The 452,164-nt window shown below is 54.8% G+C and carries 440 protein-coding genes, 8 tRNA genes, 4 rRNA genes, 1 other RNA gene, 16 pseudogenes and 1 riboswitch (2 of these 470 only partly in view); of the genes and pseudogenes, 195 read left to right on the top strand and 274 right to left on the bottom strand.

What is annotated here, in order from left to right; translation table 11 throughout:
- The 3 genes in view from DVA43_RS22515 to DVA43_RS22505 are tightly spaced (at most 36 nt apart) and all read right to left on the bottom strand, a layout consistent with a single transcriptional unit that may run on beyond the window.
- On the bottom strand, positions 1 to 757 hold the 5' portion of the coding sequence (locus DVA43_RS22515) for a sugar phosphate isomerase/epimerase (RefSeq protein ID WP_168194676.1). 59 nt of this gene lie to the left of the window's left edge; 757 of the gene's 816 nt are visible here — the first part of the coding sequence; its start codon is at positions 755 to 757; its stop codon lies beyond the left edge, outside the window.
- A 36-nt stretch (positions 758 to 793) separates the two neighbouring features.
- Positions 794 to 2,077 (bottom strand): ABC transporter substrate-binding protein, encoded by a 1,284-nt coding sequence (locus DVA43_RS22510; RefSeq protein ID WP_103176912.1) that lies wholly within the window; start codon positions 2,075 to 2,077, stop codon positions 794 to 796.
- 13 nt (positions 2,078 to 2,090) lie between these two features.
- Positions 2,091 to 3,269, bottom strand: a complete 1,179-nt coding sequence (locus tag DVA43_RS22505) for an oligogalacturonate lyase family protein (protein WP_114316828.1) — start codon at positions 3,267 to 3,269, stop codon at positions 2,091 to 2,093.
- 162 nt (positions 3,270 to 3,431) lie between these two features.
- On the opposite strand from DVA43_RS22505, the gene DVA43_RS22500 reads away from it, so the two are divergent.
- Positions 3,432 to 5,006: a hypothetical protein gene (locus tag DVA43_RS22500; RefSeq protein WP_114316827.1), complete on the top strand. Its 1,575-nt coding sequence runs from the start codon at positions 3,432 to 3,434 to the stop codon at positions 5,004 to 5,006.
- A 220-nt stretch (positions 5,007 to 5,226) separates the two neighbouring features.
- On the opposite strand, the gene speA is transcribed toward DVA43_RS22500, so the two are convergent.
- Positions 5,227 to 7,203 carry a biosynthetic arginine decarboxylase gene (speA, locus tag DVA43_RS22495; RefSeq protein WP_114316826.1) on the bottom strand — a complete coding sequence of 659 codons (1,977 nt, stop codon included), beginning with the start codon at positions 7,201 to 7,203 and terminating at the stop codon, positions 5,227 to 5,229.
- Between the two features lie 8 nt (positions 7,204 to 7,211).
- A complete protein-coding gene (gene yqgB, locus DVA43_RS22490; protein WP_139156299.1) occupies positions 7,212 to 7,343 on the bottom strand; it encodes an acid stress response protein YqgB in 132 nt (43 codons plus the stop codon).
- A gap of 659 nt (positions 7,344 to 8,002) precedes the next feature.
- Between yqgB and metK the strand changes: the two genes are divergently transcribed.
- The 8 genes from metK (at position 8,003) to ruvX (ending at position 15,049) form a co-directional block, all read left to right on the top strand.
- Positions 8,003 to 9,157, top strand: coding sequence for a methionine adenosyltransferase (gene metK, locus DVA43_RS22475; protein WP_103822810.1), 1,155 nt, complete (start codon positions 8,003 to 8,005; stop codon positions 9,155 to 9,157).
- A gap of 208 nt (positions 9,158 to 9,365) precedes the next feature.
- Positions 9,366 to 10,763: a sugar porter family MFS transporter gene (locus DVA43_RS22470; protein ID WP_103176918.1), complete on the top strand. Its 1,398-nt coding sequence runs from the start codon at positions 9,366 to 9,368 to the stop codon at positions 10,761 to 10,763.
- A 71-nt stretch (positions 10,764 to 10,834) separates the two neighbouring features.
- Positions 10,835 to 11,332: a SprT family zinc-dependent metalloprotease gene (locus DVA43_RS22465; protein ID WP_114316825.1), complete on the top strand. Its 498-nt coding sequence runs from the start codon at positions 10,835 to 10,837 to the stop codon at positions 11,330 to 11,332.
- Positions 11,333 to 11,426: 94 nt separating this feature from the next.
- A complete protein-coding gene (gene endA / locus DVA43_RS22460) occupies positions 11,427 to 12,134 on the top strand; it encodes a deoxyribonuclease I (protein WP_103176920.1) in 708 nt (235 codons plus the stop codon).
- A gap of 84 nt (positions 12,135 to 12,218) precedes the next feature.
- Complete coding sequence (gene rsmE / locus DVA43_RS22455) at positions 12,219 to 12,950, top strand: 16S rRNA (uracil(1498)-N(3))-methyltransferase (RefSeq protein WP_114316824.1); 732 nt, start codon at positions 12,219 to 12,221, stop codon at positions 12,948 to 12,950.
- Between the two features lie 19 nt (positions 12,951 to 12,969).
- On the top strand, positions 12,970 to 13,917 hold the full coding sequence (gene gshB / locus DVA43_RS22450; protein WP_114316823.1) for a glutathione synthase: 948 nt from the start codon (positions 12,970 to 12,972) through the stop codon (positions 13,915 to 13,917).
- Positions 13,918 to 14,072: 155 nt separating this feature from the next.
- Positions 14,073 to 14,633: a YqgE/AlgH family protein gene (locus DVA43_RS22445; RefSeq protein ID WP_114316822.1), complete on the top strand. Its 561-nt coding sequence runs from the start codon at positions 14,073 to 14,075 to the stop codon at positions 14,631 to 14,633.
- The gene (gene ruvX / locus DVA43_RS22440) at positions 14,633 to 15,049 is read left to right on the top strand and encodes a Holliday junction resolvase RuvX (RefSeq protein WP_103822816.1); all 417 of its coding nucleotides are present in this window, start codon (positions 14,633 to 14,635) and stop codon (positions 15,047 to 15,049) included. The genes DVA43_RS22445 and ruvX overlap by 1 nt, the downstream gene beginning before the upstream one ends.
- A 32-nt stretch (positions 15,050 to 15,081) precedes the next feature.
- On the opposite strand, the gene DVA43_RS22435 is transcribed toward ruvX, so the two are convergent.
- Both DVA43_RS22435 and DVA43_RS22430 read right to left on the bottom strand, forming a co-directional pair.
- A complete protein-coding gene (locus tag DVA43_RS22435; RefSeq protein ID WP_114316821.1) occupies positions 15,082 to 15,777 on the bottom strand; it encodes an IclR family transcriptional regulator in 696 nt (231 codons plus the stop codon).
- 92 nt (positions 15,778 to 15,869) lie between these two features.
- Complete coding sequence (locus tag DVA43_RS22430) at positions 15,870 to 16,853, bottom strand: type IV pilus twitching motility protein PilT (RefSeq protein ID WP_114316820.1); 984 nt, start codon at positions 16,851 to 16,853, stop codon at positions 15,870 to 15,872.
- Positions 16,854 to 16,870: 17 nt separating this feature from the next.
- On the opposite strand from DVA43_RS22430, the gene DVA43_RS22425 reads away from it, so the two are divergent.
- From DVA43_RS22425 to DVA43_RS22385, 9 genes are all read left to right on the top strand, one after another.
- Positions 16,871 to 17,572, top strand: a complete 702-nt coding sequence (locus DVA43_RS22425) for a YggS family pyridoxal phosphate-dependent enzyme (protein WP_114316819.1) — start codon at positions 16,871 to 16,873, stop codon at positions 17,570 to 17,572.
- A gap of 21 nt (positions 17,573 to 17,593) precedes the next feature.
- A complete protein-coding gene (locus DVA43_RS22420; protein WP_103822820.1) occupies positions 17,594 to 18,160 on the top strand; it encodes a YggT family protein in 567 nt (188 codons plus the stop codon).
- On the top strand, positions 18,157 to 18,453 hold the full coding sequence (gene yggU / locus DVA43_RS22415; protein WP_103822821.1) for a DUF167 family protein YggU: 297 nt from the start codon (positions 18,157 to 18,159) through the stop codon (positions 18,451 to 18,453). The genes DVA43_RS22420 and yggU overlap by 4 nt, the downstream gene beginning before the upstream one ends.
- Positions 18,454 to 18,456: 3 nt before the next feature.
- On the top strand, positions 18,457 to 19,050 hold the full coding sequence (locus DVA43_RS22410) for an XTP/dITP diphosphatase (RefSeq protein ID WP_103176930.1): 594 nt from the start codon (positions 18,457 to 18,459) through the stop codon (positions 19,048 to 19,050).
- Positions 19,043 to 20,179 (top strand): radical SAM family heme chaperone HemW, encoded by a 1,137-nt coding sequence (hemW, locus tag DVA43_RS22405; RefSeq protein WP_114316818.1) that lies wholly within the window; start codon positions 19,043 to 19,045, stop codon positions 20,177 to 20,179. Before DVA43_RS22410 ends, hemW begins: the two co-directional genes overlap by 8 nt.
- A 213-nt stretch (positions 20,180 to 20,392) precedes the next feature.
- A protein-coding gene (locus DVA43_RS22400; protein ID WP_225321516.1) for an IS1 family transposase occupies positions 20,393 to 21,090 on the top strand; the annotation gives its coding sequence in 2 pieces (ribosomal slippage) (positions 20,393 to 20,642 and positions 20,642 to 21,090; 699 coding nt in all).
- A gap of 149 nt (positions 21,091 to 21,239) precedes the next feature.
- Entirely contained in the window at positions 21,240 to 22,229 is a 990-nt protein-coding gene (locus tag DVA43_RS22395; RefSeq protein WP_114316817.1) for a TRAP transporter substrate-binding protein, read from the top strand.
- 46 nt (positions 22,230 to 22,275) lie between these two features.
- On the top strand, positions 22,276 to 22,779 hold the full coding sequence (locus DVA43_RS22390) for a TRAP transporter small permease (protein ID WP_146052343.1): 504 nt from the start codon (positions 22,276 to 22,278) through the stop codon (positions 22,777 to 22,779).
- Positions 22,779 to 24,080, top strand: a complete 1,302-nt coding sequence (locus DVA43_RS22385) for a TRAP transporter large permease (protein ID WP_114316816.1) — start codon at positions 22,779 to 22,781, stop codon at positions 24,078 to 24,080. Before DVA43_RS22390 ends, DVA43_RS22385 begins: the two co-directional genes overlap by 1 nt.
- Positions 24,081 to 24,123: 43 nt before the next feature.
- On the opposite strand, the gene DVA43_RS22380 is transcribed toward DVA43_RS22385, so the two are convergent.
- Genes DVA43_RS22380 through trmB form a run of 3 tightly spaced genes read right to left on the bottom strand, consistent with a single transcriptional unit; the run spans position 24,124 to position 25,941 of the window.
- Positions 24,124 to 24,843 carry a DUF2884 domain-containing protein gene (locus tag DVA43_RS22380; protein ID WP_103822824.1) on the bottom strand — a complete coding sequence of 240 codons (720 nt, stop codon included), beginning with the start codon at positions 24,841 to 24,843 and terminating at the stop codon, positions 24,124 to 24,126.
- A gap of 52 nt (positions 24,844 to 24,895) precedes the next feature.
- Positions 24,896 to 25,222 (bottom strand): YggL family protein, encoded by a 327-nt coding sequence (locus DVA43_RS22375; protein WP_103822825.1) that lies wholly within the window; start codon positions 25,220 to 25,222, stop codon positions 24,896 to 24,898.
- Positions 25,222 to 25,941 carry a tRNA (guanosine(46)-N7)-methyltransferase TrmB gene (gene trmB, locus DVA43_RS22370; protein WP_114316815.1) on the bottom strand — a complete coding sequence of 240 codons (720 nt, stop codon included), beginning with the start codon at positions 25,939 to 25,941 and terminating at the stop codon, positions 25,222 to 25,224. Before trmB ends, DVA43_RS22375 begins: the two co-directional genes overlap by 1 nt.
- A 144-nt stretch (positions 25,942 to 26,085) precedes the next feature.
- On the opposite strand from trmB, the gene mutY reads away from it, so the two are divergent.
- The 4 genes from mutY (at position 26,086) to DVA43_RS22350 (ending at position 30,112) form a co-directional block, all read left to right on the top strand.
- On the top strand, positions 26,086 to 27,138 hold the full coding sequence (gene mutY, locus DVA43_RS22365; RefSeq protein WP_114316814.1) for an A/G-specific adenine glycosylase: 1,053 nt from the start codon (positions 26,086 to 26,088) through the stop codon (positions 27,136 to 27,138).
- A gap of 25 nt (positions 27,139 to 27,163) precedes the next feature.
- Complete coding sequence (locus DVA43_RS22360; protein WP_103176936.1) at positions 27,164 to 27,436, top strand: oxidative damage protection protein; 273 nt, start codon at positions 27,164 to 27,166, stop codon at positions 27,434 to 27,436.
- 102 nt (positions 27,437 to 27,538) lie between these two features.
- Positions 27,539 to 28,618 (top strand): membrane-bound lytic murein transglycosylase MltC, encoded by a 1,080-nt coding sequence (gene mltC / locus DVA43_RS22355; RefSeq protein ID WP_103822828.1) that lies wholly within the window; start codon positions 27,539 to 27,541, stop codon positions 28,616 to 28,618.
- A gap of 237 nt (positions 28,619 to 28,855) precedes the next feature.
- The gene (locus DVA43_RS22350; protein ID WP_114316813.1) at positions 28,856 to 30,112 is read left to right on the top strand and encodes a nucleoside permease; all 1,257 of its coding nucleotides are present in this window, start codon (positions 28,856 to 28,858) and stop codon (positions 30,110 to 30,112) included.
- Between the two features lie 36 nt (positions 30,113 to 30,148).
- Here DVA43_RS22350 and DVA43_RS22345 read toward each other — a convergent pair whose 3' ends face one another.
- On the bottom strand, positions 30,149 to 32,284 hold the full coding sequence (locus tag DVA43_RS22345; protein ID WP_114316812.1) for an ornithine decarboxylase: 2,136 nt from the start codon (positions 32,282 to 32,284) through the stop codon (positions 30,149 to 30,151).
- Between the two features lie 398 nt (positions 32,285 to 32,682).
- Between DVA43_RS22345 and DVA43_RS22340 the strand changes: the two genes are divergently transcribed.
- Together DVA43_RS22340 and DVA43_RS22335 are read left to right on the top strand one after the other, a co-directional pair.
- Positions 32,683 to 33,393 carry a DUF554 domain-containing protein gene (locus tag DVA43_RS22340; RefSeq protein WP_114316811.1) on the top strand — a complete coding sequence of 237 codons (711 nt, stop codon included), beginning with the start codon at positions 32,683 to 32,685 and terminating at the stop codon, positions 33,391 to 33,393.
- Between the two features lie 95 nt (positions 33,394 to 33,488).
- A tRNA-Phe gene (locus DVA43_RS22335) sits at positions 33,489 to 33,564 on the top strand.
- 626 nt (positions 33,565 to 34,190) lie between these two features.
- Here the strand turns inward: DVA43_RS22335 and DVA43_RS22320 are convergent.
- The 17 genes and pseudogenes from DVA43_RS22320 to DVA43_RS22240 form a co-directional block, all read right to left on the bottom strand.
- Complete coding sequence (locus DVA43_RS22320; protein ID WP_114316810.1) at positions 34,191 to 35,192, bottom strand: hypothetical protein; 1,002 nt, start codon at positions 35,190 to 35,192, stop codon at positions 34,191 to 34,193.
- Between the two features lie 10 nt (positions 35,193 to 35,202).
- Positions 35,203 to 36,129 (bottom strand): ACP S-malonyltransferase, encoded by a 927-nt coding sequence (locus DVA43_RS22315; RefSeq protein ID WP_371414044.1) that lies wholly within the window; start codon positions 36,127 to 36,129, stop codon positions 35,203 to 35,205.
- Positions 36,130 to 36,145: 16 nt separating this feature from the next.
- Positions 36,146 to 37,534 carry a hypothetical protein gene (locus DVA43_RS22310; RefSeq protein WP_114316808.1) on the bottom strand — a complete coding sequence of 463 codons (1,389 nt, stop codon included), beginning with the start codon at positions 37,532 to 37,534 and terminating at the stop codon, positions 36,146 to 36,148.
- Positions 37,531 to 38,319: an outer membrane lipoprotein-sorting protein gene (locus tag DVA43_RS22305; RefSeq protein ID WP_103822835.1), complete on the bottom strand. Its 789-nt coding sequence runs from the start codon at positions 38,317 to 38,319 to the stop codon at positions 37,531 to 37,533. Before DVA43_RS22305 ends, DVA43_RS22310 begins: the two co-directional genes overlap by 4 nt.
- Positions 38,320 to 38,328: 9 nt before the next feature.
- Complete coding sequence (locus tag DVA43_RS22300; protein ID WP_114316807.1) at positions 38,329 to 39,639, bottom strand: ABC transporter permease; 1,311 nt, start codon at positions 39,637 to 39,639, stop codon at positions 38,329 to 38,331.
- Positions 39,640 to 40,284, bottom strand: coding sequence for a hypothetical protein (locus DVA43_RS22295; protein WP_114316806.1), 645 nt, complete (start codon positions 40,282 to 40,284; stop codon positions 39,640 to 39,642).
- Complete coding sequence (locus tag DVA43_RS22290) at positions 40,268 to 40,975, bottom strand: ABC transporter ATP-binding protein (protein ID WP_103822838.1); 708 nt, start codon at positions 40,973 to 40,975, stop codon at positions 40,268 to 40,270. The genes DVA43_RS22295 and DVA43_RS22290 overlap by 17 nt, the downstream gene beginning before the upstream one ends.
- A 10-nt stretch (positions 40,976 to 40,985) precedes the next feature.
- Positions 40,986 to 41,936 carry an ATP-binding protein gene (locus DVA43_RS22285; RefSeq protein WP_114316805.1) on the bottom strand — a complete coding sequence of 317 codons (951 nt, stop codon included), beginning with the start codon at positions 41,934 to 41,936 and terminating at the stop codon, positions 40,986 to 40,988.
- A 14-nt stretch (positions 41,937 to 41,950) separates the two neighbouring features.
- A complete protein-coding gene (locus tag DVA43_RS22280) occupies positions 41,951 to 43,162 on the bottom strand; it encodes a beta-ketoacyl synthase N-terminal-like domain-containing protein (RefSeq protein WP_114316804.1) in 1,212 nt (403 codons plus the stop codon).
- Positions 43,163 to 43,166: 4 nt separating this feature from the next.
- Positions 43,167 to 45,725 (bottom strand): beta-ketoacyl-[acyl-carrier-protein] synthase family protein, encoded by a 2,559-nt coding sequence (locus tag DVA43_RS22275; RefSeq protein ID WP_114316803.1) that lies wholly within the window; start codon positions 45,723 to 45,725, stop codon positions 43,167 to 43,169.
- 95 nt (positions 45,726 to 45,820) lie between these two features.
- Entirely contained in the window at positions 45,821 to 46,984 is a 1,164-nt protein-coding gene (locus DVA43_RS22270) for an aminomethyltransferase family protein (protein WP_114316802.1), read from the bottom strand.
- 28 nt (positions 46,985 to 47,012) lie between these two features.
- Complete coding sequence (locus DVA43_RS22265; protein WP_147271048.1) at positions 47,013 to 47,294, bottom strand: acyl carrier protein; 282 nt, start codon at positions 47,292 to 47,294, stop codon at positions 47,013 to 47,015.
- 20 nt (positions 47,295 to 47,314) lie between these two features.
- A complete protein-coding gene (locus DVA43_RS22260) occupies positions 47,315 to 47,863 on the bottom strand; it encodes a 3-hydroxyacyl-ACP dehydratase FabZ family protein (RefSeq protein ID WP_114316801.1) in 549 nt (182 codons plus the stop codon).
- Between the two features lie 3 nt (positions 47,864 to 47,866).
- Positions 47,867 to 48,370: pseudogene (locus tag DVA43_RS22255) on the bottom strand (SDR family oxidoreductase); the annotation flags it as partial.
- A gap of 20 nt (positions 48,371 to 48,390) precedes the next feature.
- A protein-coding gene (locus DVA43_RS22250) for an IS3-like element ISSen4 family transposase (protein ID WP_087451024.1) occupies positions 48,391 to 49,511 on the bottom strand; the annotation gives its coding sequence in 2 pieces (ribosomal slippage) (positions 48,391 to 49,253 and positions 49,253 to 49,511; 1,122 coding nt in all).
- A gap of 75 nt (positions 49,512 to 49,586) precedes the next feature.
- Positions 49,587 to 50,024: pseudogene (locus tag DVA43_RS22245) on the bottom strand (filamentous hemagglutinin N-terminal domain-containing protein); the annotation flags it as partial.
- A gap of 581 nt (positions 50,025 to 50,605) precedes the next feature.
- A complete protein-coding gene (locus tag DVA43_RS22240; RefSeq protein ID WP_114316800.1) occupies positions 50,606 to 51,445 on the bottom strand; it encodes an alpha/beta hydrolase in 840 nt (279 codons plus the stop codon).
- A 187-nt stretch (positions 51,446 to 51,632) separates the two neighbouring features.
- Here DVA43_RS22240 and DVA43_RS22235 point away from each other — a divergent pair, with 187 nt between their 5' ends.
- From DVA43_RS22235 to fucR, 5 genes are all read left to right on the top strand, one after another.
- Positions 51,633 to 54,620, top strand: a complete 2,988-nt coding sequence (locus tag DVA43_RS22235; protein WP_114316799.1) for an autotransporter outer membrane beta-barrel domain-containing protein — start codon at positions 51,633 to 51,635, stop codon at positions 54,618 to 54,620.
- A 207-nt stretch (positions 54,621 to 54,827) separates the two neighbouring features.
- On the top strand, positions 54,828 to 55,697 hold the full coding sequence (gene yghU / locus DVA43_RS22230; RefSeq protein WP_114316798.1) for a glutathione-dependent disulfide-bond oxidoreductase: 870 nt from the start codon (positions 54,828 to 54,830) through the stop codon (positions 55,695 to 55,697).
- Positions 55,698 to 55,840: 143 nt separating this feature from the next.
- Complete coding sequence (locus DVA43_RS22225) at positions 55,841 to 56,173, top strand: glycine zipper family protein (protein WP_114316797.1); 333 nt, start codon at positions 55,841 to 55,843, stop codon at positions 56,171 to 56,173.
- 177 nt (positions 56,174 to 56,350) lie between these two features.
- Complete coding sequence (locus DVA43_RS22220) at positions 56,351 to 57,334, top strand: sensor domain-containing diguanylate cyclase (protein WP_114316796.1); 984 nt, start codon at positions 56,351 to 56,353, stop codon at positions 57,332 to 57,334.
- Positions 57,331 to 58,047 carry an L-fucose operon activator gene (gene fucR, locus DVA43_RS22215; RefSeq protein WP_114316795.1) on the top strand — a complete coding sequence of 239 codons (717 nt, stop codon included), beginning with the start codon at positions 57,331 to 57,333 and terminating at the stop codon, positions 58,045 to 58,047. The genes DVA43_RS22220 and fucR overlap by 4 nt, the downstream gene beginning before the upstream one ends.
- On the opposite strand, the pseudogene DVA43_RS22210 reads toward fucR, so the two are convergent.
- Positions 58,044 to 59,591: pseudogene (locus tag DVA43_RS22210) on the bottom strand (methyl-accepting chemotaxis protein). The gene fucR and the pseudogene DVA43_RS22210 overlap by 4 nt on opposite strands.
- Positions 59,592 to 60,105: 514 nt before the next feature.
- On the opposite strand from DVA43_RS22210, the gene DVA43_RS22205 reads away from it, so the two are divergent.
- Positions 60,106 to 62,688, top strand: coding sequence for an autotransporter outer membrane beta-barrel domain-containing protein (locus DVA43_RS22205; protein WP_246842250.1), 2,583 nt, complete (start codon positions 60,106 to 60,108; stop codon positions 62,686 to 62,688).
- A 42-nt stretch (positions 62,689 to 62,730) separates the two neighbouring features.
- Here DVA43_RS22205 and yghX read toward each other — a convergent pair whose 3' ends face one another.
- Positions 62,731 to 63,618 (bottom strand): YghX family hydrolase, encoded by an 888-nt coding sequence (gene yghX, locus DVA43_RS22200; RefSeq protein ID WP_114316793.1) that lies wholly within the window; start codon positions 63,616 to 63,618, stop codon positions 62,731 to 62,733.
- A gap of 83 nt (positions 63,619 to 63,701) precedes the next feature.
- Between yghX and DVA43_RS22195 the strand changes: the two genes are divergently transcribed.
- Positions 63,702 to 64,742: an aldo/keto reductase gene (locus DVA43_RS22195; RefSeq protein ID WP_114316792.1), complete on the top strand. Its 1,041-nt coding sequence runs from the start codon at positions 63,702 to 63,704 to the stop codon at positions 64,740 to 64,742.
- Between the two features lie 91 nt (positions 64,743 to 64,833).
- On the opposite strand, the gene DVA43_RS22190 is transcribed toward DVA43_RS22195, so the two are convergent.
- On the bottom strand, positions 64,834 to 65,322 hold the full coding sequence (locus tag DVA43_RS22190) for a TIGR00645 family protein (protein WP_103176954.1): 489 nt from the start codon (positions 65,320 to 65,322) through the stop codon (positions 64,834 to 64,836).
- An 81-nt stretch (positions 65,323 to 65,403) separates the two neighbouring features.
- Positions 65,404 to 65,907, bottom strand: coding sequence for an ESA_00282 family adhesion-associated protein (locus tag DVA43_RS22185; protein ID WP_114316791.1), 504 nt, complete (start codon positions 65,905 to 65,907; stop codon positions 65,404 to 65,406).
- A 105-nt stretch (positions 65,908 to 66,012) separates the two neighbouring features.
- Between DVA43_RS22185 and DVA43_RS22180 the strand changes: the two genes are divergently transcribed.
- The 3 genes from DVA43_RS22180 to DVA43_RS22170 all read left to right on the top strand — a co-directional run bounded on the left by DVA43_RS22180 (position 66,013) and on the right by DVA43_RS22170 (position 67,892).
- On the top strand, positions 66,013 to 66,417 hold the full coding sequence (locus DVA43_RS22180; protein WP_103822856.1) for a hypothetical protein: 405 nt from the start codon (positions 66,013 to 66,015) through the stop codon (positions 66,415 to 66,417).
- Positions 66,410 to 66,862 (top strand): cytoplasmic protein, encoded by a 453-nt coding sequence (locus tag DVA43_RS22175; RefSeq protein WP_103176957.1) that lies wholly within the window; start codon positions 66,410 to 66,412, stop codon positions 66,860 to 66,862. Before DVA43_RS22180 ends, DVA43_RS22175 begins: the two co-directional genes overlap by 8 nt.
- 133 nt (positions 66,863 to 66,995) lie before the next feature.
- Complete coding sequence (locus DVA43_RS22170) at positions 66,996 to 67,892, top strand: SDR family oxidoreductase (protein ID WP_103822857.1); 897 nt, start codon at positions 66,996 to 66,998, stop codon at positions 67,890 to 67,892.
- Between the two features lie 104 nt (positions 67,893 to 67,996).
- Here the strand turns inward: DVA43_RS22170 and exbD are convergent, their stop codons facing one another.
- Both exbD and exbB read right to left on the bottom strand, forming a co-directional pair.
- Positions 67,997 to 68,422, bottom strand: coding sequence for a TonB system transport protein ExbD (gene exbD, locus DVA43_RS22165; protein ID WP_114316790.1), 426 nt, complete (start codon positions 68,420 to 68,422; stop codon positions 67,997 to 67,999).
- A gap of 6 nt (positions 68,423 to 68,428) precedes the next feature.
- The gene (exbB, locus tag DVA43_RS22160; protein WP_103176960.1) at positions 68,429 to 69,160 is read right to left on the bottom strand and encodes a tol-pal system-associated acyl-CoA thioesterase; all 732 of its coding nucleotides are present in this window, start codon (positions 69,158 to 69,160) and stop codon (positions 68,429 to 68,431) included.
- A 251-nt stretch (positions 69,161 to 69,411) separates the two neighbouring features.
- On the opposite strand from exbB, the gene metC reads away from it, so the two are divergent.
- Both metC and yghB read left to right on the top strand, forming a co-directional pair.
- Positions 69,412 to 70,599 (top strand): cystathionine beta-lyase, encoded by a 1,188-nt coding sequence (metC, locus tag DVA43_RS22150; protein WP_114316789.1) that lies wholly within the window; start codon positions 69,412 to 69,414, stop codon positions 70,597 to 70,599.
- A 141-nt stretch (positions 70,600 to 70,740) separates the two neighbouring features.
- On the top strand, positions 70,741 to 71,400 hold the full coding sequence (yghB, locus tag DVA43_RS22145; RefSeq protein WP_103176962.1) for a DedA family general envelope maintenance protein YghB: 660 nt from the start codon (positions 70,741 to 70,743) through the stop codon (positions 71,398 to 71,400).
- Positions 71,401 to 71,488: 88 nt separating this feature from the next.
- Here yghB and DVA43_RS22140 read toward each other — a convergent pair whose 3' ends face one another.
- Positions 71,489 to 72,388 carry an AraC family transcriptional regulator gene (locus tag DVA43_RS22140; protein ID WP_103822859.1) on the bottom strand — a complete coding sequence of 300 codons (900 nt, stop codon included), beginning with the start codon at positions 72,386 to 72,388 and terminating at the stop codon, positions 71,489 to 71,491.
- Positions 72,389 to 72,583: 195 nt separating this feature from the next.
- On the opposite strand from DVA43_RS22140, the gene yqhD reads away from it, so the two are divergent.
- Both yqhD and dkgA read left to right on the top strand, forming a co-directional pair.
- On the top strand, positions 72,584 to 73,747 hold the full coding sequence (gene yqhD, locus DVA43_RS22135) for an alcohol dehydrogenase (RefSeq protein ID WP_114316788.1): 1,164 nt from the start codon (positions 72,584 to 72,586) through the stop codon (positions 73,745 to 73,747).
- Positions 73,748 to 73,852: 105 nt separating this feature from the next.
- The gene (gene dkgA / locus DVA43_RS22130) at positions 73,853 to 74,680 is read left to right on the top strand and encodes a 2,5-didehydrogluconate reductase DkgA (protein ID WP_103822861.1); all 828 of its coding nucleotides are present in this window, start codon (positions 73,853 to 73,855) and stop codon (positions 74,678 to 74,680) included.
- An 86-nt stretch (positions 74,681 to 74,766) separates the two neighbouring features.
- Here dkgA and DVA43_RS22125 read toward each other — a convergent pair whose 3' ends face one another.
- From DVA43_RS22125 to DVA43_RS22105, 5 genes are all read right to left on the bottom strand, one after another.
- Positions 74,767 to 76,941 carry a YgiQ family radical SAM protein gene (locus DVA43_RS22125; protein WP_114316787.1) on the bottom strand — a complete coding sequence of 725 codons (2,175 nt, stop codon included), beginning with the start codon at positions 76,939 to 76,941 and terminating at the stop codon, positions 74,767 to 74,769.
- Between the two features lie 163 nt (positions 76,942 to 77,104).
- Positions 77,105 to 78,517: a cell division protein FtsP gene (gene ftsP / locus DVA43_RS22120; RefSeq protein ID WP_103822863.1), complete on the bottom strand. Its 1,413-nt coding sequence runs from the start codon at positions 78,515 to 78,517 to the stop codon at positions 77,105 to 77,107.
- 58 nt (positions 78,518 to 78,575) lie between these two features.
- On the bottom strand, positions 78,576 to 79,313 hold the full coding sequence (gene plsC, locus DVA43_RS22115) for a 1-acylglycerol-3-phosphate O-acyltransferase (protein ID WP_103180982.1): 738 nt from the start codon (positions 79,311 to 79,313) through the stop codon (positions 78,576 to 78,578).
- Positions 79,314 to 79,435: 122 nt separating this feature from the next.
- Complete coding sequence (gene parC / locus DVA43_RS22110; protein ID WP_114316786.1) at positions 79,436 to 81,694, bottom strand: DNA topoisomerase IV subunit A; 2,259 nt, start codon at positions 81,692 to 81,694, stop codon at positions 79,436 to 79,438.
- A gap of 120 nt (positions 81,695 to 81,814) precedes the next feature.
- A complete protein-coding gene (locus DVA43_RS22105) occupies positions 81,815 to 82,216 on the bottom strand; it encodes a YgiW/YdeI family stress tolerance OB fold protein (protein WP_103176969.1) in 402 nt (133 codons plus the stop codon).
- 139 nt (positions 82,217 to 82,355) lie between these two features.
- Between DVA43_RS22105 and qseB the strand changes: the two are divergent.
- From qseB to DVA43_RS22075, 6 genes and pseudogenes are all read left to right on the top strand, one after another.
- Positions 82,356 to 83,015: pseudogene (qseB, locus tag DVA43_RS22100) on the top strand (quorum sensing response regulator transcription factor QseB).
- Positions 83,012 to 84,361, top strand: coding sequence for a quorum sensing histidine kinase QseC (gene qseC, locus DVA43_RS22095; protein ID WP_114316785.1), 1,350 nt, complete (start codon positions 83,012 to 83,014; stop codon positions 84,359 to 84,361). Before qseB ends, qseC begins: the two are co-directional and overlap by 4 nt.
- Positions 84,362 to 84,467: 106 nt before the next feature.
- Positions 84,468 to 85,049 (top strand): NAD(P)H-dependent oxidoreductase, encoded by a 582-nt coding sequence (locus DVA43_RS22090; RefSeq protein WP_114316784.1) that lies wholly within the window; start codon positions 84,468 to 84,470, stop codon positions 85,047 to 85,049.
- Between the two features lie 29 nt (positions 85,050 to 85,078).
- On the top strand, positions 85,079 to 85,393 hold the full coding sequence (locus DVA43_RS22085) for a putative quinol monooxygenase (RefSeq protein WP_114316783.1): 315 nt from the start codon (positions 85,079 to 85,081) through the stop codon (positions 85,391 to 85,393).
- A gap of 193 nt (positions 85,394 to 85,586) precedes the next feature.
- A complete protein-coding gene (gene lysM, locus DVA43_RS22080) occupies positions 85,587 to 86,027 on the top strand; it encodes a peptidoglycan-binding protein LysM (protein WP_114316782.1) in 441 nt (146 codons plus the stop codon).
- A gap of 20 nt (positions 86,028 to 86,047) precedes the next feature.
- Positions 86,048 to 86,578 carry a hypothetical protein gene (locus DVA43_RS22075; protein WP_246842249.1) on the top strand — a complete coding sequence of 177 codons (531 nt, stop codon included), beginning with the start codon at positions 86,048 to 86,050 and terminating at the stop codon, positions 86,576 to 86,578.
- Between the two features lie 21 nt (positions 86,579 to 86,599).
- Here the strand turns inward: DVA43_RS22075 and DVA43_RS22070 are convergent, their stop codons facing one another.
- The 3 genes from DVA43_RS22070 to DVA43_RS22060 are packed head-to-tail and all read right to left on the bottom strand — an operon-like array spanning position 86,600 to position 90,900.
- Positions 86,600 to 87,787, bottom strand: a complete 1,188-nt coding sequence (locus tag DVA43_RS22070) for a glycoside hydrolase family 88 protein (protein WP_114316781.1) — start codon at positions 87,785 to 87,787, stop codon at positions 86,600 to 86,602.
- Between the two features lie 28 nt (positions 87,788 to 87,815).
- Positions 87,816 to 89,060 (bottom strand): oligosaccharide MFS transporter, encoded by a 1,245-nt coding sequence (locus tag DVA43_RS22065; protein ID WP_210406687.1) that lies wholly within the window; start codon positions 89,058 to 89,060, stop codon positions 87,816 to 87,818.
- A gap of 31 nt (positions 89,061 to 89,091) precedes the next feature.
- A complete protein-coding gene (locus DVA43_RS22060; protein ID WP_114316779.1) occupies positions 89,092 to 90,900 on the bottom strand; it encodes a DUF2264 domain-containing protein in 1,809 nt (602 codons plus the stop codon).
- A 166-nt stretch (positions 90,901 to 91,066) separates the two neighbouring features.
- Between DVA43_RS22060 and DVA43_RS22055 the strand changes: the two genes are divergently transcribed.
- Positions 91,067 to 91,903 carry an AraC family transcriptional regulator gene (locus DVA43_RS22055; protein WP_103822871.1) on the top strand — a complete coding sequence of 279 codons (837 nt, stop codon included), beginning with the start codon at positions 91,067 to 91,069 and terminating at the stop codon, positions 91,901 to 91,903.
- Positions 91,904 to 91,986: 83 nt separating this feature from the next.
- Here the strand turns inward: DVA43_RS22055 and parE are convergent, their stop codons facing one another.
- The 5 genes from parE to nudF are packed head-to-tail and all read right to left on the bottom strand — an operon-like array spanning position 91,987 to position 96,396.
- A complete protein-coding gene (parE, locus tag DVA43_RS22050; RefSeq protein WP_103176985.1) occupies positions 91,987 to 93,879 on the bottom strand; it encodes a DNA topoisomerase IV subunit B in 1,893 nt (630 codons plus the stop codon).
- Positions 93,880 to 93,907: 28 nt separating this feature from the next.
- Complete coding sequence (yqiA, locus tag DVA43_RS22045) at positions 93,908 to 94,489, bottom strand: esterase YqiA (RefSeq protein WP_103822872.1); 582 nt, start codon at positions 94,487 to 94,489, stop codon at positions 93,908 to 93,910.
- Positions 94,489 to 95,316: a 3',5'-cyclic-AMP phosphodiesterase gene (gene cpdA, locus DVA43_RS22040; RefSeq protein ID WP_103176987.1), complete on the bottom strand. Its 828-nt coding sequence runs from the start codon at positions 95,314 to 95,316 to the stop codon at positions 94,489 to 94,491. The genes yqiA and cpdA overlap by 1 nt, the downstream gene beginning before the upstream one ends.
- 28 nt (positions 95,317 to 95,344) lie before the next feature.
- Entirely contained in the window at positions 95,345 to 95,767 is a 423-nt protein-coding gene (locus DVA43_RS22035) for a DUF1249 family protein (RefSeq protein WP_003862516.1), read from the bottom strand.
- On the bottom strand, positions 95,764 to 96,396 hold the full coding sequence (gene nudF, locus DVA43_RS22030) for an ADP-ribose diphosphatase (RefSeq protein WP_114316778.1): 633 nt from the start codon (positions 96,394 to 96,396) through the stop codon (positions 95,764 to 95,766). The genes DVA43_RS22035 and nudF overlap by 4 nt, the downstream gene beginning before the upstream one ends.
- Before the next feature lie 204 nt (positions 96,397 to 96,600).
- Between nudF and tolC the strand changes: the two genes are divergently transcribed.
- The 3 genes from tolC to DVA43_RS22015 all read left to right on the top strand — a co-directional run bounded on the left by tolC (position 96,601) and on the right by DVA43_RS22015 (position 100,040).
- Positions 96,601 to 98,031, top strand: a complete 1,431-nt coding sequence (gene tolC, locus DVA43_RS22025; protein ID WP_103822875.1) for an outer membrane channel protein TolC — start codon at positions 96,601 to 96,603, stop codon at positions 98,029 to 98,031.
- A 174-nt stretch (positions 98,032 to 98,205) separates the two neighbouring features.
- Complete coding sequence (locus DVA43_RS22020; protein ID WP_103822876.1) at positions 98,206 to 98,877, top strand: DUF1190 family protein; 672 nt, start codon at positions 98,206 to 98,208, stop codon at positions 98,875 to 98,877.
- A 2-nt stretch (positions 98,878 to 98,879) separates the two neighbouring features.
- Entirely contained in the window at positions 98,880 to 100,040 is a 1,161-nt protein-coding gene (locus tag DVA43_RS22015) for a glutathionylspermidine synthase family protein (RefSeq protein WP_114316777.1), read from the top strand.
- A gap of 81 nt (positions 100,041 to 100,121) precedes the next feature.
- Here DVA43_RS22015 and ygiD read toward each other — a convergent pair whose 3' ends face one another.
- Complete coding sequence (ygiD, locus tag DVA43_RS22010) at positions 100,122 to 100,910, bottom strand: 4,5-DOPA dioxygenase extradiol (protein ID WP_114316776.1); 789 nt, start codon at positions 100,908 to 100,910, stop codon at positions 100,122 to 100,124.
- A gap of 196 nt (positions 100,911 to 101,106) precedes the next feature.
- On the opposite strand from ygiD, the gene zupT reads away from it, so the two are divergent.
- Positions 101,107 to 101,880 carry a zinc transporter ZupT gene (zupT, locus tag DVA43_RS22005; RefSeq protein WP_114316775.1) on the top strand — a complete coding sequence of 258 codons (774 nt, stop codon included), beginning with the start codon at positions 101,107 to 101,109 and terminating at the stop codon, positions 101,878 to 101,880.
- A 41-nt stretch (positions 101,881 to 101,921) separates the two neighbouring features.
- Here zupT and ribB read toward each other — a convergent pair whose 3' ends face one another.
- On the bottom strand, positions 101,922 to 102,575 hold the full coding sequence (gene ribB / locus DVA43_RS22000) for a 3,4-dihydroxy-2-butanone-4-phosphate synthase (protein WP_103822880.1): 654 nt from the start codon (positions 102,573 to 102,575) through the stop codon (positions 101,922 to 101,924).
- A gap of 104 nt (positions 102,576 to 102,679) precedes the next feature.
- Positions 102,680 to 102,830, bottom strand: a riboswitch (FMN riboswitch).
- Between the two features lie 120 nt (positions 102,831 to 102,950).
- Here ribB and DVA43_RS21995 point away from each other — a divergent pair.
- Positions 102,951 to 103,247, top strand: coding sequence for an accessory factor UbiK family protein (locus tag DVA43_RS21995; RefSeq protein WP_103822881.1), 297 nt, complete (start codon positions 102,951 to 102,953; stop codon positions 103,245 to 103,247).
- Between the two features lie 35 nt (positions 103,248 to 103,282).
- On the opposite strand, the gene hldE is transcribed toward DVA43_RS21995, so the two are convergent.
- Genes hldE through DVA43_RS21980 form a run of 3 tightly spaced genes read right to left on the bottom strand, consistent with a single transcriptional unit; the run spans position 103,283 to position 108,935 of the window.
- Complete coding sequence (gene hldE, locus DVA43_RS21990; protein WP_103822882.1) at positions 103,283 to 104,716, bottom strand: bifunctional D-glycero-beta-D-manno-heptose-7-phosphate kinase/D-glycero-beta-D-manno-heptose 1-phosphate adenylyltransferase HldE; 1,434 nt, start codon at positions 104,714 to 104,716, stop codon at positions 103,283 to 103,285.
- A gap of 40 nt (positions 104,717 to 104,756) precedes the next feature.
- Complete coding sequence (gene glnE, locus DVA43_RS21985; protein ID WP_114316774.1) at positions 104,757 to 107,615, bottom strand: bifunctional [glutamate--ammonia ligase]-adenylyl-L-tyrosine phosphorylase/[glutamate--ammonia-ligase] adenylyltransferase; 2,859 nt, start codon at positions 107,613 to 107,615, stop codon at positions 104,757 to 104,759.
- A gap of 18 nt (positions 107,616 to 107,633) precedes the next feature.
- On the bottom strand, positions 107,634 to 108,935 hold the full coding sequence (locus tag DVA43_RS21980; protein ID WP_114316773.1) for an inorganic triphosphatase: 1,302 nt from the start codon (positions 108,933 to 108,935) through the stop codon (positions 107,634 to 107,636).
- 238 nt (positions 108,936 to 109,173) lie between these two features.
- Here DVA43_RS21980 and DVA43_RS21975 point away from each other — a divergent pair, with 238 nt between their 5' ends.
- Positions 109,174 to 109,794 carry a TIGR04211 family SH3 domain-containing protein gene (locus DVA43_RS21975; protein WP_103822885.1) on the top strand — a complete coding sequence of 207 codons (621 nt, stop codon included), beginning with the start codon at positions 109,174 to 109,176 and terminating at the stop codon, positions 109,792 to 109,794.
- Between the two features lie 58 nt (positions 109,795 to 109,852).
- Positions 109,853 to 111,094, top strand: a complete 1,242-nt coding sequence (locus DVA43_RS21970; RefSeq protein WP_114316771.1) for a multifunctional CCA addition/repair protein — start codon at positions 109,853 to 109,855, stop codon at positions 111,092 to 111,094.
- Positions 111,095 to 111,104: 10 nt separating this feature from the next.
- On the opposite strand, the gene bacA is transcribed toward DVA43_RS21970, so the two are convergent.
- Together bacA and folB are read right to left on the bottom strand one after the other, a co-directional pair.
- Positions 111,105 to 111,923 carry an undecaprenyl-diphosphate phosphatase gene (gene bacA, locus DVA43_RS21965; RefSeq protein WP_114316770.1) on the bottom strand — a complete coding sequence of 273 codons (819 nt, stop codon included), beginning with the start codon at positions 111,921 to 111,923 and terminating at the stop codon, positions 111,105 to 111,107.
- Positions 111,924 to 112,026: 103 nt separating this feature from the next.
- Complete coding sequence (gene folB / locus DVA43_RS21960) at positions 112,027 to 112,395, bottom strand: bifunctional dihydroneopterin aldolase/7,8-dihydroneopterin epimerase (protein ID WP_114316768.1); 369 nt, start codon at positions 112,393 to 112,395, stop codon at positions 112,027 to 112,029.
- Between the two features lie 107 nt (positions 112,396 to 112,502).
- Here folB and plsY point away from each other — a divergent pair, with 107 nt between their 5' ends.
- The 9 genes from plsY (at position 112,503) to ureG (ending at position 119,366) form a co-directional block, all read left to right on the top strand.
- Positions 112,503 to 113,117 carry a glycerol-3-phosphate 1-O-acyltransferase PlsY gene (gene plsY, locus DVA43_RS21955; protein WP_114316766.1) on the top strand — a complete coding sequence of 205 codons (615 nt, stop codon included), beginning with the start codon at positions 112,503 to 112,505 and terminating at the stop codon, positions 113,115 to 113,117.
- Between the two features lie 764 nt (positions 113,118 to 113,881).
- Complete coding sequence (locus tag DVA43_RS21945) at positions 113,882 to 114,709, top strand: urease accessory protein UreD (RefSeq protein WP_114316762.1); 828 nt, start codon at positions 113,882 to 113,884, stop codon at positions 114,707 to 114,709.
- 10 nt (positions 114,710 to 114,719) lie between these two features.
- Positions 114,720 to 115,022 carry an urease subunit gamma gene (locus DVA43_RS21940; RefSeq protein WP_114316761.1) on the top strand — a complete coding sequence of 101 codons (303 nt, stop codon included), beginning with the start codon at positions 114,720 to 114,722 and terminating at the stop codon, positions 115,020 to 115,022.
- Positions 115,023 to 115,031: 9 nt separating this feature from the next.
- Positions 115,032 to 115,346, top strand: a complete 315-nt coding sequence (locus tag DVA43_RS21935) for an urease subunit beta (protein WP_114316760.1) — start codon at positions 115,032 to 115,034, stop codon at positions 115,344 to 115,346.
- The gene (gene ureC / locus DVA43_RS21930) at positions 115,339 to 117,042 is read left to right on the top strand and encodes an urease subunit alpha (RefSeq protein ID WP_114316759.1); all 1,704 of its coding nucleotides are present in this window, start codon (positions 115,339 to 115,341) and stop codon (positions 117,040 to 117,042) included. The genes DVA43_RS21935 and ureC overlap by 8 nt, the downstream gene beginning before the upstream one ends.
- 9 nt (positions 117,043 to 117,051) lie before the next feature.
- Entirely contained in the window at positions 117,052 to 117,516 is a 465-nt protein-coding gene (gene ureE, locus DVA43_RS21925) for an urease accessory protein UreE (protein ID WP_103822894.1), read from the top strand.
- Between the two features lie 9 nt (positions 117,517 to 117,525).
- Entirely contained in the window at positions 117,526 to 118,065 is a 540-nt protein-coding gene (locus tag DVA43_RS21920) for a HupE/UreJ family protein (protein WP_114316758.1), read from the top strand.
- Positions 118,065 to 118,739, top strand: a complete 675-nt coding sequence (locus tag DVA43_RS21915) for an urease accessory protein UreF (protein ID WP_114316757.1) — start codon at positions 118,065 to 118,067, stop codon at positions 118,737 to 118,739. The genes DVA43_RS21920 and DVA43_RS21915 overlap by 1 nt, the downstream gene beginning before the upstream one ends.
- A gap of 9 nt (positions 118,740 to 118,748) precedes the next feature.
- Complete coding sequence (gene ureG, locus DVA43_RS21910) at positions 118,749 to 119,366, top strand: urease accessory protein UreG (RefSeq protein WP_103822897.1); 618 nt, start codon at positions 118,749 to 118,751, stop codon at positions 119,364 to 119,366.
- A 30-nt stretch (positions 119,367 to 119,396) separates the two neighbouring features.
- Here ureG and DVA43_RS21905 read toward each other — a convergent pair whose 3' ends face one another.
- Entirely contained in the window at positions 119,397 to 121,472 is a 2,076-nt protein-coding gene (locus DVA43_RS21905; RefSeq protein WP_114316756.1) for a S8 family serine peptidase, read from the bottom strand.
- Between the two features lie 368 nt (positions 121,473 to 121,840).
- On the opposite strand from DVA43_RS21905, the gene DVA43_RS21900 reads away from it, so the two are divergent.
- A complete protein-coding gene (locus DVA43_RS21900; RefSeq protein ID WP_246842248.1) occupies positions 121,841 to 122,518 on the top strand; it encodes a response regulator transcription factor in 678 nt (225 codons plus the stop codon).
- A gap of 19 nt (positions 122,519 to 122,537) precedes the next feature.
- Here DVA43_RS21900 and tsaD read toward each other — a convergent pair whose 3' ends face one another.
- Entirely contained in the window at positions 122,538 to 123,551 is a 1,014-nt protein-coding gene (gene tsaD / locus DVA43_RS21895; protein ID WP_114316754.1) for a tRNA (adenosine(37)-N6)-threonylcarbamoyltransferase complex transferase subunit TsaD, read from the bottom strand.
- 237 nt (positions 123,552 to 123,788) lie between these two features.
- Here tsaD and rpsU point away from each other — a divergent pair, with 237 nt between their 5' ends.
- The 3 genes from rpsU (at position 123,789) to rpoD (ending at position 127,872) form a co-directional block, all read left to right on the top strand.
- Positions 123,789 to 124,004, top strand: a complete 216-nt coding sequence (rpsU, locus tag DVA43_RS21890; RefSeq protein WP_001144069.1) for a 30S ribosomal protein S21 — start codon at positions 123,789 to 123,791, stop codon at positions 124,002 to 124,004.
- 116 nt (positions 124,005 to 124,120) lie between these two features.
- Positions 124,121 to 125,866 (top strand): DNA primase, encoded by a 1,746-nt coding sequence (gene dnaG / locus DVA43_RS21885; RefSeq protein WP_103177014.1) that lies wholly within the window; start codon positions 124,121 to 124,123, stop codon positions 125,864 to 125,866.
- A gap of 164 nt (positions 125,867 to 126,030) precedes the next feature.
- A complete protein-coding gene (gene rpoD / locus DVA43_RS21880; RefSeq protein WP_139157075.1) occupies positions 126,031 to 127,872 on the top strand; it encodes an RNA polymerase sigma factor RpoD in 1,842 nt (613 codons plus the stop codon).
- A 61-nt stretch (positions 127,873 to 127,933) separates the two neighbouring features.
- On the opposite strand, the gene mug is transcribed toward rpoD, so the two are convergent.
- Positions 127,934 to 128,440 (bottom strand): G/U mismatch-specific DNA glycosylase, encoded by a 507-nt coding sequence (mug, locus tag DVA43_RS21875; RefSeq protein WP_114316751.1) that lies wholly within the window; start codon positions 128,438 to 128,440, stop codon positions 127,934 to 127,936.
- Between the two features lie 125 nt (positions 128,441 to 128,565).
- Here mug and DVA43_RS21870 point away from each other — a divergent pair.
- The 5 genes from DVA43_RS21870 to DVA43_RS24595 all read left to right on the top strand — a co-directional run bounded on the left by DVA43_RS21870 (position 128,566) and on the right by DVA43_RS24595 (position 131,536).
- Positions 128,566 to 128,641, top strand: a tRNA-Ile gene (locus DVA43_RS21870).
- Positions 128,642 to 128,758: 117 nt separating this feature from the next.
- Positions 128,759 to 129,547 (top strand): hypothetical protein, encoded by a 789-nt coding sequence (locus DVA43_RS21865; RefSeq protein ID WP_114316749.1) that lies wholly within the window; start codon positions 128,759 to 128,761, stop codon positions 129,545 to 129,547.
- Positions 129,548 to 129,682: 135 nt separating this feature from the next.
- A complete protein-coding gene (locus DVA43_RS21860; RefSeq protein ID WP_077226360.1) occupies positions 129,683 to 129,886 on the top strand; it encodes an AlpA family transcriptional regulator in 204 nt (67 codons plus the stop codon).
- 117 nt (positions 129,887 to 130,003) lie between these two features.
- Complete coding sequence (locus DVA43_RS21855; RefSeq protein ID WP_114316748.1) at positions 130,004 to 131,119, top strand: inovirus-type Gp2 protein; 1,116 nt, start codon at positions 130,004 to 130,006, stop codon at positions 131,117 to 131,119.
- A gap of 27 nt (positions 131,120 to 131,146) precedes the next feature.
- A complete protein-coding gene (locus tag DVA43_RS24595) occupies positions 131,147 to 131,536 on the top strand; it encodes a hypothetical protein (RefSeq protein WP_147271046.1) in 390 nt (129 codons plus the stop codon).
- A gap of 26 nt (positions 131,537 to 131,562) precedes the next feature.
- Here DVA43_RS24595 and DVA43_RS21850 read toward each other — a convergent pair.
- From DVA43_RS21850 to DVA43_RS21810, 8 genes and pseudogenes are all read right to left on the bottom strand, one after another.
- Positions 131,563 to 132,683 (bottom strand): IS3-like element ISSen4 family transposase gene (locus DVA43_RS21850; RefSeq protein ID WP_087451024.1). Its coding sequence is split into 2 segments (ribosomal slippage): positions 131,563 to 132,425 and positions 132,425 to 132,683, totalling 1,122 coding nucleotides; the frame shifts between segments, so codons are not numbered across the junction.
- Positions 132,684 to 132,911: 228 nt separating this feature from the next.
- Positions 132,912 to 133,651: pseudogene (locus DVA43_RS21840) on the bottom strand (IS3 family transposase); the annotation flags it as partial.
- A 567-nt stretch (positions 133,652 to 134,218) separates the two neighbouring features.
- Positions 134,219 to 135,223 carry a LacI family DNA-binding transcriptional regulator gene (locus DVA43_RS21835; RefSeq protein WP_000851062.1) on the bottom strand — a complete coding sequence of 335 codons (1,005 nt, stop codon included), beginning with the start codon at positions 135,221 to 135,223 and terminating at the stop codon, positions 134,219 to 134,221.
- Positions 135,224 to 135,252: 29 nt separating this feature from the next.
- Positions 135,253 to 136,653: a sucrose-6-phosphate hydrolase gene (locus tag DVA43_RS21830; RefSeq protein ID WP_062779778.1), complete on the bottom strand. Its 1,401-nt coding sequence runs from the start codon at positions 136,651 to 136,653 to the stop codon at positions 135,253 to 135,255.
- Positions 136,653 to 138,023, bottom strand: a complete 1,371-nt coding sequence (locus DVA43_RS21825; protein ID WP_114316744.1) for a sucrose-specific PTS transporter subunit IIBC — start codon at positions 138,021 to 138,023, stop codon at positions 136,653 to 136,655. The genes DVA43_RS21830 and DVA43_RS21825 overlap by 1 nt, the downstream gene beginning before the upstream one ends.
- A 135-nt stretch (positions 138,024 to 138,158) precedes the next feature.
- Positions 138,159 to 139,676 carry a carbohydrate porin gene (locus tag DVA43_RS21820; protein ID WP_114316742.1) on the bottom strand — a complete coding sequence of 506 codons (1,518 nt, stop codon included), beginning with the start codon at positions 139,674 to 139,676 and terminating at the stop codon, positions 138,159 to 138,161.
- A gap of 165 nt (positions 139,677 to 139,841) precedes the next feature.
- The gene (locus tag DVA43_RS21815) at positions 139,842 to 140,765 is read right to left on the bottom strand and encodes an aminoimidazole riboside kinase (protein ID WP_114316740.1); all 924 of its coding nucleotides are present in this window, start codon (positions 140,763 to 140,765) and stop codon (positions 139,842 to 139,844) included.
- 299 nt (positions 140,766 to 141,064) lie between these two features.
- A protein-coding gene (locus DVA43_RS21810; protein ID WP_114316739.1) for an IS3 family transposase occupies positions 141,065 to 142,212 on the bottom strand; the annotation gives its coding sequence in 2 pieces (ribosomal slippage) (positions 141,065 to 141,975 and positions 141,975 to 142,212; 1,149 coding nt in all).
- A 184-nt stretch (positions 142,213 to 142,396) separates the two neighbouring features.
- Here DVA43_RS21810 and DVA43_RS21805 point away from each other — a divergent pair.
- Together DVA43_RS21805 and DVA43_RS21800 are read left to right on the top strand one after the other, a co-directional pair.
- The gene (locus DVA43_RS21805; protein WP_114316737.1) at positions 142,397 to 143,272 is read left to right on the top strand and encodes an MBL fold metallo-hydrolase; all 876 of its coding nucleotides are present in this window, start codon (positions 142,397 to 142,399) and stop codon (positions 143,270 to 143,272) included.
- A gap of 102 nt (positions 143,273 to 143,374) precedes the next feature.
- Positions 143,375 to 143,902: pseudogene (locus DVA43_RS21800) on the top strand (EAL domain-containing protein); the annotation flags it as partial.
- Here DVA43_RS21800 and DVA43_RS25425 read toward each other — a convergent pair.
- Genes DVA43_RS25425 through DVA43_RS25410 form a run of 4 tightly spaced genes read right to left on the bottom strand, consistent with a single transcriptional unit; the run spans position 143,817 to position 144,790 of the window.
- On the bottom strand, positions 143,817 to 144,140 hold the full coding sequence (locus DVA43_RS25425; RefSeq protein WP_371414003.1) for a diguanylate cyclase: 324 nt from the start codon (positions 144,138 to 144,140) through the stop codon (positions 143,817 to 143,819). The pseudogene DVA43_RS21800 and the gene DVA43_RS25425 sit on opposite strands and share 86 nt — an antisense overlap.
- A gap of 4 nt (positions 144,141 to 144,144) precedes the next feature.
- Positions 144,145 to 144,318 carry a hypothetical protein gene (locus DVA43_RS25420; protein ID WP_371414002.1) on the bottom strand — a complete coding sequence of 58 codons (174 nt, stop codon included), beginning with the start codon at positions 144,316 to 144,318 and terminating at the stop codon, positions 144,145 to 144,147.
- 9 nt (positions 144,319 to 144,327) lie between these two features.
- Positions 144,328 to 144,537 (bottom strand): hypothetical protein, encoded by a 210-nt coding sequence (locus DVA43_RS25415; RefSeq protein ID WP_371414000.1) that lies wholly within the window; start codon positions 144,535 to 144,537, stop codon positions 144,328 to 144,330.
- A 19-nt stretch (positions 144,538 to 144,556) separates the two neighbouring features.
- Positions 144,557 to 144,790: a hypothetical protein gene (locus DVA43_RS25410; protein WP_371413999.1), complete on the bottom strand. Its 234-nt coding sequence runs from the start codon at positions 144,788 to 144,790 to the stop codon at positions 144,557 to 144,559.
- Positions 144,791 to 144,931: 141 nt separating this feature from the next.
- Between DVA43_RS25410 and DVA43_RS25205 the strand changes: the two are divergent.
- Positions 144,932 to 145,003, top strand: a pseudogene (locus tag DVA43_RS25205) (IS1 family transposase); the annotation flags it as partial.
- A 283-nt stretch (positions 145,004 to 145,286) separates the two neighbouring features.
- On the opposite strand, the gene DVA43_RS21790 reads toward DVA43_RS25205, so the two are convergent.
- Positions 145,287 to 146,420, bottom strand: coding sequence for a glutathione-independent formaldehyde dehydrogenase (locus DVA43_RS21790; RefSeq protein WP_114316735.1), 1,134 nt, complete (start codon positions 146,418 to 146,420; stop codon positions 145,287 to 145,289).
- 410 nt (positions 146,421 to 146,830) lie between these two features.
- Here DVA43_RS21790 and DVA43_RS25405 point away from each other — a divergent pair.
- A pseudogene (locus DVA43_RS25405) lies at positions 146,831 to 147,013 on the top strand (transposase); the annotation flags it as partial.
- A pseudogene (locus tag DVA43_RS21785) lies at positions 147,005 to 147,788 on the top strand (IS1 family transposase). The pseudogenes DVA43_RS25405 and DVA43_RS21785, both read left to right, overlap by 9 nt.
- Positions 147,789 to 147,940: 152 nt before the next feature.
- Here DVA43_RS21785 and DVA43_RS21780 read toward each other — a convergent pair.
- From DVA43_RS21780 to DVA43_RS21730, 11 genes are all read right to left on the bottom strand, one after another.
- Positions 147,941 to 149,248, bottom strand: coding sequence for a site-specific integrase (locus tag DVA43_RS21780; protein ID WP_114316733.1), 1,308 nt, complete (start codon positions 149,246 to 149,248; stop codon positions 147,941 to 147,943).
- 374 nt (positions 149,249 to 149,622) lie between these two features.
- Positions 149,623 to 149,841 carry a DNA-binding transcriptional regulator gene (locus DVA43_RS21775; RefSeq protein WP_114317183.1) on the bottom strand — a complete coding sequence of 73 codons (219 nt, stop codon included), beginning with the start codon at positions 149,839 to 149,841 and terminating at the stop codon, positions 149,623 to 149,625.
- A 69-nt stretch (positions 149,842 to 149,910) separates the two neighbouring features.
- Positions 149,911 to 151,011 (bottom strand): phage late control D family protein, encoded by a 1,101-nt coding sequence (locus DVA43_RS21770; RefSeq protein ID WP_114316731.1) that lies wholly within the window; start codon positions 151,009 to 151,011, stop codon positions 149,911 to 149,913.
- Positions 151,008 to 151,493, bottom strand: a complete 486-nt coding sequence (locus DVA43_RS21765) for a phage tail protein (RefSeq protein ID WP_045356110.1) — start codon at positions 151,491 to 151,493, stop codon at positions 151,008 to 151,010. Before DVA43_RS21765 ends, DVA43_RS21770 begins: the two co-directional genes overlap by 4 nt.
- Positions 151,493 to 154,936, bottom strand: a complete 3,444-nt coding sequence (locus tag DVA43_RS21760; protein ID WP_114316730.1) for a phage tail tape measure protein — start codon at positions 154,934 to 154,936, stop codon at positions 151,493 to 151,495. Before DVA43_RS21760 ends, DVA43_RS21765 begins: the two co-directional genes overlap by 1 nt.
- Positions 154,929 to 155,048 (bottom strand): GpE family phage tail protein, encoded by a 120-nt coding sequence (locus tag DVA43_RS21755; protein WP_007848878.1) that lies wholly within the window; start codon positions 155,046 to 155,048, stop codon positions 154,929 to 154,931. The genes DVA43_RS21760 and DVA43_RS21755 overlap by 8 nt, the downstream gene beginning before the upstream one ends.
- Before the next feature lie 14 nt (positions 155,049 to 155,062).
- Positions 155,063 to 155,365: a phage tail assembly protein gene (locus DVA43_RS21750; protein ID WP_114316728.1), complete on the bottom strand. Its 303-nt coding sequence runs from the start codon at positions 155,363 to 155,365 to the stop codon at positions 155,063 to 155,065.
- 54 nt (positions 155,366 to 155,419) lie between these two features.
- The gene (locus DVA43_RS21745) at positions 155,420 to 155,935 is read right to left on the bottom strand and encodes a phage major tail tube protein (protein WP_007848874.1); all 516 of its coding nucleotides are present in this window, start codon (positions 155,933 to 155,935) and stop codon (positions 155,420 to 155,422) included.
- A gap of 9 nt (positions 155,936 to 155,944) precedes the next feature.
- On the bottom strand, positions 155,945 to 157,117 hold the full coding sequence (locus DVA43_RS21740; RefSeq protein WP_114316726.1) for a phage tail sheath protein: 1,173 nt from the start codon (positions 157,115 to 157,117) through the stop codon (positions 155,945 to 155,947).
- An 80-nt stretch (positions 157,118 to 157,197) separates the two neighbouring features.
- Positions 157,198 to 157,950, bottom strand: coding sequence for a DNA methyltransferase (locus tag DVA43_RS21735; RefSeq protein ID WP_114316724.1), 753 nt, complete (start codon positions 157,948 to 157,950; stop codon positions 157,198 to 157,200).
- Between the two features lie 58 nt (positions 157,951 to 158,008).
- Positions 158,009 to 158,596: a recombinase family protein gene (locus DVA43_RS21730; RefSeq protein ID WP_114316722.1), complete on the bottom strand. Its 588-nt coding sequence runs from the start codon at positions 158,594 to 158,596 to the stop codon at positions 158,009 to 158,011.
- Between the two features lie 209 nt (positions 158,597 to 158,805).
- Here DVA43_RS21730 and DVA43_RS24590 point away from each other — a divergent pair, with 209 nt between their 5' ends.
- Both DVA43_RS24590 and DVA43_RS25400 read left to right on the top strand, forming a co-directional pair.
- Positions 158,806 to 159,096, top strand: a complete 291-nt coding sequence (locus tag DVA43_RS24590) for a hypothetical protein (protein WP_147271045.1) — start codon at positions 158,806 to 158,808, stop codon at positions 159,094 to 159,096.
- A gap of 62 nt (positions 159,097 to 159,158) precedes the next feature.
- Positions 159,159 to 159,368, top strand: a complete 210-nt coding sequence (locus DVA43_RS25400) for a hypothetical protein (protein ID WP_371413998.1) — start codon at positions 159,159 to 159,161, stop codon at positions 159,366 to 159,368.
- Between the two features lie 879 nt (positions 159,369 to 160,247).
- Here the strand turns inward: DVA43_RS25400 and DVA43_RS21715 are convergent.
- From DVA43_RS21715 to DVA43_RS21695, 5 genes are read right to left on the bottom strand one after another with little or no spacing between them, the layout of a single operon-like run.
- Positions 160,248 to 161,423 carry a phage tail protein gene (locus tag DVA43_RS21715; protein WP_371413997.1) on the bottom strand — a complete coding sequence of 392 codons (1,176 nt, stop codon included), beginning with the start codon at positions 161,421 to 161,423 and terminating at the stop codon, positions 160,248 to 160,250.
- Entirely contained in the window at positions 161,420 to 162,025 is a 606-nt protein-coding gene (locus DVA43_RS21710) for a phage tail protein I (RefSeq protein ID WP_114316720.1), read from the bottom strand. Before DVA43_RS21710 ends, DVA43_RS21715 begins: the two co-directional genes overlap by 4 nt.
- Positions 162,018 to 162,926, bottom strand: a complete 909-nt coding sequence (locus DVA43_RS21705; RefSeq protein ID WP_114316718.1) for a baseplate assembly protein — start codon at positions 162,924 to 162,926, stop codon at positions 162,018 to 162,020. The genes DVA43_RS21710 and DVA43_RS21705 overlap by 8 nt, the downstream gene beginning before the upstream one ends.
- Positions 162,913 to 163,272 (bottom strand): GPW/gp25 family protein, encoded by a 360-nt coding sequence (locus DVA43_RS21700; RefSeq protein ID WP_032665788.1) that lies wholly within the window; start codon positions 163,270 to 163,272, stop codon positions 162,913 to 162,915. The genes DVA43_RS21705 and DVA43_RS21700 overlap by 14 nt, the downstream gene beginning before the upstream one ends.
- Complete coding sequence (locus DVA43_RS21695) at positions 163,269 to 163,847, bottom strand: phage baseplate assembly protein V (protein ID WP_014884896.1); 579 nt, start codon at positions 163,845 to 163,847, stop codon at positions 163,269 to 163,271. The genes DVA43_RS21700 and DVA43_RS21695 overlap by 4 nt, the downstream gene beginning before the upstream one ends.
- 85 nt (positions 163,848 to 163,932) lie before the next feature.
- Between DVA43_RS21695 and DVA43_RS21690 the strand changes: the two genes are divergently transcribed.
- Positions 163,933 to 165,231 (top strand): hypothetical protein, encoded by a 1,299-nt coding sequence (locus DVA43_RS21690; RefSeq protein ID WP_114316716.1) that lies wholly within the window; start codon positions 163,933 to 163,935, stop codon positions 165,229 to 165,231.
- 32 nt (positions 165,232 to 165,263) lie between these two features.
- Here the strand turns inward: DVA43_RS21690 and DVA43_RS21685 are convergent, their stop codons facing one another.
- The 11 genes from DVA43_RS21685 to DVA43_RS21635 form a co-directional block, all read right to left on the bottom strand.
- Positions 165,264 to 165,710, bottom strand: a complete 447-nt coding sequence (locus tag DVA43_RS21685; protein ID WP_114316714.1) for a phage virion morphogenesis protein — start codon at positions 165,708 to 165,710, stop codon at positions 165,264 to 165,266.
- Positions 165,703 to 166,134, bottom strand: coding sequence for a phage tail protein (locus DVA43_RS21680; RefSeq protein WP_014884898.1), 432 nt, complete (start codon positions 166,132 to 166,134; stop codon positions 165,703 to 165,705). Before DVA43_RS21680 ends, DVA43_RS21685 begins: the two co-directional genes overlap by 8 nt.
- The gene (lysC, locus tag DVA43_RS25200; protein ID WP_227743268.1) at positions 166,097 to 166,345 is read right to left on the bottom strand and encodes an Rz1-like lysis system protein LysC; all 249 of its coding nucleotides are present in this window, start codon (positions 166,343 to 166,345) and stop codon (positions 166,097 to 166,099) included. Before lysC ends, DVA43_RS21680 begins: the two co-directional genes overlap by 38 nt.
- Positions 166,230 to 166,658 carry an Rz-like lysis system protein LysB gene (lysB, locus tag DVA43_RS21670; RefSeq protein ID WP_114316712.1) on the bottom strand — a complete coding sequence of 143 codons (429 nt, stop codon included), beginning with the start codon at positions 166,656 to 166,658 and terminating at the stop codon, positions 166,230 to 166,232. Before lysB ends, lysC begins: the two co-directional genes overlap by 116 nt.
- Complete coding sequence (locus DVA43_RS21665; RefSeq protein WP_114316710.1) at positions 166,655 to 167,170, bottom strand: lysozyme; 516 nt, start codon at positions 167,168 to 167,170, stop codon at positions 166,655 to 166,657. The genes lysB and DVA43_RS21665 overlap by 4 nt, the downstream gene beginning before the upstream one ends.
- Positions 167,151 to 167,366, bottom strand: a complete 216-nt coding sequence (locus DVA43_RS21660) for a hypothetical protein (RefSeq protein ID WP_114316708.1) — start codon at positions 167,364 to 167,366, stop codon at positions 167,151 to 167,153. Before DVA43_RS21660 ends, DVA43_RS21665 begins: the two co-directional genes overlap by 20 nt.
- A 3-nt stretch (positions 167,367 to 167,369) precedes the next feature.
- Complete coding sequence (locus DVA43_RS21655) at positions 167,370 to 167,573, bottom strand: tail protein X (protein WP_000868184.1); 204 nt, start codon at positions 167,571 to 167,573, stop codon at positions 167,370 to 167,372.
- Positions 167,573 to 168,040 (bottom strand): head completion/stabilization protein, encoded by a 468-nt coding sequence (locus DVA43_RS21650; protein ID WP_014884903.1) that lies wholly within the window; start codon positions 168,038 to 168,040, stop codon positions 167,573 to 167,575. The genes DVA43_RS21655 and DVA43_RS21650 overlap by 1 nt, the downstream gene beginning before the upstream one ends.
- A gap of 98 nt (positions 168,041 to 168,138) precedes the next feature.
- On the bottom strand, positions 168,139 to 168,792 hold the full coding sequence (gene gpM / locus DVA43_RS21645) for a phage terminase small subunit (protein WP_063928831.1): 654 nt from the start codon (positions 168,790 to 168,792) through the stop codon (positions 168,139 to 168,141).
- Positions 168,793 to 168,795: 3 nt separating this feature from the next.
- Positions 168,796 to 169,944 (bottom strand): phage major capsid protein, P2 family, encoded by a 1,149-nt coding sequence (locus tag DVA43_RS21640; RefSeq protein ID WP_114316707.1) that lies wholly within the window; start codon positions 169,942 to 169,944, stop codon positions 168,796 to 168,798.
- A 15-nt stretch (positions 169,945 to 169,959) separates the two neighbouring features.
- Positions 169,960 to 170,787, bottom strand: coding sequence for a GPO family capsid scaffolding protein (locus DVA43_RS21635; protein ID WP_114316706.1), 828 nt, complete (start codon positions 170,785 to 170,787; stop codon positions 169,960 to 169,962).
- Between the two features lie 149 nt (positions 170,788 to 170,936).
- Between DVA43_RS21635 and DVA43_RS21630 the strand changes: the two genes are divergently transcribed.
- Together DVA43_RS21630 and DVA43_RS21625 are read left to right on the top strand one after the other, a co-directional pair.
- Positions 170,937 to 172,700 carry a terminase ATPase subunit family protein gene (locus DVA43_RS21630; protein ID WP_017382378.1) on the top strand — a complete coding sequence of 588 codons (1,764 nt, stop codon included), beginning with the start codon at positions 170,937 to 170,939 and terminating at the stop codon, positions 172,698 to 172,700.
- A 62-nt stretch (positions 172,701 to 172,762) separates the two neighbouring features.
- Positions 172,763 to 173,749, top strand: a complete 987-nt coding sequence (locus tag DVA43_RS21625; protein ID WP_246842319.1) for a phage portal protein — start codon at positions 172,763 to 172,765, stop codon at positions 173,747 to 173,749.
- Positions 173,750 to 173,835: 86 nt separating this feature from the next.
- Here the strand turns inward: DVA43_RS21625 and DVA43_RS21620 are convergent, their stop codons facing one another.
- Positions 173,836 to 174,177 carry a hypothetical protein gene (locus tag DVA43_RS21620; RefSeq protein ID WP_114316702.1) on the bottom strand — a complete coding sequence of 114 codons (342 nt, stop codon included), beginning with the start codon at positions 174,175 to 174,177 and terminating at the stop codon, positions 173,836 to 173,838.
- 179 nt (positions 174,178 to 174,356) lie between these two features.
- Between DVA43_RS21620 and DVA43_RS21615 the strand changes: the two genes are divergently transcribed.
- Both DVA43_RS21615 and DVA43_RS21610 read left to right on the top strand, forming a co-directional pair.
- Positions 174,357 to 174,713, top strand: a complete 357-nt coding sequence (locus DVA43_RS21615; protein WP_147271044.1) for a hypothetical protein — start codon at positions 174,357 to 174,359, stop codon at positions 174,711 to 174,713.
- A 172-nt stretch (positions 174,714 to 174,885) separates the two neighbouring features.
- Complete coding sequence (locus DVA43_RS21610; RefSeq protein ID WP_168194675.1) at positions 174,886 to 175,608, top strand: DUF2971 domain-containing protein; 723 nt, start codon at positions 174,886 to 174,888, stop codon at positions 175,606 to 175,608.
- A gap of 130 nt (positions 175,609 to 175,738) precedes the next feature.
- Here DVA43_RS21610 and DVA43_RS21605 read toward each other — a convergent pair whose 3' ends face one another.
- The 12 genes from DVA43_RS21605 to DVA43_RS21550 all read right to left on the bottom strand — a co-directional run bounded on the left by DVA43_RS21605 (position 175,739) and on the right by DVA43_RS21550 (position 182,314).
- The gene (locus DVA43_RS21605) at positions 175,739 to 175,972 is read right to left on the bottom strand and encodes a DinI family protein (protein ID WP_114316697.1); all 234 of its coding nucleotides are present in this window, start codon (positions 175,970 to 175,972) and stop codon (positions 175,739 to 175,741) included.
- A gap of 12 nt (positions 175,973 to 175,984) precedes the next feature.
- On the bottom strand, positions 175,985 to 176,173 hold the full coding sequence (locus DVA43_RS21600; protein WP_114316695.1) for a hypothetical protein: 189 nt from the start codon (positions 176,171 to 176,173) through the stop codon (positions 175,985 to 175,987).
- A 160-nt stretch (positions 176,174 to 176,333) separates the two neighbouring features.
- Positions 176,334 to 177,029, bottom strand: coding sequence for a DNA adenine methylase (locus DVA43_RS21595; protein WP_114316694.1), 696 nt, complete (start codon positions 177,027 to 177,029; stop codon positions 176,334 to 176,336).
- A 151-nt stretch (positions 177,030 to 177,180) separates the two neighbouring features.
- Positions 177,181 to 179,484, bottom strand: coding sequence for a replication endonuclease (locus tag DVA43_RS21590; protein WP_114316692.1), 2,304 nt, complete (start codon positions 179,482 to 179,484; stop codon positions 177,181 to 177,183).
- Positions 179,477 to 180,274 (bottom strand): DNA adenine methylase, encoded by a 798-nt coding sequence (locus tag DVA43_RS21585; RefSeq protein WP_114316690.1) that lies wholly within the window; start codon positions 180,272 to 180,274, stop codon positions 179,477 to 179,479. Before DVA43_RS21585 ends, DVA43_RS21590 begins: the two co-directional genes overlap by 8 nt.
- Positions 180,271 to 180,585: a DUF3850 domain-containing protein gene (locus DVA43_RS21580; protein WP_017441500.1), complete on the bottom strand. Its 315-nt coding sequence runs from the start codon at positions 180,583 to 180,585 to the stop codon at positions 180,271 to 180,273. The genes DVA43_RS21585 and DVA43_RS21580 overlap by 4 nt, the downstream gene beginning before the upstream one ends.
- Positions 180,582 to 180,809 (bottom strand): TraR/DksA family transcriptional regulator, encoded by a 228-nt coding sequence (locus DVA43_RS21575; protein ID WP_047367103.1) that lies wholly within the window; start codon positions 180,807 to 180,809, stop codon positions 180,582 to 180,584. The genes DVA43_RS21580 and DVA43_RS21575 overlap by 4 nt, the downstream gene beginning before the upstream one ends.
- Positions 180,809 to 181,042, bottom strand: a complete 234-nt coding sequence (locus DVA43_RS21570; protein ID WP_017382389.1) for a DUF2732 family protein — start codon at positions 181,040 to 181,042, stop codon at positions 180,809 to 180,811. The genes DVA43_RS21575 and DVA43_RS21570 overlap by 1 nt, the downstream gene beginning before the upstream one ends.
- A 69-nt stretch (positions 181,043 to 181,111) precedes the next feature.
- Entirely contained in the window at positions 181,112 to 181,312 is a 201-nt protein-coding gene (locus tag DVA43_RS21565) for a hypothetical protein (protein WP_032665768.1), read from the bottom strand.
- Positions 181,302 to 181,526, bottom strand: coding sequence for a phage filamentation protein Fil family protein (locus tag DVA43_RS21560; RefSeq protein WP_032665767.1), 225 nt, complete (start codon positions 181,524 to 181,526; stop codon positions 181,302 to 181,304). Before DVA43_RS21560 ends, DVA43_RS21565 begins: the two co-directional genes overlap by 11 nt.
- Before the next feature lie 7 nt (positions 181,527 to 181,533).
- A complete protein-coding gene (locus DVA43_RS21555; protein ID WP_032665766.1) occupies positions 181,534 to 182,043 on the bottom strand; it encodes a phage regulatory CII family protein in 510 nt (169 codons plus the stop codon).
- Positions 182,044 to 182,077: 34 nt separating this feature from the next.
- Positions 182,078 to 182,314: a hypothetical protein gene (locus DVA43_RS21550; protein ID WP_047367102.1), complete on the bottom strand. Its 237-nt coding sequence runs from the start codon at positions 182,312 to 182,314 to the stop codon at positions 182,078 to 182,080.
- A gap of 84 nt (positions 182,315 to 182,398) precedes the next feature.
- Between DVA43_RS21550 and DVA43_RS21545 the strand changes: the two genes are divergently transcribed.
- The 6 genes from DVA43_RS21545 (at position 182,399) to DVA43_RS21520 (ending at position 187,077) form a co-directional block, all read left to right on the top strand.
- The gene (locus tag DVA43_RS21545) at positions 182,399 to 183,046 is read left to right on the top strand and encodes a phage repressor protein CI (protein ID WP_114316688.1); all 648 of its coding nucleotides are present in this window, start codon (positions 182,399 to 182,401) and stop codon (positions 183,044 to 183,046) included.
- Between the two features lies 1 nt (position 183,047).
- Positions 183,048 to 184,133, top strand: a complete 1,086-nt coding sequence (locus DVA43_RS21540; protein WP_047367100.1) for a tyrosine-type recombinase/integrase — start codon at positions 183,048 to 183,050, stop codon at positions 184,131 to 184,133.
- Positions 184,134 to 184,393: 260 nt separating this feature from the next.
- Entirely contained in the window at positions 184,394 to 184,906 is a 513-nt protein-coding gene (locus DVA43_RS21535; RefSeq protein WP_114316686.1) for a hypothetical protein, read from the top strand.
- Between the two features lie 49 nt (positions 184,907 to 184,955).
- A protein-coding gene (locus tag DVA43_RS21530) for an IS3-like element ISSen4 family transposase (protein ID WP_087451024.1) occupies positions 184,956 to 186,076 on the top strand; the annotation gives its coding sequence in 2 pieces (ribosomal slippage) (positions 184,956 to 185,214 and positions 185,214 to 186,076; 1,122 coding nt in all).
- Between the two features lie 181 nt (positions 186,077 to 186,257).
- Complete coding sequence (locus tag DVA43_RS21525; RefSeq protein ID WP_063159978.1) at positions 186,258 to 186,599, top strand: STAS-like domain-containing protein; 342 nt, start codon at positions 186,258 to 186,260, stop codon at positions 186,597 to 186,599.
- Positions 186,600 to 186,609: 10 nt separating this feature from the next.
- Positions 186,610 to 187,077, top strand: a complete 468-nt coding sequence (locus DVA43_RS21520) for a hypothetical protein (protein WP_114316684.1) — start codon at positions 186,610 to 186,612, stop codon at positions 187,075 to 187,077.
- 222 nt (positions 187,078 to 187,299) lie between these two features.
- Here the strand turns inward: DVA43_RS21520 and DVA43_RS21515 are convergent, their stop codons facing one another.
- Genes DVA43_RS21515 through DVA43_RS21505 form a run of 3 tightly spaced genes read right to left on the bottom strand, consistent with a single transcriptional unit; the run spans position 187,300 to position 194,287 of the window.
- Positions 187,300 to 190,548, bottom strand: a complete 3,249-nt coding sequence (locus DVA43_RS21515) for a type I restriction endonuclease subunit R (protein WP_063159980.1) — start codon at positions 190,546 to 190,548, stop codon at positions 187,300 to 187,302.
- Complete coding sequence (locus tag DVA43_RS21510; RefSeq protein ID WP_063159981.1) at positions 190,545 to 191,927, bottom strand: restriction endonuclease subunit S; 1,383 nt, start codon at positions 191,925 to 191,927, stop codon at positions 190,545 to 190,547. The genes DVA43_RS21515 and DVA43_RS21510 overlap by 4 nt, the downstream gene beginning before the upstream one ends.
- The gene (locus DVA43_RS21505) at positions 191,927 to 194,287 is read right to left on the bottom strand and encodes a class I SAM-dependent DNA methyltransferase (RefSeq protein ID WP_063159982.1); all 2,361 of its coding nucleotides are present in this window, start codon (positions 194,285 to 194,287) and stop codon (positions 191,927 to 191,929) included. Before DVA43_RS21505 ends, DVA43_RS21510 begins: the two co-directional genes overlap by 1 nt.
- Positions 194,288 to 194,470: 183 nt before the next feature.
- Here DVA43_RS21505 and DVA43_RS21500 point away from each other — a divergent pair, with 183 nt between their 5' ends.
- The 5 genes from DVA43_RS21500 (at position 194,471) to DVA43_RS21480 (ending at position 200,288) form a co-directional block, all read left to right on the top strand.
- On the top strand, positions 194,471 to 194,920 hold the full coding sequence (locus DVA43_RS21500) for a HigA family addiction module antitoxin (protein WP_080454610.1): 450 nt from the start codon (positions 194,471 to 194,473) through the stop codon (positions 194,918 to 194,920).
- A 528-nt stretch (positions 194,921 to 195,448) separates the two neighbouring features.
- A complete protein-coding gene (locus tag DVA43_RS21495) occupies positions 195,449 to 196,396 on the top strand; it encodes an ATP-binding protein (protein WP_063159996.1) in 948 nt (315 codons plus the stop codon).
- Between the two features lie 18 nt (positions 196,397 to 196,414).
- Entirely contained in the window at positions 196,415 to 197,686 is a 1,272-nt protein-coding gene (locus tag DVA43_RS21490; RefSeq protein WP_074132783.1) for a hypothetical protein, read from the top strand.
- A complete protein-coding gene (locus DVA43_RS21485; RefSeq protein ID WP_063159985.1) occupies positions 197,683 to 199,635 on the top strand; it encodes a hypothetical protein in 1,953 nt (650 codons plus the stop codon). Before DVA43_RS21490 ends, DVA43_RS21485 begins: the two co-directional genes overlap by 4 nt.
- 11 nt (positions 199,636 to 199,646) lie before the next feature.
- Entirely contained in the window at positions 199,647 to 200,288 is a 642-nt protein-coding gene (locus tag DVA43_RS21480) for an OmpA family protein (RefSeq protein WP_063159986.1), read from the top strand.
- Between the two features lie 166 nt (positions 200,289 to 200,454).
- On the opposite strand, the gene DVA43_RS21475 is transcribed toward DVA43_RS21480, so the two are convergent.
- Positions 200,455 to 201,771: a site-specific integrase gene (locus DVA43_RS21475; protein WP_063159987.1), complete on the bottom strand. Its 1,317-nt coding sequence runs from the start codon at positions 201,769 to 201,771 to the stop codon at positions 200,455 to 200,457.
- 178 nt (positions 201,772 to 201,949) lie between these two features.
- Between DVA43_RS21475 and DVA43_RS24760 the strand changes: the two genes are divergently transcribed.
- Positions 201,950 to 202,015, top strand: a tRNA-Met gene (locus DVA43_RS24760).
- Between the two features lie 52 nt (positions 202,016 to 202,067).
- Here DVA43_RS24760 and DVA43_RS21470 read toward each other — a convergent pair.
- From DVA43_RS21470 to DVA43_RS21360, 22 genes are all read right to left on the bottom strand, one after another.
- Positions 202,068 to 202,391, bottom strand: a complete 324-nt coding sequence (locus tag DVA43_RS21470; protein ID WP_114316682.1) for a hypothetical protein — start codon at positions 202,389 to 202,391, stop codon at positions 202,068 to 202,070.
- A 564-nt stretch (positions 202,392 to 202,955) separates the two neighbouring features.
- Positions 202,956 to 204,653 (bottom strand): hypothetical protein, encoded by a 1,698-nt coding sequence (locus tag DVA43_RS21460; protein ID WP_114316680.1) that lies wholly within the window; start codon positions 204,651 to 204,653, stop codon positions 202,956 to 202,958.
- A gap of 3 nt (positions 204,654 to 204,656) precedes the next feature.
- Positions 204,657 to 205,202, bottom strand: a complete 546-nt coding sequence (locus tag DVA43_RS21455) for a hypothetical protein (RefSeq protein ID WP_114316678.1) — start codon at positions 205,200 to 205,202, stop codon at positions 204,657 to 204,659.
- On the bottom strand, positions 205,177 to 205,890 hold the full coding sequence (locus tag DVA43_RS21450) for a hypothetical protein (RefSeq protein WP_114316676.1): 714 nt from the start codon (positions 205,888 to 205,890) through the stop codon (positions 205,177 to 205,179). The genes DVA43_RS21455 and DVA43_RS21450 overlap by 26 nt, the downstream gene beginning before the upstream one ends.
- Before the next feature lie 4 nt (positions 205,891 to 205,894).
- Positions 205,895 to 209,524: a phage tail protein gene (locus DVA43_RS25395; protein WP_114316675.1), complete on the bottom strand. Its 3,630-nt coding sequence runs from the start codon at positions 209,522 to 209,524 to the stop codon at positions 205,895 to 205,897.
- Between the two features lie 8 nt (positions 209,525 to 209,532).
- The gene (locus DVA43_RS21440) at positions 209,533 to 210,171 is read right to left on the bottom strand and encodes a phage tail protein (protein WP_114316673.1); all 639 of its coding nucleotides are present in this window, start codon (positions 210,169 to 210,171) and stop codon (positions 209,533 to 209,535) included.
- The gene (locus tag DVA43_RS21435; protein ID WP_114316671.1) at positions 210,164 to 211,348 is read right to left on the bottom strand and encodes a baseplate J/gp47 family protein; all 1,185 of its coding nucleotides are present in this window, start codon (positions 211,346 to 211,348) and stop codon (positions 210,164 to 210,166) included. The genes DVA43_RS21440 and DVA43_RS21435 overlap by 8 nt, the downstream gene beginning before the upstream one ends.
- Positions 211,345 to 211,674 (bottom strand): DUF2590 family protein, encoded by a 330-nt coding sequence (locus tag DVA43_RS21430; RefSeq protein ID WP_114316669.1) that lies wholly within the window; start codon positions 211,672 to 211,674, stop codon positions 211,345 to 211,347. Before DVA43_RS21430 ends, DVA43_RS21435 begins: the two co-directional genes overlap by 4 nt.
- Complete coding sequence (locus DVA43_RS21425) at positions 211,671 to 213,638, bottom strand: phage tail tape measure protein (RefSeq protein ID WP_114316667.1); 1,968 nt, start codon at positions 213,636 to 213,638, stop codon at positions 211,671 to 211,673. The genes DVA43_RS21430 and DVA43_RS21425 overlap by 4 nt, the downstream gene beginning before the upstream one ends.
- Positions 213,638 to 213,730 carry a hypothetical protein gene (locus DVA43_RS25390; RefSeq protein ID WP_371414043.1) on the bottom strand — a complete coding sequence of 31 codons (93 nt, stop codon included), beginning with the start codon at positions 213,728 to 213,730 and terminating at the stop codon, positions 213,638 to 213,640. The genes DVA43_RS21425 and DVA43_RS25390 overlap by 1 nt, the downstream gene beginning before the upstream one ends.
- 95 nt (positions 213,731 to 213,825) lie before the next feature.
- The gene (locus tag DVA43_RS21420) at positions 213,826 to 214,086 is read right to left on the bottom strand and encodes a putative phage tail assembly chaperone (protein WP_114316666.1); all 261 of its coding nucleotides are present in this window, start codon (positions 214,084 to 214,086) and stop codon (positions 213,826 to 213,828) included.
- Positions 214,087 to 214,202: 116 nt separating this feature from the next.
- Positions 214,203 to 214,568 carry a hypothetical protein gene (locus DVA43_RS21410; protein ID WP_114316662.1) on the bottom strand — a complete coding sequence of 122 codons (366 nt, stop codon included), beginning with the start codon at positions 214,566 to 214,568 and terminating at the stop codon, positions 214,203 to 214,205.
- On the bottom strand, positions 214,568 to 214,909 hold the full coding sequence (locus tag DVA43_RS21405) for a M15 family metallopeptidase (RefSeq protein ID WP_103177063.1): 342 nt from the start codon (positions 214,907 to 214,909) through the stop codon (positions 214,568 to 214,570). The genes DVA43_RS21410 and DVA43_RS21405 overlap by 1 nt, the downstream gene beginning before the upstream one ends.
- Positions 214,906 to 215,199, bottom strand: coding sequence for a phage holin family protein (locus DVA43_RS21400; RefSeq protein WP_147271043.1), 294 nt, complete (start codon positions 215,197 to 215,199; stop codon positions 214,906 to 214,908). Before DVA43_RS21400 ends, DVA43_RS21405 begins: the two co-directional genes overlap by 4 nt.
- A gap of 8 nt (positions 215,200 to 215,207) precedes the next feature.
- The gene (locus tag DVA43_RS21395) at positions 215,208 to 215,663 is read right to left on the bottom strand and encodes a phage protein (RefSeq protein ID WP_047743718.1); all 456 of its coding nucleotides are present in this window, start codon (positions 215,661 to 215,663) and stop codon (positions 215,208 to 215,210) included.
- A complete protein-coding gene (locus DVA43_RS21390) occupies positions 215,660 to 216,787 on the bottom strand; it encodes a DUF2586 domain-containing protein (protein ID WP_114316660.1) in 1,128 nt (375 codons plus the stop codon). The genes DVA43_RS21395 and DVA43_RS21390 overlap by 4 nt, the downstream gene beginning before the upstream one ends.
- Positions 216,784 to 217,491, bottom strand: a complete 708-nt coding sequence (locus tag DVA43_RS21385) for a hypothetical protein (protein ID WP_114316658.1) — start codon at positions 217,489 to 217,491, stop codon at positions 216,784 to 216,786. The genes DVA43_RS21390 and DVA43_RS21385 overlap by 4 nt, the downstream gene beginning before the upstream one ends.
- Positions 217,491 to 217,994, bottom strand: a complete 504-nt coding sequence (locus DVA43_RS21380) for a phage tail protein (protein ID WP_114316657.1) — start codon at positions 217,992 to 217,994, stop codon at positions 217,491 to 217,493. Before DVA43_RS21380 ends, DVA43_RS21385 begins: the two co-directional genes overlap by 1 nt.
- Positions 217,991 to 218,443 (bottom strand): head completion/stabilization protein, encoded by a 453-nt coding sequence (locus DVA43_RS21375; protein ID WP_114316655.1) that lies wholly within the window; start codon positions 218,441 to 218,443, stop codon positions 217,991 to 217,993. Before DVA43_RS21375 ends, DVA43_RS21380 begins: the two co-directional genes overlap by 4 nt.
- Positions 218,444 to 218,536: 93 nt before the next feature.
- A complete protein-coding gene (gene gpM, locus DVA43_RS21370; RefSeq protein ID WP_114316654.1) occupies positions 218,537 to 219,241 on the bottom strand; it encodes a phage terminase small subunit in 705 nt (234 codons plus the stop codon).
- A 3-nt stretch (positions 219,242 to 219,244) separates the two neighbouring features.
- Positions 219,245 to 220,267 carry a phage major capsid protein, P2 family gene (locus DVA43_RS21365; protein ID WP_114316652.1) on the bottom strand — a complete coding sequence of 341 codons (1,023 nt, stop codon included), beginning with the start codon at positions 220,265 to 220,267 and terminating at the stop codon, positions 219,245 to 219,247.
- 53 nt (positions 220,268 to 220,320) lie between these two features.
- A complete protein-coding gene (locus DVA43_RS21360; RefSeq protein ID WP_114317182.1) occupies positions 220,321 to 221,130 on the bottom strand; it encodes a GPO family capsid scaffolding protein in 810 nt (269 codons plus the stop codon).
- Between the two features lie 157 nt (positions 221,131 to 221,287).
- On the opposite strand from DVA43_RS21360, the gene DVA43_RS21355 reads away from it, so the two are divergent.
- Genes DVA43_RS21355 through DVA43_RS21345 form a run of 3 tightly spaced genes read left to right on the top strand, consistent with a single transcriptional unit; the run spans position 221,288 to position 224,408 of the window.
- Entirely contained in the window at positions 221,288 to 223,063 is a 1,776-nt protein-coding gene (locus DVA43_RS21355; RefSeq protein WP_114316650.1) for a terminase large subunit domain-containing protein, read from the top strand.
- On the top strand, positions 223,060 to 224,091 hold the full coding sequence (locus DVA43_RS21350; RefSeq protein ID WP_114316648.1) for a phage portal protein: 1,032 nt from the start codon (positions 223,060 to 223,062) through the stop codon (positions 224,089 to 224,091). Before DVA43_RS21355 ends, DVA43_RS21350 begins: the two co-directional genes overlap by 4 nt.
- Positions 224,088 to 224,408, top strand: a complete 321-nt coding sequence (locus DVA43_RS21345; protein ID WP_047743703.1) for an ogr/Delta-like zinc finger family protein — start codon at positions 224,088 to 224,090, stop codon at positions 224,406 to 224,408. Before DVA43_RS21350 ends, DVA43_RS21345 begins: the two co-directional genes overlap by 4 nt.
- On the opposite strand, the gene DVA43_RS21340 is transcribed toward DVA43_RS21345, so the two are convergent.
- The 10 genes from DVA43_RS21340 to DVA43_RS21295 all read right to left on the bottom strand — a co-directional run bounded on the left by DVA43_RS21340 (position 224,385) and on the right by DVA43_RS21295 (position 229,932).
- Complete coding sequence (locus tag DVA43_RS21340) at positions 224,385 to 224,573, bottom strand: hypothetical protein (RefSeq protein WP_047743701.1); 189 nt, start codon at positions 224,571 to 224,573, stop codon at positions 224,385 to 224,387. The two genes, DVA43_RS21345 and DVA43_RS21340, sit on opposite strands and share 24 nt — an antisense overlap.
- Before the next feature lie 118 nt (positions 224,574 to 224,691).
- On the bottom strand, positions 224,692 to 226,707 hold the full coding sequence (locus DVA43_RS21335) for a replication endonuclease (RefSeq protein WP_114316646.1): 2,016 nt from the start codon (positions 226,705 to 226,707) through the stop codon (positions 224,692 to 224,694).
- Positions 226,704 to 227,561, bottom strand: coding sequence for a DNA adenine methylase (locus tag DVA43_RS21330; protein ID WP_114316645.1), 858 nt, complete (start codon positions 227,559 to 227,561; stop codon positions 226,704 to 226,706). The genes DVA43_RS21335 and DVA43_RS21330 overlap by 4 nt, the downstream gene beginning before the upstream one ends.
- Positions 227,551 to 227,859, bottom strand: a complete 309-nt coding sequence (locus DVA43_RS21325) for a DUF3850 domain-containing protein (RefSeq protein ID WP_114316643.1) — start codon at positions 227,857 to 227,859, stop codon at positions 227,551 to 227,553. Before DVA43_RS21325 ends, DVA43_RS21330 begins: the two co-directional genes overlap by 11 nt.
- A complete protein-coding gene (locus tag DVA43_RS21320) occupies positions 227,850 to 228,083 on the bottom strand; it encodes a DUF2732 family protein (protein WP_103177077.1) in 234 nt (77 codons plus the stop codon). Before DVA43_RS21320 ends, DVA43_RS21325 begins: the two co-directional genes overlap by 10 nt.
- Positions 228,084 to 228,150: 67 nt before the next feature.
- Positions 228,151 to 228,552, bottom strand: coding sequence for a hypothetical protein (locus DVA43_RS21315; protein WP_114316641.1), 402 nt, complete (start codon positions 228,550 to 228,552; stop codon positions 228,151 to 228,153).
- Positions 228,552 to 228,980, bottom strand: coding sequence for a hypothetical protein (locus DVA43_RS21310; RefSeq protein WP_114316640.1), 429 nt, complete (start codon positions 228,978 to 228,980; stop codon positions 228,552 to 228,554). The genes DVA43_RS21315 and DVA43_RS21310 overlap by 1 nt, the downstream gene beginning before the upstream one ends.
- Positions 228,970 to 229,167 (bottom strand): phage filamentation protein Fil family protein, encoded by a 198-nt coding sequence (locus DVA43_RS21305; RefSeq protein WP_114316639.1) that lies wholly within the window; start codon positions 229,165 to 229,167, stop codon positions 228,970 to 228,972. The genes DVA43_RS21310 and DVA43_RS21305 overlap by 11 nt, the downstream gene beginning before the upstream one ends.
- Positions 229,168 to 229,176: 9 nt before the next feature.
- The gene (locus DVA43_RS21300; protein WP_114316638.1) at positions 229,177 to 229,680 is read right to left on the bottom strand and encodes a phage regulatory CII family protein; all 504 of its coding nucleotides are present in this window, start codon (positions 229,678 to 229,680) and stop codon (positions 229,177 to 229,179) included.
- Positions 229,681 to 229,710: 30 nt separating this feature from the next.
- On the bottom strand, positions 229,711 to 229,932 hold the full coding sequence (locus DVA43_RS21295; RefSeq protein WP_114316637.1) for an AlpA family transcriptional regulator: 222 nt from the start codon (positions 229,930 to 229,932) through the stop codon (positions 229,711 to 229,713).
- 139 nt (positions 229,933 to 230,071) lie between these two features.
- Between DVA43_RS21295 and DVA43_RS21290 the strand changes: the two genes are divergently transcribed.
- The 3 genes from DVA43_RS21290 to DVA43_RS21280 are packed head-to-tail and all read left to right on the top strand — an operon-like array spanning position 230,072 to position 232,189.
- Positions 230,072 to 230,659: a phage repressor protein CI gene (locus DVA43_RS21290; RefSeq protein ID WP_114316636.1), complete on the top strand. Its 588-nt coding sequence runs from the start codon at positions 230,072 to 230,074 to the stop codon at positions 230,657 to 230,659.
- A 7-nt stretch (positions 230,660 to 230,666) separates the two neighbouring features.
- Positions 230,667 to 231,155, top strand: a complete 489-nt coding sequence (locus tag DVA43_RS21285; protein WP_114316635.1) for a BRCT domain-containing protein — start codon at positions 230,667 to 230,669, stop codon at positions 231,153 to 231,155.
- The gene (locus DVA43_RS21280; protein ID WP_114316634.1) at positions 231,152 to 232,189 is read left to right on the top strand and encodes a tyrosine-type recombinase/integrase; all 1,038 of its coding nucleotides are present in this window, start codon (positions 231,152 to 231,154) and stop codon (positions 232,187 to 232,189) included. Before DVA43_RS21285 ends, DVA43_RS21280 begins: the two co-directional genes overlap by 4 nt.
- Positions 232,190 to 232,470: 281 nt before the next feature.
- Here DVA43_RS21280 and DVA43_RS21275 read toward each other — a convergent pair whose 3' ends face one another.
- From DVA43_RS21275 to DVA43_RS21240, 8 genes and pseudogenes are all read right to left on the bottom strand, one after another.
- Positions 232,471 to 233,460 (bottom strand): glycosyl hydrolase family 8, encoded by a 990-nt coding sequence (locus DVA43_RS21275; protein ID WP_114316633.1) that lies wholly within the window; start codon positions 233,458 to 233,460, stop codon positions 232,471 to 232,473.
- 9 nt (positions 233,461 to 233,469) lie between these two features.
- Positions 233,470 to 233,937, bottom strand: a complete 468-nt coding sequence (gene bcsD, locus DVA43_RS21270; protein WP_114316632.1) for a cellulose biosynthesis protein BcsD — start codon at positions 233,935 to 233,937, stop codon at positions 233,470 to 233,472.
- Positions 233,937 to 237,809: a cellulose biosynthesis protein BcsC gene (locus tag DVA43_RS21265; protein WP_114316631.1), complete on the bottom strand. Its 3,873-nt coding sequence runs from the start codon at positions 237,807 to 237,809 to the stop codon at positions 233,937 to 233,939. Before DVA43_RS21265 ends, bcsD begins: the two co-directional genes overlap by 1 nt.
- A gap of 13 nt (positions 237,810 to 237,822) precedes the next feature.
- Complete coding sequence (gene bcsB / locus DVA43_RS21260; protein ID WP_114316630.1) at positions 237,823 to 240,285, bottom strand: cellulose biosynthesis cyclic di-GMP-binding regulatory protein BcsB; 2,463 nt, start codon at positions 240,283 to 240,285, stop codon at positions 237,823 to 237,825.
- Complete coding sequence (gene bcsA, locus DVA43_RS21255) at positions 240,282 to 242,402, bottom strand: UDP-forming cellulose synthase catalytic subunit (protein ID WP_114316629.1); 2,121 nt, start codon at positions 242,400 to 242,402, stop codon at positions 240,282 to 240,284. The genes bcsB and bcsA overlap by 4 nt, the downstream gene beginning before the upstream one ends.
- A gap of 21 nt (positions 242,403 to 242,423) precedes the next feature.
- Positions 242,424 to 243,230 (bottom strand): cellulose biosynthesis protein BcsQ, encoded by an 807-nt coding sequence (gene bcsQ, locus DVA43_RS21250; protein WP_114316628.1) that lies wholly within the window; start codon positions 243,228 to 243,230, stop codon positions 242,424 to 242,426.
- Positions 243,221 to 243,793: a cellulose biosynthesis protein BcsO gene (bcsO, locus tag DVA43_RS21245; RefSeq protein ID WP_114316627.1), complete on the bottom strand. Its 573-nt coding sequence runs from the start codon at positions 243,791 to 243,793 to the stop codon at positions 243,221 to 243,223. Before bcsO ends, bcsQ begins: the two co-directional genes overlap by 10 nt.
- Before the next feature lie 460 nt (positions 243,794 to 244,253).
- Positions 244,254 to 244,733 (bottom strand): annotated as a pseudogene (locus DVA43_RS21240) (DUF799 domain-containing protein); the annotation flags it as partial.
- On the opposite strand from DVA43_RS21240, the gene DVA43_RS24755 reads away from it, so the two are divergent.
- Entirely contained in the window at positions 244,729 to 244,872 is a 144-nt protein-coding gene (locus DVA43_RS24755) for a SymE family type I addiction module toxin (RefSeq protein WP_168194673.1), read from the top strand. The pseudogene DVA43_RS21240 and the gene DVA43_RS24755 overlap by 5 nt on opposite strands.
- A gap of 227 nt (positions 244,873 to 245,099) precedes the next feature.
- Here DVA43_RS24755 and DVA43_RS21235 read toward each other — a convergent pair whose 3' ends face one another.
- The 4 genes and pseudogenes from DVA43_RS21235 to DVA43_RS25380 form a co-directional block, all read right to left on the bottom strand.
- Positions 245,100 to 245,336: a hypothetical protein gene (locus DVA43_RS21235; RefSeq protein WP_114316625.1), complete on the bottom strand. Its 237-nt coding sequence runs from the start codon at positions 245,334 to 245,336 to the stop codon at positions 245,100 to 245,102.
- Between the two features lie 693 nt (positions 245,337 to 246,029).
- Complete coding sequence (locus DVA43_RS21220; RefSeq protein ID WP_114316623.1) at positions 246,030 to 246,470, bottom strand: hypothetical protein; 441 nt, start codon at positions 246,468 to 246,470, stop codon at positions 246,030 to 246,032.
- A 374-nt stretch (positions 246,471 to 246,844) separates the two neighbouring features.
- Positions 246,845 to 247,328 (bottom strand): annotated as a pseudogene (locus DVA43_RS25385) (VENN motif pre-toxin domain-containing protein); the annotation flags it as partial.
- 83 nt (positions 247,329 to 247,411) lie between these two features.
- Positions 247,412 to 248,189 (bottom strand): annotated as a pseudogene (locus DVA43_RS25380) (hemagglutinin repeat-containing protein); the annotation flags it as partial.
- A gap of 65 nt (positions 248,190 to 248,254) precedes the next feature.
- On the opposite strand from DVA43_RS25380, the gene DVA43_RS21210 reads away from it, so the two are divergent.
- Positions 248,255 to 248,449, top strand: a complete 195-nt coding sequence (locus DVA43_RS21210; protein WP_114316622.1) for a SymE family type I addiction module toxin — start codon at positions 248,255 to 248,257, stop codon at positions 248,447 to 248,449.
- Here the strand turns inward: DVA43_RS21210 and DVA43_RS21205 are convergent.
- Complete coding sequence (locus DVA43_RS21205; RefSeq protein ID WP_114316621.1) at positions 248,429 to 248,629, bottom strand: hypothetical protein; 201 nt, start codon at positions 248,627 to 248,629, stop codon at positions 248,429 to 248,431. The two genes, DVA43_RS21210 and DVA43_RS21205, sit on opposite strands and share 21 nt — an antisense overlap.
- Before the next feature lie 127 nt (positions 248,630 to 248,756).
- On the opposite strand from DVA43_RS21205, the pseudogene DVA43_RS25185 reads away from it, so the two are divergent.
- Positions 248,757 to 248,932: pseudogene (locus tag DVA43_RS25185) on the top strand (SymE family type I addiction module toxin).
- 54 nt (positions 248,933 to 248,986) lie between these two features.
- Here the strand turns inward: DVA43_RS25185 and DVA43_RS21195 are convergent.
- From DVA43_RS21195 to DVA43_RS25375, 3 genes and pseudogenes are all read right to left on the bottom strand, one after another.
- On the bottom strand, positions 248,987 to 249,238 hold the full coding sequence (locus DVA43_RS21195) for a MafI family immunity protein (protein WP_114317180.1): 252 nt from the start codon (positions 249,236 to 249,238) through the stop codon (positions 248,987 to 248,989).
- A 10-nt stretch (positions 249,239 to 249,248) separates the two neighbouring features.
- The gene (locus tag DVA43_RS25280) at positions 249,249 to 249,908 is read right to left on the bottom strand and encodes an EndoU domain-containing protein (RefSeq protein WP_371414042.1); all 660 of its coding nucleotides are present in this window, start codon (positions 249,906 to 249,908) and stop codon (positions 249,249 to 249,251) included.
- Between the two features lie 51 nt (positions 249,909 to 249,959).
- Positions 249,960 to 250,298 (bottom strand): annotated as a pseudogene (locus tag DVA43_RS25375) (VENN motif pre-toxin domain-containing protein); the annotation flags it as partial.
- A gap of 109 nt (positions 250,299 to 250,407) precedes the next feature.
- On the opposite strand from DVA43_RS25375, the gene DVA43_RS21185 reads away from it, so the two are divergent.
- Entirely contained in the window at positions 250,408 to 251,577 is a 1,170-nt protein-coding gene (locus DVA43_RS21185) for a DNA repair protein (protein WP_114316619.1), read from the top strand.
- Here the strand turns inward: DVA43_RS21185 and DVA43_RS21180 are convergent, their stop codons facing one another.
- Complete coding sequence (locus tag DVA43_RS21180) at positions 251,578 to 252,342, bottom strand: siderophore-interacting protein (protein WP_114316618.1); 765 nt, start codon at positions 252,340 to 252,342, stop codon at positions 251,578 to 251,580.
- A gap of 236 nt (positions 252,343 to 252,578) precedes the next feature.
- Between DVA43_RS21180 and DVA43_RS21175 the strand changes: the two genes are divergently transcribed.
- Positions 252,579 to 253,124 carry a PadR family transcriptional regulator gene (locus tag DVA43_RS21175; protein WP_114316617.1) on the top strand — a complete coding sequence of 182 codons (546 nt, stop codon included), beginning with the start codon at positions 252,579 to 252,581 and terminating at the stop codon, positions 253,122 to 253,124.
- On the opposite strand, the gene DVA43_RS21170 is transcribed toward DVA43_RS21175, so the two are convergent.
- Positions 253,121 to 254,668 carry a methyl-accepting chemotaxis protein gene (locus DVA43_RS21170; RefSeq protein WP_114316616.1) on the bottom strand — a complete coding sequence of 516 codons (1,548 nt, stop codon included), beginning with the start codon at positions 254,666 to 254,668 and terminating at the stop codon, positions 253,121 to 253,123. The genes DVA43_RS21175 and DVA43_RS21170 overlap by 4 nt on opposite strands.
- A 335-nt stretch (positions 254,669 to 255,003) precedes the next feature.
- Positions 255,004 to 256,524 carry a PAS domain-containing methyl-accepting chemotaxis protein gene (locus DVA43_RS21165; RefSeq protein ID WP_114316615.1) on the bottom strand — a complete coding sequence of 507 codons (1,521 nt, stop codon included), beginning with the start codon at positions 256,522 to 256,524 and terminating at the stop codon, positions 255,004 to 255,006.
- Positions 256,525 to 256,944: 420 nt separating this feature from the next.
- Between DVA43_RS21165 and ygjG the strand changes: the two genes are divergently transcribed.
- Entirely contained in the window at positions 256,945 to 258,324 is a 1,380-nt protein-coding gene (gene ygjG / locus DVA43_RS21160) for a putrescine aminotransferase (protein ID WP_168194672.1), read from the top strand.
- A 489-nt stretch (positions 258,325 to 258,813) separates the two neighbouring features.
- Here the strand turns inward: ygjG and lsrG are convergent, their stop codons facing one another.
- The 6 genes from lsrG to lsrA are packed head-to-tail and all read right to left on the bottom strand — an operon-like array spanning position 258,814 to position 264,499.
- Positions 258,814 to 259,107 carry a (4S)-4-hydroxy-5-phosphonooxypentane-2,3-dione isomerase gene (lsrG, locus tag DVA43_RS21155; protein WP_114316613.1) on the bottom strand — a complete coding sequence of 98 codons (294 nt, stop codon included), beginning with the start codon at positions 259,105 to 259,107 and terminating at the stop codon, positions 258,814 to 258,816.
- Positions 259,104 to 259,991, bottom strand: coding sequence for a 3-hydroxy-5-phosphonooxypentane-2,4-dione thiolase (lsrF, locus tag DVA43_RS21150; RefSeq protein WP_114316612.1), 888 nt, complete (start codon positions 259,989 to 259,991; stop codon positions 259,104 to 259,106). Before lsrF ends, lsrG begins: the two co-directional genes overlap by 4 nt.
- Positions 259,992 to 260,002: 11 nt before the next feature.
- Positions 260,003 to 261,004: an autoinducer 2 ABC transporter substrate-binding protein LsrB gene (gene lsrB, locus DVA43_RS21145; protein WP_103824876.1), complete on the bottom strand. Its 1,002-nt coding sequence runs from the start codon at positions 261,002 to 261,004 to the stop codon at positions 260,003 to 260,005.
- A 1-nt stretch (position 261,005) separates the two neighbouring features.
- Positions 261,006 to 261,983 carry an autoinducer 2 ABC transporter permease LsrD gene (lsrD, locus tag DVA43_RS21140; protein WP_114316611.1) on the bottom strand — a complete coding sequence of 326 codons (978 nt, stop codon included), beginning with the start codon at positions 261,981 to 261,983 and terminating at the stop codon, positions 261,006 to 261,008.
- Positions 261,984 to 263,015, bottom strand: a complete 1,032-nt coding sequence (lsrC, locus tag DVA43_RS21135; RefSeq protein WP_114316610.1) for an autoinducer 2 ABC transporter permease LsrC — start codon at positions 263,013 to 263,015, stop codon at positions 261,984 to 261,986.
- On the bottom strand, positions 263,012 to 264,499 hold the full coding sequence (gene lsrA, locus DVA43_RS21130) for an autoinducer 2 ABC transporter ATP-binding protein LsrA (RefSeq protein WP_114316609.1): 1,488 nt from the start codon (positions 264,497 to 264,499) through the stop codon (positions 263,012 to 263,014). Before lsrA ends, lsrC begins: the two co-directional genes overlap by 4 nt.
- A gap of 214 nt (positions 264,500 to 264,713) precedes the next feature.
- On the opposite strand from lsrA, the gene lsrR reads away from it, so the two are divergent.
- From lsrR to DVA43_RS21115, 3 genes are all read left to right on the top strand, one after another.
- The gene (gene lsrR, locus DVA43_RS21125; RefSeq protein WP_114316608.1) at positions 264,714 to 265,685 is read left to right on the top strand and encodes a transcriptional regulator LsrR; all 972 of its coding nucleotides are present in this window, start codon (positions 264,714 to 264,716) and stop codon (positions 265,683 to 265,685) included.
- Positions 265,686 to 265,717: 32 nt separating this feature from the next.
- Positions 265,718 to 267,298 (top strand): autoinducer-2 kinase, encoded by a 1,581-nt coding sequence (gene lsrK, locus DVA43_RS21120; protein WP_114316607.1) that lies wholly within the window; start codon positions 265,718 to 265,720, stop codon positions 267,296 to 267,298.
- Positions 267,299 to 267,482: 184 nt separating this feature from the next.
- Positions 267,483 to 269,504: an NADPH-dependent 2,4-dienoyl-CoA reductase gene (locus DVA43_RS21115; RefSeq protein WP_114316606.1), complete on the top strand. Its 2,022-nt coding sequence runs from the start codon at positions 267,483 to 267,485 to the stop codon at positions 269,502 to 269,504.
- Between the two features lie 81 nt (positions 269,505 to 269,585).
- On the opposite strand, the gene rlmG is transcribed toward DVA43_RS21115, so the two are convergent.
- Positions 269,586 to 270,722, bottom strand: coding sequence for a 23S rRNA (guanine(1835)-N(2))-methyltransferase RlmG (gene rlmG, locus DVA43_RS21110; RefSeq protein ID WP_103824883.1), 1,137 nt, complete (start codon positions 270,720 to 270,722; stop codon positions 269,586 to 269,588).
- An 85-nt stretch (positions 270,723 to 270,807) separates the two neighbouring features.
- On the opposite strand from rlmG, the gene DVA43_RS21105 reads away from it, so the two are divergent.
- The 4 genes from DVA43_RS21105 to sstT all read left to right on the top strand — a co-directional run bounded on the left by DVA43_RS21105 (position 270,808) and on the right by sstT (position 275,160).
- Positions 270,808 to 271,311 (top strand): YgjP-like metallopeptidase domain-containing protein, encoded by a 504-nt coding sequence (locus tag DVA43_RS21105; RefSeq protein WP_103824884.1) that lies wholly within the window; start codon positions 270,808 to 270,810, stop codon positions 271,309 to 271,311.
- Between the two features lie 70 nt (positions 271,312 to 271,381).
- Positions 271,382 to 272,380, top strand: coding sequence for a Gfo/Idh/MocA family protein (locus tag DVA43_RS21100; protein WP_103177119.1), 999 nt, complete (start codon positions 271,382 to 271,384; stop codon positions 272,378 to 272,380).
- Between the two features lie 272 nt (positions 272,381 to 272,652).
- Positions 272,653 to 273,621 (top strand): TerC family protein, encoded by a 969-nt coding sequence (locus DVA43_RS21095; RefSeq protein ID WP_103824885.1) that lies wholly within the window; start codon positions 272,653 to 272,655, stop codon positions 273,619 to 273,621.
- A gap of 297 nt (positions 273,622 to 273,918) precedes the next feature.
- A complete protein-coding gene (gene sstT, locus DVA43_RS21090) occupies positions 273,919 to 275,160 on the top strand; it encodes a serine/threonine transporter SstT (protein WP_114316605.1) in 1,242 nt (413 codons plus the stop codon).
- 86 nt (positions 275,161 to 275,246) lie between these two features.
- Here sstT and DVA43_RS21085 read toward each other — a convergent pair whose 3' ends face one another.
- Both DVA43_RS21085 and uxaC read right to left on the bottom strand, forming a co-directional pair.
- Positions 275,247 to 276,734, bottom strand: coding sequence for a UxaA family hydrolase (locus tag DVA43_RS21085; RefSeq protein ID WP_103824887.1), 1,488 nt, complete (start codon positions 276,732 to 276,734; stop codon positions 275,247 to 275,249).
- Positions 276,735 to 276,751: 17 nt separating this feature from the next.
- Positions 276,752 to 278,164, bottom strand: coding sequence for a glucuronate isomerase (uxaC, locus tag DVA43_RS21080; protein WP_103824888.1), 1,413 nt, complete (start codon positions 278,162 to 278,164; stop codon positions 276,752 to 276,754).
- A 471-nt stretch (positions 278,165 to 278,635) separates the two neighbouring features.
- On the opposite strand from uxaC, the gene DVA43_RS21075 reads away from it, so the two are divergent.
- The 11 genes from DVA43_RS21075 to DVA43_RS21025 all read left to right on the top strand — a co-directional run bounded on the left by DVA43_RS21075 (position 278,636) and on the right by DVA43_RS21025 (position 285,998).
- Positions 278,636 to 279,934, top strand: a complete 1,299-nt coding sequence (locus DVA43_RS21075) for an MFS transporter (protein ID WP_103824889.1) — start codon at positions 278,636 to 278,638, stop codon at positions 279,932 to 279,934.
- Between the two features lie 177 nt (positions 279,935 to 280,111).
- Positions 280,112 to 280,888: a transcriptional regulator ExuR gene (gene exuR, locus DVA43_RS21070; protein WP_103824890.1), complete on the top strand. Its 777-nt coding sequence runs from the start codon at positions 280,112 to 280,114 to the stop codon at positions 280,886 to 280,888.
- Positions 280,889 to 281,234: 346 nt separating this feature from the next.
- Positions 281,235 to 281,897, top strand: coding sequence for a DedA family general envelope maintenance protein YqjA (gene yqjA / locus DVA43_RS21065; protein WP_059307126.1), 663 nt, complete (start codon positions 281,235 to 281,237; stop codon positions 281,895 to 281,897).
- A gap of 25 nt (positions 281,898 to 281,922) precedes the next feature.
- Positions 281,923 to 282,285, top strand: a complete 363-nt coding sequence (gene mzrA / locus DVA43_RS21060) for an EnvZ/OmpR regulon moderator MzrA (protein ID WP_371413859.1) — start codon at positions 281,923 to 281,925, stop codon at positions 282,283 to 282,285.
- A gap of 154 nt (positions 282,286 to 282,439) precedes the next feature.
- Positions 282,440 to 282,808, top strand: coding sequence for a DUF1090 domain-containing protein (locus tag DVA43_RS21055; RefSeq protein WP_114316604.1), 369 nt, complete (start codon positions 282,440 to 282,442; stop codon positions 282,806 to 282,808).
- Between the two features lie 29 nt (positions 282,809 to 282,837).
- Positions 282,838 to 283,143, top strand: coding sequence for a YqjD family protein (locus tag DVA43_RS21050; protein WP_103177129.1), 306 nt, complete (start codon positions 282,838 to 282,840; stop codon positions 283,141 to 283,143).
- A gap of 2 nt (positions 283,144 to 283,145) precedes the next feature.
- Positions 283,146 to 283,544, top strand: coding sequence for a phage holin family protein (locus DVA43_RS21045; protein ID WP_103177130.1), 399 nt, complete (start codon positions 283,146 to 283,148; stop codon positions 283,542 to 283,544).
- Positions 283,541 to 283,855 carry a YqjK-like family protein gene (locus DVA43_RS21040; RefSeq protein ID WP_103177131.1) on the top strand — a complete coding sequence of 105 codons (315 nt, stop codon included), beginning with the start codon at positions 283,541 to 283,543 and terminating at the stop codon, positions 283,853 to 283,855. The genes DVA43_RS21045 and DVA43_RS21040 overlap by 4 nt, the downstream gene beginning before the upstream one ends.
- 225 nt (positions 283,856 to 284,080) lie before the next feature.
- On the top strand, positions 284,081 to 284,473 hold the full coding sequence (locus DVA43_RS21035) for a DoxX family protein (RefSeq protein WP_168194671.1): 393 nt from the start codon (positions 284,081 to 284,083) through the stop codon (positions 284,471 to 284,473).
- Between the two features lie 65 nt (positions 284,474 to 284,538).
- Positions 284,539 to 285,525: a glutathione S-transferase family protein gene (locus tag DVA43_RS21030; protein ID WP_103824894.1), complete on the top strand. Its 987-nt coding sequence runs from the start codon at positions 284,539 to 284,541 to the stop codon at positions 285,523 to 285,525.
- Positions 285,526 to 285,632: 107 nt separating this feature from the next.
- Positions 285,633 to 285,998, top strand: coding sequence for a DUF805 domain-containing protein (locus tag DVA43_RS21025; protein WP_114316603.1), 366 nt, complete (start codon positions 285,633 to 285,635; stop codon positions 285,996 to 285,998).
- A 39-nt stretch (positions 285,999 to 286,037) separates the two neighbouring features.
- On the opposite strand, the gene yhaJ is transcribed toward DVA43_RS21025, so the two are convergent.
- Positions 286,038 to 286,934, bottom strand: coding sequence for a DNA-binding transcriptional regulator YhaJ (yhaJ, locus tag DVA43_RS21020; protein WP_103177135.1), 897 nt, complete (start codon positions 286,932 to 286,934; stop codon positions 286,038 to 286,040).
- Between the two features lie 105 nt (positions 286,935 to 287,039).
- Between yhaJ and DVA43_RS21015 the strand changes: the two genes are divergently transcribed.
- The gene (locus DVA43_RS21015) at positions 287,040 to 287,741 is read left to right on the top strand and encodes a pirin family protein (protein WP_114316602.1); all 702 of its coding nucleotides are present in this window, start codon (positions 287,040 to 287,042) and stop codon (positions 287,739 to 287,741) included.
- Between the two features lie 38 nt (positions 287,742 to 287,779).
- Here DVA43_RS21015 and DVA43_RS21010 read toward each other — a convergent pair whose 3' ends face one another.
- The 7 genes from DVA43_RS21010 to DVA43_RS20980 form a co-directional block, all read right to left on the bottom strand.
- Complete coding sequence (locus DVA43_RS21010) at positions 287,780 to 289,084, bottom strand: serine dehydratase subunit alpha family protein (protein ID WP_114316601.1); 1,305 nt, start codon at positions 289,082 to 289,084, stop codon at positions 287,780 to 287,782.
- Between the two features lie 21 nt (positions 289,085 to 289,105).
- Complete coding sequence (locus DVA43_RS21005) at positions 289,106 to 290,437, bottom strand: amino acid permease (RefSeq protein ID WP_114316600.1); 1,332 nt, start codon at positions 290,435 to 290,437, stop codon at positions 289,106 to 289,108.
- A gap of 431 nt (positions 290,438 to 290,868) precedes the next feature.
- An RNA gene (gene rnpB, locus DVA43_RS21000) (RNase P RNA component class A) lies at positions 290,869 to 291,246 on the bottom strand.
- A 32-nt stretch (positions 291,247 to 291,278) separates the two neighbouring features.
- Positions 291,279 to 292,424 (bottom strand): glycerate 2-kinase, encoded by a 1,146-nt coding sequence (gene garK, locus DVA43_RS20995; protein WP_114316599.1) that lies wholly within the window; start codon positions 292,422 to 292,424, stop codon positions 291,279 to 291,281.
- Positions 292,425 to 292,484: 60 nt separating this feature from the next.
- Entirely contained in the window at positions 292,485 to 293,375 is an 891-nt protein-coding gene (gene garR, locus DVA43_RS20990) for a 2-hydroxy-3-oxopropionate reductase (protein ID WP_114316598.1), read from the bottom strand.
- A 31-nt stretch (positions 293,376 to 293,406) separates the two neighbouring features.
- Positions 293,407 to 294,177, bottom strand: a complete 771-nt coding sequence (garL, locus tag DVA43_RS20985; RefSeq protein ID WP_039031683.1) for a 2-dehydro-3-deoxyglucarate aldolase — start codon at positions 294,175 to 294,177, stop codon at positions 293,407 to 293,409.
- A gap of 15 nt (positions 294,178 to 294,192) precedes the next feature.
- A complete protein-coding gene (locus DVA43_RS20980) occupies positions 294,193 to 295,527 on the bottom strand; it encodes an MFS transporter (protein WP_114316597.1) in 1,335 nt (444 codons plus the stop codon).
- Between the two features lie 414 nt (positions 295,528 to 295,941).
- On the opposite strand from DVA43_RS20980, the gene garD reads away from it, so the two are divergent.
- Positions 295,942 to 297,513: a galactarate dehydratase gene (garD, locus tag DVA43_RS20975; protein WP_103824902.1), complete on the top strand. Its 1,572-nt coding sequence runs from the start codon at positions 295,942 to 295,944 to the stop codon at positions 297,511 to 297,513.
- A gap of 126 nt (positions 297,514 to 297,639) precedes the next feature.
- Here the strand turns inward: garD and DVA43_RS20970 are convergent, their stop codons facing one another.
- Positions 297,640 to 298,620 carry a Fic family protein gene (locus tag DVA43_RS20970; protein ID WP_114316596.1) on the bottom strand — a complete coding sequence of 327 codons (981 nt, stop codon included), beginning with the start codon at positions 298,618 to 298,620 and terminating at the stop codon, positions 297,640 to 297,642.
- Positions 298,621 to 298,624: 4 nt separating this feature from the next.
- Positions 298,625 to 299,488 (bottom strand): 16S rRNA (cytidine(1402)-2'-O)-methyltransferase, encoded by an 864-nt coding sequence (gene rsmI, locus DVA43_RS20965; RefSeq protein WP_103177146.1) that lies wholly within the window; start codon positions 299,486 to 299,488, stop codon positions 298,625 to 298,627.
- 62 nt (positions 299,489 to 299,550) lie between these two features.
- Here rsmI and DVA43_RS20960 point away from each other — a divergent pair, with 62 nt between their 5' ends.
- Genes DVA43_RS20960 through dolP form a run of 4 tightly spaced genes read left to right on the top strand, consistent with a single transcriptional unit; the run spans position 299,551 to position 303,233 of the window.
- Positions 299,551 to 301,683 (top strand): penicillin-binding protein activator, encoded by a 2,133-nt coding sequence (locus DVA43_RS20960; RefSeq protein WP_114316595.1) that lies wholly within the window; start codon positions 299,551 to 299,553, stop codon positions 301,681 to 301,683.
- Positions 301,641 to 302,036, top strand: coding sequence for a YraN family protein (locus DVA43_RS20955; RefSeq protein ID WP_103177148.1), 396 nt, complete (start codon positions 301,641 to 301,643; stop codon positions 302,034 to 302,036). Before DVA43_RS20960 ends, DVA43_RS20955 begins: the two co-directional genes overlap by 43 nt.
- A gap of 21 nt (positions 302,037 to 302,057) precedes the next feature.
- On the top strand, positions 302,058 to 302,648 hold the full coding sequence (gene diaA / locus DVA43_RS20950) for a DnaA initiator-associating protein DiaA (RefSeq protein WP_032614385.1): 591 nt from the start codon (positions 302,058 to 302,060) through the stop codon (positions 302,646 to 302,648).
- Positions 302,649 to 302,657: 9 nt separating this feature from the next.
- Positions 302,658 to 303,233 (top strand): division/outer membrane stress-associated lipid-binding lipoprotein, encoded by a 576-nt coding sequence (gene dolP, locus DVA43_RS20945; RefSeq protein ID WP_103177149.1) that lies wholly within the window; start codon positions 302,658 to 302,660, stop codon positions 303,231 to 303,233.
- A gap of 33 nt (positions 303,234 to 303,266) precedes the next feature.
- On the opposite strand, the gene DVA43_RS20940 is transcribed toward dolP, so the two are convergent.
- Entirely contained in the window at positions 303,267 to 303,911 is a 645-nt protein-coding gene (locus DVA43_RS20940; RefSeq protein WP_114316594.1) for an NAD(P)H-binding protein, read from the bottom strand.
- Between the two features lie 126 nt (positions 303,912 to 304,037).
- Between DVA43_RS20940 and DVA43_RS20935 the strand changes: the two genes are divergently transcribed.
- A complete protein-coding gene (locus DVA43_RS20935; RefSeq protein ID WP_103824906.1) occupies positions 304,038 to 304,556 on the top strand; it encodes a type 1 glutamine amidotransferase domain-containing protein in 519 nt (172 codons plus the stop codon).
- Here the strand turns inward: DVA43_RS20935 and DVA43_RS20930 are convergent.
- The gene (locus DVA43_RS20930) at positions 304,542 to 304,970 is read right to left on the bottom strand and encodes a YhbP family protein (RefSeq protein ID WP_114316593.1); all 429 of its coding nucleotides are present in this window, start codon (positions 304,968 to 304,970) and stop codon (positions 304,542 to 304,544) included. The genes DVA43_RS20935 and DVA43_RS20930 overlap by 15 nt on opposite strands.
- Positions 304,971 to 304,984: 14 nt before the next feature.
- Here DVA43_RS20930 and DVA43_RS20925 point away from each other — a divergent pair.
- Positions 304,985 to 305,325: pseudogene (locus DVA43_RS20925) on the top strand (GIY-YIG nuclease family protein).
- Here the strand turns inward: DVA43_RS20925 and DVA43_RS20920 are convergent.
- Positions 305,312 to 305,815 (bottom strand): GNAT family N-acetyltransferase, encoded by a 504-nt coding sequence (locus DVA43_RS20920; RefSeq protein ID WP_103824909.1) that lies wholly within the window; start codon positions 305,813 to 305,815, stop codon positions 305,312 to 305,314. The pseudogene DVA43_RS20925 and the gene DVA43_RS20920 sit on opposite strands and share 14 nt — an antisense overlap.
- Positions 305,809 to 306,333 carry an SCP2 domain-containing protein gene (locus DVA43_RS20915; RefSeq protein ID WP_103824910.1) on the bottom strand — a complete coding sequence of 175 codons (525 nt, stop codon included), beginning with the start codon at positions 306,331 to 306,333 and terminating at the stop codon, positions 305,809 to 305,811. Before DVA43_RS20915 ends, DVA43_RS20920 begins: the two co-directional genes overlap by 7 nt.
- Positions 306,334 to 306,553: 220 nt before the next feature.
- Here DVA43_RS20915 and DVA43_RS20910 point away from each other — a divergent pair, with 220 nt between their 5' ends.
- The 3 genes from DVA43_RS20910 (at position 306,554) to DVA43_RS20900 (ending at position 309,522) form a co-directional block, all read left to right on the top strand.
- Positions 306,554 to 307,549: a peptidase U32 family protein gene (locus tag DVA43_RS20910; RefSeq protein ID WP_103824911.1), complete on the top strand. Its 996-nt coding sequence runs from the start codon at positions 306,554 to 306,556 to the stop codon at positions 307,547 to 307,549.
- 8 nt (positions 307,550 to 307,557) lie between these two features.
- Positions 307,558 to 308,436, top strand: coding sequence for a U32 family peptidase (locus DVA43_RS20905; protein ID WP_103824912.1), 879 nt, complete (start codon positions 307,558 to 307,560; stop codon positions 308,434 to 308,436).
- A gap of 78 nt (positions 308,437 to 308,514) precedes the next feature.
- Positions 308,515 to 309,522 (top strand): luciferase-like monooxygenase, encoded by a 1,008-nt coding sequence (locus tag DVA43_RS20900; protein ID WP_114316591.1) that lies wholly within the window; start codon positions 308,515 to 308,517, stop codon positions 309,520 to 309,522.
- 82 nt (positions 309,523 to 309,604) lie between these two features.
- On the opposite strand, the gene mtr is transcribed toward DVA43_RS20900, so the two are convergent.
- The 12 genes from mtr to DVA43_RS20840 form a co-directional block, all read right to left on the bottom strand.
- Entirely contained in the window at positions 309,605 to 310,849 is a 1,245-nt protein-coding gene (gene mtr / locus DVA43_RS20895) for a tryptophan permease (protein ID WP_114316590.1), read from the bottom strand.
- Positions 310,850 to 310,992: 143 nt separating this feature from the next.
- Positions 310,993 to 312,891 (bottom strand): DEAD/DEAH family ATP-dependent RNA helicase, encoded by a 1,899-nt coding sequence (locus DVA43_RS20890; RefSeq protein WP_103177160.1) that lies wholly within the window; start codon positions 312,889 to 312,891, stop codon positions 310,993 to 310,995.
- Positions 312,884 to 312,964 (bottom strand): protein YrbN, encoded by an 81-nt coding sequence (gene yrbN / locus DVA43_RS25370; protein WP_103177161.1) that lies wholly within the window; start codon positions 312,962 to 312,964, stop codon positions 312,884 to 312,886. The genes DVA43_RS20890 and yrbN overlap by 8 nt, the downstream gene beginning before the upstream one ends.
- 106 nt (positions 312,965 to 313,070) lie before the next feature.
- Positions 313,071 to 313,955 carry a lipoprotein NlpI gene (gene nlpI, locus DVA43_RS20880; protein ID WP_114316589.1) on the bottom strand — a complete coding sequence of 295 codons (885 nt, stop codon included), beginning with the start codon at positions 313,953 to 313,955 and terminating at the stop codon, positions 313,071 to 313,073.
- Positions 313,956 to 314,064: 109 nt separating this feature from the next.
- Positions 314,065 to 316,200, bottom strand: a complete 2,136-nt coding sequence (gene pnp, locus DVA43_RS20875) for a polyribonucleotide nucleotidyltransferase (RefSeq protein WP_114316588.1) — start codon at positions 316,198 to 316,200, stop codon at positions 314,065 to 314,067.
- A gap of 240 nt (positions 316,201 to 316,440) precedes the next feature.
- Positions 316,441 to 316,710 (bottom strand): 30S ribosomal protein S15, encoded by a 270-nt coding sequence (gene rpsO, locus DVA43_RS20870; protein WP_032614416.1) that lies wholly within the window; start codon positions 316,708 to 316,710, stop codon positions 316,441 to 316,443.
- Positions 316,711 to 316,862: 152 nt separating this feature from the next.
- A complete protein-coding gene (truB, locus tag DVA43_RS20865; RefSeq protein WP_114316587.1) occupies positions 316,863 to 317,807 on the bottom strand; it encodes a tRNA pseudouridine(55) synthase TruB in 945 nt (314 codons plus the stop codon).
- Positions 317,807 to 318,208, bottom strand: a complete 402-nt coding sequence (gene rbfA / locus DVA43_RS20860; RefSeq protein WP_103177165.1) for a 30S ribosome-binding factor RbfA — start codon at positions 318,206 to 318,208, stop codon at positions 317,807 to 317,809. Before rbfA ends, truB begins: the two co-directional genes overlap by 1 nt.
- Positions 318,209 to 318,309: 101 nt before the next feature.
- Positions 318,310 to 320,997 carry a translation initiation factor IF-2 gene (gene infB / locus DVA43_RS20855; RefSeq protein WP_103824918.1) on the bottom strand — a complete coding sequence of 896 codons (2,688 nt, stop codon included), beginning with the start codon at positions 320,995 to 320,997 and terminating at the stop codon, positions 318,310 to 318,312.
- Positions 320,998 to 321,021: 24 nt separating this feature from the next.
- Positions 321,022 to 322,509, bottom strand: coding sequence for a transcription termination factor NusA (nusA, locus tag DVA43_RS20850; RefSeq protein WP_103824919.1), 1,488 nt, complete (start codon positions 322,507 to 322,509; stop codon positions 321,022 to 321,024).
- A 28-nt stretch (positions 322,510 to 322,537) separates the two neighbouring features.
- The gene (gene rimP, locus DVA43_RS20845) at positions 322,538 to 322,990 is read right to left on the bottom strand and encodes a ribosome maturation factor RimP (protein ID WP_139156304.1); all 453 of its coding nucleotides are present in this window, start codon (positions 322,988 to 322,990) and stop codon (positions 322,538 to 322,540) included.
- Positions 322,991 to 323,197: 207 nt separating this feature from the next.
- Positions 323,198 to 323,274 (bottom strand) — tRNA-Met (locus DVA43_RS20840).
- A gap of 286 nt (positions 323,275 to 323,560) precedes the next feature.
- On the opposite strand from DVA43_RS20840, the gene argG reads away from it, so the two are divergent.
- The gene (argG, locus tag DVA43_RS20835; protein WP_114316586.1) at positions 323,561 to 324,907 is read left to right on the top strand and encodes an argininosuccinate synthase; all 1,347 of its coding nucleotides are present in this window, start codon (positions 323,561 to 323,563) and stop codon (positions 324,905 to 324,907) included.
- A 164-nt stretch (positions 324,908 to 325,071) separates the two neighbouring features.
- Here the strand turns inward: argG and DVA43_RS20830 are convergent.
- The 6 genes from DVA43_RS20830 to rlmE form a co-directional block, all read right to left on the bottom strand.
- Positions 325,072 to 325,158 (bottom strand) — tRNA-Leu (locus DVA43_RS20830).
- Between the two features lie 13 nt (positions 325,159 to 325,171).
- The gene (secG, locus tag DVA43_RS20825; RefSeq protein WP_039031650.1) at positions 325,172 to 325,504 is read right to left on the bottom strand and encodes a preprotein translocase subunit SecG; all 333 of its coding nucleotides are present in this window, start codon (positions 325,502 to 325,504) and stop codon (positions 325,172 to 325,174) included.
- A gap of 221 nt (positions 325,505 to 325,725) precedes the next feature.
- Positions 325,726 to 327,063, bottom strand: a complete 1,338-nt coding sequence (glmM, locus tag DVA43_RS20820) for a phosphoglucosamine mutase (protein ID WP_114316585.1) — start codon at positions 327,061 to 327,063, stop codon at positions 325,726 to 325,728.
- Positions 327,056 to 327,904, bottom strand: a complete 849-nt coding sequence (gene folP, locus DVA43_RS20815; protein WP_103177172.1) for a dihydropteroate synthase — start codon at positions 327,902 to 327,904, stop codon at positions 327,056 to 327,058. Before folP ends, glmM begins: the two co-directional genes overlap by 8 nt.
- 93 nt (positions 327,905 to 327,997) lie before the next feature.
- On the bottom strand, positions 327,998 to 329,932 hold the full coding sequence (gene ftsH / locus DVA43_RS20810; RefSeq protein ID WP_039031647.1) for an ATP-dependent zinc metalloprotease FtsH: 1,935 nt from the start codon (positions 329,930 to 329,932) through the stop codon (positions 327,998 to 328,000).
- A 102-nt stretch (positions 329,933 to 330,034) separates the two neighbouring features.
- Entirely contained in the window at positions 330,035 to 330,661 is a 627-nt protein-coding gene (gene rlmE, locus DVA43_RS20805; protein ID WP_103177173.1) for a 23S rRNA (uridine(2552)-2'-O)-methyltransferase RlmE, read from the bottom strand.
- A 122-nt stretch (positions 330,662 to 330,783) separates the two neighbouring features.
- Between rlmE and yhbY the strand changes: the two genes are divergently transcribed.
- On the top strand, positions 330,784 to 331,077 hold the full coding sequence (gene yhbY, locus DVA43_RS20800; RefSeq protein ID WP_032614629.1) for a ribosome assembly RNA-binding protein YhbY: 294 nt from the start codon (positions 330,784 to 330,786) through the stop codon (positions 331,075 to 331,077).
- Between the two features lie 152 nt (positions 331,078 to 331,229).
- On the opposite strand, the gene greA is transcribed toward yhbY, so the two are convergent.
- Positions 331,230 to 331,706, bottom strand: a complete 477-nt coding sequence (gene greA, locus DVA43_RS20795; RefSeq protein ID WP_103177174.1) for a transcription elongation factor GreA — start codon at positions 331,704 to 331,706, stop codon at positions 331,230 to 331,232.
- A 246-nt stretch (positions 331,707 to 331,952) separates the two neighbouring features.
- On the opposite strand from greA, the gene dacB reads away from it, so the two are divergent.
- The 3 genes from dacB to pmrB are packed head-to-tail and all read left to right on the top strand — an operon-like array spanning position 331,953 to position 335,091.
- On the top strand, positions 331,953 to 333,386 hold the full coding sequence (gene dacB, locus DVA43_RS20790) for a serine-type D-Ala-D-Ala carboxypeptidase (protein WP_103824925.1): 1,434 nt from the start codon (positions 331,953 to 331,955) through the stop codon (positions 333,384 to 333,386).
- Between the two features lie 2 nt (positions 333,387 to 333,388).
- Complete coding sequence (pmrA, locus tag DVA43_RS20785; RefSeq protein WP_103177176.1) at positions 333,389 to 334,051, top strand: two-component system response regulator PmrA; 663 nt, start codon at positions 333,389 to 333,391, stop codon at positions 334,049 to 334,051.
- On the top strand, positions 334,048 to 335,091 hold the full coding sequence (pmrB, locus tag DVA43_RS20780) for a two-component system sensor histidine kinase PmrB (RefSeq protein WP_114316584.1): 1,044 nt from the start codon (positions 334,048 to 334,050) through the stop codon (positions 335,089 to 335,091). The genes pmrA and pmrB overlap by 4 nt, the downstream gene beginning before the upstream one ends.
- Positions 335,092 to 335,123: 32 nt before the next feature.
- On the opposite strand, the gene cgtA is transcribed toward pmrB, so the two are convergent.
- From cgtA to rplU, 4 genes are all read right to left on the bottom strand, one after another.
- The gene (gene cgtA / locus DVA43_RS20775) at positions 335,124 to 336,296 is read right to left on the bottom strand and encodes an Obg family GTPase CgtA (RefSeq protein ID WP_103177178.1); all 1,173 of its coding nucleotides are present in this window, start codon (positions 336,294 to 336,296) and stop codon (positions 335,124 to 335,126) included.
- Positions 336,293 to 337,267, bottom strand: coding sequence for a DMT family transporter (locus tag DVA43_RS20770; RefSeq protein WP_103824928.1), 975 nt, complete (start codon positions 337,265 to 337,267; stop codon positions 336,293 to 336,295). Before DVA43_RS20770 ends, cgtA begins: the two co-directional genes overlap by 4 nt.
- A 96-nt stretch (positions 337,268 to 337,363) precedes the next feature.
- A complete protein-coding gene (gene rpmA, locus DVA43_RS20765; protein WP_007673187.1) occupies positions 337,364 to 337,621 on the bottom strand; it encodes a 50S ribosomal protein L27 in 258 nt (85 codons plus the stop codon).
- A 19-nt stretch (positions 337,622 to 337,640) separates the two neighbouring features.
- A complete protein-coding gene (gene rplU, locus DVA43_RS20760) occupies positions 337,641 to 337,952 on the bottom strand; it encodes a 50S ribosomal protein L21 (RefSeq protein WP_042325074.1) in 312 nt (103 codons plus the stop codon).
- A 256-nt stretch (positions 337,953 to 338,208) separates the two neighbouring features.
- On the opposite strand from rplU, the gene ispB reads away from it, so the two are divergent.
- Both ispB and sfsB read left to right on the top strand, forming a co-directional pair.
- A complete protein-coding gene (ispB, locus tag DVA43_RS20755) occupies positions 338,209 to 339,180 on the top strand; it encodes an octaprenyl diphosphate synthase (RefSeq protein WP_103824929.1) in 972 nt (323 codons plus the stop codon).
- 229 nt (positions 339,181 to 339,409) lie between these two features.
- On the top strand, positions 339,410 to 339,697 hold the full coding sequence (sfsB, locus tag DVA43_RS20750; RefSeq protein ID WP_103824930.1) for a DNA-binding transcriptional regulator SfsB: 288 nt from the start codon (positions 339,410 to 339,412) through the stop codon (positions 339,695 to 339,697).
- A 60-nt stretch (positions 339,698 to 339,757) separates the two neighbouring features.
- Here the strand turns inward: sfsB and murA are convergent, their stop codons facing one another.
- The 7 genes from murA to mlaF form a co-directional block, all read right to left on the bottom strand.
- Positions 339,758 to 341,017, bottom strand: coding sequence for a UDP-N-acetylglucosamine 1-carboxyvinyltransferase (gene murA, locus DVA43_RS20745; protein WP_114316583.1), 1,260 nt, complete (start codon positions 341,015 to 341,017; stop codon positions 339,758 to 339,760).
- A gap of 52 nt (positions 341,018 to 341,069) precedes the next feature.
- Positions 341,070 to 341,324, bottom strand: coding sequence for a BolA family iron metabolism protein IbaG (gene ibaG, locus DVA43_RS20740; protein WP_103177182.1), 255 nt, complete (start codon positions 341,322 to 341,324; stop codon positions 341,070 to 341,072).
- Between the two features lie 126 nt (positions 341,325 to 341,450).
- Entirely contained in the window at positions 341,451 to 341,744 is a 294-nt protein-coding gene (mlaB, locus tag DVA43_RS20735; RefSeq protein ID WP_103177183.1) for a lipid asymmetry maintenance protein MlaB, read from the bottom strand.
- Positions 341,744 to 342,379, bottom strand: coding sequence for a phospholipid-binding protein MlaC (gene mlaC / locus DVA43_RS20730; RefSeq protein ID WP_103177184.1), 636 nt, complete (start codon positions 342,377 to 342,379; stop codon positions 341,744 to 341,746). The genes mlaB and mlaC overlap by 1 nt, the downstream gene beginning before the upstream one ends.
- Before the next feature lie 3 nt (positions 342,380 to 342,382).
- A complete protein-coding gene (gene mlaD, locus DVA43_RS20725) occupies positions 342,383 to 342,943 on the bottom strand; it encodes an outer membrane lipid asymmetry maintenance protein MlaD (protein ID WP_103824983.1) in 561 nt (186 codons plus the stop codon).
- 4 nt (positions 342,944 to 342,947) lie between these two features.
- Positions 342,948 to 343,730, bottom strand: coding sequence for a lipid asymmetry maintenance ABC transporter permease subunit MlaE (gene mlaE / locus DVA43_RS20720; RefSeq protein ID WP_103824932.1), 783 nt, complete (start codon positions 343,728 to 343,730; stop codon positions 342,948 to 342,950).
- 7 nt (positions 343,731 to 343,737) lie between these two features.
- On the bottom strand, positions 343,738 to 344,550 hold the full coding sequence (gene mlaF / locus DVA43_RS20715; RefSeq protein WP_103824933.1) for a phospholipid ABC transporter ATP-binding protein MlaF: 813 nt from the start codon (positions 344,548 to 344,550) through the stop codon (positions 343,738 to 343,740).
- A 228-nt stretch (positions 344,551 to 344,778) separates the two neighbouring features.
- Between mlaF and DVA43_RS20710 the strand changes: the two genes are divergently transcribed.
- From DVA43_RS20710 to npr, 11 genes are all read left to right on the top strand, one after another.
- A complete protein-coding gene (locus tag DVA43_RS20710; protein ID WP_114316582.1) occupies positions 344,779 to 345,756 on the top strand; it encodes a calcium/sodium antiporter in 978 nt (325 codons plus the stop codon).
- A 13-nt stretch (positions 345,757 to 345,769) separates the two neighbouring features.
- Positions 345,770 to 346,756 carry an arabinose-5-phosphate isomerase KdsD gene (kdsD, locus tag DVA43_RS20705; protein ID WP_103177188.1) on the top strand — a complete coding sequence of 329 codons (987 nt, stop codon included), beginning with the start codon at positions 345,770 to 345,772 and terminating at the stop codon, positions 346,754 to 346,756.
- Between the two features lie 14 nt (positions 346,757 to 346,770).
- Positions 346,771 to 347,337: a 3-deoxy-manno-octulosonate-8-phosphatase KdsC gene (gene kdsC / locus DVA43_RS20700; protein ID WP_114317179.1), complete on the top strand. Its 567-nt coding sequence runs from the start codon at positions 346,771 to 346,773 to the stop codon at positions 347,335 to 347,337.
- The gene (gene lptC / locus DVA43_RS20695) at positions 347,334 to 347,909 is read left to right on the top strand and encodes an LPS export ABC transporter periplasmic protein LptC (RefSeq protein ID WP_103824936.1); all 576 of its coding nucleotides are present in this window, start codon (positions 347,334 to 347,336) and stop codon (positions 347,907 to 347,909) included. Before kdsC ends, lptC begins: the two co-directional genes overlap by 4 nt.
- Positions 347,878 to 348,432, top strand: a complete 555-nt coding sequence (gene lptA / locus DVA43_RS20690) for a lipopolysaccharide ABC transporter substrate-binding protein LptA (RefSeq protein WP_103177190.1) — start codon at positions 347,878 to 347,880, stop codon at positions 348,430 to 348,432. The genes lptC and lptA overlap by 32 nt, the downstream gene beginning before the upstream one ends.
- A 6-nt stretch (positions 348,433 to 348,438) precedes the next feature.
- A complete protein-coding gene (gene lptB / locus DVA43_RS20685; RefSeq protein ID WP_103177191.1) occupies positions 348,439 to 349,164 on the top strand; it encodes an LPS export ABC transporter ATP-binding protein in 726 nt (241 codons plus the stop codon).
- 47 nt (positions 349,165 to 349,211) lie between these two features.
- Positions 349,212 to 350,645 (top strand): RNA polymerase factor sigma-54, encoded by a 1,434-nt coding sequence (gene rpoN, locus DVA43_RS20680; protein ID WP_103177192.1) that lies wholly within the window; start codon positions 349,212 to 349,214, stop codon positions 350,643 to 350,645.
- Between the two features lie 22 nt (positions 350,646 to 350,667).
- The gene (gene hpf, locus DVA43_RS20675) at positions 350,668 to 350,955 is read left to right on the top strand and encodes a ribosome hibernation promoting factor (protein ID WP_103177193.1); all 288 of its coding nucleotides are present in this window, start codon (positions 350,668 to 350,670) and stop codon (positions 350,953 to 350,955) included.
- A gap of 82 nt (positions 350,956 to 351,037) precedes the next feature.
- Positions 351,038 to 351,529 (top strand): PTS IIA-like nitrogen regulatory protein PtsN, encoded by a 492-nt coding sequence (ptsN, locus tag DVA43_RS20670; RefSeq protein ID WP_103177194.1) that lies wholly within the window; start codon positions 351,038 to 351,040, stop codon positions 351,527 to 351,529.
- A 45-nt stretch (positions 351,530 to 351,574) separates the two neighbouring features.
- The gene (gene rapZ / locus DVA43_RS20665) at positions 351,575 to 352,429 is read left to right on the top strand and encodes an RNase adapter RapZ (RefSeq protein WP_032614487.1); all 855 of its coding nucleotides are present in this window, start codon (positions 351,575 to 351,577) and stop codon (positions 352,427 to 352,429) included.
- A complete protein-coding gene (gene npr / locus DVA43_RS20660) occupies positions 352,426 to 352,698 on the top strand; it encodes a PTS phosphocarrier protein NPr (RefSeq protein WP_032614489.1) in 273 nt (90 codons plus the stop codon). The genes rapZ and npr overlap by 4 nt, the downstream gene beginning before the upstream one ends.
- Here npr and mtgA read toward each other — a convergent pair.
- From mtgA to lptF, 5 genes are all read right to left on the bottom strand, one after another.
- Positions 352,695 to 353,420, bottom strand: coding sequence for a monofunctional biosynthetic peptidoglycan transglycosylase (gene mtgA, locus DVA43_RS20655; protein ID WP_114316581.1), 726 nt, complete (start codon positions 353,418 to 353,420; stop codon positions 352,695 to 352,697). The two genes, npr and mtgA, sit on opposite strands and share 4 nt — an antisense overlap.
- On the bottom strand, positions 353,417 to 354,070 hold the full coding sequence (elbB, locus tag DVA43_RS20650) for an isoprenoid biosynthesis glyoxalase ElbB (protein WP_103177196.1): 654 nt from the start codon (positions 354,068 to 354,070) through the stop codon (positions 353,417 to 353,419). Before elbB ends, mtgA begins: the two co-directional genes overlap by 4 nt.
- 231 nt (positions 354,071 to 354,301) lie before the next feature.
- A complete protein-coding gene (gene arcB, locus DVA43_RS20645) occupies positions 354,302 to 356,635 on the bottom strand; it encodes an aerobic respiration two-component sensor histidine kinase ArcB (RefSeq protein ID WP_103824939.1) in 2,334 nt (777 codons plus the stop codon).
- 134 nt (positions 356,636 to 356,769) lie between these two features.
- Complete coding sequence (gene lptG / locus DVA43_RS20640) at positions 356,770 to 357,852, bottom strand: LPS export ABC transporter permease LptG (protein ID WP_114316580.1); 1,083 nt, start codon at positions 357,850 to 357,852, stop codon at positions 356,770 to 356,772.
- Positions 357,852 to 358,952: an LPS export ABC transporter permease LptF gene (gene lptF / locus DVA43_RS20635; RefSeq protein ID WP_114316579.1), complete on the bottom strand. Its 1,101-nt coding sequence runs from the start codon at positions 358,950 to 358,952 to the stop codon at positions 357,852 to 357,854. The genes lptG and lptF overlap by 1 nt, the downstream gene beginning before the upstream one ends.
- Before the next feature lie 266 nt (positions 358,953 to 359,218).
- Between lptF and pepA the strand changes: the two genes are divergently transcribed.
- The 3 genes from pepA to DVA43_RS20615 all read left to right on the top strand — a co-directional run bounded on the left by pepA (position 359,219) and on the right by DVA43_RS20615 (position 364,149).
- Positions 359,219 to 360,730 carry a leucyl aminopeptidase gene (gene pepA / locus DVA43_RS20625; protein ID WP_103824940.1) on the top strand — a complete coding sequence of 504 codons (1,512 nt, stop codon included), beginning with the start codon at positions 359,219 to 359,221 and terminating at the stop codon, positions 360,728 to 360,730.
- A gap of 120 nt (positions 360,731 to 360,850) precedes the next feature.
- Positions 360,851 to 361,294 (top strand): DNA polymerase III subunit chi, encoded by a 444-nt coding sequence (holC, locus tag DVA43_RS20620; protein ID WP_103177201.1) that lies wholly within the window; start codon positions 360,851 to 360,853, stop codon positions 361,292 to 361,294.
- Positions 361,294 to 364,149, top strand: a complete 2,856-nt coding sequence (locus tag DVA43_RS20615; RefSeq protein ID WP_103824941.1) for a valine--tRNA ligase — start codon at positions 361,294 to 361,296, stop codon at positions 364,147 to 364,149. The genes holC and DVA43_RS20615 overlap by 1 nt, the downstream gene beginning before the upstream one ends.
- 64 nt (positions 364,150 to 364,213) lie before the next feature.
- Here DVA43_RS20615 and DVA43_RS20610 read toward each other — a convergent pair whose 3' ends face one another.
- Positions 364,214 to 365,389 carry a YjgN family protein gene (locus DVA43_RS20610; protein ID WP_114316578.1) on the bottom strand — a complete coding sequence of 392 codons (1,176 nt, stop codon included), beginning with the start codon at positions 365,387 to 365,389 and terminating at the stop codon, positions 364,214 to 364,216.
- A gap of 176 nt (positions 365,390 to 365,565) precedes the next feature.
- On the opposite strand from DVA43_RS20610, the gene DVA43_RS20605 reads away from it, so the two are divergent.
- Together DVA43_RS20605 and DVA43_RS20600 are read left to right on the top strand one after the other, a co-directional pair.
- Positions 365,566 to 366,069, top strand: a complete 504-nt coding sequence (locus tag DVA43_RS20605) for a GNAT family N-acetyltransferase (RefSeq protein ID WP_103824943.1) — start codon at positions 365,566 to 365,568, stop codon at positions 366,067 to 366,069.
- Positions 366,070 to 366,151: 82 nt separating this feature from the next.
- Entirely contained in the window at positions 366,152 to 367,171 is a 1,020-nt protein-coding gene (locus tag DVA43_RS20600) for an NAD(P)-dependent alcohol dehydrogenase (RefSeq protein WP_103824944.1), read from the top strand.
- Positions 367,172 to 367,257: 86 nt separating this feature from the next.
- Here the strand turns inward: DVA43_RS20600 and DVA43_RS20595 are convergent, their stop codons facing one another.
- Positions 367,258 to 368,898, bottom strand: a complete 1,641-nt coding sequence (locus DVA43_RS20595; protein WP_114316577.1) for a dihydroxyacetone kinase subunit DhaK — start codon at positions 368,896 to 368,898, stop codon at positions 367,258 to 367,260.
- A 137-nt stretch (positions 368,899 to 369,035) separates the two neighbouring features.
- Between DVA43_RS20595 and DVA43_RS20590 the strand changes: the two genes are divergently transcribed.
- The gene (locus DVA43_RS20590) at positions 369,036 to 370,538 is read left to right on the top strand and encodes a helicase HerA-like C-terminal domain-containing protein (RefSeq protein WP_114316576.1); all 1,503 of its coding nucleotides are present in this window, start codon (positions 369,036 to 369,038) and stop codon (positions 370,536 to 370,538) included.
- On the opposite strand, the gene DVA43_RS20585 is transcribed toward DVA43_RS20590, so the two are convergent.
- Positions 370,515 to 371,459, bottom strand: coding sequence for a TIGR01212 family radical SAM protein (locus DVA43_RS20585; RefSeq protein ID WP_114316575.1), 945 nt, complete (start codon positions 371,457 to 371,459; stop codon positions 370,515 to 370,517). The two genes, DVA43_RS20590 and DVA43_RS20585, sit on opposite strands and share 24 nt — an antisense overlap.
- Before the next feature lie 681 nt (positions 371,460 to 372,140).
- Here DVA43_RS20585 and gltB point away from each other — a divergent pair.
- Both gltB and gltD read left to right on the top strand, forming a co-directional pair.
- Positions 372,141 to 376,601, top strand: coding sequence for a glutamate synthase large subunit (gene gltB, locus DVA43_RS20580; protein WP_147271042.1), 4,461 nt, complete (start codon positions 372,141 to 372,143; stop codon positions 376,599 to 376,601).
- 9 nt (positions 376,602 to 376,610) lie between these two features.
- Positions 376,611 to 378,029 carry a glutamate synthase subunit GltD gene (gene gltD, locus DVA43_RS20575; protein ID WP_103824948.1) on the top strand — a complete coding sequence of 473 codons (1,419 nt, stop codon included), beginning with the start codon at positions 376,611 to 376,613 and terminating at the stop codon, positions 378,027 to 378,029.
- Between the two features lie 79 nt (positions 378,030 to 378,108).
- Here the strand turns inward: gltD and sspB are convergent, their stop codons facing one another.
- The 5 genes from sspB to zapE all read right to left on the bottom strand — a co-directional run bounded on the left by sspB (position 378,109) and on the right by zapE (position 381,797).
- Positions 378,109 to 378,600, bottom strand: a complete 492-nt coding sequence (gene sspB / locus DVA43_RS20570; RefSeq protein ID WP_114316573.1) for a ClpXP protease specificity-enhancing factor — start codon at positions 378,598 to 378,600, stop codon at positions 378,109 to 378,111.
- 5 nt (positions 378,601 to 378,605) lie between these two features.
- Positions 378,606 to 379,244, bottom strand: a complete 639-nt coding sequence (gene sspA / locus DVA43_RS20565; protein WP_103177214.1) for a stringent starvation protein SspA — start codon at positions 379,242 to 379,244, stop codon at positions 378,606 to 378,608.
- Between the two features lie 312 nt (positions 379,245 to 379,556).
- Entirely contained in the window at positions 379,557 to 379,949 is a 393-nt protein-coding gene (gene rpsI, locus DVA43_RS20555) for a 30S ribosomal protein S9 (RefSeq protein ID WP_003860436.1), read from the bottom strand.
- Between the two features lie 15 nt (positions 379,950 to 379,964).
- On the bottom strand, positions 379,965 to 380,393 hold the full coding sequence (gene rplM / locus DVA43_RS20550) for a 50S ribosomal protein L13 (RefSeq protein WP_024551131.1): 429 nt from the start codon (positions 380,391 to 380,393) through the stop codon (positions 379,965 to 379,967).
- 279 nt (positions 380,394 to 380,672) lie between these two features.
- Complete coding sequence (zapE, locus tag DVA43_RS20545; protein ID WP_114316572.1) at positions 380,673 to 381,797, bottom strand: cell division protein ZapE; 1,125 nt, start codon at positions 381,795 to 381,797, stop codon at positions 380,673 to 380,675.
- A 190-nt stretch (positions 381,798 to 381,987) separates the two neighbouring features.
- On the opposite strand from zapE, the gene zapG reads away from it, so the two are divergent.
- From zapG to degS, 3 genes are all read left to right on the top strand, one after another.
- Positions 381,988 to 382,386 (top strand): Z-ring associated protein ZapG, encoded by a 399-nt coding sequence (zapG, locus tag DVA43_RS20540; protein ID WP_103177216.1) that lies wholly within the window; start codon positions 381,988 to 381,990, stop codon positions 382,384 to 382,386.
- A 170-nt stretch (positions 382,387 to 382,556) separates the two neighbouring features.
- Positions 382,557 to 383,924, top strand: coding sequence for a serine endoprotease DegQ (gene degQ, locus DVA43_RS20535; protein WP_114316571.1), 1,368 nt, complete (start codon positions 382,557 to 382,559; stop codon positions 383,922 to 383,924).
- 88 nt (positions 383,925 to 384,012) lie between these two features.
- Positions 384,013 to 385,080, top strand: a complete 1,068-nt coding sequence (gene degS, locus DVA43_RS20530) for an outer membrane-stress sensor serine endopeptidase DegS (RefSeq protein WP_103180994.1) — start codon at positions 384,013 to 384,015, stop codon at positions 385,078 to 385,080.
- A 68-nt stretch (positions 385,081 to 385,148) separates the two neighbouring features.
- On the opposite strand, the gene mdh is transcribed toward degS, so the two are convergent.
- A complete protein-coding gene (mdh, locus tag DVA43_RS20525; RefSeq protein ID WP_103177218.1) occupies positions 385,149 to 386,087 on the bottom strand; it encodes a malate dehydrogenase in 939 nt (312 codons plus the stop codon).
- A 404-nt stretch (positions 386,088 to 386,491) separates the two neighbouring features.
- Here mdh and argR point away from each other — a divergent pair, with 404 nt between their 5' ends.
- The 3 genes from argR (at position 386,492) to yhcN (DVA43_RS20510) (ending at position 387,979) form a co-directional block, all read left to right on the top strand.
- Entirely contained in the window at positions 386,492 to 386,962 is a 471-nt protein-coding gene (gene argR, locus DVA43_RS20520; protein ID WP_103824952.1) for a transcriptional regulator ArgR, read from the top strand.
- A 377-nt stretch (positions 386,963 to 387,339) separates the two neighbouring features.
- Positions 387,340 to 387,603 (top strand): peroxide/acid stress response protein YhcN, encoded by a 264-nt coding sequence (yhcN, locus tag DVA43_RS20515; RefSeq protein WP_103824953.1) that lies wholly within the window; start codon positions 387,340 to 387,342, stop codon positions 387,601 to 387,603.
- A gap of 112 nt (positions 387,604 to 387,715) precedes the next feature.
- A complete protein-coding gene (gene yhcN / locus DVA43_RS20510; RefSeq protein ID WP_103824954.1) occupies positions 387,716 to 387,979 on the top strand; it encodes a peroxide/acid stress response protein YhcN in 264 nt (87 codons plus the stop codon).
- A 61-nt stretch (positions 387,980 to 388,040) separates the two neighbouring features.
- Here yhcN (DVA43_RS20510) and DVA43_RS20505 read toward each other — a convergent pair whose 3' ends face one another.
- The 5 genes from DVA43_RS20505 to aaeX all read right to left on the bottom strand — a co-directional run bounded on the left by DVA43_RS20505 (position 388,041) and on the right by aaeX (position 393,013).
- Positions 388,041 to 388,310 (bottom strand): barstar family protein, encoded by a 270-nt coding sequence (locus tag DVA43_RS20505; protein WP_103824955.1) that lies wholly within the window; start codon positions 388,308 to 388,310, stop codon positions 388,041 to 388,043.
- A gap of 44 nt (positions 388,311 to 388,354) precedes the next feature.
- Positions 388,355 to 389,809 carry an NAD-dependent succinate-semialdehyde dehydrogenase gene (locus tag DVA43_RS20500; RefSeq protein WP_114316570.1) on the bottom strand — a complete coding sequence of 485 codons (1,455 nt, stop codon included), beginning with the start codon at positions 389,807 to 389,809 and terminating at the stop codon, positions 388,355 to 388,357.
- 87 nt (positions 389,810 to 389,896) lie between these two features.
- Positions 389,897 to 391,864, bottom strand: a complete 1,968-nt coding sequence (aaeB, locus tag DVA43_RS20495; RefSeq protein WP_114316569.1) for a p-hydroxybenzoic acid efflux pump subunit AaeB — start codon at positions 391,862 to 391,864, stop codon at positions 389,897 to 389,899.
- 5 nt (positions 391,865 to 391,869) lie between these two features.
- On the bottom strand, positions 391,870 to 392,802 hold the full coding sequence (gene aaeA, locus DVA43_RS20490) for a p-hydroxybenzoic acid efflux pump subunit AaeA (RefSeq protein WP_114317178.1): 933 nt from the start codon (positions 392,800 to 392,802) through the stop codon (positions 391,870 to 391,872).
- Positions 392,803 to 392,809: 7 nt separating this feature from the next.
- Positions 392,810 to 393,013, bottom strand: coding sequence for a p-hydroxybenzoic acid efflux pump operon protein AaeX (aaeX, locus tag DVA43_RS20485; protein WP_032614553.1), 204 nt, complete (start codon positions 393,011 to 393,013; stop codon positions 392,810 to 392,812).
- Between the two features lie 177 nt (positions 393,014 to 393,190).
- Between aaeX and aaeR the strand changes: the two genes are divergently transcribed.
- A complete protein-coding gene (gene aaeR, locus DVA43_RS20480) occupies positions 393,191 to 394,114 on the top strand; it encodes an HTH-type transcriptional activator AaeR (protein ID WP_114316568.1) in 924 nt (307 codons plus the stop codon).
- A 35-nt stretch (positions 394,115 to 394,149) separates the two neighbouring features.
- On the opposite strand, the gene tldD is transcribed toward aaeR, so the two are convergent.
- The 8 genes from tldD to csrD all read right to left on the bottom strand — a co-directional run bounded on the left by tldD (position 394,150) and on the right by csrD (position 406,415).
- Positions 394,150 to 395,595, bottom strand: coding sequence for a metalloprotease TldD (gene tldD, locus DVA43_RS20475; RefSeq protein WP_103824959.1), 1,446 nt, complete (start codon positions 395,593 to 395,595; stop codon positions 394,150 to 394,152).
- A gap of 86 nt (positions 395,596 to 395,681) precedes the next feature.
- A complete protein-coding gene (yhdP, locus tag DVA43_RS20470) occupies positions 395,682 to 399,479 on the bottom strand; it encodes an AsmA2 domain-containing protein YhdP (RefSeq protein ID WP_114316567.1) in 3,798 nt (1,265 codons plus the stop codon).
- Between the two features lie 42 nt (positions 399,480 to 399,521).
- Positions 399,522 to 400,991: a ribonuclease G gene (gene rng / locus DVA43_RS20465; protein ID WP_103177228.1), complete on the bottom strand. Its 1,470-nt coding sequence runs from the start codon at positions 400,989 to 400,991 to the stop codon at positions 399,522 to 399,524.
- A complete protein-coding gene (locus DVA43_RS20460; protein ID WP_114316566.1) occupies positions 400,981 to 401,574 on the bottom strand; it encodes a nucleoside triphosphate pyrophosphatase in 594 nt (197 codons plus the stop codon). The genes rng and DVA43_RS20460 overlap by 11 nt, the downstream gene beginning before the upstream one ends.
- 9 nt (positions 401,575 to 401,583) lie before the next feature.
- The gene (gene mreD / locus DVA43_RS20455; protein WP_103177230.1) at positions 401,584 to 402,072 is read right to left on the bottom strand and encodes a rod shape-determining protein MreD; all 489 of its coding nucleotides are present in this window, start codon (positions 402,070 to 402,072) and stop codon (positions 401,584 to 401,586) included.
- Positions 402,072 to 403,088 (bottom strand): rod shape-determining protein MreC, encoded by a 1,017-nt coding sequence (gene mreC, locus DVA43_RS20450; protein ID WP_103177231.1) that lies wholly within the window; start codon positions 403,086 to 403,088, stop codon positions 402,072 to 402,074. The genes mreD and mreC overlap by 1 nt, the downstream gene beginning before the upstream one ends.
- 62 nt (positions 403,089 to 403,150) lie before the next feature.
- A complete protein-coding gene (gene mreB, locus DVA43_RS20445; protein WP_000913396.1) occupies positions 403,151 to 404,194 on the bottom strand; it encodes a rod shape-determining protein MreB in 1,044 nt (347 codons plus the stop codon).
- A gap of 280 nt (positions 404,195 to 404,474) precedes the next feature.
- Positions 404,475 to 406,415 (bottom strand): RNase E specificity factor CsrD, encoded by a 1,941-nt coding sequence (gene csrD / locus DVA43_RS20435; RefSeq protein ID WP_114316565.1) that lies wholly within the window; start codon positions 406,413 to 406,415, stop codon positions 404,475 to 404,477.
- A 183-nt stretch (positions 406,416 to 406,598) separates the two neighbouring features.
- On the opposite strand from csrD, the gene DVA43_RS20430 reads away from it, so the two are divergent.
- The 14 genes from DVA43_RS20430 to DVA43_RS20360 all read left to right on the top strand — a co-directional run bounded on the left by DVA43_RS20430 (position 406,599) and on the right by DVA43_RS20360 (position 419,531).
- On the top strand, positions 406,599 to 407,573 hold the full coding sequence (locus tag DVA43_RS20430) for an MDR family oxidoreductase (RefSeq protein ID WP_114316564.1): 975 nt from the start codon (positions 406,599 to 406,601) through the stop codon (positions 407,571 to 407,573).
- A gap of 77 nt (positions 407,574 to 407,650) precedes the next feature.
- Positions 407,651 to 408,652, top strand: coding sequence for a protein-methionine-sulfoxide reductase catalytic subunit MsrP (msrP, locus tag DVA43_RS20425; RefSeq protein ID WP_103824965.1), 1,002 nt, complete (start codon positions 407,651 to 407,653; stop codon positions 408,650 to 408,652).
- Positions 408,653 to 409,252 carry a protein-methionine-sulfoxide reductase heme-binding subunit MsrQ gene (msrQ, locus tag DVA43_RS20420; protein ID WP_114316563.1) on the top strand — a complete coding sequence of 200 codons (600 nt, stop codon included), beginning with the start codon at positions 408,653 to 408,655 and terminating at the stop codon, positions 409,250 to 409,252.
- 233 nt (positions 409,253 to 409,485) lie between these two features.
- The gene (gene aroQ / locus DVA43_RS20415) at positions 409,486 to 409,938 is read left to right on the top strand and encodes a type II 3-dehydroquinate dehydratase (RefSeq protein WP_114316562.1); all 453 of its coding nucleotides are present in this window, start codon (positions 409,486 to 409,488) and stop codon (positions 409,936 to 409,938) included.
- Between the two features lie 22 nt (positions 409,939 to 409,960).
- Complete coding sequence (gene accB / locus DVA43_RS20405) at positions 409,961 to 410,431, top strand: acetyl-CoA carboxylase biotin carboxyl carrier protein (protein ID WP_103824968.1); 471 nt, start codon at positions 409,961 to 409,963, stop codon at positions 410,429 to 410,431.
- Between the two features lie 10 nt (positions 410,432 to 410,441).
- A complete protein-coding gene (gene accC, locus DVA43_RS20400) occupies positions 410,442 to 411,791 on the top strand; it encodes an acetyl-CoA carboxylase biotin carboxylase subunit (RefSeq protein WP_114316561.1) in 1,350 nt (449 codons plus the stop codon).
- Positions 411,792 to 411,900: 109 nt separating this feature from the next.
- Entirely contained in the window at positions 411,901 to 412,146 is a 246-nt protein-coding gene (locus DVA43_RS20395) for a YhdT family protein (RefSeq protein ID WP_103177239.1), read from the top strand.
- Entirely contained in the window at positions 412,136 to 413,587 is a 1,452-nt protein-coding gene (gene panF / locus DVA43_RS20390; RefSeq protein ID WP_114316560.1) for a sodium/pantothenate symporter, read from the top strand. Before DVA43_RS20395 ends, panF begins: the two co-directional genes overlap by 11 nt.
- Positions 413,588 to 413,598: 11 nt before the next feature.
- The gene (prmA, locus tag DVA43_RS20385) at positions 413,599 to 414,480 is read left to right on the top strand and encodes a 50S ribosomal protein L11 methyltransferase (RefSeq protein ID WP_114316559.1); all 882 of its coding nucleotides are present in this window, start codon (positions 413,599 to 413,601) and stop codon (positions 414,478 to 414,480) included.
- Positions 414,481 to 414,600: 120 nt separating this feature from the next.
- Positions 414,601 to 415,341, top strand: coding sequence for a carbonic anhydrase (locus DVA43_RS20380; RefSeq protein WP_103824973.1), 741 nt, complete (start codon positions 414,601 to 414,603; stop codon positions 415,339 to 415,341).
- Between the two features lie 330 nt (positions 415,342 to 415,671).
- On the top strand, positions 415,672 to 416,637 hold the full coding sequence (dusB, locus tag DVA43_RS20375; RefSeq protein ID WP_039030651.1) for a tRNA dihydrouridine synthase DusB: 966 nt from the start codon (positions 415,672 to 415,674) through the stop codon (positions 416,635 to 416,637).
- Between the two features lie 23 nt (positions 416,638 to 416,660).
- On the top strand, positions 416,661 to 416,957 hold the full coding sequence (gene fis / locus DVA43_RS20370) for a DNA-binding transcriptional regulator Fis (RefSeq protein ID WP_000462905.1): 297 nt from the start codon (positions 416,661 to 416,663) through the stop codon (positions 416,955 to 416,957).
- A gap of 200 nt (positions 416,958 to 417,157) precedes the next feature.
- Positions 417,158 to 417,322, top strand: a complete 165-nt coding sequence (locus tag DVA43_RS20365) for a DUF2556 family protein (protein WP_039030652.1) — start codon at positions 417,158 to 417,160, stop codon at positions 417,320 to 417,322.
- Between the two features lie 127 nt (positions 417,323 to 417,449).
- On the top strand, positions 417,450 to 419,531 hold the full coding sequence (locus tag DVA43_RS20360; protein WP_114316558.1) for a bifunctional diguanylate cyclase/phosphodiesterase: 2,082 nt from the start codon (positions 417,450 to 417,452) through the stop codon (positions 419,529 to 419,531).
- A gap of 10 nt (positions 419,532 to 419,541) precedes the next feature.
- Here DVA43_RS20360 and envR read toward each other — a convergent pair whose 3' ends face one another.
- Entirely contained in the window at positions 419,542 to 420,180 is a 639-nt protein-coding gene (envR, locus tag DVA43_RS20355; RefSeq protein ID WP_103824976.1) for an acrEF/envCD operon transcriptional regulator, read from the bottom strand.
- A 393-nt stretch (positions 420,181 to 420,573) separates the two neighbouring features.
- Here envR and DVA43_RS20350 point away from each other — a divergent pair, with 393 nt between their 5' ends.
- The 7 genes from DVA43_RS20350 to DVA43_RS20320 all read left to right on the top strand — a co-directional run bounded on the left by DVA43_RS20350 (position 420,574) and on the right by DVA43_RS20320 (position 429,899).
- Positions 420,574 to 421,713, top strand: coding sequence for an efflux RND transporter periplasmic adaptor subunit (locus DVA43_RS20350; protein WP_114316557.1), 1,140 nt, complete (start codon positions 420,574 to 420,576; stop codon positions 421,711 to 421,713).
- Positions 421,714 to 421,723: 10 nt separating this feature from the next.
- Positions 421,724 to 424,837 carry an efflux RND transporter permease subunit gene (locus DVA43_RS20345; RefSeq protein WP_114316556.1) on the top strand — a complete coding sequence of 1,038 codons (3,114 nt, stop codon included), beginning with the start codon at positions 421,724 to 421,726 and terminating at the stop codon, positions 424,835 to 424,837.
- Between the two features lie 320 nt (positions 424,838 to 425,157).
- Positions 425,158 to 425,379, top strand: coding sequence for a lipoprotein (locus DVA43_RS20340; protein WP_114316555.1), 222 nt, complete (start codon positions 425,158 to 425,160; stop codon positions 425,377 to 425,379).
- Positions 425,380 to 425,744: 365 nt separating this feature from the next.
- The gene (locus tag DVA43_RS20335) at positions 425,745 to 426,770 is read left to right on the top strand and encodes an amino acid ABC transporter substrate-binding protein (protein ID WP_114316554.1); all 1,026 of its coding nucleotides are present in this window, start codon (positions 425,745 to 425,747) and stop codon (positions 426,768 to 426,770) included.
- A 68-nt stretch (positions 426,771 to 426,838) separates the two neighbouring features.
- Positions 426,839 to 428,020 (top strand): amino acid ABC transporter permease, encoded by a 1,182-nt coding sequence (locus DVA43_RS20330; RefSeq protein WP_114316553.1) that lies wholly within the window; start codon positions 426,839 to 426,841, stop codon positions 428,018 to 428,020.
- Positions 428,021 to 428,029: 9 nt separating this feature from the next.
- The gene (locus DVA43_RS20325; protein WP_103824981.1) at positions 428,030 to 429,133 is read left to right on the top strand and encodes an amino acid ABC transporter permease; all 1,104 of its coding nucleotides are present in this window, start codon (positions 428,030 to 428,032) and stop codon (positions 429,131 to 429,133) included.
- Positions 429,134 to 429,140: 7 nt separating this feature from the next.
- Positions 429,141 to 429,899, top strand: a complete 759-nt coding sequence (locus DVA43_RS20320; RefSeq protein WP_114316552.1) for an amino acid ABC transporter ATP-binding protein — start codon at positions 429,141 to 429,143, stop codon at positions 429,897 to 429,899.
- 101 nt (positions 429,900 to 430,000) lie between these two features.
- On the opposite strand, the gene rrf (DVA43_RS20315) is transcribed toward DVA43_RS20320, so the two are convergent.
- The 7 genes from rrf (DVA43_RS20315) to DVA43_RS20285 form a co-directional block, all read right to left on the bottom strand.
- Positions 430,001 to 430,116 (bottom strand): 5S ribosomal RNA (gene rrf / locus DVA43_RS20315).
- 43 nt (positions 430,117 to 430,159) lie between these two features.
- Positions 430,160 to 430,235 (bottom strand) — tRNA-Thr (locus tag DVA43_RS20310).
- A 14-nt stretch (positions 430,236 to 430,249) separates the two neighbouring features.
- Positions 430,250 to 430,365: ribosomal RNA gene (rrf, locus tag DVA43_RS20305) — 5S ribosomal RNA — on the bottom strand.
- Positions 430,366 to 430,428: 63 nt separating this feature from the next.
- A 23S ribosomal RNA gene (locus DVA43_RS20300) occupies positions 430,429 to 433,328 on the bottom strand.
- A gap of 166 nt (positions 433,329 to 433,494) precedes the next feature.
- A tRNA-Ala gene (locus DVA43_RS20295) sits at positions 433,495 to 433,570 on the bottom strand.
- 105 nt (positions 433,571 to 433,675) lie between these two features.
- A tRNA-Ile gene (locus DVA43_RS20290) sits at positions 433,676 to 433,752 on the bottom strand.
- 70 nt (positions 433,753 to 433,822) lie between these two features.
- Positions 433,823 to 435,359, bottom strand: a 16S ribosomal RNA gene (locus DVA43_RS20285).
- Together the 16S, 23S and 5S rRNA genes with 3 tRNA genes alongside form the textbook arrangement of a ribosomal RNA operon.
- A gap of 469 nt (positions 435,360 to 435,828) precedes the next feature.
- Between DVA43_RS20285 and DVA43_RS20280 the strand changes: the two genes are divergently transcribed.
- Positions 435,829 to 436,383: a gamma carbonic anhydrase family protein gene (locus DVA43_RS20280; protein WP_103177253.1), complete on the top strand. Its 555-nt coding sequence runs from the start codon at positions 435,829 to 435,831 to the stop codon at positions 436,381 to 436,383.
- Here DVA43_RS20280 and DVA43_RS20275 read toward each other — a convergent pair.
- From DVA43_RS20275 to dprA, 6 genes are read right to left on the bottom strand one after another with little or no spacing between them, the layout of a single operon-like run.
- Positions 436,359 to 436,607, bottom strand: a complete 249-nt coding sequence (locus tag DVA43_RS20275; RefSeq protein WP_103177254.1) for a DUF1488 domain-containing protein — start codon at positions 436,605 to 436,607, stop codon at positions 436,359 to 436,361. The genes DVA43_RS20280 and DVA43_RS20275 overlap by 25 nt on opposite strands.
- The gene (gene aroE, locus DVA43_RS20270) at positions 436,604 to 437,422 is read right to left on the bottom strand and encodes a shikimate dehydrogenase (RefSeq protein WP_114316551.1); all 819 of its coding nucleotides are present in this window, start codon (positions 437,420 to 437,422) and stop codon (positions 436,604 to 436,606) included. Before aroE ends, DVA43_RS20275 begins: the two co-directional genes overlap by 4 nt.
- Before the next feature lie 4 nt (positions 437,423 to 437,426).
- Positions 437,427 to 437,999: an L-threonylcarbamoyladenylate synthase type 1 TsaC gene (gene tsaC, locus DVA43_RS20265; RefSeq protein WP_103177256.1), complete on the bottom strand. Its 573-nt coding sequence runs from the start codon at positions 437,997 to 437,999 to the stop codon at positions 437,427 to 437,429.
- Between the two features lie 4 nt (positions 438,000 to 438,003).
- Entirely contained in the window at positions 438,004 to 438,546 is a 543-nt protein-coding gene (locus DVA43_RS20260) for a type I DNA topoisomerase (protein ID WP_114316550.1), read from the bottom strand.
- Positions 438,547 to 438,572: 26 nt separating this feature from the next.
- Positions 438,573 to 439,046 carry a DUF494 family protein Smg gene (gene smg / locus DVA43_RS20255; protein WP_039032055.1) on the bottom strand — a complete coding sequence of 158 codons (474 nt, stop codon included), beginning with the start codon at positions 439,044 to 439,046 and terminating at the stop codon, positions 438,573 to 438,575.
- Positions 439,018 to 440,142 (bottom strand): DNA-protecting protein DprA, encoded by a 1,125-nt coding sequence (gene dprA / locus DVA43_RS20250; RefSeq protein WP_114316549.1) that lies wholly within the window; start codon positions 440,140 to 440,142, stop codon positions 439,018 to 439,020. The genes smg and dprA overlap by 29 nt, the downstream gene beginning before the upstream one ends.
- Positions 440,143 to 440,269: 127 nt before the next feature.
- On the opposite strand from dprA, the gene def reads away from it, so the two are divergent.
- From def to mscL, 5 genes are all read left to right on the top strand, one after another.
- Positions 440,270 to 440,779, top strand: a complete 510-nt coding sequence (def, locus tag DVA43_RS20245) for a peptide deformylase (RefSeq protein WP_103825484.1) — start codon at positions 440,270 to 440,272, stop codon at positions 440,777 to 440,779.
- Positions 440,780 to 440,804: 25 nt separating this feature from the next.
- Positions 440,805 to 441,752 (top strand): methionyl-tRNA formyltransferase, encoded by a 948-nt coding sequence (fmt, locus tag DVA43_RS20240; protein WP_114316548.1) that lies wholly within the window; start codon positions 440,805 to 440,807, stop codon positions 441,750 to 441,752.
- Positions 441,753 to 441,804: 52 nt separating this feature from the next.
- A complete protein-coding gene (gene rsmB / locus DVA43_RS20235; protein ID WP_103180997.1) occupies positions 441,805 to 443,091 on the top strand; it encodes a 16S rRNA (cytosine(967)-C(5))-methyltransferase RsmB in 1,287 nt (428 codons plus the stop codon).
- Positions 443,092 to 443,113: 22 nt separating this feature from the next.
- Positions 443,114 to 444,490: a Trk system potassium transporter TrkA gene (trkA, locus tag DVA43_RS20230; RefSeq protein WP_103177260.1), complete on the top strand. Its 1,377-nt coding sequence runs from the start codon at positions 443,114 to 443,116 to the stop codon at positions 444,488 to 444,490.
- A 148-nt stretch (positions 444,491 to 444,638) separates the two neighbouring features.
- Positions 444,639 to 445,055 carry a large-conductance mechanosensitive channel protein MscL gene (gene mscL, locus DVA43_RS20225; protein ID WP_103177261.1) on the top strand — a complete coding sequence of 139 codons (417 nt, stop codon included), beginning with the start codon at positions 444,639 to 444,641 and terminating at the stop codon, positions 445,053 to 445,055.
- On the opposite strand, the pseudogene DVA43_RS20220 reads toward mscL, so the two are convergent.
- The 14 genes and pseudogenes from DVA43_RS20220 to rplR form a co-directional block, all read right to left on the bottom strand.
- A pseudogene (locus DVA43_RS20220) lies at positions 445,023 to 445,272 on the bottom strand (alternative ribosome-rescue factor A). The gene mscL and the pseudogene DVA43_RS20220 overlap by 33 nt on opposite strands.
- A 55-nt stretch (positions 445,273 to 445,327) precedes the next feature.
- On the bottom strand, positions 445,328 to 445,753 hold the full coding sequence (gene zntR, locus DVA43_RS20215; protein WP_103825482.1) for a Zn(2+)-responsive transcriptional regulator: 426 nt from the start codon (positions 445,751 to 445,753) through the stop codon (positions 445,328 to 445,330).
- A gap of 2 nt (positions 445,754 to 445,755) precedes the next feature.
- A complete protein-coding gene (locus tag DVA43_RS20210; protein ID WP_114316547.1) occupies positions 445,756 to 446,124 on the bottom strand; it encodes a DUF1992 domain-containing protein in 369 nt (122 codons plus the stop codon).
- Between the two features lie 105 nt (positions 446,125 to 446,229).
- On the bottom strand, positions 446,230 to 446,613 hold the full coding sequence (gene rplQ / locus DVA43_RS20205) for a 50S ribosomal protein L17 (protein ID WP_001216368.1): 384 nt from the start codon (positions 446,611 to 446,613) through the stop codon (positions 446,230 to 446,232).
- Positions 446,614 to 446,653: 40 nt separating this feature from the next.
- Positions 446,654 to 447,643: a DNA-directed RNA polymerase subunit alpha gene (gene rpoA, locus DVA43_RS20200; RefSeq protein WP_002919219.1), complete on the bottom strand. Its 990-nt coding sequence runs from the start codon at positions 447,641 to 447,643 to the stop codon at positions 446,654 to 446,656.
- A gap of 25 nt (positions 447,644 to 447,668) precedes the next feature.
- Positions 447,669 to 448,289: a 30S ribosomal protein S4 gene (gene rpsD, locus DVA43_RS20195; RefSeq protein WP_032614687.1), complete on the bottom strand. Its 621-nt coding sequence runs from the start codon at positions 448,287 to 448,289 to the stop codon at positions 447,669 to 447,671.
- A 34-nt stretch (positions 448,290 to 448,323) separates the two neighbouring features.
- The gene (rpsK, locus tag DVA43_RS20190; protein ID WP_003863312.1) at positions 448,324 to 448,713 is read right to left on the bottom strand and encodes a 30S ribosomal protein S11; all 390 of its coding nucleotides are present in this window, start codon (positions 448,711 to 448,713) and stop codon (positions 448,324 to 448,326) included.
- Positions 448,714 to 448,729: 16 nt separating this feature from the next.
- Complete coding sequence (gene rpsM, locus DVA43_RS20185; protein ID WP_003031135.1) at positions 448,730 to 449,086, bottom strand: 30S ribosomal protein S13; 357 nt, start codon at positions 449,084 to 449,086, stop codon at positions 448,730 to 448,732.
- Between the two features lie 146 nt (positions 449,087 to 449,232).
- Complete coding sequence (gene rpmJ / locus DVA43_RS20180; protein WP_000868187.1) at positions 449,233 to 449,349, bottom strand: 50S ribosomal protein L36; 117 nt, start codon at positions 449,347 to 449,349, stop codon at positions 449,233 to 449,235.
- Between the two features lie 31 nt (positions 449,350 to 449,380).
- The gene (gene secY, locus DVA43_RS20175; RefSeq protein ID WP_103177265.1) at positions 449,381 to 450,712 is read right to left on the bottom strand and encodes a preprotein translocase subunit SecY; all 1,332 of its coding nucleotides are present in this window, start codon (positions 450,710 to 450,712) and stop codon (positions 449,381 to 449,383) included.
- Between the two features lie 7 nt (positions 450,713 to 450,719).
- Positions 450,720 to 451,154 carry a 50S ribosomal protein L15 gene (rplO, locus tag DVA43_RS20170; RefSeq protein WP_039032065.1) on the bottom strand — a complete coding sequence of 145 codons (435 nt, stop codon included), beginning with the start codon at positions 451,152 to 451,154 and terminating at the stop codon, positions 450,720 to 450,722.
- 3 nt (positions 451,155 to 451,157) lie between these two features.
- The gene (rpmD, locus tag DVA43_RS20165; protein WP_003863301.1) at positions 451,158 to 451,337 is read right to left on the bottom strand and encodes a 50S ribosomal protein L30; all 180 of its coding nucleotides are present in this window, start codon (positions 451,335 to 451,337) and stop codon (positions 451,158 to 451,160) included.
- Between the two features lie 6 nt (positions 451,338 to 451,343).
- Entirely contained in the window at positions 451,344 to 451,844 is a 501-nt protein-coding gene (gene rpsE, locus DVA43_RS20160; protein WP_007369821.1) for a 30S ribosomal protein S5, read from the bottom strand.
- A 14-nt stretch (positions 451,845 to 451,858) separates the two neighbouring features.
- Positions 451,859 to 452,164, bottom strand: the 3' portion of a protein-coding gene (gene rplR / locus DVA43_RS20155; RefSeq protein WP_039076817.1) for a 50S ribosomal protein L18. The gene runs 48 nt beyond the window's last position; the window shows 306 of its 354 coding nt (coding positions 49–354); its start codon lies off the right edge, out of view — the gene reads right to left on this strand; it ends in the stop codon at positions 451,859 to 451,861.

Genomic DNA, 452,164 nt, shown 5'->3' with positions numbered 1-452,164 from the left:
ACGGCTGGCACAGACACTCCAGCGAAACCGCACCCTGATAGTTGGCCGCTTTTAGCGCCAGATAAATGTCGTCAATCGGCAAATGGCCATACCCCGGAAATGCCCGGTTAGAGTCGGCAAAATGCACATGTCGCAGCCGGGAGCCCAGCAAGGCTATCGCGTCGGTGAAATCGCGATCCTCAATATTGGCATGGAAAATATCCCATAACACGCCGACATTTTCCGGTGCGTCGCAGAAGCTCATAAACGCCATCATATCCGCCGCGCTGTGCAGATGCGCGATTTCATAGCGATTGAGGGCTTCAAGGACCAGCGTCACGCCGCACCGCTTCGCCTGCTCCACGCACGGCGCCATCGCCTCCGCCAGCGCATGCATATACTCGGTTTTACTCAGCACCCTGTCCGTTGCGCGCAATGAGCCTATGGTGACATGGCTCGACAGCTGCGCGGCGGCGTCAATATGTTCCGCCAGGCGCCGTTGAGTACGCAAAACCACCGCCCTGTCGCTGGAAAGTAAAGAGAGGCCATCGCGCTTGCGGGCCTGGCCCGTGGCAATAGTGGTACACCCCAGCCGGTAGTCATCCAGCCGCTTTTTCAGCCATGAGACCTCCATGCCTTCATAATCATTGATGCACAGTTCGGCGGCGTCGAAGCCGCTTTGCGCCAGCCACGCCAGTCCCTGTTCAAAGTCCTGCGGGGTAAAAGGCGAAAAAAGCGTTTCATAACGGCAGGTTAGCGTTGCGCTAAAGGTAATCATATCCTTCCCCATCATCTGTGAACCGGTATCGTCGGGTTAGCGCATTGCTCTGCCCAGGATGCGTTCGGCATTACGGGAGAAGCTTTTCGCCGCCTGCTCTACCGTAAGGGTGCCCTGGTCGATATTTTCAATGGTATTGTGCCAAAGCTCGACAAACTGCGGGTTATCGAAATAGGGCGAGGTGGGGATGTTATGGGGCAGTGCCAGAGAGGCGTTGATCCCAGCCACGGTAATATTGTCCTTTTGAATCACTCCCTCTGCTTCCAGCTGCTGCGCGGCCTTTTTACTCAGCGGCGTGCCGCGCTCCAGCCCCATCGCTTTGACGCCCTGCGGATCGTTCATTAAAAAATCGATCAGCTTCGCCGCCTCTTGTGGGTGCTTCGTCGATTTCCCCACGCTGAACATCATTGTCGGCTTGAAGAATAATCCGGCATCTTTCGCCCCCGGCAGCATAAAGAACGGCCCCAGCTCCAGCTTGTTATAGGGCGCGGTCAGGTTGTTTTCATACATCACGGCATTGGTGTTCCACATATAGATGCCGCCCCATTTTCCCTGGATCCAGGGCTTCATCTCCCAGGTATTACTTTTGCCGTAAGAGGAGAGTACCCGCATGGAAGGGAAGACGTGGCTGTCGACAAGATCTTTATACAGCTGGAAGAACTCCACCCACTGCTGCGGGGTATAGTTGAACTTGCCCGTTTTCTCATTAATCGCCGGAATCGCGTATTTCTGCACCATCCAGGACTGTACCAGCGTCAACGACTCCATATAGTCGAGTACCAGCGGATATTTCTCTTTGTCTTTTGCCTGAAACGCTTTCCCGGCCGCCATCAGCTCCGGCCAGCTCTGCGGATAGCTGACGCCCATCTCCTGCCATAATTTCTTGTTGTAGTAGAAGCTGCGTGCCGTCACCGCCACCGGAATGCCGTTCAGCTTGCCGTTGACCGTGGTGGTGCTCAGGGACTGAGGGTCATATTGCCCGAGGTCGAGCACCGCTTTCTGGCTGTAGAGATCATAAAAGCCGTTGCCGTCCCGGGAAAAGATAGGCAGCCAGTTCCAGTTGGTCTGAATGACATCCGGCTCGTTGCCGCCCGCAATCTGTACGGTCAGGCGCGAGAGGTATCCCTCCCAACCGGCGTATTCGGCCTTCACCTTGATATCAGGGTATTTTTGCTCAAATAGCTTAATGGCGTTTAAGGTCGCCTGATGGCGGCTGTTACCTCCCCACCAGGAGATACGGATTTCCGCCGCCTGCGCCGCCGCGAGGCAGGAGCAGGCAAGCAATAATGAGGCGCTCAGGCAAGCGTTACGTTTCTTCATCGTTTGCTCCTTATTAAGCCTTAATGTTTTGCAAAACCTCAGGCGGGATCTCGGCCAGATAGAGCGCCGGTTTACCGTCTTTATCCGTGCTGAACAGCACCGCTTTTTCGTCGGGCGTAAACGAGGGGTGCGGATGCGTCACCTGGCGATCGCCGTCCAGCACCTGCCAGGAGGAGCTGTGACGGGCGATTTTGTAGGCTTGCTTTTTCCGCAAATCAAATAACCACAGGTAGGGATCGCTGGTATCGCCATAGCCGGAGTTATCGGCGATATCAATGGGCACGCCGGAACCGTCGCCTACGGCAAGGGAGCCATCTTCGTTACTCATGACGTGGGAACAGGGGGGCATCGCCATCAGGCGTTCGTCCTGGCCGCTCTGGCCATCAATACGGCATAAATAGCGCACAGGGCTGTTTTTCACATAGGTGACGTACATCAACGCCGAGCCATCCGGCACCCAGAATTCATGGGTATAGCTTTCGCCGGGAGCGGGCTGTCTGGCTTTACGAATATTGCTGCCATCTTCGTCCATCAGCCACATACGGGCATCGACCCGATCCAAAGGCCCCTCGTGGCAGAAGGCCACGGTGTTGTCATCAAAGGGTCGATAAATCGGATGCCCCAGCCACTGATTCTCCTCCAGCAGCGTAGTTCTCTCCCCTGTATGCAGATCGATGCGGATAACCCGACAGCGCGGCTGCTCGGCCCAGAAGGTCTGGAAGACGGTCCAGTCGCTAATTGGCCGCCAGCTGTCGCGATGGATCTCCACGCCGACAAGCTTATTGCAGGCGCTGTTCGCCACCCAGGTGCCATATCCCACCCACTCTTCCGGCACTTGATAAACGATCTCTTCCTGCAGCGTCGACAGATTTACCCGCATTAAATTGCGTTCGCTTTTGACATAATAGAGCGAAGTTTCATCCGGTGATAAAAAGCCGCCAAAGGTATTATCGCCCGCGCCTTCCGTTAATTGCGTTGCTACACCCGTCGCCAGATCCAGCAAATAATAGTTGCGGTTAACATCGAACTCACCGGCAAAAATTAATTTCCTGCCACCATCAATAAAACATTTCTGGTAAAAGTAATTACGATGACAAATAACATCAACAGGCGTGAAGCGGGTAACTTTAGCGCCGGTATCCTCATCGATATAATGTTCAAAATGTAATTGTACCTTCATACCTTTCGCCATGGGAACTCCTCCTGTCAGGGCATAACAATCTGGCCTGCAGATGACACACGTTTTTAGCGCATTCGAGCAGGCTCACACTTTTTTTCTTACGCCAGCAGCGGCGTTTGATCTTTGCGGGGATCGCATCTAGCATGCGTTTTTTATCGCTGCGGAATGCGTTTAATGAATACAACGACGCCTTACCTGTTAATGGAATTTAATTCACCTGAAATATGGCGCTGGGCTTTTATTGAAAAAGCGGTACGACTGGCCACAGGCTATGGTTTTCAGGGCATTATTATTCACCAGCAGTCATTATTAGCGCGTCTGGCTCCGCCTTCACCGCATTGTAAAGGCACCGATTTAATTAATCTCACCATCGCCCAGGAAAATGCCATTATTTATTTACGCAAAGTGGGCGACTATGTTCAACGTCATAATTTGCAGCTTTGGTTACAGGGAGAAGCCACCCCTAATAGCCAGGAATTAAAGTCAAAATTCCCGGAGTTTTTTCTTTCTGAAAATAACGAATCCCACTTTATTCACGCTTTTTTTCAGAACGTCATTCCGCACATTCTCGCTGCGTTGCCCACCGTTCGCGGTCTGCGCCTGTCGTTATCCACGCCTGACGTCAGCACCGAAAACTGGATTAGCGCATTAAAGGCGTTATATAAGGGCATCCGGCAACTGGGACGCCAGCTTATTTTACGCGATTACCAGGACAAAACCTGGCCCCGGCATATGCTGCGGGAAGCGCTGGAGGCCCTGCCCGGCGACGTTCGCGCCTCGGTTAAAGCAACCGAACTCGATTACCGTCCCGGCTTTGCCGGTAATCCCAATCTGCTCAACATTCGCCACAACCAGAAATGGCTGGAGCTGGATCTCTGGGGGCTGGAATATGGCTGGACGCTGCTGCCCTGTTATCTGCTTGACGAGATCCAGCAGCGCCTTAGCTGGCTTAATCAGCTCGACAGTACGCCAGAGGCCATCACCGTACGCGTCGACTGGGAGTGGCTGCCCGACCTGACGCTGGAAGATTCCGTTAACGAGCTTAATTTGTCCGGCCTCTCCCGGCTGATCCACGAGCCAGAGGTTGCCCCCCGTCAACTGATCGCTCCCTGGCTACAGCAACGCGCCCGCGCTCCTCTCACCTTGCCAACCCTTAACGCCATCAGCGATATTCTCGTCGCCAGCCACGAATGGAGCTGTAAAACGCCTACCCTACTGGGGCGGGTGCTGCAATCACACAGCCGCCCCCCGGAAGATTTAGACCAGACCCTGCATCTGCTTCATCTTGATACCCGCGGCGCCAGCTGGACCCAGTCTTTTCAACCGCTGATGCCGAGCGACGATCCGGAGCTGGGCCACCAGCAGCGTCAGCTTATCGAGCTTGAGGACCAGCGCAGCCGCTTCCTGGCCGACTATATGTACAGCCGGGCATCTAATCTCCTGCCTGATAGCATGCTCACCGACGAAGCCCGGCATATACTCCTTTCCGGGGTAACCCGGGCGGTGAAATATAGCCATATCTACAGCGCGTTCACCCGGGCGCTGACGCTGAAACTGTGGCTGCGCAAATATGGCGAGCAAGCGGATGTCAGGGCGGAATTCACCGCGGCGCTGGCGCACTTTACGCATCAGAATCGCGAGCTTGAAACGTGGCTGCTTCAGCACGGCTCACAACATCCCTCCTCCTTTGCCACACTGCTCAATCCGCCACGCATCGCGGCGTTGATAGCAAGCCTGGCTCACGACTAAGCGATAGTGAAAGCATGGTGGCACAGGGGCGGGAAGTAAATCCGTCAGGCAAAAGGAAAAGAGCGGTTAGCGCAATCAGCGGTAGAAAAAGTGAGACCGATCACGACCAGGGGAAATTTCAGGTGATCTAACTCACATTTGAGCGGCAGGATTTTGTGATCGCCATCGACTGGCTGGGGCAGGAAAAGCCCGGCGACGCAAACGTCGCCGGGCACTGTCATTACTCGTCTTCCAGATAGGTGTAACCGTACAGACCGGCTTCAAACTCTTCCAGGAACTGTCTCTGCAACGTATCGTCCAGGTCGGTCTTTTTCACCTGATCGCGGAACTGGGTCAGCAGTTTGTTCGGATCGAGCTGCACGTACTGCAGCATGTCCGCCACGGTGTCGCCCTCGTCAGAGAGCTCCACTTCCACATTGCCGTCAGGGAAGACAAACACGTCAACCGCTTCGGTGTCCCCGAACAGGTTGTGCATGTTGCCCAGGATCTCCTGATAGGCCCCGACCATAAAGAAGCCCAGCATAGGTGGATTCTCCGGATCGTACTCCGGCATTGGCATGGTGGTGGCGATACCGTCACCGTCAATGTAGTGATCGATCGCGCCGTCGGAGTCACAGGTGATATCCAGCAGCACCGCGCGGCGCTCAGGCACCTGGTTCAGCCCTTCCAGCGGCAGGACCGGGAACAGCTGATCGATACCCCACGCGTCCGGCATCGACTGGAACAGCGAGAAGTTGACGTACATTTTGTCCGCCATACGCTCCTGCAGCTCGTCGATGATCGGACGGTGCGCACGGTTGCTCGGGTCGAGCTGCTTCTGCACTTCATGGCACATGTTCAGATAGAGCTGCTCTGCCCAGGCGCGCTCCTGCAGGCTGTATGTACCGGATGAATAGCCGATATGAATATCGTGCAGGTCCATCTGGCTGTCGTGCAGCCACTCGCGCAGGGAACGGCGGGTGCCCGGTTCGTGCATCTCCTGCCAGGTTTCCCACATGCTCTGCAGGGCGCGTGGCGCGTCGTCAGCAGGCGGTGTGGCTTCGGTGTATTCGTTGCGCTCAACGCCGATAATGTTGGAGACCAGCACCGTATGGTGCGCGGTCACCGCACGCCCGGACTCGGTGATCACCGTCGGGTGTGGCAGGCCGTGCTCTTCGCAGGCATCGCCGATAGCCCAGATGATGTTGTTCGCGTATTCGTTCAGACCGTAGTTCACGGAGCAGTCAGACTTGGAGCGAGTACCCTCGTAGTCCACGCCCAGGCCGCCGCCCACGTCGAAGCACTGGATATTCACGCCCAGCTTATGCAGCTCGACGTAGAAACGGGCCGACTCGCGCACGCCGGTGGCGATATCGCGGATGTTGGCCATCTGGGAGCCGAGGTGGAAGTGCAGCAGTTGGATGCTGTCCAGACGACCACGCTCGCGCATGATTTCCACCAGCTGCAGAACCTGGTTCGCCGCGAGGCCGAATTTGGATTTCTCACCGCCGGAGGACTGCCACTTGCCGGAGCCCTGAGAGGCCAGACGCGCACGTACGCCCAGGCGCGGCACTACGTTCAGACGCTCGGCCTCTTCCAGCACAATGTTAATCTCAGACATCTTCTCGATGACCAGATAGACCTTGTGGCCCATCTTCTCACCGATCAGCGCCAGACGAATGTATTCACGGTCTTTATAACCGTTACAGACGATCACCGAGCGGGTCATGCCAGCATGGGCCAGCACCGCCATCAGCTCTGCTTTGGAACCGGCTTCCAGACCCAGCGGTTCGCCGGAGTGGATCAGGGATTCAATAACGCGACGATGCTGGTTTACCTTGATCGGATAGACCAGGAAGTAGTCGCCGTTATAGCCGTAGGATTCACGCGCGCGCTTAAAGGCGGCGTTAATGGAGCGCAGACGGTGTTGCAGGATCTGCGGGAAGCAGAACAGAGCGGGCAGACGCTGGCCCTGCGCTTCGCGTGCTTTTACCAGTTTGGCGAGATCGACGCGCGCTTCCGGTACGTCAGGATCCGGGCAAACGCTGATGTGGCCCAGCTCGTTGACGTCGTAGTAGTTGTTACCCCACCACGCAATATTGTATGTGCGCAGCATCTTGCTGGCTTCCTGGGAGCTCATCGCAACCTCCTGCATAGAACGTAGTACACCCTGTTCGCCCGCTGACGAAGGCGAAAACGAAGACATGTCGTCAGACATAGCGAACCTCAACTCTTACTATTAAGTGTAAAACAGTTGACTACTATCGCAGCGTCAATCTGCGATAACAACCCATTATCCGACCGGTTTTCCAGCACAGAATGCTGAAAGCCGGGCCGTGCGACCGGTTTCTTATTCATATCATTGTAAAACACGTATCCGAACTCTGTATGACAAGGTCCGGCGAAACCACGAGAAAACTCTTGTATTAACAAGAGCGCCCTTGTTCAGTCTTCACAAAGCGTAGTGCCTGCCCGGGAATCCTGAGAAGCGCCGAGATGGGTATAACATCGGCAGGTTTGCAGATTAGAAATGCGAATGGCGGGGAACACGTTCCGGCCTGAAAGGCAGAACTGAATTAGCGGAAAACGACGGTTCATTATCTCGTATCACCTCCACGCAAGCCTGATAAAACTCGCGACAAGTTAAAGCTAAAAGTTCACTGCTTTACCCGGCTGGAAGTGGCGACACGAAGAAACGTCGTGTGCTTTTTTGTATGAGCCGCGCGCCGCGTTTTATACCGACAAGACACGGAAAATGCAAAATATAAATGCGGGCAATGACGCACCGTCAGCAAAAATTTCCAGCAGGGTTTTCAGGGGCGTGTGGATACCTTCAAAAAAAGCTGGAAATCGGGCGAAGAAGTGACCTAAAATAGCCGTCCAGATGTTAATCCATCCATACCGATTAACACTCAGACTGCCAGTGTCACCATCTGCAAGTCCTGGTGGAAAAACCTGCCACGGCTATCCCACACGACAGTTTGAGCTAAACAAATTCTCCTTAGGTAAAATAAAACATGGCAAAACACCTGTTTACGTCCGAGTCTGTATCAGAAGGACATCCTGATAAAATTGCTGACCAAATCTCCGATGCCGTGCTGGATGCGATCCTCGAGCAGGATCCAAAGGCGCGCGTAGCGTGTGAAACCTATGTCAAAACCGGCATGGTGATGGTGGGCGGTGAAATCACGACCAGTGCATGGGTTGATATCGAAGAGATCACCCGTAACACCGTACGTGAAATCGGCTATGTACATTCTGATATGGGCTTTGATGCCAACTCTTGCGCCGTACTGAGCGCCATTGGCAAACAGTCCCCTGACATCAACCAGGGCGTTGACCGTGCCGATCCGCTGGAACAGGGTGCGGGCGACCAGGGCCTGATGTTTGGCTACGCTACCAACGAAACCGACGTGCTGATGCCAGCGCCAATCACCTATGCGCACCGTCTGGTGCAGCGTCAGGCTGAAGTGCGTAAAAACGGTACCCTGCCGTGGCTGCGTCCGGATGCGAAAAGCCAGGTCACCTTCCAGTACGACGACGGCAAAATTGTCGGTATCGACGCGGTGGTTCTCTCTACTCAGCACGCTGAAGATATCGAGCAGAAATCCCTGCAGGAAGCGGTGATGGAAGAGATCATCAAGCCGGTTCTGCCGACCGAGTGGCTGAATGCCTCAACAAAATACTTCATCAACCCAACGGGCCGCTTTGTTATCGGTGGACCAATGGGCGACTGCGGCCTGACCGGACGTAAGATCATCGTTGATACCTACGGCGGCATGGCGCGTCACGGTGGCGGCGCATTCTCCGGTAAGGATCCGTCTAAAGTTGACCGTTCCGCAGCCTACGCAGCACGTTATGTTGCCAAGAACATCGTGGCTGCTGGTCTGGCTGACCGCTGTGAGATCCAGGTCTCCTACGCCATCGGCGTGGCGGAACCGACCTCCATCATGGTTGAAACCTTTGGTACCGAAAAAGTGCCATCTGAGCAGCTGACCTTGCTGGTGCGCGAGTTCTTCGACCTGCGTCCATACGGTCTGATTCAGATGCTGGATCTGCTGCACCCAATCTACAAAGAAACCGCTGCTTACGGTCACTTTGGTCGCGAACATTTCCCGTGGGAAAAAACCGACAAAGCCGCCCTGCTGCGTGAAGCTGCCGGTCTGAAATAATCGACTGACCGCTTACTGAAAAAGCCAGCCTCGTGCTGGCTTTTTGTTTTTTATGCCCCTGAATGCCCCGCCTGAAATCGCTTACATCGCGATAAAAACGCAGCCCTTTCGGAATACTCTCTTTGTCTGTCCCGCCCCTCTCACATACTTTTACAGCATCCCATTCAAAACTTTACATTCATAAAACAAAAAACCAACTGGAGGCTTCATGCCTGATAATAAAAAACAGGGACGGACGTCCAACAAGACGATGACATTCTTCGTCTGCTTCCTCGCAGCACTGGCAGGTTTACTTTTCGGCCTCGATATCGGCGTGATTGCCGGCGCCCTGCCGTTCATTACTGACGAATTCCAGATCGATTCCCATACCCAGGAGTGGGTGGTCAGCTCGATGATGTTTGGTGCGGCAGTCGGTGCAGTCGGCAGCGGCTGGCTCTCCTTCAAACTCGGGCGTAAAAAGAGCCTGATGATTGGCGCGATTCTGTTTGTCGCCGGTTCGCTCTTCTCTGCCGCGGCGCCTAACGTGGAAGTGCTGATTGCTTCACGTGTGCTGCTGGGCCTGGCGGTGGGTGTGGCCTCTTATACCGCGCCGCTGTATCTGTCTGAGATTGCACCGGAGAAAATCCGCGGCAGCATGATCTCCATGTATCAGCTGATGATTACTATCGGTATTCTCGGCGCCTATCTTTCTGACACCGCCTTCAGCTACAGTGGCGCATGGCGCTGGATGCTGGGTGTGATCATTATCCCGGCGGTGCTGCTGCTGATTGGTGTCTTCTTCCTGCCTGACAGCCCACGCTGGTTTGCGGCCAAACGGCGCTTTAACGATGCGGAGCGCGTCCTGCTGCGCCTGCGCGATACCAGCGCGGAAGCGAAGCGTGAGCTGGAAGAGATCCGCGAAAGCCTGCAGGTAAAACAGAGCGGCTGGGCTTTGTTTAAAGAGAACAGCAACTTCCGTCGGGCGGTGTTCCTTGGCGTGCTGCTGCAGATCATGCAGCAGTTCACCGGGATGAACGTCATTATGTATTACGCACCAAAAATCTTTGAGTTGGCAGGTTACAGCAACACCACTCAGCAGATGTGGGGCACCGTTATTGTCGGCCTGACCAACGTGCTGGCGACCTTTATCGCCATCGGTCTGGTGGATCGCTGGGGTCGTAAACCGACGCTGACGCTGGGCTTCCTGGTCATGGCGGCGGGTATGGGCGTGCTGGGTACGATGCTGCATGTGGGTATTGACTCCACCGCGATGCAGTACGTAGCCGTCGGGATGCTGCTGATGTTTATCGTCGGTTTTGCGATGAGCGCGGGCCCGCTGATCTGGGTACTCTGTTCTGAGATCCAGCCCCTGAAAGGCCGCGACTTCGGTATTACTTGCTCCACCGCCACCAACTGGATCGCCAACATGATTGTCGGCGCAACCTTCCTGACCATGCTCGATACGCTGGGTAATGCCAACACCTTCTGGGTGTACGGCGGTCTGAACCTGCTGTTTATCGTGCTGACGCTGTGGCTGGTTCCTGAAACGAAACATGTTTCGCTGGAACATATCGAACGCAACCTGATGAAAGGTCGCCCCCTGCGCGAAATTGGCTCCCACGATTGATCCATCCGGCTTCCTCCCCTGCGGAGGAAGCCGCTTGCACCGCCTCGCCGCAGGCTCTATGCTCTGCTCCTATGAAAACACCCCGTCTCCCTATTGCGCTTCAGCAAGCCGCTATGCGCAGCCTGCGCGATAAACTGGCCCAGGCCAACCTGAAACTCGACCGGAACTACCCTGAACCTAAGCTGGTGTGGCAGCAGCGCGGCACCGCAGCAGGCACCGCCTGGCTGGACGCGTACGAGATCCGCCTTAACCCCGTGTTAATGCTGGAAAACCAGCAGGCGTTTATTGACGAGGTGGTGCCGCATGAACTGGCGCATCTGCTGGTATGGAAGCACTTTGGCCGCGTGGCGCCGCACGGCAAAGAGTGGAAATGGATGATGGAAGCCGTGCTGGGCGTACCGGCTCGCCGAACCCACCAGTTCGAGCTTGATTCCGTTCGGCGCAATACGTTCCCCTATCGCTGCCCCTGTCAGCAGCACCAGCTTACGGTGCGTCGCCATAACCGGGTGGTGCGCGGAGAAGCGACCTACCGCTGCGTAAAGTGCGGTGAATCCCTTATCGCTGAGTAAGCGGCAGAACAATCAGGAACATTCCTGATCTACCTGATTGCATACAGGAACAACTTTCGTTACGTTGCGGGCTCGTTTTGACACGGAGTTCACGATGTCCCGTAATTTCTCTCTCGCGGTCGCGTTTCTGACGACGGCGTTCTCAGGCCATGCGCTGGCCGAAGGTATCCACAGTTTCTCTCAGGCAAAAGCCGCAGGCGTAAAGGTCAATGCTGACGTACCGGGCGATTTTTACTGTGGCTGCAAAATTAACTGGCAGGGCAAAAAAGGGGTCGTGGATCTACAGTCCTGCGGCTACAAAGTGCGTAAAAATGAGAACCGCGCCAGCCGTATCGAATGGGAACATGTGGTCCCGGCCTGGCAGTTCGGCCACCAGCGTCAGTGCTGGCAGGATGGCGGGCGTAAAAACTGCGCCAAAGACCCAATCTATCGCCAGATAGAGAGCGATATGCATAACCTGCAACCCGCCGTGGGCGAGGTAAATGGCGATCGCGGCAACTTTATGTATAGCCAGTGGAACGGCGGCGAAGGCCAGTATGGCCAGTGCGCCATGAAGGTCGATTTCAAGGAGAAACTTGCCGAGCCGCCTGCCCGCGCCCGCGGCAGCATCGCCCGCATCTACTTCTACATGCGCGACAGGTATCACCTCAACCTCTCCCGCCAGCAGACCCAGCTCTTCAACGCCTGGGATAAACTCTATCCGGTCACGGCCTGGGAGTGCATACGAGACGAGCGCATCGCCAAAGTACAGGGGAATCACAACCCTTACGTCCAGCGCGCTTGCCAGGCGCAAAAGAGCTAACCTACACTAGCGGCAACTGTTTCTTAGCGTCCCCCTCTCCCCTGTGGGATGAGGGGGACTCAGCTCTTGATGGATTTCTTAACTATGCGTGTTCCCCGTATTTATCACCCAGAACCGATTGCCGCTGACAGCGAAATCGCCCTCTCTGAAGAGGCCGCCAACCACGTTGGCCGCGTGCTGCGCATGGGTGCAGGCCAGGCGATTCAACTGTTTGATGGTTCAAATCAGGTTTTTGACGCCGAAATTATCCGCGCCGATAAAAAAAGCGTGCAGGTCAGCGTCCTGCGTGGCGACATCGACGATCGTGAATCACCGCTGCATATCCATTTAGGCCAGGTGATGTCGCGCGGCGAAAAAATGGAATTCACCATCCAGAAATCGATCGAACTGGGTGTAAGCCTCATTACGCCACTTTTTTCTGAGCGCTGCGGGGTTAAACTGGATGCTGAACGTCTGAATAAGAAGCTCCAGCAGTGGCAAAAAATCGCCATTGCCGCCTGTGAGCAGTGTGGCCGCAACCGCGTCCCGGAGATCCGTCCGGCTATGGATCTTGAAGCCTGGTGCGCGGAAGAGGAGCAGGGTCTGAAGCTTAACCTTCATCCCCGCGCCAGCGCCAGCATCAACACCCTGCCGCTGCCGGTTGAGCGCGTGCGCTTGTTGATCGGTCCGGAAGGCGGCCTGTCGGCGGATGAGATCGCCATGACCGCACGCTACCAGTTTACTGATATTCTGTTGGGACCCCGCGTTCTGCGTACTGAGACCACCGCGCTAACCGCCATCACTGCCCTGCAGGTGCGTTTTGGCGATTTAGGTTGAAGCATTAACGGAGAAGACAATGATCAAGCTCGGCATCGTGATGGACCCCATCGCAAGCATCAATATCAAGAAAGATTCCAGCTTCGCTATGCTGCTGGAAGCGCAACGTCGCGGCTATCAGCTCCACTATATGGAGATGAGCGATCTGTATCTGATTAACGGCGAGGCGCGTGCACGCACCCGCATCGTCAACGTCGAGCAGAATTACGATAAATGGTACGAGTTTGGTTCCGAGCAGGATCTGCCGCTTGCCGAACTCGACGTGATCCTGATGCGTAAAGACCCGCCGTTCGACACGGAGTACATCTACTGCACCTATATCCTGGAGCGCGCAGAAGAGAAAGGCACCCTGATCGTCAACAAGCCGCAGAGCCTGCGCGACTGTAACGAGAAGCTCTACACCGCCTGGTTCTCCGACCTGACGCCAGAGACGCTGGTGACGCGCAACAAAGCGCAGCTGAAAGCCTTCTGGCAGAAACATGGCGATATCATCCTGAAACCGCTGGACGGCATGGGCGGCGCCTCAATCTTCCGCGTTAAAGAGGGTGACCCAAACCTGGGGGTGATCGCCGAAACGCTGACCGAGCACGGTACCCGCTACTGCATGGCGCAGAACTATATTCCGGCGATTGTCGACGGCGACAAGCGCGTGCTGGTAGTGGATGGCGAACCGGTGCCTTACTGCCTGGCGCGTATTCCGCAGGGTGGCGAAACCCGTGGTAACCTGGCGGCCGGTGGCCGTGGCGAGCCGCGTCCGCTGACCGAAAGCGACTGGGAAATTGCCCGCCGCGTGGGCCCGCTGTTAAAAGCCAAAGGGCTGATCTTCGTTGGCCTCGACATCATTGGCGATCGCCTGACAGAAGTGAACGTGACCAGCCCGACCTGTATTCGTGAAATCGAAGCTGAGTTCCCGGTGTCTATCACCGGCATGCTGATGGATGCGATCGAAAAACGGCTGAAGCAGTAACAGTCCCAATATTTATACACACAACCCTTCATGCTGCATCAAGGCACAGCCGTTGCCCCGGCAGCGTGAAGGGTGAAGTGTATAGTGACAGTGTCGGGTTTTGTCCGCATACTGGATGCTGTCGCTTTTTAAACCAGGAAACTGAACCTCTGACAATGAATTTACAGCATCACTTTCTGATTGCCATGCCTGCTCTCCAGGATCCGATTTTCCGCCGTTCCGTCGTGTATATCTGCGAGTACAGCGAAGAGGGTGCGATGGGGATTATCATCAATAAACCGCTGGAAAATCTGACTGTTGAAGGCATTCTGGAAAAACTGAAAATTTCCCAGGACGAACGTATCCCTGAAATTCGTCTCGACAAACCGGTGATGCTGGGTGGCCCGCTGGCAGAAGATCGCGGCTTTATTTTGCATACGCCGCCCGGTTTCTCCTCCAGCATCCGCATCTCTGACAATACCGTTGTGACCACCTCCCGTGACGTGCTGGAGACGCTGGGCACCACCAGCCAGCCGGCGGATGTGCTTGTGGCGCTCGGTTACGCCTCATGGGAAAAAGGCCAGCTTGAGCAGGAGATCCTGGATAATGCCTGGCTCACGGCCCCGGCAGATCTGAACATTCTGTTTAAAACCCCCATCGCCGATCGCTGGCGGGATGCGGCAAAACTGATTGGCATTGATATCCAGACCATGCCTGGCGTCGCGGGGCACGCCTGATGAGCGGCACGCTTCTCGCCTTTGATTTCGGCACCAAAAGTATCGGCGTGGCGATCGGCCAGCGCATCACCGGCACCGCCCGCCCGCTGACGGCGCTGAAAGCGCAAAACGGCACCCCGGACTGGAACCTGATCGAACGACTGCTGAAAGAGTGGCAGCCGGACGAGGTCATCGTCGGTTTACCGCTGAATATGGATGGCACAGAACAGCCACTAACTGCCCGGGCGCGCAATTTTGCCAATAAAATTCATGGCCGTTTTGGCGTGGCGATTAAGCTGCATGACGAGCGGTTAAGCACGGTTGAAGCCCGCGCCGGTCTGTTCGAGCATGGCGGTTTTCGCGCGCTCAACAAAGGCAGCGTCGATTCCGCTTCTGCGGTGATTATTCTCGAAAGTTACTTCGAGCAGGGTTACTGATCCCCTTCCCTTTGCCCGGCAATCCGGGCAATTCATTCCTGGTCCGCCAGCAGCGTGGCGTTGAGCGCGGTCAGCTCATCAAGACGTGAGCGGACGGTCTCATCGTCAATATTCCACATACCGGCAAACGCCAGCGCGGCATGGTGCGCCCCTACGGGTACCGCCATCGACACTTCACCGTCGTCGTGATGCCAGATCACACGTCCCTGCTCACGCTGCTGGGCCACATGCGGGGCGAGGTTTTGCCACTGCTCGGGCGTAAAGCGGGGGATCAGCGCGTCATCCGGTTCGCTCGCCAGCAGCGACATGCCAATCACCGATTGCCAGGCGGGGAGCATATGGAATCCGGCCAGCGCCTGGCTGGCCTGGCTGCCGGGAACGGCGTGCCAGATATAAATGACCTGATCCTCCCACAGCACCCCCAAAGCCACCACGATATCGCGTGGCGCATGGCGCTCCAGCCGGGGCAAGGCGCGGGAGAAAAGCTCCGAGCCACGGATGGACTGCGCCGCCAGGGCATGAATGCCGGGGCCTGGCAGGTAGCGGCGGTGCTCGTCCTGCATGGTCAGGCCAATAGAGGCCATGGTCATCAGCAAACGGTTCACCCGGGTGGTGTTGATCCCCATCAGTCGTGCGAGTTCACGGCAACCGATAGCACGGCCGCTGGAAACCAGATATTGCAGACAGCGAATGCCGTCGATAAGACTTTGGTTCGGTTGTGATGACATAGCCGCTTTCAATCAGTGCAATCAGAAACTCGATTTTAGCGCTCATACCGCAGGAAACAAGGCCATGAGAGGCATTCTCTGCTGGCGCAGGCTCATGACAATCGCCCCTGCGCCCTGCGCTCAGCCAGGCTCTGCTCGAAGTTTTGCATGCCAGCCTGCTGCCCGGTCTGGATCACGCCGGGCAGTTGATAGGTTTTGCCTTCACGGATCAAATTGGCCGCCGCTGGGGTATTAACCAGCAGCTCGAACAGCGCGACACGCCCCTGCTGGTTATCCCTTTCGAGTTTTTGCGCCAGCACGGCCCGCAGGCTGCCTGCCAGCTGTTTACGTACCGGCTCTTTTTCCTGTGCGGGAAAGGCATCCACCAGCCTCTCCACCGCCTGGGCGGCGCCCCGGGTATGAAGCGTCGCCAGCACCAGATGCCCGGTCTCTGCAGCGGTAAGCGCAAGGCGAATCGTCTCGCTGTCACGCAGTTCGCCCAGCAGGATTACATCGGGATCTTCACGTAAGGCTGCCCGCAGCGCGTCGGAAAAGGAGAGGCAATGCAGGCCAATCTCCCGCTGCTGAATCAGGCAACGCTTGCTCTGATGGATAAATTCCACCGGATCTTCGAGCGTCAGGATATGCCCGTCGCTATGGTGATTGAGAAAATCGACCATCGCCGCAAGCGTGGTGGATTTACCGCTGCCTGTCGCCCCGGTCACCAGTATCAGGCCGTTATTATTTGCCAGCAGTTCAGGTATCGCCCGCGGCGCTCCCAGTGTATGCAACTGCGGGCACTCGTCTGGAAGCAGGCGGAGCGCCAGGGAACACCCCTGCATATGTGCAAAGGCGCTGGCCCGCAGCCGCTGCTTGCTCGCAAGCGTAACGGCAAAATCCACCTGACCTTGGGCGCACCATGCCCCCTGCTGCTCGTCGCTAAGCCAGCTTTTTAGCAGCATCGCGACCTCCGGCCCCGGAAAGGGGGCAAATTCCATTTTCCCACGCCGCCGCCAGCGAGGTGGCGCGTTACTGCACAGGTGTAGATCCGAGACGTTATGCTTTACACTAAGGGCCACAATTTCTTCCATATCCATTTAATGATCCCCGGAAAATGAACGACATTGCGCATAACCTGGCACAGGTCAGGGACAAAATCTCAGCCGCGGCAACAGGTTGCGGCCGTGCTTCAGAAGAAGTTACGTTGCTTGCAGTCAGTAAAACCAAGCCTGCGAGCGCCATCGCAGAAGCGATTGATGCAGGCCAGCGCATGTTCGGTGAAAACTACGTGCAGGAAGGGGTGGAAAAAATCCGCCATTTCCGGGAAAAGGGCACCGCGGATCTGCAGTGGCACTTTATCGGACCGCTACAGTCGAACAAAAGCCGGCTGGTGGCGGAGCATTTCGACTGGTGTCATACCGTCGATCGTCTGCGCATCGCCACCCGTCTGAGCGAGCAGCGCCCGGCCGAGATGCCGCCGCTTAACGTGCTGATTCAAATAAATATTAGCGACGAAAACAGTAAGTCAGGTATTGCTCTTGAGGAACTGGAGCATCTGGCGGAACAGGTTGCCGCTCTGCCCGGCCTTCGCCTGCGCGGGTTAATGGCGATCCCGGCCCCTGAAACAGATTACGACAGGCAGTTTGCCGTAGCCCGGCAAATGGCTGTAGCATTTGAGGCGCTTAAAACGCGCTACCCAACGGTCGACACGCTTTCACTGGGCATGACGGACGATATGGCCGCCGCGATTGCGGCTGGCAGCACCATGGTGCGCATCGGGACAGCAATTTTCGGCGCGCGCGATTACACCCAATAATAAGGAAACCTGAGGAACGCCATGAAGACGTTGACCTTCCTGCTCTCAACGGTCATTGAACTGTATACGATGGTGCTTTTGTTACGCGTCTGGATGCAGTGGGCCCGTTGTGATTTTTACAATCCCTTCTCACAGTTTGTCGTGAAAGTGACCCAACCGATTGTCGGACCGCTGCGCCGGGTGATCCCGCCGATGGGCCCGATTGACAGCGCCTCCCTGCTGGTTGCGCTGATCCTGTGCGTGGTGAAAGCGATCGTGCTGTTTATGGTCATCACCTTCCAGCCGATCATCTGGATCGCGGCGGTGTTGATCCTGATAAAAACGATCGGCCTGTTGATTTTCTGGGTTCTGCTGCTGATGGCGATCATGAGCTGGGTAAGCCAGGGCCGTAGCCCGGTGGAGTATGCCCTGATTCAGCTTGCCGACCCGCTGCTGCGCCCGATTCGTAATCTGCTGCCAGCCATGGGTGGAATTGACTTCTCCCCGATGATCCTCGTGCTGCTGCTGTACGTGATCAACATGGGTATCGCTGAACTGCTGCAGTCCACAGGCAATATGTTGCTGCCGGGGCTGTGGATGGCGTTATGAGTGCTGTCAGCACCTGCGCCGATGGGCTGGTTTTACGGCTGTATATTCAGCCGAAAGCCAGCCGCGACACGATTATCGGGCTGCATGGCGACGAAGTAAAAGTCGCCATCACCGCCCCTCCTGTGGATGGCCAAGCCAATGCCCATCTGGTGAAGTATCTGGCGAAGCAGTTTCGCGTTGCGAAAAGCCAGGTGCTGATCGAGAAAGGTGAACTGGGCCGTCACAAGCAGGTCAAAATTCTTAATCCGCAACAAATCCCGACGGAAGTCGCGGCACTGATACAACAGGATTAACAGATGCAAAAAGTTGTTCTCGCTACCGGTAACGCCGGTAAAGTGCGCGAGCTGGCCTCGCTGTTAAATGATTTCGGTCTGGATGTGGTCGCTCAGACCGAGCTGGGGGTGGACTCTGCGGAAGAGACCGGCCTGACCTTTATTGAAAACGCCATTCTGAAGGCGCGCCATGCTGCACAGGTCACCGGCTTACCGGCCATTGCCGATGACTCTGGCCTGGCGGTAGATGCCCTTGGCGGCGCGCCAGGAATTTACTCCGCCCGCTACTCCGGCGTCGACGCCAGCGACCAGCAGAACCTCGAAAAGCTGCTGGAAACGCTCAAGGATGTACCGGATGAGCAGCGCAAAGCGCAGTTCCACTGCGTGCTGGTCTATATGCGTCACGCTGAAGACCCAACGCCGCTGGTCTGCCACGGCAGCTGGCCGGGCGTGATCGCCCGCGAGGCGGCAGGCAATGGCGGCTTTGGCTACGATCCGATTTTCTTTGTCCCGAGCGAGGGCAAAACCGCTGCGGAACTGACCCGCGAAGAAAAAAGCGCGATTTCCCATCGTGGACGCGCCCTGAAACTGTTACTGGAAGCATTACGTAATGGCTAATTTGCCACCATTGAGTCTTTATATTCACATCCCGTGGTGCGTGCAGAAATGCCCGTACTGCGATTTCAACTCGCATGCGCTAAAAGGCGAAGTGCCCCATGACGATTACGTTCAGCATCTGCTTGCCGATCTGGACGCCGACGTACCTTACGCGCAGGAACGTGAAGTAAAGACCATTTTTATCGGTGGCGGTACGCCGAGCCTGCTCTCAGGCCCGGCGATGCAGACGCTGCTGGATGGCGTGCGTGCGCGTCTTAATCTGGCAGCGGATGCAGAGATTACCATGGAGGCCAACCCGGGGACCGTTGAGGCCGACCGTTTTGTGGAGTATCAGCGCGCCGGGGTGAACCGTATCTCCATTGGCGTGCAGAGCTTTAGCGCGTCAAAGTTAACGCGTCTGGGACGTATTCATGGCCCGGATGAAGCAAAGCGCGCCGCTCACCTGGCGACCGGGCTGGGGTTGCGCAGCTTTAACCTCGACCTGATGCACGGCCTGCCGGATCAGTCCCTGGAGGAAGCGCTGGACGATCTGCGTCAGGCCATTGAGCTGAACCCGCCGCACCTCTCCTGGTATCAACTGACCATTGAGCCGAACACGCTGTTTGGTTCACGCCCACCGGTGCTGCCTGATGATGACGCGCTGTGGGATATTTTCGAGCAGGGCCACAGGCTTTTGACCGCTGCCGGGTATCAGCAGTACGAAACCTCGGCCTACGCGAAGCCTGGCTACCAGTGTCAGCACAACCTGAACTACTGGCGTTTTGGCGACTACCTGGGCATTGGCTGTGGCGCCCACGGCAAAGTGACCTTCCCGGACGGACGGATTCTGCGCACGGCTAAAACGCGCCATCCGCGTGGCTATATGGAAGGACGCTATCTGGAGCGCAGCCATGATGTTGAAGCCGACGATAAGCCGTTTGAGTTCTTTATGAACCGCTTCCGCCTGCTGGAAGCCGCACCGCGCGCGGAGTTCACGTTGTATACCGGCTTGCCTGAAGCGGTAATTCGCCCTCAACTGAATGAAGCCATCGCCAAAGGTTACCTGACCGAATGCGATCAGTACTGGCAAATCACCCAGCAGGGGAAATTGTTCCTGAACTCTCTTCTTGAGCTGTTCCTCGCAGAATAATGTCTGATGCGCCTCCGGGCGCATTTTTATATCGTTAAAACCGAATAAACATTACGGCTTTTTAATAACAAATAAAGTAGACCATATAATTTTGGCTGAATCATTAATCCCCCTCCGTCTATTTATCTAATCCAGCGCACATTTTAATAATAAACCCCGGTAATGCTGCCAACTTACTGATTTAGTGTATGATGGTGATTTTAAGGTGCTTGCGTGGCTTCCATTTCCATCAGATGTCCCTCCTGCTCCGCTACTGAAGGCGTGGTGCGTAACGGCAAAAGCACTGCCGGACATCAGCGCTATCTCTGCTCTCATTGCCGTAAAACATGGCAACTACAGTTCACTTACACCGCCTCTCAGCCCGGTACGCACCAGAAAATCATTGATATGGCCATGAATGGCGTCGGATGTCGCGCCAGTGCACGCATTATGGGCATTGGCCTCAACACGGTTTTACGTCACTTAAAAAACTCAGGCCGCAGTCGGTAACCTCGCGCATACAACCGGGCAGTGATGTGATTGTCTGCGCTGAAATGGACGAACAGTGGGGCTACGTCGGTGCTAAATCACGTCAGCGCTGGCTGTTTTACGCGTATGACAGGATACGGAGGACGGTTGTGGCGCACGTCTTCGGTGAACGCACTCTGGCCACACTGGAGCGTCTTCTGAGCCTGCTGTCGGCCTTTGAGGTCGTGGTATGGATGACGGATGGCTGGCCGCTGTACGAATCACGCCTGAAGGGAAAGCTGCACGTTATCAGCAAGCGTTACACTCAGCGCATTGAGCGACATAACCTGAATCTGAGACAACATCTGGCAAGGCTGGGACGGAAGTCACTGTCGTTCTCAAAATCGGTGGAGCTGCATGACAAGGTCATCGGGCATTATCTGAACATAAAACACTATCAGTAAGTTGGAGTCATTACCATAAACCCCTACTCCATGCGGAAATTACGATTACTATTGCGACACATGTACGACAACTTTGTTAATCTGTCATACAAATAAAAGTAACGCGTAATGGAATTAGTGATAACGACCTTTTAGCATGGAGCTTAATAATGAAAACTCGTTCGTATTTACGTTTATTATTATCGGCACTTTCAATTACGTTATTCGCTACTGCTGCCAGCGCAGCGGACAAAGTCACCCTGAAACTGGCGCATAACCTCGAACGTAGCCACGTTGTCCACCGGGCGTTCGAAGCCATGGCGAAAGATGTTAAAACGCTCTCTGATGGCACCATGACCATACGGATCTATCCCAGCAGCCAAATGGGCAATGCCCGCGAAACCATGGAGCTTTTACAAAATGGCGCGCTGGATATGACAAAAGGCTCAGCCAGTGATTTGGAATCCTTTGATAATATTTATGCCATCTATAATTTACCTTTCTTATTTCGCGATCAGGCCCACTTTAATACCGTCGTATTTGGCGACATCGGCAAAGAAATTATGGCGTCGACCAAAGAGAGAGGCTTTTTTGCGTTATCTGCTTACGTTGCTGGCACCCGTAGCTTTTATGCTAAAAAGCCCATTACTAAACCAGACGATCTGAAAGGGCTTAAAATTCGCGTTCAGCCAAGCCCCACCACGATAAAAATGATTGAACTTATGGGTGGCTCGCCAACGCCCGTCTCCTTCGGCGAAGTCTATACCGCCATGCAGCAAGGGGTGGTTGATGGGGCAGAAAATAATGTGCCGTCATGGGTGCAAACTCGCCACATTGAAATCGCGAAGGTCTTTTCTGAGGATGAACACGCCTCAATACCGGACTTTCTGGTTATCGCCACCAAAACCTGGGACGCTCTGACCCCGGCGCAGCAGCAGATCCTGGCAACCGCCGCCAGCAACTCGAAGGTTTATCAGCAAAAACTGTGGGATGAGATTGATGCGCAAACCCGCGCCCAGGCGAAAGCGATGGGTGGTGAGATTATCAAAGTTGATAAAGCCCCCTTCCGCGCCGCGGTTCAGCCGCTGTTTGATGATTTCAAAAAAGATCCCAAACAAGCTGCCCTGTTAGCAAAGTTTGAAAACGCGGTACCGCAATAATTTTTCTAAGGGCCGGATCAGGCCCTTTTTCAACGGGATATTCACCATGATATTTAACCGCCTTAAGGCTGCGGTAGACCGCGTCATTGCCGCTTTTTGCGTGCTGGTGATGATCGCGCTGGTTATCTGTGTGGTGTGGCAGGTTGTGAGTCGCTACGTCCTTAACCAACCCAGCACCCTGACCGATGAGCTGGCACGCTTCTTAATGATCTGGGTGGGGTTGCTCGGTGCGGCTTACAGCGTGGGAGCTCAGCGACACCTCTCTATCGACCTTCTCGCCCTCTCCCTGAGTCGGCCTAAGCAGGCGCTGTTGAGCCTGCTGGTCAACCTGATGATCTTTGTTTTTGCCGGGCTGGTCATCGTGACGGGAGGCATCCGGCTTATCGGTAAAACCCTTGAGACGGCCCAGGTTTCTGCGGTCATGCAGATCCCCATGGGTTACGTCTACCTTATCCTTCCGCTGAGCGGCCTGGTGATCATGTTTTATGCCCTGAATTTTATGTGCCAGAGCCTGCTGGCGCTGAAAACCGCAAACGTGGAGGCGTTATAATGGAAAACGCAGTAGCGCTCACGCTGTTTGGCAGCTTTTTTGTGTTGGTTTTCATTGGCGTCCCGATCTCTTTTTCGATTGGTATCGCTACGGTGGCTTCCATGCTGCTGATGTTCCCTTGGGAGATCGCCGTCGTCACGGTGTCCCAACGTCTGGCGAACGGCCTGGATAATTTTTCGCTGCTGGCGATCCCGTTTTTTATCTTTGCGGGCACGCTAATGAACAGCGGCGGGATCGCCATACGGTTGATTAATCTGGCCCAGGTGATGGTTGGCCGGGTTCCCGGCTCGCTCGGTCACGTGAACGTGATGGCGAATATGATGTTTGGCTCCATATCTGGTTCCGCAGTAGCCGCCGCGGCCGCCGTTGGCGGAACGCTTCACCCCATCCAGACAAAGCAGGGTTACGACCCCACCTTCACCACGGCGGTAAACGTTACATCCTGCATCACGGGCCTGCTCATTCCCCCTTCCAACGTGCTGATCGTCTTCTCCCTTACCGCGGGCGGCGTCTCGATAGCCTCACTGTTTATGGCGGGCTACCTGCCGGGTCTTCTGATGGGGCTGGCGATTATGATCGTCTGCGCCGTCATTGCTAAACGCCGCGCTTATCCACTCACTGAGCTCCCCACCCGCGCCCAGGCGATCAAGGCCTTTTTTGACGCGATGCCAAGCCTGCTGCTGGTCATCATCGTTATGGGCGGCATTCTGGGCGGTATCTTTACTGCCACGGAGGCATCGGCCATCGCCGTGGTTTACACCTTTATTCTGTCGGTGCTGATTTACCGGGAGGTGAAGTGGCGGGAGTTACCCAGGCTGATTCTGGAGTCGGTGGTCATGACCTCCATCGTCTTGCTGCTGATCGGCTTTTCCGTGGGGATGTCCTGGGCAATGACCAACGCAGACATTCCCTATTTGATCAGCGATACGCTGATGGGGATCTCTGATAATCCGTTGGTTATTCTGCTGCTGATTAATATCGTGCTGCTGATCGTCGGGATCTTTATGGATATGACCCCCGCGGTGTTGATCTTTACCCCTATTTTCCTGCCTATTGCTCAGGAGCTGGGGATGGATCCGGTGCATTTCGGCATTATGATGGTGGCCAATCTCTGTATCGGCCTGCTGACGCCGCCGGTGGGCAGCGCATTATTTGTCGGCTGCTCTATTTCCGGGGTTAAGATCCAGCAGTTGATTAAACCTCTACTGCCGTTCTACTTAGCCCTGATAACCGCGCTGATGCTGATTACCTACATCCCCGCAATTTCGTTGTTTCTTCCTGAACTGCTGGGCTTAATGTGATGCAGACCAGCAAAGGGCGTCCCCCTTTGCTGGTTCAATAGCGTTACTTCAGCCCGCCCACCAGCGCCTTGCGGCTCTCTTCCAGCGAGACAACGCGCTGACACACGTCTTTGCCGAATGCCTTGAAATCCGCTTCCTGGTTTTTCCACTCGTTCTGGATGGCGGTTTGCAGACCGCCCAGGCTACCCAGCACGCCCTGCAGCGGGTTACCGCCGCCTTTCAGTACCGCTTTGGCGCCCATCTCGTTAATGCTGTCCTGCAGGATGCCGCCCATCGCCTGGTTCACCAGCTGCTGGCCGTCGGCGCGCACCTGATCGATCGCTTTATAGTGGAACGTCAGGCCATCGGTGCGATGCTCAATAATGCGGTTCATCTGCTCTTTTAACTGCGCGTCCAGCTTTGTCAGGCGCGAGCGCATATTGCTGCTCTCCCCTGCCTCTTTAGCGATGATCCTATCCAGCGCGACACGGCCTTTTTCGACGCGGGTCAGAGCGCCTTCATCAATCCACGGCAGCGCGCTGCGCAGATCGGCCTGATAGTCTTTTGCCTGTTCACGTTGGGCTGCGCTCAGCGTGTACTGCTTGCCGTTAAACATGACGTTGCCATCCGGGGTGATCACCAGATTGCCGTTCTCACCTTTTACCTGCACGGTTTGCGGGCTCAGGATCACGTCGTCACGTGGCGTGACTTCACATTTGTACTCTGCGTGAGCGGTGAGTGCCGTGGTCATTAAGGCCGCGGCGAGCAGCGTTTTGCGCATCATATATTCTCCCTCATACAAAATGGGCCAGCAATTGCTGGCCCCTGATGCTCTATTAGTCCCACCAAATGTCGAAAAGTTCGCTGATGCGCACCTCTTCGAATTTGTGGTCTTCCAGCCACTTACGCACAATGGCCTGATCTTCTTCGGTACACTTGCCGATCTCTTGTTTGCAGATCAAACCTTCCCAGGCCAGGTAGCCGCTGCCGTCAAACGCCAGCTTGTTCGGCTCGATGACTTCATTGATGAAAGCATCGACATCTTCATCAATTTTTTCTACGCTGGTGCCTTCCGGGAAACGCCATGCAACCGAAAAACCCACCTCCTGGAACTCTTCGATGTGCATTTTCTTACGCAGACGACGGCTACGGTTCTTTGCCATTATTTCACCCTCTCGAACATTAAGTCCCATACGCCGTGACCAAGACGATGGCCACGCTGTTCAAATTTGGTTACCGGACGCGATTCAGGACGCGGTACATAGTCATTGCTCGCAGACTGGTTTTTATACCCGTCCAGCGCCGACATCACTTCCAGCATATGTTCCGCATACTGTTCCCAGTCGGTTGCCATATGGAAAACACCACCCAGCTTCAGTTTGCTTCTGAGAAGTTCAGCAAACGGCGCCTGAACGATACGGCGTTTATTATGACGTGCTTTGTGCCACGGGTCAGGGAAAAAGAGCTGAACCATGCTCAGAGAATTGTCAGGAATCATCTTGTGCAGCACTTCTACCGCGTCGTGACACATCACGCGCAGGTTCTCGACACCCTCTTCGTGGGCGGTCGCCAGACAGGCACCGACACCTGGGGAGTGGACTTCAATGCCGAGGAAGTTCTGCTCCGGGCGCGCTTTTGCCATAGTCACCAGCGAAGCGCCCATGCCGAAACCGATCTCCAGTGTGACCGGTGCGTCGCGGCCAAACAGCGCCACAAAGTCGAGCGGCTGTTCGGTGAACTCAACGCCCATCACCGGCCAGTAGTTATCCAGCGCGTGCTGCTGCCCTTTGGTCAGGCGCCCCTGGCGGCGGACAAAGCTGCGAATACGGCGCAGCGGGCGGCCGTTTTCATCAAATTCCGGTGATATGACGTCGTTTTTCATAAAAGAGTAGTCTGCTTGTGAGAATGTTCGGGAAACGGGCATTATCCAAAGTTAATGACCGGATGCAAGCATGGGAAAGATCCGGTTTACAGCCGCATGCCTCTGTGCTGCAATCTGCCTCCCTGATACCGCAAAGCGAAGACCATGCAAGCCTCTCAATTTTCAGCCCAAGTGCTGGACTGGTACGACAAATACGGGCGTAAAACCCTCCCCTGGCAAATTGAAAAAACACCGTACAAAGTATGGCTCTCAGAGGTGATGTTGCAACAAACGCAGGTCGCGACGGTTATCCCTTACTTTGAACGCTTTATGGCGCGTTTTCCGACGGTGACCGATCTGGCTAACGCCCCGCTGGATGAAGTGCTGCATCTGTGGACCGGGCTCGGCTACTACGCCCGCGCCCGCAATCTGCATAAAGCCGCCCAGCAGGTGGTGTCGCTGCACGGCGGCACCTTCCCGGAAACCTTCGATGAAGTGGCCGCCCTGCCGGGCGTGGGGCGCTCCACCGCCGGGGCCATCCTTTCTCTCTCGCTGGGTAAACACTTCCCGATTCTCGACGGCAACGTGAAGCGCGTGCTGGCGCGCTGCTACGCCGTCGGTGGCTGGCCGGGCAAAAAAGAGGTGGAGAAGCGCCTGTGGGAGATCAGTGAAGCGGTCACTCCCGCTCACGGCGTTGAACGCTTTAACCAGGCGATGATGGATCTGGGCGCGATGGTCTGTACCCGCTCGAAGCCCAAATGCGAGCTCTGCCCGCTGAATAATCTGTGCGTCGCCTATGCTAACCAGTCGTGGGCGCAATATCCCGGTAAAAAGCCGAAGCAGACCTTACCAGAGCGTACCGGCTATTTCCTGCTGATGCAGCACGAGGAGACCGTCTGGCTCGCCCAGCGTCCGCCAAGCGGTTTATGGGGCGGTCTGTTCTGCTTCCCGCAGTTTGAGGATGAGGAGCGTCTTCGCGACTGGCTGGCGCAACGCGGCATCCCTGCCGATACTCTTGTGCAGCTCAACGCGTTTCGCCATACCTTCAGCCACTTCCATCTGGATATTGTTCCAATGTGGCTTCCCGTGTCCTCATTCACGGCGTGCATGGATGAAGGCACCGCTCTCTGGTATAACTTAGCGCAACCGCCGTCAGTGGGGCTCGCGGCTCCCGTAGAGCGCCTGTTACAGCAATTACGTGTCGGAGCAACGGTTTAGCTCCGGGCGACAAAGAGGAATCAGTATGGCCAGAACAATTTTTTGCACCTTCCTGCAGCGTGAAGCAGAAGGCCAGGACTTCCAGCTCTATCCGGGCGATCTGGGTAAGCGCATCTATAACGAAATTTCAAAAGAGGCGTGGGCGCAGTGGCAACACAAGCAAACCATGCTGATTAACGAGCGCAAGCTCAACATGATGAACGTTGAACACCGCAAGCAGCTTGAAGAGGAGATGGTCAATTTCCTGTTTGAAGGCAAAGACGTTCACATCGAAGGCTATACGCCACCAGAAAAATAATATCGTGCCGCCTTGCCTGGTCTACGGTTTGTAGGCCGGGTAAGCGTAGCGCCACCCGGCGAAAACAGCCCCAGAACAAACACAACACGCACTCCTGGAATGATGAAAAAATTTTTAGCGCTTGCTCTTGTTGCACCGTTACTTGTTTCGTGTTCCTCCAGTAAGAAAGGCGATAGCTATAACGAAGCCTGGGTAAAGGACACCAACGGTTTTGACATTCTGATGGGGCAATTCGCCCATAACATCGAAAATATCTGGGGATTTAACGAGGTACTGATCGCAGGACCAAAGGACTACGTTAAGTACACCGACGCTTACCAGACCCGCAGCCACATCAACTTTGACGAAGGTACCATTACCGTCGAGACCATTGCCGGAACCGATCCTGCGGCGCGTTTGCGCGAGGCGATCGTGAAAACCCTGCTGATGGGTGACGATCCGGGCTCTATCGACCTCTACTCCGATGCCGACGACATCACCATCTCCAAAGAGCCGTTCCTCTATGGCCAGGTGGTGGATCAAACCGGCCAGTCCATTCGCTGGGAAGGCCGTGCTAATAATTTTGCTAACTACCTGTTGCAGACGCGCCTGAAAAGCCGCAGCAACGGCCTGCGCGTTATCTACAGCGTGACCATTAACCTGGTGCCAAACCACCTCGATAAACGTGCACATAAATATGTCGGGATGGTCCGTCAGGCATCGCGTAAATATGGTGTCGATGAGTCGCTGATCCTGGCGATTATGCAGACTGAATCGTCGTTTAACCCGTACGCGGTGAGCCGTTCCGACGCCCTGGGCCTGATGCAGGTTGTGCAGCACAGCGCCGGGAAAGATGTGTTCCGCTCGCAGGGAAGATCGGGTATGCCAAGCCGCAGTTACCTGTTTGATCCTGCCAGCAATATCGACACCGGCACCGCCTATCTGGCGATGCTCAATAACGTCTACCTGAGCGGCATTGATAACCCGACCTCACGTCGCTATGCGGTGATCACCGCCTACAACGGCGGCGCAGGCAGCGTGCTGCGGGTCTTCTCCAACGATAAAATCCAGGCGGCAAACATTATCAACAGTATGTCACCGGGGGATGTTTACCAGACCCTCACCAGCCGTCACCCTTCCGCAGAGTCCCGCCGCTACCTCTACAAGGTCAATACGGCTCAGAAGAGCTATCGTAGAAAGTAGTGTGACTTTTTTTACCCTCTCCGTCGTGGGGAGGGTAAAGATTCTGTCGATCCCCGCCCGCCTTCCCCATAAGAAATTGTTATTTGCATCACAATCCAAACTGCAAATTAATGTTGATTGCATTTTTTTGCGGGAGGTAACAAAACATCACGCCACTCGCTGATAGAATTGCATCAAATCCAAAACCCAAATGTTTCTACACCAACATACAGCCCGCTCTCTTGTGAGGAAAGTAACATGAACCTTAAGCTGCAGCTTAAAATCTTGTCGTTTCTGCAGTTCTGTCTGTGGGGGAGCTGGCTAACCACGCTCGGCTCCTACATGTTTGTCACCCTGAAATTCGATGGTGCTTCCATCGGCGCGGTCTATAGCTCGCTGGGCATTGCCGCGGTATTTATGCCGACCCTGCTCGGGATCGTGGCGGACAAATGGATCAGTGCGAAATGGCTTTACGCCCTCTGCCACCTGGTGGGCGCGGCCACGCTGTTTATGGCCGCGGGCGTAACCACGCCGGGGGCGATGTTTGTGGTGATCCTGCTTAACTCGCTGGCCTATATGCCAACGCTTGGGCTTGTGAACACCATCTCCTACTATCGCCTGAAAACGGCGGGCCTGGACATCGTGACCGACTTCCCGCCGATCCGTATCTGGGGCACCATCGGCTTTATTATGGCGATGTGGGCGGTGAGCTTCTCCGGCTTTGAGCTGAGCCATATGCAGCTCTATATCGGCGCGGCGCTCTCCATCGTGCTGGTGCTGTTCACCCTGACCCTGCCGCACATTCCGGTCTCTAACCAGCAGAAAAACCAGAGCTGGAGCTCCATGCTTGGCCTGGATGCGTTCGCGCTGTTTAAAAACAAACGCATGGCGATCTTCTTCATCTTCTCCATGCTGCTGGGTGCGGAGCTGCAGATCACCAACATGTTCGGCAACACCTTCCTGCACAGCTTCGATAACGATCCGATGTTCTCCGGGAGCTTTATCGTTGAACACGCGTCGGTGATGATGTCCATTTCGCAGATCTCCGAAACGCTGTTCATTCTGACCATCCCGTTCTTCCTGAGCCGCTACGGTATCAAGAACGTCATGATGATCAGTATTTTCGCGTGGATGCTGCGCTTCGGCCTGTTTGCCTACGGCGACCCGTCAGCCTTCGGTACCGTGCTGCTGGTGCTGTCGATGATTGTCTACGGCTGCGCCTTCGACTTCTTCAACATCTCCGGTTCCGTGTTTGTAGAGAAAGAGGTACGTCCGGAAATCCGCGCCAGCGCCCAGGGTATGTTCCTGATGATGACCAACGGCTTCGGCTGTATTCTCGGCGGCGTGGTGAGCGGTAAGGTTGTGGAGATGTATACCACCAACGGTATTACCGACTGGCAGCCGGTGTGGCTGATCTTTGCAGGCTACTCGCTGGTACTGGCCTTCGCGTTCATGGTGCTGTTCAAGTACAAACATGTTCGTACCCCGACAGGCGTGCAGACCGTCGCACATTAATCTGTGAACTCCCCCTCCCTGCGGAGGGGGATTTTTTTACTTCAGAACATACCCGTACAAACGCTTAATCCCGTCCGCATCCTTTTCGCTGTATACGCCCTGCAGTTCCGGAGAAAAACCGGGTAACAGATTGACGCCCTCTTCCAGCGCCAGGAAGTAACGCTGCACCGCCCCGCCCCACAGTTCGCCCGGCACCACGCACAGCACCCCTGGCGGGTATGGCAATGCCCCTTCCGCCGCGATACGCCCTTCGGCTTCGCTGATGCGCACCAGCTCGACGTCACCGCGAATAAAGGCCTGGTTAGCATCCTGCGGGTTCATCGCCACGGTAGGCAGGCTCTCTTTGCGGAACATCGCCTTTTGCAGATCCTTCACGTCAAAGCTGACATACAGATCGTGCATCTCCTGGCAAAGCTGACGCAGGGTGTAGTCGCGGTAGCGCACCGGATATTTGTTCCAGATGGTTGGCAGGACATCTGCCAGCGGGGTGTCATCTTCAATGTGCTGTTCAAACTGGCCCAGCATCGCCACCAGTTGCGCCATCTTCTCGGCGCTCTCCGCCGGGGTGAGCAGGAAGAGGATGGAGTTGAGATCGCACTTCTCCGGAACAATGCCTTTCTCGCGCAGGTAGTGCGCCAGAATGGTCGCCGGAATGCCAAAGTCGGTGTACTCCCCGCTTTCCGCATCGATGCCCGGCGTGGTCAGCAGCAGCTTGCACGGGTCGACAAAGTACTGCTCTTCGGCATACCCCTCAAAGCCGTGCCATTTCGCCCCCGGTTCAAAGCTGAAGAAACGCAGCTCGCTGGCAATCGCATGGGTAGGATGATCCTGCCATGGACGCCCGGCCACCACCGGCGGGATAAACGGCTTAATCATCTTGCAGTTGGCGATAATCGCCTTGCGCGCCTCGATGCCCATCTCAACGCATTCGGCCCACAGCCGCCGTCCGCTCTCCCCTTCGTGGATTTTGGCGTTCACGTCAAGGGCCGCAAACAGCGGATAGAACGGGCTGGTCGACGCATGCAGCATAAAGGCGTTATTCAGGCGCTTATGCGGGCAGAAACGCGCCTGGCCGCGGATATGGTTGTCCTTTTTGTGGATCTGCGAGGTCTGGGAGAATCCGGCCTGCTGTTTATGTACCGACTGGGTGACAAAGATCCCCGGATCGTTCTCGTTGAGGTCCAGCAGCAGCGGGGAGCTGTCCGCCATCATCGGGATAAACTGTTCGTAGCCTACCCACGCCGAGTCGAAGAGGATGTAGTCGCACAGTTGGCCAATCTTGTCGATCACCTGACGGGCATTATAGATAGTGCCGTCATAGGTGCCGAGCTGGATCACCGCCAGGCGGAACGGGCGCGCTTCATGGGCTTTTTCCGGCGCCACTTCGCGGATTTGCTCCCGCAGGTACGTCTCGTCAAAGCAACGGTCATCAATGCCGCCAATAAAACCAAACGGGTTACGCGCCGCTTCAAGGTAAACCGGCGTGGCACCCGCCTGGATCAGCGCACCATGATGGTTGGACTTATGGTTGTTGCGGTCAAACAGCACCAGATCGCCACGGGTCAGCAGCGCATTGGTCACGACCTTGTTGGCGGCAGAAGTACCATTAAGAACGAAATAGGTCTTGTCGGCGTTGAAGACTTTCGCCGCGAATTTTTGCGCATGTTTGGCAGACCCTTCGTGGATCAGCAGATCGCCGAGCTTCACGTCGGCATTGCACATATCGGCACGGAAGACGTTCTCACCAAAGAAATCGAAAAACTGACGGCCAGCGGGATGCTTCTTAAAGAATGCGCCGTGCTGGTGCCCTGGACAGGCAAAGGTGCTGTTGTCCATCGCCACATACTGTCTGAGGGTGTCGAAAAACGGCGGCAGCAGGTTCTCTTCGTAACGACAGGCCGCCGCTTCCAGCTCTAACCACTCCTGTGCCTTGCCGTCGATTACCGCATCGACGCCCGCAGGCGCTTCTACCGGCTCTGGTGAGAACAGATAAACAGGTAAATGAAAACCGGTGCGTTTCAGCAATGCGAGAATGCCGCTGCGGCTTTCAGCGACGGTAATGACGACTGCCGCCACATCCGTAAAATCGGTGTTATCCAGCGTCACCACTTCCCGGTGCGTGGATAAGGCGGAGGCCAGCTCACGGCTGACGGCAATTTTCATTGATTTCATAAGCGCAAATACCCGTGCAAGGCGAGAAAAAGCCCCGGACAGGGAGTCCCCCTGCCCAACGAATGTGTCTGACCGGAGTTCAGCTCCGACCGCCAGACATCAGTAAAAACAGAACGCGTCTGGTTTTACTGTTGTCCTGCAGTGAGCCTGCGTTACCCTCACCGCATGGTGAGCGTAGAATAGAATGTGTCGATACGGCCAGCCATTCGCGCAGCAAGAGAGAGTCTATTCATGGGCGGCCCTGTATCTGAGAGGAGAAAATTCGCGCAATAATGTCACCTTTCGCCAGGGGGCGCAAGGAGGAATCATTATGCAGAAAACGGGATTAAATTTGGCGATTACTCACTGAAAAGAGTAATAATAATGCAATATCAATGATTAAATAACAGGAGTTCATAGTGGTTACAGGACCGTTCATTAATGCCGGAGCCGTGCTGCTGGGCGGCGTACTTGGCGCCGTGCTTAGCCAGCGATTACCGGAGCGTATTCGCTCCTCCATGCCCTCAATCTTCGGCCTTGCCTCTATGGGGATTGGCATTCTTCTGGTCATCAAGTGCGCCAACCTGCCGGTAATGGTGCTGGCAACACTGCTTGGGGCGCTGATCGGCGAGTTTTGTTATCTGGAAAAAGGAATTAACGACGCCGTCGGCAAAGCGAAAAATCTGCTCGCACGGGGTAAACAGAAAGGCGGTGGTCACGATGCCTATATCCAGAACTATGTCGCCATCATTATTCTGTTTTGCGCCAGCGGCACGGGGATTTTTGGCGCAATGCACGAAGGGATGACCGGCGACCCCAGCATTCTTATCGCTAAATCCTTCCTGGATTTCTTTACTGCAACGATTTTTGCAACCACCCTGGGTATCGCGGTTTCCGCGATTTGCTTGCCGATGCTGCTTATCCAGCTTGCACTTGCAACCTGCGCCACGCTGATACTCCCGCTGACCACCCCGGCCATGATGGCTGACTTTACCGCCGTCGGCGGCCTGCTGCTGCTGGCGACAGGGCTGCGGATCTGCGGTATCAAGATGTTTGCAGTGGTGAATATGCTGCCTGCGCTGGTGCTCGCTATGCCGCTCTCTGCCCTGTGGACAGCGTTTTTTGCCTGATATTGCAGCAAAGTGGTGACAGAGTGTGCGGTCAGTAGCGAAATCAACAAATTTCGTTGACGGCAGAAGGCAGATCGGGTTTAATGCGCCCCGTTGCCCGGATAGCTCAGTCGGTAGAGCAGGGGATTGAAAATCCCCGTGTCCTTGGTTCGATTCCGAGTCCGGGCACCACTATTTAAAGAACCCGCCCAAAAGGCGGGTTTTTGCTTTTGGAGAGCCGGACTCTTCATCGAACGATGTTCGATTATTCGCCGCAAGCGGCTCACCCCTCCGGGGCCAGCGCGACAAGCGCGCTGTTCAACGCCTGCGGCGTTAGTCCGAGTCCGGGCACCACTATTTAAAGAACCCGCCCAAAAGGCGGGTTTTTGCTTTTGGAGAGCCGGACTCTTCATCGAACGATGTTCGATTATTCGCCGCAAGCGGCTCACCCCTTCGGGCCAGCGCGGCAAGCACGCTGTTCAACGCCTGCGGCGTTAGTCCGGGTCCGGGCACCACTATTTAAAGAACCCGCCCAAAAGGCGGGTTTTTGCTTTCTGAGAGCCGGACTCTTCATCGAACTACGTTCGATTATTCGCCGCAAGCGGCTCACCCCTTCGGGGCCAGCGCGGCAAGCGCGCTTTTCAACGCCTGCGGCGTTAGTCCGGGTCCGGGCACCACTATTTAAAGAACCCGCCCAAAAGGCGGGTTTTTGCTTTTGGGCTTCTGGAGCGTTACACCCCTTCCCTTCTAAAATATCTTTAGCCTTATACAGGCGTTGCTATTATGCCGCCAGCATGAAGCTGACGGCATAATGTTGATCACCACAGCCGGGTTTGCTTACTGATCTCGCCCCAACGGATATACATATCGCAGGACATAATAAAATCATTATGCCATTTCCAGTAACAACGCATTATGTAATAGCTGAAAAACGGCAAATAACAGAGCAGGTAATAAATCTCAAACCAAACCTGCCACTCTGCAAAGGCGAACAGAAGCGCAACCACCGTCACCCAAATAGCTTCAACAATCAGTAGCATCACCAACTGTAGCCAGTGTGGTTTGTCATAAAGCGAACGCCAGGGGAGCGTCTTTGAGAAGGTAAAATCAATTTCATTCAAAAAAAGATGACCCAGAAATACATATCTTTTTGAAATGAGCAGTGACAATAGACTGAGCGCAAATACGATGGTACACAAAACGCACATTGTAATAATGGCTTTAAGAGTAAAATAAGCGCCGTTGAAATCAAATTGTTCACTATGCCGCAGCGGACCAATTACCAGCAGGTTCATGATAATGCCGATAAACATGGTCGGTAGCATATAGCGGGTGAGACTCTTCCACCTCACTTTATCCACAAAAGAAATCGCGACCTGTTTGACATAGCCATTTCGAATGATGGCAAACATTCCCCAGATCATCAGCGGAACAAACATGGCAAGAAGAATTAACACGATGCCTGGAGTGGTTAACAAAAAAAGCGTGCTGGATAATGCACCAAAGATGAATAATGAGATCGTTACAGCCACCAGAGGCTTAAACATAACTATCTCAATTTTCTTATTAGTCTTATCTTTAAAGAACGACAAATCAATGTTTTTGACGACGCATTTATATGCCCAATAAGCCTTAAGATCGAAAATAAAGTTATGGAGTACCAGCGCAAAGATAGCACTGACCACCCATGCATCATCGCGGGTAAATGTAAAGTCCGTGTTTTTCCAGTAAAAACCCAGCAGTATCAACGTAATCAGATAGATAAACAGCAGGATCATTCTATCCTGAAAACGAATAAACCGTAAATAATCGGGAATCATATCAATACTCTTAAATTGCCAGAACTTTTCTACAATGCAAAACGCGCTCAGGATCAAACCCGGCAAAATCATTAAGCATTTGTCCAAGATAGGCTTTGTTGCTGATCTCAAGAAAAACGGTTTCAACCGGACCGCTTAAAAAATGCTTCATGCTGTCGGTCCACTTGACGCTATGGGTTAAATGCAGGGAGAGGTTCTCTTTTATCTGCGCCGGGTCGGAGGTCGCCTGCGCCGTTACGTTCATCAGCACGTCATGCTGCGCAGGATGGAATTCCTGAGTCGCTAAAAAGTCGCGCATTAACTGCACGCCGTCGGCCATCAACCGGGTGTGCCAGGCACCACTTACACCGAGCTTCACCGGGTCGAGACCGTTGTCCGCCAGCGTCCTGGCAAATTCGCTTAACGCAGAAGGCGCTCCGCCGATCACCTGTTGATTAGGCGTGTTATCACAGCTGATATCCAGTTCGATACCTGAGGAGGCAATCATCTCGCTCAGAGTTGCATAGTTGACCCCTTTCAGCGCCAGCATGGAGCCTTTGTGCTTCGTGCTCACCTCATGCATGGTACTGGCGCGGAAGTGAATGGTGCGAAACAGCGTTTCCAGCGAGATCGCCCCAGCGGCATACAGGGCGCTGTATTCACCCACGCTATGGCCGCAGGAGCCGACAATTTGCATATTTTCATATCGCTCACGGCACAGGGTATAGAGCGTCACGTTGATGGCTGTCACGGCCAACTGTTGCACTGTCGTTTGCACCAGTCGATTCATGGGACCCTTCTGGCAGAGGCGACGCAAATCCATGCCGGAAATATCGCTGGCGCAATCCCAGATATTCTTCGTGGCGACACTCTTGTCCCACACATCACTCCCCATACCAATAACCGGATTACCCTGCCCTGAAAAAAGGGCCACCACAGGTTGTGAAAGAGTATTCATCGCCATAACCACTCCCTTATAAATAATATTTAAAACCTAAATAAACGCCCAGCGTGTCACCGAAGAGCGCAAATTCAGAGTCTGAGCTTCCTTGTGAGGTAAATACCCCGGTATAGGCTTCAAGCCTTTCATCAATGCTGTTTAACGGCGTGCTGTAATGCACACCGAACATAGCGCTGCTATCCATCAGGTTGACTGTCAGATAGGGCTGCAACCTGGATTGATCGTCTGACAGCAGGCTGGCCCAGGCGTTAAGGTAGTGTTTGCCTTGCAACATTCCTTTGCTGCCGGTGTTACTGATCTCCGATGCCATCAGGTATTTGTATGAATCAAACGCCCGATCCACAACGCTATATCCGGTGCGCGTATTAAGGAACGAAATGAGATCGGTCTGTTTACGCCACTGCGCGCGGGAATATCCCTCGCTCTGAAAATAATATTCCAGGCCGTACACGCTGAAGTTGTCTGACGTATATTGCCCCCCGACGGCCAGTTCGACGCCCTCTTTCTGCCTGGTGCTATAGAGCGAGGAAGGAAACTGGTAATTCTCTACTTTCGCAGCGTTCTGCTCCGACAGATGTCGCCATTGCTGCTCGGCGTGGTAAGCCACTTCGGCATTAAGTACCAGTTGTGGGCTGTAGTTATAGCTGTTCGCCATCGCCAGCGAGTGACTGTCTCCCAGCTTCAGGTTGAACGTAGGCGTGTAGTCACCGAAGCGATTGTCGGTATAGCTCAACAGGTACTCTTCACTGCTGTTGCTGCGCTGATCCGCAGACCAGTTGCCCGCGGACTCATAACGTCTGTCAATATCCGCCAGCTTTGGTACCACGGTCAGCGACAACGACCAGTCGCGGGTATCTGCTGAGAGTTTGGCCGCCCATGGCGACTCCTCATATCCCGCAGCCATCGATGGATCGTAGAGTCGTGTAGACTTAAAACTTGCCGAATAGGCGCGATGCAACGCGGAGGGTGAACGTAATAAAAACAGCCCCGGTTTAGCTATGAGCTTACCCGCCTCCAACAGGATGCTTTCGGAGATCGTGTAAACGAGACTGAGCCGATCGATCAGCGCACGCGAACGATGATCATCCTCCTCAAATTTGCCGGGAGTATGCACAGAGTAGTAAGTCAACCCGTACAGCGTGTAATCAAGGGCCAGCTTGTTATCAATCACCGAGCATCCGCCGCTGAGCTTGAGGCCGAGATTGTTAAACGTATTGTTTTGGGTATAGGGGTTTTTGCCGTTAATCCGCCAGATTAAAGCCTGCCTGTTAACATGGGAAACCTGTTCGAATAGGGTTACATCCGTGCTTTTTGCCACATCGGCGCCGGTCAAACAGTCTGCCCACAGGTCGAATGAGAGCATGAGCAGTAGCAGCGGTATCGTGTTCAGAGAGGTTCTCATTTTGCCCCTCGCTGAATATATTCCCGGGTAAAGTGGTATTCCGGCAAGGACTCCAGACGCACATCGCTGTACTCCATCACGGAGTAGCTTTTATCATGGCGGGCCTCCTGCACCACGATTTTTGTCGGCCGCATTTTACCCAGCACCATCCGGAAATCCTGGTAAAGCACTTCCTTCAGTAATTTGTCATCCAGTGAATAATACGCCGCTTTATAAGGACGATTGTCGCCGTCCGTCTCGACGTAATACATCACCTTTGGCCAGGTCACTTCCGGGGATTTACGCGTCAGAGAGAGCTTATAACAGCGCTTATCTCCGCAGGGCTCTTGCCCTAACAGCGTGGCGTCGTAGGCATATTCGAAGTTGGTGACAATCACATCGCCATTGGAAATTTGCCCGATCAGCCTTTGCTGGCGCGAAACGGAGATAGGACGACGCAGTTCAGGCGTATAGAACCATAAGTCATACCAGTCTGAGAGCAGTACCTTCCCTTTATCGCGCGGGGGATAGATGAAACGCGCCAGTGAACGGGCATCAGCCCTGGTTTCACCTTCAGGCTTCATAAATCGCATAGAAATATCCAGAACCTGCTTAGCGTCCGGCTTTGCTACGCCATCCTTGTATTCCGTTATGGTGGTGGTATAGCGGAAAGGTTTGTTCGGCGAGCGCACTTCATCAGCCCGACGAATGATTTCCAGCGCATTGTTATCAACAGATGTTGCCAACACGCATGCTGAGAAGAGCCACAAGCCGGAAAGTGCTCGCCTGATAAGTACTGTGTTCATTTCGTATCCTTACGAAAATTTAAAAGCATCCGAAATATTGAGTCTTGATGCGCGCAAAGCCGGAAGGATTGACGCTCCCGTGGCGGTTAATATTGGCAAAACCAGGGTGATCCAGATAAGCGCAGGGCTGTTGGTTTTGATAAATGCGGTATATCCCGTCGTCTGGCCCGGTGAAGGCGGCATTTCAATACCATACAAATTGATAACCGAGGCAATAATAAGCCCCAGCGTCAGACTCCCAATCGCACCGGTGATACCCACAAAGATCCCCTCCAGGAAGAAGAGACGCGTGACGCGGAGCGGTTTTAAACCGATAGCCCTGAGCGTTGTAATTTCGCGTGTACGCTCAATGATATTCATGGTCATCGCGTTGCTAATCATAAAAATCACGATCAGGGCGACAATGAGCTTAATAAAGAAGTAGATACCGGACAGCAGCCCCTCGACCTGTTGATAAAAGAGAGAGACCTCTTTCCACTCTTTTACAATCAGGGGAAATTGGTGACGGGCAATAAACTGGCGCAATTTCGCAGCGAAGGCGGCGCTATCGTCATCCTTTAACAGGATCAACATCTTACTTACGCCATCTGTGCCCATAATACGCTGGGCGGTGGCCAACGGCAGCTTCATAGCCACATCATCATAGTCTTTAATGCCTGACGCAAAAATGCCTCTCACTTTGAGTGACAAGGCGCCCTGCCCCCCTCTGATGTTAACCACCATGGCATCCAGCCAGTCGTCATACTTCGTATTAAGCGTTTTCGCCAACCCGCTACCCAGCGTAATTTCGTCGGCCCGAATACGCGATAGATCGCTGCCGGAGATAATTTTGTCAAAAGACCCCAGTTTCAATGCCGGTAACGCTTCAATACCCAGCCCGGAAAAATAGCTGGAGGTTTCATTCTCGTACTGCGAGATCACACCGGTAAACTCCAGCTGCCCGGAGAGGGTCGAAATATTTTCGGCCAGTTCGGGCGTCTCCAGAATGGCCTGTTTCAGCTGAGTATAATTTTCAATCAGGCTTTTATTTTTATTCGATGTCTCAAAGTAATTTTGGTTGTAGATCTGCACATGACCAATGTTGGTGCGGATCGTCTGCTCTTTCAGGATCCAGAATGAATAGTCGATGAATCCGCCATAGAGAAATATCGACACGCCGCCCAGCACAATCGCGGCAATCGTTGAAAAAGAGCGACGCTTGTGGCGAAAAAGGTTTAAAAATGCAAACTTCACATCCCGGAAGCGAAACAGCACGCACCCGAGGACGAAGAGCAGAATCAGCGCAACGATGATGTTGATGAATAAAACTTCCCTGGACATTTAGTTCCCTTTTACCATCGGTATTAATACCTGCGTGACTTCATTCATATCCCAAAGCGGTGCAGTATCAGAAATCAGCGAATCTGCTGCGCCGGGGTTTTGCTGCCTGAGCTGCGCCAGAACCTCGTTGGCCTTTTGCGGCTCCTGACAGTTCATCAGCGCGCGATAGCGCATTGCGTTTATATGCTCGATCAGTCCTGCGTTGAGTGCCGGGCGCTGTTCCAGCATGATCGCCGTATCCTTAAGCGTCACCACGCAGCGGCCACTCCCTGCCGTATAGGCATCTACCCGCGCGCGTAAGTAGCGCACAAGCAGGTTATCCTCATGACTATCAACCGCTTCGTCGAGATAGAAAAAGCCGGTCCTGGCGTATTCGTAGGCATGGATAAAGTCATTGGCGGTAGAGTAATGTTCCGCCAGACGCAGGATGCCGTAGGCGTAAAAAATCAGTGATGTGACATTTTTATTCGCTACATATTCTGCGAATAATTCATCATTTACCTTTGCCAGCGCCTCAGGATGTGCTGGAAAACCGCTCTGCATGATTTTCTCTACTGTCGGAACGGTTGAAGCCAGCGTCGAACCGCTGAATATTGCACAGAGCAGGCACCAGCACAGAGTCAAATAATTACGCTTCAGTTGCATCAACCAGCTCTCCATCTTTGATTTCAACCACCCTATTTGCGCGCTCTTTTAACTGGCTTGAGTGCGTTGAAATAATGAACGTAGTACGGGTTTCCTGATTAATTTTCAGCATTAAATCCAGAATCGCCTCGCCCGTTGCCAGATCGAGATTCCCGGTGGGCTCATCGGCAATAACAACCTGTGGCTCATGGGCCAACGCCCTTGCAATCGCCACGCGCTGTTGCTGCCCACCCGACAGTTGCCCCGGTTTGCGATCGATAAAGCCGGCCAGCCCCACGCTATCAAGAAAATGCAGCGCCCTCTCTTTCGCCTCTTTTTTAGTAAAGTGGCCATTCAACGCAAGAGGGAAAAACACGTTATCGAACGCGTTTAATACCGGCATCAGATTAAAAAACTGAAAAATAAAGCCCAGATGCTTGCCGCGGATGACCGACAGTTGCTCTTCTGGCATTGTATTCAGCAATTTTTTCAAAAACATCACGGTTCCGGCAGTCGGTTTATCAATGCCGGAAAGAACGTTTAATAACGTACTCTTACCGCTGCCGGAAGGGCCACAAAGCGCCAGGAACTCCCCTTTCGCTATCTCAAGATTAATATCTTTCAGCGCTTCAACTTTCCCCTCACCGGTGCCGTAGCTTTTGTAGATGTTATTTAAAGCAATTACCGGGAGTTCTTTAATTATTCCACTCATCGCGCTGGTGTTACTCCTTACAAAATTCAATATCAAAATAGCTGTAACCAGTAAGGCGATCGGGAATGATGGTTCGTAATTTTCCCGTTTCAAGAGGATGCCGGTTCAGATATTCAAAACTCAGTGCAGGGGTCAAACAACCGCTGTTGCCGTAGATATCAACAAGATCGAGCGTGTCAGTTTGTGATAAGTCTGAACGGATCAGCAGATCTTTACGCAGGCCGGCGAAAGCGAACTGGTCAATTTCGCCTGTGTGCTCAATTTTGTCGGCTATAACATATTTATTTCCACTCACGCGGATGTCGCTTTTATGCTGACTGAAAATAAAGCAACCGGTACGTTCCACCGTTAAGTTGAGGTTATCTGTACTCTTCGCGCGGGCTGGCAGGCGCGTATGTTCGCTACCTTCGTCAGAAAAAACGAGCGATAACACCGCGCGGTATGCGGCACATATCACCACGTAATCAAACACGTCCCAGCACAAATAATCCTGCGCCACACGCATTGCCTGGGTAAATGCCTGTTTCTCGCCGCGAATTTTGCAAGTCGGCTCACTGATCGCAAATTTTTTCACCAGATTCTTTGGCAGCGTATCGATCATTGAGATGTGCAAGGCGCTGTCGGTATTCTCAAACAGGCCAGACTCGCCCCAGGAATCCGCGTAGATAAATGCCGTACGGGACTTCAGCAGCTTCACACGTTCTTTAGGCGAAAGGGATTGCAGAGCATTGTCGCCGACCTGCTCAATCGCTTCGATGTAATCGCTGTATTTCGGATTACGGATCATCTCTCCGGGATAGATCTCCGGATCGGTTCCGAAACGTTTAAAACCCCAGCCTGCAGCATGGGTGTTTTGCAATCCCTGATGATATAGATTGGCTTCCCGGGCATTTAACCAGCTGGGCTGGTAGAAATAAAACTTGTCTTCTGGCTCGATAAGCGCAAATGAGGATAAATACATTCAACTCTTCCTTTTTATTTATCGAGCTGCGTTAATACCGCGCTAATAATTGAACCATCAACGCCCACACCTGTTTTCAGCAGATGTTTTTTATCATGTTTAATGACACCGCAATCGACCAGGAGATACGGCGCCATGGCATCAATAATCGTGTCGTTGCTTACCGCAGAAATGAGCTCATTATGGGTCAGTGAATGATGACCAATAATTAAATCAACAATACCTGAACCCGTAGGGGTATATCCCACCTGTCCTTTCCAGGCAAGAACGGGGATGACATGGCCATCGGTGAACATGCCTATCGCATTTGCTTCCGCTTTATCGCTTAATGAAGAGCCGTTAGCGTGAGGAATAATAGCGCACAGGTCTTCCGGAATAACATCAGCATTTTTAATGGCTTTCTGCATAACTTTAAACATACTGCTACTGAGCCAGGTAATGTCATTACTTCTGCGCGCGCTGATCTGTGTGTAGGCCGTTTGCAGACTTATGCCTCCCTTTACGCCCCTGGCCTGGCGATGACTGGCGCTTTCCAGCAGCAGAGCGCTAAACCCTTCAGAAAAGAGTACGCCTTTGCTGTTTTCACCAAACGGCTGAACCAGATGGCTGTCCAGCATAGACTGGGTTTCAAGAAACCAGATATCCTGCGTGGTAATCTGGGAGCAATTTACAACCAGAACTAAATCAACCCCGCCATGCTCAATAGCCTGACAACCAAGATGAATCGCCGTTAACGATGAATTACTGGTGCAGTTCATATTGGGCGGTAAATATCGTAGGTGATATTTACGTGCAACATTACCGGAGAACATATCCTGCGACATATTCGCTGCATTCAACTTCGCCAGAGATTTAACGAAAACAATATCTTCGACGTCACTCTTATTATAAAGAGAATTATAATGAATAGCGTCCACGCGCGGACCAATACCGGTAAGGTAGACCCGGACGTTATCGCCCGCCAGGCATTGCGTACTCAGCATTGCCTGGTCGAGCGTTTTTTCTATCAGGTCATAAACCTGTTCTAATGCGCGATCTTCTAAGTGTTTCAGTCTGCCGACATATTTATTACTGTCAAAACCACATTTAATTGCTTCTTCATCAGATGCAAACCAGGGTTTTCTGTCAACACGTGCCCCTTGCTTTAGACGTTCAATTAACTGAGTACTGTCTTCAGCAAATGACAAACAACAACTGAAACCTGAAATGATAGCGGCATTATTCACAATATTATCCTTTAATCACAAACGCGTAGTAGTTCCCGCCTTCTGTTGCGCCAACAAGTAAGACGTGCCTAAGCGCAAGACGTAACGGTTCGCGAACAAAGTTAATTCGCTGATCGAAAAACTCCTCGGTATAAGGCATGGCGGGAACAGACTGTTTCTTAAAGCAGTCAATAATGACGGCGAGATTGAGTAAACCGGCGGCTGAAGGAACAAAACCGAAGCAGGCATTGTAGTTAACGACCGGCACGTTCGGATTGGCGTCGATAAGTGTTTTGCAAATAGCAGAGATTTTAACCTGGGCGCTGTCAACATTGCCATTGCTGGTGCCGCAAACCAGATCGATCTCTTGTGCCGTGATGCCTGCATCAGCCAACGCGCGCTCAATAGCCAGCGCCATGGCATCTGATTTTTCATCAATCATTGAGGCATCAAAGAAGCTGTTGCTGCAGGATTTACCGTACCCCACCACTTCCGCCAGGACGTCAGCGCCGCGCGCTGCCGCCGTTTGCGGATCTTCCAGCACTAGCATGCACGCCCCTTCGCCGGGCACATAACCTTTTGGCTCTTTGCCATAGATTTGATAGTCGCTGGCATTAGAGGTCATATGGATTTTTTGCGTTACCGCGTCCATATAGAGCGACATCGACGGGAAATACTCATCTGCCCCACCGACAATAACCTGTGGTTGCAAATTCTGACGCACAATTTCATAACCGTAGGTCAGGGCACCTAATGCCGCATTCTCGCCGGTCGCCAGCGTGGTCGTGTAGCCTTTAATCCCTTCGGAAATGCCGCAGAAGGTTGGGAGCGAGTTCATCAGCGAGCCCGGGAACTCTGAAGTCCGCACCTTACGTGGATCGGGTTTAAGGCTTTGCAGGTATTTATACGTCGTTTCCTGCGGACCACGGGACATCCCCATGATCATCCCAAGCTGATCGCCATCGCGCTTGATTTTCCGCTTCGCCTGTTCCAGCGCTTCGTTCAACGCGATAAGGGCAAAGGTGCCGCCACGTGTGGCTTTACGGGGATCGAAACGACGGAGATGTTTGCGCGGCTCCAGACCGGTCACCTGGAAGGTTTTAAAGTTCTCTTCCTCTTCCGGCAGTTTTGCACTGCTGAAGCTGTACTCTTCACCAAACAGTTCGGCAAACTGACTGGAGTTATCCAGAACACTGAGCAACTCTTTCGCTTCTTCCAGCGTATCTTCAGGGAATGTAACGCCGCTCAGCTCGACCTTGTTATTGCGCTGCCAGACGCCTTCAAGGATTTCGTTGAGCGAATGACCAATCGCCGAAATAACCCCTACGCCTGAAATCGCTACTCGTTTGCTGTCGTAGGATGTGACCGGAACAGTACAAGGCTCCATGCTCAGGATCATGCAGCAATTATTGCCGCCGAAGGCATAGTTGTTCTTCATGAACAGGTTGATTTTTTGATCACGGAACTCATTCGGTACGTAATCAAGATCGCAGTTAGGGCGTGCTTTGGAGAAATTCAGCGTTGGCAGAACGCGTTTATCTGGCAGCGTAGCCAGGCAAGCAATCAGTTCAACAATCCCTGCCGCCCCAATGTTGTGACCAAAGTAAGATTTTGTAGAACTGACTAACAGCTTCTCGTTGTTAGCGAAGACCTTTTTCATCGCCATCGTTTCGATGCGATCGTTCGCTTCGGTACCGGTGCCATGCGCGTTAACGTACTCAATCTGGTCCGGCGTGACGCCAGCATTCTCCATCGCTTTATACATCACCTGCACGGCACCGCTGGCACGAGGATCGGGCCCGGTCTCGTGGAATGCGTCGCAGGAGGTAGCGTAAGAGAGAATTTCACCATAAATGGTGGCGCCGCGGGCAACGGCATGTTCGTACTCTTCCAGTACAACGGCCCCTGCACCTTCGCCGATAGACATCCCAGACTGCCCAGAGAATGGCGTACAGGTTTCCGGATGCATCACGTTCAGCGCATAGAAGCCCGCAAAGGTCGGCAGGTAGATAGGCTCCGTGCCGACGGCCAGCATCGTTTTACTCTTGCCGTTCTGGATATAGTCAAACGCCATGCCGATTGCGTTAGGGCTGGCGGTACAGGCGGTAGCAACCAGCTCTACGCCGCCTTTCAGGCCGAGCAGCGTGGATACGCTGGAACAGCAGGAAGAGAAGCCCCCCGAAAAAAGCGCTTTTCGTAAAGAGAAATCAGCAATTCGCTGCTCAAAGAGCGGCAAAAAGGCTTCCGTTCCTGCTGAAGAGACACCAACGATCATCCCGGTCTCTTTGAGATCGGCTTTCTTTCCTAGCAGGCCAGCCTGGTTTAACGCATCTTTGCCCACTTTGTATGCCCAAAGCGCAGCGTTATCGAGTGATTCAACAATGCCTTCCGGAAGTTCCGAATAATCGATATCATGCAAAACTTCAGCAGCTCTTGCCCCTTCAAACCATTTTGCAAAGCGCTCACTATCCGCGACGCCATTGCGTTTATTCAGAAGAGCCTCTCTGAAGTCCTGCATATTTTCAGCCAGAGATGACAGGATTCCCATCCCGGTAATGACAACTCTTTTTCTGCTTATTTTCATAAGTGTTACTACCAATATTTACAGAGAATTGACAGCGCACAGATAACTAACCGGATGATGGCAACCGCTTATTTTTCTGTACGCTGGTCTGTTATTTAATTCAAAGCACTTTTGTTTTTTGAGGCATCAACAAAGCTGTGCTCGGTCGGGTTCACCAGCATGCTCAGGTTATAAATAAATGGCATGCTTTTGGTTTTTGCCTCGACGACTTCTGTATTAGTTTGAATGGCGTAACCGCTAATATCTGACCAGGCGTAGTCATAATCCAAAAGCGTCAGAGCAATGAAGCATTGCAGGGCCGGAGAGAAGATGGCTTTAATGACTTTACCTACAGCCTGCCCCTCGGCTAAGACGGTGTCGCCAGCCTCAACGCCAGCACATTCACCTTCAACGATCATGGCAATGATCTTATGCTTAACGCTGCTGTGGGATAACGCTTCTGCCGCTTCTTTACCGACAAAACTCTCTTTGTCGTACTGGACGGCCCACTGCATCTGCAATTCGACAGGGTTCAGGCCATATTCAGCGTAAAACGCCGCATTCCAGCCTGGGTTTTCCACTCGCACCAGTTTCTGATAATCCAGACCACCGGTTTGCATCAGATACTTCTCGCCGATTTCAAGCAGCTTCAACCACTGCTCAACCAGCTGTTCTTGTTGACCAATAAGGGTGTAAGCAAATTCGCCATGTTTCCCACAGCGGAAGATGATCAATCCCTCATCAGTATTCATGTACTCATAATAAGGCAGACCGATAATATCGAAACCGTGAATTTCTGACATCATCTCCCAGGAATAAGGTCCCTCGAGCATAATTGCGCCCCAGTTCTCATCACGCATATCCTGGATCTCTGGCGTTTCCTGGATATCCAGTTCATCCGCTTTTTCAAGGAGTTTATTCAGGCTCGCGATAATCTCCGCTGCCGGGAGTTCTTCCGACATGATGTAATAGCCGTCAGAAGTGCAAAGCACATAGACGTCGCCGCGCACTGTGCCATCTTCATTAAGCACCAGAGAGTAAATTCCCTGCTCATCACGAATGATAGAAATGTCCGCAGAAACCAGATTGTTAACCAGCATCCAGGCATCTTCACCCATCACACTGACAATCGACATATGTGAATAATCTACCAGCAGCGCATTTTCACGTACGGCTTTATATTCAACAAGCGGATCATGATATGCAGACGGAACGGATTGATTATTGTAAACGCCCAGGATGGCGTTGTTTTTTGAGTGAATATCAGAAAGAGATTTCATGCAAAATTCCTTTTAAGCGCTAATCCTGTTAAGCGTTTTGCTTCTGGATGACAAATGTTGCAAGGCTATTAATGCTTCGCATATAAGATGGGTCATCGCTTTCGCTCACCTTAATATCGAAAACTTTATCCAACAACACAACAATCTCTGTCGCATCCACGGAATCCAGTTTCAGGCCATTGCCAAACAGCGCAGTGTCATCATCAATCTGTGATACTTCGCGTTGGATATTCAGTCGCTGAATGATTTCGGTTTTAATCGTCAGCAAAACCTTTTTGCGCTGTTCAATATCGTCATTCATAGTAGACATGATTCAAGCCCCTTATAGGATTAATATATTTCACGGAAATTAATAATGGTTCCGTGGCTTATCAGCTTTTTGCCGACGTTGGCCGTAACGGCGTAGTGCTTAAAGCCGTTACTGTCAGAAAAAGCCAATTTACTGGTAACTTCAATCGAGTCGCCAGGATAAGCGATCTCTTTAAACTTCAGATTTTGTGCTGCGAGAACACCCCGAACCTGAGCACGGCGGGTGCGGATAATTTCCAGCATTTCATCACTGGTAATACGCGCATGGATATCCCGCAGTGATCTCAGCTCTTCGTTATAACGCTCGGCGTAGATATCGCAGATATCCGTAAAGAACGAGAGATACTCACTAGCCTGCCCAAAAATCTCAGAAATAATCACACCGGGCATAATCGGATCGTCCGGAAAATGCCCTAACAAATATGGGTCGTTATACGTTACGTGTTTAACTACCTTTACATAACCGTTTTCGCCATATTTGAAGTCATCAATTCTGTCGACCATCATCAGGGGCTGGCGCCAGCCCCCCATTTCAAGAAATATCTTTGAAGGAATACTGTATTTAGACATAAATCACCGCATAACCAGGCCGCCATCAATGACGATGGTCTGGCCGACGATATAACTTGAAGCAGATGAGCTTAACCAGACAATGGTATTGGCAACCTCTTCGCATTTGCCCAGACGGCGTAATGGAATGGATTGGGTGACGCCACGCACCACGGTGCGCGAAACTTTTTTAACCATTTTGGATTCAATCATCCCTGGAGCTACAGCATTTACGCGCACACCGAAATGAGCCACTTCCGCAGCCAGCGTTCGGGTGAAACCAAGGATGGCCGCTTTTGAGGCGCTGTAATTAATCTGGCCGACACTTGGGACAATGGCCGCAATCGACGACACATTTACAATCGCCGGGCTTTCAGAGGAGCGGAGCAGACTCATCGCCTCTTTGATCAGGCGGAAAATACTGAACAGATTCGTTTCCACAACCTGGCTAAAGTCTTCAAAACTCATCGAAGCAAAGAGGGCATCTTTGACAATACCGGCGTTATTGACCAGTACATCTGACCTGCCCCCACGATTAGATACAACACTCAGTTAGTAACGTCGGAATCTTCATTCTCAGAATGACCCTTTCTCCAGCCCGCTGCAAATTCAGACGGTGTCTGATAATTCAGCGTGGAGTGCGGGCGGCATTCGTTATAATCCTGCCGCCAGTCATTAATAATTTTCCTAGCATGAACGATATCGCTGAACCAGTGCTCATTCAAACATTCATCGCGAAATCGTCCGTTAAAGCTCTCAATAAATCCGTTCTGCGTTGGCTTGCCCGGCTGGATTAAGCGCAACTCAACACCATGCTCAAAGGCCCATTGATCCAGTGCACGGCAAGTGAACTCCGGCCCCTGGTCAGTTCTTATCGTCGCCGGATAGCCTCGAAACAGTGCAATGCTGTCCAGAATACGCGTGACCTGAACGCCTGAAATCCCAAAGGCAACAGTGACCGTCAGGCATTCCTTTGTGAAATCATCGACGCAGGTAAGACACTTGATCCTGCGACCGGTGGAAAGTGCGTCCATGACGAAATCCATCGACCAGGTCAGATTGGGCGCCGCCGGACGGAGCAGCGGCAGACGTTCTGTTGCCAGCCCTTTACGACGTCTTCTGCGTTTTACGCCCAGGCCACTGAGGTGATAAAGCCGGTACACGCGCTTATGATTAACATGAAGCCCTTCACGGCGCAGCAACTGCCAAATACGACGGTAGCCAAAACGCCTGCGCTCCAGTGCCAGCTCAGTGATGCGCCCTGATAAATGCGCATCAGCAGCCGGACGGTGAGCCTCATAGCGGCAGGTCGACAGGGATAAACCTGTAAGCCTGCAGGCACGACGTTGCGACAGACCGGTCGCATCACACATCAACATCACGGCTTCCCGCTTCTGGTCTGTCGTCAGTACTTTCGCCCAAGAGCCACCTGAAGCGCCTCTTTATCCAGCATGGCTTCGGCAAGCAGCTTCTTGAGTCTGGCGTTCTCTTCCTCAAGCGACTTCAGGCGCTTAACTTCAGGCACCTCCATACCGCCATACTTCTTACGCCAGGTGTAAAACGTGGCATCGGAAATGGCATGCTTGCGGCAGAGTTCACGGGCGGGTACCCCAGCTTCGGCTTCGCGGAGAATACTGATGATCTGTTCGTCGGAAAAACGCTTCTTCATGGGGATGTCCTCATGTGGCTTATGAAGACATTACTAACATCGGGGTGTACTAATCAACGGGGAGCAGGTCACATTCAGTTCATCGTCCTTAATATCTGGCTTACCGGTAGTCAGGGTCAATTTGCTGGCGTTGATGCTGCCACCACCGCTCACGGTGATGCCATTAGGGTTAGCAATGATTAAACCCGCTTTGTCGCCAGCAACTTCCATCATGCCATTGATGGTCGTCATGTTTTTGGAGGTAACTTCGTTGAGAATGACTTTAGCGGTACCACCACTCAGATTGCTATTTCCCTGGATATCACCGCCTAATAGCGTACTGGTGGCTGAAGCGCTGTTGTTGAAAATGAGGCCTTTTTTATCAACGTTCAGATTGTCCCAAACGTTATGTGATAAACCGCTGCTGTTTGCCTTATTAATGTCAACAACCGGAACGCCGTTGGCGTTGTAGATCTTTCCATTTTTCATGGATAAATCTGCTGAATGTGCGACTGCAGGTAAGGCTAAAATCATTGCAATCGTTAACGGAGCCAGCTTAATACTGGCTCGCTGTTGAACTTTCTCATCCGAAGAAATCATACTTTTGTTCCCTTTTTAAAAACTTTCTGGTCTTGATATCTGAATTGAGCCTCTTTTTCCTAATCTGAATTAACCTGACCAAGAACCCTAAAAGGTACACCGCATCAGAATCAACAATTAAACCAGAGCCACCCGGCGAGCCTGCTCAGTGACAAATCCCGATTAAGGTGACATTACGCGTTATTGAATACTGTTGTGGTCTTTCAGATATGGGATCAAGTAAGACCACCGCTAAAATTAACAGGAGCAGACCCCAGTCACAACCTACTGATGTTTAAATAGGAATCCACCAATATTATTGATTTCTCTTAACGTCTGAAAAAATAACCATTACAAATATCATTCACGAAATGCATTTCAAGATATTTATATTTATTAAAAATCGATTAGTTGGGAAACAATTACATTCTGAAATTAAAACGGTGGTGATGAATTATTAGTGCAATAATATTATTTATTCAAATTTTCTTTTTATTTCCCGCTAACAGGCCAAACCAACGTGAGAGTTCCTTCATTCAACAATCAGGGAGCTGATGCGTCAGTAACTGCGGCCAGATTGCCGCCCAGTCCGAGCCATGGGCCATCCCATTGATCACCTCTGCCCGCGTACATTCCTCCCCTACCGCCTGCTGAAAGCGCCGGGCAACGGCGGGCGGCACGGTGGTGTCTTCTGCCCCGCTGAAATGAATTTGCGGCAGTGTGCGAAGCGCGGGAACGCTTTCGATGGCATTCGCCGCTTCGGGCATCGGGGTGACATGATGCAGGGCATTTACATACGCCACATCAAGATTGCCCGCTACCGTTCGCAAGGAGCGCACGTCGTGTCGACGTGCCGCCAGCAGCGCAGCAATATTACCGCCCCCGGAGTAGCCGATCAGATCGATTTGCACTCCCGGATAGCGCGCCACGGCCCGGTTAACCGCCGCGTTCATCGCATCAATTACCGCAGGCGAGAAGCGATTCTGAGTCCAGATATTGGCACGGCAGCTGGCCGGCAAAGGGGGCCCGATAAACTGACAGGGCCGGGCCAGGTAAAGCACACTGGCATGATTGTCTGCCGCCGCCAGCTTCAGGCCAACTGGATTACGTGGTGTCGGGTTATCCGAGGGAGTGATGCGGTTTTTCCAGGCAAAACCATCTCCTTCGATATAGAGATGCAAGGTGTTCACCGGTGGCGTGATCCGATACCAGCCGACAATCGGGAAGGGATCTGCGTCAAATTTTTCACTGATCAGACCACTTTGACCGGCAATACGTTGCGCGGCGGTGTTGGGATCGCCAGAAATACACCCGCACAACAATAAAGACAAATTAATCAATAATGTTCCCTGCAAAAGGTGAGGATATATCCTCATTCCGCCACCAGCCTTAAGTCAAATTATAAACATTACAAAAAATGTGGAATAGATTCAGCCTGAAATAATTAAGCAGAGCTTATTGTTTTCGGCAACAAATTGTATATTCTGCGCCCGAAGATATCGGATTAATCCGAAGAAATCGCCACAGCATTTGCACAATCATCGCTACTTATGACGGAATACCATGGAAAAGAAACGCCTTAGCCAGCTGATTTCCCTGCTGGTTGCCTCGACGGCTGCGCAAGCTTTCGCAACGTCTCCTGAGTTAATTATCGACACGCCCATAAGCAATATTCAGATCGCTGATGCAAAAGAGCTGGTGCATATTACGCATGAGGGAAATATCACCGGCAACCCCACCAACGCCTTAACCGTGAACGCGGGCGTTACTGTAACGACGCTTATTAATGATGGCGTGATTAGCGACACCGCTGATAACCCATTATTGTTAAACAACAATATTGTTCAGATTGATGGAACAGTAGATACACTTAACAATAACGGCACCATCTCCAGCCTGAGCCAGTATCAAAACGGCAGCGTCGTGGCGGTAGGTGCAACGGGTGTGATTAACACCTTCACTAACAGCGGCACGCTCGAGAGGGTTCCGGGCTCTTACAACCTTTTCGGGTATAACAACAACGGTACGTTGAGCAATGCCGGGACGATCGGCACCCTGGCTAATACCGAGGATGGCAAGATTGTGGGCTATCGCGGCATCAACAATCAGGGCACCATCGATAACCTGAATAATGCTGGCCTTATCTCTTCTGTGAATAACGAGAACGGCATATTCATGGGGCAAAAAGGGGCCATTTTTAACAGCGGTACGATTGGCTCACTGCATAACACCGGAACAATTGAAGGCGGCACGACCGATTATTACGGTAGCTCCGGGATCATCAACCAGGGCGTTATTAATACTATCGTTAATGATGAGAAGATTAACGGCAGCTCCTTCGGCATTATTAACTCCGGCACCCTTAACTCCCTTGTTAATAACGGTAAAATCAGCGCTAACGACACGGCTGTCTATAACAACAGCAACAGTAATAGCGTTATTGGCTCCATTGTGAACAACGGTGAAATTGCGGGTAACTGGAGTGGGATTTACATCTGGAACAACAACAATCAGGGCAATACCGACATCGTCAATAACGGTCAGTTAAGCGGTGGAGGCTATGCCCTGTTTGTTAACGGTAATAACAGCGACACGGTAACCCTCACCAATACCGGCACCATTATCGGTGATATTTACTCCACCAGCACGACGCCATTAACCATTAACGGTGGCACCACCCAAGGTACGCTGACCGGCATCGATGGCGCGACGGGCACCATTACTGGCTCTAATGTTACATTTGGTAACGGCTCGCTGCTGCTCAACGATAATGTCAGTACGTTTAGCGTTATCCCTGAGTATGGCCTGATGGCAATGCAGATGAGCGACGACATCGAGGTGACGGCCGGCACCGTGCTGAACGAAGCTGCATCCCTGCAGGTGAATAACAGCATCAATATTCTGGGTGATTATCATCAGAAAGCGGCCGCAACGCTCATCTCCGGCGTCTCGGATTTAGCCGTAGCTAGCGGCGATTTGCTTGCCGATGCCGGGTATGGTCGTCTGAACGTTAGCGGCAACGCCACTATCGACGCGGGATCGAGTATCAACCTGCTGCGCACCGGCAACACCTATAAGTTCGCCGAAGGGCAGCGCTATGTGGTGATCAACGCCAATGGTGCCCAGACCGACTACCATGCCGATCAGCTGAACTACAAAGCGCTCGGCTACCGTGGTGCGGTCAACGGCACCGTGTATGAAGATGCGACGAGCAAGGCGCTGGTCTTAACCCTGGGTGCAGAGCCGATCGCTCCCGCTCCGGTAGAGCCGCAACCCCAGCCGGAGCCGACGCCAGAAGTGACGCCGCCAGTGGTAACCGAACCTGAGATTGTCCCGCCGGTCGTCACACCGCCAGTACAACCAACGCAGCCTGCGCCAGCAGAGCCAGCGCCTGCCCAGCCGGGCAAACAGGGTTATGCCACCATCCCAAGCGCTACCGCATCACTTGGCGGGCTGGCGAACTATTCCGGTATCGCTTCTCCGCAGCTGCTGAATCTGTACAACGCCTCGCTGGCCATTGAAGGTGAACAGGAGGCGAACCGCGTTGGCGAGCGTCTCTCTACCAGCCAGAACCTCAACACCAGTTCAGCAACATCCGTTGCCATCTCTACTGCTCAGGCCGTAGTGGGTGCTCACATCGATGCCGTGCGTAATCCACAGGCCTCTGGCATAAGCGGAGTGGCAACTGGCGATGACTACGCAGAAAACTGGATTGTCTGGGGTCAGCCGTTCGGCGGTTATGTCCGTCAGGACAGCCGTGACGAAGTGAGCGGTTACTCAGCGAAATTTGGCGGCCTGATCATCGGTGCTGATCGCGCGTTGGGCGAGGCCTGGCGTCTGGGCGCGGCGTTGAACTACAGCAACACCTCCGTACACGGTAAAGACAACCTGAGCGGCAACAACTCTACCGCCGATAACTACGGGGTGATTGGTTACGCAGCCTACACCGGCAATCCATGGTACCTGAACCTCTCCGCGGGCCTGAACCGTCAGAACTACAGCTCCGTCCGCCGCGCCGATTTCACCGGCTTCTCTGGCGCAGCCCACGGCAAGTTCAACGGCCAGTCGGTCACTCTGCAAAGCGAGCTGGGTTACCCGATCACGCTGCCAGCCGACGTAGTACTGACCCCGCTCGCGGGCCTGACTTACGGTTATCAGCATGTGGATGGCTACAGCGAAACCGGCGGCAACGGGATGGCGCTGGATGTCAGCAGCACCCATACGCAGTCGGTAGTCAGCGATATCGGCGCCCGCCTGGAGAAGACCTTCTCCACCGGTCTGGGTAATCTGACGCCGTTTGCCCAGGTCTCCTGGATCCACCAGTACGATAACCGCCAGGTCAGCAGCCATGCGACTTACGCCGCAGACGCCATCGGTGAAACCAGCTTTATCACCAAAGGTGCTTCTCCGGTGAAAGATATGGCTGGCGTAGCCATCGGCACCACGCTGTACGAGGCCAACGATCTGAGCTTCGACGCGCGTTACGACCTGCAGGCCGGCGAACGTTACCAGGCCCACACTTTCAGCCTGCGTTTACGCAAGTCGTTCTGATTGATATGTACCTTCAACGGGGCCCTCAGGGGCCCCGTTTTCTATGTCCGGGTAAAACATTATGTTTTTGCAGCTCAGATTGTGCCGCTGCGATAGCACGCCAGCAGGCCGGCCGCTGAGCGCATAACCTTATGCGCTCAGTTCGTTAAACCGTTCATGGAACACCTGCTACACTGCCTCAACACCTCCACAAAAAGGCAGATCAACATGTCCGAGAATAACTACCAGCCAGCGAAAGTCTGGGAATGGAAGCAGAACAACAGCGGCGGCGCGTTCGCCAGCATCAACCGCCCAATCTCAGGTGCCACCCACGAGAAAACCCTGCCGGTCGGTTCACATCCCTTGCAGCTTTACTCCCTGGGTACGCCGAACGGCCAGAAGGTCACTATTCTGCTGGAAGAGCTGCTGGCGCTTGGCGTCACCGGTGCGGAATATGACGCATGGCTGATCCGCATCGGCGAGGGCGATCAGTTCTCCAGCGGGTTTGTGGATGTCAACCCGAACTCTAAAATTCCGGCCCTGCGCGACCACTCCACCACGCCGCCAACGCGGGTGTTTGAGTCCGGTAATATCCTGCTCTACCTGGCGGAAAAATTCGGTCACTTCCTGCCAAAAGATCCGGCTGGGCGTGTGGAAACCCTGAACTGGCTGTTCTGGCTGCAGGGCGCCGCCCCGTTCCTTGGCGGCGGTTTCGGCCACTTCTATCACTATGCCCCGGTAAAAATTGAGTACGCCATTGACCGCTTCACCATGGAAGCCAAACGTCTGTTCGACGTGCTGGATAAACAGCTGGCACGCGGGCGCTACGTGGCGGGCGAAGAGTACACCATCGCCGACATTGCCATCTGGCCATGGTTTGGCAGCGTGGCGCTGGGCCAGGTTTATGGCGCGGCAGAGTTCCTCGATGCCGAAAGCTACAAGAACGTTCAGCGCTGGGCGAAGGATGTCGCCAGCCGTCCGGCGGTAAAGCGCGGGCGTATCGTCAACCGCACCAATGGCGAGCTGAGCGAACAGCTGCATGAGCGCCATGCGGCGAGCGATTTTGATACCAACACCGAAGATAAACGTCAGGGCTAACCCCCGTGCCGGGCGGGCCACCGCCCGGCGACGATCAGATTAAGACGAGTTTCTCCACCACGGCATTATTGGCCTACCCGTCAATCCGTACAGCTGGCAGTATTCCCCGCAATGTCTCACTGCACATTTATAAGGGAATTGTCATGAAAACCATGAAAATCACGCTAATGATCGGCGCGCTGCTCTGCTCTGCTTCCAGCCTGGCGGCAGATAAAACCGCTACCGGGGCGCTGGTGGGCGCGACCATCGGCGCAGTAGCCGGGAAAAGCGTAAAATCCACCGTCGGCGGCGCGGTGGTTGGGGCGGGTACCGGGGCGATGTTTAAGAACGGTGAGAAAGGCAAAGCTGCCCGTAAGGGTGGCGTCATTGGTGCCGCTGTAGGCGCTGGTGCAGCCGCTGTAACCGGTAATAGCGTTCTCAAAGGCGCCGCTCTCGGCGCGGGAGCGGGCGGCCTGGTCGGCGAAGCAACCCGCTAATAAAAAATGCCAGGTGATTATTCCACCTGGCTTTATCAGCCCCCTCATTTCTTATTTCATGGCTGCTTATAAGATCGTCAATATAAGCCTTAACACAAATCCCTTTCTTTTTTTAACCGTATATTTACTTCCATCCCGTAAACTGGCATCAATAATTTCTTTCTTCAGATTATTCGCATGTCAGAAAAGGCGCTTAAACAACAGATTCAGAATCTCAAAAAGCACAATGCCCGGCTTGCCAGGCTGGCGCGTGACGCCCGAAACAAGCTCAGTGCTGCGCTCGACGGGACGGGTCTCTGTTTATGGCAGCTCGATGTTCCTACCGGGAAGCTGATTATCTATAACCGCCGCTGGGGCGCTATGCTGGGCTATCAGCCCAAGGAGCTGAGCGCGCAGTTTGAGATCTGGCGTGAGCATCTGCATCCGGATGACAAACAGAACGTACTGGATGCCTTCTACGATCACCTGCACGGCAAAACCCCCTTCTATGAAGCGCTGCACCGCATGCAGCACAAAAACGGCACCGTCACCTGGGTGCTGGACCGCGGGCGGGTGACGGACTGGGATGAAAACGGCAATCCCCTGAAGGTGACCGGTACCCATATCGACATGACCAAAGAGAAGCAGTACGAAGAGCAGCTGGCCCAGCTGGCTAATCACGATCCGCTCACTGGCCTTGCCAACCGCCACGCATTGCTTAAGCACTTCGCCCAGCTTAAGGCCCAGGGGCCGCTCTGCATCGCCTTTATCGATCTCGATGATTTTAAAACGGTGAACGACACCTTCGGTCATCGCAGCGGCAATGAGCTGCTGATCCAGCTCAGCCAGCGCCTGCGCGATGCCTGCCCGCCGGAGGCCGTTGTTGGTCGTCTGGGTGGTGATGAGTTCGTGCTGCTGCTGCCTTTCCCGCTTTCCAGTGTGCTGGTGAGCAGCACCGCCCACCGTTGTCTGCAGGCAGCGCTGACGCCGTTCGAGCTGGATAACGGTCAGGCGCAGGTCGGCGCCTCGGTGGGGATTGACGACGTACTGGAGCAGGATGATTTCGTCAACGCCCTGCGCCGTGCCGACCGGTCGATGTACCAGATTAAGCACACCGGCAAAAACGGCGTGGCGATTGGCCAGACACCGCTCGCCTTCACCCGTAACGGAACAGAACCATGAAAAGCACCCGTCATCAGGATCTTATCCGCCTGCTGTCGGCCTCCGACTGGCTGACGACAGAGGCGCTGGCCGCAGACCTTAATGTCAGCAAAGAGACGATTCGTCGCGATCTGAAGCAGCTGCAGCAGCAGGGAAAGATCGTGCGCCATCATGGGCGGGCCCGGGCGATCCACCCGGATCACCGCGACGGCGGCGAGCCCTTTGGCGCGCGGCTGAAAAGCCACTACGCGGATAAAGCCGATATCGCCCGTCACGCGCTGGACTGGGTCAGCGAAGGCATGACGCTGGCCCTGGATGCCAGCTCAACCTGCTTTCACCTGGCGCGGCAGCTGCCGGATATCGCCCTGACGGTCTTTACCAACAGCTTGCCCATCTGCCATGAGATGGCGAAGCGCGAGCGCATCACCCTGATCTGCTCGGGCGGGACGCTGGAGCGCAAATACCGCTGCTATGTGAATCCGGCCCTGGTGACGCTGCTGAAATCGCTGGAGATTGACCTGTTTATCTTCTCGTGTGAAGGGGTGGATGAGCAGGGTGTGATGTGGGATCCCACCCCGCACAGCGCCGGGTTTAAGTCGCAGCTGCTGGGCCGCGCCAGCCAGTCGCTGCTGCTGATCGACAAAAGCAAGTTTCAGCGCTCCAGCGAAGTGAAAATTGGTCACCTGTCGCAGGTGACGCAATTGATCAGCGACGCGCAGCTTGCCCGGCGTTAGTCTGCCAGACGGAACTTCTGCACCGAGCGTTGCAGCTCTTCGGTCTGGCGCTCCAGTGCGGAAGCCGCCGCCGATACCTGCTCCACCAGCGAGGCGTTCTGCTGGGTCACGCCGTCCATCTGGGTGATCGCCACCCCAACCTGCGAAATGCCTTTGCTCTGCTCTTCCGAGGCGCTGGCAATCTGCTTCATGATGGTGGTGACGCCAGTAATGTCGCGCAGCACCGCCTCCATGGTGGTGCCGGTCTCGGTCACCAGTTTGGACCCCTCCTCCACGCGGGAGACGGAGTCAGCGATTAACCCCTCGATCTCTTTTGCCGCGTTCGCGCTGCGGCTGGCGAGATTCCGCACCTCACCGGCCACCACCGCAAAGCCACGCCCCTGCTCGCCCGCCCGCGCCGCTTCCACCGCCGCGTTGAGGGCCAGAATATTGGTCTGGAAGGCGATGCTGTTGATGACGCTGGTGATCTCCGCAATTTTCTTCGAACTGATGGAGATCCCGGTCATGGTACTGACCACATTTTCCACCAGTGCGCCGCCGCGGCTGGCGCTGACCGAGGCGACATCCGCCAGCTCGCTGGCCTGACGGGCATTATCCGCGTTGAGCTTCACCGTGGCGGTAAGCTGCTCCATGCTGGCGGCGGTCTCTTCCAGCGCCGCTGCCTGCTCTTCGGTACGCGACGAGAGATCGTTATTTCCGCTGGAGATCTCCGTCGCCCCGCGCCAGATGTTCTCGCTGCCGTTGCGGATGGTGCTCACCGCCTCGCGCAGGCTGTCCTGCATCGCCGTCAGCAGCGGCACCAGCTGGCCCACACAGTTACGGCCAAAAGGCGCGATCGGCTGGCTAAGATCCCCCTGCGCAATCAGGCGGAAATGGTGGCGGAGCTGCTCAAGGGGTTTCACCAGCATGGCAACCAGATAACGGTCGGCGAACAGCAGGATCAACAGGCCGATTATCGTCGCGGTAATCATCACCGTGCGGGTGATGCTGGTGAAGCTATCCACCGTTACCCGGGTGCGGTCAAGAATGGTGTCGGCGGCTTTATTGAACTGTCCGGCGCTCTCGCCAAAGGCGCGGCTTAGCGGCGGGGTAACATTATTCGCCTGCTGGCGATAGCCCCCAAGGTTACCCTGCTGGGCCAGCTGCATCTGGGGCTTAACGCCATTATCCAGCAACGCCTGCCAGTTGGCGATCACCCGGGCGGAGACGTCGGCATCCATTGGCCCCGGCGACATGGCTTTCAACTCGTCGAGCCTGTTGCTCATGGTATCCAGCGCCTGCTGCACAGCCGCAAAATCGGCCTTGCCGCCTGCCGCCTGCGTCTCCATCGCCCGGCTCAGCCGAGTGACAAAACGGAAATATTGATCGTTGCCCTGGCTGAGCACCGTCATCTGCCTGACCAGCTGACGATCGACCTCATTGCCATCCGCCACGCGGGAGAGCGCTCATGAGCCATACAGCCCCACGCCCGCCCACATTAAACAGAAGATACCCAGAATCGTCAGCATGACGAACCGGATTGTAAGATTACGAAATATACGCATAACTCTTTCCTTGCCTGAGGGAGATTTCGCCCGGAGGCGAGTATTACCCTCGTTATCGGCAAGAAAAGGCGAAGCAATACCTTTTCCTGGTTATTTTTATAAAACTTTTCATTTCGGTTTACCGGACCGGAAAAGGATAATTACGCTTGGGGAAAAGCCCCTCCAAATAACGTGTTATTAGTTTTCATACAATTTACAAATGTAAATCACACTCTCCATTCATTACCCTCATAATCCTAAAGGATTAGTCCACTTTTCCTGCTTAACGAAGAATCTTCCCTTCGCGTCGAAAAAAGACTTACTTTTTGTACGTTAATAAAACTGTAACATTCACGATATGGATGTATTTAATAAAATCAATCATTTGTTTTTATTAAAATGGTCACTTAATGACTTGATATAATTTAAAATTTCATTACACCCTTTTTGCCTGAGAAAGTTCTTAATTACGCATATCTGGTTTAAAAAGAGTTCACTTTGATCCGGTTATAAGAGATGAAAAATGCGTATTTCAATGAAAAGAACTTTATTGTCGCAGTGTGTATTACTGTCACTTGCCTCCTTTGCAGCTCAGGCAGGCCAGACCCCTGCCACGCCTTGCCAAAATGGTGACACCACCCAGACCTGCGGTCTGACAGAATATGAAGATGGCAATTTCTATCAGGATCCAGGCGTCACTGATGCCGTTATGGCGAATGAAACGGCAACCAACATTTATATGGATGGCCACCGTAAATCAGGAGATACGCAGACCTTAACCGTTACCGGCACTGACATGTCAGGTTATTATATTCAGGGAAGCAATGGCGGTACCGTGAATATTAACGTCACCGACAATGCCAAAGTGGATATGATCGAGGTCGGTTCTACATTAAAAACCACCAATACAACGATCAACGTCAATGACTCCACCCTGAACGGCCAGAACAGCGACGGGACCTATCAGCGAGACAAAGATTATATGATGGGCGCTGCCATCTATCTCGATCCGCTCGATGCAGGGTACCACGACGTAAATATCAGCAACGGCAGCGCGCTGCATGGCAGTATTATCAGCGCTGGCCAGGGCACCCAAACCATCGCCATGAGCGACAGCATCATGGACAATGGCGGCATCTATGTCGGCAGCGACAAATCCGATACCTCCCTTACCCTGACTAACGCCATCGTGGATGCCACTAACAGCCAGGTGGCGCAAAAGTTCGATACCATTGTAGAGACGCTGAGCCAGTACAAACCTTTCCAGGATATCAATGTTGATGCCTTTGGCGACCTGGCCGTGGCAATGTACGGTACCACGCAGGATACGCTGGCGCTGAACAACAGCACCGTGACCGGCGACATTGGCGTGATTAATGAAAAAGGCCAGACCAACCTGTCGTTCACCAATAACAGCGTCGTAAATGGCAATGTTACGCTGGGCGGTAACTCCACCAATACCGTTCTGGTGGATAACAGCACCATTAATGGCGACCTGAACGCCAGCCAGAACAGCGGCGATACCACTATCACCCTGCAAAACGGTGCTAACGTTGACGGCAATATTACGACCGGCACAGGTAATGACACCGTGGTGCTGGTGAATGATTCTCACGTCACCGGTAATGTCACCGGCGGGGACGGCAACGATACCCTGTCGATGGATGCGGGCAGCTCTATTTCCGGGCAAATTAATCAGTTTGAAACCGTAAATACCACCAGCGACAACAGCATCAGCCTCGACACCATTAACGATTCCACCACATGGAGTCTGCAAAACGGCTCCACCCTGACCGCCGACACTACCGGTAGTAATGCCGTAGTGAACATGAGCACCGACAGCCGGGTCAACTTCGGCCAGATCACCGGCTCCCGTAACGCCGTAGTGGTCAATAACATCACCTCTTCGGCGATCAATCAGCAAAATATTGTGCTGGGGACCTTTACCACGTCTACGGCAACCACCACGCCGCAAACGGCCGCCAATGCGACCTTCAGCAACGGTCAGCAGCAGGTTGAAAACCGCAGCGCAGCCTATAACTACAACAATGACCTGAGCATTGTGGCCGCTGATACTGCGCCGCAGGGCTTGCTCACCGCCGATAGTAGCCAGAACTGGAATATTGTCTTTAGCAGCTCACGTGGCGCACTGGCCAGCGATGTCCAGGGGTTAGTCGCCGGTCTGGATGCGGCCGAACAGGCAGGCCATCAGGTTACCGATGACATCACCAGCCACCTGGATCGCCTGCACTTTGCTGGCCTGACGGGTGAACAGCAGGAAGGGGCCCAGCTGTGGGGTGATTTCCTCTATCAGAACGGTAACTTCAGCAACGATGTGGATTACAAGAGCATCACTCAGGGCGCACAGGGCGGCGTTGACTGGACGGCATACCTCGCTAACGGGGACAGCGTAACCGGAGGCGTGGCGCTGGCCTGGACCCGCAGCCGCGTTGAAGATACCGCCAACGGCCCGGACAGCTTCAAGGACACCGTCTATGGCAATTACTACAGCCTGTACGGCGGCTGGCAGCAGGCGCTGAACGGTCGTCAGTGGGGCATGTTCGCCGACGCCAGCTTCAGCTATGGCGATATGCGCTACTCCCTCTCCGCCCATAACGTCACTGGCGACACCAGCGGAATGACCGAAGCGCTGCACGGCTCCACAGACGGTAGCCTGTATATGGCTCAGGCTCGTACCGGGGTGAACGTGATGCTGCCGGGCGAAACCGTGCTGCAACCGTACGCCATCCTCGGCTGGGATCAGACCAAAGCTAACGGCTTCTCCGATAGAGAAGTGACCTTTGCTGACAGCCAGGTCTCCTCCTGGAACGGCGGCGCGGGTCTGCGTCTGACCACCACCCTGACCGATCTGAACAAAAACGTGCAGATCATGCCATGGCTGGATGCCCGCGTGCAGAAAGAGTTCAGCGATGATACCGATATCCAGGCGGCGGATTATCACAACACCGAAGGTCATAACAACAGCATGGGAATGTTTGGTGCGGGCGTGAATGCCACTATCGCGCACAACTTCTCGCTGAATACCGGCATTTACTATGGCACAGGCGATGTCGATAACGACGCTAGTGTTCAGGCAGGTATGAGCTACAGCTTCTGATGACCACGCCTACCCGGCAGCCTCAGGCTGCCGGGTATTTTCTTAACTCAAATATTTCTCAAACCATCCCAGGGTTCTTTTCCACGCTAATTCGGCAGCAGGTTCGTCGTAACGCGGGGTAGAATCGTTGTGGAATCCGTGATTTACACCAGGATAGATCCAGGCTTCATACACCTTACCGTTAGCTTTAAGCGCGGCCTCATAAGCAGGCCACCCCTCGTTAACATTCTTGTCGTGCTCGGCGTAATGCAGCAGCAGCGGCGCCTTAATTTTGGCGACGTCCGCCGCTGGTGGCTGACGGCCATAAAAAGGGACCGCGCAGGCCAGCTCTGGCCAGGCGACTGCAGCGGCATTAGACACTCCGCCGCCGTAGCAAAAGCCGGTGATCCCCACCTTGCCCGTCGCATCCGGATGTCTTTGCATAAACCCGATGGCGGCAAAGAAGTCGTTCATCAGCTTCGTCGGATCGACCTTCTGCTGCAGGATTTTCCCCTCCTCATCGTTGCCGGGGTAACCGCCCACCGAACTTAAGCCATCCGGTGCCAGGGCGATGTAGCCCGCTTTGGCCACCCGACGCGCCACATCCTCAATGTAGGGATTGAGGCCGCGGTTTTCATGCACCACCACCACCGCCGGCACTTTGCCGGTGGCTTTGGCCGGTTTCACCAGATAGCCGCGCACCTGACCATGGCCGTCCGGCGAGGGATAGGTGATGTATTCGGGCAGGATGTCGGGATCGGTGAACTTCACCTGCTCCGCGAGGGCGTAATTAGGCTTAAGCATATTGAACAGCGCCAGCGCCGTAACGCCGCCAACCGCATAGCGGGCAGCCAGATTGAGGAACTCACGTTTGTTGATTTTGCCGTGAGCGTAATAGTCGTAGTAGTCGAGCAATTCCTGAGGAAAGTCTTTGGCGGTCATACGCGTCATCGCATATCTCCATGAATTGTGAACGAACTAAGGTTAGAATAGAAACGCTGTTTCGAAAATCAATCACTAAGAAAGGAGACATCATGCCCTGGAACGCCTCCCCTGACCGCTACGAGACGATGCAGTACCGTTACTGCGGTAAAAGCGGCCTGCGCTTACCCGCCCTGTCACTCGGCCAGTGGCACAGCTTCGGCCACGTCCACGCCCTCGACTCACAGCGCGCCCTGCTGCGAAAAGCCTTCGATTGCGGCATCACCCATTTCGATCTCGCCAATAACTATGGCCCACCGCCGGGCAGCGCGGAGGAAAATTTTGGCCGCCTGCTGCGCGACGATTTCGCAGCTTATCGCGACGAACTGATTATCTCCACCAAAGCGGGCTATGACATGTGGCCGGGGCCTTACGGTGCGGGCGGCTCACGCAAGTATCTGCTCGCCAGCCTCGATCAAAGCCTCAAGCGGATGGGGCTGGAGTACGTGGATATCTTCTATTCGCACCGTGTCGATGAAAACACGCCAATGGAGGAGACCGCCTCTGCGCTGGCGCAGGCGGTGCAGAGCGGGAAAGCGCTGTACGTCGGCATTTCCTCCTATTCACCGGAGCGGACCCAGAAAATGGCAGAGCTGCTGCGCGAGTGGAAAATCCCGCTGCTTATTCATCAGCCCTCTTACAACCTGCTTAACCGCTGGGTGGACAAGAGCGGCTTACTGGATACCCTGGCCGCTAACGGCACCGGCTGCATCGCCTTTACGCCGCTGGCCCAGGGGCTGCTGACCGGAAAATACCTGAACGGCATCCCTGACGGCTCCCGCATGCAGCGTGAGGGCAAAAAGGCACGCGGCCTGACGGAGAACATGCTGACCGAAGCCAACCTGAACAGCCTGCGTTTGCTCAATGAGATGGCCCAGGCGCGCGGACAGACGATGGCGCAGATGGCGCTGAGCTGGCTGCTAAAAGATGAGCGTGTCACCTCGGTACTGATTGGCGCCAGCCGGACAGAGCAGCTGGAGGAGAACGTGCAGGCGCTGAATAACCTGCACTTTAGCGAAGAGGAGTTGCAGCGGATTGATCAGCATGTGGCCGACGGGCAGCTGAATCTGTGGCAGGCCTCTTCGGATAAGTAGTTTCAGGAAAAAGGGTCGGGTGGCGCTGCGCTTACCCGACCTACAGGATCCCCGTAGGCCTGATAAGTGCAGCGTCATCAGGCGTTTTGTCTTACTTGCGGCTCAGCTTGTCCAGATACCCCATCACAAATGCCGACAGCACAAACGTGAGGTGGATTATCACGTACCACATCATCTTGTTGTCCGGGATATTTTTGGCATCCATAAACACCCGCAGCAGGTGAATGGAAGAGATCGCCACAATCGAGGCTGCCACTTTGTTTTTCAGCGACGACGCATCCATTTTGCCAAGCCAGCTCAGCTTCTCTTTATCCGCGGAGATATCCAGCTGCGAGACGAAATTTTCGTAGCCAGAAAACATCACCATTACCAGCAGGCCGCCCACCAGCGTCATATCCACCAGCGACAGCAACAGCAGGATCAGGTCGGATTCAGCGATGCTGAAAATATGCGGCAGAACGTGAAAAATTTCCTGAAAGAATTTAATACAGAGCGCCACCAGCGCCAGCGAGAGGCCAAAATAGACCGGGGCTAACAACCAGCGGGAGGCATACATTGCGTTTTCAAAAAAGCGTTCCATAGAGTCCTGTCTGCAAACGAAACCAGGGTGCAGTATATCGCAATGGCCCAAATTGTTTGCAACAACTAAACAACAGATCCCCTACACTTGCTCAGGCTTTACCACCGGGCGCTGATACTCAGGCCACACCAGCTCCACCAGCGATGGATACGCCTCCAGGCTGAACTCGCGAAAACACTGGCGCAGGTTCATCACCTCCAGATCGGTGTGCGGCACTTTTTCGCCGTTCAGGCAGCGCTTCTTGATATTGTCGTAATATTTGTAGACCGCCGAGTTAAGATCGCTGCAACGGCGCTGCGCCTCAAACAGGTCAGGAATGCTATTTATTTCCACCATATTCATTCGTTTAATTGTGGCATGGAGGAAATCAATATATTCATGATTAACGCGCCAGTACCAAACCGGCGTAATCGCATTCATTAACACTGAAAAATGGTCTTCGCCCTCTTCTTTTGACATCCGTTCCGGCTGAGGCGGGACGTGCGTGCTTCCCACATCGCTACTTTTATTGAACTCGCGCATCAATAAAAGAACCACGGCGGTAAGCAATAACAAAGTAATGACAGTATAAAAAATGCTGTTCATATAGGCAGGCTCCATTTTTTTTGATTTTAAATTTGCCTCATGTTATTGTCAACGAATCTCACACTCCAGACAACCCTACCCCGTTGAAATTAAAGGAAATATAAAATGTTGCCCGACAATCTGGTTCCGGCCAAGTTTCACATGTCTTCCGTGGAACCAAAACCGCCAGAAGCAGAAAGCAATGCCAATTTCACTAAGGGGAAAAGAACACTCGCTGATTATGCGCCAGATATATTAATTGGCGTTACCCGTACCGGTAACTCTCGCAATATGTTGCTTGAAGAGCACGATCGGCATATTAAAGACCGCTTATTTCGGGTAGTTAAAATCGAGGTGTTCGCCCGGCTGTTGAATGATTTGCAGGCGGAGGGGGAAATAGATGCCCAGGCACTAAGTCAAATATTGGCGGAAAAAACCGATGAGATTAACGAAGCCGGTAATGAAATCTGGTTGAATCTTATTACCTGCGAAAAAAACACGCCTGTGTTTTATACGCTAGAGGATGAATAACGTGAAGGATGTTGATAACAACAACGTTTATTTGGCTTTAGATGACAAAAAAAGCGATGAATTTATCTTAGAGCAAAACCTTGCCGCGCTTAAAGAGATTAAAAACGCTGAAATACAAAGAATTGCTAAAGATCTGCTCTCCATTCCGGCCGGGCTGGTGCGTCTGAAATGGCAGAATCGTCGTGAAATTTATCCGTTGCAGGTAAAAGAAGAGATCTACGGCGCGACAATAAATGCCATTATGCAACAGCGCCCGGATTTAAAAGAAAAAATACTGGCGCGCCTGGAAACCAATTATCAATATATCCTGGCACGTGAAACCGCGACCCTGCGCGTCACCCGTAAGCTGGCTGATGAAGGCTATCGCACCACCAGCGTGACCACCGTTGCGCTGAATGAAGAGGTGCTGGCCGCCAAAGCGGACATCCCACCGCAAAAGCCGTAACCTCTCGCCGAATCCTGCCGTCTCGCCTGTTTCTCCGCAGCCCATTTTTTTTAAGGATTATCCTGAATAATCCTCACAGCCCAGTTGATTCTCCTAAGCTTAAAGTCTGATTAACCACTCACGGAGAACACCTATGGCAAACTCTCAGAGCAAAATTCAGGATCCGACAACCCAGTACTACACCGGCGAATATCCCAAGCAGAAACAGCCTGTACCGGGGCTGCAGAGCAAGATGGACCCGGTGCCGGACTGCGGCGAAAAGAGCTATAAAGGCAGCGGCAGACTACAGGATCGTAAGGCACTGGTGACAGGGGGCGATTCCGGGATTGGACGCGCTGCCGCCATCGCTTACGCGCGTGAAGGAGCAGACGTCGCCATTAACTATCTGCCCGACGAAGAAGAGGATGCCCAGCAGGTTAAGCAGCTTATTGAAGAGGCCGGGCGCAAAGCGGTGCTGATCCCTGGCGATCTGAGCGATGAACAGTTTGCCCGCTCGCTGGTACATAAAGCCCATCAGGAGCTGGGTGGGCTGGATGTGCTGGCGCTGGTAGCCGGTAAGCAGGTGGCGGTGGAAAAGATTGCCGATATCACCACCGAGCAGTTTAAGCAGACCTATGCCGTGAACGTGCTGGCCCTGTTCTGGATTACCCAGGAGGCGCTGCCACTGCTGCCCGCTGGGTCGAGCATTATCACCACCTCCTCAATTCAGGCCTATCAGCCGAGCCCACACCTGCTGGACTATGCTTCCACTAAAGCGGCTATCCTCAACTTCAGCCGCGGGCTGGCGAAACAGGTGGCAGAGACCGGCGTGCGCGTCAACGTGGTAGCCCCTGGTCCTATCTGGACGGCGCTGCAAGTCTCCGGCGGTCAGCCTCAGGAGAAGCTCCCGCAGTTTGGTCAGCAGACGCCGATGAAACGTGCAGGGCAGCCTGCAGAGCTGGCGCCGGTCTATGTCTATCTGGCAAGTCAGGAGTCCAGCTACGTGACGGCAGAAGTGCACGGCGTATGCGGTGGGGAACATTTAGGCTGATGGTGCAGTGCCGGGTGGCGGCTTCGCCTTACCCGGCCTACGTTTCGCATGCAGGCGCCATCCGGCAAATACAAAAACGGCAACCCGTGGGTTGCCGTTTCTCTTTATTTCGCCGCCGCTTTCTCTTCGCCGACTAAACCAATTTTCAGGTAACCCGCCTGGTGCAGCGTGTCCATTACCTTCATCATGGTTTCGTAGTCGACGGTCTTGTCAGCCCGGAAGAAGACGGTAGTGTCTTTCTTGCCTTCGGTCAGGGCGTTCAGCGCCGGGATCACCGACTCATCGGTCACCGGATCGTTGCCGAGGAACATAGATTTATCGGCTTTGACAGAGAGATAAATCGGTTTTTCCGGGCGCGGCTGCGGCTGACTGGATGACGCAGGCAGATTCACCTTCACGTCTACGGTCGCCAGCGGCGCCGCCACCATGAAGATAATCAGCAGAACCAACATAACGTCGATAAACGGCGTCACGTTGATTTCGTGCATTTCGCCGTTATCGTCCAGATTTTCATTAAGACGCATTGCCATGACGAATCAACCTACGTGAAATTTCTGAGCAGAACGAATCGGCTTAGCCGAGCTGGCGCTGAGATCCAGATCGCGGCTTTGCAGCAGCAGAACCTGGGCGGCTACGTCGCCGAGGGTCGCTTTGTAGCTGCCAATCATACGGGCGAAGACGTTATAAATAACGACTGCCGGGATTGCTGCCACCAGACCAATGGCCGTTGCCAGCAGTGCTTCGGCGATGCCGGGCGCCACAACCGCAAGGTTAGTAGTTTGCGTCTGGGCGATGCCGATGAAGCTGTTCATGATGCCCCAGACAGTACCGAACAGACCGACGAACGGCGAAATCGCGCCGATGGTCGCCAGGTAACCGTTACCCCGTCCCATATGACGGCCAACGGCCGCAACGCGACGCTCAAGGCGGAAACCAGTACGCTCTTTAATCCCTTCGTTGTCTTCACTACCTGCAGAAAGTTCGAGCTCGTTCTGCGCTTCGTTGATTAACAGGGTGGTCAGGCTCTTCGCCTGGAAAGAGGCGGCCATGTCGCTCGCCTGATTCAGGGTGCGGGCTTCGGCCAGCTGCTGCTGCTCGCGCTTAAGGCGACGTTTATGGGAAAGAAGCTCTACGCTCTTGCTAAAGAAAATAGCCCAGGTGACGACAGACGCCAGAATCAGGCCGATCATGACAATCTTCACCACGATGTCGGCATGATGATACATACCCCAGACGGAGAGGTCCGTCTGCATCAAATTATTACCCACTCGGTATCTCCAGGACGCAAATCACAAAATCTGAGCATAATAATATCAAAACAACGTCGAATTGATAGTAGTTCTCATTAGTATTTACATAGTGCCGTAAATTCGTTTCATTTTCCTTGCGCTTACGCAGGAAAAATTTCCCGGAAACAAATTTTAAAAAATTTTCCGCTGAACCCACTACCGCTAACGTGACCATTTTTACTTTCGTGGTAGTGTGGACGTCCAGACGTATAAAAACAGGTTGCGCAGACATGAAAGAGAAGCATCTTGATACCACCCTTGTCCAGGCGGGACGCAGTAAAAAATATACCCTTGGTTCCGTGAACAGCGTCATCCAGCGCGCCTCGTCGCTGGTGTTTGATACCGTGGAGGCGAAAAAGCACGCCACCCGTAACCGGGCCAACGGTGAACTGTTTTACGGGCGTCGCGGCACGCTGACCCATTTCTCGTTACAGGAAGCGATGTGCGAGCTGGAGGGCGGCGTGGGCTGTGCACTCTTCCCCTGCGGTGCCGCGGCGGTGGCCAATACCATTCTGGCCTTCGTTGAGCAGGGCGACCATATCCTGATGACCAACACCGCCTACGAGCCAAGCCAGGACTTCTGCACCAAAATCCTCAGCAAGCTGGGGGTCACTACCGACTGGTTCGATCCGCAGATTGGCGCGAACATCGCCGATCTGATCCAGCCCAACACCCGGATTGTGTTCCTCGAATCACCCGGCTCTATCACTATGGAAGTGCATGATGTGCCAGCCATTGTGCAGGCGGTACGCAGCAAAGCGCCGGAGGCTATCATCATGATTGATAACACCTGGGCGGCGGGAGTGCTGTTCAAGGCGCTCGACTTTGGTATCGACATCTCGATTCAGGCGGCGACGAAGTACCTGATTGGCCACTCTGACGGCATGATTGGTACCGCGGTTTCCAACGCCCGCTGCTGGGAGCAGCTGCGTGAGAACGCCTATCTGATGGGCCAGATGGTGGATGCCGACACCGCCTATATGACCAGCCGCGGCTTGCGCACCCTCGGTGTGCGTCTGCGTCAACATCATGAAAGCAGCGTGCAGGTTGCGCAGTGGCTGGCGCAGCATCCCCAGGTGGCGCGGGTTAACCATCCGGCACTGCCGGGCAGCGTCGGGCATGAATTCTGGCAACGTGACTTCACGGGCAGCAGTGGCCTGTTCTCATTCGTGCTTAATAAACGCCTGAGCAATGACGAACTTGCCGCTTACCTGGATAACTTCTCGCTGTTCAGCATGGCCTACTCCTGGGGCGGCTTTGAGTCGCTGATCCTGCCGAACCAGCCAGAGCAGATTGCGGCCCTGCGTCCGGGCGGCAAAGTGGACTTTACCGGCACCCTGATCCGCCTGCATATCGGCCTGGAAAACGTCGACGATTTGATCGCCGATTTAGAGGCCGGGTTTGCGCGTATCGAATAGCGCAGGGCTACAAACACACTCCGCGGACACTTTTCTCCACGTTAAGTGCAGAAAAGTCTGATTTGTTGCGTCTGCGATCAAAGCCCGCCGACGAAATAGGGAGTACAATAGCTTTATATATGCTGTTCCACAGGAAAGCCCATGGCTGTTATTCAAGATATTATCGCTGCACTCTGGCAACACGACTTTGCAGCACTGGCGGATCCGCACGTGGTTGGGATTGTCTATTTCGTTATGTTCGCCACGCTGTTTCTGGAAAATGGGTTACTGCCCGCCTCCTTTTTACCGGGGGATAGCCTGCTGCTGTTAGCAGGGGCGTTAATCGGTAAAGGGGTCATGGACTTTACCCCCACGATGGTGATCCTTACTTCAGCCGCCAGCCTGGGCTGCTGGCTCAGCTATTTGCAGGGCCGCTGGCTCGGCAATACGCGGGTGGTCAAAAGCTGGCTGGCACAGCTGCCGCATAAATACCATCAGCGGGCGAACTGCATGTTCGATCGTCACGGCCTGCTGGCGCTGCTGGTCGGGCGTTTTCTGGCCTTTGTGCGTACGCTGCTGCCAACCATGGCTGGCATCTCCGGGCTCTCTAACCGCCGCTTCCAGTTCTTTAACTGGCTGAGCGCGCTGCTGTGGGTCGGTGTAGTGACTACCTTTGGCTATGCCCTGAGCATGATCCCGTTCGTTAAACGCCACGAAGATCAGGTCATGACCTTCCTGATGATCCTGCCGATTTTCCTGCTGGTCGCAGGGCTGGTGGGAACGATTGTAGTGGTGATCCGTAAGAAGTACTGCAACGCCTGAGGCGCTGCTGTCGTTGTAGCCCCGGTAAGCGTAACGCCTCCGGGGAAAAGCGCCGGGCGGCACTGCGTTTGCCCGGCCTACATGTCAATCACATCCCCTGCATCATCCGCATCCGCGCCGCATCTTCCCCCGGCGTCACGCCAAAGTAGCGCTTGAACTCCCGGCTGAACTGCGAGGCGCTTTCATAGCCTACCCGCAGCGCGGCGGCGCTCGCTTTCATGCCGTCGTGGATCATCATCATTCGCGCCTTATGCAGGCGGTAGCTCTTGAGATACTGCAGCGGCGAGGTGCTGGTTACCGACTTAAAGTTATGGTGGAACGCCGAGACGCTCATGTTGGCCTCCGCCGCCAGCTGATCCACGCTCAGGTTTTCGGTGTACTGGCTCTCGATGCGTTTCAGTACCCGTCCAATCAGGCTGAAGTGAGTCTGACGACTGACCAACGCCAGCAGCGCCCCGCCGCCCGGCCCCAGCAGGATGTGGTAGAGGATCTCGCGCACGATCTGCTTACCCAGAATCCGCGCGTCCAGCGGCCGCTCCATCACGTCCAGCAGACGTTCAATGGCGCAGAGGATCTCATCCGTCAGCGTGGCGGAGTTGATGCCGCTCGCCGCCATCGACGGGCGAAACAGTTCGTCTTCGCCAATGTCCATCAGCAGCTCCTGCAGTTGCAGGATATCGATATTTAAGCGAATACCTGCCAGCGGCACCGCCTCTGTCGCGAAAGTTTCACATTCAAAGGGTAAAGGTACTGTCAGGAGCAGATATTCGTTGGGGTCATAACGAAATACCCGCTCATTGATATAGCCAATTTTGTGGCCAGAAAAGAGAAAAATGATACCCGGCTGATACATCACCGGCGTGCGGGCGTAGGGCTGAGTCCCGTACAGCAGGCGAACATCCGGCAGCAGCGTATCAAGATAATTTTCATTATCTTTCAGTTTCTTAATTTGTTCCGTTAGCTGCAGGCAGACCGCTTCACGTTTCATCTTCTCTCACTCCGGGTACGTTTTCCGACGCCTGCAGTGTGCGCATTTTTTCCCGTTTTCTCCAGCACTGTGTAGAAATGGGCAAGACAACGGCAGGAATGTGCATTGAGAGGAGCGCGTACGCTCGCCACAATGAGCACCATCAGGCAGCCCTCTGTGCCGCCCTGTTTTTTCACCCACCAAAGGGAACGAACAATGAACAATTTTAATCTGCATACCCCAACCCGCATCCTGTTTGGTAAAGGCGCCATCGCCGATCTGCGCGAGCAGATCCCGGCCAACGCCCGCGTCCTGATTACCTATGGCGGCGGTAGCGTGAAGAAGAATGGCGTCCTGGATCAGGTTTACTCCGCGCTGGAAGGCATGGATGTGCGTGAGTTCAGCGGCATTGAGCCAAACCCCTCTTACGAAACGCTGATGAAGGCGGTGAAAATCGCCCGTGACGAGCAGATCACCTTCCTGCTGGCGGTGGGCGGCGGTTCGGTGCTGGACGGCACCAAGTTCATTGCCGCGGCGGCCCATTACGATGAAACCATCGACCCGTGGCACATCCTGCAAACCGGCGGCAGCGACATCAAGAGCGCCATTCCGATGGGCTCCGTACTGACCCTGCCAGCGACCGGCTCCGAGTCCAATAAAGGCGCGGTGATCTCCCGTAAAACCACCGGCGACAAGCAGGCCTTTATGAACGAGCACGTGCAGCCGGTGTTTGCGGTGCTGGATCCGGTCTACACCTACACTCTGCCGCCGCGTCAGGTGGCGAACGGCGTGGTGGATGCCTTTGTCCACACCGTTGAGCAGTACGTTACTTACCCGGTAAACGCCAAAATTCAGGATCGTTTCGCCGAGGGCATTCTGCTGACCCTGATCGAAGATGGCCCGGTGGCGCTGAAAGAGCCAGAGAACTACGAAGTGCGCGCCAACGTGATGTGGGCTGCGACTCAGGCGCTGAACGGCCTGATTGGCGCAGGCGTGCCACAGGACTGGGCAACCCACATGCTGGGCCACGAGCTGACGGCGATGCACGGCCTCGATCATGCCCAGACCCTGGCCGTGGTTCTGCCTGCGCTGTGGAATGAAAAACGCGACACCAAACGTGGCAAGCTGCTGCAGTACGCTGAGCGCGTCTGGGGTATTACTGCCGGTTCTGAAGATGAGCGTATCGATGCGGCTATCGCAGCCACCCGCAACTTCTTCGAGCAGCTGGGTGTTCCGACGCGTCTCTCCGGCTACGGTCTGGACGGCAGTTCCATCCCTGCCCTGCTGGCAAAACTCGAGGAGCACGGCATGACGCAAATCGGGGAACATCATGACATTACTCTCGATGTAAGCCGCCGTATTTACGAGGCCGCTCGCTAACTGATTTTATGCGATTGCCTTCCGTTTTTCGGCATTTAGGCCAGGCTTAATGCACATACGCCACCAGGGGATCACTCCTGGTGGATGTCCAATGAAGGAGGAAAAATGGCAAACCAAACCGTAATCAAGCTTCAGGATGGCAACGTAATGCCCCAGTTGGGGCTCGGCGTATGGAAAGCCGGTAACGACGAGGTCGTCTCCGCCATTCATAAAGCACTGGAAGTCGGCTATCGCTCCATTGATACCGCTGCCGCCTACAAAAATGAGGAGGGCGTCGGCAAAGCCCTTGCCAGCGCTGGCGTACCCCGCGAAGAGCTGTTCATTACTACCAAGCTATGGAACGACGACCAGAAGCGTCCGGCAGAAGCCCTGCAGGAGAGCCTGGACAAGCTGCAACTCGATTTCGTCGATCTCTATCTGATGCACTGGCCGGTTCCGGCTATCGACCATTACGTCGATGCCTGGAAGGGGATGATTGAGCTGCAAAAAGCCGGGCTGATAAAAAGCATCGGGGTCTGTAACTTCCAGGTTCACCATCTGCAACGGCTGATTGATGAGACGGGCGTCGCCCCGGTGATCAACCAGATTGAACTGCACCCGCTGATGCAGCAGCGCCAGCTGCATGCCTGGAATGCGACCCACAAGATCCAGACCGAATCCTGGAGCCCGCTGGCCCAGGGCGGCGAAGGGGTATTCGATCAGAAAATTATCCGCGACCTGGCCGATAAGTACGGCAAAACCCCGGCACAGATTGTCATTCGCTGGCATCTGGACTGCGGTCTGGTGGTGATCCCGAAATCGGTCACCCCGTCGCGCATCGCTGAGAACTTCAACGTGTGGGATTTCCGCCTGGATAAAGATGAACTGGGTGAAATTGCGAAGCTGGATAAAGGCAAGCGTTTAGGCCCGGATCCGGACCAGTTTGGTGGTTAGTAAAAAGCCGGGTGGCGGCTTCGCCTTACCCGGCCTACATGTCAGAGCGTAGGCCCGGTAAGCGCAGCGCCACCGGGCAATGCGGTTTAACCGCTCTTACGTTTTACACTCTTCTTCGTGCTCGCCCCACCGTTCGAACGCTGATGCACAATTGGCGTGTGCTTGGTCAGGGCCGGACGTGTATTGCGGTTCTGGCGGCGCGCTTCGCGCATCTCTTCAACCGTTGGCGCAGGCACCAGACAGTCGCGGCGTGAGCCAATCAGGTGCTTTTTGCCCATCTCTTCCAGCGCCTGGCGGATCAGCGGCCAGTTTTTCGGATCGTGATAACGCAGCAGGGCTTTATGCAGGCGACGCTGTTTGTCCCCCTTCGGCACCACCACATCTTCACTCTTATAGCCAATCTTACTCAGCGGGTTCTTGCCGGTGTAATACATGGTGGTTGAGTTCGCCAGCGGCGACGGATAGAAGTTCTGCACCTGATCCAGACGGAAGCGACGCTGCTTCAGCCACAGAGCCAGGTTCACCATGTCTTCATCACGCGTGCCCGGGTGCGCGGAGATAAAGTATGGGATCAGATACTGCTCTTTCCCGGCCTGCTTCGAATAGGTATCGAAAAGCTCTTTAAAGCGGTCGTAGCTCCCCATCCCCGGCTTCATCATCTTCGACAGCGGCCCCTCTTCGGTATGCTCCGGGGCGATCTTCAGGTAGCCGCCCACGTGGTGGGTCGCCAGCTCTTTGATGTAGCGCGGATCTTCCACGGCGATGTCATAACGCACCCCGGAAGCGATGAGGATCTTCTTGATGCCTTTCAGATCGCGGGCACGACGGTAGAGGTTGATCGTCGGTTCGTGGTTAGTGTCCATATGTTCGCAAATGCTCGGATAGACACAGGAGAGACGACGGCAGGTTTGCTCCGCGCGCGGCGACTTACAGCGCAGCATGTACATGTTGGCGGTTGGGCCACCCAGATCGGAGATGACGCCGGTAAAGCCCGGTACCGTGTCGCGAATGGCTTCGATCTCGTTGACGATGGAGTCTTCAGAGCGGCTCTGAATAATGCGCCCTTCATGCTCGGTGATCGAACAGAAAGAGCAGCCCCCGAAGCAGCCACGCATAATGTTGATCGAGAAGCGGATCATCTCATACGCCGGGATACGGGCGTTGCCGTATGCCGGGTGCGGCACGCGTTTGTACGGCAGCGCAAACACGCTGTCCATCTCTTCGGTAGAGAGTGGGATTGCCGGCGGGTTAATCCAGATGTAGCGCTCACCGTGCTTTTGCATCAGCGCACGGGCACAGCCCGGGTTGGTTTCATGGTGCAGAATACGGGACGCATGCGCGTAGAGCACCTTGTCACTTTTTACCTTCTCAAAGGATGGCAGCAGCACGTAGGTCTTTTCCCACGGCTTCGGACGCGGCGGCTGCACCACGATAGCTTTTGCTTCGGCTTTCTTCGGCGCAACCGGCTTATTATCCGCACAGGGCAGATCTTCGCCGTACGGATGCGGGATCGGGTCGATTTTGCCCGGCATATCGATGATACGGGAATCCACCCCTTTCCAGCCCGGCAGCGCCTCTTTCACCATGATCGCGGTGTTACGCACGTCGCGGATGTCGCCCACCGGTTCGCCCTGCGCCAGACGGTGCGCCACTTCCACCAGCGGACGCTCGCCGTTGCCGAAGATCAGCATGTCGGCTTTGGAGTCCACCAGCACCGAACGGCGTACGGTATCAGACCAGTAGTCGTAGTGCGCGGTACGACGCAGGCTCGCTTCGATGCCACCCAGAATGACCGGCACATCTTTCCAGGCCTCTTTGCAGCGCTGGGTATAGACGAGGGTTGCGCGATCCGGACGCTTGCCCGCCACGTTATCCGCGGTGTAGGCGTCGTCGTGACGCAGCTTGCGGTCGGCGGTGTAGCGGTTGATCATCGAGTCCATGTTGCCCGCGGTAACGCCGAAGAAGAGGTTCGGCTTACCGAGGCGCATAAAATCATCTTTGCTGTTCCAGTCAGGCTGGGCAATGATCCCGACGCGGAAGCCCTGGGCTTCGAGCATGCGACCGCAGATCGCCATACCAAAGCTCGGGTGATCGACGTAAGCGTCACCCGTCACCAGGATAATGTCGCAGCTGTCCCAGCCAAGTTGGTCCATCTCTTCACGAGACATCGGCAGGAAAGGCGCCGGTCCAAAGCAGGCCGCCCAGTACTGCGGCCAGGAGAAGAGGTCACGATCCGGCTGGATCAGGGAAATTGCGCTCATAATGCTTCCGAAGAAAAAATAGACAAAAGGAGCGGGATTATACGCTGGATCATTGTGGGAAATGAAGGAGTATTGTGCGGGGGATGTTAATGCCCGGTGGCGCTTCGCTTACCGGGCCTACGGCCTGTAGGTCGGGTAAGGCGAAGCCGCCACCCGGCACGTTTTACGGTGCCGGATTGATTAACATTTGCCCCACCGAGCCGCGATCCGCCATCTCCAGCGTCTGGCTGTGGAACAGGAACGGGAAGTGCGGCCAGGAAGGCTGCCCATAATAGACCAGCAGTTCCACCTGCCCGTCGACCCAGACGGTATCCTTCCAGCCTCTGTCTTCCGGGAACGGCATGGCGCCGTTGACGTTGCGGATCAGGAAACTCACCCCTTCGATATGGAACGACTGCGGCCTGTCGGCGCGCACCGTCCAGCGCTCCCAGGAGCCCTGCTGGGCGGTAATATCGATGCGGTTCACATCCCACAGCTGGCCGTTAATGCCCGGGTCGTCGCCAAGGCTGATATCCCGGCTGCGCACCGGCGTACCGCTCAGGATCTCCTCCGGCAGCAGGCGCATCGGCAGGGTATCGGTCACCAGCGGCAGCAGACCGGTTGGACGCAGGGTTAACACCAGCGTCGAGACCAGAATGCTCGACGGCTCAAAGAAACCGCGCAGACGATCAACGATGCCCGCCGCCTCGCCACAGGTGATCGACACCTCTTCGCCGTTGGTCATATCCACCAGGATTTCGCGTCGCTCGCCCGGCGCCAGCGCCAGCTGTTTAACCGACACCGGAGCCGGTAAAAAGCCCTGATCCCCGGCAATCACGTGCAGCGCGCGGCCATCGCTCATCTGCAGTTGATAGCGACGCGAGTTGGAGGCATTCAGCAGACGCAGGCGTACCCAGCCGCGTGACACCTCGACATAGGGGCTTTGCGCGCCGTTGACCAGCAGCGTATCACCCACAAAACCGCCGCTGCCCGGCTCGCTGTACTCCGGCGTACCGAAATTATCCAGCCGCTTGTCCTGAATGATGAGCGGGAAGTCATCCACCCCGTAGTGGTTCGGGATCGGCAGGGATTTACTGACCTCATCCTCTATCAGCCACATCCCGGCCAGACCGTTGTAGACCTGCTGCGCGGTGCGGTTCGGGGTGTTGGCGTGATACCAGAGGGTCGCGGCGCGTTGGCGGACCGGCAGAACCGGTGCCCAGTCGGCGCTTGCGGACATCATGCGCGGCGCACCGCCCAGCAGCGGGCCCGGCACCTGCATCCCGCTGATGGTCATGGCGACGTTCTCCGCCAGGCGGTTGCTGTAGATCAGTTTGACGTCATCGCCGCTCCAGACGCGCACCGTCGGGCCGAGATAGCGCCCGTTGATGCCCCAGACCGAAGCCCGGGTACCCTGAGTGAACGACCAGTGGGCGCGCTGTAGCGTCAGAAACAGCGGCTGCCCGCGGCGGGATTCCAGTAACGGCGGAATGGGCAGCGGCTGCTGCTGCCCGGCGGCGTTTGCCCTCAGCGGAACCGCGCCTGCACAAAGGGCGATCCCCGATGCCTGAATAAACTGACGGCGACTGAGTGACATAATGGCTCCATCTATAAACGCACTAACACACGGGAATTCGTTTTCCCTTTAAGCCGGCTTAAACCTTGCCAGCAGCTTCTCGCTCTGCGACTTCTTTATCGAGCTCAGCGATTTTATTCAGCATTAATTCGCGGCAATGTGCCGCCAGCTCGCGTACCTGGTCTTTGCCATATTTACTGACATCGACCGGCGGCAGCATCTCTACGATGACCAGACCGTTACGCAGACGATTCAGGTTTATCTTATTCGATGTGTTGGAAACACACACTGGAATAATCGGTACGCCTGCCGCAATTGCGGCATGAAATGCGCCAGTTTTGAACGGCAGCAGGCCACGACCCCGGCTGCGGGTCCCTTCCGGGAACATCCAGATAGAGATCTTGCGTTTTTTGAAGTGGTTCACCACCTCGGCAATCGTGCCGTGCGCTTTGGCCCGGTTGTTACGGTCAATCAGCAGGTTACCGGTGAGCCAGTAGAGCTGACCGAAGAACGGGATCCACAGCAGGCTTTTCTTGCCCACGGTGACGGTTGGCGGCTGCACGATTTTCGCTGCGGTCACCATATCGTAGTTATTCTGATGGTTACCGATATAGATAGCGTTGCCAAATTTCTCTGCCCCTTCCGGCAGACGCGTCTCTACCTTCAGGCCAAACAGCGGCGCCAGACGGGCAAACATGTGGCCAAAGGTGGCAACGTGTTTTGGATTACGCGGGCTGAACAGGCAGTAAACAGAGCCGAAGATACAGACCAGAATGCAGTAGATAACGGCAAGAATGGTACGAACAATTAATAGCATAGCGACCTCAAAAACCCCTGACAGTTGACGATTATACTGCAACTGTTAGCGGGTAACTCTTTTGTTTCTATAACGGATGTTTTTCACGAGTCCCCCTCCTGAGCGGAGGGGGAGGTGCTCTGTTACGCGTCGTTGTCGCCCGATGTCGCGCGGTGTGGAGAGTCGATCTCTACACGGTCAATGCGCTGCAAGCCACGCATCAGCGATCCTTTGCGTCCACGTTCGCCCACCACTTTCTGCAGCTCTTCCGGGCGCAGCTTGATTTTGCGTTTACCCACATGGATGGTCAACGTGCTCTGCGGCGGCAGAATAAAGAGGTGCGCCAGGCTGTCTTCCCCTTTTGCCGCATCCGCCGCGGCGATGTTGATGATCTTATTGCCTTTGCCTTTCGACAGCTGCGGCAGATCGCTGAGCGGGAACATCAGCATGCGGCCCGCGGCGGAGATCGCCAGTAGCATGTCGTTCTCGTCTTCAATCACCAGCGGGGCCATGACCCGGGCGTTATCCGGCAGGCTAATCAACGCCTTGCCCGCACGGTTGCGCGAGATCAGATCGTTAAAGGTACAGATGAAGCCGTAGCCCGCATCGGAGGCCAGCAGCAGCTTCTGCTCATCGCCTTCCATCAGCATATGCTCAATGGTCGCCCCTGGCGGCAGCGTCAGCTTGCCGGTGAGCGGCTCGCCCTGCCCGCGCGCTGACGGCAGCGTAATCGGGTCGATGGCGTAGCTGCGCCCGGTGGTGTCGATAAAGGCCACCGGCTGGTTGCTCTTGCCCTTCACGGCGGCTTTGAAGCTGTCGCCCGCTTTGTAACTCAGACCCGGCGCGTCGATATCATGACCTTTGGCGCTACGCACCCAGCCGCTTTGTGACAGCACAATGGTCACCGGCTCGGACGGCTGCAGGTCATGCTCGCTCATCGCTTTCGCTTCTTCACGCTCGTGCAGCGGAGAGCGACGCTCATCGCCGAAGGCATCGGCGTCAGCCTGCAGCTCTTTCTTCAGCAGGTTGTTCATCTTGCGTTCGGAGGCGAGGATCGCCTGCAGCTGATCGCGCTCTTTTTCCAGCTCGTTCTGCTCACCGCGAATTTTCATCTCTTCCAGCTTCGCGAGATGGCGCAGTTTCAGCTCAAGGATCGCTTCCGCCTGGGTTTCGCTGATGCCAAAGCGCGACATCAGGGCCGGCTTCGGCTCATCCTCGGTACGGATGATCTCAATCACTTCGTCGATGTTGAGGAACGCCACCAGCAAACCTTCGAGGATGTGCAGGCGCTTAAGCACTTTCTCCAGACGGTGATTCAGACGACGGCGCACCGTATCGCGGCGGAAGGTCAGCCATTCGGTAAGGATCTCCAGCAGGTTTTTCACCGCCGGGCGGCCATCCAGACCGATCATGTTCAGGTTGATACGGTAGCTTTTTTCCAGATCGGTGGTGGCGAACAGGTGATTCATCACCGGCTCCATATCCACACGGTTGGAACGCGGCACGATCACCAGACGAGTCGGGTTTTCGTGGTCGGATTCATCGCGCAGATCGTCCACCATCGGCAGCTTTTTATTACGCATCTGGGCGGCGATCTGCTCCAGCACCTTCGCGCCGGAAACCTGGTGCGGCAGCGCGGTGATCACCACCGCGCCATCCTCTTTGGTCCACACCGCGCGCATACGCACCGAGCCGCGACCGTTCTGGTAGATTTTGCGGATTTCCGCGCGGGAGGTAATGATCTCCGCTTCGGTCGGGAAGTCCGGCCCCTGCACGATATCCAGCAGATCGTCCAGCGTGGTCTTCGGCTGTTCAATCAGGGTGATGGCCGCTTTCGCCACTTCACGCAGGTTGTGAGGTGGGATATCCGTCGCCATCCCGACGGCAATGCCGGTGGTGCCGTTCAGCAGAATGTTCGGCAGACGCGCAGGCAGCATTTTCGGCTCCTGCAGCGTACCGTCGAAGTTCGGTACCCACTCCACGGTGCCCTGGCCCAGCTCGCTGAGCAGCAGTTCGGCATATTTTGAGAGACGGGATTCGGTATAACGCATCGCCGCGAACGACTTCGGATCGTCCGGCGCACCCCAGTTCCCCTGGCCGTCGACCAGCGGATAGCGGTAGGAGAACGGCTGAGCCATCAACACCATCGCTTCATAGCAGGCGCTGTCGCCGTGCGGATGGTATTTACCCAGCACGTCACCCACGGTACGGGCGGATTTTTTAAACTTGGCGCTGGCGTTCAGACCCAGCTCAGACATCGCATAAACGATGCGGCGCTGAACGGGTTTCAGGCCATCTCCGATAAACGGCAACGCCCTGTCCATGATGACGTACATGGAGTAGTTCAGGTAGGCGTTTTCCGTGAATTCATGTAGCGCGAGGCGCTCTGCCATATCGCTCATTAAATGGGATTCCTCAACTCAGAAACCAGTTGGTTTCAGGCAATATTGCCGCAGATACTACCTTATCTGGCGAGTCGAGTCACAAAGAAAAAGGGGCCGGAATAGCGGCCCCTTGATGGGTTATTTATTCAGCTTGATAACCTGTTTCACGTCGATTTCGAAATCGTTCCACTCTTTATCGACCTTGCCCTGCAGCTCAACCTTATCCTGCGGCGTAATGGTCTGGCCGTTCCAGTGTTTATTGTCGATCTCCACCGTTACCGTGCCGCTCTCATCACGGAAGGTATAACGGTCGTCAGAGAGGCGCTCGGTAATCGTCCCGCGCAGTTTCACCCAGCTGTCATCCTTCATATCCTTGACCTTCTGTGCCGTGGTGAGGTTAGCGTCATTATCGACAAACCCGCCCTGCTGGGTTTGCGTCTGGGTTGCCGTCGCGGATGGGCCATTAAATCCACCCTGTGCCGCAAACACCGGCGCGGAGGTGATCATCATGATGGCAGCAATAGCAGCAATTTTTTTCATCTTAACTCTCCCTTTAATGTCGTTTCGCAATCCATTAAACAGGGTAAACCTTAACAACTTCTTAAGCGGAAAATTTAAATTTTTTTACTGTACAGCTGTGCGTAACAGAGGGTTTACTGACGGCATCAGGGAGGGAAACATGCGCATTTTACTGGTAGAAGATGACAGGCTGATTGGCGATGGCATTAAAGCCGGGCTGACGAAAATGGGCTTTTGCGTGGACTGGTTCACCGACGGCGAAACGGGCCGCGCGGCGCTCTAAAGCGCCCCCTACGACGCCGTGGTGCTCGACCTGACGCTGCCCGGCCTCGACGGGCTGCAGATCCTGCGCGAATGGCGGGCACAGGGGCGCGACGAACCGGTGCTGATATTAACCGCGCGGGATGCGCTCGATCAGCGCGTCGAGGGGCTGCGCCTGGGGGCTGACGATTATCTCTGTAAACCCTTCGCCCTGATTGAGGTGGCCGCCCGCCTTGAGGCGCTGGTGCGCCGCAGCCACGGGCAGGCGCACAGCGAACTGCGCCACGGTAAGATCACGCTCAATCCCACCAGCCTCGTCGCCACCCTGAACGGCGAAACGCTGGTGCTGAAGCCGAAAGAGTTTGCCCTGCTGGAACTCCTGATGCGCAACGCAGGCCGCGTCCTGCCGCGGAAGCTGATTGAAGAGAAGCTCTATACCTGGGATGACGACGTCTCCAGTAACGCCATAGAGGTCCACATACACCATCTGCGCCGCAAGCTCGGCAGCGATGTTATCCGCACCGTGCACGGTATCGGTTATACCTTGGGTGACGCATGAAACTGACCCAACGACTCAGCCTCAAGCTGCGCCTGACGCTGCTGTTCTTAGCCCTGTCGCTGACGGCGTGGTTTGCCGCGAGCATCGTCGCCTGGCACCAGACCACCGATAAGCTCGATAAGCTGTTTGACACCCAGCAGATGCTGTTTGCCAGAAGGCTGCTGACCATGGATCTCGACGAGCTCAAAGCCCCGGAACGCATGCGCGAGGTGCCGAAAAAAGCCCGTCACGGCCATCTGGATGACGATGCGCTGGCCTTCGCCATCTACACCCCCGAGGGCAACATGGTGCTTAACGACGGGGAAAACGGGCGCGATATTCCGTATCACTATCGCCGGGAAGGGTTTGATAACGGCCAGCTCAACGACGATAACGACGAATGGCGCTTCCTCTGGCTCACCGCCCCGGACGGCAAGTACCGGGTGGTGGTCGGCCAGGAGCGGGAGTACCGTCAGGAGATGGCGCTGGACGTGGTGCGATCGCAGCTCACGCCGTGGCTGGTGGCGCTGCCGGTGATGCTGCTGTTGCTTATCGTCTTGCTGAGCCGGGAACTTCACCCGCTGAAAAAGCTGGCGCAAACCCTGCGCCTCCGCTCACCGGATGCCACTGACCGCCTGCCGACCCACGGCGTGCCCGTTGAGGTTCGCCCGCTGCTCGATGCGCTGAATCATCTGTTCGCCCGCACCCAGGAGATGATGGCCCGCGAGCGCCGCTTTACCTCCGATGCCGCCCATGAACTGCGCAGCCCCCTCACCGCCCTGAAAGTGCAGACCGACGTGGCGCAGCTGTCGCTGGACGATCCTGAGGCGCAGGGCAAAGCGCTGAACCAGCTACACGCCGGTATCGACCGGGCATCGCGGCTGGTTGAGCAGCTCCTGACCCTGTCGCGCCTGGATTCGCTGGAGAGCCTCGATGACGTGGAATGCCTGGCGCTGGCCGATGTTCTCCAGTCGGCGGTGATGGAGATCTACTCTACGGCGCAGCAGGCCGGGATCGAGATGCGCCTGAATATCAACGCTTCGCAGGTCACCCGCCCCGGCCAGCAGCTGCTGCTGAGCCTGCTGGTGCGCAATCTGCTGGATAACGCCGTCCGCTACAGCCCGCGCGGTAGTGTGGTGGAGGTTACGCTCGACAGCCGCAGTTTCACCGTCCGTGACAACGGACCGGGCATCGCCCCCGAGGCACTGGCGCGGATCGGCGAACGCTTCTATCGCCCGCCAGGACAGGAGCAAACCGGCAGCGGGCTGGGGTTATCTATCGTCAAACGGATTGCCGCCCTGCATCGAATGACGGTAACACTCGGGAATGCGCCGGAGGGCGGCTTTGCCGTCACCGTCGGCTGGTAGGGAATTATTGCTGTTATAGCAAAAGACTTTGCACATTTTGCTAATTTCACCGCACCGCTGTCGCGCGTAGAATAGCCCTCAGACTCGCTACTCTGAGGACAACTTAATGAGCAATATCCTAATTATCAACGGCGCAAAAAAATTCGTCCACTCCAATGGCCAACTGAATGACACCCTGACCGAGGTCGCGGACGGCTTCCTGCGCGACGCCGGGCATGATGTTAAAGTCGTGCGCACCGACGGTGAATACGATATCCAGGCCGAAGTGCAGAACTTCCTCTGGGCTGACGTGGTGATCTGGCAGATGCCTGGCTGGTGGATGGGCGCGCCGTGGACCGTGAAAAAGTACATGGACGACGTCTTTACCGAAGGCCACGGCGCGCTGTATGCCAGCGATGGCCGCACCCGTTCAGATGCCTCGAAAAAATATGGCTCCGGCGGTCTGATTCAGGGGAAAAAGTACATGCTTTCCCTCACCTGGAACGCCCCGATAGAAGCCTTCACCGAAGAAGATCAGTTCTTCCACGGCGTGGGCGTGGACGGTGTTTATCTGCCGTTCCACAAAGCCAACCAGTTCCTGGGAATGGAGGCGCTGCCGACCTTTATCACCAACGACGTGATTAAAATGCCAGACGTGCCACGCTATATCGCAGAATATCGCAAGCATCTGGCTGAAATTTTTGCTTAACTGGTTGCATGTTATCAGGAGAAATGACCATGCTTACCGTTATTGCTGAAATTCGTACCCGTCCTGGCCAACATCACCGTCAGGCGGTGCTGGATCAGTTCGCTAAAATTATCCCGACCGTTTTAGAAGAAGCCGGCTGCCACGGCTACGCGCCGATGGTGGACACCGCCGCAGGCGTCAGCTTCCAGACCACCGCCCCCGACTCCATCGTGATGGTTGAGCAGTGGGAAACCGTGGCGCACCTTGAAGCGCATCTGCAGACCCCGCACATGAAAGCGTGGAGCGAGGCGGTGAAGGGTGACATTCTGGAAACGCATATCCGTATTCTGGAAAACGGGGTTTAACCCCTGTTTTGCCCGGTGGCGCTACGCTTACCGGGCCTACAAAACCCTAGGCCGGGCAAACGAAGTGCCGCCCGGCAATACCAACAGCACCGAATCTCAGGCCCGGTACGCATAGCGTTTCCGGGCTTTTTTTATCACCTCGAAACGCACCTGCTATGCTTATTTCTGATTTCATTGTTATCTGGAGGAAGGAATGGGTATTTTTAACTTCGTTAAAGAAGCAGGTGAAAAGCTGTGGGATAACCTGACCGATCACAAAGGTCAGAGCGATAAGGTGACTGAACACCTTAAAAAACTCAACATACCGGGCGCCGACAAAGTGCAGGTCAACGTCAACGACGGTAAGGCCGTGGTAACGGGTGACGGACTCACCCAGGAGCAGAAGGAAAAAATCCAGGTCGCGGTAGGGAACATCGCGGGCGTCAGCGAGGTGGAAAACAGCATCACCGCCACCGATACCCAACATGAAGCCACCTACTACACGGTCAAATCGGGTGATACGCTGAGCGCTATCTCCAAAACGGTGTATGGCGATGCGTCGCAGTACAACAAAATCTTCGAAGCCAACCGCCCTATGCTCTCCAGCCCCGATAAAATTTATCCTGGCCAGACGCTGCGTATTCCGGAAGCCTGATAGCGCCGTACAGTGAGAAGATGATGAAGATAGCCTGTCTGGGCTGGGGCTCGTTGGTCTGGAAAAGCGGCTCACTCCCCGTCGCCGGGGAGTGGAAAACCGACGGACCGTCGCTGCCCGTCGAGTTTTGCCGGGTCAGTGACGGCGGTGAACTGGCAACCGCCATCTGTATGAATGCGCCTGCCGTACCGGTGCTCTGGGCATGGCTTAATATGGAAACGCTGAGCGTGGCCTGTCAGGCGTTGCGTGAACGCGAGGGGATCCCGGAAGATCGTTGTGACGGTATAGGTTCATTGCTGATCGAAGGCCGCCACACCGGCCTGCTTTCGAGATGGGCGGTTGAGAGAGGCATCGAGGCGGTGATCTGGACCGGGCTGCCGCCGAGAAGCGCCTCCCTCGAGGGCCGCGTGCCCACCGTGGATGAAGCCATTGTTTATCTGGACAGCCTGAGCGGCGAGACCCGCCAGCATGCGCGGGATTACATCAATCGGGTGCCGGAGCAGATCGATACCCCTTACCGGCGGGTCATCAAAGAGGTGCAGGGGTGGTGACATCATCACCCCAGCCACTTTTTACCAGTACAGTTTCCAGCTCTGGGTAAAACGCACCAGCGCTTCGACGTAGAAGTAATCCCCCCAGCTGGCGCACTCGTCCACGCCTTTATTGCTGGCGAGGTGATACACGGAGTGTTTCAGCACGCCGTTGCCCTTCTCTTCTTTCCCCATCAGGTAATTCTTTGTCAGCGAGGACATGATCCCTTTCGCCCACGCCAGATAGCGTTCGCGATCCGGGTCAGTCACCGGCAAGTGCTTCACCAGCTCCAGCAGGCCGCATACCGCAATCGCCGCCGACGAGGAGTCGCGCAGCGCGTCGGTGCCCACCAGCGCCAGATCCCAATGGCAGACGTAATCCTCCGGCAGGCGGTTGAGGAAGTAGTTTGCCAGCCGTTTTGACAGGGCGATCATCGTCTCGTCGCCGGTATAGATATAGCTCAGCAGGAAGCCGTAAATCCCCCACGCCTGGCCCCGCGACCAGCAGGAGTCGTCCGCATAGCCCTGCTGGGTATTACCGTAGCGCGGCGCGCCGGTGACCACGTCCATATAGTAGGTGTGGAAGGTAGAGGCATCGTCACGGATCAGGTACGTTGCGGCCTGCATCACATGCGCTTGAGCGGCCTCGGCAAAGCGCGGATCGCCGGTCTGCTCCGTCGCCCAGTAGAGCAGCGGCAGGTTCATGTTGCAGTCGATGATCATCCGGCCGGCCTGTTCCGGATCGGCCAGATCGCCCCACGCCTGGATGATCTTCGCCTTCTCGTGGAAGCGTTCCAGCAGGGCTTCCGCCGCCAGCAGCGAGAAGCCGCGCGCCTCGCGACTGCCGGTCAGCCGCCAGTCCGCCACGCAGGAGAGCGTATAGAGGAAGCCGAGATCGTGGGTGTTGGTGTCGCTGCGCCCGGCAATGCGCAGGCCAAACGAGCGCGTGTGTTTTTGGGCCATCTCACGGAATTTCTCGTCCCCGCTCATCTCCCACGCCAGCCACAGCTGCCCGGTCCAGAAGCTGGTGGTCCATTCGACGTTATCGGTCAGGGGATAAAACCCCTCCTTGCAGGTTTCTGCCGGGAATTTGTCGCCGAACTCCGTTAAATGACGGCTAATCAGGTCGAGGACATGGCTGCGCGCCGAGCTTAGCTCATCGCTAAAGGCGCGTTCATCCACGGGCACGGAAATATCGGCCAGACGTTCCTCGGTGATACGACTTAACATAATTCGATTCCTTCTTTGACGACGTAAATTAGTGATGTTCAACAACGTTCAGCGTTTTTGCGCCGCGCCATTTGCTCTGGCAGGCGGATAACGTGAAGGCGGAAATAAGGGTAAAGGTCAGCGCCGTGGCGCCCATGATGATATAGGTCTGCTCAAAGCCGATGCGGTCATACATATAACCGGCAGGGGAAGAGACCACGACATTACCGACGTAGAGCATTGCCTGATAACCCAGCAGATACATGGTGGCGTTCACACGTTTATCGAAATGCTCGGCGATATATTTAAAGACCGACACCAGCAGGAGGCAGATCTCCAGGCCATATAGCGGCTTGAGAACCGAAATAAGCAGGTGCGAATCGCAGATCCCGGAAATAATCAGGCGCGCCCCGACAATCAGGCCGACAATTAATAACCCGCGTTTGGCGCCAATAAAATTCACGAACAGCGGGATCACCATATACATGACAAATTCCATGCCCGACTGCACGGTGCCCAGATAGCCAAATACCGCGTTGCCCTGGTGCACGTCATCAAAGAAGGTGACGAAATAGCGCGAGAACTGCTGCTCGGCGATAAACATCATCCACGCCACGCCCGCCACGTACAGGCAGAAGGCCCAGAATTTGCGGCTGCGCAGCAGGGCGTAGACATCCGCCGGAACGATTTTCTCTTTGGTCAGCACCTCACCGGCATGGGCCGAGTTGGTGTTCACCTTCAGGCTCAGGAGGACAATCAGCATAATGACCGACGCCACGCTGCCCATAATAAAGTTGTACGCCGGAGAGAGGTTAAACAGCAGGCCGGAGAACGACGACGCCACCGCCCAGCCGAGCGAGCCCCACATACGGATCTGACCAAACTCCATGCCGTTCAGACGGCTGAAACGGTCGGAATAGGATTCGCACGCCGCGACGCCCGCATACCAGGCGAAACTTAAATAGAGCGCGCCGATAATAATCCCCAGCATGGTGTTGGACATTAACAGCGGCTGATAGACATAAATAAAGAATGGCGCCATCAGGGCGGACATCGCCACCACAAAATAGAGCAGGTATTTGCTCATGCCGATCTTATCCAGAATGTAGCCATAGATCGGTTTCAGAATAACGGAAAAGACACCGTTTACCGCAAATGCGGTGCCGATCACCGAGCCGCTCAGGTTGACTTTTTGCCCGAGCCAGATCGCCAGCAAACCAATACTGGCCGACCAGGTAAAGAAATAGAGAAAAATAAAACTGCTGATTTTGTAATATTCAGTTTTGTTGCTCATACCATCCTCGCCGATATCCAGGGTAAGGCTCTTATAAAATGAACGACCGCTTACGTTCGCTTCCGGGCGCGCAAATAACGACCCGGTTATCTTCTATTTTCAGTTGTGGTGTGTTTGCCTCTGCACGCGCTTTCCCGGAGGCGTATACCGCACTGCACAGCCAGCTCTCCCCCTGCGGGAGAGTGGTGGTCAGCACCGGAATGGCGGCACATTCGGCAAACATGATGCTGCTGTTGGGTGGCGTCACCACGCTGTCAGGCTGACGGCTGATGACAGGCGACAGATCGACAATGGCGCTGCTGCCGTTCGCGGCATTCAGGTAACTGCCGCGCCCGATAAGCTGTTGGTCGGTTTTCATTACCGCAAACCCGCCCTCCACCGTCTGCAACGTGCGGGCGCTGTTAATGCGGTGCAGGCGCAGATGCCACTCGCCAAATGGCACCAGCCAGCTCTCGATGTGGACGTCGTGCCACGGCGACCAGCGCGAAAAGATGAAGTTCTCGTCGACGCGGACCGCCTCGCATTCACGGCGTCCGCGGAAGTAGTTATCACCATCGGCCAGCAGCAGCATGGAGTCGCAGGCGGCATGCTTGATGCCGAAGCGTCCGCGCTCGATGGTGAACCCAAAGCGGCTGGAGTAGGCAAATTTGGTGTATTTCGCCTCGGTGTTAACGTAGTTGTTCAGCTCCAGCTGTCCGGCGGTGAGCATGGTGACGTGATCCGCCTGCATCAGGATCTGCTGGGCATGGGGAATGACGCGCTTTTCGGCAAGCGCAGGTAATGGCTGCTCTTCTGCCTGCCAGAACGGATGGCTCTCCGGCAGGGCCAGAATCAGGTAGGTTTTAAGCGCCCAGTAAGGCGAGCCGGGGGAGTTATAGTCCTCGCACATCGCCAGGTTCGGGTAGGCGAAACCCAGCGTCAGGATCCCGTCGCGATCGGTCATCGGCTGTTGCTGCCACCAGCGCAGATGACGCAGGATGATCCCTTTCACGATCCCCGGCGTAAACACCTCCAGCCCGGAAAAAGCCACCGCGCTCCAGAAGGCGACCATCGCGAAGCGGTAGGTCAGGCTGCGGCCAAAGGGCACCGAGGCGCCGTCGGCAGCGGACATATAGATAAAATCTTCCGCGAACAGACACGAACGCTGGCGCAACACCTCTGCCCTCGCCTCATCACCGCTCAGGGTGGCGTAAATCAGGCCGTAAAAGTGAAACGCCATTGAGATGTAATAGTCCTTTGGCCGACCCGGACCGTCGGAGTACCAGCCGTCCCCGAGATAGTAGGCCTCCATCATGGCGAAGCGGCGATCGATGGCCTGCTGATCGTAGGGCAGCCCGGCGCGCTTAAAGCCAAGCTGGACCATGATGGCGAAGTAGTTCCAGTTGCTGTCCGGCATCGTCGCGTCGGTGATCTGGTTCAGCCAGGCGTGCAGATTCATCAGCTCAGGTTCGCTAAACAGTTCAGTGAGTTTGTCCTGCAGCAGCGCCAGCCCGAGGCCATAGGCCGCCATCTCCACCAGACGTTGGTCATAAGGCCCGGCTTCGCCCCAGTAGCCTGCGCTTTGCGGATCGGTCCCCTGCTTAATGGCGGTGAGGTATTTATCGCTGAAGGGCGTACTGTCGCCTGCGGCCATCAGCGGAAACAGCCCCCACAAGACCCGGGAGAGCCCCTCCATCTGCGCGACATCGGTGGCGTAGTGGGCGCTGGTATCGCCCAGTGAAAAACGGGAGCTACCCGCCGGGAACTGCTTATCCACCGCGGCCAGCAGGGTATTAAGGGCCGCCACCAGATCCTGGCGGGATGACAACGGATTTGATTTTTCTTTATTTGCCGCGCACATACGCTCGTCCTCGCAATCAACTGCGGCAAAGCATAGTTAATCAGCAAGGTGCAGAAATGTTAGCCGGGTCACAGGAGTGAGAGATGAATAAACCCGCAGTTGAGGAAATTTAAAAAGGTGGTTTATAAAGGGGAAAGAAAAGGGAAAAGTTGAGTTTTATTGCACTATGCGCGAGACCCCCACGGCGGAACACCTTGAGCTCATCACCCTGAACGATACCCTCGTGTCGTTCAGTCGCCTGTTCGCCAACACCGTGCGCTATCACCACTGGCATCAGTGCCTGGAGATCCTCTATGTCGAAGAGGGCTTTGGCGTGGCGATTGTCGATAATCGTCACTACACCATGCGCCCGGGGAGGCTGTTTTTCTTTCCTCCCTTTACCCTGCACAAGGTGATGGTCGATCCCCAGGCCGAAGCGAACTACCGCCGGACCATTATTCATCTCGATCAGCACGCGGTAATGAAAGCCCTGCGCGACTTCCCGCAGACCCAACAACGACTCCAGAAGCTGTCCCAACGGGGAGGAGAAGCCTGGGTAGCGGATATGGCCCACTGCCACAGCCATCTCGATCATCTCTTCAGCTGTTACCCGCCGCCGTTGAACAGCGAGCGCATCGCCAGCCTGCTGATTAGCCTGTTCGCCATGCTGCCGCACGATGACGAAGGCCAGCCCGGCAACAGCCACGGTATCGCCAGCCAGGTAATGTTCTGGCTGGACGAGCACTATCAGCATAAGTTCAGCCTTGATGCGCTGGCAGACGAGCTGGGGAAATCCCGCAGCTACGTATCCCGGAAATTCCATGCGGAAACGGGGGAGAAAATTCACGATTACCTGAATACGTTACGATTACGCAAAGCCTGTGAATGCCTGCTGCATTCGGAGGCGAGCGTGCGGGAGATTGCCGCGCGGGTGGGGTTTTCGGACGTGACCTACTTTATCAGCGCATTTAAAAAGGGCATCGGAGAGACGCCCTTGCAGTACCGGAAGAATCATGCGGCCTGACGCAATGCCCGGCGGCGCTTCGCTTGCACGGGCCTACAGGTGCGGGTAGGCCGGGCAAGGCGCAGCCGCCGCCCGGCAAGGCATCAACCCTCGATATCCGCCAGGTCGCCCTTCTCCTGCAGCCAGTTGCGGCGGTCTTCCGAGCGCTTCTTGGCCAGCAGCATATCCATCACCGCGGTGGTCTGCTGCTCATCTTCATCGCTGATGGTGAGCTGTACCAGACGGCGGGTATTCGGATCGAGCGTGGTTTCACGCAGCTGTAAAGGGTTCATCTCGCCCAGCCCTTTAAAGCGCTGCACGTTAGGTTTGCCTTTCTTGCGTTTAAGCTGTTCCAGCACGCCCGCTTTCTCTTCTTCCGTCAGGGCGTAATAGACCTCTTTACCGAGATCGATACGGTACAACGGCGGCAGCGCCACATAGACATGGCCGTTTTTCACCAGCGTGCGGAAGTGCTTCACAAAGAGCGCACACAGCAGGGTGGCGATGTGCAGCCCATCGGAGTCCGCATCCGCGAGGATACAGATCTTGCCGTAACGCAGCTGGCTGAGATCTTCGCTGTCCGGATCAATACCGATCGCCACCGAGATGTCATGCACCTCCTGCGACGCCAGCACCTCATCGGAAGAGACTTCCCAGGTATTAAGGATCTTACCCTTCAGCGGCATGATCGCCTGATATTCACGGTCGCGCGCCTGCTTGGCCGACCCGCCCGCAGAGTCCCCTTCCACGAGGAACAGCTCGGTGCGGTTCAGATCCTGCGCGGTACAGTCCGCCAGCTTGCCCGGCAGCGCAGGGCCGCTGGTGAGCTTTTTACGCACCACTTTCTTCGCCGCGCGCAGACGGCGCTGGGCGCTGGAGATCGCCATTTCTGCCAGCATTTCTGCGGCCTGTACGTTCTGGTTCAGCCACAGGCTGAAGGCATCTTTCACCACGCCGGAGACAAACGCCGCGCACTGGCGTGAAGAGAGCCGCTCTTTGGTCTGCCCGGCAAACTGCGGATCCTGCATCTTCACGGAGAGGACGTAGGCGCAGCGCTCCCAGATATCCTCCGCCGACAGCTTCACGCCGCGCGGCAGGATGTTGCGGTATTCGCAGAACTCACGCATCGCGTCCAGCAGCCCCTGGCGCAGGCCGTTCACGTGCGTGCCGCCCTGCATGGTCGGGATGAGGTTCACGTAGCTTTCGGTCAGCAGCTCGCCGCCTTCCGGCAGCCACAACAGCGCCCAGTCCACCGCTTCCGTATCACCGGCAAAATTACCGATAAACGGTTTTTCCGGCAGGGTTGGCAGGCCGTTAACCGCTTCGCCCAGGTAATCGTTCAGACCATCCTGGTAGCACCAGCGCTGCTCGCTGTTGTTAACCTCATCCTTGAAGGTAATTTCTACCCCAGGGCAGAGCACCGCTTTCGCTTTCAGGATGTGCGTTAAGCGAGAAACCGAGAAACGCGGGCTGTCGAAGAAGCTCTCGTCCGGCCAGAAGTGGACGCTGGTACCGGTATTGCGTTTCGCGCAGGTACCGATCACCTGCAAATCCTGCACTTTATCGCCGTTCTCAAAGGCGATGTTGTAGACCTGGCCGTCGCGCTTAACGGTCACTTCCACGCGTTTGGACAGGGCGTTCACCACGGAGATACCTACCCCGTGCAGACCGCCTGAGAACTGGTAATTTTTATTGGAGAACTTACCGCCCGCATGCAGGCGGCAGAGGATCAGCTCAACCGCCGGCACACCCTCTTCCGGGTGGATATCGACAGGCATGCCTCGCCCGTCGTCGATCACTTCCAGCGACTGGTCAGCATGCAGAATAACGTCAACGCGTCTGGCATGACCCGCCAGCGCTTCGTCGACGCTGTTATCAATTACTTCCTGGCCCAGATGGTTTGGGCGCGTGGTATCGGTGTACATCCCCGGACGGCGGCGAACCGGCTCAAGCCCGGTGAGTACCTCAATGGCATCAGCGTTATAGGTTTGCGTCATGATTTAAACTAGCAATTCGCAGCGATTGTCAGAGGCTGTGCAGACCGAGAAAATCGACAATCTGGGTGAAATGATCCTCAAAGCCCGTGAAAGCGTGGTTACCACCCTCTTCTACAGTCTGGCGGCAAGAGGCGTAATACGCCACTGCCTGGCGGTAATCCAGTACTTCATCACCCGTCTGTTGCAGCAGCCAGATAAGATCTGGCGCTTCCAGCGGATCAATCTGCATCACTTTGAGGTCGTAAATATGGCGAGACTCTAGCACATATTGCTGTCCGGTGTAGGGGTTCTCGTTGTGCCCAAGATAGCCCACCAGCAGCTCAAAAGGCCGCACCGCCGGGTTCACCACCACGGCGGGTACCATAAAGCACTGGGACAGCCAGGTGGCGTAGTAGCCGCCAAGGGAAGAGCCCACCACGCCGAACGGCTCGCCGCCGTGCGCCATGACGATGGTCTCCAGCATTTCGGCGGCGTCTGCCGGGTACGGCGGCAGCTGCGGGACGATCATCTCGACGTCGGGATGATGAACCTCCAGCCATTGGCGAAACAGCGTCGCTTTTGCCGAGCGCGGGGAGCTGTTGAACCCGTGCAGATAAAGGAGCGCAGACATCAGTAGCCTTCTGACGCGGTATCCGGGCGGAACCGGGTGCCTTCCAGACGGCAGACTTCGGTGGTCAACGAGCCGTCGGCATGCAGTTCCAGCCAGCGCCAGCCTGGCGCAATGGTATCTAACGTGAAGTTCGCGCAATGCGGTTTGAACTGCACGCAGGTAGAAGGCGTAGCCAGCAGGCGACGACCGTTCCAGTCGAGATCCTGCTCCTGATGGATATGTCCGCAGAGCAAGTGCTTCACCCGCGGGAATTTCTCCAGCACCTGATCCAGGGCGGCGGAGTTGCGCAGGCTGTGCTGATCGAGCCAGCTACATCCTGCCGGCAGCGGATGATGATGCAGTAAAAGCAGCGTGTTGCGCTCCGGCTCAGCCGCCAGTTTCGCTTCCAGCCACTCCAGCTGAAAATCGCTCAGCTCACCGTGTGGCACGCCGAAGACCTGGCTGTCGAGCAGCAGAATCTGCCAGTGGTCGCCAGCGTAGACCCGTTTAGCGGGCGAAATGCCTGAATCCTGAAGTGCGCTGTACATCGCCGGTTGAAAATCGTGGTTTCCCGGTAACCAGACGCAGGGCGCGTGAAAGCTCGCGGTACCTTCAGCGAAATGCTGATAAGCCGCGGCGGTTTGATCCTGCGCCAAATCGCCCGTTGCGACTATCAAATCGCATTCGCGCTTCTGGCCATGAATGGCTTCCAGAACAGCCTGATAACTCTCCCAGGTATTCACACCTAACAGGGTTTCATGCTTATTGGCAAACAGGTGAGTATCGGTAATTTGTAATACCCTGACTGGCGCCCCACCAGCAACAGTCAGGTTCAACAGGCTTTCCAAATGGTGTCCTTAGGTAGGTTTCACGACGCTAACAAACCGGAATCGCCATCGCTCCATGTGCTAAACAGTATCTTAGCCAATCAGCCAGAAACTGATTAATTTGATGCTTTTCGTCACGTTGATGCAACTTTTTATTTGGGTAATCATAACGCGCTTTGAAGCGGAAGATCTGCTGACTTGAACACACTTCAGCGACCATCGCGTCATGGTACAGCCGCACCGTCATCGACGGCAGGCTCCAGTAGCTGATGGAAGGTGCCGTTTGTTCGATCTCCACCAGCGTAGTGTAACGGGTTGATTCCGTAATCGTTAACCGATACTGCGCGTTGCTCACCTGATAGCTCACTGTTTCGCCGGGCGCGTCATTACGCGGCAGCAAACGGCGCAACTGGGCGAAATTGGTTTCGCACAGGCGCATCATTTCAGGGAAGTCAGGTGTATAACGCTTCATTTTTTCCACTCGTTTCTTAATTCCTGATAGTGCAGCTGTAGCCATTGCAAAGCGATGACAGAAGCCGCGTTGTCGATTTTCCCCTCTTCTACCCATTGATAAGCCTGCTCCCGACTTACCACATGAACACGAATATCTTCGTTTTCATCAACCAGACCGTGAATCCCTTGCGCGGTCGTGGCGTCCACTTCGCCTACCAGAACCGATAAACGCTCGCTGGTGCCGCCAGGGCTTGCCAGATAATTCGAAATCGGTTTTGTACGCCCAACAATCAGCCCGGCCTCTTCCATCGCCTCGCGACGGGCGACCTCATCCGGGGTCTCGCCTGATTCAACCATCCCGGCCACCATCTCCAGCAGCCACGGGCTTTCGCTGGTATCCAGCGCGGCAATGCGAATCTGCTCTACCAGTACCACTTCATCACGCACTGGGTCAAAGGGTAGCAAGACTGCAGCATGCCCGCGCTCAAAAATTTCGCGCCGCACTTCGCCACTAATTTCGCCGTTAAACAGACGATGGCGAAAACGGTATAATTCCAGTGAAAAAAATCCGCTGTAGAGCGTTTCTCGTGCAATAATTTCTACATCGTTTTTTGTGAATGTCACTGGCATCTTCTCTGGTTTTTCCATGTTTGCGTCCTGTTATTTATGGTGGCGTTAAGGTGAAATTCCAATCTGCTAAACTGCGGTTTCTACAACAGTATGGTAAATTGGTGCAAGTTACTGCCGCATGGCACGGAACGCCAACCTTTTGCAGTGGCGAAGTCTGCTAGAATCGGTAGATATTTTTTTAATTAGATCAGCGCTAACAAAGCTTCACAACAAGGAAAGCAAATGAAGAAATTGCTCCCCATCCTCATCGGCCTGAGCCTGACGGGCTTCAGCGCGTTGAGTCAGGCAGAAGACCTGATACAGGTTTATAAGCAGGCACGTCTGAGCAACCCGGAACTGCGCAAGTCCGCTGCCGATCGTGACGCTGCATTTGAAAAAATTAATGAAGCACGCAGTCCATTATTACCACAGCTGGGTTTAGGTGCTGATTATACCTATAACAACGGCTATCGTGATGCGAATGGCATCGACTCCAACGTGACCAGCGGTTCACTCCAGTTAACCCAGACGCTGTTTGATATGTCTAAATGGCGTACCCTGAGCCTGCAGGAAAAAGCAGCCGGTATTCAGGATGTCACCTATCAGACCGACCAGCAGACGCTGATCCTTAACACGGCTACCGCCTACTTCAGAGTGCTGAGCGCCATCGATACGCTCTCCTATATTGAAGCGCAGAAACAAGCCATCTACCGTCAGCTCGATCAGACCACCCAGCGTTTCAACGTGGGTCTGGTCGCGATCACCGACGTGCAGAACGCCCGTTCACAATACGACAGCGTGCTGGCGAACGAAGTGACCGCGCGTAACGATCTGGATAACGCCGTTGAAGAGCTGCGTCAGGTCACCGGTAACTACTACCCGCAACTGGCTTCCCTGAACGTTGAACGCTTCAAAACTGACAAGCCGCAGGCGGTGAATGCCCTGCTGAAAGAAGCTGAAAACCGTAACCTTAGCCTGCTGCAGGCCCGTCTGAACCAGGATCTGGCGCGTGAGCAAATTCGCCAGGCACAGGATGGCCACCTGCCAACCCTGAGCCTGAACGCCTCTACCAGCGTGTCGAATACCAGCTATAGCGGCTCCAGAACCAGCGGTGCCCAGGGTGGTCAGTACAGCGACAGCGATGTCGGCCAGAACAAAATTGGTCTGAGCTTCTCCCTGCCGATCTATCAGGGTGGTCAGGTCAATTCGCAGGTTAAACAGGCGCAGTACAACTTTGTCGGTGCCAGCGAACAGCTTGAAAGCGCGCACCGCAGCGTGGTTCAGACCGTGCGTTCCTCCTTCAACAACGTGAACGCCTCTATCAGCAGCATCAACGCCTACAAACAGGCCGTTGTCTCTGCCCAGAGCTCTTTGGATGCATCGGAAGCCGGTTACTCGGTGGGTACCCGTACCATTGTTGACGTTCTGGATGCGACCACCACGCTCTACAACGCCAAACAACAGCTCTCCAACGCCCGTTACAACTACCTGATTAACCAGCTGAACATCAAGTCAGCGCTGGGTACGTTGAACGAGCAGGATCTGCTGGCGCTGAACGGCGCCCTGGGTAAACCTATCTCCACGACTCCAGAGGTTGTGGCCCCGGAAAATCCACAGCAGGCCGCCTCTGCTGATGGCTTAACCGCCGCCGCTGCGCGTACCACCAGCAACTAATGCTGTTACCCGGCCAGGGCTATCCTGGCCGGGTATTATCGCGCTGTCCGACAAAAAAACGTAAGCCAACGTAAAGATCCCCCAGTTTCGCCCCCATCGCTTCAATTTCCACCACTCATCCTCTATTCTGAGCGTTATTTTCTGTGTTTTACCACTGGGTCCTGGAAGACGATCATGAAACGGACAAAATCCATTAATCACGCCACGTTCCGCAAAAGCTGGAACGCGCGTCACCTCACTCCTGTCGCCCTGGCGCTGGGCGCCGTGTTTATGCTGGCAGGCTGTGAGCAAAGCGACGAAACGGTTTCGCTCTATCAGAATGCCGATGACTGTGCCTCCGCCACCGGCAACAAGGCAGAGTGTACCACCGCCTACAACAATGCCCTGAAAGAGGCCGAACGTACCGCGCCGAAATATGCCAGCCGTGAAGACTGCGTAGCGGAATTTGGCGAAGGCCAGTGCCAGCAGGCTCCTGCTCCTGCCCAGGCGGGCACAGCGCCAGAAAACCAGGCACAGGCGCAATCCAGCGGCAGTTTCTGGATGCCGCTCATGGCCGGTTACATGATGGGCCGTCTGATGGGCGGCGGCGCGGGCTATCAACAGCAACCGCTGTTCAGCTCGAAGAACCCGGCCAGCCCGGCTTACGGTCAGTATACCGATGCCAGCGGCAAAGGTTATGGTGCCGCACAGCCTGGCCGCACCATGAACGTACCTAAGACCGCCATGGCGCCAAAACCGGCGACCACCAGCACCGTTACCCGCGGCGGCTTTGGTGAGTCTGTTGCCAAACAGAACACCATGCAGCGCAGCGCGACCGGCACCTCAACGCGCTCAATGGGCGGCTGATAATGGAACGAGTCAGTATTGTTGAGCGCCCGGACTGGCGCGAAAAAGCCACCGAATATGGTTTCAACTTCCACACCATGTACGGCGAGCCGTACTGGTGTGAAGATGCCTACTACAAGCTGACCCTCGCCCAGGTTGAAAAACTGGAAGAGGTGACGGCGGAGCTGCATCAGATGTGCCTGAAGGTGGTGGAAAAGGTGATCGCCAGCGATGAGCTGCTGACCAAATTCCGCATTCCGAAGCACACCTGGGGCTTTGTGCGTCAGTCATGGCAGACCCATCAGCCGTCGCTCTACTCCCGCCTCGATCTGGCGTGGGATGGCACCGGCGAGCCGAAGCTGCTTGAGAACAACGCCGATACACCAACCTCCCTGTATGAAGCGGCCTTCTTCCAGTGGATCTGGCTGGAAGATCAGCAGAACGCAGGCCGTCTGCCGGAAGGCAGTGACCAGTTCAACAGCCTGCAGGAAAAGCTGATCGCGCGTTTCACTGAGCTGCGTGAACAGCACGGCTTTAACCTGCTGCACTTTGCCTGCTGTCGCGACACGGTCGAAGATCGCGGCACAGTACAGTATCTGCAGGACTGCGCTGCCGAAGCCGAAGTCGCCACTGAATTCCTCTATATAGAAGATATCGGGCTGGGTGAAAAAGGCCAGTTCACCGATCTGCAGGACCAGGTAATCAGTAACCTGTTCAAGCTCTATCCGTGGGAATACATGCTGCGCGAAGTCTTCTCCACCAAGCTGGAAGATGCGGGCGTGCGCTGGCTGGAGCCGGCCTGGAAGAGCATTATCTCCAACAAAGCCCTGTTGCCGCTGCTGTGGGAGATGTTCCCGGGCCATCCAAATCTGCTGCCCGCTTACTTCGCGGAAGATGACCATCCGCAGATGGATAAGTATGTCAAAAAGCCGATTTTCTCCCGCGAAGGCGCCAACGTATCGATTATCGAAAACGGTAACACCGTGGAAGCGGTAGAAGGTCCGTATGGCGAAGAAGGGATGATCGTCCAGCAGTTCTGCCAGTTACCGAAGTATGGCGACAGCTACATGCTGATCGGCAGCTGGCTGATCAACGATCAGCCAGCCGGGATTGGTATTCGTGAAGATCGGGCGTTGATCACCCAGGATCTGTCACGGTTCTATCCGCATATCTTCGTGGAGTAGCCTGTGGTGCCGGGTGGCGGCTTCGCCTTACCCGGCCTACATAACTCCGTAGGCCCGGTAAGCGCAGCGCCACCGGGCACTTTACCCCACCTGCACTGACAACATACTCAAACTGCCCATCACAATGCCATCCACCGGTGTGGAAACGGACTCCTGACCATCCCACGCGCCCAGAACATAGAGCAGCGGCAGGAAATGTTCCGCCGTCGGGTTCGAGAGCGAGCCGCCTTCGTGCGCCAGATAGTTCACCAGCGGATGTTCTTCAGCCGGCCCCTGCCAGGTCAGGTTTGCTTTCACGTAATCGTTAAACGACGTTGCCCACGGATAGGGCGTGTTTTCTCCATGCCAGCGTGCGGTGCGCAGGTTGTGCACCACGTTACCGCTGGCTATCAGCATGATGCCCTCGTCACGGAGCGCGGCGAGCTTACGGCCCATCTCAAGGTGCCACGCCGCCGGTTTGGTGCTGTCGATACTCAGCTGCACCATCGGGATGTCGGCATCCGGGTACATCTTGATCAGCACGCCCCAGGAGCCGTGGTCAAAGCCCCACGCCTCTTTATCAAGGGTGACCGGGAGAGGCGCCAGCAGCTCTACCAGCCGCTGCGCCAGCGCCGGTGATCCCGGTGCCGGATAGTGTGTGTCATACAGCGCCTGCGGGAAGCCACCAAAATCATGGATCGTTTTCGGCGTTTCCATCGCGGTAACGCCGGTGCCACGGGTAAACCAGTGTGCAGAAATCACCACGATCGCTTTCGGACGCGGCAACGTCTCTCCCAGATGACGCCAGGCGCGGGTATAGACGTTATCCTCCAGCGCGTTCATGGGGCTGCCGTGGCCCAAAAACAGTGCTGGCATACGAGAAGATGTCATGATGATATCCTTACACAAGCTGTCGATTTGATAGCTTTACCTTACCCGTTAACAGGATAAGATGAACTCTGATAACCATGATGAAGATCATCAGGAAATTTGAATGTAAGGGATCTGTAAAGGCGATTATACCCGCTCGCTTTACGCGCGTTTAGCCTTTAATATGAATGATAATCATTATCATAAGGAGAGGTGAATGTCAGTTCCTCTGATTCTGACGATTCTCGCAGGCGCCGCCACCTTTATCGGCGCCCTGCTCGGCGTGCTGGGCCAGAAGCCCTCGAACCGCGTGCTGGCATTTTCGCTCGGCTTTGCCGCCGGGATCATGTTGCTCATCTCTCTGATGGAGATGCTGCCCGCGGCACTCGGCACGGAAGGGATGTCGCCGGTGCTCGGCTACGGGATGTTTGTCTTTGGCCTGCTGGGCTACTTTGCACTGGACAGAATGCTGCCCCACGCGCACCCGCAGGATCTGATGCAGAAAGGGAGTCAGCCCCTGCCCCGCAATCTGCGACGTACCGCGCTGCTGCTGACCCTGGGCATCAGCCTGCATAACTTCCCGGAAGGCGTTGCGACCTATGTGACCGCCAGTAACAACCTGGAGTTAGGATTCGGTATTGCGCTGGCGGTGGCGTTGCACAATATCCCGGAGGGGCTGGCGGTCGCAGGCCCGGTCTATGCGGCAACGGGTTCTAAGCGTAAGGCGGTCTTCTGGGCAGGGATTTCCGGCATGGCAGAGATCCTCGGCGGGGTGCTGGCGTGGTTGATCCTCGGCAGCCTGATTTCACCCGTGGTGATGGCGGCGATTATGGCGGCGGTGGCAGGGATTATGGTGGCGCTGTCGGTGGACGAGCTGATGCCGCTCGCCAAAGAGATCGACCCGAATAACAATCCCAGCTACGGCGTGCTGTGCGGGATGTCGGTGATGGGACTCAGTCTGGTGCTGCTCCAGACGGCAGGAATAGGTTAAAAAAAACGCCGGGTTAACCCGGCGTTTTTTATGCTGCGTTATCAGCTGGCTTTGCGCTCTTGCGCCTGGCGATACGCCACCAGATCTTCAATGGTGACCACAGCCATGTTGTGTTTCACCGCGAAGTCGATGCACTCCGGCGCGCGGGCCATAGAGCCATCATCATTGGTCAGTTCACAGAGCACACCGGCGGGTTTGAAACCGGCCAGCGTGACCAGATCGATAGTGGCTTCGGTGTGGCCGCCGCGAGTCAACACGCCGCCCGGCTGCGCGCGCAGCGGGAAGACATGGCCCGGACGGTTCAGGTCAGAAGGTTTTGCACCGTCGGCAATGGCGGCACGCACGGTGGTGACGCGGTCAGCGGCAGAGACACCGGTGGTCACGCCGCTGGCGGCTTCGATGGTGACGGTAAAACCGGTGCCGAAGGCGCTGGTGTTGTTCTCTACCATCATAGGCAGTTCCAGCTGTTTACGGCGATCTTCGGTGATACACAGGCAAACAATACCGCTGCCGTGACGGATGGTCAGCGCCATCTGCTCAACGGTCATGGTTTCGGCGGCGAAAATCATATCGCCTTCGTTTTCACGGTCTTCATCGTCAAGCACCATCACGCCGCGGCCTTCGCGAAGCGCAGCAAGCGCCTGCTCAACACGGTCAGTAGAGGTACCGAAAGAGGAAAGGAGCGTCTGATTCATGGTAAAAAAACCTCATTAAAATTATGGTTACCAGAATCAGGGCAGTCTTAGGAGCGCCGGAGTACGGCAAAAAAATAACGTGAGCGGGCCTCGCCCGACTGGTTCGTTACTCTCTCCCATCCGGACTTTAACCGTCGGCCCCGGAATTACACCGGATCTGCTGACCTTTGAGTGTGCACCCAAAGCGCTCGCGGGCTTTCAACATGGTGTTGATTTACCGCCGGTGGGGAATTTCGCCCCGCCCTGAGAATAAGCGGGATAACTATAACGCTAATGATTATGTTCGGCAACGCATAAGCTTCACACAATTCTGGTTTAAGGATCCCCGTAACGCGCTACAATGATTCTAAACATCTTTACTTCAAGGGAACTATGATGATCGACCCAAAAAAAATTGAACAACTTGCCCGCCAGGTCCATGAATCCATGCCAAAAGGCGTACGTGAGTTTGGTGATGATGTTGAGAAGAAGATCCGCCAGGTGCTGCAGGCGCAGCTGATGCGTCTGGATCTGGTCAGCCGTGAAGAATTTGACGTGCAGACGCAGGTTCTGCTGCGCACCCGTGAGAAGATTGCCCTGCTGGAGCAGCGTCTCACCGAGCTGGAAAACCGCAACGTTGTCGACGAAGTGAAACCGGCGCCAGCGATCCCACCGGTAGATAACGTGGAATAATTCACCGCAAAAAAACGGGCCTTTCGGCCCGTTTTTTATTTCTCGCTATCTTTCTGAATCTTTTTAATGATGTTGGTGGTTGAACACCCGTCCTCAAAATTGAGCACCATCACTTCACCGCCGTTGGCCCACACCTCTTCGCTACCTGCGATCTGTTCAGGCTTGTAGTCACCGCCTTTCACCAGCAGGTCCGGCAGGATCCCGGCAATCAGACGCTGCGGGGTATCCTCTTCGAAGGAGACCACCCAGTCCACCGCTTCCAGCGCGCCAAGCACAATCATGCGCTGCTCAAGCGGGTTCACCGGACGGGTTTCGCCTTTCAGCCGTTTAGTGGAGGCATCGCTGTTCACCGCCACAATCAGGCGGTCGCCCAGCTTGCGCGCGTTGGCAAGATAAGAGACGTGGCCCGCGTGCAGAATGTCGAACACGCCGTTGGTCATCACCACTTTCTCACCACGCTTACGCGCGGCGGCAACGGCCACTTTCAGCTCTTCTTCACTCATCACGCCAAAACCGGTTTCGGCGCGCCCACGCACCGCGTTTTCCAGCTCGATGGGAGAGACGGTTGAGGTCCCCAGCTTGCCGACCACCACGCCTGCGGCAGCGTTGGCAAAGTAGCAGGCCTCTTCGAGGGTATTCCCGGCAGCCAGCGTCGCCGCCAACACGCCAATCACCGTATCGCCCGCACCGGTGACGTCATACACTTCCTGCGCCTGGGTTGGCATATGCAGCGGCGCTTTGCCCGGTTGCAGCAGGGTCATCCCCTGCTCGGAACGGGTCACCAGCAGCGCGGAGAGGTCGAAGTCGGCGATGATCTTCATGCCGCGCTCAACGATCTCATCTTCGGTTTTGCATTTGCCCGCCACTGCTTCAAATTCGGAGAGGTTAGGCGTCAGCAGCGTCGCACCGCGATAGCGTTCAAAGTCGGTGCCTTTCGGGTCGATCAGCACCGGCACACCGGAAGCGCGCGCCAGCTTAATCATCTGCTGGACGCTCGCCAGCGCCCCTTTGGCGTAGTCGGAGAGCACCAGCGCCCCGATGTTGCCCAGCGCCTGGTTGATGCGCTCGTGCAGCGGCTCCGGATCCACGCCTTCAAAGCCCTCTTCAAAGTCGAGGCGGATCAGCTGCTGGTTGCGCGACAGCACGCGCAGTTTAGTAATGGTCGGGTGCGTTGGAACAGAAACGAAATCACATTTAACGTTCACATCCGCCAGCGTCTTGCTCAGCGCCCGCGCCGCATCATCGATGCCGGTCAGACCAACCAGACGCGAATGCGCGCCGAGAGAAGCAATGTTCATCGCCACGTTTGCTGCGCCGCCAGGACGCTCTTCAATGGTATCCACCTTCACCACCGGGACCGGGGCTTCCGGGGAAATGCGGCTGGTTGGCCCATACCAGTAGCGATCCAGCATCACATCGCCAACTACCATAACTCCAGCACGTTCAAACTCTGGCAGTGTTACTTTCATTCCTGACTCCAGAAAGATTCACAATTTGCGCGCGATAATATCACACTTGTTTTGTTACGCACGGTTCCACCAGCCACTTCTGCCAGCAGGCGCGCACCAGCTCCCGCTCGGTGTTAAAGCAGTCGAGCGGCAGATGGCCGGGCTGCTCCTGCAACGCCAGATGGTGCAGTTCATCGCGCAGCGTGGTGTAAGCGCGGGTGAGCGCCAGCGCCTCCTGCTCATCCATAATGTCGTTCTGCGCCAGCAGCTCCAGAATGCGCACGTTATCTGACCAGCGGGTCAGCTTCGGTTTGGCGTGGGCGTCACGCAGCACCAGATACTGGGTGATAAATTCGATATCGGTAATACCGCCCTCGTCAGCTTTAATATCAAAGCGATCCCGGTGCTTATTCCCCAGGTGAGCGCGCATTTTTTCACGCATCTCGCGCACCTCGGTCTGCAGCGTCGGGCCCTCGCGCATGGCGGTCAGCACGTCGCGGCGAATGGTATCAAACTGCGCCTTAAGCTGCGGATCGCCATAGACCACCCGGGCGCGCACCAGAGCCTGATGCTCCCAGGTCCAGGCTTCGTTCTTCTGATACTCGGCGAACGACTCGGTGGAAGAGACCAGCATGCCCGCCGCCCCGGACGGACGCAGGCGGGCATCCACTTCATACAGAATGCCCGACGATGTGCGGGTGCTGAACAGGTGCATGATTCGCTGGGCCAGGCGCAGGTAGAACTGACGCCCGTCGATCTCACGCTCGCCGTCGGTCATCACATCCACCGGGCAGTCGTGAAGGAAAATGAGATCCAGATCGGAGCTGTAGCCCAGCTCCCAGCCGCCCAGCTTGCCGTAACCCACCACCGCAAAGCCGCGTCCTTCGCGATCGGCCAGGTGCTTCGGCTGGCCGTAACGCGCCACCATCTGCACCCACGCCTGATGGACAACGGCATCAATAATCGCCTCCGCCAGCCAGGTTAAGTGATCGCTCACTTTCATCACTGGCAGCGTTCCGGCGATGTCGGCGGCGGCCACACGCAGCAGCTGCGCCTGCTTAAACTGACGCAGCGCCTCCAGCTGCTGCTCCTCATCCTCCTCCGGCACGCGCAGCAGATACTGGCGCAGCTCGTCCCGGTAGGCGTCGGTCGCCGTCGGCTGGTAAAGGGTGTTGGGATCGAGCAGCTCATCCAGCAGCAGCGGATAGCGCGCCAGCTTGCTGGCGATCATTGGCGAGGCGGCGCAGAGGGAAATCAGGTGCTTGAGCGCGCCCGGGAACTCGCTTAACAGCTCCAGATAGGTGGTGCGGGTGATGATCCCGCTGAGTAATGGTGTCAGACGCGACAGCGGCACCGGCGCATCGGCGCGGGAACAGACATCGCTCAGCAGGTGCGGCATCAGGTGATCGAGCACCTGACGTCCGCGCGGGCCAATGGCGCGCTTGTTCAGTTCCAGGCGGAAATCGGCAATCAGCGCCACCACCCGGTGACGGTCATCATTGCTGAGGTGGGCCAGCACCGGGGTAGTGTCGTCCTCCTGCAGCGCATCCTGCCACAGCTCGCGCCAGTGCTCTGACAGCTCATCATCCTGTGATTCGCTCTCATCGTCGCCAATCAGGTCGTTAAAAATCCGGCGCACCGCGGCCATGTGCGCATCCAGCGCCTCGGTCAGCGCCTGCCAGTCGTCCAGGCGCATTCCCCAGGCGAGACGGGCGCGATTAAGCTCATCCCCCGGCAGGGTCTGGGTTTGTTCGTCGTTAATGCTCTGCAGCAGGTTTTCCAGCCGACGCAAAAAGAGGTAGGCCTCACGCAGGATTTGCGCATCCCCTTCCGGCAGCAGATTCAGCTGTGCAATTGCCGCAAGCGTTGGCAGCAGGGAGCGGGATTGCAGCGACGGCTCGCGTCCGCCGCGGATCAGTTGGAACACCTGGACGATAAACTCGATCTCGCGGATGCCGCCCGCCCCCAGCTTGATGTTGTCTTTCAGGCCGCGACGCCGCACTTCCCGGGCAATCATCCCTTTCATGTTGCGCAGCGACTGGATGACGCTGAAATCGATATAGCGACGGAAGACGAACGGGCGCAGCATGGCACGCAGCTCGCTGGCATAGGCGCCGTCGTTATCACCCATGATCCGCGCCTTTACCATTGCGTAGCGTTCCCAGTCGCGTCCTTGCTCCTGATAATAATCTTCCAGCGCGGCAAAGCTCAGCACCAGCGGGCCGCTGTCGCCGAAGGGACGCAGGCGCATATCCACGCGGTAGACAAAGCCATCCTGGGTGGGTTGATCCAGGGCCTTAATCAGCCGCTGCCCCAGGCGGGTAAAGAACTGGGCGTTGTCCAGCTCACGGCGTCCGCCGCGGGTGGCACCCTTCTCCGGCCAGGCGAAGATCAGATCGATATCCGAGGAAAAGTTGAGCTCGCCGCCGCCGAGTTTGCCCATCCCTAAAATCAGCAGCGGCTGCGGGGTGCCATCCTCACTGCATGGCGTACCCCATTCACGACAGCAGGCGTCGTACAGCCAGTCGCGGGCGGCGACGATCAGCGTCTCCGCAAGGTGACTCAACTGCTGCAACGTGCTCTCTTCACTCACCAGCATCAGCGCCTGCGCCCAGGCGATGCGCACCATTACCCGGCGGCGGAAATGGCGCAGCTCGCGCATCAGCGCGGCTTCATCGCCGACATCTGCCAGCGCGTCGCGTAACCACTGCGCATAGTGCTGCCACTCATCCGCCTGCGGCGGCGCGGCCTCAAGTCCGGTCAGCCAGTCAGGATGTGCCGTAACGCTCTCCTGCACAAAGTCGCTGAACGCCAGCACCTGCCGGGCCTGCTCGCTTAATGACGAGGCGGATAATGCTTCCGGCAGACGCTCACATACCGTCTGCCACTGCTGCTGTAAGGGTGAAGAAAGCGGCATCATTGGGGTTCCTTGCCTGCGTTAACGTTTTCCGCTGTGCAGCCAGAATGGCTCCTGCGAAATGGCTTCGTTGCGGAAATGCTCAATTTCAATGTGCTGGCGGGTCTTAATGGCATGCAGCAGACCTTGCCAGTTTTCCAGCCAGGCGCGGGCCACCGGGCCGTCATAGGCCCCTGCCAGCAGCAGCATGCTGTCGATGTTACGCGCCAGACGAATCAGCTGATCGCCATACTGATCCCCCAGCGGATGGGCGAACGTGGTTTTCAGTTCAGCGGCATGACGGGAGAGGTGAATATCGGCGAAGCGCTTAAAGTTATCCGCTATTTTGCTCTGCGCCTTCGCGTCGAGGAAGGTGCGCCAGCCGCGTGTCACCAGAAACTCGGTCAGCGCCAGTTTCGCGGTGGCAGTTTGCGGGCTGTAGACCGCCGTCTCGGCAGAGACATCCGACGCCATCAGAGTTTCGGTCTGGGTCAGCAGATCACGTAAGTGAGCACTCGCTTTACGTGGCACAATGCCGCCGAACAGCGTCAGGCTGTGACGTACCAGCGCCATCGCCGCCAGTACCTCGGCTTTCGCCCCTTTCACGCCGCGGACCCACAGCTCCTCGTGATACTGCCACTGGCTCAGGGCCAGCTCCAGCGAGGCTTCAAACCCCTGCTCGATGGAGGATTTCGGCGCGACGCGCATAATCTCCAGCGGTTTCAGGGTGCGTGGCGCATTGCCCTGGGCCAGATGATAGCCGCGGGCCGCCTTGCTCAGGCTCCCCTGACGCAGACCGCTCTGGGTCACCAGCTTACGCGCCAGCTTCAGCACGTCATCGGCGTGGCCTTCCAGCAGCTCAAGTTCCAACTCGCAGATCGGCTCCTGGAACTCGCCCGCTTTTACCTCACCCCGGTCGAGGGCGATTTCAATGCGGCTTTTACCTTCATTCACCAGCCACTTTTCGCGCCAGAAATCGGTGCTGAACAGCGGGCTGGCGCTCTCTTCCAAGCCCTCGGGCAGTTGACCTTCCGGCCACACTTCCGCCGGGAAGCGCGCCAGATCCAGCGCAGGCTGGTCAATTTCAATATTGTATTCCGGGCGCTGATGCAGACCGCCCACCACGCGGCCACCAATTTTCATGGTCATCTCGTAGCGACCATCGACGCCGCGAATGCGCAGCCCCCTATCATGGCGACGCAGCCACAGGTCCCGGGTTTCGTAATAGATGTTGAGCAGTTGCACCGGCTCGTGATGTTCAGCTGTCAGCTGGTGCAGATGGTTTTTCAGCGCGTCGACGCTCTCATTTTCAACGATAAACTTTAATTCGATTTCCTGAGCCATGGCCTTGTTCTTTTGATTGCAGCACTGCGGGGTAAATTTAGGCGAACTTACTCGCCACTTTTTTGTCAGTAGATAGTATTTTGCGCCAGATTGCCACGCAATGAGCAATTTGACGGGCGTAAAGTTTGTTAAAGTGGCAAACAGTACACGGAGGATTCCGAATGCTGACGAATCCTTTGCGTGGAGAAGCCGTTACCACTACTATCGTTCCACTTTTTATGAAAATAACGACTGCCTGATGCTTAAATTACGCCTAATCGGACTGACATTACTTGCTTTTAGCGCCGCAACAGCGGTTCACGCTGAAGAGAAACGCTACGTTTCTGACGAACTGAATACCTGGGTACGTAGTGGACCGGGTGACAATTATCGCCTCGTGGGTACGATTAATGCCGGCGAGGAAGTGGCGCTGTTACAGAGCAACGCAGACGCCAGCTATGGCCAGGTGCGCGACAGCAGCGGCCGTATCGCCTGGATCCCGTTAAAAGAGCTTAGCACCAGCCCAAGCCTGCGCACCCGCGTGCCGGATCTGGAAAACCAGGTCAAAACCCTGACCGACAAACTGACCAATATCGATGCCACCTGGAACCAGCGCACGGCTGAAATGCAGCAGAAAGTGGCCCAGAGCGACGGGGTGATCAACGGTCTTAAAGACGAAAACCAGAAGCTGAAAAACGAGCTGATCGTCGCCCAGAAAAAGGTGAGCGCGGCCAACCTGCAGCTGGATGACAAACAGCGCACCATCATTATGCAGTGGTTTATGTATGGCGGCGGCGTGCTGGGTATGGGTCTGCTGCTGGGTCTGGTGCTGCCGCATCTGGTGCCGAGCCGTAAGCGTAAAGACCGTTGGATGAACTAAATCGCTATCTCTGCCACACTTACGTATTATTGCCATTTTTGATACGGGAGAGTGAGGCGTGAAGATTTATCTGGTCGGTGGTGCGGTTCGTGATGCGTTGTTAGGTCTGCCGGTCAAAGATAAAGACTGGGTGGTGGTAGGCGCCACACCTCAGGCGATGCTCGATGCGGGCTACCAGCAGGTAGGCCGCGATTTTCCTGTCTTTCTGCATCCGCAAAGCCGCCAGGAGTACGCCCTGGCGCGTACCGAGCGCAAATCCGGTGTCGGTTATACCGGCTTCACCTGCCATGCCGCACCGGACGTCACCCTTGAAGAGGATTTGCAGCGCCGCGATCTGACCATCAACGCCCTCGCCCAGGATGAACATGGCCATATCGTTGATGCGTATGGCGGCCAGTCGGATCTGCAAAACCGCATCCTGCGCCATGTTTCCCCCGCCTTCTCTGAAGATCCGCTCCGCGTACTGCGCGTGGCGCGTTTTGCTGCCCGCTATGCCCACCTGAGCTTTCGTATCGCCGATGAAACGATGACGCTAATGAGCGCCATGACCAGAGCGGGCGAGCTGGAACACCTTACCCCCGAGCGCGTGTGGAAAGAGACCGAGAATGCGCTCACCACGCGTAATCCACAGGTTTACTTCCAGGTGCTGCGCGACTGCGGGGCGCTGAAGGTGCTGTTCCCGGAAGTAGACGCCCTGTTTGGCGTGCCGGCTCCGGCGAAGTGGCACCCGGAAATCGATACCGGCATCCATACCCTGATGACCCTGAGCATGGCGGCAATGCTGAGCCCGGAGGTGGATGTCCGCTTTGCCACGCTCTGTCATGACCTCGGCAAGGGCTTAACGCCGCCTGAACTCTGGCCGCGCCACCACGGCCACGGCCCGGCGGGCGTGCGGCTGGTTGAACGGGTCTGCCAGCGCATGCGGGTCCCTAGCGAGATCCGCGATCTGGCGAAGCTGGTTGCCGAGTTCCACGACCTGATCCACACCTTCCCGATCCTCAAACCAGCTACTATTGTGAAGCTGTTCGACAGCATTGATGCCTGGCGCAAGCCGCATCGCGTGGAGCAGATCGCCTTAACCAGCGAAGCCGACGTGCGCGGGCGCGCCGGGTTTGAAGCCAACGATTATCCGCAGGGGCGGTTGCTGCGTGAAGCCTGGAACGTTGCGAAAGCGGTGCCGACAAAAGCGGTGGTTGAGGCTGGATTTAAAGGACCCGAGATCCGGGAAGAGTTAACAAAACGGCGGATCCGGGCCGTCGCAGCCTGGAAGGAACAGCATTGCCCTCAGCCGAAAGACTGAGGGCGGGCAATCAGAAGAAGACCACGTAGACCGCGGCCGCCACGATAAAGCGATAGATGGCGAACGGGATAAACGAGATGCGCTTGATCAGCTGCAGGAAGGTTTTGATGGCAATCAGCGCCACGATAAAGGCGGTGATAAAGCCCACGGCAAACATCGGGATGTCGCCCACAGTCAGGAAGTGATAGCTCTTGTAGAGATCGAGCACCGTGGCGCCCATCATCATCGGCACTGCCAGCAGGAATGAGAACTCAGAGGCCGCATAGCGGCTCACGCCCATCAGCATCCCGCCTGAAATCGTTGCCCCGGAGCGAGAGAAGCCCGGCCACAGCGCCAGACACTGGAAGCAGCCAATCATAAACGCCTGACGGTAGGTCATGTCGTCCAGACCCGGCGCGCGAGGCTCTTTCGGCTTCAGCAGCTCGGCGGCAATTAACAGGATACCGCCGACCACCAGGGCATACATCACGTTAATCGGGTTAAACAGCGATTTGATGGTGTCGTGGAGCACCAGACCCAGCACCACCGCCGGAATCATGCCGAGCAGGATGTGCAGCAGTGTTAAACGCCCTTTACCGGCACCTTCATGCGGCGGATGACCAAAGTGGATGCCAATCAGGCCGAACAGGCGACGCCAGAACATCACCACCACCGCCAGAATGGATCCTAACTGGATCACTACTTCAAAGGTTTTCGCCGTTTCGCCCTCGAACCCCAGCAGATGGCCGACAATGATCATATGGCCTGTACTGGAAACCGGCAAAAACTCTGTCAATCCTTCGACCACACCCAGTATTGCTGCCACCAGCAGGGAGTGCATATCGCTCATCAATTAACCCCTAAAAGACAGAAAAAAGGGCTACCCAGGGGGTAACCGTAAAAGGAACAGCTGTAAGACTGATTTAACAGGAATTGGTTTAACTATTATACCTTTAAATGTTTCCTTTCAGATTTTGGCTACGTTCGATAATGACCCCGACATTGGCTGCCCGCGCAACCGCTCCCGGCTTGCTGACTTTGATGCGCACCCATGGCGAGTTGAAGCGGCTGAGCAGCAGCTCCGCCACCTCTTCCGCCACGCGCTCCACCAGCGCAAAACGCTGGCCTTCCACGTGACTGATGACCGCTTCACTCACGTCGGCATAGCTCAGACAGTCGTTCACATCGTCGCTTTTTGCCGCGGCGAGGTTATCCCAGCCCATTTCGATATCGAACACGAGTTTCTGCTCGATGGTCTGCTCCCAGTCATACACCCCGATAGTGGTGATTACCGAAAGTTGCTCTATAAATACTATATCCATCACGACCTGCCTGGTTTTTGGCTAAACCGGATACCACTCCCGGCGAATTATGCGTATTATCCACAGATGCTAAGTACAAAACGACATTTTCAAAACGGAACAGCGTTATGAGTGCAATCGCGCCTGGAATGATCCTCCTTGCCTACCTTTGCGGCTCAATTTCCAGCGCCATTCTGGTCTGCCGTATCGCCGGGTTGCCTGACCCACGCGAGAGCGGCTCCGGGAATCCGGGAGCGACCAATGTACTACGAATTGGCGGCAAAGGAGCAGCCGTAGCGGTTCTGATTTTTGACGTTCTGAAAGGAATGCTTCCCGTCTGGGGCGCGTATGCACTGGGCGTCACGCCGTTCTGGCTGGGGCTGATTGCCATTGCCGCCTGTCTGGGCCACATCTGGCCGGTTTTCTTTGGTTTTAAAGGCGGAAAAGGCGTCGCCACCGCGTTTGGCGCCATTGCCCCCATTGGCTGGGATCTGACCGGCGTGATGGCCGGCACCTGGCTGCTCAGCGTGTTGCTGAGCGGGTACTCTTCGCTTGGCGCCATTGTGAGCGCGCTGATTGCACCGTTTTATGTCTGGTGGTTTAAGCCGCAGTTTACTTTTCCGGTGTCGATGCTCTCTTGTCTGATCCTGTTACGTCACCATGACAATATTCAGCGGTTGTGGCGGCATCAGGAGACGAAGATCTGGGCGCGGTTGAAGCGGAAGAAGAAAGAGACGCGGTAGCTTATATTGAGTTTAGTGGAATAGTTCCGTTCACTTTACGACCAACAGAATATGACGTTCCGGAACCCGTGAACGTGATAAGGGGGCCATCGCGGCCCCCTTATCAATCCCCGCGGCCCCGCAACGAAATCGGTGCTTCGCACTACGCTCACCTCCCGACCGACTGCCTGCGGTCGGCTCAACTCGACATCCTGTCTCGATTCGCCTCTGGCCGCCATCCCTGGCGTCCAGCCCTTGTCATCCGGTCTCCGGTTCGCCGATTTCAGCGGGGACTCAACACCCGTGCCACATTCCGGCAATAAAAGAATTTGCAGAGAAATGACGTTCTGTTTCATGCAGGCCGCAGCGAAGGCTGAGGGAGCTTGAGTCCGGCTGAAAATCGCTGAGGCGTTGACCGCAGGCCGGGGCGAGGCGCAGGGATGCGCCGAGAGGGCGCAGGGATGCGCCGAGAGGGCGTGACCTACATGGATGTAGGATCACGCCCGACCCGATAGCCGGAGGGAATAAGCCGAAGGGACCGCGAAGCGGCGATTTTCTTTGCCGGGAGCCGGGATTGTTAAGGGGGCGGCGGCAGCCCCCTTAACACGTTCACCGCAGCGGGGCGTACATAACGCAGAGAAGTCATAGTGAACGGAACAATTCCACCACTCCAGATAATAAGTGGGCGCTTAGCAACCGCCCCTATCCATAAGCGACTCATATGACAGCCTTCATTTCCGCCAGGGCATACTAAAAAAACCCGACGGCGAGCAGATGGATAAAGCATGTCAGCAACTCAGGCGCATGAAAAAACAGTAAAAGGCTGGCAGGCATCCCTTGCCCTGCACTTTTCCCACTCGCCTGAAAAAACCCTCCTCCACTCTGCCCGCCACGTCGGGCCACTCACCGTGCAGCGCCCCTTTTATCCCGAAGGTGAAACCTGCCACCTCTATCTGCTGCATCCCCCTGGCGGGATTGTCGGCGGGGATGAGCTGGCGATTACCCTTCATCTTGCGGCCAACAGCCACGCGCTGATCACCATGCCCGGCGCCAGCAAGTTCTATCGTAGCAACGGCGCGCTGGCGCGGCTGGATCAGCACTTCACGCTGGACGAGAACGCCATCCTGGAGTGGCTGCCGCAGGACACCCTTTTCTTCCCCGGGGCACAGGCTGCCCTGCGCTCGGTGTTCCATCTGCAGCGCAGCAGCACGCTGCTGGCCTGGGAGCTGTTTTGCCTGGGCCGCCCGGTGATTAATGAGCCCTTCAGCCACGGCCGTATTGAGAGCCGCCTTGAGGTCTGGCTGGAAGGCGAGCCGCTGCTGATCGAGCGCCAGCACCTGGCCGACGGCGATCTGACCCCCGTGGCGGAACATCCGTGGATCGGTACCCTGCTGTTTTACCCGGCGAGCGAAACGCAGCTGGAGGAGGCCCGCGATGCCCTGGCACCGCTGGAGCATTTCGCTGGCGCGACCCTCACCGACGGTCTGCTGTCGGTCCGTTTTCTGGCCCATGACAACCTGATTTGCCAGCAGGCGATGCGTGAGATCTGGCAGCGCCTGCGTCCGCAGCTTACCGCCAAAGCCCCCTGCTCGCCCCGAATCTGGCACACCTGAGAGAAGCACGATGGAACTGACCTCCAGAGAAAAAGACAAGCTGTTGCTGTTTACCGCCGCGCTGGTCGCCGAGCGTCGTCTCGCCCGTGGCGTGAAGCTCAATTACCCCGAATCGGTGGCCCTGATCAGCGCCTTCATTATGGAAGGGGCGCGGGACGGGCAGACGGTTGCGGAATTAATGGAAGCGGGCCGCCATGTCCTGACCCGCAGCCAGGTGATGGAGGGCGTGCCGGAGATGATCCCGGATATTCAGGTGGAGGCCACCTTCCCGGACGGCTCCAAGCTCGTCACCGTTCACAATCCGATCCTGTAAGAGGGCAACATGATCCCAGGCGAATACCAGATACAACCCGGGCAGATCGTTATTAATGCCGGACGCAACACGCTGACGACGATCGTCGAGAACCACGGGGATCGACCGATCCAGGTGGGATCCCATTACCACTTTTACGAAGTTAATCCAGCGCTCAAATTCGATCGTGAGCCGACCCGAGGCTACCGCCTGAATATCGCCGCTGGTACTGCCGTGCGCTTTGAACCGGGGCAGAAGCGCGCCGTGACGCTGGTGGCTGTAGCAGGCGCACAGCGCATCGTCGGCTTTCGTGGCGAGGTGATGGGTGAGGTCAACCATGGCTGAGATTTCACGTCAGGCCTATGCCGACATGTTCGGCCCCACTACCGGGGATAAAGTCCGTCTCGCCGATACCGAGCTCTGGATCGAGGTGGAAAACGATCTGACCATCTACGGTGAAGAGGTCAAATTCGGCGGCGGGAAGGTGATCCGCGACGGTATGGGCCAGGGGCAGATGACGGCACAGGATTGCGTGGATCTGGTGCTGACCAACGCGCTGATCGTCGATCACTGGGGGATCGTGAAAGCCGATATCGGCGTGAAGGATGGCAGGATCTTCGCCATCGGCAAAGCGGGTAACCCGGACATTCAGCCCGGCGTAACCATCCCCATTGGCGCGGCCACCGAGGTGATCGCCGCCGAAGGGAAGATTGTCACCGCAGGCGGGGTCGATACCCATATCCACTGGATCTGCCCGCAGCAGGCGGAAGAGGCGCTGGTATCCGGCGTCACCACCATGATTGGCGGCGGTACCGGCCCTGCCGCAGGCACCAACGCCACCACCTGCACGCCGGGGCCGTGGTATATCGCGCGCATGTTGCAGGCGGTCGACACGCTGCCGGTGAATGTCGGCCTGCTGGGTAAAGGCAACGGCTCCAACCCGGACGCCCTGCGTGAGCAGGTTGCCGCGGGTGCGATTGGCCTGAAAATTCATGAGGACTGGGGTTCCACCCCTGCGGCGATCGACTGCGCCCTGACAGTAGCGGACGAGATGGATATCCAGGTGGCGCTGCACAGCGACACCCTTAACGAGGGCGGGTTTGTCGAGGACACCCTGGCGGCCATCGCCGGGCGCACCATCCACACCTTCCACACCGAAGGGGCGGGCGGCGGCCATGCGCCGGATATCATCACCGCCTGCGCGCACCCTAACATTCTGCCCTCCTCTACCAACCCGACCCTGCCCTATACGGTCAACACCATCGACGAACATCTGGACATGCTGATGGTCTGCCACCACCTCGACCCGGATATCGCCGAGGATGTGGCCTTTGCCGAATCACGCATTCGCCGGGAGACCATCGCCGCCGAAGACATGCTGCACGACCTGGGCGCCTTCTCGCTCACCTCGTCCGATTCGCAAGCGATGGGCCGGGTGGGAGAAGTGATTATCCGCACCTGGCAGGTGGCGCACCGCATGAAGGTGCAGCGCGGCCCGCTGGCGGAGGAGTCGGGCGATAACGATAACCTGCGGGTGAAGCGCTATATCGCCAAGTACACCATCAACCCGGCGCTGACCCACGGCATCGCCCATGAGGTCGGGTCGATTGAGGCGGGGAAGCTGGCGGACCTGGTGGTCTGGTCCCCGGCCTTCTTTGGCGTGAAGCCAGCCACCATCGTCAAAGGTGGGATGATCGCCTGCGCGCCGATGGGCGACATTAACGCCTCGATCCCCACGCCGCAGCCGGTGCACTACCGGCCCATGTTTGGCGCGCTGGGCGCCGCCCGCCACGCCACCCGCCTGACCTTTCTCTCGCAGGCCGCTGCCGATAACAACATCGCGCAGCAACTGAACCTGCAGAGCGCCACCGCAGTGGTCACAGGCTGCCGGACGGTGAAAAAAGCCGACATGATCCACAACGGTCTGCAGCCCAACATTACCGTCGATGCGCAAACCTATGAGGTGCGCATTGACGGGGAACTGATTACCAGCGCACCGGCAGAGGTTCTGCCGATGGCGCAACGCTATTTCCTGTTCTGAGGAGCATTCATGATCACCTTAACCCAACGCCTGGATCATCCCCATCCCGTTACCGCACACGTCACGCTGCCGATTGATGTGCGGGTAAAGAGCCGCGCCCGCGTGGTGCTGGACGACGGTCGCGATGCCGGGTTGATCCTGCCGCGCGGCCTGCTGCTGCGCGGCGGCGACCTGCTTGCCAGCGACGATGGCCGTGAAGTGGTGGAAGTTATTGCCGCACCCGAACCGCTGTCGGTGGTGCGCTGCGCCGATCCCTTCCTGCTGGCGCGCGCCTGCTATCACCTGGGCAACCGCCACGTGCCGCTGCAAATTCTGCCCGGCGAGCTGCGCTATCACCACGATCACGTGCTGGACGAGATGCTGCACCTGTTCGATCTCGAGGTGACTTTCGCCAGCCTGCCCTTCGAACCGGAAGCGGGTGCCTACGCCAGCGAAGGTCACTCCCATTCACACTCTCACGCTCATTCACATTAAGGATTAATCATGCGTAAGTTGTTACCCCTGCTTCTGCTGGCCTTCTCCCTGCCCGCGCTGGCCCATCCGGGACACGGCAGCGACAGCTTTCAGGCGGGCTTTTTCCATCCCCTGACCGGGCTTGATCATCTCCTGATGCTCACCGGCGCAGGCGTGCTCGCCGCCCTGAGCGGCCGCAGGCTGCTGATGCCCTTTGCCACCCTCGGCATGATGCTCACCGGGGCGATTGCAGGCAGCCTGCTGGGGGGCTTTAGCGGCATGGAGATGCTGATCATCGCCTCGCTGGCGGTGTGTGGCGTGATGATGTTCAAAACCGAAAACCGCCTGCTGCTGGCCGTGCCCGCGCTGGCGATGTTTCACGGCTGGGCGCACGGGGTAGAGATGGCAGGTCACAGCTTCTGGCTGTTCACCAGCGGCTTTATGTTCGCCAGCGCCGCAGTGCTGTGCGCAAGCTTTGCGGCAGGCCTGCTGCTGCGCCGTCACGACGGGCTGCGTAAAACCCTCGGTGGAGGGCTTATCGCCTCTGCCCTGCTGGCGCTGATGAGCTGATGGAGCCGTCCCGCCAGTGGTTGCGCCTGATGCAGCTCGCCAGCAGCAGTCTGCCAGTGGGGTCGTTTACCTGGTCGCAGGGGCTGGAGTGGGCGGTAGAAGCGGGCTGGGTCACTACCCCGGCGGCATTCAAAGCCTGGCAGTGTCAGCAGATGGAGCAGAGCTTTTTCTGCGTCGATCTGCCGCTCTTTTCCCGCCTCTACCGCGCCTGCGAACAGCAAGACCGCGCTGCCGCCGCGCGCTGGACCGCATACCTGCTGGCCTGCCGGGAGACCCGCGAGCTGCGGGAGGAGGAGCGCAACCGCGGGGCGGCCTTCACCCGGCTGATCAAAAGCTGGGAGGCGGATTGCCCAGCTGACTGGCTGGTGCTGTTCTCCCAAAGCCAACTGTGCGGCATGGCGTGGCTCGGCGTGCGCTGGGGGATCGATCTGCGCGAGATGGCGTTAAGCCTTGGCTACAGCTGGATCGAAAGCGCGGTGATGGCGGGCGTCAAGCTGGTGCCCTTTGGTCAGCAGGCGGCCCAGCTGTTGATCATCGAACTCTGCGATCGCTTTGCCGACGGGCTGGCGCAGGCGCTTCTGCGCCGCGATGACCAGCTGGGGGCAGCCACGCCGCTCTCCGCCATCGCTTCGGCGCGTCACGAAACCCAATATTCACGGTTATTCCGTTCCTGAGGAGTCTCTATGTCTGAGTACAAACACCCCCTGCGTGTGGGCGTCGGCGGCCCGGTGGGGTCGGGTAAAACCGCCCTGCTGGAAGCGCTGTGTAAAGCGATGCGCGACACCTATCACCTCGCGGTGGTGACGAACGATATCTACACCAAAGAGGATCAGCGCATTCTCACCGAGGCGGGCGCCCTGGAGCCGGAGCGCATTGTGGGCGTGGAAACCGGCGGCTGTCCGCACACCGCCATTCGTGAAGATGCCTCAATGAACCTGGCAGCGGTAGAAGCGTTAAGCGAGAAGTTCGGCAACCTGGATCTGATCTTTGTCGAGAGCGGCGGCGACAACCTGAGCGCCACCTTCAGCCCGGAGCTGGCGGATCTGACGATCTACGTGATCGACGTGGCGGAAGGGGAGAAGATCCCGCGCAAAGGCGGGCCGGGGATCACCAAATCCGATTTTCTGGTGATCAACAAAACCGATCTCGCCCCTTACGTGGGAGCCTCGCTGGAGGTGATGGAGCGCGACACCAACCGCATGCGCGGTGAGCGTCCGTGGACCTTTACCAACCTGAAAGCGGGTGACGGGCTGGCGACAATTATTCGCTTCCTGGAAGAGAAAGGCATGCTGAAGGTATAAAAAAAGCCTGGCTTTCGCCAGGCTTGCCGATCATTTACAGGTGTTGTACTTGGATCCTTGCTCGCGCCAGGCGCCCCAGGTACTGAAGCCTTTGCCCGGCTCTTCCTGGCCCGGGTTGACATACCACTGGTTAAACCAAATCTTACCGTTGTGAGACACCTTCGTGCACTTCACTGGATAGGCAATTTTTGGGTTGTAGGCCGGCACGGTCTCTTGAGCCGGGGTGTCATCTTGCGCAGGCGTAGTGTCCTGTGCCGGGGTGTCGTCTTGCGCAGGCGTGGTGTCCTGGGCCGGAGTTTCATCCTGTGCCGGAGCCGCCGGTTTGCTGACCTTGATGGTCATGCTGTCCTGCGCCGTGCGGCCATCGGCGCCGGTTGTGGTCAGCGTAAAGACCGCATCACCCTCGGTATTCGCCGGGATCACCGCATAGGCATGGGCGCTATCAACGCTGCTGCTCAGGGTGCCGTTCAGGTTCTGCTGCACAAAGAAGGTTCCAGCCCCTTTGGTCACGCTCCAGTTATACGATTTCGCATTCAGGCTCTTACTGCCATCCAGCGGATAGGTTTTTACACCAGAGACGGGAGAAACCATCGTGTAATCCGCGCCTGCAGCAGCGGTAGGAGCTGGAAGGGTGGCGCTGCCGCCGTCCTTCAGCGCCAGAATGCGCGCCACCGCACGTTCCATATCAGGTTGAGTACCCACTTTTGCCGAATCACCATTCGCCAGCGGTGTACCAGTTTCCTGCAAAATCTGGCGCATTTGCACCGGCGTAACGGTAATACCATGCGCTTTTGCAATGCCTGACAGGCTTGCCACTACCCCCGCAATAATCGGGTTAGCAGAAGAGGTGCCGGAGAAGGAGTCCGTATACTGGGCGTTTGCCACATTATACAGAGCGCCATAGCCAGTCGTTACCACATCCCAGCATCCCCATGCGGAGCTGGTAACACGCGAACCATAGGTACTAAATGAGGCTTTTTTTCCATCTTTAGCGCAGAGTGCACCGGCGATAATGGCGCCAGAATCGCGAACGTTAACATCAAATTTTCCATTAAAAGCACTGTGATCGAGGTTAACGTTGCCGTTACCAGCCGCTTCAATAACGTATACGCCTTTATCCGTCAGCGCCTTGATAACATCGTAGTAACTGCTGGCATTTTCCTGCGGCACGTAACAGTCTTTAGTACATCCCGTGATTTCGCCGCCGCCGGTCTGCATCCCAATCTGTACGACATCCCCTGCTTTCAGCAACGGGATCATGTTATAAAGGTTGTTGTACTGCCAGTCGTTAAAGCCCACGCGGCTTTTCCAGCTGAGCCCGCGCACACCACCACCAATATCTTTTGCCGCCATGATACCCACAGAAGCTGTATCATGATCGTCGTAATATTTGTTGCTGCCCTTAATTAATTCTGGTTTCGGCAAGTTTATATGGTTGACATTCCAGATGTCGTTTTCCATGGAAATAATGGTCACGCCTTCGCCGTCATTACCCGGATATTTATTTACGCTGTCACGGTTAACGCCGCCCATATAATATCCTGAGCGCTTGTCTGTAGGCGATTTTGTATAGTACTGGAGGTGACGAAAATCAGGTACTGTCGATGCGCCAACGGTGCTTTGCACTGTCGATTTCAGCAACGGTTTACTTTGCAGAGCCTCACCGTGATATTTATCCAGAGTGGTAGGGACACTTTCTGGATAGACAATTTCAATGTTCTGATTATGCTCCAGCTCAGCGATAATATTATTTATGTATTTTTTATCCTTACTTTTTTCTTCAGGTAATGCGATACGTAAATAACGGTCAAAACCGTAGCGCGCGTTGAGTTGTGCAAATTCATCAGACTGGGTGCTACGCAAGTTGTTCGGGCGGAATACGTTGACAGGAACCAGAGATGGATCGCTTAACGTTAACTTACTCGAGGTCGATGTGGTCGTTGCCTGACTGGTAGACTTCAGTAAGGGTTTACTGGCCTTCATTTTAACCACAACCGCGATATAGGACTCGCCATCATGGGCAAATTCGACCTGGGGTGCTGTTCCAGCATAAGCAGAGCAAGTGACCGCAGCGCCGATCAAGAGAGAGAGCATACTTTTTTTCATTTTGCCAACGTTCCTTAATGACATTTATTAATGTGAAGTTCCTTTATTCACAATGAAAGAAAATCATCGGCCTGCCAATAAGAGCGCTCTTTGGATAAATAAGAAAGTTCCCTCACGGATACATCCCGGGGAAAAATAAATTATATGGGATATGTCAATCATTACGGCGGATAAAAATATCCAAATTAATCTACGGCGGCGTTTAAACGCGCGGAAATAACGGCGAAAAGAATAGCAGAAACGCCAGCGCAAGGCATTTTTAATATTAAAAATATCTTTCAAAGCATAATTACTAATATTTACGCCGCGGTAAAATTGACTACCTTATACGCTGGCGTCATCGCTTCAGCGTGCAATGCTGGAGGAGTATGATGCAAGTAAAAATAACGCTCGCCGATGAACATCCCCTGATTCGCCGGGGGGTTCGCGCGATGCTCAACGACATGAACAGCGCCAGCGACGGTATGGCGTTTACGCTGGCCGATGAAACGCAGACCACGTCCGAACTGCTGAAACAGCTGGCGCAGCAGCTCCCTGATATTTTGTTGCTGGGCTATACCCTGAGCGGCACGCAAAGCGCCGATCCCTTGAGTCGCATGGAAGGGCTGGCGCTGGTAAAAGGTCTGAGCCAGCGCTATCCCACGATAAAAGTGATCCTGCTTACCCGCTACAAAAATCCCCAACTGATCCGGCTGGCGATCGAGACGGGGGTAAAGGGGTACGTGAGTCACAATATGAGCGAAAAGACCTTCCGCGATGCACTTACCGGCGTGTTGAACGACGAAGTTTATGTCGAACCGGCATTAATGAAAACGCTGTTTCCGGCGGAAAAACTGCCCTCCGAGGCGCTCTCTCCCAGAGAGATGGATGTACTGCGTTTACTCTGTAAAAGTGGAAACCTGACGGATGTGTCGCGGCGAATGCACCTGAGCATTAAGACCGTGAGCGCACATAAGATCCGGGCGATGGAGAAGCTGGGGGTAAAAAATGACTGTCAGCTTTATTGTCTGCTGGCCCGTACCCGGATGTTCGATATTACCCTGTGACATCCGGGCCGGAGAGCGATCAGGCGGCGGGCAGTTCGGCCAGTGGCCAGCGCGGGCGCACGGAGACGCTCAGGTCCGCCGTGGCGTTCGATTTCAGACGCACCATACCGGCATAGGCGATCATCGCCCCGTTATCGGTACAAAATTCCGGGCGGGCATAGAACACTTCACCGCGGCGTTTTTGCATCATCTCCGCGAGCTTTGCGCGCAGCGTACGGTTGGCGCTGACGCCGCCCGCCATCACCAGGCGCTTAAAGCCGGTCTGATCCAGCGCGCGTTTGCACTTGATCATTAAGGTATCCACCACCGCATCTTCAAAGGCGCGGGCGATGTCGGCGCGTGTCTGCTCGTTGTCGTCATTATTCCGGATGGTATTGGCGGCAAAGGTCTTCAGGCCGGAGAAGCTGAAATCCAGACCCGGACGGTCGGTCATCGGGCGCGGGAAGACAAAGCGCCCTTCGGTACCCTGCGAGGCCATTTTCGACAGCATCGGGCCGCCAGGGTAATCGAGCCCCAGCAGCTTGGCGGTTTTGTCGAACGCTTCACCCGCCGCATCGTCAATGGACTCGCCCAGCAGTTCGTATTGGCCAATACCGGTGACGCTGATCAATTGCGTGTGACCGCCGGAAACCAGCAGCGCCACAAACGGAAATTCAGGGGGATTCTCTTCCAGCATCGGCGCCAGCAGATGCCCTTCCATATGGTGAACCGGGATTGCCGGTACATCCCACGCGAACGCCAGCGAACGCCCGACAGTGGCGCCCACCAGCAGCGCACCCACCAGGCCTGGACCCGCCGTGTAGGCCACAGCGTCAATATCTTTTGCCGTAAAGCCAGCCTCTTTCAGCGCCGCCTGGATCAGGGGCACCGTTTTACGCACATGGTCGCGGGAGGCCAGTTCCGGCACGACGCCACCGTAGTCGGCATGCAATTTTACCTGACTATACAATTGGTTGGCGACGAGCCCTTTTTCATCGTCGTAGATCGCGATGCCGGTTTCATCGCAGGATGTTTCAATACCCAGTACACGCATGACTTGTTTTACCTCACTCAGATACCGCGCAGTGTAGAGCCTGGGCGGGTTGTTGTAAAACTTTCCTCACCCCTGGAGTTCACTTCGTGTATACTCCTCACCCTTATAAAAGTCCCCTTTCAAAAACGGCCGCGGTGCTTTACAAAGCAGCAGCAATTGCAGTAAAATTCCGCACCATTTTGAAATAAGCTGGCGTTGATGCCAGCGGCAAACCGAATTTATAAAGGTGAGAGTTACATGCCGGTAATTAAAGTACGTGAAAACGAGCCGTTCGACGTAGCACTGCGTCGCTTCAAGCGTTCATGCGAGAAAGCAGGTGTTCTGGCTGAAGTTCGTCGTCGTGAGTTCTATGAAAAACCAACGACCGAACGTAAGCGCGCTAAAGCTTCTGCTGTGAAACGTCACGCGAAGAAACTGGCTCGCGAAAACGCACGCCGTACTCGTCTGTACTAATCTATTGAGGACGCACTTCCTCAGTTGTCAGACAGAGTAGTAGTCGTAAGGCCGTGCTTCCGGAAGGAATGCGCGGCTTGTTTTCGTTTATGAGTTCCTAAAAATTTCTGGGGCCTATGGCTGGACGAATTCCACGCGTATTTATCAACGATCTGCTGGCAAGAACCGACATTGTCGATCTCATCGACGCGCGGGTAAAGCTGAAGAAGCAGGGCAAGAACTATCACGCGTGCTGTCCATTCCATAACGAAAAAACCCCCTCTTTCACCGTAAACGGTGAAAAGCAGTTCTACCACTGCTTCGGCTGTGGCGCGCACGGCAACGCCGTCGACTTTTTGATGAACTACGACAAGCTCGAGTTCGTTGAAACCGTCGAAGAGCTGGCTGCCATGCACAATCTTGAAGTGCCTTATGAAGCAGGCAGTGGCCCCAGCCAGATAGAGCGTCATCAACGACAAACGCTGTATCAGCTGATGGATGGCCTGAATTCGTTTTACCAACAGTCTCTCAAGCAACCTGCTGCTGAGCCTGCGCGTCAGTATCTGAACAAGCGCGGACTGAGCGACGATGTCATTGCGCGTTTCGCTATTGGTTACGCCCCTCCCGGCTGGGATAACGTGTTAAAGCGTTTTGGCGGCAATAGCGAAGATCGTAAATCACTCATCGACGCGGGCATGCTGGTCACCAACGACCAGGGACGTAGCTATGACCGCTTCCGCGAGCGGGTGATGTTTCCCATTCGCGACAAGCGTGGCCGGGTAATTGGTTTTGGTGGCCGCGTGCTGGGCGATGCCCTGCCGAAATACCTCAACTCCCCGGAAACCGATATTTTCCATAAGGGCCGCCAGCTGTATGGCCTGTATGAAGCCCAGCAGAATAACGCTGAACCGCAGCGGCTGCTGGTGGTCGAAGGCTATATGGATGTGGTGGCGCTGGCGCAGTTCGACATTAACTATGCCGTGGCGTCGTTGGGTACCTCTACCACTGCCGACCATATCCAGCTGCTGTTTCGGGTGACCAACACGGTCGTCTGCTGTTACGACGGTGACCGGGCCGGACGCGAAGCCGCCTGGCGCGCGCTGGAGACGGCGCTGCCTTATATGACCGACGGGCGCCAGTTGCGCTTTATGTTCCTGCCCGACGGCGAAGACCCGGATACGCTGGTGCGTAAAGAGGGCAAAGCGGCATTCGAGGCGCGGATGGAGCAGGCTCAGCCGCTCTCCACGTTTCTGTTTAACAGCCTGATGCCGCAGGTGGATTTGAGCACCCCGGATGGCCGCGCCCAGCTGAGCACGCTGGCGTTACCGCTGATTACTCAGGTGCCGGGCGAAACGTTGCGCATCTATCTGCGCCAGGAACTGGGTAAGAAACTTGGCATTCTGGATGACAGCCAGCTTGAACGTTTAATGCCAAAACTGGCTGAAAGCGGAGCGGTTCGCCCCGCGCCTCAGCTAAAACGCACAACCATGCGTATACTGATAGGACTGTTGGTGCAAAACCCGGAGCTGGCCCCACGCGTGCCTTCTCTGGCGGGTTTAGACCACGAAAAGCTGCCCGGACTTGGCTTATTTGCAGAACTGGTCAACACTTGTTTGTCACAGCCAGGTCTGACCACCGGACAACTTTTAGAGCACTATCGCGGAACAAAAGCGTCCGCAACCCTTGAAAAACTGTCGATGTGGGACGATATAGCAGATAAAGAGATTGCTGAAGAGACCTTCACCGACTCGCTCAACCATATGTTTGATTCGATGCTTGAACTGCGCCAGGAAGAGTTGATTGCTCGCGAGCGCACACACGGTTTAAGCAGCGAAGAACGCCGGGAGCTCTGGATGATTAGCCAGGAGCTGGCAAAGAAATAACAGAAAGACAAAAGTATTTAACGGCTTAAGTGCCGAATATCGATCGGGTAGATCCCGACAGCCGCACTGAGAGGCAGCGGCAAAAATACAAGTACGCCCTCGCTTTAAAGGTTGGCAGCCGTATCGCCGACACCAATCAAACGAATAAGTGTGGATACCGTCTTATGGAGCAAAACCCGCAGTCACAGCTGAAACTTCTTGTCCAACGTGGTAAGGAGCAAGGCTATCTGACCTATGCCGAGGTCAATGACCATCTGCCGGAAGATATCGTCGACTCCGATCAGATCGAAGACATCATCCAAATGATCAACGACATGGGTATTCAGGTGATGGAAGAAGCCCCTGATGCCGATGATCTGTTACTTGCTGAAAACTCAAACAACACCGACGAAGATGCAGAGGAAGCTGCTGCACAGGTTCTGTCGAGCGTTGAATCTGAAATCGGCCGCACCACTGACCCGGTTCGCATGTACATGCGCGAAATGGGTACCGTTGAACTGTTGACCCGCGAAGGCGAAATTGACATCGCTAAACGTATCGAAGACGGGATCAACCAGGTTCAGTGTTCCGTTGCCGAATACCCGGAAGCGATCACCTATCTGCTGGAGCAGTACGATCGCGTTGAGGCAGAAGAAGCCCGCCTGTCCGATCTGATCACCGGTTTTGTCGATCCGAACGCAGAAGAAGACATGGCCCCAACGGCGACGCACGTCGGTTCTGAACTCTCTCAGGAAGAGATGGATGATGACGAAGACGAAGACGATGGCGATGACGACAGCAGCGATGACGACAACAGCATCGACCCTGAACTGGCTCGCGAGAAGTTCGCTGAACTGCGCGCGCAGTATGTCGTTACCCGCGACACGATCAAAGCGAAAGGCCGCAGCCACGCAGCCGCTCAGGAAGAGATCCTGAAGCTCTCTGAAGTGTTCAAACAGTTCCGTCTGGTGCCAAAACAGTTCGATTACCTGGTAAACAGCATGCGCGTGATGATGGATCGCGTACGTACCCAGGAACGCATCATCATGAAGGTGTGCGTTGAACAGTGCAAAATGCCGAAGAAGAACTTCATCACCCTGTTCACCGGTAACGAAACCAGCGAGACCTGGTTCAACGCTGCTATCGCGATGAACAAGCCGTGGTCTGAAAAACTGCGCGACGTGGCTGAAGAAGTACATCGTGGCCTGCAGAAGCTGCAGCAGATTGAAGAAGAGACCGGCCTGACCATCGAGCAGGTAAAAGACATCAACCGTCGTATGTCCATCGGTGAAGCGAAAGCCCGCCGTGCGAAGAAAGAGATGGTCGAAGCGAACTTGCGTCTGGTTATCTCTATCGCCAAGAAGTACACCAACCGCGGTCTGCAGTTCCTGGATCTGATTCAGGAAGGCAACATCGGTCTGATGAAAGCGGTTGATAAGTTCGAATACCGTCGTGGTTACAAGTTCTCCACCTACGCAACCTGGTGGATCCGTCAGGCTATCACCCGCTCTATCGCGGATCAGGCGCGCACCATCCGTATTCCGGTGCATATGATTGAGACCATCAACAAGCTCAACCGTATCTCCCGCCAGATGTTGCAGGAGATGGGTCGCGAGCCGACGCCAGAAGAGCTGGCCGAGCGCATGCTGATGCCGGAAGACAAGATCCGTAAGGTGCTGAAAATCGCTAAAGAGCCAATCTCCATGGAAACGCCAATCGGTGATGATGAAGATTCGCATCTGGGTGATTTCATCGAGGATACCACCCTCGAGCTGCCGCTGGACTCTGCCACCACCGAGAGCCTGCGTGCCGCCACCCACGACGTACTGGCTGGCCTGACTGCCCGTGAAGCGAAAGTTCTGCGTATGCGTTTCGGTATCGATATGAACACCGACCACACGCTGGAAGAGGTGGGTAAACAGTTCGACGTTACCCGCGAACGTATCCGTCAGATCGAAGCGAAGGCGCTGCGTAAACTGCGCCACCCGAGCCGCTCTGAAGTGCTGCGTAGCTTCCTGGACGACTAATTCGTCCTGATGTAAAAAAGCTCCCTACGGGGAGCTTTTTTTATGGCTGACGCTTCAGAGCCTAAAGCCCCCGCACCACCAGCGCCTCGTCCAGCTCCCGGTACGCCTCCACCAGCTTCTCAAGCGTTGCCCGGTTTAAACCGCTCGGATTGGGCAGGACCCACACCTGCGTTACGCCGATAGTGATCTTCTGCTTTCCCCACTGCACTCCACGCTGGCTAAAGGCTTGCTCATACGCCTGCTTGCCGAGGACCGCCAGCGCCGCGGGCTGATAGTCCTCAATCTTCTTAACTAACTCGCGCCCGCCGCTGCGCAACTCATGCAGGTTTACCTCGCTCGCCTGCACCGTGGGCCGCTCCACCAGCATGGTGATGCCGCAGCGGGTATCCAGCAGCTGTTGCTCCTCTTCCGGCTTGAGTAACTTATCGGTAAACCCGGCCTGGTAAATCACTTTCCAGAAGCGATTACCGGGATGCGCAAAGTGAAAACCAGTATGGGCGGAAGACTTGCCCGGATTGATGCCGCAGAACACCACCCGCAGGCCTGGCGCCAGGATATCGCTGATCATTATTACTCCTGCTTATTGATTCAGGCTTTAAGTATAAAAGATTGAAAATGCGTTGTTTATAAAAACAGCAGGCAGGTACGTATGGCTGGATTGCAGCGAGCAGTTACTTTATAATCCTCCGCCACGGCCCCTTAGCTCAGTGGTTAGAGCAGGCGACTCATAATCGCTTGGTCGCTGGTTCAAGTCCAGCAGGGGCCACCAAGTTTATCAAGGACTTAGACAGGAAACTGGCTAAGTCCTTTTTGTTTGGGTGAAATACAGGTGACGTAATGGGTGACGTTACTTCACCGTCACTTCCTATCGAGAATAGAAGGCTGTATGGATTTTTCAGAAATACTGGGTAAAAAGGTTCAGCAGCAAATTCAGCGTAACAAGCCGGGACCAAAAGACTGCGTCAGTCTGTATAATATTTTGCGCTCGGCCAAACATCACTACACACTCGCCACATATGCAGATCTTTCTTCAGCCCTCCTGACACTTCTGTCCGGTAAATTTGATATAAAATTCTTTATAATTAACAAGGACACAATCGTAGATACAGAGGTGATAAACTTTGGTCAATGTCTCGAATTGGATTACAAAAAAGGAAAACTGACATCTCCAGAGTTGGCGAATTATGTTGCCATCACTCCTACCCTGCTTCTGTCAGGGATCAATGAGTCTCTGTCAAATGAATCACTTCATACGCATGGCTTCTTACGTAACGAGATAGCGCCACTCCTTGATTTCGAACTTATGAATGTGGCTGAAGATAAAACGAATGATAAAGAAAAATATAGCCAAAGACTGGCAGAACGTGAGATTCAAAACCCTCCTCCGCTGAAAGGGGAAAACTATGCTATCAAGCGAGAAGAGTTACTGATCGCAGCTCTGGCGATTATTGGTCAAAATAAAAAAGACGGCAAAAAAATTATTGTCCCAACGATTACAGACCTTCTTGATGAGATCGAAAAACAAGCTAAAAAGTTTTGGCCTTCCACAGAGACATTACCTATGTCCCGCAAAGAAGCAGCTGAACAGCTCGGTTTTGCACTGAATCTATTTGCACGCCAGATTCAAGACCTTGAAAGCCTTAGGGCAATGAAAAAACAAAAAAGAAAAAATTAGGATAAAGAAAGAGTTGCGTAAGATCCTCGATGACCTTTCAGAAGGTGCGGAAGTAAACTCAATCTTAATCTGATTAACTCCTGATGATTTCAATACACTTCATTGGGAGTTAGCAGTTTGAAAAACAAATCATCCATGTCTGACAGAGTTATTGCCCTACACCAACCTCAGCGCCTGATTCGCATCAATGCAATGCTTGAACTTCTCGATTGCAGCCGTACCACCCTCTATCGTTGGGTAAAGTCTGGATATTTTCCTAAGCCACTGATGCGGAGCGGTAAAACGCTCGGCTGGCCCGCTAGTTTGTATGAAAACTGGCTTGCACAGAACGATAAATGAGCATTGTGTCAAAGGGCTGGAGTTTCCAGCCTTTCTTTTGCCTGTTGATGCAACCAGTTGAAACAATAAGCGCATCAATTCAGAACGGTGCAGCGAATCGAGCCTTAATGTAACTCCATGATAAATAATAAAACTCCTAGCAGAGATCCTATTCCTCAGAACCCGGTAATTAATAATATTACCCGGAGCTCTGCTTATCCTGTCATCAGACCTGGTGGGGAGTTTCTCTATGACAATGTCCTCTGGCCAGTCATGCCTGAAGAGAGCCAGCAGAATACTAAAATCATGAATTCACTGTTCCGGACCGTTGATAAAACTTACCGCAGCTGCTCTCGTTTTCTGGCAGTACGCTATGACTTTCACCTGCCTCAGTATAGCCCTGACAATAATGTTATTACGGAGTTTCATCAGCTGCTGATTCCCGCCCTCAGGAAGATCTATCCCAAAAGTTTCATGCGGGTATTTTGGGTAAGAGAGCAGAATAAGGCCCCCGCTCAGCATTACCATTATCTTCTGATGATGGATGGCAACGCTGTCCGCCATCCTCACAAAATTAACCAACTGGTGAAGTGCTATTGGAAACACGCTACTGGCGGTAGGGTCTGGCTACCTAAGCATGGATACTATCTGGTTAACCGGGACGATACCGAAGCTTTAACGGCATTGCTTCTAAGGGTTAGCTACTTTGCCAAGCGCTACTCAAAAACGCATGTCGCTGACAATATTGGCCTTTCCGGAACTCAACACTACTCATGCCTGAAAAAAGCCAGGCGCATTAAACCAGCTCAATTACAGATTAATCCTGCTTCTTCTGTGCCTGCACAGGAACATTGCCCTTTGCCCGGTAAGCTGGATTCTCTTTTTGCTGAAAAGGAAAACAGGGCTCAATTCAGTCAAATTGAAAACGAAACGCCAGAGGCCCTGCTCGCATATGTAACGATGCTGGTGGATAAAAAATCATTTCGTAGTAAAGCTCTTTTAAGAGCACTACGGCGACTGCATGCGTTTAAGAAAATCAGTCCGTTAATCACACCGTCCAGCACCATTAATTCAAGCACTAGTCCACATTGGCTGCGTCACTTTGAGCGCTACTATCGTGAATACTGGCCTTGCAATATTAGCGTTACGCAATATTGTCACTGGTATTACCTTAATCCAGGGACTGCAAGTCGTTACCTATGTAATTACCCAACGAATTTAATCAACCCATGGTTATTGAAAGCTTGGCTGTAGCAAATCACTAAAAATCAGGAGGGGTAAATGGATACTGAGAATAATAATGAATATGACTGGGGTCTTATCGAAAAAAACATACGCCGTATATATGGAAACAAAGCATATCGACGTATTACAGAGGATGAATGGTGGAGATGTAAATATTTAGAACGCCGAAAAAAGCTTAAAAAACAATTAGCACTAAAAAGAGACTTTGTTGTTAAGCCGTTGTTATTTCCTTCTTTTTACGATAATCCAAACACTATGGTGAAGAAAAATCGGCGAAACGGTCAACGCGGTCGGTGGAATATCGATAGGTTTTCCAGAAGAATTTATATTAAAGATTTGGGATCGCTTGATACCGTGGCGCATTTATTGACAAAAATGTCATGGCATCCCCACCACTCATATATTTTTGCTTTAGCACTCTATTGACCTGCCCCCACGATTAGATACAACACTCAGTTAGTAACGTCGGAATCTTCATTCTCAGAATGACCCTTTCTCCAGCCCGCTGCAAATTCAGACGGTGTCTGATAATTCAGCGTGGAGTGCGGGCGGCATTCGTTATAATCCTGCCGCCAGTCATTAATAATTTTCCTAGCATGAACGATATCGCTGAACCAGTGCTCATTCAAACATTCATCGCGAAATCGTCCGTTAAAGCTCTCAATAAATCCGTTCTGCGTTGGCTTGCCCGGCTGGATTAAGCGCAACTCAACACCATGCTCAAAGGCCCATTGATCCAGTGCACGGCAAGTGAACTCCGGCCCCTGGTCAGTTCTTATCGTCGCCGGATAGCCTCGAAACAGTGCAATGCTGTCCAGAATACGCGTGACCTGAACGCCTGAAATCCCAAAGGCAACAGTGACCGTCAGGCATTCCTTTGTGAAATCATCGACGCAGGTAAGACACTTGATCCTGCGACCGGTGGAAAGTGCGTCCATGACGAAATCCATCGACCAGGTCAGATTGGGCGCCGCCGGACGGAGCAGCGGCAGACGTTCTGTTGCCAGCCCTTTACGACGTCTTCTGCGTTTTACGCCCAGGCCACTGAGGTGATAAAGCCGGTACACGCGCTTATGATTAACATGAAGCCCTTCACGGCGCAGCAACTGCCAAATACGACGGTAGCCAAAACGCCTGCGCTCCAGTGCCAGCTCAGTGATGCGCCCTGATAAATGCGCATCAGCAGCCGGACGGTGAGCCTCATAGCGGCAGGTCGACAGGGATAAACCTGTAAGCCTGCAGGCACGACGTTGCGACAGACCGGTCGCATCACACATCAACATCACGGCTTCCCGCTTCTGGTCTGTCGTCAGTACTTTCGCCCAAGAGCCACCTGAAGCGCCTCTTTATCCAGCATGGCTTCGGCAAGCAGCTTCTTGAGTCTGGCGTTCTCTTCCTCAAGCGACTTCAGGCGCTTAACTTCAGGCACCTCCATACCGCCATACTTCTTACGCCAGGTGTAAAACGTGGCATCGGAAATGGCATGCTTGCGGCAGAGTTCACGGGCGGGTACCCCAGCTTCGGCTTCGCGGAGAATACTGATGATCTGTTCGTCGGAAAAACGCTTCTTCATGGGGATGTCCTCATGTGGCTTATGAAGACATTACTAACATCGGGGTGTACTAATCAACGGGGAGCAGGTCAAGGAAATGAAATCCCGGTGAAAGGACAAGATGGAAAAAGTTTCATACATTCAGCTATGAACCAGCCCTGTCCAGCTCTGGCGGCAATCAATTGCTTGCGGGTAGTATCATCAAGACTTAAATCATCCTTTAGTGCCTGAATATCCCTTACCTCTTCAGAACAGGTCGAGAACAACGGCGAGGTACGCCCAGCGCTTACCTGTCAAGATATAGGTCACATCACCGCACCACACCTGGTTTGGCTCTGTTACAGCGAACTGTCGCTCAAGATGATTCGGGATAGCTACGTGCTCATGACCGCCACGCTTATACCGGTGAGTCGGCTGCTGGCAACTGACCAGCCCCAGCTCTTTCATGAGCCTGCCAGCAAGCCAGCGCCCCATCTGGTAGCCTCTCTGGGTTGCCATTGTGGCGATGCTTCTTGCTCCGGCCGAACCGTGGCTGATGCCATGTAGCTCAAGTACCTGACTGCGTAATACAGCCCGTCTGCCGTCTGGTTTTTCAGGACGGTTTTTCCAGTATCTGTAGCTACTGCGGTGAACCCCGAACACGTGGCAGAGAGTGGTCACAGGATAACGCGCCCTGAGTTTCCCGATTATCGAGAACTGTTCAGGGAGTCCGACATCAAGAGCGCGGTAGCCTTTTTTAATATATCGTTTTCCATTTCAATGCGTTGTAGCTTTTTCTTCAGCTCACGTATTTCAATCTGTTCTGGGGTTATAGGGGAGGCTTTAGGTATTTTGCCCTGTCGTTCATCCCGCAACTGCTTTACCCATCGCGTCATGGTAGAAGGACCCACATCCATAGCACTGGCCGCAGCTGCAACGGTGTAGTTCTGATCAAGGACCAACTGAGCGGATTCGCGTTTAAACTCTGCTCTGAAATTTCTTTTTTTCATTGAGGCACCTGTAATGTTCTGAGGTGAGCATATCACCTCTGTTCAGGTGGCCAAATTCAGTAAACCACTTCAGTGCCGGTTCGGTTATCTGTTGGTGGTCAACCAGAAAAAGCTAATGCTTTTACGTAATAACCTGTAAAAGCCGTTTTGCTTTATCACTTACTGCCCTGGCAGGGGCAGTAAATAACTGTCGTGATAAAGTAATTCGGAAACAACCAGAGGTTTTTCTCTGCCATTGTACATTCATAGCTGCCGGTAGGCAGGCCATTCGGCAATCTCGCCTGCCTGTTACCTGAATGGTTCGCTGGTAGTCCATCAAAGTGAACATAAAACGCAGTACTTTCTTTAAGGTGAGCAACGTCCGCTCCTGGCACAAAACGGACTGTCATTGTCAGGCATTTTGTCAGCGGTCAGTTAATCCAGTCTCCCTGCGTGAGGCCAGGCAACTGCTCAAACGCCCTAATATGGTCGTTACCAGCACGATGCCGGCGCCAATGGTATGCCCGGCGATCGCCGGGCCGTTCAGACCAATCGGCATCCGCGTCGCTATTCAAAAATACTCAGTTATTACTGATGCCGAAACTGCAGCGTTGCGGGCAGGTAGCGTTGTAGCGTTTCGGGCGTATCGCCCTCGATCAGCTGGCTTATCAGATCGTAGCAGTGCCAGGCCAGCTGGCGATTATCCTGCTGGACAGTGTCGATACGCAGCGACAGCGAATCATAAAGATAGTGATCGTCAAAGCTCGTCAGATGAATATCGGAGTCGAGTAAATGGTGCTGGCTCATATAGCGCAGAACCCCTTCGAGCAGCCCGCAGGCGGCGGTGAATAGCGCCTTGGGCGGCCGCCCAAGGCGCGCGCAGAGTGCGGCAAACATCTCATAGCCGGAGCTGGGGTGGTAATTGCCGTTGATCACCCATTCCGGGCGCAGGGCAATACCCGCCTGAGCCAAACCCTGCGTGAACCCGGTCAGACGATCGCGGGAGGGCGACAGACGCGCCTGACCGCCTAAAAACCAGAACTCATCGCTATGCTGAGGCGCGATGCGGGAAATCAGTTCCGCCGTTGGGGTAATCGAATCGGTCATTACCAGCGGCAGCGCGCTTTCATTGGGGCACCGGTCAAACAGCACCACTGGCAGCTGTTGGCTGAGTTTGAGATAGTCGGCATCGTTGTGCATACAGGAAGCGACGATCATCCCGTCGACCTGGCGGGCAATCATATTATTGACCACCACGCTCTCCTGACCGGGGTTTTCATCAGTACAAGAGATCAACAGCTGGACGCCCGCCTCGCGGCACAGCATCTCCAGCTCATGGGCAAAGACCGCAAAGCCGTGGTTGGTAATCTCCGGCACCACCAGCCCGATGGTGTGGCTGCGGTTGTTGCGCAGCGAGCGGGCATGAATGCTTGGCTGATAGTGATGCTTACGGGCAATCGACAGTACGCGCTCACGCGTTTCCTGCGCCACGCGCAGCTCCTTGCCACGACCATTCAGTACCAGGCTGGCGGTCGCTTTGGAGACGCCAGCCTGTTCGGCTATATCTTTAATGGTTACGCGTTTGGTTTTCATTACGACGCCATGAGCCTGAAGCAAAACGCTTATTCTACCATGCAAGTTCGCAGCGGCCAGTAGCAGAATGCGTCCGGCGTGATGCCGGAGAATGTTAGCTGACCGGAGCAGGCCGGGAAGTAGCGGCTGCTCATCACCCCTTCACCGCCGTTTATGAAAATCTCCACGCTCGACTGGTCGATGAAAACGCGCAGCGAGCGGACGTTTCCGCGCCAGTAACGATAATGCATCTCGTCGCTGGCGAGACTGCGTCGGGCCAGGCGGAGTCCGCTGGCATCGCACTCAAGGGTTAATACGCCGCCAAAATCGAGGCTCAACATATCGTCCCCGCGGGTTTGCAAATCGATTTCCATCGGTGCCAGCGGCAGGGCGTTCCCCGACCAGCCGTTCGCTTCACCGCGCAGGGCGCTCAGTTCCCGTAGCGGACGCTGATAGAGCTGACCGTTGATAAACTCCAGCTCACGCAGGCAGGTCATCTGATGGATCCAGCCGTTGATGAGGGTCGGCTGAAGCATCTCTTCGCCCTCCGGCACGCCCATCCAGCCGACCAGCAGACGACGGCCATCACTGGTAAGCATGGTTTGCGGGGCGTAGAACTCAAAGCCGGCGTCCAGTTCGTGCAGTTCGCCATGGCTGAAAGCGCCACTAGCGTAATCAAACTCGCCCGCCATCCATACTGCCGGGTAGGTGTTCAGGTAACACTTTTCCTCGCGGGCAATCCCCTGCGGACAGCAGATTAGAATATGCTGGTCGCCGAGAGGAAAAAGATCCGGACACTCCCACATATAGCCGACGTCGTCGAGGCCATTGATGCCGTGGCCGGCGATTTCACTCATACTCGTCCACTGATGGAGATCCGCAGAGCTGAACAGCAGCACCTTGCCGCGCTTTTGCCGATCCTGCGCACCCAGCACCATGTACCACAGGTCTTCGTGTCGCCAGACTTTTGGGTCGCGCACGTGGCCGGTGTAGCCCTCCGGCAGCGGCAGGACCGGGCCGATTTTGCGGAAGGTGCCGTCGGCGCTTTCCCTTGCCAGGCATTGCCAGGCGGTTCGCCCTCCGTCGGCAAACTTCACGTTGCCGGTATAGCACAGGGTAAGCGTACCGTTGTTATCCACCGCGCTGCCGGAGTAGCAGCCGTTACGGTCATACTCTTCGTCCGGCATCAGCGCAATGGGCTCATGCTGCCAGTGTAGCAGATCGGGGGAGCTCCAGTGCGCCCAGCACTTAAACGTATGATCGCAGGCGAGCGGGTTCCACTGATAAAACAAGTGATAGCGTCCGGCAAATTCGACAAAGCCGTTGGGGTCGTTCATCAGCCCGGTGACCGGCGCAAGGTGCCAGCGCGGATAGTGGCTATCGGCCAGCGCACGTGGCTGGCCCTGTATTACTGCCTGCAAAATCGCAGGCAGTCGTGATGGAAGAGACATTATTCAGCGTCCGTTTTGTATTTCAAAACCAGGGAGACCGTAAAGGCGACGCCAAAGGCGATAACCATCCCGATAATGTAGTTCAACAGCGAACTGGCCTGCACGATGGCCATGCCGGGGATCGCTGTCAGGCCGACCGCGGTCATGTAGACGTGTACAGATACCACCCATGCGCCGCCCGCCGCACCACCAATCAGCGCCGCAATAAATGGCTTCACAAAGCGCAGGTTGATACCAAAAATCGCCGCCTCGGTGATGCCCAGCATGGCGGAAAACGCCGAGGGCAGAGTAATGGCTTTAATTTTTGCATCTTTGGTTTTGAACCACACCGCCAGACAGGCTCCGCCCTGAGCGACGTTGGCCATCGCCCAAATCGGCAGCAGGAAGTTGACGCCGATGAAGGGATTGCCCAGCAACCCGGCTTCAACCGCGTGGAAGCTGTGATGAATACCGGTAATGACGATAACTGAATAGAGACCGCCAAACAGTAACCCGGCGAGCCAGCCGGCGTGGCTAATCAGGGTGCTGAGGACAAACGAGATACCGTCGCCCAGTGCGCGACCGGCCGGGCCGATAATCAACAGGGCGATAAAACCGGATATAATCACCGTCAGGAACGGCGTCAGGATCAAATCCAGGGCATCGGGGATTGCGCGACGCAACTGCTTCTCAACGATGCTCATAAACCATACTGCCAGCAGTACCGGGAACACCGTACCCTGATAGCCGATCATGGCAATTTCGAAGCCGAAAAAGTTCATGGTGTGGAAACCCGCGGCCACGCCCCAGGCGTTAGTCAGCGCTGGATGAGTCAGAATGCCGCCAAGCGTCGCGCCGAGATAAGGATTACCGCCGAATTCGCGGGCGGCGGTAAAGCCAATCAGAATCGGCAGAATGATAAATGCCGCCGAGCTGCACATATCCAGCATGATGTAGATGGCGTTGCCCGGGTCAACCCAGCCGTATGTTTTGACCATTCCCAGCAGACCCATCAGCAGACCAGAGGCGACGATGGCAGGGATTATCGGCACGAAGATGTTTGATAGCAGGCGGGCGATGCGCTGGAACGGATTGAGCTTTTTTGCCGCGATGTCGGCGGCTTCCGATTTGCTGGATTCGCTAATACCCGCCGCCTGAGTAAAGGCAGCGTAGACCTTATTTACCACCCCGGTGCCGAAAATAATCTGCATCTGTCCGGCATTACGAAAACAGCCCTTCACCCCTTCAACTTTGCCGATGGCCTGCTGGTCGGCCAGCGAATCATCGACCAGCACCAGGCGCAGGCGCGTGGCGCAGTGCGCGGCGCTGGCGATATTTTCTTTGCCTCCAAGAAGCGGAAGCAGCGAGCAGGAAATCTGTTCAAAATCCATAGTACCCTCTTAAGGCTTAAACATTTTTATGTTGTCGTCCCGCGTTCACGGGAGCGCTTTTTCTGCGTCTTAGTTGAGTCCGGGGTGACAAAGATGCTCTGACCCCCGGCTATTCCTGTCATCAGGCGTAAGCCGTCAGAACCAGGTTTCCATCTGCATACCGAAAGACCATTCGCCGCCCGAGTTAAAACCGTCACTGCCCAGGGCGTCGTCGCTGGCGTAATTATTCAGTTTTTTGCTCCAGTCCATCCAGGAGCTATAGAAACGAATCTCCGGGCGACTGAAGAAATCACCGATACTGCCGACCTTAAATGTCGGGGCGAAGGTGAGCTTGTAGAAGCTACCGTTCACCGCCTGACGATCGTTATAACCTTCGGGTTTAAGATCCATGTACTGGTAGCTGCCTTCGTAGGCGAGAGCGAAATTCTGATTGATTGCCTGAATCAGACGCAGGTTGAATGTTGCCCACTGATAGCTGTCGCCATCGGCATAGCGGTCTTTACTGCGTTGCGCCAGCATTGCCGGGGCAACAGACCAGTTTTCGCTGAGCGGCGTGGTGCCGTAACTGGCAATGCGCCATGTGTCGGCTCCCGGACGAAGTGCGCCATCAGATCCGATACCTTTAACCTCTGCGCCCAGACCATGACCATAAAGCAGAGCGGTTTTACTGCTACCGTCGCGCAGGCCGTAGAAACTGTCGTTATGCAGGCCGAGCAGCGCATGCACGCCGGTGTTTGCCGCATCGCCTTTTACCAGATTGCCGTTGCTATCTTTACGCTCGTCGTTATCCTTCGCCCGCAGACCGCTGACCATCATCTGCAGCGGACCTGCGAAGTGATTCATGGTGAGGATATAGTTCTGCACGCTGTTGCTGGAATCATCAATGTCGCCGAAGTTACGCCCGTACAGGGAGAAATTACTCCGCAGGCCGTCGTTCCACTTCACGTCATAGATACCACCACCGGTACCGGCGAGGAACACGACATCAGAGTCAATCCAGTGAATATCGAAATTGTCGCGGTCGAAACGTTTCCCGGCCCACAGGGTGGAGCCCTTAAATGGCCCAGCGAACGTCGGCAGGTTACCCAATTCGACAAAGGCCTGACGAACGTTCAGATCGCTGGTGCTTGCAGTCCAGTCGTTATAAGAGGTTTGCCCGTCGGCGACCATCACCTTAAAGCGGGTCGTGGCCCCATTATCCAGGGTCTGCTTATGTTCAAGATTCATTTCAACATAGGTATCGGCCTGATTTCCCAGACGGCCGATAGCTCCGCCGGTTTCACCTGCCGGCGTTATGTAGGCTCCGGGTTTGGTGCTGGCGCCGGAATCATTCATTATCACGCCGGAGCGGGCGTAACCGTGAAACTCAAAGCCGCTTTTGTCATCGGCTTTTTTCTCAAGTCTGGCGGTACGCTGAGCCACTTCATGAGTCGAGTTCTGGTTTTTTTGCTGCTGCGCGGTGAGTTGCTGAACTTTTTTCTCCGCCGCCCCGGCGCGGTTTTCCGCCATTTGCGCCCTGTTTTCTGCCTCCTGCAGGCGTTTTTCCAGCGTGTTGAGTCGGGCTTCAATGGTGCTTATATCCGTTTGCGCATGGGCTGAGGCAGCGCTGGTTAGCAAAGCGATAAGCATAGCAAGTGTGCTTTTTCTGTACATGCTGTTGGCATCCCAAAAGTAAAAATGGAAAATGATAATTTTTGCTAAACCGGTTTAGTTGTTATGTTAAGCCCGACCTTTATTTTTCTTAAAACAAATATGCTAAACCGGTTTAATAAATGTGATGCATGCAACAAAGTGAGCCGCGCAAAGCGGCTTTAAGGATTAAAACTGACGGTTGAGATCGCGCTGATAGGGCAAGGCGGTCATCGCACCTTTGGCTGTGGTGGCCAGGGCGCCGCAGGTCTGTGCAAGCGTGAGTGTCGGTTCCAGTGCGGTTATGTCCGTTGGCATCCCGTTAGCCGCAAGGCTGGCGAGCAGTCCGGCGACAAATGCGTCTCCCGCGCCGGTGGTGTCCACGCTGGCCACAGGCCGGGCGTTGAAATGGGTAAACTTCTGCTGAAACGCGGCAAGCACCCCCGCTTTGCCCCGGGTCACCAGTAGCAATTCCGGCTGATAGCGCTCCGTTACGCTGGCGATTCCGTATGCTAAATCATTACTGCTGCTGATGAAGACCAGCTCCTCTTCCGATAGCTTTACCACGTTGGCCATGTGCAAAGCGCGATCGAGGCAGGCTAGCAGCAAGGCCTGATCCTGCCAGAGATCGGGACGAATATTAGGGTCAAAGCTGACCCGACCGCCGGCAGACCTGATGCTCTCCATCGCCGCGAAGGTAGTGCTACGGCTGGGCTCGGCGCTGAGCGCGATGGAGCAGACGTGCAACCACTGTCCGGCGGCAAACTGTGGCAGGTCTTCTTCAACCAGGAACAGATCCGCGCTGGGGCGTACCATAAAGGTAAAGGTGCGTTCCCCCTGGTCGTCAAGGTCGACGACCACAGTGGACGTGCGGTGCTGATCGTCGAGATACATATGGCTGACGTCGACCTGCTCCTGTTGCAGGGTATGACGCATGTAGCGGCCAAACGGGTCACCGCCGACGCGGCCGATAAATCCGCTGTTGCCGCCAAGGCGGGCAACCCCTACCGCCACGTTAGCCGGCGCGCCTCCAGGGCACTGCAGCAGGCGCCCTTCGCTCTCTGGCAGCAGGTCCACCACCGCGTCGCCCAGAACCCAAACTTTTGCATTCATGCTAAAACCCTCCAAAGCTAAACTTAATTAAACCGGTTTAGCATATTAAATCACAGTGACCGAGTGGGTGGAACGTTCCAGCCGGAAAAGCGCGGCTTATGACATAAAAACGTGAGCCGCCTTATGAAATAGCGTTGATTTGACAGCTGTGAAGACTGACGTCCTGGACACAAAACGTTACTGAGCGAAGAAGGCCAGACGTTATCAGGTCGGTCATGTATGACTGCGGGCACTGCCTGCCAGAGCCGTTCCCGGATGAACTGGCGGATGAATTCAGAATGTGAATCGCCACGGATAATCTAGACACTTCCGAGCCGTTGATAATACTGGTTTTCATATTCTGTCGGTGACATCTGATCGCTAGAACCATGCCGACGCTTACTGTTATAAAACATTTCGATGTAATCAAAAATATCGCTGCGGGCTTCTTCCCGCGTTCCGTAGAACTTTTTCTTTATCCGTTCGCGTTTCAACAACTGGAAAAAGCTTTCTGCAACCGCATTATCGTGGCAGTTACCGCGACGGCTCATGCTGCCCTCCAGTCCGTGTGATTTCAGGAACGACTGCCACTCATGGCTTGTGTACTGACTGCCCTGATCCGAATGAACCAGCACCTGTTTTTGGGGATTACGCCGCCATACAGCCATCAGCAGTGCGTTCAGGAAAATGTCCTTTGTCATCCGGGATTGCATGGACCAGCCGATAATTTTGCGTGAGAACAGATCAACAACCACAGCAAGATACAGCCAGCCTTCGTGGGTCCTGATATAGGTTATGTCGGTTACCCAACGCTCATCCGGAGCATCCGGATTGAACTGTCGCTGGAGCCTGTTGGGCGACACAATACTGGCCTCGCCTTTACGAGCCCGCGGGCTCCGGTATCCGACCTGAGCCTTTATCCCGACACGTTTCATCAGTCGCCAGACTCTGTTGACTCCGCACTGTTGCCCGCTGTCCCGCAGATTCAGATGGATCTTGCGATAACCATAGACGCATCCCGATTCCAGCCAGAACTGTTTAATCTGTCCTGTCAGTCTCAGGTCTGCCCGATGGCGTTGTGAATGCGGCTGCTGAAGCCATGCGTAAAAGCCACTGGGATGAACATCCAGCACCCGACAGAGCAGGCGAACAGGCCAGCAACGGGCGTTGTCACGGATAAAGGCGTACCTCAGTCGGACAGTTTTGCGAAGTACGCCGCGGCTTTTTTTAATATGTCCCGTTCGTCAGTAACCCGCTTCAGCTCTTTCTGGAGACGGCGGATCTCGGCCTGAGCATCTGACTGTTCTTTATGAGTGGAGGAATCCGGACCGTACTTCTTTATCCAGGCGTAAAGGCTGTGGGTGGTGATATCGAGACGTGTTGCAACGCTGGAAACAGAATAACCACGATCAACAACCTGTTTGACTGCTTCAATTTTAAACTCTTCGGGATAACGCTTACCGCTCATGGGCACCTCTCTTTAAGCCATCTTAAATGACTCTGAGGTGTCTGTTAAACCCGTGGCGATTCATCCTGCCGTGCTCCAGTTTATAAATGAGCGTTTCGCATACTAATTTGAGCAGTTCTTTTCTCAGAACACGTTATGATCTTTATGAAAATTTTTGTATCCCCTCACCGCAATGGAGTAAAACATGACATCACATCTGAACTGGCAGGCACCGGCCATCAATCGAAAAAAAGTGGGCGACATGACGGTGACCATGCTAAGTGATGGTTACCTCGACGTCTCCTTTGAACTGCTGTCAGGCATTGATGGGTCTCGTGCTGAAGCCCTGCTTCAGAAGCGGGGTGCCCCGGTATTACCTCGTATCAATATCAACGTTTATGTCATTCAGACACCTGAGCGTACCATTCTGGTTGACAGCGGCGCTGGTGGTATCAATGGCTGGGGCGGCCGGCTTCAGGTTGCCCTGGCAGCAGCAGGTATTGACCCCCTCGCTATCGATACCATCCTGCTGACTCACGCCCATCCAGATCATATTGGTGGACTTGCTGGTCCCTTACAGACTCCGGTGTTCCGCAATGTTCAGCAGCTTTTTGTTCATGAAAAAGAACTCGCTTTCTGGCGTGATGAAACCATTTCAGCAGGCGCGCCTGATGCGTTTAAGCCCTTCTTTGAAGTGGCAAAAAATGCCTTCAATGCTTATGACGATAAGCTGGTTCCATTCCGCGAGGAGTCGATTCTGCCCGGAATTCAGACAGTAGAACTGTTTGGACACACGCCGGGTCACAGCGGATATTTGCTGGGCGATGAAAAAGAGTCTCTGCTCATCTGGGGTGACATTGTTCATTTCCCTCACGTTCAGATTGCTCAGCCTGACGTTACAATCGCATTTGACAGCGATCCCGCTGCTGCGGCTGCCATTCGTGGCAAGCTGCTTGACCGTGTGGCTAGCGATAGTCTGGCCGTAAGCGGAATGCACTTTAACCTGCCAACTACAGGTAAGGTTGTGCGGGATGGCAGCACCTATGCGCTGAACTACGACCTCTGGTCACCTGCGGTATGATCCATCCCCTCCTGTTACGGCAGAGTGTACAGTCCGGGGACATCGTGAACACTTGTTCGGGGACATGGTAGACACTTACAACTAAGGCATAAGAACCCGTTTACGGACCGCACCATCGGCCGCCTTGTCCGCCTGCGCAACAGCTGCATCTAGCTCCCGGTGACCATAAACGCCAGTAGCCGGGACTTTGCCCGCGAGGGCTTTGCCGACGCGCTGGAGGCGAAGATGATAAAAGCGAAGCTTTCTCCCTCGCTGCTGGGCATTGAGTGCCTGGAGAGCGAGCGGATTATTGAAAACCTGGCGGCGATGCGCGGGCTGGAGATGCTGAAGCTGCGGGGGGGCGGGGTTTCGCTGGACGACTTCGGCACCGGCTACAGCAACATCAGCTACCTGCGGCGCATGCCGCTGGACGTTATCAAGCTCGACCGCACGCTCATCAGCGAAATCTTGTCAGACACCGCTTCACGCATCATCGCCATGCTGAAGGATCTGGACTACACGGTGCTGGCCGAAGGCGTTAAGGATGCCGATACGGTTACCGAGCTCACGGAGTACGGCTGCGACCAGGCGCAGGGATTCTTCTATTTCCGGCCGCTGCCGGAGGCGGAGCTTGACGAGTGGCTTTCGTGGAGCTGCGCGGCCAGTGCTGACCCGCTGCCACAGTTGCCAGGGACGCCACGCCTGCCGACACCGTCATGGCACCGACGAACGGGAACATCGTGGTGCTCACCACCTCGCGGATGCGCTCCGCCGTCCGGGCCGCATCCTCCAGCGCCGTCTGCAGCAGCAGGAGAATAAACTCCTCGCCGCCGAAGCGGCTGACCACGTCTCCCGTGCGGCAGGCCTGCCGTAGCAGGCTGACCAGCACCGCATCACCCGCATCGTGCCCGTACCAGTCGAAAGTGGTCGATATCAAGTGCAATCACGCACTGCGAGGCATCTTCGCGGCTCCTGTCCGCCAGCAGAGTAAAGCCACGCCGGTTGCAGAGCCCGGCCAGCGGGTCGGTCATGGCCTCGTCGCTGAGCGCGGCCATGGGGCCTGCCATGGCGTGGCGCTACTCCTCCTCCACGGCCTGCTTCAGACGGTCGGCCTCAAAGTACCAGGCCTTCACCGATGCCAGCGACGCGTCATTCCCCTCATCCCGCACCATGCCCGCCAGCGTCTCCAGGGGAGAGGCAATGCGCCCGGCCAGCAGGGTCACCACGGCGACCGTCAGGATAACGATGCTCAGCAGGAACCACAGTGCGTTTTCTGCCGTGCGCACCAGAATATGCCGGACCGTCTCAGAGGTCCCGGCGATAAAAATGTTCCAGTCCGTTTTGTGCAGGCTGGCGTAGCCCGTCCGCCTCCGAGCTGAACCGCCCGCTGTCCATGGAGGCCAGCCGCTTGCGCAGCGCGGAGTTCAGCGCCATTTTTGTTCCCATGCGTGACGGATCGTGGCTGAAGATGATGAGGCCGTCATTGCTGACGATAGAGCCGCGAGCGTAGAAATGCTGGCTCAGGATGTCGCTCAGCATGCTATGCTTTTGAGGTAGATTGTGCCGCCAATGTAGCCCAGGTAACTGCCGTGCGGCGTGAAGAGCGGCTGCGACAGAAACCACGTAGTTGCCCGCCGCCGAGGTAAAGGGCGCCGAAATAAACGGCTTCTGCGTGGCGATAGCCTGCCGAAATCGGTGGAGCTGCATGACAAAATCATCGGGCATTATCTGAACATAAAACACTATCAGTAAGTTGGAACCATTACCAGTTTCGTCTGCTAAGGCCAGCTAAAGTAAAAAGGTCAAAAAATGACCTTAACGTACAATAATTTTCGGTATCCAAACTGACCCCTAACAGATATAGTGATCCGATCCTCAGCGTCGGAGCAGGCCGCGCCACTCGGTAAAACTCCGGCATGGGCGCGCTTGGCAACTGGAGATATGAAGAATAATTACCTGACAGGGTACCTTTTTGCACCCTGTCAAAAGGGATGCGATTTCCCGATTTTTGCTTTCGCTTACCGGTCAACGTTATTTAAGGCTTAAGGATAACCTTTGTCCATCCCTCATCTCGATCATCGAAGTGTTTATATCCCACAGGAGCCTCTTCAAGCGAAAGACGGTGTGAAATTATTTGACCCGGGGTGGCTTTCCCGTGATGGATGAGGCGGGAAAGCTGACGGTTATAGGCCTTGACATTAGCCTGTCCGGTACGGATTGCCTGTCCTTTAAACCAGAAACTGCCAAAATCAAATGGCACCCTACCCTCTTTTGCAAGGTCAGATTCAGCGCCCGGATCCTGAGGAATAAAAACGCCAACCACACCAATTCCCCCTGTTGCTTTCGTTGATGCAACAAGACTGTTCATGGTGACCGAATTGTCTTCATGACCATGCTTGTTACAGCACTGATAGCCAACACATTCGCAGCCACAATCAGTACCGCGTCCATCCGTCAGGTCGAGAATTTTTTGGACTGCTTCATCACCAATAGCATTAATGCCTATAGCTCCCATTTTTTCTGCCAGAGCCAACCGGTCCTTATGCGTATCCACTACAAACACCTGTGAAGCGCCTTTAATGATCGCTGAATGAGCGGCCATCAAACCAACTGGACCTGCGCCATAGATGGCCACGCTTTCGCCAGGCTTTAATCCGGCAAGTTCTGTTGCATGCCATCCGGTAGGAAAAATATCAGAGAGCATAACATAATCATCTTCTTTTTCTGCCGCGTCGGAAGGAAGAACAAGGCAGTTAAAGTCGGCAAATGGTACCCGAAGCAGTTCCGCCTGACCGCCTTCCCAAGGCCCCATTTCAGCAAATCCATAGGCTGCTCCAGCTGTACCCGGATTGGTGGTAAGACAAAAGCCAGTCAGACCTTTTTCACAGTTTTCGCAAAAACCACATCCTACGTTAAACGGCAGGCAAACATAGTCACCCACCTTAATACGTTCAACGCCCGAGCCAATTTCTACCACTTCACCCAGGTTCTCGTGGCCCAGAATACGTCCCTGTTCGAAGCTAGTCCGGCCCTCATACATATGCAGGTCCGATCCACAAATATTGGTGGTGGTAATGCGAACAAGGACATCCGTAGGACGAACAATTTTTGCATCAGGTACGTCTTTAATCCTGACATCGTAAGGACCATTATAAATTACTGCTTTCATGTTTTTCTCCTTCTTACATCCGGAATCCGGAAGCAAACTGCTGCCCGGCGGGTTGGGGTATCAATCAAGCTTAGCTGCGATGACAGATATTGCGAAGGGTGGAGGGACGAGCTGGATGTTCCTTACCAGAGTACCAAGGCGTTTGTAAGCCAAGCACTTACTGATGAAGGCTGCCTTGAAAACGTTTAAAAATCATGGGTGAATACGTTTTCTAAGCAGACAGGCAAACACTACACAGACGTTTGCCTTTCCCTCAGTAAGTTCTGTACCAGTAGCGGATGTTGCTGAGGTTAATGGAAAAATAAGAGGTGTCTTCGCCTGCTGATTTTTACATCCAGTGTAGTGTTTCACTGAATTTGGCCACCTGAACAGAGGTGATATGCTTACTTCAGAACAACTCAGGCGCTCCAATGAAAAAAAATTTCAGTACAGAGTTCAAACGCGAATCCGCTCAACTAGTTGTTGACCAGAACTACACGGTGGCAGATGCCGCCAAAGCTACGAATGTCGGCCTTTCCACAATGACAAGAGGGGTCAAACAACTGCGTAATGAGCGTCAGGGCAAAACACCAAAAGTCTCTCCGATGACACCAAAAAAATCGAAAATCACCACAATGGCAACCCGGAGAGGCTACCAGATGGGGCGCTGGCTTACTGGCAGGCTTATGAAAGAGCTGGGACTGATTAGTGGCCAGCAGTCGACTCACCGGTATAAACGTGGCGGTCATGAGCACGTCGTTATCTCGAATAATCTTGAGCGACAGTTTGCCGTAACGGAGCCCAACCATGCGTGGTGATGTGACCTATATCTGGACGGGTACACACCAGAAAATCGTTGATATGACCATGAATGGCGTCGGATGCCGGGCAACCGCCCGCATTATGGGCGTTGGCCTCAACACGATTTTACGGCACTTAAATACTCAGGCCACAGCAGGTAACCTCCCGCATACAACCGGGCAGTGACGTTATTGTCTGCGCTGAAATGGACGAACAGTGGGGCTGCGGCGGTGCTAAATCACGCCAGCGCTGGCTGTTTTAGCGTATGACAGGATACGCAGGACGGTCGTAGCACACGTCTTCAATGAACGCACTATGGCCACGCTGGAGCTTCTTCTGAGCCTGCTGTCGCCCTTTGATGTCGTGGTCGTGGTATGGATGACGGATGGCTGGCCGCTGTATGAGTCACGCCTGAAGGGAAAGCTGCACATTATCAGCAAACGTTACACGCAGCGCATTAAACTGCATAACATGAATGTGAGACAGCCTCTAGCCAGGCTGGGAAGGAAGTCACTGTCGTTCTCAAAATCGGTGGGGCTGCATGACAAAGTCATCGGGCATTTTCTGAACATAAACCACTATCAGTAAGTTGGAACCATTACCCGTAAAAGGCCACATTGATCTTAAGAAACAAGGACCTGTTGGTAGAAAGTAAATTGAGCAACAACTTAAACACAACCGAAAACTGGCGAAAACCGTTGGTCTCGCCAGCAAATCCAGAGTTCCGATTTAAGTAGCCTTCATTTCTGCCGAAAAAGATTCACTACGTTGTTTTCTTGCTGTTGCTGGTGGTTGTTCACCCGCGACTCCCAGATTTCGAGTGCCTTACGCTTTTCAACCAAGTAATCGTAACGATCATAGTGTTTAGAACTTACATCCTGTAGGGCATGGTTCTGAATACGGTCACGCAGGTCTTTAGCGATACCCGCTTCCCCCATCAGAGTCTTACAGGTACGGCGAATATCACGAGCAATAAATGACGGGCTCAACGAAAAGTGTTCCCGATAATAGATGATGGCTTGCGCGAAGCTGTCTGTGCGCAGATGCTGTTCAGATTTGATGCGCTGCGGGAAGATGTAAGGGCTCTGATTAAGATTCTCAGCTTTCAACTTTTCGAGTATCCCAATGGCTGACTCAGTCAACGGTACCAGATGGTCTCTTTTATTTTTCGAAACATCCGCCACTATCAATAACGTCTTCTCTTCCCAGTTAATCGCACCCCAACGGCTGGAAACCAGTTCATGTGGCCTCTGGCCGCCCGTGTAGACACATAAGTTAAGCAATTGACTGATTAACAAGCCCACTTTTGGCGCTTTGGGGAAATCCCCCATCAATTGCAGCAACTCATCTAATTTCAGCCAGTTTGTACCCGGTTTTTCCGCTGCTGATTGTTTAGGAATGACACTGACTGGGTTCATCAGGAGCCCAAACATAACATTCTGCAGGTGGTTTGCCGGGTCGTTGTCTGCCTTCAATCCATAATTGAAGGCTGCCATTAGATAAGAGCGGACACGGTTTGCTTCAACCGAGGCTCCACGTTTGATAATAGCCGCCAGAATTTGTTTGATATGAGCGGGTGTAACGTCACGCGCTTTCGTCACTTTAGGTATAAATAGGTAGGTTTCTTTTTCCAGCCGGTACAGGACCTGTTGCCAGGTACGTTTGCCGTCTTCACGCATTTTGGTGGTGTAACCCAAAATGAGTTGCTCAATGCTGCCTTTGAGCTGGTCTTCGCGCTGTTGTTGTTCGGCAGTAAAGAGTTGTTCTGCGATTTCAGCTTTAGGAGATTTTCCTTCTTTAAGAAGGCCCGCATGTTCCTTACATTGCAGCCTTGCCTGAGCGAGTGACAACTCAGGAAAGCGGCCAAGCAGAATGAATTGCCGTTTACCCTGCCAAAAATAGCGATAGTAAAAAACTCGCTGGCCTGATGGCTCGACTTTCACCCCTAAACGCCCAGCCCCACGCTCACCGCTTTTGTCCCAGATGTAGTAAGCAGTTGTTTTCGGCTTTAAGCCGCTAATCATCGAGACAGTTAAATTATCAGACATAGCGTTTTCTGTTCTTCCTTCGTTACATCACCTAGCTGATTCTGGGTGATGTAGTGGGTGACGTAATGATGATACTGAAGGATAAAAAGCAGAACAACATGAAACAGCAATCATAAAATAAACTATTGTTATTTATATCCATTAAGTCTAATTGCAAAAATATGAAAAATCATGAAACATCAAATCCATATGACTCATAATCGCTTGGTCGCTGGTTCAAGTCCAGCAGGGGCCACCAAATTTTAGCTTTAGAATCATATAATTAAGCCACTCTCGCGAGTGGCTTTTTTGTTTATGGTTTCATCGTTGGCAGCAAAATGGCAGCAGGAAATAAGCTGCCAGCAATAAAAAACCCGCCGAAGCGGGTTAGTTTGTCAAAAATTCATATGTCCCTGACCACTGTTTAAAGGGTGCGGAGGCACATGATCGACCAGTCCGGGTGTTACGATAAAGCGCACTACGGTTTCATGAGTAACAAAAGTGGTTCCACAGTTAATGTTTTGGCACTGGCAATAACGCTCTTTCGTATTATCTGATACACGAAAGCTACTGCGAGTATGTGCAGCATGTCCGCATTTCGGACAATTCATCATATCCGTTTCTCCCCAAGTCATTACCCGCAATCCCATAATGATACACGAACATCCATTTTGTGAACACTATCATTCCATTTCTAAATCATCTATCTTTACCTCAAGCTCCAGCGTCGTAGTGAAACCATTATCTGCACTGACACTATGCGTCAGCGTGGTAATGGTCCATTCGGCATCATCAATAGGCTGTTTAAAGCCGCTCACCTTCACCGGCATTTCGGTATACAGATCAGCCCTTCCCTCTGCGAGCTGCAGGGAGAATGTTGCAACCCCGCGTTGCAGGCGCTCCCACTGCATCTTTGCCGCTCGCTCTGCGTTGCTTCGGTTTGCATAAGTTCTGTTGAGTACCAGCACGTTTTCATCCGTTCCAACCAGGTAATCTCCCTGTTTAGCTTCCGGCTCCTTTACCGCGGTGGTTTTCTTTCGACGGCGCTTAACCTTTGCTGTCTCTTTTTTCTTTGGCTCACGGGTATGTAGCCAGCTGGCAATCACCCCCGTATAGGCATCGCGATCTGCCAGGGTAAAACGATGGCCGTCACCGGCCTGGCGGGTTATGGTGATCACCGGCAGCGGCTTACCGCTTGCCGTTCTGCCCTGCCCCTGGCGGATAAACAACAGATTGCCGTCCTTAACTGAGGCTATCGCCCCATACTGTCGCGCCAGCTTCATCAGGAAACTCGCATCGCTCTCGTTGGTCTGGTCAAGATGATCCACAGGCTTGTCCATCAGGTCCTGCCCCAGCGCCATTTGTAATTTATGCCTGGCGGCGATTTCCTTCACGACTTCGCCCACCGTTGTCTGATGCCAGGACTTTTCACGCCGCGTGTTCAGGGTTTCACGGAAATCTGCACTACGCGCGCGAATTGTGAGACGGTCAGGCGCGCCGCTGTGCTCAATCTCATCGACAGTAAAGGCCCCTTTCGGAAAAAGCGGCTGACCTCTCCACCCCAGCGCAAACTGAATAATGGCCCCCCGACGCGGCAGAACGATTTGACCGTCCGAGTCGTCCAGTTCCAGATCAAGCTGGTCCGCTTCAAAGCCCCGGTTATCCGTCAGCGTCAGACTCACCAGGCGCGCATCCAGCACGGTAGTCACATCTTTACCCTCAATGTTGATGCTGAAACCGGGGGTATTGCTGTTCAGGTTCAGGAGATCAGAGCTGAAATTCACTGTAGTAACCCCCCAACCGTATTTTTCATATTGCCTATCGCAGCAGTGGCGGAGTCCTGCAAATTACTGAGCTGATCGCTGAGGCTGCCAAACATATCAGACAGCGATTCATCCACCCGTTTCAGGCTCAGCGAAAATTCGATGCGCCGGGGCATACCGCTCTCAAAAAATTCTGTTTTTGTCTGGCTCAGACTCTCGATCACAAACATGCCGTAAATCGTCCCGCTCCCCTCAATCAAAGGCCAGGCTTTCCCCAGCTCCGCCATCTGCTCCAGCGCCAGCAAAGACAGTCTGCCGCCGGTTATCTCCGGCAGCAGGACGCCGGACAGAGTAAGCGAATCATTATCCGGCCCAAGAAACTGCGTTGACGGGCGCCGGTTAACCCGGCTGTTTGCTGCGTGCCGCCAGCTGCGCTGATACTGCAGCTCCTGATAGGGCACGGTTCGCAGCATGAATACGTACAACCCCAGCACCATCATCATTATTCGTAACCCCCTCGATCACTGAAATTACTGCGTGTTTTGGCCCTGGCCCTGCGCTCTCGCTCATCAAGCTGCCGGGCCACCTCGCGGGCGATATCCTGTGCGCTTTGCCCTGGCTGGGCGACAATATGAATTGGCGCGCTTATCTCGTACTTAATGACCTGCGGCTGTCTCTCTGTCTTTGCCGACGGCGCCGGTTGAGTCCTGACAGGTACACTGTACGGATGAAGTGGTGCGGCTTCTGCCGGGGCAGCTGCCAGGCCCATTACCCCAGCGACGACGGAAGCGAACATCTTCTGGCGTATAGCCACCGGGTCAGCCCTCTTATCCGTGATTTGCGTAATGGCCGGTGCTGGCATGACAGCCGCAGCGATTTCAGCCAGCTCCGCAGCACGATCCCGACCAGGACGATTTACCGGGGCGTTAACAATCTCAGGAGGCAGTATTAACCTGCTTTCAGGCCGTTGCTCCGGGCTGGCTGTTACATCACGAACCGGGCTTACCGTTGCCGCTAGTTTTACCAGTTCAGTAGTGCGATTGATTATCGGAAGATTTGCCGGACCATTCACACTATCAGGCGGCAGAACTATCCCGCGTTCAGGACGTTGTTTAGCGCTGGCCGGTTCCGTCCGGGAAGGATTGAGCGTTGCCGCTACCCTCGCCAGATCAGCAGTCCGTTTCCTTCCGGTGACATTGGCGGGTCCGTTAACAATCTCAGGGCCATTCTCGCCCACGATGCCGAACTGGCCGCGCGGAATGGTACCGCCGCTGTCGTACATGCCCGCAAAACCCATCGTCGGGAATCCGCCAGGCGGCAGCACCACTTTACCGTCTGTGTTTACCGTGGCTGGCTGCTGCCGCGTGACCTGCTCAGGAAGCTTCGCTTTGGCTGCCTCCTTGCTGACAATGCCGAGTTTTTCAAGCAGCCAGGACACGCCCGATTTAAGCGAATCCAGCGGGTGCATGACCATGTTCAACCCTGACGCCAGCGCTTCGCCAAACTGCCGCCCCATCGACGCCGCGTTTTGCAGTTCTGCAGAGGTGGATTTAACAGGCGTAAGCAGATCAGTAAACCAGCCCCACAACGCCTGGACCTTATCACCTATCCACTGGAAAACAGGCTGCAGTGGCTCAAACGCCGCACTGATAGGCGCAGCAGCAGCTTTGAATCCTTCAACCACTCCGCCTAAAAATGCGCTTATCGGCTGCCAGTATTTCCAGACAACCAGCGCCACGCCAGCCAGGGCCGCCACGACCAGCCCTATCGGACTAAGCAGGGCGCCCAGCAATCCAGAAATCCCGTACAGCGCGACGCGAAGGAGGGCCAGCGGGCCGGATGCCAGAAAACGCACCACGCCACCGGCTGCGGATAATCCCCCGCGCAGCGCGGTCAGTGGATTCATTACCATGCCGATAATGTTGCGAATACCAGACATTCCGCTGCGAAGAACAGCAAGCGGTGCACCGGCCAGCGCTTTCAGCGCATTGCCAGCCAGCCCGGCAGAACGTCGCAGGGAGTTAAGGGGAGTCGTCAGCAATCCGGTGCTGCTACCGGATGCCGCCATGCCACGGCGCAACAGGGAAAGTGGCGCATTTGCCAGCCAGGACAGCGCACCGCCGGTGCGGGTCACTGCAGACATAACGGATGGGAGTGTTTTTACACCCAGCACGGACAGGCCTAAACGGATCACCGCCAGCGGCCCCAGCACGGCAGCCACGGCCACCGCCAGCGTGCCGAGTACAACGGTTATCGCAGCAGTGGCAGCCGCCACTTTCATCAGCGTGCCCGCCAGCTGCGGGTTAGCCTCAACCCAACGACGCAGTGCCCCGGTAACGCTTTTGACGTACCCCATGATATCCATCAGCGGCTGGCGCAGGGTTTCACCTAGGCTACTGAAAGCGTTCTGCGCGCCCGTTTTAACAAGCAACCACTGCGCGGAAAGTGAATCCTTATTGATATCGGATTCTTTCTGCATGGAGCCGTTAGCCTCAGTGCCTGAGGTGAGTTTCAACTGTCTCTGCAGCTCCGGCAGGTTGTTTGCAAGCTTCGCCGCATCATCGCCAAACTCCTTGCCAAATATCATCGTCATGGCGGACAGGCGCTTGTCCTGCGGTAGTTTGTTGACCTTCTCCAGCACGCGCTGAATGGTCCCCATTGCGTCCTTTGTCATCTGCTTTTCAATCTCTTCTGGATTGAGCTTCAGCAGATCCATACCTTCCATGAACCGCTTGCTCTGCATGGTTGCAATCGACAGTTCGCGCACCATCGCATTTGATGCGCTGGCGGCAATTTCAGGCGCGGCGCCCAGAGACAGGAAGGTGGAACCCAGCGCGGCCGCCTTGCGGAAATCAAGCCGGTCAGCCACGCCGCCCATGCGCTGCAGTACATTGATGATATCGCCGCCCTTAGACATGGCGTTATCGTCCAGGTAGTTCAGGGCATCGCCAAGCTGTTCAATATTTCGGGTCGGCACTTTATACAGCTGCGCGATTTTCCCCAGCCCCTCCGCCAGCTCATCAGCGGGCAGCTCGAATGCCGTTGCGGCCTTTGCTGCAGTGGATGCAAAGGCCAGCAGGTCACGCTTCTGGTCTTCGTAAGAATCGTTCTGGTTTGTCACGCCCATTCGGGCGCCACCTTCAACCAGCGCGGCATAGTCAATAGCGCCATTCTCCATCGGCAGCTGTTCACTGGCGGCTTTGATGGCATCCTGCATATCGTAAAACTGTTTTGTGCGGTTTCCGTTGTCGTCCCGAAGCCCGTTAACCTGCTTTGCCACGCCTTTCATCGCATCTTCCATGCTGGCATAGCTTTTAACGGCTGCCATCACCGGCGCGCCCATCGCCAGCCCGGCGGCAGTAGTCGTTGCTCCGGCGCCCGCGATACGATCCCGCACCTCAAGTCGCCGGGAATACTGATCGCGGACGGCGTTCATTCGGGCCTGCTGCTTGCCCAGGCGTTTAAGGGATTTCTGCTGTCGGTCCAGCGCCTGCCGGGTTTCGTCGGCATTCTGCCGCAGCTCCCGCTGTGCACTGCTCAGCTTTTTGGTGTCCAGCCCGGCCTCATTGAGCGCAAGACGCTGACGCTGCACCGACTGACGCAGGCCGTTGTATTTACTTTGCAGCTCGTTAACGCGGTTTTTTGCCTGCTCAAGCAGACGAGCCTGCGCCGCCGTCGGGCGGTTAGTGGCCGAGAACTGCGTGGCAAGTTTCGCCGCTTCTTCGCGTGCGGCTTTAAGACTGTTGCCGGTGACGGCGAGCTGCGCGCTTGCCTTGCGGAAACCGTCAATACGGCCCGCCTGGGCGTCCAGTTCTTTTAATCTTGCGCGGCTTTGCTGAATGGCGGTAGCCAGCTCTTTAGAGCTGGCCTGCGCTGATCGGAATGGGCGGGTGAGCTTATCAACCGCATTTAGAATTACCTGCAAACGCAGGTTAGTGTCACTCATCGCTGGCCCCGCTTCTCTGAATCGCTTTATGCCGCCACTCCAGCACTTCGGTCAGCGGCATAACGTCAGTGACGGACGGCGGCCAGTGAAAAATGGTGGCAATATCAGCCACCAGGTCTTCTACCGTCAGGCTGTCGGCAAACCGGCAAGCACCGATTTCTTCAACAAAAAAGTGACCACCTCAACCGACAGCGCGGTGAGATCGGCGGGGTCCATTTCAGCCATTTCCTGAGCGGTCAGCGCGGGCATGGAGATGCGGGGAATAATCGTCATCATCGCGCCGACGTCCATATCCATGATCGCCTGCAGACGGGTGCCACGCAGCGCGCCGGACTGCGGCTTGCGCAGCACAATTTCGGCAATTTCGGTTTTACCGCGTTTGATTGGGGTGTCCAGCGGTACGGTTTTTTCAGTCAGTTGTTCGCTCATTGTCATTTCCTGTTAATAAAGTACTGGCGCGGCTGCCCGCGCCTTTAAAGTAGATCAGAGGCCCAGGGCGTTGCGGTGTTCTTCCATCAGGTCCACGCCATCAACGATTTCAATCATGTTGATCACATCAACCTCATAGAGCACCTCGCCGTTAATGGTCAGCTTCGCGTAGCTGTTGGTGCTGCTGACTTTTGTGGTGTTGCTCTCGCCGGTTTTCCATTCGCCGGAATCGACTTCTTTATGTCGCCCGCGCACAACCAGCTCAACGGCCTGCACTTCGCCGGTATCATCACGCTGAATGGAGCCGGTGAAACGCAGCTGGATGCCGTCAACGGTGGCTTTACCCATCTGCTTGAATAACAGTAGTTCGGTGCCACCGATTGAAAATTCCGTGTCCAGCGCGCCATCATCAAGCCCCAGATCAACATCAGCCGAACCGGGCATACCGCCGCCGCGATACTTTTCAAACTTGCGGCCGAATTTAGGCAGGGTCAGGGACTCAACAATCCCCTGATAGTTATTCCCGTCGTTAAACAGGTTCAGGTGTTTTAACTTGCGTGGTAAAGCCATTTTGTCCCCTTACGCGCTGACCTGGCTGGAGAAATCCAGCAGATACTGATCGGTGATGCGCTGACGCAGCATCAGGTTTTCCAGAGGCGGTACCGGCGTATAGTCGTAATCGATAGTGAGCTTCCCGGCTTTCAGGGAATCTTTATCGTTTACGGACTCATCCAGCCAGCAGTCAGCGCCGATGATGTAGCCCTGTGTTTTCAGGTTACGCAGTTTGGCGCGAATACCTTCGATAATGTCGCGGGCCAGCGACGGGTTAAGCACGCCATCCACCGCCCACATGTGCGCTTCTGCGATGGTGTCAGCAAGTACCTGCGCGGTGCGGGTGTAGTTTTCAAAGGCAAACAGAGGATCGTCACTCAGGCAGCGGGAACCCCAGAAACGGAAACCTTCTTTGCGGATCAGCGTGGTGACATCGTTCTGGTTCAGCAGCCCCGCATCGGTTGCCGGGTCCTGCAGATCCCAGAACACATCAGCAGAAATGCCGGTGACGCCATTCACGCCCACGTTGGACAGGGATTTGTGCCAGCCGGTCTGTTCGTCAATTTTGGCACGCAGGCCAAGCGCACGGGCTGAGGCGTAAGCCGTTGCGTCAGCATTCAGCACGGTGTCAAAACTGATGAAATCAGGCCAGATCAGCATTCCCTCGCGCTGGCTGAAATTAGCGCGGTAGGCAATGGCCTCCTCTACCGTTTTGCAGCCGTAGGCTGACAGATAGGCGAAGCCTCGCAGACTCTGCGCCACGCTCAGCAGCTCAGTGGCAACCGCCTGCGTGTCGTGCCCCGGCACGCCCAGAATGCGCGGCTTAATGCCGAGCTGGGACTGCGCAGATAACAGCGCTTTCATTCCCGTTTTTTTACCGTCAGCTGTCACGCCGCCGATAATGTTGGAGGTTGTCTCCGCTTCGGTTTCACCCTGTGCAACGCGCACAACGACAGTCACGGGTTTAGCCTGGTCGGCAATTGCATCCAGTGAGCGGGCCAGCGTGCCGGACTCGCCTGCTTTACCGCTGGCGGTCAGCACGTCGGTAAGCAGGACCGGTTTATTGAGGGGGAACACGGACGCATCTGCATCATCGCCGGTACAGACCATACCGACAATTGCCGTGCTTACTGTTGAAATGGGGCGGGTGCCATCGTTGACCTCAACGACGCGCACACCGTGGTGATAATCCTGAGCCATACGGCGAACCCTCCGGTGTTTAGGTTTCGCCCTATGGTGAATTGAATGGGCCGCGCAGACAGCTACGCGGCATTGTTCCCTTAATCACACAATACGCCCGCGCGGATATCTGCGTTTTCTTTTTCCAGGCGTTCGCATGAGATATCAAAATACTGCTGGCTCATTTCAATCCCGGTAAATTTATATCCCTTCCTCAACGCGGCAACGCCAGTTGATGCACTCCCCATAAATGGATCAAGAATATGGCCGCCAGGGGGAACGGGAGCAATCAGGCTCTCCATAAGCTCAATCGGTTTGCCGGTCATATGGAGTTTTTGAGACGGAATAACCCGACGAGTCACCATACCCGGCCAGGGTCCACCATGCAGACTTTTAGGCAATGGTCCGTTACTTCCCCAAACCACGTATTCGCACTGATGACGAAAATAACCGGTATGAGGCGCACGGGTTGAAAGCGTTTTATCCCACGGAATCAGCCCCCGCCACACAAAACCGCCAGCCTGGAAAACGTCAGTAAGCGTTGGAAGCTGCCGCCAGTCAGTGAAAACCATGGCATAGCCGCCTGACTTAACCAGGCGGTTAACCTGACTCATCCACTGCGTCATCCAGAACGCCCAGGAGCGCACGTCTCTGTTATCGCCGAAAAACTCATGGTAGTTGTTATTTCCTACATACTTCCCGGAGGGTTTGGCCTGCCGATCACTGCGCGTCATACCACCGCTGGAATAAGGCGGATCAGTAATTACTGCATCAAATTCGCCAGTGAGTTCGCGTAAAATTTCCAAGCTGTCACCACAGTAAATAGTTGCCGCCCCAATAACTGCTTTTTGCATAGCCTTGCCTCTCTTATGTGCCTGATTTCAGGTTACATAAATGAGAAAGCATGTTCATTTATACAGTAATGTCTGAGCATTCAGACAATTCAGTTAAGCCCGACGCGGGGAATCTTTTGTAAATGGTAGATATGCCAACATCAAAAATTATCGACACGCGTTTTCGCGTTTCTCCGGCAGCCAGCAACCGGCCAATTTGCGCCCACTCATTCTCTGATAGCTTTGGCCGTCGGCCACCAATCCGCCCTTGCGCACGCGCTACAGCCAGCCCGGCACGGGTTCGCTCTACGATCAGCTCTCGCTCCATTTCTGCCAGGGCACCCATAACATGGAAAAAGAAACGCCCCATCGGAGTTGATGTATCAATGCTGTCTGTCAGGCTGCGGAAATTTACTCCCCTCCCTCGCAGGTCTTCAATCAGAGTAACAAGATGCCGCATACTCCTGCCCAACCTGTCCAGCTTCCAGACTACCAGCGTGTCCCCTTCGGAGAGCGTGCGCAGGACCTTCTTTAGCCCCGGACGATCAGAGGTTTTCCCGCTCATTTTATCCTCAAATATCAGCTCACATCCTGCGCACTCCAGCGCATTTCGTTGTAACGCTGTGTTTTGGTCATTTGTTGACACCCTTACGTAACCGATTTGCATGATTTTTCGCCCATAAAAAAGTGGTGAATGATGTCACCATTTTATCGAGCATGGTCATTTCTGACTGTAATGCGGAGAATGGCCAACACGGACAATCATGACCGTGGTGGATAAAAAACCTTCGTTTGGGGGAAGCGGCAAAACTTGCTGCCTCGTCTGGTTCGATAGGGAATTCCGGGTGGGCTAAATTTCCACTTTCTGGCGGAGCTGTGCTCATTATGCAATGGGGAAAAGTATCCGTATCTGCACCTCTGAATAGCGGTTCTGCCGTCAAAGGCTACGATGGAGTTACTTCTTTCAGTTACCCAATAGCTTTCCCAAACGCGGCGCTGGTAATAAACGCCACTCCTATGGATTCGGGAGAAACTCTTGTTGAAACTGCAACAGCAAATATAAATGGAAAAGCTACGGCTACTGTACGAGTTGGAGGTGTAGCCATCAAAGCAGATCCTTCCGTTACCGCTGACTTGCAGGCAACTGTGTTTATACTCGGTTATTAAACGTTCGTTTGGGAGAAGCGGCAAAAAGGACGGTTGGAAATAGCGCCAATCAACTACCTGACATGGCTTATTTCGCTAATAGCATTGCAGGCAACGGCTATGCAAAATTACCTAGTGGTTTAATTATTCAGTGGGGAAGTTTTGCAGTTACTACAACTAACGGTGTTGTAAACAGCTTGTCGGTTACTTTACCTGTTGCCTTTCCTTCCTCGCTTCTGATGGTTAATGCAATGTTCAGTACGCAAGATCCTCGACTCGTTTGTTGGCTTTGATACGGCAAAATCCTCTCGCGGAGTGATAAATTTCACTTACGTCACGCCACTACTAATACAATTTACTGGATTGTTTTGGTTATTAAAAAATAAAGCCCTTGCGGGCTTTATTTCACTCAGGCCAATTCTTGACTATGTAACCGTTGTTTACTGCCTCAATAAGAATCCATTGAGGTATCTCAGGAAGTTCAACCTTAGGCCAACCTCACTCTCAGGCCAAACTTTAAAATTTTGCCTCACGTCCAAAAGTTCGCCTGCTGTTCTGCGGTCAATGGAATATTGTTAATAGTGAAATCAGAAACAAGCATTCTATCCGTGCTGACTATGAATTCATCACGTAAAACGCGGCGCGTGCCTTGATTTGTTCCGGCTTTCTTCCACAACGAGAATATCTACCCAGATCGGCAGGCCGCTGTCCCTACACCACGCATTTTTCCGTCCGGCGGAGTCGCGGAAATTCATTGAAATAGTGTCTTCAACTTCAATTAAGTCATTAGGTAGGCTCCGGCATTTACATAAGACTCCTTTAAGGCTACAGGGTAAAAGGCATTGTTTGCAGGCTAAACCAATAGTTCATAACGCACTCCTTAGTTGAAATTCAGATCGTAAGTGCGGTTTCGTAAAAAATCATCTGGCTACTTTGTGTGAGTAATAACACAATATTTTGACGTCAGTAGCCGACAGCGAACCAGTAAACGCTACGTTCAAAGGTTGCTGCACGCCGTTCACTGTTCTGGCGCACAAAGCAAACGCGCTGGTTTTATCCTGATGAATCCATTAGTCATAGTTACCATGCTCACATCAGCGGAATCAGTTGTATGGCCATAGCAACCAGGCATAAACCACCTACGGGAAATGCAATTGGAATTTAAAGAATAATTACTCGCACCGGTTAAAGCCCACTGCAGCAGCAGTTTTTTTGCCGCCAGTAACGGGAATATATATCCAGCCATTAGCACCGATCTGTGCGGTGGCCGCCTCCATTTTTGCCGCTTCTCCCAAACGAAGGTATTCGATAATCCCATCTGCGGTTTTTCCAGACAAAGTTGTTAGCGTGCTATCCAGCGGCTGCTTGCCTGCCAGTGCATTTGTCATGGTGGTTGCAAAGTTAGGATCGTTTCCTAACGCCGCCGCCAGCTCGTTCAGGGTATCAAGCGCCGCAGGTGATGAGCCAACAAGCGCAGCCAGAGCTGATTTGACGAAAGCAGTAGTGGCAATTTGCGTATTGTTGACAGTCTGCGCAGCCGTGGGGGCTGTCGGCGTTCCGGTCAGGGCCGGGCTTGCCAGTGGGGCTTTGAGTGCAAGCGCGTTATTAATGGTGGTGCTGAAATTAGGATCGTTGTTGATAGCCGCAGCAATTTCTTTCAGTGTGTCCAGCGTAGCCGGGGCACCATTCACCAGGGCGATCAGAGCCGCCTGCACAAACGCAGTTGTGGCAAGCTGAGTGGTATTGTTACCTGCAGTTGCAGTCGGGGCTTTTGGGGTGCCGGTAAACGTCGGGCTGGCTTTTGTTGCATATTGCGTATGTGGATCAGCTGCTGCAAGATGCGCCGCCATCAGCTCATCTACATACACCTTTAGTTCCAGCACCTTGTCATCCACATATTTTCGGGTAGCCAGCACTACGGACGGATCAATTTTCAGCGTAATGTTATCGGTGCTGCTGGTAATCAATACCATGCGCACTGTCTGCGTGCGGCCGCTGCCCTCTGCCAGCTGCGGCTTATAGCTCTCCGGGCAGTTCCCCACTGCGATCAGCGCGCCCGTTTCATCAAACAGCCCAACCTCACGAATCCACCAACCGCCCTCAGTTTCAGGAATCACCTGCTCAGCAATAATCTGGCTGCTGTTTTGCGGATCGATGTAAAGCATGTTCAGGTCAGCGCGCCGCTTTTCGGAAACCAGCTTCGTCTGTTGTGCGCTGGGAGTTGGAAGCACTCCGCCGCCATCCCCCACCGCCATCTGGGTAATTTTCAGCGGCACACCGAGCGCGGCAGCGCTTGCCAGTTTCGCCGCGCCAATATCCGTCAGCAGGGTATAAAATTTTGCGCTCATGGGTTCACTCTCATAGTGTCGATAACATGGACGGCGCCGCCCTCGTAGGCAGTGCCACCGGAAATGATGGTTTCGTTGATATACGGGTAAATCGTGATTTCTTCGCCGGTGTACGTGGCAGCCCCCACAAAATATGGCCCGCTCGTCTGCAGATTTATGGACATGCCGATCAGATGCCGACTGCAGGGTTTGGCGTCACCAATCAGGCGCTCCAGCTCCAGATAGGTTTCCTCTGTTATACCCTGGTCCTGCACCCCAATATCCAGGCGAAACGTGCCCGGCGCCTCGCCGGTCTGCCACCATTCAATGATTCGGATCAGAAAGCCGAACGGCTCCACCACACGCCGCACCGCGCTCGTTGTGCCCTTGTGCTGATGGATATAGAACGCATCCTGCACCACACGGCGCTTCACGCTCTCCGCCCATCCTTCGTCCCAGCGATCAACCGAAAAGGCCCACGCCAGATACGGCAGAAACTTGACCGGGCATGTTGCCGGGTTCCATAAATCCCGCAGCGGCACCTGCAGATCGGAAATTCCGCCGCAGGTCTGAGCTAGTCGGCGCTCAAGCGGCGATGAACCAGGAGGAAGCAGACTATTCATCCGTTCCCCCGTTGGTTACGCTCCATTCCGTACATGAAGCGGCTTGTGTCTTATCCAGCACCACATCAGCGAGCGGCGAGGCCAGTTCAACACGCTGCACACCTTCAACATGCAGCGCGGCATAAATAGCACTGCGGCGAATATCACGCCCTAGCCTCGTCTGGCTGGCGATATATTTCTGCAGGCTGGCTTTTGCCGCCTCCATCACCGGCTCAGCTTCTGGCCCCGGGTAAAGAAAGATCGTCGCATCCACGCTGTACGGAATAATTTCAGCGCTGCGCACCGTCAGACGGTCAGCAACCGGCCGCACGTTCTCACTGTTAAGCGCCTGTTCAACCACTGCCAGCAGATCCGCCGCTGCCGTTCCGTCGCCCTCACGGCTCAGCACGGTAAGCACCACCTCCGCCGGTGACGGGCTGGTTGCGCTGGCGTCAGCCACTCGCCCGTCAGCGCTTTTAGCGTGAAACTCGTAGGCCGCCGTCGGCCCCGCAACGGACAGCCCCTCAAATGCTGCAGGAACACGCAGGCGCAGCGCCTCATCACTTTCCATTAACGCTGCGACCGGCGGCACCGCTTCGTTATCCGCAGGTGTAACCGTCAGCCGCTTCACGTTGTAGTTGGCTGCCATCTGATCGAGATCGCCGCCAATGGCATAAGCCACCATGACCGCCTGCGCCGCCTCGTTAATGCGCTGGCGCAGAAGGATTTCACGATACGCATTTTCCTGCAGGAGCTTGGTCACGGGTTCAGACTCCAGCTCAAGCGTGCGCCTTACCGCGTCCTGCTCGTCTGCCGGATAAAGGGCCATAAACGCGGCTTTCCGTTCGTTTAGCAGCATTTCAAAATCCGGCACATCCACTATCTGCGGGGCGGGCAGCTGGGAAAGGTCAATGACTGCCATTGTCTGCTCCTGTTGATACCGAAAGAGAAACAGGCGCGCCGTTATCACGCTGCCCGGTAAGCTCAACCACCATCGAACCATCAAAACTGCTGTTTATGGTGATGGAATCCAGGGTAAGCCGTGGCTCCCAGCGACTCAGAGCCACATAGACCGCAGACATAACCTGCAGGCGCAGCGCCGGGTTCTGCGGCTGGTCTATCAGTTCAGACAGAAGCGAGCCATATTCCCGCCGGGCAATGCGGCTCCCCTGCGGGGTCAGCAGAATATCCCGGACCGACTGGCGCAGGTGGTCCGTGTCGGTAATGGCCCTGCCGTTGCCCTGACTCATGCCGATATACAGCGTCATACCGGACCTCCCGATGTATCACCGCCGGATTTAACGCCGGTATGACCGTGTTTATCGACTACGATCCCGTTAGAACTCATGGCGCCGCCGCCCTGGGTGACGCCACCATTGATCACCACTTCGCTGTTTATGCGCGTGTTGCTTGCTTCCACCACAAATTCCCCCGTTTTCAGGGTTATGTTATCTGCAGCCTCGATCACCATGGATTTGATGCCCCGCACATGCCAGCGGCCGGTCGCGGGTTCATATTCAAACCAGCCACCGTCCGGGTATTCCGTTACGCAGCCGTCCACAGAGTCCGACGGCGGGGCAAACTGGTTGGAATAGATCGCAGGTAAGGCAAAAGCGGTTTCCAGATTGCCGCCCATACTCAGCACCACCACCTGCTCATCCGGCGACGGGCACCACCATGTACGGGCACCGCCTGCGCGCAGTGTCAGCCAGTTAATCCAGTTGGTTTCAAGCTCGCCCACTTTCACCCGGCACAGCCAGTTTTCCCGGTCCACTTCGGTTACGGTGCCGGTGCGGATCAGGTTGGTGATAAGGCGCATGATTTCGGTTAGTTGTGCGTTCATAGGAAGATAGTTAATTAAAAGAATGCAGCTTTCCTTCGGAAAGGATTGTGTGATACATAGTACAAAACGGATATTGGGGTTAAACATGAAAAAACAGACACACGAAGTTTTTGGGATTTCGCCAACAATTCTTGCTGATTCGTATGTAGACAGAGGGAACTTGGATAGGGAAATCAGTAAGAAATTACGCAGACCAATTCATCTTGCGCTTAGGGGAGAATCTAAGTGCGGCAAATCATGGTTAAGGCAAAGAAATATTCCAGATGCAATTGTAGTTCAGTGTCGATTGAAAACCACAGTCTTAGATATTTATATTGATATTCTTTCTCAACTTGGCATCAACCTTATATTAGAAAGAACAGAAAAAGACACTATAAAAGGTGTCATGGAAGGCTCAGCCGAAGGTGGCATTGGTCTTTTGGCAAAATTAAAAGTTAAACTTGGCCTCGAAACCTCTGAAGAAGAGGTTATAAAAAAAGGTAACGTAGGCCAAGACATTAATGACCTAAGATTTATTGCTGAGATAATAAATGAATCAGGTAGGAAAGTGGTCATTGAAGATTTTCATTATTTAAAAACACACGAAAGACAAACTTTCGCTTACGATTTAAAAGCATTATGGGACTACAGATGCTTTTTTGTGATAATTGGAGTTTGGACCAAAACAAACCTCCTTATCTTCTTGAATACAGACCTATCCTCTCGCATAGAAGAAATACCCATCTCATGGTCAAGAAAAGATTTGGAACAAGTTATTGAAAGCGGCTCGAATACTTTGAATGTAAAGTTTTCAGACCATATAACCAGATGCATATTGGATGATTGCTATGGTAACGTTGGAATTCTACAACAATTAGCTTTAAATATCCTTGATGAAACTGATATTGAAGAAGAGTGTCAAAATTTAACAATTATTGATAACCGGGAAAAATTTATTGATGCAGCGATGAAATATGCTGAACAATTAAATTCACGCTATCATAAATTCGCAAAAGACATTTCATCAGGAATAAGACGTAGAACAGAGACAACTGGTATTTATGCTCATGCCATGGCTGTAATTATGGACTCATCTGATGATGAACTTATCCAAGGCCTCGAATTAGACACAATTTTCAAAATAGCATCCAAAAGACAAAGTAGAATTTTAAAAGGAAATTTACGCACTGTCCTACAAAAAATTGAAGAGTTGCAAGTTGATAGTGACGATAGAGGATTGGTTCTATCATACAATGATGCAACTGATGAAGTAACGGCAATAGATAGAACAATATTGATTTATAGAAAATATATAACTATTAAATGGCCTTGGGAAGATTTGATTAATGAGGCAAGAGATAGCTTTGGTGAGCCAGGTCAAATTATAACCAACGGCTCGCATTAATACTCACAGGCCAAACCGAATTGGAGATAACGTCACCCAGACAGCCAACGCAAAAGCATGTCACGGGTGGCTGTTTCCAGTTCATCATTTACGCCCAAAAGACGGCGTGCTGGGTACCGTGCCTCCGGGCCGTTGCGTCTGACTCGATCACGCAGACCATAATGGTGAACACGGGCGATGCGCTGGACTTTCCCATCAAACTGCACGCTGGCAGAGTCCGCAGTGGCTGCGGTTTTCAGGTATTTAGTGGTGCGCAATTTGGCGAACATCTGGCGCTTGATGCGCCCCTTTTTACTTCTGGCCGTCACCCGGCGCGGCTCAAAGGTGGTGCCGTCTGGATTGCGCTGCAGCCTGATATTTTGCTGTTGCGACTGGCGCAGCTCCTGCGCCAGTTGTCGCATCATACGGTTGCGGGCTGCCGGTTCCAGATTCGCCAGCAGGGCCGCCAGCCAGTCATCCACCCTCTGCAGGTCATCCACGCTTCACCGTCCACATTTCTTCGGGTACGTCGGGTTCCGGCACCGCTTCAACGCTCGATACGGTGCCGTCTGTGCTGACAATCACGCGCTCCGTGAGTTGCAGATTGAGGCTGATATCACACAGATCGTTGCTCAGGATATCGACGTCAAAGGTAAAAAGTTTTTCGCGCAGCTCCGGGTTGTTGATAGCGTCCGGTTGATTGGTCATTAACCAGAGCAGCACGGGCGCCATCACTAAATTCTGATTACCGCTAAAATCTTCAATCACCACGTTCAGGGTGTAGCGGTATTCCCATGACATTGAACGGGCGCCAGTTGCAACCAGCGAACCGTTATCAACAAAAAGGTGCAGTTTGTCCGGGTTGTCACGGACATACGCCACAGATTTATTCAGGGCGTTGCGTAAGGACTGCGGCTTGTTCACTGTCTCGCTCCTGACACGCAATGATTGTGTCCACTTTGTCGGCACATGCCGCCCAAGCGGCCTCAGTCTCATCCAGCACCTGATTCAGATCCCCATTACTGCGCGGCGCTGACCTGTCCAGGCGGCACTGCGTCACTTTTGGACAACCACTCACGGTAAGCTGCACCTCCGGCGAGGGCCGGGCGGTCCCGCAGCCGGATAATGTCAGCAGGCAAAGGAGTGTCAGCCCAGCGGCGTAAATCCTCGTTTTCACGTTTTAGCTCCTCGATCCGGCGCTGGCGACTCCGCAACAACGCGGAAGTCTGCTCCGCTGCTGCATATAGATGCATCTGCGCCCGGCTGTTGGTTTCGGTAAGAATGGACAGGCTGATGAGCTGGCTATTTTTCTTCGCCAGCTCCTGCTTGTTCTTTTTAAGCGCCTCTGCCTGCGTCCCGATGGTGTGACCGGCATTGTTAAGCCGCCATGACTGCCAGCCCAGCAGTGCCAGCACCAGAGCCAGGATCACCGCCAGCGCGCGCGTCATGCCCCTGCCCCTTTAAGACACCAGGCAAGCTCACGGGCGCGCCGGTTTTCCAGCCCTTTATTCCGTTGACCATTTACATAAACCCAGCGGGGGAACTGGTTGCACGCCTGCCACCATTGCTGGCGATTGATATAAGAAACCAATGTTGACCGGCAGATTGCCCCCGTTCCGACATTGAAACCGATGCTGATCAAGGCATCGTAAACATGCTGAGGTGGCTTAACCTGAAGGCAGGCTTCAATCCTTTTTTCCGTCAGCAACACGTTATTAATCAGCCCCTTCGCGGCCTGTCGCTCCGTTATGGTTTTGCCCGGCACAACCCCGGACGTATTGCCGATCCCGTCAGTCCAGACCCCGGCGCTGCACTGGTATGGCTGCAGGCGGCACCCTTCGAAATCAGCAATCAGTTTCAGCCCCTCAACAGAGGTATGAAGCGACTGAAAGCCCGGCAGAGTGGCGGCAATCGCCAGCACCGCGCCGACCATGCAACGCTTAACGATTGAAGGACTCATATTCCCCCCTGGATATTCTGCCGTCCCGCAGCAGCTGGTAGGCTTTCCAGCGTAAATAACAGGTCACCGCTGCAGTAATAATCCCCAGCGCAAGACCGGTAATGGTCGATACATCTTTAAGAGACAAATCGCCGAGCCATGCCAGAAGCAGGGCAACGCAGTAAGTCATAAAGGCGCTGATTCGTTCAAGCGTCATAGTTCAGTCCCATAACTGGACAGTCTGCGCAGTGGTTGACGCCGTAATGTCAGGCAGCTCCACCTGCAGCCCGTGCGGTAAAAAGGGGCCATACTCAGCCAGCCCCGGATTCGCCTGCAGCACCTGTTCAGTGACTCCCTGCGTGCGCCCGTAATGGCGCCAGCAGAGTGCGTCCACCGTGTCATACTGATGCGCACGCACTTTCATCAAATCAGCTCCACCGTCATATGTGGCATATCGCGCAGGCGGGACTCCGCCCAGCGCACATCGCGCCACAGCTCGCCTAAGGTTGTTTCGATATCTTCGGCTTTCTTGCTTCCGTCGCCGGTTGCGTCAAAATCGCGATAGCGCTCAACCAGGTTTGCTTTTGCCCAGCAAAACACCGCACGGCGATACAGCATGAGCCGCTGGCTTTCGCCGTCGATCACATCAGCAGGGACGTCGGCCAGGCTTGCATACCCCTGCGCCCGTTGTTTCTCGCGGAACTCATAAAGATCGGCGTTAACTTCAGCAATCGCTGTCAGCAACGCCAGACGCAGGCGTGGATCGGTGACACTCCCATCCATGCGCATATCACGGCGGAACTCTGAAACCCTGACATCAGGCCAGAAACTGGTGTTTTTAATAACGTCCTGGGTACTTTCCCCGGCCTGTTCCGGCGAAACGAATTGCATATTTCTGGCACTCCCAAATAGTTGGGCGGTGGACGGGGTTTTGACGCGGCATGAAGCCTGTCGCCACCCCGTGCCGCCCCGCGCGTTGGCACGATTCGTTAAGCCGACATTGCCTGTCGCAATCGGCTTTCAAGCTTGTTGATTTCGGTTTTGACGCCAGAACTGTTATCCAGTTGCAGGGCACGCTTCAGATGGTTAAGTGCTGCCACTGCCTGATCGTTATCCCGCAGCGCATAGCCCATTGCCTTATGGAGTCGGGCGCGGGACTGATCCGGCATATCCTGACTCTCAACGATATCGAGCACCTGGGTAAGAATGGCGGCACTGAATGATTCACCCGCCGAAAAAGCACGCATTGCCGCGTCGGCAAACTCTTCCGCAACTGCGGTCCCGCAGGTCCGGTTGAATCGCTGCGGCAGGACCCAGCCGTGTTTAATGGCATGGCGGGCAATGTCCAGCGCGCCGGTATAGTCTCCGGCATCAATGCGCCAGATCATGACGTACATCGCCACGTCGTCCTGGCCTGACGCGTCAGCATCCAGTAAACCTGCAATCCATGAGGCATAAGCGGGAAGAAACTCACGTTTGAGCTGAGCCTTGCGCTCATTTGACTGGACGGTTTTAAGGCGCCTGCGGTGTTCAGTCAGCTGTAACAGCATCTGGTTGTAACCCGTCATACTGGCATGACTGCCGCCCTGCCGGGCGGCATCCTGTGCCTGTACATACTGAGTGTGAGCACGGAACGGATTCATTTATCACGCCCCGGCGCCAGTGCCGCCCGCATTCTGAGCATCAAGCGCGCCCTGCACTGCTGCAGCAACGATGGTCTGAATATTTTCAGCCGTAAGCGCAGCGCCCGGATTGCCGTCTGCCTGCTCTGGTAACAACTCGATGTTCTCAACCAGGCAAGCGCCGTCGTAATCTTCAACAACATACGCCTCGTTAACGGATTCGTAGTTCTCCACGCGGTCACGCTTCGGATTGTCGATAACTGAACGACGACGGGTACCGGCCTGCCAGTAAATAGACAGGTTATCCAGACGGGTGATCAGCATGGCATTCGCCGGGAAGAAAGGCGCGCGAACGGCCGGGAGGTTGCCGATACGCTTCTGGCTGATGATCAGATCTGCCGCCAGCGCTTCGCTGTTTGGCTGGTCACGGTTGATTATCGGGAAATATTTATCCGCCAGTAACTGGCGCCCGACGATTACAACAAGCTCCGTGTCTTCCTGATACCACGGCGCAATTTTCTCATTCACGGCGCCCATAACCAGCGCGTCCAGATTCAGGAAATCGCCGCCTTTGCCGACACGGATAGTCTGAGAAATCACCTCGCCTTCGGACACGATTTTGTCCATAACCTGAATGGGCTTCTCCTGGCGGATTTTTTCCAGCCAGCCGATATTCACATCCTGCAACAGCGGATAGGTCTTGCGGTCTGACGTTTTCTCACGCTTCACGCCGTTGAAGCCGATCATGATGCGGTCAAGCGCCTGGCGGGTAATGATGGCGTCACGGATGCGCGTCTGAAAGTCCTGGAATTTAGCCCATAAATCCAGCTTCGCGTAAGGCAACGCCGTATCAGAGTTAGTCTGGGTACACTTGTACCCTTCACCGTCGATGTAAGTCGGATCAACGGGTTCACGGTCTTTCTGGGTGGTATCAGTATTTCCGGCAATACTGGAACCAATACCCAGCCCCAGACGCTCGCCGGACTGCTCATCAACCGGGACAATGTTGATTTTCTGCAGGAACGAGGACGACTCCTGTATTTTCGTTTCCAGCGTCTGCGCCACTGACGGCTCAGCCGTATATTTCGAGGCGATATCGCTCACAGATACGCCGTTGAGTTTGGCGAGCTGCGTCAGATAGCCGTTAAATTTAAAGCGAGTCTCTTTTTTCATTGTGCTTTTGCTCCGTCAGCAATCGGTGGTTTGTTCTGCGCCGTTATTACCGGTCGCATTAGGGCGGCGCTCGCTGCGGCTGTCCTGAGTGGAAAGCTGCTCACGCAGGGTGGAGAGTGCGCTGGTTGTCTCATCAACAACCTTTTGCAAATCGCTCAGCTTGTTGCTGAAATCGATTTGATAGGTGCTGACCTGCTCCGCCAGCGTCTGATGCTCACGCGCGATGGTTTCAACAGCCTGATTCACATCAGCAAAGCGGGCGTTATCATCGGCGCCTTTGCGGGACAGCAGCTCTTTTACGAGGGTAAACAGGCTGGTTTTTTCCGGCACGTCCTCAAACTCGATCAGTGTTTCAACAGCAGCGGTAAACAGGTTTTCTTTGTCCAGCTTGCGGCGCGCCAGGGGGTTATGTTCTGCGCTGGCGCTGAACTGCAGCATTTCAGTGCCGAGGCTTGCCGGATCGTCAGTAATCGCCAGGCCAACCAGATAAGCGGAGCCGGTATCGGCAAAACTGGTGTTAACTTCCATTGAGGTGAAAAGCTTCTGCCAGTTGCTTGTCATCGTGACCAAATCGTCAGTCGGGGCAATCCAGCCATACAGCGCCATTTTCCCGGACAATGCCCCCTCGGTGATTTCTTCCGCTTCAAGCTTTTCCACCATGCCAAAACGACGGAAAGGCCCATCAGGGGTGAAGCCCTTGATGTGTTCCATATTGATCAGCGCGGTGTATACCTGCGGGTTATAGCTCGCTGCCATCTGGGTGAGCCATTCACGCTCAATAACGCGCCCGTCAGTGGTGGCCCCTTCGACCCCAATGCGAAAACGCTTAGATTTTTTTGCCATCGGTCCGGCTCCGGTTAGTTAGTTCGTAACACGTTCAGAGCCTTATGTTTGCGGTGATGGGCGCGTGTAAACAACGCGTTGGGCTTGTGCGAACTCCCACACAATGCGAAGCCGGGGAAAGTGCTGATTTGAGGCCGTATGTTTGTGCCATGACAACACTGACCCCCGCAGACCTCGATCCCCGTCGTCAGGCAATGCTGATGTACTTTCAGGGATACCGCGTAGCCCGCATTGCTGAAATGCTGGGCGAAAAAGTTGCAACCGTTCACAGCTGGAAAAAACGCGATAAGTGGGGCGAATATGGCCCACTGGATCAGATGCAGCTCACCACCGCCGCACGTTACTGCCAGCTCGTCATGAAGGAGCAGAAGGAAGGAAAGGACTTTAAAGAAATTGACCTGCTGGCGCGTCAGTCCGAACGACAGGCCAGAATCGGCAAATTTAACAATGGCGGGAATGAAGCAGACCTGAATCCGAACGTGGCGAACCGCAATAAAGGTCCGCGCAAGCCGCCGGAAAAAAACCTGTTTACCGACGAGCAGATCGAAAAGCTGGAAGAGATTTTCCGCGCCGGTATGTTCGAGTACCAGCGCCACTGGTGGGACGCTGGCATCAAGCACCGTATTCGCAACCTCTTAAAGTCACGCCAGATCGGTGCAACCTACTATTTCGCCCGCGAAGCGTTGATAGACGCGCTCACCACGGGGCGAAATCAAATATTTCTGTCAGCGAGTAAAGCGCAGGCGCACGTTTTTAAACAGTACATCATCGACTTCGCAAAAGAGGTGGACGTTGAACTGAAAGGCGATCCGATGGTGCTGCCTAACGGCGCGTGTCTTTACTTCCTCGGTACAAATGCCCGTACCGCGCAGAGCTATCACGGCAATCTGTATCTTGATGAGTATTTCTGGATACCGAAATTCCAGGAGCTGCGCAAGGTGGCCTCCGGTATGGCGCTGCACAAAAAATGGCGCCAGACCTATTTCTCAACACCTTCCAGCCTGACGCACAGCGCCTACCCGTTCTGGTCTGGTGCCCTATTCAATAAAGGGCGCCCGAAAGCCGACAGGGTAGAATTTGACCTTTCTCACAGTAGCCTGGCGCACGGCGTTTTATGTCCTGACGGCCAGTACCGCCAGATAGTCACCATCGAAGACGCAGTAAACGGCGGTTGTAACCTTTTCGACCTGGACCAGCTGCGCCTGGAGTACAGCCCGGACGAATACAACAACCTGCTGATGTGTCAGTTTGTTGACGACCTAGCGTCCGTGTTCCCGCTGGCGTTGCTGCAGTCCTGCATGGTTGACAGCTGGGATGTGTGGGACGATTTCGAACCGCTTTTACTGCGTCCGTTTGCATACCACCCGGTCTGGATCGGCTATGACCCGGCAAAAGGAACGCAGAACGGTGACAGCGCCGGTTGCGTTGTCATTGCGCCTCCCGTCGTCCCCGGCGGTAAATTCCGCATCCTTGAGCGTCACCAGTGGCGCGGGATGGACTTTCGCGCCCAGGCCTCAGCGATTGAGGAAATAACCAGACGCTACAACGTGACCTACATCGGCATTGACTCGACCGGCGTTGGCGATGGCGTTTACAAAACGGTTAAGCAGTTCTTCCCTGCCGCGCGTGAGTTTGTCTACAACCCGACCGTTAAAAATGCCCTGGTGCTTAAAGCCTACGACATCATCAGCGGCCGCCGTCTGGAGTTTGACGCGGGGATGCTGGATATCGCGCAGTCCTTTATGTCCATTCGCCGCTCAACCACCGCCAGCGGTAACCGGCCAACCTACGAAGCAGCCCGCACAGAGGAAGCCAGCCACGCGGATTTAGCCTGGGCAACCATGCACGCACTTTATAACGAACCACTGGCAGGAGCTTCCGCCAGTACCAGCAACATCGTGGAGATTTTTTAATGGCTAACCGCAAAAAACGCAGCAAGGCACCGCGCGGCAAGACCGCCGCCGATACGACCAATATGGTCAGTAATGCACATGCGGAGGCGTTTACGTTTGGCGATCCGATCCCCGTCATGGACCGCCGGGAGTTGTTTGATTACCTGGAGTGCGTGCAGGTGGACCGCTGGTACGAACCACCGATCAGCATGGATGGCCTGGCGCGAACTTACCGCGCCGCCGTGCATCACTCCAGCGCCATTCAGGTAAAACGCAATATTCTTACCAGTACCTTCATCCCTCACCGCTGGCTGTCTAAACAAGCCTTTTCCCGGTTCGCCCAGGACTTTCTGGTATTTGGTAACGCCTACCTTGAAAAACGATTAAATCGGTTAGGCCAGATCATGGAGTTGCGCGCCTCGCTTGCCAAATATACCCGCCGTGGCATCGACCCGGACACATACTGGTTTGCGCAGTATGGTCACAACTCACAGCCCTATCAGTTCGATGAGGGAAGCGTGTTCCATCTGATGGAACCTGACGTTAACCAGGAGCTTTACGGAATGCCGGAATACCTCTCCGCCATTCCTTCCGCCCTGCTGAATGAATCGGCCACGCTGTTTCGCCGTAAGTATTACCTCAACGGTAGCCATGCTGGTTTCATCATGTACATGAGCGACCCCGCCGCCGATCAGAAAGACGTGGACAACATACGCGAAGCACTTAAAAAATCGAAAGGACCGGGCAACTTCCGCAACCTGTTTATGTACAGCCCGAACGGCAAGAAAGACGGCATTCAGATCATCCCACTGTCAGAGGTCGCCGCGAAAGATGAGTTTTTAAACATCAAGAATGTGAGCCGTGATGACATGCTGGCAGCTCACCGCGTGCCGCCGCAGCTGATGGGGATTATACCAACGAATACCGGCGGGTTCGGCGATGTTGAAAAAGCGGCGCGCGTTTTCGTACGCAACGAGCTGACACCATTGCAGGGCCGCATTACAGAAGTTAACGAGTGGCTGGGTGATGAAGTGATACGCTTTAATCCATACCTGACCGATGAAGACTGACGCTCAGCTGGTCAACCTTTGATAACAACCGCCCTTCTCCGGGCGGTTTTTTATTCCCTTACATACACTCACACCACCAGAGCGTCTCAGCGCCTCGCTGCGCGCTCTTGCCCTTCACTCACATGACGCCTCACGATTAAACGCAGCGCCTCACCACGGCGCAGGCGCGCACGACCAGCCCCCAAAAAATGACCATGCCCGCCAAACATTGAGGCGCCAAAACCACGATTAACACCAAAACCGCGCGCTCGTAGCCCCGCCACGCCTGCCTGCTTTACGCAGTGGTTTTCATGCACCTGCACGATATAAGCAAAAGCCCGCCAGAACTGGTGGGCCTCGACTAGAACGATCCTTAAACGATCATGCAAATTCATGCAGCATAGACATGCAGTACTCTCCAAAACAAAAAACGCCTTACGTCCAAGCATTTAAAGCAATCAATGTTGTGTTTACTTTTTGGACCTCTTTAAAATTGGTTATAGAAGGATTGTTATACTGGAATAGTGCCATCGCTGCACATTTGGTGTATAAATGCCGTACTATACCCAAGTAACTTCAAGATGCTGGATGATTGAATTCCAACAACTGTATTTTTTAGGCCGCATATATGATATTCAAAAAAATTTTTTCAGTAATACTTTTTCTGTCATTTTCTGCCGCAGCACAACCACCAAAGCTGGAGTGTGTCAGCCGAAAGGATGGCACGGTAAGAGTGGCGTATGTTTTCAGCAGCCCGTCAAATAAAGGATTGCTCGAGTTTGACAGCGCCATTTTTACGAAGGTGGAGTCAAAAATAGAATCTGGGAATTTGAAAACCTTGTTTTCTACTCAACAAGAAGAGAGGCAGAAGGAAAGTCGCGTGCTTTTTCTGACGCTAAGAGACAGAGACGCGGAAATATTTGTCACAAGAAAAACTGGTAACAATGACTATGAAGATGGGGTGATTTATGAATGTAAGCCCTGAACATTTATACCCATCATACTTCAAGTTGCAGGAGCATGAACCCAGAACCCAGTTGCACTAACTTGTTTATGTGCTCACATCCTGCATCTTGAAGTTACTTGAGTATAGATCTTTAGACATGAGAAAGTACATTCATTCAGTTTGAAAAGGGTGCTAAATCAAAATGAATAGCATGGCAAACAATAGAGTTTTATTTAAATATCGAAACTGCAAAGATGATGGATTACGTGTTCTTCGCGAGCGTGAATTATGGTTCGCCACTGCGAATACGTTTAATGACCCCTTCGAAGCTGAAACCTCCTTTCCTGATGTTTTAGCTGCAGTATGGGCCCGGAAAGAACTACCGCTGAATTTGAAGTTGAAATTTCAGAAAGCCCTAAAAGAGTCAATTAGCACATATGGTGTTTGTGCTTTAAGCCGAGCACGTAAGAACCAATTAATGTGGTCTCATTATGCTGATGAACATAGAGGGTTCTGCATTGGGTTTAAAGAAAAGGAATTAAGAGGTGAAGGCTCAAGAATACATGCCATAAACATTAAATATCAAAGCAACTACCCTTATCAAGGTATTATTGATAGACTTGAATTCTTTGAAAGCCATCCAAGCGAAAATAGCTTACAAAAGATTGCTGGTGATATAATCCACTCAATCTTAGGAACCAAATATTCCGGCTGGAAATATGAGCGTGAGCGACGCCTTATAAAGTTAGAATCCGGGGCATTAAAATTTGAACCAAAAGCAATAAACTCTATCGCTTTTGGCTTGAGAACAAGCGAAGAAAGCAAAGAAGAAATACGTTCTTTACTTTCAGGAAAAGAATGGTCGCATGTTAAATGGTATAAAGCAGAAAAATCCACTGCTAAATACTCTTTAGATTTCTCTCTCCTAAGTTAGTATTTAAAACTTGAAGCCATTTCCACTCTATTGTTGATTAATGCCTCACTAGCCATTGGCTAACGCCTCGCCCTGCTCGTTGTTAAACCTTGCTGACGTCAGACTCAGGCCCTGACGCCAGCAACGTTCCTTAATGCAGCCAGCTGTCGTCTTCCCAAACCTGCTGCAAAATCTCCATTACTTGCTTCTTATCTTCGTCCAGTTTTAAGCCGCTCAGCTCCAGGCCATTAGCGCTTCCCTTACGTATGCGGATTGCCGTTTTTGGATAAAGAGGGCGCAAATTTCGGTACAGTTCGGATTCAAGGGCCTCCAGTGTAGTCTGGCTTATCTTTTGCTCTTTATCGATCATTATTTCAATGCGCATAGAGACCCCCTTTTAATTGATAACGTCCATCGTCCGGCTGTATTCGTGGTTACGAATTTTTGCCATCAGTTCGTCTGTCAATTCCGACACCCACTGAATTGCAAGCCGTTTCTCTTCTTCGCTGCAATCACTAGCCGCTACAAGCTTGATAAAGAAATCAATACGCTGGAGCTTCAACGACTCCAAAAGATAGTCCTGCATTTTCCCTCCTATCCTCACTACGGGATAAACCAGCCAATATCCCCAGGAAGGGATATTGACGCGCTGTATATATATCCACTGTTTATATATACAGTATAGGATGATATTGAGGTTGTAAAATACTTTCTGTCAATCAATCAGATGAGTCTGTTTGCTGAGGCTAATCATTAACTTCGCTCAGCGCCGTCATTATTGCCAGTCGCTCAGCGGGGGGCAAAGCTGCGAACTTTTCGCGCCAGCGCTTCGCCTTACGTTTGATGCGCTCCCTGTCGTTGTAATCCTTACCCGCAAAAGTGTGCGAGTAGGCTCTCCCCTCCGGGTAATTCATCCAGATTTTCTCAGTGCGCACACCGCCACGCGTCATGGCCTGAAATTCTTTCTGGCGCCAGCCCGTTAATAGTTCGTCATAAAGCGCTGATGGATAGCCGGACAAAATCACACTGGCATTTTTTGGCAGGCTTTTAAGGCAGGCCAGCAACCGCTCATGATCGGCAACGGTATATTCATTGCGATAACGCGCGGCACTTGTGCGCGTTTCATGCAAATAGGGGGGGTCTGCGTAAATCAGCACACGACCGGCGGAGGCAAAATCGAAGCCCCTTAAAAATTGCACCGCATCGGCAACATCGATAAAAAGGCTATCGCCCACGGTATCAAGGAAATCAGCATTACCCTGGCAGAACGCCTCAACCGTCAGGGGATCAATATCAATGCCCCAATTGCGGCGGGCCGGTGGCTTACGTAACATGACAGCGCCACCGCCCAGGTGCGTCTCAATGTAGGTATCATGCGGCGGCATTTCCGCAATAATCTTTTGAAAAACACCGCTTGCGGCCTTGCTTCCCAGATAGGTCATTTCTGTTTTCCTCAACTCATGATTTCGTTTTAATTCACCTGCAGCACAGTCGAAAATGACGTTACTCGATGAATGGCCAGTACTGTCATTTCTGACGGTGAAGCGCTCAATTCGGTACCACACCGTCAGACCTGACCATGTTGATCACGGGCTATTTCCGCGCTGTAAATGCACGCTTCATTCGGTTCAAAAGTTCATCCGCCTGCTGTTTAATCTCCACAATCTGGGACGGCAGACGCTGAACACCTGCCGCAGTACGGTTACGGACAGTAAGGCGCCCTTCATCAACCGTTAACACCTGATCGCCAAAGGCAACCACCGCGCCGGAAATCAACGAACGGACCATTCCGGCGCTGGCATCCACTCCACGCAGAGCCAGCAGCTCAATAATTTGCTTTTCCTGCTCTGTCATGGAGCTGGTCTTTGGCCTCACTTTTATGCGCTTGTTAGTTACCCTTGCCGCTTCGCTCAGCCGCTGCGCTATCACCCGTTTTTCTTTTCGGGATAAAGAGCCAATATCCGCCCAGCTGGCACAGTCATTCATGACCGTGCCGCCAGGATCGGCGCATTTTTCAACCTCCCGCGGCTCCCGCGTACAGTTATTGACAGAACTCCGAGGGGCGGCGGGGCCGCCTGAAAAATCAAGGTCAAAACCTGAAACGCCGTCGGCCTGACGTTTCGGCACAATTTTGTATTTGGTAGTGCGCGTATGAATCAGCGATTCCGGCCCACGGCTCGGGGAGTAAACGCCGGAAATTTTGGAGACGTCATCCCCGTAAAGGTTGCCGTTTTCGGTGACTTCATAGCTGAGGCGCACGCGCAGGAGATCACGGGGAACCAGCGGGCCACCCTGTGCACTCACGTACAAATCCCAAGCACTGCTGTCGGCGGCCTGACGCACTGGCTCAATTTCGGGGTGCAGGACCAGCTCACGATCACCGAGGCGACGTAATTCACGCCACACAGTTACCGGTGCGCCGCCTATTTGCTGGAACTGACGGATCGCCCAGCGAGACGCCCAAGCACTTACGCGGCGGGCCATTTCTTTCAGAGGCTTGCCGGTTTCATCATCCAGATCGTCATCAAGCTGATAGCCATCAATATTTTTTGAAATGTATTTGGCGATATAGCCCGTTGCGCTGCCCTTCTCTTTCTCGATGGGTTTCATTTCGAAACGGTTTTCAGCGGCGCCAGGCTCATTCCCATCCTCACGCATGGCGTGCTTGCGAAAGATTGCTGTTGCCGGTTCGATATGCTCCGGGAGCATGAAAAGCAGGAGGTGCCAATGCGGGGTTTCGTCGTGGTGAGGCTCAACAACGCGAAAGCCAAACACGCGAATACCATTGCGCAGCCAGGCCGCACGCGTGCGCGCCCATACTTTGCAAAGATATTTCTGCGTTTCACGCGGTGACGCGCCGCTGTATTTGTTGTTCCGGCGCCCGTCGTACTGCATTGAGTGATATCTGGATGGAGCGGTAAGCGTGAAGAACGCCCCGGCCAGCCCGGCCTCATTCGCTAAATCTTCGAACCCACGCATGCGCGCCATCAGCTCACGACGACGGTTAGCTGGGTTGGCAACGCTGCCGGCCACTTTATCAATCAGCGATACGCGCTCTCCGGTGTCCTCATCTTCCAGCTCCATCGCTTTCAGAAATTCGCGGTTGGCTTTCTTTTGCGCCGTCCATTCCTGCAAGCATGGATCACTGCAGTACGGTGCGGATTTTTTGTGTACATACCCGGCGGCAACCATCAGATGCTCACGCCAGCGAGCATGCATACGGCGCAGACGATTAAGCCACCACTGCGGAGACTGCAGGCGGGCCACTGCTTTCAGTGCGTCTTCCGCCTCCAGCTCTTCTTTGCAGTAGGCCGTCCAGCACGGAACCGGTGTTTTAAGGTGATTGGCAAGAAACCCCATGCGGCCATAACCTGACAGGGTGGCGAAATGAGGATCGGACGTGCGGGCCATCTGGAAATCAAACTCGCGGTTAAACTCGCTACCCAACAGGTCAGCAAGATTATGCGCCAGCCGTTTCAGCTCTTTTTTTCCAGCCCAAAGCAGGCGCCAGAATTGTTCACGCAAAGGCAACAAAGCCGCAGGCATCACCCCCTGCGGCAGATACTGCTCATTGACCTGATCTATACGACTCAGAACGAATCGCTCAAAGGTATTGATAAGCCAGGCATCAGCCGCTTGTTTGCCTTTACGGTCTACCTGTTCAAGCTTTTGAGCATACATACGGCGGACAAAATGAGGCAGCGAAGCCAGGCGACGACGAACCGCCCGGCCCCGATCTGGTGCTTCATCCGCTTCTGCCAGTTCCGCAATCGACAAATGCTTGCGATTGCCGTCCGGCGTCAGATACATGATCCCTGGCGCCGCATCGGCTTGCTTAAAACCGCCAATTGCAGGACGCGGGGCATTCCATGCGTAGGGGAAAACTGTATCAGACATTTCTGGACGGCTTCGATACAGCGATAATTTCTGGCGCAGACTTTCCTGCACCTCCCTTAACTCCCATGTTGCGCGGAGCTGTGATTTTGTGGTGCTTAAAATCACGATAAAGAGAACGAGTCAGCAACGTGCTGCTGTTCGAAACCACCACCTGATAACCTTCTGATGACCGACGCTCAAGAATTGAGGCCAGACGATACTGGTCACATTCGGTGAAACCCTCCGTGTGATAGTCATTAAATGTTTCGTCATAAGGCGGATCGCAATAAACAACATCGCCAGGCACCAATAAACCCAACGTTTCGTTATAGCTGGCACAAATGAACGTTGCACGAATGGCTTTCTCTGCAAAAGCGCGGATTTCGCTTTCCGGGAAATAAGGTTTTTTATAATTACCATATGGGACGTTAAACTCCCCCTTTTTGTTATAACGGCAAAGCCCTCGGTAACAGTGACGATTTAAGAATAAAAAAAGCGGCGCGCGCCATTCAGGTTCTTTATCGTTATTGAATGAATCACGGCTATCATAATAACCATCTTCACTATTAAAGATTTTAAACAGATGTTTGGCCCGCTCAATAAAAGCAGATGCGTCTGTTGCTATATCCCGATATAGATTTATTAAATCAGGGTTAATATCCGCGACAAGATAATGAGGATAGTCTGTTGCCATCATCACAGCACAGGAACCCGCGAAAGGTTCAACCAATCGCGGGCCAGCTGGGAGGTGTTTTTTCAGTTCGGACATGATGGCGGTTTTGTTTCCCGCCCATTTCAGGATAGTGCTCATTTGAGACTCCCTGTGAATAAGTGAACCAGCGCCTCTACGGTTGTGAACGGGCGAATTGAAAGCATCACCCAACTACCCGGAATCCAGTTTCCCGGCATAGGAAGAACGTCATTTACTGGCAGAATATGGGTAATAATCGCGGCGCATTCTCTGCCGGTATATTTGCCGTCGTGGTCCCATTCGCACAAAGAAAGAACGTCACCGACTTTATAGCCCCGGTCATCCTTCCTAAGCTCTGCACGTTTTTCGCCCGTAACAACGGCATTGAAATAAGCCGGAGCGATTTTTACCTGGTGAACGCGCGTGGTCATAACGCACCTCCGTTGTAATGTTTGCTTTTTAGCTCTGCGATTTCCTGACAGGTCACACAGCACTGCACGCCCGGAATAGCGCGGCGGCGAGCTGGCGGGATCGGAGCATCACACTCCGCACAGAGAACACGGGAAACGCCCGGCGCTTTGGCGCGGGCATTGTTGATATGGCGCTCACGATCTTCCTGTTCGCGCAACTGGGCGAGGTCCATTGAATCAGCCATTAATGCAGCTCCTGCGCTTCGTTCTGGATGCGTACCGCTTCAACACGAAGCAGTTCGGCCGCCTCGATATGGCTCAACTGACGGGAAACGATGCGCACGGCCAGACTATCCAGACGAGCCGCCATTGCATCAGCGCGGCAACGGCGCTCATCCAGGCGCGTTTCATTCAATAAAGCGAACAGGCCAGCATCGTCTGGGCCTGTTTTCGTTGAGTGGGTTTTGGTATTTTTCATATTTATTTCCTCAGAATTCGGGCAAAAAAATGCCCGGCGGGTTTACGCCATAAAAAACGGATTAATTACTTAGATATATCCAGAAACAGGGACCGGCATACTTTTAAGCTGGTTAATGATTTCAGTCTGCAACCCTTCTTTAAATGCCTTGCAGCAATCCCATTCAGGATCGACACGCAAAACAGCACCGTCACGGGTTTTAATTTCAAAACCATCAGCCATATTTGGGATGATTACGCCTAGAATAATTCTCAGGTCATTACGAGACATGTTTCACTCCTTTCATAACCAAGCGAAAAATGCGAATAATTAAAAAAGCTAACGGCTTCGCCGTTTTTGTTTTCAGCCCGTTTAATAATTCGGACTGATCGCGGCATGGGTGCCAGCGCTTGCCGTTATCTCCTGCAATCCAGCCGTGGCCGTAGTGCATTGCCGGACTTTGCTTTTTCAGCAGCGAGGCAAAAGAAGGTTCATTTTTCAGCATGACCACCTCACATAAACCCGAAAGTCGCACTGATACCTGTAACCGTATCAATAGTGCTAGCCATAGCTGGGTTAGCCTGCAGACGTGCCTGCATGGAGATCGCAGCCAACGCCATAAGGCGGGTGACAGAGTTGATGCTGCTGATCACATCACGGCGGCCAGCTGTAGTCCCTACTTCACCGGAAACAGCACCTGCAGCCACACGACCAATTTCAGCTGTCGCGCTCATGACGTAATGCGGAAGTTTTTCTTTTGCCACTTCGTTCGTAGGAACGCACGGCAGGCAATGAATTTGAGCCAAGAAACCATCAACCAGCGTGGAGTCCTCAGTGATATCCGTCAGTAACCAGATTTCCGGCGGCGTGAGCTGATGGGGCTGCTCAGGGTTAAGCTTGTTGCGCAGCGTCTGGACCTTTATTCCTGCGCGGTCTGCCAGCTTCGCCATGTTGTGACGCAGTGCGAAAACGCGGCAAGCTTCATCAAAGTGAGGATGTTTGGAAACGCGATAATCAAACATGCTGTGAGTCCTTTTCTATCCCAAAATGGAACTATCAGGCTTGCATTGCGATTTCGCAGCCCTGGGCGGCTTCCATCGTCAACGCGAACATGTTCACTTCTACCAGGCTGTTCGCACCTTCTTTTTTGCGGATAGGAAGGCGGCCCTCACGGACCATCTGGCGGGCATAGCTAAGCTTGTAACCAGTGCGGCGGCAGAACTCATCGAGAGTGATGTACGGTTCCGACACCACGAGGTTGATGCTGGGACGCATTGATAATTGTCGTTTCATGATGCACTATTCCTCAGTTGGAGCGCCAAACTCACTATTCGGCACTGTTTAACACTATTCAACAACTCACTATGCGTAAATACTATGATCCAAAATTGGAACGGTCAACAAAAAGATTTTACGAATCGTAAAAGCCTAGAGCTACCTGTTGGGGGGAAAGACCCTATAGAGCGGATTTGCATTGCTTACGGTTTCACATCGAGACAAGCACTTTGCCGCCACCTGAACATTTCACAGAGCACCATGGCCAATAGGGTTTCACGTGGTAACTTCCCTGCAGATTGGGTGTTGATTTGTGCAATGGAAACGGGCGCCTCTCTTGAATGGCTTGTCTATGGACACGGGGAAGCACCGGCTCAGCCTGAGATAAAAGAAAAGCCCGCAATGGAAATCAAACAGCCCTTATCAACACAAATTGATTACCTAAACATCCAAAATGGGATTGTGAAATCTCAAAAACAGGTATTCATTGCCTCAGACATGATTCCTGCTGATGCTTCTTCCCCGCAGCTAATAGCAACAGAAGGTCTGTTTTGGATAGTTGATGAGTTTGCTGGAGAGCTTGTTGATGGTTTCTGGTTGATAGAAATGGATGGCGTGGCAATGATTCGTGAGCTTTACCGCCTGCCGGGGGGACGTATCAAAGTTGAAAATGGTAAACATTCATTTGAGTGCATGGCACAGGACGTAAAGGTTATAGGTAAAGCCCTTACCCGAACTGAGCAAATTTGATATGGCCGTATCAAAATTACCTAACGGTAAATGGCAAGCCCAGGTATTCCCAAACGGGCGCGATGGTAAACGCATCCGGCGACAGTTTGCCACTAAGGGAGAGGCCCTGGCATTCGAGCGTCATGTAAAGGAACAAGCCCAAGATAAGCCATGGCTGGGTGAGAAAACAGATAAACGCCGCGTTCGTGATTTGGTTACAGCTTGGTATAACGCACATGGTGTAACACTCGCTGATGGCGAGAAGCGTAAAGGCGCAATGGAGTTTGCCTGTCTCGCTATGGGCGATCCCCTCGCAACTGAATTCAACGCAAAATTATTCTCAACGTATAGAGAGCAGCGTTTAAGCGGGAAAATAACCCGCTCGGATCGCGTTAAGTCCGTAACTCCTCGCACGGTAAACCTTGAACTGGCTTACTTTCGGGCTATGTTCAATGAGCTGAAAAGACTTGATGATTGGACAGCACCAAACCCTCTCGAAAACGTCAGAGAGTTTAAGATTGCAGAAGTTGAGCTAGCTTGGCTTACGGTTGAGGAAGCGACGCGCTTGCTTGAGGAATGCGAGAAAAGCAAAGCAGGTGATTTAACCACGATTGTCAAAATCTGCCTTGCGACCGGCGCAAGATGGGGAGAGGCTGAAAGCTTAACCGGCAAGCAGATAAGCCCCGGCAAAATAACCTTTATCAAAACGAAAGGTAAGAAAAACCGTGCAGTTCCAATCAGTGATGAGCTTTACGAATTGCTACCCAAAAGCCGAACCTCAAAGCCACTCTTTACCGGATGTTATTCTGCATTCAGGAGCGCGATAAAGCGCGCGGGAATAGAGTTACCAGACGGCCAGCTGTCGCACGTTCTACGACATACTTTTGCCAGCCATTTCATGATGGGCGGCGGCAATATTCTGGTCTTACAACGCATCCTTGGACATACGGATATTAAAGTTACAATGCGGTATGCTCACTTTGCCCCCGACCATCTAACAGAAGCGGTTCAACTTAACCCCTTAAACCTAATTGGTGGCAGCAAAATGGCAGCACAGCGCAGCACTATGCAATACTTTTCGACAATATACGAAATCCTATGCGCTTGAATTTACTGTAAATCATTGTTTTTAATGAAATACGGTTCGGACTCATAATCGCTTGGTCGCTGGTTCAAGCCCAGCAGGGGCCACCAAATAAAACAAGGAGTTAGATGAGAAATCGTCTGACTCCTTTTTCTTTGCGTCGAATTTGGGTCAGGTAATGGGTCAGGTAACGATTCTAACATCGTTATAGATGCCCTCTTGATAACCCTATGAACTTAGCCAAATTCTATCTATGGCTATCAATGAATAATCGAGGAAACTCAATGTCTTTTGACCATTTTGTTCTGGTTGATTCTGACTCCCTATCCCTCCAGCGTCATAACGCCTATGATTTGTTATTAGGAGATTATGTAGGTCATGACTACCTAAACAGGACTTCTATGAGGAGCGATGCTCATGATCCGCTCAAAAACAAGAATTCTCATTTTAGGTTTTTCGCTGAAGCTGGCAGCCGAGGTGGGCTTGCCTCAAAAAACCGAGCAAAATTTCGCTTAAGCCTAATCTGCCGTTTGGTTCGTGAAGTTCTTTATCGGCAACCATTAGAAATTAAGCTTCCTGCTACAGAGGTCGCGTATGAGATACATGACGATTTCGCCTCGGAAGTGAGGGAAAATCAGGCAATTTATGGCGACGAAAGCACTTTCGGTGCTCATGATAAAACAATATATATGCCTTTTTTAGCTCTGATAACGCGAGAAATTCGTAAACAAGTTAAAAGAGGGTATGAATTGGTTAAATCCGCAGCAGATAAGTGTGACCTGCTCCCCGTTGATTAGTACACCCCGATGTTAGTAATGTCTTCATAAGCCACATGAGGACATCCCCATGAAGAAGCGTTTTTCCGACGAACAGATCATCAGTATTCTCCGCGAAGCCGAAGCTGGGGTACCCGCCCGTGAACTCTGCCGCAAGCATGCCATTTCCGATGCCACGTTTTACACCTGGCGTAAGAAGTATGGCGGTATGGAGGTGCCTGAAGTTAAGCGCCTGAAGTCGCTTGAGGAAGAGAACGCCAGACTCAAGAAGCTGCTTGCCGAAGCCATGCTGGATAAAGAGGCGCTTCAGGTGGCTCTTGGGCGAAAGTACTGACGACAGACCAGAAGCGGGAAGCCGTGATGTTGATGTGTGATGCGACCGGTCTGTCGCAACGTCGTGCCTGCAGGCTTACAGGTTTATCCCTGTCGACCTGCCGCTATGAGGCTCACCGTCCGGCTGCTGATGCGCATTTATCAGGGCGCATCACTGAGCTGGCACTGGAGCGCAGGCGTTTTGGCTACCGTCGTATTTGGCAGTTGCTGCGCCGTGAAGGGCTTCATGTTAATCATAAGCGCGTGTACCGGCTTTATCACCTCAGTGGCCTGGGCGTAAAACGCAGAAGACGTCGTAAAGGGCTGGCAACAGAACGTCTGCCGCTGCTCCGTCCGGCGGCGCCCAATCTGACCTGGTCGATGGATTTCGTCATGGACGCACTTTCCACCGGTCGCAGGATCAAGTGTCTTACCTGCGTCGATGATTTCACAAAGGAATGCCTGACGGTCACTGTTGCCTTTGGGATTTCAGGCGTTCAGGTCACGCGTATTCTGGACAGCATTGCACTGTTTCGAGGCTATCCGGCGACGATAAGAACTGACCAGGGGCCGGAGTTCACTTGCCGTGCACTGGATCAATGGGCCTTTGAGCATGGTGTTGAGTTGCGCTTAATCCAGCCGGGCAAGCCAACGCAGAACGGATTTATTGAGAGCTTTAACGGACGATTTCGCGATGAATGTTTGAATGAGCACTGGTTCAGCGATATCGTTCATGCTAGGAAAATTATTAATGACTGGCGGCAGGATTATAACGAATGCCGCCCGCACTCCACGCTGAATTATCAGACACCGTCTGAATTTGCAGCGGGCTGGAGAAAGGGTCATTCTGAGAATGAAGATTCCGACGTTACTAACTGAGTGTTGTATCTAATCGTGGGGGCAGGTCAATCTAACTATATATAGTAATAAAGGCTATTATAGATATTTTAGAAATAACAAAAAACTTGATGATTTCAGAAAAGATCAAAAATCAAGTGTTTGTGGTACAATTGTTGAATGGGCTATCCCGTTAACGGCAGATGAGTAGGAGAGTTAACAAATGAAAATTGTAAAAATATCTGAGCGTTTTCCCTATCCTGGCCCAAGATTCAAACGTCTTGGGCCCCAGTCTGGAGAGGAATTTAAAAGTTATATGCTTAAAATCCTCAAAGATACATATGGACTTGATTACAAAAAAAACAATAACATAACCATCATGATTGATTTAGATGGCACGCCAGGGTACGGATCTTCTTTCTTAGAAGAAGGCTTTGGTGGGTTAATACGCGAAGGCGTTCCTTACGAATTACTTAAATCGTTAAAGATAAAAACAGACGAAGAGCCTGAGCTAGCAGATGAAATAAAAGAATATATATATGATGAATATTTGAAATTAAAATAACGGGGCAATTATGACTGCTGAAAATGGAATATCTTGTGCTCTATATATCACTTGGAGCATTACAGTAGTTGGTTGGGGTATAACCATGTTCGTTGCTTGGGTTGTTCTGCGGAAAAATGCTAGAAATACTTGGGCGGGAGATCTTAAAAAGGCACTTACCGAATTAGAAGATTCTGCCTTGATTTTTTGGATGAGTGCTAACGACGATAGCGAGTTATTAGAATTAAAAAAACTAAGAAGAAAAGTCAAGGAAATTACCACGTTAGCCTTGGAAATCAAGGACTATGGTGGACCTAACTATCCTAAACATTTATTTATACAATTAAGGCGCTCAGTCACGACTGAAAAATACCATCAGGACAATGTGGATTTTTTACAACGAGAATTACCTCATAGCGATAATCGTATTACAGAGATATTTAATACATGCGCAGATTTGAGAACATTATATAAAAGAGATAAAAAAATTCTTTTTTGATAGACATGGCCGCATTTGCGGCCAGTAAATTTTTTAGCTCACATTTTTGAACCTAAATACCTCTATGCTTAATCAAGCATTAACAGTGTGATTTAGCTTTTCTTATGGGGAAAAGGTTCCCTAAAAAAGCCTTAAAAGGTTTTAACACTTCACAAAACCCGCTTGTGTTATTGAACAGAATACTCATCATTTTGATGATATACATACCTTGGCTAATAAATCTTAAGCCCCTTTCAACATATCAAACACTACACGAGCAAAGCCCTTCGCCAGTTCAGGGTTAGAGAGGTATTGCACCATCATCTCCTGCTGGGCGTCGTTGCTGTCCATCACGGCATCATCAATGGCTTTCGGAAAATCGCCCAGCATCGCCTGTTCACGCGTATTGTTGGCAATCTGGGTCATCACCGCCTGGTTTTCTGACAGCTTGTCACGCACCGCGAAGGCATAGTTGATCATGTCTTTATCGGTCAGATTATCGGTAACGAACAGCTCGTTAAGACGCGCCAGGATATTCGACAGAAACTCTTCTTTCTTGTCCTTCGGCTTTGCCGTACCAACATCATTCCCCGGTTTGATTTTGTAGTCTTCAGCATCTTCTTGTAGCTTCAGATGCTGCTCGTGGAGCTTCGACAAGCGGTAATGGCTCATCTCGACGTTGCTTAAGTCAATCTCGTCTTCTTCGATACGCTGTTCATGCAGCAGCGGACGCAAGTGACGAGCAAACAGGCTCAGCTTTTCCAGGTTCTTGTCATCATAATCGACGATTTGCGACATGAACTCGTAAAAGCGGACAAAGCTGCCGAGATCCTTCTTGAAGATATCCAGCTTACTTTTTTCTTTTTCGCACTCTTTGAAGGTGTTTTCCGCATTAGTGATCAGCACAACATCGCCGGTCTTTTTGGTGCGTTCAAACATCTCTTTGGCCAGCACATAGGCATCAATCGCTGAGGTGTAGCGATGCTTCCAGCGCTCCACTGCAGGTTTGCAGATATTGCTAATCGCCGCATTGGATTTGTTTTTGCTGAAGAACGCCTCGCAGAACTGCTCCACTTCGTTCCACAGGAAAATGCCGCTGGTGCGCAGCTTTTCAAACAGTTCAAAGACCTGTTGCGGATCGCTAACATCCGTCAGTTCTGCTGTTTGGTAGTACGGCTGGAAAGCACCCAAAATCTCATCGGGTTCGTTGTAGAAATCGAGCACAAAGGTGCCGGACTGGGCCTTCCCAGGATATGTCCGGTTCAGGCGCGACAACGTCTGTACGCACTCCACGCCGCCGAGCTTTTTATCCACATACATGGCACAGAGCTTAGGCTGGTCAAAGCCGGTCTGGAATTTGTTAGCCACCAGCATCACCTGGTAGTCGTCGGTATCAAACGCTTTGCGCATATCCCGGCCTTTGAGGCCTGGGTTCATATTGATTTCGGTGAACTTCTGGTGAAGCAGCGCAAGGCTGTTGTGGTCATCTTCATTGAATTCCACTTCCCCGGAGAACGCCACCATTGCACTTATCTTGTCGTACTTGTGCTCGGCGATGTATTTATCGAACGCCAGCTTGTAGCGCACCGCCGCTTTACGCGAACTGGTCACCACCATCGCTTTCGCCTGGCCGGCCAGTAAATGCATCACATGCTTACGGAAGTGCTCAACAATCACCTTCACTTTCTGCGACACATTATGATCGTGCAGCGAGACCCACTGGTTCAGTTTGATCTTCGCTTTCTTGCTGTCCACTTCCCGATCAGGATCGTCCAGCTTTTGCAGCAGCTTATACGCCACCTTGTAATTGGTGTAGTTCTTCAGCACATCAAGAATAAAGCCCTCTTCGATGGCCTGACGCATGGAGTAAACGTGGAACGCTTCCGGTTTGTTCGTTTTCGATGCGGGTTCCTGCGGATTAGGACGACGGCCAAACAGCTCCAGCGTTTTGGCTTTCGGCGTAGCGGTAAAGGCGTAATAGTTCAGGTTGTTGCTGCCTTTACGCGCGGCGACGGTGGCATCCAGAATATCTTCTGAAGACATCTCCACATCGTCATCCACCTCTTCGGTCATCAGCACTTCTTTCAGCTGACGCGCCGTAGAGCCGCTCTGGGAGGAGTGCGCTTCATCGGCAATAACCGCGTATTTGCGCTGCTTGAGGCTGACGCTGTTTTCAATCGCCTTCAGGACAAACGGGAATGTCTGGATGGTGACGATGATAATCGGCTGCGAATTTTCCAGCGCGAAGGCCAGCTTGTCCGATTTAGAACCTTCTCCTTCTTTGTTATTAATACGCCCGACCACACCATCCTGATGTTCAAACTGATAGATGGTGTCCTGCAGCTGATCGTCAAGCACGGTGCGGTCCGTCACCACAATTACCGAATGGAACTGCTTCTCGCCATTTTCATCATACAGGCGGGAAAGCTGATGGGCCGTCCAGGCGATAGAGTTCGATTTGCCCGATCCGGCGCTATGCTGAATCAGGTATTTATTGCCAGTCCCTTCCATCGTAGCGGCAGTGATCAGTTTGTTCACCACGTCCCACTGGTGATAGCGCGGAAAAATCAGGCTCTCGCTTTTGTACTTCAGGCCAATGGCATTTTCTTTTTCGACGATTTGCAGATGCACGAAGCTGGCGAGAATTTTCAGCAGGTTGTCCGGCAGCAGCACCTCATTCCACAGGTAGCTGGTAGCGTAGTCGTTGGCATCTTCCGGGATATCGTTCCCTGCGCCACCGTCATGAGTGCCTTTGTTAAACGGCAGGAAGAAGGTTTTATCTCCCTCGAGTTTGGTCGCCATAAACACTTCGTACTGACTGACGGCAAAGTGCACCAGCGTGCCGCGTTTAAAGGTCAGCAGCGGCTCGGGTTTATTGGTACCAGGGTCCTTCGGCAAACGCGTTTTCTTATATTGCGTAATGGCGTTTTGCACCGTCTGCTTAAATTCAGACTTCAGTTCGAGGGTTGCTATCGGCAGGCCATTGACGAACAACACCAGGTCGATACGCCATTTCTTTGCCTTCACGCCCGTTTCTTCAAATGCGGCGTTCGACGCATGCGGGCTGTAAACCAGCTCCGGCACGATGCGGCAGATATTCTGTTTGTAGCGCGTCAGGGTTTCCGGGTTGAGGCTATGTTCCGGCTTAAACTGACACAGCGAAAAACGCGCATTATGGCTTTTTATGCCATGACGCAGTACGCCGAGCGTGCCGTAAGTGCGAGACAAAACATCGGTGGCATTGATATCCGCTTTTTTCAGCTGCGCCACCAGCGCATCGAGGAAATGACGCTCGGTATTGGAAGGATAAACTTTGGCAAACTTCTCCCACTCCTGCGGCTGCGTGGTCTGCACAAAGGTCAGCGTATCCTGCGAGTACAGCGCACGTTCGCGATCGTAGCCGTCAGTTTTGCCGAGAATCCAGCCTCGGTCGATCATCTGAGCAATCATCTCATTCTGGAAGATCAGCTCTTTGGTGCTGTCCATGCTCATGCGGTAGCCTCCTGTGATGCCTCAACATCCTGCGCGTCAGGGGCAACCCAGTCGCGGACGTCGATTTTTCCGGTGACGGCGGCTGAGATAAGGGCGGTGCGGCGTTCCTGGAGAAGTAGGATACCTGTTAATGCTTTTTCTTCCAATAACTCAAAGCGTATCATTTGGCCTGAGATGCTCTTAATTATCGAATGTTGCTCATCTATCGGTGGAACAGGGATCAATCCATTTGCAAGATACTCATGCTCAATGCTTTCGACAGTAGCCCCTTCTTTTGTCCATTCTAACAACAAAGAATTGACATTCCCGTTGATAAAATACGCTGCATAATGGGCCTTCATTCTTTCATTAAATCTTAACGCTTTCATATCCTGATTCATCGTAACCTTTACGATATTTATAGCCACAGGAATATTTCGCTGAAGAATTCCAGAACGAACTACCATGAGCAATGAACCTTCTTCAATATAGTTTGTTGAAGATTCACTTACTGCTTTTGGTGTAACATAATCTTGAGTTTCTGAAATCCAAAAAGACTTCATATCTTTCGGAGAAACCCATGGAACAGTCCCCCCTTGCCAATAAGATAAGTTATCTTTTGTCGGAGTCCCACCCCCACTAAAATTGCACAAGTATTTAAGTGGTACGAGTTCCCAATGATCCGGCACTTCCCCTAACCACTCAACACCGGAATCTTTCATCGGCACATCAGGGTTTAGCCCTTTGGTGACGGCATGGCTAATCACTGACTGACGTTTTTCTTTCAGCAGTTCAATCAGTTGCTGTTGTTTCTCGATCAGGTTGTCGATTTTTGCGGTTTCGTGCTTGAGGAAATCTACTATTATTGATTGCTCTTTTTTACTTGGAAGCCCAAATTTAAAATTATTTAGAACTTCTGAAGGTACCCTCTTCAATCCACCGGCACCGGTCATAGCACCTTCAGCTATGAACATGAAGCTATCTTCCTGAAGACGATAAAATAAAAAATCATTGTTTATAATATCATTGCAACGTAAAACATAAATTTCAGAAGAACCAAATCCTACGCCATTGTTCAAATCACGCGCAACGACCATGTTTTTATTTTCGAAGCATGGTGTGACTTTTGCAATTAGGATGTCTTCATTTTCAAAATATGTATATCCATTATATACATCGGTAACATCTTTTATTTCATCTAAACATAAGGAATTGAATTTGAGCTTTTCCATCGGAATAAAGCTACACATCCCTTTCATTTTTTCTATGCTAATGCATGATTTAGAAGGATTTAATTGAGCAACATGTTTTATTGCTAGCGTTGTCCAATGAGCTGGAAGTTCCCCCAACCACTCAACTCCAGAATCCTTATACTCCGGATACGCCTTATACTTAGCCATCAGGAATGAACCTCCTGCAGCAGCTTCATAATCTCGGCGCTGACCGCATCCAGATCTGCATCAATTTCTTCCAGCGGGCGCGGCGGCTGATAGACATAGAAATGGCGGTTAAACGGGATCTCATAACCGACAATCCCTACTTCGCCATCTTTCGCATCGCGCTTATCGGCGTTGATCCACGCGTCATTCACATGCGGTAGTACTTCAGACTCGAAATAGTTTTCAATCAGGTCGCTGGTGGAGACTGCTGGGTTCAGCGGTACGTTTTCGTTATCACGCAGCTCACCGTCCTGCTCAAACTCAACAACCTTGCCTTTATATTCAAACGCACCGTACAGCGGCTGAGCGGCTTCTTTCAGCACTTTCTTCACCACCGGTTCGGCATCCGGGTTTTTGGTGGTGATGGCATCGATAAACTGCTTGTTCTCTTTCGCATCCAGCTTCACACCAGCGGTTTTGATGGCCCCTTTCAGGGTCAGCTGGAACTGATTGAAGTCATTGCTTACCCGCGTTTTACCACCAGTCTGCGTACCCAGAGCCGTCTGAATCTGCTGTGCCTTTTCCATCAATCCGCGCTGCGCCAGCCACAGTTTGCTGTCGAGCAGATCTTTAATCTGCTTCTCTTTCAGCTCGGCAAATTCAGCTTTAATGATGGCGCGCGCATCGGCATCCAGCTCGGAGAAATCACCGTAGTTACCCGCCTGCCATTGGGCTGCGAACTCTTCATACAGACGTTCCATCGGCACATTAAACGGCTTCGGCGCAAAGCGCAGAGTCGCAATCGCCTCATCCGTCACTTGAGCAGATAAACGCAGTGGGCGTTCAATGGTCAGGCGGCGATAGCCAAAATCAGTGCTGTTAAAGATTTTACTGGCGAAGGTTTTCGGCGCTTCGGCTTTGGCGGTTGCAGGCTGACGGCCACGGCTGGATTTTTGCTCGGCGGCTTTTTCCAGACCCAGTTCTTCGAGGGTTGTGGCATCCACAACCTCAAAGTCACCGAAGGTCTGCGTGATCAGTTTGATATCGTCTTCGCCCATCAGGTTACGCTTCGAACCCAGCGATTTACGCATTTTTCCACACAGATTGGTGCCATCAATCAGCTGTACTTTGCCTTTACGCTCAGGCGCTTTCTTGTTGGAGAGGATCCAGACGTAGGTGGCAATGCCGGTGTTGTAGAACATGTCCGTTGGCAGCGCGACAATGCCTTCCAGCAAATCGGCTTCCAGAATGTAGCGACGGATTTCGCTCTCACCGCTACCAGCGCCACCGGTAAACAGTGGGGAACCGTTAAGGATAATCCCGATACGCCCGCCGTTGCTCACGCTGCCATCCACATTGTGGTTGTCGCGCATTTTGCTGATCAAGTGCATCAGGAACAGCAGCGAGCCGTCGGATACACGCGGCAGGCCCGGGCCAAAGCGACCGTTAAAGCCTTTCTGCGTATGTTCGTCGTTAATCTCGCCCTCAATCTTCTTCCAGTCCACGCCAAACGGCGGGTTAGAGAGCATGTAGTCGAACTGGTCCTGTGGCAGCTGGTCGTTAGAGAGGGTGTTACCCAGCTTAATGCGGCTGACGTCCTGACCTTTGATCAGCATATCGGCTTTACAGATAGCGTAGGATTCCGGGTTCAGCTCCTGGCCAAAGGCACGCATGACCGCGTTAGGGTTCAGCTCGTGCACATATTCCATGCCCGAAGAGAGGAAGCCGCCGGTCCCGGCAGTTGGATCATAAATGGTGCGGATGATACCGTCCTGCGTCAGGGCTTCATCATCTTCCATAAACACCAGCGAGGTGGTCAGGCGCACGATATCACGTGGGGTGAAGTGTTCACCGGCAGTATCGTTGGAGCTTTCCGCAAAACGACGGATAAGCTCTTCAAACACCAGGCCCATATCATGGTTGGAAATCGCTTTTGGGCTTAAATCGGTGGTGGCGAATTTCTTCACCACTTTGAACAGCAGGTTGGCATCTTCCAGCAGGCCGACAAACTCGCTGAATTTGAAGTGCTCGAAGATTTCACGCGCGTCCGGGGAAAACGCCTGTACGTAGCTTTCCAGGTTGGCTTTGATGTCGTTCTGCCCCATCTTGCCCAGATCCATCTTCGAGGTATTGAAGAAGGAAAATGTGCTGGCGCGAAGCAGAAACTTCTCTTTCGCATCTTCCGGCAGCGGGCTGGTTTTTAATTCATCGTATTTCGCCACCACCGCATCTTTGGTCTCCGCCAACACGCACTCAAGACGACGCAGCAGCGTAAAGGGCAGGATCACGCGCCCGTACTGAGACTGTCTGAAATCACCGCGCAGCAAATCAGCCACCGACCAGATAAACGCAGCCGTTTGAGAAAAGTTAGTGTTAGTCATGAAACCCTCGGGGAGATCGCAGCCATACTGCAAATGTGCAGAGGCAAAAATTCAATTTTGGAATGCAGTGCGCAAAATAATACCCGCTAAGAGGTCTATCGCAAACGATACAGGACAAAGAAATGAACGGTGGGCTGAATGAGCGCTTTACCCACACCCTGTACGCCTCGATTATAGGTTAGAATGGCGCAAAACCTCATTTCTGATGACCAGGCTGGGCACCAGAACACGCTTGTAAATGGAACCCTCTTCATGCCAACTGATTATGCCTACGAACGGGCCCGCCAGGCTAAGCGCAGAGCACTACGCTCCTGCTCTCGCTGGATGCAAGGCTATGAAAATCTGCAAAGCCCTGTCCCGGCAGAAAGAATCAGAGGAATTCTTGCCCTGAATGAAATCACACTGACCACTTTCGCCAGAGCGATGAACATGAGCCTTTCAGCCTGTCATTATCTGGTGTACGGCAGCTCGCGGATCACAGCAGAAACCGCCGTCCGGCTCAGCTATGTATTAGGCGGAACGCCCGAGCACTGGTTGAAAATGCAAAATGATTACGAATTACTGCAGATCAAAGTGGATAAACGCTCACTGTCACGCCTTACTGCAACCATGTTTAAGCCCAATAAATCATAGGGTTGAAAGTAAATTACTGAGCGAAAACAAGCGGATCATTTGCCAAAATGATCATCAAAACCCACTGAAAAACCAATACAAAAAATGATCCCCACCTGCCAGCCCTTGCTGTGACTGGCTTTAGCCGTAGTGATCACGTTTCACCGGATGTGAAAGACGCGACCGGTTGCATTTTTTTGCGAATGATCTGGGCGATTGTATTAGTCAGCCCCCAACTGTTGACTCCCTAAGGGGCATTACTCCCAGCCATTGATGATGCCCTGCTACCACGCACTCATGAGCTCAAAACCAGCGCTGCTAGGTCTGGTCTTTACGTCCAACTTATCGTTCCCAGCGTAACTTAGCAGGCCGTACTGGTCTAAGCGCTGCAGTTTTACATTTTCTTAAATTTTTACTCAAGTGACCAACCCGCTGGCCGATAACACGTAAAGGAATATTTTAAATGATTATCAATATGATAATTTTTTCAGAGATAAACTATCCCTGGTTGTAACGGATATTTTATATCTCCATATGGATGACGATTTTATGTCAACACACAGTAATGGTTCGGCACCGATAAGACCGTCGTTATCTCAGTCAGATGGCGACGAGGATGGAAAAAAAAATATACTGAAAGATCCAAGATTTACTCTCGATAACGATGTCATTTTGTCCAAGAGCACCCGATCATCTCTTGATGAATGTATGGCTCGTCTGCGTTTTCATAAAACTATCTATCAGGAATGGAATTTTTCAGTTGTTGACCCTATGGGATCGACAGCGATATTGAATTTTTATGGCCCCCCCGGCACCGGGAAAACGCTTTGCGCCGAGGCACTGGCTGGACAGTTACGGATGCCCTTTATTGCTCTTGGTATTGCAGAACTAGAAAGCAAGTTTATGGGAGAAACGGCAAAAAATATCCAGGCTGCTTTCGCGCAGGCTAAGGATACCGGAGCACTGCTCTTTTTCGATGAAGCTGACACGTTACTGGGGAAACGACTCTCCTCTGTCACACAAGGCGTTGATAATGAAGTTAATGCGATGCGCTCTACGTTACTGATCGAGTTGGAGCGTTTTGACGGCATTGTGGTTTTCGCGACTAATTTCGCACGTAACTATGATGAGGCGTTCCGCAGCCGCATTGGCTATCACGTTGAATTTACGCTTCCTGACCTGACTGCACGCTACCAACTCTGGAACAAATTTCTGGTCCCTGAAATACCGCTCGCAGAAGAAAGAGAAAGTCTTCTCACCGCCGCAAGCGAACTATCCGAAGGGCTGGCAGGACGAGAGATCCGTACCTGTATGCGTCTGGCACTGCCTAAAGTGCTGCTAGAAGCGGAACGCACCGGAGAGGCTGCACAACTTAACGTCGCTCACTTACGGAGTGCGATAGAACAGGTATTAGCCTCCCATCAAGCAGTAGCCAATCATTCGGGACGTACAGCCAGTGAAGTCAACACAGCAAAAAAATTATTAGGTATCCAATAAAAACAACAGGAGAAGATTATGGGTTTCTGGTCAAGTGTCGGCAGTTTTTGCAGCAGCGTAGCAAGTGCAGTGACAAGCACAGTCAGCCGGGTATGGGACGGTGTTAAAGAAACAGCAGCTAAAACTGTTTCCTGGATGGCAGAGAAAGCGGAGACCTTTGTTGGAAGCGTAAAGAGCGTCTGGGAAAAGGTGAAGCCATTTATCAGTAATGTGATTCGCCCTATTGTGCAAAACGCAGCAAAATTAGCTGAAAAGATGTTGCCACAATTCCCGTGGGTGGGTGGTGCTTTGAAAGCGCTGGATAAAGCGTTGGGGCTGCTGGTCGAATGGGATAAGAGTGACCTGGCGAAACGTATTGGTAAGGCCATTGAGTGGGCAATTAATAAAGCCAAACAACTTAAAGAGTTGTTTCTTACCCCAGAAGAAATGGATGAAGCCAAAGAGCATGAGCAAGTACTACGCGAAGCACGTAATCAGATGCGCGGAGAAGCAGCGAGTGCTGTTGACCTGGCGAGTCTGATTACCTTATATGCCCAACTCTCAACGCGTATTAAGGACGTTCTGGATAATATTCAGATCAATGATTTCGAACATTATCTGCGGTTACGCGCGTCGCAGAAGTTATTAAAAGATACTGAGCAACATCTTACGCGTGCGCAGGACATTGATACGATCACCGATGACGACCTGTTTCTTATTGAAACCGGGAACGAATTGCTAAAGCCCAACCCTCAGTTGAGCGATGACGCAACGCAACGCCTGGATCGCGTTGTGATGGCGCGTTTTGGTAAGAAACTCATCCCCTTCGTGTTCGAAGAAATGATAATGGCCTGGGGGTATAACCTGCAGGATATGGAAAATGAATGGAAATCGCTGAATGACGGTCTGTCCAAAGAGCAAGTACTCCTGCGACGTCTACAGATTGGCCAGCGCCTTGGTGATCTTCAGGAAGATGAAGTACCAATGCTCAATGAGTTAGAAGCTCGTTTACCAGTGCAGCAGGCTGAGATGGAAGCAAAACGCAAACGCACCAATGAAATGCGTAACTATGTTTTTGCCGCTGAAGGGTTTCTGCAAATGCTGGAAAAGGAACCAGAGGCGTTTGCAGGTCAGGAATATTTGATGGAAGACAGCAATGCGGTTGGAATGATTATTATTGAGTGTGCTCAGTTTGGTAAGCATTGGGAAGAACTTAATTCCGAGCAACAAAGTTTAATTATCGATTTTGCCAATATCTTTGAAAAAGCCAGTCGCGCGCGTGCAAGCCAGCTTGTCGAGGTGGCAGCATGACGTTTCACGAGTTTTTTGCCTTTATACTGCCGGAATTCGACGTCATACAGATGCTGTTTGGCGGCACAATGCTTTTTTTGGTTCTACTGACGATTGGTTTATTGCTCTGGCAGGCAAATCAGCGCTTTTGGGACAAAAAATGGCAAGGTGATGCACTGAATAATGGGGCAGACCATCTCGATGTTGAACATGGTTCAGTCAACGAAATCAGCGCAGCAGTTGCCAGTCCAGCAGAAAAAATGGCCGACATTATGCCGGGCATTTTGTTAATTTTAGGGTTGCTAGGCACCTTTCTCGGTCTGGGAATTGCGCTTAATAAAGCATCGGATATTTTGATTGATGCTAACTCAGCAGGCATGGATAACGCCATGTCGAATCTGATGGGGATGATGGAAGGGCTGGGGACGAAATTTAAAACGTCCACATGGGGGATCATGGCGTATCTGATCCTTAAAGCCTGTTCTGCTGGGTTAGGATATGACGAAAAGCGCTTGCGCTGGTGCGCACAGCAGATGAAACAAGTGTTCGACCAGTCACGAGAGCAAAAGCGTGCTGAACATGAAGAGACCCAATTGCAGTATCTGACAGCATTACAGGGTTTGAACGATAGAATGCAGGTGGAAAGCGAAGCCACACGGCAGTTACTTAGCAAGTTCTCTTCAGGTATGGAGTCGTTTTTACAAACTTTGATTGATCAGGGTAAAACCGCTGCTCAGCAGAGCAAGTTACATGAAGCACATCTGGTGCAATTGGCTGATATATCCCGCAGCACTCAACAGCAACAGATGGAGGGATTGCAACACCTAAGCAGCAATATTCGTGAGGAAAGCGAAAACTCCCGGCAGGCTAACCATTCGCAGCATGTAGAGATAGCCGCATTCTATATGAAGATTGCTGATCAGGGTGATGACGCTGAACAACAGCGTATTATCCAAAATAAGCAGTTGGTAAAACTGCAAGATCTCTTACATGAAATTCAAAACGATATTGCTAAGGCAGCCGAAGATCAGTCAGTGCAAGGGCAACAACAGGTAGCAGAGTTAACGACCACCCGAGAATCGTTACAACACTTTATTGATACCAACAGTAGCAACCTGTCCGCCATTCAACATTCAGCCGAAAAAATGTCATCGGCGGCACAAGAAATGGGTGATTCCGCAGGTGATTTGCAACAGGTTATTGGTGATTTCCGTACGGGCATTACCGACATGCTAGGCACAGTTAAAACCGATCTTGGTTCCACCATCTCCCAGATGGGCGAAAGTTTTAGCCAGAATATGGAATCGATTTCCGCAAGTATGGCAAACGCTACGGACGGCATTTCCAGCGCGGTTACCGACCTGTCTAAAAATGTTGGCACGACAATGAGTGAAGTACGAGTTTCTATCGATCAATCGATGAAAACTCAGCGTGATGCACAGCGTGAATTTATGATCACCAGTGAAACCTTGAACGAAAAAGTTATCGCTATGACGAGACTGGTGGATGACCTGCGCGAGCAAATCGTTAACGGTCTAACCGCTGTGTCCAGCAGCAATCGACAGGTTGCTAGTCTGAATAACCGTTATGCAGAAATGACGACATCAGGCGAAAGAAATGCAGATGCTATTGAAGCGCTAGTGAATCAACTTCAGCTCATGCAGAAGGAGAGCCCTCTTCAACCAAAAATGGACATTATCACTGCGGGCGTTGGTAAACTGGTGCACAGTATTGAATCATTGCGTAATGAAATGCTGAGTAATGCAGATGCATCAACCGCACTTTCTTCGCTCGATGACAGATTGAACCGTTCTCTGAAAGAGCTGGAGGGGATTCGTACAACGCTGTCATCACCGGAACGGAACCTGGTCGTTCAGCAAATTGAACAAAGCCTGACACCACTTACTGTGACATTGAAACATATCGATCAAACGCTATCGGCAATGAACATTGTTAATGATGCAGCCTGAGGCTCTCACTTATGAAAGATAAACCTAATGAGTGGGTCTCGATCTCCGACTTGATGTCAGGAGTGATGGCTGTAGTAATGTTGCTGCTGGTGATGTCGGTACTACAGAAAACATGGTCGGATATTAAGCATAAGCAGGAAATGGAGCAGGGAATCAATACCCAGCGGGCCAGGGTGGGTGAGATGTTGGGAAGTATTAAAAACACCCTTGATGGGACAGCGAATGAAGGCTTAGTGGCGCTGGATGTCAACTCGCAAAAAATTACGTTGCGCGATGGGGTTTTCAACCGTGGCAGTGCATGTATTGCATCTCAGGCAAGTCAGGCATTAGCGACGATTGAAACACAGGTTGTCAGATTTTTGAGCGAATTTACAAGCGGACAAGTTTATATCGAAGGGTATACGGATAATCTTCCTGTTACCCGTCCAGTGACGAACTTTGAAGTTTTCTGCACTGTCTATGACGATAATTTTACCTTATCGGCAGCTCGTGCAAGAGAGGCGCGTAAATTTATCGTTGGCGATCTTGCTCCGGCTTTTGCACGTCGGGTAATTGTTGCCGGATACGGTGACTCACAGCCTATTCCCGGTGTTGCGCCAGAAGATGCACGTCAGCGGCGCATTGAGGTTCGGTTCGTGCTACCAGAAAAATAGTATTACCTGGCGTGATATTAATCGGGGTGCCTGCGCAAAAAGTAAGAGCCGGTGCCCCATTCAGTTTTCTGCCATTTGTTAGACGTGACAGCTCAGGCGGCATCGTCTATTTTTTGATGCCGCTGGGAACGCCAGCCTCACCACTTTCTTACCTAGCAGCTAAATGCTACTTCCGCCCAAACAGGTTCACAACGTTGTTTTCTTGCTGCCGCTGATAGTTGTTAATCATGTCTTCCCAGATCTCAAGCGCTCTACGCTTTTCAGTCAGATAATCATAGCGATCATAGTGTTTCGAGCTGACATCATTCAAAGCATGATTCTGGATACGGTCACGGACCTCTTTGCTGATTCCTGCTTCCCCCATCAAAGTCTTACAGGTGCGCCGCAAATCGCGAGCGGTGAAACCCTTAAACTCCGGATTGAACGCGCGGAAATACATGATGGACCGCGCCAGGCTATCAGTACGTACTGGCCGCTCTCCGTCTGTCGAGAGTGGGAAGATATAGGGACTACTACTTTCCTTCATTAACTCTTTTACAAAGGTCAACTCTGCTAGCGCCGATTCCGTAAGTGGGACCAGATGCTCACGCTTGTTTTTCGATACATCAGCAATAACCAGCAGTGTTTTTTGCTGCCAGTCAATCGCACTCCACCGGCTGGCAATCATTTCGAACGGACGCTGCCCACCAGCATACACGCAGAAACGGATTAAATGTTGCATCAGCGGACCAACGTTGGTTGCCTCTGCGAAATGCTCCATGACAAAACGAAGCTGTTCCAGCGTTAACCATGTATCACCCACTTTTTCCGCCGAAGACTGCTTCGGTATGGCCGATACTGGGTTAACCTCAAGACCGAACGTAATACCCACGCTGGTATTCATCGGATCGTTATCGGCTTTCAGACCGTAGTTAAATGCCGCCATCAGGTATGAACGAATTCGGTTCGCATGGACCACCGCATCACGTTGGATAATACCTGAGAGGATGGTCTTGATCTGCAGTGGCGTCACATCCTTCGCTTTAGTTTCGCGAGGGATTATCGAGTAACACTCTTTTTCAAGACGCTTCAGTACATCAGCCCAGGTTCGCTTGCTGTCGAGCTTCATCTTGTTAACGTAGCCATGCACCAGTTCTTCAAACGATCCCTGAGACCGATGGAGCTGCATGAGGTGTTGTTCGGCCAGCCGTTGTTGCTCAAGCTCTTGCTGAGGATTTTTTCCTTCAACAAGCCAGGCTCCATACTTTTTCGCCAGCTCGTTGGCTGTCACCAGCTTCATCTCAGGCCAGATGCCTAACTGGATGAATTTCTCTTTCTTTCCTTTATCAACGTAATAGCGGAAGTAAAACACCTTGCTGCCAGAAGGCTGAACCTTAACGCCAAGTCTGCCCGTACCACGTTGAGCACTGTTGCTCCATACGTAGTACGAAGTGTCCTTTGTCTTCAAACCACGTATAGCGGTCTCGGTAAGATTAGCGGCCATACATCTTCCTTTCTGAGGGTAAGTGTTACCTGACCCAATGCCAATTTCGGGTCAGGTAATGGGTCAGGTAAGGATAGTACAACGGTGAACCTCCGTAGCCAAACAGAAACAAAACAAACATCGCAACACACTGATTTTAATTAATAAATAATACAAATAGCGACAATGGAGAACATGTGGAAACATGGCAATTCCATGACTCATAATCGCTTGGTCGCTGGTTCAAGTCCAGCAGGGGCCACCAAATTTTCACAATAGAATCAATCAATTAAGCCACCTTCCGCGGGGTGGCTTTTTTATTTAACCGTCGTGAGTGTCGCAAAAGTGTCGCAGGCATATTTTGATTTATGCGATGGCTGTACTCCTGAAATTCCCATCCAGTGAGCATAGGCTGTTAGCCAGGCTGCACTTTCATCGGGAAAGGGTTCATTCGCAATAGGCTCCCAGCTCATTCCCCCGAACTGAAACACTTTCTCCCGAACGTCCCAGTAATCGCCGCGTGGCCATAAAACATAGCGACGATCGGGAAAGCCGTTCAGCGGTAGCCCTTCGTTCTCTTTCAACTTTTCGCCCCGCTGCAGGAAAATGAAAACCGCCCCGTTGATGGATATGTACCGCATGCACCCTCCTTTGATGCTGTATATTTTCACAGTATATTCTAAAGCGGCTTTTTCAGTTCTCTGTTTTTAACCTGAAACTCTCTAAGCCGCGCCAGCTCTGGCCTTGCCTGTAAACGTTGCTCCGGCGCTTATCACACAAACGATCTACCCATAGCCACGTAAAATTTATTTTTCCTCTATTTTTCTGACGGTTATGAAATTTAACCGATCCTCCGCAGATCCTTTTTACTGAAAAAAAGTGAAATTCTTTTCAATGTTTTCAGTTTCGGTTTTCCGGCAAGCCGCCAGTCGTGGCGCGGGCTGGCGGTCTGGTTTGTAGAAAAATAAAACTGAAAAATTTATACGATCCAAAAACCGCAGGCGGGTGCGGTGTAGTGCCGTTTTTGTCTGCGACACGTTTATTTTGTGGCTGCGCCGCTGCGCCAGCGCTACAGCGTGCCTCTGATCGTTTCGGGGTGTTACGTGCGGGCGGGTTGTCTGCTGATGCGCTCAGGGCGCGTTCTGGTGTGTCTGGTAAGAGGACGTAAAAAAGCCCGCGCATTGGCGGGCAAAAGGTGCATTCATTCAGGCAATTATCTGTTCATACTTTCGTCGCGTTACGCCTGCCTTGCTGGCCGTTTCCGTAAAGGCGCTGGCCTGGTTTGGCGCGCCTGTTCCCGGGTGCGTATGTCCGGCGCACTGCTGCGCCAGTTCTGCCAGCAGATCGATGGTATCCAGCAGCATGGTGAGGGTGTTGGTGCTCCCGGTTCCAATATGCACCGTATCGCCAATAATCTGCTGACCTGCGGCCACGCTCTTACGCAGGGCGGCAATCTTCTCTGTCAGCGCGCCGCCCGACTCAATATCAATATTCCCGGCCACCTTGCTTGACTGCCGGCCTTCAACATCCGTTTCAGCATCGCCTTTGATGCTGGCCAGATAGTTACCTCCTGCAGCCATCGCATAATCGCCCGTGGTGATACGCTGGATCACTCCGGCCATCAGCGTGGCCGTGCCGATCACCGTTGTTTTATCCGTGGCTTTGATTGTCGTTTCCCGCGTCACCAGTTCACGGGTTTCCGTATCGGCGGTGACGGTACGCGTCATCGACGTTTCACGGATAGCCTGATCGGTCTGCCGCTCCCAGTCGCCGCCCTGGGTAACGCGCTGCGATACACCATCACGTTGCTGTTGCAACTGCTCGCCCGGCTTCACATCCGGCAGGCTCGTCCCCTCCGGCATGCTCTGGCGTACAAACGGCTTATCCGGGCGCCCGCCCGTAAAACCGACTTCAACCAGCGTGCCAGCGGGCGGAAACTGAAACATCCCCGAATCATTCCCGGCCATCGGAACCGGCAGCGGTACGGCAGAGTAAACCGGGGTTGTACTGTCCGGGTTGCCGTCTGCATCAAGCAGCTGCACGTCCACTGCATAACGCGGGCGGAATGGATCGGCAAAGTTTCCGCTGGAAACATACTCACTGGCTGCGATCACCCGCGCCATCTTCGGCACATGCAGGCCGCTGGCCAGCTCAGGGTAATGGCTTTCAATCTGTCGCTGCATTGGTGTTTTTTGCAGTGGTTTCCCCGTAGCCTTGTTGCGCGGCGTCCAGGTGATCGCCATTGTGTCATTGGTCAGCGCAACCCGTGTCAGGCGTTCACCGTTCACCTCCACACCTGGGCGCAGGGACTGGATCAGCGGCAGCGTCATCGTATTGCCGCCCGCGGCGCCCTGGCTGAACTCGTGCGGGATTTCAACCGGACGCCCGGCGAACAGCGCCGCCTCTGCACCGCCTGCGTACATCGATCCGTCAGGCAACTGATACCAGACGTAATCGTTAATACCAAAGGCCTTACCCAGATTGCTCAGCAGCTGGAAGCCCGTACCTGAATGGGTGAAATGCGGGATCGGGGTGCTGCTGTAGCTGGCATCAGGGACGGACACAGTGATGCCGCTGTTTTCCGTCAGCCAGGCAGCGACGTCGCGCAGCGTCGGATGCTGAAAGGAACATGGCCACGCCCTGTCAAAAACGCCAGCCAGCTCCCGCACGAACAGACGCATAAACCCTTTTTCTGCTGGCTGCGCACGCTCTACGTATCCGGTAAACCAGCGCAGCAGCTGACCAGAATAGCCCACATCAAGGCGCACCATCTTTCCGGTATAGTCCTGATCGGTCCGGGCAGTAATAAAGCCCCGGCCGCAGCTGTTCAGCTCCAGCACAAGATTCACATCGGCCACATGGGTTTCATCAGTGGATAAATACAGGCGTTTAACTGGTTTCACTTATCACTCCAGGGCATCGTTTACGGGTTTCAGCACCTTGCGTTCAAACCACGTCATTTTTTCGTCTGATTCACCCGCGTTTGCGGCTCCAGAGCCGCCAACGGCAGCGCCAGCACCCTGCGCTTTACTGGTTGCGCGGGAGGTTGCAGCGGCTTCTTTTTTCTCTGCCACGCTCAGGAACTCTGTCAGGGTAAACGTTACAAGCCAGGACATGCGCCCTTCCTGCTGCGGTGCATCAATCGTCCCGGAAAACGAGGCTTCACGCAGATTGACTGCTCGGGCAACGTTATTTGCCACCCGGTATACTGTACGCGCGCCACCTGATCCCGTGGCGTTGGCCAGCTGGAACAGGCGGGTGAGAATAGCGATATCCTTGAACGGAATTTCACCGGACACACGTAGCTCTTTCCCTTTCGCCCCCTCTTCGGATTTCGCCGTGGAGGATGTACCGCCCGACTGGTCTTTATCCGGGAACTGCTGGGAAACTGTGACGCGCATATTTTTAAGCCGGATGGCTTCGCCGTTAAGCGCCAGCGTGATCGCTGTCATGGATCATCCCCCTGATATCGCTGAGATCGGAACCGACCAGCATGATGGCCGCACTGTATATCGACGACACTGCCGGAATATCTTTAAGCAGCTCCCGCGCCAGCGTTGCGCCGTCTCCGGTTGACGTGAATACCCAGGCGCGGGCACGTTTCGCCGCCAACTCCCCCGCTACATCCGCTATACAGGAAAGCAGCCCGGCACGGTGCGCAGTGAAATCTGCCAGGCTGGCTTTCAGCCCGGCAAGGTTTAGCGCTCCCGGTGCGCTTGCGCTGGCCACCGCCGCTGCACTTGCTATGGTGCGCGTCGTCGGTACAGATAGCGGCACAGGATCAGGCAGGCCATTCAAGGCTTTTGCAGGTTTCTGCATTTTTACCGCGTCCAGCTCCGCCGCCGAACGGGCAAGGCGTGAAACCTGTTTAAAAGCCGGTGCAGGGAAAACCTCCGTGAGCGGATCAAGACTGGCCATAAACTCATCGTGGCTCTGCCCGGTCACCATGAACACTACTACATCCGCGCTGTCTGTCAGGCTGGCCAGCTTTTCAGCTAGCCAGGCCACGGCGTTCGCAGGGCTGAGATAAACGCCGTTTGCGGTTATCTTCCCCAACCCGTAAACCCACGGATGTGCGGCAGCGGTGCGGTAAATCCCGGAAGCGTTCGCATTCAGCCTGAGTTGACTAAACGTCCACATAGCCTTACTCCGCCACACTTTCAAGACGGAGCATACGAGCGTCCAGATCATCAAACTGGCTTACCATGGCTCGCAAACACCACCAGAGCAATTCCTCCTTGCGGAAGGAATAGACCGATCCGGCCGGTTTAATCAGAACTTTTTCGCCAGTGTCATACTCTTCGTCCACTTCCACCCATTCAGGGTATTCGAACCCCTCACGCTCTACCATGATCTCCTTTTCAACCTTCCGCAGGGCCAGCACCGGCTCGTACTGGTTTTCCCACTCGTCATAGCAGAACGCGCTGTAACGGCTCCAGTCTAGTCCGTTCGCTTCCATAATAGCGATAGCGGCCTGTACAGTGGGCCCAGCGTGGAGTCGCGCATCATCACCTTCAACCTGGTATTTACTCAGCCATTGCCACACGCTCGGCAGGCGGGCGATGGCGGCGAAGGCTGTAACTTCCGCCAGGGCAATGTTGCGCGGTCTGGTTTTGTGGGTTTCATCAGACGTACCGATGGAACTGTTAGTCGCGAAAAGCTGTTTCCATCGGTAGTTAACCTTGCCGTTGTCGAGGTTGTTATCGGCGTCTGGGCGGAAAGCCATGTCGGTGATATTGATGTTAACGCGCGCAGTGGTGTCGCTTGTAAACCCGTCAACTGATGAACTCGCGCCTAAGATAAACGAGTTCCCGCTGCGCGAAGTCATGATCGTATTCACGGTCGATGTGCGGATGCCGAAATAAACCGTGTCATAGCGTGAGCCGCGGATAAAGTCCCCAGTGCCTTGCACATCAGCGCGTAGCGGGACCTTTGAGGCATCAGTATTCGATTTAATAACCGTCTCGCCATACTGATTGGTTTCGCGCGACGTGGTGTTATTTGCTCCTACATATTCAACAATCGAGCCCGGCTTATTTGAATCATCAGCGGCATACCAGAAGGTATTACCGCCGTAGTTATCCCCACCGCGAATACGTGCATAGCGAGTGGTCACGCCAGCAACTTCGTTACTTCGTGATGACAGCATGACTCCTGGTGTAACTGCTGCACCAGGAGATGAGTCATGGAAATACCAGTTACCGGCCTCACTTACGCGCAGCGTAGTCAGGAACCGTTTAGTGTTTTCTTCCCAGCGCTCCCACTGAAATGAACCTGAGTTAGCGATGTAACGTAGATTAGGATCTCGCAACTTCGGCCCGGTGGGATTGCCCGGCCGACCTTGAATCGGCACAGAGCTGCTTTCTTTCAGTGCTCCAATCTTTACTACACGTTTCAGGTTTGCTTTCTTCGCCCCGGTAACTGTGTAAGCCGCCGTCGCAGAATACGGCACAGCACCTGTGGAGATATTAACGGGCATCCAGTATGCGGAGTTGTTCGGTGGGTTGCCTGTGGTGGCCGCGCGCGGGGTATAGAATTTCCCATCGTAGCTGACGATGGTGCCCATCTCGTACCAGATTTCCCGATAACCGACATACAGATCATTACCGAACAGCGTCACGTTCTCAGACTCAAAAGTCGTGAGCACACCGAAGCCACCCAGATACTCATCGCGGGTATGAACGGTCCGCAGAAAATCGATGTTGTCGATGTCCGAAACCAGATTGCCCGCAAAGTCGAATATCTTTAGCGCGGATGTGTTTACCTCCCAGTCGTAATACACGAAAACGTACTTATCGTTCATCGCAATGCCCTGCAGTGGGCTGCTGTAATACGATGGCACACGGAATTCGTGTAACGGAACCAGCGATTTGAGATTCGTTGATGCCAGCACCGTATCAAGGTCGTAAATCAGCGCCGCGTGGTCGCCGGTCATGGTATCGTCAGTGACCAGCAGCAGATACTTGCCATCGGGGGAAACGGTAACGTTCGTGCGGCAATGGGTGTTGTACACGCCGCCTATAGTGGTCGGCTGATCAAACATTTCATAGCGGGTAACGTCAGAGTCACTTGTGGCGCTACCTTTCCAGTGCACGCGCGTAAAGCCCTTGCCGCCAAGCGTCGTATCAGTTTCCGAGTCGTTAGGCGCGCCCGTATAGAAATACAGCTCACTCCCTTCGTAGCGATACCCCAGCATGTTCGCATGACCGCATGTGGTCAGTGGCTGTGAGAACGCCGTGGACAGTATCTGCGAACCATCTTCTTTGAACGTGTACTCGACGATCCGGTAAGTCTCATTCTTGAGGAAGTTACCTAAAAACGGCAGCGGGCCGGTGGCGCGCTGGGTGACGTACATCTTCACCTGCCCGTTGGCCGGAACGAGACAGAACGCCTGAAATACCCCGGCAGCGCCGTCGAAGATCGGTGTTTGCCCGGGGATATCGACATCGCCAGTGTAGAAGGTGGCGCAGATTTTCTTATAGCGTAGCGCATTGAGATCGAAGCTGGCCGGGTGCAGTGAGCCGTCAATGACAAATGAACCGTTTGTGTATTGATTCTTATAATATGGTTTCGCCACGTTATAAATTTTTCCACCCAAATCAATTAACTGACCGGTTACGCCAGCTTCCAGCACATCAAATGCCGCAGTGTCATCAGCTTTACCGTCACCTTTTGCACCTGCATCCTGCGGAGTAATTGCTTCAGCATTCTTATCATGCTGCGTGCGCGCAACGGCTCCAGTAAACGGTTGCCGCACGCTTACTCCTGTATCACCCTGATCAGGGTCAGTAAGGCCAAGACCTGAAAGTGCACCCTGAGCGTCAGAAACAGCGAGCATTTCGCGGCCAAAATCACTTATCGCAGATGTTTTGAGCTTCGAATCTTTGTCAAAGTAAGGAACGGTATCCGGCATTGCGGACCACCCCATAACCTGAGCCATCACACTCGCCTGACGCAGATCAATAACAGAACCGTCTGCGAGAATGTTGGCGATAGCAAAAACGTAATGCTGCTCATCGCCGGTAACATAATTCGCCAGGGTATCCGCCACGGTGATTTTAGTAGCCGTCGCCCAGACGCTGGTTAGCGTTCCGCGCCAGCAAACATCGACCCAAATTTTTGACGGTCTTTTAGCAACCGCCACAGCCTGATCAAACAGCAGTTCAGCGCGCAACCCTTCGATGTACGCAACACCCTTTTTAACCTGATAGTTACCGTTAGCACCCGACACCAGAAAGCCGTCTTTCAGGAAAGAGGCTGCGCCGTAAGTGTCGATGTTCTCAAGACGGATACGCTCATCCACGCCATTCAGACGCGCGGTGAAATCAATCTGCCAGGTGTCAGCAGGCGTGGTGATATTCGTCTGCGTCGACGCGCCGTTGTATTCCATCAGGAAGGAACGGGTTAACACGTTTCCCTGCTGGCCGGAGGCGGTCTTAATTTTCTTCTGCGACGGTGCGTGCACAATCATGGCCACCGCGCCGCTGGCTTTATTGAGCAGACCTACCCAGTTAAATTCGAAATCGCCCACGTCCGCGCCCAGCACTACCGAATACACCACGGCGTTGCTGTTCACCATGCCCGTCTTGCTGACGGCCTGACGGTGCACGATTTGCGCCGCGGGCGGCAGGGTTTCGGTGCGGCTGATGGGATCGGTAATGTTCAGGTTCGGCACACTGGCAAAAACAAATTCATCCAGCGTAACCACGCCGTGGTTGGCTGCTTCCTGCGCTTTCAGTGCCTCAAAGGCCTGGGTGATAACGGTCTGACTCATAAAAGCACCTATAATTTTGCGCCAAACACGGCGTTATTTTCGTTATGTGATACAGCGGGAAATGTCATGTATTCCCCGTATTCCCGGTCAGTGCCGCTTACAGGCTCGCGGGCGCTGTAACAGATCAGCTCCCCCTCATCCCAGCCGGCATTGATAAAAAGTTTCAGCGTCGTCATCACCTCATACTGGTAACGACGGCAGGTTCGTCCGTACTGGCGAATAATCTGGATCATTAGTTCCGTGTTGGCCGCTAACTGACTGTCAGAGACGCGCACGGTGATAATGTCCCAGTCAATGCCAGGCTGGCGCTCCAGCATCTCCACATAGCCGATCCCCAGGCGCTCAAAAATGGCAATAAACCCGGCAACCGACCCGGAATCCCGGGCATTGACAAAGGCATAAGCCACGCGCTTACGGAACAGGCTCAGGGGCTCGCTCTTGAATCGGGCAATGTCCCGATCCCAGGCCAGCAGGTTCAGCAACGCCTCATTGCAAGTCAGCGGATCAAACTGGTTAACTGGCCAGGTGATCCAGCCATAGACCCGCGCCCAGAATCGCCGGGCGGCAGCAAGCAGCTTTTTCGGCTCCCCTTCGTTCATCCAGAACGGCAGCGCCATTGACGCCAGCTTTTTCAGAAAATCAGGCATCCTTCAGCTCCACGGTCAGATCGGACAAACGCGGGACATTCAGATCGCTGACGATATCGGTCAGCGAAAACGCCAGAGAGTCGATTACCGCGTAGGCTTTGTGCAGCTCGCGCCCGAGGTTTGAAAATGAAAACCGGTCATACGGCCTGGTGCGCTTCACGTCAAAATCACTGTTTTCCCGGAACGCGCTGCGAATCAGGTTTTCAACGCCGGATTGCAGGGCGGTGTATTCATCCACAGCAAGATTCGCCAGGTTCTCCACATACACGGTCACATTCAGCTGATGCAGGGTTTCTGGCATGGGGAAACACTGCATATCATCGCCATGCCCGTGGTTTCCTTGCCCGGTGATATGGTCATTCACTGCGTCAATAAACGGCTGAGAAATCACTCCCGTATCAAGCAGCAGATAGGCGTTTGCCGTACCCGGCCCCCGTGGTGCGTCATGCTCAAAATAAATGCGGTCGATGCTCAGCCCGGCCACGCTGGCGATCATTGAGCGGTACACCGCGTCAGTGTGGTAATTGCCCACCAGGTTAAACTGGTTTCGGCAGCGTTCGCGCAGCTCGTCATCGCTCTCCTCATCCGCGCCCGGCGTGGTCAACCAGTCATCCTCATTGACCACGCGACTGATGCCCGCCACGGCCACAGGCAAAATACGGTAATAGCCCGGCGCAAGGTTCCATGCGCCGCCCGCGGCGGAAGCTTTTACCGGGATCAGGGCGCTGGCCATATCGGCGGTAATGGTAAAGTCCGCCGTGGTGTCCAGCTCGTACACCACCCCGTTAATGCGCTCAGTCTGGATACGCGTTCCCGCCTTCACCGTGACCACGGCGCGGGCATCCATTTTGTAAAAACGAATGACGCCCTGGGCGGCAACGGCGGGTTTCGGCGTCACGTTCACCGCCCACGCCAGCAGGCGCAGAAGCTGGCCGGATGCCGTGGCCACGAACATATTCGCCAGCACCGTGGTTACCAGGACGTCTTTGAGCCACAGAACGGGCGTGGTCACGATGGCCGTGATCAGCCGCCAGAAGGGCGACATACGGGAGGTATTGGTAATCAGCCCCTCTTCTTCCGCGATGGCGTTGAACTGCGTGCGCAGCTCCTCCGCCGTGGTCGGCATTCCGCTTTTCTTCACCACTTCGTTAAAATCAACATCCGGCTTCGTTGTCATAATTCCGCCCTAACCGATACCGAACCAAAATCCCATGTACCCGCAGTGATCCACAGGCGCTTTACGCTTTCCTCTGTAATCACCACCGTTCCCGGCTCTATTCGCTCATCACTTTCAATAAGTAATTCCAGCCGGGTTAAAATATCTCCACGCATGGTCGGACTGCGTTCGGCAATTAATTCAGTAGCAAGACCGCTTTCAAGAATTGAATGCACAATATCCTGTCCAATACTTTGCTTGTTATTGCAAAGCACAGGCTCACTCCCGGAGTTAAGAACGAAATTCCGACCCTCAATCAGTAAATCGATATATAAAAGCTCACTCATTGCAGCTCGCTCCATTCCGCAAGTTGTCCCGGCGTCATCGCTTCCTTCGGATAAATATTTACCTGTCCGTAATGCTTACTCTGGTCGGTAACAGATTTGGCGTTGCTATTTATGGTTTTGCTGATACCGCCTTTTTCAACGCCCGTTAATTTCCCGCCCGTGGATAACGTATTTTGCGTTATGGGCTGTTCACCGTTTCCCCCGGCAAGTGATATATCCACCCCCGGAATTTTATTCAGCTTTTCTACAATCCAGTTCCATGAATTTAAAAACGTGGCTTTGATGGTATTCCAAACATTATCGAATAAGCCCACGATGCCGCTTGCCATCCCCGCCAGTGAATCCAGAGGAGAAAAGCCGGTAAGCAACGCCACAAAACTGTTCCAGCCATCTGTGATTGACTGCCATGCACTCTGGAACACTCCAGCCACCCAGCTCACCGCTTCGGCCAGCACCTTAAACGCCGCGGTGTTCATCACCGCCGCTTTGATGGCTTCCCAGTTCTTAACCAGCAACCAGCACCCGGCAACCAGCAGGGCAATCGCACCTACGATCAGCAATATTGGCCAGCTCATAAGATTGATGCCGATCCCGGCGGATATCGCCGCCATACGCAGGGCTAAAATTACTCCCCGTGCAAACTTCATTGCGCTTGCCCAGGCAAGACTCGCTTTAGTGTTCAGCCATAACCAGGCGGTATTAATCTTTGTTACAGCTGTGAATACTTTCCAGATCCCCGTGAGTCCAGTCATCACAAAGAACGAAACACCCATCACGATATTTGCCAGCGCACCGGCTGCGGCCACGCTGAGTATGGCCAACGTCACATATCCCACGACACGGGCGATGTTGGGAAACATCTGCATCCACTTCACAAAGGTGGCACCCATATCGGCCAGCTTATTCAGCAGCGGATACAGCACGGGCAGTAGCGTCAGTCCGATCACGGTCTGCGCGGCATTCAGGATGGCCACAAATCTGTCCCACGGCTTAACCATCTTCGCGGCCATTTCCTGGGTACGTTTCAGACCGTCAGAGCCGCCCAGCTCAGTGATGTTGCGCTGCAGCGAATCAATGTTGCCGTACAGCTGTTTCACCACCGCCGAACTGTCACCGAACGCGTCATCCAGTTCTTTTTGTGCCTTAAGGTTGCCCTCCAGGCTCTTTCCGTATTTGCCCTGTAACTTGATGAGCATATCCGGCATCGAGAGCATATTCCCCTGAGCATCCTGGAAGGACAGTCCCAGCTTTTTAGCGCCGTCCACCGCGCTGTTCATAAACGACTCGTAGGCACCACTGGCCTCCGATCCCAGACTGCGGCTCAGTTGCCCCAGCACGGCAAGCTGCTCATCAATCCCGATGTTGAAGTTATTCCCGACGCCGCGCGCCCCTTCCATCAGGTCTTTGATAGCACCCATTTCGACACCGAACCGCTGGCGCATCACCGTCATTTTCCCTGCCAGCTGCTCGGCAAACTGCACCTTGCCCAGACGGTCAGCGTCACTTTTAAAGTTGGCGAACATTTGCCCCATAAACTCAGAGGTATCCTGAGAGGTGGCTTTCATCGCAAAGGCCAGGGTATTGGCGACTTTGGTCATCTTCGGCAGCTCTGTCGCCGTCAGACCGTCAATCGCCCCGTTAATCTGCGCCGTAGAGTTGACGAACTCGACGGCGCTTGCCCCGTAAGTGGCGCTGAACAGCAGCGCATCACGCTGGACGGTTTTCAGGGATGTGCTGTCGATACCCCGCGCGGAGGCCTCGTTAAGCGCATCAAACATTTCAATAGCCGGAGAGAGTGCGCCGCGCACCGTCTGCGCGACGCCCCACATGGCCAGCGCGCCCACGCCAATACGTTTAAACGCATCTTTTGATTTATCAGCAAAATCCGTCACCGACGTCTGCGCCTGTTTTAACGGGCGCGTTAATTTGTCGATAAGGCTTAATGTAAAATCCAGTTGTTTCATTATGAGCCTTTAAACGCGGTTCCTATTCCATTGGCTACCGCTACTTTCATATTTTCCCAGTAGCGGTTATCCAGCCAGACGGCAGCGGCGATATCATCAATATTATCGTCCCCGTGCGGGAGATAATGGCGGCGTAATATTACGTACTGGCTGAGTCCATTTGATTCAATCGCATGGACTCGCGCCGTTAGTTTTTTACTTCGATTTCCAGCTCTGGCGCGTAAATTTCATTCACTTTCGCAACCAGCTGCAGCGGTACACCCGGACGGGTAATAAAGTCTTCCAGCGCAGCTTTACTTTCCGTTGCCACGATACGTTTTAAATAACTGACCGCCGGGGCGACTTTGTTATCCATCGACATATCATTAATGAACTTGTTATAGGCGGTCACGTTTGGCTCAAATAACAGCTCAACACCTGCAATAGCTAATTTAATTTTCTCGCTCATTTAATCTTTCTCTCTGGTTAATTTCATCCACGAGCGTGTTATGTCGCGCCGCGCAGACGGAATATAAATCCTGATAATTAAGTAACGCCCCGGCGACTAATGCCCCGGTGACTCCCTCAAGGCGCGGCAGTTCCTCCGGGCACTTTGTTTTGAGGTTTTCCTGATAGGGCACGCCCTGCTCTGGCTGCGGCTTCGTTGAACATGCTGACAAACTCATCAGACACGCACACGTTAGTAAAAACCGGCTTAACCATTTCGGTGCGAATTTCACGCGGTTGCGCATTGGCCAGCGCCTCCAGTTTGTTTTCCAGACTGCGCGCTGACTCGCTGGCAATGGTCTGCGTGGTGGCGCGGGTTTTATTTGCCGCCGCCGTTGCCGCCGTGGAGATCGATAATTCCAGACTGTCGCGCCGCCAGTCAGCGGTCAGCCAGCCCCAGACGAACGCCACCGCAACCACAATCAACCACTGGCCAGTTGTCATCAGCGCACCCCGTTGTGTTCCAGGCTGAAATGGTTGCCGTCCGGGTTGGACTTGAATCGCCCGCCCCAGCTGCCGCCCAGCGACTCCCAGTATTCACCCAGCGGCAGATACGCTTCGCTTTTGTCCTGATACTGGCCGTTAATGAACAGGTTAAAGTCCACGGCCAGGCGCTGCGTGTGCAGGCTGTTCGCGATCCCGCTGCCCTTTTTCGCGTTCAGTGCTGCCTGTTCCGGCGTGCGGTACGCTTCGCCATACGTCAGGCGGTATCCGTGGGTTTCAGCCCACAACACCAGATTGGCCACCATGATGGTGAACAGCTGCTGCTTTTCGCTCAGTGTCATTGTGCTTCGCTCCGTTCTTTTTTCCCGGCTGCGCGACGGCGCAACCACAATTCAACTGCCTGATAACCGGCAATACCCAGCGCCGCCCCCAGCCCCTGAATCGCCAGGGGATTGGCGTTCGGGATTTGAATCAGCGCAGCCCCGGCCATCACCGACACAAAGCTGCCCAGGATCACGCGCCCTGCAAAATGGCGCAGCGTGATAGGGGCATTGCCAGACAGCACCTTGCCAATGGCAATCAGGGCACCGATTAACAGCAATGAGAGAAGGCTTTTTTCATGTTCCTGCATACTGCGCCTTAACCGATCAGGTTTTCCGTGGCTTCCGCTTCCAGATACGGGATGCCGTCGATGTTGATAAAACGCGGGTCAGTCACGACAAACTTGAATTTGCGTGTGGATACCGCGCCTCCTTTGGGGTCGATGTTCAGCAGGCTGGAGAGATTCAGTTTGCAGCCGAACGCCTCAACCTTGATTTCTTCATCGCCCGCTTTCGCGTAGAACAGGAGATCGAGCGGCGGGATACCGCGCCATGATCCGTTCTGCTGCGCCCGCGCCTTGAGCACCGCAACGGCCTTTGTTGCCAGCTCAAGCTCACCCTCTGCCGTCACGTCACCATCAACGTAACCATCCGGCACGCCGTGCGTGGTGGCCGCTGTCGTGTTGTCGGTAATGTCCAGGGTACACGCCTCGACATGTACCAGATCGCCGTCCACATAGACGTCAAACGACATGCCTGAAATACGCTTGCTCATGCGCTGGCCTCCGTGTTCTGGTCAAGCAGCAGGCTGATCGTGATTTGCAGCGGCACTTCATACGTGCGAACCACGATGTAAATCTCGACGTGCTTTTTCGTTTTCCAGACGATCTGCACATCCCCGTCCTGCGGTGGCTTCGTTTCGCCAGGGAACAACACCCCGTTAATCTCAGCGGCTTTCGACATTTCCCGCAGCGGGCGCGCAAAAAGCGTCTGGTGCGCGGCAATACTGCCCGGCGTGCTGTTCAGCGAACGATCCCCGATTTTGCCGATGGCCAGCAGACGAACCCGGCGCGCCGCTTTATCAGCAATACGTACCGTTTCAATCGACTGGTAATCACCGCCTTCAACGTCCAGCGTGCGTCCGTCAGACCAGTAGATGCCGTCATAATCGGGATACCACATCGCCACGCTGAAACGCTGCGATTCCAGCGCCTGCAGCGTCGCAATCTCAATCGTTTTGCCCGTGCCATCCTTCGGCAGATCGTCACTGCCCAGACTCAGCAGTGCCCCGGTTTTGACGCGCGCCGGGCTGTCGGCAATAGTGACGGCACGGTTACACAGCCGTCCTGCCAGTACACCCGGCTCGTTGCCCCAGATACGGGGAACCAGCTGCACCGCCTTTTCTGCAATGCCTGCCTGAAGTGCCGAGAGTCGCACCAGATATTCCGCCTGGTCTTCATCAGGCTGGAATCCTTCGACGGCCAGCGCGAACCACACCCAGCGGCCAAACTTCGCGATCAGGTTTGAGCGCAGCGTGGCGGCATCGTTGATCGTTGCCTTTGTACTGACGTCATCGCAGAGCACGACACCTTCAACCGAACAGGAAACCTGCGCCGCAATAACGGCGTCCACCCAGTCTTTTTCTGCCGCGTCTGCCGGCAGGGCGTGAACAAACGCCCACCAGTTCTGCCCGGCGTTCGCCTGGGCTGCGATCAGATCGCTTTTCAGCGGCGAATCGCCGTCACCCAGCACAGCATCAAAGTCCGTCTGCGCGTTCACCGCGATAGTTTTCCCGGTGTTGGTCGTACCTTTACCGATAAACAGCGCCGCGCGTTCGACTTCCGTCACCTCGCCCAGCAACTGATTTACCTGGTTCACATCCACTAACGGCCAGGTCATGAATTACCCCTTATGTCCTGCGCGTTCACGTCCCAGCCAAAGCCGATGGCCTGCAGCTGGCGCGCCAGCGCCTTGTTAAATTCTTCATCGCTCATGCCGAGGAAGGCACGGGCGGGCAGATCAATCGTCCAGCTGTTTTTCACCGTTTTGCCGAGCAGCTTGCGGATCAGCAATCCGGCCTGGTCGTAACTCATGGTTTCCATCAGCTGCTTGTACGTGGGCTTAACCATCCGCTTGCCCCGCTTCACCTGATAACCCAGTGACCGCAGTTTTTTGGCCTGCGACACCGTGGCCATCTTGCCGCTGTTACTCCCCCTCGCCTTACCGCTGCGGTTTACGCGCATCGTCATGCCGTTCTGCTGCGCGTAACCCACCACCCCGGCCGGAACCGGTGTTTCACCGTTGCGGTATCCACCCCCCTGCAGATACACCCTAACGGCGGCGATTTCCGGCATTTCCCGGATGTGCAGCAGCTTCGGCATGTTGCGCAGCATCTCCCCCCTGCGCTTTGTCCTGCGCCCCGGCCACGGCTGGCCATCCGGTGACTGCTGGTTACGGACGTTGCGCTTAGCCGCGGCAATCAGTCCGTATTTCGCCAGGCGCCACAGCAGCCGCTGGCGTTTTTTGGGTGGCAGTTCCAGGCTGGCCAGCGCCTGCCGCAGTTCGGCCAGCTGCTTTTTATTCAGCTCACCGCCTGCAAACATCAGGCGTCACCCGCAGGTGCGCCAGCGGGATCGGTACTGAATACCGTCGCACTGAATGCCGTCAGCACCTCCGGGTCAACGAGTGACCAGCGTTCACCGCGCCACGGGATAGCACCGTTTTCGTCCTGACGGATCACCAGTTCTTCAACCAGCGGCATGGTCAGAACCACCACGGCGGTTTCCTCATCCTCCGGGGATACATCCCAGTCCGGTTCGGCATCCGTGATACCCAGCTCATCCATAACGGTGCTGCCGTAGTCATCCAGCCAGGCTTCCATCAGCGAAACCAGCAGCTGTGGCGGGCAAAGCCGGTACGGGAAACGCTCCCAGGCCAGCTGCGCGCTGTAGCGAATCACCGCCTGGCGGTACTGCCCCAGCCCCAAATCTTTTGCGGCCGGAATAATGCGCATTTCATCAATCAGGCTGGTAAAGCCCTGCATGGCGCGCTCAGGCACATTTGCCCGGAAAAAGGCGGTCAGTGATTCCAGCTGTGTTTCACTCATACCTTGCTCACCGTTACCCGTTTCAGCCCTTTGATCAGCCGGATGGTGACAGAGGACTCCGCCAGTAACCCGGCGCGGGTTTCCTCGCTTTCCTGCCCCGGGTGGCTGTCACGCCGCCCAATGGTGGCGAACTCTCCCAGCAAATCGGCCTTAGCGCGGGCAAACACCGCTTTGGTGTACTGCGCACAAAGCCCGTTAATCCCGCCGAGGCTGACGCCCGGCACACTGGCCGCAGTGGCATGACCTGCCGCCCGGTGCTTTTCTTCCACAGAGGCCAGCCCCGCATTCACCTCCGTTACCGCCGCCAGTAATGCCTGGCCAACGGTTCCCGCGTCCATATCGGGCGGAATGGCGCGCGCCGCCTGAAAATCTTTAAGGTTCAGGTCTGGCCAGAAGCCGTTATTGGTCAACGGCTCATCGTTGTAGTTAATCGGATTCCCGCTAAACATGGCTCCCCCGAAAAAGGCGGGCTGACCGGAGTCCACGGCACAAAGCACATCGTGCGTTGCCCTCATCCGCGCCCGCCCGGCTTGCGGTAGTCGTTATTGTTCTTTTGCCAGGCTGCGCAGGCGCGCCGCAATCTGGTTTCGCATCGTCCCCACACCCACCCGCTTATAAAGTTTTTCTGCCGTCGCCAGCAGCACAGCGGCTTTTTCCAGCGTTTCCGCGTCCTCCACCGCCGTGGCGCGGGGCTGGCCACTGTCATCACGCAGCAGCAGCAGCCCGGCGAACTTGAACCACTTCGCTGTGATTTCCTCATGCAGCCGCCAGCGCGTGGTGACGTTCTCAAAGGTGCGTGAGAAATACGGCTCGATACTTTCCCCCGCCGCCGCCGTGCTTTCCGCCCAGGCCATCACCGTATCGGCCACGAATGCCGGGAAGGTGCTGCGGATGTTGTCCGGCGTCGGCTGCTGCTGCGCAATGGCGATATCTGCCAGCTCCAGCGCCTTATCCAGATCCCCGGCATCAAAAAGCCAGATCACGCACCAGGCAAAGACCGGGTGAGCAAATATGCTGCCGCTATCCAGATACGCTGTTACTGTCGGCATCCACTTCGGCAGCAGCACGTCACGCTTATACGCAACCCGGTCGGATATCGTCGGCAGGGTACGAAGCCAGGCCACATCCTGATTCAGCGCCTGGATTTGCACATGCAGACTGTCGAGACTTTCGACGGCCTGGCGGCGCTCCAGCTGCTTTTGTACGGCAATCTTCTGGTTGTGACGTTGCGCAGGTGACAGTGCCATTTATCAGCCCTCCGAAGGCTCGGCCAGCTCACCGATGGTCACGGCGTTTTCGTCAATGGCCGCATACAGCTCCGGTACTTCGACGGCGTAACCTTCGTTTCGCAGGTATTTGTTTTCGTACTGCTTGCGGTCATCCACGAACTCAGCTTTACGCTGACGTGTATTGCGCTGGGTGTAGATATGCAGGTTAGGCAGCATGGTCACGACCATACGCTTACCTGGCATAAACGGCGGCACCATTGCAGGACGCCCGGCGATGGTGTTACCCAGCATCTGCGCGGCGATTTTTTCCGTTGGCTTGTCAGCGCCCTGGTAAAGACGGAACTGCTCAGCCGCCACCAGGTCAGCGCCAGCCAGCACCACCAGACGCGGGTCAGTACGGAACTGCTGCGGAATTTTGGTGTTGATGAGATCGGACGCCATCGCATCCAGGGAACGGTAATCACCCTGCTCATCCAGCGTGACCGGATCGGTGATGATTTGCTTGCCACTATCCCAATCTTTCATGATGGCGTGCCAGCCTTTGTTTACGTCCTCACCGTTCGGGTTAGTTTCGTAATTCGTGGTTTTTTCGACGCTCTTACCGTTAAAGCCGATACGCAGCATATCCAGCGCAAAGGCCTGGTTAGAGAAGGTCTGTACCAGCTGGAAGAACTCATCTTCGGTCTTGCCGGAGTTAGCCCAGACAGAAAGCAGATCCCAGCGCAACGCCGCACAGGAGTCGGTTTCAACCAGCTTATAGTCGTTACCGTCCACACCCACACGGCGGGTAAAGCGCCCGGATTCACTGCGCCCGGTATACAGACCTGATGCACCCACGTTAATCACCTGGCCGGAAAGCTGATCCACGTCCAGGCAGGTAATCATGTTGAGAAGCTCAACAGATTCCAGCAGAGCCAGGCGCAATGCAGTTTCTTTCGGGTCGGTCATGGCGAAATAACGTTCGGTATCAGCAACGCCGTAATCCTTCGCCATGCCCGCGCAAAACGCATTCATCAACTGGCGCGCACGTTCATTTAAATACATAGATATTCCCCGCGTTGACGCGATTAATAATGAAAAGGTTTATTTAAAAGCGATTAAAGGAACTTGAATCCTTTACCTTTATTTTTATCGCCGAACTGACGCTGCGGCAGCGTGGTCACTTTTTTATCCAGCTTGCTGAAATTTGCCAGAATGGTTGGCAGGCTATCGCGCAGGCTGGCAAATTCTTCGGTATCGACCACTTCCGCAATGGTTTCAATATCGCCCTGCGCTGCTGCAATTTGTTCTTCTACTTTTGCCAGACGCTCTTCAATACCATTAAGCGCCTCTGCCAGAGCCTGTAATTTGTCGTCACTGGTCGGGTCATCGCCCGGCACTTCTTCAAATTTTTTCTTGGGTTCAATATTGAACAGCTTTTGCCACGGAGTTTTCATTTTCTTTTCCTGCGTAATTTTTCCATCAGAGGACATTGCGCACGCGTAATATCCCTGCTTCGTTAACTTGCGTTTTTCTGAAAAACGCAGACGTGTAGTGCCAACACTTGCCGGGCGGTCAGTCACCGCCAGCCCCTTGAGATACGTCCGGCCGCTGCCGCGCCAGTTCTCTTCCGGTTCAATGGAGAAATAAACCATCTGGCCTTCGCGGTTCGCATGAATCAGGTTCAGATTGGGGGTGAGCTTTGCGTATAACCTGGCAAGTCCGTCCTCTCCGTCCTGCCACATGGCCGCTGCAACTTCGCCACAATTTCCCCAGTCCCGTGAATGCTCCGGCCAAATCATTGCGCCGTAGTGTTCAGCGTTATAGGTTTCCCCCATATCAATGATCCACTCGCGATAAATCTGCCGCTCATCGACCGTATCCCCTTCGGTGGCAATACACAGCCAGTCAGTTTTTAAATGGGACATATCCCCTCGCCTCGCCGTAATTGCCAGATGATTATTACGAATAAATAACCGGGCATCATCCAGATTAATTCTGGTCAGTTCGGATAAGCGGTAATAAACGAACACCTGCGAATTAAAGCCGCCGTTTTTTATAATCAGCCACGGCATAATTAAATCTATGGCTAAATACTCCGAAGAATTAAAAGGCGTTGCCCGCGCACTTTATCTGCGCCGTGCCACCCCAAAAGAAATTGCTGCTGATTTAAATCTGCCGAATGCGCGGATCATTTACTACTGGGCGGAGAAATACCAATGGGCTGACCTGCTAAGCCATGAAAGCACCGAGGAAGCGATTGAGCGCCGCTACCAGCTGCTTGCCGGGCGAAACGAAAAGACCGATCTCGAACTCAAAGAAATGGACATGCTGATTGCTCACGCCACGAAGCTGCGCGCCCAGAGTAATAAGCACAAAGAGAAGCTGGCAGAAAGCCAGGGTAAACGCCGCGACCAGGGCGGCGGCGATGAGGACGACGACCAGCCACGGAAAAAGCGCCAGTACCGTAAGAATGATATTTCGGGGCTGACGCAGGAAGATTTCGACGCCTTTGCAGAAGAGAACCTGTTCGGCTATCAGAAGCATTTGCGCCTGAATATCGCCCAGCAAATCCGTAATATCCTGAAAAGCCGCCAGATCGGGGCGACCTGGTATTTCGCGTATGAGGCGTTTGAAAATGCCGTTATGACGGGCGATCCGCAAATTTTCCTGTCAGCGTCACGCCCGCAGGCCGAGGTGTTCCGCAGCTATATCGTCAACATTGCGCAGCAGTATTTTGGCATCACCCTGACGGGCAACCCGATCCGCCTGAGCAACGGCGCAGAGCTGCGCTTCCTCTCCACCAATAAAAACACCGCTCAGTCCTACAGCGGCCACCTGTACTGTGATGAATATTTCTGGGTGCCCAACTTTGCGAAGCTGAACGAAGTCGCTTCCGCAATGGCCACCCACGACAAATGGCGCACCACCTACTTTTCCACGCCATCTGCCAAAACGCACCAGGCGTACCCGTTCTGGACGGGCGAAGAGTGGAAACAGGGCAGCAAGAAACGCGCCCATGTGCCGTTCCCGACTTTCGACGAACTGCGCGACGGTGGCCGCTCCTGCCCCGATGGCCAGTGGCGCTACGTCATCACGCTGGAAGATGCGATCAACGGCGGGTTTAACCTGGCCAGCATTGACCGCCTGCGCAACCGGTACAACGAAACCACGTTCAGCATGCTGTATATGTGCGTATTCGTTGACAGCAAAGACAGCGTTTTCAGGTTCTCCGACCTGGAGGCCTGCGCCGTGGAAACGGATACCTGGCAGGATCACAACCCGGACGCCGCCCGGCCATTTGGTGATCGCCCGGTATGGGGCGGATTCGACCCTGCGCGCAGCGGCGACCTGTCGTGTTTCGTCATCGTTGCCCCACCCATTCTAGCACCGGAAAAATACCGCGTGCTGCGGGTGTTCAGCTGGAAAGGCATGAACTTCCGCTGGCAGGCAAAGCAGATCGAGAAACTCTTCCAGCAGTACAACTTCACCTATATCGGCGTGGACGTTACCGGGATAGGCCAAGGGGTGTTTGAAAATATCCAGCACTTCGCCCTGCGCGTGGCCAAACCGATTCGCTATGACCGTAACACCAAAGACCAGCTGGTACTCAAAGCCTGCGACGTGGTGGAGAGCAGCCGTATTGAGTGGGACAAAGACCAGAAAGAGATCCCGGCCAGTTTTATGGCCATTCGCCGCACCAGTACGCAGAGCGGCAATGCCATGACGTTTGTCGCAGACCGCACGCAGGAAACCGGACACGCCGAAGCGTTCTGGGCGATCACTCACGCCCTGCATAACGAACCGCTCAACTATGAGAACAAGCCAAAATCCAAATGGGGGCTTAAGAAAGCAGCATGACCAGAAAGAAAAAATATGCCGGGCAACACGACAAAAGCACACCGCAGCCCACCAAAAAAATGAGCGTTCTGCGCTTCGGCAAGCCTGAACCGGTACTGACTACCGGCACGGACTACAGCGATGTGTGGTACGACAACGAGGCGAACCATTACACGCTTCCCATTGACCGCCTGGCGCTGGCGCAGCTGATTAACTTGAATGGCCAGCACGGCGGCATCATCCATGCGCGCAAGAATCTGGTGATGAGCGACTATCAGGGCGGCGGGCTTAGCCGCGACGAAATGGAAGCTGCCGTGTTTGACTTCATCACGTTTGGCGACGTTGGCTTTGTGAAAATCCGCAACGGCTGGGGTGAAGTTGAATCCATCGCACCGATGCCAGGTCTGTATACCCGCCGCCGCAAAACAGGGGAATTTGCTGTACTGCAGCAGGGCGAACCGCTGATTTATCAGCCGGAGGACGTCATTTTTATGCGGATGTACGATCCGCAGCAGCACATCTACGGTCTACCGGACTACATTGGCGGCATCCACTCCGCACTACTCAACAGCGAAGCGGTCATCTTCCGCCGCCGCTACTACCACAACGGCGCACATACGGGCGGCATTCTCTATACCCGTGACCCGAGCATGACCGATGAAGTGGAAGAAGAGATTGAGCGCCAGCTGCGTGACAGCAAAGGGATCGGGAACTTCTCAACCATCCTGGTAAACATTCCAGGCGGTGATAAAGAAGGCGTGCAGTTCATCCAGATGGGGGATATTTCTGCTAAGGATGAGTTTGCCAGCGTGAAGAACATCAGCGCCCAGGACATTCTCAACGCCCACCGTTTCCCCGCCGGGCTGGCCGGGCAGATCGCGCAGAACGCCGGAGGACTGGGCGACCCGGAAAAGGCCGAACTGATTTACAAACGCAGTGAGGTTATCCCGCTGCAACGTCGTTTTATGGAGGCGATCAACAGCGATAAGGAAATCCCGCTAAATCTGCGACTTAATTTTGCTAACGGAACGGGAAACGGTGCGGCATGAGGAAAAACAGTTTAAAATCCAGGCATCCGAAATCGTTTGGAGCATGGAAAGTGCGCGTATTGAAAATTGAATGCCCCGACTGCGGTTCTAAAGCAATAATCAAAAAAACGAATAGAAAACACAGGGAAATTGCTGATATTTATTGCGCTTGCGCTGACGTAGAGTGTGGCCACACTTTTGTGATGAACCTGACGTTCTCCCATACGCTCAGCCCAAGCGCAAAATCGGGTGATGCTATGTTGCAGCAGCTGATTAGCAAACTGTCACCACAGCAAAAGCAAATGACACTGGACCTACTGAAAACCGCTTCCAACTGAGCCCCCAACGTGGGGCTTTTTTATTTCTTTGCTAATTTCTCCAGCCCATTCACCGATCAATACCAACGCAATTTGCTGCTCCCGACGAGTCACATTCTCAATCAATGCAACCTTCGATAATAACTCTATAAATTCGGCACGTGCTGCAACTTCTACCAGCTCCATCAGCTTACCCCTGTAGAAATAACTGTATAAACATACAGTACACTCTAAAGCATCTTTTGTGAATAAAATTTTAGGCACGTTGTAAAGTTAAATTTTATTAACCAACGACTTACAATTTCTAACCCCAGCCCGGCCACATTTCTTCCTCTGGCTTACTTCGCTTCTCCTGCAACCTTCCGTGTCGGTAAATCAGTGCTGTTGCACCAAAAATTAACCCACTACCGCGCAGCAGAATGTCCACTTCCTCATCACTTCCAGCGAAACCCCGCTGATTCAGTTCCAGCTTTAATCGCCTCCGGGTTCCACCCTCCGTACAGTTATTGACAGAACTCCAAGGGGCGGCGTTGCCGCCAGAAAAACCAGCCTCCGCTGGCGCTTCGGCCAACTTCGCAACCTTCTGCCACTTCACCAGACGCGTGCACACCTCAGACTCAGGGATCAAAGGCGAATAGATACCCTGGACGCGCTGCACATCTTCCCCGTACTCGTTGCCCTGCTCGGTGATCTCATATGCCAGGCGAACAACCAGATCACGACGGGCAACCAGCGCACCACCCTGCAACTGGGTATACGCAGCCCAGTCACCCACATCAGCGGCAGCGAGTACGGCATCCATCCGGCTGTCAGTCAGGCGCTGATCGCCCAGGCGGCGCAGTTCACGCCATACAGTCACCGGGGCACCACCAATTTGCTGAAACTGACGGATACGCCAGCGGGACGCCCACGCAGAAACGGATTTAGCCATATCACGCAGGCTCTCCCCGGTTTCTTCATCCTGCTCGCCGTCCAGCGCAAAACCGTCGATGTTTTTGCTGATGTATTTGGCGATGTAGCCCGTGGCGCTGCCTTTCTCTGGATCGATAGGCTCAACGTGAAAACGCGCCTTTAGCGCGTTGAGTGATTGCAGTTCTTCGGAGTCAGCTGCACGGGCGTGATAGCAAAGAATATCGCGCACGGCATCGACGTCCTGCGGGCGCATGAACAGCAGCATGTGCCAGTGTGGTGTTCCATCGTGGTGAGGCTCTACCACCCGGAAACCAAAAACGTGAATACCAGCACGGGAGATCGCTGCCCGGCATTTAGCCCAGACCCCGCATAAATATTTCTGGGTATCCTGCGGATTACAGCCGTTCCACTGACCGACAAAGCCACCCTTGCTGTGTACCGCGTGGTAACGGGACGGCGCAGTGATGGTGTAAAACTCCCCGGCAAGCCCCTGCTCGTTGGCGATATCTTCAAAGCCGCGCATCCGCACCATCAGTTCACAGCGACGAATGGCCGGATTGGCCACGCTGCCGTAAACCATATCTGCGAGCGAAACACGATCCCCTTCCTCATTTATCAGGTCGAACTTTTTGAAGAACTCTGTATTACGCTTTTTCTGGTCTATCCATTCGCCCAGGGTCTTACGTGAAACATACGCACTTGCCGTTTTCTGTACCTGCCCTACGGCAATGGCCAGATGTTCGCGCTGCAGATCACGGGCGCGCTTGAGGCGCAGATACCACCACTCTGGTGCCATCATTCGAAGGATGCCGGAATAAGCCTGGCGCTCTGTCAGCTTATCGGCTTTGAATGATCCCCAATAAGGGGCGGTGAAATTAATCGTCTGCACCAGTTCGCCCAAGTGAACGAACGCCCGGCCAACACGCCGCGCAACCTCAACATCATCCTTTGTGGCACCGTCGAGCGTTTCGCTAAAGTCGCAGAATGCTTGAGACAACCAGGAAGAAACACGCCCGGCCAGCTTTTTCAGCTCCGGGCGGTCAAGGGACGGCAGACGTGACAATGATTTTCCGAAGGGGAGATCGAGAGCATCACCGGCCAGTGCGTACCTGGCGGTAACTTTCCGCAGGCGTGGCAATACGTTCTGTCCGATAGTACGGCGCAGAAACGCATTGGCACGGCGACGGCCGTCTTTTCCATTAAAGATTTTTTCGTAACGGTTGCCAAAATACCCGGCCAGCCAGTCGGGTATTTCGTGAAGGTATTGTGACCGGAAATCGTAATCATGAGGGTTAACAGCCCACAGACGACGTTCTGTTATTGTCGCATCCGCTGGCGTGCCTGGCGCAAAGGTTTCACGCCGCCAGGCATCGACGGCGTGGTGTTGCCCATTAACTGCCAGCGTCACGCGCAAGCCTTCGCAATAGAATCAAGCGGTGACTTGAGGATCAGCTCTGGCGCGACTTTCTGGCTTGCAGCTGCTGCACCAACACTGCGAGGGGCATTAACGCGAACAACCTCAAAACCGGCATAGAGATAATGCACAGTCTCCACATCGCTGTTGGATGCCACGACACTGATACCCTTCCGCGCCAGGCGACGCAGCTTGCGCGCCAGCCTGCCCTGATCCATATGAGAAAAACCGCCCTCAGTGTAAGCGGTGAAATTTCCCGCCTCTGTCAGGTATGGGGGATCGCAATAGACCACATCACCATCACGCACCATATCCAGCGTTTCGGCATAGTGAGCAGCAACGAACGTTGCACGCTTTGCCTTTTCAGCGAACGCGCGCACTTCATCAGCAGGGAAATAGGGCTTTTTGTACTTACCAAACGGCACGTTGAACTGACCGCGGCGATTGTAACGACACAGGCCATTGAAGCAGTGGCGGTTCAGGAACATGAAACGCGCCGCAGCCTCCACTCTTTCGTCACCAAAAGCCCGGCCAGACATATTGAAAGCGTCCCGAACCGCGTAGTAATAAACAGCACGATTCTCTGTATCACCCAGCGCCCCGGCAGAAAACAGGATCTCCAGCTCGCTAAGAAACGCGTCAGTGTCGAAAGCCATAACCTTATACAGGTTGACTAAATCCGGGTTCACATCAGCGATCAGATATTCGTCATAGTCCGTGTTCATCATGACGGCGCAAGAACCGGCGAATGGTTCAACCAAGCGCTTACCTTCCGGGAGGTGGTGACGCAGCTGCGGCATGAGGCGAACTTTGCTGCCAACCCATTTGAGAGGGGTTTTAACGGACATAGTCCACCCCACCCTGATCAAAGATATAAACGAGCGCATCAGTAGGCGAAAGGGATCGAATGGATAAGACTGACCAGCCCTCGGCCCCGGCAATGACATCCCCAGCAGGTAAAATATGGGTGATTACAGACGCCCATTCTCGACCTGTATATTTCCCGTGCTTCCACTCACACAGCGCCAATAAATCGCCAACTTTATAATCGCGATCACTACGACGTAGCTCCGCCTTTTTCTGGCCAGCAACTACGGCATCCATATACTGTGGCGCAATTTTTAGGCTATGAATTTTTACTGCCATGCTGCACCACCCTTGCTGCAAATGGCCGCGGCCTCTTCACGCAACAACTCAACAATCTCCGCCGCGCTCAAACCTTCGTTGGCGGCATGTGTGGCCAACTTATCCAGACGCGTCGAACACAGATCAGCAGCTGCGGCCTTACCTTCTTTCGTGGCTTTTGCCAGCATGGAAAGCAGGTCAGAACTGCTCTTTGCTACGGGTGAATCATTACGTGTCATGTGCATTTTGGTTTCCTTAGAGCAAAAGAATCCCCGGCCACTGGTAAGGTGGCCAAAAAATTCAGAGGTTTATTTAGTGGTAAGAAACGGTAACGGGCGCGGCTGAATAGCTCGGCGCAGGAATATGATGCAGCTCGTAGGTTTTGCGCCACCATTCCTGGATAAGCGCCTTAACTTCACCAACTCCCAAAGCACCCGCCATGTAAAAAACGGATCGGATACTGGCTAACGCCTCCACCTGGGCATATTGGCTTTCGGCTTCACGGTAAACGCTGCACCAGAACGCGGCATTGATAGCGAGCCAGTGACGCTGGATGGTCAAGTGCTCAGTGTCGTTAAAGAAAAACGGATGTAGTGCGACACGACCATGTTTAACAACGCTTTTAGATAAAAAAAGCTGGGTGTAATTATGCGGAACTCCCCAGGCATTCAGCTCCTTGTTAAAAATCCCGCTATCTACTGAAATTACTGGCATTAGTGATTCCCCTGCTGCTGCATCTTCTGAACGATGTGTGGTGCGATAATCATCTGAACCCCGTTTCCACTGCTGACAGGACGGGCTTTTTTGATTGGCCGGCTTGCTGTTCGTGATGAAAAATCGCTGTCACGCAAACTGCCGAAACCCTCAAACGTCATTCGCGCTCTGGAAATACCCTGACGCAACTGGATCATTGCCCGGTAGTCGAGGCGTTCGAACAATTCCCGCCAGCTGCACTTACACAAGTGGGCTTTAAAAACGTCCAAACCGGAAGCGACTGCAGCCGCATGCAAAACAACGCCGCGCCATTCCGGGTTCAGCTTGTCCCACCAATCAGCAGCCTCACTGCTGCTACTGAAATATTTGCGGCGGATATTTCTCAACTGCTCCAGCCCGCGTTTTTGCTGCTCGGTATTAATGGCCATAACTTCCCCCAGTCAGACGGTGGCTAAGACGCTTCCACCACGGGCGGCGAGGCAAGCGACCATTGAATTTGTACTGGTGTCCAGGGTTCCAGCGTTGACCGTTTGGTAACTCAATCCAGCCAGTAGTCCCGCTGGCCAGCTGCATGGCCGGTGATTGTTCTTTCAGATACGTAACGAAAGCTTTCATTGACATCCCTCACATCAACCCTGTTGCGTTTGTCGTGACGATATCCACGGCAGCAGCAAAGACAGGGGCAGACTGAAAACGAGCCTCAACGGAATAGACGATCAGGGAGAGGCTGCGAATGGCATCACTGGCGCGATCAAGAATCTGGTTTCGGCGCGCCTGGGTCATCTGTTCTGTGGAAACCGCTTCCCCGGCAATTGCGCCCACGCTGGCAGCAGCAGTGAGCGCACAAAATTGCATGTTCCCCATAGTGGCGTTGTTAACCGGGACGGAGGGCTGACAGTGCAGCTGGCGCAGCATGCCATCAAGAATGCGCGGGTCTTCTGTTGCATCTGTGATGGCGATAAGTTCGATAAGGGTCAACTGGTGCGGCTGATCCGGATTCATCTTGCAACGCAGGGTTGCCGGGCGCATCCCTACCGATTTAGCCAGCTGCTCAAGGTTATGAGACTGAGCGAAAGCCCGGCAAGCGCTATCAAGGTGATTGTGTATAGATACCTTGTAATCGTACATGATTCGCGGATTCCTAATTGCTAGCCTGGATTACGCATTAACCGAAATATTGCATTCGCTTAATGCCATCACGGTTAAAGCAGCCATGTTCACTTCAACCAAACCTTTTTTTTGCGCCCCTTTAGGCTTAATCGGGAGCTTTCCGTATGAAATCAGATTATTAGCTGTACTTTTTGACATGCCAGTTCGACGGCAATACTCATCAAGTGGGAGGTATGGCTCTGGGATCACGATTGTAATGTTAGGTCGCATAAGGCAAACTCCTGTTTTAGCCGATACGCCAATATCGGTCTTTATAAGGCAATATTCAAACAACGGAGCTTGATTAATTCGCATTATGCAAAGTGTCAATTACTGACATTAGAAATGTGCGCATTATCTTGTGATTAGCATGGCAACTTTCAAACTTGATTTTGATGTCGATAGCGCGCCGGTTCTGGATCGCGTGATAGAGGCCTATGGGTTCACATCCAAGCTAATGCTCGCCCAACATCTTGATATCGCAGCAAGTAGCCTTTCCTCCCGCTATAAACGCGGTGGTTTTCCTTCAGATATCGCTATTAGATGTGTGGCAGAAACAGGTGCAAATCTTGAATGGATAGCAACTGGTGAGGGTAGGAAGTTTGATGATGAGAAAGTCGATATTCTAAAAATGCCGCGCAAAAAAATCCTTGATGGTCAGCTTTATGAAGCTGGCACTCTCATGATGGACAAAGTTACTTTTTTGCCAGGCAGCCCATTGCCCACATCTCCGATATGCGTCTTAGAAGGTAGCAATCAGTTTATCGTTGATACCTCATTCACAGAGGTCTACGACAATCAGTGGTTAGTTGAAATTGAAGGAAAAACCAGCATTAGAACCCTTACTCGAATTCCAATTAAAAAGATAAGAGTTAGCGGTATTGGTATGGCATTTGATTGCTCAATTGACGATATAAAAATTATTGGGCGAGTAGTTTTAACTATTATCAATGGATGATTTAAATATGGAAGAAATATTAATATTCGTTTATGTCAATAGTAAGAATATTGTTAACGTTCAAATCATTAATAATATTTCGCAAAATGAAGAATATTTGCAAGGGGAGAGTCTTAAGGCCGGAGAGGAAGGAAAACTTAAAACGTTCCTGAAATCACGCATACTTTCTGAATGCGGTTCACTTGAAGAAGGAGAACTCTTTGTTTCCAAAGGGATTGATACTGGTTTACTTGAAATTCGCGCACCGAAACCAGAAACCTTCGATGTTCACTTCACTGGCTTTAAGAAAGACGAAAAAACGAATCTTGAAGATTTAGCCAATAAAGCGGGAATGGTAGTCAGAAAATCAGTAACAAAAGGGCTGAAACTCCTTTGCTACGGCTATAACGCCAGTTCGAAAAAAATGGCAACTGCACGCGGAATGGGCATTATCATTCTCAACGCCGAACAATTCTCGCAGTTCCTTGATACTGGTGATTTTACTGAAAGCCAATGACCGTAAAAAAACTAACCAATGGCCAATGGATTGCTGATTTTTACACAGTTAACCGCAGCGATGGCAAACAAGGTAAACGAGTACGCAAAAAATTCGCCACCAAAGGCGAGGCGCTGGCGTTTGAAAACTACACCCTTCAAAAAGTGGAGGACGCCCCCTGGCTTGGGCAAGGTAAAGACAAACGTCGCCTTTCGGATCTAATCCATCTCTGGTTTGAACGTCACGGGATAACTTTACGTGATGGAGAGAGGCGCAAAAGCACCATGCTCTGGGCTAATGAGTGCATGGGTTCGCCCCTGGCAACAGAATTTACAGCCCAACTTTTCACAGCTTACAGGGCTAAAAGGCTGGATGGTCATTTTGCCCGAACTAAGCGCGTCACAAAGGTTTCACCCCGCACCATGAACCTTGAGCACGCTTATTTTCTCGCGGTTTTTAATGAATTGAAGCGGCTTGGTGAATGGGATGCACCGAACCCATTAGAAAACGTTCGTCAGTTCAGAACCGAAGAAAGCGAGATGGCTTATCTGACTGGTGAGCAGATCGATAAGCTTTTAGAAGAATGTCGCAGTAGTTCCGCAAAAGACCTGGAAATGATAGTGCGGGTTTGTCTATCTACTGGCGCACGCTGGGGAGAAGCTGAAAAGCTCAAACGCAGCCAGATCACGGCAGGTAAGATCACCTTTATAAAAACGAAAGGGAAGCGCAACCGCACCATCCCGCTAGATTCAGAACTCATTGCAGAACTACCAAAGAAAAACGGCGCTCTTTTTAGCCCATGTTATTACGCTTTCAGATCGGCACTCGAAAGGGCAGGAATTGAATTACCGGCCGGGCAGCTGACGCACGTACTCCGACACACTTTTGCATCTCATTTTATGATGAACGGGGGAAACATACTGGTTCTGCAAAAAATCCTTGGTCACACCGACATAAAAATGACCATGCGTTATGCCCATTTTGCTCCGAACCACCTGGAGGAGGCGTTAAAGCTCAACCCTTTAAAATGTCGCAAAAGTGTCGCAGCAACTTAAGTTTATTGGACAACATGGGTTGATATTGGTTTTCTATATTACTGATTTTAAACTAAGTTATTGTTTTTATGTTGGTCGTTATGGTTCTCATAATCGCTTGGTCGCTGGTTCAAGTCCAGCAGGGGCCACCAAATTTCAAGGACTTAGACAGGAAACTGGCTAAGTCTTTTTTGTTTATATCGCCAGGGTCCGGTAAACAATATTCCCCACAAAACAAAAAGCGCCACCGCAAGTCATTCTTGCGAGGCGCTTTCCAGAATCCCACCGTAGGAAGGTAAAACCTATCTCGCCAGCGACACCAGCATCTTCAGACTCGCGGAGTAGTAATCCTCCTGCGCCGTGATCTGCGGTTCGCCCGCCGGGAGTTGGCCCATCGCCAGGTCACGCACCGCCAGCAGGCCGCCGTCCATCATATACGGTGCCGGATCGTTGGTAGTGATGTTCACCCACGCAGGGGTCTGGGTACGGGCGAAGCGTCCCCAGTAGGCGGTATACGGCGCCATCAGCGGGCTGGTTGGCTGATACCACTTCACGTACAGCGGCACGCGGATCGCATCGTAGCTAAAGCGCGCCGGCCACTCTTTGGCCGGGGTCACATGGCCGTCGGCATAAAGGGAAACCCAGTCCGCCGGGAGCTGCGTGTTGCCAAAGCGCATTTTCACCAGCAGCTTCTGCCCGTCGTTGATCAGATCGCGCCACACCGTCAGATGGCTGCGCTTCGCGAAATCCTCCCAGGCCGGGAAGATAAAATAGGACGGGTTGAGATTCACATGGCTGTTGAGGTTGAAGCCTTTCGCCCCAGGCAGCATCACGCGGTAACCGGCAAAGCTGATCACATTGCGCGCCACCAGCTCTTTGGTGATGGCGTCCGACGCGTTCAGGTAATTGCTGTCATTCCACTGGGTACCCGCCTTTAACAGCGCCCAGGCGATAAAGGTATCGCCGTCGGTGGCATTGTTTTTATCCATAACCGGATCGGCGGCCACCGGGTTGAAGCGCCAGTAGAACAGGCCCGTCTGTGGGTTTTGCAGATTCTTTTTCGTCCAGCTCCAGATTTTGTCAAAACCCGCGCGATCGTTGTTGCGCACCGCCATCATCATGGCGAAGCCCTGCCCCTCGGTATGGCTCACGCTGTTGTTGCCGGTATCAATGATGCGACCATCCGGCATCAAAAACCGCGCCTTGTAACTCTCCCATGCGCTTCCAGCGAAAACCTGATGGCTTAACAACAGCCCCAGCGCCAGAACCACGATTTTAATTCGCTGCCACATGGCCGATCCTTATTGATTGTTTTGGTATCTGAAATGGATAACCGTAGCCGAGGGGGATGCCTCCCGCCACAGTGAAACGTGCGATTTTCCGCCCTGCTCGCGCAGCCAGCGGGCGTAGAGCCCCTCCAGCACCGCGCTGAAGGCGTGGTTCCAGGCCATCTGCTTGGACTCTTCAGGCGGCACCGGCAATGCCGTATGCACGATGCGGATCGCCGTGTCGCTGGCATCAATATCAATATAGCCCCAGTTAAAGGCTGCCAGCCGGGCGTTGATCTGCTCTTCGAGTTCGCCCACCGTGTGCGCCAGCGTCAGCGGGAAGCGCTCGCCCAGGGCGTCGCCCATCTGCACGAGAAAGGCGCGGCTCTGCGCCTCGCCGACGTTCGCCACCATCGTCTCAACCATCACGTGGATCAGTCCAAACCAGCCCGACTGGGACTGTTGATGCTGGTAATAGTGCAAAAGCTGTTGATCGTTCATTACTTGTTCCCCAGAAGGTAGCGGAAGTAGAGGCTTGCGGTGCTTTCGTTGTAATCACCGAAGGTGTCATACCCAATCTGCCCGCCGATGGTCATATCTTTGTTGAGTTTGTAGTCCGTGGACGCGCGCAGGTTGTAGCCCAGGCCGTTTTCGCTGTTGCCTTTGTAGAACGCCTCTTTGGCGAAACCACGGGAGACATAATCTTCCAGCTGGCGCTGCATGGCCGCGTCCGTCGGGAAGTACGGGCTCTCATCCTGTGAGTAGGACTGATAACCAATCGACGCGCCTAACCCCAGGTTCCAGTTGTCATATTTCTGGGTGTAATCCACCGGGAAGGAGACGCTGATATAGTCCTGCGGACTGAAATAGCCCCCCTGCCCGTAGCTGAAGTAGCTCAGGTTTTTGTCGAAGTTCATGTAGTTCATGTTGATGCCGGCTTTCAGCTCGCGGTCGGCGGCGTAGTAAGGGCGGAAATAGACCCCCGCAGAGCCGGTGACGCTGGTGTTGCTCGGCACGTTCTCCCCGACGTAGTCATACACGCCAAACCCGGCGTAGAAACCTGCATCGGTATTGTCATAGCTCAGCTGCGCGCTGCCGCCGTTTTTGGTGACCTGGCCCCACTTCTTGCCGCTGTATTTGTCCTCAACGCCGACATAGGAGAGGAGGCTGTCCACCACCGCACGACGCTCGCCGGTGAGCACCAGCTTGAGGTAATCGGTCAGCTGTGGCGACCACTGGATCCCACCCACGACGGTATTCAGATCCTGACCCAGCGGCGTGGAGCCGACGTCAATTTTGTATTGATCCCCGGTGAGCGCCATCGCCACTTCCACACCCTGGGCGCTTTGCGAGCCCTGGGACGGCACCTTGATTTTGTCGATATTCGGCAGCTCAGGCGGCGTGGTGGTGGAGGCGTTATAAAGCTCTTCGGCAACGCCGCCCTGAATCAGCGCCCCGGTACCAAACCGGCGGCTGGATTCATCGGACGAGGTACCCGCATCGAGGCTTATCGGCGTGACGTTAACGTCCAGGCGGGAATCACCGAACGGCACGGTGGACCACTGCAATGGCGCCTTGATCTCGGTGAGCTTGCTCAGCCCCTCTTCGCCGTCACGCGCGCGCAGGGAGGTTGATCCCCGCGCCCAGGTGGCGGTTTTATCCACCAGCATCTCCATCATGTTATCCACCTGGCGCAGCGTACCTGCCTGGGCGGTTTCCACCGGCAGATCGGTGCGCACGGTACCCGGCGGCGCGGTCTCTGGATTACGCGCCAGCTGGGCCACCTGCCACGGCATCGCCTGGCCGTAGAGCGACGGCGACGCTGCCACCTCGCTGGTACTGGAGGTCCCTACAAACGGGTTGTCGGCCAGTGCCAGGCCGCCCAGCATTGGGGCGGTTTCACCGGTGTTATTCTGCAGGCCGAGCAGCTTGCCGCGCGCGGTGCGCAGATAGCTCATCGCCTGCTGATGATTGCCTTCCGCCTCGGAGACCCGCGCCAGCAGCAGCAGGCGCTCCGGCGTACCGTCGTTGGTCAGCCCGGCGCTCAGCTGCTTCGCTTTATCGACGTTTTTGCTGGCCAGGGCCACATCGATCGCCCCGGCCCGCGCATCCTGCTGCGGCGTATCGCGGGTCATCAGGTAGTCGTAGACCACCCCTGCCTCTTTATTCATCTTGCCGGACTGGTAGACGCGGGCCATCGCAAACATCAGATCGGTGTTCTGCGGATCGTTTTGCATGGCGCGGATCAGCTTGTCGTAGGCCGCGGCATAGTTGCCCTGCACGCGCAGACGGTCGGCCTCGTTGATCACGTAGCCGTTACGAATGCTCGCCAGCTGGGTTGGCGTACTGCGGGACTGCAACTCCGGGCTGGCAAGCCAGGCCTGGGCTTCGCTGCCCAGCCCCGCCTGATTGAGCACCGCCACCTGATCGGCATAATCCCCGGCGTTACCCTGCACGCCGCGGCGCATGTTGTCGTGAACCACGCTCACCGCAGTGGTGATATCCCCGCTCTGGGCAAGCATCCGCGCCAGCTTGCCCGCATCCGCCGGGCTTTGTGGCGGACGCGCCGCCAGGGCTTTCAGGGTGTTAGCCGCCGCGGTGCGATCGCCCTGCGCCAGATAGCGCTCGGCGACGTTCATCTGCAGGTTGTAGTTGACCCGCTGCGACAGCTCGCGCATATCGCGGTTCTGGCTGGAGGCCGGAATACGCGACAGCAGGGTTTGCGACTGCTGCCAGGCGTTGTTTTCACTGGCGAACAGCGCGGCAGCGTAGAGTTCGCTGTTGCTGGCGTTCGGGCGGAAAGCTGGTGCCATGGTGTTGGCCGCCTCTGCGTCGCGTCCCTGTTTCTGCAACAGACGCGCAAGATCGAGACGCAGCCAGGGATCGGACGGATAGCGGGCCGTCCCCTGCTGCAATAGCGCAATAGCGCGCTGCGGATCGCCGTTGGCCGCCGCCTGCTGCGCCTGACGACGCAACGGATCGGCCGGGTTGCCGCCGGAGACGCGCGGCTGAAGCCTCGCCTGCAGGCTGGCCGGCAGGGTCTGCAACATCGCCTGGGCTTCGGCAGTTTTGTTCTGCTCGCGCAGGACGTAGTAGAGGTTTTCCCGGGCCGCGCCGTTGTTCGGCTGCTCGGTCAGCAGGCCGCGCAGGGTCTGCTCCGCCGAGGTGTAATCTTTGTTATGCCGCTGGACGTCGGCGCGGAACAGCTTCGCCGCCGCCCCCTGTTCGCCACTGCGCTGGGCGAGCGGTGCGCTCAGGGCCAGCGCCTGGCTGACGTTACCCTGCTTGTAGGCCGCCTGCGCCTGGGCCAGCTGGCCGTAGAACTCGGCATCCTGCGCCTGCTGCTTGCGCTCCTCAGAGGCGCTTCCGCCCAGGCTTGCCGCACGGTTCAGGTACTGCGCGCCTGCGGCGTAGTCGCCTTTACGCAGGGCCACGTAGCCCATCCCGGCCAGGGCATCGGCATCTTCCGGGTTGGTCTTCAGCGCCTGCTCAAACTGGCTGCGGGCGGTGTCGGTATTACCGCTGTTCAGCGCCACATAGCCTTCGCCTTTTGCCGCCCCGCCGATGCTTTTACGGAAGTAGTCCTGCACGGCGGTATCGGTGGGATGACGCTGGAGGTAAGTCTGGTAATAGGCTTCGTCACCCGCCTGCGGCCCCAGCCAGAGCAGAGCCTGACGCAGGGATTTATCCGCGTCCTGACTGCCGCTCGCCAGATCCTGGAGGATATCCATCCCCTCGCGGCGGGTGCTCTCCTGATAGGTGAGCACTTTGCCCAGCGCAATTTTAACGTTGTTATCCTGCGGGTACTGCACGCGCAGCTGACGCAGCTCGCTTACCGCCTGCGGATAGAGGGATTTGTCCCCCGCCATGGTCAGATAGTATTCCGGGGCCAGGCTCGGCGGCGGCTGGTTGCCGGTAAACAGGCTCTGCCAGGTGCTAAGCGCGGCGGGAATATTGCCGCTGCGCGCCTGCTGGCGGGCCAGCTCCAGCTGCCCACGCGGCACCTGCTGCATCTGTTTCGCATTATCCAGCGCCTGCAGATTCGCATCCTGCGGCGAGACCGCCGTTAAGCGTTCACGCCACTGCGCGGCCCCTTTCATGTCCCCAGCCTGCTGTGACCACAGCGCCATCAGGTAGAGCGCCTGGGTGTTGTTGGGGTCCACCATCAGCACTTTTTTCAGCGATTCCATCGCCAGGTTATCGTGAGACTTCTCGTGCCAGTAGTTCGCCTGGTCGAAGAGCGCTTTCAGCGCCGGGTTATTGGCCGACTGCGCGGCATCCGCCGCCTGGGCGCCCTGAAGGCCCCCGAGCGCCAGCCCGCTGAACAGGCAAAGCACAGGCAGATGTCTGGCGGTTTTGTTTTTATTTTCCATAGTGTTACCACCCTTACTCACGATCTGAATCCTGTGGGTTAAGACGTTTATGCGCGCGTTTTTTCAGTAACGAGTAGAGGCTCAGGCCAATAATCGTCGCGAACAGCAGGCCAAAAATTGCCAGCATGGCGGAGTGCTGCGTGGCATACCACACCACCATCATGTACCAGGGCATCTGGCCGCTCGGGAACTGCGGGCCAACGCGGAAGCTGCGCACACCGTTTTCATCAGTGATGATCGCCGTATCGCCGCGGATCCCGGCGTTGATGCGGGCCGAGTTAAGATCGTTACGCAGACGCGAAAGCTGTTGGTCATTGCTGCCAATCGCCATCACCACCAGACGTTCCGGGTTCCACTGGGAGCGGAAGCTGACAAAGCCGCGCCAGGATTCATTCGACGAGAAGTAGCGGTCGGCATCGACGCCCGACGCGTTCCAGTCGCCCTCCAGCAAGCGCTGCGCTTTTTCCAGCATCTTCGGCTCGCGCACCCCAAAGGTGTGCTCGTTGCTGATAAACGGCGACTGGGCCAGCAGCGCGCGGTTGAAGGCAGTTTGATCCAGCGTGGAAACCGCCAGCACATCGCTTTCACTGAGGCGCAGCAGGTTCGCCCCGCCAGATGGCAGACCGAACATCACGCGGTTGTTGTTCAGCGCGGTGCCGGTGGCGTTCCCGGAGCGGGCAGAGAGATCCAGCAGGGTGCTGATCTCGCTTTCGCTCGGGTTCTCCGGCAGCAGCAGCACCGTTTGGGAGAAGTCCGCCAGACGGGTGAACGGGAACGATGCACCCACGAAGTACGACAGGTTCGGCAGCAGCGTGAAGTGGCGCGTGTTGCTCAGATCAATGCTGGAATCTTCGTCGATACGGCTCTTGATGTTGTTATTGAGCAGCACACTGCACGGCGCGGTCTCTTTGGTCTGGATGTTGAAATAGAGCTGCAGCTGGTTGTCACCGTAAATCAGGTATGGCTCCAGCGGCACCTCAACATTCTCCTGACGCGCATCGCCGCCAAGCTTGTGCCACAGGCTTTCGAGCAGACCCTGTTTGTTGACCGGCAGGTTGCGCAGGAACGCGCCGTTGAAGGTCATCGACAGATACGAACGCTGCTCGTCAATCCAGCTTTCGGACGGGAAGCGATAGGCCACTTTCAGCGGAATGGTGTCGCCATCCCACATAAAGAGATCCGGTGCGGCGCGGAACCCAAGGGTCAGCGGCTCGTGCCAGATACCGGTCACCGTCAGACTCTGATCTTTACGCATCAGCTCGCTCAGCAGCACCGGGCGGTCGGTGGCGATCCAGCGCGGGGCGTCATAAGGCTTGCTGACCGGGATGTTCTGGGCCTCCACCGGCAGGCTGGTGGTCTGGCCGCTGAACTGTCCGCGGGTCAGACGCCATGCGGCACTTTTCAGCTGCTGCTCGTTATTGCCCACCACCAACAGCAGTTTGTAGATCGGGTTGGCCGGGTTATCCACCACCTGGAGCATCGCCCCGTTAGAGGCGGGCAGCGTCAGGCCGCCAATCGACTCGCCCGGTTTGCCGAACAGGATGCCGTTTTTCTCCGGCAGCTGGTCATGCAGGGCGTCAAACGAAATACCGCGGTAGTCCGCTTCGATCCCCAGCCACGAGGCGATCAGCGCCGCCGCGCCCACCTGCTCCGGCAGGGTTTTGGCCGGGAAGGCGAAGGTCAGCGTAGTCGGCGTCATCTGCATCTCATCAAGGAACGGACGCGGGAAATGGCTCAGATCCGCGCCAATGTTCAGCTGCTGCGCCTCCAGGTCGAGACGCGTGTTCGGCATGATGGTGACCTGATAATTGTCCGACAGATCCCGCTGGCACAGCAGGGCATCGCCGTCGTTGATTTTGAAGCTAATGTTATTGCGTGACACCACCATCGCCGCCGGGATCTCCAGCTGATAGCTCGACACGTTGCTGTCGGCAGAGCCCAACGGCACCGTCCCCAGCGGCTGGCCGTTGAGCATCAGCTGCAGGGTGGTATTACGGGCCGCCATCGCCGGAGAGACCTTCAGGTTCAGCTCCAGCTGGGCATTGGTGATCACCTGGTCCGCCGGGAGGGTAAAATTGATCCCCCCCTGCAGCTGACCACCGCTTAACACCACGCCATTAGGCTGCCCCATCTGGGCAACGGTGATACTGCTGCTGGTGCCAGGGGTGATCCCCATCGGCACCGGAGAAGCAGGAACGGTATCGGGCGTCACCGGTACGGCATCCGGCACCGGGCTGGCAGCCGGTTCCGCAGCCGCCTCTGCCGCCGGTGGGGTCTGGAAAGCGGGCAGCGTATCGGGTGCAGGCAGGGAAGCCGGCGCCGCATCCGCAGCGGACTGCGCCGCGTCCGTCCCCGGCGGCGGGAGATCCACCGGCAGCAGCGATTCCACGGTGGTCGGCTCTTCCGCCGTCACCGGCTGCGCCAGTACGCCAAATACAAACAGCATCTGCAGGGCTTTGCGGGTCATCCCTTTCATACAGCGGTATCCTCGGTGGCGTTATTCCTGCGCCCTGCATCCTCATGGCGTTGACGACGCTTATTACGACGGTCTTTCCAGGTCAGCCAGAACAGATCAAATACGCTGCGAATAATGATAAACAACGAGCGGAACGGATTGTCCTGCGGCTTAGGCGGGTTGATCCACGCATCGGCGCGGGCCAGCACCACGCGCACCAGCTCGCGGCGGCGCTCCAGCGGGATCTCGGCAAACATCAGGCGAATGTACTGCTCATCGTGGGCAATGACGCTCACCGGAATGCTGATCGCCCCCGACTGCAGCTGTAGCTCAATCTCTTCGATCTCATCGGTCAGGTGACGGTCATCCACCACCGCAATACGGCAGCCGCCCATGGAGAGATCCAGGGTATGGCTGCGCGAGGAGATACCGCTGGCGTAGTGGATCACCACCGGCACGTTGGCATCAATACGGATCGTCTTACGCGTCTGGCGGGTTTCCCGCGCCACGGCAATGGCCGCCAGCAGGAAGATCAGGCTGTAGATACCCCAGCCGACGTTCAGGGCAATAACCATCGGATCGACGTTAAAATAGTCATGCGCGACGGCGCGCGTGATCCCGGCAACAACCCCTGCCGCCAGCAACACCGCAATAATCAGGTGTGGGCGGACAATGCTGAAGTCGAAATAGCCCACGTCCAGCAGCGCGCCTTTATCGGTTACGTTGAACTTGCCGCGTTTCGGGAAGATCAGGGTAATCACCGTCGGCAGCACCAGGTGGAAGGCCAGCACGAGATCATAGATCTCCCCCCAGAAGCTGTAGCGGAAGCGCCCGTTGACCCGCGAGTTCACATAGATGCAGAGGAACAGGTGCGGCAGCATATAGGCGAAAATCAGGCTCGCCGAGGAGTGAATAATGTTCAGGTTAAACAGCAGGTAGGCCAGCGGCGCGGTGAGGAACGCCACGCGCGGCAACGCAAACTGGAACGAGAGCATGGCGTTAAGGTAGCACAGACGCTGCTGCCACTTCAGGCCACGGCCCAGCAGCGGGTTATCGACCCGCAAAATCTGCGTCATGCCGCGCGCCCAGCGGGTACGCTGGATCACGTGCACCACCAGGCGCTCCGTCGCCAGCCCTGCGGCCAGCGGAATATTCAGATAGGCCGATTTCCAGCCCAGGCGCTGCATCTTCAGCGCGGTGTGGGCGTCTTCGGTAACGGTTTCCACCGCAAAGCCACCAATCTCTTCCAGCGCGCTGCGACGGATCACCGCACAGGAGCCGCAGAAGAAAGTGGCGTTCCAGTTATCGTTACCGCGCTGGATCTGCCCATAGAACAGCTGACCCTCGTTAGGAATATCGCGGCCTGCGGAGAGGTTACGTTCGAACGGATCCGGCGAGTAGAAGTAGTGCGGCGTCTGCATCAGCGCCAGCTTCGGATCCTGCAGGAAGGCCCCAACCGTCGCCTGCAGGAAGATACGCGTCGCCACGTGGTCACAGTCAAAGACGCAGATCAGCTCGCCTTTGGTGAGCTTCATCGCGTGGTTGAGGTTGCCCGCTTTGGCGTGGGAGTTGTCGTTACGCGTGATGTACCCTACCCCGACGTTGGCGGCAAACACCGCGAACTCGCTGCGCTTGCCGTCATCCAGCAGGTAGATCTTCAGCTTATCCGCCGGATAATCCAGGCACTGCGCCGCCAGCACGGTATCGCGCACCACGTCCAGGCTTTCGTTATAGGACGGGATATAGATATCCACCGTAGGCCACTGCGACATATCATCCGGCAGCGGCACAATCTTGCGCTGTAACGGAAAGAGGTTTTGCAGATAACTCAAAATAATGGTTATCCAGATATAGAGTTCGGCGAGAAATAACCCGATCCCCAGTATGGCCTCAATTTCGGAATTAAAGTGCAGCGTCTGCGTGGCCCGGAACCAGATATATCGTGTGGACATTAACACCGCCACGATCATCATGATTACCGATACGCGGTGATGTTTGCTAAAGCCGAGCAGCAGCAGCGCCCCAATGCTGATTAAGCCGAAGATATACTGCTTCTGGCTATCCATTGGGGTGATAATAATTAATACGGCGATGGGTGCTAAGACCAATAGCAGTAGATAAAACAGCGCCTTTTTCATAGGACGTCCTGGAAATTGTCGTCAGAAACCGGAGGTTCTCAGGTTGGCGTGCACGGCGCCGTCCCCCACCTGGATACCCAAAATACCCGCGATACGCTTACTCACCAGCTCGATATCGAACGCCGCCGCCGAGGTGGCGCTGAAATCCAGTATCGATTGCTGTGAGGCATTGGCCTCAGGCACGCTTTCATCCCGGTTGATCACACCAAGCAGGCGATCGCCGAGGCGTTGCTGTAAGAAGGCGGTGACGTCACGGCTGATATGGCGCCGGTTGTCACTCTGGTTCACCAGGAAATAGTATCCGGCCTTGTTGTTCGGCGGTTCGCCGCCGGTCAGCCGGTGGTTATCAATGTGGGGCAGCAGTGACAGCGATGCGGTGTCGGCCAGCAGGGTCACCAGGTGCATATCGGCCAGCGGGGAGATCGCCTTCAGCGCCGGGTTCGGCCCTGGCGGGAAGTCGGCCAGAATGACCAGCCCCGGGTAGTTCAGCAGAGAACTTAACCCACGCGCCAGGAAATTGCTGTCGCTGGTGAGGTTATGTTCAAAGATCAGGCGCTGCTCTTCCGTCACTTCACCGTAGGGCAGGACAAACATATTGTTGCCCGCCGTCAGCACCGACTGGCTCCAGTCGGCGGATTCATTGGCGCGGGCAACGTAGCCGCGTCCGTCAGACAACGGCACGCCAAAATGCAGACGCAGCGCGTTCTGTACGTCGAAGTCAATGGCCAGAACTTTACTGCCGGAACGTGCCAGAGCATAAGCGAGGTTGGCCGTGACCGTGGTTTTCCCGACTCCGCCTTTTGGCGAGCAAATACACACTAACGGCATGAAGCGATTTTCTCCAGGAGCGGTTGTAAGGGAAGATCTTTTACCGGATGGCTGGCACGTTCAGACGCTTTGGTGGCGAACAGCTGCTCAAAGCGCACCGGCTCTGCAGGTTTTGGCGCAGGGGTAGCTTGCGCAATGGGCACTACGGGCGCAGGGGTTGCACGAACCTCAGGTTGCGGCGCAGGCGACTCTTTCACCGGCGGCTGGCTTGCCACCTCAGGTTTAAGCTGATCGAACAGCGAGGGCGCAGGCTGAATCGGCGCCTCTTTTTCGGCGCGGTCAACATTCATGTTTTGCATGATCGACGGCGAGGAAACGGCAGGCGCCTTCGTCAGACTGGCAAAGGCAGCATCCAGCTCACCGGGTTGCACTGCCTGGGGAATCGGTACGGCGACGCTGCCCGCTTTCGCCAGCGCCGCGTCATTATTCACACCTGCCAGCTGGTTGATGATCGCCCAGCCGCTACTGGAAGCCTGCTTGTTTTGCGCAGACAAGTCCTTGAAGTTGATGTCACCGGTGCGCGTTTTATCCTTGAAACGCTGCAAATCATCATAATTTTTCATGGTATTACTCGTGATTTACAAGTCAGTATTTTTTGTTTCCTGCATGACTTTGCCAGGGACAATATTTTTGTGGGAATACGAACGTGTAAAGGGGATCAGTGATTAACAACCGCCATAAAGCATTCCCTTTACGGGTAGTCATATTTGCTTAGTAAATATTCTAATGCATATTACGTAGAGCTAATACTATGTACAAGCTTATCGACAGATCGCGTAATTTCTCCACTTTCTGCCAGCAGTAACCCCCAACATACAGATAAAATATCGCTCTATGTCACCCAAGCGAAAGATTAATCCAGCAAAAATATAGCACGCAAAGCTTAATATCGACAGGAAACTATAAGCGGGGTTTATGAAAAGCAGGATACAGGGGTGAGTATGGCGGGTGCACGGCAGCCTGGCGGGTAACGGGAAAGTTGTAGATAAATAATCCCGGCCCAGGGGCCGGGATTGAAGGAGATTACAGAACAGTCTGTCCGTATTTCGGCGAGCGAGGCCCGTACAACAAGCCGCTAGGCCCTGCGCTGAACAGACGGACGCTGGTCATCTGAGCGACATCATACGCTTTATCGGTTGCCGAATGCGTAATCTGGGTCACCGCCGCGCTGATCAACATACCCAACAAGCCACCGCCAGAATTACTCTGACCCTCATTGCTTGAAGCCGTGGCAATGCCTTTCCACAGCTCTTTCCCGGTGCGTAAATCCACTAACCGCGCCGCTGCGCTCACGCGCGTCTCGCTGCTAATCACCTGGTATGAGGTGCCGTAATCGGTGAGGGTGATGTACATCACCGCATCAGCACCAAAGATCTCGTGCAGTTTTTTCAGCGGGATCGCGCTGATGTCGTCTGGGTTGGTGACGCCGTTTTGTTTAAATGTCTCTTCCACCACCGCAACCGGGAACACGTAGTAACCGGACTCGGTAAGAGGCAGAGTGACGCTGACTTGTACTACGAACGGGTACTCCTGCTGCCCCAACCTGCGCCTGAACGGTAACTGGCTGGCAGAGGTGGGATTTAGCACCGACACGCCGATCACGGTCAGCGTGGAGCAGGGAAGGTTACAGCTTCTGCGATAGCCCTATCTGTAAATGTTGATGCTGTTTTTGTATTACCTGTAAATACTCTATCGAATAACTCCGCTTCAGATTTTCCAATTTGACAAGAAAAAGATGAACAAGTGGCTTAAGGAGTTTCCGGGGTCGCTGAACGACACTGGCGATCTGCCCTTGTACAAACGGGGTAACGAGCATTTTTCCTGACCGATAAAAGTAAGCTCCCGGCTCGGTGGCCGGGATACTAACAACTATCCAATCAGTTCGTCTTTTGTTTGCATTAATATCTTTAAAAAATCGTCAACTTGGAATTTCATTTCTACAGCTTCGGACAAGATTCGGCTATCTGAGAAAAATTCTATTTCAATAGAATCAATACCCTTATCTTTGTTCAACTGGCAAAGAATCTGCCCTCGATAGGATATTTCTGCAGTCAGTTCCTCATAACGAGAATCACTAAAGAAATCTACTTCAAAACCGTTACTCATTTATCCTACCTTCTTGGATCTAAAAAACCAGAAAACGAACCATCAGCGTTATAACGAATACCTTGACCACTTGGTAAACGATATTCAACTCCACCACGGGACAACTCTGTTTTAACTGTACCAGGATTGCTCAAGACGTCATTCACAAACTTACTCGCAGATTCATTTTTCTGAGCAACATTTCCTTTTAAAGGTTCAAAAGTCCCACCTTCTCTGCCTGCATGCTTTTCCCAAGCTCTTGCGGCGGCAGACATACCTTGCCCATTTATCGGTTTATTTGCTGACGAAATTAGATTGTCCTTCGTTGTAGGGCTGAATTTTCCACCTTTAGCTGCCCCACCACCACCTTTCAGCGGATCCCCGTCAGCATCCAGCACATTTGGTTTCAGTAAATTGATGTCATAGATATTGACCGGCAACTTATCCTTATCACCCAGCGAGTTATTCTCAGCCGCATTCTTCCCGGCTCCCGCACCTGCAACTGCAACTGCAGACCCCGTGCTGTCCCCCGCCAGCCCTCCGGCCATTCACGCTGAAATCGTCGCCAGGGCGCTGACCGTCTGCTTCTGCTCCTCGCTCAGCTTCGACAGGTCGGTCACGTCAGGATAAAACCCTCCACCCCGCTACCGCTTTCGCCGCAAGCTCCCCGCAGCCGCGTCCGTGGTAGCCGCGTCTGCGCATCTTAGGAGATTATTAACTTATGACATCAGTCGTTGCAAAAATTGCTTCTTCATACTTCTCAAGGTTATTACTTAACCAAGTCTCACCTTGCCGTATAACATGAAATTTAACCACCGCACCAAATTCATCCATCGACACTATCATATTTAGTTTTTTATCGTTTCGTTCAAGGGGCCATTTATTCAAAATGGTATTACAAAACAAACAAGCATAGTCTAAGTATCGTTCAGAAACATAATCATCTATATGAAAAGAGTTAACAAAACACTCAACACCAGTCTTATCCATCAAATAGTTATCATTTGGATAGACTGTAAAAAGAGCTGCAAGAAAAAAACAGTCTGCTTGCTTTACAAAACCTTTCTCAACCCATAAACAGAGTTCTTTTGGCAATACTAAGTCACTCCAACAAGCATTACGCAATGCCTCTAACATCAGCGAATTATATATCATTTTTTCTCTCCCAAATATTGAATCATTCCTTTATCTAAAGCTTTTTTAAAAGATGTGTCTTTCAATAAATTATTCACTGATTTTGGCGCGTTCGGGAAAGAGTTAGTTTTAGGATCATAGATATACTTATTACCCTTATTATCTTGATAGTGCAATTGTCATGGCCTTTGGCCTGGATTAGGATTTTCGACATCGATACGTTCTTTGCCCGTTCCTTTCCATATAGTCTTGCTGGCCGTTTGAACACCATACTGACCCAGCATAGTGCTACTGTTGCTTTTTGCTACACCACCACCACCTTTCAGCGGATCGCCATCTGCACCTTCAATTCCGATTTTCAACATCGGATTTATATCGAAGATACCGGGCTTATCCTTACTCAGCGAGTTATTCTCAACCGCAGTCTTTCCTGCCCCTGCCCCCGCCCCCGCGGCCGCAGACCCCGTGCTGTCCCCCGCCAGCCCTCCGGCCATTCCCGCCGAAATTGTCGCCAGGGCGCTGACCGTCTGCTTCTGCTCCTCGATCAGTTTCGACAGGTCGGTCACGCCAGGATAGAGCACACCCGCTATCGCTTTCGCAGCAAGCTCACCCACTGCCGCGCCCGCAGCGCCTGCTGCAGCACTGTTCCCCTGCAGGGCGGCAGCTGCCCCGCCCAGAATGGCGTGGGCAATGGCTTTACCCGCGACATCATCCTCACTGAGACCCGACCTGTGGCCGATGGCATACGCCAGCTCCGGCGCAGCCGCACCTGCCAGCCCTCCGGCCATCCCCGCCCGCCAGCCCCGACAGCGCTGCCGTTGCCGCCTGGATACCCCGCTGCAGGTCGCTGCCCGTGCCGTACTGCGCCATCGCGTTGTTATGGGCCCGTTTCGCCACGGCTTCATCCGTGGCTGGCGTCCCTTCCCGGGTCAGCTGCTGACGGGCTTCCTCCAGCGCCTGCGGATCTTTTGCCGCGGCCCGTCCTGCCAGCTCTCCCTGCGTCCGGGCGATATCCATGGCCTGGCTGCCAATCTCGCTGATTAACCCCACGGCCTGCAGCCGCTTCTGCCCCTTCTCCTTGTCAAATATCGGGCTGATGCTGCCGTTCGTATTCGCCGTATCCCGGCTCAGGTCCGCCACGTCCTGCTGCTGGTTCACTGTGTCACGCACGATGAGAGTGCCGTTCGCGACAGCCGCCCGGGTGGTGCCCTCTGCATGGCCGCTGCTGCCACCTGCAGAGATCATTCCGCCCGGCATATTGCTGGTGAACGTATCCTTACCGAAGCTGCCGCCCCCGCTCAGGCTGATACCGCTGTGGCTGACCTTATAGTCCGCTTCGTTATGGATATCCCCGAACCCCAGGGTGCCCGTATCCAGACGGTTTTTATCCGCCTGTGCCGTGGAGGCTATCACCGCCCCGTCCAGCTGCGTGTGGCGGCCCACCGTGATATCGAAGCCACCGTCACCGGCATACAGCCCGGTCTGCTCCTGCACCGAATCAAAGGTGCTGTTCATTTTGTCCCGGCTGGCGCTGACGTAGCCCGAGCCGGTCATGCTGCCGAAGGTGAAGCTGCCTCCCGCCGCCACGCTGTTCTGCCTGGATTTATACTCGTTGCTGTCCTGCTGGCTGCGCATCAGGAAATCACGCCCGATATCGGCCACGATGGCGTTACCGCTCACCTGCGCGCCGTCGAGGATGGCATCGCGCCCGCTGGTCATCGAAACCGTGCCGCCGCTGTCGGGGATACGCGGTTTTATGCCCTGCGTTCCATTTTTCCCAAAGCTGTTAAAGAGCCTGTATCTGCATGACCATCTGGTATTTATTCAGCCCCTGCCTGCGACTGAACGGTAACTGGCTGGCAGAAGCGAGATTCAGCACCGACACACCGGTCATAATCAGCGTTGAGCAGGGAAGACTGGTGATCGAGCCGGTTAAGGGCTGCCGGGTAAAAGATCCCGGCGCAGAGGCCGGGATCTTCTCAAGCCATCATTTTGTCTAAAATATGGCTTACATCATTAAGTAAGGCACAGACATCTTCTTTAGAAGCCCCTATCCTGGTTTCAAATTCAGGAACAGAAATGCCATTACAAATTTCATTCAAAGCTGAGTTCAGGATCAATAACTCATTTCCATCAATGGTTAATTGAGCTTGTTTTCCAGCAACAGATATTACATCCATTCATCACCTCAAATTCTCGAAGTATGCTCTACCGTTTACAGGCCTAAAAGCTGTTCCACCATCTGATGCTTTAGGATTGCGGATTACAACAGTACCAGTAGATTGATCCCAATAAGCTGAACGACCATTGCTCAACTCTTTAGTAGAGGTCGGTTATCGCCCCAACCAGGGCAGGCCCAACCCGCTACCCCAGCTCACCATCAAGGGCCGCTGGCTGGAAGAACTGGATTCCGGACCGGGCAGCCGGTGATTGTGACCGCTGAGAAGGGACGGCTGACTATTGAGCTTGAGTTTAAGTTCTGACGGCTAAAGAAGATCCCGGCGCTGAGGCCGGGATAAATCATAGCTATCAAGAAGTTATTTCTCTGGATTTATATATGTATATCTACTATCTATTTCTAGGCCAAGATCATTAGCTATTTTAAGCACTTGCGTATATTCATTTTTGCTAATCACCACATCATAATCAGCGATGTGATCACATAGCGTTTCGAATGCTAATACACTCTCTGAGAACCCAATATAATCGAGAGCAAAGTCAACGAGCGAAGGATCCAACCGATCCTTTAACCCTTCACCTAATGATCTAATTTTGTCATTAATATCCATCGCGCCCACGCTATTTCTTAATCGGTTTTAAAGCTGGAGGAGTCGGATTACTATCCGGGAACGCTGTCACGATTTTCCCACTAGCTGGCTCGTATACCACACGAACTCTAACACCTTCTCGCTCTTCCCAGGCAACCCATCTTGCTGGTCTTCCTGCATTTGTATACGCCCCACCCGTTCCGGTCTGGGCAAACCATTTGGTATCGGGTGAAGTAGCTATATCACCCACAGCATGAACAACCTTGTCTGCTGACCAGCTTTGAGGGAAAACTGTTTTTCCTGGATTTCCAGGATACAGATGTCCACCTTGCGTAGGGCTATCCCCATATAAAATGTGCTGTTTCGCTTCCGGTGAAAGGATATCCACATATTTCTGGTTTGCAGGTGATAATCCAAGATCGGAGCTTTTCGCAACAGATAAAAATGCCTTAGCAGCTACATACTGGATTAACTTCGCTTCACTGGTCGGCACACCACTCGCCAGGATTTCTGCAGCCCGTTGCGGCGTCATTTCACCATCAGCCGTCAACGCACTGACCGGCACCCCGAAGAACTCGCCCCAGGCGGTTAACAGACCTTTAACTGCATCCTGCCCTTCTGGTATCTGACCCTGTGAGTTTTTAATCAGCGCTTCTGTTAACTCATCTGGTGTAGCACCATTCTGGATCATACTGGCTGCAAGCGACTGCTGGGATAAACCAATATCATTCATCCCTTTCGGCAGACTCAGCGCATTATTCTCAGCCGCATTCTTCCCGGCTCCCGCACCTGCAACTGCAGACCCCGTGCTGTCCCCCGCCAGCCCTCCGGCCATTCCCGCTGAAATCGTCGCCAGGGCGCTAACCGTCTGCTTCTGCTCTTCCGTCAGCTTTGACGGGTCTTTTACGTCAGGATACAGCACGCCCGCGATGGCTTTCGCCGCCAGCTCGCCTGCTGCCGCGCCCGCAGCACCCGCCGCCGCGCTGTTACCCTGTAGTGCCGCCACGGCACCGCCTAGAATGGCATGGGCCACCACCTTCGCTTCATCGCTCAGGTCGGAACCGTGACCGATACGGTAAGATTAACGCATTCCCCCGTCGCGCCATTCATCAGACATGTGTATTATTCCCTGTTGTTTTCCTGACAACTATCCTTAACTCAAATACTTAAGCGCAAAAGCGAAAAGCATCATGAGCACACCGATCAAACGGCTGGAAATCATTAAAAATGCTATCGAACTGGAAGATGACGACATCATCGAGAGTCAGCTGGCACGGTTAAAAAGCGAAGCCTTTGACGATGAGCTGCAGGCGATCGTCGTGGCGCTTGAGCAGAAAAACTACACCGGGGCGATGGTGGCCATTACCGCATGGCTCCAGGGTCAGCGTGCCGTTACCACTTGGCGGGATCCGCAGCTGGCCGCCAGCAAGCTGGAGCTGAAAGCGCTGGAAGAGCGCCTGCGCGATCTTATCGATCGCCGTAACGCCCGCGTCCAGCAGTTGGACGAATTCAACGACCTCTACCTCACCCGCCTCGGCCCACTGATGAGCCAGATCCTCGCCCTGCGCAAAACCCTGGCGGAGCTGAATCTGCGTCGCCAGCAGGCAGAGGCGCGCCGCCGGGAAGCGGACTATCGCCGCTGCCAGCAGTATGTCGCCCAGGCGGTAGAGGTGCTGGCTACCCTGACCCGGCACTGGCGCGATCTGCCCGCCGATTCGGTGCAGGCTGCCGCGGCACGCAAACAACTGCAGCAACAAAGCAATCTGATCGCCAACCTGCTGGCCGAAGCCCAGGAGCTGGAAACGGGCTTAACCCGCGAGGAGGAGCCCGCCCGCCAGGCGCGGGACGAGGCCAACGACGAGTATGAAAAATACCGCGAGCAGCAGCATGAAGCGGAGATCCGGCTGCGCAAGGGCAAAGACCTGTCCGAAGAGGATCAGAACGAGTTAAAACGGCTCTGGCGCCAGGCGAGCAAGCTCTGTCACCCGGATCTGGTGGCGGACGAGCTGAAAGAAGAGGCGAATGCCATGATGGTGCAGCTTAACCAGGCGAAGCAGCGCGGCGACGTGAAGGCGATCCGCTCCCTGGTGGCCCGCCTGCATCAGGGGCTGGAGCCGCTGATGGCCAGCGACCGGCTGAACGACCTGACGCTGATCCGCAAAAAGATGGCCCAGGTTCGCGAGCAGATCGACACCCTGGTGAGCGAGCTGGCGGAGCTGGAAAAAGAGGAGTCCTGGCTGCTGGTCTCCTCGCTGAGCAATATGGAAGCCTACTTCGCCCAGCAGGAGAAAGCCCTGCACGAGGTACGCGCCTCGCTGGAACATCAGGTCAGCGAAGCGCAGCTCGACGACGTGGCCTGACTATTTGGCGTGCCAGTACGCGCTGGCACGCACCAGCTTCTGATCGATGGCGTCGGTTTCAAACAGGCGGCTCAGCTTTTTCACCACCTTCCCTTCCCCGGTCAGCCAGATGAAGTAATCTTCTGCCGGCACGCTGAGCGACGCCAGACGATCCGCCACCGTCTGCTCGTTATGCCCCACCACCCAACTAATGTTGAACTCACTTAAGTGCGCCAGATAGTCCTGACAGGCGGCATCGCTCACGGTCACCACGGCGTGCACTTCCGGGCGCACCGGCAGCGCGCGCAGGGTCTCCAGACGGCGGCGCAGGGCGGGCATGCCCGACTCATCGCAGACGTACAGCTGCCAGGCATAATCTTCCGGCACCACCAGCGAACCGCGCGGGCCGCCGATAGAGAGGATATCTCCCGGTTTTGCCTCCACAGCCCACTGGCTTGCCACGCCGCCGTCGTGGATAAAGAAATCGAGCACCAGCTCGTGACGGGCCGCATCATACAGCGGAGTGTAATCCCGCGCCTGCGGACGCACGCCCTCACCCCACTCCACGCCCTCGTCCGTCACGACCGGAGGAATAAAGGTCGTGCCCTGTTCCGGGAAAAAGACTTTGCAGTGGTCGTCGAAGCCGCGGGAGCTGAAGCCCTCCAGCGCTTCGCCGCCCAGTACGATGCGCTGAAAACCGGTACTGACGCGCTCCACGCGGAGCACGTTCAGCTCGCGAAAGCGCAGGTCGTTACGGACACGTTGAGGATAGCGGGGTGTGGTCATAATTTGCCTTCGTGAAAGTGAAATCGATATATCGGAAATGAAAGTTAAATGATAATGATTGCTAATAAGCAGAATTGCAAGATTTTTTTGATATAGACAGATTTCGCAATCTCAAAGCCATCCACGCACATTAAAAACCTTAAATATTATAAAGTTAAATAAATTACGTGCGACGACGTTGCTAGTTATTAAGATTTAGATATAAATTAGATATATCAAAAATATGGAGAAAGACGATGCGACACTCTCACGACCATGACCACCGCGATCACGCTCACCGCGGACGCGGCGGCGATCACCATCACGGCGGCGGTCGCCGCCAGCGCTTCTTTGGTCACGGCGAATTACGGCTGGTGATCCTCGATATCCTGACCCGCAACGCCAGCCACGGTTACGAGCTGATTAAGGCGATCGAGACCCTGACCCAGGGCAACTACGCCCCCAGCCCGGGCGTCATCTACCCGACGCTCGATTTTCTGGAGGATCAGCAGTTTATTACGCTTAAAGAGGAGGAGAACGGGCGTAAAAAGATTGAGATCACCGTTGCCGGGCAGCAGTGGCTGGATGAAAACCTTGAGCATCTGGAGCACATTCTGGCGCGCGTCAAAGCGCGTTGCGTGGGCTTTGAGCTGCGCAAAAACCCGCAGATGAAGCGGGCGCTGGATAACTTTAAAGCGGTGCTGGATCTGAAGGTGAATCAGGGAGAGACCAGCGACGCGCAGATCAAACAGATTATCGGCGTGATCGACCGCGCGGCGCTGGAGATCTCCCAGCTCGATTAAGCAGCGACGCGAAACACTTTCACCAGCGCTTTCAGGTTCATCGCCTGCTCGTTAAGGGATGATGCCGCCGCAACAGACTCCTCCACCAGGGCGGAGTTCTGTTGGGTGGTGGAGTCAATCAGGCCAATGGCGCTGTTGATCTGCGAAATGCCTTCCGTCTGCTCATGGCTTGCCTGGCGGATCTCGCGCAGGATGACATCCATCTCCTCCACGTTACCCACCATGCCATTAATCAGCCCGCTGGCTTTTTCCACCAGCGCCATCCCGTCCTGGGTCTGGCTGGTTGAGCTTTCAATTAGCTGACGAATTTCGCTGGCCGAGGTGGCGCTTTTCTGCGCCAGCTGGCGAACTTCACCGGCCACCACCGCAAAGCCGCGGCCATGCTCGCCCGCGCGCGCCGCTTCTACCGCCGCGTTCAGCGCCAGGATATTGGTCTGGAAGGCGATGGAGTCAATCAGGTTGATGATGTCGGACATCCGGTTGGAGGTCTCGTTAATCAGGCGCATTTTGCTGGTGACCTGCTGCATCATCTCGCCGTTGTGTTTCACCACCCGGGCCGCGTCCGCAGAGAGGTTCGTCGCCTCGCCGGTATGCGAGGCGGTATTTTTCACCGTCGCGGTGATCTGCTCCATCGAGGCCGCCGTCTGTTCAACGGAGCTGGCCTGCTCTTCGGTACGCGCCGCCAGATCCTGATTACCCGCCACAATCTGCGCCGCGGCGCTGGAGATGCTCTCTGAACCGGTCTGTACTTGCTGCACAATCGCCAGCAGACGGACTTTCATCTCCATCAGCGCCGTGAGCAGCTGGCCGGTTTCATCTTTCCCGTGCGAGGCAATGTTGCGGGTGAGATCGCCCTCTGCAATGGACTGGGCAAAGCCCACCGCCTCGCCCAGCGGACGGGTAATGGAGCGCACGATAAACCAGCCCATCAGGCTGCCCACCACCACGCTGAAGAGCGTGATAAGGATCAGCACCAGGCGGTTGCTTTTAAAATCGCCCTCCACCTCTTCACCTGCGCGCTGCATCTGGGTGTTCTGGATCGCAATCAGCGCCTGCACCTTCGCTTTATAGGCTTGCTGCAAGCTGAGGGTGTTGGTCATCATCTCCTGAATCGCCCCCGCCCGATCGTTGTTCTGCACCGCCTGCAAAATGCGATAGCGGGAGTCAAGATACTGCTGGCGAACGCCGCGGATATCGGCCAGTACCTGCTGGGATTGCTTATCCTGGAGGGCCTTGTCCAGCTCCCCGAGGATCAGGGTGATACGCTCGCTGATCGCCTTCAGATGCTGCTCTGATTGCGCCGTGTAAGTGCCCTGATCGTCCAGCAGCATCAGTTGTTGAGTGCTAATAAATTCCTGAAAATTTTCGATTAACTGGTTGGCTTTTACGGTCGTGGGATAATCGCTGGTGATGATGGATTGCATCCCGTTATTTGCCCGGTTCAGGCTCAACAGAGATAAACTCGCACTTATCCCCATCAGGACAATAAAGAATCCAAACGCCAGAAATAATTTCGTGCCGATTTTAACGTCGTGTAAGAACATATTTACTCCATCGATGTGATTATTTCTCAGACGATCAGCGTTATCGGTAACTCTACCGCTAACTTTATGACTTTGATCGCTTTTTTATTTCATAATCACCACAATGGATAGGCACAGACTATTAATTTTAACTCATCGATCGTTATACAACCACCGGCACACTTTTTTTAACAACGCAACAGGGAAAACAGACGCAGGTAAAGAGAATTAACCGCAGCGCTTTTTTTAATTATTTAATAATTAAGTAACAATAAATGATAAAAATAATGACAATTCGCCCATAAAAAAACCGCTTACGCTGTGAAGCGCAAACGGCTTTTTAGAACATTACTGACTCAGTGAAGGACGGTGACCGCATCCTCAAGGCGTTTAGCCCGGTGTTTCACCATCGCCGACACCTGGGCGCTGGTTTCCACCAGCGCGGCGTTTTTCTGGGTAATCGAATCCAGCTCCGCTACTGCGCGGGTCAGCTCCGACAGCCCGGACGCCTGCTCGGAGGTCGAGTGGCTGATCTCCGCGATAAGCCGCGTGACGTTCTGCACTTTCTCCACAATATCGTCCATCGTGCGCCCGGCAGCATTGACCTGCTCCGAGCCCGACAGCACTTTGCTGGCGCTGGCGTCAATCAGCTTGCGGATGTCGTTGGCGGCGGTGGCGCTGCGGCTGGCAAGATGACGCACCTCTCCGGCTACCACCGCAAAGCCTTTGCCCTGCTCCCCTGCCCTGGCCGCTTCTACTGCCGCATTCAGCGCCAGAATATTGGTCTGGAAGGCGATGTCATTGATCAGCTTGGTGATAGAGCCGATACGCTGGGTGCTGTCGGCAATCTCGTCCATGGTTTTGACCACAGTTTGCATCGCGTGTCCGCCTTCGGTGGCGGCATCGCTGGCGGCGATGGAGAGCTTATCAGCGTCAACGGCGGTTCTGGTGTTGTTCTGTACGGTCATTGCCAGCTGGTTCATGGTCTCCACGGTCTGCTTCACGTTCGAGACGGTCTGGTGGGTGCGATCGTTGAGGTCATCGTTCCCCCTCGCCAGCTGCTCGCTGCCGTCACGCACGTTGACGACCTGGCTGGAGACATCATTGATCAGCCAGCGGCACATCAGCCCGAGCTGACCGACCGCCCGCAGGGTCAGCCCCAGCTCGTCGCTGCGGTTGAGGTGCTCAACGCTGTTGCGCTCGCCCGTCGCCACCTTCAGCGCCTGACGCGCCACGTTCTCGACCGGACGCACAATCTGCTGCTCAAACAGGAGCGTACCCAGCAGCATGACCAGCGCGCTGGCACCCAGTGCTGCCCATCCCGCACCGGTGGCAAACAGGGTGGCCGCCAGCACGGCAAATAACGCGGTCATCACGCCGCGGACCCGCCAGCGCAGCGGCATCGACGGGAGTTTGCCGGTCCAGCCTCTGGCAACCACCAGCCCTTTATGCACACGCTTTTTGCAGCGCCCTTCGTTCAGCGCCTTATAGAGCGGCTCGACAGCGGCGATCTCTTCCGGCGTGGCTTTCACGCGGATGGACATGTACCCGGTGGTCTGGCCGTTGCGCACCATCGGCACCGCATTCGCGCGCACCCAGTAGTGATCGCCATTTTTACGGCGGTTTTTCACAATTCCGCTCCAGGGTTCGCCCTGTTGCAGGGTATACCACATGTCGGCAAAGGCCGCTTTTGGCATATCCGGGTGACGGACCTGGTTGTGCGGCTGTCCTGTCAGTTCGGCAAGCGTATACCCGCTTACCTGCACAAACGTGTCGTTGGCCTGAGTAATGTAGCTGTGCAGATCGGTGGTGGACATCAGGGTGGTGTCATCTTGCAGCGGGTATTCACACTGCGTGACAAACGGTTGAGGCGACATAGGCATCCCTTGCAGGTTACTTGAATGTTATTTTTGTGGCGTAAATATTTTACGGCGGTAACGAACATATCTTTAGTTGTTAAACATGCCTGAGATCGCAAAACGCCACTAAACCGCATTTTTTGTGTGTTTTTATAATTTATTGATATCTAATGGTTTCGCGACGAAACTACTCCTGAAGGAGGATCCGTATCTGTTCTCTTTCCGCCCTAAAACAGAGCAAATGCACTGCTATCGGGCATCTCTGTTTCTGAAAATTCCCTGCCGCAGCGGCCAGGCTGCGCTTTTGCATGATTAAATATTGTGTAACATTATTTTAACCTGGCGTTTATCCCGATTTTTGTTAAGGCCCTGGATGTGGCGTAAAGCCTGCAATACTTAATCCAGTATCATGTGATACGCCATCCCCGGGAGCACATCTTGAACAGGTTACCTTCCAGCGCGTCGGCCCTTGCCTGTACCGCGCACGCCTTGAATCTCATTGAGAAGCGAACGCTTGATCATGAGGAGATGAAACAACTTAACCGCGAGGTGATTGATTACTTCAAAGAGCATGTCAATCCAGGTTTTCTCGAATACAGGAAATCGGTAACGGCAGGCGGGGATTACGGAGCCGTAGAGTGGCAGGCGGGAAGTTTGAATACGCTTGTCGACACTCAGGGACAGGAGTTTATAGATTGCCTGGGTGGATTTGGTATTTTCAACGTGGGGCACCGTAATCCAGTAGTGGTTTCCGCCGTACAAAATCAGCTTGCAAAACAACCCCTTCATAGCCAGGAACTGCTTGACCCCTTACGGGCGATGCTGGCAAAAACGCTGGCGGCACTGACGCCGGGGAAACTGAAATACAGCTTCTTCTGTAACAGCGGCACGGAATCGGTCGAAGCGGCGATCAAACTCGCCAAAGCGTACCAGTCGCCGCGCGGGAGATTCACGTTTATCGCCACCAGTGGCGCCTTCCACGGCAAGTCGCTCGGGGCCCTCTCTGCCACAGCGAAATCCACCTTCCGTAAGCCGTTTATGCCGCTGCTGCCGGGCTTCCGCCATGTGCCGTTCGGCGACATCAACGCCATGCGCACCATGTTGTCGGAATGCCATAAAACCGGCGATGATGTGGCGGCAGTGATCCTCGAACCTATCCAGGGCGAAGGCGGGGTGATCCTGCCTCCGCAGGGCTATCTGCCCGCGGTGCGTCAGCTGTGCGATGAGTTTGGCGCGCTGCTGATCCTGGACGAAGTGCAGACCGGCATGGGGCGCACCGGCAAGATGTTCGCCTGCGAGCATGAAAACGTGCAGCCGGACATTCTGTGCCTGGCCAAAGCGCTGGGCGGCGGTGTGATGCCGATTGGTGCTACTGTCGCCACCGAAGAGGTCTTCTCGGTGCTGTTCGATAATCCTTTCCTGCACACCACCACCTTTGGCGGCAATCCGCTGGCCTGTGCCGCGGCGCTGGCGACCATCAACGTGCTGCTGGAGCAGAACCTGCCCGCCCAGGCGGAGCAGAAAGGCGACATGCTGCTGGATGGCTTCCGTCAGCTGGGGCGTGAATACCCGGACCTGGTCCAGGAGGCGCGCGGCAAAGGGATGCTGATGGCGATTGAGTTTGTCGACAACGAAACCGGCTACAGCTTCGCCAGCGAGATGTTCCGCCAGCGGGTGCTGGTGGCAGGCACGCTCAACAACTCGAAAACCATTCGCATCGAACCGCCGCTGACGCTGACCATTGAGCAGTGTGAGCAGGTGCTGAAAGCGGCCCGCAAGGCGCTGGCCGCGCTGCGGGTGAGTGTGGCTGAAGCGTAAAAACCGCCGGGCGGCGCTGCGCTTGCCCGGCCTACAAAACCCGCACCGTTTGAACCCTTGTAGGCCCGGTAAGCAACGCGCCACCGGGCAACAGACCGCACAATCCCGTAGGCCCGGTAAGCGCAGCGCCACCGGGCAACAAACCGCACAAGCCCGTAGGCCCGGTAAGCAACGCGCCACCGGGCAACAGACCGCACAAGCCCATAGGCCCAGTAAGCAACGCGCCACCGGGCAACAAACCGCGCAAGCCCGCAGGCCCGGTAAGCAACGCGCCACCGGGCAACAGACCGCACAAGCCCGTAGGCCCGGTAAGCAACGCGCCACCGGGCAACAGACCGCACAAACCCGTAGGCCCGGTAAGCAACGCGCCACCGGGCAACAGACCGCACAAACCCGTAGGCCCGGTAAGCAACGCGCCACCGGGCAACAAACCGCACCATCCCTGTAGGCCCGGTAAGCGCAGCGCCACCGGGCAACAGACCGCCCCCCCTATTCCGGCATCAACCCGACAAAACAACGTTTTTTACGCGGCTCCGACATCAGCTCTTCAAGCTGCTCCACGCACGCCAGATAGTGCGGGGTCTGCTTATGCGCCTGCACCGCCTCCTCATCCTTGTAAGCCTCGTAGATAAAGAACCGGGTTTTCACCCGCGGATCCTGCAAAACGTCAAACCGCAGGTTACCCGGCTCCTGGATCGCCCCTTCATGGTTGGCGCGAAACACCTCCAGAAACTCGTCCACCTTGTCCGGCTTAATGTTGATCTCCACTAAGGTCACGTTCATTGCCCTTCTCCTTGTTTTTCCTCCTGCCAGAACTGATACGCCTCGCGGGCGCTCATCTTCTCGTGCACCACCTTCTTCACCGCCTTCAGCATCGCCAGCGGCGCGCTGGACTGGAAGATATTGCGTCCCATATCGACACCCGACGCACCCTGATCGATGGCGCGGAAGCACATCTCCAGCGCCTCGTGCTCCGGCAGCTTTTTCCCCCCGGCGGTGACAATCGGCACCGGGCAGCTGGCGGTCACTTTCTCGAATCCCTCTTCCACAAAATAGGTTTTGACGAACTGCGCCCCCATCTCGGCGGCAATGCGGCTGGCGAGCGAGAAGTAGCGCGCGTCACGGGCCATCTCCTTGCCCACCCCGGTCACCGCCAGGGTCGGCATACCGTAGCGGTTGCCCGCATCCACCAGTTTGATGATGTTGTTGATCGACTGGTGCTCATACTCACTGCCGATATAGACCTGCGCCGCCACCGCACAGACGTTGAGGCGCAGGGCGTCTTCCATCGCCACCGCAACGCATTCGTTAGAGAGTTCGCCCAGCATTGAGTTACCCCCGGAGGCGCGCAGCACCACCGGCTTGTTGGTGGCGGGCGGCACGGTGCTTCTGAGAATGCCGCGGGTACACATCAGCACATCGGTTTCGCCGAACAGCGGCGCAATAGAGAGATCGATGCGCTCCAGCCCGGTGGTTGGCCCCTGGAAATAACCATGATCGAAGGCCAGCATCACCGTGCGGTTGCTGGTGGGGTTAAAAATGCGCGCCATGCGGGACTGCATCCCCCAGTCCAGCGCCCCACACCCCTTCAGGGTAAAAGGCACATTCTGCTGCGGCCGGTCGATGCCAAAGTTCTTGCCCTCTTTGATGTCGTCTAAATCAGCCATGTTCTCTCCCGTCAGAAGTCGTAGTTGTTGATGTTCTCTTTGGTGAACACCACCCGCTCCGGCAGCAGCACAATGCCGTTGCCTTTCGCTTCATACTGATAGCCCTGCACGCTGTTCGGCTCGACCTTGAGATTGCCGATATCCTTGATCTCCACGCTGTCGCCGACGTTAAGATCGCCTTTTTTCAACAAACGATCGGCGACATTGACCGCAATTTTGCCCTGCTGCACCACATCCCACAGGCCGAAGGCTTTCACCGTGCCGCGCTCCACGTACGGACGCATAACGTTCGGCGTGCTGAAACCGACGATCGCCACCCCTTCCCGCTTCAGGTTTTCCGCCGCCTGGGCCGCCGCCGGCAGGGCGTTGGCATCCGGGGCGATGATCGCATCCAGGTCCGGGTAGGCTTTTAAGATCCCCTCGGCGGTCTGCAGGGATTTAGTGGCGTCGTTATAGCCAAACTGGGTGGTGACGATCTGCCACTGCGGGTGGTCTTTGGCGATTTTGGCTTTCGCCGCGTTCACCCACTGGTTCTGGTCGGTGACGGTGGGGCTGGAGTAGAAGAAGGCCACTTTGGCGTCCGGTTTGGTCACCTGCTTCGAGGCCATCTCCACCAGCAGGCCGCCGAGCTGTTCCGGCGTGCCCTGGTTGATGTAGATGCTGCGGCACTCCGGTTTGGTGTCGGAGTCCCAGGTCAGCACTTTTACCCCGCGCTGCATGGCGCGCTTGAGCGCCGGGCAGAGGCCGTCCGGCGACACGGCGGAGACGATAATGGCGTTATAGCCCTGGTTGACGAAGTTATTGATCAGCTGCACCTGCCCCGAGACGCTCGGCTCGGTGGGGCCATCGTAGGTGACGTCCGTGCCCAGCGCTTTACCCGCCTCTTTCGCCCCGTTGCCGCCGCTGGTAAAGAAGCCGACCCCCACCAGTTTCGGGATAAACGCAATGCGGTCGGCGGCCTGCGCCGAGGCAACGCTTAACGCTACGGCCAGCACCATCAGTTTTATTTTCATCTTACGCTCCGGGTAGTTTTGTGAAGAGAGATCGCACCCACTCACGGTGCAGACTCAGTGAACGTCCCATCACCACCACAACCAACAGCGCCCCTGACAGCGCGCTCGACACCTGGTTGGGGATGCCGACCATCTGTAACCCCTGTTGCAGATACCCCACCAGCAATGCCGCCAGCGCAGTACCCAGTACCGAACCTGAACCACCATAGATATTCGCCCCGCCCAGCACCGCGGCGGTGAGCGCGGGCATCAGCAGGTCGCGCCCTAAATCAGAACGCGCCGAGCCGAAATAGGAGACCATCACCAGGGCGGCAATGGCCGACGCCACCCCCACCAGGCCATAGAGCGCGTAGGGCATGCCGTTGACCGACAGCGCCGCATAGCGCGCCGCGCGCGGATTCTGCCCAATCAGAAACAGATGGCGACCAAAGCGCCCACGATGGGTAATCAGCCAGAAGAGAAAGGTGATGATCGCGAACAGCACCAGCGGGATAGGCAGCCCGATAACCGTGAGATTGGCAAAAGCGGTGAAGCTCTCCGGGAAGCCGCCAATGCCTTCGTAACCGGTCGCCCCGGCCATACCCGAGAGCAGCAGCGCCCCGCCGCCGTAGAGGTAGAGCGTGCCGAGGGTGATCACCAGCGGGCTGATGCCGGTGTAGTGGATAAGCAAAGCGTTGAACAGACCACACAGCAGCCCGAGCAGCAGGGTGAGCGGGATCGCCGCCGCCATCGGCACGCCAGACTGCATCATCACCCCCAGGGCGATGGCGCACAGGCCGATGGTCGAGCCGAGGGAGATGTCGATCCCGCCGCTGATGATCACCAGCGTCAGCGGCAGCGCCACAATGCCGATGCAGATAAAATCGCTGGTGCTGAACAGCAGCATATTGATGTCGAGCATCCGCGGGTTAAGGGTGCCAAACAGCAGGATCTCCAGCACCAGTAACAGCAGCAGCGCCCACTCCCAGTTAAGCTTCATCTACGCCACCTCTTTGTTGCGTTTGCGAAACGGGGTGACGTGCTTCCCCCCTTTGTTGCCCGGCTGAAAACGGCTGTACTTCAGGGCCCGCTGATGACGCGCCAGCGCCTGGCGCAGCCGTCCGTCCAGTACCAGTACCCCCAGCAGGACCAGGCCAGCGATAAAGTCGTTCCACCAGGCCGGGAGGCGGAACAGCACCAGCACGGTGTCGATCTGGGTCAGGAAAAAGGCCCCCAGCAGCGCGCCAATTAAGGTGCCGGTACCACCGAGCAGGGAGATGCCGCCGAGCACACAGGCGGCGATGGCTTTCATCTCCAGCCCGCTGCCGGTCTGGTTAGGGACAAAACCGATCTGCGCGGCAAAGACGATCCCGGCGCAGGCGGCCAGTACGCCGTTAATCGTGAAGGCCGCCATCCGGGTGCGGTTGACCGCCACCCCGAGCTGGCGGGCGGCGGCGAGGTTATCCCCCACAGCGTAAAAGTCCCGGCCAAAGGCGGTGCGCGACAGCGTCCAGGCCCCGAGGCCAGCGATAATCAGCACCACGATCCCCAGGGGCGATACCCCAAGCGCCACCGGCTCCGACAGTGCTTTCAGGCTCATCGGCAGCCCTTCAATCCACTTCCCGCCGGTCCAGAGCAGCATCACCCCGCGCCACAGCCCCAGCGTGCCGAGGGTGGCGACAATCGCCGGAATGCGCAGCCCCACCACCAGCAGGCCGTTGAAGGCCCCCGCCAGCGCCCCGATCGCCAGCGCAAAGAGGATCGCCACCGGCAGGCCGTAGCCGTTGTTCAGCGCCACGCCCACGGCGATGGCACACAGCCCGACAATCGAGCCGACCGACACGTCGATATTGCGGGTCAGCATCACCAGCCCGGCGCCGAGGGCCAGCAGTATCAGGATTTGCGAACTGGCGAAGATCATCCCCAGGGTCTGCAAACTGAGATAGGCTGGATTCAGGGCCACCAGCACCACAAACAGGGCGAGGATCGCCAGCAGGGCGCTGAGCTCGCGGTTTTTCAGGAGTGTTTTCATGCCTGCCCTCCGAAGGCCAGGGACATCATGCGATCGAGGCTGACGGCGTGGCGTGGCAGTTCCCCGCTGAGCACCCCCTGGTGCATCACCAGCACCCGATCCGCCAGGCCGGGAAACTCATCCATGTCGCTGGAGATCATCAGCACCGCCACGTTTTGCGCCGCCACGCTTTTGATTAGCTGATAGATATCGGCCCGAGCCGAGACGTCCACGCCGCGGGTCGGCTCATCGACGATCAGCAGCAGCGGATTGGCCTCCAGGCAACGGGCCAGCAGCACCTTCTGCTGATTGCCGCCCGACAGGGTGCGCACGGTCTGATCCGGGCTGTTGAGTTTGATCCCGAGCGCCCGGTGATAGCGCTCCACCACCGCCGCCTCGCGTTTGCGCTGCTGCCAGAGGGAAGGTTCGTTCAGCGCCACCGTATTCCAGCGTACCGGCGCATCGAGGAACAGGCCGGAGACCTGCCGGTCTTCCGGGAGATAGACCAGCCCTTTCTCCAGCCGGGCGCTGACCGGATCGCGGTCGATCTGCTGGTTTTCGAGCCAGATCCTGCCGCCACGCGACGGGCGCAGGCCGTAGAGCGTTTCAGCAAATTCGGTGCGCCCGGAGCCTACTAATCCCGCCAGGCCGACGATCTCCCCGGCGTAGATCTCCAGACTGAGATCGATAAAGCCCTCCCCGGTAAGCGTCTCTACCCGCAGCACCGGAAAATCCTGCGCCTGGGTGCGGCGATTGCCCGGCAGCGCCAGCCACAGCTTTTGCGTGTCGCTCAGCTGCTGGTCGCGGCTGACCGGGGTCATGGCGGCGATGAGCGCGTTATCGTCAAACTGCGCGGTTTCGCCGCTCAGCACGATCGCCCCGTCACGCATCACCGAGACATGGCTGGCGAGCTGACGAATTTCGGGCAGCTTGTGAGAGATAAAGACGATACCGACCCCCGTCCCCTGAAGCGCGCGGATCTGGCGGAACAGGCGCTCCGTTTCGCCCGGCGTCAGCGAGGCGGTGGGTTCATCAAGGATGAGGATCTTCGCCTCGCGCATCAGCCCGCGCAGGATCTCTACCATCTGCTGATCCGCCACCTCCAGGGTGCTGGCGGCAGCGTCTAAATTGAGCTGGCACTGGAGCTGCTCCAGCTTATCCCCAAGACGTTGGGCGGTGGCCTGCCCGCGCGGCAGGCGGAAGAGAATGTTCTCGCGCACGCTGAGGTTCGGGAACAGCATCGGCTCCTGGGGCACAAGATAGATGCCGAGCTGGTGGGCCTGGCCCGGTTTGAGGCGAGCAAAAGGCTGGCCCTCAATAGAAAGTTCACCGCGGTCGGGCGTTTCGACCCCGGCGACAATCTTCATCAGGGTCGATTTCCCGGCGCCGTTGCCCCCCATCAGGGCGTGTACCTGGCCGGCAAGCAGAGTGAAATCAATGTTTTTCAATACTGGAACGCCGGAGAACTGCTTCTGGATCCCGCGCGCCTCAATCAGTGCTCTCATTATCGCTCCGCTATTGAACAAATGATTTTTGAAATTAATAATGTTCAAAAGCGTAGACGGTGAACTATATTTACAACCGTGCAGGGATCACAGTTTTATGGATATGATCCCGATAATGCTGAAACATTCCGGAATATCCGTTTTGCCGTGTGGCTCACAGATTCAAGCTGCGGCAAAGCGAACATATGATCTAAATTTTGATAAGAGTTCAAATATGGCTGAGAAACGCGTTGCCGAAGAGGGACGATTTGCCGGACTGGCACTGACGGAAGAGGAACTGGTGGCGCGCGTAGCGTGGTGCTACTACCACGACGGCCTGACGCAGAACGATATCGGCGAACGGCTGGGCCTGCCGCGGCTCAAGATTTCACGGCTGCTGGAAAAGGGCCGACAGTCGGGGGTGATCCGCGTGCAGATCAACTCCCGCTACGAAGGGTGTCTGGCACTGGAGACCGCGCTCCAGCAGCGTTTCGGCCTGAAGCTGGTGCGCGTGCTGCCCGCCCTGAATACCCCGGCGATGAGCGTGCGCCTGGGGATTGGCGCCGCGCAGTCGTTAATGGGCGTGCTGGAGCCGGGGCAACTGCTGGCGGTGGGATTTGGTGAAACCACCATGAGCTGCATTCAGCACTTAAGCGGCTTTATCAGCTCCCAGCAGGTGCGGCTGGTGACCCTCTCCGGCGGCGTCGGGCCCTATATGACCGGCATTGGTCAGCTGGATGCCGCCTGCAGCGTCAGCATGATCCCCGCCCCGCTGCGGGTCTCCTCCGCAGAGGTGGCCGGGATCCTGAAGCGGGAAACCAGCGTGCGGGATGTGATCCTCGCCGCCACCGCCGCCGACGCCGCCGTGGTCGGCATTGGTGCCGTAAACCAGCGCCGGGATGCCACCATCTTGCGCTCCGGCTATATCAGCGAAGGGGAACAGCTGATGTTTGCCCGCAAAGGGGCGGTGGGCGACATCCTGGGCTATTTCCTCAATGCCGAGGGAGAGCGGGTATCGGATCTGGAGATCCACCGTGAGTTACTGGGCGTCACCCTCGATGAACTGGCGCAGCTGCCGGTTATCGTCGGTGTCGCCGGAGGAGAAGAGAAAGCCGATGCGATTTATGCCGCACTGAAGGGTCGCCGTATCAATGGCCTGGTGACGGAAGAGACGACAGCCCGCGCGGTGCTGGCTCTGGCCGGATAAGAGTCGCCCTGCGCCTGACACGAGGCAAGCTCATGAGTTACCTTTTAGCGTTAGATGCAGGGACAGGCAGCGTTCGCGCCGTGGTGTTTGATCTCCAGGGCAACCAGATAGCCGTCGGCCAGGCCGAATGGAAACACCTGAGCGTGGAGAACGTCCCCGGCTCGATGGAGTTCGACCTCGACACCAACTGGCGGCTGGCCTGCCAGTGTATTCACCAGGCGCTTGAGCGGGCGCACCTGAGCGCGGCGGATATCCAGTCCGTCGCCTGCTGCTCAATGCGCGAGGGGATTGTCCTCTACGACCGCAACGGCGACGCCATCTGGGCCTGCGCCAACGTCGATGCCCGCGCCAGCCGCGAAGTGGCTGAACTCAAAGAGATCCACGATTACCGCTTTGAATCTGAAGTCTATGACGTCTCCGGCCAGACGCTGGCCCTGAGCGCCATGCCGCGCCTGCTCTGGCTGGCGCACCATCGCCCCGATATCTACCGCAACGCGGCGACCATCACCATGATCAGCGACTGGCTGGCGGCGAAGCTCTCCGGCGAGCTGGCCGTTGACCCCTCTAACGCCGGCACCACCGGCATGTTAGATCTCTTTTCCCGCGACTGGCGGCCCGCGCTGCTGGACATGGCCGGGCTGCGCGCCGATATCCTCTCGCCGGTCAAAGAGACGGGGAGCGTGCTGGGTGCCGTCACCCGGGAGGCGGCGCAGCAGTCGGGCCTGCGGGAAGGCACGCCGGTGGTGATGGGCGGCGGCGATGTGCAGCTGGGCTGTCTGGGACTGGGGGTGGTCCGCGCCGGGCAAACCGCGGTGCTGGGCGGCACCTTCTGGCAGCAGGTGGTCAACCTGCCGCAGGTACGCACCGATCCGCAGATGAACATCCGCGTGAACCCGCACGTCATTCCGGGTATGGCCCAGGCGGAGTCGATCAGCTTCTTCACTGGGCTGACCATGCGCTGGTTCCGCGACGCCTTCTGCGCCGAAGAGAAGCTGATTGCCGAACGCATGGGGATGGATACCTACGCCCTGATGGAGGAGATGGCCAGCCGGGTGCCGGCGGGCTCTCACGGGGTGATGCCGATCTTCTCCGACGCCATGCACTTTAAGCAGTGGTATCACGCTGCGCCGTCGTTTATTAACCTCTCCATCGACCCGGAAAAATGCAATAAGGCTACCCTGTTCCGCGCCCTGGAGGAGAATGCGGCGATTGTCTCCGCCTGCAACCTGGCGCAGATTTCGCAGTTCTCCGGCGTCACCTTTGACAGCCTGGTGTTTGCCGGCGGCGGTGCAAAAGGAGCGCTGTGGAGCCAGATCTTAAGCGACGTTACCGGCCTGCCGGTGCGGGTGCCGGAGGTGAAAGAAGCCACCGCGCTCGGCTGCGCCATCGCCGCCGGGAGCGGCGCCGGGCTGTATGGTGATATGGCTGCCACGGGTGAGTCGCTGGTGAAATGGAGCCGGGAATTTACCCCCAACCCGGCGCACCGGGCGTTGTACGACGGCATGATGCAGAAGTGGCAGGCGGTCTATGCCGACCAGCTCGGGCTGGTGGACAGCGGGCTGACAACGTCGATGTGGCAGGCACCGGGGCTGGTGCGCGCCACGGCGCCGTAAAAAGGCCGGATGGCGCTGCGCTTATCCGGCCTACGGTTTTGTAGCCCCGGTAAGCGCAGCGCCACCGGGGAAGTTCTTTGAGATCTATCACAATCATTCGATCCCGCTTTTACCTTTCTTCTGCCGCTGGCTAAATTAGTAACTCATCCGACCACATAACAATAATTTTACACTGGAAGAGACTATGAGCCGCTACCCGTCGCTATTCGCCCCCCTCGATCTGGGCTTCACCACCCTGAAAAACCGCGTGTTAATGGGCTCGATGCATACCGGGCTGGAGGAGCGGCCGGACGGTGCTGAGCGGCTGGCCGCGTTCTATGCCGAGCGCGCCCGTCACGGGGTGGCGCTCATCGTCACCGGCGGTGTGGCCCCTGCGCCATCCGGGGTGGCGATGGAGGGCGGCGCGGTGCTGAACGATGCGGCACAGCTGCCCCATCACCGGATCGTGACCGATGCCGTCCACCAGGAAGGCGGTAAAATCGCCCTGCAAATTCTGCATACCGGGCGCTACAGCTATCAGCCAAACCCGGTGGCCCCGTCGGCGATCCAGGCCCCCATCAACCGCTTTAAGCCGCAAGCGCTGACCCACGACGAGATCCTGACCCTGATCGATGACTTCGCCCGCTGTGCGGCGCTGGCGCGGGAGGCGGGCTACGACGGCGTGGAGGTGATGGGCTCCGAAGGCTATCTGATTAACGAATTCCTTGCCGCACGCACCAACCAGCGCGACGACGAATGGGGCGGCGACTATGCCCGCCGGATGCGCTTTGCCGTCGAGGTGGTGCGCGCCGTGCGCGAGCGCGCCGGAAGCGACTTTATTATTATCTTCCGCCTGTCGATGCTCGACCTGGTGGAGGGTGGTGGCACCTTCGAGGAAACCGTCCAGCTTGCCCAGGCCATAGAGGCGGCGGGCGCAACCATCATCAACACCGGGATCGGCTGGCACGAAGCGCGCATTCCGACCATCGCCACCCCGGTGCCGCGCGCGGCGTTCAGCTGGGTGACGCGTCGGCTGAAAGGCAAAGTCTCGATCCCGCTGGTGACCACCAACCGCATTAACGATCCGCAAATCGCAGACGATCTGCTGGCGAATGGCGATGCCGATATGGTGTCGATGGCGCGGCCCTTCCTCGCCGATGCGGAGCTCCTCTCCAAAGCGCAAAGCGGCCGTGCGGATGAGATCAACACCTGTATCGGCTGCAACCAGGCCTGTCTGGATCAGATCTTTGTCGGCAAAGTTACCTCCTGCCTGGTGAACCCGCGCGCCTGTCACGAAACACGCATGCCCATCGTTCCGGCCATCAACAAAAAGCGGCTGGCGGTGGTGGGCGCAGGCCCGGCGGGGCTGGCGTTTGCGGTGAATGCCGCCGCACGCGGGCACAGCGTCACGCTGTTTGATGCCGCCGCTGAGATTGGCGGGCAGTTTAATATCGCCAAGCAGATCCCCGGCAAAGAGGAGTTCTACGAGACGCTGCGCTACTACCGCCGGATGATCGAGGTTACCGGCGTGGATCTGCGGCTCAACCAGTGGGTGACCGCGGACGATCTCGCCGACTTTGACGAGACGATCCTCGCCAGCGGGATCGCCCCGCGCACCCCTGCGATCGAGGGCATCGATCATCCGAAAGTGCTGAGCTACCTCGACGTGCTACGCGACAAAGCGCCGGTGGGGGATCGGGTGGCGATTATCGGCTGCGGCGGGATCGGATTTGATACCGCCATGTACCTGAGCCAGACGGGCGAGGCCACCAGCCAGAATATCGCGGAATTCTGCGCAGAATGGGGCATCGACACCAGCCTGAATCAGGTGGGGGGCTTGCGTCCGGAAGGGCCACAGCTGCCAAAAAGCCCACGCCAGATCGTGATGCTGCAACGCAAGGCCAGCAAACCAGGCGAAGGGCTGGGGAAAACCACCGGCTGGATCCACCGCGCCACCCTCCTCGCCCGAGGCGTGAAGATGATCCCGGCGGTGAGTTATCAGAAGATCGACGACGAAGGGCTGCATGTGCTGATCGGCGGTGAACCGCAGTTGCTGCCTGTCGATCATGTGATTTTGTGTGCCGGACAGGAGCCGAAGCGCGATCTGGCCGAGCCGCTGCGCGAGGCGGGTAGAACGGTGCATCTGATTGGCGGGTGCGATGTGGCGATGGAGCTGGATGCCCGGCGGGCGATTGCCCAGGGGACGAAGCTGGCACTGGAGATCTAGGCATTGCCGGGCGGCGATACGCTTGCACCGGCCTACGGTTTTGTAGGCCCGGTAAGCGTAGCGCCACCGGGCAAAACAATCTTAACGACGGCGACCTAATTTGACCGCTTTCAGCACCACGAACTTGTTGTTCGTCGCAATGGTGGTGCAGTTACCGAAGATCTTCTTCAGTTTGTGGAAGTAGTCCAGGTGGCGGTTGGCGACGATATACAGCTCACCGTTGATTTTCAGGCAGCGGCGCGCGTGGTGGAACATCTCCCAGGCGACGTTATCGGTCAGGGCGTGCTTCTGATGGAACGGCGGGTTGCAGAACACCGCGTTAAAGCGGAACGGCTCCACGCCCGAGAGCGCGTTGTTGATCATAAACTCGCAGCGATCCAGCGCCTCCGGCATGTTGGTCTCCACGTTGAGACGGCTGGAGGCCACCGCCATCGGCGATTCGTCGCTGAAGACCACGCTCGCTTCCGGGTTCTTCGCCAGCAACGTCAGGCCGATCACCCCGTTACCGCAGCCGAGATCGACGATCTCCCCTTCCAGGTTTTCCGGCAGATGCTCGATAAAGAAACGCGCCCCGATATCCAGCCCGGTCCGGGAGAAGACGTTGGCGTGGTTGTGGATGGTCCAGTCGGTGCCTTCCAGCTTCCAGCTCAGGGTTTCTGGCGCGTCGGCCAGTTCCGGTGCGCTGAAGGTACAGTTGATCAGGCGCGCTTTTTTCCAGGCAAGCGTAGTGGTGGTTGGCCCCAGCACTTTCTCGAACAGTTCCAGCGTAGAAGTATGGATATCACGCGCTTTAGCACCGGCGATAATGCGCGTCTCTGGCGTCACCACCTTGCGCAGCGCGCGCAGCTGCTGCTCCAGCAACGCCATCGTTTTAGGCACTTTGATCAGCACCACGCCCGGGGCCTGCGGGTAATCCGCCGTGCTGTCGAGGAATTTTACGCTGCCTTCGTCGATGTCGTTGTGACGCAGGTTTTCCCGCGTCGCCAGCTCGCTTATGTACGAATCACCGATGCTGTAAGGAGTGTGTTCGGCCAGGGCGCAAGCCAGGGCGCCGAAAGCATCATTCAGGATCAGAACCGGGCCGCTGATTTCGGTCTCATCCAACTGTTGCAGCAGATAGTCATCCGCCGCTTCCCACGCCTGCAGCGGGTTAACGTCGTCCGTTTCCGGAAAACGTTTTAAGTCGAGTGAACGGAAACCGTTGTCTAAGTGGCTCATCGGCCCTCCTGAGTGGTAAAATTTCGGCGTTATCCCTGAAAAGGGTGCGTGAGTATACCCGTTTTCACACTGATGTGGGCTTTTGATGAACCAACTTCCTTATCTCCAGGGCTACCCGGAGCATTTACTTTCTCAGGTTCGTAGCCTGATTGCCGAGCAGAAGCTGGGCGCGGTGCTGGAAAAACGCTATCCCGGTACCCACGATGTCGCCACCGATAAAGCGCTCTGGCAGTATACGCAGGATCTCAAAAGCCGTTACCTGAAGAGCGCCCCGCCGATCAATAAGGTGATGTACGACAACAAGATCCACGTCCTGAAGAACGCGCTGGGTCTGCATACCGCCATCTCCCGCGTGCAGGGCGGCAAGCTGAAGGCCAAAGCCGAAATCCGCGTGGCGACCGTGTTTCGCAACGCGCCGGAGGCGTTCCTGCGCATGATCGTGGTGCATGAGCTGGCGCACCTGAAAGAGAAGGAGCACGATAAAGCGTTCTATTCCCTCTGCTGCCACATGGAGCCGCAGTACCACCAGCTGGAGTTTGATACCCGGCTGTGGCTGACGCATCTATCGTTAAAGAGTAATGCGGTTTAGCGCACGCGATTTGTCATGATGACGTGCTACAGTGGCTAAAGGTTCCCTGCTACGGAGTACGTAAACGTTTATGATACGTTTCGCAGTCATTGGGACGAACTGGATCACCCGTCAGTTCGTCGATGCCGCCCATGAGACCGGCAAATATAAACTTACCGCAGTCTATTCCCGCAGCCTTGAACAGGCCCAGACCTTTGCGAACGACTACCTCGTCGAACATCTCTTTACCTCGCTGGAGGAGATGGCGCAAAGCGATGCGATTGACGCGGTTTATATTGCCAGCCCCAACTCTCTGCACTTCCCGCAGACGAAGCTGTTCCTCAGCCATAAAAAACACGTGATTTGCGAGAAGCCGCTGGCCTCTAATATCGATGAGGTTGAAGCCGCCATTGCCCTTGCGCGGGAAAACCAGGTAGTGCTGTTCGAAGCCTTCAAAACCGCCAGCCTGCCGAATTTCCTGCTGCTGCAGCAGTCGCTGTCGAAAGTGGGCCGCATCCGCAAAGCCTTTATCAACTACTGCCAGTACTCGTCGCGCTACCAGCGCTACCTGGACGGCGAGAATCCGAACACCTTTAATCCGCAGTTCTCCAACGGCTCGATTATGGATATCGGTTTCTACTGTCTCGCCTCGGCGGTGGCGCTGTGGGGCGAGCCGCACCGGGTGCAGGCGACCGCTAGCCTGCTGGAAAGCGGCGTGGATGCCCACGGCCTAGTGGTGCTGGATTATGGCGATTTCAGCGTGACGCTGCAGCACTCCAAAGTGAGTGACTCGGTGCTGCCAAGCGAGATCCAGGGCGAAAACGGCGCGCTGGTGATCGAGAAGATCTCTGAGTGCCAGAAGCTGAGCTACGTCCCGCGCGGCGGCAAGCCTCAGGAACTGACGCAGCCTCAGCATATCAACACTATGCTGTATGAGGCAGAGGTGTTTGCGCGTCTGGTCGAAACCCAGGAAGTTAACCATCCGGGCCTTGCGGTGAGCCGTACCACGGCGAAGCTGCAAACCGAGATCCGTCGCCAGACGGGGGTGGTTTTCCCGGCCGACGGCCTTAACGCAGAAGTTACCGCGTAAAGCTGTGTAATGAATTCGTGCAGGCCATTGACGAAACCAATGGCCTGACATATTTTGTTACCTGCAAAGGGGAGTAACTTCCTGGTCGGTGGATCGTCATTACGATGCGTGTAATACCGCATCCGGTCGCCGGGCAACGAAAAAGGAATACGTGAGCGTATTCCTTTCTTGTTGTAAGTGAGACCTTGCCGGAAGGCGAGGTCTATGCACAAAAAACGCAACGGCTATCGTCTTCTGACGTTAGCCGTTTTTTTTTGTGGAAGGAAAATTGTATGAATACTGTCGGTACTCCGCTGATGTGGGGAGGATTCGCCATCGTTGTGGTCATCATGCTGGCGATCGATCTCTTTTTGCAGGGTCGGCGCGGCGCGCATGGCATGACCATGAAGCAGGCGGCCGCCTGGTCGCTGGTGTGGGTCACCCTCTCCCTGCTCTTCTGTGCCGCCTTCTGGTGGTATCTCTCCATTACGCAAGGCCGCGCGGTGGCCGATCCCCAGGCGCTGGCGTTCCTCACCGGCTATCTGATTGAAAAAGCCCTGGCGGTGGATAACGTCTTCGTCTGGCTGATGCTGTTCAGCTATTTCGCGGTGCCTGCAGCCTTGCAGCGTCGGGTGCTGGTGTATGGCGTGCTGGGCGCGATCGTGTTGCGTACCATCATGATCTTCGCCGGTAGCTGGCTCATTACCCAGTTTGAATGGCTGCTCTATGTTTTCGGCGCCTTCCTGCTCTTTACCGGCGTGAAGATGGCGCTGGCGAAGGAAGATGAAACCGGTATTGGCGAGAAGCCGCTGGTACGCTGGCTGCGTGGTCATATGCGTATGACCGATACCATCGAAAGCGAGCACTTCTTCGTGCGTAAAAACGGCCTGCTGTTTGCCACGCCGCTGCTGCTGGTGCTGATCATGGTGGAGCTGAGCGATGTGATTTTCGCGGTCGACAGTATTCCGGCGATCTTCGCGGTGACCACTGACCCGTTCATCGTGCTGACCTCAAACCTGTTTGCGATCCTCGGCCTGCGTGCGATGTACTTCCTGCTGGCGGGCGTGGCGGAGCGCTTCTCAATGCTGAAGTATGGTCTGTCGGTGATCCTGGTCTTTATCGGCATTAAGATGTTGATTGTCGATTTCTATCACATCCCAATCGCCATCTCGCTGGGCGTGGTGTTTGGCATCCTGGTTGTGACCCTGCTTATCAACGCCTGGGTGAACCACCAGAACGATAAGAAGCGGCAGATCCAGTAAGGGGATTGTGCGGTCTGGTGCCCGGCGGCGCGACGCTTGCCGGGCTTACGGTTTTGTAGGCCGGGTAAGCGCAGCGCCACCCGGCATTACAACACGCAGCGGAGTAAAACGCGCTACCCGGCAAAAATGTAACAAGACAGTTAAAAAATATGACGCAGTACGTAAATTCCAGCATTTTGCTCTTCCCAGACTTCGCGCATTCAATATACTCATCCTGACAAACACACACCTCTAACCGGAATATAAGTGCCTGAGAGCATCTCCGGGACGGAACGCAATCTCACTGAAGGAATTTTTATGACCATGCAATCCCCGGGTTTGCTCGCGCGTCTGGCGCAGGGCAGCCTTGTTAAACAAATACTGGTAGGCCTGGTGCTGGGTATTTTACTGGCACTGGTTTCTAAACCGGCGGCAATTGCCACCGGCCTGCTCGGCACCCTGTTCGTTGGCGCGTTAAAAGCCGTCGCCCCAGTCCTGGTACTGATGCTGGTTATGGCCTCCATTGCCAACCACCAGAAAGGACAGAAAACCAACATTCGCCCGATTTTGTTCCTTTATCTGCTGGGCACCTTCTCTGCCGCGCTGACGGCGGTCATTTTTAGCTTCGTGTTCCCGTCCACGCTGCACCTCACCTCTGCAGCGGGCGATATCACTCCGCCATCGGGCATCGTGGAAGTGCTTCGCGGCCTGCTGATGAGCATGGTCTCTAACCCGATTGACGCTCTGCTGAATGCTAACTACATCGGCATTCTGGTATGGGCCGTCGGGCTGGGCTTCGCCCTGCGCCACGGTAGCGAGACCACCAAAAACCTGGTTAACGATATGTCCAACGCGGTGACCTTTATGGTGAAGATCGTTATCCGCTTTGCGCCGATCGGTATCTTCGGCCTGGTCTCCTCCACGCTGGCGACAACCGGCTTTGAAACCCTGTGGGGCTATGCGCAACTGCTGGTCGTGCTGGTTGGCTGCATGCTGCTGGTGGCGCTGGTCATCAACCCGCTGCTGGTGTTCTGGCAGATCCGCCGTAACCCGTATCCGCTGGTGCTGACCTGCCTGCGTGAGAGCGGCGTATACGCCTTCTTTACCCGCAGCTCCGCGGCAAACATTCCGGTTAACATGGCGCTGGCCGAGAAGCTGAACTTGGATCGCGACACCTATTCCGTCTCTATCCCGCTGGGTGCGACGGTGAACATGGCAGGTGCGGCGATCACCATCACCGTGCTGACCCTGGCTGCCGTGCATACCCTGGGCGTGCCGGTCGACCTGTTAACCGCGCTGCTGCTGAGTGTTGTGGCGTCGCTGTGCGCCTGTGGTGCATCGGGGGTGGCGGGCGGTTCTCTGCTGCTGATCCCGCTGGCCTGTAACATGTTCGGTATTCCGAATGAAGTGGCGATGCAGGTTGTGGCAGTGGGCTTTATCATTGGCGTGCTGCAGGACTCCTGCGAAACCGCGCTGAACTCCTCTACCGACGTGCTGTTCACCGCCGCGGCGTGTCAGGCTGAAGATGCGCGTCTGGCTAAGAACGCTTTACGTAGTTAATAAAAAGGCCCGGTGGCGGCTACGCCTTACCGGGCCTGATTTTGGTTCGTAGGTCGGGTTAGCGTTAGCGCCACCCGACACCACACCTACAGCGTCACACCACTCTTGAAGATCGCCAGCTCGCGGAAGTCGTTTTTCTCGTTGCAGGCCTGTTTGCCATTGGCGATATCCACAATCACATCCACGAATTCCGTTAACAGCTGCGGCATCGCTTTGCCGTGGATCAACTGACCGGCATCGAAATCGATCCAGTGCTTTTTCTTCGCCGCCAGCTCGCTGTTGGTGGCAATTTTCACCGTTGGCACAAAACCGCCGTACGGGGTGCCGCGACCGGTGCTGAACAGCACCATATGGCAGCCCGCCCCCGCCAGGGCGCTGGTAGCAACGGCATCGTTACCCGGTGCACTTAGCAGGTTCAGACCTGGCGTGCTCAACCGCTCGCCGTAGCGCAGGACGTCCACCACCTGGCTGGCACCCGCTTTCTGGGTACAGCCGAGGGATTTCTCTTCCAGCGTGGTGATCCCGCCCGCCTTGTTGCCCGGGGATGGGTTCTCGTAAATCGGCTGGTTATGGGCGATAAAGTACTGCTTGAAGTCGTTGACCATGGTGACGGTCTTTTCAAACGTCGCTTCGTCGCGGCAATGGCTCATCAGGATCCGCTCGGCGCCGAACATCTCAGGCACTTCGGTCAGCACGGTAGTGCCGCCATTGCTGATAACATAATCAGAGAACTGACCCAGCATCGGGTTAGCGGTAATGCCGGACAGCCCATCCGAGCCGCCGCACTCCAGACCAAACTTCAGCTCGCTCAGCTTGCCTGGCTCACGCTTATCATGGCGCATCGCCTCATAGAGCTCATGCAGATGCTCTAGACCGGCTTCCACCTCATCTTCCTGATGCTGGCACACCATAAAGTGAACGCGGGCAGGGTCGAAATCCCCCAGCGTTTCACGGAAGGCATCCACCTGGTTGTTTTCACAACCGAGGCCAATCACCAGCACCGCCCCGGCGTTCGGGTGGCGGACCATGTTTTGCAGCATGGTGCGGGTGTTGATGTGGTCATCACCCAACTGGGAACAGCCGTAGGTATGGCTGAACAGGAAGACGCCGTCGGTGCCTTCCGCCTGGTTAGTCTCTTTCAGGAAGCGGCTCTGGATCTGACGGGCGATGCCGTTGACGCAGCCGACGGTGGGCAGGATCCACAGTTCATTGCGGATCCCCACCTCACCGCTGGCGCGGCGGTAGATCTGAACGTCACGATCTGCCGCCTGGCGGCTCTCAGCCAGCAACTCAGGTTGATAGCTGTACTCATCCAGATCGCTCAGATTGGTGCGCGTATTGTGGGAGTGAATAAATTCACCCGCCGCGATGTCCGCCAGGGCATGGCCGATAGGCAGACCGTATTTGATAACGTTCTCCCCTTTGGCAATCGGCTGCAGGGCAAACTTGTGCCCGCGCGCCAGATCCTGGCGCAGGGTGACGGTCTGGTTGTCAAACGTCACTTCCAGGCCTTCACTCAGGTCGGCCAGCGCGACCGCAACGTTATCCAGCGAATGGATTTTGATGTATTGCATATCAACCTCAGACGGCCTTAGTTCAGTTCAATAGCGAAGTAGTCGCGCGCATTGTTAAAGCAGATGTTTCTCACCATTTCGCCCAGCAGCTGGATATCGGCCGGCGCTTCGCCTGCGGTGACCCAGCGGCCAATCATCTGGCACAGAATGCGACGGAAATATTCATGGCGAGTATAGGAAAGGAAGCTGCGGCTGTCGGTCAGCATGCCGACAAAGCGGCTCAGCAGACCGAGCTGCGCCAGTTGGGTCATCTGACGCTCCATGCCATCTTTCTGGTCGTTGAACCACCAGCCGGAACCGAACTGCATTTTGCCCGGCATCCCTTCGCCCTGGAAGTTACCGATCATGGTGCCCAGCACTTCGTTATCGCGTGGGTTCAGGCAGTAGAGGATGGTTTTTGGCAGCAGATTCTCTTCGTTCTGTTTGCTCAGCAGTTTGGAGAGCTCTTCCGCCAGCGGACGGTCGTTGATGGAGTCGAAACCGACATCGGCACCCAGCAGCTTGAACTGACGCAGGTTGTTGTTGCGCAGCGCGCCAATGTGGTACTGCTGCACCCAGCCGCGACGAGCATATTCTGCCGCCAGCCAGACCAGCACTGCGGTTTTGAACTGCGCCACTTCATGCTCGCTCAAGGTTTCACCCGCCAGGCGGCGCGCCAGGATGCTGTCCAGCTCGGCTTCGTTCGCCTCAGCAAACAGCACCACGTCCAGCGCATGGTCAGACACTTTACAGCCGTGAGCCGCGAAGTGATCCAGACGCTTCGCCAGCGCGGTCTGCAGATCGCCGAAACGGCGGATCTCGGTATCAGAGACTTCACTCAGCTTCGCCATGTAGTCGGCAAAGGTCGCCTGCTCAATGTTGAACGCTTTATCCGGGCGCCAGCTTGGCAGCACTTTGACATCAAACGAGCTGTCTTTCGCGACAACGGCGTGATGCTCCAGAGAGTCGATTGGATCATCGGTGGTGCCGACCATCTTCACGTTCATCTGCTTCATGATGCCGCGGGCAGAGAATTTATCCTGGGCCAGCAGCTCATTGCATTCGTTCCAGATCTCATCCGCGGTAGACGGAGAGAGCAGCTTGCCGGTGATCCCGAACGGACGGCGCAGCTCCAGATGGGTCCAGTGGTAGAGCGGGTTACCAATGGTGTGCGGCACGGTCGCGGCCCAGGCATCGAATTTTTCACGGTCAGACGCATCGCCGGTACAGAGGCGTTCAGCCACCCCGTTGGTACGCATGGCGCGCCACTTGTAGTGGTCGCCTTTCAGCCAGATGTCATACAGGTTTTTAAAACGGTAATCTTCGGCAACCTGCTGCGGCGGAAGGTGGCAGTGGTAGTCGAAAATCGGCTGGTCTTTCGCGTAATCATGGTACAGGCGGCGGGCAAATTCGGTATCTAACAGAAAATCTTCAGTCATAAACGGAGTCATGTCGTCATCCTCTTAACGGGCACGTCAGAAAACAGCAATGTTCAGATGCTGCAAAGTTATCACACCAATTTCCAGAGGCCGATGATTTTTTCGTGAGTTAGATCAATAAACGTCGACAAATAATCTACGCCCAAAGGAGTAAACACCGCTCAACACCGCGCCAGCTCTGGCCTGACGCAGCCTCGACATTACCCTTACAATTATTGACACATTTGTGATGTCACTCACCTTTTAAAGTTGTATGACAAGTTATCGTTCTGCCGTCGCAAATTATAAGCCGACGGAATGCATTACCGGTGCCACAGGCGTCGGACTCAGCGGTAAGGATACCGAATTATGCACGTTACTTATGGCAAGGTTCGGGCCGTACCGGGAGCATTCCCGGTTACGCCCTCCCGTTGAAAACATCTCACGCAATGCATAGAGATGCCCGTACTCCGGTGCGGCAATAACATAACGATGAGGTTTTACATGCGTAAAATTAAAGGGTTACGTTGGTACATGATCGCACTGGTGACGCTCGGCACCGTGCTGGGCTACCTGACGCGTAATACCATAGCGGCGGCTGCGCCAACGCTGATGGAAGAGTTGCATATCTCCACGCAACAATACTCCTATATTATCGCGGCCTATTCCGCGGCTTATACCATCATGCAGCCGGTAGCAGGCTACGTGCTGGATATTCTGGGTACGAAAGTTGGCTATGCCGTATTCGCCGTCACCTGGGCCATCTTCTGCGGCGCAACCGCGCTGGCAGGCAGCTGGGGTGGTCTGGCGCTGGCCCGTGGCGCGGTAGGTGCTGCGGAAGCGGCAATGATCCCTGCGGGTCTAAAAGCGGCCTCCGAGTGGTTCCCGGCGAAAGAGCGTTCCATCGCGGTGGGCTACTTCAACGTGGGTTCCTCTATCGGCGCGATGATTGCTCCGCCGCTGGTGGTGTGGGCTATCGTGATGCACAGCTGGCAGCTGGCGTTTATTCTCTCCGGCGTGCTGAGCTTCGCCTGGGCGATGTCCTGGCTGATCTTCTACAAACACCCGCGCGATCAGAAGAAGCTCTCTGATGAAGAACGCGACTACATCATCGGCGGCCAGGAGTCCCAGCACCAGACCAATAACGGCAAGAAGATGTCTGTCCTGCAGATCCTGGGTACCCGTCAGTTCTGGGGTATCGCTCTGCCGCGCTTCCTGGCTGAGCCTGCATGGGGGACGTTCAACGCCTGGATCCCGCTGTTCATGTTTAAAGTTTACGGCTTTAACCTGAAAGAGATCGCCATGTTCGCCTGGATGCCAATGCTGTTTGCAGACCTGGGCTGTATCGTCGGGGGTTACCTGCCACCGCTGTTCCAGCGCTGGTTCGGCGTGAACCTGATTGTCTCCCGTAAGATGGTTGTGACCATGGGTGCCTTGCTGATGATTGGCCCAGGGATGATCGGCCTGTTCACCAGCCCGTATGTCGCGATTGCGCTGCTGTGCGTCGGGGGCTTTGCTCACCAGTCTCTCTCCGGTGCGCTGATCACCCTCTCTTCTGACGTCTTCGGTCGTAATGAAGTGGCGACCGCTAACGGCCTGACCGGGATGGCAGCCTGGACCGCCAGTACCCTGTTCGCCCTGGTGGTCGGTGCGCTGGCTGACACCATCGGCTTTAGCCCGCTGTTCGCAGTACTGGCTGTCTTCGACCTGCTGGGGGCGGTGCTTATCTGGACGGTGCTGAAAAGCAAGTCCGCAGAGGAGCTGTTGCAAGAGTCCGTTGGAAGGCCCGCGACTCAGAGCTAGATTTATTGCCGGGTGGCGCCTCGCTTACCCGGCCTACTAAACCGCCAGGACGCGCAAGCGAAGTGCGACCTGGTATATAAAAGCCGCCCCCGAGCGGCTTTTTTGCGGGTCAAATCTGGAGAGAAAGGGGTAAAAGTGGTATAACAAATCATTAGCCATACCCTGCCTGGAGCGCATATGGAAATCAACGAACCCCGTCGTCTTTATCAGCAACTTGCTGCCGAACTGAAATCGCGCATCGAGCAAGGCGTTTATCTGGTAGGCGACAAATTACCTGCCGAGCGTTTTATCGCTGATGAGAAGAGCGTAAGCCGCACCGTGGTTCGTGAAGCCATCATCATGCTGGAAGTGGAAGGCTATGTTGAAGTGCGTAAAGGTTCCGGCATTCATGTTATTTCCAGCCAGCCAAAACACTCCCCGGCCCCGGAAGAAAATCTGGAATTTGCCAATTACGGTCCCTTTGAGCTGCTCCAGGCTCGTCAGCTTATTGAGAGTAATATCGCCGAGTTTGCGGCGACGCAGGTGACCAAGCAGGACATCATGAAGCTGATGGAGATCCAGGACAACGCGCGTAAAGAGAAATGCTTCCGCGACTCCGAGTGGGACCTGCAGTTTCATGTTCAGGTGGCGCTGGCGACGCAAAACACCGCGCTTGCGGCAATCGTCGAAAAAATGTGGACTCAGCGCGTTCATAACCCGTACTGGAAAAAACTGCACGATCACATCGATTCCCGCACCGTGGATAACTGGTGTGACGATCATGACCAAATCCTTAAGGCGCTGATTCGTAAAGACCCGCATGCGGCAAAAGTAGCCATGTGGCAGCATCTCGAAAACACCAAACAGATGTTGTTCAATGAAACCAGTGACGACTTCGAATTTAACGCTGACCGCTATCTTTTTGCTGAGAATCCGGTGGTTCACCTCGATAGCGCTGTCAGTCACGCAAAATAGTTTTCTTCACGCATCGGCAGGCGCTTCGCTGCGCCTTCCGGCCACGGTGGGTAAGTAAACATATATAGTGTCAGCCTTTGTAAATAGCCTCGCGTCTCCTCCCTGGGTTAAGACAAAATCTATCTGCGGTACATGTAAATACTGTGACGGATCCCATTGGCGTTTGTTACAATTAGATGCAATTTGCCGTTTAGTTAGTTAGTGCTTGCTTACTTAGCCATTTAACAGGGAACAGTTTGGCCACACACTGTGTCCGCGAGCGACCATAATGAAATTATAAAAAATGTCGCCGTGCTGTTTGACCCGGTTGACAGGTGCGTCGTTAACCGCTTTCCAGGAACACTGAATGGAACTTTTGACCCAACTACTTAATGCCTTATGGGCTCAGGATTTCGAAACGCTGGCCAATCCGTCCATGATTGGCATGCTCTATTTTGTCCTGTTTATGATTCTGTTTCTTGAAAACGGTCTGCTTCCTGCCGCTTTCCTGCCTGGCGATAGTCTGCTGGTGCTGGTGGGTGTGCTGTGCGCAAAAGGGGCAATGCAATTTCCGCAAACCGTCCTGCTGCTGACCATTGCCGCCAGCCTCGGCTGCTGGTTGAGCTATATCCAGGGGCGATGGCTTGGCAATACGCGTATCGTGCAGAACTGGCTATCGCACCTGCCGGCACACTATCATCAGCGGGCGCATCACCTGTTCCACAAGCACGGGCTTTCTGCGCTGCTGGTGGGCCGCTTTATCGCCTTTGTCCGCACCCTGCTGCCAACCATTGCCGGTCTGTCTGGTCTTAGCAGCACGCGCTTCCAGTTCTTTAACTGGATGAGTGGCTTGCTGTGGGTGCTGATCCTTACTACGCTGGGTTATCTGCTCGGCAAAACGCCGGTGTTCCTGAAATATGAAGATCAGCTGATGTCCTGCCTGATGCTGCTGCCAGTCGTGCTGCTGGTGTTCGGGCTGATTGGTTCGCTGGTGGTTCTCTGGAAGAAAAAACATGGAAGTCAGGGCTAACGACATGGCCAATCCTAACGCGTCAATGCGCCGTCTCTCTTACGCCATGGTCGCGCTGGTGATGTTCAGCGCCCTGCTGCTGGCCTGGGCGGCGCTGCAAAAACAGGAATCGACGCTGGCGATCCGCGCGGTCAATCAGGGCGTCAGCATGCCGGATGGTTTCTCCATCTGGCATCACCTGGATGCCAACGGTATTCAGTTCAAAAGTATTACCCCGCAGAAAGATGTGCTGCTGATCACCTTTGACTCCAGCGTACAGAGCGCTGCCGCGAAGAAGGTGCTCGATCGCAGCCTGCCGCATGGCTATATCATTGCTCAACAGGATAATGACAATCAGGCGGTGGTCTGGCTGACCCGTCTGCGTGATACATCACGTCTGTTAGGCTAAATTTCCACTATTCTGAATCTTTTCACTTACTTTGGTGATATCCCCGTTTACTTACTATGCTTAAGTACGCGGAGCACCTCTCACACGTACTCCGCACAACTCTGGAATTCGACATTTCCGCAGGTTACGTCGAAAACAATGGAAGGTTTCAACAATGAATTACCGCATCGCCCTGGGCCTCGCCCTTTTTTCTTTGAGCACAGCTTCGTTCGCTTCGTCTCTTTGTCAGGAGAAGGAACAGGATATTCAACGCGAGATCAGTTACGCTGAAAAGCATAACAATCAGAGCAGAATCAACGGATTGAATAAAGCGCTGAGAGAAGTGAAAGCGAACTGTTCCGACGACAAGTTGCGCGCCGATCACCAGCGCAAGATTGCCGAACAGAAAGAAGAAATTGCTGAACGCCGCCGGGATCTGGCGGAGGCAAAGGAGAAAGGCGATGCAGACAAAGTTGCCAAACGTGAGCAGAAACTGCAAGAAGCGCAGAACGAACTGAAAGCGCTGGAGTCTCGCGATTACTGATTTAACGGACATCGTAACAGGAGAGAATCATGTCAAAAGATACCACGTCAGACCATTTACGCGCTGAACTGAAGTCCCTGGCGGATACCCTGGAAGAGGTACTGAGCTCCTCTGGCAATAAGTCGAAAGAAGAGCTGAGCAAACTGCGTAATAAAGCGGAGCAGGCCCTGCACGAAAGCCGCTATCGTCTGGGCGAAACCAGCGATGCACTGGCGAAACAGACCCGTGAGGCCGCCGCGCGCGCTGATGAGTATGTGCGTGAGAATCCGTGGGCCGGCGTAGGTATCGGTGCTGCGGTTGGCGTTGTCATCGGCATGCTGCTTACGCGACGTTAATTATGGAAGATTCACGTCAACCACAAGGGCCCGCAAAAAACGTTCTCGGTATCGGACAGCGGATTTTGACTACTCTCGTCGGCATCGCAGAGACGCGTATCCGGCTGGCGGTGGTCGAACTGGAAGAAGAGAAAGCGAATCTCTTCCAACTGCTACTGATGCTGGGGTTGACCATGCTCTTCGCCGCCTTTGGCCTGATGAGCCTGATGGTATTGATTATCTGGGCAGTCGATCCGCAGTATCGTCTTAATGTGATGATTGGCACCACCGTGGTGCTGCTGCTTGCTGCTCTGATAGGGGGAATATGGACGATGCGCAAAGTGCGCCAGTCGACCCTGCTACATCATACCCGTAAGGAACTCGCCAACGACCGGTCACTGCTGGAGGATGACAAAAAGTGAGCAGAAGCCGAGCGGAACGTGAGCGAGAAAAGGCATTTTTGCTGAGCCAGATCCAGCAGCAACGGCTGGATCTGTCGGCCGGCAGCCGTGACTGGCTGGAAGCCACGCACAGCTATGACCGCGGGTGGAATATGTTTCTGAACCTGCGGGCATGGGCGCTGATAGGGAGCAGCATTCTGGCGGTGAGGGCCGTGCGTCATCCGAATATGCTGATCCGCTGGGCGCGCCGCGGTCTGGGCATCTGGAGCGCGTGGAAGATGATTAAAACCACCCTTACCCAGCAGCAGCTCCGCAAACAAGAAACCCGCTGACGTCTACCCTGCCTCACCCTGTAAAGCGCCTCCTGGCGCTTTACTTTTATCCTTTCCCTCCCTTCACATTACTCAATATCTTTGAAGAAGATTGACAGTTTTCCTTGCTAACAATCCCCATTCGCCCCGTTTATGATTCTCTCCATCGACAGCGAGACCGCGGCATCCGCCCGATTTTGCACAACAAATAGTATTTACAGCCCAAGTGGTTCCCTGGAGAGTAAGATGAAAAAATTAGAAGATGTTGGTGTACTGGTAGCGCGCGTTCTGATGCCAATCCTGTTTATTACCGCAGGCTGGAGCAAAATCGGGGGTTACGCCGGCACGCAACAGTATATGGAAGCGATGGGCGTTCCGGGGTTCCTGCTGCCGCTGACCATTCTGCTTGAACTGGGTGGTGGCCTGGCCATTCTGTTCGGTTTCCTGACCCGGACTACCGCACTGTTCACCGCAGGCTTTACCCTGCTGACCGCGTTCCTGTTCCACAGCAACTTTGCGGAAGGGGTGAACTCGCTGATGTTCATGAAAAACCTGACTATCGCAGGCGGTTACCTGCTGCTGGCTATCACCGGCCCGGGTGCATACAGCATCGACCGCGTCCTGAATAAGAAGTGGTAAGCACGCTATACTGAATCAAAAAGCGAGGAGATTTCTCCTCGCTTTTGCTATCTAAGGAGGAAAAGATGGGACAACTTGTAGACGGCGTCTGGCAGGATACCTGGTATGACACCAAATCAACCGGGGGACGTTTCAAACGTTCTGTTTCGGCCTTCCGTAACTGGCTCACCGCCGATGGCGCGCCTGGCCCAAGCGGCGAAGGCGGCTTTGCGGCGGAGAAAGATCGTTACCACCTCTATGTTTCTCTGGCCTGTCCGTGGGCGCATCGCACCCTGATCGTCCGCGCCCTGAAGGGGCTGGAATCGCTGATCCCCGTCTCGGTGGTGCATCCGCTGATGCTGGAGAACGGCTGGACTTTCGGCGATGATTTCCCGGCGGCCACTGGCGATTCACTCTATCACCACGATTTTCTCTACCAGCTCTACCTGCGCGCCGATCCTCACTACACCGGCCGCGTTACCGTTCCGGTACTGTGGGACAAGAAAAATCAGACCATCGTCAGCAATGAGTCAGCCGAGATCATCCGCATGTTTAACACCGCGTTTGATGCCCACGGCGCCCGGGCAGGCGATTTTTATCCGCCCGCGCTGCGCGATAAAATTGATGACCTGAATAGCTGGATTTACGACAACGTGAACAACGGCGTCTATAAGGCCGGGTTTGCCACCAGTCAGGAAGCCTACGACGAAGCCGTGACCAATGTCTTTGCCTCGCTGGAGCGGCTGGAGCAGATCCTCGGCCAGCACCGCTATCTCACCGGCGACCAGCTGACCGAAGCAGATATCCGTCTATGGACCACGCTGGTGCGCTTTGACCCGGTTTACGTGACCCACTTCAAGTGCGACAAACACCGGATCAGCGATTACCTCAACCTGTACGGTTTCCTGCGCGACATCTATCAGATGCCGGGGATTGCGGAGACGGTCGATTTTGACCATATCCGTAACCATTACTATCGCAGCCATAAAACCATTAATCCGACGGGCATTATCTCCATTGGCCCGTGGCAGGATCTGACTGAACCGCACGGGCGCGACGTCCGCTTCGGCTAAGCCTCAGGGGCGCTTTTCTGGCGCCCTTTACCCCCCTTTTATTCCCGTCTATGCTTTAGTGGATCGCTTAAAAAACAAGTGATTAATTGCTGCGGAGGCCACAAGAAATGGACTGGTATCTGAAAGTACTGCGAAATTATATCGGGTTTAAAGGGCGCGCCCGGCGCAAAGAGTTCTGGATGTTTACTCTGGTGAACTTCATTCTGGTTTGTGTGCTGGGGCTGATCGACAAAATGCTGGGCTGGGAGCGAGCTGGCGGCGAAGGCATTATCACCACCGTGTATGGCTTGCTGGTACTTCTGCCATCGTGGGCCGTGCTCTTTCGTCGGCTTCATGATACCGATCGTTCGGCGTGGTGGCTGCTGCTGGTGCTGATCCCGGTGCTCGGCTGGATCATTATTCTGATCTTCAACTGCCAGCGCGGAACGGAAGGTGAAAACCGTTTCGGGCCGGATCCGTTGCTAAACAACTGACAGATTGCCCGGCGGCGCTGCGCCTGCCGGGCCTGCATTTTACTTCTGGGTGAACAGCTTCTGGATCTCACGCAGACACCAGGATTTAGCCTCGCCCATGCTGTCGCGTCGCCACGCCATAATGATATCCACTTCACTGGTGTACTCCGGGCTCACCACCCGCAGCCGCCCTTCGGCAATATCTTTCTCAACGAACGGATACGGCATGGTTGCCACGCCCAGCCCGGCCAGCAGCGCCTGACGTTTATCTTCCAGGGTACTGACGGTGAGGCGCGGCTGTTTATCAAGCAGCTGAACGGTTAATACCGGGCGCTCGCGGGCGGTATCGGCCACCGCCACGCCGCGGTATTTTACGCGGGTCACTTCCGACAGCGGCTCGGGTTCCTGATGAATCGGATGATCCGGTGCGGCGACATAGACATTCATCACGGTATAGAGCTTGCGGGAGTTGATTTCGGACGAGGAGCGGAAGTGCATATCCGGCGCGATCACGATATCAGCCCGGCCCTGCTCCAGGCGCTCCCATGCCCCGGCAAGCACCTCGGTGATAATAGAAAGCTGGGTATTGGCTTTTTCTGCCAGGCGATCCACCAGCGGATAGAGCGCAGTGGTGGGTACCAGCGCTTCGGTGACCAGCGTCAGATGCGTTTCCCAGCCGCGGGCCAGCGCTTCGGCGTCGGTGGTCAGTTTATCCGCAGCTTCCAGCAACACGCGCCCGCGCTCCAGCAGCATGCGGCCGACATTGGTGAATTTTGTTCGATGACCAGAGCGGTCAAACAGCACCACATCCAGCTCTTCTTCCAGTTTCTGCATGGTGTAACTCAGGGCAGATGGCACGCGCCCCAGTTCATCCGCTGCTGCGGCGAAGCTACCGCGTCGATCGATCGCGTCCATCACACGCAGTGCTTCAAGGGTCAATGCTCTCTCTTTAGCCATGGTGTTCTCATTCAGGAAATTTGAACATACCGGGCAGAATATCTGGCTAACAATGCAGCGTCCATACCTTTACCATTGTTTTAGTGTAAAGAGAGGTCAAGTTTTATGATTACGACAAGAACAGCTAAACAGTGCGGGCAAGCCGATTTCGGTTGGCTGCAGGCCCGCTACACCTTTTCCTTTGGACACTACTTTGACCCGAAACTGCTGGGCTATGCCTCTTTACGTGTACTGAACCAGGAGGTACTTGCACCCGGAGCTTCGTTCCAGCCGCGTACCTATCCAAAAGTGGATATCCTGAACCTCATTCTTGAAGGCGAAGCAGAGTATCGCGACAGCGAGGGCAACCACGTCCAGGCGAAAGCCGGTGAAGCATTGCTGATAGCCACCCAGCTAGGTATCAGCTATAGCGAACATAACCTCAGCAAAGATAAGTCGCTGACGCGGATGCAACTGTGGCTGGATGCCTGCCCGGAGCGGGAAAACCCGCTGCTCCAGAAGATCGATCTGCTGGATGCCAAACAGCAGCTGCTGGCCTCGCCGGATGGTAGCACAGGCAGCCTGCAGCTCCGCCAGCAGGTGTGGCTGCATCATATCGAGCTGGATAAAGGGGAGCGCCTGAGTTTTCAGCTGCACGGCCCGCGCGCCTACCTGCAATCTATTCACGGTACGGTACATGCGCAAACGCCCGCTGAGGAGCGCGAAGCGCTGACCTGCGGAGATGGTGCGTTTATTCGCGACGAGGCGAATATCACTCTGGTGGCTGACACGCCGCTGCGGGCACTGCTGATTGATTTGCCGGTCTGAACCGGCGGCCTCTCCCTGCACAAGGAGAGGCCGCTATTTCAGGCAACTTTCTCCGCCATGATCTCAATGATCTGTTTATCCGTTGCCTGCATTGAACGGCATGCGAGTGAGCACAGATTGGCGATGGACTGTTCCACATCGTGCGCCACGATCCCTTCGTTGCCGGTCACGGCGCAATCATCAAGCGCCATCATTACCGATTTCCAGGCACTGCTGACGCTGGTTGAGACTTTCATCGCGCAGCTGTTCGATGCTCCATCGCAGATCATTCCGCTGACGTCGCCAATCATACTGCTGATTGCCATCTCAATCGCCTTATAGCCCCCGTCCAGCAGCCATGCCATACCGGCTGCTGCGCCCATGGCCGCGGTCGTCGCAGCGCACAATGCCGACAGGCGAGGAAGCTGGTAATGGATATAAATCGCCGACAGGTGCGAAAGCATCAGCGCCCGCGCCAGTTTTTCTTCATCAACCTGGAGATATTCCGCCACGACCAGAACTGGCATCGTTGCCGTGATCCCCTGATTACCCGAGCCGGAATTGCTCATGGCGGGCAGTGTCGCGCCGCCCATTCGGGCATCTGACGCGGCGCTGGTGCGGATGATAATCTCCGATCCTAGTCCCTGGTCGATAAAGCCACGCGCCTGCTGTCTATGCAACGTCGCGCCAATATGGAGTCCCCATTTGCCGGTTAATCCCTCCCGGGAGAGCGCGTCGTTTAGATGCCCGGCTTCCAGGATAAAACGAATGGCGGAAAACGGAACATGCTCGATAAACTCCAGGATCTGCGACAGCGACGTGTTCGACAGCACCCTCAGCGGATCGCCGCCAGAGCACTGCGGCTGCTCATCCAGCATAAAGCGTGTTTCGCCCTGATAGCTGATCTGTACGACCCGCGTATGCCCTCCCGAAATGGTGACGCTTGCCGATTCCGCCCCGGCATAGACAGTGGCGCGGGAATAGAGGATTTCGTCGCAGGGTTGCTGCAGTTTTACCTGCACGTTTCCTGCCGCCAGCAACGCTTTAGCGCGGGCAATCGCCTCGGGCGAAGCATCTTTTAACACCTCCAGCCCGCCCCGGGGATTACCCCCAATCGCCCCCAGCGCAGCCGCAACAGGCAGGCCAACCATGCCAGTACCCGGTACTGTTACACCCAGTCCATTCTTCATTAAATTCGGTGAAACCCACGCCTCAATTTGCGTAATGTCTCCGCTTAATTGTTCAGCCGCGATGGCACAGGCCAGCGCCAGCGAGACAGGCTCTGTACATCCCAGGGCAGGTTTAACCTCTTCCTGCACCGCGTGAATAAACAGGTTCCATAGAGGGTTTATTTGCTCAGACATCGTTACGACCTTTATTGCACATCAGGAAAAAGCGAGGAAAGGAGAAACACAAAGCAGTAGCCCGGTGATAATAATAATCACCAGCGACACGCCTTTGTATTTATGCAGCGCAGGGACCTTGTAGACCAGCCACGCCGGAATTAAACAGCCCACCATGCCGAAAATAGGGCTGCAGATAGAGGTGAAACTCAGCACAGGAGCGTTTAATACAATGGCGCTCCAGGCAAGCAGTATGGCAAACACCATAATGCCGCGCTGTACGGTAGTTTCATTGATTTTATCCGCCGGAAATTTGCGGCGCAGGATATTCATCACGATGCCTTGCGTCGCTTCACGAAAGCCGAGATAGACGCCAAAGAAAGCCGTCATCACAGCGAAGATATTCAGAATAACGCTGACGATTTTTACCCAACCCGCACCATCACCGCTAATAAACTGCGCAGCAATTGCCAGGGCGGAAATATTCTGTTCATAGGCTTTGACCGCTTCCTCATGCCCCATCGCCAGGGTAAAAGAGACCGCGTAGAAAAAGACCGTCACAAACAGAATGCCAAACGCGATATTCATTGCCCGCAGGGCTTTGTACCGTGCCACTTCGATCGATTTTGCGCGGGAGCGGTAGGAGATCACCATTGGGCTTAGGGTCTGAATAAACAGAATGGAGGTGAGAGTAAACGGCAGGGTAATAATGGCATTCTTGATCAGCAGCCCCATCGGCGGCAGCGCGCCAACATTATAGAGGTGCCACATGCCAATCATTGAGACCCCCAGTGCCGCCACCACCAGCAGTTTGGTGAGCACCATCAGGCTGGAGACTTTAAACAGCAGTTTTTCACCCCGGGATGAGATCGCCACCAGGATACAGATCAGTAATAAGCCATAGAACGGGTTTTCTGACAGTAAACCGTCCGTCACGCCGAAGGTATGCAGATAAGAGGCGCTGTCATTGGTGATCGCCGTGGAATAAACAAACATCCAGATAACCAGCATGACAAAATAGAGCGCTCCTAACAGAATGCCCCAGTTTTTACCCAGATAACCGCTGATCACGCTCGGATAATCTTTGCACTCCGGCGATTCCGCCAGCGTATTAATAAACAGGCGCTGAAAGAGATACATCGCCGGATAACCAATGATGGAAGAGAGCAGAAAAACCCACAGGCCCATTAATCCCACCTGGACCGGGAGAAAAACAATACCGGCACCGATTGCCATGCCGATACTCATGATTATCCAACCGGTATCATTGCTGTCGAATTTAATTGCTTCTTGCCATTCACTCTCGCTCATTCCAGCCCGTCTTGCTGCCGGTGAGTCGTTCACAATTACGCTATTATTTGTCGCCGTATCCATTAGGCTCTCGCTTATTTTGTAGGGTAAACAGTTATTTTTTATGGATATCTGCTCATTAGCGATAATGAGCCAGAGAGGTGCAGGCGCTTGTTATTGGTGTGGAAATATCATATCCGGAGAGGAAGAGAAAAAAATCACAACGTTAGTGTGGCTTTTGACTGAAAAAAGAAAAAATTACTCTTTTGAAAAAAGAAGCAGGACGTTTTTTCTCATTGTGACGCACTTCAAGGAATAAAAAAACCGCGACACGCGCGGGTTGTTGATCGCTGGTACGTTACTGACACCAGAAAGCAAAAACCCCGCTGAAGCGGGGTTTCTAAAGAGTTGAAGCTGACCGATAAGCCGCGTTCTTTTTGGTATAGCGTCGTTGGACAGTCATTCATCTCAACCGCTACGTAGCAAAAACCCCGCCGAAGCGGGGTTTTCTGAAGAGTTGAAGCTGACCGATAAGCCGGGTTCTGTCGTTGGACAGTCATTCATCTAGGCCAGCAATCGCTCACTGGCTCAAGCAGCCTACCCGGGTTCAGTACGGGCCGTACCATGTGAACCCCTATTTGGCCTTGCTCCGGGTGGAGTTTACCGTGCCACGGACTGTTACCAGCCGCGCGGTGCGCTCTTACCGCACCCTTTCACCCTTACCTGATCCCACTTGCATGGGCCATCGGCGGTTTGCTCTCTGTTGCACTGGTCGTGGGTTTCCCCCCCAGGCGTTACCTGGCACCCTGCCCTATGGAGCCCGGACTTTCCTCCCCTCCGCCCGTCTCCCCCGAAAGGGACGACGACGAAGCGGCGACTGTCTGGTCAGCTTCGGCGCGCAGTATAGAGGGTTTGCGCCCCGCTGTCACCCTTCGGTGAGCATCCCTACCCGCAGGGTGGCGGCAATATTGCGCGAGGCGCGATAAATATTGTCAAACGCGCCGCGGAACGCCTCTTCCAGGGTGCTGATACTGGTCAGGACGCTGAACACCGCGTCGATGCCATATTGATGAACCACCCCGACGTCGCTGGTCAGGCTGCCGGCAATGCCGATGACCGGCTTGCGATATTTACTGGCGACGCGCGCCACGCCCACCGGCACTTTACCGTGAATACTTTGACTGTCCAGGCGTCCTTCGCCGGTCACCACCCAGGTGCAGTCATGAATATGCTCTTCGAGATTCAGCGCCTGGGTGACAATTTCGATGCCGCTCTTCAGCTCCGCACCAAGGAACGCCATCAGCGCGGCGCCCATGCCGCCTGCCGCACCCGCGCCAGGGACATTTTTGACATCAATACGCAGCGCGGTATGAATCACATCGGCGTAGTGGGAAAGATTGTTGTCGAGCTCGACGATGTTGGCTTCTGTCGCCCCTTTCTGCGGGCCGAAGATACGGGAGGCACCCTGCTCACCGATCAGCGGATTGCTCACGTCGCAAGCCACCCGTATCGCGCAGGTTTTGAGACGCGGATCGAGCAACGAAATATCAATATTGTTTAACGCCATCAGGCTGCCACCGCCGTGGCCAATCTCGGTGCCGTTGGCATCCGTCAGTTTTGCCCCCAGCGCCTGCACCATTCCGGCACCGCCGTCGTTGGTGGCGCTGCCGCCAATCCCGATTATGATATTGCGCGCGCCCTTATCGAGTGCCGCGAGGATCAGCTCGCCCGTCCCGCGGGAGGTGGTAATCAACGGGTTGCGCTGTGCCGGAGGAACCAGTGCCAGTCCGCTCGCCGCCGCCATCTCAATAAACGCCGTCACACCATCGCCGGAGATCCCCCAACAGGCATTGACGCTTTCGCCCAATGGCCCCGTCACTACTGCATGCTGCATTGTGCCGTTGGTGGCGGCAACCATCGCTTCAACCGTGCCTTCCCCGCCATCCGCAACGGGAACCGAAACATACTCTGCATCGGGAAAGATCTCCCGAAAGCCTTTTTCTATCGCCTGCGCTACCTCGGTGGCAGACAGGCTTTCTTTGTAAGAGTCAGGGGCAATTACGATTTTCATAGTTATAGCCTGTTACCGCTTAAGGCAAAAATAGCGGGCGCGTTCCCGCGCCCGTCTTTGTTAGCGAGAGACTTCCACTTTCGCCAGTTTTTCGTAATAGCAGGCAATGGCGCTGTGGTCGGCCGTTCCCAGCCCGTCGGCACGCAGGGCCTGCATCATCTCCATCACCGCCGCGGTCAGCGGTAGCTGGGCCCCCACGCCGTGAGAGGTATCCAGCGCGTTCGCCAGATCCTTGATGTGCAGATCGATACGGAAACCTGGCTTGAAGTTACGATCCATCACCATTGGTGCTTTGGCATCCAGCACGGTGCTGCCCGCCAGGCCGCCACGGATCGCCTGATACACCAGATCCGGGTTAACGCCCGCTTTGGTCGCCAGGGTCAGGGCTTCAGACATCGCGGCGATGTTCAGGGCCACAATCACCTGGTTTGCCAGCTTGGTGACGTTACCGGCGCCAATCTCACCGGTGTGCACCACGGAGCCAGCCATCGCTTTCATCAGGTCGTAGTATTTGTCGAAGATGGCTTTGTCGCCGCCCACCATCACAGAGAGGGTGCCGTCGATAGCTTTCGGCTCGCCGCCGCTCACCGGTGCATCCAGCATGTCGATGCCTTTCGCTTTCAGCGCGTCGCTGATTTCACGGCTGGCCAGCGGTGCGATGGAGCTCATGTCGATCAGCACGGTACCCGGTTTGGCCCCTTCGATGATGCCGCCTTCGCCCAGCGCCACCTCTTTAACGTGCGGGGAGTTTGGCAGCATGGTGATGATCACATCGCACTGCTCAGCAATGGCTTTTGCCGTGGCGGCGGTCTCTGCGCCTGCGGCGATCACTTCGGCAATGGCTTCCGGGTTACGGTCTGCAACCACCAGTGAGTAACCTGCTTTGATGAGGTTTTTACTCATTGGTTTACCCATGATACCCAGGCCAATAAAACCAACTTTCAGTGTCATAATTGCGTCTCTCTTTATTCAGTGGTGGTGATTATTTCTTGAAGGAATCCGCTAACTTCTGGGTGGCGGAGCGGAACACGCCAAGATCGCTGCCGACGGCAACAAAGGTTGCGCCCCACTCCAGATAACGGCGGGCATCAGCCTCGACCGGCGCCAGAATGCCGGACGGCTTACCGTGCGCTTTGGCGCGGGCAAAGATATGCTGGATGGCGCGCTGCACTTCCGGGTGATTCGCATTACCCAGGTGACCAAAGGCGGCCGCCAGGTCGCTTGGACCGACAAAGATGCCATCCACGCCGTCAGTGGCGGCGATCGCATCGACGTTATCCACGCCCTGCTGGCTCTCAATCTGCACCAGGATGGTGATGTTCTTGTTCGACTGGGCGAGGTAGTCCGGCACGGTGCCAAACATATTCGCGCGATGGGAGACCGACACGCCGCGAATGCCTTCTGGCGGATAACGGGTGGAGGCCACCGCCTGCACCGCCTCTTCGACGTTTTCCACAAACGGGATCAGGAAGTTATAGAAACCAATATCCAGCAGGCGCTTGATGATCACCGGCTCATTGGTCGGCACGCGAACCACCGGCGCGCTGTGGCTGCCCTTCAGGGCCATCAACTGCGGGATAAAGGTGGTGACGTCGTTCGGCGCATGTTCACCGTCCAGCACCAGCCAGTCAAAACCTGCCAGTCCCAGCACTTCGGTGCTGATTGGGCTTGCCAGCGCGGACCAGCAGCCGATCTGAATCTGATGTGCCGCGAGGGCCGCTTTAAATTTGTTCGGGAAAATATCGTTACTCATCGCTTATACCTTTGCTTATTTCTGCAATTCCATACGTTTGATGTCACCCACTACGAACAGGTAGCAGAACATCGCCATCAGCGCAGAACACCCTACGAACAGCAGTGCCGCGTTGAACGAATGCAGTTCACTGACCAGATAGCCAATCACCAGCGGAGTGACGATTGACGCTACGTTGCCAAAGACGTTAAACACACCACCGCACAGGCCAACAATCTCTTTTGGTGCGGTATCGGATATGACCGGCCAGCCCAGGGCACCAAACCCTTTACCGAAGAAGGCCAGCGCCATCAGCGCGACCACCAGCGTGGTGTTGTTGGTGTAGTTGCACAGAATGATTGAGGAGGCCAGCAGCATACCCAGCACGATCGGCAGCTTACGCGCCAGGGTAATCGACTTGCCTTGCTTAATCAGGTGATCCGAGAATACGCCGCCCAGTACGCCGCCGGCAAAGCCGCACAGCGCCGGAATGGATGCCACCAGGCCCACCTTCAGAATCGACATCCCCTTCTCCTGCACCAGATAAATCGGGAACCAGGTGAGGAAGAACCAGGTGATGGTGTTGATAAAGTATTGCCCGAAAAATACGCCCAGCATCATGCGGTTAGACAATAACTGTTTGATGTAATGCAGCTTCGGACCGCTGGCCGCTTTGTCGCCTGGCTTTTTGTGGTCCATATCGACCACCGCACCGCCCTCCTTAATGAACTTCAGTTCATCGGCGCTTATGCCTGGATGGTCGGTCGGGTTATGAATAAACTTCGCCCACATGCCGGTCAGCACAAAGCCAATCACACCCATCACGGTGAAAACATGTTCCCAGCCCCAGGCAAAGGTCAGCCAGCCGAGCAACGGGGAGAAGAGCGCCAGCGAGAAATATTGCGCGGCGTTAAAAATAGCCGATGCCGTACCGCGCTCTTTGGTCGGGAACCAGGCCGCCACGATACGGGCGTTAGCCGGGAAGGATGGCGCCTCGGAGAAGCCGAGCATAAAGCGCATAAAGAACATCGAAACGCCCGCCCACGCCAGCGGGAAGAGGTCGACAAACCCCTGCAGGAAGGTGAACAGCGACCAGAAGAAGAGGCTGTAGGTATAGACCTTTTTCGAACCGAATTTGTCCAGCAGCCAGCCGCCGGGGATCTGCATCAGCAGATAAGCCCAGCCGAAGGCGGAGAAGATGTAGCCCATCGACACGGCACTTAATTGCAGCTCTTTGGCGACTTCCGTACCGGCAATAGAGAGCGTGGCGCGGTCAGCGTAATTGACAGCGGTAACAATAAAAATGATGATTAATATTAAATAACGGGTGGGGACACCCTTTTTAGTTTCAACGGTAGTATCCAGCAACATATTTATTTCCTCTGGTACATCAATGAAATTATTTTTATTGTTTTAAGAAAGAGGCAATCCTGATTATTTTGCTAATTAGAGATAATTGCAGTTAATTAACCGAATCCATGAAAGCGTTAATGAGTATAATCAAGCGCCCACCACCACGCATTGTCGCATTGCTCAATTATCAGTTTTATTGTGAATATTATTCTGAGCATATGCACAAACCCTTGGGCGCTGATGCACAGATTTCGCCATTGCTCCCCTTATGGGCAGGCCACCGTCATAAATGAGTGATCGCGATCACATTATTAATTCCCCATGCCTGACATCCTTTATTCCACTGAGCAGAGTCTTTATTTTTTATAACAAGAAAATATAGGTACTCTTTGATCAATTAATTATCCCCCACGCGCTGGAGAATACTGGACAATGGCCGACATCGAAATTCGTCAAACGTCGCCGACCGCGTTTTATATTAAGGTACATGAGACCGATAACGTGGCGATTATTGTTAACGATCAGGGGTTAAAAGCCGGAACGCGTTTCCCGGATGGACTTGAACTCATCGAGCATATTCCACAGGGCCATAAAGTGGCGCTGGTGGATATCCCGGCGCAGGGCGAAATCGTGCGTTACGGCGAAGTCATCGGCTACGCCGTGCGCGCCATCCCCCAGGGTAGCTGGATTGATGAGTCGCTGGTCGCCCTGCCGGAAGCCCCGCCGCTGCACACCCTGCCGCTGGCCACCCGCGTACCGGAGCCGCTGCCTGCGCTTGAAGGCTACACTTTTGAAGGTTATCGCAATGCGGACGGCAGCGTCGGCACCAAAAACCTGCTCGGCATCAGTACCAGCGTGCACTGCGTGGCGGGTGTGGTCGATTATGTGGTGAAGATCATCGAACGCGATCTGCTGCCAAAATACCCCAACGTCGACGGCGTGGTGGGTCTGAACCACCTTTACGGCTGCGGCGTGGCGATCAATGCTCCGGCGGCAATTGTCCCTATCCGCACTATTCACAATATCGCCCTGAACCCGAACTTCGGCGGCGAAGTGATGGTTATCGGCCTCGGCTGCGAGAAGCTGCAACCCGAAAAGCTGCTCCAGGGCACCGAAGATGTGCAGGCGATCCCGGTGGATGATGCCAGCATCGTGCGTCTGCAGGACGAGCAGCATGTCGGCTTCCGGTCGATGGTGGATGACATTCTGCAGGTCGCAGAGCGCCATCTGGCAAAACTGAATCAGCGCCAGCGTGAAACCTGCCCGGCCTCTGAGCTGGTGGTGGGGATGCAGTGCGGCGGCAGCGACGCCTTCTCGGGCGTGACCGCCAACCCAGCAGTGGGCTATGCCTCAGACCTGCTGGTGCGCTGCGGCGCCACGGTAATGTTCTCCGAAGTGACCGAAGTGCGCGACGCGATCCATCTCCTGACACCGCGCGCCATCAACGAAGAGGTGGGCAAACGCCTGCTGGAGGAGATGGCCTGGTATGATAACTATCTCGACATGGGCAAGACCGACCGCAGCGCCAACCCGTCGCCGGGCAACAAGAAAGGCGGCCTGGCGAACGTGGTGGAAAAAGCGCTGGGCTCCATCGCCAAATCGGGCAAGAGCGCCATCGTTGAAGTGCTTTCCCCCGGCCAGCGCCCGACAAAACGTGGCCTGATCTACGCCGCCACGCCCGCCAGCGATTTCGTCTGTGGTACCCAGCAGGTGGCCTCCGGGATCACCGTTCAGGTCTTCACTACCGGTCGCGGCACCCCGTACGGCCTGATGGCGGTGCCGGTCATTAAAATGGCGACCCGTACCGAGCTGGCGAACCGTTGGTTTGACCTGATGGATATCAATGCAGGCACTATCGCTACCGGCGAAGAGAGCATTGAGGACGTAGGTTGGAAGCTGTTCCACTTCATTCTCGACGTGGCGAGTGGACGTAAGAAGACTTTCTCCGATCAATGGGGATTACATAACCAGCTGGCGGTATTTAACCCGGCACCGGTGACCTGAGTTTGCAGTAAACCTCTTTTAGCATGGCTCCGGCCATGCTTTTTTTTGCCTTTCGTTCTGGCAGATGCTCAACATTTCGAAGGTTTGCATATCAGAAGTAATATCGTCTGACAGGACAAGCGCAGCCTATCTTAAGACCTGCCAGTACCCACCTTTTCTGGCACCGACCCGTTGTACCTTACCCTTGCTTTGTAATGCGCTAAGGTAGCGTTCTACCGTACGGGAGGTTACACCGAGCATTGAGGCCAGGGTGGAAGCTGTCATCTTTGGCTGGGCAATCAAAAGTTGTAGGATGGCGTCCTCTTTTTCCGACATTTGTTCCGACATTTGTTCCGACAATGCATGCGGGGTTGAGATACTTTCACGCAGCGCATCGGCAAGATTTTGTAGCATAAATTCTACAAAAGCCGTGCAGTCGCTGGCTTTATCACACTGCCCAAGGATGGCGTAGTACCGCTCTTGCTGAAAGTGGATCAGCGTTTCCACCGGCAACCAGGCCAGCTCGGCACGCCAGTGGCTGAGGATAAGTGTTTGCCAGAGACGCCCCATACGACCATTACCGTCGGCAAAGGGATGGATAAATTCAAATTCATAGTGGAATACAGAGCTGGCGATCAGCGGGTGCAAGTCTGTGGCATTAAGCCAGCCAAGCAGCTCATCCACCAGACGAGGTACCTGAGACGCAGGAGGTGCCATATGCACCAGTTGGTTACCACAATAGATCCCGACATCCCCCTGGCGCAGTTGCCCGGGATTATCTACGAGCCCCTTCATCAGGAGCCGATGGGCACTCAGCAAATCTTTCAGGCGACTGGCTTGCCAGATATTCAGGTGCTCGTAGGCCTGGATGGCGTTTCTGACTTCCTGAATATCTTTTGCCGGGGCCAGCACCCGCTTTCCATCCATAATTGCGGTCACCTGCCCGGTGGTCAGCGAATTATGCTCGATGGCTAACGACGCCTGGATAGTACGAATACGATTCTCTTTACGCAGCAGAGGTGAAGCTCGCCCCGTATAAGCAGCCCAGTGTCCCAGCAATTCTCCCGTTTCAACCACCAGATTAAGGATTGCAGACGTAATCGTAAAAGGCGGTTGATAACGGCTCACGAGCTTACTCTCCCTGCTGCTCCAGCGCATATTTATACAGCGCGTTCTTTTTCACGCCGTGGATCTCTGCTGCCAGCGCGGCCGCTTTCTTCAGCGGTAGCTCGGCCTGCAACAGCGCGAGGGTGCGCAGGGCATCCGCAGGCAGGGCGTCCTCTTCGGCCTTGTGCCCTTCGACAATCAGCACCATCTCGCCCTTGCGGCGGTTTTCATCCTCTTTCACCCATGCCAGCAATTCGCCAACCGGCAGGCCGTGGATAGTCTCCCAGGTTTTGGTCAGCTCACGGGCCAGCACCACGTAACGCGCCTCTCCCCAGACGGCGACCATGTCTTCCAGGCTCTCCAGCAGACGGTGGGTTGATTCGTAGAAGATCAGCGTGCGCGGTTCGGCTTCCAGCGCCTTCAGCACGTCGCGACGACCTTTGGATTTGGCGGGCAGGAAGCCTTCGTAGCAGAAGCGGTCAGACGGCAGGCCCGCCGCGCTCAGGGCGGCAATGGCGGCGCACGGTCCTGGCAGCGGTACGACGCGAATGCCCGCCTCGCGGCAGGTGCGGACCAGGTGATAGCCCGGATCGTTAATCAGCGGCGTACCGGCATCGGACACCAGGGCGATGTTCTGCCCCTCTTTCAGCTTTGCCACCAGCGTCTCGGCCTTTTGCTGCTCGTTATGGTCGTGCAGGGCAAACAGGCGGGCGTTAATGGCGAAGTGTTGCAGTAGCAGGCCAGTGTGGCGGGTATCTTCAGCCGCAATAAGATCAACGCTTTGCAATACGGTGAGTGCACGTTGGGTAATATCAGATAAATTCCCGATAGGAGTAGGTACAATATATAGCTGACCCTGAGAATTATCTGCCGTTTCGTGTTGTTTCATTGTTTCATCCGTATTGCCGATTTAATATTAAGCATTGCGTAAAAAATATCACTGGATACAGTATGGTACCCTTAACGTTTTTTCATAATAAAGCCACGCGCAGCCTTCCGCTGGTGCTGGCAGCCCTGTTCTTTGCAGGCTGTGGCACACAGGCGCCCGATCAAAGTGCTGCCCACATGGAGGGTACAGCCCAGGCTGACTCCGGCTTCTATCTGCACCAGATGGAGCAGAGCTCGAATGATACCAGGATCAACTGGCAATTACTCGCCATTCGTGCACTGCTGAAAGAGGGTAAAACCCAGCATGCCACCGATCTGTTTAACCAGTTGCCGCAGGATCTGACCGATACCCAACGTCGCGAGCAGTCGCTGCTGGCCGCAGAGCTGAAAATTGCGCAGAACGATGCTGCCGGCGCGAAGACTATCCTCGGCAATATCGACATCAGCGCGCTGGATAAAAATCAGCAGGCGCGTTTCTGGCAGGCCGGTATCGCCGCCGAGCAGGGTCGCCCTTCCCTGACGCTGCTGCGGGCGTTGATCGCCCAGGAGCCGCTGCTCTCCGCTGCCGAAAAACAGAAAAATATCGATGCCACCTGGCAGACGCTCTCCGCCATGAATCCCGATCAGGCCAATGCGCTGGTGATTAACGCCGACGAAAATATCCTGCAGGGCTGGCTGGATCTGCAGCGCGTCTGGTTCGATAACCGCAACGATCCGGATATGCTGAAGGCCGGAATTAAAGACTGGCAAACCCGCTACCCGAATAACCCGGGCGCAACCATGCTGCCAACGCAGCTGGTTAATGTACAGAACTTCAAGCCAGCCTCCACCAGCAAAATTGCTCTGCTGCTGCCATTAGGTGGCCAGGCCGCCGTCTTTGGCCGCACGATCCAGCAGGGTTTTGAAGCGGCGAGAAACGGTACTGCCGCCGTCGCGGGCAGCGCGGTTCCCGCCCAGGTCGCCCAGGCCGCTAATGCCGGTGATGTGGTGAGCCCGTCCAGTGCCGAAACCAACGATCTGACCGCGACCCAGCCTGTCGCAGCTCAGCCAGGCACGCTTCAGAATCCGGTGCAGGCCCCTGCCACTCCGCAACCTGTCGCCGCGCCGGAAGGCAACGTGCAGGAAGGCGTTGTGCAGGAAAGCAACGTGCAGGAGCCGGTGCAGACTCCGGTCACGACACAAGAGACGCAGCCCGTCGCCCAGCCACAGGCCATGGGTAATCCGTCTGCAGAGATAAAAGTGTATGACACCAGCAACCAGCCGCTCGATCAGGTGCTGAATCAGGTGCAGCAGGATGGGGCCAGCATCGTGGTCGGCCCGCTGCTGAAAAACAACGTGGACGAGCTGGTGAGAAGCAACACCCCGCTGAACGTGCTGGCGCTGAACCAGCCGGAGCAGGTGCAGAATCGCCCTAACGTCTGCTACTTTGCCCTGTCGCCAGAAGACGAAGCCCGCGATGCGGCCCGCCATATCCATGAGCAAGGTAAGCAGGCTCCCCTGCTGCTGATCCCGCGCAGCCAACTGGGCGATCGCGTCGCTAACGCTTTTGCCCAGGAGTGGCAACAGCTGGGCGGTGGTATTGTTCTACAGCAGAAATTTGGCTCAGCCTCAGAACTGCGCGCGGGCGTGAACGGCGGAGCGGGTATTGCCCTCAGCGGTAGCCCGGTGACTGCCAGCCTGCCACAGCAGCAGAGCGTGACGATTGGTGGCCTGACTATCCCGGCTCCGCCAACGGATGCGCAGATCAGCGGCGGCGGTAACGTCGATGCGGCCTACATTGTCGCCACCCCGGAAGAGATCGCCTTTATCAAACCGATGATCGCCATGCGTAACGGCAGCCAGGCGGGCGTGTCGCTGTACGCCAGCTCACGCAGCGCACAGGGCACCGCAGGCCCGGACTTCCGTCTTGAGATGGAAGGGCTGCAGTACAGCGAAATCCCGATGCTCGCAGGGGCAAACCCAGAGCTGATGCAGCAGGCACTCAGCAGCGTGCGTAACGACTACTCGCTGGCGCGCCTGTATGCCATGGGCGTGGATGCCTGGGCGCTGGCGAACCACTTCACCCAGATGCGCCAGGTGCCGGGCTTTACCCTTAACGGCAACACCGGCGATCTCACCGCCACTCAGGATTGCGTGATTAACAGGAAGTTATCATGGCTCAAATACCAGCAGGGACAGATCGTTCCGGCCAGTTAACCCGCAAACAGACCGGCGACGCGCGCGAATTACAGGCGCGTCGCTGGCTTGAGCGCAAAGGACTGCGCTTTATCGCCGCCAACGTTCGCGGACGCGGCGGGGAAATTGACCTTATCATGCAGGATGGCCCGTCCATCGTGTTCATTGAGGTGCGCTACCGCCAGTCATCCCGTTACGGTGGGGCCGCCGCCAGCGTGACCCGGGCCAAGCAACAAAAATTGTTACACACCGCCCAGTTGTGGCTTGCCCGGCATAATGGCAGCTTTGACACTGTGGATTGCCGGTTCGATGTGGTAGCCTTCACCGGAAACGCCATCGAATGGTTCAAAAACGCCTTCGGCGAAGACGCGTAAATCAGATCGTTAAGGGATACCGTGCTCGAAAGAATTAAGGTTTGCTTCACGGAAAGCATTCAGACTCAGATTGCAGCAGCAGAAGCGCTGCCTGACGCCATCTCCCGCGCGGCGATGACGCTGGTTCAGTCCCTGCTTAACGGCAACAAAATTCTCTGTTGTGGTAATGGCACCTCGGCCGCCAACGCACAGCATTTTGCTGCCAGTATGATCAATCGTTTTGAGACAGAGCGCCCCAGTTTACCTGCCATTGCACTTAATACCGATAACGTGGTCTTAACGGCGATTGCCAACGATCGTCTTCATGATGAGATCTACGCCAAGCAGGTGCGCGCGTTAGGGCATGCCGGTGATGTCCTGCTGGCCATCTCCACGCGCGGCAACAGCCGCGACATCGTGAAAGCCGTGGAAGCGGCCGTCACGCGCGATATGACCATCGTTGCGCTGACCGGTTACGACGGCGGCGAGCTGGCGGGGCTGTTAGGTCCGCATGACGTTGAGATCCGTATTCCTTCCCACCGCAGCGCGCGCATTCAGGAGATGCATATGCTGACGGTGAACTGTTTATGCGATCTGATCGATAACACGCTTTTCCCTCACCAGGATGATTAAGGAGTAAACATGAAGGCACTTTCGCCCCTCGCAGTCCTTATTTCTGCGCTGCTGCTTCAGGGATGTGTGGCTGCAGCGGTAGTGGGTACCGCCGCAGTGAGCACCAAAGCCGCGACCGACCCGCGTACCGTGGGCACGCAGGTGGATGACGGCACTCTGGAGCTGCGCGTAAACAGCGCACTCTCCAAAGACCAACAGATTAAGAAAGAAGCGCGCATTAACGTTACGGCTTATCAGGGCAAGGTGTTACTGGCCGGACAGGCGCCGAATACCGAGCTTGCCTCCCGCGCGAAACAAATTGCGATGGGTGTAGAAGGGACGACCGAGGTATTTAACGAAATACGTCAGGGCCAGCCGATTGGCCTGGGTGCCGCCTCAAACGACACCTGGATCACCACTAAAGTGCGCTCCCAGTTGCTGGGCAGCGATCAGGTGAAATCCTCGAACGTGAAAGTGACCACCGAGAATAGCGAAGTATTCCTGCTCGGCCTGGTGACCGAGCGTGAAGGTAAAGCGGCGGCGGATATCGCCAGCCGGGTGAGCGGCGTGAAACACGTGACCACGGCCTTCACCTACATCAAATAATCTCCCCTGCCCTCTGCCGTTGGCAGAGGGCGCTCATCCTTCTCCCTGCGCCTGCTCCCTGATTTTCGCCGATGGAATAATATTGACCCCTGCCGGTGCTGCACCAAGCGCCTCCTGCAGCATGACCTGCGCCACATCCCGCGCCTCGACAGACTTCCAGTTGCCGGGCAGCAGGCTGAAAAGCGGGGAAAACAGCGACTCGCTGAAGCGATGCTTCTCCCGCTCCCCCAGCAGCATTGACGGTCGCACAATGGTCAACCGCTCCCACTTCTGGGCGATCAGGGCCTCTTCCATTTTGCCTTTCACCTTGTTGTAGAAGAACGGTGAATGCGCGTTAGCCCCCATGGCGCTCACGACCAGGAAATGCTTCGCCCCGAGTCGTTTGCCGGTCAGCGCAGTATCCACCACCAGCGTGTAATCGGCATGAATAAAGGCCTCTTTGCTGCCCGCCTCACGCCGGGTGGTGCCCAGACAGCAAAAGACGGTATCAACCGGATCCTGAACCTGTGCCAGCGCATCGGTCAGTTGCGGATCGTGGGGATTAAACACCCCTTCAATATCGCCCAGCGGGCGACGCGTCGGGGCGGCAATATAGTTGATTTTCCGCTCCTGAATTAGCATACGCAGCAGGTGCCCACCCACAAGGCCGGTCGCGCCGGTAATTAAAACCTGACTCATTACTCCTCCTTTGCAGATTAGTCCGTATGCGATTTCATGCCACTCAACCACACTTAGTGGTCTGAACGTTAAGTATTTACCACAAGCTGGAAAAAAGCTGTCTGAAGCCAAAACAACGGAGGAAGCATGAGCAAGAAAATTGCGGTCTTGATTACCGACGAGTTTGAAGATTCAGAATTTACCTCACCTGCCGAGGCGTTTCGTAAGGCGGGCCATGAGGTGATCACCATTGAAAAAGAGGCAGGTAAAACGGTAAAAGGCCATAAGGGCGAGGCCAGCGTGACCATCGATAAAACCATCGATGAGGTGAGCCCGTCTGACTTTGACGCCCTGTTACTGCCGGGCGGGCACTCCCCGGACTCGCTACGCAGCGATACGCGTTTCGTGACCTTTACCCGGGACTTTGTCTCCAGCGGGAAACCGGTCTTTGCTATCTGCCACGGTCCGCAGCTGCTCATCAGCGCTGAGGTAGTGCGCGGACGTAAACTGACGGGCGTGAAATCGATCGCCATCGATCTGAAAAACGCCGGAGCCGATTTTCACGATCAGGAGGTAGTCATCGATAACGATCAGCTGGTTACCAGCCGGACGCCAGAAGATCTTATCGCCTTTAACCGTGAGGCGTTGCGCTTACTCGGCGCGTAGCCAGTGATGTTTTTTGCCAAAGCCTAACGTGTTGTCAGTGAACTTCAGTTCATCCAGACGGATCTCCCATACCGGAGCTGGCATGGCAGCGGCAACCGGGAAGCGACGAAGATAGTGCTTGCGCATCACGTCGCTTTCCTCCCCTTCCAGACGACGAATCTCCCCTTTGAACTGCACCCCGCGGATTAACGCCACGGTTTTGGGCTGCCCGTTGACGGTGCCTGCAACTTTCGCCTGTTTGCCGCTCATCTGCGCATGACGGGTTTTGTCTTCGCTTAAGACGTAGAATGCGACGCGCTGCGGATCGTAATAGTAAAAGGCATTTGCACACCACAGCTCATCGTCATGGTGCACGCACCAGGTAACCACGTGCTGCTTCGCCAGCCAGCGGTTGATGGCGGCCAGAGTTTCCATTTCGCTTCTCTCTCATGCTAAGGTGCACTCACCTTAACATACTGAATCTGTCGCCGTGTGCTGGTTTCTCTATCTTGTTCGAACTGCTGATAATGCGCTCTATACGGGCATCACAACCGATGTGCCGCGCCGCTTCCTGCAACATCAAACAGGAAAAGGAGCGAAGGCGTTGAGGGGTAAAGGAGAGCTGACGCTGGCGTTTTCCGCCGTCGCAGGGGATCGCTCCCTGGCCCTCCGGCTGGAATATCGCATTAAACAGCTGACGAAGCGCCAGAAAGAGCGCCTCGTCAGCGGAGACGGGACGTTTGAGGCGCTACGCGAGAGCCTGCAAAGGTCGCCGGTTAAAAGCTATTGAAGCGATCGTGGTATTCCACCAGGCCGCTCACGCCGTTAAGCGCATCATCCGCCAGACGGTGGACCTGGAAAGCCGACTCAGTGCCCGGCCAGCGGCAACGCAGATCGTAATGTGCCGCTTTCTCGAAGCCTAAACGGCTGTAGAAGTCCGGATCGCCCAGCGTCACGACCGCGGCGTAGCCAAACTCATTGAGTGAATCCAGCCCTTCGTAGACCAGCTGGCGCGCCAGTCCCTGTCCGCGATAGTTTTCATCCACCGCCAGCGGCGCCATGCCGACCCACTGCAGCTCTTCGCCCTGCACGATGACCGGACTAAAGGCCACGTAGCCAACGACCTGACCTTCATCATCGGTGGCGACCAGACCCAGCGTAATCAGGCCGTCTTCACGAAGATCGTGAACCAGTTGCGCTTCACCTTCCCCTTCAAACGACCGGCGTAATAAGGCGTCAATACCCGGGGCATCGATGCCAATTTCTACTCGAATCAACATGGCTCACCTACAGAAGTGTGTTTACTTTCCGGCGGAGTTTTCAGACCCGCCTCGACAAAATCGGCCAGTTGCAACAGAGCCACGCGCAGCGGCTTCGGCATCTGTTCCAGTTCAATCGCATCCATCAGGTTTTTGACATACAGACCTAACTCGGTATCGCCTTCAATCACCAGACGGCGCTGGAAGAAGAGCGTGTCGGGATCCTGCTTGCGTGCCGCAATCATCAGCAGATCGCTGGCGTCAGCGCTGAAGCTGACATCCGCCTCGGCGGACTCGCGCACCACCAGCTGTTCATTTTCAACGGAGGTGTACCAGCGCAGACCAATATCGCGCACCTCGATACGTAACCAGCGCCCTTCGAGAAATTCCAGCTCGCCATCCGCCAGCGCCTGGCGGAATTGCCAGCTGAGCACCTGCTCCAGTACCTGACGCTTCAGGGCAAAGGGCGCGAGCTTAACCGGCACGCTCAGCAGCGACGGGCCAAATTGTACGAGACGTGAACGCAGTTTATCCAGCACGAGCAATACTCCTGATATCTATAGTCCTGATATTTTGCCATATCCAGTCGCCGGTATAGCGGGGTAAATCAACAAACTGACAACCGGCGTAACCCATTATTGGTGTCATCAATACGCCATTAGCTGCCTTAAATCAAAAATTGTCGCCGGATGGTTAATTAAAATCCCTGTTCGATAACAATTTTGCATCCCTCTGGGGCTGCGAACGTCAGGATAAATTATGGAGCTGCTCTGCCCTGCCGGGAACTTACCGGCGTTAAAGGCGGCCATCGAAAACGGCGCCGATGCGGTTTATATCGGGCTGAAGGACGATACCAATGCCCGTCACTTCGCTGGTCTCAATTTTACCGAGAAAAAACTGCAGGAAGCGGTGAGCTTCGTACATCTTCATCGCCGTAAACTGCATATCGCTATCAATACCTTTGCCCACCCCGACGGCTATCAACGCTGGCAGCGCGCGGTGGATATGGCGGCACAGCTGGGTGCCGACGCCCTGATTCTGGCGGATCTCGCCATGCTGGAGTATGCCGCCGAACGCTATCCCCATATTGAGCGCCATGTCTCGGTACAGGCGTCTGCCACTAACGAAGAGGCCGTACGCTTTTATCATCGTAATTTTGAAGTGTCGCGCGTGGTGCTGCCGCGCGTACTCTCTATTCATCAGGTTAAGCAACTGGCGCGGGTCACGCCAGTTCCGCTGGAAGTTTTTGCCTTTGGCAGCCTGTGCATCATGGCTGAAGGGCGCTGCTACCTCTCTTCTTATCTCACCGGGGAATCGCCCAACACCGTAGGCGCCTGCTCTCCTGCCCGCTACGTGCGCTGGCAGCAAACCCCGCAGGGGCTGGAGTCGCGTCTGAACGAGGTGCTGATTGACCGCTATCAGGATGATGAAAACGCCGGCTATCCGACGCTGTGCAAAGGCCGCTATCTGGTGGATGGCGAGCGCTACCATGCGCTGGAGGAGCCCACCAGCCTGAACACCCTCGAACTGCTGCCGGAACTGCTGGCCGCCAACATCGCCTCGGTGAAAATCGAAGGACGCCAGCGCAGCCCGGCCTATGTCAGCCAGGTGGCAAAAGTGTGGCGCCAGGCGATCGATCGCTGCATGGCAAATCCGCAGAGCTATACGCCAGAACCGGCGTGGATGGAGACGCTCGGCTCGATGTCCGAAGGCACGCAGACCACGCTGGGTGCATATCACCGTAAATGGCAGTGAGATAAACCATGAAATATTCATTAGGACCGGTGCTCTATTACTGGTCGAAAGAGACGCTGGAAGACTTTTATCAGCAGGCCGCAACCAGCCAGGCGGATGTGATTTACCTCGGCGAGGCGGTGTGCAGTAAGCGTCGCGCCACAAAGGTGGGCGACTGGCTGGAGATGGCGAAAACCCTGGCCGACAGCGGAAAGCAGGTCGTGCTCTCTACGCTGGCGCTGGTTCAGGCCTCGTCAGAACTGAATGAGCTGAAGCGCTATGTGGAGAACGGTGAATTTCTGCTGGAGGCCAGCGACCTCGGCGTGGTGAACCTGTGCGCCGAGCGCAAGCTGCCGTTTGTCGCCGGACATGCGCTGAACTGCTACAACGCCGTGACGCTGCGTCTGCTGCTCAAACAGGGGATGACGCGCTGGTGTATGCCAGTGGAACTTTCCCGTGACTGGCTGGTGAATATCCTGGCGCAGTGCGACGAACTGGGGATCCGCAATCAGTTTGAAGTGGAAGTGCTCAGCTACGGACATCTGCCGCTGGCGTACTCCGCCCGCTGCTTTACCGCGCGTTCAGAGAATCTGCCGAAAGATGAGTGCGAAACCTGCTGCATCAAATACCCCAACGGACGCAGCATGCTGTCGCAGGAGAATCAGCAGGTGTTTGTCCTCAACGGCATTCAGACCATGAGCGGCTACGTTTACAACCTCGGCAACGAACTGGCCTCAATGAAAGGGCTGGTGGATATGGTGCGTCTGTCGCCGCTGGGCACCGAAACCTTCGCCATGATCGACGCCTTCCGCGCCAATGAAAATGGCGCTGCCCCGCTGCCGCTGACGGCGAACAGCGAGTGCAACGGCTACTGGCGACGTCTCGCCGGGCTGGAGCTGCAGGACTAAAAAAGGCTCACTTTGTTAACAACGACTGTAAAATTTTAATGCACTATTAAAGATTCACCGTCGACAAAGTGAGCTGCTATGACTGATAAATCCATTCCGTTTTCGGTGCTGGACCTGGCGCCGATCCCTGAAGGCTCCTCGGCAAGGGAAGCCTTTACCCACTCACTGGATCTCGCCCGCCTGGCTGAACAGCGCGGCTATCATCGCTACTGGCTGGCGGAACACCACAACATGGTCGGGATTGCCAGCGCCGCCACCTCAGTGCTGCTCGGCTATCTGGCGGCGAATACCACGACGCTGCATTTAGGCTCGGGCGGCGTGATGCTGCCTAACCATTCGCCGCTGGTTATTGCCGAGCAGTTTGGTACTCTCAACACCCTCTATCCGGGCCGTATCGACCTGGGACTGGGCCGTGCACCGGGCAGCGATCAGCCGACCATGCGCGCCCTGCGTCGCCATATGAGCGGTGACATCGATAACTTCCCCCGTGACGTGCTTGAACTGGTGGAGTGGTTTGATGCCCGTGACCCGAATCCGCAGGTGCGCCCGGTGCCGGGCTACGGCGAGCAGATCCCGGTGTGGCTGTTAGGCTCCAGCCTCTATAGCGCCCAGCTGGCCGCGCAGCTGGGCCTGCCGTTTGCGTTTGCCTCGCACTTTGCGCCGGATATGCTGCACCAGGCGCTGCATCTCTATCGCACCCACTTTAAGCCTTCGGCGCGGCTGGAAAAACCGTATGCGATGGTGTGCATCAACATCATTGCCGCTGACAGCAACCGCGATGCGGAATTCCTGTTTACCTCCATGCAGCAGGCCTTTATGAAGCTGCGCCGCGGCGAGACGGGGCAACTGCCACCGCCGGTGGAGAATATGCACCAGCTGTGGTCGGCCTCAGAACAGTATGGCGTGCAGCAGGCGTTAAGCATGTCGCTGGTAGGGGATAAAGCGAAGGTGCGTCACGGCCTGGAAGCGGTGCTGCGTGAGACGCAGGCTGATGAGATCATGGTCAACGGCCAGATCTTCGATCACCAGGCGCGTCTGCATTCGTTCGATCTGGCGATGCAGGTGAAAGAGGAGTTGGTGGGGTAGTTTTTTGCCGGGCGGCGCTGCGCTTGCCCGGCCTACTCCATCCCTGTAGGCCCGGTAAGCGAAGCGCCACCGGGCAATATGTTCACTGATATACAGGCAGCAGATTAAAACTCGACAGCACGTGGACAACTGCGTTGCCGATACCGAATACCAGGATCAGCGCAATCATCGGCTTGCCGCCCCAGACGCGGAATTTTGGACTACCGAAGCGCTTACGTGATTTACGCGCCAGCAGCGCCGGAACAATCGCCGCCCAGATCGTTGCCGCCAGCCCCGCATAGCCAATGGCATACAGGAAACCGTTCGGCCACAGCAGGCCACCAATGACCGGCGGCAGGAAGGTCAACAGCGCGGTTTTCAGACGCCCCAGCGCAGAGTCATCAAAGCCACAGAGATCGGCCAGATAGTCAAACAGCCCCAGGGTCACGCCGAGGAACGAGCTCGCCACGGCGAAGTTAGAGAAGATTACCAGCAGCAGATCCAGACTACGGCTGTTCAGCACGCCGCTCAGCGCCTGCACCAGCACATCAATATTACCGCCCTTCTGCGCAATGCCGATGAACTCCGGACGCGGGATGTTCCCCATCGTCCCCAGCAGCCAAATCACATACAGCCCCAGTGCCAGCAGCGTGCCGTAGACCAGGCAGCGGGTGATGGTGCGCGGATCTTTGCCGTAATACTTCATCAGGCTCGGAACGTTGCCGTGATAGCCAAACGACGCCAGACAGAACGGCAAGGTCATCAGCAGATAGGGTGAATACGAGGTGTTGCTCTGTGCCACGTTAAACAGCGTGGCGGGCGTAACATGCCCCAGCAGGCTGCCGAAGGTCAGGAAGAAGGTGATGACTTTGGCACCCAGCACAATGGCCGTCATCCGGCTCACCGCTTTGGTACTCATCCAGACGATAAATGCTACGCCAAGGGCGAAGGCAAAACCCGCCAGGCGCGCCGGTACGTTCAGCGACATCTCTGCGAAGGTGTGATGCAGAATCGAACCGCTGGCCGAGATATAGGCGTAGGTCAGGATATAGAGCACAAAGGCAATGGAGATACCGTTGACGATATTCCAGCGCTTGCCCAGCAGGTCGCGGGTGATGGTGTCAAAGCTCGACCCAATGCGGTAGTTGAGGTTAGCTTCGAGGATCATCAGCCCGGAGTGCAGCATACAGAACCAGGTGAAGACCAGCGCCGCCAGCGACCAGAAGAACCACGCCCCGGACATGACCACCGGCAGGGAGAACATCCCCGCACCTATGATGGTTCCGCCGATGATCACCACACCGCCGAGCAGTGAGGGTGACGTTTGGGTGGTGGTTAGTGTCGCCATACAGCCTTTTCTCCAGTCAATAATTTGGGACCTGCATCTTAATGTGCTGCACTGTACCAGTACAATAGTACAAAAGGAATAAAAAAAGCCCCGATAAAAATATCGGGGCTGTATATTTTACTTTACGCTACAGAGCGTGAAGATTACGCGTCACGACGACGAACAGGGCCATCTTCACGACGTGGGCCACGGCTTTCACGACGCTCACCGCTGAAACGACCTGCACCTGGCGCAGCCCCTTCACGACGAGGACCACGACCGCCTTCACGACGCTCGCCACCGAAGCTGCGGCCACCGCCACGACGTTCGCCGCCACGGTCCGGACGCGGCTGAGCATCGCCCAGCAGCTGCATGTTCATCGGCTTGTTCAGGATGCGGGTACGGGTAAAGTGCTGCAGAACCTCGCCCGGCATACCTTTTGGCAGTTCGATGGTGGAGTGGGTACCGAACAGCTTGATGTTACCGATGTAACGGCTGCTGATGTCGCCTTCGTTAGCGATCGCGCCAACGATATGACGAACTTCAACACCATCATCACGGCCCACTTCAATGCGGTACAGTTCCATTTCGCCAGCGTCACGACGTTCGCGACGTGGACGATCTTCACCACCACGCTCTGGACGGTCGCCACGTGGGCCACGATCGTTGCGGTCGCCACGACGTTCGAAACGATCGTCACGGTCACGGAACTCACGCTTAGGACGCATCGGTGCATCTGGCGGCACGATCAGAGAACGTTCGCCCTGCGCCATCTTCAGCAGTGCAGCGGCCAGCGTTTCGATATCCAGCTCTTCGCCTTCGGCGGTCGGCTGGATCTGCGTCAGCAGCGCACGGTACTGATCCAGATCGCTGCTCTCCAGCTGCTGCTGGACTTTCGCGGCGAATTTTTCCAGACGGCGTTTGCCCAGCAGCTCTGCGTTTGGCAGGTCTGCTTCTGGAATGGTCAGCTTCATGGTGCGTTCGATGTTACGCAGCAGACGACGCTCGCGGTTCTCAACAAACAGCAGCGCACGGCCCGCACGACCTGCACGACCGGTACGGCCGATACGGTGAACATAAGACTCGGAGTCCATCGGGATGTCGTAGTTAACAACCAGGCTGATACGTTCAACGTCCAGACCACGTGCTGCCACGTCGGTTGCAATCAAGATATCCAGACGACCGTCTTTCAGACGCTCCAGCGTCTGCTCACGCAGCGCCTGGTTCATGTCGCCGTTCAGCGCTGCGCTGTTGTAGCCGCTACGCTCCAGGGCTTCTGCCACTTCCAGGGTCGCATTTTTGGTACGAACGAAGATGATCGCCGCATCAAAATCTTCTGCTTCCAGGAAACGCACCAGCGCTTCGTTTTTACGCATACCGTACACAGACCAGTAGCTCTGGCTGATGTCCGGGCGAGTGGTCACGCTGGACTGGATGCGCACTTCCTGCGGCTCTTTCATGAAGCGGCGGGTAATGCGACGGATCGCTTCCGGCATGGTGGCAGAGAACAGGGCGGTCTGATGACCTTCCGGGATCTGCGCCATAATGGTTTCTACGTCTTCGATGAAGCCCATGCGGAGCATTTCGTCAGCTTCATCCAGTACCAGACCGCTCAGTTTAGAGAGATCCAGCGTACCGCGTTTCAGGTGATCCAGCAGACGACCCGGCGTACCGACGACGATCTGTGGACCCTGACGCAGGGCGCGTAACTGCACGTCATAACGCTGGCCGCCGTACAGAGCAACCACGTTTACGCCGCGCATGTGTTTAGAGAATTCAGTCATAGCTTCCGCCACCTGAACAGCCAGTTCACGGGTCGGAGCCAGTACGAGGATCTGCGGTGCACGCAGGTCCGGGTCAATGTTATTCAGCAGCGGCAGCGAGAACGCTGCGGTTTTACCGCTACCAGTCTGGGCCATGCCCAGCACGTCACGACCAGAGAGCAGATGTGGGATACATTCTGCCTGGATCGGAGATGGTTTTTCGTAACCCAGATCGTTAAGGGCTTCAAGGATAGGAGCCTTCAGGCCCAGATCTGCAAAAGTGGTTTCGAATTCAGCCATGTAGTACGAGTGCCTCAATGTCAATGGCGGCCAGTCTACATAACTTATCGTGAAAATTTTCGGTAATTTTCATTGAAAGTGTGAACCGGCTCAAAGTAGGTGTATTGACGAACAACAACGCCCTCACCAGTAAAGGTGATGGCAATCAAAAGATTACGGGCTGATGTTTATGTCGTCAGCTATTGCTGGTCCGATTCTGCCAGGTCGTCATGCTCCTGGCCCAAGAGCGATAATTCCAACAATGCATAACGGTGCTCAACGTAGTTGTGTACGTTGTTAGCAACCGCTAATTTGAACAGTGCCGTAGCGCTGTCCGTATCCCCCCGACTTAGGTAGTACTTACCTAAATAGAAGTTGGTTTCACTGAGATGCTCAGCGAGCGAGGTGTTATCCGTTGCGTCCGCCTTCAGGCGTTCCATCAGCGTTGCTTCGCTAATGTCGCCCAGGTAGAACTCGACAATATTCCATCCCCACTGTTCCTTGTCCGATTTGTCGAAGCGTTGTTTTAACGCGTCTTTAGCCTGCTTTTCGTCAAGCTTCTGCTCAACAATGAAAAGCCACAGGCTACGGAAAGGATCGTTAGGATCGTCTTGATAAAACGCCAGCAGATCATCTTGCGCTAACTTGTCACGACCGCCGTAATACAATGCGATACCGCGATTCAAGTGCGCGTAGTTGTAAATTGGATCAAGCTCAAGTACAGAATCAAACGCTTCATAGGCAGCATCAAAATTGCCTGCCTGCGTTAAATAAATACCTAAGTAATTGAATACTTCAGGCATATCCGGTCGGATCGCCAACGCTTGTGAAAAATCATTTCGCGCCAGTGCCCTCAGACCGAGACTATCATACAACACTCCGCGCTCATATAAAAGCTGTGCGCGTTCGTCATCGGTTAAAGCCCGACTGGCAAGAATTTGTTCCATGCGTGCCAGAATCACTTCCTGCTGCAAAGTCGGTTGCAGTGGCACTGCGAGGACTTCACTTTTACGCCAGGCAGAGTTGCTGCATCCTGCCAGCGTCAAAGCTGTCGCAACGAAACACCAGCGCAGAAAAGGCTTCATTTCCCACTCCCGAAGACAACAATTGGATGAACGTCCTGTCCCCCGGCTGCTAACAAGGCGTCCTGCCTGATAACAAGCCCCCCGCTTGCACGGGGGGCAAACGGCAACCTTACTCGCCCTGTTCGCCAGCCGGAGCTTCCGGCGCAGCGGCAGGCTGAGACTGCTCGGTCGCTTCTTTAATGCTCAGACGGATACGGCCCTGACGGTCAACTTCGAGAACTTTAACCGGCACTTCCTGACCCATCTGCAGGTAATCGGTCACTTTCTCAACGCGCTTGTCAGCGATCTGAGAGATGTGTACCAGACCTTCTTTACCGCCACCGATGGCAACGAATGCGCCAAAGTCAACGATACGGGTCACTTTACCATTGTAGACACGGCCCACTTCGATCTCGGCAGTGATCTCTTCGATACGACGGATAGCGTATTTCGCTTTCTCGCCGTCGGTCGCTGCGATCTTCACAGTACCGTCATCTTCGATTTCGATGGTGGTGCCAGTCTCTTCGGTCAGGGCACGGATAACAGAACCGCCTTTACCGATAACGTCTTTGATCTTGTCCGGGCTGATCTTAATGGTGTGGATACGTGGAGCGAACTGAGAAATGTCGCCACGCGGCGCGTTGATCGCCTGTTCCATCACGCTCAGGATGTGCAGACGTGCACCTTTAGCCTGGTTCAGCGCAACCTGCATGATCTCTTTGGTGATGCCTTCAATTTTGATATCCATCTGCAGGGCAGAGATACCTTCGCGGGAACCCGCGACTTTGAAGTCCATGTCACCCAGGTGATCTTCGTCGCCCAGGATGTCAGACAGAACAACGAAGTTGTCGCCTTCTTTCACCAGACCCATTGCGATACCCGCAACGGCCGCTTTCACCGGTACGCCCGCATCCATCAGTGCCAGAGAAGCACCGCACACGGAAGCCATAGAAGAAGAACCGTTAGATTCGGTGATTTCAGAAACCACACGAACGGTGTACGGGAATTTATCAGCATCTGGCATCACAGCCAGTACGCCGCGCTTCGCCAGACGACCGTGACCAATTTCACGACGCTTCGGCGAGCCAACCATACCGGTTTCACCTACGGAGTACGGAGGGAAGTTGTAGTGGAACAGGAAGCTGTCAGTGCGCTCGCCCATCAGTTCGTCGATGTTCTGTGCGTCACGGGCAGTACCCAGGGTCGCGGTAACCAGCGCCTGCGTTTCACCACGGGTGAACAGCGCGGAACCGTGAGTACGTGGCAGCACGCCAGTACGCACATCCAGACCACGGATCATATCTTTTTCACGGCCATCGATACGCGGCTCGCCTGCCAGAACGCGGCTACGAACAACGTTTTTCTCGATAGCGTGCAGGATTTCGCCGAGCTCGTTAGCGTCCAGGGACTCATCTTCTGCCACCAGCGTAGCGATGGTTTCAGATTTGATCGCGTCAACCTGGGTATAACGCTCTTGCTTGTCGGTGATGCGGTAAGCATCGCTCACACGCGCTTCGGCCAGGGCTGCAACGCGTGCATTCAGCGCGTCGTTTGCCGCTTCTGGCTGCCAGTCCCAACGTGGTTTACCGGCTTCTTTCACCAGGTCGTTGATGTTCTGGATAACGATCTGCTGCTGGTCGTGGCCAAAGACCACCGCGCCCAGCATCTGGTCTTCGCTCAGCAGTTCTGCTTCGGATTCAACCATCAGTACCGCAGCTTCGGTACCGGCAACAACCAGGTCCAGCTTGCTTGACTTCAGCTCGTCCTGAGTTGGGTTCAGAACGTACTGGTCATTGATGTAACCCACGCGCGCAGCACCGATAGGACCGTTGAATGGAATACCAGACAGGGAGAGGGCTGCGGATGCGCCGATCATCGCAACGATGTCCGGGTTAACCTGTGGGTTAACGGAAACAACGGTCGCGATAACCTGAACTTCGTTAACGAAGCCTTCCGGGAAGAGCGGACGAACCGGGCGGTCAATCAGACGCGCGATCAGGGTTTCGCCTTCGCTTGGACGGCCTTCACGACGGAAGAAACCACCCGGGATTTTACCGGCAGCGTAAGTACGCTCCTGGTAGTTTACGGTCAGTGGGAAGAAGTCCTGACCTGGTTTAGCTTTTTTCTGGCCAACCACGGTTACGAATACCGCGGTGTCATCCATGCTTACCATAACAGCAGCAGTAGCCTGACGTGCCATCATGCCGGTTTCCAGCGTAACGGTATGTTGACCGTACTGGAATTTACGAACGATCGGATTCAGCAAGATTCTGTCCTTTCTTAAATGAATGACAGCACACCAAAGGCGTGCTGACTTTTACCGGACCTTCTTCGCATCCTCGCGACTAATGACAACCGACACCCCCATGGGTGAAGCCTCTCATTAGCCGCGCGAACCTCTGCAATGAAGATCATTTATAGCAACAATACATTAGTTTCCAGTGAATTGCTGCGGTCTGGTTGAAAAAAGGGGCCATAAGGCCCCCTTTTCTGAAACTCGCAAGACTTAGCGACGCAGGCCCAGACGCTCGATCAGCGCGGTGTAGCGTGCAACATCTTTACGTTTCAGGTAGTCGAGCAGTTTACGACGCTGAGAAACCATGCGCAGCAGACCACGACGGCTGTGGTGATCTTTTTTGTGCTCTGCAAAGTGACCCTGCAGGTGGTTAATCTGTGCAGTCAGCAGTGCAACCTGAACTTCGGTAGAACCGCTGTCGTTAGCATCACGACCAAACTCAGAAACGATTTTAGCTTTAGCTTCAACGCTTAGAGACATTTTAAAACTCCAAAATTTAAAGAATGAAAGGAAGCCGATCTCTAATTCAGCTTTCCCATGTATAACGTATGCCAATTGTTAAACAATTTACCAGACGTTAAGCCGCAATATTCTACCCGCCTCCCCTGCTTATCGCAAGGCAAGGCGTCAGCTTATGCCGGATATTCAACCACCAGACGGCGTGGGGCAACACGACCTTCGTCGTCGATTTCACCCATCCCGATGAAGGCGTTGTCATCCCCTTCCGTAACGCGCACCAGCCCTTGCGCCGGGACATTCGGCGTGCGCACCGGGTTGCCGTTTTTAAAGTAAACGGAGGAGGTCAACGGCAGATTGACAACCGGATAGTCCGAAGCAGGACTGTCCATTGGCATCAGTAATGGGTCCAGCAGATCCGCAGTCTCTGTGCCCTGTTCCTGCGCCTGGTCCACCAGCGCCTGCAGCTGCTCCAGCGTCACCATACGTTCAGCCGGGTACTTGCTGACTGCCAGACGGCGCAGATAAATAACGTGCGCGCCACAGCCCAGCTTCTCACCCAGATCGTCGATGATGGTGCGGATATAGGTGCCTTTTGAGCAATGCACTTCCAGCTCCAGCTCATCGCCTTCGTGACGAATGAACAGCAGCTCATAGACCGTAATCGGACGGGCCTCGCGTGGCACCTCAATTCCCTGACGCGCATACTCATAGAGCTTTTTGCCCTGGTACTTCAGCGCCGAGTACATGGACGGCACTTGTTGGGTGTCGCCACGGAAGCTCTCGAGCGCGGCATCAAGCTGTTCGCTGCTGAACGTCACCGGACGCTCTTCGACGACCTGACCATCAGCATCGGAGGTGTCCGTGCGCTGGCCAAGCTTGGCAATCACGCGGTAGCGTTTGTCCGAATCCAGCAGATACTGGGAAAACTTGGTCGCTTCACCCAGACAAATCGGCAGCATACCGGTCGCCAGCGGATCCAGCGCCCCGGTGTGCCCCGCGCGGTTGGCGTTATATATACGCTTTACTTTTTGCAGCACGTCGTTGCTGGATGCGCCCTGCGGTTTATCCAGCAGCAGCACGCCGTGCACGTCGCGACCGCGACGACGAGGACGACTCATCAGTCCTCCTTTTTATCGTCCGGGTTCACACGACGCTCATCATCCTGCTTCACCACGCTGGTGACCAGGTTGGACATGCGCATACCTTCGACCAGCGAGTTGTCGTAGAAGAAGGTCAGCTCTGGCACGATACGCAGGCGCATCGCTTTGCCAAGCAGAGAGCGGATGAAACCAGAGGCTTCCTGCAGCGCTTTAATACCGTTCTTAACCGCGTCTTCGTCCTGGTCATTCAGGAAAGTCACGAACACTTTGGCATACGCCAGGTCGCGGGACATTTCAACGCCAGACACGGTGGTCATCATCCCCAGACGCGGGTCTTTGATTTCGCGCTGAAGGATGATTGCGATCTCTTTTTGCATCTCCTGAGCCACGCGCTGCGGGCGACCAAATTCTTTCGCCATAATAAATTCTCCAGACAAAAAAGGGGCCAAAGCCCCTTTTGAAATTTAATGCCGGGTGGCGCGAGGCGATCCCGGCCTACAATCGGCAATCTTAGCGAAGATTACGCGATAGTGCGTTGGATCTCGATGATCTCGAACACTTCGATCATATCGCCAACGCGAACGTCGTTGTAGTTCTTAACGCCGATACCACATTCCATGCCGTTACGGACTTCGTTAACGTCATCTTTGAAGCGGCGCAGGGATTCCAGCTCGCCTTCATAGATAACCACGTTGTCACGCAGTACGCGGATTGGGTTGTGACGTTTGATGTTACCCTCGGTAACCATACAGCCCGCGATCGCACCGAATTTCGGTGATTTGAACACGTCACGCACTTCAGCCAGACCGATGATCTGCTGTTTCAGTTCCGGAGACAGCATACCGCTCATCGCCGCTTTCACTTCGTCGATCAGGTTATAGATGACGGAGTAGTAACGCAGATCCAGGCTTTCCGCTTCGATCACGCGACGCGCAGAGGCGTCGGCACGCACGTTGAAGCCAACCAGAATCGCGTTGGACGCTGCAGCCAGGGTTGCGTCGGTTTCGGTGATACCACCTACGCCGGAACCGATGATCTTCACCTTCACTTCGTCTGTAGAGAGTTTCAGTAAAGAGTCGGAGATCGCTTCCACAGAACCCTGAACATCGGCCTTCAGAACCACGTTCACTTCGTGAACTTCGCCTTCGGTCATGTTGGCGAACATGTTCTCGAGTTTAGATTTCTGCTGACGAGCCAGTTTAACTTCACGGAATTTGCCCTGACGGTACAGCGCAACTTCACGCGCTTTCTTCTCGTCACGAACAACGGTCACTTCATCACCGGCAGCCGGAACACCGGACAGACCCAGGATTTCCACAGGAATGGATGGACCTGCTTCCAGCACTTCGCGACCCAGTTCGTCACGCATTGCACGAACACGGCCATATTCGAAGCCACACAGCACGATATCGCCTTTGTTCAGGGTACCTTCACGTACCAGAACGGTCGCAACCGGGCCACGGCCTTTATCCAGGAAGGATTCGATTACCGCACCGCTCGCCATACCATTGCGAACCGCTTTCAGCTCCAGAACTTCAGCCTGCAGCAGGATAGCGTTCAGCAGGTCATCGATACCGGTACCCACTTTTGCAGAAACCGGGATGAACTGAGACTCACCGCCCCACTCTTCCGGCATAACACCGTACTGGGACAGTTCGTTTTTAACGCGATCCATGTCTGCTTCTGGCTTATCGATTTTGTTCACTGCAACAACCAGAGGCACCTGCGCCGCTTTCGCGTGCTGGATAGCTTCGATGGTCTGTGGCATTACGCCATCGTCTGCTGCGACAACCAGAACAACGATATCCGTTGCCTGAGCACCACGTGCACGCATGGAGGTAAACGCTGCGTGGCCCGGGGTATCCAGGAAGGTGATCATCCCGTTATCGGTTTCTACATGGTATGCACCGATGTGCTGGGTAATGCCGCCTGCTTCGCCGGAGGCAACTTTCGTAGAACGAATGTAGTCCAGCAGAGAGGTTTTACCGTGGTCAACGTGACCCATGATGGTCACAACCGGTGCACGCGGCTCAGCTGCTGCGCCAGTGTCACGGTCGCTCATTACCGCTTCTTCCAGCTCGTTTTCACGACGCAGGATAACTTTGTGGCCCATCTCTTCGGCAACCAGCTGTGCGGTTTCCTGGTCGATAACCTGGTTGATGGTCGCCATTGCGCCCAGCTTCATCATCGCTTTGATGACCTGAGAGCCTTTAACCGCCATCTTGTTAGCCAGATCGCCAACGGTGATGGTTTCGCCGATCACAACGTCACGGTTAACAGCCTGCGCTGGCTTCTGGAAGCCCTGCTGCAGAGCGGAACCTTTACGCTTGCCGCCTTTACCACCGCGAACGGCAGCACGTGCTTCTTCACGGTCAGCTTTAGATTCGGCGTGCTTGTTGCCTTTTTTGGCTGGACGCGCGGCTTTTGCACTGCGCGTGCGGCCACGACCACCTTCAACTTCACGGTCGTTGTCATCTTCGGCCTGACGCGCGTGCTGGGAGGTGGTAACGTGATAGTCGCTGGTGTCTTCGGACGGTTCAGCGGCATTCACACCGTTTTTCTCGTTCTCTTCTGCCATACGGCGCGCTTCTTCAGCAACGCGACGGGCTTCTTCTTCAAGCTTGCGACGGGCTTCTTCTTCCGCTTTACGCTTCAGCTCGGCTGCTTCATTTTCACGACGGGCTTTTTCTGCCTGGGCGTTTTTGGTCATATCGTCAGTCTGTTGATTGCTCACTTTGTCTTTTTCCGCAGCGTCGCGCTTCGCTTTTTCAGCGGCGTCACGTTTCGCTTTTTCTGCGGCCTCACGTTCAGCTTTTAATACTGCCTCACGTTTGGCGTTTTCTTCTGCCTCACGCTGGGCTTGCTCTTCCGCTTCACGCTGTGCCTGCTCTTCCGCAGCGAGGCGTTCTGCCTCTTGCGGATCACGTTTTACAAAGGTGCGCGTCTTGCGGACTTCGATTTGTACCGATTTACTTTTTCCACCGGTACCTGGAATGTTTAACGTACTACGCGTTTTGCGCTGCAGCGTTAACTTGTCAGGCGTTGAACCATGTTCACGGTTCAGATGCGTTAACAAGGTTTGTTTTTCTTGCGCGGTCACCGAGTCATCAGCGGACTTCGGGATCCCTGCATCAGCAAATTGCTGTACCAGGCGATCCACGGAGGTCTGAATCTCAGCAGCCAGCGTTTTTACAGTTACATCAGTCATGCTGTTCCTTCCTGCTACAGTTTATTACGCTTCGTCGCCGAACCAGCAGATATTACGTGCGGCCATGATGAGTTCGCCGGCTTTCTCGTCGGTTAAACCTTCGATATCGGCCAGGTCATCAACGCCTTGCTCAGCGAGATCTTCCAGCGTACAAACACCACGGGCAGCCAGCTTGAACGCGATCGCACGATCAAGACCTTCCAGATTCAGCAGGTCATCAGCCGGCTTGTTATCACCAAGGCTTTCTTCCTGAGCCAGTGCCAGGGTGGTCAGTGCGTTTTTAGCGCGTTCACGCAGGGCTTCAACGGTGGCTTCATCCAGACCGTCAATTTCCAGCAGTTCTTTCATTGGCACATAGGCCAGTTCTTCCAGCGTAGAGAAGCCTTCTTCAACCAGAACGGTGGCGAACTCTTCGTCAATGTCCAGGTGCTTAGTGAAGGTATCAATCGCTGCATGGGCTTCAGCCTGGTGCTTCGCCTGCAGGTCGTCAACGGTCATCACGTTGAGTTCCCAGCCGCTCAGCTGAGAGGCCAGACGGACGTTCTGACCGTTACGGCCGATAGCCTGTGCCAGGTTACCTGCTTCAACGGCGATATCCATGGTGTGCTTGTCTTCGTCGACGACGATAGAGGCAACATCAGCCGGGGCCATCGCGTTAATCACGAACTGCGCCGGGTTGTCATCCCACAGAACGATATCAATACGCTCACCGCCGAGTTCAGTCGAAACGGCCTGAACGCGCGCGCCACGCATACCGACGCAAGCACCGACCGGATCGATACGTTTGTCGTTGGTTTTCACCGCGATTTTCGCACGGGAACCTGGATCGCGGGCAGCCGCTTTGATCTCGATAACTTCTTCGCCGATTTCTGGCACTTCGATGCGGAACAGTTCGACCAGCATCTCAGGCTTAGAACGGGTCACGAACAGCTGAGCACCGCGGGCTTCTGGACGCACGGAATAGAGTACGCCGCGAATACGGTCGCCCGGACGGAAGTTTTCGCGTGGCAGCATATCTTCACGCAGGATAACCGCTTCCGCGTTGTTACCCAGATCCAGGGAGATGTTGTCGCGGTTAACTTTCTTCACCACGCCGGTGATGATCTCACCTTCGTGCTCGCGGAACTGGTCAACAACCATCGCACGTTCAGCTTCACGTACTTTCTGTACGATAACCTGTTTCGCGGTCTGTGTGGTGATACGGTCGAAGGTCACGGATTCGATCTGATCTTCAACGTAATCATCAATGTTCAGGCTTTCATCTTCGAAACGCGCCGCTTCGAGGGTGATTTCCTTCGTTGGTTGGGTCACTTCTTCAACGATAAGCCAACGACGGAAAGTATCGAAGTCACCGCTTTTACGATCGATTTCAACGCGGACATCGATCTCTTGTTCATATTTTTTCTTGGTTGCCGTAGCCAGTGCACTTTCCAGCGCTTCGAAAATTTTCTCACGCGGCAGGGCTTTCTCGTTGGAAACGGCTTCAACAACAGCCAAAATTTCTTTGTTCATCGCGGGCTTTTCACCTCAATCCAGACTGTTAAAAGTGGGGAACCAGGTTCGCCTTCTGGATATTACTCAGCGCGAACACTTCATCTTTGCCTTCGACTGTAACCGTGATCATCTCACCATCAACGGCTTTAATAACGCCTTGCCATTTACGGCGGTTCTGTACGGCCATGCGCAGAACGAGAGCCACTTCTTCACCAGTAAAGCGCGTGTAGTGTTCAGCCGTGAACATTGGTCTGTCGAGACCAGGCGAGGAAACTTCCAGGTTGTAGGCAACAGTAATGGGATCTTCAACATCGAGAACCGCACTCACCTGGTGGCTGACATCAGCACAATCATCAACATTGATGCCATCTTCACTATCAATATAGATGCGCAGCGTGGATGTACGACCCCGAACGAATTCGATGCCGACCAGTTCGTAGCCCAGTGCTTCGACCGGTGCTGTAATCATCTCTGTTAATTTTTGCTCTAATGTGGACAAGCCCACCCCCAAGACGTAAAAAAAGGGCATAAAGCCCAGTTATTCTGTAGTCAGATAACAAAAAACCCCGATAAATCGGGGCTTTAGATAACTGAACCCTATAGCCACAACTGTGGCCTGGAGCACTTTCAAAAAGAATTTTTTCAAATCCAGCTACGAAGGCGCTAAGTCTTCACAGTATATTTGAAAAAGGACTTTATAGGAAAGTGGTTGCGGGGGCCGGATTTGAACCGACGACCTTCGGGTTATGAGCCCGACGAGCTACCAGGCTGCTCCACCCCGCGCCTGAAACGTGGCAAATTCTACTCGCTGTGGGTAAAAAATGCAAATAATGCTGGGATTTGGTACCGAGGACGGGACGTAAAATCGGCATACAGTATATTGATAGCGTACCCCCACTGTCAACCCCGTGAACAACAGCGATTAAGGCGGGAAATTTTTACAAAAAATCCACGAATCTCTTTCGGTACTTGCCAAAAGATGATTAAATGAAAACTCACTTATTCTGCATAAAAATGCATTTTAGAGTGAAGCGTTCACTCATCAGTCAATCAAGCAGGGTTTTATTTTATGACGACGATTCTCAAGCATCTTCCGCAAGGACAACGTATTGGCATCGCTTTTTCCGGCGGTCTGGACACCAGCGCTGCACTGCTTTGGATGCGCCAGAAGGGAGCGGTTCCGTATGCATATACTGCGAACCTGGGTCAGCCGGATGAGGACGATTACGAAGCCATCCCGCGTCGCGCCATGGAGTATGGTGCCGAGAACGCACGCCTGATTGACTGCCGTAAGCAGCTGGTTGCCGAAGGTATCGCTGCTATTCAGTGCGGCGCTTTCCATAACACTACCGGCGGGCTGACCTATTTCAACACCACGCCGCTGGGCCGTGCTGTTACCGGTACGATGCTGGTTGCCGCTATGAAAGAAGATGGCGTCAACATCTGGGGCGACGGCAGTACCTATAAAGGCAACGATATCGAGCGTTTCTATCGTTACGGCCTGCTGACCAACGCCGAGCTGCAGATTTATAAGCCGTGGCTCGATACCGATTTCATCGATGAGCTGGGCGGCCGTCATGAAATGTCTGAATTTATGATCGCCTGCGGTTTCGATTACAAGATGTCGGTCGAGAAAGCCTATTCAACCGACTCCAACATGCTGGGTGCTACCCACGAAGCAAAAGATCTGGAATACCTGAACTCCAGCGTGAAGATCGTTAACCCGATCATGGGCGTGAAGTTCTGGGACGAAAACGTCAAAATCCAGGCAGAAGAAGTCACCGTACGTTTTGAACGCGGCCATCCGGTTGCCCTGAACGGTCAGACCTTCTCTGACGACGTGGAACTGATGCTGGAAGCTAACCGCATTGGTGGCCGTCACGGTCTGGGTATGAGCGATCAGATTGAAAACCGTATCATCGAAGCGAAGAGTCGTGGCATCTATGAAGCCCCGGGGATGGCGCTGTTGCACATCGCTTACGAGCGTCTGCTGACCGGCATTCATAACGAAGACACCATCGAGCAGTATCACTCCCATGGCCGTCAGTTAGGTAAACTGCTGTACCAGGGCCGCTGGTTCGATCCGCAGGCACTGATGCTGCGTGATGCCCTGCAGCGTTGGGTGGCGAGCGCCATCACCGGTGAAGTGACCTTAGAACTGCGTCGCGGCAATGACTACTCGATTCTGAATACGGTCTCTGACAACCTGACCTACCAGCCAGAGCGTCTGACCATGGAAAAAGGTGATTCCGTCTTCTCGCCAGACGACCGTATTGGTCAGCTGACGATGCGCAATCTGGATATCACCGATACCCGCGCCAAGCTGTTCACCTATACCGAGAACGGTCTGCTCTCCGTCTCTACCGGTAACGGCCTGCCCCAGGTTGAGAATCTGGAAAACAGCGATAAGCAGTAATCGCGAATTAAGATGCAAAAGGCGCCTGAGGGCGCCTTTTTTATTGCCGAGTTTCGTGACGTGTAGGGCGGGCAAGCCCGGCGGTGCAACGCTTGCCGGGCCTACGAAAAGACAATGTACAGACGAAAAAAAAGACGTCTTTCGACGTCTTTCTTTCGGAATATTGGTACTGAGGATGGGACTCGAACCCACAAGCCCGTTAGGGCACTACCACCTCAAGGTAGCGTGTCTACCAATTCCACCACCTCAGCACAGATACTACTCTTACTGCGGGATATCGCTGGTCGGCTTAGCCGGTGCAGCTGGCTGAGTCTGCTCAGATTTCGCTGGCGCGCTCAGGTTATCCCACTCGCTTCCTTTGTTGATCTTGTTGCTATTGATATTGCCAAGCGCCAGACTGATGATGAAAAACAGCGTTGCCAGAATCGCCGTTGCGCGGGTCATGAAGTTACCAGAACCACTTGAACCGAACAGCGTACCAGAAGCGCCTGCTCCAAAAGAGGCCCCCATATCAGCGCCTTTACCTTGCTGCAGCATGATCAGCGCTACCAGAGCGATGGCTACAATAAGGAAAACAACTAAAAGAGCTTCGTACATAATCAACCTGTTCCTTGCGGATTTGCCGCATACCAATGCTTCAACCAATAAGCAGGAATTTTGCTTTCCCACTGAAGCGGGTGTGAATACTAACCAAAGCGAATGACCTTCGCAAGGGCAATTTCAGCTCATTGTATCAAGTGCGGAAAAAAACAGCAAAACCGCCACAACTGTACAAAACAAAGGCGGCATAAGCCGCCTTTTTAAACACTTACCAGAGGTTACGCAGCTTTTACCGCATCAGCGATGCGATGGGCAAACTCGGTGACCTGTGCTTCGTCTTCCCCTTCCACCATCACACGGATCAGCGGTTCGGTACCCGACTTACGCAGCAGAACACGGCCACGGGAGCCCAACGCAGCTTCCACTTCAGCCATCACCGCTTTCACGTTGTCATTTTCCAGCGGATCGCCTTTACCGGCCGTAAAGCGAACGTTGACCAGGATCTGCGGGAACATTTTCATTCCGCTGCACAGATCGTGCAGGGACATATGGTTACGCACCATCGCTGCCACAACCTGCAGGCTCGCCACGATCCCGTCACCGGTGGTGGTTTTGTCGAGCAGGATCACGTGACCGGAGTTCTCCGCACCGATGCGCCAGCCTTTCTCCTGCAGTTTTTCCAGTACGTAACGGTCGCCAACCTTCGCGCGCGCAAACGGGATACCCAACTGCTTGAGCGCCAGCTCCAGGCCCATGTTGCTCATCAGCGTTCCAACGGCGCCACCGCGCAGCTGTCCCTGACGCAGACCTTCACGGGCGATGATATAGAGGATCTGGTCGCCATCGACTTTATTGCCTTCATGGTCAACCATGATGACGCGGTCACCATCGCCATCGTAAGCAATCCCGAGATCGGCCTTCTCCGCCAGTACGCGCGCCTGCAGAGCGCGAACATCCGTTGCACCTACCTCGGCATTGATATTCAGACCGTTTGGCTCGCAACCGATGGCAACAACCTGTGCGCCCAGTTCGCGGAATACGTTAGGGGCGATGTGGTAGGTTGCACCGTTAGCGCAGTCCACCACGATTTTCAGATGACCCAGGCTGAGTTCGTTCGGGAAGGTGCCTTTGCAAAATTCAATATAGCGACCCGCAGCATCGACGATACGGCTGGCTTTACCCAGCTCAGCGGAGTCAACGCAGGTCAGCTCTTTTTCCATTTCCGCTTCAATCGCTTCTTCAACGTCATCCGGCAGTTTGGTGCCGTCAATGGAGAAGAATTTGATGCCGTTATCGTAGAACGGGTTATGCGAGGCAGAGATCACGATGCCCGCTTCGGCACGGAACGCGCGGGTCAGATAGGCCACTGCGGGGGTTGGCATAGGGCCCGTGAAAGAGGCGGAGAGCCCAGCGGCAGACAGACCCGCTTCCAGTGCGGATTCGAGCATGTAACCGGAAATACGCGTATCTTTACCGATAATGATTTTGCGCGAACCGTGGCTTGCCAGCACCTTGCCAGCCGCCCAGCCTAACTTCAGTACAAACTCAGGAGTGATTGGCGCATCGCCCACGCGTCCACGAATGCCGTCGGTACCAAAAAATTTACGATTACTCATAGCGGGAGTTTTCCTTAGCTGCCAGTGTGGCTTCCACCACTCGCATGGCTTCTGCTGTTTCTTTTACGTCATGGACGCGAATTATATGTGCTCCCTGCATCGCTGCAATCACCGCACAGGCCAGACTGCCACTCAGACGTTCTGATGGCCCAACGTTAAGCAGTTGGCCTATCATTGATTTTCTCGACATTCCGACCAGCAGCGGCAGGCCAAAATGGTGAAACTCCGATAAGCGCGCAAGAAGTTCGTAGTTGTGAGAGAGATTTTTACCGAAACCGAAGCCCGGGTCGAGCAGCAATTTCGCTTTTGCGATACCGGCACGTTCACAGCGCGCAATATGCTCTTCAAAGTAGCGGTTCACGTCCGCAAACACGTCGCTGTATTTCGGCGCATCCTGCATGGTTTTCGGCTGGCCCTGCATATGCATCAGGCATACCGGTAACCCGGTCTCGGCAGCCGCTTCAAGCGCACCGGGCTCGGTGAGGGAGCGAACGTCATTGATAATGTGAGCGCCCACTCTTGCCGATTCGCGAATCACCTCGGGTTTGGAGGTATCGACAGAGATCCAGACTTCGAAGCGCTGAGCGATCGCCTCAACGACCGGGATAACGCGCGATAACTCTTCATCAACGCTGACATCCGCAGCCCCAGGTCGCGTTGACTCTCCACCTACGTCGATGATCGTCGCGCCAGCGTTGATCATCAGATTCGCATGCCTGACCGCATCGATAAGCGAGTTATGCGTGCCGCCATCGGAAAAAGAGTCTGGCGTGACGTTCAGGATCCCCATCACATGGGGATGAGAAAGATCGAGATAAGAATCCTGGGCGAAGAGTTTCATAGCAAGTCCCTGATTTTTGGTTAAGCAGACAAGAAAAAACCCGGGGCAAGCCCCAGGGTTTCAGGTTAAGAGAAGATCATTGACAGCGGTGGCTTATTTATCGCCCAACTGTTCTGACATGGTGTTACCCGGGTTTGGCGTACGCGGTTCATCGACCGGACGCGGCGCACGTGGCGTACCGTTGTTGTCAGAGTTGTTAGAGGCACCTGGATCTTCCCAGCCCGCAGGCGGACGAACATCACGGCGAGCCATCAGGTCGTCAATCTGCGGCGCATCGATGGTCTCATATTTCATGAGCGCATCTTTCATGGCGTGCAGGATATCCATATTGTCATTCAGGATCTGACGGGCGCGACCGTAGTTACGTTCAATCAGCGCTTTCACTTCCTGGTCGATGATACGAGCAGTCTCATCGGACATATGTTTCGCTTTCGCCACGCTGCGGCCAAGGAACACTTCGCCTTCTTCTTCCGCATAGAGCAGCGGACCAAGTTTGTCGGAGAAGCCCCACTGGGTCACCATGTTACGCGCCAGGTTGGTCGCGACTTTAATGTCGTTAGACGCACCGGTCGAAACATGTTCCACACCGTAGATAATCTCTTCTGCCAGACGACCACCGTAGAGGGTTGAAATCTGGCTTTCCAGTTTCTGGCGGCTGGCACTGATTGCATCGCCTTCCGGCAGGAAGAACGTAACGCCCAGCGCACGGCCACGTGGAATAATCGTCACTTTATGCACCGGATCGTGTTCCGGCACCAGGCGACCGATAATCGCGTGACCCGCTTCGTGGTAAGCCGTGGACTCTTTCTGCGCTTCCGTCATCACCATGGAGCGACGTTCCGCACCCATCATGATTTTGTCTTTCGCTTTCTCGAACTCCACCATGGAGACCACACGCTTGTTGCCGCGGGCAGCAAACAGTGCAGCTTCGTTCACCAGGTTAGCCAGATCCGCACCGGAGAAGCCCGGGGTACCGCGTGCAATAATTGCCGCATCGATGTCCGGAGAGAGCGGTACGCGACGCATATGCACTTTCAGGATCTGCTCACGACCACGAACGTCTGGCAGACCAACCACAACCTGACGGTCAAAACGACCTGGACGCAGCAGCGCAGGGTCAAGAACGTCCGGACGGTTAGTTGCCGCGATAACAATAATGCCTTCGTTACCTTCAAAGCCATCCATCTCAACCAGCATCTGGTTCAGCGTCTGCTCACGTTCATCGTGACCACCGCCCAGGCCCGCGCCACGCTGGCGGCCTACGGCGTCGATTTCATCGATGAAGATGATGCACGGTGCGGCTTTCTTGGCCTGTTCGAACATGTCACGCACACGAGATGCACCCACACCCACGAACATTTCAACGAAGTCAGAACCGGAAATGGTAAAGAACGGCACCTTCGCTTCACCTGCGATGGCTTTCGCCAGCAGGGTTTTACCGGTACCAGGAGGACCTACCATCAGAACGCCTTTCGGGATCTTACCGCCCAGTTTCTGGAAACGGCTCGGCTCACGCAGGTATTCAACCAGTTCACCCACCTCTTCTTTCGCTTCGTCGCAACCTGCAACGTCAGCAAAAGTGGTTTTGATCTGGTCTTCCGTCAGCATACGCGCCTTGCTCTTGCCGAACGACATGGCGCCTTTGCCACCGCCGCCCTGCATCTGACGCATAAAGAAGATCCAGACGCCGATAAGCAGCAGCATCGGGAACCAGGAAATGAAGATAGAAGCCAGCAGGCTTGGCTCTTCCGGCGGCTCGCCGACAACCTTAACGTTTTTAGTCAGCAGGTTATCAAGCAGCTTAGGATCGTTCACCGGAATGTAAGTCGTGTAACGGTTACTATCTTTCTTGGTAACGTTGATCTCACGTCCGTTGATACGCGCTTCGCGAACCTGATCCTGGTTGACCTCTTGCAGGAAGGTAGAGTAGTCCACCTTACGGCCATTAGACTCGCTGGGCCCAAAGCTCTGGAATACTGACATCAGCACAACGGCAATGACCAGCCAGAGTATTAGGTTTTTCGCCATGTCACTCAAGGGATTAACCTCTTATTACAACTGTGTTAAAAACAGCGTCAGGATACTCTGTATCCGATTTATTTCAAACTTTCGCCTGAAATTCACCGGTTATCATTTTCGCCCGGTCGCTACAATATACACTTCACGTGAACGCGCACGCGAAGAGTCCGGTTTACGAACTTTGACCTTCGTAAACAGGGAGCGAATTTCCTTCAGATACTCCTCGAAACCTTCGCCCTGGAACACCTTTACTAAAAAACTACCACCCGGCGCTAATACATCACGACACATTTCTAACGCCAGTTCTACCAGATACATGGAGCGGGGGATATCCACCGCCGGTGTTCCGCACATATTTGGCGCCATATCGGACATGACAACCTGAACTTTACTGTCACCTACCCGTTCAAGTAACGCTTTCAGTACTAATTCATCACGAAAATCGCCCTGAAGGAAGTCCACACCAACGATAGGATCCATAGGTAAAAGATCGCAGGCGATAATTCGGCCCGTTCCGCCGATTTGCGTTACCGCATATTGCGACCATCCACCGGGCGCTGCACCGAGGTCAACAACTGTCATCCCCGGTTTAAAGAGTTTGTCACTTTGCTGTATTTCATCAAGTTTAAACCAGGCACGGGAACGTAACCCCTTTTTCTGTGCCTGTTGAACATATTTATCGCTAAAGTGTTCCTGGAGCCAGCGGCTCGAGCTAGCAGAACGCTTTTTACCTGTCATTTAACTTTCCGTCCTGGTTCATCGTAGCCTGTGGTGTAAATTTCCACTCAGCAATTTGGCGATATTAGGGAGATGGCGGTAGAATGAACCGTTTTCAATCCCAACGTAAGCAAAAATATACGATGAATCTGAGTACTAAACAAAAACAGCACCTTAAAGGTCTGGCACATCCGCTCAAGCCTGTAGTTATGCTTGGCAACAATGGTTTGACCGAAGGGGTACTGGCCGAGATTGAACAAGCGCTGGAGCACCACGAATTAATCAAGGTGAAAATTGCCTCTGAAGACAGAGACACCAAGACCTTGATCGTGGAAGCAATCGTGCGCGAGACCGGCGCCTGTAATGTACAGGTCATCGGTAAAACGCTGGTGCTCTACCGCCCATCTAAAGAGCGTAAAATCTCGCTGCCACGCTAAGATTATCCTGAATTGAACACATTTACTGTGTAAAACGAGGGGTTTTTCTTTAGCAGGTGAGCAAAATGCCATGCTCCTTGAGTTGATAAAAGGCCGCTATGCGGCCTTTTTCCTATCTTTACAATCTATCAACATCTGTCCGGGGATGCGAATTACAGGTAATCAACCTTGGTAATTTCGAATTCCACTTCGCCGCCTGGCGTACGGATAGTGACAACATCGTCCTGCTCTTTACCCACCAGACCGCGTGCGATTGGCGAGTTTACTGAGATCAGATTCTGCTTAAAATCAGCCTCGTCATCACCCACGATGCGGTAGGAGACCTCTTCGTCCGTATCCAGGTTAATCACGGTGACGGTAGAGCCAAAAATCACGCGTCCGTTATTTGGCATTTTTGTGATATCAATCACCTGCGCATTTGACAGCTTGGCTTCGATATCTTTGATACGCCCTTCGCAGAACCCCTGCTGCTCACGCGCGGCGTGATACTCAGCATTCTCTTTCAGATCGCCATGCTCACGTGCTTCCGCAATGGCGGCGATGATTTCAGGGCGGCGAACAGATTTCAAAAAATCCAGTTCTTCACGCAGTTTTTCAGCACCACGTAAGGTCATCGGAATAGCTTGCATTTGTTATACCTCTTTGACATTCCTGTTAGGTACGGTTAACCGACCCGACTACTGGCCCCGCAGGCATCACAGCCTGGCACAGGTCAGAAGCAAAAGAAAACTGACCCGGAAACAATGTCCCAGGTCAGCAGCAATTTTTCAGTTTGATACGTATTTTAACGCGAAGTTCAGTATGGGTCATCGTTTACTTTACAGGGCGTTGGGCCGTAGTATGACGGTTTGTTTCCGGGTTGTTAGCGCGAGATTATGCGATTTTCCAGATTTATCATCGGATTGACCACCACTATTGCGTTCACTGTCCAGGCAGCGAACGTTGACGAGTACATTAATCAGCTGCCCGATGGCGCCAATCTTGCCCTGGTCGTGCAAAAGGTGGGGGCTCAGGCGCCTGAGATTGATTATCACAGCCAGCAGATGGCTCTGCCTGCCAGTACCCAAAAGGTGATCACGGCGCTGGCCGCCCTGCTGCAGCTTGGGCCTGACTTTCGTTTTACGACCACGCTTGAAAGCAAAGGCAACGTTGAGAACGGCGTGCTGAAAGGCGATCTTATTGCCCGTTTTGGCGGCGATCCGACATTTAAGCGTCAGGATATCCGCAACATGGTCGCCGTGCTAAAGAAGTCTGGTGTACAGCGCATTGAAGGCAATGTGCTTATCGATACATCCATTTTTGCCAGCCATGATAAAGCCCCCGGCTGGCCGTGGAATGACATGACCCAGTGCTTTAGCGCCCCGCCTGCGGCCGCGATCGTCGATCGCAACTGCTTCTCCATTTCGTTATACAGCGCCCCCAAACCGAACGATTTAGCCTTCATTCGGGTGGCCTCTTACTATCCGGTCAACATGTTCAGCCAGGTGCGTACCCTGGCGAAAGGTTCCCCGGAAGCGCAGTACTGCGAACTGGATGTCGTCCCGGGCGATTTGAACCGCTTTACCCTGACCGGCTGCCTGACGCAGCGGGCCGATCCGCTGCCGCTGGCCTTCGCCATTCAGGATGGCGCAAGCTATGCCGGGGCGATCCTCAAGAATGAACTGAAGCAGGCCAACATCACTTACAGCGGCACCCTGCTGCGTCAGACACAGAGCAACGAGCCCGGCACCGTGATTGCCAGTAAGCAGTCGGCGCCGCTGCACGATCTGCTGAAGATCATGCTGAAAAAATCGGACAACATGATCGCCGATACCGTATTTCGCATGATTGGGCATGCCCGCTTTGGCGTACCTGGTACCTGGCGTGCCGGTTCAGATGCGGTTCGTCAGATCCTCCGCCAGCAGGCTGGCATCGATCTTGGCAATACCATCGCGGTCGATGGTTCGGGTCTGTCGCGCCATAACCTGATCTCTCCTGCCACCATGATGCAGGTCCTTCAGTACATTGCTCAGCACGACACTGAACTAAACTTTATCTCAATGCTGCCGCTCGCCGGTTATGACGGCTCCCTGCAGTACCGTGCGGGCCTGCATGCCGCGGGCGTTGATGGCAAAGTCTCCGCCAAAACGGGCTCCCTGCAGGGGGTGTATAACCTTGCCGGGTTTATCACCACCGCCAGCGGACAGCGGATGGCATTTGTGCAGTATCTTTCTGGCTACGCGGTGGAACCTGCTGACCAACGTAACCGTCGTATCCCGCTGGTGCGCTTTGAAAGCCGGCTTTACAAGGACATTTATCAGAACAACTAGCGATGAAATTACTCATTGTTGAAGACGATCTGCTGTTGCAGGAAGGACTGGCGCTGGCGCTCTCGGCTGAAGGCTACACGCTTGATTGTGCGGGTACCGCCGCCGAAGCTGATGGCCTTATCCAGAGCGGCGAATACAGTCTGGTGATCCTCGATCTTGGCCTGCCGGATAAAGACGGCGCCACCCTGCTAAGCCAGTGGCGCCGACGGGGTATCGATAACCCTGTGCTGATCCTGACCGCCCGCGACGCACTGGAAGACCGGATAAACGGCCTGGACTCCGGCGCCGATGACTATCTGGTCAAGCCCTTTGCGCTGGCGGAACTCCAGGCGCGCGCCAGAGCGTTGATCCGGCGCTATCAGGGGCACAGCGATAACCTGCTCAGCGATGGCGATCTGACGTTAAATCTGCAAACCCAGCAGGTGTTACAGCAGTCCCAGCCGGTCGAAGTCACCCCTAAAGAGTTCGCCCTGTTAACCCGGCTGATTATGCGCACCGGACAGACCGTCCACCGGGAAACCTTACAGCAGGATATTTACTCCTGGCAGGACGACCCCGGCTCTAACACGCTGGAGGTGCATATCCATAATCTGCGACGCAAGCTGGGCAAAGACCGGATCAAAACGGTACGCGGCGTGGGATATCGCCTTGAGAGTCAAAAATGAACAGCATGCGCCGTCGTCTGATGGTGCTGTTGGCAGTCATTCTGCTTTTCTTTCAACTGGTCAGCGTCATCTGGCTCTGGCATGAGAGCCGGGAGCAAATTAGCTTTCTGGTGAGCGAGACGCTGTCGGCAAAATCCCGCAACCAGCATGTCGAGAAAGAGATCCGGGAGGCGATCGCCTCGTTGCTGGTCCCTTCGCTGGTGATGGTCGGGTTTACTCTACTCTTCTCTTTCTGGGCCGTCAGCTGGATCACCCGTCCGCTGAATCAGTTACGTACCAGCCTGGCGAACCGTTCTGCCGATAATCTTACGCCGCTGCCGATGTACTCCGATATGGAGGAAATTGGCGCCGTCACCACCTCGCTGAATCAGCTGCTCGCCCGACTGGATCAAACCATTCAGCAGGAGCGCCTGTTCACCGCTGATGCCGCGCATGAGCTGCGTACGCCCCTGGCGGGTATTCGACTGCATCTGGAGCTGATGGCGCAGTCAGGCTCGCCCCAGGCGACGACGCTGATTGCCCGAATCGATCAACTGATGCATACCGTAGAGCAACTGCTAATGCTGGCCCGGGCGGGGCAAGCTATGGCCAGCGGCCACTATGATACGGTTAACTGGAGCGAAGCCATTATTGCGCCGCTGGCACTGGAGAATGAGGCGAAAAGTCACACCCTGATCTGGCCGCAGGCGAGCCCACAGAACGTACAGGGCGATGCAATCCTGTTACGGCTGATGTTACGTAATTTGCTGGAAAACGCGGTGCGTTACAGCCCGGCGGGAACCACTATTGAAGTCGCCATGCAGGAGGTCGATGGCGGTACGCAGGTGAGCGTCAGCGATCAGGGACCAGGCATAGATGAAGCCCATCGCCAGTCGATTACCGAGCCGTTTCGCCGCATCGATCAACGCTATGGCGGTAGCGGGCTGGGGCTGAGCATCGTTCAGCGTATTATACAGCTGCATCGCGGCAAGCTGACGCTGGAAAATCGCCCCGAAGGCGGCTTGATAGTCACCTGCTGGCTGCCTGAAACACTGAATTAAAAAGCCCCCTTGATAGGGGGCTCTTGATGGTTTTAACGCTTATAGATGAATTCGACACCTTCTTCGTCATCTTCATCCCAGTCGTCATCCCACTCTTCGTCGTCTTCTTCCACCTGCTCTTCAAGCTGCTGACGGTGGTAGTCATCCCACATGAATTCGACTTTCTCAGGCTGTTTCGCTTCTTCTGCCTGCGTTACCGGGTTCTCGATGATGAAGGTCATCACATCCCAGCACAGCTCTTTCACGCCCATCTGGCTTGCGGCGGAGATGAGATAGTACTTGTCTTCCCAGCCCATCGCTTCGGCAATGGCTTTCGCCTTCGCTTCGGCTTCCGCTTTATCCATCAGGTCGATCTTGTTAAAGACCAGCCAGCGCGGCTTGGCAGCCAGTTTGTCGCTGTATTTTTCCAGCTCGCCGATAATGATACGGGCGTTTTCCACCGGATCGGAACCGTCGATAGGATCGATATCGATGAGGTGCAGCAGAACGCGGCAACGCTCAAGGTGCTTCAGGAAGCGAATACCTAAGCCCGCCCCTTCGGCAGCGCCTTCGATCAGGCCCGGGATATCGGCCACGACGAAGCTCTTCTCGTTATCCATACGCACTACGCCGAGGCTTGGTACCAGGGTCGTAAACGGATAGTCGGCCACTTTAGGTTTGGCCGCAGAGACAGCACGGATAAAGGTGGATTTACCTGCGTTTGGCATCCCCAGCATACCCACGTCCGCCAGCAGCATCAGTTCCAGCTGCAGATCGCGCTTATCACCCGGCGTACCCATCGTCTTCTGACGCGGCGTACGGTTAACGGAGGATTTGAAACGGGTATTACCCAGACCGTGCCAGCCGCCTTTTGCGACCATCAGGCGCTGACCATGTTTGGTCATATCACCCATGGTTTCGCCCGTGCCCTGATCGATAACACGCGTTCCGACAGGAACTTTAACCGTGACATCTTTCCCGCGTTTACCGGTACAGTCACGGCTCTGGCCGTTCTGACCGCGCTCAGCACGGAATGATTTTTCGAAACGGTAGTCGATCAGGGTGTTGAGGTTTTCATCCGCCTCTAACCAGACGTCACCGCCGTCGCCACCGTCGCCGCCATCAGGGCCGCCACGGGGAATGTATTTTTCGCGGCGGAAGCTTACGCAACCATTACCGCCATCACCTGCCACGACCAGGATCGTTGCTTCATCAACAAACTTCATTTTACTCTCCGTAAATCATTCGCCTGAGCGGGGGCCGCTTCATTTTTGCGCCAACGTCCCCAAAGACGATGACCAATGGCGGAATACATCGCGCCCGCAACCACGACAAACGCACCGAGATAAGCCAACAGGTTTAACATCGGTTTGACGAAGAAATCGGGCCAGGCCATTGATAATAAATCTGAAAATAACAGTGTAAACAGTGGTGTCAGCGTAATAAGCGCACTTACCTGCGCTGCCTGCCAGCGCGCCATCGCTTCTGCCAGCGCGCCATAACCCACTAATGTGTTCAGACCACAAAAGATCAGACACGCCAGCTGCCAGTCGCTTAACTGGGAGATGACTCCCGGCTTCGCCAGCGGCAACAGGGCAATAGTACATAAAGTGTACAGCAAAAACAGAATCTGCTGTGACGCCAGACGGCGTAATAACACCTTTTGCGCGACGCCATAACTCACCCATACCGCCGCCGCGCCCACCCCGAAAATTACACCCCAGGTGTAATCCGTCAGGCGGGTAAAAATCTCTATCAGACTGGTATTGAAGAACAACACCAGACCGCAAAGCAGCATCAGTGCCCCGATAATCTGCGTGCCGCGCATCTTCTCTTTCAGGATAAAGACGCTGGCAACCATCATGCCTACCGGCGAGAGCTGGCCAATAACCTGCGAGGCCGTAGGACTGAGGTATTGCAGGGAAGAACTGAACAGAATGAAGTTACCGAACAGACCACCTGTCGCAATCGCCAGCAGTACCAGCCAGCGCGGTTTGCGAAAGATACGCAGCGGAGGAAGCTTACCCTTTATCGCAAGGATAATGCCCAATCCAATACCGGCCATCAGGAAGCGGTAGAAGACCACCGTTGGCGGCTCCATCACTTCCAGTACCTGCTTCATTGCAATTGGCAGCGCACCCCAGCACATTGCGGTAGTGAGCGCCAAAAGAATACCAATGCCGGCCTGCTGCTTCATGCCCGTTTTCCCTACCGAAAAAATTACCGGGTTTCCAATGTAAAAAGCCCCGCAACACGTTGCGGGGCTTTAATCCGTTACCGGACCGAGAAAACCTTACTCAGCAACAATGCTGATGTATTTACGGTTGTTCGGGCCTTTAACTTCAAATTTCACTTTACCGTCTGCTTTAGCAAACAGAGTGTGGTCACGACCGCAACCTACGTTGTTACCAGCGTGGAATTTGGTGCCACGCTGACGAACGATGATGCTACCCGCCAGAACGGTTTCGCCACCGAAACGCTTAACGCCGAGGCGTTTAGCTTCTGAATCGCGACCGTTACGTGTGGAGCCGCCAGCCTTTTTATGTGCCATTTAAATCTCTCCTCAGGTCTTAGGCGCTGATGCCAGTAATTTTCACATCAGTGAACCACTGACGGTGGCCCTGCTGCTTACGGTAGTGTTTACGACGACGAAACTTAACGATTTTAACTTTCTCGCCACGACCATGAGCAACAACTTCAGCTTTGATAACGCCGCCATCAACGAAAGGAACGCCGATTTTGACTTCTTCACCGTTTGCGATCATCAGAACTTCAGCGAATTCAATAGATTCGCCAGTTGCGATGTCCAGCTTTTCCAGGCGAACGGTCTGACCTTCGCTTACTCGGTGTTGTTTACCACCACTTTGGAAAACCGCGTACATATAAACTCCGCTTCCGCGCACATCCTCGTGTGATTCAGAGTGCGCTATAAATATTCACAATAGGGCGCGAATATTACGCAAAACGCGAGCCTTTGACAAGTGCTACAGTCAATACATGAAGAAAAAAAACACAACACGTACGGTAACGTTTATCTGCCGCGTTTTTTCAGTACAATCAGCGCTACTATTGATAAACCGAACCCTTCGTTAGCCCATTTGATATGTGGTAAACAGGACTTAAAGCCCGGCTTTTGCGATGAATTTAGAAAAAATCAATGAGTTAACCGCGCAAGATATGGCGGGTGTGAATGCAGCGATCCTGGAGCAGCTCGATTCTGACGTTCAACTAATCAATCAGTTGGGTTATTACATCGTCAGCGGCGGGGGTAAACGCATCCGTCCAATGATCGCTGTGCTGGCCGCCCGAGCGGTCGGCTATCAGGAGAACGCGCACGTAACGATCGCAGCGCTGATCGAATTTATCCATACCGCCACGCTGCTGCATGATGACGTTGTCGATGAGTCCGATATGCGTCGTGGCAAAGCCACCGCCAACGCCGCGTTTGGTAATGCTGCCAGCGTGCTGGTAGGCGATTTTATCTATACGCGCGCCTTCCAGATGATGACCAGCCTGGGATCGCTGAAGATCCTGGAAGTGATGTCCAAAGCGGTGAACGTCATTGCGGAAGGCGAAGTTCTGCAGCTGATGAACGTCAACGACCCGGACATCACCGAAGAGAACTACATGCGGGTGATCTACAGCAAAACCGCTCGTCTGTTCGAAGCCGCTGCGCAGTGCTCCGGTATTCTGGCCGGCTGTACTGACGAGCAGGAGCGTGGGCTGCAGGATTACGGGCGCTACCTTGGCACCGCCTTCCAGCTGATTGACGATCTGCTCGACTACAGCGCCGATGGCGAAACGCTCGGCAAGAACGTCGGTGATGACCTGAACGAAGGCAAACCGACGCTGCCGCTGCTGCATGCTATGCGTCACGGCACCCCTGAACAGGCTAAGCTTATTCGCGAAGCGATTGAGCAAGGAAACGGTCGACATCTTCTGGAACCTGTACTGGAAGCAATGGCAACCTGTGGTTCCCTGGAATGGACGCGCCAGCGTGCTGAGGAAGAAGCGGATAAAGCCATCGCCGCACTTCAGGTCATCCCTGACAGCCCATGGCGAGACGCCCTGATCGGCCTCGCGCATATTGCTGTTCAGCGCGATCGATAACGCCCGATGAACTCTCTTTTATGTGAAAAGAGAGTTCTAGTAAGTTCCAATTTTTATCCATGAAACTGTTAAATAATCCCCTTACAGGCCGCATGATTAAAGCCCTGGTAAAATCCGAATATTGCCTCCTGTAATGCGAACTTTTTAGAACCGATGTTTGAAGAAGGTATAGTAACACTGTCATTTAAGAGGAAATGACGTACACGTACCCGAACAGAGGGATAGCTGAATGGATAAGAAATTTACCGACTGGCACTCGGCCGATATCATCGCCGCGCTGCGCAAAAAGGGAACATCACTTGCTGCAGAATCCCGCCGTAATGGCCTGAGTTCATCCACCCTGGCAAATGCGCTAACGCGCCCCTGGCCAAAGGGAGAACTGATCATTGCTACAGCGCTCGGCACCGACCCTTGGGTTATCTGGCCATCACGCTACCACGACCCCATCACTCACGAGTTTGTAGACAGAACGCGCATGATGCGCCATAAGAAACAAGAAAAAGAGCGCCAGGAATGACGCTCTTGTAAACGGGAATAGCAACCCCCCGGTCATTTTGGCAGGGGGCTGCCGGAACGATTACTCGCCTTTTACACGCTCAATATTTGCACCCAGAGCGCGCAGTTTATCTTCAATGCGTTCATAGCCGCGATCGATGTGATAAATACGATCCACCAGCGTCGTACCTTCCGCAATACAACCTGCCAGCACCAGGCTCGCAGAAGCACGCAGATCGGTTGCCATCACCTGAGCACCAGACAGTTTTTCTACGCCATGACAGATCACGGTGTTACTTTCGATCTCAGCGTGTGCGCCCATACGGATCAGTTCCGGTACATGCATAAAACGGTTTTCAAAGATCGTTTCAGTGATCACACCCGTCCCTTCCGCCATCAGGTTCAGCAGAGTAAACTGGGCCTGCATATCGGTCGGGAATGCCGGATGCGGAGAAGTACGCACGTTAACGGCTTTCGGACGTTTACCGTGCATATCCAGGCTGATCCAGTCTTCGCCGGTTTCAACATCGGCACCGGCTTCGCGGAGTTTTGCCAGTACCGCATCCAGCGTATCAGGCTGGGCGTTGCGGCAGACGATCTTACCGCCGGAGATGGCTGCGGCGACCAGGAAGGTCCCGGTTTCGATACGGTCAGGCAGGACGCGATATACGCCGCCACCCAGTCGCTCAACGCCTTCAATGGTAATACGGTCGGTGCCCTGACCGGTGATCTTCGCGCCCAGCGTATTCAGGAAGTTCGCAGTATCCACAATCTCCGGCTCGCGCGCGGCGTTCTCGATGATGGTGGTGCCTTCGGCCAGCGTCGCTGCGGACATGATGGTGACGGTAGCGCCAACGCTTACTTTGTCCATCACGATGTGGGCGCCTTTCAGACGGCCATTCACGGAGGCCTTCACGTAGCCCTCTTCCAGCTTAATTTCTGCGCCCAGCTTCTCAAGGCCAAAAATGTGCAGGTCCACCGGACGCGCGCCAATGGCGCAACCGCCCGGCAGAGAGACCTGGCCCTGTCCAAAACGAGCCACCAGCGGACCCAGCGCCCAGATGGATGCGCGCATGGTCTTCACCAGATCGTAAGGGGCGGAGAAGTTATTCACGTTGCTGGCATCGATCCATACGGATCCGTTACGCTCAACCTTGGTACCCAACTGGCCGAGCAGTTTCATGGTGGTATCAATGTCTTTCAGCTTTGGTACGTTCTGGATCTCTACCGGCTCTTCCGCAAGCAGTGCGGCGAAGAGGATCGGCAGCGCGGCATTTTTAGCGCCGGAAATTGTGACTTCGCCCTGGAGACGCGTCGGCCCCTGAACACGAAATTTGTCCATGTAATTACTCTCTGTATGAATTCAACCGTGCTGCGGGCAAATCACCCTCAGCTCAAAAACCGTTTAGTTTGCGATCGCGTGCCCACTCTGTAGGGGTAAACGCCTTAATCGACAGGGCATGGATACGATTATCCGCGATATATTCCATCAGCGGCGCATAGACAGCCTGCTGCTTCTTCACGCGGCTCATGCCGTCAAAAATCTCACCCACAGCAATAACCTGAAAGTGGCTGCCGTCGCCGGAGACGTGGACTTCCTGAAGGGCGAGTGCGTTCATCAGCACTGTCTGGATTTCATGATTTTCCATGGGTTCTATATCATCTGGTAGTGAAAACAAGCCCAACATCTTAGAGCAAAGTGGCGCGGTCTTAAATAAGCAAAAAGCCCCGACGATGAAACTGTCAGGGCTTTTGATAGTAACGTACTGAAAAAATTAGCGGGGCAATACGTCTTCCGGCAGATTATAGAGCTGGGCCAGGGTGACGACATTGTCGCTGACGCCCGAAAGCGTCACCGGGATGCCCTGCTGCTTGCCCGTTGAGACCAGATGAACCAGCAACGCCACACCCGCCGTATCCACACGAGAGATACCGCTCAGGTCGATTCGGGAAACTCCCTTCATGGCATCGTCCCGCGCATCCCAGAGAGGATTCAGATAATCCTGATCCAACTCGCCTGAGAGTAATAACGTCTCACCCTCACGGGTCCAGCTCAGCTGCGACATAATTACTTGTTTCCTTCCAGGGTAATTTTCTGACGTGCGATGCTGTTCAGCTGTGCGGTCAGACCATCAATGCCCTTGGTACGCAGCAGATCGCTCCATTCGTTCTGCTTGGTGGTGATCATGCTGACGCCTTCGGCAATCATGTCGTAAGCCTGCCAGTTACCGCTCTGGGTATTCTTACGCCACTGGAAATCCAGACGCACTGGCGGACGACCGTTCGGATCGACGATGGTCACGCGGATAGGCACGATGGTCGCAGAACCCAGCGGCTGCTCCGGTGCGATCTGATACGTCTGACCGTGGTACATGGCAAGAGCCTGACCGTAGGCCTGCTTCAGATATTCACGGAACGCAGCGAAATAGGCTTCGCGCTGCGCAGGCGTTGCGTCTTTGTAGTAACGGCCCAGCACCAGCGCACCGGCATATTTCACCTGGACATAGGGCAGCAATTCCTGGTCAACCACATCACGCAGATAGTCAGGATTGGAGCGGATCTTTGGCTGCTCATTTTTAAGGCGATCGAAGGTTTTCTTTGCTGCCTCATTCATCTGTTGATAAGGATTGCTCTGATCGGCTGCGTTAGCTGCAGTCAGAGGGGCAATCATCAGCATGGCAACCATTAACAGTCGTTTAATCATGAATTACTTCTCCTGAGATGAATTCGTCGTGCCAACAGGCGGCGTAATGTCACTCTGCGCAGGGGTCTGCGCAGCTTGATTCTCGTCACCCCCTTTACTGTTGCTGTTGTAAAGGAACTGACCAATCATATCTTCCAGCACCATGGCTGACTTCGTATCCTGAATCACGCCACCGTCCTTAAGGATAGACGTTCCCAGTTCGGGATCGTCAAAACCGATGTTCAGCGCCAGGTATTGTTCCCCTAACAGGCCGGATGTACGGATAGAGAGGGAGCTGGTATCCGGGATGTGGTTGTAACGTTCTTCAATATCCAGCGCGACGCGCGGCAGATAGGTTTTCTCATCGAGGGTGATATCGGCCACACGCCCTACCACTACCCCGCCAATACGCACCGGAGAACGGCTCTTCAGGCCACCGATGTTATCGAAGGTGGCATAAATGCGGTATGTCGGCTCGGTGCGGATGGTCGTTACGTCCGCCACTTTAAAGCTTAAAAAGAGTGCTGCCAGCAGCGCCAGCAGGACAAATACGCCAACCCAAATTTCTACTTTTTTCGTTTGCATGAACTCATTTCCCAAACATCAGTGCGGTGAGCACAAAATCCAGAGCCAGTATGGCCAGCGACGAATGAACAACGGTACGTGTGGTTGCCCGGCTGATACCGGCAGACGTCGGGATCGCATCGTAGCCGTTGAACAGCGCAATCCAGGTGATCGTCACAGCAAATACCGCGCTTTTAATCAGGCAGTTAACCAGATCCAGACGCCAGTCAACGGCGCCCTGCATCGCTGACCAGAAGAAACCGGCATCGATCCCTTTCCACTGCACGCCAACCATCGAACCGCCCCAGATGCCGACCGCGACAAAGAGGATAGTTAACAGCGGCAGCGAAATCATACCGGCCCAGAAGCGCGGCGAGATGACCCGACGCAGCGGATCCACGGCCATCATCTCCATACTGGAGAGCTGCTCCGTGGCGCGCATCAGGCCGATTTCAGCGGTCAGCGCCGAACCGGCACGTCCTGCGAATAACAGCGCGGCGACCACCGGTCCCAGCTCACGCAGCAGGGAGAGCGCCACCAGCATTCCGAGGCTGGTTTCTGCGCTGTAGGTGGTGAGAACCAGATACCCCTGCAGCCCCAGCACCATCCCGATAAAGACCCCGGAAACGATGATAATGAGCATCGACAGCACGCCGACATTATACAGCTGGCGCACCAGCAGAGGGGCATGTTTGCGGAATTCCGGTTTCCCGACCAGCGCATTGAATAACATCAACCCGGCACGCCCGAACGTCCTGATGGTTTTTATGCCACGGTGTCCGAGAGCGGCCAACGCATTTAACAGCATGAGTGGCTTAACTCCCTATTCCCAATAGATCTTTATGATAATCACCCGCAGGATAACGGAACGGCACGGGGCCATCTGCAATGCCGTCGAGGAACTGACGGACTCGCGCATCGCTGTTGGTCTGCAATGATTGGGCGCTACCGTGCGCCACAATTTTTTTATCCGCCACGATATAGGCGTAGTCGGCAATGCTCAGCACTTCCGGTACGTCATGAGATACCACAATACAGGTTACGCCCAGCGCGCTGTTCAGCTCAGAGATCAGTTTGACCAGCACGCCCATGGTGATTGGGTCCTGCCCGACAAACGGCTCATCGAACATGATCAAATCGGGTTCCAGCGCAATCGCGCGCGCCAGCGCCGCACGGCGGGCCATACCGCCAGAGAGTTCGGAAGGCATCAGCTTCGCCGCGCCACGCAGCCCCACAGCCTCGAGCTTCATCATCACGGTGCTTTTCAGCAGCGCCGGGGGCAGCTGCGTATGCTCACGCAGCGGGTAGGCGACATTATCGAAGACATTCATGTCAGTAAATAGCGCCCCGGACTGGAACAGCATGCTCATGCGTTTACGCACGGTATAGAGGCGCGAGCGTGACATTGCCGGAATATTTTCGCCATCAAAAAGGATCTCGCCCTGGCTTGGCGGAATTTGCCCTCCAATCAGGCGTAACAGCGTTGTTTTACCAATGCCGGAGGGGCCCATGATGGCGGTAATTTTACCGCGGGGCACGGTGAGAGAGATGTTGTCAAAAATGACCCGGCTGCTGCGCGTGAAGCTGACGCCACGGACATCGACTATATTCGCCTCATTCAGGCTCATGTACATTTCCTTTCTGTTGCCGGTTCAGGATCAGCTTGATGCCTGATTTCGCCGCAAACCCAACATTTTTACAGAATATTACCTCTGCAGGTAAGCGAAAGCTGGCATTTGTTTTACTTTTACAGCGCATAAAGTCAAAATTAGGATTCGTTACATCTACAGACAGTATGCAGCGGCAGAGATTTTTTCTCAGTGGACCGGCGAGTATACCTGAAGAAAGGACTTTTGATGCTTCTTGCAACGGCACTGTTAATAATTGGTTTACTTTTGGTGGTCTACAGTGCCGACCGTCTGGTGTTCTCCGCTTCAATCCTCTGCCGTTTGTTAGGTGTTCCCCCCCTGATTATTGGGATGACGGTGGTCAGCGTGGGCACTTCCCTGCCGGAGATTATCGTCTCTGCGGCCGCCTCGATGCACGATCAGGTTGATCTTGCGGTAGGAACGGCTATTGGCTCCAATATCGTCAATATCTTGCTCATCCTGGGCCTTGCTGCGCTACTGCATCCTTTTCGCGTGCATTCTGATGTTCTGCGGCGTGAATTACCGCTAATGTTAATTGTCAGCCTGCTGGCGGGTTATGTGTTATATGACGGGCAGTTAACCCTCAGCGATGGCATTTTTCTGCTGGCGCTGGCGGTCATCTGGCTGTTTTATATCGTGAAGCTTGCCCGGGCGGCAGAAAAGCAAGGCAGTGACACGTTAACGCGCGAACAGGTGGCAGAGCTGCCGCGTGAGGGGAACTTACCCGTCGCGCTGCTCTGGCTGGGCGTGGCGTTAATCATCATGCCCATGGCGACGCAGATGATTGTAGATAACGCTACGGTTCTGGCCAACTATTTCGCCATGAGCGAGTTAACCATCGGCCTGACGGTGATTGCCATTGGTACCAGTTTGCCTGAGCTCGCAACGGCTATCGCCGGGGCGCGTAAGGGTGAAGATGACATGGCGATTGGCAATATCATCGGCTCGAATATTTTTAATGTTGCTATCGTGCTTGGCCTGCCTGCCCTGATTGCCCCTGGCGCGTTTAATCCCCTCGCGTTCAGCCGCGATTACGGGGTGATGGTCTTAGTCAGCGTAATCTTCGCCCTGCTCTGCTGGCGGCGAAAAAGGCAGATTGGTCAGGGCGTCGGTGCGCTGCTGACGGTGGGATTTGTCGTATGGATGGCGATGCTGTACTGGCTCTCGCCGCTTCTCTCTGGGTAAACGGAAACGCATTATGTCGCAAATAGAATTGCAGCCGGGTTTTGACTTTCAGAAAGCAGGAAAAGAGGTTCTGGAGATTGAACGTGAAGGTCTGGCGCAGTTAGATCAATACATTAATCAGGACTTTAGCCTGGCGTGCGAAAAACTTTTCCACTGTCCTGGCAAAGTCGTGGTGATGGGGATGGGTAAATCCGGCCATATTGGCCGTAAAATGGCAGCGACCTTCGCCAGTACCGGCACGAAAGCGTTTTTCGTCCATCCCGGCGAAGCGGCGCATGGCGATCTGGGTATGGTTTCGTCACAGGATATCGTCATTGCGTTATCCAACTCGGGCGAATCGAATGAGATCCTGGCGCTGATCCCGGTCCTGAAACGCCTGCACGTTCCCCTGATCTGTATTACCAGCCGTCCGGAGAGCAGCATGGCGCGCGCCGCAGATATCCACCTGTGCGTTAAAGTGCCAAAAGAAGCCTGTCCCCTGGGGCTGGCGCCGACCTCCAGCACCACTGCCGCACTGGTTATGGGTGATGCGCTGGCCGTCGCCCTGCTTGAAGCGCGCGGCTTTACCGCCGAAGATTTTGCCCTCTCCCATCCGGGCGGTGCGCTGGGACGTAAATTGCTGCTGCGCGTAAATGATATTATGCATACGGGGGATGAAATTCCGCACGTCAGTAAAGAGGCCTCCCTGCGCGATGCGCTGCTGGAAATTACCCGTAAAAACCTGGGGATGACCGTCATCTGCAACGATCAGATGAAGATTGAGGGTATCTTTACCGACGGGGATCTCCGTCGCGTGTTCGATATGGGTGTGGATGTCCGTAAGCTGGGTATTGCCGATGTGATGACCTCAGGCGGTATTCGGGTGCGTCCCGGCACGCTGGCCGTTGAGGTACTGAACCTGATGCAGTCCCGTCATATCACCTCCGTTATGGTTGCCGATGGCGACCAGTTACTGGGTGTGGTACATATGCATGATCTTTTGCGCGCAGGCGTAGTGTAATGAAGGATAAGACAATGATTAATACGGGTGCATCCCTTGCAACCTGTTATGGCCCGGTAAGCGCGCAGATGATGTCGCAGGCCGAGAAAATTCGCCTGCTGATCCTGGATGTGGATGGCGTGCTGTCAGACGGCCTGATTTACATGGGCAATAATGGTGAAGAGCTGAAAGCGTTCAACGTGCGTGATGGCTACGGGATTCGCTGTGCCCTGACGTCTGGCATAGAAGTTGCCATCATCACCGGACGTAAGGCTAAACTGGTAGAAGATCGGTGCGAAACGCTGGGCATTACCCATCTCTATCAGGGGCAATCCGATAAGATGGTCGCTTTCAGGGACTTACTTGGTAAACTTGCCATCGCCCCGGAAAACGTTGCCTATGTCGGAGACGATCTTATTGACTGGCCAGTGATGGCAGAAGTGGGACTTAGCATCGCCGTGGCCGATGCCCATCCGCTTTTGATCCCACGCGCTGACTATGTCACCCGGATTAACGGTGGCCGTGGCGCAGTACGAGAAGTCTGCGACCTGTTACTGCTGGCGAAAGGTAAGCTTGATGAGGCCAAAGGGCAATCGATATGAGTAAAACCAGACGTTGGGTTATTATTCTGCTAACGCTTGTCGTACTGGTACTGATTGGCGTGAATCTCGCTGACCGGGACGACGAACAAGCGCCGACGGTCAACACCAACGATCCAACGTATAAAAGCGATCACAGCGATACCGTCGTTTACAGCCCGGAAGGGGCGCTGAATTACCGCCTTATCGCTCAGCACGTTGAGTATTTTTCCGAACAGGGCGTCTCATGGTTTACTCAACCCGTGATGACCACGTTTGATACCGATAAAATTCCGACATGGTCGATTAAAGCAGATCGGGCAAAACTGACGAATGACCGTATGCTTTATCTGTATGGCCATGTTGAAGTGAATGCGCTGACCGCAGATGCGCAGTTGCGCAAAATCACGACCGATAACGCACAGATAAACCTTGTGACTCAGGATGTAACATCGCAGGATCTGGTCACGTTATACGGCACAACATTTAATTCCAGCGGTCTGAGAATGCGCGGGAACTTACGCAGCAAGAACGCAGAGCTGATTGAAAAGGTTAGAACCTCTTATGAAATTCAAAACAAACAAACTCAGCCTTAATTGTGTTATAGCCAGCGCCCTGCTGGCCCTTAGCCTGCCTGCGCTTGCTGTGACGGGTGATACCGAGCAGCCGATTCATATCGAATCTGATACGCAATCACTCGATATGCAAGGCAACGTAGTGACCTTTACCGGCAACGTGGTCGTGACTCAGGGCACCATCAAAATTAATGCCGACAAAGTGGTGGTGACGCGTCCTGGCGGTGAGGACGGGAAAGAGATTATCGATGGCTACGGCAACCCGGCCACCTTCTATCAGATGCAGGATAACGGCAAGCCGGTAAAAGGCCACGCTTCCCAGATGCACTACGAGCTGGCGAAAGATTTCGTTGTTCTTACTGGTAATGCGTACCTGGAGCAGCTCGACAGCAACATCAAGGGCGACAAAATCACCTACCTGGTCAAAGAGCAGAAAATGCAGGCCTTCAGCGAGAAAGGCAAACGCGTGACCACCGTACTGGTTCCATCGCAGCTGCAGGACAAAAATAGCAATCAGGCCCCGGCACAGAAAAAGAGTAACTAATTCGTTATGGCAACATTAACTGCAAAGAATCTCGCCAAAGCCTATAAGGGCCGCCGCGTCGTGGAAGATGTCAGTTTGACCGTCAACTCCGGCGAGATTGTCGGCCTGTTGGGTCCTAACGGTGCAGGTAAAACCACCACCTTTTATATGGTGGTGGGCATTGTTCCGCGCGACGCGGGTAACATCATTATTGATGAAGAAGATATCAGCCTGCTGCCCCTGCACGCCCGTGCGCGCCGCGGGATCGGTTATCTGCCGCAGGAAGCATCCATTTTCCGTCGCCTGAGCGTTTTCGATAACCTGATGGCGGTGCTGCAGATCCGCGATGATCTGACCGCCGAACAGCGTCAGGATCGCGCCAACGAGCTGATGGAAGAGTTCCATATCGAACACCTGCGCGACAGCATGGGCCAGGCGCTCTCCGGTGGTGAACGTCGCCGTGTGGAAATTGCCCGCGCGCTGGCGGCTAATCCGAAATTTATTCTGCTCGATGAACCGTTTGCGGGCGTTGACCCCATTTCGGTTATCGATATCAAACGTATTATTGAGCATCTGCGCGACAGTGGCCTCGGGGTTCTCATCACCGACCACAACGTACGTGAGACGCTGGCGGTGTGTGAGCGTGCCTATATCGTCAGCCAGGGCCACCTCATCGCCCACGGTACCCCGCAGCAGATCCTCGAAGACGATCATGTTAAGCGCGTGTATCTTGGGGAAGACTTCAGACTCTGATAGGGTAGAAGTTAAGACTCGCGTAAACGGAGAAAAATGCTCTGAACATGAAGCAAGGTTTGCAATTAAGGCTCAGCCAACAGCTGGCAATGACGCCGCAGTTACAACAGGCTATTCGTCTGTTGCAACTGTCGACGCTGGAACTGCAGCAGGAGCTCCAGCAAGCGCTGGAAAGTAACCCCCTGCTCGAGCAAACCGATCTTCACGATGAGGTAGAAACGCAACAAAGCCAGGATAACGAGACCCTCGACACGGTTGATGCCCTTGAGCAAAAAGAGATGCCTGACGAGCTCCCTCTCGATGCCAGCTGGGATGAGATCTACACCGCCGGCACGCCATCCGGTACACGCGCAGACTACCAGGATGACGAGTTGCCGGTCTATCAGGGCGAGACCACCCAGTCACTGCAGGATTATCTGATGTGGCAGGTAGAGCTGACACCGTTCTCCGATACCGATCGCGCCATCGCCACCTCCATTGTAGATGCCGTGGATGAGACCGGCTATCTGACCGTGTCGCTGGACGATATTCTGGAGAGCATAGGCGATGACGAGATTGAGCTCGAAGAGGTCGAAGCGGTCCTGAAGCGCGTTCAGCGCTTTGACCCGATTGGCGTCGCCGCGAGAGATCTCCGTGACTGCTTGCTCATTCAGCTTTCGCAGTTTGTTAAAGAGACCCCGTGGCTGGAAGAGGCCCGGCTTATCATCAGCGAACATCTGGATCTGCTTGCCAACCACGATTTCCGCTCACTGATGCGCGTCACGCGGCTGAAAGAGGAGATCCTGAAAGAGGCGGTCAACCTGATTCAGTCTCTGGATCCGCGCCCGGGGCAGTCTATCCAGACCAGCGAGCCGGAGTATGTCATTCCCGATGTGCTGGTGCGCAAGCATAACGGTCTGTGGACCGTCGAGCTGAATTCCGACAGCATTCCCCGCCTGCAAATCAATCAGCAATACGCCTCAATGTGCACCAGCTCGCGCAACGACTCGGATAACCAGTTTATCCGCAGTAATCTGCAGGAAGCCCGCTGGCTGATCAAAAGCCTTGAGAGCCGCAATGATACACTGCTGCGCGTCAGCCGCTGCATCGTCGAGCAGCAGCAGGCGTTTTTTGAGCAGGGTGAAGAGTTTATGAAACCGATGGTGCTGGCGGATATCGCCCAGGCCGTCGAGATGCATGAGTCGACCATTTCTCGCGTGACGACGCAGAAGTATCTGCACAGCCCGCGTGGTATTTTTGAGCTTAAGTATTTTTTCTCCAGCCATGTCAACACCGAAGGCGGCGGCGAAGCCTCGTCGACAGCCATCCGGGCGCTGGTGAAAAAATTGATCGCCGCGGAAAACCCCGCGAAACCGCTGAGTGACAGTAAGTTGACCACCATGCTGTCCGAACAAGGTATCATGGTGGCACGCCGCACTGTTGCGAAGTATCGAGAGTCTTTATCCATTCCGCCGTCAAACCAGCGTAAACAACTGGTCTGACACAACCGATAAGGAAGACACTATGCAGCTCAACATCACAGGACACAATGTCGAAATCACTGAATCCCTGCGTGAATTTGTGAATACCAAGTTCGCTAAGCTCGAGCAGTATTTCGAGAGGATCAACCAGGTCTATGTTGTGTTAAAAGTGGAAAAAGTGACTCATATCTCGGATGCTACCTTGCACGTCAACGGGGGCGAAATCCATGCCAGTGCGGAAGGGCAGGACATGTACGCGGCTATCGACGGCTTGATTGACAAGCTGGCACGACAGCTAAACAAACATAAAGACAAACTGAAACAACACTAATTGTCCGGGCAGTTAACGGGTGCAGGATGGCCTGTTGTGAAACACAACGGGCCCTTTGTACAGTTAGCGCTTAGGTGAAATTATGATGAATAACGATTCCACTCTACAACTGAGCAGTGTCCTTAATCAGGAATGTACCCGCAGTGCCGTTCACTGCCAGAGCAAAAAACGTGCGCTGGAGATCATCAGTGAACTGGCCGCAAAACAGCTGAGCCTGGCGCCACAAGTGGTCTTTGAAGCGATCCTCACCCGCGAAAAAATGGGCAGTACCGGCATCGGTAACGGCATCGCCATTCCACATGGCAAACTGGAAGAGGATACTCTGCGCGCTGTAGGGGTGTTTGTTCAACTGGAAACACCTATCGCCTTCGATGCCATTGATAACCAGCCGGTCGATTTGCTGTTTGCCCTGCTGGTGCCAGCCGACCAGACCAAAACGCATCTGCATACGCTCTCGCTGGTGGCTAAACGTCTGGCGGATAAAACCATCTGTCGTCGTTTACGCGCGGCGCAGAGCGACGAAGAGCTTTATCAAATTATTACAGAAACGGAAGGCAATCAGGATGAGGCGTAATCGGGTGATGGCTTTAACATCTGTGGTCCTGAGGAGAAACGGTACATGGTGCTGATGATCGTCAGCGGGCGTTCGGGCTCCGGGAAATCGGTCGCCCTGCGCGCGCTGGAAGATATGGGCTTTTACTGCGTGGATAACCTGCCGGTGGTGCTTCTGCCCGAGCTGGCCCGTTCGCTGGCGGATCGGCAGATCTCTGCGGCAGTCAGCATCGACGTGCGTAACATGCCTGAATCGCCGGAGATCTTTGAGCAGGCGATGAGTAATCTGCCAGAGGCCTTTTCACCTCAGCTGCTGTTCCTTGATGCCGACCGCAATACGTTGATTCGTCGCTACAGTGACACCCGCCGTTTGCATCCGCTCTCCAGTAAAAATCTGTCGCTGGAAAGTGCCATTGACCAGGAGAGCGATCTGCTGGAGCCGCTGCGCTCGCGCGCCGATCTGATCGTTGATACCTCAGAGATGTCGGTCCATGAGCTGGCGGAGATGCTGCGCACCCGTCTGCTGGGTAAACGCGAACGCGAGCTGACGATGGTCTTTGAATCGTTCGGCTTTAAGCACGGGATTCCTATTGATGCGGACTACGTGTTTGACGTGCGCTTCTTACCGAACCCGCACTGGGATCCGAAGCTGCGTCCGATGACCGGCCTGGATAAGCCGGTCGCAGCCTTCCTTGACAGACATACGGAAGTGCATAACTTTATCTATCAGACGCGCAGCTATCTTGAACTCTGGTTGCCGATGCTGGAGACAAACAATCGCAGCTACCTGACGGTGGCGATTGGCTGTACCGGGGGCAAACACCGTTCGGTCTATATTGCTGAGCAACTGGCTGACTATTTCCGCTCGCGCGGTAAAAACGTGCAGTCCCGTCATCGTACGCTGGAAAAACGTAAAACATGACCGTAAAGCAGACCGTTGAAATCACCAACAAGCTGGGCATGCATGCCCGCCCGGCGATGAAGTTATTTGAACTGATGCAGGGATTTGACGCGGAAGTTCTGCTGCGTAACGACGAAGGCACCGAAGCCGAAGCCAACAGCGTCATCGCTCTGCTGATGCTGGATTCGGCAAAGGGCCGTCAGATTGAAATTGAAGCCACTGGCCCGCAGGAAGTGGAGGCGCTGGCAGCAGTCATTGCGCTGTTCAACGCCGGATTTGATGAGGATTAATGCAGCTTATTGGCCTGCATAAATCCTTCCCCACCGAGCTGGCGCATCTGGCGCAGGATCCACGCCTGACGGCTACGTACATAGCCTGATGGCGCACTGGCCTTAAAGCGAATCGGGTTCGGTAACACAGCCGCCAGCAGCGCGGCCTCCGACGCTGTCAGACGGCTTGCTGGTTTGTTGAAATAGCGCCGTGCCGCGGCTTCTACCCCAAATATCCCTTCGCCAAATTCCGCGATATTGAGGTATACCGTCAGGATCCGTTTCTTACTCCACACCGTTTCGATCCCCAGCGTCAGCCCGGCTTCAAAGCCCTTTCTCACCCAGCTGCGACCGTCCCATAAAAACAGGTTCTTCGCCGTCTGCTGAGAAAGCGTGGATGCCCCGCGGATACGGCTCTCGTTGCGCTCGTTATGCGCTAGCGCCTTCTCGATCGCCCCGACGTCAAACCCCCAGTGCTGAGGGAATTTTTGATCTTCGGCGGCAATCACGGCGAGCCCCATCCAGGGGGAGATCTCATCCATACTCACCCAGTCAGAGTGTGCAAAGTAGCTGAAATTACCGCTCAGCCAGTTGCTCACCTGACGTTCAACCATCACCGCTGAAAATGGCACCGGCAGAAAGCTGAACAGGGCGATACCCCCACCCCAGAAAACCGCCATTATCAACAGAATGCGAATGACGATCCGTCTTAACCAACCCGCTTTCGGACGTCTTAACTTCATGCAGCGAGTACCAGTACGCGGGTGACCAGCTTCTCAATGCCCGTCGCCGCTTCCGCAATCGTTTGTGCCAGCATGTAAGCGGGTGTGGTGACGATCCTGTTCTCTTCGTCGACCACAATATCATCCACCGGACAGGGGATATGCTCACCGCCCATATCCTCGATAGCCTCAGCGGTATCAATATCCGTGCCGATGGTCAGGCGCAGCGGCATATCAAAAATGGCTGGCAGCATCGCAGGGGCGATACAGATAAAGCCCAACGGTTTACCAGCTTCATGCATCTGCAGCGCCAGCGCTTTTAAATCACTGTCTACCCGGCAACCACTTCCCTGGGCGGCAAAATCGCTCAGGTTTTTTGCCGCGCCAAAACCGCCCGGCACAATCAGCGCGTCCAGCTCGGTGGCCCGGGCCTCGCTGAGCGGACGAACCTGTCCACGGGCGATCCGCGCGGCCTCAATCAGGACGTTACGGCTTTCGGCCATCGTTTCGCCGGTCAGGTGGTTGATCACGTCTACCTGGGTTTTATCCGGGGCGAAGCAGACCGCTTCGGCGCCGTTACGCGCCAGAGCCAGTAGCGTCAAAACAGCTTCATGAATTTCAGAACCATCGTAAACACCACACCCGCTCAGTACCACGCCAACCTTTTTCATCCAGGGATCCCTCTCGAAAAATGCTAAATGCACATTAAAGATTCTGATTAAAACGGTATGCTTCACACATTTAACTGATTCATGTAACAACGTATTTAAGATTTGCTATCTTAACTGCGTGCAGCCTAAAGTTTCCGGCTACGCCATTTACGAAAAAAACTATTTCTATTCAGGCGCAGCCAAGATTTCCCTGGTGTTGGCGCAGTATTCGCGCACCCCGGTCTACCGGGGTCATTTTTTTCTGCTCTCCACCCAGGCTTTCAGCACGGCCACATCGTTCTGCCACTCCTGCTTCATCTCCTCAACCCATTCACCCACGTTATCTTCCCACGCGGGTAAATCCGGAGACTGAATCTGCTGACCAAGCTGCTGCAGATGACGCAAACCCACCGATCCAGCCGCACCTTTGATTTTGTGGCCTTCTTCAACGATGCCTTTCTTATCCCGCGCCGTCAGGTTTGACTCGAGCACGTTTAAATAGCCCGGCATCATCTTCTCGAAGATCGCCAGGCCATCGGTAATCAACTTCGGACCAACCAGATCGATGTACTGCTCGAGCATGTCGATATCCAGCAAAGACTGCGCTTTCTCTGTATCTACCTTCGTCATGGTGCTCTCCTCTTCGTCACAGGTGTCCCAGAACTTCTTGATCATGGCGGTTAAGGCGGGTACCGCCAGCGGTTTGCTCAGTACATCGTCCATACCAGCATCCAGGTACTCTTTTTTGTCTTTCAGCACGTTGGCGGTCAGCGCCACCAGCGGCGGCAGCTCGTCGCTGGCGTAACGGCTCGTCAGCTCGCGCGAGATATCCAGCCCGGTCATGTCCGGCAACTGAATGTCCAGCAGCACCAGGTCATATTCGCCCGGCGTGAACATCTCCAGCGCGGCTTTACCGGTCATGGCGACGTCCACGCTGCTGCCCAGTTTCTCCAGCACCGAGCGCGCGACAATCACGTTCAGCTCAATATCTTCCACCAGCAGCACATGCAGGGCAGGCAGCGGCATGTCGTCATGGGCAAAAGTGTCCTCGACCTCTTCCGCCACTGCCGGGGCTCGAACGCTGAGTTTAAAGACAGAGCCGTGCCCAGGATTGCTGGTCACCGTGATATCACCGCCCATGCTCTTCGCCAGACGGCGCGATACCGCCAGGCCGATGCCGGTCCCGGTAGCGGGTTTGCCCCCGTGGCTGTCTTTAACCTGGTAGTACATGGCGAAGATTTTATCCTGCTCCTCCTGCGGGATCCCGATCCCGGAATCTTCCACCTCGAAGTGCAGCATCTCCCCCTCGCCGTAGCGCACGCGAACCGCCACCTGACCACTCTGGGTGAATTTGACCGCGTTGCTGATCAGGTTCCACAGGATCTGGCGCAGGCGCGTGCCGTCGGTCACCACCTTATGCGGCAGCGGCAGGGTTGGCTCCATCACAAAGCGTAGCCCTTTCTGCTGCGCCTGCAGACCGGAGAGGTTTTCCAGATCGGCCAGGAAGCTGGTGAAGTCCACCGGCTGGTTATCCAGCTGGACTTTGCGCCGCTCCATCTTATCCATATCAATAATATCGTTGAAGATATTGCCGAGCGTGACCGCCGAGACATGGATGGTTTTAAGATATTTCTCCTGCTCGGCCGTCAGTTCGGTGTCGAGCAGAATGCGGCTTAACCCGACGATACCGTTAAGCGGAGTACGCAGTTCATGGCTGATGGTGGAGATAAAGGTCGTTTTATCCCGGCTGGCGCGCTCCAGCGCATCCTGGTAACGCTTACGCTCGGTAATATCACGCCCGAAGCCCATCAGCCCGTGGCGTTTCCCGACGCGGTCGTAGTACGGCACTTTACGGATTTCGAAGCAGGCTTTGCGCCCGTCCGGGTAGTCGAGCCACTGCTCGTAGGTCAGGGAGACGTTGTGACGGAACACCTTCTCATCGGTTTCGATAACTTTGGCTGCCGCCTCCGGAGAGTAGACATCCTGCGGGCGCAGATTGATAAGCTGTTTTTCGCTCTTACCGGTCAGTAACTCCATCGCCCGGTTACAGCCGGAAAACTCTTTATCTTCATTGCGGTAGAAAACCAGGTCCGGGGAGGCATCAAGGAAAGAGCGCAGGAACGAAGACTGCTGCTCAAGCTGGATCTGCGTCTGTTCACGCTCTTTCATCTCGATTTTCAGCTGTTCCAGCGTAGTCTGACGCTCAGCCTCCGCTTTTTCACGATCTGAGATCTCCTGGTTAAGCTGAGCGATGTTGTCTTTTAGCTGCACGTTGAGCTTCAGATCGCGCTCGCGCATCTCTTCCAGCTTTTCCACCAGCCGGGTCAACCGCTGGCGGGACTCCTCCAGCTGCTCAACCACCACCGAGAGGAAATAGACCGCCCAGGGCGTAATCAGCAGGCCAAAGAAAATGGAACGTATAAGGTCGATACTCTCAACCTGGCCGTGGAGCACCATGGTAATGGCCATCTGTACCACAATCGCCAGCACCACCAGCGCCAGCGCCAGCAACAGGGAGAAGCGCACCAGGCCAAGCTTCATCATCAGATCGACATAGTATTGCGCCAGTAACCGAATTTGCTTCATAAGGGATCTCTTCACGACGTCATCGCACAATAATACTCAAATTCCAGGCAAGACGTTGAAGGTTGTGCAAAAAAGTGAGGGGTAAAACAGGCGATGCGCCTCACTTCCCAAGCAGGGAAGTGAGGCGGGAGGGATTACGAGCGCTTCAGCAGCAGCCAGAGGCTGATCACGAAGAAGGAGGCGCTCGGTAGCAGCGCGCCAATCACCGGCGGTATACCGTACACCAGCGTCAACGGGCCGAAGATTTGGTCCAGAACGTAGAAGACAAAGCCGAAGCTGATACCTGTCACGACACGCACCCCCATCGGGACGCTACGCAGCGGACCAAAGATAAACGACAGCGCCATCAGCATCATTACCGCCACCGAGAGCGGCTGGAAGACCTTGCTCCACATGTTGAGCTGATAACGTCCGGAATCCTGGCCGCTCGATTTCAGATACTTCACGTAGTTGTACAGGCCGCTGATGGAGAGGGCATCCGGATCCAGCGCAACCACACCGAGCTTATCCGGCGTCAGGTTGGTTTTCCAGGTACCAGAGACCGTTTGTGACCCGGTGATCTGTTTTGGATCCTGCAGATTTGATTCATCTACCTGCGACAGACGCCAGACCTTGTTATCAGTATCAAACGTGGCCGATGCGGCGTAACGCACCGCCTGCAGACGACGCTGCTCGTTAAAGCTGTAAATGCTCACCCCGCCGAGGGAGTTATCGCCCGTGACGCGTTCGATGTAGACAAAGTTATTGCCATCTTTCGCCCACAGCCCCTGCTGGGTAGAGAGCAACGAGCCGCCATACATCATTTGCGCGCGGTAGTTACGCGCCATCTGTTCGCCCTGTGGCGCAACCCACTCCCCCATCGCCATGGTCAGCAATACCAGCGGGATCGCCGTTTTCATGACGGAGAGCGCCACCTGCATACGGGTAAAGCCGGAGGCCTGCATGACCACCAGCTCACTGCGCTGCGCCAGCATCCCCAGCCCCAGCAACGCCCCTAACAGCGCCGCCATCGGGAAGAAGATTTGCACATCTTTTGGAATGCTGAGCAGAGTATACATCCCCGCGCCCATCGCATCGTAGCTCCCCTGCCCGGCCTTTTTCAGCTGGTCCACAAACTTGATGATGCCGGAGAGCGACACCAGCATGAATAAGGTCATCATGATGGTGGTGAAAATGGTTTTACCGATATAGCGGTCAAGAACGCCAAACGCCTGCATTACACCGCTCCTTTACGCGTAAACCGGGCCCGCACGCGGCGCATCGGCACGGTGTCCCACAGGTTGAGGGCAACGGCCAACAGCAGATAGAGTCCGTTAATTACCCAGGTCCAGATAACCGGGTCAATTTTTCCTTTGCCGCCGTTCGATTTGATCGACGTTTGCAGCAGGAAGAACACCAGATAAAGCAGCATGGCCGGCAGCATGGAGAGCACCCGTCCCTGACGTGGGTTTACCACGCTAAGCGGCACCACCATCAACGCCATCATAAATACAGTGAATACCAGGGTGATTCGCCAGTGCAGCTCCGCGCGGGCGCGATTGGTATCGGTATTGATCAGTGTGCGCATGTCCATCTGCTCGGTATCGCTGGGATCCAGCGCAACCGCCTGATGACCAATAATTGCCTGATAGTTCTGGAAGTCAGTGATGCGGAAATCACGCAGCAGCGCCGTGCCTTCAAAGCGGGTGCCTTTGTTCAGCGTCACAATCTGCGAACCGTCTTTCCCCTGCGCCAGCTGGCCGGAATCGGCCACTACAACAGAGGGACGGGCATTGCCCTTGGGACGGATTTGCGCGAGGAACACATCGTTAAAGCGGTTGCCATCCACGCTTTCAATAAATAGCACGGAGTTACCATCCGTTGCCTGCTGGAATTGCCCCTGGGCCAGCGCGGCCATACCGGGGTTGGCTTTCGCTTCCGCCAGCACTTCATCCTGATGACGAGAAGAGACCGGACCGGCCCACATGACGTTTACGGCGGCCACGATGCCGGTGAATAACGCCAGGAGCATAGCGGCTTTAACCAGAACCGCTTTGCTCAGACCGCACGCATGCATGACGGTGATTTCACTTTCGGTATAGAGTTTACCGAGCGTCATCAGCAGTCCGAGGAAAAGGCTAAGTGGCAGGATAAGCTGCGCCATTTCAGGCACGCCCAGCCCAAGCAGAGAAAGCACCAGATTTGTGGGAATTTCGCCATCAACAGCCGCGCCGAGGATCCTTACCAGTTTCTGACAGAAAAAGATCAGAAGCAGTATGAAGAGTATCGCCAGCTGGCTTTTGAGCGTCTCCCGCACCAGATATCTTATGATTATCACATTAAATACGCCCGTAAAAACCCGTCTCTTTGCAGGAAAATCGCTTGTTTCATGGCTTAAACGTCATTTATTCTCTTGAGTCGTCGAAATCATCGCTAAGATTAGAACACCCGACGGATTCGCGCTTCAGGAGTTATTATGACGTGCCGAAACCGTAATAACGTAAGATTAACACGAAGTCACCGCAACAGCGGGTACGAGTTACGAAAGGTTTCAATTCTATCCGTAGCTGCCGCTGTTGTCTTTAAGATTCAGGAGCGTAGTTCATGGAGTTCAGTGTAAAAAGCGGTAGCCCGGAGAAACAGCGGAGTGCCTGCATCGTTGTCGGCGTGTTTGAACCCCGCAGACTCTCTCCAATCGCCGAACAACTCGATAAGATCAGTGACGGCTACATTAGCGCCCTGCTGCGCCGCGGCGAGCTGGAAGGCAAGCCAGGCCAGACATTGCTGCTGCATCATGTGCCTAACGTCCTCTCCGAGCGCATCCTGCTGATTGGCTGTGGCAAGGAGCGTGAGCTGGACGAACGCCAGTACAAACAGGTCATTCAGAAAACCATCAATACGCTGAATGATACTGGCTCAATGGAGGCCGTCTGCTTCCTGACCGAACTGCACGTCAAAGGCCGCAATACCTACTGGAAAGTACGTCAGGCGGTTGAGACAGCCAAAGAGACCCTTTACAGCTTCGATCAGCTGAAAACCACTAAAAGCGAACCGCGTCGTCCGCTGCGTAAGATGGTCTTTAACGTCCCGACCCGTCGCGAGCTGACCAGCGGTGAACGCGCTATTCAGCATGGCCTGGCTATTGCAGCCGGTATCAAGGCCGCGAAAGACCTGGGCAATATGCCGCCTAACATCTGTAACGCGGGCTACCTTGCGTCACAGGCGCGTCAGCTGGCTGACTCCTACAGCAAAAATGTTGTCACCCGCGTGATTGGCGAACAGCAGATGAAAGAGCTGGGGATGCACTCCTACCTCGCCGTCGGCAACGGTTCACAAAATGAATCCCTGATGTCGGTCATTGAGTACAAAGGCAACCCGGCAGAAGACGTACGTCCGATTGTGCTGGTGGGTAAAGGCCTGACCTTCGACTCCGGCGGTATCTCCATCAAGCCTGCCGAAGGCATGGACGAGATGAAGTACGACATGTGCGGCGCGGCGGCGGTTTACGGCGTAATGCGCATGGTGGCCGAGCTGCAACTGCCAATCAACGTGATTGGCGTGCTGGCGGGCTGTGAAAACATGCCGGGTGGTCGCGCCTATCGTCCAGGTGACGTCCTTACCACCATGTCCGGGCAGACCGTTGAAGTCCTGAACACCGACGCCGAAGGCCGTCTGGTGCTGTGCGACGTGCTGACCTACGTTGAGCGCTTCGATCCGGAAGCGGTTATCGACGTAGCAACTCTGACCGGCGCCTGCGTGATTGCCCTGGGTCACCACATCACCGGCCTGATGTCGAACCACAACCCGCTGGCGCATGAGCTGATTGGTGCCTCCGAGCAGGCGGGCGATCGTGCATGGCGTCTGCCGCTGGGCGATGAGTATCAGGAGCAGCTCGAGTCTAACTTTGCGGATATGGCGAATATCGGCGGTCGTCCTGGCGGTGCTATCACCGCGGGCTGCTTCCTTTCGCGCTTTACCCGCAAGTACAATTGGGCACACCTGGATATCGCGGGCACCGCATGGCGCTCCGGTAAAGCCAAAGGCGCAACTGGCCGTCCAGTGGCTCTGCTGTCGCAGTTCCTGCTCAATCGCGCCGGTTTTAACGGCGACGAGTAAGGGTAAATGCCGGGTGGCGGCGTCGCCTTACCCGGCCTACAAACGGCAGTAAACCGTAGGCCCGGTAAGCTTAGCGCCACCGGGCTTAAGCATTTAAAGTCACCACAAGAAACCCCATATATGAAAAACGCAACGTTCTATCTTCTGGACAATGACACCCAACAGGATGGCTTAAGCGCCGTTGAACAACTGGTGTGTGACATTGCCGCAGAACGTTGGCGCGCGGGTCTTCGCGTGCTGATTGCCTGCGAAGATGAGCAGCAGGCCATCCGTCTGGATGAAGCGCTGTGGGCACGACCGCCGGAAAGTTTTGTTCCGCATAATCTGGCGGGAGAAGGACCGCGTGGCGGTGCGCCGGTGGAGATCGCCTGGCCGCAAAAGCGTAACAGCAGTCCACGCGATATTCTGATTAGCCTGCGCAGCGGCTTTGCAGATTTTGCCACCGCTTTCACAGAAGTGATAGACTTTGTCCCTCACGAAGATTCCCTGAAACAACTGGCGCGCGAACGCTATAAAGCGTACCGCCTGGCTGGTTTTAACCTGAATACGGCAACCTGGAAATAATGGAAAAGACATATAACCCACGCGATATCGAACAGCCGCTTTACGAGCACTGGGAACAGCAGGGCTATTTCAAGCCTAACGGCGATGAAAGCAAAGAGTCCTTCTGCATCATGATCCCGCCGCCGAACGTCACCGGCAGTTTGCATATGGGGCATGCCTTCCAGCAGACCATCATGGATACCATGATCCGTTACCAGCGCATGCAGGGCAAAAACACCCTGTGGCAGGCCGGTACTGACCACGCGGGTATCGCTACCCAGATGGTGGTTGAGCGTAAGATTGCCGCTGAAGAAGGTAAAACCCGTCACGACTATGGCCGCGACGCCTTTATCGACAAAATCTGGCAGTGGAAAGCGGAATCTGGCGGCACCATTACCCGTCAGATGCGCCGTCTCGGCAACTCCGTGGACTGGGAGCGCGAGCGCTTCACCATGGACGAAGGTCTTTCCAATGCCGTTAAAGAAGTGTTCGTCCGTCTGTATAAAGAAGACCTGATTTACCGTGGCAAGCGCCTGGTAAACTGGGACCCGAAACTGCGCACCGCCATCTCTGACCTGGAAGTGGAAAACCGCGAGTCGAAAGGCTCCATGTGGCACATCCGCTATCCGCTGGCCGATGGCGCAAAAACCGCAGACGGTAAAGATTACCTGATTGTCGCCACCACCCGACCGGAAACCCTGCTGGGCGATACCGGCGTGGCCGTTAACCCGGAAGATCCGCGTTACAAAGATCTGATTGGTAAATTTGTGGTGCTGCCGCTGGTGAACCGCCGTATTCCGATTGTGGGCGACGAACACGCCGACATGGAAAAAGGTACCGGCTGCGTGAAGATCACCCCGGCACACGACTTTAACGACTACGAAGTGGGTCGTCGTCACGCCCTGCCAATGATCAACATCCTGACCTTTGACGGCGATATCCGTGAAAGCGCAGAGGTGTATGACACCAAAGGCAACGAATCTGACGTTTACTCCAGCGACATTCCGGCTGAGTTCCAGAAGCTGGAGCGCTTCGCCGCGCGTAAAGCGATCGTTGCCGCTGTCGACGCCCTGGGCCTGCTGGACGAAATCAAGCCGCACGACCTGACTGTCCCCTATGGCGACCGTGGCGGCGTGGTGATCGAGCCGATGCTGACCGACCAGTGGTACGTCCGTGCCGACGTACTGGCGAAACCCGCGGTTGAAGCGGTCGAAAACGGCGACATCCAGTTCGTACCGAAGCAGTACGAAAACATGTACTTCTCCTGGATGCGCGATATTCAGGACTGGTGTATCTCCCGTCAGCTGTGGTGGGGTCACCGTATCCCGGCATGGTATGACAACGAAGGCAATGTCTACGTTGGCCGTACTGAAGACGAAGTGCGTCAGGAAAACAACCTGAGCGCTGACGTGGCCCTGCGTCAGGACGAAGACGTACTGGACACCTGGTTCTCCTCCGCGCTGTGGACCTTCTCCACCCTCGGCTGGCCAGAAAACACCGATGCGCTGCGTCAGTTCCACCCAACCAGCGTGATGGTCTCCGGCTTCGATATCATCTTCTTCTGGATCGCCCGCATGATCATGATGACCATGCACTTCATCAAAGATGAAAACGGCAAGCCGCAGGTTCCGTTCCATACCGTCTATATGACCGGTCTGATTCGTGACGATGAAGGCCAGAAGATGTCCAAGTCCAAGGGTAACGTTATTGACCCACTGGATATGGTGGACGGTATCTCTCTGGAAGAGCTGCTGGAAAAACGTACCGGCAACATGATGCAGCCGCAGCTGGCTGAGAAGATCCGCAAGCGCACCGAGAAGCAGTTCCCGAACGGCATTGAGCCGCACGGTACCGACGCCCTGCGTTTCACCCTGGCGGCGCTGGCCTCTACTGGCCGTGACATTAACTGGGACATGAAGCGTCTGGAAGGTTACCGTAACTTCTGTAACAAGCTGTGGAACGCCAGCCGCTTTGTGCTGATGAACACCGAGGATCAGGATTGCGGCTTTAACGGCGGCGAAATGACCCTGTCCCTGGCAGACCGCTGGATCCTGGCTGAATTCAACCAGACCATTAAAGCGTTCCGCGAGGCGCTGGATAACTATCGCTTCGATATCGCGGCAGGCATTCTGTACGAATTCACCTGGAACCAGTTCTGCGACTGGTACCTGGAGCTGACCAAGCCGGTCATGAACGGCGGCACTGAAGCGGAACTGCGCGGCACGCGCCATACGCTGATTACCGTTCTGGAAGGTCTGCTGCGCCTGGCGCACCCGATCATCCCGTTCATCACCGAAACCATCTGGCAGCGTGTGAAGGTCATTGCCGGTATCAATGCCGATACCATCATGTTGCAGCCGTTCCCGTCCTTCGATGCCACGCAGATTGATGAAGCCGCTGCATCCGATACCGAATGGCTGAAGCAGGCAATCATTGCGGTGCGTAATATCCGTGCCGAAATGAACATCGCCCCGGGCAAACCACTGGCGCTGTTACTGCGCGGTTGCAGCGAAGCGGCACAGCGTCGCGTGACCGAGAACAGCACTTTCCTGCAGACCATGGCGCGTCTGGAGAGCATCACCGTGCTGCCAGCCGATGATAAAGGTCCGGTCTCCGTGACCAAAATCATCGACGGCGCCGAGCTGCTGATCCCGATGGCAGGCCTGATTGACAAAGATGCTGAGCTGGCACGTCTGGCGAAAGAAGTGGCTAAAGTTGACGATGAAATTGGCCGTATCGAAAGCAAACTGTCCAATGAAGGCTTCGTTGCCCGTGCCCCGGAAGCGGTGATCGCCAAAGAGCGTGAAAAGCTGAACGGTTATGCACAAGCGAAAGCGAAGCTGATTGAGCAGCAGGCCGTAATCGCCGCGCTCTAATCGCACATACAGGCGGAACAAAAAAGCCGGAGTACGCTCCGGCTTTTTTTATTCAGTTTCTATTTTACATAACGAAACCACTGCACAAACGAGTCGTTACATTGGGTTCCGGCTGGCTCTCTTCAATGTCAGTAGACACACTATCCAGATCGCCAACAACAGCAGTATTCTCAGCCAGATAACGTAATAAACCAATTTTTGCCCATGGATAAGCCAGCCCCAGCGTTATAGCCGACAGGAAAACTAAACCTAAAAGGCGCGGAGCCATTCCAGAGAATGTCAGCGTAGAGCGGAATCGAATGCTTTCCCCCAGTACCAGATTATTCATGGCAAGATTACGTAAAGCACCCCAAAGATACGCCTTCGATAAAACGGCGCCGATCCCCAGAACGAGATAGCAAAAAACAACCCAGCCTGAATTTGTCAATATATATCTCTCCGCTGTACTGCCATTGCATATACCCAGCATACAGCTCGTCATCATCCCGGAAAAAAGGGAAACCAGTACCCAGATAATGAATAAAATAAAGGGGATCATTATTGCCGCGGCACATAAAAAAATAATGATGCAACGTTTGCTACTAATCAAAATGCTGAATGTATTTGCGCCAAATGAGAGACCATTCCCTATTAACTCCATTAAATGGCTATAAACGAGACCGTAAATGACACTGCTTGCCACAAAAATGAGCAGCAATACCACAGCGGCGCGAAATAGCATATCGCTGAGACTCATTGGATCCCTGACAATCAGACTCAACATCACCGTCACCAGCGCGGCCATCACCACGGGCATCCCAATCATCACCCACCATGCACGAAGTGCAGACGTTTGAAAATTAAAATGGATGGAATTGAGTGACGTCATCATGAGGTGATAGCTGATCCCCTTTACGATCATAAACGGCAGAGCCAGCAAGATAAAAAGCAGTGTACCGACACCTTCGGCATCCGGGATAATGAAGAGTTGCGCCAGCAATACCAGCGTTAACACGACCAGGATGAAAAGCCAACTGAGCAGGATCGTGCCGCCACGCGCCCTGTAGGCAAAACGCGCCCCTTTTAGCTCCATGTTCTCACAGATATAGCGGCGCGTACGCACCAACGCCCAGGGAATAAATATGCCTAATGTAATAATCGACAAAATGACATTAACTAAACAGATAATAAAATAGGGTCTAACCTGCCCATGAAATATAAAATGTTGCGTGTTATTATGTTGCCCTGATAGTGCACTCATAAATATATCGTCCTTGTATTTTTAATAACAAATAAAAAACCAGCCTTGCTCGAACAAACAAAAGGATATATGGATTTCCGTTTCGTCAGCAATACATTAAACACGTACCTTGCGCCATTAAAAAAATAGTGGTATTAAAGAAACGTATAGTTTTCTGAATTGAAATTGAGTTATTTATGAATCTTGTTGCGCCAAAGACCGCCTCACTACGCCGCCTCTCTGCGCAGGATAATGCCGCGATAGCCGCTGTTATCCGTCAGGTTTCCGCAGAATATGGCCTGACCGCCGATAAAGGCTACACCGTGGCCGACCCTAATCTGGATGAACTTTTTCAGCTGTACAGCCAGCCGGGTGCAGCCTATTGGGTGGTTGAGCAAGAGGGTCAGGTCGTAGGTGGAGGTGGGGTTGCGCCATTAGTTTGCAGCGAACCCGATATCTGCGAGCTGCAAAAAATGTATTTCCTGCCCGTTGTCCGTGGACAAGGCCTGGCGAAAAAACTGGCGTTACTGGCGATGGATCACGCCCGCGCTCAAGGGTTTAAACGCTGCTATCTTGAAACCACTGCCTTCCTGACCGAAGCCATCAGGCTGTACGAGCATCTCGGCTTTGAGCATATCGACCAGCCACTGGGCTGTACCGGCCATGTTGATTGCGAAGTGCGAATGCTGAAAACGCTGTAACCTTTCTCCTGCCCCCTTCTGTTAAGCGGTTGTAAACTGAATGCTCTACACTCTCAGTTCAACACCACGAAGGGGAAAACTGATGTCAAAGATAAAAAGCTACGCCGCACCGCAGGCGGGTGCAGAGCTTGAGCTGTACGAATACGATGCGGGCGAGCTGAAAGCAGAAGACGTCGAAGTGCAGGTGGATTACTGCGGCATTTGCCATTCCGACCTGTCGATGATCGATAACGAATGGGGCTTTTCACAATACCCGCTGATTGCCGGTCACGAAGTGATCGGGCGCGTTGTTGCCCTGGGCGATGCCGCACAGGATAAAGGGCTGAAAATTGGTCAGCGCGTGGGCATTGGCTGGACTGCCCGTAGCTGTGGTCACTGTGACGCCTGTATCAGCGGCAACCAGATCAACTGTCTGGAAGGGGCCACACCCACTATCCTGAACAACGGCGGCTTCGCCGACAAACTGCGCGCCGACTGGCAGTGGGTCATTCCTCTCCCTGAGCAGATGGATATTGAATCTGCGGGTCCGCTGCTGTGCGGCGGTATCACGGTTTTCAAACCGCTGCTGATGCACCACGTCACCGCCACCAGCCGCGTAGGGGTGATTGGCATCGGTGGTCTGGGCCATATTGCCATTAAGCTGCTGCATGCGATGGGCTGTGAAGTGACCGCCTTTAGCTCAAACCCGGCCAAAGAGCAGGAAGTGCTGGCGATGGGTGCTGACAAAGTGGTCAACAGCCGCGATCCCGAGGCGCTGACCGCCCTGGCGGGGCAGTTCGATCTGATCATCAACACCGTAAATGTCGATCTCGACTGGCAGCCTTACTTTGAAGCGCTGGCCTATGGCGGAAACTTCCATACCGTCGGTGCCGTGCTGAAGCCGCTCCCGGTTCCCGCCTTTACGCTGATCGGTGGCGACCGCAGTATCTCCGGTTCCGCAACGGGCACACCGTACGAGCTGCGCAAACTGATGAAGTTTGCCGGCCGCACCGGAGTCGCGCCGACCATCGAGATGTACCCGATGTCGAAAATCAACGAAGCGATCCAGCATGTCCGTGACGGCAAAGCCCGTTACCGTGTGGTGCTAAAAGCGGATTTTTGACGTGAATGTGCCGGGTGGCGGCTACGCCTTACCCGGCCTACATGTGCTTTGTAGGCCCGGTAAGCGTAGCACCACCGGGCGTTTCTCTACAATCGCACCAGAGCCGCAAACACCTCGGCAACCGCAACCGCGCCAGGATCGGCAACACCCTGCAGATTCTCCTTATTCACATATGATGAACGCCCTGCCCCGGCTTTGCCCATGCTCGTCGTGGCATCTGCCCCCTCTTTTGCCGCCCTGGCGGCAGCCTGAAGCCCCTCTTTCTGCCACGCTTCCAGCGCGGGCTGCAGCGCATCAATCAGCGTGCGATCCCCCAGTTCGGCACCGCCATAGTGCTTCATTTGCGCAAGCCCGGTCAGCAAGGCATCCGGCAGGGGCTTACCGCTACGCAGTCCCTCCCCGGCGGCGGTAAAGAAGATCGACATCAACACCCCGCTTGAACCGCCCATCACCGTCGCCAGCCGCTCACCCACCAGCAGCAACAGCTGCGGCAGATCGTTCAGCGGCAGGCGATCTTCTTCCAGCCATTGCGCAATGTCCCGCGCGCCTTGCGCAAAGGTCGAACCGGTATCGCCATCCCCCACTTTCGCGTCCAGGGCGTTAAGGCGGTTTTCCAGGGCGATTAACCGCTCCGCCACCGCAGAGACATGCTGCGCCACATGCGCATTTGCCGACGGGGTAAACTCCACGCTGTCGTGCAGCGGAGTGTGCGTTAACGTACGCAGCGGCGCAAAGGCGACGGGCTTTTGCCAGCCCAGCGTCTCCACCGGGGCGTTCAGCGCCTGCTCAAATGCCGCGTTCAGCTTCAGCAGCGATAACGAAAAGCCTTTCATGTCCAGCGAGCTCACCAGCGGCGCCGGGCCAATCAAATACGCAATCTGATCCTTCAGGGCGGAATGCGCCAGCTCTTTGGTCAGCAGCGCCATCTCCAGGGCCGACACGCCGCCGAGGTTATTGATAAGCACAGCCAGCCGTCCCTCCCCCGCCTGCGCCAGCAGCGGTTGCACCAGCGTATCGATAATGGCTTTGCTGTTTTGCGTCTCCACCACCGATGCCCCGGGCTCGCCGTGGATCCCCAGCCCCAGCTCGACATGGCCTTTTTTGATGCGCCCCTCTTCATCGTCGCTGCCCGGCAGGTTGCAGGTTTGCATGGCCACACCCAGGCTCCAGAGATTTTCGCAGGCCTGGCGGGCCATATCGCGCACCTCGTTTAGCGACTTGCCCTGTTCAGCAACATACCCGGCGATCTTATGCACCAGCGCAGTTCCGGCGATGCCACGCGGCTGCTTGTTATTCGGCAGGGCAATGTCATCGGCCACGATCACCATCTCCACTTTGAGCCCGTAGCGTTTGGCCTTTTCTGCCGCGAGGCCAAAGTTGAGACGATCCCCGGTGTAGTTTTTGACGATCAGCAGACAGCCACGATCGCCCGTGACGGCCACAATGGCGTTCAGCACCGCCTCGACGCTGGGGGACGCAAACAGATCGCCGCAGACGGCCGCGGTCAGCATCCCTTTACCCACAAAACCCGCGTGCGCCGGTTCATGGCCGGAGCCCCCGCCGGATATCACCGCCACGCGACTTTTATCCCAGTCGGCGCGCACCACCACGCGGATAGCCGGATCGATATCCAGTCTGGCGAGATTGCCGTGCGGGGCGGAGATCAGCATCCCTTCAATGGCATCATTCACCAGCTGTTTGCGGTCGTTAAAGAAGAATCTGGACATAGCTTTCCAATATGTTGTTAACCGTATGCAAAAGCATAGTCCGCGCTGCGTAATGCGCTGCAAACTGAGAAATTGACACATTCATTTTGCCGTCAGGTTGCCTATACTCCACGCAAGATTCCACGAGGATGCGCATCATGAGTACACCCCTGCTGATTGCCCGGACGCCAGACACTGAGCTGTTTTTGCTGCCCGCGATGGCAAACCGTCATGGTCTGATCACCGGTGCAACGGGCACGGGGAAAACGGTGACGTTGCAAAAGCTGGCCGAGTCATTTTCCACTATTGGCGTGCCGGTGTTTATGGCTGACGTGAAAGGCGATCTCAGCGGCGTTGCCCGGGAGGGAGCCGCATCGGATAAGTTACTCGAACGGCTAAAGAATATTGGCGTGACCGACTGGCAACCGCAGAGCAACCCGGTGGTGGCGTGGGATATTTTTGGCGAGCGCGGCCACCCGGTACGGGCGACCGTTTCCGATCTCGGCCCGCTGCTGCTGGCACGTCTGCTCGATCTGAACGAGGTGCAGACCGGCGTGCTGAACATTATCTTCCGCATTGCCGACGATCAGGGGCTGTTGCTGCTCGATTTCAAAGATCTGCGGGCCATTACGCAGTATATCGGCGATAACGCCAAAGCCTTCCAGACGCAGTACGGCAATATCAGCCCCGCCTCTATCGGCGCTATCCAGCGTGGCTTGCTCTCCCTGGAGCAGCAGGGAGCCGAGCACTTCTTTGGCGAGCCGATGCTCGATATCAAAGACTGGATGCGAACCGACAGCAACGGCAAAGGCATTATCAACATCCTGAGCGCGGAAAAGCTCTACCAGATGCCGAAGCTCTACGCGGCCAGCCTGCTCTGGATGCTCTCAGAGCTCTATGAACAGCTGCCGGAAGCGGGCGATCTGGACAAACCGAAGCTGGTCTTTTTCTTCGACGAAGCCCATCTGCTGTTCAACGATGCGCCACAGGTGCTACTGGATAAGATCGAGCAGGTGATCCGCCTGATCCGCTCTAAAGGGGTGGGCGTCTGGTTTGTTTCGCAAAACCCGGCCGATATTCCTGATAACGTCCTGGGCCAGCTGGGTAACCGCGTCCAGCACGCCCTGCGCGCCTTTACGCCGAAAGATCAGAAAGCGGTCAAAGCCGCAGCGCAGACCATGCGCGCCAATCCGGCCTTTGAGACCGAAGCGGCCATTCAGGCGCTGGGCACCGGCGAAGCGCTGATCTCTTTCCTGGATGCCAAAGGCAGCCCATCCATGGTGGAGCGCGCGATGGTCATTGCACCCCACTCCAGAATGGGGCCGATTAGCGACGACGAGCGTAACGGGCTGATCAACCATTCCCCGGTTTACGGTAAATATGAAGATCAGGTGGACCGGGAGTCCGCGTTTGAGATGCTGCAAAAAGGGGTGCAGGCCACCACAGAGCAGCAGCAGGCGCCAGCCGCTAAAGGCCAGTCCGTGGCGGTCGATGAGGGCATTCTCGGCGGGTTAAAAGAGATTCTGTTTGGCAGCACCGGGCCGCGCGGCGGTAAACGCGACGGGGTGGTGCAAACCATGGCGAAAAGCGCGGCACGTCAGGTGACGAATCAGATTATCCGCGGTGTGTTGGGCAGTTTACTGGGCGGACGCCGGAGATAGCGTGGGCACCCAGGGTGTACCCAGCGCCGAGCCCTGCACGCCCTGCTCGTTCAGATAGCGGTCCAGCTCCACCATCCCCGTCCAGCGATTCTCACACCACAGCGGTGCCAGTAGCGTTGGACGACGGGCGCTGGCGGAGATGCGGTGATAGACCACTTCCGGTGGTGTATGGCGAATCATCTCCCCGGCGGTGAGAACATACTCGTCCAGCTCAATCCCGTTCAGCCGCCCGGCTTCCCACGCTTTCGCCATAATGCTGCCTCTGACGATATGCAGCGGGTGCAGCTTGATGCCATCCACGCCGGTCTCTACCACGCTGTGCAGGGTTTCCAGCGCGTGATGCCGCCCTTCTCCCGGCAGGCCGACAATAAGATGGGTACAGACCTTCAGCCCGCGCTCGCGCGCCAGCCGGGTGGTGCGCTGATAGCAGGCAAAATCATGACCACGGTTGATGCGATGCAGGGTTTTATCGTGGGCGGTCTGCAATCCCAGCTCCAGCCAGATCTCGTACCCCTGCTCTTTATATTCGCTGAGCAGATCCAGTACCGCTTCCGGTACGCAGTCGGGGCGTGTGCCGACGCAGAGCCCGACGATATTCGCCTGGCTCACCGCCTGTTGATACATCGATCGCAGCACCTGCACTTCAGCCCAGGTGCTGGTATAAGCCTGAAAATAGGCCAGATACTGCTTCGCCCGGTTGACCCGCGTCGACTGATAGGCAAGCTGCGCAGCGATAGACTGATGCTGTTGCGCTTCGTCAGCAAAAGAGGCCACATTACAGAAGGTACAGCCGCCGCGTCCGATAGTGCCGTCGCGGTTCGGGCAGCTAAAACCCCCGTGCAGCGACAGCTTATGAACCTTTTGCCCGTACCGGCGCGAAAGATCCCCACCAAACATATTGACTAATTTCTGTAACTGCATAATCTGTTAGACCGCCCCGTTGAAAGGGGACAAGCCTGCCATTTTTAACCGCCGTCGGCGATGACCTGGATCAATCGCCCCGGTGCGCTTTTATCTTTTGAATAATTAACCAGGATAATTGCAATTTCATGCACCGCCCGCTTAATTACTTTTCCTTATGTTCTGATGGTTTTTTTCATTTATATCGTCTTCGCTGAAAAACAGTGACATCATGCGGGCTTTTCTGGCATGGCAGCATTTAATCCTGCTTAAATCGCACTATTTAGCATGCTAAAGCGATAATACCGCTTTCATATAGTGAGTCAGATCACACTCCCCAAAAGCCCACAGCAAGGTTACAGTGATGTGAAAGCGGTTAAATGTTTAAATAAATCAAATAATTAACCTCCTCTTAGCACATATTTGGATAAATAAGATTGCCATTTGACCTGTGTACAGATTCCCGATAAGTTGGAAATCCGCTGGAAGCTTTCTGGATGAGCAGCCTGCTCATCATATTTATGCAGTAATTGAGATTCCCTCTGAAGCAAGTCCTCAAACTTGTTTACCTGCGCGAAAAGGATATTAAGAGGGCGAATGCGAGGTACGCGTATGAAGCGCAAACCCCGTCGCCATGCTCTTTCTGTGCCTGTGCGCCACGGTTCAGTGGGAAGCCCGACGAGCCTGGGGAGGTTCACTGATATGTTGTACGATAAATCCCTTGAGAAGGATAACTGTGGTTTCGGCCTGATCGCCCACATAGAAGGCGAACCTAGCCACAAGGTAGTGCGTACTGCTATACACGCACTGGCCCGTATGCAGCACCGTGGCGCTATCCTTGCGGATGGTAAAACCGGCGACGGTTGCGGTCTGCTGCTGCAAAAACCGGATCGTTTCTTCCGTATCGTGGCGGAAGAGCGCGGCTGGCGTTTAGCCAAAAACTACGCTGTCGGCATGCTGTTCCTGAATCAGGACGCTGAAAAAGCCGCCGTATCACGCCGCATCGTCGAAGAAGAACTTCAACGTGAAACCCTCTCTATTGTCGGCTGGCGCGATGTGCCAACCAACGAAGGGGTGCTCGGTGAAATCGCCCTCTCCTCGCTGCCTCGTATCGAGCAAATCTTTGTCAACGCGCCTGCGGGCTGGCGTCCGCGTGATATGGAACGCCGCCTGTTTATCGCCCGCCGCCGCATTGAAAAACGTCTCCAGGACGATAAAGAGTTCTACGTTTGTAGCCTCTCGAACCTGGTGAACATCTATAAAGGTCTCTGTATGCCGGCTGACCTGCCGCGCTTCTACCTGGACCTGGCGGACCTGCGTCTGGAATCGGCCATTTGCCTGTTCCACCAGCGCTTCTCCACCAACACCGTACCTCGCTGGCCGCTGGCTCAGCCGTTCCGCTATCTGGCGCACAACGGCGAGATCAACACCATCACCGGTAACCGCCAGTGGGCCCGCGCCCGTACCTATAAATTCCAGACCCCGCTGATCCCGGATCTGCACGATGCCGCGCCGTTCGTTAACGAAACCGGTTCGGACTCCAGCTCCATGGATAACATGCTGGAGCTGCTGCTCGCTGGCGGGATGGATATCGTCCGCGCCATGCGCCTGCTCGTGCCACCAGCCTGGCAGAACAACCCGGATATGGATCCGGAGCTGCGCGCCTTCTTCGACTTTAACTCCATGCATATGGAGCCGTGGGATGGCCCGGCCGGTATCGTCATGTCCGACGGTCGCTTTGCCGCCTGTAACCTCGACCGTAACGGTCTGCGTCCGGCGCGCTACGTCATCACTAAAGACAAGCTGATCACCTGTGCCTCCGAAGTAGGCATCTGGGATTACCAGCCTGACGAAGTGGTAGAAAAAGGCCGCGTTGGCCCTGGCGAGCTGATGGTCATCGACACCCGTGGCGGTCGCATCCTGCACTCCGCGGAAACCGACAACGATCTGAAAAGCCGTCACCCGTATAAAGAGTGGATGGAGAAAAACGTCCGCCGTCTGGTGCCGTTCGAAGATCTGCCGGATAACGACGTGGGCAGCCGCGAGCTGGATGACGATACCCTCGCCAGCTACCAGAAACAGTTTAACTACAGCGCGGAAGAGCTGGACTCTGTTATCCGCGTACTGGGTGAAAACGGCCAGGAAGCGGTCGGCTCTATGGGTGACGATACCCCGTTTGCCGTGCTCTCCAGCCAGCCGCGCATTATTTACGACTACTTCCGTCAGCAGTTCGCGCAGGTCACCAACCCGCCGATCGACCCGCTGCGTGAAGCCCACGTAATGTCGCTGGCGACCAGCATCGGTCGTGAGATGAACGTCTTCTGCGAAGCCGAAGGCCAGGCGCACCGTCTGACCTTTAAATCGCCGATCCTGCTCTACTCCGATTTCACCCAGCTGACCACCATGCAAGAGGAGCACTATCGCGCCGACACGCTCGATATCACCTTCGACGTGACCGAAGCGAACCTCGAAGAGACGGTGAAAGCGCTGTGCGATAAGGCCGAACAGATGGTGCGTAACGGTACCGTTCTGCTGGTGCTGTCCGACCGTAATATCGCGAAGAACCGTCTGCCGGTTCCGGCGCCTATGGCGGTGGGTGCAATCCAGACGCGTCTGGTGGAGAAGAGCCTGCGCTGCGACGCCAACATCATTGTTGAGACCGCAAGTGCGCGCGACCCGCACCACTTTGCCGTGCTGCTGGGCTTTGGTGCGACGGCGATCTACCCGTACCTGGCCTACGAAACGCTGGCAAAATTGGTCGACACCAACGCCATCGAAAAAGATTACCGTACCGTGATGCTGAACTACCGTAACGGCATCAACAAAGGTCTGTACAAGATCATGTCCAAAATGGGCATCTCGACTATCGCCTCTTACCGCTGCTCGAAGCTGTTCGAAGCCGTTGGTCTGCATGACGATGTCGCCGACCTCTGCTTCCAGGGCGTGATCAGCCGTATCGGCGGAGCGGGCTTCAGCGACTTCCAGCAGGATCTGCTGAACCTCTCCAAACGCGCCTGGCTGGCACGTAAGCCGCTGGATCAGGGCGGACAGCTGAAGTACGTGCACGGCGGCGAATATCACGCCTATAACCCGGACGTGGTGCGCACCCTGCAACAGGCTGTCCAGAGCGGCGAGTACAGCGATTATCAGCAGTATGCTGAGCTGGTTAACAACCGCCCGGCGGCCACACTGCGTGACCTGCTGGCGCTGAACCCGGGTGACGAGGCTGTGAGCATCGATGACGTAGAGCCTGCGTCTGAACTGTTCAAACGCTTCGATACCGCTGCGATGTCCATCGGTGCGCTGAGCCCGGAAGCTCACGAGGCGCTGGCTGAGGCGATGAACAGCATCGGCGGCAACTCTAACTCCGGCGAAGGCGGTGAAGATCCGGCGCGCTACGGCACCAATAAAGTGTCGCGTATCAAGCAGGTTGCGTCCGGTCGCTTCGGTGTGACCCCAGCGTATCTGGTCAACGCCGATGTGATTCAGATTAAAGTCGCTCAGGGTGCAAAACCGGGCGAAGGCGGCCAGTTACCGGGTGACAAAGTGACCCCGTACATCGCCAAACTGCGCTACTCGGTACCGGGCGTGACGCTGATCTCCCCGCCGCCGCACCACGATATCTACTCTATCGAGGACTTAGCGCAGCTGATTTTCGACCTGAAACAGGTCAACCCGAAAGCGATGATCTCCGTGAAGCTGGTTTCCGAACCGGGTGTCGGCACCATCGCCACCGGCGTGGCAAAAGCCTATGCGGATCTCATCACCATCGCCGGTTACGACGGTGGCACCGGCGCAAGCCCGCTCTCCTCCGTGAAGTATGCGGGCTGTCCGTGGGAGCTGGGCCTGGTGGAAACCCAGCAGGCGCTGGTGGCTAACGGCCTGCGTCATAAGATCCGTCTGCAGGTGGATGGCGGCCTGAAAACCGGCCTCGACATCATCAAAGCGGCGATTCTGGGTGCGGAGAGCTTTGGTTTCGGTACCGGTCCGATGGTGGCGCTGGGCTGTAAATACCTGCGTATTTGTCACCTGAACAACTGCGCAACCGGTGTTGCTACCCAGGACGAGAAGCTGCGTAAGAACCACTATCACGGTCTGCCGTTCAAAGTGACCAACTACTTTGACTTCATCGCCCGCGAAACCCGCGAGCTGATGGCGCAGCTGGGCGTAACGCGTCTGGTGGATCTGATTGGCCGTACCGACCTGCTGAAAGAGCTGGACGGATTCACGGCTAAACAGCAGAACCTGAAGCTCTCCCGCCTGCTGGAAACGGCTGAGCCGCATCCGGGCAAAGCGGTCTACTGCACCGAGAAAAACCCGCCGTTCGACAATGGCGTGCTGAACGCGCAGCTGTTGCAGCAGGCGAAGCCGTTTGTGGATGAGAAGCAGAGCAAAACCTTCTGGTTTGATATTCGCAACACCGACCGTTCCGTAGGCGCGTCGCTCTCTGGCTACATCGCGCAGACGCACGGTGACCAGGGTCTGGCTGCCGATCCGATTATCGCGCACTTCAGCGGTACCGCGGGCCAGAGCTTCGGTGTCTGGAACGCCGGCGGCGTTGAGCTGTACCTGACCGGCGATGCCAACGACTACGTCGGTAAAGGCATGGCGGGCGGTCTGCTGGCGGTACGTCCTCCGGTGGGTTCTGCCTTCCGCAGCTGTGATGCGAGCATCATCGGCAACACCTGTCTGTACGGTGCCACCGGCGGTCGTCTGTTTGCAGCAGGCCGTGCGGGTGAGCGTTTTGCGGTACGTAACTCCGGTGCCATCACCGTGGTGGAAGGTATCGGCGATAACGGCTGTGAATACATGACCGGCGGGATTGTCTGCGTACTGGGCAAAACGGGCGTTAACTTCGGTGCAGGTATGACCGGTGGTTTCGCCTATGTACTGGATGAAGACGGTGAGTTCCGCAAACGCGTGAACCCGGAACTGGTGGAAGTGCTGGAGGTTGATAGCCTGGCGATCCACGAGGAGCACCTGCGTGGTCTGATTACCGAGCACGTGCATCATACCGGTTCCGTGCGCGGCGAAGAGATCCTGGCCAACTGGCCGGCGTTCTCTGCGAAATTCGCGCTGGTTAAACCGAAGTCCAGCGATGTTAAAGCCCTGTTGGGTCACCGTAGTCGTAGCGCAGCAGAGCTGCGTGTGCAGGCGCAGTAAGGAATTCAGATGAGCCAGAATGTTTACCAGTTTATCGACCTGCAGCGTGTGGATCCGCCGAAGAAGCCGCTGAAGATCCGTAAAATTGAATTTGTTGAAATTTATGAGCCGTTTTCCGAAGGCCAGGCCAAAGCACAGGCAGACCGTTGCCTCTCCTGCGGCAACCCGTACTGCGAGTGGAAATGTCCGGTGCATAACTACATCCCGAACTGGCTGAAGCTGGCTAACGAAGGACGTATTTTTGAGGCCGCCGAGCTCTCTCACCAGACCAACACCCTGCCGGAAGTGTGCGGCCGCGTCTGCCCTCAGGACCGTCTGTGTGAAGGTTCCTGCACCCTGAACGACGAGTTCGGTGCGGTGACCATCGGTAATATCGAACGCTATATCAACGATAAAGCGTTCGAGATGGGCTGGCGCCCGGACATGACCGGCGTGCGTCAGACTGACAAACGTGTGGCGATCATCGGTGCCGGTCCGGCGGGGCTGGCCTGTGCCGACGTGCTGACCCGCAACGGCGTGAAAGCGGTGGTATTTGACCGTCATCCGGAGATCGGCGGTCTGCTGACCTTCGGCATCCCGGCCTTCAAGCTGGAAAAAGAGGTGATGACCCGCCGCCGTGAAATCTTCACCGGTATGGGCATTGAGTTCAAACTCAACACCGAAGTGGGCCGTGACGTGCAGCTCGACGATCTGCTGAAAGATTACGACGCCGTGTTCCTGGGCGTGGGCACCTATCAGTCGATGCGTGGCGGGCTGGAGAACGAAGAGGCGCCAGGCGTATACGACGCGCTGCCGTTCCTGATTGCCAACACCAAGCAGCTGATGGGCTATGGCGAAACCGCCGACGAGCCGTTTGTGAGCATGGAAGGCAAGCGCGTTGTGGTGCTGGGCGGGGGCGATACCGCGATGGACTGCGTGCGTACTTCCATTCGTCAGAATGCGGCACACGTGATCTGTGCCTACCGTCGTGATGAAGAGAACATGCCGGGCTCTAAACGCGAAGTGAAAAACGCGCGTGAAGAGGGTGTGGAATTCCAGTTCAACATCCAGCCACTGGGTATTGAAGTGAATGCCAACGGTAAGGTGAGTGGCGTGAAGATGGCGCGTACCGAGATGGGTGCGCCGGATGCGAAAGGCCGTCGCCGCGCGGAGATTGTGGCCGGTTCCGAGTTTGTGATCCCGGCTGACGCAGTGGTGATGGCGTTTGGTTTCCGTCCACACAGCATGGAGTGGCTGGCGAAACACAGCGTCGAGCTGGATTCTCAGGGCCGCATCATCGCCCCGGAAGGCAGCGACAACGCCTTCCAGACCAGCAACCCGAAAATCTTCGCCGGTGGCGATATCGTTCGCGGTTCAGACCTGGTGGTGACCGCCATTGCCGAAGGCCGTAAAGCGGCTGACGGCATCATGAACTACCTCGAAGTGTAAACAGGCCCGGTGGGATTGACTCCCGCCGAACCGTTAAAGAGGTGTTTATGGGATAAAAAAAGGGCCAACAGGCCCTTTTTTATTTCACAACGCGAAGCGATGGACGCCCACCGCGTGGTGGCGGCGTGTCGTCTGGATCATCATCGTGATCGGGCTTATCGCCATCGATAATCGACATGACCGGTTCGCTTTCACTCTCGGTCGCGCCATGTTCATCATTGAGGCTGGCAACGTCTTCATCATAAGCCGCTTCCGGCTCAAACATGGTGCCCGCGCCGTTTTCCCGTGCGTAAATAGCCAGTACAGCAGCCAGCGGCACAGAAACCTGACGCGGAACGCCGCCAAAGCGGGCGTTGAAGCGAACTTCGTCGTTCGCCAGCTCAAGACCACCCACCGCGCGCGGCGCAATGTTCAACACAATTTGCCCGTCACGTGCATATTCCATAGGAACCTGCACGCCCGGTAACGTCACATCCACTACCAGGTGCGGCGTGAGCTGGTTATCCAGCAGCCATTCATAGAAGGCACGCAGCAGATACGGACGGCGCGGAGAAAGCTGTGACATTTCCACAATGATTAACCCCGGCCGAGACGCATTTCACGTTCAGCTTCAGTCAGAGAAGCAAGGAAGGAGTCGCGTTCAAATACGCGCGTCATGTAGCCTTTGAGCTCTTTCGCGCCAGGACCGCTGAATTCAACACCCAGAGTTGGCAAACGCCACAGCAGCGGAGCCAGGTAGCAATCCACCAGGCTGAACTCATCGCTCAGGAAGAACGGACGCTGACCGAACACCGGTGCGATCGCCAGCAGCTCTTCACGCAGCTGTTTACGCGCAGCATCGGCTTCCGAAGAGGAACCGTTCGCAATGACGTTCATCAGCGTATACCAGTCTTTCTCGATACGCTGCATGTACAGACGGCTTTCCCCACGCGCAACCGGATAGACCGGCATCAGCGGCGGATGCGGGAAACGCTCATCCAGATATTCCATAATGATACGGGATTCCCACAGGGTCAGCTCACGATCCACCAGCGTTGGTACGCTCTGGCTTGGGTTGAGATCAATAAGATCCTGAGGCGGGTTATCCTTTTCCACATGCTCGATCTCAAAACTGACACCCTTCTCGGCCAGCACGATACGAACCTGATGGCTATAAATGTCAGTAGGACCAGAAAACAGCGTCATTACCGAACGTTTGTTGGCAGCGACAGCCATGAAAACCTCCAGGTATATTCAGAATTTTTACTGCTACCGGCCATACAGGCCAGCCAGATGTTTTGTTGCCCATCCCAGGGAATTTCTACTCTTGTTCAAAAAGAGAACAAAAATCGAGCATTCACCATTATTTGGGCAGAAAAGTGGATGATAGTTTACCAGATTTTGCGACCTTTGTGGTGAGGGTATTCTGGAAATGCTGAAAAAGAGGTCAGAAAGGGCCTCTGGACGTGGATGCGTTGAGCATGAACCATAAAAAAACCCGCCGAAGCGGGTTTTTCGCAAATTGTTGTCTGCCGAAGCAGAAAGCAATTAACGCTTGGAGAACTGTGGACGACGACGTGCTTTACGCAGACCCACTTTCTTACGTTCAACCTGACGAGCGTCACGAGTAACGAAGCCAGCTTTACGCAGTTCAGAACGCAGGGATTCGTCGTACTCCATCAGAGCGCGGGTGATACCGTGACGGATCGCACCTGCCTGACCGGAGATACCACCACCTTTAACGGTGATGTACAGATCCAGTTTTTCTACCATATCAACCAGTTCCAGCGGCTGGCGAACTACCATGCGGGCAGTTTCACGACCGAAGTATTGTTCCAGAGAACGCTGGTTGATTACGATTTTACCACTGCCCGGTTTGATGAACACGCGAGCGGCGGAGCTTTTGCGGCGACCAGTGCCGTAGTATTGATTTTCAGCCATTGCCTATAATCCCGATTAGATGTCAAGAACTTGCGGTTGCTGTGCCGCGTGGTTGTGCTCGTTACCTGCGTAAACTTTCAGTTTACGGTACATAGCACGACCCAGCGGGCCTTTTGGCAGCATGCCTTTAACCGCGATTTCAATCACACGCTCAGGACGGCGGGCAATCATCTCTTCAAAGGTCGCTTGTTTGATACCGCCGATGTGGCCGGTGTGGTGATAGTACACTTTGTCAGTACGCTTGTTGCCGGTTACAGCAACTTTGTCAGCGTTCAGAACGATGATGTAATCACCGGTATCGACGTGCGGAGTGTATTCCGCTTTGTGCTTACCGCGCAGGCGACGAGCCAGTTCGGTAGCCAGACGGCCCAGAGTTTTACCGGTCGCGTCAACAACATACCAGTCGCGTTTTACGGTTTCTGGTTTAGCTGTAAAAGTTTTCATTAAAAGCTTACCCAAATAAATAAGTTACACGTTGGTGAACACCCAAACGTTTAGTAGTTGAGGTTCACACGACATTGTCCAGCAAACCTACCCCTTCGAATAGCCTATGCCGGCGCAGAGAAAGTTTTGGGAAAAAAACCTTCTTGTAACGTGGGGTCGCAAGATTATAGAGAAGTCAGGGGTAAAGATCGACCCTTAATTGTGATTTGAAGCGGGTTTTTCCAGGGGCGGGAAAAGCGCGGTCTGTTGCCCTCTCCCACGGGGAGAGGGTGGCCTTTATTACGGCATATGCTCGCGCTTCAGATACTCTTCGCTTTGCATCTCCTGCAGGCGTGACAAGCAGCGCTGGAACTCAAACTTCAGCCGCTCCCCCTGATAGATCTCATATAAAGGCACGGCTGCGCTCACCACCAGCTTGACGTGGCGTTCGTAGAACTCATCCACCAGCGCGATAAAACGTCGGGCTTCGCTCTCCATCAACGTAGTCATCACCGGCACCTCAAACAGCATCACCGTATGGAACAGGCGCGAGAGCGCAATATAGTCATGCTGGCTGCGGGCATCGACACAGAGGGTGGCAAACGACACGGCGAGGGTCTGGTTGACGACGCCCAGCGTTTGCAGCGGACGATGGTTTACCTCCAGCACCGGGGCGTTACCTCGCTCCGCGCCAGCAAGCGCCAGCCACAGCTTGTCCATCTGCTGTTGCGTGTCGTTATTCAACGGCGAAATCCAGAGATGGGCCTGGGTCAGCGTACGCAGACGGTAGTCGATGCCAGCATCCACATTCATGATGTGACAATGCTCTTTGATGGCCGCGATAGCCGGCAGGAAGCGGGCACGTTGCAGGCCGTTACGGTAGAGCTCATCTGGCGGAATGTTTGACGTCGCCACCAGGGTGATACCCCGGTCAAAGAGCGCTTTCATTAATCCGCCCAGCAGCATGGCGTCGGTAATATCCGAGACAAAAAACTCATCGAAGCAGAGCACATCGGTTTCGGCTTTAAAACGCTCAGCGACAATATCCAGCGGATCGCTCTGCCCCTGCAGGGCCGTCAGCTCTTCATGCACCCGCAGCATAAAGCGGTGAAAGTGCAGACGCTGCTTACGCGTCCCCGGCAGGCTCTGGTAAAAAAGATCCATCAGCCAGGTTTTGCCGCGCCCGACGCCCCCCCACATATATAAACCGCGCACTGGCGTGACGCTCTGCGGCGCTTTCTTGCCCAACAACCGTCCAAATGCGGCTTTTAACCCACCGGAAGGCGCAGCTTCGGCTGGCCGGGCCGTCAGCGCATGCCAGATGCCGTCCAGACGGCTTACCGCTTCACGCTGTACCTCATCTGGCTGGTGGGAGCCCTCGCTCAGGGCCTGTTGATAACGCGATGTAGGGGAGAGACTTTGCATAATGTTATTGTTATTCCTTCAATTAATACCCGTCAGACGGCTCAGTTGACGAAAAAAAGGCCGTTCTACAGTACGCGATGATGCGGCGGGATTCCACTTCTAAGGAAATAGCGGTTATAGTGGCATAATCAGGCCCTGGCATGGAGCCGAGCCAACACCCTACGGAACCACAAGACAACGGGAGAAGTTCATGACCTGGGAATATGCGCTAATTGGTTTAGTCGTCGGCATCGCTATCGGCGCCGTGGCCATGCGTTTTGGTAATCGCAAATTGCGTCAGCAACAGGCGTTGCAGTACGAACTGGAAAAGAACAAAGCTGAACTGGACGAGTATCGTGAAGAGCTGGTCAGCCACTTTGCTCAGAGCGCCGAGCTGCTGGACAACATGGCGCATGACTACCGTCAGCTTTATCAGCACATGGCGAAAAGCTCCAGCAGCCTGCTGCCGGAGATGAGCGCGGAAAACAATCCGTTCCGTAACCGTCTGGCCGAGTCCGAAGCCAGTAACGATCAAGCGCCTGTACAGATGCCACGTGACTACTCCGAAGGGGCTTCCGGCCTGCTGCGCGGTGGCGCAAAGCGCGACTAATCGCAGATCGAAAATAAATTTTACGGGCGCAGCCTTTGCGCCCGTCCTTTCTTCCTGACCCCAGCTATTATTTAGTCAAACACCTCATTGTTCAGCGTTTTAAAATTCAATAACATCAGTCTGTTTCAGGGCCGTTATCCCTTCATTCCAGGTTGCGAGAGCCAGCATAAATGAACAAAAAAAATCAGCTGTTGAGCGCGTTAGCATTGAGTATCGGTTTATCCCTGTCGGCCTCGTATCCGCTGGCCGCCGCACTCCCTTCGCAGGTTCCCGGCGAGGCCGCCCTGCCGAGCCTGGCGCCGATGCTGGAGAAAGTCCTGCCCGCCGTCGTAAGCGTACAGGTCGAAGGCACTGCGGTGCAGAGCCAGCGTATTCCGGAAGAGTTGAAAAAGTATTTTGGCGATGAGGCCCCAGACCAGCAGGGACAGCCCTTTGAAGGTCTGGGCTCTGGGGTCATCATCGACGCCGCGAAGGGCTATGTCCTGACCAATAACCACGTCATCAGCCATGCCGATAAAATCAGCGTGCAGATGAATGATGGCCGGGAGTTTGATGCCAAACTGATTGGCGGTGACGATCAGAGCGATATCGCCCTGCTGCAGTTGCAAAACCCAACCGGCCTGACGCAAATCGCCATCGCCGATTCCGACAAGCTGCGCGTCGGCGATTTCGCGGTGGCGGTGGGTAACCCCTTCGGCCTCGGCCAGACCGCCACCTCCGGCATTATCTCCGCGCTGGGCCGCAGTGGGCTGAATCTTGAAGGGCTGGAAAACTTTATCCAGACCGACGCCTCCATTAACCGGGGGAACTCCGGCGGCGCGCTGCTGAACCTGAACGGCGAGCTGATTGGCATTAACACCGCCATTCTGGCCCCTGGCGGCGGTAGCGTCGGGATTGGCTTTGCCATTCCCAGCAACATGGCCCGCACGCTGGCCCAGCAGCTGATTGAGTTTGGCGAAGTGAAACGTGGCCTGCTGGGTATTAAAGGCACCGAGATGAGCGCGGATATCGCCAAAGCATTCAACCTGAACGTTCAGCGCGGTGCCTTCGTCAGCGAAGTGTTGCCGAATTCTGGTTCTGCAAAAGCGGGCGTGAAATCCGGGGACGTGATTGTCAGCCTGAATGATAAACCGTTAAGCAGCTTTGCCGAACTGCGCTCGCGCATCGCCACTACGGAGCCGGGTGCGACGGTTAAGCTCGGCATTTTGCGTGACGGGAAGCCGCTGGATCTGCAGGTCACGCTCGATAAAAGCACCTCTTCATCGGCCAGCGCAGAGATGATTGCTCCCGCGCTACAGGGAGCCACCTTAAGTGACGGGCAGTTAAAAGATGGCACCAAAGGCATCACCCTCGACAGCGTTGAGAAGAGCAGCCCTGCCGCGCAGGCGGGGCTTCATCAGGACGATGTGATTATCGGGGTGAACCGCGTTCGCGTGCAGTCTATCGCCGAAATGCGCAAGGTGCTGGAGAGCAAACCTACCGTTATCGCCCTGCAGATCGTGCGTGGTAACGATACGCTCTATATTCTGCTGCGCTAAGCCTGTACCTGTCCGGACATCGCCCCGTGTGATGTCCGGATAAGTCATGTTATGCTGCTTGCGTTCTCCCTTTAACGACGCCCGTATCATGGTTTTTAAGCTCATTCGTTCGGTCGCCATCGGCCTGGTAGTAGGTGGCCTGTTACTGGCCGCGATGCCCTCTTTACGTCAGTTCAATCAGCTGGCTGCGCCGCAGTTCGACAGCGCAGATGAAACGCCTGCCAGTTATAACCAGGCAGTACGCCGCGCCGCCCCTGCGGTGGTTAACGTCTATAACCGTGGGCTGAACAGCACCAGCCATAATCAGCTGGAGATCCGCACCCTTGGCTCCGGGGTGATCATGGATGAACGCGGCTACATTATTACCAACAAACATGTGATCAACGATGCCGATCAGATCATCGTGGCGCTGCAGGATGGCCGCGTCTTTGAGGCACTGCTCGTGGGCTCCGACAGTCTGACGGATCTGGCAGTCCTCAAAATCAACGCCACGGGCGGCCTGCCCGTTATCCCCATCAACCGTAAGCGGACGCCGCATATCGGCGACGTGGTGCTGGCGATTGGCAACCCCTATAACCTCGGACAGACCATTACCCAGGGGATCATCAGCGCAACCGGGCGTATCGGCCTGAACCCATCCGGACGGCAGAACTTCCTGCAGACGGACGCGTCCATCAACCATGGCAACTCCGGCGGCGCGCTGGTGAACTCGCTGGGTGAACTGATGGGCATCAACACCCTCTCGTTTGATAAGAGCAACGACGGGGAAACGCCCGAAGGGATCGGCTTCGCCATCCCGTTCCAGCTCGCCAACAAGATTATGGATAAGCTGATTCGCGACGGACGCGTGATCCGCGGCTACATTGGCATTGGCGGGCGTGAGATTGCTCCGCTGCATTCTCAGGGTGGCGGAATCGATCAGATCCAGGGGATTGTGGTGAACGAAGTGACCCCTGGCGGCCCGGCGGCAGAAGCGGGTATCAGGGTTAACGACGTGATTGTCTCGGTGAACGGCAAACCGGCCGTATCGGCGCTGGAAACCATGGATCAGGTGGCGGAGATCAGGCCTGGCTCTATCATCCCGGTGGAAGTGATGCGTGATGATAAGAAACTGACCCTGCAGGTGACCATTCAGGAATACCCGGCCACCAACTGAGTTGGCTGGCATAAAAAAACCGGAGTCCATGCTCCGGTTTTTTATTGCCCTGACGGGAAGCGCGTCGCTTACTTGTTAACGAACTCTTCGCCCAGAACGATATCGTTCTTCAGGGTTTCCAGCATGCCAGCCATCGCCTGCTGTTCAAACGCGCTCAGGGTGCCGATAGACTTACGCTCTTCGATACCGTTTTTACCCAGCAGCAGCGGCTGAGAGAAGAAGCGCGCGTGCTCGCCGTCACCTTCAACGTAAGCGCATTCCACCACGCCTTGCTCACCCTGCAGGGCGCGAACCAGAGAGAGACCGAAACGTGCTGCAGCCTGGCCCATAGAGAGGGTTGCAGAGCCGCCACCCGCCTTCGCTTCCACCACTTCGGTGCCGGCATTCTGGATACGTTTGGTCAGGTCAGCCACTTCCTGCTCGGTGAAGCTCACGCCTGGGATCTGGGACAGCAGTGGCAGAATAGTCACGCCAGAGTGGCCGCCGATAACCGGGACTTCGAGCTCGGTTGGCTGTTTGCCTTTCAGTTCCGCAACAAAGGTGTTGGAGCGGATGATGTCCAGCGTGGTCACGCCAAACAGTTTGTTCTTGTCATACACGCCCGCTTTTTTCAGCACTTCTGCCGCGATAGCCACAGTGGTGTTAACCGGGTTAGTGATGATACCGATGCAGGCTTTCGGGCAGGTAGTAGCAACCTGCTGAATCAGGTTCTTAACGATACCCGCGTTCACGTTGAACAGGTCGGAACGATCCATACCTGGCTTACGCGCCACGCCTGCGGAGATCAGCACCACGTCTGCGCCTTCGAGCGCCGGGCGAGCATCTTCACCGGAAAAGCCTTTGATTTTAACAGCCGTCGGGATGTGGCTGAGGTCTACCGCCACACCAGGTGTTACCGGGGCGATATCATAGAGAGAGAGTTCTGAGCCTGCAGGCAGCTGAGTTTTCAGTAGTAGGGCAAGCGCCTGGCCGATACCGCCAGCAGCGCCGAGGACTGCGACTTTCATCCTAAACTCCTTATTATGGTGAGCTAACTTTCTGTTACTCCGTCGCGGCGACCTTAATTCAGCAGATCAATAATTACAATCGTGATGTATCAGGAATTAGCGGTCACGCGCTTTTCGCTTCTGCCGGAAAGCTATCGGGCGTTATGCGATAACTAAGCAACGAATCAAGAGGTGGTTACAATACACCCTCGCCAGCCACCAAAACAACATCAATTTGATAACATTTAATTTACTTTTAAGGTTATTTGCGAGGCGTGACGCAGGCATGTTCCTTGATAACGAATTTTGATAAAATCACTCCCTTTCATAACATTATTTCAGCCTAAGATTGGGCAGATAATTTGCATAAAAATTCATCCATGTGCATAATAATGTTGTTTCTACCGCTATATTTCGGGTGATTTATGCGAATCTCTTCTAAACAAGAAGAATTGGTTAAAGCGTTTAAAGCGCTGCTTAAAGAAGAAAAATTTAGTTCCCAGGGGGAGATTGTCCAGGCTCTACAGGATGAGGGTTTCGAAAACATCAACCAGTCGAAAGTCTCCCGCATGTTAACCAAGTTCGGCGCGGTGCGTACCCGCAACGCCAAAATGGAGATGGTCTACTGTCTGCCAGCCGAACTGGGCGTTCCGACCACGTCGAGCCCGCTGAAGAATCTGGTACTGGATATCGACTATAACGATGCTGTGGTGGTGATCCACACCAGCCCGGGTGCAGCACAACTGATTGCGCGCCTGCTCGACTCGCTGGGTAAAGCGGAAGGTATCCTCGGCACTATTGCTGGTGACGATACCATCTTCACGACCCCGGCCAATGGTTTCTCGGTGAAAGATCTCTACGAAGCCATTCTGGTGCTGTTCGAACAGGAACTCTGATCCCCTTCCCCGCTGCCACTCGCGGCGGGGAACCTTCTGCTCCCGCCTCGTTTTTCCCTACAATCTGTTATCTGTAATTTAACAAATAGTGCGTTTTTCTGTCCCAATGCATTCACCCAGTGAATGATAAACCGCGAGATCGCACGAATAATCAAATTCGCGTATCCCCTTAATTTTAATAGAAATAAACGTCTGAACTCCGCTTAATCTTCTGGTTTTTATTCCATGTGGTTATAAAAAGCATTTTGCTTAATACGTGATTACACAAGAAACAATTAGCATGGTATTAATTTTTGCCGTTATTAGTGTATACTTGATTTTGTGATGAGGGTCACGAAACGAAGACCCCAGTAAAGAATATGACGAGGAAGAGAATCATGAAAATCAAAACTACCGTAGCCACACTAAGCATTCTGTCTGTCCTGTCTTTCGGTGCTTTTGCCGCCGATGCGATTAACGCTGAGCAGGCCCAGTCCCGTGAATCTATCGGTACGGTTTCCGTCGGTGCTATCGGTACCTCTCCGATGGACATGAATCAGATGCTGAACAAAAAAGCACAGGAACAGGGTGCCTCTGCTTATCGCGTTATCGAAGCGCGTTCAGGTGACCACTGGCACGCCACTGCTGAGCTGTACAAATAAGTCGTACCGAGCATTACCCGTACTACCCGATATCTCTGTTCAACGGCATCAGGCATAAAAATAGCAGCACAACCCTTCCTGCCGTTGAGCCTGCACTCCAGGAGTAAAGACTATGAACACTAAATTAATCATCGCCGCTGGTTTCGCTTCCGTTCTTTCATTTGGTGCCGGCGCAGCCGTACACCAGGTAAATGCTGACCAGGCGCAAGGCCTGCAATCGATGGGAAGTATCTCTGTTAATGAGGTTGCCGGTTCTCCGATGGATATCCGTCAGGCTCTGGCGGAAAAAGCTGAAAAGGCGGGCGCCAGCAGCTACCGCGTCACCGAACTGAACACCGGTGACCACTGGCACGCGACCGCTGAGCTGTACAAATAAACCCTCGTCGTATTGATATACGACTTGCCTCTGCTTTGCAGGGGCTTTTTTATGTCCCGCACTAACGTACGTTAAAGCGAATCTGCCCTTCCAGCTCCTCTTCCGCCTCATCAAACAGCAGGATCAGCGCCCCAAAACGTCTGCGCAGCTTTTCCGGTAAATGGATGAATTCGATTTCAAGCGGTAGCGGCAACTGGCTGCTGGTCACTATTTCCCACAGGGAGTCCAGATCCGTCACCCTCTCCTGACCTATGCCGAAGGTCCGTGAAAACTCACGGTAGAAATCCTCCTGACTGTCGATTTCATCAAAATCAAACGTATAGATATTCATGCCAGCCACCCCGTCCAGGTGAGCGGCTTCTGCCGCCCCGTCGATTATAATCCCCCGATATGCAGGGTTTTCACTTCCAGGAACTCCTCCAGTCCCAATACTGACCCTTCGCGGCCCAGCCCCGACTCTTTCACCCCGCCAAAAGGCCCAAGCTCCGTGGATACCGCGCACTCGTTTATGCCGATCATCCCGCTCTCAATGGCTTGCGAAACGCGGAACACCCGCTGCAAATTCTGAGTATAGAAATAGGCAGCCAGGCCAAACGGCGTATTGTTGGCACGCTGGATCACCTCCTCTTCGGAGGTGAAACGGAAGCAGGCCGCCACGGGTCCGAAGGTCTCTTCGCTGGCAAGCGCCATCCCTTCATGACAGTTTCCCAATACCGTCGGTTGCCAGAAGTTGCCGCCGAGGGCATGGGCTTTGCCGCCCGCCAGCACCGTGGCTCCTTTGGTGACCGCATCCTCCACATGTTCACGCACTTTTTTCACTGCGGCAGGCTCAATCAGCGGCCCGACAACGGTCCCCTCTTCCAGACCGTCACCCACTTTTAAGTCGTTCACGGCAGCCACGAGTTTGCTGACAAACGCCTCATACACCGACTCCTGAATATAGAAGCGGTTAACGCTGACGCAGACCTGCCCCGCGTTACGGAATTTATTGGCAATCGCCCCTTTCACCGCCGCATCGATATCGGCGTCGTCAAAGACGATATAAGGCGCATTCCCGCCCAGCTCCATTGAGACTTTTTTCATGGTCTCGGCGGCATTGCGCATCAGGGTTTTGCCCACCGCCGTCGAGCCGGTAAAGGAGATTTTGCGCACCTCAGGGCTGGACATGATCGCGTCGCTTATCTCAGCGGTATTTCCGGCCACCGCGTTGAGTACGCCGTCCGGGACACCCGCTTTTTTAGCCAGAGTGAGCAGCGCAAAGGCGCTAAGCGGCGTGTTATTGGCCGGTTTTATCACCCCGGTACAGCCTGCCGCCAGCGCCGGGCCCAGCTTGCGGGTCAGCATCGCCATCGGGAAGTTCCACGGCGTGATAGCCGCCACCACGCCAACCGGCTCACGGGTGGCCAGAATGCGGGAGCCGGGTTTAACAGGAGGGATGATTTCGCCGTTGGCGCGTTTGGCCTGCTCGGCAAACCACTGGATGAAACTGGCCGCGTACTCCACTTCCCCTTCCGCCTCTTTCAGCGGTTTGCCCTGCTCGGTGGTCATCAGCTGGCCAAGCCACTGCTTGTTTTCAATGATTAATTCATACCAGCGATAGAGGATGGCCGAACGCTCTTTTGCGGTTCTGGCACGCCAGGCCGGGAAAGCACGGCTTGCGGCGGCGATGGCCTCTTCGGTCTCTTTCTTGCCTGCTTTTGCCACCTGGGCTACCACCGCCCCGGTCGCCGGGTTAAGTACATCGAATGTGGTATCGAGCGTTTTCCATACGCCATCGACTAAATATCCGGTCTGAAATAGCGCACTATCCTGAAGAAACTGGGTAGTCATGTATCCTCCCATTCTGGGTTTAAGTACTTGCCCGAATAAGTATAGTCACAAAAAAACCGACGCTTATGGCGTCGGTTTTTGGAAGGATCAGCTGTCGGTCAGGGCATTCTGGTAACGATGCAGCATGCCCACCAGCCGCTGCACCGGTTCGGTCACCTGTCGCGGCGCCTCCCAGATACGCAGTTTTTCCTGATAGATATCCAGCTCCGCCAGCAGCTGCGTGAAGTAGCGTCGGCGCTTATCGTCGCTGGACGCTGAAATCACATGATCGGCAGTACGGCGCAGCTGGCGGTGGAAGGCGGAGAGATCGTCATTAACCGGAATCGGCGCGTTGCGCAGACGCTGGTGGGCGATGATCAGCGTCAGGGCCAGGCGGAATTTCGCGATATCGCCCGGGAATTTGTTCAGCAATAAAAAGAGCTGCTGATAGAGCGCAGGCAGATGGTTCTCTTTACGCCGGGCGGTATTGGTGGTCATCGCCGAGACGGCGGCAGAAACGAACTGGTTCAGCAGTACGCGGCCGGTTCGGGCCTGAGAGTTATCGCGCACCAACAGGATCACCATCATCGCCAGGAAGCAGCCAACAATCTGCCCCAGCGCGCTGTCGAGAAACTGGCTGAAGTGGAAGGTCATCGGGTTATCCAGCACCAGAATATTGATGGTACTGGCCAGGGCCCCCAGCGATCCGAGGCGTCGTTTCTGAACCTCGATACCAATAAAGAAGGCCATAACCGCGAGACTCAGACAGAGCAACAGCATGCTTTGCTGGGTCGAGGGCAGAACCACCAGAAAATAGAAGGCGCCAAGCGGCAGCGCCGCCAGCGTGCCGTACAGAAAATCGAGCGCCACCATCCGGGGATTAGGCAGACGCATCGCCAGCGAGGTGACTACCGCGATCATCACCATCGCACCGCTGCCGGAGGTCCAGCCGGTCCAGAGCCAGAAAAGCGTACCCAGCATACAGGCGAGCGTGGTGCGCCAGAAGTTAACCATCGCATGGTGACGTTCCGCCGACTCGGCTTTCACCACCACTTCCCCCTGCAACACCTCCTCTTCGGTGGCGCTGATTTTAGTGTTGCCGATCACGCCGCGTTTGAGCAGCAGGTAGCGCGTCGCCGCGCCGACCCAGGTGTAGATGGTGACTGGCGTATCGCGTTCACCGGTCCAGGCGATGACCCGGCGCATGCGTTTGAGCTGTTTATGCACGTCCTGAACGGTATCAACGGGGGTGGCAAACAGCTCCCGGAAGGTCCCGGTGATCGCCTCGGGGCGCGTGTTCTGGATCAGATAGGTTTCACAGGCCTGGGTAATCAGGGTTAAGGAGACGGTATTAAGCGCCTTCAGGCGGCGGTTTGCCCGCGACCAGCGCGACGACTCCATATTGAGGTTGCTGCGCATCCCTTCCAGGGCGGTGGTACGGCGTACCAGCGCACTCCAGGCATTATCCACTTCTTCACTGTCGCCGTGCTCGATGCAAAGCTGCATGAGTTGATACTGGGCAACGATCAGCGCATCCAGTTCGCGATCCACCTCCTGTTTGATCGAGCGGGGAGAAAACAGCAGATCCGCTACGATCGCGCAGACGATCCCCATCACGATCTCACTGCAGCGCTCAACGGCAAACTGCGGCGTCAACAGCGGGTTGGCCTCAATGGTGATGATAATGATCAGTGCCGTATAGCCGGAAAGGCCCCAGGCGTAGGAGTTCTCCACCCGCACCAGAGAGGAGATCCAGGTGCAGAAACCGGCCCAGATACAGCACACCATCAGCATCAGCAGCGGGGTGCGGATCATCAGGATCACGATAGTCAGGGCGGCAATACAGCCGATAAAGGTGCCGACGATACGCAGCATCCCGCGATAGCGGATGGCGCCGGAGTAAGGTTCACCGCCTGCGGCAAACGCCGGGCCGGCGGCAACAATCGCCGCGGTCAGCACCGCCCAGCGGGGCGTTTCCAGCTGAAAGTGGAACCCGACAAACAGCGCCAGCACAATGGCGAAGGCCAGCTTAATCGCGAAGCGCAGGTGCTGATTGGCGATGGAAAGGATACCCATGGCGATTAACCAAACTCGCGCAGACGGTGGGCAATTTTGCGGAACAGCGAGTCGTGGCTGGCATCCCGGTCTTTCTCACCGGTGATCACCACCGTCGCCGTCGTACCCGCAGGCCACAGGCCGCCTTGCTGCTCATCCAGACGAATACGCACCGGCACGCGCTGCGCCAGACGCACCCACTCCAGATTGGAATCGACGGTCGCCATCCCTTTGCTGTCGCGGGTGGCGCTGGAGTTGGTCACCCCTGCCGCTATGCTGTCGACGGTACCTTTCAGCACCTGGTTGCTGCCAAGCGGGGTGATCTCCGCCCGGTAACCCGGACGGACGTTCTCCAGCTTGGTCTCTTCCATATAGGCGAGCACATAGAAGGAGTGCTGTTTCACCAGTGCCACGGCGGTGGAGCCGCGGGTAATAAATTCACCGGTATAGACGTTGAGGTTGGTCACCCAGCCGTCGGACGGGGCACGGATGACGGTACGCTCGAGATCGAGCTTCGCCAGATCGCGGGTGGCCTCGGACTTCGCCAGCTGATGCAGTACGGTTTGCAGCACGTTGTTGGACTGGTCAATCTCCTCACGGGACATCGCCTGCACCCCCAGCTTATTACGCCGCCCTGCCTCGCGGCGTTTTTCCGCGGCCAGCGCCTGGTAATAGGAGACATCCGCTTCCGCTTGTTCCAGGGCTTTCTGGTAACGAGGCTGGTCAACGGTGAACAGCACCTGGTCCTTTTTAACCAGCTGGTTATCATGCACATTGACGGCGGTAATAAGCCCCGCCACATCCGGGGCGATGGCGACGATGTCGGCGCTAAAGCGCGCATCACGCGTCCACGGCGATTCGGTGTAGTAAACCCACGCGCGGAAAATAGCGATGAACGCGAGGATGACCAGTGCCAGCGTAATGGCGGTACGGGAGACTTTTCTTGTTAGTGTTTTCACATCTACCTCAAACAAACAGGCGCGATACCAGATAGAACAGGCAGCAATAGAGCGCGGAATTGAACAATGCAGGGTGCCAGACGAAATCATAGATCCCGGTTGGAGCCAGCACCTTTCGCACCAGCCAAAAAATCGCCAGTGATAAAAGCAGTTCGAAGAATATCGGTGGGAACGACAATCCGAACACCACGATAACGGGAAACAGACTCATGTTGACCTTGATTAGAGCGAGCAGGCGAAAGAATTATTCAGCGTACACCACCGCAGAAGTGGCCAGAAAAGCCGGGCGAGAGTGGCGTAGCTATAATGTATTAATAATATATTAGCGTAACTGTTATGCTGTTATCTATCATATGTGATCTAAATCACTTTTAAGCCAGAGTGAATAATGGAACGTCTAAAACGGATGTCAGTTTTTGCCAAAGTCGTTGAGCTGGGCTCTTTTACTGCCGCGGCCAGGCAACTACAGATGAGCGTCTCTTCTATCAGCCAGACCGTTGCCAAACTGGAAGATGACCTCCAGGTGAAGCTTCTCAACCGCAGCACCCGCAGTCTCGGCCTGACGGAGGCCGGGAAAATCTATTACCAGGGCTGTCGGCGAATGTTGTATGAAGCCCAGTCGGTGCATGAGCAACTCTACGCTTTCAATAACACACCCATCGGCACGCTGCGCATCGGCTGCTCTTCAACTATGGCACAAAATGTCCTGGCTGAAATGACCGCCGAGATGTTGCAGGAGTATCCGGGGCTGACGGTTAATCTGGTCACCGGTATTCCCGCCCCGGATCTGATCGCCGATGGCCTGGATGTGGTGATCCGCGTCGGGGCTTTGCAGGATTCGAGCCTCTTTTCGCGTCGTCTGGGGAGCATGCCGATGGTGGTGTGCGCGGCGAAAAAGTACCTCGCCAGAGCGGGTATTCCGGAAAAACCGGCGGACCTCAGCAATCACGCCTGGCTGGAGTACAGCGTGCGTCCGGACAATGAATTTGAGCTGACTGCGCCAGAGGGTCTGTCAACAAAGCTGCTGCCGCAGGGGCGTTTTGTGACTAACGATCCGATGACCATCTCCCGCTGGCTGGTGGCCGGAGCCGGGATCGCCTATGTGCCGCTGATGTGGGTGATCAACGAGATCAACAGCGGCGAGCTGGAGATCCTCTTCCCGCGCTATCAGTCGGATCCGCGCCCGGTGTACGCGGTCTATACCCAAAAGGACAAGCTGCCGCTGAAGGTGCAGGTGTGCATTAACTATCTGACGGACTATTTTGTGCAGGTGGCGACGCTGTTTCAGGAGATGCGGGGAAGGAAGGAGTAACCCTCTCCCGCGGGGAGAGGGTCAGGATGACAAGATTACGCGGTACCGCCGACGGTCAGGTTATCCACTTTCAGGGTTGGCTGGCCGACACCTACCGGCAGGCTCTGCCCCTCTTTACCGCAGACACCGACGCCGTTATCCAGCTTCAGATCGTTACCTACCATTGAGATCTGCTGCATCGCTTCGATGCCGGAGCCAATCAGGGTGGCGCCTTTCACCGCTTTGGTCACTTTGCCCTTCTCAATCAGATAGGCTTCTGAGGTTGAGAAGACAAATTTACCGGAGGTGATATCCACCTGGCCACCGCCGAAGTTCGGGGCGTAGATCCCGTAATCAACGGATTCGATAATTTCCTGCGGCGTGGATTTACCCGCCAGCATATAGGTGTTGGTCATACGCGGCATCGGCAGGTGCGCGTAGGATTCGCGACGGCCATTGCCGGTTGGCGCAACGCCCATCAGGCGCGCATTCAGCTTGTCCTGCATATAGCCTTTCAGGATGCCGTTTTCGATCAGCACGTTATACTGGCCCGGCGTGCCTTCATCGTCGATGGAGATCGAGCCACGACGATCGGTCATGGTGCCATCATCCACTACGGTACAGAGTTCCGAGGCCACCAGCTCCCCTACCTGACCGCTGAACACAGAGGTGCCGCGGCGGTTGAAGTCACCTTCCAGACCGTGGCCTACCGCTTCGTGCAGCAGTACGCCAGGCCAGCCCGCACCCAGCACCACCGGCAGCGTACCCGCAGGCGCCGCCACGGCAGAGAGGTTAACCAGCGCCATGCGCACCGCCTCTTTCGCCCAGGCATCAGCACGCACTTCGCCATCAACCGGATTGAGGAACCATTCGTAACCGAAACGACCGCCGCCGCCGCTGGAGCCGCGCTCGCGTTTGCCATCCTCTTCCACCAGCACGCTGACGGAGAGACGCACCAGCGGGCGCACGTCGGCGGCCAGGGTGCCGTCGGTTGCCGCCACCAGAATCAGCTCATACACGCCGCTCAGGCTGGCCGAGACTTCCTGCACGCGCTTGTCTTCCGCCCGGGCGACTTTGTCCACCCGGCGCAGGATATCCAGCTTCTCTTCACGGCTCATGCTTTGCAGCGGATCGACGCTGGTATAGAGCGCAGAGTGCTGCACTTCGCCCAGGGTTTTCACCCGGCCATCGCCGCTTTCACGCACGATGGTGCGGGCTGCCTGCGCGCTCTGTTCCAGCGCGGTCAGGCTAACCTGGTCCGCATAGGCAAAACCGGTTTTCTCACCGCTAATGGCACGTACGCCGACGCCCTGGTCGATGTTATACGAGCCATCTTTGATGATGCTGTCTTCTAAAACCCAGGATTCGTGATAGCTCGACTGAAAGTAGAGATCGCCGTAGTCGAGACGGCGTTCGGTCAGTTGACCAAGAATGGAAAACAGGTCCTGATGGCTCAGGCCGTTCGCTGCCAGCAGATGTTCACTTACCAGGTTCAGACTCATCGTTTTGCTACTCGTTCGTTGCCGTCCACAGGACGTATCTAAGATCTTATCTATTGAGAGTGAGGCAATTAATTGCCCGCGTCAAATCATTGCTGTGCATCTTTGCGTGGCTGACGCAGCACTTCATTAATCTGCGGTTTATCCACCGGGCCGGTAATGTGATAACGCAGAATAGAGACTTTGCTCCACAGCGGCCCCAGCACTTTGCTGGCGGCAAACACGGCCGCGCCGACAATCGGGTTAACGGCAAAGGCCGCCGCCACGCCGACGGTGGCGGAAATTTCCGGCGCCACCACCGCTTCCATATCCAGCTCACGACGCACCAGATTGACGGAGCCTTTCATAGCGATATCGGCTTCCAGCCCATCCACCAGCGTGTCGTCGGTGTGCAATACGCCATCTTTGATCCACGCGGTGCTGCGGATCGAGTCGAAGTAGAAGCCTTCATTAAAAGTATCGTTGAAGTCAAAGCGCAGCTTGCGCAGCAGGGCATCGAAACTGAGTAAGCGCAACAGTTGCCCTGCATGGCCGGTACTGAGATCGGCGATTTCACCTCTCCCCAGCCGCGTTTTCAGAATGCCGTTCAGCGAGGCTTCGTCAGGCTTCCAGGGCATGTCGCGCCAGTGCAGATCGTAATCGACATCAAACGACGAACCGCGAATCGGGGTCGTGATGCCAAAATAGTTAGCGGCGGCATCCAGCTTGTTGCCCTTAATTTGCCCCTTCAGGGAGGTGCGCTTCTCGCGGACGCCGTTCACCCATTCGCCGTTGGCGGTCAGGCGCCCGAAGCCGGTATCAATCAACCCGCCCGCCAGGGTCAGGGTATCGCCCTTGATGGTGAAATCGCCATTAATCCGGCCATACTTCTGTCCCCAGAGCCAGCACTCGGCGCAGCGCAGCTGTAGGTCAGGCCAGCCGCTAAAATCGATTCGTGAGGTACTGGATAACGGCGAGACGTTATTGCTTGTCCCGGCGGTGACGGAGGCCGGATTGTAATAAAGATAGCGGATCTGCGCCTGCCACGGCGCGGTGTCACGCATCAGCAGGCTGGCGTTGATCTCCCGACCCTGGGCATCGATTTTCGAACCGTTGAGGGTGGGCTGCGAGACAATGCTCAGGTTATTCCACTGCTGCCCGCCCAGCGTCAGCGCTGGCGTGCGTACCGTGATGTGTTGCGGGAACTGCGCCGCTTCATCCACATTTTGCCCCACCCCGCGCTGGAAAAGCGCCAGCCATTCTGCCCCATCCATCGGCGGCAGGTTGAGCTCTATACCCGCCTGCTCCGGCAGCGGCGGCAGGGTGCGGCTGTCGGTGGTCCAGATGGCGCGATCCAGCGTCAGCTTGCGGTTCAGCAGCCAGCGGCTGTTAAAGTGATTTGTCCCGCTGGCGTTGCCGGTCAGGGTAAAGCTGTTGAGATCCCCGTCGACATTCAGCTTCACCGGCAGCGGCTCGCCTGCGCGCTTGTTCAGGGGCGAAGGCAGATCGCTGCTGACGCTTTTCAGGTCGCCGCTGATATCCACTTTGTAATGCGGGGTGCCACGATAAGGCAGATCGATCGCGACTTTGCCGTTCCACGGTAAACGGCCTTCAAGGGACTGGCTGACCACTTTGGGCAGCACATCCATTCGCGAAGGCTGCCAGCTGGCATCCATATTGACCGCCACCTGGTAGGCTTTCTCGCCCTCGGTGGTGGAGAAATCCATCTTCACCGGCTGGCTGAACCAGTTTGCGGTCAGCGGCCCGCTTTTCAGATCGCCATTCACGAAGCTGAACTGGCCGGTCAGGTTTTTCAACGTGCTGTTCAGCGGCTTGATGAACAGGCTGTTATTTTTCAGCCTGACGTCGCCTTTGGCGGTGGTCATGGTGCCGTCCAGCGGGATATCCAGATGTAAGCGAGCATTCACATCGCCATCCAGCTGGAGCTGCTGGAGCGTGGCGCCCAGCGAATCGTCTAACGGCGTCTCGTCAAAATAGGTCCCAACGGCTTTTCCAGGCCCGTTGATATCGGCGTCGATCAGCAGTTTTTCTTTTGAATAATCGGGGATCACCGCCGTCAGGTTGCTGGCCTTCACACCGCCCAGCGCCACGCCGTCGGTTTTCATCCACAAGCCGTCATTGATGAAATTGAGTTCAATATCGAGGTTTTTCAGCGCTGGCCAGCCAGGCTGGAAGGCATAGGTGGCGTTGCGTAACGGCACCAGCACCTGGAACTGCCCTTCGTTGTGCTTGTAGGGGAACAGATGCGGGTTGCCGCCATACGCCAGGGTGGCGCTGTCCGCCTGCCCGCCCTGAATGGCCCCGCTCAAATAGTCCACCAGCGCTTTACCCATCAGGTTTTCAGGAAAATAGCGCCAGGCCTGTGAGCCGTCATCGGTGCTGATGCCCGCCAGGATCCCCAGCCAGGGTTCATCGCCCGCCGGTTGTAGATAGCGGAAATCACCCCGGGCATGTACCGCTTTGGCTTTCACGTCGATGTCGCGCCCGTCGAGCTGGAAACCCTTCTCGTTCTTCAGCCAGTGGAGGGTGGCGGTCCCTTTTTCAATTTCCAGCGGCGCGCGGAAGACCGTTTCATATGGCATTTTCGCATCACGCATATGGGCTACCAGACGGCCATCTTCCATGCTGCCTTCCAGCGTGCCGCTAAAATGCTCGGCGCCCGGCAACATCTCCCACTGCTTCCAGGCGAGATCGGTCCAGGCAATGTTGAAGCGGGTTTTTTCCGTTGCCTGTAACGGAATATCCAGTGCCAGGGCGTTGATCGCCCCCACCGGCTGGGTGGCCTGCCAGACTTCGCCCAGCGCCGGAGAGAGCTTCGCCGTAATGGTCCGCAGCCCCTCAAGGCCAGACAGCTCCAGATTGCTGGCGCGAATGCGCAGTTCATCGCTGCGTTTACTGTTAACGCCGCCCACATCCTGCGCCGGGATCCAGGCCAGCGACAGCGCCCCACGTGGCCAGGCTTTGTCATCCAGGGTGATGCGGGTATCCGGAATGGCGAACTGCCACCCCTCATTAGCACGGGTCACATGGGCGGTGAGATTATCCACAGAGAGCTGATGCTGACGCGTTTCCCCCGGCCAGGTAGCGCCGCCCTGCTTCAGCCAGAGATCGCCGCTGGCGAACTGGCCGTTGGTGAGAGTCATCCAGCCTTCAATGCTAAAGCGTGCGGTTTCGAGCTGCATGTCCTGCTGCAGCAACTCTCCCAGCCAGGGTTTGACGTCCACGTCGTCGGCCTGCATCCACACTTTGCCGTTATTCAGCAGGCCATTGTCGTCACGCAGATCCATACGCACCTGCATCACGCCGTGCTGTCCGTTCAGGCTGGAGAGGCTGACCTGGCCTTCAGCGCGATGGCGCTCTTTGCCGTTGAGCCAGGTTAACTGGGGGATCGCCAGCTCGGCACGCTGCCCGGAAAGGGTGATAAAGCTAATCTCGCTGTCGCGCAGATCGAAATGATCGAACTGGCGCAGAAAGAGATCGCTGATGCGGTTGGCTTCGAAGCCTTCGCCCTGATCGTCGCTGCGCAGCGGGGTGTTAGTCAGAAATTGCAGCTGATAGAAGGTGAGATCGCGAAACTGCCAGCGCAGATGCAGCAGACTTTGCCAGACATCCAGCGCCAGGGTCACACGCTTAATCTTAACGTGGCCGCCATCTTTTAGCTGCGCGTTGATGTCGCGCACTTCCAGGGTCGGGCCAAAATTTTGCCAGCTCGCGTTGAGCTGGCTGGCCGCGACGGGCATGCCGGTCGCGGATTCGATCTTAGCCAGCAGCTGCGGGCGCCAGTTGTCCAGATGCGGCAATACGAGACGCAGCCCGCTTACCAGCAGCGCGACAATCACTATCAGCGTTGCCCCTGTAAGCAGTAAAATCCCCGGCAATCGCCTCACGCGTCTCTCCTTGTCAGCCGTTTTCTCGCAGCACGCTGCGTTTTACATCATCACCACGTCAAACTGCTCCGGATTATAGAGCGGCTCGATTTGTACTTTTACCTGTTTGCCGACAAAGATTTCCACTTCCGCCAGAGCGTGTGACTCTTCTCCTTTCAGGGCTTCCGCCACCGAAGGAGAAGCATAGACCAGGAAACGGTCGGAGTCGTAGGCGTGATGCACGCGCACGATCTCACGCATGATCTCATAGCAAACCGTCTCTACCGTCTTCACCGTGCCGCGACCATGGCAGGTTGGGCACTCGTTACACAGCACATGTTCCACGCTTTCACGGGTGCGCTTGCGGGTCATTTCTACCAGCCCAAGCTGGGAGAAGCCGTTAATGCTGGTTTTCACGCGATCTTTACTCAGCGCCTGCTCCAGCGAATGCAGCACACGACGGCGGTGGTCTTCGTTACTCATATCGATAAAGTCGATGATGATGATGCCACCCAGATTGCGCAGACGAAGCTGACGCGCAATGGCCTGCGTCGCTTCAATGTTGGTGTTGAAAATGGTGTCGTCCAGATTGCGATGCCCGACAAACGCCCCGGTGTTGATATCCACGGTGGTCATCGCTTCGGTCTGGTCGATAATCAGATAGCCGCCGGACTTCAGCTCGACCTTACGCTCCAGCGCGCGCTGAATTTCGTTCTCAACGTCGTAGAGATCGAAGATGGGCTGCTTGCCGGTGTAGTGCTCCAGCAGGCCCGGCATTTCAGGAATGTATTCAGCGGTGAATTCGAGCAGCGCATCATAGGTCAGACGGGAGTCGACGCGGATGCGATCGAGCTGAGCATCGGCGAAGTCGCGCAGGACGCGCTGGGCCAGCGCCAGTTCGCCGTACAGCTGACAGCGGGTCTGGTTGCGTTTTTTACGCTCCATCACTTTGGTCCAGACGCGTTTCAGGTAGGCCGCATCCGAGGCCAGATCCTCTTCGCTAATTCCTTCTGCGGCGGTGCGAATGATAAAGCCGCCCTGCTCATCGCAGTAAGCACTGACGACCTTTTTCAGCCGCTCGCGCTCGCTTTCGCTTTCGATACGCTGAGAGACGCCAACGTGTGACGCGCCAGGCATAAAGACCAGATAACGGGAGGGTAAGGTGATGTCGGTGGTCAGGCGCGCCCCTTTGGTGCCCAGCGGATCTTTCACCACCTGCACCATCAGATCCTGGCCCTGACGCACCAGCTCGGAGATATCACGGACGGTAAACTGCTTCTGCTCTTCTCCCGCCACGCATTCGGTGTGCGGCATGATATCTGAGGCGTGTAAAAATGCCGCTTTATCGAGTCCAATATCTACAAATGCCGCCTGCATACCCGGTAGTACACGACTGACACGACCTTTGTAGATATTGCCTACTATTCCGCGTCGCGCTTCGCGCTCAATATGGATTTCCTGAAGAATGCCGCCATCAATATAGGCCACACGGGTTTCCGATGGCGTTACGTTTACCAACAATTCAGCCGTCATAATTATCCATTCCCTCACGCAGTGAGTTAAAATTGCTCAGCAACTCATACGTTTCCACCAGCGGTAAGCCGACTACGGCGTGATAGCTGCCATTGATCTTCCTGACAAAACAGCCACCCAACCCTTGAATACCGTATGCACCTGCTTTATCCATAGGTTCACCGCTGGTGATATAACCGGCGATATCCTCATCTGTGAGTACTCTGAACGTGACATCGGTGACAACCAGACAGTCGAGCACGTGCTGACGATCAGCCAGCGCGACGGCGGTCATCACCTGATGCGTTTGTCCGGACAATTTGCGCAGCATCCTGAAGGCATGCTCGCCGTCGTGAGGTTTCTCGAGGACTTCACCGTTAAGGATCACGATGGTATCTGCGCCCAGCACCGGTAAATCGCGCGGCACCTGCGCCACGCCAGCCTGCGCTTTCTCCCGCGCCAGGCGAGAGACATACTGCTGAGCGCTTTCGCCCTCAGCCCGTTTTTCCTCAATGCCGGTAACGATACGTTCAAAAGAGAGACCCAACTGCGTGAGCAACTCCTGACGGCGCGGGGAGCCGGAAGCGAGATATAAAGACGTCATAGAAACCTTTTATTGCACGGCAAATTGCTGGCGGACCTTACGCATCAACAGGAATAACCATGGCCAGAGCACACCGTTTACTACACTACTCCAGAACACTTCCGGACGGAAAGAGACGTTGATCACTAAAAACTCTGCCCAGAAAACAATGATATCCGCGGCCATGGATAACAACATCACCACCAGCGCCTGTTGCCAGAGCGCCAGATTACGAAAGAGCTGATATTTCAGTGCGACCAGGTATGCGATGATACTCATGGAAAGTGCGCGTACGCCAAGCGTCGAGCCACTGATCAGATCCAGTATGGCACCCATCACAAAACCTGTGCCCACATTTACGCGGTGCGGCAGAGCGAGGATCCAGTAGAGCAAAATCAGCAGCACCCAGTTTGGCCGGAAAACGAGAATGTCGTCCGGCCAGGGCATGACTTGCAGCAACAGCGCGATCAAAAACGAGAGCCAGATAACCCAGCGTCCCTGGCTACGGTAGCTTGCCACTATTGCCCTCCCGGAGAGAGTTGCGGTGGCGGCGGCGCATCAGGCGGTGGCTGGGTCAGCCCTGTCGCTGGCGCAGGGACTGGTGCCGGCGGCCCCATGGAGTTTGGCGCAGGCAGAACCTGCGGCATCATCTGCATCAGACGCTCGTTTGCCACGCGGTGCACCTCTTCCGGCGTCATGGGGTTGCTACCGTTACGATCGGCGCCCCACAACAGCAGCAGATAGCGCAGACGCTGCAAGCCCGCGGTAGGACGTGCCTGAATCACGGTATACGCGCGCTGAGTATCCAGCTTCACGGAGGAGACCACCCCAACCGGGTACCCTTCCGGGAAACGCCCGCCGAGACCGGAGGTCACCAGCACGTCACCCACACGAATATCGGTATTCGCCGGCAGATGTTCCAGTTGCAGATCGTCCGTACAGCCGTTACCGGCGGCAATCACGCGGATGTCGTTACGCAGAACCTGGATCGGCAGCGCATGGGTCGCATCGCAAATCAGCAATACGCGGCTGGTAAGCTTGGCAACAGCCACCACCTGGCCGACGACGCCTTTATCGCTGATAACAGGCTGGCCTTCGTAGACGCCATTAACGCTGCCTTTATCGATGACCACCTGATCGCTATACGGATCGTTAACGGTGGAGATCACCTGAGTCACCATCTTCTGCTCATCCTGACGCAACGGAGAGCCCAGCAGCTCGCGCAGACGGGCATTCTCCTGCTTGTACTGGCCCAGCATCAGCAGTTCGCTGTTTTTCAGCAGCAGTTCCTGTCGTAACGCGCGGTTTTCAAGTTCGAGTTGATCGCGTGAGGACAGGGTTTGCGAGACGCTGTCGAGTAATTCACGGGGACCATTTGATACAAAATAGAAAGGACTGACGGCGGTATCCATGTACGTTCTGATCTGGCTGAACGTACCGAGGCGGCTATCGGCAATAATGACACCAAGCGCTACCAACACCCCAAGGATGAGGCGAAACTGTAGCGACGGGCCACGGCTAAAAATTGGCTTCATAGGCTATGCGTACTCTCGCGTCAGAGAGAAAGGGTAGCCATCCGCTACCCTTTCACACCTGACTACTCTTCGCTGAACAAGTCGCCGCCGTGCATGTCGATCATCTCCAGCGCCTTGCCGCCGCCACGGGCTACGCAAGTCAGTGGATCTTCTGCAACTACGACAGGAATTCCTGTCTCTTCCATCAACAGGCGGTCGAGGTTACGCAGCAGCGCACCACCACCGGTCAGAACCATACCGCGCTCGGAGATATCGGAAGCCAGTTCCGGCGGGCACTGCTCGAGGGCAACCATGACAGCGCTGACGATACCGGTTAACGGCTCCTGCAGCGCTTCGAGGATTTCATTGGAATTCAGGGTAAAGCCACGCGGAACCCCTTCTGCCAGGTTACGGCCGCGAACTTCGATCTCGCGAACTTCATCACCCGGATAAGCAGAACCGATTTCGTGCTTGATACGCTCTGCGGTGGCTTCACCGATCAGAGAGCCGTAGTTACGGCGAACGTAGTTGATGATGGCTTCGTCAAAGCGGTCGCCACCGATACGTACGGAGGAGGAGTAAACCACACCATTCAGGGAGATAACGGCCACTTCAGTGGTACCGCCACCGATATCCACCACCATGGAACCGGTTGCTTCGGAAACCGGCAGACCCGCGCCGATTGCCGCAGCCATGGGTTCTTCAATCAGGAAGACTTCACGCGCACCAGCGCCCTGAGCGGATTCACGAATAGCACGACGTTCAACCTGGGTCGCGCCAACCGGCACACACACCAGAACACGTGGACTCGGACGCATAAAGCTGTTGCTATGCACTTGCTTGATAAAGTGCTGAAGCATTTTCTCGGTCACGAAGAAGTCAGCGATAACGCCGTCTTTCATCGGACGAATGGCAGCGATATTACCCGGCGTACGGCCAAGCATCTGCTTAGCGTCATGGCCTACAGCCGCTACGCTTTTCGGTGAACCAGCACGATCCTGACGAATGGCCACAACTGAAGGCTCATTCAGTACGATGCCTTGTCCTTTTACATAAATGAGGGTATTCGCGGTACCCAGGTCAATGGACAGGTCATTGGAAAACATGCCACGAAATTTTTTCAACATACTAAGGGATAATCCTGAAAGCTGGGGCGGAAAACAAAATCCGCTTACTTTACCAACCACACGCAGCAGCGACAAGGCGCAAAAATCGCCTGCTACGGTGAAAATTAGTGCAGCACGTTTCCTTTGTTACAAATCGTCGCCTGACTCCCTCAGGGCTGAGAAAACAGCAGTATTCCTCACGTACATTTGTAACCCGTTAAAGGTCGTTCACTGTCTTTTTGCTCGTCATACATCACGCTACAGGCGCGATATTCTACGTGAAAACTCACCAAACGGCAGGTTAAACAGAGTATCTTTGCGAATATTTTTTCACATTGCTGTCAAGAGGCTGAGAGGCCGCGAAAAAATCCCCCTGGCCCCCTGTCACGCCGCGCTCTGTCAATGTCTGCCATTCCGTTCGCGAGCGTACACCTGTAGCAAATACACGCGTTTGCGTTCCTTTGCACGCTTCCACCAGGCTCTGTACCAGCAGCTGGTTTTCTGTGCGCTTTTCGATATTCCTTACCAGCCCCGGATGCAGCTTCAGTAGCTCTACCTCCAGCGCCTTGATCCAGCTGGTGCTGACCAGCGTTAAACCCGCCTGCGTCACCGCGACGCGCGGACCCAACGCGTTAATCAGCCGAACAACCGGCTGTAACCGACTGATGTGTTGACAAACATCCGCCTCTGCAAGTTCAAAAATAATCCGTTTACGCTGCGATTTTTCACATTGCATCAGCAGATCGCGCAGCCAGCGCTGGAAACGCGGGCGGATCAGCGACTCCACCGTCACCTGCAGCGCCAGGTTCTCTTCAGGCCAGTAGGATAAGAATGGCATCAATCGCGATATCTGCTGACGGTCGTACTCTTCAGAGAGGCCAAACTGCAGGACCATCGGCAGGAACTCCGCCGATACCACCTCTTCATTGCCGTCGAAGAGCCGGCAGAGCAGCTCCCGATGATGGACCTTGCCACTGGTCAGCACTGCCGGTTTTTGATAAATCCGCGGCCCGCCGCGGGTAAGCATCTGCTCGATTAAGGTTCGCCAGCGCACGTTGCCGCGCCCTTTTTCGGGCAGAGAGTCATCATAAACCGCCCAGCCGTTCGCCCCTTGCAACACCGCATTACGGGTGGCAGCCTCGGCATGTTCCATCACCTGCTCGGTAGACTGCCCGCCGCGCCAGGCGCAAATGCCGATATGCACCATATCATCACGATCGAGCATTTTGCTGGGGGGCAGCGCATCCACCGATTTCAACAGCAGCCCGGCAATGCTTTCAGACTCTTTCAGGGTGCGGTGCGGCAGCAATACGGCGTAATCACTGCGGTGATAGCGTGCCAGCAGCGCGCCGGGGTAACGCATGATAAAAGTGGAGAGCATATTAATGAGCGTAAACTGCTGCTCCTCCGCCACTGCCCGGCCCCAGTTATCTTTCAGCAGATCGAAGTCCGGCAGACGGATAATCATCACCACCCCATGTGTGCCCACGTTCTCCTGATCTTCCAGCAAAGTGCCCAGCTGATTATCAAAGAACAGACGATTATTGAGGCCGGTTTTATTGTCCTGGGCGGCATAGGATCGGATCAGAGTGTCTATCCGGCTGCGCTGGTCACTGGCGAACTGAATTTCGGACAGCAAAACGTCCAGCGCGCTGCTGGTACGTGAGGGCCACTCATAGACCGAGCCGCGCACCTGCGCACCGCGTTCACCGTTGAGGATCCGCGTGGAACGCGACTCCAGTAACTCTTGTCCCGCGAGCTGACGCCGCAGCCAGCGCACGGCCAGGAAGATCAGCACCACGATGAAAATCACCGCTACCGTCAGCGGGGCGGTGGTCATCAATGAACGAAAATAACTGGTCATGGGGTCCAGATAGACCAGGCTTATCGTTATACCGGGGTTTTTCAGGGAGTGGACGGTGAGTTCGAGCAGCTGTGGAGGTGAACCCGCCTGCCGGTAATGCGTATGCCCGGTGTGGCTTAAAAGGAGGTTGCCGCCCTGCTTAATCTCCACCCGCATGATATCCACCGGAGCCATCAGCTCATCCAGCTGACGGGAAAGTTCTGGAAAGGGAGTGCTGACAAGGCGGGAATCAATCACTGCCGCCACAGAGTGGACGCGGTTCGCCAGCTTCCCCTGAATCGCATTATAAAAACTGAGAGAGCAGCCGATAAAGGTGACAAAAATGGTCAATCCGGTAAGCAAGGAGATAAAAGCGGAGAACTTCGTCGATAATCGCATCCTTGAGATTACTCCGTGAGTTGGTGAGGATAGCAAGTAAGTACTAACTTGCAATACGGCATCGGCATACTACCAAATCCGGTGTATCTGGCAATTTATTGCGTTAAATCGGCATTGCATGTCAATGAGCGAGTATAGTCTTCAAAAAATTTTTTCCAATCATCATGCTGAGTAAGGAATCGTATGCAGGCTTTGATCTTAGAACAGCAGGAAGGCAAAACTCTTGCGTCAGTACAATCAATCGAGGAGAGCCGCCTGCCTGAAGGGGCCGTGACTGTAGATATCGACTGGTCCAGCCTTAACTATAAAGACGCCCTCGCCATTACGGGCACTGGAAAAATCATTCGTAATTTCCCAATGGTTCCAGGTATTGACTTTGCGGGACGTGTGCACTCAAGCGAAGACCCACGTTTTCATGCCGGCCAGCAGGTGCTGCTGACCGGCTGGGGCGTGGGCGAGAACCACTGGGGCGGGCTGGCGGCGCAGGCGCGTGTCAATGGCGACTGGCTGGTGCCAATGCCACAAGGGCTGGATGGCCGGAAAGCGATGATTATCGGTACCGCCGGTTTTACCGCCATGCTCTGCGTGATGGCGCTGGAAGAGGCCGGTGTGCGTCCTGAATCGGGTGAAGTGGTAGTAACGGGCGCCAGCGGCGGCGTCGGCAGTACGGCGGTTGCCCTGCTGCATAAGCTGGGCTATCAGGTGGCGGCGGTGTCCGGCCGTGAAAGCACCCATGACTATCTGCGTTCCCTGGGCGCGAGCCGCATTCTGGGCCGCGACGAGTTCGCTGAGACCCGCCCGCTGGAGAAACAGATCTGGGCCGGAGCCATTGATACCGTGGGCGACAAAGTACTGGCGAAAGTGCTGGCGCAGATGAATTACGGCGGCTGCGTGGCGGCGTGCGGCCTGGCGGGCGGTTTTGCCCTGCCGACCACGGTGATGCCGTTTATTCTGCGCAACGTCCGTCTGCAGGGTGTCGATTCCGTGATGACCCCGCCAGAGCGCCGTGCCCAGGCCTGGGAGCGACTGGTTCGCGATCTGCCGGCCGCCTTCTATGATCAAAGCGCCACCCAGATTAGCCTTGAACAGGCGCCAGAGTATGCCGCGAAGATCATCAATAACCAGATCCAGGGCCGTACCCTGGTGAAGCTGGCGTAATCTTCAAATTTTCGTGACATATTCGCTTTAACCCCGCTCCTCCGTCATGCTTAGAAAAATGCATGACGGAGGATGCCATGAAAGTGAAACCCCTGACGGAAGCCGATATCACCGCGGAATCCGTTTTTATGCTCAAGCGCCGCCAGATCCTGAAGATGCTGGGGATCGGCGCTGGTGCGCTGACCCTTTCGCCCCTCGCCCAGGCCGACCTGCTGGACTGGTTCAAAGGCAACGATCGCCCAAAAGCGCCACCCGGAAAACCGCTCACCTTTACCCAGCCTGCCCAGTGGCAAAGCCAGCTTGCGAAGACGCCTGAAGAGAAAGTGACGGGCTATAACAACTTCTATGAGTTTGGCCTCGATAAAGCCGATCCTGCCGCCAACGCCGGCAGCCTGAAGACCAATCCCTGGACGCTGAAAATCGACGGCGAAGTGGCAAAACCGCTGACCCTTGATTACGACGACCTGACTAACCGTTTTCCGCTGGAAGAGCGAATTTACCGGATGCGCTGCGTTGAGGCCTGGTCGATGGTGGTGCCGTGGATAGGTTTTCCGCTGCATAAACTGCTGGCGCTGGTAGAGCCCACCAGCAACGCGAAGTATGTCGCTTTCCAGACCCTTTACGCCCCAGAGATCATGCCCGGGCAGAAAGACCGGTTTATCGGCGGCGGACTCGATTACCCTTACGTGGAAGGGCTGCGCATTGACGAGGCCATGCACCCGCTGACGCTGCTTACCGTCGGCGTGTACGGTAAAGCCCTGCCGCCGCAAAATGGCGCCCCCATCCGCCTGACCGTGCCGTGGAAGTATGGCTTTAAGGGGATCAAATCGATTGTCAGCATCAAGCTGACCCGCGAGCGTCCGCCTACCACCTGGAACCTTGCCGCACCAAACGAGTACGGTTTTTACGCCAACGTGAACCCGCACGTCGATCACCCGCGCTGGTCGCAGGCTACCGAGCGCTTTATAGGCTCAGGCGGCGCGCTGGACGTCAAACGCCAGCCCACGCTGCTGTTTAACGGCTATGCTGACCAGGTGGCCTCGCTCTATCGCGGCCTCGATTTAAAGGAGTTTTTCTAAGTGCGTCTGACGGCAAAACAGATTACCTGGCTGAAAATAGCCCTGCATCTTGCGGGGTTACTTCCTTTTATATGGCTTTTCTGGGCCGCCAGTCATGGCGGGTTTAGCGCCGATCCGGCCAAAGATATCCAGCACTTTACCGGCCGGACCGCGCTGAAGTTTTTACTGGCGACGCTGTTGGTTTCACCGCTGGCGCGCTATGCAAAACAGCCGCTGCTGATCCGCACCCGTCGCCTTCTGGGGCTCTGGTGCTTCGCCTGGGCGACGTTACACCTCACCAGCTATGCGTTACTGGAACTGGGCATCAACAATCTGGCCCTACTGGGGAGCGAACTGGTGACTCGTCCATACCTGACGCTCGGGATCGTCAGCTGGGTGATTTTACTGGCGTTAACCCTCACCTCTACCCAGTTCGCCCAGCGAAAACTGGGAAGGCGCTGGCAACTTCTGCATAATTTCGTTTATCTTGTCGCGATCCTGGCACCCATCCACTACCTTTGGTCAGTGAAAATTCTCTCGCCACAGCCCATCCTCTACGCACTTCTGGCAGTGGGGCTTCTGGCATGGCGTTATAAGAAGTTTCGCCAATGGTGGCGATAGTGCACGAAAACGTGCCTGTTGCCGCAGATCGTTTAACCTTCCCGGGTATTTATCCGAATCCTGTTGATAATCTTCCCTGATAAGACCAGTATTTAGCTGCCAAATGCTACGAAATCGTTATAATGTGCCACTTTGGTTTTCCCGACGGGTTTTTCATGGCCTGAAAGGGTGACAATCGCGCATCGAAGGTATATTTTGTTTTTTACCGGAGAATCGCAGGAGATAGCGGCACAATGGCTGACAAGTTTCACATCTTAGTTTTGAACGGACCGAACCTGAATATGCTCGGCACCCGTGAACCCGAGAAGTACGGCACGCTGACGCTCACCGATATTGTTAATCGTCTGTGTAGCGAAGCCGCGGCGCTCAATGTGGAACTTGACCATTTTCAGTCGAATGCGGAGTACGCACTCATCGACCGCATTCATCAGGCTAAAGACGAGACTGACTATATCCTGATCAATCCGGCCGCGTTTACGCACACCAGTGTTGCTATTCGCGACGCGCTGCTGGCAGTGAGCATCCCATTTATTGAGATCCACCTCAGCAACGTGCATGCGCGGGAGCCGTTCCGCCACCACTCCTACCTGTCGGATATCGCCACTGGCGTCATCTGTGGACTGGGGGCTGACGGTTATTCATTCGCTTTACAGACAGCGGTAAAACGCCTGTCACAATCACACTAAACAAAGAGTACGGAACCCACTCATGGATATTCGTAAGATTAAAAAACTGATCGAGCTGGTTGAAGAATCAGGCATCTCCGAACTGGAAATTTCTGAAGGCGAAGAGTCTGTACGCATCAGCCGTGCAGCGCCAAACGCAGGCTTCCCGGTTATGCAACAGGCTTATGCTGCGCCAATGATGCAGCAGCCAGCGCTGTCTAACGCTGTCGCGCCAGCAGCGGCTCCAGCAATGGAAGCGCCAGCAGCAGCTGAAATCAGTGGCCACATCGTACGTTCCCCAATGGTTGGTACTTTCTACCGCACCCCGAGCCCGGACGCGAAAGCGTTCATCGAAGTGGGCCAGAAAGTTAACGTGGGCGATACCCTGTGCATCGTTGAAGCCATGAAAATGATGAACCAGATCGAAGCAGACAAGTCAGGTACTGTGAAAGCGATTCTGGTCGAAAGTGGTCAGCCGGTTGAATTTGACGAGCCGCTGGTCGTCATCGAGTAACGAGGCGAACATGCTGGATAAAATTGTTATCGCTAACCGTGGCGAGATTGCCCTGCGCATCCTTCGTGCCTGTAAAGAGCTGGGCATCAAGACCGTCGCTGTGCACTCAAGCGCGGACCGCGATCTGAAACACGTATTACTGGCGGATGAGACGGTCTGTATTGGCCCGGCTCCGTCCGTCAAAAGCTATCTGAACATCCCGGCAATCATCAGCGCCGCTGAGATCACCGGCGCGGTGGCGATCCACCCGGGTTATGGCTTCCTCTCTGAGAACGCCAACTTTGCTGAGCAGGTTGAACGCTCTGGCTTTATCTTCATCGGCCCGAAAGCTGACACCATCCGCCTGATGGGCGATAAAGTGTCTGCGATCACCGCAATGAAGAAAGCGGGCGTACCGACCGTACCAGGTTCCGACGGCCCACTGGGCGACGATATGGATGCTAACCGCGCCCATGCGAAACGCATTGGCTACCCGGTTATCATCAAAGCGTCTGGCGGCGGCGGCGGTCGCGGTATGCGCGTTGTGCGCAGCGATGCCGAACTGGCCCAGTCTATCTCCATGACCAAAGCGGAAGCGAAAGCCGCGTTCAACAACGACATGGTCTACATGGAGAAGTATCTGGAAAACCCACGCCACATCGAAATTCAGGTGCTGGCAGACGGTCAGGGTAACGCAATCTATCTGGCAGAACGTGACTGCTCCATGCAGCGTCGTCACCAGAAAGTGGTCGAAGAGGCACCAGCACCAGGCATCACGCCGGAACTGCGTCGCTACATCGGCGAGCGTTGCGCCAAAGCCTGTGTGGATATCGGCTATCGCGGGGCGGGTACTTTCGAGTTCCTGTTCGAAAACGGCGAGTTCTACTTCATCGAGATGAACACCCGTATTCAGGTTGAACACCCGGTTACCGAAATGATCACCGGCGTTGACCTGATCAAAGAGCAGCTGCGTATCGCTGCGGGCCAGCCGCTCTCCATCAAGCAGGAAGAAGTTGTGGTTAAAGGCCATGCGGTGGAATGCCGTATCAACGCCGAAGACCCGAACACCTTCCTGCCAAGCCCGGGTAAAATCACGCGTTTCCACGCGCCGGGTGGCTTTGGTGTGCGCTGGGAGTCTCATATCTACGCCGGTTACACCGTACCGCCGTACTATGACTCAATGATCGGCAAGCTGATCTGCTACGGCGAATCCCGTGATGTGGCGATTGCCCGCATGAAGAATGCCCTGCAGGAGCTGATCATCGACGGCATCAAAACCAACGTTGATCTGCAGATGCGTATCATGAGCGACGAGAACTTCCAGCATGGTGGAACCAACATCCACTATCTGGAGAAGAAGCTCGGTCTCAATGAGAAATAAGCCTGCGTAAGCGTAAAAAGGTCGGTTAATCCGGCCTTTTTTTATTTCTGGGGATCGCCAGGCCCCATAAGGTACAATCCCCGCTTTCTTTTTCCACAAGGGACAAAAAATGGACAAACGTTTTGTTCAGGCCCATAAAGAAGCGCGCTGGGCGCTGTGGTTAACCCTTCTCTATCTCGCGGCATGGTTAGTGGCCGCTTACTTACCTGGCTCTGCAATCGGGATCACCGGACTGCCCCACTGGTTTGAGATGGCCTGCCTGCTCATCCCGCTGGTGTTTATTCTGCTCTGCTGGGCGATGGTGAAATTCATCTATCGCGATATTCCGCTGGAGGATGACGATAATGCAGCTTGAAGTGATCCTGCCCCTCGTCGCGTATCTTTTTATCGTTTTTGGCCTCTCTGTTTACGCCATGCGCAAACGGACAACGGGCACATTCCTGAACGAGTATTTTCTTGGCAGCCGCTCGATGGGCGGTATTGTGCTGGCGATGACCCTGACCGCCACCTACATCAGCGCCAGCTCTTTTATTGGCGGCCCGGGTGCGGCCTATAAATATGGGCTGGGCTGGGTATTACTGGCGATGATCCAGCTCCCCGCCATCTGGCTCTCGCTGGGCATTCTGGGGAAGAAATTCGCTATCCTGGCGCGTCGCTATAATGCCGTTACCCTCAATGACATGCTCTTTGCCCGCTACCAGAGCCGCCTGCTGGTCTGGCTGGCCAGCCTGAGCCTGCTGGTGGCCTTCGTGGGGGCTATGACCGTGCAGTTTATCGGCGGCGCGCGCCTGCTTGAAACCGCAGCCGGTATTCCCTATGAAACGGGCCTGCTGATTTTTGGGGTCAGTATTGCGCTCTATACCGCCTTTGGCGGCTTCCGCGCCAGCGTGCTCAATGACACGCTGCAGGGCATGGTGATGCTGGTCGGCACCCTTGTGCTGCTGGTGGGCGTGGTGCATGCCGCGGGCGGGTTAAGCCACGCGGTGGAGACATTGCAGGCCATCGATCCGAAACTGGTTTCGCCGCAGGGTGCGGACGACATTCTGTCGCCAACCTTTATGACCTCCTTCTGGGTGCTGGTCTGCTTCGGGGTGATTGGTTTACCCCATACCGCCGTGCGCTGCATCTCCTATAAAGACAGCAAGGCGGTACACCGCGGGATTGTCATCGGCACTGTCGTGGTGGCGATCCTGATGTTCGGTATGCACCTTGCGGGCGCGCTGGGCCGGGCGGTAATACCTGACTTAACCGTGCCGGATCTGGTGATCCCTACCCTGATGGTGAAAGTGCTGCCGCCGTTTGCTGCCGGGATCTTCCTCGCCGCGCCAATGGCGGCGATCATGTCGACAATTAACGCCCAGTTGCTGCAAAGTTCCGCTACGATCATTAAAGATCTCTACCTGAATATTCATCCTGAGCAGATGAACAACGAGCGCCGCCTGAAGCGGATGTCTGCTGCCATCACCCTGGTGCTGGGTGCGTTGCTGCTGTTGGCCGCGTGGCGACCGCCGGAGATGATCATCTGGCTCAACCTGCTGGCGTTCGGCGGGCTGGAGGCGGTATTCCTCTGGCCGCTGGTGCTTGGCCTCTACTGGGAGCGCGCCAATGCAGCCGGTGCGCTGAGCGCGATGATTGTCGGTGGCGTGCTCTATGCCGTGCTCGCCACCTTTAAGATTCAGTACCTGGGCTTCCATCCGATCGTGCCTTCGTTACTGCTAAGTTTGCTGGCGTTTGTGGTAGGGAGCCGTTTCGGTCAACCCGCCCCACAGAGCGTCGTCATTTCTACTGATAAATAAAGAGCTTTGCCATGCCGTGGATCCAATTAAAACTGAATACGACCGGCGCTAACGCCGAAGAGATGAGCGATGCGCTGATGGAGGCCGGAGCGGTCTCCATCACCTTCCAGGACACGCATGACACGCCAGTGTTTGAACCGCTGCCGGGTGAAACGCGTCTGTGGGGCGATACCGACGTCATCGGCCTGTTTGACGCCGAAACTGATATGGCTGAAGTGGTTGCGATTCTGGAAAATCACCCGCTACTGGGCACCGGTTTTGCGCACAAGATTGAACAGCTGGAGGACAAAGACTGGGAGCGCGAATGGATGGATAACTTCCACCCGATGCAGTTCGGCAAGCGTCTGTGGATCTGCCCGAGCTGGCGCGACGTGCCGGATGAAAATGCGGTAAACGTGATGCTCGATCCGGGCCTGGCGTTTGGTACCGGTACTCACCCGACCACCTCTCTGTGCCTGCAGTGGCTGGATAGCCTGGATCTGGATGGCAAGACGGTGATCGACTTTGGCTGCGGTTCCGGGATCCTCGCCATCGCGGCCCTGAAGCTGGGTGCGGCAAAAGCGATTGGGATCGATATCGATCCGCAGGCGATTCAGGCCAGTCGCGATAACGCCGAACGCAACGGTGTCTCCGATCGTCTTGAACTTTATCTGCCGAATGACCAGCCGCAAGCCATGAAAGCGGACGTGGTGGTCGCGAACATTCTGGCTGGCCCGTTACGTGAGCTGGCACCGTTAATCAGCGTGCTGCCCGTTGAGGGCGGTCTGCTGGGCCTTTCCGGTATTCTTGCCAGCCAGGCAGAAAGCGTATGCGAAGCCTACGCCGATCTTTTCGCTCTTGACCCGGTGGTTGAGAAAGAGGAGTGGTGCCGTATTACGGGTTGTAAGAAGTAATCCTGCCGCGTGGCCGTTCAGGCCACGCAGTTTTTACCGCGTTTACAAGCGCTTAGCCTCGTAATAATATCCCTTTGAAGTATATGTCTTATTTTACATACAATTCATCGGAAGAATATTATGACCAGACGTATTGGCAAGGCCGCGCTACTGACACTGAGTATCATGTCCGCTTCAGGATACGCTTCACACTGGAGTTACGAAGGGGAAGGCGCCCCCGAGCACTGGGGCGAGCTGGATGAAGCCTGGAAGACTTGCCGGACCGGGATGAATCAATCCCCCATCAATATTGACTCAACGCTGAAAGCCCACCTCAACCCGCTGGTCACTCACTATACGGACGGCCCGGCCACGTTGATTAACAACGGCCATACCATTCAGGCAGGCGAAAAAATCAATACCCAGGACAGCATTACCCTCGACGGTAAAAAGTGGATGCTACAGCAGTTCCACTTCCATGCCCCCAGTGAAAACACTGTGCAGGGCAAAACATACGCGATGGAAATGCATCTGGTACACAAGAATGACGAAGGTGAGATCGCCGTCGTCGCCGTGATGTTTGAGCAAGGGGCCGCCAATCCGCAACTGGAAAAACTGTGGCGCGCCATGCCTGCGCAGCCGGAAGAGTCGACCGCCATAACAGAACATCTGGATCTGGACCATCTGCTGCCAGCGGATAAAACCTACTGGCGTTTTAGCGGTTCACTGACCACCCCGCCCTGCTCTGAAGGCGTGACCTGGATAGTCATGAAGCATCCCCTGACGCTCTCGGCCACACAGCTGGAAAAATTCCGTCATACGCTGCACCACAATAATAACCGCCCGGTACAGTCGCTCCATGGTCGTATTGTGGTTGAATAATGCACAATCCCGGTCCTGACATGATGTTCTAAAATGCGACGTAGATCGCAAAGAACAGGGGAAATCTGCTGTTAAAAACAGCAGATTATCTCGCCGGGAGGTTTCATTCATTAAGAATAAACGAGAAGTTTTGGGAAATTGTAAGCGGTCATAAAAACAGCATAATTCACTAAATGCATGATTTAAATAAATTATATTTACACAGCAATAGCTGTGCCTGTGATTCCATGATCTGCAACAGGGGATTGTTCAAAGTTTGGCCTTTCATCTCGTGCAAAAAATGCGTAAGATACGCCGCCTTGCAGTCACAGTATGGTCATTTCTTAACTCATGCGCATCGGAAACCACCAGCTCAGAAATCGCCTGATCGCAGCACCTATGGCAGGTATTACCGACCGACCATTCAGGACGCTGTGCTATGAGATGGGAGCAGGATTAACCGTTTCAGAGATGATGTCGTCTAACCCGCAGGTTTGGGAAAGCGATAAATCCCGTCTTCGGATGGTGCACATTGACGAACCAGGTATCCGCACCGTGCAAATCGCCGGGAGCGTGCCTGAAGAGATGGCAGATGCCGCGCGTATCAACGTGGAAAGTGGCGCCCAGATTATTGATATCAATATGGGATGCCCGGCCAAAAAGGTGAATCGCAAGCTTGCAGGTTCAGCCCTTCTGCAATACCCCGATCAGGTGAAGTCAATCCTGACCGCGGTTGTCAGCGCAGTGGACGTTCCTGTTACGTTAAAGATTCGCACGGGTTGGTCGCCGGATCACCGTAACTGTGTAGAGATTGCCCAACTGGCCGAAGACTGTGGCATTCAGGCCCTGACCATACATGGACGCACCCGCGCCTGTTTGTTCAACGGTGAAGCTGAATACGACAGCATTCGGGCTGTTAAGCAGAAAGTTTCCATTCCGATTATCGCGAATGGCGACATTACTGACCCGCTTAAAGCCAGAGCTGTGCTCGACTATACAGGGGCTGATGCTCTGATGATAGGACGTGCAGCTCAGGGAAGACCCTGGATCTTTCGGGAAATCCAGCATTATCTGGACACTGGGGAGTTGCTTGCCCCGCTGCCGCTGGCAGAGGTTAAGCACTTGCTATGCGCACATATTCGGGAACTGCACGACTTTTATGGTCAGGCTAAAGGGTACCGAATTGCGCGTAAACACGTATCCTGGTATCTCCAGGAACACGCTCCGGATGACCAGTTTCGGCGCACATTCAACGCCATAGAGGATGCCAGCGAACAGCTGGAGGCGTTGGAGGCATACTTCGAAAATCTTGCGTAATGAAATAAAGAGCTGACAGAACTATGTTCGAACAACGCGTAAATTCTGACGTACTGACCGTTTCCACCGTTAACTCTCAGGACCAGGTAACTCAAAAGCCCCTGCGTGACTCGGTTAAACAGGCACTGAAGAACTATTTTGCTCAACTGAATGGTCAGGACGTTAACGACCTGTATGAGCTGGTACTGGCTGAAGTTGAACAGCCCCTGTTGGACATGGTGATGCAATACACCCGCGGTAACCAGACCCGTGCTGCTCTGATGATGGGCATCAACCGTGGTACGCTGCGTAAGAAACTGAAAAAATACGGCATGAACTAATTTCGATTAGCTAAATGCTTGTTTAAAAAGGCGCGAACCGGCATGGGGAAGCGCCTTTTTTTATGCCCGGCCTTCCCTCGTTTTTTAACGCTTCTCACACCATTATCCCCCGAAACGTAAACATCTCTCAGCCCACTTCTCAGCCGCTATTTTTCGTGTATATTTCCTGCACTCTTGTCAATTGTCCCCGGAAATTCCGAATGATCCGTAAGTATTGGTGGTTAGTCGTCTTCGCGATTAGCGTTTTCCTTTTCGATGCGCTGTTAATGCAGTGGATTGAGTTGATGTCTACGGAAACGGACCAATGCCGCAACATGAATTCGGTTAATCCGCTTAAGCTGGTTAATTGCTCGGATCTGGATTAAACGCCTGCTTTTCCTCGAAAAATGTGCGGTTTTAAAAACCTTTGAGGCATCTCTGTTGGATGATAATGTCTCAGCCCGTCTCACCCGGTATCACGTAATACCCCACTGCGTATGAGTTGATGAGATCATGCTGGTTAGCCAATACGACCAACTTCTTGTGGTTATCTCCTTTGTTGTCGCCATTCTTGCATCCTATACCGCGCTGAATATGGCAGGGCGGGTTGCCGGCAGTACCGGCGTCGCGGCACATATCTGGCTGACGGGCGGGGGGATCGCCATGGGTATCGGGATATGGGCCATGCATTTTATCGGCATGCTGGCGATGGATATCTCCATGCGGATGAACTACGACCTGCCCAAAACAGGTCTTTCCATGCTGATCGCCATTGGCGCCTCGCTGTTTGTCCTCTGGCTGGTGAGCCGCGATCATTTACGCAAACGTCGCTTGTTTACCGGCGCGGTGATCCTGGGGACAGGTATCGTGGCGATGCACTACACCGGCATGAAAGCCCTGCAGGTAGCGCCCGCTATCGTCTGGGATATGCGCTGGGTTGCGCTGTCGGTGGTTATCGCCCTCCTCGCCTCGCTGGCCGCCCTGTGGCTGACGTTCCGTTTACGGCGGGATGCCGCCCAGGTCGCGCTGATGCGTGCGGGCGCTGCGGTGCTGATGGGCATCGCGATTGCCGGCATGCACTACACCGGCATGAAAGCGGCCCAGTTTCCGCTTCAGGTGCATATGCATCATCAGGGGGTGAACGGCAGCTGGCTGGCAGTGCTGGTGAGCGTTGTAGCCCTCTCTATTCTGGGTATTACGCTGCTGGTTTCTATGTTTGATGCCCGGCTGCAGGCCCGCACCTCCCTTCTCGCTTCATCGCTGGCGGAAGCCAACCGCGAGCTGGCCCAGCTGGCGCTGCACGATACGCTGACCCGCTTGCCGAACCGCGTGCTGCTGGAAGATCGTCTCGAGCAGGCGATCAACAAAGCCGATCGCGAAGGCAAGCTGTTTGCCCTGCTGTTTATGGATCTGGATGGCTTCAAAGCAGTTAACGATGCCTACGGCCATGATACGGGCGATAAGCTATTGGTTGCCGTGACTGAGCGTCTGGAACAGCCCCTGAAGGGCCAGTACACCCTCGCCCGTATTGGTGGCGACGAGTTTGTGCTGCTGGCCGAGATCGACTCCCCAAACGATGCCGCATCGCTCGCCAGCTCGCTGGTGCACGTTATCGATCAGCCTTTCAGCCTTGAGCTGTACGATGTGGTCGTGACCCTTAGCGTAGGCATCGCTATTTATCCCCATGACGGCAAAAACCAGCGCGAACTGATGTTTAACGCCGACGCGGCGATGTATCACACCAAGCACATGGGGCGTAACGGCTATCACTTCTTCCAGCCGTCGATGAATACCCTGGCGCAAAATCAGCTACAGCTAATGAACGATCTGTGGCTGGCGCTGGAGCGCAAGGAGCTGCATCTGGTCTATCAGCCTAAGTTCCAGGCGCCGATGGGCCCCATTGTCGGCTTTGAAGCCCTGCTGCGCTGGCAACATCCTGTCCAGGGCTTGTTATCTCCCGACCAGTTCCTGCCGCTGGCAGAAAAAAGCGGGCTAATTATTCCTATCGGCAACTGGGTAATTGATGAAGCGTGCCGCCAGCTGCGCGTATGGCATCTTGACGGCCATACTGAATGGTCGATGGCGGTGAACCTCTCTACGCTGCAGTTTGAACAGCCCCAGCTGGTTGAGACGGTGATGGGCAGCCTGGCGCGACACCGTATTCCGCCGCATACCCTGATTCTGGAAGTGACCGAAACCACGGCCATGAATAACCCCGATGAGAGCGTCCGGGTGCTGACTGAATTGACTCAGGCCGGGGTAAAAGCCTCGATCGATGATTTTGGCACCGGCTATTCCAGCCTGCTGTACCTGAAAAAGTTGCCCGCCTGCGAACTGAAAATTGATCGGGCGTTTGTGAAAGATCTCAACAGCACGGGTGATGATGCAACCATCGTTTCCGCCATTGTTGCACTGGCAAAAACGCTTAACCTGAAAGTGGTTGCCGAAGGGGTGGAAACCGAGGAGCAGCAGACCTTTTTGACCAATCTGGGATGTAATACGCTACAGGGCTATCTGCTGGGTAAACCCGTCACGGCACAAGCTATCAACGCTCTGAGCCGCGATCCGCAGGCCATGCTGACGCAGCAAATCTGACGCGATGCCGCTATGAGGCGGTGTCGTATTCTCTATGGGCTATCGGCAACGTTGAGAGAATATTGTCGACCAGTTCCGGGGCCTGCCGGTAGAGATCCAGGTGTTCCGGGCTCATTAACCAGTTTTTAATCAGCCCGCAAAAAAAGCCATGCAAAACAATTAACGTCGTGTCGATATTGATCTGCGCGGAGATGCTGCCAAGCATAATGCCTCTCTGCAATATTTCACGGACGTTTTCATAATTGAATCCAATCCTTTCGCGAATTTGGGTTTCTGAAATCATATCCTCATCAAATTCACATTTGTGATACAGGATCTGCAATAAAGTCCGCTGGCGCCGATCCTGGGCAATATATTGCAAAGCGGTAACAAACTGCTCACGCAAAATTAATAACGGATCGCTCTCTTCTGCCTGCGACAGCTGACCGCGAATAATCTCGCGCAGCGGGCGTTGCTCCTGCCAGATAGCGTTAAATATTTCGGCTTTACTGGTGAAATGCCAGTAAACGGCTCCCCGTGTCAGGCAGGCAGCATCGGCGATATCCGTCAGCGTCGTGTTGGCGACACCCCGTGTGGCGAACTGCTCTATTGCCGCCTCAATCAATAACTGCCGTGTCTTCTGCGCCTCGGCCTTGGTTTTGCGCGCCATAGAAAATCACTCGTTTAACGGATTGGTTACTTTTATTAAACAACGACACTAATCGTCGGAGCAGGAATTATCTATCAGTCAGGAAAATAAATATGAACAAAAAAAGTTAACTCACCTAACTTATAAACCATGATGATATTTACCAGGCATTCAATTCATAAAATACATGAATGCATCTAAAGCAAAACGGCCAGCAATACATAGCCGGACGTGCTATATCATTGTTTACGCTCACTAGCTGCTCTTTTTTTTATCCTCAGTTCATTCTCCGCACTTATAAATCAAAAACCCGCACGGCCATTCTTTATTATGGCGCCCGCCCTTTTCCGTTTACCTCTATTTAACGCTTAACCGTGTCGGTTAATGCGGATTGATGATTTTGAAGGAATAGTCATGACGCCTAATTTCAGGTTTTTACCCTTATCCGGTTTTATCATCGGTGCCGCATTGCTTGTGGGTTGTGATGATCATGCAGGCCAGGCGCAGCAGCCGCCGACACCACAGGTCGTAGTGCATGTCGTGAAGAGTGCGCCGCTGGAGGTAACCACCGAACTGCCTGGCCGGACCGATGCTTATCGCGTCGCCGAGGTTCGCCCGCAGGTCAGCGGCATTGTGCTGAAGCGCAACTTTACTGAAGGCAGCGATGTGAAAGCTGGTGAGTCGCTGTATCAGATCGATCCCGCCTCTTATCAGGCCGCATTTGACAGTGCGTCGGGGGAACTGGCAAAAGCCCAGGCTGCCGCCAGCATTGCTCACCTGACGGTAAAACGTTATTTACCCCTGGTCGGCACGCAGTACGTCAGCAAACAGGAGTACGATCAGTCAGTGGCGAATGCCCGTCAGGCTGATGCCTCGGTGATTGCAGCCAAAGCCGCCGTCGAAACCGCGCGCATCAACCTTGCGTACACCAAAGTGACGTCGCCTATCAGCGGGCGGATCGGTAAATCCAGCGTCACCGAAGGTGCCCTGGTCGCGAACGGACAGGCCACAGCGCTGGCAACGGTTCAGCAGCTTGATCCGATTTATGTCGATGTTACACAGTCCAGCAACGATTTTATGCGTCTCAAGCAGTCCAGCCTGCAGACCGGCGAAGGTACCAGCAGCGTACAGCTGTTGATGGAGAACGGTCAGCCCTATCCGTTAAAAGGATCGCTGCAATTCTCAGATGTCACCGTGGATGAGAGCACCGGCTCCATCACCCTGCGGGCTATCTTCCCCAACCCGCAACATATCCTGCTGCCCGGCATGTTTGTCCGCGCGCGCATTAATGAAGGCACCCAGCCGCACGCCATTCTGGTTCCGCAACAGGGCGTTACGCGCACCCCACGCGGTGAGGCCAGCGTGATGGTGGTCAACAGTAAAAATCAGGTTGAAGCCCGTAACGTTGTCGCCCCTCAGGCAATTGGCGATCAATGGCTGGTTACAGACGGCCTGCAGGAAGGCGACCGGGTGATTATCAGCGGGCTGCAAAAAGTACGTCCTGGCGTCGCGGTGGTGGCAACGCCGGACACCGCTGCGCAGAAAGTGGGATAAGGAACAGAGCATGGCTAACTTCTTTATTCAGCGCCCAATCTTTGCGTGGGTGCTGTCCATTATCCTGATGCTGGCGGGCGGGCTTGCGATCCTGAAGCTGCCGGTGGCGCAGTATCCCACCATTGCGCCGCCTGCCGTGGCTATCTCGGCGACCTATCCCGGCGCGGATGCCCAGACGGTGCAGGATACGGTGACCCAGGTTATCGAGCAGAACATGAACGGTATCGATAACCTCATGTACATGTCCTCCACCAGCGATTCAGCGGGCAGTGTTACCCTCACCCTGACCTTCCAGTCGGGAACCGATCCGGATATCGCTCAGGTACAGGTGCAGAACAAGCTGCAGCTGGCCATGCCGTTACTGCCGCAGGAAGTGCAGCAGCAAGGGATTAGCGTGGAGAAGTCGAGCAGCAGCTTCCTGCTGGTGGCCGGTTTTGTCTCGGACAATAAGAACCTGAGCCAGGAAGATATCTCCGACTATGTCGCCTCTAACGTCAAGGATGCTATCAGCCGCACCTCCGGGGTGGGCGATGTGCAGCTGTTTGGCGCCCAGTATGCGATGCGTATCTGGCTGGATGCGAATAAGCTGAACGCCTATCAGTTGACGCCGCTGGACGTGATTAACCAGTTAAAAACCCAGAACAACCAGATTGCCGCCGGTCAGCTCGGCGGAACGCCGTCGGTGCCGGGCCAGCAGCTCAACGCCTCCATCATCGCCCAGACGCGCCTGAAAACCGCAGAGGAGTTTGGCAACATCACCCTGAAGGTCAATCAGGACGGGTCGATGGTGCATCTGAAAGATGTCGCCCGCATTGCGCCAGGTGGTGAAAACTACAACATGGTGACCAAAATCAATGGTCAGGCGGCAACCGGGCTCGGTATTAAGCTCGCTACCGGTGCCAACGCGCTGGATACCGCCGCGGCGATTAAAACCAAACTGGCGCAGCTGCAAGCCTTCTTCCCGCAGGGGCTGAAGGTGGTCTATCCCTATGACACCACGCCGTTCGTGAAGATCTCCATTCATGAAGTGGTCAAGACGCTGTTTGAAGCCATCATTCTCGTCTTCCTCGTGATGTACCTGTTCCTGCAAAACCTGCGGGCCACGCTCATCCCGACCATTGCCGTGCCGGTGGTTCTGCTGGGCACCTTTGCGGTGCTGGCGGCGTTTGGCTTCTCGATAAACACCCTGACCATGTTTGGTATGGTGCTGGCAATAGGTTTGCTGGTGGATGATGCCATCGTGGTGGTGGAAAACGTCGAGCGCGTGATGGTGGAGGAGAAACTCCCGCCTAAAGAGGCGACGCAAAAATCGATGTCGCAAATTCAGGGGGCGCTGGTCGGCATCGCCATGGTGCTCTCAGCGGTATTTATCCCGATGGCCTTTTTCGGCGGCTCCACCGGGGCGATTTATCGCCAGTTCTCCCTGACCATTGTTTCGGCGATGGCCCTCTCGGTACTGGTGGCGCTGATTCTGACCCCTGCCCTGTGTGCCACCCTGCTGAAAGCCCCCAGCGAGCATCATGAGAACAAAGGTGGCTTTTTCGGCTGGTTTAATGCCCTGTTCGACAGAAGCGTGGCCCATTACAGCAACAGCGTGAGCCATATTCTGCGTAAGACGGGCCGCTACCTGGTGGTCTATGTCCTGATTGTCGGCGGCATGGCGGTGCTATTCCTGCGTCTGCCCACCTCCTTCCTGCCGGAAGAGGATCAGGGCGTGTTTATGACGATGGTGCAGCTCCCGGCGGGCGCGACGCAAAGCCGCACCCAGAAGGTGTTGGATCAGGTTGAGCACTACTACCTCAACAATGAGAAGGCCAACGTAGAATCGGTGTTTACCGTTAACGGCTTCAGCTTCAGCGGCCAGGGTCAAAACGCCGGGGTGGCGTTTATCAGCCTGAAGCCCTGGGAGGAGCGCCCGGGTGCGGAAAACAGCGTTGGGGCCATCGTCAGCCGGGCAACACGGGCCTTTAGTCAGATCAAAGACGGGCTGGTCTTCCCGTTCAACCTGCCCGCCATTATCGAACTGGGCACCGCAACGGGCTTCGATTTTGAACTGATTGACCAGGCCAACCTGGGACATAACCAGCTGACGCAGGCGCGAAACCAGCTGCTGGGCATGATCAAAGAGCACAGCGATATGCTGGTGCGTGTACGACCCAATGGGCTGGAAGATACCCCGCAGTTCAAGCTGGATATCGATCAGGAGAAAGCGCAGGCGCTGGGCGTGAGCGTGTCGGACATCAACCAGACCATCTCCACCGCGCTGGGGGGAACCTATGTCAATGACTACATCGACCGTGGCCGGGTGAAGAAAGTCTATGTCCAGGCGGATGCCCACTTCAGGATGCTGCCGGAGGATATTAATCGCCTCTATGTCCGCAGCGCCAACGGTGAAATGGTGCCGCTCTCCGCGTTCAGCCAGTCGCACTGGATCTATGGCTCACCGCGCCTGGAGCGCTATAACGGCAGCCCTTCCATGGAGATCCTCGGGGAAGCCGCGCCCGGCAAGAGTACCGGTGAAGCCATGGTGCTAATGGAAAAACTGGCGGCGAAACTGCCAACCGGCATCGGTTACGACTGGACAGGCATGTCGTATCAGGAACGGCTCTCCGGCAACCAGGCGCCTGCCCTGTATGCCATCTCGCTGGTGGTGGTGTTCCTCTGCCTGGCGGCGCTGTATGAGAGCTGGTCGATTCCTTTCTCGGTGATGCTGGTGGTGCCATTAGGGGTGGTTGGCGCCCTGCTGGCCGCTTCCCTGCGTGGGCTGAATAATGACGTCTACTTCCAGGTGGGGCTGCTCACCACCATTGGTCTGTCGGCAAAGAACGCCATCCTGATTGTCGAGTTTGCTAAGGATCTGATGGAGAAAGAGGGGAAAGGGATTATTGAAGCCACGCTGGAGGCATCACGCATGCGCCTTCGTCCCATCCTCATGACCTCGCTGGCATTTATCCTTGGCGTGTTGCCGCTGGTCATCAGTCACGGAGCGGGCAGCGGCGCGCAAAACGCCGTGGGGACCGGCGTGATGGGCGGTATGCTTTCAGCTACCCTGCTGGCAATCTTCTTTGTGCCGGTCTTCTTTGTGGTAGTGCGGCGACGCTTTACGCGTCATTCAGAGCAGTAATGAGTAAAGGCGCTTCGGCGCCTTTTCTTATGATAATAAACAGGGAGTTAGCCTTACTATTTATTTACCTTATTGATTAGCGGTCCAATGAATTGTTTGCTTACGTTTTTCAGCATTCGACTATTTACGCTGTCTCTCTCCTCATTCTCTCCATTATTGCCCCGCAAGAATGACCATTTCTCCATATTTTTTACAATCCAAATAATTTGAGATTATTGACGTTTCATGGCGATTTTGAAGCGGTGGTAAAATAGCCTCCAGCTTTGCAGAAGTCGTTACTGGTTATATCGCAAAGTTAGATTTCATTTTGAGGTAACACCATGAAAAGATTCATTTCGGTTGCACTCCTTGCCACGTTGCTTGCGGGCTGTGCACATGACTCACCGTGCGTACCGGTATACGACGATCAGGGCAGACTGGTTCACACCAATACCTGTATGAAAGGCACCACGCAGGATAACTGGGAAACCGCGGGGGCGATCGCAGGTGGCGCAGCGGCCTTAGCTGGCCTGACACTGGGTATCATTGCCGTGTCCAAGTAATCCAGAAAGCGCGGATCCGTTCGCGCTTTTGCTTTTCCATTGCAGATGAACAAATAAGCCTGAATGGCTTACATCTTATTTTCTTTCTATTTTTCCGCTATTAACCCTCCGTTTTATTTATCCCTTTCCCCATCCATATTTTGCTCTGATTTGTGGCGCAGATTGTAATTTCGCACCATTTCAGGGCACTCGATTTAATTATCGTTGCCTGCATCCTGCTTTACGCGTTGCGTAATCCCTTATTACGTTAAAAGAAAAAACTGGCATTACGTTTGCTTTATTCACGTCGGCCACAGCCACAGACAGGTTAAAGCGTTTATAAACGCCTCACTATAACGATAATTTTTCGCTACACAGGATGCATTATGAAAAAGATGATGATGGCCAGCCTCGCCGCTGCAGGTGTGCTCATTGCAATGACCGGCCAGGCTCAGGCGGGTGCCACTCTGGATGCAGTTAAACAAAAAGGGTTTGTGCAATGCGGGATCAGTGACGGTCTGCCTGGTTTCTCTTACGCCGACGCCAACGGTAAGTTCTCCGGTATTGATGTTGACGTGTGCCGTGGCGTTGCCGCTGCGGTATTCGGCGACGACACCAAAGTGAAATATACCCCGCTGACGGCGAAAGAGCGCTTTACTGCCCTGCAATCCGGCGAAGTGGATATGCTTTCGCGTAATACCACCTGGACCTCATCCCGTGATACCGGGATGGGAATGACCTTCACCGGTGTGACCTATTACGACGGCATTGGTTTCCTGACGCACAATAAAGCGGGTCTCAAAAGTGCGAAAGAGCTGGATGGTGCCACCGTCTGTATCCAGGCGGGTACGGATACTGAACTGAACGTCGCCGACTATTTCAAAGCCAACAACATGAAATATACGCCAGTGACCTTTGACCGCTCTGACGAATCCGCCAAAGCGCTGGAGTCCGGCCGCTGCGATACCCTGGCCTCGGATCAGTCTCAGCTTTATGCGCTGCGGATCAAGCTGAGTAATCCGGCGGAATGGATCGTCCTGCCAGAAGTGATCTCCAAAGAGCCGCTGGGGCCGGTCGTCCGTCGCGGGGATGATGAATGGAACGCTGTCGTTCGCTGGACGCTGTTCGCCATGCTCAACGCGGAAGAGATGGGTGTCAACTCGAAGAACGTCGATGAGAAGGCAGCTAATCCGGCCACGCCTGATATGGCCCATCTGCTGGGCAAAGAAGGAGATTACGGCAAGGATCTGAAGCTGGATAATAAATGGGCGTACAACATCATTAAAAAGGTGGGTAACTACGCGGAGATCTTCGAGCGTAACGTTGGATCTGAGAGCGCGCTGAAGATCAGCCGTGGGCAGAACAACCTCTGGAACAATGGCGGCATTCAGTACGCGCCGCCAGTACGCTAAGCATCTTGCTGTAACGGGCACTGCCAGCGCAGTGCCCAGTCCAGAGTCATGGTTACCCGAGGTTTTATATGTTCCATCGCCGCTTAGCCCTGAAAGGAGCTCTCTCCTTTTCTAATCCTGCGGTTCGCGCCTGGCTGTTTCAGATCCTCGCTGTTCTCGCTGTCCTGGCCGTCGCGATCTACCTGTTCCACAACACTGTTACCAACCTCAGCACACGCGGCATTACGTCGGGCTTTGCCTTCCTTGACCGTAGTGCAGGGTTTGGCATTGTTCAGCACTTAGTTGATTACGGTGAAGGCGATACCTATGGCCGCGTATTCCTTGTCGGCCTGATGAATACCCTGCTGGTTTCAGCGTTATGCATTGTGTTTGCTTCTCTGCTGGGCTTTTTCCTCGGACTCGCGCATCTCTCGGATAACTGGCTGCTGCGTAAGCTCTCCACGTTCTATATCGAGACCTTCCGTAATATTCCGCCGCTGCTGCAGATCTTCTTCTGGTATTTCGCCGTCCTGCGCAATCTGCCTGGCCCCCGTCAGGCGGTGGATGCGTTCGATCTGGCCTTTTTAAGCAACCGTGGTCTCTATATCCCCGCGCCGCAAATTGCCGAAGGGATGCTGGCATTGCTGGCCGCGCTGGCGTGCGTAATTGGCGTTTCGGTTGCGCTGTTTCGCTACAACCGCATGCATCAGATTAAAACCGGCCAGCTACGGCGCACCTGGCCCGTCACCCTGGCTTTAGTGGTGATCCTGCCGTGGCTGGCGCATATAATAGCCGGCCCGGCAATGCACTGGGATGTTCCGCAGCTGAAGGGGTTTAACTTCCGCGGCGGCATGGTGTTGATCCCAGAGCTGGCTGCCCTGACGCTGGCGCTCTCCATCTATACCTCGGCCTTTATCGCAGAAATTATTCGCGCCGGTATTCAGGCCGTTCCCCATGGTCAGCATGAGGCTGCTCGCTCCCTTGGGCTCCCGAATCCTGTCACCCTGCGCCAGGTCATCATCCCCCAGGCCTTGCGGGTGATCATTCCTCCGCTGACCAGCCAGTATCTCAACATCGTGAAAAATTCCTCGCTCGCGGCGGCGATCGGCTATCCCGATATGGTCTCGTTGTTTGCCGGAACCGTTCTTAACCAGACCGGCCAGGCAATAGAAACCATTGCCATTACGATGTCGGTCTACCTGATTATTAGCCTGACCATTTCACTGTTGATGAATATCTACAACCGTCGTATCGCGCTGGTTGAACGCTAAGGAACCATGATGACAAAAGCGGTCTTGTCTCACCCTGCGCGTCCGGCCACAACGGGCAACGGACGCATCATTAACTGGGCTCGTAAAAACCTGTTCTCCAGCTGGAGCAACAGTTTACTCACCCTGTTCTGCTTCTGGCTGATGTGGGAGCTTATCCCGCCACTCATTAACTGGGCATTTTTGCAGGCTAACTGGATCGGTACCACCCGCGCCGATTGCACAAAAGAGGGAGCCTGCTGGGTCTTTATTCATCAGCGCTTCGGCCAGTTTATGTATGGGCTCTATCCCCACGATCAGCGTTGGCGCATTAACCTTGCGCTGGTTATCGGGCTGCTCTCTGTCGTTCCCATGTTCTGGAAGAGGTTACCCCATCGGGGACGATACATTGCCTGTTGGGCGGTGATCTATCCCCTGCTTGTCTGGGGACTGTTGTATGGCGGCGTGCTGGGGCTGGATCGCGTTGAAACCCGCCAGTGGGGCGGTCTGACGCTGACGCTCATTATCGCCTCGGTAGGGATTGCCGGCGCACTGCCATTAGGGATTTTACTGGCGCTGGGTCGCCGCTCAACCATGCCGGTCGTGCGCGTCCTCTCGGTAATTTTTATCGAGTTCTGGCGCGGCGTTCCGCTTATCACCGTGCTCTTTATGTCTTCCGTGATGCTACCGCTGTTTATGGCGGAAGGCACTACCATCGACAAGCTGATCCGCGCTCTGGTCGGTGTCATTCTGTTCCAGTCTGCTTATGTCGCCGAGGTCGTACGCGGCGGATTGCAGGCGCTCCCCAAGGGCCAGTATGAAGCAGCCGAATCGCTGGCGCTGGGTTACTGGAAAACGCAGGGACTGGTGATCCTTCCCCAGGCGCTGAAGCTGGTGATCCCGGGCCTGGTGAACACCATCATTGCGCTGTTTAAGGACACCAGTCTGGTGATCATTATTGGATTATTCGATCTATTCAGTAGCGTGCAGCAGGCTACCGTCGACCCGGCGTGGCTGGGCATGTCGACAGAAGGCTACGTTTTTGCAGCACTTATCTACTGGATTTTCTGTTTTAGCATGTCGCGCTACAGCCAGCATCTGGAAAAGCGCTTTAACACCGGGCGTACACCGCACTGAGGAACCTATGAGCCAGATAACTATGACCCCCGCTGACGCGATGATTACGCTGGATAACGTGAATAAGTGGTACGGGCAATTTCATGTGCTGAAAAACATTAACCTGAAGGTGAAACAAGGCGAGCGTATTGTCCTTTGTGGGCCTTCAGGCTCGGGTAAATCAACAACGATCCGCTGCATCAACCATCTGGAAGAGCATCAGCAAGGCCGGATTGTGGTGGATGGGATCGAGCTGAATGACGACATCCGCAACGTTGAGCGTGTTCGCCAGGAGGTGGGCATGGTCTTCCAGCATTTTAATTTATTCCCTCATCTGACCGTTCTGCAAAACTGTACTCTGGCGCCTGTCTGGGTCCGTAAGATGCCAAAAAAAGAAGCTGAAGCACTTGCCATGCACTATCTGGAGCGGGTACGCATTGCTGAACACGCTCATAAGTTTCCGGGACAGATCTCGGGCGGTCAGCAGCAACGCGTGGCCATCGCCCGCTCTCTGTGCATGAAACCTAAAATAATGCTGTTTGATGAGCCGACTTCAGCGCTCGATCCCGAGATGGTGAAAGAGGTTCTGGATACGATGATAGGCCTGGCGGAATCTGGGATGACCATGCTCTGCGTCACGCACGAGATGGGCTTCGCCAGAACCGTGGCGGACCGGGTGATCTTTATGGATCGCGGAGAAATTGTCGAGCAGGCACCGCCGGAAGAGTTCTTCTCCCACCCCAAATCAGAACGTACGCGCGCGTTTTTGTCGCAGATTATTCACTAACGTTGATCGGCCCGGCGGCGCTGTACGCGTCGGGCCCTGGTTTTTGTGACGCAGAAATGCAAAAAGGCCATCCTTTCGGATGGCCTTTTCACTTAATTGATGTCTGGCAGTTCCCTACTCTCGCATGGGGAGACCCCACACTACCATCGGCGCTACGGCGTTTCACTTCTGAGTTCGGCATGGGGTCAGGTGGGACCACCGCGCTACAGCCGCCAGACAAATTCTTTTACTTCTTGCCGAACTTTAACCTAAGTATAAAGTGGTGCTGATACCCAGAGTCGAACTGGGGACCTCACCCTTACCAAGGGTGCGCTCTACCAACTGAGCCATATCAGCACGCTAAATTTGATGCCTGGCAGTTCCCTACTCTCGCATGGGGAGGCCCCACACTACCATCGGCGCTACGGCGTTTCACTTCTGAGTTCGGCATGGGGTCAGGTGGGACCACCGCGCTACAGCCGCCAGGCAAATTCTGTAATCTGTATCAGCTGAAGATCTCTCAAATCCACCGAAACAGCTTCGGCGTTGTAAGGTTAAGCCTCACGGTTCATTAGTACCGGTTAGCTCAACGCATCGCTGCGCTTACACACCCGGCCTATCAACGTCGTCGTCTTCAACGTTCCTTCAGGACCCTTAAAGGGTCAGGGAGAACTCATCTCGGGGCAAGTTTCGTGCTTAGATGCTTTCAGCACTTATCTCTTCCGCATTTAGCTACCGGGCAGTGCCATTGGCATGACAACCCGAACACCAGTGATGCGTCCACTCCGGTCCTCTCGTACTAGGAGCAGCCCCCTCAATTCTCCAGCGCCCACGGCAGATAGGGACCGAACTGTCTCACGACGTTCTAAACCCAGCTCGCGTACCACTTTAAATGGCGAACAGCCATACCCTTGGGACCTACTTCAGCCCCAGGATGTGATGAGCCGACATCGAGGTGCCAAACACCGCCGTCGATATGAACTCTTGGGCGGTATCAGCCTGTTATCCCCGGAGTACCTTTTATCCGTTGAGCGATGGCCCTTCCATTCAGAACCACCGGATCACTATGACCTGCTTTCGCACCTGCTCGAGCCGTCACTCTCGCAGTCAAGCCAGCTTATGCCATTGCACTAACCTCCTGATGTCCGACCAGGATTAGCTGACCTTCGTGCTCCTCCGTTACTCTTTAGGAGGAGACCGCCCCAGTCAAACTACCCACCAGACACTGTCCGCAACCCGGATTACGGGTCCACGTTAGAACACCAGCCATTAAAGGGTGGTATTTCAAGGACGGCTCCATGCAGACTGGCGTCCACACTTCAAAGCCTCCCACCTATCCTACACATCAAGGACCAGTGTTCAGTGTCAAGCTATAGTAAAGGTTCACGGGGTCTTTCCGTCTTGCCGCGGGTACACTGCATCTTCACAGCGATTTCAATTTCACTGAGTCTCGGGTGGAGACAGCCTGGCCATCATTACGCCATTCGTGCAGGTCGGAACTTACCCGACAAGGAATTTCGCTACCTTAGGACCGTTATAGTTACGGCCGCCGTTTACCGGGGCTTCGATCAAGAGCTTCGCCTTACAGCTAACCCCATCAATTAACCTTCCGGCACCGGGCAGGCGTCACACCGTATACGTCCACTTTCGTGTTTGCACAGTGCTGTGTTTTTAATAAACAGTTGCAGCCAGCTGGTATCTTCGACTGATTTCAGCTCCACCCGCAGGGGCTTCACCTACATATCAGCGTGCCTTCTCCCGAAGTTACGGCACCATTTTGCCTAGTTCCTTCACCCGAGTTCTCTCAAGCGCCTTGGTATTCTCTACCTGACCACCTGTGTCGGTTTGGGGTACGATTTGATGTTACCTGATGCTTAGAGGCTTTTCCTGGAAGCAGGGCATTTGTTGCTTCAGCACCGTAGTGCCTCGTCATCACACCTCAGCGTTAACAAGGTACCGGATTTACCTGGAACCTCCGCCTACATGCTTAAACCGGGACAACCGTCGCCCGGCCAACATAGCCTTCTCCGTCCCCCTTCGCAGTAACACCGAGTACAGGAATATTAACCTGTTTCCCATCGACTACGCCTTTCGGCCTCGCCTTAGGGGTCGACTCACCCTGCCCCGATTAACGTTGGACAGGAACCCTTGGTCTTCCGGCGAGCGGGCTTTTCACCCGCTTTATCGTTACTTATGTCAGCATTCGCACTTCTGATACCTCCAGCATGCCTCACGGCACACCTTCGCAGGCTTACAGAACGCTCCCCTACCCAACAACACATAGTGTCGCTGCCGCAGCTTCGGTGCATGGTTTAGCCCCGTTACATCTTCCGCGCAGGCCGACTCGACCAGTGAGCTATTACGCTTTCTTTAAATGATGGCTGCTTCTAAGCCAACATCCTGGCTGTCTGTGCCTTCCCACATCGTTTCCCACTTAACCATGACTTTGGGACCTTAGCTGGCGGTCTGGGTTGTTTCCCTCTTCACGACGGACGTTAGCACCCGCCGTGTGTCTCCCGTGATAACATTCTCCGGTATTCGCAGTTTGCATCGGGTTGGTAAGCCGGGATGGCCCCTAGCCGAAACAGTGCTCTACCCCCGGAGATGAATTCACGAGGCGCTACCTAAATAGCTTTCGGGGAGAACCAGCTATCTCCCGGTTTGATTGGCCTTTCACCCCCAGCCACAGGTCATCCGCTAATTTTTCAACATTAGTCGGTTCGGTCCTCCAGTTAGTGTTACCCAACCTTCAACCTGCCCATGGCTAGATCACCGGGTTTCGGGTCTATACCCTGCAACTTAACGCCCAGTTAAGACTCGGTTTCCCTTCGGCTCCCCTATACGGTTAACCTTGCTACAGAATATAAGTCGCTGACCCATTATACAAAAGGTACGCAGTCACACCCGAAGGATGCTCCCACTGCTTGTACGTACACGGTTTCAGGTTCTTTTTCACTCCCCTCGCCGGGGTTCTTTTCGCCTTTCCCTCACGGTACTGGTTCACTATCGGTCAGTCAGGAGTATTTAGCCTTGGAGGATGGTCCCCCCATATTCAGACAGGATACCACGTGTCCCGCCCTACTCTTCGAGTTCACAGCAGGTGTGCTTTCGTGTACGGGAGTATCACCCTGTACCCTGCGACTTTCCAGACGCTTCCACTAACACACAAGCTGATTCAGACTCCGGGCTGCTCCCGTTCGCTCGCCGCTACTGGGGGAATCTCGGTTGATTTCTTTTCCTCGGGGTACTTAGATGTTTCAGTTCCCCGGTTCGCCTCGTTAGCCTATGTATTCAGCTAACGATAGTGTGTCGGAACACACTGGGTTTCCCCATTCGGACATCGCCGGGTCAAGGGTTCATATCACCTCGCCGGCGCTTTTCGCAGATTAGCACGTCCTTCATCGCCTCTGACTGCCAGGGCATCCACCGTGTACGCTTAGTCGCTTAACCTCACAACCCGAAGCTGTTTCACTTCGCGTTGTGAAAATTTGAGAGACTCGAACACACTTAACGTGTGTCGTTTCAATTTTCAGCTTGATCCAGATTTTTAAAGAGCAAAACTTCGCAGCGCACCTTCGCAGGTACACTCTGAAGTTTTCAGGTTGTGCAGTAAAGATGGTGGAGCTATGCGGGATCGAACCGCAGACCTCCTGCGTGCAAGGCAGGCGCTCTCCCAGCTGAGCTATAGCCCCATCGTGGTCTTCTCTGTACCGCCAATTTTTTCTGAGGCAAGGCGTGGTGACACGAAGCATACTGAAGTATGTGAGTGTCGCCGCAACGCAGCATCAATAAAAATTTGGTAGGCCTGAGTGGACTTGAACCACCGACCTCACCCTTATCAGGGGTGCGCTCTAACCACCTGAGCTACAAGCCTGCAGAGATTTTTTACTGCTAATTTTCATCAGACAATCTGTGTGAGCACTGCAAAGGCAGGTTCTTTAAGGTAAGGAGGTGATCCAACCGCAGGTTCCCCTACGGTTACCTTGTTACGACTTCACCCCAGTCATGAATCACAAAGTGGTAAGCGCCCTCCCGAAGGTTAAGCTACCTACTTCTTTTGCAACCCACTCCCATGGTGTGACGGGCGGTGTGTACAAGGCCCGGGAACGTATTCACCGTAGCATTCTGATCTACGATTACTAGCGATTCCGACTTCATGGAGTCGAGTTGCAGACTCCAATCCGGACTACGACGCACTTTATGAGGTCCGCTTGCTCTCGCGAGGTCGCTTCTCTTTGTATGCGCCATTGTAGCACGTGTGTAGCCCTACTCGTAAGGGCCATGATGACTTGACGTCATCCCCACCTTCCTCCAGTTTATCACTGGCAGTCTCCTTTGAGTTCCCGACCGAATCGCTGGCAACAAAGGATAAGGGTTGCGCTCGTTGCGGGACTTAACCCAACATTTCACAACACGAGCTGACGACAGCCATGCAGCACCTGTCTCAGAGTTCCCGAAGGCACCAAGGCATCTCTGCCAAGTTCTCTGGATGTCAAGAGTAGGTAAGGTTCTTCGCGTTGCATCGAATTAAACCACATGCTCCACCGCTTGTGCGGGCCCCCGTCAATTCATTTGAGTTTTAACCTTGCGGCCGTACTCCCCAGGCGGTCGACTTAACGCGTTAGCTCCGGAAGCCACGCCTCAAGGGCACAACCTCCAAGTCGACATCGTTTACGGCGTGGACTACCAGGGTATCTAATCCTGTTTGCTCCCCACGCTTTCGCACCTGAGCGTCAGTCTTTGTCCAGGGGGCCGCCTTCGCCACCGGTATTCCTCCAGATCTCTACGCATTTCACCGCTACACCTGGAATTCTACCCCCTCTACAAGACTCAAGCCTGCCAGTTTCAAATGCAGTTCCCAGGTTGAGCCCGGGGATTTCACATCTGACTTAACAGACCGCCTGCGTGCGCTTTACGCCCAGTAATTCCGATTAACGCTTGCACCCTCCGTATTACCGCGGCTGCTGGCACGGAGTTAGCCGGTGCTTCTTCTGCGAGTAACGTCAATCACTGTGGTTATTAGCCACAATGCCTTCCTCCTCGCTGAAAGTACTTTACAACCCGAAGGCCTTCTTCATACACGCGGCATGGCTGCATCAGGCTTGCGCCCATTGTGCAATATTCCCCACTGCTGCCTCCCGTAGGAGTCTGGACCGTGTCTCAGTTCCAGTGTGGCTGGTCATCCTCTCAGACCAGCTAGGGATCGTCGCCTAGGTGAGCCATTACCCCACCTACTAGCTAATCCCATCTGGGCACATCCGATGGCAAGAGGCCCGAAGGTCCCCTCTTTGGTCTTGCGACGTTATGCGGTATTAGCTACCGTTTCCAGTAGTTATCCCCTCCATCAGGCAGTTTCCCAGACATTACTCACCCGTCCGCCACTCGTCACCCGAGAGCAAGCTCTCTGTGCTACCGTTCGACTTGCATGTGTTAGGCCTGCCGCCAGCGTTCAATCTGAGCCATGATCAAACTCTTCAATTTAAGTTTGATGCTCGTGAATTAAACTTCGTAATGAATTACGTGTTCACTCAGAGACTGGGTATTCATTTATTGTCCGAAGACATTAAGAATCCATGTCACTTTGAGTGCCCACACAGATTGTCTGATAAATTGTTAAAGAGCAGTGCAACGCGGCTTTCGCTCACCGTTGCGAGGTGGCGTATATTACGCTTTCCTCTTTCAGAGTCAAGCGATTATTTTCGCTTTTCTCTTCAACCGGCCCGGCTGTCTGTGTGAAGTGATTCACATCTGCCGTGTCGATGGAGGCGCATTATAGGGATCCCAGTTTTTAGCACAAGCATTTTTTCGATCTTTTCTTCTGACTGTTCTTTTTTCGTTCTTTCCGCTGAAATCCCATCCGATATGCTCAAATAATGACGTAATTGGCCCTTGATCAAGCTACGTATTAGGATCAAAGTCATCAAAAGAATGCACATCAGTCGAGGTTGATATGTCTGCAGTACTCCGTCCCTATAAAGATCTTTTCCCAAAACAAGGCGATCGCGTCATGATCGACAGCAGTAGCGTGGTCATTGGCGATGTCCGGCTGGGTGATGATGTCAGTATCTGGCCGCTGGTTGCCATTCGTGGAGATGTGAATTACGTCGCTATCGGCGCCCGTACCAATATTCAGGATGGCAGCGTGTTGCATGTCACCCATAAATCTTCTTATAACCCTGAAGGTAATCCCCTGATCGTTGGTGAGGAGGTGACTGTCGGTCATAAAGTGATGTTGCACGGCTGCACGATCGGCAATCGCGTTCTGGTCGGCATGGGATCGATTTTGCTGGATGGTGTGGTAGTAGAAGATGACGTAATGATTGGTGCTGGCAGCCTGGTTCCGCAAAACAAGCGGCTCGAGAGCGGCTTTCTCTATTTAGGGAGTCCGGTTAAACAGATCCGCCCCCTGACGGAAGCGGAAATAGAAGGGTTAAAGTACTCAGCCAATAACTACGTTAAATGGAAGAATGACTATCTGGATCAGGAAAGCCAGAACCACCCTTGATCGTCCTCGTCACCCTTGCGGATCGCATCGCTGGCTTCTTCTTCCAGATCCCAGCGATGTTCACGAAACATCTCAATTGGCAGGCCATCGCCAAAACGACGCGCCAGCGTTCTTCCTTCAATGGCACACATCATTTGCATGCCATTTACCAGCGCGGGAAAACAGACTGCCTGTTTGTCTTCATCCCAGCTTTCTCGATCCGGGAACTGGATCGCCTGGTTCATGCCGATAGCTCCAGTTTGAGTTTTTCAATGACCGGCTCCACTTCCGGCAGCACGCCGTGCCAGAGCATCACCGCATGCGCGGCCTGCCCCACCAGCATTCCCAGTCCATCAGCCACACGTTTTGCGCCTTGCCGTTCACACCAGCTCAGAAAAGGCGTATTGCCTTTCTGATAGAACATGTCATAGCAATTAACCTGTCCATTAATCAATGACGCCGGAATGGCGGGAACATCGCCGCCAATGCCGCTTGAGGTCGCATTAACGATCAGATCAAACTCATGGCCATTCAATGCGTCCATAGCGACCGCATGAATGCTGCCAGTGTGGGCAAACAGAGCGGCCAACTCTTCTGCCCGGGAGTAAGTACGATTCGTAATGGTTACTGCGCAATCCAGGGAGAGCAGAGGTAAAATCACACCTCGCGCCGCGCCGCCCGCACCAATCAAAAGAATACGCGCGCCAGGTTTGATAAATGACAGACGTTCCAGATCGCTCAGCAGGCCTATGCCATCAGTGTTGTCTCCCAGAATTCGGCCATCTTCAAGCCGCTTGAGCGTATTCACAGCTCCCGCAAGAGAGGCGCGCTCGGTTAACTCATCGGCGCGCCCGAATGCCTCTTCTTTAAAAGGTACGGTGACATTCGCCCCTTTTCCGCCACCAGCAAAAAAAGCCTCCAGCGTCGTCACAAAGGCATCAATGGGAGCAAGCACTCGGCCATAAGGGTGATCGATATGCAACTGCTGTGCGAACTGTTGGTGAATAAACGGCGATTTGCTATGCGCAACTGGATTACCAAAAACGGCGTACGCTTCCATCTGATTACCCCTGGCGAAAAAGTTCGCCGGTCAAAGCATCACGAATTTCTGACGGATTCAGGCGACCACCGGTTTCACCGATGACCACCGGGAACTCACTGCCAAACTGCGCTGACACCTCTTCTGCAGTGCGGCAAGGAGGCAATCCCGTCAGATTGGCGCTGGTAGAGACCAGCGGTTTACCAAAGCGATTACATAGCTCGATAACTAATGGATGGTCCGTCACGCGAACAGCAAGGGAGTCAAAACGCCCTGTCAGCCATCGAGGCGTTGTCGGCAGCGCCGGAAACACAAACGTTACCGGCCCTGGCCAGGAGGAGAAAATGGTTTCACGCTGCGCTGACGTCAACATGGAATCATCTATATAAGGTTTAAGCTGTTCAAAACTGGCGGCGATGAGAATCAGCCCTTTTTCTACCGGGCGCTGTTTAAGCGTTAAGAGACGTGTTACGGCTACTTCGCTGTCGGGATCGCATCCCACCCCAAAAACCGCTTCTGTTGGATAGGCGATGACTTCTTCATTTTTCAGCACATCCACTGCATGCGCAACGGAGCCTGACTGCAGGTTATTCTTCACTTTTTTATTCCGCCGAAACCGGCTTTCCACATTGTTTACTGGCGCAGAAGCGCTTCATACCTTGCGCCGTTTTTTTCTCGATAAGTAGCGGGTAATGGCACTCAGGGCAGCTGCCCGCCACTGGTTTGAAATTGGTAACAAACTGACATTCAGGATAACGATCGCAGGAGTGGAATGTCTTACCATAGCGTGAACGGCGTTGCACGAGATGACCGCTGCCGCATTGCGGGCAGGCTACGGCTGTTTCATCCGGTTTATCGATTTGTTCGGTGTGATGACATTCGGGATAGCGACTGCAGCCGATAAACATGCCAAAACGCCCCTGACGCAGCGCCAGATCGCCGCCACATTCCGGACAGGCTTGTCCCTCCAGAATCTTAACAATATGCCCGTCCGCCTGGTTTTTCAGGGGACGGACATAATCACATTCTGGATAGTGTGAACAACCGAGAAACGGCCCGTGTTTACCGGACCGGATAACAAGTTCTGCCCCACACTGCGGGCAGGACTCATGTTTACGCACCGTAAATAGTGCTGATTTGGCCATAACAACTCTTGGTGCTGCACAATGAATTAATGCAGCATACCTTCATTCACTTCAAAGAGTAATTCTTCCATTTGCTGATAGGCATTTTCACACCCTGGAATATTGAACAGAACCATCAGGATGACCCACTTCAGGTCCTCCAGCTCAAATTCTGCGGTATCCAGCGCCATGACGCGCTCTATCACCATTTCTCGTGTTTCGAGGTTCAGCACCTGAATCTGCTCAAGGAATAAGATAAATCCCCGGCAACTGGCATCCAGCCTTTCACACTCTTCAGCCGTATAGATGCGTACAGACAGTGGATCGGAAACTAACTGCATCGGTTCGGCAAGGCCTTCCTGATAATCAGCCAGTTTTTCCAGCCATATTAACGCGTTGTAGATATCTTCCCGTTCGAAACCTGCATCGGTGAGATCGCGTGTGAGTTTGTCCTGATCCACGCGTGCTTCAGCTTCGTTATGGATGTAAGTCTCAAACAAATACATGAGTACGTCGAACATGGCTTGCCCTCCTTAATCGGACATAGCCGCCGGGTACAGCTGCGATCCATCCTGCTAACTCCAGTTCGAGTAGCTGTGCTACGGTTACTGGCACAGGTTGGCCGGCACGTTCAGCGACAACGTCAACAGGTGTTACCTCATCTCCTACGTTAGCCAGGAGCTCAGGAAATGGCAATGCTACCTGGTCCTGATCTGAAGAATAAAGCCAATTTTTGGGATCCTCTGGCAGCCAGCTCAGTCCGTTTTGCAACGTTTCCAGAATATCTTCTGCCGTTGTCACGGGAGTCGCCCCTTGCTTTATTAACCAGTGAGGACCTTCACTCCCCGGGTTGCCAATGGCTCCCGGTAATGCAAAGACCTCACGCCCCTGCTCAAGGGCGCATTTGGCGGTAACGAGAGAACCGCTTCTTATCATCGCTTCGATAACGAACACCCCCTGACTGAGGCCGCTAATGATGCGGTTACGTCGCGGGAAATTACCCGGCCAGGGAGGTGTCGCGAGTGAAAACTCAGAGATCACTGCACCGCCGCTTTCAACAAGACGCATGGCAAGCGACGAATGGCGGCGGGGATAGACATCAGCCAGACCGTTGCCCAGCACCGCGACGCTTTTGCCTTTAACGTTGAGCGCAGCGCGATGCGCTATACCATCGATGCCGCAGGCCAGTCCGCTGGTAATCGTCAGGCCCGCCTGGGCTAGCTGCTCACAAAGCACTTTTCCCCAACGCTCTCCATACCAGGAGTGGGAGCGGCTGCCGACCACGGCAAGTTGCAGACTCGACAGCACCGATGGGTCCCCCTTAACAAACAAAGCCCCAGGGTAATCGGCAATAGCGCGAAGCTGCTCAGGATAGAGGGCATTATCCGCACATATCAGATGATGGTCCTGTCCGGCCAGCCAGGCCATGCTGCGGTCGAGTTCCCGCAGTGAAAACGATAAAAACTTCTCCTTTTGCCTGTGGGTGAGCCCCCTTTCCACCAGCAGAGCACCATCAATATGGGGTTCGCGCTGCAGCTGCTGCGCTATCGCCACCATCTTGTCGCCGTACAACTCTCCTGTGCTTATCAGGCGTAGCCAAATCTCTGTGGATGTCATCCTTTCCCCTGCCAGAAGCCGCTATAGCAATCTTTGCGATTGGTCACTGATGCTGTCAATCAGAGGGGGTTTTGTCTAGAATAGAGGTTATATTCTTATCAACTCCTGAATACGACTCTGGAAATATATGGCAGTTTTGCAAGTGTTACATATTCCGGACGAGCGCCTTCGCAAAGTCGCCGAGCCGGTTAAAGAAGTGAATGCAGAAACTCAACGTATCATTGATGATATGTTCGATACGATGTACGCCGAAGAAGGCATCGGCCTCGCGGCGACTCAGGTGGATATTCACCAGCGCATCATTGTGATCGACGTTTCTGAGAACCGCGACGAGCGCCTGGTATTAATCAATCCGGAGCTTCTGGAAAAAAGCGGTGAAACCGGTATCGAAGAAGGCTGCCTCTCTATCCCTGAGCAGCGAGCACTGGTACCGCGTGCAGAAAAGGTCAAAATCCGCGCGCTTGATCGCGACGGTAAGCCGTTCGAACTGGAAGCGGATGATCTGCTGGCCATTTGCATTCAGCATGAGATGGATCATCTGGTCGGTAAACTGTTTATCGATTATCTCTCTCCACTGAAGCAGCAGCGTATTCGTCAGAAAGTAGAGAAACTGGATCGCATGCGCGCTCGCGCTTAATGTGACCCCGGATACAAGGAATAACGTGTCTACATCACTACGTATCATCTTTGCAGGAACACCTGACTTCGCAGCGCGTCATCTCGACGCGCTGTTGTCGTCTGGTCATAAGGTTGTTGGCGTATTTACTCAGCCCGATCGTCCGGCAGGCCGTGGTAAAAAATTGATGCCGAGCCCGGTTAAAGTCCTGGCTGAAGAGCACGGTTTACCGGTCTTTCAGCCTGCTTCGTTACGGCCGCAGGAAAATCAGCAGCTGGTTGCGCAGTTAAATGCAGATGTCATGGTGGTTGTGGCGTATGGCCTCATACTGCCGAAAGCGGTGCTTGATATGCCGCGTCTGGGCTGCATTAATGTCCACGGTTCACTTCTCCCACGCTGGCGTGGTGCAGCGCCGATCCAGCGTTCGTTGTGGGCTGGCGATGCCGATACTGGCGTGACGATTATGCAGATGGACGTAGGGCTGGATACTGGCGATATGCTGCATAAGCTCTCTTGTCCTATTACCGCCGAAGATACCAGTGCCACCCTGTATGACAAACTGGCAGAGCTTGGGCCAAAAGGGCTGATTGATACACTGCAACAGCTTGCAGAGAATCGGGCTCAACCAGAAGTTCAGGACGAAGCATTAGTGACCCATGCTGAAAAGCTCAGTAAAGAAGAGGCCCGCCTCGACTGGACTCTCCCTGCTGCTCAGCTTGAACGCTGCATTCGGGCTTTCAATCCATGGCCAATGAGCTGGCTTGAGATAGACGGACAGCCAGTGAAGGTATGGAAGGCCTCCGTGATTGATGGCCAAACTCACGCTGCACCGGGAACAATCATTGAAGCCAATAAACAGGGTATTCAGGTCGCGACAGTTGAAGGGATCCTTAATCTGGAATCCTTACAACCAGCAGGTAAAAAAGCCATGAGCGCGCAGGACCTTCTTAACTCCCGCCGTGAATGGTTTACCCCTGGCAACAGTCTCGCCTGAGATCATCTCAAATTAAGGCCCGGTGTTTCCGGGCATTTTTATTTTTGCGGTTATGAAAAAACAAAATTTACGCAGCCTGGCAGCACAGGCGATTGAGCAAGTGGTCGAGCAGGGTCAGTCCCTGAGCAATGTCCTGCCACCGTTACAGCAAAAGGTTTCCGATAAAGATAAGTCGCTGCTTCAGGAGTTGTGCTTTGGTGTTCTGCGCACGTTACCCCAGATGGAGTGGCTGATCGGAAAACTTATGGCGCGCCCGATGGCGGGCAAGCAACGCGTCATTCACTACCTGATCATGGTCGGCTTCTATCAGCTGCTGCATACCCGCATTCCACCTCATGCCGCACTGGCAGAGACCGTAGAAGGCGCGGTTGCGGTAAAACGCCCGCAGCTGAAAGGGTTGATCAACGGCGTGTTGCGACAGTTCCAACGTCAGCAAGATGAATTACTGGCTGAGTTTGCCCGCACGGAAAAACGTTTCCTGCATCCTGACTGGTTATTAAAGCGTCTGCAAAAAGCCTATCCTGAGCAGTGGGAAGCGCTAATTAATGCCAATAACCAGCGTCCACCTATGTGGCTACGCGTTAACCGCAATCACCACACCCGGGATGCCTGGCTGGCATTACTGGAAGAGGCCGGGATGACCGGGTTCCCTCATCCTGAATACAGCGATGCAGTGCGCCTGGCGGCCCCTGCACCGGTACATGCTCTGCCTGGCTTTGAACAGGGCTGGGTTACCGTTCAGGACGCTTCAGCCCAGGGTTGCATGACCTGGCTTGAGCCGCAGAATGGCGAGCGGATCCTTGATCTTTGCGCCGCGCCAGGCGGTAAGACAACGCATATCCTGGAAGTCGCACCACAGGCGAACGTGATGGCTGTCGACGTTGACGAACAGCGTCTTTCGCGTGTCTACGATAATCTCAAACGTCTGGGTATGAAGGCGGAGGTTAAGCAGGGTGACGGGCGTACCCCTGGGCAGTGGTGCGGGGATGAGCAGTTCGATCGCATTTTACTGGATGCCCCTTGCTCAGCGACCGGCGTTATCCGCCGCCATCCGGATATCAAATGGTTGCGCCGCGACCGGGATATCAACGAACTGGCACAGTTGCAGTCAGAGATCCTCGACGCTATCTGGCCGCATCTGAAAACAGGCGGGACGCTGGTTTATGCCACCTGTTCTGTTCTGCCGGAAGAGAATAGCCAGCAGATCGCCGCGTTCCTGAAGCGCACACCTGATGCCCGCCTGCATTTAACCGGCACACCAGAACTGCCCGGCAAACAAAACCTGCCAGGGGCAGAAGAAGGCGACGGTTTCTTTTACGCTAAGCTAATCAAAGAGTGATGTTGATAACGGGTCACAAGATATGAAGATAATCATTCTGGGCGCGGGGCAGGTAGGCGGTACGCTGGCAGAAAACCTGGTCGGTGAGAATAACGACATCACTATCGTTGATACCAATGGCGATCGTCTGCGCGGCCTGCAGGATAAATTCGATCTGCGGGTGGTACAGGGGCATGGCTCTCATCCACGCGTGTTGCGTGAAGCCGGAGCGGATGACGCAGACATGCTGGTTGCTGTCACCAGTTCTGATGAAACGAATATGGTGGCCTGTCAGGTGGCCTATTCGTTATTTAATACCCCAAACCGAATCGCGCGTATACGTTCGCCGGATTACGTTCGTGATGCCGATAAGTTGTTTCAGTCCGATGCGGTGCCAATCGACCACTTAATCGCGCCGGAACAGCTGGTTATCGACAGTATTTATCGCCTGATTGAATACCCGGGCGCTCTGCAGGTGGTGAATTTCGCAGAGGGCAAGGTCAGTCTTGCGGTGGTGAAAGCCTACTATGGCGGCCCGCTGATCGGTAACGCACTCTCTACGATGCGCGAACATATGCCGCACATCGATACGCGCGTCGCCGCGATTTTCCGTCATGACCGCCCTATTCGTCCGCAAGGCTCTACCATTGTCGAAGCCGGTGATGAGGTCTTCTTTATCGCCGCGTCACAGCACATCCGCGCGGTAATGAGCGAGCTTCAGCGACTGGAAAAACCCTATAAGCGCATCATGCTTGTCGGGGGCGGTAATATCGGCGCTGGCCTGGCCCGGCAGCTGGAAAAAGATTACAGCGTGAAATTGATCGAAAGGGATCAACAGCGCGCCGCTGAACTGGCAGAAAAACTGCAAAATACGATCGTTTTTTATGGCGATGCATCGGATCAGGAGCTGCTTGCCGAAGAGCATATCGATCAGGTTGATCTTTTCATTGCTGTTACCAACGACGACGAAGCCAACATCATGTCAGCGATGCTGGCAAAACGGATGGGTGCGAAAAAGGTTATGGTGCTTATCCAGCGCAAAGCCTATGTCGATCTGGTGCAGGGAAGCGTTATCGATATTGCGATTTCGCCGCAACAGGCCACTATCTCTGCCCTGCTGAGTCACGTGCGAAAAGCGGATATCGTTGGCGTGTCTTCCCTCCGTCGTGGAGTGGCAGAAGCTATCGAAGCCGTGGCGCATGGCGACGAGAGCACCTCCCGTGTGGTTGGGCGTACCATCGATGAGATTAAGCTCCCGCCGGGCACTATCATTGGTGCAGTGGTGCGGGGTAACGATGTCATGATCGCTAATGACAATCTACGCATTGAGCAGGGCGATCACGTTATTATGTTCCTGACAGACAAAAAGTTTATTACCGACGTCGAGCGCTTATTCCAGCCAAGTCCTTTCTTCCTCTGACGCTTGCAAAGGTGCTGTTTTCAGCACCTTTTCTTTTTAACCCAATAATAAGTAAGGGTTATATTTCTGTGACGTACGTCTCTCTTCAATGGCAATCCGCTAATGATTTGTTAGACTTGTATTTGTCAGCTGGCACAAGGAGAACAAAATGAGTTTTATTAAAGAATTTCGCGAATTTGCGATGCGCGGAAACGTAGTGGATTTGGCTGTGGGTGTGATTATTGGTGCGGCGTTTGGCAAGATCGTTTCATCACTGGTTGCGGATATCATCATGCCACCACTGGGCCTTTTAATTGGCGGAATAGATTTCAAGCAATTCGCCATAACGCTGCGGGAAGCGCAAGGTGATGTCCCTGCAGTGGTAATGCACTATGGCGTGTTTATTCAAAACGTATTTGATTTCATGATTGTTGCTTTCGCCATCTTTATGGCCATTAAGCTCATCAACAAATTAAACCGTAAGAAAAAAGAAGAACCGGCTGCGCCGCCAGCCCCATCGAAAGAAGAAGTGCTGCTTACTGAAATTCGTGACTTACTGAAAGCGCAGAACAACCGCACTTTGTAAGCCGCTCAAAGCAAGAAGGCCAGTGGTAAGAAAGCGATTCGCTTGCTTGCTTGCCACTGGCCTCCCAGTTACCCCGTTTTGCATGTTTAGTTTTGCGCAGATAACTTCCTTTCCCTTTCTTGTTCTTCTCGATCCGCTGTCTGAATAAAGGATCATGCAGTAACGCCTCAATGGCATTGTTGTTGATCTGACCTTTCTTGTGTTGATAATGGCTCATACTTTCTCCAGTGTTCAAAATATCGACGCGAGTGTAGAAGGTGCTGACAATAAAATCAACACCCGCGAGACTCACCATTCGCCCCTTGTTCAAGGGTTTCCAGAATAGAACAGTAAACGCTGCTATGTGCAGTACCGCAACAGGCATCGTTCAACCGCTGTAAAGAAAGCCGCATGGTTTGAAGCTCTTCGATACGCGCTTCGACTTCACTCAATCTCGCCTGCACAATACTTTTTGATTCCTGGCAGGTGTGATGCTCGGGATCGATACGGATCGACAGTAGCTCGCGGATCGATTCCAGGGTAAACCCCAGCTGTCGCGCATGACGAATAAACTTAAGGCGCTGAAGATCCCGGTCGGTATAAAGCCGGAAGCCCCCTTCAGTGCGTATCTCGTGTTCCATCATCTGCTGCTTTTCGTAATAACGAATAGTATCAGGGGTAACCTCAGCCAGCTTCGCAAGCTCACCAATACGATACATCGCTACTCCTCCTTCATTTTTTGCATTAGACGTTCAGCATAATCCCCGCGCAGAAACTCCGTACTCGCTCCCGCCTGGCGCAGCTTTAGTTCCAGAAGGGCGAGACGGCGAGCGTAATCCGCATGCGCTGCAGTGCCCTCTTTGACTGTGGTGAGCAAATGAGACAGCTCGATCGCCTCTTTACGCTGTTCAAGTTCAGGAGGGAGGCAACCCGCATTTTTTAACATGCGGTAGGCTGCTCTAAGCTCTGGGGGGACATGTGAATCATCATCCAGTTTCAGCGGCTGGCCACTGCCGGGCAGGTCATCGAATTCACCCTGGCGCTGGGCATCCAGAATGTGTCGTTCTGCCCATTGGTCCAATAACCACATAGCAAAACTCCAGAAAGAAGGAAAAGAATAAGAGTAGTGTAGAAAATGGGGATTCAGCAGATATAAAAAAACCCGCCGGGGCGGGTTTTTTTACGTTACTGCAGATTACTCTGCAGCAGCTTCTGCTTTCTCTGAACGATCAACCAGCTCGATGTAAGCCATCGGCGCGTTGTCGCCTGCACGGAAGCCACACTTCAGAATGCGAGTGTAACCACCGGCACGGCTCGCGAAACGCGGGCCCAGTTCGTTAAACAGTTTTGCCACGATCTCGTTATCACGAGTACGGGCGAATGCCAGACGACGATTAGCAACGCTGTCAGTCTTGGCAAGAGTAATCAGCGGCTCAACTACGCGACGCAGCTCTTTCGCTTTAGGCAGGGTCGTCTTGATGATTTCATGACGAACCAGTGAACCTGCCATGTTGCGGAACATAGCCTGGCGATGGCTGCTGTTGCGGTTCAGTTGACGACCACTCTTACGATGGCGCATGACCTTATCCTTCTCAGTAAAACCTTAACCTGTGATCCGGTTACTCGTCAGCAATGCTTGCTGGTGGCCAGTTTTCCAGGCGCATGCCCAGAGACAGACCACGTGAAGCCAGCACGTCTTTAATCTCAGTAAGAGATTTTTTACCCAGGTTCGGCGTTTTCAGCAACTCAACCTCGGTACGCTGTACCAGATCACCGATATAGTGGATAGCTTCTGCCTTGAGGCAGTTAGCAGAGCGGACAGTCAATTCCAGATCGTCAACAGGGCGCAGCAGGATCGGATCGAATTCTGGTTTCTCTTCTTTCACTTCCGGCTGACGTACATCACGTAAGTCAACGAAAGCTTCCAGTTGTTCTGCCAGGATGGTTGCCGCACGACGAATCGCCTCTTCAGGATCGATTGTGCCGTTGGTTTCCATTTCGATGACCAGCTTGTCCAGGTCGGTACGCTGTTCTACACGCGCTGCTTCAACATTGTAGGCAATACGCTCTACAGGGCTGTAGCATGCGTCGACCAGCAGACGGCCGATTGGGCGCTCATCTTCTTCCGAATGAATTCGGGCAGAAGCCGGCACATAACCACGACCGCGCTGAACTTTGATACGCATGCTAATAGCTGCGTTCTCATCGGTCAGGTGGCAGATCACGTGCTGCGGCTTGACGATTTCAACATCACCGTCGTGGGTGATGTCGGCTGCAGTCACAGGGCCAATGCCAGATTTATTCAGAGTAAGAATAACTTCATCTTTACCCTGAACTCTCACCGCCAGCCCTTTCAGGTTGAGCAGGATTTCAAGGATATCTTCCTGAACGCCTTCTTTGGTGCTGTACTCATGAAGTACACCATCAATCTCAACCTCGGTCACCGCGCAACCCGGCATCGATGAGAGCAGAATACGGCGCAGTGCGTTACCCAGAGTATGGCCAAAGCCACGCTCTAAAGGCTCAAGGGTCACCTTGGCGTGCGTCGAACTCACTTGCTCGATATCTACCAGGCGCGGTTTTAGAAACTCTGTCACAGAACCCTGCATTGTGTCCTCTCTTTGGTACTAAGCTTTACTTGGAGTAAAGCTCGACGATCAGGTGTTCGTTAATGTCCGCAGACAGATCAGAACGTTCTGGCTGACGCTTGAACGTACCTTCCATCTTGCCAGCATCAACTTCCAGCCAGGTTGGCTTTTCACGCTGCTCAGCCAGCTCCAGAGCGGCTTTCACGCGAGATTGCTTTTTCGCTTTCTCACGAATGCTAACAACGTCATTCGCTTTAACCTGATAAGAAGCGATGTTAACAACACGACCGTTTACCATGATTGCTTTATGGCTAACCATCTGACGTGCTTCAGCACGAGTGGCGCCAAAGCCCATACGGTATACAACGTTGTCCAGACGACCTTCCAGCAGAGCCAACAGGTTTTCACCAGTGTTGCCTTTCAGACGTGCTGCTTCTTTATAGTAGTTACGGAACTGACGCTCCAGCACACCGTACATACGGCGAACTTTTTGCTTTTCACGCAACTGCACACCATAGTCAGACAGACGCGGTTTACGCGCACCGTGCTGGCCAGGAGCTTGTTCAATTTTACACTTGGTATCGATCGCGCGAACGCCAGACTTAAGGAATAAGTCGGTGCCCTCACGACGGCTCAGCTTGAGCTTAGGACCCAAATATCTTGCCATTTTCTATCTCCAACAAACCTGGAAAACGAACGCGTTATACGCGACGTTTTTTCGGCGGACGACAACCGTTATGAGGGATCGGAGTCACATCAGTAATATTAGTGATGCGGAAACCAGCGGCGTTCAGAGCACGAACGGTAGATTCGCGACCCGGACCCGGACCTTTTACCATAACTTCCAGATTCTTGATGCCGTATTCTTTTACGGCTTCAGCGCAACGCTCTGCTGCAACCTGAGCTGCGAACGGAGTGGATTTGCGAGAACCACGGAAACCGGAACCACCGGCTGTTGCCCAACCCAGCGCGTTACCCTGACGATCAGTAATAGTAACGATGGTGTTGTTGAAAGAAGCATGGATATGAGCCACGCCGTCAGAGACTTGTTTTCTTACACGCTTACGTGCACGAACTGGTGCCTTTGCCATTATTCAATCACCCCGATTATTTCTTGATCGGTTTGCGCGGACCCTTACGGGTACGTGCGTTGGTCTTAGTACGCTGACCGCGCACTGGCAGACCACGACGATGACGCAAACCGCGATAGCAACCAAGATCCATCAGGCGCTTGATGCTCATGCTAACTTCACGGCGCAGATCACCTTCAACGACAAATTTGGCAACTTCGTCACGCAGCGTGTCGATTTGTTCTTCAGACAGCTCACTGATCTTAACATCTTCAGCGATACCCGCTGCAGCCAGAATGGCTTTAGAACGGGTCTTGCCGACGCCATAGATCGAAGTTAATGCGATCACAGCATGTTTCTGATCAGGAATGTTAATGCCTGCTATACGGGCCACTATGCACTCCTACTATTTAATATGTACGCACCATGCTGAAAAGCCCGTTTTCAGGATACTCAAATGGAAACGTACAGACATACAAAAGATTGGCTGGCTAATCTAGCCAGCTCAACCCAACTTTGCAAGAAAAATATGCGAAATAATCAGCCTTGGCGCTGTTTATGCTTCGGCTCGGCACTGCAAATCACACGGATGACACCATCACGCTTAACGATTTTGCAGTTACGGCATAATTTCTTGACGGAAGCACGAACTTTCATTTTTACTCTCCGTAACTTCTCGGGCGACCTATTAGCGGCCGTAGCCTTTCAGGTTCGCCTTCTTCAATGCAGACTCGTACTGACTTGACATCATTAGAGTTTGCACTTGAGCCATAAAGTCCATAATCACGACAACAACGATAAGCAGTGAGGTCCCACCGAAGTAGAACGGTACTTTCATTGCATCACGCATGAACTCCGGGATCAGGCAGATAAAGGTAATATAAAGCGCACCAACCAGAGTCAGGCGGGTCATTACTTTATCGATATACTTCGCCGTTTGCTCTCCCGGACGAATTCCTGGTACAAATGCACCGGACTTCTTCAGGTTATCTGCTGTTTCACGCGGGTTGAAGACCAACGCCGTGTAGAAGAAACAGAAGAAGATGATCGCAGACGCATAGAGTAACACATAAAGCGGTTGCCCAGGCTGCAAATACAGCGAAATTGTTGTCAGCCAGTTCCAACCAGTACCGCCCCCGAACCATGACGCGATGGTCGCCGGGAACAGAATAATACTGGAAGCGAAGATTGCCGGGATTACCCCTGCCATATTCACTTTCAGCGGTAAATGTGTGCTCTGTGCAGCATAGACACGACGGCCTTGCTGACGTTTCGCGTAGTTTACCACAATGCGGCGTTGACCACGTTCAACGAAAATAACAAAGAACGTCACTGCAAATACTAATACTGCAACCAACAGCAACAGGAGGAAGTGCAGGTCGCCTTGACGCGCTTGCTCGATAGTATGGGCAATGGCTGGCGGGAGTCCCGCGACAATACCGGCGAAAATAATGATCGAAATACCGTTACCGATACCCCGTTCAGTAATTTGTTCGCCGAGCCACATCAGGAACATTGTTCCTGAAACCAGACTTACAACAGCGGTGAAATAGAATGCAAAGCCTGGGTTAATAACCAGGCCCTGCATACCAGGCATATTCGGTAGACCGGTAGCAATACCGATCGACTGGAATATTGCCAGCACCAGAGTACCGTAGCGGGTGTACTGGCTGATCTTACGACGACCAGACTCCCCTTCTTTCTTCAGTTCTGCCAGGGCCGGATGAACGACCGTCAGCAGCTGGATAATAATCGATGCCGAAATATACGGCATGATACCCAGAGCAAAGATAGAAGCACGGCTGAGAGCACCACCAGAGAACATGTTAAACATTTCAATGATGGTGCCACGCTGTTGCTCAAGCAGTTTGGCAAGTACAGCGGCATCAATACCAGGGATCGGAATAAAAGAGCCAATACGGAAAACAATCAGCGCACCGATCACAAACAAAAGTCTGCGTTTCAGTTCGCCAAGCCCACCTTTGGCACTTTGAAAATCTAATCCCGGTTGTTTAGCCATCTGCTACTTATTCCTCAATTTTACCGCCAGCAGCTTCGATAGCAGCACGAGCACCTTTAGTAACACGCAGGCCACGAACAGTTACCGGGGTAGAAACTTCACCAGACAGGATCACTTTCGCGAACTCGATCTGAATACCGATAATGTTTGCTGCTTTCAGCGTGTTCAGGTCTACAACGCCGCCTTCAACTTTCGCCAGGTCAGACAGACGAACTTCGGCTGTAATCGCTGATTTGCGAGAAGTGAAGCCGAACTTCGGCAGACGACGGTACAGTGGCATCTGACCACCCTCGAAACCGCGACGTACGCCACCGCCAGAACGAGAGTTCTGACCTTTGTGACCACGACCACCGGTTTTGCCGAGGCCAGAACCGATACCACGACCCAGGCGTTTACCCGCCTTTTTAGAGCCTTCGGCCGGAGACAGAGTATTTAAACGCATCTCTTACTCCTCAACTTTAACCATGAAGTAAACCGCGTTGACCATACCACGTACAGCAGGAGTATCCTCGCGCTCAACGGTATGACCAATACGACGCAGACCCAGGCCAAGCAGCGTTGCCTTGTGTTTCGGCAGACGTCCGATTGCACTGCGGGTTTGTGTAATTTTAATAGTCTTTGCCATGGTCAATTACCCCAGAATTTCTTCAACGGATTTACCACGCTTGGCAGCGACCATTTCTGGAGATTTCATATTTTCCAGGCCATCAATAGTTGCACGAACCACGTTGATCGGGTTGGTGGAACCGTATGCTTTAGCCAGAACGTTATGAACCCCAGCGACTTCCAGAACGGCGCGCATTGCACCACCGGCGATGATACCGGTACCTTCGGAAGCCGGCTGCATGAAGACACGAGAACCCGTGTGAGTACCCTTAACTGGGTGCTGCAGGGTGCCGTGGTTCAGCGCGACGTTAATCATATTGCGACGGGCTTTTTCCATCGCTTTCTGGATCGCTGCTGGAACTTCACGCGCTTTACCGTAACCAAAACCAACGCGACCGTTACCATCGCCAACTACAGTCAGAGCTGTGAAGGAGAAAATACGACCACCTTTAACGGTTTTAGATACGCGGTTAACCGCGATCAGCTTTTCCTGCAGTTCGCCAGCTTGTTTTTCGATGTGAGCCATCTTACACCTCTACCTTAGAACTGAAGGCCAGCTTCACGGGCAGCATCTGCCAGTGCCTGGACACGACCATGATATTGGAACCCGGAACGGTCAAAGGAAACATCTTTGATGCCTTTTTCCAGAGCGCGTTCAGCAACAGCTTTACCTACAGCTGCAGCGGCGTCTTTGTTACCGGTGTACTTCAATTGTTCAGAGATAGCTTTTTCTACAGTAGAAGCAGCTACCAGAACTTCAGAACCGTTCGGTGCAATTACCTGTGCGTAAATGTGACGCGGGGTACGATGTACCACCAGGCGAGTTGCACCCAGCTCTTTGAGCTT

The sequence above is a fragment of the Leclercia sp. W6 genome, from assembly GCF_003336345.1.
GTDB lineage: Bacteria > Pseudomonadota > Gammaproteobacteria > Enterobacterales > Enterobacteriaceae > Enterobacter.
This window is presented reverse-complemented; position numbering and strand designations above follow the sequence as displayed.

Excerpts from the sequence above, each read along its gene's own strand:
- DVA43_RS21710 (WP_114316720.1), bottom strand. The coding sequence starts at position 162,025 with ATGAATAGTCTGCTTCCTCCTGGTTCATCGCCGCTTGAGCGCCGACTA.
- garD (WP_103824902.1), top strand. The coding sequence starts at position 295,942 with ATGGCCGACATCGAAATTCGTCAAACGTCGCCGACCGCGTTTTATATT.
- aroE (WP_114316551.1), bottom strand. The coding sequence starts at position 437,422 with ATGGAAGCGTACGCCGTTTTTGGTAATCCAGTTGCGCATAGCAAATCG.
- DVA43_RS21085 (WP_103824887.1), bottom strand. The coding sequence starts at position 276,734 with ATGCAATACATCAAAATCCATTCGCTGGATAACGTTGCGGTCGCGCTG.
- DVA43_RS20395 (WP_103177239.1), top strand. The coding sequence starts at position 411,901 with ATGGACAAACGTTTTGTTCAGGCCCATAAAGAAGCGCGCTGGGCGCTG.
- DVA43_RS22395 (WP_114316817.1), top strand. The coding sequence starts at position 21,240 with ATGAAAACTCGTTCGTATTTACGTTTATTATTATCGGCACTTTCAATT.
- yqiA (WP_103822872.1), bottom strand. The coding sequence starts at position 94,489 with ATGTCTGCGCTCCTTTATCTGCACGGGTTCAACAGCTCCCCGCGCTCG.
- rpsD (WP_032614687.1), bottom strand. The coding sequence starts at position 448,289 with ATGGCAAGATATTTGGGTCCTAAGCTCAAGCTGAGCCGTCGTGAGGGC.
- DVA43_RS20340 (WP_114316555.1), top strand. The coding sequence starts at position 425,158 with ATGAAAAGATTCATTTCGGTTGCACTCCTTGCCACGTTGCTTGCGGGC.
- yghB (WP_103176962.1), top strand. The coding sequence starts at position 70,741 with ATGGCTGTTATTCAAGATATTATCGCTGCACTCTGGCAACACGACTTT.
- rpsI (WP_003860436.1), bottom strand. The coding sequence starts at position 379,949 with ATGGCTGAAAATCAATACTACGGCACTGGTCGCCGCAAAAGCTCCGCC.
- DVA43_RS21285 (WP_114316635.1), top strand. The coding sequence starts at position 230,667 with ATGGAAGAAATATTAATATTCGTTTATGTCAATAGTAAGAATATTGTT.
- DVA43_RS20260 (WP_114316550.1), bottom strand. The coding sequence starts at position 438,546 with ATGGCCAAATCAGCACTATTTACGGTGCGTAAACATGAGTCCTGCCCG.
- aaeB (WP_114316569.1), bottom strand. The coding sequence starts at position 391,864 with ATGGGTATCCTTTCCATCGCCAATCAGCACCTGCGCTTCGCGATTAAG.
- DVA43_RS22085 (WP_114316783.1), top strand. The coding sequence starts at position 85,079 with ATGCTTACCGTTATTGCTGAAATTCGTACCCGTCCTGGCCAACATCAC.
- DVA43_RS22125 (WP_114316787.1), bottom strand. The coding sequence starts at position 76,941 with ATGAGCGCAATTTCCCTGATCCAGCCGGATCGTGACCTCTTCTCCTGG.
- bcsB (WP_114316630.1), bottom strand. The coding sequence starts at position 240,285 with ATGAAAGGGATGACCCGCAAAGCCCTGCAGATGCTGTTTGTATTTGGC.
- DVA43_RS22350 (WP_114316813.1), top strand. The coding sequence starts at position 28,856 with ATGAACCTTAAGCTGCAGCTTAAAATCTTGTCGTTTCTGCAGTTCTGT.
- DVA43_RS21015 (WP_114316602.1), top strand. The coding sequence starts at position 287,040 with ATGATTACGACAAGAACAGCTAAACAGTGCGGGCAAGCCGATTTCGGT.
- DVA43_RS22075 (WP_246842249.1), top strand. The coding sequence starts at position 86,048 with ATGATGAAGATAGCCTGTCTGGGCTGGGGCTCGTTGGTCTGGAAAAGC.
- DVA43_RS21340 (WP_047743701.1), bottom strand. The coding sequence starts at position 224,573 with ATGGAGCTGGTAGAAGTTGCAGCACGTGCCGAATTTATAGAGTTATTA.
- DVA43_RS22240 (WP_114316800.1), bottom strand. The coding sequence starts at position 51,445 with ATGAGGATATATCCTCACCTTTTGCAGGGAACATTATTGATTAATTTG.
- pepA (WP_103824940.1), top strand. The coding sequence starts at position 359,219 with ATGGAGTTCAGTGTAAAAAGCGGTAGCCCGGAGAAACAGCGGAGTGCC.
- DVA43_RS21565 (WP_032665768.1), bottom strand. The coding sequence starts at position 181,312 with ATGTCTCGTAATGACCTGAGAATTATTCTAGGCGTAATCATCCCAAAT.
- DVA43_RS20500 (WP_114316570.1), bottom strand. The coding sequence starts at position 389,809 with ATGACTACCCAGTTTCTTCAGGATAGTGCGCTATTTCAGACCGGATAT.
- DVA43_RS21535 (WP_114316686.1), top strand. The coding sequence starts at position 184,394 with ATGTCTTTTGACCATTTTGTTCTGGTTGATTCTGACTCCCTATCCCTC.
- DVA43_RS21325 (WP_114316643.1), bottom strand. The coding sequence starts at position 227,859 with ATGGCAGTAAAAATTCATAGCCTAAAAATTGCGCCACAGTATATGGAT.
- DVA43_RS21485 (WP_063159985.1), top strand. The coding sequence starts at position 197,683 with ATGACGTTTCACGAGTTTTTTGCCTTTATACTGCCGGAATTCGACGTC.
- DVA43_RS21210 (WP_114316622.1), top strand. The coding sequence starts at position 248,255 with ATGACCATCTGGTATTTATTCAGCCCCTGCCTGCGACTGAACGGTAAC.
- greA (WP_103177174.1), bottom strand. The coding sequence starts at position 331,706 with ATGCAAGCTATTCCGATGACCTTACGTGGTGCTGAAAAACTGCGTGAA.
- DVA43_RS22425 (WP_114316819.1), top strand. The coding sequence starts at position 16,871 with ATGAACGACATTGCGCATAACCTGGCACAGGTCAGGGACAAAATCTCA.
- DVA43_RS21825 (WP_114316744.1), bottom strand. The coding sequence starts at position 138,023 with ATGGATTTTGAACAGATTTCCTGCTCGCTGCTTCCGCTTCTTGGAGGC.
- ribB (WP_103822880.1), bottom strand. The coding sequence starts at position 102,575 with ATGAATCAGACGCTCCTTTCCTCTTTCGGTACCTCTACTGACCGTGTT.
- hpf (WP_103177193.1), top strand. The coding sequence starts at position 350,668 with ATGCAGCTCAACATCACAGGACACAATGTCGAAATCACTGAATCCCTG.
- smg (WP_039032055.1), bottom strand. The coding sequence starts at position 439,046 with ATGTTCGACGTACTCATGTATTTGTTTGAGACTTACATCCATAACGAA.
- DVA43_RS21640 (WP_114316707.1), bottom strand. The coding sequence starts at position 169,944 with ATGAAAAAAGAGACTCGCTTTAAATTTAACGGCTATCTGACGCAGCTC.
- garL (WP_039031683.1), bottom strand. The coding sequence starts at position 294,177 with ATGAGTAACGATATTTTCCCGAACAAATTTAAAGCGGCCCTCGCGGCA.
- mreB (WP_000913396.1), bottom strand. The coding sequence starts at position 404,194 with ATGTTGAAAAAATTTCGTGGCATGTTTTCCAATGACCTGTCCATTGAC.
- mlaD (WP_103824983.1), bottom strand. The coding sequence starts at position 342,943 with ATGCAAACGAAAAAAGTAGAAATTTGGGTTGGCGTATTTGTCCTGCTG.
- DVA43_RS21095 (WP_103824885.1), top strand. The coding sequence starts at position 272,653 with ATGAATACTGTCGGTACTCCGCTGATGTGGGGAGGATTCGCCATCGTT.
- DVA43_RS20710 (WP_114316582.1), top strand. The coding sequence starts at position 344,779 with ATGCTTCTTGCAACGGCACTGTTAATAATTGGTTTACTTTTGGTGGTC.
- DVA43_RS21300 (WP_114316638.1), bottom strand. The coding sequence starts at position 229,680 with ATGTACGATTACAAGGTATCTATACACAATCACCTTGATAGCGCTTGC.
- fis (WP_000462905.1), top strand. The coding sequence starts at position 416,661 with ATGTTCGAACAACGCGTAAATTCTGACGTACTGACCGTTTCCACCGTT.
- DVA43_RS21575 (WP_047367103.1), bottom strand. The coding sequence starts at position 180,809 with ATGGCTGATTCAATGGACCTCGCCCAGTTGCGCGAACAGGAAGATCGT.
- DVA43_RS25280 (WP_371414042.1), bottom strand. The coding sequence starts at position 249,908 with ATGATCCAGAATGGTGCTACACCAGATGAGTTAACAGAAGCGCTGATT.
- DVA43_RS21005 (WP_114316600.1), bottom strand. The coding sequence starts at position 290,437 with ATGGATACGGCGACAAATAATAGCGTAATTGTGAACGACTCACCGGCA.
- DVA43_RS22090 (WP_114316784.1), top strand. The coding sequence starts at position 84,468 with ATGAGCAATATCCTAATTATCAACGGCGCAAAAAAATTCGTCCACTCC.
- DVA43_RS21185 (WP_114316619.1), top strand. The coding sequence starts at position 250,408 with ATGAGCACACCGATCAAACGGCTGGAAATCATTAAAAATGCTATCGAA.
- DVA43_RS21730 (WP_114316722.1), bottom strand. The coding sequence starts at position 158,596 with ATGCAAATCGGTTACGTAAGGGTGTCAACAAATGACCAAAACACAGCG.
- zapG (WP_103177216.1), top strand. The coding sequence starts at position 381,988 with ATGACCTGGGAATATGCGCTAATTGGTTTAGTCGTCGGCATCGCTATC.
- DVA43_RS21305 (WP_114316639.1), bottom strand. The coding sequence starts at position 229,167 with ATGAAAGCTTTCGTTACGTATCTGAAAGAACAATCACCGGCCATGCAG.
- folP (WP_103177172.1), bottom strand. The coding sequence starts at position 327,904 with ATGAAACTCTTCGCCCAGGATTCTTATCTCGATCTTTCTCATCCCCAT.
- DVA43_RS21665 (WP_114316710.1), bottom strand. The coding sequence starts at position 167,170 with ATGAGTCCTTCAATCGTTAAGCGTTGCATGGTCGGCGCGGTGCTGGCG.
- DVA43_RS21450 (WP_114316676.1), bottom strand. The coding sequence starts at position 205,890 with ATGTGGACGTTTAGTCAACTCAGGCTGAATGCGAACGCTTCCGGGATT.
- DVA43_RS21860 (WP_077226360.1), top strand. The coding sequence starts at position 129,683 with ATGTCTGACAGAGTTATTGCCCTACACCAACCTCAGCGCCTGATTCGC.
- DVA43_RS21570 (WP_017382389.1), bottom strand. The coding sequence starts at position 181,042 with ATGAAAAATACCAAAACCCACTCAACGAAAACAGGCCCAGACGATGCT.
- DVA43_RS22435 (WP_114316821.1), bottom strand. The coding sequence starts at position 15,777 with ATGTCATCACAACCGAACCAAAGTCTTATCGACGGCATTCGCTGTCTG.
- DVA43_RS20320 (WP_114316552.1), top strand. The coding sequence starts at position 429,141 with ATGAGCCAGATAACTATGACCCCCGCTGACGCGATGATTACGCTGGAT.
- DVA43_RS21525 (WP_063159978.1), top strand. The coding sequence starts at position 186,258 with ATGAAAATTGTAAAAATATCTGAGCGTTTTCCCTATCCTGGCCCAAGA.
- DVA43_RS22300 (WP_114316807.1), bottom strand. The coding sequence starts at position 39,639 with ATGTCCAGGGAAGTTTTATTCATCAACATCATCGTTGCGCTGATTCTG.
- bacA (WP_114316770.1), bottom strand. The coding sequence starts at position 111,923 with ATGAGCGATATGCACTCCCTGCTGGTGGCAGCAATACTGGGTGTGGTC.
- DVA43_RS21035 (WP_168194671.1), top strand. The coding sequence starts at position 284,081 with ATGAAAAAATTAGAAGATGTTGGTGTACTGGTAGCGCGCGTTCTGATG.
- DVA43_RS22390 (WP_146052343.1), top strand. The coding sequence starts at position 22,276 with ATGATATTTAACCGCCTTAAGGCTGCGGTAGACCGCGTCATTGCCGCT.
- trkA (WP_103177260.1), top strand. The coding sequence starts at position 443,114 with ATGAAGATAATCATTCTGGGCGCGGGGCAGGTAGGCGGTACGCTGGCA.
- ibaG (WP_103177182.1), bottom strand. The coding sequence starts at position 341,324 with ATGGAAAATCATGAAATCCAGACAGTGCTGATGAACGCACTCGCCCTT.
- DVA43_RS21280 (WP_114316634.1), top strand. The coding sequence starts at position 231,152 with ATGACCGTAAAAAAACTAACCAATGGCCAATGGATTGCTGATTTTTAC.
- DVA43_RS20900 (WP_114316591.1), top strand. The coding sequence starts at position 308,515 with ATGACTGATAAATCCATTCCGTTTTCGGTGCTGGACCTGGCGCCGATC.
- DVA43_RS22060 (WP_114316779.1), bottom strand. The coding sequence starts at position 90,900 with ATGTGCGCGGCAAATAAAGAAAAATCAAATCCGTTGTCATCCCGCCAG.
- DVA43_RS21650 (WP_014884903.1), bottom strand. The coding sequence starts at position 168,040 with ATGCAATTCGTTTCGCCGGAACAGGCCGGGGAAAGTACCCAGGACGTT.
- DVA43_RS21625 (WP_246842319.1), top strand. The coding sequence starts at position 172,763 with ATGGTCAGTAATGCACATGCGGAGGCGTTTACGTTTGGCGATCCGATC.
- DVA43_RS21515 (WP_063159980.1), bottom strand. The coding sequence starts at position 190,548 with ATGAGCATGGACAGCACCAAAGAGCTGATCTTCCAGAATGAGATGATT.
- lptB (WP_103177191.1), top strand. The coding sequence starts at position 348,439 with ATGGCAACATTAACTGCAAAGAATCTCGCCAAAGCCTATAAGGGCCGC.
- DVA43_RS21510 (WP_063159981.1), bottom strand. The coding sequence starts at position 191,927 with ATGGCTAAGTATAAGGCGTATCCGGAGTATAAGGATTCTGGAGTTGAG.
- garR (WP_114316598.1), bottom strand. The coding sequence starts at position 293,375 with ATGACACTGAAAGTTGGTTTTATTGGCCTGGGTATCATGGGTAAACCA.
- DVA43_RS21690 (WP_114316716.1), top strand. The coding sequence starts at position 163,933 with ATGAAAAAACAGACACACGAAGTTTTTGGGATTTCGCCAACAATTCTT.
- DVA43_RS21405 (WP_103177063.1), bottom strand. The coding sequence starts at position 214,909 with ATGACACTGAGCGAAAAGCAGCAGCTGTTCACCATCATGGTGGCCAAT.
- lsrC (WP_114316610.1), bottom strand. The coding sequence starts at position 263,015 with ATGAAAACACTCCTGAAAAACCGCGAGCTCAGCGCCCTGCTGGCGATC.
- DVA43_RS21560 (WP_032665767.1), bottom strand. The coding sequence starts at position 181,526 with ATGCTGAAAAATGAACCTTCTTTTGCCTCGCTGCTGAAAAAGCAAAGT.
- rplU (WP_042325074.1), bottom strand. The coding sequence starts at position 337,952 with ATGTACGCGGTTTTCCAAAGTGGTGGTAAACAACACCGAGTAAGCGAA.
- DVA43_RS21265 (WP_114316631.1), bottom strand. The coding sequence starts at position 237,809 with ATGGAAAATAAAAACAAAACCGCCAGACATCTGCCTGTGCTTTGCCTG.
- gshB (WP_114316823.1), top strand. The coding sequence starts at position 12,970 with ATGATCAAGCTCGGCATCGTGATGGACCCCATCGCAAGCATCAATATC.
- npr (WP_032614489.1), top strand. The coding sequence starts at position 352,426 with ATGACCGTAAAGCAGACCGTTGAAATCACCAACAAGCTGGGCATGCAT.
- msrP (WP_103824965.1), top strand. The coding sequence starts at position 407,651 with ATGAAAGTGAAACCCCTGACGGAAGCCGATATCACCGCGGAATCCGTT.
- DVA43_RS21735 (WP_114316724.1), bottom strand. The coding sequence starts at position 157,950 with ATGCAAAAAGCAGTTATTGGGGCGGCAACTATTTACTGTGGTGACAGC.
- DVA43_RS21295 (WP_114316637.1), bottom strand. The coding sequence starts at position 229,932 with ATGCGACCTAACATTACAATCGTGATCCCAGAGCCATACCTCCCACTT.
- yqgB (WP_139156299.1), bottom strand. The coding sequence starts at position 7,343 with ATGAATAAGAAACCGGTCGCACGGCCCGGCTTTCAGCATTCTGTGCTG.
- DVA43_RS22175 (WP_103176957.1), top strand. The coding sequence starts at position 66,410 with ATGAATAACGTGAAGGATGTTGATAACAACAACGTTTATTTGGCTTTA.
- DVA43_RS21615 (WP_147271044.1), top strand. The coding sequence starts at position 174,357 with ATGATATTCAAAAAAATTTTTTCAGTAATACTTTTTCTGTCATTTTCT.
- rpmD (WP_003863301.1), bottom strand. The coding sequence starts at position 451,337 with ATGGCAAAGACTATTAAAATTACACAAACCCGCAGTGCAATCGGACGT.
- panF (WP_114316560.1), top strand. The coding sequence starts at position 412,136 with ATGCAGCTTGAAGTGATCCTGCCCCTCGTCGCGTATCTTTTTATCGTT.
- DVA43_RS21830 (WP_062779778.1), bottom strand. The coding sequence starts at position 136,653 with ATGTCTCTTCCATCACGACTGCCTGCGATTTTGCAGGCAGTAATACAG.
- yrbN (WP_103177161.1), bottom strand. The coding sequence starts at position 312,964 with ATGAAAATTACCGAAAATTTTCACGATAAGTTATGTAGACTGGCCGCC.
- ruvX (WP_103822816.1), top strand. The coding sequence starts at position 14,633 with ATGAGCGGCACGCTTCTCGCCTTTGATTTCGGCACCAAAAGTATCGGC.
- DVA43_RS21815 (WP_114316740.1), bottom strand. The coding sequence starts at position 140,765 with ATGAATGCAAAAGTTTGGGTTCTGGGCGACGCGGTGGTGGACCTGCTG.
- DVA43_RS21205 (WP_114316621.1), bottom strand. The coding sequence starts at position 248,629 with ATGGATGTAATATCTGTTGCTGGAAAACAAGCTCAATTAACCATTGAT.
- DVA43_RS20920 (WP_103824909.1), bottom strand. The coding sequence starts at position 305,815 with ATGTTGATTCGAGTAGAAATTGGCATCGATGCCCCGGGTATTGACGCC.
- DVA43_RS20430 (WP_114316564.1), top strand. The coding sequence starts at position 406,599 with ATGCAGGCTTTGATCTTAGAACAGCAGGAAGGCAAAACTCTTGCGTCA.
- DVA43_RS21490 (WP_074132783.1), top strand. The coding sequence starts at position 196,415 with ATGGGTTTCTGGTCAAGTGTCGGCAGTTTTTGCAGCAGCGTAGCAAGT.
- DVA43_RS21030 (WP_103824894.1), top strand. The coding sequence starts at position 284,539 with ATGGGACAACTTGTAGACGGCGTCTGGCAGGATACCTGGTATGACACC.
- DVA43_RS22170 (WP_103822857.1), top strand. The coding sequence starts at position 66,996 with ATGGCAAACTCTCAGAGCAAAATTCAGGATCCGACAACCCAGTACTAC.
- DVA43_RS22500 (WP_114316827.1), top strand. The coding sequence starts at position 3,432 with ATGAATACAACGACGCCTTACCTGTTAATGGAATTTAATTCACCTGAA.
- parC (WP_114316786.1), bottom strand. The coding sequence starts at position 81,694 with ATGAGCGATATGGCAGAGCGCCTCGCGCTACATGAATTCACGGAAAAC.
- DVA43_RS22510 (WP_103176912.1), bottom strand. The coding sequence starts at position 2,077 with ATGAAGAAACGTAACGCTTGCCTGAGCGCCTCATTATTGCTTGCCTGC.
- lsrF (WP_114316612.1), bottom strand. The coding sequence starts at position 259,991 with ATGGCTGATTTAGACGACATCAAAGAGGGCAAGAACTTTGGCATCGAC.
- ureG (WP_103822897.1), top strand. The coding sequence starts at position 118,749 with ATGTCTGAGTACAAACACCCCCTGCGTGTGGGCGTCGGCGGCCCGGTG.
- hemW (WP_114316818.1), top strand. The coding sequence starts at position 19,043 with ATGGCTAATTTGCCACCATTGAGTCTTTATATTCACATCCCGTGGTGC.
- DVA43_RS22185 (WP_114316791.1), bottom strand. The coding sequence starts at position 65,907 with ATGAACAGCATTTTTTATACTGTCATTACTTTGTTATTGCTTACCGCC.
- sfsB (WP_103824930.1), top strand. The coding sequence starts at position 339,410 with ATGGATAAGAAATTTACCGACTGGCACTCGGCCGATATCATCGCCGCG.
- DVA43_RS24595 (WP_147271046.1), top strand. The coding sequence starts at position 131,147 with ATGGATACTGAGAATAATAATGAATATGACTGGGGTCTTATCGAAAAA.
- dnaG (WP_103177014.1), top strand. The coding sequence starts at position 124,121 with ATGGCTGGACGAATTCCACGCGTATTTATCAACGATCTGCTGGCAAGA.
- DVA43_RS22180 (WP_103822856.1), top strand. The coding sequence starts at position 66,013 with ATGTTGCCCGACAATCTGGTTCCGGCCAAGTTTCACATGTCTTCCGTG.
- mlaC (WP_103177184.1), bottom strand. The coding sequence starts at position 342,379 with ATGATTAAACGACTGTTAATGGTTGCCATGCTGATGATTGCCCCTCTG.
- DVA43_RS21170 (WP_114316616.1), bottom strand. The coding sequence starts at position 254,668 with ATGTTCTTACACGACGTTAAAATCGGCACGAAATTATTTCTGGCGTTT.
- DVA43_RS22105 (WP_103176969.1), bottom strand. The coding sequence starts at position 82,216 with ATGAAAAAAATTGCTGCTATTGCTGCCATCATGATGATCACCTCCGCG.
- DVA43_RS21620 (WP_114316702.1), bottom strand. The coding sequence starts at position 174,177 with ATGCTTGGACGTAAGGCGTTTTTTGTTTTGGAGAGTACTGCATGTCTA.
- DVA43_RS20955 (WP_103177148.1), top strand. The coding sequence starts at position 301,641 with ATGGCTCAAATACCAGCAGGGACAGATCGTTCCGGCCAGTTAACCCGC.
- dkgA (WP_103822861.1), top strand. The coding sequence starts at position 73,853 with ATGGCAAACCAAACCGTAATCAAGCTTCAGGATGGCAACGTAATGCCC.
- qseC (WP_114316785.1), top strand. The coding sequence starts at position 83,012 with ATGAAACTGACCCAACGACTCAGCCTCAAGCTGCGCCTGACGCTGCTG.
- DVA43_RS21745 (WP_007848874.1), bottom strand. The coding sequence starts at position 155,935 with ATGGCTTTACCACGCAAGTTAAAACACCTGAACCTGTTTAACGACGGG.
- DVA43_RS22140 (WP_103822859.1), bottom strand. The coding sequence starts at position 72,388 with ATGAAACGTGAAGCGGTCTGCCTGCAGCTAACGGAACAAATTAAGAAA.
- mdh (WP_103177218.1), bottom strand. The coding sequence starts at position 386,087 with ATGAAAGTCGCAGTCCTCGGCGCTGCTGGCGGTATCGGCCAGGCGCTT.
- DVA43_RS20335 (WP_114316554.1), top strand. The coding sequence starts at position 425,745 with ATGAAAAAGATGATGATGGCCAGCCTCGCCGCTGCAGGTGTGCTCATT.
- DVA43_RS22265 (WP_147271048.1), bottom strand. The coding sequence starts at position 47,294 with ATGTCTACTATGAATGACGATATTGAACAGCGCAAAAAGGTTTTGCTG.
- DVA43_RS20325 (WP_103824981.1), top strand. The coding sequence starts at position 428,030 with ATGACAAAAGCGGTCTTGTCTCACCCTGCGCGTCCGGCCACAACGGGC.
- nusA (WP_103824919.1), bottom strand. The coding sequence starts at position 322,509 with ATGAACAAAGAAATTTTGGCTGTTGTTGAAGCCGTTTCCAACGAGAAA.
- csrD (WP_114316565.1), bottom strand. The coding sequence starts at position 406,415 with ATGCGATTATCGACGAAGTTCTCCGCTTTTATCTCCTTGCTTACCGGA.
- DVA43_RS20610 (WP_114316578.1), bottom strand. The coding sequence starts at position 365,389 with ATGAGTGCACTATCAGGGCAACATAATAACACGCAACATTTTATATTT.
- DVA43_RS22270 (WP_114316802.1), bottom strand. The coding sequence starts at position 46,984 with ATGAAATCTCTTTCTGATATTCACTCAAAAAACAACGCCATCCTGGGC.
- DVA43_RS21075 (WP_103824889.1), top strand. The coding sequence starts at position 278,636 with ATGCGTAAAATTAAAGGGTTACGTTGGTACATGATCGCACTGGTGACG.
- yqjA (WP_059307126.1), top strand. The coding sequence starts at position 281,235 with ATGGAACTTTTGACCCAACTACTTAATGCCTTATGGGCTCAGGATTTC.
- sstT (WP_114316605.1), top strand. The coding sequence starts at position 273,919 with ATGACCATGCAATCCCCGGGTTTGCTCGCGCGTCTGGCGCAGGGCAGC.
- accB (WP_103824968.1), top strand. The coding sequence starts at position 409,961 with ATGGATATTCGTAAGATTAAAAAACTGATCGAGCTGGTTGAAGAATCA.
- DVA43_RS20615 (WP_103824941.1), top strand. The coding sequence starts at position 361,294 with ATGGAAAAGACATATAACCCACGCGATATCGAACAGCCGCTTTACGAG.
- DVA43_RS25410 (WP_371413999.1), bottom strand. The coding sequence starts at position 144,790 with ATGCTGAGCGACATCCTGAGCCAGCATTTCTACGCTCGCGGCTCTATC.
- DVA43_RS22285 (WP_114316805.1), bottom strand. The coding sequence starts at position 41,936 with ATGTATTTATCCTCATTTGCGCTTATCGAGCCAGAAGACAAGTTTTAT.
- DVA43_RS21740 (WP_114316726.1), bottom strand. The coding sequence starts at position 157,117 with ATGGCTCAGGATTATCACCACGGTGTGCGCGTCGTTGAGGTCAACGAT.
- endA (WP_103176920.1), top strand. The coding sequence starts at position 11,427 with ATGTCCCGTAATTTCTCTCTCGCGGTCGCGTTTCTGACGACGGCGTTC.
- mzrA (WP_371413859.1), top strand. The coding sequence starts at position 281,923 with ATGCGCCGTCTCTCTTACGCCATGGTCGCGCTGGTGATGTTCAGCGCC.
- yhbY (WP_032614629.1), top strand. The coding sequence starts at position 330,784 with ATGAATCTGAGTACTAAACAAAAACAGCACCTTAAAGGTCTGGCACAT.
- DVA43_RS21440 (WP_114316673.1), bottom strand. The coding sequence starts at position 210,171 with ATGCCTGATTTTCTGAAAAAGCTGGCGTCAATGGCGCTGCCGTTCTGG.
- DVA43_RS21360 (WP_114317182.1), bottom strand. The coding sequence starts at position 221,130 with ATGTCCCATTTAAAAACTGACTGGCTGTGTATTGCCACCGAAGGGGAT.
- DVA43_RS21635 (WP_114316706.1), bottom strand. The coding sequence starts at position 170,787 with ATGGCAAAAAAATCTAAGCGTTTTCGCATTGGGGTCGAAGGGGCCACC.
- rpsO (WP_032614416.1), bottom strand. The coding sequence starts at position 316,710 with ATGTCTCTAAGCGTTGAAGCTAAAGCTAAAATCGTTTCTGAGTTTGGT.
- DVA43_RS20345 (WP_114316556.1), top strand. The coding sequence starts at position 421,724 with ATGGCTAACTTCTTTATTCAGCGCCCAATCTTTGCGTGGGTGCTGTCC.
- DVA43_RS22380 (WP_103822824.1), bottom strand. The coding sequence starts at position 24,843 with ATGATGCGCAAAACGCTGCTCGCCGCGGCCTTAATGACCACGGCACTC.
- DVA43_RS21410 (WP_114316662.1), bottom strand. The coding sequence starts at position 214,568 with ATGACAACTGGCCAGTGGTTGATTGTGGTTGCGGTGGCGTTCGTCTGG.
- DVA43_RS21765 (WP_045356110.1), bottom strand. The coding sequence starts at position 151,493 with ATGATGATGGTGCTGGGGTTGTACGTATTCATGCTGCGAACCGTGCCC.
- mtr (WP_114316590.1), bottom strand. The coding sequence starts at position 310,849 with ATGGCGACACTAACCACCACCCAAACGTCACCCTCACTGCTCGGCGGT.
- fucR (WP_114316795.1), top strand. The coding sequence starts at position 57,331 with ATGAAAAGCACCCGTCATCAGGATCTTATCCGCCTGCTGTCGGCCTCC.
- DVA43_RS20905 (WP_103824912.1), top strand. The coding sequence starts at position 307,558 with ATGAAATATTCATTAGGACCGGTGCTCTATTACTGGTCGAAAGAGACG.
- plsY (WP_114316766.1), top strand. The coding sequence starts at position 112,503 with ATGAGTGCAATCGCGCCTGGAATGATCCTCCTTGCCTACCTTTGCGGC.
- DVA43_RS20935 (WP_103824906.1), top strand. The coding sequence starts at position 304,038 with ATGAGCAAGAAAATTGCGGTCTTGATTACCGACGAGTTTGAAGATTCA.
- DVA43_RS21480 (WP_063159986.1), top strand. The coding sequence starts at position 199,647 with ATGAAAGATAAACCTAATGAGTGGGTCTCGATCTCCGACTTGATGTCA.
- DVA43_RS22295 (WP_114316806.1), bottom strand. The coding sequence starts at position 40,284 with ATGCAACTGAAGCGTAATTATTTGACTCTGTGCTGGTGCCTGCTCTGT.
- DVA43_RS25395 (WP_114316675.1), bottom strand. The coding sequence starts at position 209,524 with ATGAGTCAGACCGTTATCACCCAGGCCTTTGAGGCACTGAAAGCGCAG.
- DVA43_RS21550 (WP_047367102.1), bottom strand. The coding sequence starts at position 182,314 with ATGAAACGACAATTATCAATGCGTCCCAGCATCAACCTCGTGGTGTCG.
- uxaC (WP_103824888.1), bottom strand. The coding sequence starts at position 278,164 with ATGACTCCGTTTATGACTGAAGATTTTCTGTTAGATACCGAATTTGCC.
- lysB (WP_114316712.1), bottom strand. The coding sequence starts at position 166,658 with ATGACGCGCGCGCTGGCGGTGATCCTGGCTCTGGTGCTGGCACTGCTG.
- DVA43_RS20365 (WP_039030652.1), top strand. The coding sequence starts at position 417,158 with ATGATCCGTAAGTATTGGTGGTTAGTCGTCTTCGCGATTAGCGTTTTC.
- yghU (WP_114316798.1), top strand. The coding sequence starts at position 54,828 with ATGTCCGAGAATAACTACCAGCCAGCGAAAGTCTGGGAATGGAAGCAG.
- DVA43_RS21865 (WP_114316749.1), top strand. The coding sequence starts at position 128,759 with ATGGATTTTTCAGAAATACTGGGTAAAAAGGTTCAGCAGCAAATTCAG.
- DVA43_RS22220 (WP_114316796.1), top strand. The coding sequence starts at position 56,351 with ATGTCAGAAAAGGCGCTTAAACAACAGATTCAGAATCTCAAAAAGCAC.
- ygiD (WP_114316776.1), bottom strand. The coding sequence starts at position 100,910 with ATGACATCTTCTCGTATGCCAGCACTGTTTTTGGGCCACGGCAGCCCC.
- DVA43_RS22020 (WP_103822876.1), top strand. The coding sequence starts at position 98,206 with ATGAAACGGACAAAATCCATTAATCACGCCACGTTCCGCAAAAGCTGG.
- DVA43_RS21540 (WP_047367100.1), top strand. The coding sequence starts at position 183,048 with ATGGCCGTATCAAAATTACCTAACGGTAAATGGCAAGCCCAGGTATTC.
- argG (WP_114316586.1), top strand. The coding sequence starts at position 323,561 with ATGACGACGATTCTCAAGCATCTTCCGCAAGGACAACGTATTGGCATC.
- rplM (WP_024551131.1), bottom strand. The coding sequence starts at position 380,393 with ATGAAAACTTTTACAGCTAAACCAGAAACCGTAAAACGCGACTGGTAT.
- DVA43_RS21995 (WP_103822881.1), top strand. The coding sequence starts at position 102,951 with ATGATCGACCCAAAAAAAATTGAACAACTTGCCCGCCAGGTCCATGAA.
- rsmB (WP_103180997.1), top strand. The coding sequence starts at position 441,805 with ATGAAAAAACAAAATTTACGCAGCCTGGCAGCACAGGCGATTGAGCAA.
- degQ (WP_114316571.1), top strand. The coding sequence starts at position 382,557 with ATGAACAAAAAAAATCAGCTGTTGAGCGCGTTAGCATTGAGTATCGGT.
- DVA43_RS20585 (WP_114316575.1), bottom strand. The coding sequence starts at position 371,459 with ATGCAGTTACAGAAATTAGTCAATATGTTTGGTGGGGATCTTTCGCGC.
- DVA43_RS22035 (WP_003862516.1), bottom strand. The coding sequence starts at position 95,767 with ATGAAGCGTTATACACCTGACTTCCCTGAAATGATGCGCCTGTGCGAA.
- murA (WP_114316583.1), bottom strand. The coding sequence starts at position 341,017 with ATGGACAAATTTCGTGTTCAGGGGCCGACGCGTCTCCAGGGCGAAGTC.
- DVA43_RS20330 (WP_114316553.1), top strand. The coding sequence starts at position 426,839 with ATGTTCCATCGCCGCTTAGCCCTGAAAGGAGCTCTCTCCTTTTCTAAT.
- glnE (WP_114316774.1), bottom strand. The coding sequence starts at position 107,615 with ATGATGCCGCTTTCTTCACCCTTACAGCAGCAGTGGCAGACGGTATGT.
- rpsK (WP_003863312.1), bottom strand. The coding sequence starts at position 448,713 with ATGGCAAAGGCACCAGTTCGTGCACGTAAGCGTGTAAGAAAACAAGTC.
- ispB (WP_103824929.1), top strand. The coding sequence starts at position 338,209 with ATGAATTTAGAAAAAATCAATGAGTTAACCGCGCAAGATATGGCGGGT.
- DVA43_RS21380 (WP_114316657.1), bottom strand. The coding sequence starts at position 217,994 with ATGAGTGAAACACAGCTGGAATCACTGACCGCCTTTTTCCGGGCAAAT.
- garK (WP_114316599.1), bottom strand. The coding sequence starts at position 292,424 with ATGAAAATCGTAATTGCCCCTGACTCTTACAAAGAAAGCCTGTCTGCC.
- mscL (WP_103177261.1), top strand. The coding sequence starts at position 444,639 with ATGAGTTTTATTAAAGAATTTCGCGAATTTGCGATGCGCGGAAACGTA.
- DVA43_RS22275 (WP_114316803.1), bottom strand. The coding sequence starts at position 45,725 with ATGAAAATAAGCAGAAAAAGAGTTGTCATTACCGGGATGGGAATCCTG.
- secG (WP_039031650.1), bottom strand. The coding sequence starts at position 325,504 with ATGTACGAAGCTCTTTTAGTTGTTTTCCTTATTGTAGCCATCGCTCTG.
- mug (WP_114316751.1), bottom strand. The coding sequence starts at position 128,440 with ATGATCAGCGATATCCTGGCGCCAGGCCTGCGGGTGGTGTTCTGCGGC.
- DVA43_RS20360 (WP_114316558.1), top strand. The coding sequence starts at position 417,450 with ATGCTGGTTAGCCAATACGACCAACTTCTTGTGGTTATCTCCTTTGTT.
- tolC (WP_103822875.1), top strand. The coding sequence starts at position 96,601 with ATGAAGAAATTGCTCCCCATCCTCATCGGCCTGAGCCTGACGGGCTTC.
- DVA43_RS20930 (WP_114316593.1), bottom strand. The coding sequence starts at position 304,970 with ATGGAAACTCTGGCCGCCATCAACCGCTGGCTGGCGAAGCAGCACGTG.
- DVA43_RS21655 (WP_000868184.1), bottom strand. The coding sequence starts at position 167,573 with ATGAAAGTGCGTGCGCATCAGTATGACACGGTGGACGCACTCTGCTGG.
- DVA43_RS21660 (WP_114316708.1), bottom strand. The coding sequence starts at position 167,366 with ATGACGCTTGAACGAATCAGCGCCTTTATGACTTACTGCGTTGCCCTG.
- secY (WP_103177265.1), bottom strand. The coding sequence starts at position 450,712 with ATGGCTAAACAACCGGGATTAGATTTTCAAAGTGCCAAAGGTGGGCTT.
- DVA43_RS20350 (WP_114316557.1), top strand. The coding sequence starts at position 420,574 with ATGACGCCTAATTTCAGGTTTTTACCCTTATCCGGTTTTATCATCGGT.
- DVA43_RS22290 (WP_103822838.1), bottom strand. The coding sequence starts at position 40,975 with ATGAGTGGAATAATTAAAGAACTCCCGGTAATTGCTTTAAATAACATC.
- truB (WP_114316587.1), bottom strand. The coding sequence starts at position 317,807 with ATGAGTCGTCCTCGTCGTCGCGGTCGCGACGTGCACGGCGTGCTGCTG.
- yghX (WP_114316793.1), bottom strand. The coding sequence starts at position 63,618 with ATGACGCGTATGACCGCCAAAGACTTTCCTCAGGAATTGCTCGACTAC.
- gpM (WP_114316654.1), bottom strand. The coding sequence starts at position 219,241 with ATGGCACTGTCACCTGCGCAACGTCACAACCAGAAGATTGCCGTACAA.
- bcsQ (WP_114316628.1), bottom strand. The coding sequence starts at position 243,230 with ATGCCGTTAGTGTGTATTTGCTCGCCAAAAGGCGGAGTCGGGAAAACC.
- bcsA (WP_114316629.1), bottom strand. The coding sequence starts at position 242,402 with ATGAAAAAGGCGCTGTTTTATCTACTGCTATTGGTCTTAGCACCCATC.
- DVA43_RS25420 (WP_371414002.1), bottom strand. The coding sequence starts at position 144,318 with ATGGCAGGCCCCATGGCCGCGCTCAGCGACGAGGCCATGACCGACCCG.
- rsmE (WP_114316824.1), top strand. The coding sequence starts at position 12,219 with ATGCGTGTTCCCCGTATTTATCACCCAGAACCGATTGCCGCTGACAGC.
- DVA43_RS21750 (WP_114316728.1), bottom strand. The coding sequence starts at position 155,365 with ATGAGCGAACAACTGACTGAAAAAACCGTACCGCTGGACACCCCAATC.
- DVA43_RS21105 (WP_103824884.1), top strand. The coding sequence starts at position 270,808 with ATGAACCAACTTCCTTATCTCCAGGGCTACCCGGAGCATTTACTTTCT.
- nudF (WP_114316778.1), bottom strand. The coding sequence starts at position 96,396 with ATGGAAAAACCAGAGAAGATGCCAGTGACATTCACAAAAAACGATGTA.
- DVA43_RS21555 (WP_032665766.1), bottom strand. The coding sequence starts at position 182,043 with ATGTTTGATTATCGCGTTTCCAAACATCCTCACTTTGATGAAGCTTGC.
- DVA43_RS21805 (WP_114316737.1), top strand. The coding sequence starts at position 142,397 with ATGACATCACATCTGAACTGGCAGGCACCGGCCATCAATCGAAAAAAA.
- DVA43_RS21390 (WP_114316660.1), bottom strand. The coding sequence starts at position 216,787 with ATGACCTGGCCGTTAGTGGATGTGAACCAGGTAAATCAGTTGCTGGGC.
- DVA43_RS21385 (WP_114316658.1), bottom strand. The coding sequence starts at position 217,491 with ATGTTTGCAGGCGGTGAGCTGAATAAAAAGCAGCTGGCCGAACTGCGG.
- dacB (WP_103824925.1), top strand. The coding sequence starts at position 331,953 with ATGCGATTTTCCAGATTTATCATCGGATTGACCACCACTATTGCGTTC.
- lptG (WP_114316580.1), bottom strand. The coding sequence starts at position 357,852 with ATGCAGGCGTTTGGCGTTCTTGACCGCTATATCGGTAAAACCATTTTC.
- dolP (WP_103177149.1), top strand. The coding sequence starts at position 302,658 with ATGAAGGCACTTTCGCCCCTCGCAGTCCTTATTTCTGCGCTGCTGCTT.
- DVA43_RS21505 (WP_063159982.1), bottom strand. The coding sequence starts at position 194,287 with ATGACTAACACTAACTTTTCTCAAACGGCTGCGTTTATCTGGTCGGTG.
- DVA43_RS21310 (WP_114316640.1), bottom strand. The coding sequence starts at position 228,980 with ATGGCCATTAATACCGAGCAGCAAAAACGCGGGCTGGAGCAGTTGAGA.
- DVA43_RS22235 (WP_114316799.1), top strand. The coding sequence starts at position 51,633 with ATGGAAAAGAAACGCCTTAGCCAGCTGATTTCCCTGCTGGTTGCCTCG.
- lsrR (WP_114316608.1), top strand. The coding sequence starts at position 264,714 with ATGGCTGAGAAACGCGTTGCCGAAGAGGGACGATTTGCCGGACTGGCA.
- rng (WP_103177228.1), bottom strand. The coding sequence starts at position 400,991 with ATGACGGCTGAATTGTTGGTAAACGTAACGCCATCGGAAACCCGTGTG.
- DVA43_RS22190 (WP_103176954.1), bottom strand. The coding sequence starts at position 65,322 with ATGGAACGCTTTTTTGAAAACGCAATGTATGCCTCCCGCTGGTTGTTA.
- DVA43_RS21320 (WP_103177077.1), bottom strand. The coding sequence starts at position 228,083 with ATGCACATGACACGTAATGATTCACCCGTAGCAAAGAGCAGTTCTGAC.
- rsmI (WP_103177146.1), bottom strand. The coding sequence starts at position 299,488 with ATGAAACAACACGAAACGGCAGATAATTCTCAGGGTCAGCTATATATT.
- rbfA (WP_103177165.1), bottom strand. The coding sequence starts at position 318,208 with ATGGCGAAAGAATTTGGTCGCCCGCAGCGCGTGGCTCAGGAGATGCAA.
- DVA43_RS20940 (WP_114316594.1), bottom strand. The coding sequence starts at position 303,911 with ATGAGTCAGGTTTTAATTACCGGCGCGACCGGCCTTGTGGGTGGGCAC.
- DVA43_RS21695 (WP_014884896.1), bottom strand. The coding sequence starts at position 163,847 with ATGAACGCACAACTAACCGAAATCATGCGCCTTATCACCAACCTGATC.
- DVA43_RS22505 (WP_114316828.1), bottom strand. The coding sequence starts at position 3,269 with ATGGCGAAAGGTATGAAGGTACAATTACATTTTGAACATTATATCGAT.
- DVA43_RS21420 (WP_114316666.1), bottom strand. The coding sequence starts at position 214,086 with ATGAGCGAGAAAATTAAATTAGCTATTGCAGGTGTTGAGCTGTTATTT.
- DVA43_RS21100 (WP_103177119.1), top strand. The coding sequence starts at position 271,382 with ATGATACGTTTCGCAGTCATTGGGACGAACTGGATCACCCGTCAGTTC.
- DVA43_RS21715 (WP_371413997.1), bottom strand. The coding sequence starts at position 161,423 with ATGAGCGCAAAATTTTATACCCTGCTGACGGATATTGGCGCGGCGAAA.
- DVA43_RS21055 (WP_114316604.1), top strand. The coding sequence starts at position 282,440 with ATGAATTACCGCATCGCCCTGGGCCTCGCCCTTTTTTCTTTGAGCACA.
- rplQ (WP_001216368.1), bottom strand. The coding sequence starts at position 446,613 with ATGCGCCATCGTAAGAGTGGTCGTCAACTGAACCGCAACAGCAGCCAT.
- mtgA (WP_114316581.1), bottom strand. The coding sequence starts at position 353,420 with ATGAAGTTAAGACGTCCGAAAGCGGGTTGGTTAAGACGGATCGTCATT.
- DVA43_RS20595 (WP_114316577.1), bottom strand. The coding sequence starts at position 368,898 with ATGTCCAGATTCTTCTTTAACGACCGCAAACAGCTGGTGAATGATGCC.
- ureE (WP_103822894.1), top strand. The coding sequence starts at position 117,052 with ATGATCACCTTAACCCAACGCCTGGATCATCCCCATCCCGTTACCGCA.
- mutY (WP_114316814.1), top strand. The coding sequence starts at position 26,086 with ATGCAAGCCTCTCAATTTTCAGCCCAAGTGCTGGACTGGTACGACAAA.
- DVA43_RS21835 (WP_000851062.1), bottom strand. The coding sequence starts at position 135,223 with ATGAAAACCAAACGCGTAACCATTAAAGATATAGCCGAACAGGCTGGC.
- rpoA (WP_002919219.1), bottom strand. The coding sequence starts at position 447,643 with ATGCAGGGTTCTGTGACAGAGTTTCTAAAACCGCGCCTGGTAGATATC.
- DVA43_RS25400 (WP_371413998.1), top strand. The coding sequence starts at position 159,159 with ATGGCTTATTTCGCTAATAGCATTGCAGGCAACGGCTATGCAAAATTA.
- DVA43_RS21495 (WP_063159996.1), top strand. The coding sequence starts at position 195,449 with ATGTCAACACACAGTAATGGTTCGGCACCGATAAGACCGTCGTTATCT.
- trmB (WP_114316815.1), bottom strand. The coding sequence starts at position 25,941 with ATGAAAAACGACGTCATATCACCGGAATTTGATGAAAACGGCCGCCCG.
- DVA43_RS21330 (WP_114316645.1), bottom strand. The coding sequence starts at position 227,561 with ATGTCCGTTAAAACCCCTCTCAAATGGGTTGGCAGCAAAGTTCGCCTC.
- argR (WP_103824952.1), top strand. The coding sequence starts at position 386,492 with ATGCGAATCTCTTCTAAACAAGAAGAATTGGTTAAAGCGTTTAAAGCG.
- DVA43_RS21775 (WP_114317183.1), bottom strand. The coding sequence starts at position 149,841 with ATGATGAATTGTCCGAAATGCGGACATGCTGCACATACTCGCAGTAGC.
- DVA43_RS21975 (WP_103822885.1), top strand. The coding sequence starts at position 109,174 with ATGCTTAAATTACGCCTAATCGGACTGACATTACTTGCTTTTAGCGCC.
- DVA43_RS21700 (WP_032665788.1), bottom strand. The coding sequence starts at position 163,272 with ATGACGCTGTATATCGGCATGAGTCAGGGCAACGGCAGGGCCATTACC.
- DVA43_RS22420 (WP_103822820.1), top strand. The coding sequence starts at position 17,594 with ATGAAGACGTTGACCTTCCTGCTCTCAACGGTCATTGAACTGTATACG.
- tsaD (WP_114316754.1), bottom strand. The coding sequence starts at position 123,551 with ATGCGTGTACTGGGTATTGAAACATCCTGCGATGAAACCGGCATCGCG.
- pmrB (WP_114316584.1), top strand. The coding sequence starts at position 334,048 with ATGAACAGCATGCGCCGTCGTCTGATGGTGCTGTTGGCAGTCATTCTG.
- DVA43_RS21180 (WP_114316618.1), bottom strand. The coding sequence starts at position 252,342 with ATGACCACACCCCGCTATCCTCAACGTGTCCGTAACGACCTGCGCTTT.
- DVA43_RS21470 (WP_114316682.1), bottom strand. The coding sequence starts at position 202,391 with ATGCGGTACATATCCATCAACGGGGCGGTTTTCATTTTCCTGCAGCGG.
- DVA43_RS21045 (WP_103177130.1), top strand. The coding sequence starts at position 283,146 with ATGGAAGATTCACGTCAACCACAAGGGCCCGCAAAAAACGTTCTCGGT.
- DVA43_RS21315 (WP_114316641.1), bottom strand. The coding sequence starts at position 228,552 with ATGCCAGTAATTTCAGTAGATAGCGGGATTTTTAACAAGGAGCTGAAT.
- yhcN (WP_103824953.1), top strand. The coding sequence starts at position 387,340 with ATGAAAATCAAAACTACCGTAGCCACACTAAGCATTCTGTCTGTCCTG.
- DVA43_RS22360 (WP_103176936.1), top strand. The coding sequence starts at position 27,164 with ATGGCCAGAACAATTTTTTGCACCTTCCTGCAGCGTGAAGCAGAAGGC.
- DVA43_RS21600 (WP_114316695.1), bottom strand. The coding sequence starts at position 176,173 with ATGCAGGACTATCTTTTGGAGTCGTTGAAGCTCCAGCGTATTGATTTC.
- nlpI (WP_114316589.1), bottom strand. The coding sequence starts at position 313,955 with ATGAAGCCTTTTCTGCGCTGGTGTTTCGTTGCGACAGCTTTGACGCTG.
- DVA43_RS20275 (WP_103177254.1), bottom strand. The coding sequence starts at position 436,607 with ATGAACCAGGCGATCCAGTTCCCGGATCGAGAAAGCTGGGATGAAGAC.
- yhcN (WP_103824954.1), top strand. The coding sequence starts at position 387,716 with ATGAACACTAAATTAATCATCGCCGCTGGTTTCGCTTCCGTTCTTTCA.
- DVA43_RS21780 (WP_114316733.1), bottom strand. The coding sequence starts at position 149,248 with ATGTCTGATAATTTAACTGTCTCGATGATTAGCGGCTTAAAGCCGAAA.
- rlmG (WP_103824883.1), bottom strand. The coding sequence starts at position 270,722 with ATGAGCCACTTAGACAACGGTTTCCGTTCACTCGACTTAAAACGTTTT.
- arcB (WP_103824939.1), bottom strand. The coding sequence starts at position 356,635 with ATGAAGCAAATTCGGTTACTGGCGCAATACTATGTCGATCTGATGATG.
- DVA43_RS20600 (WP_103824944.1), top strand. The coding sequence starts at position 366,152 with ATGTCAAAGATAAAAAGCTACGCCGCACCGCAGGCGGGTGCAGAGCTT.
- tldD (WP_103824959.1), bottom strand. The coding sequence starts at position 395,595 with ATGAGTCTGAACCTGGTAAGTGAACATCTGCTGGCAGCGAACGGCCTG.
- parE (WP_103176985.1), bottom strand. The coding sequence starts at position 93,879 with ATGACGCAAACCTATAACGCTGATGCCATTGAGGTACTCACCGGGCTT.
- DVA43_RS21595 (WP_114316694.1), bottom strand. The coding sequence starts at position 177,029 with ATGACCTATCTGGGAAGCAAGGCCGCAAGCGGTGTTTTTCAAAAGATT.
- DVA43_RS21165 (WP_114316615.1), bottom strand. The coding sequence starts at position 256,524 with ATGTCGCCTCAACCGTTTGTCACGCAGTGTGAATACCCGCTGCAAGAT.
- metK (WP_103822810.1), top strand. The coding sequence starts at position 8,003 with ATGGCAAAACACCTGTTTACGTCCGAGTCTGTATCAGAAGGACATCCT.
- bcsO (WP_114316627.1), bottom strand. The coding sequence starts at position 243,793 with ATGAAAAATTATGATGATTTGCAGCGTTTCAAGGATAAAACGCGCACC.
- DVA43_RS21115 (WP_114316606.1), top strand. The coding sequence starts at position 267,483 with ATGAGCCGCTACCCGTCGCTATTCGCCCCCCTCGATCTGGGCTTCACC.
- elbB (WP_103177196.1), bottom strand. The coding sequence starts at position 354,070 with ATGAAAAAGGTTGGCGTGGTACTGAGCGGGTGTGGTGTTTACGATGGT.
- mlaF (WP_103824933.1), bottom strand. The coding sequence starts at position 344,550 with ATGAGCCTGAATGAGGCGAATATAGTCGATGTCCGTGGCGTCAGCTTC.
- DVA43_RS22260 (WP_114316801.1), bottom strand. The coding sequence starts at position 47,863 with ATGTCTAAATACAGTATTCCTTCAAAGATATTTCTTGAAATGGGGGGC.
- DVA43_RS21935 (WP_114316760.1), top strand. The coding sequence starts at position 115,032 with ATGATCCCAGGCGAATACCAGATACAACCCGGGCAGATCGTTATTAAT.
- rpmJ (WP_000868187.1), bottom strand. The coding sequence starts at position 449,349 with ATGAAAGTTCGTGCTTCCGTCAAGAAATTATGCCGTAACTGCAAAATC.
- lsrK (WP_114316607.1), top strand. The coding sequence starts at position 265,718 with ATGAGTTACCTTTTAGCGTTAGATGCAGGGACAGGCAGCGTTCGCGCC.
- DVA43_RS22470 (WP_103176918.1), top strand. The coding sequence starts at position 9,366 with ATGCCTGATAATAAAAAACAGGGACGGACGTCCAACAAGACGATGACA.
- DVA43_RS21290 (WP_114316636.1), top strand. The coding sequence starts at position 230,072 with ATGGCAACTTTCAAACTTGATTTTGATGTCGATAGCGCGCCGGTTCTG.
- lsrB (WP_103824876.1), bottom strand. The coding sequence starts at position 261,004 with ATGAAAATAAAACTGATGGTGCTGGCCGTAGCGTTAAGCGTTGCCTCG.
- speA (WP_114316826.1), bottom strand. The coding sequence starts at position 7,203 with ATGTCTGACGACATGTCTTCGTTTTCGCCTTCGTCAGCGGGCGAACAG.
- DVA43_RS21915 (WP_114316757.1), top strand. The coding sequence starts at position 118,065 with ATGGAGCCGTCCCGCCAGTGGTTGCGCCTGATGCAGCTCGCCAGCAGC.
- aroQ (WP_114316562.1), top strand. The coding sequence starts at position 409,486 with ATGGCTGACAAGTTTCACATCTTAGTTTTGAACGGACCGAACCTGAAT.
- exuR (WP_103824890.1), top strand. The coding sequence starts at position 280,112 with ATGGAAATCAACGAACCCCGTCGTCTTTATCAGCAACTTGCTGCCGAA.
- glmM (WP_114316585.1), bottom strand. The coding sequence starts at position 327,063 with ATGAGTAATCGTAAATTTTTTGGTACCGACGGCATTCGTGGACGCGTG.
- mltC (WP_103822828.1), top strand. The coding sequence starts at position 27,539 with ATGAAAAAATTTTTAGCGCTTGCTCTTGTTGCACCGTTACTTGTTTCG.
- DVA43_RS22320 (WP_114316810.1), bottom strand. The coding sequence starts at position 35,192 with ATGATTCCCGATTATTTACGGTTTATTCGTTTTCAGGATAGAATGATC.
- DVA43_RS20890 (WP_103177160.1), bottom strand. The coding sequence starts at position 312,891 with ATGGCTGAATTCGAAACCACTTTTGCAGATCTGGGCCTGAAGGCTCCT.
- DVA43_RS22205 (WP_246842250.1), top strand. The coding sequence starts at position 60,106 with ATGAAAAGAACTTTATTGTCGCAGTGTGTATTACTGTCACTTGCCTCC.
- accC (WP_114316561.1), top strand. The coding sequence starts at position 410,442 with ATGCTGGATAAAATTGTTATCGCTAACCGTGGCGAGATTGCCCTGCGC.
- rapZ (WP_032614487.1), top strand. The coding sequence starts at position 351,575 with ATGGTGCTGATGATCGTCAGCGGGCGTTCGGGCTCCGGGAAATCGGTC.
- DVA43_RS22070 (WP_114316781.1), bottom strand. The coding sequence starts at position 87,787 with ATGTTAAGTCGTATCACCGAGGAACGTCTGGCCGATATTTCCGTGCCC.
- DVA43_RS21430 (WP_114316669.1), bottom strand. The coding sequence starts at position 211,674 with ATGAGTGAGCTTTTATATATCGATTTACTGATTGAGGGTCGGAATTTC.
- DVA43_RS21545 (WP_114316688.1), top strand. The coding sequence starts at position 182,399 with ATGATCCAAAATTGGAACGGTCAACAAAAAGATTTTACGAATCGTAAA.
- cgtA (WP_103177178.1), bottom strand. The coding sequence starts at position 336,296 with ATGAAGTTTGTTGATGAAGCAACGATCCTGGTCGTGGCAGGTGATGGC.
- DVA43_RS21220 (WP_114316623.1), bottom strand. The coding sequence starts at position 246,470 with ATGATATATAATTCGCTGATGTTAGAGGCATTGCGTAATGCTTGTTGG.
- DVA43_RS21630 (WP_017382378.1), top strand. The coding sequence starts at position 170,937 with ATGACAACACTGACCCCCGCAGACCTCGATCCCCGTCGTCAGGCAATG.
- ftsP (WP_103822863.1), bottom strand. The coding sequence starts at position 78,517 with ATGTCACTCAGTCGCCGTCAGTTTATTCAGGCATCGGGGATCGCCCTT.
- rpsE (WP_007369821.1), bottom strand. The coding sequence starts at position 451,844 with ATGGCTCACATCGAAAAACAAGCTGGCGAACTGCAGGAAAAGCTGATC.
- DVA43_RS20460 (WP_114316566.1), bottom strand. The coding sequence starts at position 401,574 with ATGACGTCTTTATATCTCGCTTCCGGCTCCCCGCGCCGTCAGGAGTTG.
- DVA43_RS21705 (WP_114316718.1), bottom strand. The coding sequence starts at position 162,926 with ATGGCAGTCATTGACCTTTCCCAGCTGCCCGCCCCGCAGATAGTGGAT.
- lptA (WP_103177190.1), top strand. The coding sequence starts at position 347,878 with ATGAAATTCAAAACAAACAAACTCAGCCTTAATTGTGTTATAGCCAGC.
- kdsD (WP_103177188.1), top strand. The coding sequence starts at position 345,770 with ATGTCGCAAATAGAATTGCAGCCGGGTTTTGACTTTCAGAAAGCAGGA.
- DVA43_RS22225 (WP_114316797.1), top strand. The coding sequence starts at position 55,841 with ATGAAAACCATGAAAATCACGCTAATGATCGGCGCGCTGCTCTGCTCT.
- DVA43_RS21400 (WP_147271043.1), bottom strand. The coding sequence starts at position 215,199 with ATGCAGGAACATGAAAAAAGCCTTCTCTCATTGCTGTTAATCGGTGCC.
- lsrD (WP_114316611.1), bottom strand. The coding sequence starts at position 261,983 with ATGAAGCTTAACTGGGAGTGGGCGCTGCTGCTGTTACTGGTGCTGGAG.
- zapE (WP_114316572.1), bottom strand. The coding sequence starts at position 381,797 with ATGCAAAGTCTCTCCCCTACATCGCGTTATCAACAGGCCCTGAGCGAG.
- gltB (WP_147271042.1), top strand. The coding sequence starts at position 372,141 with ATGTTGTACGATAAATCCCTTGAGAAGGATAACTGTGGTTTCGGCCTG.
- DVA43_RS21175 (WP_114316617.1), top strand. The coding sequence starts at position 252,579 with ATGCGACACTCTCACGACCATGACCACCGCGATCACGCTCACCGCGGA.
- yggU (WP_103822821.1), top strand. The coding sequence starts at position 18,157 with ATGAGTGCTGTCAGCACCTGCGCCGATGGGCTGGTTTTACGGCTGTAT.
- DVA43_RS21195 (WP_114317180.1), bottom strand. The coding sequence starts at position 249,238 with ATGGATATTAATGACAAAATTAGATCATTAGGTGAAGGGTTAAAGGAT.
- DVA43_RS20210 (WP_114316547.1), bottom strand. The coding sequence starts at position 446,124 with ATGTGGTTATTGGACCAATGGGCAGAACGACACATTCTGGATGCCCAG.
- DVA43_RS21435 (WP_114316671.1), bottom strand. The coding sequence starts at position 211,348 with ATGACAACGAAGCCGGATGTTGATTTTAACGAAGTGGTGAAGAAAAGC.
- DVA43_RS20590 (WP_114316576.1), top strand. The coding sequence starts at position 369,036 with ATGAGTACACCCCTGCTGATTGCCCGGACGCCAGACACTGAGCTGTTT.
- DVA43_RS21275 (WP_114316633.1), bottom strand. The coding sequence starts at position 233,460 with ATGTGGCAGCGAATTAAAATCGTGGTTCTGGCGCTGGGGCTGTTGTTA.
- DVA43_RS22385 (WP_114316816.1), top strand. The coding sequence starts at position 22,779 with ATGGAAAACGCAGTAGCGCTCACGCTGTTTGGCAGCTTTTTTGTGTTG.
- DVA43_RS21590 (WP_114316692.1), bottom strand. The coding sequence starts at position 179,484 with ATGTCTGATACAGTTTTCCCCTACGCATGGAATGCCCCGCGTCCTGCA.
- DVA43_RS21920 (WP_114316758.1), top strand. The coding sequence starts at position 117,526 with ATGCGTAAGTTGTTACCCCTGCTTCTGCTGGCCTTCTCCCTGCCCGCG.
- ureC (WP_114316759.1), top strand. The coding sequence starts at position 115,339 with ATGGCTGAGATTTCACGTCAGGCCTATGCCGACATGTTCGGCCCCACT.
- infB (WP_103824918.1), bottom strand. The coding sequence starts at position 320,997 with ATGACTGATGTAACTGTAAAAACGCTGGCTGCTGAGATTCAGACCTCC.
- DVA43_RS21855 (WP_114316748.1), top strand. The coding sequence starts at position 130,004 with ATGATAAATAATAAAACTCCTAGCAGAGATCCTATTCCTCAGAACCCG.
- DVA43_RS21355 (WP_114316650.1), top strand. The coding sequence starts at position 221,288 with ATGGCTAAATACTCCGAAGAATTAAAAGGCGTTGCCCGCGCACTTTAT.
- DVA43_RS21025 (WP_114316603.1), top strand. The coding sequence starts at position 285,633 with ATGGACTGGTATCTGAAAGTACTGCGAAATTATATCGGGTTTAAAGGG.
- rpsU (WP_001144069.1), top strand. The coding sequence starts at position 123,789 with ATGCCGGTAATTAAAGTACGTGAAAACGAGCCGTTCGACGTAGCACTG.
- lsrA (WP_114316609.1), bottom strand. The coding sequence starts at position 264,499 with ATGAGAGCACTGATTGAGGCGCGCGGGATCCAGAAGCAGTTCTCCGGC.
- DVA43_RS21425 (WP_114316667.1), bottom strand. The coding sequence starts at position 213,638 with ATGAAACAACTGGATTTTACATTAAGCCTTATCGACAAATTAACGCGC.
- aaeX (WP_032614553.1), bottom strand. The coding sequence starts at position 393,013 with ATGAGTCTGTTTCCCGTTATCGTGGTGTTCGGATTGTCGTTCCCACCG.
- holC (WP_103177201.1), top strand. The coding sequence starts at position 360,851 with ATGAAAAACGCAACGTTCTATCTTCTGGACAATGACACCCAACAGGAT.
- DVA43_RS22345 (WP_114316812.1), bottom strand. The coding sequence starts at position 32,284 with ATGAAATCAATGAAAATTGCCGTCAGCCGTGAGCTGGCCTCCGCCTTA.
- zupT (WP_114316775.1), top strand. The coding sequence starts at position 101,107 with ATGTCAGTTCCTCTGATTCTGACGATTCTCGCAGGCGCCGCCACCTTT.
- mreC (WP_103177231.1), bottom strand. The coding sequence starts at position 403,088 with ATGAAGCCAATTTTTAGCCGTGGCCCGTCGCTACAGTTTCGCCTCATC.
- DVA43_RS22430 (WP_114316820.1), bottom strand. The coding sequence starts at position 16,853 with ATGGATATGGAAGAAATTGTGGCCCTTAGTGTAAAGCATAACGTCTCG.
- DVA43_RS21585 (WP_114316690.1), bottom strand. The coding sequence starts at position 180,274 with ATGAGCACTATCCTGAAATGGGCGGGAAACAAAACCGCCATCATGTCC.
- DVA43_RS21945 (WP_114316762.1), top strand. The coding sequence starts at position 113,882 with ATGTCAGCAACTCAGGCGCATGAAAAAACAGTAAAAGGCTGGCAGGCA.
- DVA43_RS21365 (WP_114316652.1), bottom strand. The coding sequence starts at position 220,267 with ATGTATTTAAATGAACGTGCGCGCCAGTTGATGAATGCGTTTTGCGCG.
- lsrG (WP_114316613.1), bottom strand. The coding sequence starts at position 259,107 with ATGAACGTGACCTTAGTGGAGATCAACATTAAGCCGGACAAGGTGGAC.
- DVA43_RS21010 (WP_114316601.1), bottom strand. The coding sequence starts at position 289,084 with ATGTCTGAGCAAATAAACCCTCTATGGAACCTGTTTATTCACGCGGTG.
- rpoN (WP_103177192.1), top strand. The coding sequence starts at position 349,212 with ATGAAGCAAGGTTTGCAATTAAGGCTCAGCCAACAGCTGGCAATGACG.
- plsC (WP_103180982.1), bottom strand. The coding sequence starts at position 79,313 with ATGCTATTAATTGTTCGTACCATTCTTGCCGTTATCTACTGCATTCTG.
- DVA43_RS21395 (WP_047743718.1), bottom strand. The coding sequence starts at position 215,663 with ATGAGCAAGCGTATTTCAGGCATGTCGTTTGACGTCTATGTGGACGGC.
- metC (WP_114316789.1), top strand. The coding sequence starts at position 69,412 with ATGAAAGAGAAGCATCTTGATACCACCCTTGTCCAGGCGGGACGCAGT.
- DVA43_RS22445 (WP_114316822.1), top strand. The coding sequence starts at position 14,073 with ATGAATTTACAGCATCACTTTCTGATTGCCATGCCTGCTCTCCAGGAT.
- DVA43_RS20980 (WP_114316597.1), bottom strand. The coding sequence starts at position 295,527 with ATGTTGCTGGATACTACCGTTGAAACTAAAAAGGGTGTCCCCACCCGT.
- mlaE (WP_103824932.1), bottom strand. The coding sequence starts at position 343,730 with ATGCTGTTAAATGCGTTGGCCGCTCTCGGACACCGTGGCATAAAAACC.
- aaeR (WP_114316568.1), top strand. The coding sequence starts at position 393,191 with ATGGAACGTCTAAAACGGATGTCAGTTTTTGCCAAAGTCGTTGAGCTG.
- DVA43_RS21500 (WP_080454610.1), top strand. The coding sequence starts at position 194,471 with ATGGCGCAAAACCTCATTTCTGATGACCAGGCTGGGCACCAGAACACG.
- DVA43_RS21605 (WP_114316697.1), bottom strand. The coding sequence starts at position 175,972 with ATGCGCATTGAAATAATGATCGATAAAGAGCAAAAGATAAGCCAGACT.
- DVA43_RS21350 (WP_114316648.1), top strand. The coding sequence starts at position 223,060 with ATGACCAGAAAGAAAAAATATGCCGGGCAACACGACAAAAGCACACCG.
- yhaJ (WP_103177135.1), bottom strand. The coding sequence starts at position 286,934 with ATGGCTAAAGAGAGAGCATTGACCCTTGAAGCACTGCGTGTGATGGAC.
- DVA43_RS21940 (WP_114316761.1), top strand. The coding sequence starts at position 114,720 with ATGGAACTGACCTCCAGAGAAAAAGACAAGCTGTTGCTGTTTACCGCC.
- DVA43_RS21760 (WP_114316730.1), bottom strand. The coding sequence starts at position 154,936 with ATGAGTGACACTAACCTGCGTTTGCAGGTAATTCTAAATGCGGTTGAT.
- zntR (WP_103825482.1), bottom strand. The coding sequence starts at position 445,753 with ATGTATCGTATTGGTGAGCTTGCGAAGCTGGCTGAGGTTACCCCTGAT.
- def (WP_103825484.1), top strand. The coding sequence starts at position 440,270 with ATGGCAGTTTTGCAAGTGTTACATATTCCGGACGAGCGCCTTCGCAAA.
- DVA43_RS20605 (WP_103824943.1), top strand. The coding sequence starts at position 365,566 with ATGAATCTTGTTGCGCCAAAGACCGCCTCACTACGCCGCCTCTCTGCG.
- ftsH (WP_039031647.1), bottom strand. The coding sequence starts at position 329,932 with ATGGCGAAAAACCTAATACTCTGGCTGGTCATTGCCGTTGTGCTGATG.
- hldE (WP_103822882.1), bottom strand. The coding sequence starts at position 104,716 with ATGAAAGTAACACTGCCAGAGTTTGAACGTGCTGGAGTTATGGTAGTT.
- DVA43_RS21050 (WP_103177129.1), top strand. The coding sequence starts at position 282,838 with ATGTCAAAAGATACCACGTCAGACCATTTACGCGCTGAACTGAAGTCC.
- DVA43_RS21610 (WP_168194675.1), top strand. The coding sequence starts at position 174,886 with ATGGCAAACAATAGAGTTTTATTTAAATATCGAAACTGCAAAGATGAT.
- DVA43_RS21475 (WP_063159987.1), bottom strand. The coding sequence starts at position 201,771 with ATGGCCGCTAATCTTACCGAGACCGCTATACGTGGTTTGAAGACAAAG.
- yqhD (WP_114316788.1), top strand. The coding sequence starts at position 72,584 with ATGAACAATTTTAATCTGCATACCCCAACCCGCATCCTGTTTGGTAAA.
- DVA43_RS22315 (WP_371414044.1), bottom strand. The coding sequence starts at position 36,129 with ATGAATACTCTTTCACAACCTGTGGTGGCCCTTTTTTCAGGGCAGGGT.
- DVA43_RS22065 (WP_210406687.1), bottom strand. The coding sequence starts at position 89,060 with ATGAGCAACAAAACTGAATATTACAAAATCAGCAGTTTTATTTTTCTC.
- gpM (WP_063928831.1), bottom strand. The coding sequence starts at position 168,792 with ATGAATCCGTTCCGTGCTCACACTCAGTATGTACAGGCACAGGATGCC.
- DVA43_RS22305 (WP_103822835.1), bottom strand. The coding sequence starts at position 38,319 with ATGAACACAGTACTTATCAGGCGAGCACTTTCCGGCTTGTGGCTCTTC.
- rpmA (WP_007673187.1), bottom strand. The coding sequence starts at position 337,621 with ATGGCACATAAAAAGGCTGGCGGCTCCACACGTAACGGTCGCGATTCA.
- folB (WP_114316768.1), bottom strand. The coding sequence starts at position 112,395 with ATGGATATAGTATTTATAGAGCAACTTTCGGTAATCACCACTATCGGG.
- prmA (WP_114316559.1), top strand. The coding sequence starts at position 413,599 with ATGCCGTGGATCCAATTAAAACTGAATACGACCGGCGCTAACGCCGAA.
- lptC (WP_103824936.1), top strand. The coding sequence starts at position 347,334 with ATGAGTAAAACCAGACGTTGGGTTATTATTCTGCTAACGCTTGTCGTA.
- DVA43_RS21820 (WP_114316742.1), bottom strand. The coding sequence starts at position 139,676 with ATGTACAGAAAAAGCACACTTGCTATGCTTATCGCTTTGCTAACCAGC.
- DVA43_RS22465 (WP_114316825.1), top strand. The coding sequence starts at position 10,835 with ATGAAAACACCCCGTCTCCCTATTGCGCTTCAGCAAGCCGCTATGCGC.
- exbD (WP_114316790.1), bottom strand. The coding sequence starts at position 68,422 with ATGGCAATGCGTCTTAATGAAAATCTGGACGATAACGGCGAAATGCAC.
- DVA43_RS20960 (WP_114316595.1), top strand. The coding sequence starts at position 299,551 with ATGGTACCCTTAACGTTTTTTCATAATAAAGCCACGCGCAGCCTTCCG.
- sspA (WP_103177214.1), bottom strand. The coding sequence starts at position 379,244 with ATGGCTGTCGCTGCCAACAAACGTTCGGTAATGACGCTGTTTTCTGGT.
- DVA43_RS20770 (WP_103824928.1), bottom strand. The coding sequence starts at position 337,267 with ATGAAGCAGCAGGCCGGCATTGGTATTCTTTTGGCGCTCACTACCGCA.
- bcsD (WP_114316632.1), bottom strand. The coding sequence starts at position 233,937 with ATGAACGATCAACAGCTTTTGCACTATTACCAGCATCAACAGTCCCAG.
- kdsC (WP_114317179.1), top strand. The coding sequence starts at position 346,771 with ATGATTAATACGGGTGCATCCCTTGCAACCTGTTATGGCCCGGTAAGC.
- DVA43_RS22410 (WP_103176930.1), top strand. The coding sequence starts at position 18,457 with ATGCAAAAAGTTGTTCTCGCTACCGGTAACGCCGGTAAAGTGCGCGAG.
- dprA (WP_114316549.1), bottom strand. The coding sequence starts at position 440,142 with ATGACATCCACAGAGATTTGGCTACGCCTGATAAGCACAGGAGAGTTG.
- DVA43_RS22375 (WP_103822825.1), bottom strand. The coding sequence starts at position 25,222 with ATGGCAAAGAACCGTAGCCGTCGTCTGCGTAAGAAAATGCACATCGAA.
- DVA43_RS22310 (WP_114316808.1), bottom strand. The coding sequence starts at position 37,534 with ATGAGAACCTCTCTGAACACGATACCGCTGCTACTGCTCATGCTCTCA.
- DVA43_RS20380 (WP_103824973.1), top strand. The coding sequence starts at position 414,601 with ATGACCAGACGTATTGGCAAGGCCGCGCTACTGACACTGAGTATCATG.
- envR (WP_103824976.1), bottom strand. The coding sequence starts at position 420,180 with ATGGCGCGCAAAACCAAGGCCGAGGCGCAGAAGACACGGCAGTTATTG.
- DVA43_RS21455 (WP_114316678.1), bottom strand. The coding sequence starts at position 205,202 with ATGACAGCGATCACGCTGGCGCTTAACGGCGAAGCCATCCGGCTTAAA.
- DVA43_RS21235 (WP_114316625.1), bottom strand. The coding sequence starts at position 245,336 with ATGAGTAACGGTTTTGAAGTAGATTTCTTTAGTGATTCTCGTTATGAG.
- dusB (WP_039030651.1), top strand. The coding sequence starts at position 415,672 with ATGCGCATCGGAAACCACCAGCTCAGAAATCGCCTGATCGCAGCACCT.
- pmrA (WP_103177176.1), top strand. The coding sequence starts at position 333,389 with ATGAAATTACTCATTGTTGAAGACGATCTGCTGTTGCAGGAAGGACTG.
- DVA43_RS21375 (WP_114316655.1), bottom strand. The coding sequence starts at position 218,443 with ATGTTTAGCGGGAATCCGATTAACTACAACGATGAGCCGTTGACCAAT.
- DVA43_RS22195 (WP_114316792.1), top strand. The coding sequence starts at position 63,702 with ATGCCCTGGAACGCCTCCCCTGACCGCTACGAGACGATGCAGTACCGT.
- ptsN (WP_103177194.1), top strand. The coding sequence starts at position 351,038 with ATGATGAATAACGATTCCACTCTACAACTGAGCAGTGTCCTTAATCAG.
- lysM (WP_114316782.1), top strand. The coding sequence starts at position 85,587 with ATGGGTATTTTTAACTTCGTTAAAGAAGCAGGTGAAAAGCTGTGGGAT.
- gltD (WP_103824948.1), top strand. The coding sequence starts at position 376,611 with ATGAGCCAGAATGTTTACCAGTTTATCGACCTGCAGCGTGTGGATCCG.
- DVA43_RS22055 (WP_103822871.1), top strand. The coding sequence starts at position 91,067 with ATGCGCGAGACCCCCACGGCGGAACACCTTGAGCTCATCACCCTGAAC.
- DVA43_RS21345 (WP_047743703.1), top strand. The coding sequence starts at position 224,088 with ATGAGGAAAAACAGTTTAAAATCCAGGCATCCGAAATCGTTTGGAGCA.
- DVA43_RS21580 (WP_017441500.1), bottom strand. The coding sequence starts at position 180,585 with ATGACCACGCGCGTTCACCAGGTAAAAATCGCTCCGGCTTATTTCAAT.
- DVA43_RS20910 (WP_103824911.1), top strand. The coding sequence starts at position 306,554 with ATGGAGCTGCTCTGCCCTGCCGGGAACTTACCGGCGTTAAAGGCGGCC.
- DVA43_RS21900 (WP_246842248.1), top strand. The coding sequence starts at position 121,841 with ATGATGCAAGTAAAAATAACGCTCGCCGATGAACATCCCCTGATTCGC.
- DVA43_RS21905 (WP_114316756.1), bottom strand. The coding sequence starts at position 121,472 with ATGAAAAAAAGTATGCTCTCTCTCTTGATCGGCGCTGCGGTCACTTGC.
- DVA43_RS20280 (WP_103177253.1), top strand. The coding sequence starts at position 435,829 with ATGTCTGCAGTACTCCGTCCCTATAAAGATCTTTTCCCAAAACAAGGC.
- DVA43_RS20505 (WP_103824955.1), bottom strand. The coding sequence starts at position 388,310 with ATGAATATCTATACGTTTGATTTTGATGAAATCGACAGTCAGGAGGAT.
- DVA43_RS21520 (WP_114316684.1), top strand. The coding sequence starts at position 186,610 with ATGACTGCTGAAAATGGAATATCTTGTGCTCTATATATCACTTGGAGC.
- degS (WP_103180994.1), top strand. The coding sequence starts at position 384,013 with ATGGTTTTTAAGCTCATTCGTTCGGTCGCCATCGGCCTGGTAGTAGGT.
- DVA43_RS21980 (WP_114316773.1), bottom strand. The coding sequence starts at position 108,935 with ATGGCTCAGGAAATCGAATTAAAGTTTATCGTTGAAAATGAGAGCGTC.
- rlmE (WP_103177173.1), bottom strand. The coding sequence starts at position 330,661 with ATGACAGGTAAAAAGCGTTCTGCTAGCTCGAGCCGCTGGCTCCAGGAA.
- rplO (WP_039032065.1), bottom strand. The coding sequence starts at position 451,154 with ATGCGTTTAAATACTCTGTCTCCGGCCGAAGGCTCTAAAAAGGCGGGT.
- rpoD (WP_139157075.1), top strand. The coding sequence starts at position 126,031 with ATGGAGCAAAACCCGCAGTCACAGCTGAAACTTCTTGTCCAACGTGGT.
- DVA43_RS22015 (WP_114316777.1), top strand. The coding sequence starts at position 98,880 with ATGGAACGAGTCAGTATTGTTGAGCGCCCGGACTGGCGCGAAAAAGCC.
- DVA43_RS21790 (WP_114316735.1), bottom strand. The coding sequence starts at position 146,420 with ATGAAAGCAGTAATTTATAATGGTCCTTACGATGTCAGGATTAAAGAC.